General features: G+C 40.8%; 445 protein-coding genes, 3 tRNA genes, 10 pseudogenes, 3 riboswitches and 3 other annotated features (2 of these 464 cut by a window edge). Of the genes and pseudogenes, 396 read left to right on the top strand and 62 right to left on the bottom strand.

Annotated elements, in window-relative coordinates:
* From M9H69_RS07950 to M9H69_RS07835, 24 genes are all read left to right on the top strand, one after another.
* Positions 1 to 893, top strand: the 3' portion of a protein-coding gene (locus M9H69_RS07950) for a magnesium transporter CorA family protein (protein ID WP_000899718.1). The gene continues 16 nt to the left of window position 1, outside the view; only the last 893 of its 909 coding nucleotides appear in the window; its start codon lies off the left edge, out of view; it ends in the stop codon at positions 891 to 893.
* Between the two features lie 14 nt (positions 894 to 907).
* The gene (locus M9H69_RS07945) at positions 908 to 1,435 is read left to right on the top strand and encodes a YqeG family HAD IIIA-type phosphatase (protein ID WP_006153778.1); all 528 of its coding nucleotides are present in this window, start codon (positions 908 to 910) and stop codon (positions 1,433 to 1,435) included.
* A gap of 2 nt (positions 1,436 to 1,437) precedes the next feature.
* Positions 1,438 to 2,544, top strand: a complete 1,107-nt coding sequence (gene yqeH / locus M9H69_RS07940) for a ribosome biogenesis GTPase YqeH (RefSeq protein WP_250315326.1) — start codon at positions 1,438 to 1,440, stop codon at positions 2,542 to 2,544.
* A 213-nt stretch (positions 2,545 to 2,757) separates the two neighbouring features.
* Positions 2,758 to 3,069 (top strand): ribosome assembly RNA-binding protein YhbY, encoded by a 312-nt coding sequence (gene yhbY, locus M9H69_RS07935; protein WP_000060171.1) that lies wholly within the window; start codon positions 2,758 to 2,760, stop codon positions 3,067 to 3,069.
* Between the two features lie 51 nt (positions 3,070 to 3,120).
* Positions 3,121 to 3,750: a nicotinate-nucleotide adenylyltransferase gene (locus M9H69_RS07930; protein WP_000963713.1), complete on the top strand. Its 630-nt coding sequence runs from the start codon at positions 3,121 to 3,123 to the stop codon at positions 3,748 to 3,750.
* Positions 3,750 to 4,343: a bis(5'-nucleosyl)-tetraphosphatase (symmetrical) YqeK gene (gene yqeK, locus M9H69_RS07925; protein ID WP_084852643.1), complete on the top strand. Its 594-nt coding sequence runs from the start codon at positions 3,750 to 3,752 to the stop codon at positions 4,341 to 4,343. The genes M9H69_RS07930 and yqeK overlap by 1 nt, the downstream gene beginning before the upstream one ends.
* Positions 4,344 to 4,697: a ribosome silencing factor gene (gene rsfS / locus M9H69_RS07920; protein WP_250315325.1), complete on the top strand. Its 354-nt coding sequence runs from the start codon at positions 4,344 to 4,346 to the stop codon at positions 4,695 to 4,697. It abuts the gene before it with no gap.
* Between the two features lie 451 nt (positions 4,698 to 5,148).
* Entirely contained in the window at positions 5,149 to 5,889 is a 741-nt protein-coding gene (locus M9H69_RS07915) for a class I SAM-dependent DNA methyltransferase (RefSeq protein ID WP_109289829.1), read from the top strand.
* A gap of 9 nt (positions 5,890 to 5,898) precedes the next feature.
* Positions 5,899 to 6,996: a nucleotidyltransferase gene (locus tag M9H69_RS07910; RefSeq protein WP_250315324.1), complete on the top strand. Its 1,098-nt coding sequence runs from the start codon at positions 5,899 to 5,901 to the stop codon at positions 6,994 to 6,996.
* Between the two features lie 132 nt (positions 6,997 to 7,128).
* The gene (locus M9H69_RS07905; RefSeq protein WP_000388572.1) at positions 7,129 to 7,383 is read left to right on the top strand and encodes a type II toxin-antitoxin system Phd/YefM family antitoxin; all 255 of its coding nucleotides are present in this window, start codon (positions 7,129 to 7,131) and stop codon (positions 7,381 to 7,383) included.
* Positions 7,384 to 7,386: 3 nt separating this feature from the next.
* Positions 7,387 to 7,641: a Txe/YoeB family addiction module toxin gene (locus tag M9H69_RS07900; protein WP_095726222.1), complete on the top strand. Its 255-nt coding sequence runs from the start codon at positions 7,387 to 7,389 to the stop codon at positions 7,639 to 7,641.
* 201 nt (positions 7,642 to 7,842) lie between these two features.
* Positions 7,843 to 9,528, top strand: coding sequence for a P-loop NTPase fold protein (locus tag M9H69_RS07895; RefSeq protein WP_125421500.1), 1,686 nt, complete (start codon positions 7,843 to 7,845; stop codon positions 9,526 to 9,528).
* 134 nt (positions 9,529 to 9,662) lie between these two features.
* Positions 9,663 to 11,276 (top strand): ribonuclease Y, encoded by a 1,614-nt coding sequence (locus M9H69_RS07890; protein WP_000404958.1) that lies wholly within the window; start codon positions 9,663 to 9,665, stop codon positions 11,274 to 11,276.
* A gap of 123 nt (positions 11,277 to 11,399) precedes the next feature.
* Positions 11,400 to 12,026 (top strand): guanylate kinase, encoded by a 627-nt coding sequence (gene gmk, locus M9H69_RS07885; RefSeq protein WP_000775043.1) that lies wholly within the window; start codon positions 11,400 to 11,402, stop codon positions 12,024 to 12,026.
* Between the two features lie 24 nt (positions 12,027 to 12,050).
* Positions 12,051 to 12,365 carry a DNA-directed RNA polymerase subunit omega gene (gene rpoZ, locus M9H69_RS07880; RefSeq protein WP_002874282.1) on the top strand — a complete coding sequence of 105 codons (315 nt, stop codon included), beginning with the start codon at positions 12,051 to 12,053 and terminating at the stop codon, positions 12,363 to 12,365.
* A gap of 65 nt (positions 12,366 to 12,430) precedes the next feature.
* A complete protein-coding gene (locus tag M9H69_RS07875; protein WP_250315323.1) occupies positions 12,431 to 14,824 on the top strand; it encodes a primosomal protein N' in 2,394 nt (797 codons plus the stop codon).
* Between the two features lie 12 nt (positions 14,825 to 14,836).
* On the top strand, positions 14,837 to 15,772 hold the full coding sequence (gene fmt / locus M9H69_RS07870) for a methionyl-tRNA formyltransferase (protein ID WP_250315322.1): 936 nt from the start codon (positions 14,837 to 14,839) through the stop codon (positions 15,770 to 15,772).
* Entirely contained in the window at positions 15,765 to 17,078 is a 1,314-nt protein-coding gene (rsmB, locus tag M9H69_RS07865; RefSeq protein ID WP_250315321.1) for a 16S rRNA (cytosine(967)-C(5))-methyltransferase RsmB, read from the top strand. Before fmt ends, rsmB begins: the two co-directional genes overlap by 8 nt.
* Before the next feature lie 15 nt (positions 17,079 to 17,093).
* Positions 17,094 to 17,834 (top strand): Stp1/IreP family PP2C-type Ser/Thr phosphatase, encoded by a 741-nt coding sequence (locus M9H69_RS07860; RefSeq protein ID WP_000401532.1) that lies wholly within the window; start codon positions 17,094 to 17,096, stop codon positions 17,832 to 17,834.
* Positions 17,831 to 19,720, top strand: coding sequence for a Stk1 family PASTA domain-containing Ser/Thr kinase (gene pknB / locus M9H69_RS07855; RefSeq protein WP_250315320.1), 1,890 nt, complete (start codon positions 17,831 to 17,833; stop codon positions 19,718 to 19,720). Before M9H69_RS07860 ends, pknB begins: the two co-directional genes overlap by 4 nt.
* Before the next feature lie 85 nt (positions 19,721 to 19,805).
* The gene (locus M9H69_RS07850; protein ID WP_096421772.1) at positions 19,806 to 20,564 is read left to right on the top strand and encodes a threonine/serine exporter family protein; all 759 of its coding nucleotides are present in this window, start codon (positions 19,806 to 19,808) and stop codon (positions 20,562 to 20,564) included.
* 1 nt (position 20,565) lies between these two features.
* A complete protein-coding gene (locus tag M9H69_RS07845) occupies positions 20,566 to 21,021 on the top strand; it encodes a threonine/serine exporter family protein (protein ID WP_000176910.1) in 456 nt (151 codons plus the stop codon).
* 118 nt (positions 21,022 to 21,139) lie between these two features.
* Positions 21,140 to 22,312 carry a hydroxymethylglutaryl-CoA synthase gene (locus M9H69_RS07840; RefSeq protein ID WP_250316177.1) on the top strand — a complete coding sequence of 391 codons (1,173 nt, stop codon included), beginning with the start codon at positions 21,140 to 21,142 and terminating at the stop codon, positions 22,310 to 22,312.
* Complete coding sequence (locus tag M9H69_RS07835; protein ID WP_250315319.1) at positions 22,312 to 23,586, top strand: hydroxymethylglutaryl-CoA reductase, degradative; 1,275 nt, start codon at positions 22,312 to 22,314, stop codon at positions 23,584 to 23,586. The genes M9H69_RS07840 and M9H69_RS07835 overlap by 1 nt, the downstream gene beginning before the upstream one ends.
* 188 nt (positions 23,587 to 23,774) lie before the next feature.
* Here the strand turns inward: M9H69_RS07835 and M9H69_RS07830 are convergent, their stop codons facing one another.
* Together M9H69_RS07830 and M9H69_RS07825 are read right to left on the bottom strand one after the other, a co-directional pair.
* Positions 23,775 to 24,740 (bottom strand): LacI family DNA-binding transcriptional regulator, encoded by a 966-nt coding sequence (locus tag M9H69_RS07830; RefSeq protein WP_033606002.1) that lies wholly within the window; start codon positions 24,738 to 24,740, stop codon positions 23,775 to 23,777.
* Entirely contained in the window at positions 24,721 to 26,175 is a 1,455-nt protein-coding gene (locus M9H69_RS07825) for a sucrose-6-phosphate hydrolase (protein ID WP_250315318.1), read from the bottom strand. Before M9H69_RS07825 ends, M9H69_RS07830 begins: the two co-directional genes overlap by 20 nt.
* A gap of 376 nt (positions 26,176 to 26,551) precedes the next feature.
* Between M9H69_RS07825 and M9H69_RS07820 the strand changes: the two genes are divergently transcribed.
* On the top strand, positions 26,552 to 28,489 hold the full coding sequence (locus tag M9H69_RS07820) for a sucrose-specific PTS transporter subunit IIBC (protein ID WP_250315317.1): 1,938 nt from the start codon (positions 26,552 to 26,554) through the stop codon (positions 28,487 to 28,489).
* 149 nt (positions 28,490 to 28,638) lie between these two features.
* The gene (scrK, locus tag M9H69_RS07815; protein WP_084940993.1) at positions 28,639 to 29,526 is read left to right on the top strand and encodes a fructokinase ScrK; all 888 of its coding nucleotides are present in this window, start codon (positions 28,639 to 28,641) and stop codon (positions 29,524 to 29,526) included.
* A gap of 46 nt (positions 29,527 to 29,572) precedes the next feature.
* On the opposite strand, the gene M9H69_RS07810 is transcribed toward scrK, so the two are convergent.
* Positions 29,573 to 30,190, bottom strand: coding sequence for a TVP38/TMEM64 family protein (locus M9H69_RS07810; protein WP_250315316.1), 618 nt, complete (start codon positions 30,188 to 30,190; stop codon positions 29,573 to 29,575).
* A 135-nt stretch (positions 30,191 to 30,325) separates the two neighbouring features.
* Here M9H69_RS07810 and M9H69_RS07805 point away from each other — a divergent pair, with 135 nt between their 5' ends.
* The 18 genes and pseudogenes from M9H69_RS07805 to dtd all read left to right on the top strand — a co-directional run bounded on the left by M9H69_RS07805 (position 30,326) and on the right by dtd (position 51,173).
* Positions 30,326 to 32,959 carry a DEAD/DEAH box helicase family protein gene (locus tag M9H69_RS07805; protein ID WP_250315315.1) on the top strand — a complete coding sequence of 878 codons (2,634 nt, stop codon included), beginning with the start codon at positions 30,326 to 30,328 and terminating at the stop codon, positions 32,957 to 32,959.
* Between the two features lie 37 nt (positions 32,960 to 32,996).
* Positions 32,997 to 33,095 (top strand): annotated as a pseudogene (locus tag M9H69_RS10415) (DUF6261 family protein); the annotation flags it as partial.
* A 107-nt stretch (positions 33,096 to 33,202) separates the two neighbouring features.
* Positions 33,203 to 35,071, top strand: a complete 1,869-nt coding sequence (locus M9H69_RS07800; protein WP_247924003.1) for a P-loop NTPase fold protein — start codon at positions 33,203 to 33,205, stop codon at positions 35,069 to 35,071.
* Between the two features lie 212 nt (positions 35,072 to 35,283).
* Positions 35,284 to 35,688 (top strand): YbgA family protein, encoded by a 405-nt coding sequence (locus M9H69_RS07795; RefSeq protein WP_250315314.1) that lies wholly within the window; start codon positions 35,284 to 35,286, stop codon positions 35,686 to 35,688.
* Positions 35,672 to 36,037, top strand: coding sequence for a TIGR02328 family protein (locus M9H69_RS07790; protein ID WP_250315313.1), 366 nt, complete (start codon positions 35,672 to 35,674; stop codon positions 36,035 to 36,037). The genes M9H69_RS07795 and M9H69_RS07790 overlap by 17 nt, the downstream gene beginning before the upstream one ends.
* A gap of 156 nt (positions 36,038 to 36,193) precedes the next feature.
* Positions 36,194 to 36,559: a type II toxin-antitoxin system RelE/ParE family toxin gene (locus M9H69_RS07785; protein WP_250315312.1), complete on the top strand. Its 366-nt coding sequence runs from the start codon at positions 36,194 to 36,196 to the stop codon at positions 36,557 to 36,559.
* Positions 36,549 to 36,842 (top strand): helix-turn-helix domain-containing protein, encoded by a 294-nt coding sequence (locus M9H69_RS07780; protein ID WP_250315311.1) that lies wholly within the window; start codon positions 36,549 to 36,551, stop codon positions 36,840 to 36,842. Before M9H69_RS07785 ends, M9H69_RS07780 begins: the two co-directional genes overlap by 11 nt.
* A gap of 353 nt (positions 36,843 to 37,195) precedes the next feature.
* A complete protein-coding gene (gene metE / locus M9H69_RS07775) occupies positions 37,196 to 39,445 on the top strand; it encodes a 5-methyltetrahydropteroyltriglutamate--homocysteine S-methyltransferase (RefSeq protein WP_250315310.1) in 2,250 nt (749 codons plus the stop codon).
* Between the two features lie 63 nt (positions 39,446 to 39,508).
* Complete coding sequence (gene metF / locus M9H69_RS07770; protein WP_250315309.1) at positions 39,509 to 40,375, top strand: methylenetetrahydrofolate reductase [NAD(P)H]; 867 nt, start codon at positions 39,509 to 39,511, stop codon at positions 40,373 to 40,375.
* Between the two features lie 449 nt (positions 40,376 to 40,824).
* Positions 40,825 to 43,038 (top strand): polyribonucleotide nucleotidyltransferase, encoded by a 2,214-nt coding sequence (pnp, locus tag M9H69_RS07765; RefSeq protein WP_250315308.1) that lies wholly within the window; start codon positions 40,825 to 40,827, stop codon positions 43,036 to 43,038.
* A gap of 15 nt (positions 43,039 to 43,053) precedes the next feature.
* Positions 43,054 to 43,671 carry a serine O-acetyltransferase gene (gene cysE, locus M9H69_RS07760; protein WP_000539958.1) on the top strand — a complete coding sequence of 206 codons (618 nt, stop codon included), beginning with the start codon at positions 43,054 to 43,056 and terminating at the stop codon, positions 43,669 to 43,671.
* A 34-nt stretch (positions 43,672 to 43,705) separates the two neighbouring features.
* Positions 43,706 to 44,467 carry a nucleoside phosphorylase gene (locus tag M9H69_RS07755; protein WP_250315307.1) on the top strand — a complete coding sequence of 254 codons (762 nt, stop codon included), beginning with the start codon at positions 43,706 to 43,708 and terminating at the stop codon, positions 44,465 to 44,467.
* 38 nt (positions 44,468 to 44,505) lie between these two features.
* On the top strand, positions 44,506 to 45,849 hold the full coding sequence (gene cysS, locus M9H69_RS07750) for a cysteine--tRNA ligase (protein ID WP_250315306.1): 1,344 nt from the start codon (positions 44,506 to 44,508) through the stop codon (positions 45,847 to 45,849).
* Positions 45,842 to 46,228 (top strand): Mini-ribonuclease 3, encoded by a 387-nt coding sequence (locus tag M9H69_RS07745; RefSeq protein WP_250315305.1) that lies wholly within the window; start codon positions 45,842 to 45,844, stop codon positions 46,226 to 46,228. Before cysS ends, M9H69_RS07745 begins: the two co-directional genes overlap by 8 nt.
* Before the next feature lie 2 nt (positions 46,229 to 46,230).
* Positions 46,231 to 47,100 (top strand): helix-turn-helix domain-containing protein, encoded by an 870-nt coding sequence (locus M9H69_RS07740; RefSeq protein WP_250315304.1) that lies wholly within the window; start codon positions 46,231 to 46,233, stop codon positions 47,098 to 47,100.
* A gap of 114 nt (positions 47,101 to 47,214) precedes the next feature.
* Positions 47,215 to 48,345 carry an ABC transporter ATP-binding protein gene (locus M9H69_RS07735; RefSeq protein WP_000229941.1) on the top strand — a complete coding sequence of 377 codons (1,131 nt, stop codon included), beginning with the start codon at positions 47,215 to 47,217 and terminating at the stop codon, positions 48,343 to 48,345.
* Between the two features lie 138 nt (positions 48,346 to 48,483).
* Complete coding sequence (locus M9H69_RS07730) at positions 48,484 to 50,700, top strand: RelA/SpoT family protein (RefSeq protein WP_250315303.1); 2,217 nt, start codon at positions 48,484 to 48,486, stop codon at positions 50,698 to 50,700.
* Positions 50,701 to 50,729: 29 nt separating this feature from the next.
* Positions 50,730 to 51,173, top strand: a complete 444-nt coding sequence (gene dtd / locus M9H69_RS07725) for a D-aminoacyl-tRNA deacylase (protein ID WP_250315302.1) — start codon at positions 50,730 to 50,732, stop codon at positions 51,171 to 51,173.
* Between the two features lie 31 nt (positions 51,174 to 51,204).
* Here the strand turns inward: dtd and M9H69_RS07720 are convergent, their stop codons facing one another.
* The 6 genes from M9H69_RS07720 to M9H69_RS07695 form a co-directional block, all read right to left on the bottom strand.
* Entirely contained in the window at positions 51,205 to 51,618 is a 414-nt protein-coding gene (locus tag M9H69_RS07720; RefSeq protein WP_250315301.1) for a hypothetical protein, read from the bottom strand.
* A 107-nt stretch (positions 51,619 to 51,725) separates the two neighbouring features.
* Complete coding sequence (locus tag M9H69_RS07715; protein WP_250315300.1) at positions 51,726 to 52,376, bottom strand: metal-dependent transcriptional regulator; 651 nt, start codon at positions 52,374 to 52,376, stop codon at positions 51,726 to 51,728.
* 83 nt (positions 52,377 to 52,459) lie between these two features.
* A complete protein-coding gene (gene tpx / locus M9H69_RS07710) occupies positions 52,460 to 52,954 on the bottom strand; it encodes a thiol peroxidase (protein WP_000206539.1) in 495 nt (164 codons plus the stop codon).
* Positions 52,955 to 53,076: 122 nt separating this feature from the next.
* Entirely contained in the window at positions 53,077 to 54,006 is a 930-nt protein-coding gene (locus tag M9H69_RS07705) for a metal ABC transporter substrate-binding protein (RefSeq protein WP_250315299.1), read from the bottom strand.
* 26 nt (positions 54,007 to 54,032) lie between these two features.
* Positions 54,033 to 54,881 carry a metal ABC transporter permease gene (locus tag M9H69_RS07700; RefSeq protein WP_250315298.1) on the bottom strand — a complete coding sequence of 283 codons (849 nt, stop codon included), beginning with the start codon at positions 54,879 to 54,881 and terminating at the stop codon, positions 54,033 to 54,035.
* Positions 54,878 to 55,600: a metal ABC transporter ATP-binding protein gene (locus tag M9H69_RS07695; protein WP_250315297.1), complete on the bottom strand. Its 723-nt coding sequence runs from the start codon at positions 55,598 to 55,600 to the stop codon at positions 54,878 to 54,880. The genes M9H69_RS07700 and M9H69_RS07695 overlap by 4 nt, the downstream gene beginning before the upstream one ends.
* Positions 55,601 to 55,769: 169 nt before the next feature.
* Between M9H69_RS07695 and M9H69_RS07690 the strand changes: the two genes are divergently transcribed.
* Entirely contained in the window at positions 55,770 to 57,662 is a 1,893-nt protein-coding gene (locus M9H69_RS07690; RefSeq protein ID WP_250315296.1) for a M13 family metallopeptidase, read from the top strand.
* Positions 57,663 to 57,700: 38 nt separating this feature from the next.
* Here M9H69_RS07690 and M9H69_RS07685 read toward each other — a convergent pair whose 3' ends face one another.
* Both M9H69_RS07685 and M9H69_RS07680 read right to left on the bottom strand, forming a co-directional pair.
* Entirely contained in the window at positions 57,701 to 58,330 is a 630-nt protein-coding gene (locus M9H69_RS07685) for an MBL fold metallo-hydrolase (protein ID WP_033583455.1), read from the bottom strand.
* A 63-nt stretch (positions 58,331 to 58,393) separates the two neighbouring features.
* Positions 58,394 to 59,488, bottom strand: coding sequence for a DUF2974 domain-containing protein (locus M9H69_RS07680; RefSeq protein ID WP_250315295.1), 1,095 nt, complete (start codon positions 59,486 to 59,488; stop codon positions 58,394 to 58,396).
* A 156-nt stretch (positions 59,489 to 59,644) separates the two neighbouring features.
* On the opposite strand from M9H69_RS07680, the gene M9H69_RS07675 reads away from it, so the two are divergent.
* The 4 genes and pseudogenes from M9H69_RS07675 to M9H69_RS07660 all read left to right on the top strand — a co-directional run bounded on the left by M9H69_RS07675 (position 59,645) and on the right by M9H69_RS07660 (position 62,835).
* On the top strand, positions 59,645 to 60,322 hold the full coding sequence (locus M9H69_RS07675; RefSeq protein ID WP_250315294.1) for a response regulator transcription factor: 678 nt from the start codon (positions 59,645 to 59,647) through the stop codon (positions 60,320 to 60,322).
* Positions 60,315 to 61,289, top strand: coding sequence for a sensor histidine kinase (locus tag M9H69_RS07670; protein WP_250315293.1), 975 nt, complete (start codon positions 60,315 to 60,317; stop codon positions 61,287 to 61,289). The genes M9H69_RS07675 and M9H69_RS07670 overlap by 8 nt, the downstream gene beginning before the upstream one ends.
* A gap of 75 nt (positions 61,290 to 61,364) precedes the next feature.
* Positions 61,365 to 61,643, top strand: a pseudogene (locus M9H69_RS07665) (ABC transporter permease); the annotation flags it as partial.
* 142 nt (positions 61,644 to 61,785) lie between these two features.
* On the top strand, positions 61,786 to 62,835 hold the full coding sequence (locus M9H69_RS07660; protein ID WP_250315292.1) for a DUF389 domain-containing protein: 1,050 nt from the start codon (positions 61,786 to 61,788) through the stop codon (positions 62,833 to 62,835).
* Positions 62,836 to 62,988: 153 nt separating this feature from the next.
* Here M9H69_RS07660 and thrS read toward each other — a convergent pair whose 3' ends face one another.
* The 3 genes and pseudogenes from thrS to M9H69_RS07645 all read right to left on the bottom strand — a co-directional run bounded on the left by thrS (position 62,989) and on the right by M9H69_RS07645 (position 66,203).
* Positions 62,989 to 64,932, bottom strand: a complete 1,944-nt coding sequence (thrS, locus tag M9H69_RS07655) for a threonine--tRNA ligase (RefSeq protein WP_033583459.1) — start codon at positions 64,930 to 64,932, stop codon at positions 62,989 to 62,991.
* Positions 64,933 to 64,942: 10 nt separating this feature from the next.
* A pseudogene (locus M9H69_RS07650) lies at positions 64,943 to 65,566 on the bottom strand (AAA family ATPase).
* 262 nt (positions 65,567 to 65,828) lie between these two features.
* Complete coding sequence (locus tag M9H69_RS07645) at positions 65,829 to 66,203, bottom strand: hypothetical protein (RefSeq protein ID WP_250315291.1); 375 nt, start codon at positions 66,201 to 66,203, stop codon at positions 65,829 to 65,831.
* 197 nt (positions 66,204 to 66,400) lie between these two features.
* On the opposite strand from M9H69_RS07645, the gene M9H69_RS07640 reads away from it, so the two are divergent.
* The 3 genes from M9H69_RS07640 to M9H69_RS07630 all read left to right on the top strand — a co-directional run bounded on the left by M9H69_RS07640 (position 66,401) and on the right by M9H69_RS07630 (position 68,840).
* A complete protein-coding gene (locus tag M9H69_RS07640; RefSeq protein ID WP_250315290.1) occupies positions 66,401 to 67,243 on the top strand; it encodes a metallophosphoesterase family protein in 843 nt (280 codons plus the stop codon).
* A 72-nt stretch (positions 67,244 to 67,315) separates the two neighbouring features.
* Positions 67,316 to 67,753 (top strand): Rrf2 family transcriptional regulator, encoded by a 438-nt coding sequence (locus tag M9H69_RS07635; protein ID WP_001167382.1) that lies wholly within the window; start codon positions 67,316 to 67,318, stop codon positions 67,751 to 67,753.
* A 67-nt stretch (positions 67,754 to 67,820) separates the two neighbouring features.
* Positions 67,821 to 68,840, top strand: coding sequence for a YdcF family protein (locus tag M9H69_RS07630; protein ID WP_250315289.1), 1,020 nt, complete (start codon positions 67,821 to 67,823; stop codon positions 68,838 to 68,840).
* 289 nt (positions 68,841 to 69,129) lie between these two features.
* Here the strand turns inward: M9H69_RS07630 and M9H69_RS07625 are convergent, their stop codons facing one another.
* The 5 genes from M9H69_RS07625 to M9H69_RS07605 all read right to left on the bottom strand — a co-directional run bounded on the left by M9H69_RS07625 (position 69,130) and on the right by M9H69_RS07605 (position 72,965).
* Positions 69,130 to 69,912 carry a DUF4037 domain-containing protein gene (locus M9H69_RS07625; RefSeq protein WP_250315288.1) on the bottom strand — a complete coding sequence of 261 codons (783 nt, stop codon included), beginning with the start codon at positions 69,910 to 69,912 and terminating at the stop codon, positions 69,130 to 69,132.
* A 130-nt stretch (positions 69,913 to 70,042) separates the two neighbouring features.
* Positions 70,043 to 70,702 (bottom strand): amino acid ABC transporter permease, encoded by a 660-nt coding sequence (locus M9H69_RS07620; RefSeq protein ID WP_250315287.1) that lies wholly within the window; start codon positions 70,700 to 70,702, stop codon positions 70,043 to 70,045.
* Positions 70,703 to 70,711: 9 nt separating this feature from the next.
* On the bottom strand, positions 70,712 to 71,389 hold the full coding sequence (locus M9H69_RS07615) for an amino acid ABC transporter permease (protein WP_250315286.1): 678 nt from the start codon (positions 71,387 to 71,389) through the stop codon (positions 70,712 to 70,714).
* A gap of 12 nt (positions 71,390 to 71,401) precedes the next feature.
* Positions 71,402 to 72,196 carry a transporter substrate-binding domain-containing protein gene (locus M9H69_RS07610; protein WP_250315285.1) on the bottom strand — a complete coding sequence of 265 codons (795 nt, stop codon included), beginning with the start codon at positions 72,194 to 72,196 and terminating at the stop codon, positions 71,402 to 71,404.
* 10 nt (positions 72,197 to 72,206) lie between these two features.
* Complete coding sequence (locus M9H69_RS07605) at positions 72,207 to 72,965, bottom strand: amino acid ABC transporter ATP-binding protein (RefSeq protein ID WP_250315284.1); 759 nt, start codon at positions 72,963 to 72,965, stop codon at positions 72,207 to 72,209.
* 176 nt (positions 72,966 to 73,141) lie between these two features.
* Here M9H69_RS07605 and recJ point away from each other — a divergent pair, with 176 nt between their 5' ends.
* The 17 genes and pseudogenes from recJ to brnQ all read left to right on the top strand — a co-directional run bounded on the left by recJ (position 73,142) and on the right by brnQ (position 90,946).
* Entirely contained in the window at positions 73,142 to 75,364 is a 2,223-nt protein-coding gene (gene recJ / locus M9H69_RS07600) for a single-stranded-DNA-specific exonuclease RecJ (RefSeq protein WP_250316176.1), read from the top strand.
* Positions 75,365 to 75,537: 173 nt separating this feature from the next.
* On the top strand, positions 75,538 to 77,199 hold the full coding sequence (locus M9H69_RS07595) for a ribonuclease J (RefSeq protein ID WP_247946051.1): 1,662 nt from the start codon (positions 75,538 to 75,540) through the stop codon (positions 77,197 to 77,199).
* 68 nt (positions 77,200 to 77,267) lie between these two features.
* The gene (locus tag M9H69_RS07590; RefSeq protein ID WP_250315283.1) at positions 77,268 to 78,047 is read left to right on the top strand and encodes an alpha/beta hydrolase; all 780 of its coding nucleotides are present in this window, start codon (positions 77,268 to 77,270) and stop codon (positions 78,045 to 78,047) included.
* 104 nt (positions 78,048 to 78,151) lie between these two features.
* Positions 78,152 to 78,853: a M57 family metalloprotease gene (locus tag M9H69_RS07585; RefSeq protein WP_250315282.1), complete on the top strand. Its 702-nt coding sequence runs from the start codon at positions 78,152 to 78,154 to the stop codon at positions 78,851 to 78,853.
* Positions 78,854 to 78,954: 101 nt separating this feature from the next.
* Positions 78,955 to 80,778 carry an excinuclease ABC subunit UvrC gene (gene uvrC, locus M9H69_RS07580; protein ID WP_250315281.1) on the top strand — a complete coding sequence of 608 codons (1,824 nt, stop codon included), beginning with the start codon at positions 78,955 to 78,957 and terminating at the stop codon, positions 80,776 to 80,778.
* A 24-nt stretch (positions 80,779 to 80,802) separates the two neighbouring features.
* Positions 80,803 to 81,408 (top strand): hypothetical protein, encoded by a 606-nt coding sequence (locus M9H69_RS07575; RefSeq protein ID WP_250315280.1) that lies wholly within the window; start codon positions 80,803 to 80,805, stop codon positions 81,406 to 81,408.
* A pseudogene (locus M9H69_RS10390) lies at positions 81,405 to 81,476 on the top strand (metallophosphoesterase family protein); the annotation flags it as partial. The gene M9H69_RS07575 and the pseudogene M9H69_RS10390, both read left to right, overlap by 4 nt.
* Before the next feature lie 75 nt (positions 81,477 to 81,551).
* Positions 81,552 to 82,556: a hypothetical protein gene (locus tag M9H69_RS07570; RefSeq protein WP_250315279.1), complete on the top strand. Its 1,005-nt coding sequence runs from the start codon at positions 81,552 to 81,554 to the stop codon at positions 82,554 to 82,556.
* Positions 82,553 to 84,280 carry an AAA family ATPase gene (locus M9H69_RS07565; RefSeq protein WP_250315278.1) on the top strand — a complete coding sequence of 576 codons (1,728 nt, stop codon included), beginning with the start codon at positions 82,553 to 82,555 and terminating at the stop codon, positions 84,278 to 84,280. The genes M9H69_RS07570 and M9H69_RS07565 overlap by 4 nt, the downstream gene beginning before the upstream one ends.
* A 57-nt stretch (positions 84,281 to 84,337) precedes the next feature.
* On the top strand, positions 84,338 to 85,183 hold the full coding sequence (locus M9H69_RS07560) for a metallophosphoesterase family protein (protein ID WP_250315277.1): 846 nt from the start codon (positions 84,338 to 84,340) through the stop codon (positions 85,181 to 85,183).
* Positions 85,184 to 85,337: 154 nt separating this feature from the next.
* Positions 85,338 to 85,862, top strand: coding sequence for a hypothetical protein (locus M9H69_RS07555; RefSeq protein ID WP_250315276.1), 525 nt, complete (start codon positions 85,338 to 85,340; stop codon positions 85,860 to 85,862).
* A 185-nt stretch (positions 85,863 to 86,047) separates the two neighbouring features.
* The gene (locus M9H69_RS07550) at positions 86,048 to 86,653 is read left to right on the top strand and encodes a nitroreductase family protein (protein ID WP_250315275.1); all 606 of its coding nucleotides are present in this window, start codon (positions 86,048 to 86,050) and stop codon (positions 86,651 to 86,653) included.
* A 12-nt stretch (positions 86,654 to 86,665) separates the two neighbouring features.
* Entirely contained in the window at positions 86,666 to 88,066 is a 1,401-nt protein-coding gene (gene pepV / locus M9H69_RS07545; protein ID WP_250315274.1) for a dipeptidase PepV, read from the top strand.
* Between the two features lie 53 nt (positions 88,067 to 88,119).
* A complete protein-coding gene (locus M9H69_RS07540; protein ID WP_250315273.1) occupies positions 88,120 to 88,704 on the top strand; it encodes a uracil-DNA glycosylase family protein in 585 nt (194 codons plus the stop codon).
* Between the two features lie 12 nt (positions 88,705 to 88,716).
* Entirely contained in the window at positions 88,717 to 89,208 is a 492-nt protein-coding gene (locus M9H69_RS07535) for a prolyl-tRNA synthetase associated domain-containing protein (protein ID WP_250315272.1), read from the top strand.
* Positions 89,208 to 89,450: pseudogene (locus M9H69_RS07530) on the top strand (rhodanese-like domain-containing protein). Before M9H69_RS07535 ends, M9H69_RS07530 begins: the two are co-directional and overlap by 1 nt.
* 170 nt (positions 89,451 to 89,620) lie before the next feature.
* Entirely contained in the window at positions 89,621 to 90,946 is a 1,326-nt protein-coding gene (gene brnQ, locus M9H69_RS07525) for a branched-chain amino acid transport system II carrier protein (RefSeq protein WP_250315271.1), read from the top strand.
* 48 nt (positions 90,947 to 90,994) lie between these two features.
* On the opposite strand, the gene M9H69_RS07520 is transcribed toward brnQ, so the two are convergent.
* Positions 90,995 to 91,546, bottom strand: coding sequence for a DUF1307 domain-containing protein (locus M9H69_RS07520; protein ID WP_250315270.1), 552 nt, complete (start codon positions 91,544 to 91,546; stop codon positions 90,995 to 90,997).
* 138 nt (positions 91,547 to 91,684) lie between these two features.
* Between M9H69_RS07520 and M9H69_RS07515 the strand changes: the two genes are divergently transcribed.
* From M9H69_RS07515 to M9H69_RS07300, 44 genes are all read left to right on the top strand, one after another.
* Positions 91,685 to 92,722, top strand: a complete 1,038-nt coding sequence (locus M9H69_RS07515) for a M42 family metallopeptidase (RefSeq protein ID WP_001077276.1) — start codon at positions 91,685 to 91,687, stop codon at positions 92,720 to 92,722.
* A 1-nt stretch (position 92,723) separates the two neighbouring features.
* Positions 92,724 to 93,185 carry an HIT family protein gene (locus M9H69_RS07510; protein WP_000335644.1) on the top strand — a complete coding sequence of 154 codons (462 nt, stop codon included), beginning with the start codon at positions 92,724 to 92,726 and terminating at the stop codon, positions 93,183 to 93,185.
* A 15-nt stretch (positions 93,186 to 93,200) separates the two neighbouring features.
* Positions 93,201 to 93,917 (top strand): LD-carboxypeptidase LdcB/DacB, encoded by a 717-nt coding sequence (gene ldcB / locus M9H69_RS07505; protein WP_250315269.1) that lies wholly within the window; start codon positions 93,201 to 93,203, stop codon positions 93,915 to 93,917.
* A gap of 122 nt (positions 93,918 to 94,039) precedes the next feature.
* Positions 94,040 to 94,465 (top strand): 50S ribosomal protein L11, encoded by a 426-nt coding sequence (rplK, locus tag M9H69_RS07500; RefSeq protein ID WP_001085808.1) that lies wholly within the window; start codon positions 94,040 to 94,042, stop codon positions 94,463 to 94,465.
* Positions 94,466 to 94,671: 206 nt separating this feature from the next.
* Entirely contained in the window at positions 94,672 to 95,361 is a 690-nt protein-coding gene (rplA, locus tag M9H69_RS07495) for a 50S ribosomal protein L1 (protein WP_001085676.1), read from the top strand.
* Between the two features lie 204 nt (positions 95,362 to 95,565).
* A complete protein-coding gene (locus tag M9H69_RS07490) occupies positions 95,566 to 95,727 on the top strand; it encodes a hypothetical protein (RefSeq protein WP_000623739.1) in 162 nt (53 codons plus the stop codon).
* Positions 95,728 to 95,729: 2 nt separating this feature from the next.
* Positions 95,730 to 96,557 carry a replication initiator protein A gene (locus M9H69_RS07485; protein ID WP_250315268.1) on the top strand — a complete coding sequence of 276 codons (828 nt, stop codon included), beginning with the start codon at positions 95,730 to 95,732 and terminating at the stop codon, positions 96,555 to 96,557.
* Positions 96,558 to 96,988: 431 nt separating this feature from the next.
* Positions 96,989 to 97,327 (top strand): hypothetical protein, encoded by a 339-nt coding sequence (locus M9H69_RS07480; RefSeq protein ID WP_049477739.1) that lies wholly within the window; start codon positions 96,989 to 96,991, stop codon positions 97,325 to 97,327.
* Positions 97,328 to 97,425: 98 nt separating this feature from the next.
* Positions 97,426 to 97,656 (top strand): YdbC family protein, encoded by a 231-nt coding sequence (locus M9H69_RS07475; protein ID WP_324031325.1) that lies wholly within the window; start codon positions 97,426 to 97,428, stop codon positions 97,654 to 97,656.
* A gap of 5 nt (positions 97,657 to 97,661) precedes the next feature.
* A complete protein-coding gene (locus tag M9H69_RS07470; RefSeq protein ID WP_000379145.1) occupies positions 97,662 to 97,886 on the top strand; it encodes a hypothetical protein in 225 nt (74 codons plus the stop codon).
* A gap of 21 nt (positions 97,887 to 97,907) precedes the next feature.
* On the top strand, positions 97,908 to 98,639 hold the full coding sequence (locus M9H69_RS07465) for a type IV secretion system protein (RefSeq protein ID WP_250315267.1): 732 nt from the start codon (positions 97,908 to 97,910) through the stop codon (positions 98,637 to 98,639).
* Positions 98,640 to 98,684: 45 nt separating this feature from the next.
* Positions 98,685 to 99,104 (top strand): hypothetical protein, encoded by a 420-nt coding sequence (locus M9H69_RS07460; protein WP_020902563.1) that lies wholly within the window; start codon positions 98,685 to 98,687, stop codon positions 99,102 to 99,104.
* 70 nt (positions 99,105 to 99,174) lie between these two features.
* A complete protein-coding gene (locus M9H69_RS07455; protein WP_250315266.1) occupies positions 99,175 to 99,531 on the top strand; it encodes a PrgI family protein in 357 nt (118 codons plus the stop codon).
* Complete coding sequence (locus M9H69_RS07450; protein ID WP_250315265.1) at positions 99,485 to 101,851, top strand: VirB4-like conjugal transfer ATPase, CD1110 family; 2,367 nt, start codon at positions 99,485 to 99,487, stop codon at positions 101,849 to 101,851. Before M9H69_RS07455 ends, M9H69_RS07450 begins: the two co-directional genes overlap by 47 nt.
* Before the next feature lie 11 nt (positions 101,852 to 101,862).
* On the top strand, positions 101,863 to 104,448 hold the full coding sequence (locus M9H69_RS07445; RefSeq protein WP_250315264.1) for a phage tail tip lysozyme: 2,586 nt from the start codon (positions 101,863 to 101,865) through the stop codon (positions 104,446 to 104,448).
* 18 nt (positions 104,449 to 104,466) lie between these two features.
* Positions 104,467 to 105,111 (top strand): hypothetical protein, encoded by a 645-nt coding sequence (locus tag M9H69_RS07440; RefSeq protein WP_250315263.1) that lies wholly within the window; start codon positions 104,467 to 104,469, stop codon positions 105,109 to 105,111.
* Between the two features lie 11 nt (positions 105,112 to 105,122).
* A complete protein-coding gene (locus M9H69_RS07435) occupies positions 105,123 to 105,395 on the top strand; it encodes a hypothetical protein (RefSeq protein WP_000035316.1) in 273 nt (90 codons plus the stop codon).
* The gene (locus M9H69_RS07430) at positions 105,379 to 106,257 is read left to right on the top strand and encodes a hypothetical protein (protein ID WP_250315262.1); all 879 of its coding nucleotides are present in this window, start codon (positions 105,379 to 105,381) and stop codon (positions 106,255 to 106,257) included. The genes M9H69_RS07435 and M9H69_RS07430 overlap by 17 nt, the downstream gene beginning before the upstream one ends.
* A 71-nt stretch (positions 106,258 to 106,328) precedes the next feature.
* Entirely contained in the window at positions 106,329 to 107,285 is a 957-nt protein-coding gene (locus M9H69_RS07425; protein WP_250315261.1) for an LPXTG cell wall anchor domain-containing protein, read from the top strand.
* 53 nt (positions 107,286 to 107,338) lie between these two features.
* Positions 107,339 to 107,878 carry a hypothetical protein gene (locus tag M9H69_RS07420; protein ID WP_250315260.1) on the top strand — a complete coding sequence of 180 codons (540 nt, stop codon included), beginning with the start codon at positions 107,339 to 107,341 and terminating at the stop codon, positions 107,876 to 107,878.
* Positions 107,879 to 109,720, top strand: coding sequence for a VirD4-like conjugal transfer protein, CD1115 family (locus tag M9H69_RS07415; RefSeq protein WP_250315259.1), 1,842 nt, complete (start codon positions 107,879 to 107,881; stop codon positions 109,718 to 109,720).
* Positions 109,721 to 109,786: 66 nt separating this feature from the next.
* On the top strand, positions 109,787 to 110,146 hold the full coding sequence (locus M9H69_RS07410) for a hypothetical protein (protein WP_020902572.1): 360 nt from the start codon (positions 109,787 to 109,789) through the stop codon (positions 110,144 to 110,146).
* Entirely contained in the window at positions 110,133 to 113,357 is a 3,225-nt protein-coding gene (locus tag M9H69_RS07405; RefSeq protein ID WP_250315258.1) for a PBECR4 domain-containing protein, read from the top strand. The genes M9H69_RS07410 and M9H69_RS07405 overlap by 14 nt, the downstream gene beginning before the upstream one ends.
* Before the next feature lie 65 nt (positions 113,358 to 113,422).
* Entirely contained in the window at positions 113,423 to 113,683 is a 261-nt protein-coding gene (locus M9H69_RS07400; protein ID WP_250315257.1) for a transcriptional regulator, read from the top strand.
* Positions 113,684 to 113,889: 206 nt separating this feature from the next.
* Positions 113,890 to 114,261 carry a plasmid mobilization protein gene (locus M9H69_RS07395; protein WP_084937312.1) on the top strand — a complete coding sequence of 124 codons (372 nt, stop codon included), beginning with the start codon at positions 113,890 to 113,892 and terminating at the stop codon, positions 114,259 to 114,261.
* A gap of 6 nt (positions 114,262 to 114,267) precedes the next feature.
* The gene (locus M9H69_RS07390; RefSeq protein WP_250315256.1) at positions 114,268 to 115,905 is read left to right on the top strand and encodes a helical hairpin domain-containing protein; all 1,638 of its coding nucleotides are present in this window, start codon (positions 114,268 to 114,270) and stop codon (positions 115,903 to 115,905) included.
* Positions 115,906 to 116,345: 440 nt separating this feature from the next.
* Positions 116,346 to 116,930, top strand: coding sequence for a recombinase family protein (locus M9H69_RS07385; RefSeq protein ID WP_250315255.1), 585 nt, complete (start codon positions 116,346 to 116,348; stop codon positions 116,928 to 116,930).
* Positions 116,931 to 117,052: 122 nt separating this feature from the next.
* Positions 117,053 to 117,850 carry a ParA family protein gene (locus tag M9H69_RS07380; RefSeq protein ID WP_250315254.1) on the top strand — a complete coding sequence of 266 codons (798 nt, stop codon included), beginning with the start codon at positions 117,053 to 117,055 and terminating at the stop codon, positions 117,848 to 117,850.
* A gap of 90 nt (positions 117,851 to 117,940) precedes the next feature.
* A complete protein-coding gene (locus M9H69_RS07375; protein WP_000863487.1) occupies positions 117,941 to 118,183 on the top strand; it encodes a hypothetical protein in 243 nt (80 codons plus the stop codon).
* A 69-nt stretch (positions 118,184 to 118,252) separates the two neighbouring features.
* Entirely contained in the window at positions 118,253 to 119,092 is an 840-nt protein-coding gene (locus M9H69_RS07370; protein ID WP_001183258.1) for a Fic family protein, read from the top strand.
* A gap of 146 nt (positions 119,093 to 119,238) precedes the next feature.
* Complete coding sequence (locus tag M9H69_RS07365; protein ID WP_250315253.1) at positions 119,239 to 120,591, top strand: ISLre2 family transposase; 1,353 nt, start codon at positions 119,239 to 119,241, stop codon at positions 120,589 to 120,591.
* A 377-nt stretch (positions 120,592 to 120,968) separates the two neighbouring features.
* The gene (locus M9H69_RS07360; protein ID WP_084940090.1) at positions 120,969 to 121,481 is read left to right on the top strand and encodes an adenine phosphoribosyltransferase; all 513 of its coding nucleotides are present in this window, start codon (positions 120,969 to 120,971) and stop codon (positions 121,479 to 121,481) included.
* Between the two features lie 186 nt (positions 121,482 to 121,667).
* Positions 121,668 to 122,612, top strand: coding sequence for a homoserine O-acetyltransferase MetA (metA, locus tag M9H69_RS07355; RefSeq protein ID WP_250315252.1), 945 nt, complete (start codon positions 121,668 to 121,670; stop codon positions 122,610 to 122,612).
* 8 nt (positions 122,613 to 122,620) lie between these two features.
* Complete coding sequence (locus M9H69_RS07350) at positions 122,621 to 123,298, top strand: DnaD domain-containing protein (protein ID WP_250315251.1); 678 nt, start codon at positions 122,621 to 122,623, stop codon at positions 123,296 to 123,298.
* 96 nt (positions 123,299 to 123,394) lie between these two features.
* Positions 123,395 to 124,153, top strand: coding sequence for a triose-phosphate isomerase (gene tpiA / locus M9H69_RS07345; protein ID WP_000087900.1), 759 nt, complete (start codon positions 123,395 to 123,397; stop codon positions 124,151 to 124,153).
* A 179-nt stretch (positions 124,154 to 124,332) separates the two neighbouring features.
* Positions 124,333 to 126,069 (top strand): ABC transporter ATP-binding protein, encoded by a 1,737-nt coding sequence (locus tag M9H69_RS07340; RefSeq protein ID WP_250315250.1) that lies wholly within the window; start codon positions 124,333 to 124,335, stop codon positions 126,067 to 126,069.
* An 8-nt stretch (positions 126,070 to 126,077) separates the two neighbouring features.
* Positions 126,078 to 127,859, top strand: a complete 1,782-nt coding sequence (locus M9H69_RS07335) for an ABC transporter ATP-binding protein (protein ID WP_250315249.1) — start codon at positions 126,078 to 126,080, stop codon at positions 127,857 to 127,859.
* A 149-nt stretch (positions 127,860 to 128,008) separates the two neighbouring features.
* Entirely contained in the window at positions 128,009 to 128,527 is a 519-nt protein-coding gene (locus M9H69_RS07330) for a Dps family protein (protein WP_084872675.1), read from the top strand.
* Positions 128,528 to 128,737: 210 nt separating this feature from the next.
* Complete coding sequence (locus M9H69_RS07325; protein ID WP_173257664.1) at positions 128,738 to 129,076, top strand: zinc ribbon domain-containing protein YjdM; 339 nt, start codon at positions 128,738 to 128,740, stop codon at positions 129,074 to 129,076.
* 2 nt (positions 129,077 to 129,078) lie between these two features.
* Positions 129,079 to 129,702 carry a Pr6Pr family membrane protein gene (locus M9H69_RS07320; RefSeq protein ID WP_250315248.1) on the top strand — a complete coding sequence of 208 codons (624 nt, stop codon included), beginning with the start codon at positions 129,079 to 129,081 and terminating at the stop codon, positions 129,700 to 129,702.
* 112 nt (positions 129,703 to 129,814) lie between these two features.
* Positions 129,815 to 130,966, top strand: a complete 1,152-nt coding sequence (locus M9H69_RS07315; RefSeq protein ID WP_195215444.1) for an MFS transporter — start codon at positions 129,815 to 129,817, stop codon at positions 130,964 to 130,966.
* A 99-nt stretch (positions 130,967 to 131,065) separates the two neighbouring features.
* On the top strand, positions 131,066 to 131,815 hold the full coding sequence (gene truA, locus M9H69_RS07310; RefSeq protein WP_250315247.1) for a tRNA pseudouridine(38-40) synthase TruA: 750 nt from the start codon (positions 131,066 to 131,068) through the stop codon (positions 131,813 to 131,815).
* A complete protein-coding gene (locus M9H69_RS07305) occupies positions 131,805 to 132,578 on the top strand; it encodes a bifunctional hydroxymethylpyrimidine kinase/phosphomethylpyrimidine kinase (RefSeq protein WP_250315246.1) in 774 nt (257 codons plus the stop codon). The genes truA and M9H69_RS07305 overlap by 11 nt, the downstream gene beginning before the upstream one ends.
* Entirely contained in the window at positions 132,556 to 133,017 is a 462-nt protein-coding gene (locus tag M9H69_RS07300) for an ECF transporter S component (protein ID WP_009729907.1), read from the top strand. Before M9H69_RS07305 ends, M9H69_RS07300 begins: the two co-directional genes overlap by 23 nt.
* Positions 133,018 to 133,225: 208 nt before the next feature.
* Here the strand turns inward: M9H69_RS07300 and M9H69_RS07295 are convergent, their stop codons facing one another.
* The 6 genes from M9H69_RS07295 to M9H69_RS07270 form a co-directional block, all read right to left on the bottom strand.
* Positions 133,226 to 134,308: a M24 family metallopeptidase gene (locus M9H69_RS07295; protein WP_250315245.1), complete on the bottom strand. Its 1,083-nt coding sequence runs from the start codon at positions 134,306 to 134,308 to the stop codon at positions 133,226 to 133,228.
* 127 nt (positions 134,309 to 134,435) lie between these two features.
* Entirely contained in the window at positions 134,436 to 135,218 is a 783-nt protein-coding gene (gene gatD, locus M9H69_RS07290; protein WP_250315244.1) for a lipid II isoglutaminyl synthase subunit GatD, read from the bottom strand.
* The gene (gene murT, locus M9H69_RS07285) at positions 135,218 to 136,561 is read right to left on the bottom strand and encodes a lipid II isoglutaminyl synthase subunit MurT (RefSeq protein WP_250315243.1); all 1,344 of its coding nucleotides are present in this window, start codon (positions 136,559 to 136,561) and stop codon (positions 135,218 to 135,220) included. The genes gatD and murT overlap by 1 nt, the downstream gene beginning before the upstream one ends.
* 291 nt (positions 136,562 to 136,852) lie before the next feature.
* On the bottom strand, positions 136,853 to 137,608 hold the full coding sequence (locus M9H69_RS07280; protein WP_250315242.1) for a hypothetical protein: 756 nt from the start codon (positions 137,606 to 137,608) through the stop codon (positions 136,853 to 136,855).
* Between the two features lie 586 nt (positions 137,609 to 138,194).
* Positions 138,195 to 139,400 (bottom strand): hypothetical protein, encoded by a 1,206-nt coding sequence (locus M9H69_RS07275; RefSeq protein ID WP_250315241.1) that lies wholly within the window; start codon positions 139,398 to 139,400, stop codon positions 138,195 to 138,197.
* Positions 139,401 to 139,564: 164 nt separating this feature from the next.
* A complete protein-coding gene (locus tag M9H69_RS07270; RefSeq protein WP_250315240.1) occupies positions 139,565 to 140,881 on the bottom strand; it encodes an FAD-containing oxidoreductase in 1,317 nt (438 codons plus the stop codon).
* A gap of 349 nt (positions 140,882 to 141,230) precedes the next feature.
* Here M9H69_RS07270 and M9H69_RS07265 point away from each other — a divergent pair, with 349 nt between their 5' ends.
* The 18 genes from M9H69_RS07265 (at position 141,231) to M9H69_RS07180 (ending at position 164,027) form a co-directional block, all read left to right on the top strand.
* Positions 141,231 to 142,808, top strand: coding sequence for a DEAD/DEAH box helicase (locus M9H69_RS07265; protein ID WP_250315239.1), 1,578 nt, complete (start codon positions 141,231 to 141,233; stop codon positions 142,806 to 142,808).
* 282 nt (positions 142,809 to 143,090) lie between these two features.
* Positions 143,091 to 143,879, top strand: a complete 789-nt coding sequence (gene codY, locus M9H69_RS07260; protein WP_000940727.1) for a GTP-sensing pleiotropic transcriptional regulator CodY — start codon at positions 143,091 to 143,093, stop codon at positions 143,877 to 143,879.
* On the top strand, positions 143,879 to 144,454 hold the full coding sequence (locus M9H69_RS07255; protein WP_250315238.1) for a cysteine hydrolase family protein: 576 nt from the start codon (positions 143,879 to 143,881) through the stop codon (positions 144,452 to 144,454). Before codY ends, M9H69_RS07255 begins: the two co-directional genes overlap by 1 nt.
* A gap of 80 nt (positions 144,455 to 144,534) precedes the next feature.
* Positions 144,535 to 144,620 (top strand) — tRNA-Leu (locus M9H69_RS07250).
* A 270-nt stretch (positions 144,621 to 144,890) separates the two neighbouring features.
* Positions 144,891 to 145,502, top strand: coding sequence for a CPBP family intramembrane glutamic endopeptidase (locus M9H69_RS07245; protein ID WP_250315237.1), 612 nt, complete (start codon positions 144,891 to 144,893; stop codon positions 145,500 to 145,502).
* A gap of 134 nt (positions 145,503 to 145,636) precedes the next feature.
* Positions 145,637 to 146,914 (top strand): ABC transporter permease, encoded by a 1,278-nt coding sequence (locus M9H69_RS07240; RefSeq protein WP_250315236.1) that lies wholly within the window; start codon positions 145,637 to 145,639, stop codon positions 146,912 to 146,914.
* Positions 146,915 to 147,031: 117 nt separating this feature from the next.
* A complete protein-coding gene (gene vex2 / locus M9H69_RS07235; protein WP_000173735.1) occupies positions 147,032 to 147,679 on the top strand; it encodes an ABC transporter ATP-binding subunit Vex2 in 648 nt (215 codons plus the stop codon).
* A 50-nt stretch (positions 147,680 to 147,729) separates the two neighbouring features.
* The gene (gene vex3 / locus M9H69_RS07230) at positions 147,730 to 149,109 is read left to right on the top strand and encodes an ABC transporter permease subunit Vex3 (protein WP_000902987.1); all 1,380 of its coding nucleotides are present in this window, start codon (positions 147,730 to 147,732) and stop codon (positions 149,107 to 149,109) included.
* A 141-nt stretch (positions 149,110 to 149,250) separates the two neighbouring features.
* Positions 149,251 to 149,907 carry a response regulator transcription factor VncR gene (gene vncR, locus M9H69_RS07225; protein ID WP_250315235.1) on the top strand — a complete coding sequence of 219 codons (657 nt, stop codon included), beginning with the start codon at positions 149,251 to 149,253 and terminating at the stop codon, positions 149,905 to 149,907.
* Positions 149,904 to 151,232: a sensor histidine kinase VncS gene (gene vncS / locus M9H69_RS07220; RefSeq protein WP_250315234.1), complete on the top strand. Its 1,329-nt coding sequence runs from the start codon at positions 149,904 to 149,906 to the stop codon at positions 151,230 to 151,232. The genes vncR and vncS overlap by 4 nt, the downstream gene beginning before the upstream one ends.
* Before the next feature lie 139 nt (positions 151,233 to 151,371).
* Positions 151,372 to 152,253 carry a class II fructose-bisphosphate aldolase gene (locus M9H69_RS07215; RefSeq protein WP_001019007.1) on the top strand — a complete coding sequence of 294 codons (882 nt, stop codon included), beginning with the start codon at positions 151,372 to 151,374 and terminating at the stop codon, positions 152,251 to 152,253.
* A 280-nt stretch (positions 152,254 to 152,533) separates the two neighbouring features.
* Positions 152,534 to 153,526 carry an ABC transporter ATP-binding protein gene (locus M9H69_RS07210; protein WP_250315233.1) on the top strand — a complete coding sequence of 331 codons (993 nt, stop codon included), beginning with the start codon at positions 152,534 to 152,536 and terminating at the stop codon, positions 153,524 to 153,526.
* Between the two features lies 1 nt (position 153,527).
* A complete protein-coding gene (locus M9H69_RS07205) occupies positions 153,528 to 154,346 on the top strand; it encodes an ABC transporter permease (protein ID WP_250315232.1) in 819 nt (272 codons plus the stop codon).
* Between the two features lies 1 nt (position 154,347).
* Positions 154,348 to 155,133, top strand: coding sequence for an ABC transporter permease (locus M9H69_RS07200; RefSeq protein ID WP_250315231.1), 786 nt, complete (start codon positions 154,348 to 154,350; stop codon positions 155,131 to 155,133).
* Positions 155,134 to 155,562: 429 nt separating this feature from the next.
* Positions 155,563 to 161,994, top strand: coding sequence for a S8 family peptidase (locus M9H69_RS07195; protein WP_250315230.1), 6,432 nt, complete (start codon positions 155,563 to 155,565; stop codon positions 161,992 to 161,994).
* Positions 161,995 to 162,217: 223 nt separating this feature from the next.
* Positions 162,218 to 162,290 (top strand) — tRNA-Thr (locus M9H69_RS07190).
* Between the two features lie 294 nt (positions 162,291 to 162,584).
* Positions 162,585 to 163,484: a DUF6287 domain-containing protein gene (locus tag M9H69_RS07185; protein WP_250315229.1), complete on the top strand. Its 900-nt coding sequence runs from the start codon at positions 162,585 to 162,587 to the stop codon at positions 163,482 to 163,484.
* Positions 163,485 to 163,709: 225 nt separating this feature from the next.
* On the top strand, positions 163,710 to 164,027 hold the full coding sequence (locus M9H69_RS07180; protein ID WP_000734660.1) for a hypothetical protein: 318 nt from the start codon (positions 163,710 to 163,712) through the stop codon (positions 164,025 to 164,027).
* Positions 164,028 to 164,054: 27 nt separating this feature from the next.
* Here the strand turns inward: M9H69_RS07180 and M9H69_RS07175 are convergent, their stop codons facing one another.
* Together M9H69_RS07175 and M9H69_RS07170 are read right to left on the bottom strand one after the other, a co-directional pair.
* Positions 164,055 to 165,854, bottom strand: a complete 1,800-nt coding sequence (locus M9H69_RS07175) for an N-acetylmuramoyl-L-alanine amidase (RefSeq protein WP_250315228.1) — start codon at positions 165,852 to 165,854, stop codon at positions 164,055 to 164,057.
* A 30-nt stretch (positions 165,855 to 165,884) separates the two neighbouring features.
* Positions 165,885 to 166,793 carry a LysR family transcriptional regulator gene (locus M9H69_RS07170; protein ID WP_009729925.1) on the bottom strand — a complete coding sequence of 303 codons (909 nt, stop codon included), beginning with the start codon at positions 166,791 to 166,793 and terminating at the stop codon, positions 165,885 to 165,887.
* 102 nt (positions 166,794 to 166,895) lie between these two features.
* On the opposite strand from M9H69_RS07170, the gene M9H69_RS07165 reads away from it, so the two are divergent.
* The 3 genes from M9H69_RS07165 to M9H69_RS07155 all read left to right on the top strand — a co-directional run bounded on the left by M9H69_RS07165 (position 166,896) and on the right by M9H69_RS07155 (position 167,826).
* Positions 166,896 to 167,129 carry a YqgQ family protein gene (locus tag M9H69_RS07165; protein ID WP_044135604.1) on the top strand — a complete coding sequence of 78 codons (234 nt, stop codon included), beginning with the start codon at positions 166,896 to 166,898 and terminating at the stop codon, positions 167,127 to 167,129.
* Positions 167,126 to 167,506 (top strand): rhodanese-like domain-containing protein, encoded by a 381-nt coding sequence (locus M9H69_RS07160; RefSeq protein WP_250315227.1) that lies wholly within the window; start codon positions 167,126 to 167,128, stop codon positions 167,504 to 167,506. Before M9H69_RS07165 ends, M9H69_RS07160 begins: the two co-directional genes overlap by 4 nt.
* An 86-nt stretch (positions 167,507 to 167,592) precedes the next feature.
* Complete coding sequence (locus tag M9H69_RS07155) at positions 167,593 to 167,826, top strand: DUF4190 domain-containing protein (protein ID WP_250315226.1); 234 nt, start codon at positions 167,593 to 167,595, stop codon at positions 167,824 to 167,826.
* A gap of 38 nt (positions 167,827 to 167,864) precedes the next feature.
* Here M9H69_RS07155 and M9H69_RS07150 read toward each other — a convergent pair whose 3' ends face one another.
* Positions 167,865 to 168,590, bottom strand: a complete 726-nt coding sequence (locus tag M9H69_RS07150; RefSeq protein ID WP_250315225.1) for a 16S rRNA pseudouridine(516) synthase — start codon at positions 168,588 to 168,590, stop codon at positions 167,865 to 167,867.
* Positions 168,591 to 168,750: 160 nt separating this feature from the next.
* On the opposite strand from M9H69_RS07150, the gene typA reads away from it, so the two are divergent.
* The 16 genes from typA to thiE all read left to right on the top strand — a co-directional run bounded on the left by typA (position 168,751) and on the right by thiE (position 184,300).
* Positions 168,751 to 170,592 (top strand): translational GTPase TypA, encoded by a 1,842-nt coding sequence (typA, locus tag M9H69_RS07145; RefSeq protein ID WP_000164126.1) that lies wholly within the window; start codon positions 168,751 to 168,753, stop codon positions 170,590 to 170,592.
* Between the two features lie 19 nt (positions 170,593 to 170,611).
* Entirely contained in the window at positions 170,612 to 170,866 is a 255-nt protein-coding gene (locus M9H69_RS07140; protein WP_000262660.1) for a DUF3165 family protein, read from the top strand.
* A gap of 117 nt (positions 170,867 to 170,983) precedes the next feature.
* Positions 170,984 to 172,336: a UDP-N-acetylmuramoyl-L-alanine--D-glutamate ligase gene (gene murD, locus M9H69_RS07135; RefSeq protein ID WP_250315224.1), complete on the top strand. Its 1,353-nt coding sequence runs from the start codon at positions 170,984 to 170,986 to the stop codon at positions 172,334 to 172,336.
* 1 nt (position 172,337) lies between these two features.
* Complete coding sequence (locus M9H69_RS07130) at positions 172,338 to 173,396, top strand: UDP-N-acetylglucosamine--N-acetylmuramyl-(pentapeptide) pyrophosphoryl-undecaprenol N-acetylglucosamine transferase (protein ID WP_250315223.1); 1,059 nt, start codon at positions 172,338 to 172,340, stop codon at positions 173,394 to 173,396.
* 9 nt (positions 173,397 to 173,405) lie between these two features.
* Entirely contained in the window at positions 173,406 to 174,554 is a 1,149-nt protein-coding gene (locus M9H69_RS07125) for a cell division protein FtsQ/DivIB (protein ID WP_250315222.1), read from the top strand.
* Between the two features lie 245 nt (positions 174,555 to 174,799).
* Entirely contained in the window at positions 174,800 to 175,501 is a 702-nt protein-coding gene (gene pyrF, locus M9H69_RS07120; protein ID WP_250315221.1) for an orotidine-5'-phosphate decarboxylase, read from the top strand.
* 33 nt (positions 175,502 to 175,534) lie between these two features.
* On the top strand, positions 175,535 to 176,167 hold the full coding sequence (gene pyrE, locus M9H69_RS07115) for an orotate phosphoribosyltransferase (RefSeq protein WP_250315220.1): 633 nt from the start codon (positions 175,535 to 175,537) through the stop codon (positions 176,165 to 176,167).
* A gap of 244 nt (positions 176,168 to 176,411) precedes the next feature.
* A complete protein-coding gene (gene lctO, locus M9H69_RS07110; protein WP_000120734.1) occupies positions 176,412 to 177,548 on the top strand; it encodes an L-lactate oxidase in 1,137 nt (378 codons plus the stop codon).
* Between the two features lie 148 nt (positions 177,549 to 177,696).
* Positions 177,697 to 177,785: riboswitch (TPP riboswitch) on the top strand.
* A 218-nt stretch (positions 177,786 to 178,003) separates the two neighbouring features.
* On the top strand, positions 178,004 to 178,672 hold the full coding sequence (locus tag M9H69_RS07105) for a TenA family protein (protein ID WP_250315219.1): 669 nt from the start codon (positions 178,004 to 178,006) through the stop codon (positions 178,670 to 178,672).
* A 123-nt stretch (positions 178,673 to 178,795) separates the two neighbouring features.
* Positions 178,796 to 178,884, top strand: a riboswitch (TPP riboswitch).
* 158 nt (positions 178,885 to 179,042) lie between these two features.
* Positions 179,043 to 179,603 carry an ECF transporter S component gene (locus tag M9H69_RS07100; RefSeq protein ID WP_000915272.1) on the top strand — a complete coding sequence of 187 codons (561 nt, stop codon included), beginning with the start codon at positions 179,043 to 179,045 and terminating at the stop codon, positions 179,601 to 179,603.
* Positions 179,604 to 180,989, top strand: a complete 1,386-nt coding sequence (locus M9H69_RS07095; RefSeq protein ID WP_250315218.1) for an ATP-binding cassette domain-containing protein — start codon at positions 179,604 to 179,606, stop codon at positions 180,987 to 180,989.
* A 1-nt stretch (position 180,990) separates the two neighbouring features.
* Positions 180,991 to 181,641, top strand: a complete 651-nt coding sequence (locus M9H69_RS07090; RefSeq protein ID WP_250315217.1) for an energy-coupling factor transporter transmembrane component T — start codon at positions 180,991 to 180,993, stop codon at positions 181,639 to 181,641.
* 10 nt (positions 181,642 to 181,651) lie between these two features.
* Positions 181,652 to 182,344, top strand: coding sequence for a thiaminase II (tenA, locus tag M9H69_RS07085; protein ID WP_000673065.1), 693 nt, complete (start codon positions 181,652 to 181,654; stop codon positions 182,342 to 182,344).
* Between the two features lie 3 nt (positions 182,345 to 182,347).
* Entirely contained in the window at positions 182,348 to 182,872 is a 525-nt protein-coding gene (gene thiW / locus M9H69_RS07080) for an energy coupling factor transporter S component ThiW (protein ID WP_250315216.1), read from the top strand.
* Entirely contained in the window at positions 182,872 to 183,678 is an 807-nt protein-coding gene (locus M9H69_RS07075; protein ID WP_250315215.1) for a hydroxyethylthiazole kinase, read from the top strand. The genes thiW and M9H69_RS07075 overlap by 1 nt, the downstream gene beginning before the upstream one ends.
* On the top strand, positions 183,668 to 184,300 hold the full coding sequence (thiE, locus tag M9H69_RS07070) for a thiamine phosphate synthase (RefSeq protein ID WP_250315214.1): 633 nt from the start codon (positions 183,668 to 183,670) through the stop codon (positions 184,298 to 184,300). The genes M9H69_RS07075 and thiE overlap by 11 nt, the downstream gene beginning before the upstream one ends.
* Positions 184,301 to 184,348: 48 nt before the next feature.
* Here the strand turns inward: thiE and thiD are convergent, their stop codons facing one another.
* The gene (gene thiD, locus M9H69_RS07065; RefSeq protein WP_250315213.1) at positions 184,349 to 185,140 is read right to left on the bottom strand and encodes a bifunctional hydroxymethylpyrimidine kinase/phosphomethylpyrimidine kinase; all 792 of its coding nucleotides are present in this window, start codon (positions 185,138 to 185,140) and stop codon (positions 184,349 to 184,351) included.
* Positions 185,141 to 185,224: 84 nt separating this feature from the next.
* Positions 185,225 to 185,323: riboswitch (TPP riboswitch) on the bottom strand.
* A 180-nt stretch (positions 185,324 to 185,503) separates the two neighbouring features.
* Between thiD and M9H69_RS07060 the strand changes: the two genes are divergently transcribed.
* The 9 genes from M9H69_RS07060 to manA all read left to right on the top strand — a co-directional run bounded on the left by M9H69_RS07060 (position 185,504) and on the right by manA (position 196,277).
* The gene (locus M9H69_RS07060; RefSeq protein WP_250315212.1) at positions 185,504 to 185,899 is read left to right on the top strand and encodes a CopY/TcrY family copper transport repressor; all 396 of its coding nucleotides are present in this window, start codon (positions 185,504 to 185,506) and stop codon (positions 185,897 to 185,899) included.
* Between the two features lie 10 nt (positions 185,900 to 185,909).
* On the top strand, positions 185,910 to 186,281 hold the full coding sequence (locus M9H69_RS07055) for a cupredoxin domain-containing protein (RefSeq protein WP_250315211.1): 372 nt from the start codon (positions 185,910 to 185,912) through the stop codon (positions 186,279 to 186,281).
* A gap of 9 nt (positions 186,282 to 186,290) precedes the next feature.
* Positions 186,291 to 188,513, top strand: a complete 2,223-nt coding sequence (locus M9H69_RS07050) for a heavy metal translocating P-type ATPase (RefSeq protein WP_250315210.1) — start codon at positions 186,291 to 186,293, stop codon at positions 188,511 to 188,513.
* 365 nt (positions 188,514 to 188,878) lie between these two features.
* Entirely contained in the window at positions 188,879 to 190,654 is a 1,776-nt protein-coding gene (gene spxB / locus M9H69_RS07045) for a pyruvate oxidase (RefSeq protein ID WP_250315209.1), read from the top strand.
* A 340-nt stretch (positions 190,655 to 190,994) separates the two neighbouring features.
* Positions 190,995 to 192,794, top strand: a complete 1,800-nt coding sequence (locus M9H69_RS07040; protein WP_250315208.1) for an NACHT domain-containing protein — start codon at positions 190,995 to 190,997, stop codon at positions 192,792 to 192,794.
* A gap of 23 nt (positions 192,795 to 192,817) precedes the next feature.
* Positions 192,818 to 193,165 (top strand): VOC family protein, encoded by a 348-nt coding sequence (locus M9H69_RS07035; protein ID WP_250315207.1) that lies wholly within the window; start codon positions 192,818 to 192,820, stop codon positions 193,163 to 193,165.
* 218 nt (positions 193,166 to 193,383) lie between these two features.
* A complete protein-coding gene (locus M9H69_RS07030; protein ID WP_001291476.1) occupies positions 193,384 to 193,644 on the top strand; it encodes a SemiSWEET family transporter in 261 nt (86 codons plus the stop codon).
* 128 nt (positions 193,645 to 193,772) lie between these two features.
* Complete coding sequence (locus tag M9H69_RS07025) at positions 193,773 to 195,212, top strand: 6-phospho-beta-glucosidase (protein WP_250315206.1); 1,440 nt, start codon at positions 193,773 to 193,775, stop codon at positions 195,210 to 195,212.
* A 120-nt stretch (positions 195,213 to 195,332) separates the two neighbouring features.
* On the top strand, positions 195,333 to 196,277 hold the full coding sequence (gene manA / locus M9H69_RS07020; protein ID WP_250315205.1) for a mannose-6-phosphate isomerase, class I: 945 nt from the start codon (positions 195,333 to 195,335) through the stop codon (positions 196,275 to 196,277).
* A 41-nt stretch (positions 196,278 to 196,318) separates the two neighbouring features.
* On the opposite strand, the gene M9H69_RS07015 is transcribed toward manA, so the two are convergent.
* A complete protein-coding gene (locus tag M9H69_RS07015) occupies positions 196,319 to 197,659 on the bottom strand; it encodes a sodium-dependent transporter (RefSeq protein ID WP_250315204.1) in 1,341 nt (446 codons plus the stop codon).
* 253 nt (positions 197,660 to 197,912) lie between these two features.
* On the opposite strand from M9H69_RS07015, the gene M9H69_RS07010 reads away from it, so the two are divergent.
* The gene (locus M9H69_RS07010) at positions 197,913 to 198,653 is read left to right on the top strand and encodes a MerR family transcriptional regulator (protein ID WP_250315203.1); all 741 of its coding nucleotides are present in this window, start codon (positions 197,913 to 197,915) and stop codon (positions 198,651 to 198,653) included.
* Positions 198,654 to 198,681: 28 nt separating this feature from the next.
* Here the strand turns inward: M9H69_RS07010 and M9H69_RS07005 are convergent, their stop codons facing one another.
* Genes M9H69_RS07005 through M9H69_RS06995 form a run of 3 tightly spaced genes read right to left on the bottom strand, consistent with a single transcriptional unit; the run spans position 198,682 to position 201,235 of the window.
* Positions 198,682 to 199,137: an 8-oxo-dGTP diphosphatase gene (locus M9H69_RS07005; protein ID WP_250315202.1), complete on the bottom strand. Its 456-nt coding sequence runs from the start codon at positions 199,135 to 199,137 to the stop codon at positions 198,682 to 198,684.
* Between the two features lie 19 nt (positions 199,138 to 199,156).
* Positions 199,157 to 200,332, bottom strand: a complete 1,176-nt coding sequence (locus M9H69_RS07000) for an NAD(P)/FAD-dependent oxidoreductase (RefSeq protein ID WP_250315201.1) — start codon at positions 200,330 to 200,332, stop codon at positions 199,157 to 199,159.
* Between the two features lie 57 nt (positions 200,333 to 200,389).
* Entirely contained in the window at positions 200,390 to 201,235 is an 846-nt protein-coding gene (locus M9H69_RS06995; RefSeq protein ID WP_061597848.1) for a DegV family protein, read from the bottom strand.
* A 124-nt stretch (positions 201,236 to 201,359) separates the two neighbouring features.
* Between M9H69_RS06995 and M9H69_RS06990 the strand changes: the two genes are divergently transcribed.
* From M9H69_RS06990 to metK, 21 genes are all read left to right on the top strand, one after another.
* On the top strand, positions 201,360 to 201,923 hold the full coding sequence (locus M9H69_RS06990; RefSeq protein ID WP_250315200.1) for a TetR/AcrR family transcriptional regulator: 564 nt from the start codon (positions 201,360 to 201,362) through the stop codon (positions 201,921 to 201,923).
* Between the two features lie 11 nt (positions 201,924 to 201,934).
* Positions 201,935 to 202,402, top strand: a complete 468-nt coding sequence (locus M9H69_RS06985) for a deoxycytidylate deaminase (RefSeq protein WP_000136990.1) — start codon at positions 201,935 to 201,937, stop codon at positions 202,400 to 202,402.
* Between the two features lie 88 nt (positions 202,403 to 202,490).
* A complete protein-coding gene (upp, locus tag M9H69_RS06980) occupies positions 202,491 to 203,120 on the top strand; it encodes a uracil phosphoribosyltransferase (protein WP_000515972.1) in 630 nt (209 codons plus the stop codon).
* Between the two features lie 173 nt (positions 203,121 to 203,293).
* Positions 203,294 to 203,884, top strand: coding sequence for an ATP-dependent Clp protease proteolytic subunit ClpP (gene clpP / locus M9H69_RS06975; RefSeq protein WP_000613469.1), 591 nt, complete (start codon positions 203,294 to 203,296; stop codon positions 203,882 to 203,884).
* A 78-nt stretch (positions 203,885 to 203,962) separates the two neighbouring features.
* On the top strand, positions 203,963 to 204,232 hold the full coding sequence (locus tag M9H69_RS06970) for a YlbG family protein (protein WP_061597844.1): 270 nt from the start codon (positions 203,963 to 203,965) through the stop codon (positions 204,230 to 204,232).
* Between the two features lie 87 nt (positions 204,233 to 204,319).
* Positions 204,320 to 205,480, top strand: coding sequence for an ABC transporter substrate-binding protein (locus M9H69_RS06965; protein WP_250315199.1), 1,161 nt, complete (start codon positions 204,320 to 204,322; stop codon positions 205,478 to 205,480).
* Between the two features lie 120 nt (positions 205,481 to 205,600).
* Positions 205,601 to 206,470 carry a branched-chain amino acid ABC transporter permease gene (locus M9H69_RS06960; protein ID WP_000941407.1) on the top strand — a complete coding sequence of 290 codons (870 nt, stop codon included), beginning with the start codon at positions 205,601 to 205,603 and terminating at the stop codon, positions 206,468 to 206,470.
* A gap of 3 nt (positions 206,471 to 206,473) precedes the next feature.
* The gene (locus tag M9H69_RS06955) at positions 206,474 to 207,430 is read left to right on the top strand and encodes a branched-chain amino acid ABC transporter permease (RefSeq protein WP_250315198.1); all 957 of its coding nucleotides are present in this window, start codon (positions 206,474 to 206,476) and stop codon (positions 207,428 to 207,430) included.
* Positions 207,430 to 208,194, top strand: coding sequence for an ABC transporter ATP-binding protein (locus M9H69_RS06950; protein ID WP_001186017.1), 765 nt, complete (start codon positions 207,430 to 207,432; stop codon positions 208,192 to 208,194). The genes M9H69_RS06955 and M9H69_RS06950 overlap by 1 nt, the downstream gene beginning before the upstream one ends.
* Positions 208,194 to 208,904 (top strand): ABC transporter ATP-binding protein, encoded by a 711-nt coding sequence (locus M9H69_RS06945; protein ID WP_250315197.1) that lies wholly within the window; start codon positions 208,194 to 208,196, stop codon positions 208,902 to 208,904. The genes M9H69_RS06950 and M9H69_RS06945 overlap by 1 nt, the downstream gene beginning before the upstream one ends.
* Before the next feature lie 295 nt (positions 208,905 to 209,199).
* Positions 209,200 to 210,978: a phosphotransferase gene (locus tag M9H69_RS06940; protein ID WP_250315196.1), complete on the top strand. Its 1,779-nt coding sequence runs from the start codon at positions 209,200 to 209,202 to the stop codon at positions 210,976 to 210,978.
* A 1-nt stretch (position 210,979) separates the two neighbouring features.
* Positions 210,980 to 211,165 carry a hypothetical protein gene (locus tag M9H69_RS06935; RefSeq protein WP_000859101.1) on the top strand — a complete coding sequence of 62 codons (186 nt, stop codon included), beginning with the start codon at positions 210,980 to 210,982 and terminating at the stop codon, positions 211,163 to 211,165.
* Between the two features lies 1 nt (position 211,166).
* Positions 211,167 to 212,594: a cytosine permease gene (locus tag M9H69_RS06930; RefSeq protein WP_250315195.1), complete on the top strand. Its 1,428-nt coding sequence runs from the start codon at positions 211,167 to 211,169 to the stop codon at positions 212,592 to 212,594.
* 152 nt (positions 212,595 to 212,746) lie between these two features.
* Positions 212,747 to 213,403, top strand: coding sequence for a CBS domain-containing protein (locus M9H69_RS06925; RefSeq protein WP_000268646.1), 657 nt, complete (start codon positions 212,747 to 212,749; stop codon positions 213,401 to 213,403).
* A gap of 109 nt (positions 213,404 to 213,512) precedes the next feature.
* A protein-coding gene (prfB, locus tag M9H69_RS06920) for a peptide chain release factor 2 (RefSeq protein WP_141553778.1) occupies positions 213,513 to 214,608 on the top strand; the annotation gives its coding sequence in 2 pieces (ribosomal slippage) (positions 213,513 to 213,584 and positions 213,586 to 214,608; 1,095 coding nt in all).
* A 17-nt stretch (positions 214,609 to 214,625) separates the two neighbouring features.
* Positions 214,626 to 215,318, top strand: a complete 693-nt coding sequence (ftsE, locus tag M9H69_RS06915) for a cell division ATP-binding protein FtsE (RefSeq protein WP_000022271.1) — start codon at positions 214,626 to 214,628, stop codon at positions 215,316 to 215,318.
* Positions 215,311 to 216,237: a permease-like cell division protein FtsX gene (gene ftsX / locus M9H69_RS06910; protein WP_000625557.1), complete on the top strand. Its 927-nt coding sequence runs from the start codon at positions 215,311 to 215,313 to the stop codon at positions 216,235 to 216,237. Before ftsE ends, ftsX begins: the two co-directional genes overlap by 8 nt.
* A 217-nt stretch (positions 216,238 to 216,454) precedes the next feature.
* Positions 216,455 to 218,641: a PTS transporter subunit IIBC gene (locus tag M9H69_RS06905; protein WP_250315194.1), complete on the top strand. Its 2,187-nt coding sequence runs from the start codon at positions 216,455 to 216,457 to the stop codon at positions 218,639 to 218,641.
* Between the two features lie 51 nt (positions 218,642 to 218,692).
* Complete coding sequence (locus M9H69_RS06900; protein WP_084851587.1) at positions 218,693 to 219,508, top strand: endonuclease/exonuclease/phosphatase family protein; 816 nt, start codon at positions 218,693 to 218,695, stop codon at positions 219,506 to 219,508.
* A 131-nt stretch (positions 219,509 to 219,639) separates the two neighbouring features.
* On the top strand, positions 219,640 to 220,983 hold the full coding sequence (locus tag M9H69_RS06895; protein ID WP_002875957.1) for a DEAD/DEAH box helicase: 1,344 nt from the start codon (positions 219,640 to 219,642) through the stop codon (positions 220,981 to 220,983).
* A gap of 180 nt (positions 220,984 to 221,163) precedes the next feature.
* On the top strand, positions 221,164 to 222,354 hold the full coding sequence (gene metK / locus M9H69_RS06890) for a methionine adenosyltransferase (RefSeq protein WP_000003926.1): 1,191 nt from the start codon (positions 221,164 to 221,166) through the stop codon (positions 222,352 to 222,354).
* A gap of 72 nt (positions 222,355 to 222,426) precedes the next feature.
* On the opposite strand, the gene M9H69_RS06885 is transcribed toward metK, so the two are convergent.
* The 4 genes from M9H69_RS06885 to M9H69_RS06870 form a co-directional block, all read right to left on the bottom strand.
* Positions 222,427 to 222,726, bottom strand: a complete 300-nt coding sequence (locus M9H69_RS06885; RefSeq protein WP_250315193.1) for a DUF1827 family protein — start codon at positions 222,724 to 222,726, stop codon at positions 222,427 to 222,429.
* A gap of 58 nt (positions 222,727 to 222,784) precedes the next feature.
* Positions 222,785 to 223,237, bottom strand: a complete 453-nt coding sequence (locus M9H69_RS06880; RefSeq protein WP_250315192.1) for an NUDIX hydrolase — start codon at positions 223,235 to 223,237, stop codon at positions 222,785 to 222,787.
* A gap of 131 nt (positions 223,238 to 223,368) precedes the next feature.
* Positions 223,369 to 225,630 (bottom strand): ATP-dependent Clp protease ATP-binding subunit, encoded by a 2,262-nt coding sequence (locus M9H69_RS06875; RefSeq protein ID WP_250315191.1) that lies wholly within the window; start codon positions 225,628 to 225,630, stop codon positions 223,369 to 223,371.
* A 238-nt stretch (positions 225,631 to 225,868) separates the two neighbouring features.
* Positions 225,869 to 226,099, bottom strand: coding sequence for a DUF1797 family protein (locus M9H69_RS06870; RefSeq protein ID WP_000443577.1), 231 nt, complete (start codon positions 226,097 to 226,099; stop codon positions 225,869 to 225,871).
* 191 nt (positions 226,100 to 226,290) lie between these two features.
* Between M9H69_RS06870 and M9H69_RS06865 the strand changes: the two genes are divergently transcribed.
* The 29 genes and pseudogenes from M9H69_RS06865 to M9H69_RS06725 all read left to right on the top strand — a co-directional run bounded on the left by M9H69_RS06865 (position 226,291) and on the right by M9H69_RS06725 (position 256,033).
* The gene (locus M9H69_RS06865; RefSeq protein ID WP_250315190.1) at positions 226,291 to 226,974 is read left to right on the top strand and encodes an amino acid ABC transporter permease; all 684 of its coding nucleotides are present in this window, start codon (positions 226,291 to 226,293) and stop codon (positions 226,972 to 226,974) included.
* The gene (locus M9H69_RS06860) at positions 226,974 to 227,708 is read left to right on the top strand and encodes an amino acid ABC transporter ATP-binding protein (protein ID WP_000140925.1); all 735 of its coding nucleotides are present in this window, start codon (positions 226,974 to 226,976) and stop codon (positions 227,706 to 227,708) included. Before M9H69_RS06865 ends, M9H69_RS06860 begins: the two co-directional genes overlap by 1 nt.
* A 33-nt stretch (positions 227,709 to 227,741) precedes the next feature.
* Positions 227,742 to 228,063, top strand: a pseudogene (locus tag M9H69_RS06855) (TfoX/Sxy family protein).
* A 148-nt stretch (positions 228,064 to 228,211) separates the two neighbouring features.
* A complete protein-coding gene (locus M9H69_RS06850; protein ID WP_250315189.1) occupies positions 228,212 to 229,069 on the top strand; it encodes a bifunctional methylenetetrahydrofolate dehydrogenase/methenyltetrahydrofolate cyclohydrolase in 858 nt (285 codons plus the stop codon).
* Positions 229,070 to 229,073: 4 nt separating this feature from the next.
* Entirely contained in the window at positions 229,074 to 229,847 is a 774-nt protein-coding gene (locus M9H69_RS06845) for an HAD hydrolase family protein (RefSeq protein ID WP_250315188.1), read from the top strand.
* Between the two features lie 57 nt (positions 229,848 to 229,904).
* Positions 229,905 to 230,756 carry an NAD(P)H-hydrate dehydratase gene (locus tag M9H69_RS06840; protein ID WP_250315187.1) on the top strand — a complete coding sequence of 284 codons (852 nt, stop codon included), beginning with the start codon at positions 229,905 to 229,907 and terminating at the stop codon, positions 230,754 to 230,756.
* 199 nt (positions 230,757 to 230,955) lie between these two features.
* Positions 230,956 to 233,445: a bifunctional DnaQ family exonuclease/ATP-dependent helicase gene (locus M9H69_RS06835; protein ID WP_434481181.1), complete on the top strand. Its 2,490-nt coding sequence runs from the start codon at positions 230,956 to 230,958 to the stop codon at positions 233,443 to 233,445.
* A gap of 5 nt (positions 233,446 to 233,450) precedes the next feature.
* A complete protein-coding gene (locus M9H69_RS06830; protein ID WP_250315185.1) occupies positions 233,451 to 234,674 on the top strand; it encodes an FtsW/RodA/SpoVE family cell cycle protein in 1,224 nt (407 codons plus the stop codon).
* Positions 234,675 to 234,684: 10 nt separating this feature from the next.
* Positions 234,685 to 235,233, top strand: coding sequence for a DJ-1 family glyoxalase III (locus M9H69_RS06825; RefSeq protein ID WP_250315184.1), 549 nt, complete (start codon positions 234,685 to 234,687; stop codon positions 235,231 to 235,233).
* Between the two features lie 89 nt (positions 235,234 to 235,322).
* A complete protein-coding gene (locus tag M9H69_RS06820) occupies positions 235,323 to 235,886 on the top strand; it encodes an HAD-IA family hydrolase (RefSeq protein WP_007520338.1) in 564 nt (187 codons plus the stop codon).
* A 13-nt stretch (positions 235,887 to 235,899) separates the two neighbouring features.
* Entirely contained in the window at positions 235,900 to 237,846 is a 1,947-nt protein-coding gene (gene gyrB, locus M9H69_RS06815) for a DNA topoisomerase (ATP-hydrolyzing) subunit B (RefSeq protein ID WP_250315183.1), read from the top strand.
* 80 nt (positions 237,847 to 237,926) lie between these two features.
* Entirely contained in the window at positions 237,927 to 239,654 is a 1,728-nt protein-coding gene (ezrA, locus tag M9H69_RS06810) for a septation ring formation regulator EzrA (protein WP_250315182.1), read from the top strand.
* Positions 239,655 to 239,758: 104 nt separating this feature from the next.
* Positions 239,759 to 241,147: a peptidoglycan-N-acetylglucosamine deacetylase PgdA gene (gene pgdA / locus M9H69_RS06805; RefSeq protein ID WP_250315181.1), complete on the top strand. Its 1,389-nt coding sequence runs from the start codon at positions 239,759 to 239,761 to the stop codon at positions 241,145 to 241,147.
* Between the two features lie 81 nt (positions 241,148 to 241,228).
* Positions 241,229 to 242,071, top strand: coding sequence for an aldo/keto reductase (locus tag M9H69_RS06800; protein ID WP_250315180.1), 843 nt, complete (start codon positions 241,229 to 241,231; stop codon positions 242,069 to 242,071).
* Positions 242,072 to 242,284: 213 nt separating this feature from the next.
* Positions 242,285 to 243,669 (top strand): IS3 family transposase gene (locus M9H69_RS06795; protein WP_250315179.1). Its coding sequence is split into 2 segments (ribosomal slippage): positions 242,285 to 242,726 and positions 242,726 to 243,669, totalling 1,386 coding nucleotides; the frame shifts between segments, so codons are not numbered across the junction.
* Between the two features lie 154 nt (positions 243,670 to 243,823).
* Positions 243,824 to 244,800: pseudogene (locus M9H69_RS06790) on the top strand (transposase); the annotation flags it as partial.
* Between the two features lie 326 nt (positions 244,801 to 245,126).
* Positions 245,127 to 245,636 carry a GNAT family N-acetyltransferase gene (locus M9H69_RS06785; RefSeq protein ID WP_250315178.1) on the top strand — a complete coding sequence of 170 codons (510 nt, stop codon included), beginning with the start codon at positions 245,127 to 245,129 and terminating at the stop codon, positions 245,634 to 245,636.
* Between the two features lie 382 nt (positions 245,637 to 246,018).
* Positions 246,019 to 247,173: a non-hydrolyzing UDP-N-acetylglucosamine 2-epimerase gene (gene wecB / locus M9H69_RS06780; protein ID WP_250315177.1), complete on the top strand. Its 1,155-nt coding sequence runs from the start codon at positions 246,019 to 246,021 to the stop codon at positions 247,171 to 247,173.
* A complete protein-coding gene (locus M9H69_RS06775) occupies positions 247,173 to 247,952 on the top strand; it encodes a hypothetical protein (RefSeq protein ID WP_250315176.1) in 780 nt (259 codons plus the stop codon). The genes wecB and M9H69_RS06775 overlap by 1 nt, the downstream gene beginning before the upstream one ends.
* Positions 247,953 to 248,094: 142 nt before the next feature.
* Positions 248,095 to 249,405, top strand: coding sequence for a glycosyltransferase family 2 protein (locus M9H69_RS06770; protein WP_250315175.1), 1,311 nt, complete (start codon positions 248,095 to 248,097; stop codon positions 249,403 to 249,405).
* Positions 249,406 to 249,413: 8 nt separating this feature from the next.
* Positions 249,414 to 250,517: a glycosyl hydrolase family 8 gene (locus tag M9H69_RS06765; protein ID WP_250315174.1), complete on the top strand. Its 1,104-nt coding sequence runs from the start codon at positions 249,414 to 249,416 to the stop codon at positions 250,515 to 250,517.
* A 122-nt stretch (positions 250,518 to 250,639) separates the two neighbouring features.
* On the top strand, positions 250,640 to 252,040 hold the full coding sequence (locus M9H69_RS06760; RefSeq protein ID WP_250315173.1) for a bifunctional Cof-type HAD-IIB family hydrolase/peptidylprolyl isomerase: 1,401 nt from the start codon (positions 250,640 to 250,642) through the stop codon (positions 252,038 to 252,040).
* 1 nt (position 252,041) lies between these two features.
* A complete protein-coding gene (locus M9H69_RS06755; protein ID WP_000689613.1) occupies positions 252,042 to 252,401 on the top strand; it encodes a S1 RNA-binding domain-containing protein in 360 nt (119 codons plus the stop codon).
* A 53-nt stretch (positions 252,402 to 252,454) separates the two neighbouring features.
* Entirely contained in the window at positions 252,455 to 253,204 is a 750-nt protein-coding gene (locus M9H69_RS06750) for a tRNA1(Val) (adenine(37)-N6)-methyltransferase (RefSeq protein WP_195216773.1), read from the top strand.
* Positions 253,194 to 253,478 carry a GIY-YIG nuclease family protein gene (locus tag M9H69_RS06745; RefSeq protein WP_250315172.1) on the top strand — a complete coding sequence of 95 codons (285 nt, stop codon included), beginning with the start codon at positions 253,194 to 253,196 and terminating at the stop codon, positions 253,476 to 253,478. The genes M9H69_RS06750 and M9H69_RS06745 overlap by 11 nt, the downstream gene beginning before the upstream one ends.
* Positions 253,479 to 253,563: 85 nt before the next feature.
* A complete protein-coding gene (locus M9H69_RS06740; protein WP_250315171.1) occupies positions 253,564 to 254,499 on the top strand; it encodes a manganese-dependent inorganic pyrophosphatase in 936 nt (311 codons plus the stop codon).
* Positions 254,500 to 254,584: 85 nt separating this feature from the next.
* Positions 254,585 to 255,097, top strand: coding sequence for a YiiX/YebB-like N1pC/P60 family cysteine hydrolase (locus M9H69_RS06735; RefSeq protein WP_250315170.1), 513 nt, complete (start codon positions 254,585 to 254,587; stop codon positions 255,095 to 255,097).
* On the top strand, positions 255,081 to 255,731 hold the full coding sequence (locus M9H69_RS06730; RefSeq protein WP_250315169.1) for a DUF1803 domain-containing protein: 651 nt from the start codon (positions 255,081 to 255,083) through the stop codon (positions 255,729 to 255,731). Before M9H69_RS06735 ends, M9H69_RS06730 begins: the two co-directional genes overlap by 17 nt.
* Before the next feature lie 101 nt (positions 255,732 to 255,832).
* Positions 255,833 to 256,033, top strand: coding sequence for a CsbD family protein (locus M9H69_RS06725; protein WP_000051186.1), 201 nt, complete (start codon positions 255,833 to 255,835; stop codon positions 256,031 to 256,033).
* A gap of 31 nt (positions 256,034 to 256,064) precedes the next feature.
* Here the strand turns inward: M9H69_RS06725 and M9H69_RS06720 are convergent, their stop codons facing one another.
* Positions 256,065 to 257,510: a UDP-N-acetylmuramoyl-L-alanyl-D-glutamate--L-lysine ligase gene (locus tag M9H69_RS06720; protein WP_250315168.1), complete on the bottom strand. Its 1,446-nt coding sequence runs from the start codon at positions 257,508 to 257,510 to the stop codon at positions 256,065 to 256,067.
* A 105-nt stretch (positions 257,511 to 257,615) separates the two neighbouring features.
* Here M9H69_RS06720 and M9H69_RS06715 point away from each other — a divergent pair, with 105 nt between their 5' ends.
* The 40 genes and pseudogenes from M9H69_RS06715 to M9H69_RS06520 all read left to right on the top strand — a co-directional run bounded on the left by M9H69_RS06715 (position 257,616) and on the right by M9H69_RS06520 (position 298,643).
* Entirely contained in the window at positions 257,616 to 259,238 is a 1,623-nt protein-coding gene (locus M9H69_RS06715; RefSeq protein ID WP_250315167.1) for a putative polysaccharide biosynthesis protein, read from the top strand.
* A 201-nt stretch (positions 259,239 to 259,439) separates the two neighbouring features.
* Entirely contained in the window at positions 259,440 to 261,398 is a 1,959-nt protein-coding gene (locus tag M9H69_RS06710; RefSeq protein ID WP_250315166.1) for a peptide ABC transporter substrate-binding protein, read from the top strand.
* Between the two features lie 145 nt (positions 261,399 to 261,543).
* Positions 261,544 to 262,638 carry a cystathionine gamma-synthase gene (locus M9H69_RS06705; protein WP_250315165.1) on the top strand — a complete coding sequence of 365 codons (1,095 nt, stop codon included), beginning with the start codon at positions 261,544 to 261,546 and terminating at the stop codon, positions 262,636 to 262,638.
* 7 nt (positions 262,639 to 262,645) lie between these two features.
* Positions 262,646 to 263,812, top strand: coding sequence for a MalY/PatB family protein (locus M9H69_RS06700; RefSeq protein ID WP_250315164.1), 1,167 nt, complete (start codon positions 262,646 to 262,648; stop codon positions 263,810 to 263,812).
* 92 nt (positions 263,813 to 263,904) lie between these two features.
* Positions 263,905 to 267,000, top strand: coding sequence for a DEAD/DEAH box helicase (locus tag M9H69_RS06695; RefSeq protein WP_250315163.1), 3,096 nt, complete (start codon positions 263,905 to 263,907; stop codon positions 266,998 to 267,000).
* 47 nt (positions 267,001 to 267,047) lie between these two features.
* Positions 267,048 to 267,659, top strand: coding sequence for a cystathionine gamma-synthase (locus tag M9H69_RS06690; RefSeq protein ID WP_247946311.1), 612 nt, complete (start codon positions 267,048 to 267,050; stop codon positions 267,657 to 267,659).
* 11 nt (positions 267,660 to 267,670) lie between these two features.
* Complete coding sequence (murC, locus tag M9H69_RS06685; protein WP_250315162.1) at positions 267,671 to 269,005, top strand: UDP-N-acetylmuramate--L-alanine ligase; 1,335 nt, start codon at positions 267,671 to 267,673, stop codon at positions 269,003 to 269,005.
* 9 nt (positions 269,006 to 269,014) lie between these two features.
* The gene (locus M9H69_RS06680) at positions 269,015 to 269,482 is read left to right on the top strand and encodes a GNAT family N-acetyltransferase (protein WP_250315161.1); all 468 of its coding nucleotides are present in this window, start codon (positions 269,015 to 269,017) and stop codon (positions 269,480 to 269,482) included.
* Positions 269,479 to 269,982 (top strand): GNAT family N-acetyltransferase, encoded by a 504-nt coding sequence (locus tag M9H69_RS06675; protein WP_250315160.1) that lies wholly within the window; start codon positions 269,479 to 269,481, stop codon positions 269,980 to 269,982. The genes M9H69_RS06680 and M9H69_RS06675 overlap by 4 nt, the downstream gene beginning before the upstream one ends.
* A 74-nt stretch (positions 269,983 to 270,056) precedes the next feature.
* On the top strand, positions 270,057 to 271,808 hold the full coding sequence (mltG, locus tag M9H69_RS06670; RefSeq protein ID WP_250315159.1) for an endolytic transglycosylase MltG: 1,752 nt from the start codon (positions 270,057 to 270,059) through the stop codon (positions 271,806 to 271,808).
* Between the two features lie 61 nt (positions 271,809 to 271,869).
* The gene (gene greA / locus M9H69_RS06665) at positions 271,870 to 272,352 is read left to right on the top strand and encodes a transcription elongation factor GreA (protein WP_000818770.1); all 483 of its coding nucleotides are present in this window, start codon (positions 271,870 to 271,872) and stop codon (positions 272,350 to 272,352) included.
* A 76-nt stretch (positions 272,353 to 272,428) separates the two neighbouring features.
* Entirely contained in the window at positions 272,429 to 273,793 is a 1,365-nt protein-coding gene (locus M9H69_RS06660; protein ID WP_057489444.1) for an amino acid permease, read from the top strand.
* 101 nt (positions 273,794 to 273,894) lie between these two features.
* Positions 273,895 to 274,305: a GNAT family N-acetyltransferase gene (locus tag M9H69_RS06655; RefSeq protein ID WP_250315158.1), complete on the top strand. Its 411-nt coding sequence runs from the start codon at positions 273,895 to 273,897 to the stop codon at positions 274,303 to 274,305.
* A 59-nt stretch (positions 274,306 to 274,364) separates the two neighbouring features.
* Positions 274,365 to 274,961 (top strand): HAD family hydrolase, encoded by a 597-nt coding sequence (locus tag M9H69_RS06650; RefSeq protein ID WP_250315157.1) that lies wholly within the window; start codon positions 274,365 to 274,367, stop codon positions 274,959 to 274,961.
* 147 nt (positions 274,962 to 275,108) lie between these two features.
* Entirely contained in the window at positions 275,109 to 275,318 is a 210-nt protein-coding gene (locus M9H69_RS06645) for a helix-turn-helix transcriptional regulator (protein ID WP_250315156.1), read from the top strand.
* Positions 275,308 to 275,781, top strand: a complete 474-nt coding sequence (locus tag M9H69_RS06640; protein WP_000797306.1) for a DUF6773 family protein — start codon at positions 275,308 to 275,310, stop codon at positions 275,779 to 275,781. The genes M9H69_RS06645 and M9H69_RS06640 overlap by 11 nt, the downstream gene beginning before the upstream one ends.
* Positions 275,771 to 276,259 (top strand): DUF6773 family protein, encoded by a 489-nt coding sequence (locus M9H69_RS06635; protein ID WP_250315155.1) that lies wholly within the window; start codon positions 275,771 to 275,773, stop codon positions 276,257 to 276,259. Before M9H69_RS06640 ends, M9H69_RS06635 begins: the two co-directional genes overlap by 11 nt.
* A gap of 116 nt (positions 276,260 to 276,375) precedes the next feature.
* Entirely contained in the window at positions 276,376 to 277,830 is a 1,455-nt protein-coding gene (locus tag M9H69_RS06630; RefSeq protein WP_250316175.1) for a nicotinate phosphoribosyltransferase, read from the top strand.
* A 2-nt stretch (positions 277,831 to 277,832) separates the two neighbouring features.
* Entirely contained in the window at positions 277,833 to 278,657 is an 825-nt protein-coding gene (gene nadE / locus M9H69_RS06625; RefSeq protein ID WP_247917477.1) for an ammonia-dependent NAD(+) synthetase, read from the top strand.
* Positions 278,658 to 278,813: 156 nt separating this feature from the next.
* Complete coding sequence (locus M9H69_RS06620; protein WP_250315154.1) at positions 278,814 to 279,365, top strand: GNAT family N-acetyltransferase; 552 nt, start codon at positions 278,814 to 278,816, stop codon at positions 279,363 to 279,365.
* 162 nt (positions 279,366 to 279,527) lie between these two features.
* Complete coding sequence (gene ccdA2, locus M9H69_RS06615) at positions 279,528 to 280,238, top strand: thiol-disulfide oxidoreductase-associated membrane protein CcdA2 (protein WP_250315153.1); 711 nt, start codon at positions 279,528 to 279,530, stop codon at positions 280,236 to 280,238.
* A 13-nt stretch (positions 280,239 to 280,251) separates the two neighbouring features.
* Positions 280,252 to 280,815, top strand: a complete 564-nt coding sequence (locus M9H69_RS06610) for a redoxin family protein (RefSeq protein WP_250315152.1) — start codon at positions 280,252 to 280,254, stop codon at positions 280,813 to 280,815.
* A 9-nt stretch (positions 280,816 to 280,824) separates the two neighbouring features.
* Entirely contained in the window at positions 280,825 to 281,937 is a 1,113-nt protein-coding gene (gene msrB, locus M9H69_RS06605) for a peptide-methionine (R)-S-oxide reductase MsrB (protein ID WP_250315151.1), read from the top strand.
* A 70-nt stretch (positions 281,938 to 282,007) separates the two neighbouring features.
* Complete coding sequence (locus M9H69_RS06600; protein WP_250315150.1) at positions 282,008 to 282,745, top strand: response regulator transcription factor; 738 nt, start codon at positions 282,008 to 282,010, stop codon at positions 282,743 to 282,745.
* A complete protein-coding gene (locus M9H69_RS06595; protein ID WP_250315149.1) occupies positions 282,742 to 284,433 on the top strand; it encodes a cache domain-containing sensor histidine kinase in 1,692 nt (563 codons plus the stop codon). Before M9H69_RS06600 ends, M9H69_RS06595 begins: the two co-directional genes overlap by 4 nt.
* A 109-nt stretch (positions 284,434 to 284,542) precedes the next feature.
* Complete coding sequence (locus tag M9H69_RS06590; protein ID WP_250315148.1) at positions 284,543 to 285,106, top strand: TIGR01440 family protein; 564 nt, start codon at positions 284,543 to 284,545, stop codon at positions 285,104 to 285,106.
* A gap of 56 nt (positions 285,107 to 285,162) precedes the next feature.
* Positions 285,163 to 285,690 carry an AAA family ATPase gene (locus M9H69_RS06585; RefSeq protein WP_284453894.1) on the top strand — a complete coding sequence of 176 codons (528 nt, stop codon included), beginning with the start codon at positions 285,163 to 285,165 and terminating at the stop codon, positions 285,688 to 285,690.
* Between the two features lie 234 nt (positions 285,691 to 285,924).
* A complete protein-coding gene (gene pabB / locus M9H69_RS06580) occupies positions 285,925 to 287,640 on the top strand; it encodes an aminodeoxychorismate synthase component I (RefSeq protein WP_250315147.1) in 1,716 nt (571 codons plus the stop codon).
* Between the two features lie 118 nt (positions 287,641 to 287,758).
* Complete coding sequence (locus M9H69_RS06575) at positions 287,759 to 289,480, top strand: Ltp family lipoprotein (RefSeq protein ID WP_250315146.1); 1,722 nt, start codon at positions 287,759 to 287,761, stop codon at positions 289,478 to 289,480.
* A gap of 103 nt (positions 289,481 to 289,583) precedes the next feature.
* Complete coding sequence (locus M9H69_RS06570) at positions 289,584 to 290,543, top strand: ROK family glucokinase (RefSeq protein WP_250315145.1); 960 nt, start codon at positions 289,584 to 289,586, stop codon at positions 290,541 to 290,543.
* 94 nt (positions 290,544 to 290,637) lie between these two features.
* Positions 290,638 to 291,072, top strand: a complete 435-nt coding sequence (locus M9H69_RS06565; protein WP_001097947.1) for an HD domain-containing protein — start codon at positions 290,638 to 290,640, stop codon at positions 291,070 to 291,072.
* A 51-nt stretch (positions 291,073 to 291,123) separates the two neighbouring features.
* Positions 291,124 to 291,963, top strand: a complete 840-nt coding sequence (locus M9H69_RS06560; protein WP_250315144.1) for a thymidylate synthase — start codon at positions 291,124 to 291,126, stop codon at positions 291,961 to 291,963.
* Positions 291,964 to 292,041: 78 nt separating this feature from the next.
* Positions 292,042 to 293,438: pseudogene (locus tag M9H69_RS06555) on the top strand (IS3 family transposase).
* A 154-nt stretch (positions 293,439 to 293,592) separates the two neighbouring features.
* Positions 293,593 to 294,675 (top strand): annotated as a pseudogene (locus M9H69_RS06550) (transposase).
* 345 nt (positions 294,676 to 295,020) lie between these two features.
* Positions 295,021 to 295,287, top strand: coding sequence for a chorismate mutase (locus M9H69_RS06545; RefSeq protein ID WP_001046954.1), 267 nt, complete (start codon positions 295,021 to 295,023; stop codon positions 295,285 to 295,287).
* A complete protein-coding gene (gene crcB, locus M9H69_RS06540) occupies positions 295,284 to 295,658 on the top strand; it encodes a fluoride efflux transporter CrcB (protein ID WP_250315143.1) in 375 nt (124 codons plus the stop codon). The genes M9H69_RS06545 and crcB (M9H69_RS06540) overlap by 4 nt, the downstream gene beginning before the upstream one ends.
* Complete coding sequence (gene crcB / locus M9H69_RS06535) at positions 295,652 to 295,981, top strand: fluoride efflux transporter CrcB (RefSeq protein ID WP_250315142.1); 330 nt, start codon at positions 295,652 to 295,654, stop codon at positions 295,979 to 295,981. The genes crcB (M9H69_RS06540) and crcB (M9H69_RS06535) overlap by 7 nt, the downstream gene beginning before the upstream one ends.
* Positions 295,982 to 296,099: 118 nt before the next feature.
* Positions 296,100 to 296,447, top strand: coding sequence for a 50S ribosomal protein L19 (gene rplS, locus M9H69_RS06530; protein WP_001068669.1), 348 nt, complete (start codon positions 296,100 to 296,102; stop codon positions 296,445 to 296,447).
* Between the two features lie 42 nt (positions 296,448 to 296,489).
* Positions 296,490 to 296,561: transfer RNA gene (locus M9H69_RS06525), tRNA-Arg, on the top strand.
* 306 nt (positions 296,562 to 296,867) lie between these two features.
* The gene (locus M9H69_RS06520) at positions 296,868 to 298,643 is read left to right on the top strand and encodes a DUF4365 domain-containing protein (RefSeq protein WP_250315141.1); all 1,776 of its coding nucleotides are present in this window, start codon (positions 296,868 to 296,870) and stop codon (positions 298,641 to 298,643) included.
* Between the two features lie 213 nt (positions 298,644 to 298,856).
* On the opposite strand, the gene yidA is transcribed toward M9H69_RS06520, so the two are convergent.
* Positions 298,857 to 299,663 carry a sugar-phosphatase gene (yidA, locus tag M9H69_RS06515; protein WP_250315140.1) on the bottom strand — a complete coding sequence of 269 codons (807 nt, stop codon included), beginning with the start codon at positions 299,661 to 299,663 and terminating at the stop codon, positions 298,857 to 298,859.
* A gap of 9 nt (positions 299,664 to 299,672) precedes the next feature.
* Positions 299,673 to 300,980, bottom strand: coding sequence for an HD domain-containing protein (locus M9H69_RS06510; protein WP_250315139.1), 1,308 nt, complete (start codon positions 300,978 to 300,980; stop codon positions 299,673 to 299,675).
* A gap of 71 nt (positions 300,981 to 301,051) precedes the next feature.
* On the opposite strand from M9H69_RS06510, the gene M9H69_RS06505 reads away from it, so the two are divergent.
* Positions 301,052 to 301,429, top strand: coding sequence for a DUF1934 domain-containing protein (locus M9H69_RS06505; RefSeq protein ID WP_250315138.1), 378 nt, complete (start codon positions 301,052 to 301,054; stop codon positions 301,427 to 301,429).
* 24 nt (positions 301,430 to 301,453) lie between these two features.
* On the opposite strand, the gene M9H69_RS06500 is transcribed toward M9H69_RS06505, so the two are convergent.
* Together M9H69_RS06500 and M9H69_RS06495 are read right to left on the bottom strand one after the other, a co-directional pair.
* On the bottom strand, positions 301,454 to 302,536 hold the full coding sequence (locus M9H69_RS06500) for a DEAD/DEAH box helicase (protein ID WP_250315137.1): 1,083 nt from the start codon (positions 302,534 to 302,536) through the stop codon (positions 301,454 to 301,456).
* Complete coding sequence (locus M9H69_RS06495; protein ID WP_250315136.1) at positions 302,533 to 303,510, bottom strand: Gfo/Idh/MocA family protein; 978 nt, start codon at positions 303,508 to 303,510, stop codon at positions 302,533 to 302,535. The genes M9H69_RS06500 and M9H69_RS06495 overlap by 4 nt, the downstream gene beginning before the upstream one ends.
* Before the next feature lie 155 nt (positions 303,511 to 303,665).
* Between M9H69_RS06495 and M9H69_RS06490 the strand changes: the two genes are divergently transcribed.
* The 4 genes from M9H69_RS06490 (at position 303,666) to rpmA (ending at position 305,523) form a co-directional block, all read left to right on the top strand.
* Positions 303,666 to 304,352, top strand: coding sequence for a YoaK family protein (locus tag M9H69_RS06490; RefSeq protein ID WP_250315135.1), 687 nt, complete (start codon positions 303,666 to 303,668; stop codon positions 304,350 to 304,352).
* Positions 304,353 to 304,416: 64 nt separating this feature from the next.
* Positions 304,417 to 304,504, top strand: a sequence feature (ribosomal protein L21 leader region).
* Positions 304,505 to 304,538: 34 nt separating this feature from the next.
* Complete coding sequence (rplU, locus tag M9H69_RS06485; protein WP_000109141.1) at positions 304,539 to 304,853, top strand: 50S ribosomal protein L21; 315 nt, start codon at positions 304,539 to 304,541, stop codon at positions 304,851 to 304,853.
* A gap of 15 nt (positions 304,854 to 304,868) precedes the next feature.
* Positions 304,869 to 305,213, top strand: coding sequence for a ribosomal-processing cysteine protease Prp (locus tag M9H69_RS06480; protein ID WP_000613697.1), 345 nt, complete (start codon positions 304,869 to 304,871; stop codon positions 305,211 to 305,213).
* A 16-nt stretch (positions 305,214 to 305,229) separates the two neighbouring features.
* Positions 305,230 to 305,523, top strand: coding sequence for a 50S ribosomal protein L27 (gene rpmA, locus M9H69_RS06475; protein WP_000916509.1), 294 nt, complete (start codon positions 305,230 to 305,232; stop codon positions 305,521 to 305,523).
* A 144-nt stretch (positions 305,524 to 305,667) separates the two neighbouring features.
* Here the strand turns inward: rpmA and M9H69_RS06470 are convergent.
* Positions 305,668 to 305,763 (bottom strand): annotated as a pseudogene (locus tag M9H69_RS06470) (AraC family transcriptional regulator); the annotation flags it as partial.
* On the opposite strand from M9H69_RS06470, the gene M9H69_RS06465 reads away from it, so the two are divergent.
* From M9H69_RS06465 to M9H69_RS06365, 21 genes are all read left to right on the top strand, one after another.
* On the top strand, positions 305,756 to 306,664 hold the full coding sequence (locus M9H69_RS06465) for a LysR family transcriptional regulator (protein ID WP_250315134.1): 909 nt from the start codon (positions 305,756 to 305,758) through the stop codon (positions 306,662 to 306,664). The pseudogene M9H69_RS06470 and the gene M9H69_RS06465 overlap by 8 nt on opposite strands.
* Entirely contained in the window at positions 306,661 to 307,128 is a 468-nt protein-coding gene (lspA, locus tag M9H69_RS06460; RefSeq protein ID WP_250315133.1) for a signal peptidase II, read from the top strand. The genes M9H69_RS06465 and lspA overlap by 4 nt, the downstream gene beginning before the upstream one ends.
* Positions 307,112 to 308,002 carry an RluA family pseudouridine synthase gene (locus M9H69_RS06455; RefSeq protein WP_250315132.1) on the top strand — a complete coding sequence of 297 codons (891 nt, stop codon included), beginning with the start codon at positions 307,112 to 307,114 and terminating at the stop codon, positions 308,000 to 308,002. The genes lspA and M9H69_RS06455 overlap by 17 nt, the downstream gene beginning before the upstream one ends.
* Before the next feature lie 109 nt (positions 308,003 to 308,111).
* Complete coding sequence (gene proB / locus M9H69_RS06450) at positions 308,112 to 309,221, top strand: glutamate 5-kinase (protein WP_250315131.1); 1,110 nt, start codon at positions 308,112 to 308,114, stop codon at positions 309,219 to 309,221.
* 9 nt (positions 309,222 to 309,230) lie between these two features.
* Entirely contained in the window at positions 309,231 to 310,493 is a 1,263-nt protein-coding gene (locus M9H69_RS06445) for a glutamate-5-semialdehyde dehydrogenase (protein WP_250315130.1), read from the top strand.
* 3 nt (positions 310,494 to 310,496) lie between these two features.
* The gene (gene proC, locus M9H69_RS06440) at positions 310,497 to 311,294 is read left to right on the top strand and encodes a pyrroline-5-carboxylate reductase (protein WP_250315129.1); all 798 of its coding nucleotides are present in this window, start codon (positions 310,497 to 310,499) and stop codon (positions 311,292 to 311,294) included.
* A 120-nt stretch (positions 311,295 to 311,414) separates the two neighbouring features.
* Positions 311,415 to 312,053 carry a dTMP kinase gene (tmk, locus tag M9H69_RS06435; RefSeq protein WP_250315128.1) on the top strand — a complete coding sequence of 213 codons (639 nt, stop codon included), beginning with the start codon at positions 311,415 to 311,417 and terminating at the stop codon, positions 312,051 to 312,053.
* A complete protein-coding gene (locus M9H69_RS06430) occupies positions 312,050 to 312,940 on the top strand; it encodes a DNA polymerase III subunit delta' (protein ID WP_250315127.1) in 891 nt (296 codons plus the stop codon). Before tmk ends, M9H69_RS06430 begins: the two co-directional genes overlap by 4 nt.
* A gap of 36 nt (positions 312,941 to 312,976) precedes the next feature.
* Positions 312,977 to 313,294: a DNA replication initiation control protein YabA gene (yabA, locus tag M9H69_RS06425; RefSeq protein WP_000358227.1), complete on the top strand. Its 318-nt coding sequence runs from the start codon at positions 312,977 to 312,979 to the stop codon at positions 313,292 to 313,294.
* Between the two features lie 2 nt (positions 313,295 to 313,296).
* Positions 313,297 to 314,166, top strand: coding sequence for a 16S rRNA (cytidine(1402)-2'-O)-methyltransferase (rsmI, locus tag M9H69_RS06420; protein ID WP_250315126.1), 870 nt, complete (start codon positions 313,297 to 313,299; stop codon positions 314,164 to 314,166).
* 219 nt (positions 314,167 to 314,385) lie between these two features.
* The gene (locus M9H69_RS06415) at positions 314,386 to 314,673 is read left to right on the top strand and encodes a DNA cytosine methyltransferase (RefSeq protein WP_009014032.1); all 288 of its coding nucleotides are present in this window, start codon (positions 314,386 to 314,388) and stop codon (positions 314,671 to 314,673) included.
* 19 nt (positions 314,674 to 314,692) lie between these two features.
* On the top strand, positions 314,693 to 315,487 hold the full coding sequence (locus M9H69_RS06410; RefSeq protein ID WP_125448234.1) for an abortive infection family protein: 795 nt from the start codon (positions 314,693 to 314,695) through the stop codon (positions 315,485 to 315,487).
* Positions 315,488 to 315,503: 16 nt separating this feature from the next.
* Positions 315,504 to 316,067: an SLATT domain-containing protein gene (locus M9H69_RS06405; RefSeq protein ID WP_250315124.1), complete on the top strand. Its 564-nt coding sequence runs from the start codon at positions 315,504 to 315,506 to the stop codon at positions 316,065 to 316,067.
* Entirely contained in the window at positions 316,067 to 317,389 is a 1,323-nt protein-coding gene (locus M9H69_RS06400; protein ID WP_250315123.1) for an SMODS domain-containing nucleotidyltransferase, read from the top strand. The genes M9H69_RS06405 and M9H69_RS06400 overlap by 1 nt, the downstream gene beginning before the upstream one ends.
* A gap of 193 nt (positions 317,390 to 317,582) precedes the next feature.
* On the top strand, positions 317,583 to 318,917 hold the full coding sequence (gene trmFO, locus M9H69_RS06395) for a methylenetetrahydrofolate--tRNA-(uracil(54)-C(5))-methyltransferase (FADH(2)-oxidizing) TrmFO (RefSeq protein WP_250315121.1): 1,335 nt from the start codon (positions 317,583 to 317,585) through the stop codon (positions 318,915 to 318,917).
* 83 nt (positions 318,918 to 319,000) lie between these two features.
* Entirely contained in the window at positions 319,001 to 319,738 is a 738-nt protein-coding gene (gene pyrH / locus M9H69_RS06390; protein ID WP_132973143.1) for a UMP kinase, read from the top strand.
* An 8-nt stretch (positions 319,739 to 319,746) separates the two neighbouring features.
* Complete coding sequence (gene frr, locus M9H69_RS06385; protein ID WP_001262234.1) at positions 319,747 to 320,304, top strand: ribosome recycling factor; 558 nt, start codon at positions 319,747 to 319,749, stop codon at positions 320,302 to 320,304.
* A gap of 58 nt (positions 320,305 to 320,362) precedes the next feature.
* A complete protein-coding gene (gene cvfB / locus M9H69_RS06380; protein ID WP_250315119.1) occupies positions 320,363 to 321,217 on the top strand; it encodes an RNA-binding virulence regulatory protein CvfB in 855 nt (284 codons plus the stop codon).
* An 11-nt stretch (positions 321,218 to 321,228) separates the two neighbouring features.
* The gene (locus M9H69_RS06375) at positions 321,229 to 321,807 is read left to right on the top strand and encodes a GrpB family protein (RefSeq protein ID WP_250315118.1); all 579 of its coding nucleotides are present in this window, start codon (positions 321,229 to 321,231) and stop codon (positions 321,805 to 321,807) included.
* Positions 321,808 to 321,830: 23 nt separating this feature from the next.
* Positions 321,831 to 322,046, top strand: a complete 216-nt coding sequence (locus M9H69_RS06370; RefSeq protein WP_009066924.1) for a YozE family protein — start codon at positions 321,831 to 321,833, stop codon at positions 322,044 to 322,046.
* Positions 322,047 to 322,126: 80 nt separating this feature from the next.
* Positions 322,127 to 323,113: a PhoH family protein gene (locus tag M9H69_RS06365; RefSeq protein WP_250315116.1), complete on the top strand. Its 987-nt coding sequence runs from the start codon at positions 322,127 to 322,129 to the stop codon at positions 323,111 to 323,113.
* 57 nt (positions 323,114 to 323,170) lie between these two features.
* On the opposite strand, the gene ald is transcribed toward M9H69_RS06365, so the two are convergent.
* Positions 323,171 to 324,283 (bottom strand): alanine dehydrogenase, encoded by a 1,113-nt coding sequence (gene ald, locus M9H69_RS06360; RefSeq protein ID WP_250315115.1) that lies wholly within the window; start codon positions 324,281 to 324,283, stop codon positions 323,171 to 323,173.
* A gap of 176 nt (positions 324,284 to 324,459) precedes the next feature.
* Between ald and M9H69_RS06355 the strand changes: the two genes are divergently transcribed.
* The 24 genes from M9H69_RS06355 to M9H69_RS06240 all read left to right on the top strand — a co-directional run bounded on the left by M9H69_RS06355 (position 324,460) and on the right by M9H69_RS06240 (position 345,730).
* Positions 324,460 to 325,029 carry a GNAT family N-acetyltransferase gene (locus M9H69_RS06355; protein ID WP_084875437.1) on the top strand — a complete coding sequence of 190 codons (570 nt, stop codon included), beginning with the start codon at positions 324,460 to 324,462 and terminating at the stop codon, positions 325,027 to 325,029.
* 66 nt (positions 325,030 to 325,095) lie between these two features.
* Positions 325,096 to 325,746, top strand: coding sequence for a helix-hairpin-helix domain-containing protein (locus M9H69_RS06350; protein WP_250315113.1), 651 nt, complete (start codon positions 325,096 to 325,098; stop codon positions 325,744 to 325,746).
* Positions 325,730 to 327,970 (top strand): DNA internalization-related competence protein ComEC/Rec2, encoded by a 2,241-nt coding sequence (locus M9H69_RS06345; protein WP_250315111.1) that lies wholly within the window; start codon positions 325,730 to 325,732, stop codon positions 327,968 to 327,970. Before M9H69_RS06350 ends, M9H69_RS06345 begins: the two co-directional genes overlap by 17 nt.
* A gap of 72 nt (positions 327,971 to 328,042) precedes the next feature.
* Positions 328,043 to 328,174: a sequence feature (ribosomal protein L20 leader region), on the top strand.
* Between the two features lie 15 nt (positions 328,175 to 328,189).
* Positions 328,190 to 328,720, top strand: coding sequence for a translation initiation factor IF-3 (infC, locus tag M9H69_RS06340; protein ID WP_000848184.1), 531 nt, complete (start codon positions 328,190 to 328,192; stop codon positions 328,718 to 328,720).
* A 32-nt stretch (positions 328,721 to 328,752) separates the two neighbouring features.
* A complete protein-coding gene (gene rpmI / locus M9H69_RS06335; protein WP_001125942.1) occupies positions 328,753 to 328,953 on the top strand; it encodes a 50S ribosomal protein L35 in 201 nt (66 codons plus the stop codon).
* A gap of 51 nt (positions 328,954 to 329,004) precedes the next feature.
* Positions 329,005 to 329,364 carry a 50S ribosomal protein L20 gene (gene rplT / locus M9H69_RS06330; protein ID WP_000124834.1) on the top strand — a complete coding sequence of 120 codons (360 nt, stop codon included), beginning with the start codon at positions 329,005 to 329,007 and terminating at the stop codon, positions 329,362 to 329,364.
* 58 nt (positions 329,365 to 329,422) lie between these two features.
* Positions 329,423 to 329,803: a lactoylglutathione lyase gene (gene gloA, locus M9H69_RS06325; protein WP_000157148.1), complete on the top strand. Its 381-nt coding sequence runs from the start codon at positions 329,423 to 329,425 to the stop codon at positions 329,801 to 329,803.
* Positions 329,804 to 330,050: 247 nt separating this feature from the next.
* Positions 330,051 to 330,851 (top strand): dihydroorotate dehydrogenase electron transfer subunit, encoded by an 801-nt coding sequence (locus tag M9H69_RS06320; RefSeq protein ID WP_250315110.1) that lies wholly within the window; start codon positions 330,051 to 330,053, stop codon positions 330,849 to 330,851.
* A complete protein-coding gene (locus M9H69_RS06315; protein ID WP_250315109.1) occupies positions 330,814 to 331,800 on the top strand; it encodes a dihydroorotate dehydrogenase in 987 nt (328 codons plus the stop codon). The genes M9H69_RS06320 and M9H69_RS06315 overlap by 38 nt, the downstream gene beginning before the upstream one ends.
* Before the next feature lie 110 nt (positions 331,801 to 331,910).
* Positions 331,911 to 334,163, top strand: coding sequence for a glucosaminidase domain-containing protein (locus M9H69_RS06310; RefSeq protein ID WP_250315108.1), 2,253 nt, complete (start codon positions 331,911 to 331,913; stop codon positions 334,161 to 334,163).
* 171 nt (positions 334,164 to 334,334) lie between these two features.
* Complete coding sequence (locus tag M9H69_RS06305; RefSeq protein WP_250315107.1) at positions 334,335 to 335,384, top strand: DNA/RNA non-specific endonuclease; 1,050 nt, start codon at positions 334,335 to 334,337, stop codon at positions 335,382 to 335,384.
* A 114-nt stretch (positions 335,385 to 335,498) separates the two neighbouring features.
* The gene (locus M9H69_RS06300) at positions 335,499 to 336,314 is read left to right on the top strand and encodes an EbhA (RefSeq protein WP_084872919.1); all 816 of its coding nucleotides are present in this window, start codon (positions 335,499 to 335,501) and stop codon (positions 336,312 to 336,314) included.
* A 114-nt stretch (positions 336,315 to 336,428) separates the two neighbouring features.
* Entirely contained in the window at positions 336,429 to 336,665 is a 237-nt protein-coding gene (locus M9H69_RS06295; RefSeq protein ID WP_000141916.1) for a DUF2829 domain-containing protein, read from the top strand.
* Positions 336,658 to 337,356: a 3-oxoacyl-ACP reductase gene (locus M9H69_RS06290; protein ID WP_084872921.1), complete on the top strand. Its 699-nt coding sequence runs from the start codon at positions 336,658 to 336,660 to the stop codon at positions 337,354 to 337,356. The genes M9H69_RS06295 and M9H69_RS06290 overlap by 8 nt, the downstream gene beginning before the upstream one ends.
* 36 nt (positions 337,357 to 337,392) lie before the next feature.
* A complete protein-coding gene (locus M9H69_RS06285) occupies positions 337,393 to 337,728 on the top strand; it encodes a hypothetical protein (RefSeq protein ID WP_084872923.1) in 336 nt (111 codons plus the stop codon).
* 17 nt (positions 337,729 to 337,745) lie between these two features.
* On the top strand, positions 337,746 to 338,168 hold the full coding sequence (locus M9H69_RS06280) for an SMI1/KNR4 family protein (protein WP_033584059.1): 423 nt from the start codon (positions 337,746 to 337,748) through the stop codon (positions 338,166 to 338,168).
* A gap of 17 nt (positions 338,169 to 338,185) precedes the next feature.
* Complete coding sequence (locus M9H69_RS10385) at positions 338,186 to 338,341, top strand: hypothetical protein (RefSeq protein ID WP_193432074.1); 156 nt, start codon at positions 338,186 to 338,188, stop codon at positions 338,339 to 338,341.
* Between the two features lie 241 nt (positions 338,342 to 338,582).
* Entirely contained in the window at positions 338,583 to 338,954 is a 372-nt protein-coding gene (locus M9H69_RS06270) for an Imm51 family immunity protein (protein ID WP_000568346.1), read from the top strand.
* A gap of 61 nt (positions 338,955 to 339,015) precedes the next feature.
* A complete protein-coding gene (locus M9H69_RS06265; RefSeq protein ID WP_084872925.1) occupies positions 339,016 to 339,621 on the top strand; it encodes a DUF6707 family protein in 606 nt (201 codons plus the stop codon).
* A 43-nt stretch (positions 339,622 to 339,664) separates the two neighbouring features.
* Positions 339,665 to 340,513: a putative PEP-binding protein gene (locus M9H69_RS06260; protein WP_250315106.1), complete on the top strand. Its 849-nt coding sequence runs from the start codon at positions 339,665 to 339,667 to the stop codon at positions 340,511 to 340,513.
* The gene (locus M9H69_RS06255; protein WP_084872927.1) at positions 340,510 to 340,950 is read left to right on the top strand and encodes an ASCH domain-containing protein; all 441 of its coding nucleotides are present in this window, start codon (positions 340,510 to 340,512) and stop codon (positions 340,948 to 340,950) included. Before M9H69_RS06260 ends, M9H69_RS06255 begins: the two co-directional genes overlap by 4 nt.
* A gap of 121 nt (positions 340,951 to 341,071) precedes the next feature.
* Positions 341,072 to 343,618 carry a M1 family metallopeptidase gene (locus M9H69_RS06250; protein WP_250315105.1) on the top strand — a complete coding sequence of 849 codons (2,547 nt, stop codon included), beginning with the start codon at positions 341,072 to 341,074 and terminating at the stop codon, positions 343,616 to 343,618.
* 110 nt (positions 343,619 to 343,728) lie between these two features.
* On the top strand, positions 343,729 to 344,403 hold the full coding sequence (gene ciaR / locus M9H69_RS06245) for a two-component system response regulator CiaR (RefSeq protein WP_000590630.1): 675 nt from the start codon (positions 343,729 to 343,731) through the stop codon (positions 344,401 to 344,403).
* Positions 344,393 to 345,730, top strand: coding sequence for a sensor histidine kinase (locus tag M9H69_RS06240; protein WP_084872931.1), 1,338 nt, complete (start codon positions 344,393 to 344,395; stop codon positions 345,728 to 345,730). Before ciaR ends, M9H69_RS06240 begins: the two co-directional genes overlap by 11 nt.
* Before the next feature lie 63 nt (positions 345,731 to 345,793).
* Here M9H69_RS06240 and M9H69_RS06235 read toward each other — a convergent pair whose 3' ends face one another.
* Positions 345,794 to 346,078, bottom strand: a complete 285-nt coding sequence (locus M9H69_RS06235) for a DUF3270 domain-containing protein (protein WP_250315104.1) — start codon at positions 346,076 to 346,078, stop codon at positions 345,794 to 345,796.
* A 385-nt stretch (positions 346,079 to 346,463) separates the two neighbouring features.
* Between M9H69_RS06235 and M9H69_RS06230 the strand changes: the two genes are divergently transcribed.
* The 11 genes from M9H69_RS06230 (at position 346,464) to M9H69_RS06180 (ending at position 356,653) form a co-directional block, all read left to right on the top strand.
* Positions 346,464 to 347,519, top strand: coding sequence for an ABC transporter permease (locus tag M9H69_RS06230; RefSeq protein ID WP_250315103.1), 1,056 nt, complete (start codon positions 346,464 to 346,466; stop codon positions 347,517 to 347,519).
* Between the two features lie 13 nt (positions 347,520 to 347,532).
* Complete coding sequence (locus tag M9H69_RS06225; protein WP_250315102.1) at positions 347,533 to 348,213, top strand: ABC transporter ATP-binding protein; 681 nt, start codon at positions 347,533 to 347,535, stop codon at positions 348,211 to 348,213.
* Positions 348,214 to 348,343: 130 nt separating this feature from the next.
* The gene (locus M9H69_RS06220) at positions 348,344 to 349,273 is read left to right on the top strand and encodes a peptidase U32 family protein (RefSeq protein WP_250315100.1); all 930 of its coding nucleotides are present in this window, start codon (positions 348,344 to 348,346) and stop codon (positions 349,271 to 349,273) included.
* Positions 349,274 to 349,378: 105 nt separating this feature from the next.
* The gene (rpiA, locus tag M9H69_RS06215) at positions 349,379 to 350,062 is read left to right on the top strand and encodes a ribose-5-phosphate isomerase RpiA (protein WP_250315098.1); all 684 of its coding nucleotides are present in this window, start codon (positions 349,379 to 349,381) and stop codon (positions 350,060 to 350,062) included.
* A 23-nt stretch (positions 350,063 to 350,085) separates the two neighbouring features.
* Positions 350,086 to 351,297: a phosphopentomutase gene (locus M9H69_RS06210; RefSeq protein WP_250315096.1), complete on the top strand. Its 1,212-nt coding sequence runs from the start codon at positions 350,086 to 350,088 to the stop codon at positions 351,295 to 351,297.
* A gap of 1 nt (position 351,298) precedes the next feature.
* The gene (locus tag M9H69_RS06205) at positions 351,299 to 351,859 is read left to right on the top strand and encodes a DUF1697 domain-containing protein (protein ID WP_250315095.1); all 561 of its coding nucleotides are present in this window, start codon (positions 351,299 to 351,301) and stop codon (positions 351,857 to 351,859) included.
* On the top strand, positions 351,856 to 352,665 hold the full coding sequence (locus M9H69_RS06200; RefSeq protein WP_250315094.1) for a purine-nucleoside phosphorylase: 810 nt from the start codon (positions 351,856 to 351,858) through the stop codon (positions 352,663 to 352,665). The genes M9H69_RS06205 and M9H69_RS06200 overlap by 4 nt, the downstream gene beginning before the upstream one ends.
* A gap of 4 nt (positions 352,666 to 352,669) precedes the next feature.
* The gene (locus M9H69_RS06195; RefSeq protein WP_250315092.1) at positions 352,670 to 353,905 is read left to right on the top strand and encodes a chloride channel protein; all 1,236 of its coding nucleotides are present in this window, start codon (positions 352,670 to 352,672) and stop codon (positions 353,903 to 353,905) included.
* Positions 353,902 to 354,612 (top strand): type 1 glutamine amidotransferase, encoded by a 711-nt coding sequence (locus M9H69_RS06190; protein ID WP_195215589.1) that lies wholly within the window; start codon positions 353,902 to 353,904, stop codon positions 354,610 to 354,612. The genes M9H69_RS06195 and M9H69_RS06190 overlap by 4 nt, the downstream gene beginning before the upstream one ends.
* Positions 354,613 to 355,066: 454 nt before the next feature.
* On the top strand, positions 355,067 to 355,777 hold the full coding sequence (gene deoD / locus M9H69_RS06185) for a purine-nucleoside phosphorylase (protein WP_025173256.1): 711 nt from the start codon (positions 355,067 to 355,069) through the stop codon (positions 355,775 to 355,777).
* Between the two features lie 144 nt (positions 355,778 to 355,921).
* The gene (locus M9H69_RS06180) at positions 355,922 to 356,653 is read left to right on the top strand and encodes an NAD-dependent protein deacylase (RefSeq protein WP_250315091.1); all 732 of its coding nucleotides are present in this window, start codon (positions 355,922 to 355,924) and stop codon (positions 356,651 to 356,653) included.
* 199 nt (positions 356,654 to 356,852) lie between these two features.
* Here the strand turns inward: M9H69_RS06180 and pavA are convergent, their stop codons facing one another.
* A complete protein-coding gene (gene pavA, locus M9H69_RS06175) occupies positions 356,853 to 358,508 on the bottom strand; it encodes an Rqc2 family fibronectin-binding protein PavA (RefSeq protein WP_250315090.1) in 1,656 nt (551 codons plus the stop codon).
* A gap of 104 nt (positions 358,509 to 358,612) precedes the next feature.
* Here pavA and ybeY point away from each other — a divergent pair, with 104 nt between their 5' ends.
* From ybeY to M9H69_RS06025, 30 genes are all read left to right on the top strand, one after another.
* Positions 358,613 to 359,110 (top strand): rRNA maturation RNase YbeY, encoded by a 498-nt coding sequence (gene ybeY / locus M9H69_RS06170; RefSeq protein WP_250315088.1) that lies wholly within the window; start codon positions 358,613 to 358,615, stop codon positions 359,108 to 359,110.
* Positions 359,091 to 359,486 (top strand): diacylglycerol kinase family protein, encoded by a 396-nt coding sequence (locus M9H69_RS06165; RefSeq protein ID WP_061598537.1) that lies wholly within the window; start codon positions 359,091 to 359,093, stop codon positions 359,484 to 359,486. The genes ybeY and M9H69_RS06165 overlap by 20 nt, the downstream gene beginning before the upstream one ends.
* A 16-nt stretch (positions 359,487 to 359,502) precedes the next feature.
* A complete protein-coding gene (era, locus tag M9H69_RS06160) occupies positions 359,503 to 360,402 on the top strand; it encodes a GTPase Era (RefSeq protein WP_000143274.1) in 900 nt (299 codons plus the stop codon).
* 48 nt (positions 360,403 to 360,450) lie between these two features.
* A complete protein-coding gene (gene mutM, locus M9H69_RS06155) occupies positions 360,451 to 361,275 on the top strand; it encodes a DNA-formamidopyrimidine glycosylase (RefSeq protein WP_250315087.1) in 825 nt (274 codons plus the stop codon).
* Positions 361,275 to 361,880: a dephospho-CoA kinase gene (gene coaE / locus M9H69_RS06150; protein ID WP_250315086.1), complete on the top strand. Its 606-nt coding sequence runs from the start codon at positions 361,275 to 361,277 to the stop codon at positions 361,878 to 361,880. Before mutM ends, coaE begins: the two co-directional genes overlap by 1 nt.
* Positions 361,867 to 363,066 carry a multidrug efflux MFS transporter gene (locus M9H69_RS06145; RefSeq protein ID WP_250315084.1) on the top strand — a complete coding sequence of 400 codons (1,200 nt, stop codon included), beginning with the start codon at positions 361,867 to 361,869 and terminating at the stop codon, positions 363,064 to 363,066. The genes coaE and M9H69_RS06145 overlap by 14 nt, the downstream gene beginning before the upstream one ends.
* Complete coding sequence (gene rpmG / locus M9H69_RS06140; protein WP_007519517.1) at positions 363,066 to 363,215, top strand: 50S ribosomal protein L33; 150 nt, start codon at positions 363,066 to 363,068, stop codon at positions 363,213 to 363,215. Before M9H69_RS06145 ends, rpmG begins: the two co-directional genes overlap by 1 nt.
* Positions 363,216 to 363,254: 39 nt before the next feature.
* Positions 363,255 to 363,488 (top strand): preprotein translocase subunit SecG, encoded by a 234-nt coding sequence (gene secG, locus M9H69_RS06135; RefSeq protein WP_000282517.1) that lies wholly within the window; start codon positions 363,255 to 363,257, stop codon positions 363,486 to 363,488.
* Between the two features lie 96 nt (positions 363,489 to 363,584).
* A complete protein-coding gene (gene rnr / locus M9H69_RS06130; RefSeq protein ID WP_250315083.1) occupies positions 363,585 to 365,939 on the top strand; it encodes a ribonuclease R in 2,355 nt (784 codons plus the stop codon).
* The gene (gene smpB, locus M9H69_RS06125) at positions 365,902 to 366,369 is read left to right on the top strand and encodes an SsrA-binding protein SmpB (RefSeq protein WP_001051742.1); all 468 of its coding nucleotides are present in this window, start codon (positions 365,902 to 365,904) and stop codon (positions 366,367 to 366,369) included. The genes rnr and smpB overlap by 38 nt, the downstream gene beginning before the upstream one ends.
* Positions 366,370 to 366,383: 14 nt before the next feature.
* A complete protein-coding gene (gene tehB / locus M9H69_RS06120) occupies positions 366,384 to 367,244 on the top strand; it encodes an SAM-dependent methyltransferase TehB (RefSeq protein ID WP_250315082.1) in 861 nt (286 codons plus the stop codon).
* Positions 367,245 to 367,418: 174 nt separating this feature from the next.
* The gene (locus M9H69_RS06115; protein ID WP_250315080.1) at positions 367,419 to 368,567 is read left to right on the top strand and encodes a Card1-like endonuclease domain-containing protein; all 1,149 of its coding nucleotides are present in this window, start codon (positions 367,419 to 367,421) and stop codon (positions 368,565 to 368,567) included.
* Between the two features lie 76 nt (positions 368,568 to 368,643).
* Positions 368,644 to 369,600 (top strand): competence protein CoiA, encoded by a 957-nt coding sequence (locus M9H69_RS06110; protein WP_250315079.1) that lies wholly within the window; start codon positions 368,644 to 368,646, stop codon positions 369,598 to 369,600.
* A gap of 18 nt (positions 369,601 to 369,618) precedes the next feature.
* Complete coding sequence (gene pepF / locus M9H69_RS06105) at positions 369,619 to 371,421, top strand: oligoendopeptidase F (RefSeq protein WP_250315078.1); 1,803 nt, start codon at positions 369,619 to 369,621, stop codon at positions 371,419 to 371,421.
* A gap of 1 nt (position 371,422) precedes the next feature.
* On the top strand, positions 371,423 to 372,136 hold the full coding sequence (locus tag M9H69_RS06100) for an O-methyltransferase (protein WP_000230405.1): 714 nt from the start codon (positions 371,423 to 371,425) through the stop codon (positions 372,134 to 372,136).
* A gap of 67 nt (positions 372,137 to 372,203) precedes the next feature.
* Positions 372,204 to 373,145: a peptidylprolyl isomerase PrsA gene (gene prsA, locus M9H69_RS06095; RefSeq protein WP_000727162.1), complete on the top strand. Its 942-nt coding sequence runs from the start codon at positions 372,204 to 372,206 to the stop codon at positions 373,143 to 373,145.
* Positions 373,146 to 373,333: 188 nt separating this feature from the next.
* Positions 373,334 to 374,557: a cell division peptidoglycan polymerase FtsW gene (gene ftsW / locus M9H69_RS06090; RefSeq protein WP_061598515.1), complete on the top strand. Its 1,224-nt coding sequence runs from the start codon at positions 373,334 to 373,336 to the stop codon at positions 374,555 to 374,557.
* Between the two features lie 24 nt (positions 374,558 to 374,581).
* Entirely contained in the window at positions 374,582 to 377,278 is a 2,697-nt protein-coding gene (gene ppc / locus M9H69_RS06085; protein WP_250315077.1) for a phosphoenolpyruvate carboxylase, read from the top strand.
* 96 nt (positions 377,279 to 377,374) lie between these two features.
* Positions 377,375 to 377,590: a binding site (T-box leader), on the top strand.
* A gap of 117 nt (positions 377,591 to 377,707) precedes the next feature.
* A complete protein-coding gene (trpX, locus tag M9H69_RS06080) occupies positions 377,708 to 378,703 on the top strand; it encodes a tryptophan ABC transporter substrate-binding protein (RefSeq protein WP_250315076.1) in 996 nt (331 codons plus the stop codon).
* 65 nt (positions 378,704 to 378,768) lie between these two features.
* A complete protein-coding gene (locus M9H69_RS06075) occupies positions 378,769 to 379,635 on the top strand; it encodes an ABC transporter permease (protein WP_250315075.1) in 867 nt (288 codons plus the stop codon).
* Entirely contained in the window at positions 379,632 to 380,390 is a 759-nt protein-coding gene (locus tag M9H69_RS06070) for an ABC transporter ATP-binding protein (RefSeq protein WP_033605668.1), read from the top strand. Before M9H69_RS06075 ends, M9H69_RS06070 begins: the two co-directional genes overlap by 4 nt.
* A gap of 195 nt (positions 380,391 to 380,585) precedes the next feature.
* Entirely contained in the window at positions 380,586 to 382,346 is a 1,761-nt protein-coding gene (gene dnaG / locus M9H69_RS06065) for a DNA primase (RefSeq protein WP_250315074.1), read from the top strand.
* Positions 382,347 to 382,348: 2 nt separating this feature from the next.
* A complete protein-coding gene (gene rpoD / locus M9H69_RS06060; RefSeq protein WP_000201892.1) occupies positions 382,349 to 383,458 on the top strand; it encodes an RNA polymerase sigma factor RpoD in 1,110 nt (369 codons plus the stop codon).
* Positions 383,459 to 383,472: 14 nt separating this feature from the next.
* Positions 383,473 to 383,802 (top strand): metal-sulfur cluster assembly factor, encoded by a 330-nt coding sequence (locus M9H69_RS06055; protein WP_000331934.1) that lies wholly within the window; start codon positions 383,473 to 383,475, stop codon positions 383,800 to 383,802.
* Positions 383,803 to 383,914: 112 nt separating this feature from the next.
* A complete protein-coding gene (locus tag M9H69_RS06050) occupies positions 383,915 to 384,958 on the top strand; it encodes a glycosyltransferase family 4 protein (RefSeq protein ID WP_180382661.1) in 1,044 nt (347 codons plus the stop codon).
* A gap of 8 nt (positions 384,959 to 384,966) precedes the next feature.
* A complete protein-coding gene (locus M9H69_RS06045; RefSeq protein WP_250315073.1) occupies positions 384,967 to 386,292 on the top strand; it encodes a glycosyltransferase family 4 protein in 1,326 nt (441 codons plus the stop codon).
* 20 nt (positions 386,293 to 386,312) lie between these two features.
* The gene (locus M9H69_RS06040) at positions 386,313 to 386,501 is read left to right on the top strand and encodes a PspC domain-containing protein (protein ID WP_000735791.1); all 189 of its coding nucleotides are present in this window, start codon (positions 386,313 to 386,315) and stop codon (positions 386,499 to 386,501) included.
* Between the two features lie 30 nt (positions 386,502 to 386,531).
* Complete coding sequence (locus tag M9H69_RS06035; RefSeq protein ID WP_000863851.1) at positions 386,532 to 386,666, top strand: DUF4044 domain-containing protein; 135 nt, start codon at positions 386,532 to 386,534, stop codon at positions 386,664 to 386,666.
* Between the two features lie 71 nt (positions 386,667 to 386,737).
* Positions 386,738 to 388,048: a GTPase ObgE gene (gene obgE, locus M9H69_RS06030; RefSeq protein WP_250315072.1), complete on the top strand. Its 1,311-nt coding sequence runs from the start codon at positions 386,738 to 386,740 to the stop codon at positions 388,046 to 388,048.
* Between the two features lie 9 nt (positions 388,049 to 388,057).
* Positions 388,058 to 388,222: a hypothetical protein gene (locus M9H69_RS06025; protein ID WP_250315071.1), complete on the top strand. Its 165-nt coding sequence runs from the start codon at positions 388,058 to 388,060 to the stop codon at positions 388,220 to 388,222.
* Positions 388,223 to 388,257: 35 nt separating this feature from the next.
* Here the strand turns inward: M9H69_RS06025 and M9H69_RS06020 are convergent, their stop codons facing one another.
* Positions 388,258 to 388,728, bottom strand: a complete 471-nt coding sequence (locus M9H69_RS06020) for an arginine repressor (RefSeq protein ID WP_001043015.1) — start codon at positions 388,726 to 388,728, stop codon at positions 388,258 to 388,260.
* 18 nt (positions 388,729 to 388,746) lie between these two features.
* Positions 388,747 to 391,020: a Xaa-Pro dipeptidyl-peptidase gene (locus M9H69_RS06015; protein ID WP_250315070.1), complete on the bottom strand. Its 2,274-nt coding sequence runs from the start codon at positions 391,018 to 391,020 to the stop codon at positions 388,747 to 388,749.
* Between the two features lie 386 nt (positions 391,021 to 391,406).
* Between M9H69_RS06015 and M9H69_RS06010 the strand changes: the two genes are divergently transcribed.
* The 9 genes from M9H69_RS06010 (at position 391,407) to sdbB (ending at position 402,691) form a co-directional block, all read left to right on the top strand.
* Positions 391,407 to 394,508: a DNA polymerase III subunit alpha gene (locus tag M9H69_RS06010; protein ID WP_250315068.1), complete on the top strand. Its 3,102-nt coding sequence runs from the start codon at positions 391,407 to 391,409 to the stop codon at positions 394,506 to 394,508.
* Between the two features lie 81 nt (positions 394,509 to 394,589).
* Positions 394,590 to 395,597: a 6-phosphofructokinase gene (gene pfkA, locus M9H69_RS06005; RefSeq protein WP_000820879.1), complete on the top strand. Its 1,008-nt coding sequence runs from the start codon at positions 394,590 to 394,592 to the stop codon at positions 395,595 to 395,597.
* 64 nt (positions 395,598 to 395,661) lie between these two features.
* Positions 395,662 to 397,167, top strand: coding sequence for a pyruvate kinase (pyk, locus tag M9H69_RS06000; protein ID WP_061598500.1), 1,506 nt, complete (start codon positions 395,662 to 395,664; stop codon positions 397,165 to 397,167).
* A 159-nt stretch (positions 397,168 to 397,326) separates the two neighbouring features.
* The gene (locus tag M9H69_RS05995) at positions 397,327 to 398,586 is read left to right on the top strand and encodes a UDP-N-acetylglucosamine 1-carboxyvinyltransferase (protein WP_084940757.1); all 1,260 of its coding nucleotides are present in this window, start codon (positions 397,327 to 397,329) and stop codon (positions 398,584 to 398,586) included.
* A 15-nt stretch (positions 398,587 to 398,601) separates the two neighbouring features.
* A complete protein-coding gene (locus M9H69_RS05990) occupies positions 398,602 to 399,153 on the top strand; it encodes a GNAT family N-acetyltransferase (RefSeq protein WP_250315066.1) in 552 nt (183 codons plus the stop codon).
* Positions 399,146 to 400,423, top strand: coding sequence for a CBS-HotDog domain-containing transcription factor SpxR (gene spxR, locus M9H69_RS05985; RefSeq protein ID WP_250315065.1), 1,278 nt, complete (start codon positions 399,146 to 399,148; stop codon positions 400,421 to 400,423). Before M9H69_RS05990 ends, spxR begins: the two co-directional genes overlap by 8 nt.
* Positions 400,424 to 400,438: 15 nt before the next feature.
* The gene (locus M9H69_RS05980) at positions 400,439 to 401,299 is read left to right on the top strand and encodes a methionyl aminopeptidase (protein WP_061453536.1); all 861 of its coding nucleotides are present in this window, start codon (positions 400,439 to 400,441) and stop codon (positions 401,297 to 401,299) included.
* A 127-nt stretch (positions 401,300 to 401,426) separates the two neighbouring features.
* The gene (ccdA2, locus tag M9H69_RS05975; protein WP_000443808.1) at positions 401,427 to 402,134 is read left to right on the top strand and encodes a thiol-disulfide oxidoreductase-associated membrane protein CcdA2; all 708 of its coding nucleotides are present in this window, start codon (positions 401,427 to 401,429) and stop codon (positions 402,132 to 402,134) included.
* 11 nt (positions 402,135 to 402,145) lie between these two features.
* Positions 402,146 to 402,691, top strand: a complete 546-nt coding sequence (gene sdbB / locus M9H69_RS05970; RefSeq protein WP_000755589.1) for a thiol-disulfide oxidoreductase-associated lipoprotein SdbB — start codon at positions 402,146 to 402,148, stop codon at positions 402,689 to 402,691.
* Positions 402,692 to 402,720: 29 nt separating this feature from the next.
* Here the strand turns inward: sdbB and pbp3 are convergent, their stop codons facing one another.
* Positions 402,721 to 403,956 carry a D-alanyl-D-alanine carboxypeptidase PBP3 gene (gene pbp3 / locus M9H69_RS05965; protein ID WP_250315064.1) on the bottom strand — a complete coding sequence of 412 codons (1,236 nt, stop codon included), beginning with the start codon at positions 403,954 to 403,956 and terminating at the stop codon, positions 402,721 to 402,723.
* 103 nt (positions 403,957 to 404,059) lie between these two features.
* Between pbp3 and M9H69_RS05960 the strand changes: the two genes are divergently transcribed.
* The 4 genes from M9H69_RS05960 (at position 404,060) to ffh (ending at position 408,649) form a co-directional block, all read left to right on the top strand.
* Positions 404,060 to 405,169, top strand: a complete 1,110-nt coding sequence (locus tag M9H69_RS05960) for an AI-2E family transporter (protein WP_250315063.1) — start codon at positions 404,060 to 404,062, stop codon at positions 405,167 to 405,169.
* Positions 405,170 to 405,396: 227 nt separating this feature from the next.
* The gene (tuf, locus tag M9H69_RS05955; RefSeq protein ID WP_009730078.1) at positions 405,397 to 406,593 is read left to right on the top strand and encodes an elongation factor Tu; all 1,197 of its coding nucleotides are present in this window, start codon (positions 405,397 to 405,399) and stop codon (positions 406,591 to 406,593) included.
* A gap of 140 nt (positions 406,594 to 406,733) precedes the next feature.
* Complete coding sequence (locus M9H69_RS05950; protein ID WP_000402068.1) at positions 406,734 to 407,066, top strand: putative DNA-binding protein; 333 nt, start codon at positions 406,734 to 406,736, stop codon at positions 407,064 to 407,066.
* Positions 407,067 to 407,077: 11 nt separating this feature from the next.
* Entirely contained in the window at positions 407,078 to 408,649 is a 1,572-nt protein-coding gene (ffh, locus tag M9H69_RS05945; protein ID WP_250315062.1) for a signal recognition particle protein, read from the top strand.
* Positions 408,650 to 408,730: 81 nt separating this feature from the next.
* On the opposite strand, the gene guaA is transcribed toward ffh, so the two are convergent.
* Positions 408,731 to 410,293, bottom strand: a complete 1,563-nt coding sequence (guaA, locus tag M9H69_RS05940; protein ID WP_250315061.1) for a glutamine-hydrolyzing GMP synthase — start codon at positions 410,291 to 410,293, stop codon at positions 408,731 to 408,733.
* A gap of 140 nt (positions 410,294 to 410,433) precedes the next feature.
* Here guaA and M9H69_RS05935 point away from each other — a divergent pair, with 140 nt between their 5' ends.
* From M9H69_RS05935 to M9H69_RS05885, 11 genes are all read left to right on the top strand, one after another.
* Complete coding sequence (locus M9H69_RS05935) at positions 410,434 to 411,132, top strand: GntR family transcriptional regulator (RefSeq protein WP_250315060.1); 699 nt, start codon at positions 410,434 to 410,436, stop codon at positions 411,130 to 411,132.
* Positions 411,133 to 411,267: 135 nt separating this feature from the next.
* A complete protein-coding gene (locus tag M9H69_RS05930; protein WP_000169124.1) occupies positions 411,268 to 412,554 on the top strand; it encodes a peptidase U32 family protein in 1,287 nt (428 codons plus the stop codon).
* A 14-nt stretch (positions 412,555 to 412,568) separates the two neighbouring features.
* On the top strand, positions 412,569 to 412,880 hold the full coding sequence (locus M9H69_RS05925; RefSeq protein ID WP_080566831.1) for a CHY zinc finger protein: 312 nt from the start codon (positions 412,569 to 412,571) through the stop codon (positions 412,878 to 412,880).
* Positions 412,881 to 413,111: 231 nt separating this feature from the next.
* Positions 413,112 to 413,312, top strand: coding sequence for a F0F1 ATP synthase subunit C (locus tag M9H69_RS05920; RefSeq protein WP_001054551.1), 201 nt, complete (start codon positions 413,112 to 413,114; stop codon positions 413,310 to 413,312).
* Between the two features lie 32 nt (positions 413,313 to 413,344).
* On the top strand, positions 413,345 to 414,061 hold the full coding sequence (gene atpB, locus M9H69_RS05915; RefSeq protein ID WP_000392938.1) for a F0F1 ATP synthase subunit A: 717 nt from the start codon (positions 413,345 to 413,347) through the stop codon (positions 414,059 to 414,061).
* Between the two features lie 18 nt (positions 414,062 to 414,079).
* Positions 414,080 to 414,574 carry a F0F1 ATP synthase subunit B gene (gene atpF, locus M9H69_RS05910; RefSeq protein ID WP_033584140.1) on the top strand — a complete coding sequence of 165 codons (495 nt, stop codon included), beginning with the start codon at positions 414,080 to 414,082 and terminating at the stop codon, positions 414,572 to 414,574.
* Positions 414,574 to 415,110: a F0F1 ATP synthase subunit delta gene (locus tag M9H69_RS05905; RefSeq protein ID WP_033584142.1), complete on the top strand. Its 537-nt coding sequence runs from the start codon at positions 414,574 to 414,576 to the stop codon at positions 415,108 to 415,110. Before atpF ends, M9H69_RS05905 begins: the two co-directional genes overlap by 1 nt.
* Positions 415,111 to 415,124: 14 nt before the next feature.
* Positions 415,125 to 416,630, top strand: coding sequence for a F0F1 ATP synthase subunit alpha (gene atpA / locus M9H69_RS05900; RefSeq protein ID WP_000996624.1), 1,506 nt, complete (start codon positions 415,125 to 415,127; stop codon positions 416,628 to 416,630).
* Positions 416,631 to 416,645: 15 nt separating this feature from the next.
* Positions 416,646 to 417,524, top strand: coding sequence for a F0F1 ATP synthase subunit gamma (locus M9H69_RS05895; protein ID WP_000301231.1), 879 nt, complete (start codon positions 416,646 to 416,648; stop codon positions 417,522 to 417,524).
* An 85-nt stretch (positions 417,525 to 417,609) separates the two neighbouring features.
* Positions 417,610 to 419,016, top strand: a complete 1,407-nt coding sequence (atpD, locus tag M9H69_RS05890) for a F0F1 ATP synthase subunit beta (RefSeq protein ID WP_000094371.1) — start codon at positions 417,610 to 417,612, stop codon at positions 419,014 to 419,016.
* Between the two features lie 10 nt (positions 419,017 to 419,026).
* Positions 419,027 to 419,446 carry a F0F1 ATP synthase subunit epsilon gene (locus M9H69_RS05885; protein ID WP_000940837.1) on the top strand — a complete coding sequence of 140 codons (420 nt, stop codon included), beginning with the start codon at positions 419,027 to 419,029 and terminating at the stop codon, positions 419,444 to 419,446.
* Between the two features lie 43 nt (positions 419,447 to 419,489).
* Here the strand turns inward: M9H69_RS05885 and M9H69_RS05880 are convergent, their stop codons facing one another.
* Complete coding sequence (locus tag M9H69_RS05880; RefSeq protein ID WP_250315059.1) at positions 419,490 to 420,503, bottom strand: lactonase family protein; 1,014 nt, start codon at positions 420,501 to 420,503, stop codon at positions 419,490 to 419,492.
* Between the two features lie 144 nt (positions 420,504 to 420,647).
* Between M9H69_RS05880 and M9H69_RS05875 the strand changes: the two genes are divergently transcribed.
* From M9H69_RS05875 to M9H69_RS05855, 5 genes are all read left to right on the top strand, one after another.
* Complete coding sequence (locus tag M9H69_RS05875; RefSeq protein WP_000400300.1) at positions 420,648 to 421,814, top strand: AI-2E family transporter; 1,167 nt, start codon at positions 420,648 to 420,650, stop codon at positions 421,812 to 421,814.
* A complete protein-coding gene (locus M9H69_RS05870; protein ID WP_250315058.1) occupies positions 421,804 to 423,033 on the top strand; it encodes a tetratricopeptide repeat protein in 1,230 nt (409 codons plus the stop codon). Before M9H69_RS05875 ends, M9H69_RS05870 begins: the two co-directional genes overlap by 11 nt.
* A 136-nt stretch (positions 423,034 to 423,169) precedes the next feature.
* Complete coding sequence (locus tag M9H69_RS05865; protein ID WP_250315057.1) at positions 423,170 to 423,811, top strand: amino acid ABC transporter permease; 642 nt, start codon at positions 423,170 to 423,172, stop codon at positions 423,809 to 423,811.
* Positions 423,812 to 423,821: 10 nt separating this feature from the next.
* Positions 423,822 to 424,451 (top strand): amino acid ABC transporter ATP-binding protein, encoded by a 630-nt coding sequence (locus tag M9H69_RS05860; protein ID WP_000891743.1) that lies wholly within the window; start codon positions 423,822 to 423,824, stop codon positions 424,449 to 424,451.
* A gap of 9 nt (positions 424,452 to 424,460) precedes the next feature.
* Entirely contained in the window at positions 424,461 to 425,300 is an 840-nt protein-coding gene (locus M9H69_RS05855; RefSeq protein ID WP_250315056.1) for an amino acid ABC transporter substrate-binding protein, read from the top strand.
* A gap of 74 nt (positions 425,301 to 425,374) precedes the next feature.
* Here the strand turns inward: M9H69_RS05855 and lysS are convergent, their stop codons facing one another.
* The 5 genes from lysS to M9H69_RS05830 all read right to left on the bottom strand — a co-directional run bounded on the left by lysS (position 425,375) and on the right by M9H69_RS05830 (position 429,857).
* Entirely contained in the window at positions 425,375 to 426,865 is a 1,491-nt protein-coding gene (gene lysS / locus M9H69_RS05850) for a lysine--tRNA ligase (protein ID WP_000102434.1), read from the bottom strand.
* Between the two features lie 137 nt (positions 426,866 to 427,002).
* On the bottom strand, positions 427,003 to 427,626 hold the full coding sequence (locus M9H69_RS05845; RefSeq protein WP_250315055.1) for a histidine phosphatase family protein: 624 nt from the start codon (positions 427,624 to 427,626) through the stop codon (positions 427,003 to 427,005).
* Positions 427,626 to 428,108 carry an aminoacyl-tRNA deacylase gene (locus tag M9H69_RS05840; RefSeq protein WP_250315054.1) on the bottom strand — a complete coding sequence of 161 codons (483 nt, stop codon included), beginning with the start codon at positions 428,106 to 428,108 and terminating at the stop codon, positions 427,626 to 427,628. The genes M9H69_RS05845 and M9H69_RS05840 overlap by 1 nt, the downstream gene beginning before the upstream one ends.
* Positions 428,108 to 428,950 carry a DUF368 domain-containing protein gene (locus tag M9H69_RS05835; protein ID WP_250315053.1) on the bottom strand — a complete coding sequence of 281 codons (843 nt, stop codon included), beginning with the start codon at positions 428,948 to 428,950 and terminating at the stop codon, positions 428,108 to 428,110. The genes M9H69_RS05840 and M9H69_RS05835 overlap by 1 nt, the downstream gene beginning before the upstream one ends.
* A 106-nt stretch (positions 428,951 to 429,056) precedes the next feature.
* Entirely contained in the window at positions 429,057 to 429,857 is an 801-nt protein-coding gene (locus M9H69_RS05830; RefSeq protein ID WP_250315052.1) for a glycoside hydrolase family 25 protein, read from the bottom strand.
* 155 nt (positions 429,858 to 430,012) lie between these two features.
* On the opposite strand from M9H69_RS05830, the gene glmU reads away from it, so the two are divergent.
* The 7 genes from glmU to M9H69_RS05795 all read left to right on the top strand — a co-directional run bounded on the left by glmU (position 430,013) and on the right by M9H69_RS05795 (position 435,996).
* Positions 430,013 to 431,392, top strand: a complete 1,380-nt coding sequence (gene glmU / locus M9H69_RS05825; protein ID WP_250315051.1) for a bifunctional UDP-N-acetylglucosamine diphosphorylase/glucosamine-1-phosphate N-acetyltransferase GlmU — start codon at positions 430,013 to 430,015, stop codon at positions 431,390 to 431,392.
* A 9-nt stretch (positions 431,393 to 431,401) separates the two neighbouring features.
* Positions 431,402 to 431,947, top strand: a complete 546-nt coding sequence (locus M9H69_RS05820) for an NUDIX hydrolase (protein WP_250315050.1) — start codon at positions 431,402 to 431,404, stop codon at positions 431,945 to 431,947.
* A gap of 11 nt (positions 431,948 to 431,958) precedes the next feature.
* The gene (gene macP, locus M9H69_RS05815; protein WP_000517873.1) at positions 431,959 to 432,270 is read left to right on the top strand and encodes a cell wall synthase accessory phosphoprotein MacP; all 312 of its coding nucleotides are present in this window, start codon (positions 431,959 to 431,961) and stop codon (positions 432,268 to 432,270) included.
* 15 nt (positions 432,271 to 432,285) lie between these two features.
* Positions 432,286 to 432,978: a 5'-methylthioadenosine/adenosylhomocysteine nucleosidase gene (locus M9H69_RS05810; protein WP_250315049.1), complete on the top strand. Its 693-nt coding sequence runs from the start codon at positions 432,286 to 432,288 to the stop codon at positions 432,976 to 432,978.
* 76 nt (positions 432,979 to 433,054) lie between these two features.
* Positions 433,055 to 433,549 carry a chromosome segregation protein RocS gene (gene rocS / locus M9H69_RS05805; protein WP_000021247.1) on the top strand — a complete coding sequence of 165 codons (495 nt, stop codon included), beginning with the start codon at positions 433,055 to 433,057 and terminating at the stop codon, positions 433,547 to 433,549.
* An 81-nt stretch (positions 433,550 to 433,630) separates the two neighbouring features.
* Entirely contained in the window at positions 433,631 to 434,224 is a 594-nt protein-coding gene (locus tag M9H69_RS05800) for a 3'-5' exonuclease (RefSeq protein WP_250315048.1), read from the top strand.
* Positions 434,225 to 434,232: 8 nt separating this feature from the next.
* Positions 434,233 to 435,996, top strand: a complete 1,764-nt coding sequence (locus M9H69_RS05795) for a glycerophosphoryl diester phosphodiesterase membrane domain-containing protein (protein WP_250315047.1) — start codon at positions 434,233 to 434,235, stop codon at positions 435,994 to 435,996.
* 38 nt (positions 435,997 to 436,034) lie between these two features.
* On the opposite strand, the gene M9H69_RS05790 is transcribed toward M9H69_RS05795, so the two are convergent.
* Positions 436,035 to 436,334 (bottom strand): YbaB/EbfC family nucleoid-associated protein, encoded by a 300-nt coding sequence (locus tag M9H69_RS05790; protein ID WP_000981516.1) that lies wholly within the window; start codon positions 436,332 to 436,334, stop codon positions 436,035 to 436,037.
* Positions 436,335 to 436,756: 422 nt separating this feature from the next.
* Between M9H69_RS05790 and M9H69_RS05785 the strand changes: the two genes are divergently transcribed.
* The 13 genes from M9H69_RS05785 to lacD all read left to right on the top strand — a co-directional run bounded on the left by M9H69_RS05785 (position 436,757) and on the right by lacD (position 447,671).
* Positions 436,757 to 437,464 (top strand): IspD/TarI family cytidylyltransferase, encoded by a 708-nt coding sequence (locus tag M9H69_RS05785; RefSeq protein WP_000638516.1) that lies wholly within the window; start codon positions 436,757 to 436,759, stop codon positions 437,462 to 437,464.
* 4 nt (positions 437,465 to 437,468) lie between these two features.
* Complete coding sequence (locus M9H69_RS05780) at positions 437,469 to 438,491, top strand: ribitol-5-phosphate dehydrogenase (RefSeq protein WP_000609902.1); 1,023 nt, start codon at positions 437,469 to 437,471, stop codon at positions 438,489 to 438,491.
* 16 nt (positions 438,492 to 438,507) lie between these two features.
* On the top strand, positions 438,508 to 439,365 hold the full coding sequence (locus tag M9H69_RS05775) for a phosphotransferase family protein (RefSeq protein ID WP_250315046.1): 858 nt from the start codon (positions 438,508 to 438,510) through the stop codon (positions 439,363 to 439,365).
* A gap of 1 nt (position 439,366) precedes the next feature.
* The gene (locus tag M9H69_RS05770) at positions 439,367 to 440,245 is read left to right on the top strand and encodes a DMT family transporter (RefSeq protein ID WP_250315045.1); all 879 of its coding nucleotides are present in this window, start codon (positions 439,367 to 439,369) and stop codon (positions 440,243 to 440,245) included.
* Positions 440,246 to 440,256: 11 nt separating this feature from the next.
* Complete coding sequence (locus tag M9H69_RS05765) at positions 440,257 to 440,946, top strand: sugar phosphate nucleotidyltransferase (protein ID WP_000643949.1); 690 nt, start codon at positions 440,257 to 440,259, stop codon at positions 440,944 to 440,946.
* Between the two features lie 190 nt (positions 440,947 to 441,136).
* Positions 441,137 to 441,613 (top strand): PTS sugar transporter subunit IIA, encoded by a 477-nt coding sequence (locus tag M9H69_RS05760; RefSeq protein WP_000521984.1) that lies wholly within the window; start codon positions 441,137 to 441,139, stop codon positions 441,611 to 441,613.
* Positions 441,614 to 441,650: 37 nt separating this feature from the next.
* A complete protein-coding gene (locus M9H69_RS05755) occupies positions 441,651 to 441,956 on the top strand; it encodes a PTS sugar transporter subunit IIB (RefSeq protein WP_000590551.1) in 306 nt (101 codons plus the stop codon).
* A 55-nt stretch (positions 441,957 to 442,011) separates the two neighbouring features.
* Positions 442,012 to 443,487, top strand: coding sequence for a PTS galactitol transporter subunit IIC (locus tag M9H69_RS05750; protein ID WP_000382525.1), 1,476 nt, complete (start codon positions 442,012 to 442,014; stop codon positions 443,485 to 443,487).
* Between the two features lie 102 nt (positions 443,488 to 443,589).
* Positions 443,590 to 444,486 carry an aldose 1-epimerase family protein gene (locus M9H69_RS05745; RefSeq protein WP_250315044.1) on the top strand — a complete coding sequence of 299 codons (897 nt, stop codon included), beginning with the start codon at positions 443,590 to 443,592 and terminating at the stop codon, positions 444,484 to 444,486.
* Positions 444,487 to 444,777: 291 nt separating this feature from the next.
* On the top strand, positions 444,778 to 445,203 hold the full coding sequence (gene lacA, locus M9H69_RS05740; protein ID WP_000029277.1) for a galactose-6-phosphate isomerase subunit LacA: 426 nt from the start codon (positions 444,778 to 444,780) through the stop codon (positions 445,201 to 445,203).
* A gap of 30 nt (positions 445,204 to 445,233) precedes the next feature.
* Positions 445,234 to 445,749: a galactose-6-phosphate isomerase subunit LacB gene (lacB, locus tag M9H69_RS05735; RefSeq protein ID WP_001216921.1), complete on the top strand. Its 516-nt coding sequence runs from the start codon at positions 445,234 to 445,236 to the stop codon at positions 445,747 to 445,749.
* Positions 445,750 to 445,759: 10 nt separating this feature from the next.
* On the top strand, positions 445,760 to 446,689 hold the full coding sequence (locus M9H69_RS05730) for a tagatose-6-phosphate kinase (protein ID WP_250315043.1): 930 nt from the start codon (positions 445,760 to 445,762) through the stop codon (positions 446,687 to 446,689).
* A gap of 1 nt (position 446,690) precedes the next feature.
* Positions 446,691 to 447,671: a tagatose-bisphosphate aldolase gene (lacD, locus tag M9H69_RS05725; protein ID WP_250315042.1), complete on the top strand. Its 981-nt coding sequence runs from the start codon at positions 446,691 to 446,693 to the stop codon at positions 447,669 to 447,671.
* A gap of 46 nt (positions 447,672 to 447,717) precedes the next feature.
* Here the strand turns inward: lacD and M9H69_RS05720 are convergent, their stop codons facing one another.
* The 4 genes from M9H69_RS05720 to nrdH form a co-directional block, all read right to left on the bottom strand.
* Positions 447,718 to 448,485: a DeoR/GlpR family DNA-binding transcription regulator gene (locus M9H69_RS05720; RefSeq protein ID WP_250315041.1), complete on the bottom strand. Its 768-nt coding sequence runs from the start codon at positions 448,483 to 448,485 to the stop codon at positions 447,718 to 447,720.
* Between the two features lie 139 nt (positions 448,486 to 448,624).
* The gene (gene nrdF / locus M9H69_RS05715; protein ID WP_250315040.1) at positions 448,625 to 449,587 is read right to left on the bottom strand and encodes a class 1b ribonucleoside-diphosphate reductase subunit beta; all 963 of its coding nucleotides are present in this window, start codon (positions 449,585 to 449,587) and stop codon (positions 448,625 to 448,627) included.
* Positions 449,588 to 449,781: 194 nt separating this feature from the next.
* On the bottom strand, positions 449,782 to 451,941 hold the full coding sequence (gene nrdE, locus M9H69_RS05710; protein WP_250315039.1) for a class 1b ribonucleoside-diphosphate reductase subunit alpha: 2,160 nt from the start codon (positions 451,939 to 451,941) through the stop codon (positions 449,782 to 449,784).
* Positions 451,942 to 452,026: 85 nt separating this feature from the next.
* On the bottom strand, positions 452,027 to 452,245 hold the full coding sequence (gene nrdH, locus M9H69_RS05705) for a glutaredoxin-like protein NrdH (RefSeq protein ID WP_000259240.1): 219 nt from the start codon (positions 452,243 to 452,245) through the stop codon (positions 452,027 to 452,029).
* A 651-nt stretch (positions 452,246 to 452,896) separates the two neighbouring features.
* Between nrdH and M9H69_RS05700 the strand changes: the two genes are divergently transcribed.
* The 6 genes from M9H69_RS05700 to M9H69_RS05675 all read left to right on the top strand — a co-directional run.
* Positions 452,897 to 454,117 carry an alpha/beta hydrolase family protein gene (locus M9H69_RS05700; RefSeq protein ID WP_250315038.1) on the top strand — a complete coding sequence of 407 codons (1,221 nt, stop codon included), beginning with the start codon at positions 452,897 to 452,899 and terminating at the stop codon, positions 454,115 to 454,117.
* A gap of 267 nt (positions 454,118 to 454,384) precedes the next feature.
* The gene (locus M9H69_RS05695) at positions 454,385 to 454,648 is read left to right on the top strand and encodes a phosphocarrier protein HPr (RefSeq protein WP_000146948.1); all 264 of its coding nucleotides are present in this window, start codon (positions 454,385 to 454,387) and stop codon (positions 454,646 to 454,648) included.
* A 5-nt stretch (positions 454,649 to 454,653) separates the two neighbouring features.
* Positions 454,654 to 456,387, top strand: coding sequence for a phosphoenolpyruvate--protein phosphotransferase (gene ptsP, locus M9H69_RS05690; RefSeq protein ID WP_247941522.1), 1,734 nt, complete (start codon positions 454,654 to 454,656; stop codon positions 456,385 to 456,387).
* 244 nt (positions 456,388 to 456,631) lie between these two features.
* Entirely contained in the window at positions 456,632 to 459,175 is a 2,544-nt protein-coding gene (locus M9H69_RS05685) for a pneumococcal-type histidine triad protein (RefSeq protein ID WP_250315037.1), read from the top strand.
* 196 nt (positions 459,176 to 459,371) lie between these two features.
* The gene (locus M9H69_RS05680) at positions 459,372 to 460,289 is read left to right on the top strand and encodes a metal ABC transporter substrate-binding protein (RefSeq protein WP_250315036.1); all 918 of its coding nucleotides are present in this window, start codon (positions 459,372 to 459,374) and stop codon (positions 460,287 to 460,289) included.
* A gap of 13 nt (positions 460,290 to 460,302) precedes the next feature.
* Positions 460,303 to 461,373 carry the 5' end (the start) of a pneumococcal-type histidine triad protein gene (locus M9H69_RS05675; RefSeq protein WP_284444138.1) on the top strand. The gene runs 1,968 nt beyond the window's last position, so only the first 1,071 of its 3,039 coding nucleotides appear in the window; the start codon lies at positions 460,303 to 460,305; its stop codon lies beyond the right edge, outside the window.

Raw genomic sequence — 461,373 nt, 5'->3', positions numbered from 1 at the left:
AAAAATTAGGTCACGATCGTACTTGGATAGACCTTGATGTGGATAAGATTAAAAATATGGAAGATCTTTCTGACATCTATGGATTGGACAAGGAAACCATCGAGTATGCTCTGGATAGAAATGAACGAGCCCACATGGATTATAACCGTGAAACGGAGACGGTAACCTTTATTTATAATGTTCTTGATTTAGAAAAAGACAAAGAATATTATGAAGCGATTCCGATGACCTTTATCGTTGAAAAACAACGGCTGATTACTATCAGCAATCACAAGAATACTTATGTGATTAAACGCATGGCAACCTACCTTGAAAGCCATGAAATTATTTCAATCTACAAATTTCTTTTTGCCAGTTTAGAGATTATTAGCAATGCTTACTATCCAGTTATTGAAGAGATGGATAAAAGTAAGGATGAAATCAGTGCACTTCTTCGTCAAAAAACAACTAAAAAAAATCTTTTTGCCCTCTCTGACTTGGAAACTGGTATGGTTTACCTGACAGCTGCTGCTAAACAAAATCGTCTCCTCTTGGAACACATTCAAGGGCATGCACTTTATCGCAATCTTAATGAGGTGGAAAGAGAGCAGTTTGACGATGCTATGATTGAAGCCCATCAGTTGGTTTCAATGACAGATTTGATATCTCAAGTCTTGCAACAACTCTCAGCCTCTTACAATAACATCCTAAATAATAATCTGAATGATAATTTGACAACTTTGACAATTATCTCAGTCTTGCTAGCTATCCTTGCGGTTATTACAGGATTTTTCGGAATGAATGTTCCCTTACCGTTTACAGATGAACCAAATGCTTGGATTTATATTTTGATAGCTAGTCTCATTTTATGGGCAGTCTTAGCTCAATGTTTAAAGAAAATTGCTAGAAATTAAAAAAAGGAGCCAGAATGGCGATTGAAAACTATATGCCAGATTTTGCTGTGGAAGCAGTCTATGATCTGACAGTCCCAAGCCTGCAGGCGCAGGGAATCAAGGCTGTTTTGGTCGATTTGGACAACACCCTCATTGCTTGGAACAACCCTGATGGGACGCCAGAGATGAAGCAATGGCTACATGACCTTCGGGACGCGGGCATTCGCATCATCGTAGTCTCAAATAATACCAAAAAACGGGTTCAACGTGCAGTTGAGAAATTTGGGATTGATTACGTTTATTGGGCCTTGAAGCCTTTCACATTTGGGATTGACCGTGCCATGAAGGAATTTCACTATGAGAAAAATGAAGTGGTCATGGTCGGCGACCAACTTATGACAGATATACGAGCAGCGCATCGTGCAGGTATTCGCTCAATTTTGGTCAAACCCTTGGTCCAACATGACTCTATCAAAACGCAAATCAACCGGGCTCGCGAGCGCCGTGTCATGAAGCAAATTACTGAAAAGTACGGACCGATTACATATAAAAAAGGAATTTAACTATGGAAGAAATTCTCTGTATTGGTTGTGGAGCAACCATTCAGACGACAGACAAGGCTGGTCTTGGATTTACTCCCCAGTCGGCACTCGAAAAAGGTTTGGAGACAGGCGAAGTCTATTGCCAACGCTGTTTCCGTCTCCGCCATTACAATGAAATCACAGATGTCCAGTTGACGGACGATGATTTCCTCAAACTCTTGCATGAGGTGGGAGATAGCGATGCCTTGGTGGTCAATGTCATTGATATCTTTGACTTTAATGGCTCTGTCATCCCAGGCTTGCCACGCTTTGTATCGGGCAATGATGTCCTCTTGGTTGGAAATAAAAACGATATCCTGCCCAAGTCTGTTAAACCGGGCAAGATTAGCCAATGGCTCATGGAGCGTGCCCACGAAGAAGGTCTTCGCCCTGTGGATGTCGTCCTGACTTCAGCACAGAATAAGCACGCTATCAAGGAAGTCATTGACAAGATTGAGCATTATCGTAAGGGACGCGATGTCTATGTGGTCGGTGTGACTAACGTTGGAAAATCAACTCTTATCAATGCCATTATCCAAGAAATCACGGGTGACCAAAATGTCATCACGACTTCGCGTTTTCCGGGGACAACCTTGGATAAGATTGAGATTCCGCTTGACGACGGATCTTATATCTACGATACGCCAGGGATTATCCACCGCCACCAGATGGCCCACTACTTGACGGCTAAAAACCTCAAGTATGTCAGCCCTAAAAAGGAAATCAAGCCCAAAACCTACCAGCTTAACCCTGAACAAACTCTGTTTCTAGGTGGTCTTGGACGCTTTGACTTTATATCAGGAGAAAAGCAAGGATTTACTGCCTTCTTTGACAATGAACTCAAACTCCATCGTACCAAGCTTGAAGGTGCTAGTGCCTTCTACGACAAGCACCTGGGAACCCTTCTCACACCACCAAATAGCAAGGAAAAAGAAGATTTTCCAAAACTAGTCCAGCATGTATTTACTATCAAGGACAAGACTGACTTAGTCATCTCAGGACTCGGCTGGATCCGCGTATCAGGCACGGCCAAAGTCGCCGTCTGGGCACCAGAAGGCGTCGCAGTCGTCACACGAAAAGCCATTATTTAAACACAGAAAGGAAAGAGTTGTCTGGATTAGGGCGAGCTCTGCGAGCCCATAACGAATACTTTTCGCCGTGGTGTCAGTTGGTACAAGGAGTTGTACCAACTGCGGAAAATTTGAGACCTTAGGCTCAAATTTTAGTCATGAAAGTCCAAAGGACTTTGCTGACGTCCGCCACCACCTTAGAAAAGTATAAAAAGAAACTCTTTTAAAGAAATTATGTCATTAACATCAAAACAACGTGCCTTCCTCAACAGCCAGGCACACACCCTCAAACCCATCATCCAAATCGGGAAAAATGGACTTAACGACCAAATCAAAACCAGCGTCCGTCAGGCTCTTGACGCCCGTGAATTGATTAAAGTTACGCTCTTGCAAAACACAGATGAAAACATCCACGAAGTAGCTGAAATCTTGGAAGAAGAAATCGGTGTGGATACAGTCCAAAAAATCGGACGCATCTTGATTTTGTATAAACAATCCAGCAAGAAAGAAAATCGCAAGATTTCTAAAAAAGTCAAAGAAATCTAAAACCCTACTCCAAACAACTGTTTTTACAGAGAATTAAAGGAAGACGAGCCTATGGCAATCGAATTATTGACTCCCTTTACCAAGGTAGAGTTGGAGCCAGAAATCAAGGAGAAAAAACGCAAACAAGTCGGGATTTTAGGGGGAAATTTTAACCCTGTTCACAATGCCCATCTTGTTGTGGCGGACCAAGTACGACAACAGTTAGGACTGGACCAGGTCCTGCTTATGCCCGAATACCAACCACCTCATGTGGATAAAAAGGAAACCATCCCTGAACACCACCGTCTCAAGATGCTTGAGTTGGCGATAGAGGGAATTGAAGGCCTCGCCATTGAAACCATTGAGTTAGAGCGCAAGGGCATTTCCTACACCTATGACACCATGAAAATCTTGACCGAGCAACATCCAGACACGGATTATTACTTCATTATCGGGGCGGATATGGTGGACTATCTGCCTAAATGGTACCGAATTGATGAGCTGGTCGACATGGTTCAGTTTGTTGGAGTTCAGCGCCCACGCTACAAGGCAGGGACTTCCTATCCAGTTATCTGGGTGGATGTGCCTCTCATGGACATCTCGTCCAGCATGGTCCGTGACTTTATTGCCCAAGGTCGAAAACCTAACTTTCTGCTACCTCAGCCAGTGCTAGACTACATCGAGAAGGAGGGGCTCTACTGATGGCATACCAAGACTATATCAACTGTTCCCGTGAGGCTTTGTTGGAAAAAATGGCAGAGCTTCTGCCTGAAAAACGGTTAACCCATTGTTTAGGAGTGGAGCGTGCGGCCATAGAACTGGCTCATCGTTTTGCTGTAGATAGTGAGAAAGCAGGCCTAGCAGGCCTTCTCCACGACTATGCTAAAAAGTTGTCAGATCAGGAATTTCTAGACTTGATTGACCGTTATCAGCTAGACCCTGACCTCAAAAACTGGGGCAATAATGTCTGGCATGGGATGGTTGGCATATACAAGATTCAGGAGGACTTGGATTTGCATGATTCTGAAATCCTGCGAGCTATTGAAATCCATACAGTCGGTGCTGGTCAGATGACAGACCTAGATAAGGTTGTCTACGTCGCAGATTATATCGAGCACAATCGTGCCTTTCCAGGCGTGGACCAGGCGCGTGAAATTGCTGAGCTATCGCTCAATAAGGCAGTGGCCTACGAAACAGCTCGTACCGTGGAGCATTTAGCTCATCAGGGATTCCCCATCTATCCCCAAACCCTTGAAACCTATAACGCCTTTGTGCACTATTTGAAAGAGGACTAAATGAACGAAAAAGAATTACTAGAACTAGTCGTGAAAGCGGCTGATGAGAAACGTGCGGAGGATATCCTCGCACTTGATGTACAAGATTTGACCAGCGTGACGGACTACTTTGTCATCACGAGCTCAATGAATAGCCGCCAGTTGGACGCTATCGCTGATAATATTCGTGAAAAAGTAGCTGAAGCAGGCTTTAAAGGTAGCCATGTAGAAGGTGATGCATCTGGAGGCTGGGTCTTACTAGACCTCGGTGGTGTCGTTGTGCATATTTTCTCAGAAGAAATGCGTGCCCACTATAACCTAGAAAAATTATGGCATGAGGCAGAGTCAGTAGATTTATCTGAAGCTTTGGCGTAGAAGATGACTTGAACTTCGGATGGAAATTACTTTGAAATTCGACAATGTATTGAGATTATTCTTATTTTGAGTAAGAAGTGAGAGATTGCCGAGACTTTCCGTTGTGATAAAAGTTCTTGAAATATTAATGTTTCAAGAACTCGGGAGTTTTGAGATCTTAGGCTCAAAACTAAGTCTTGGAACTTCGAAGAAGGTCGCAGACGTCCGAAATCACCTAAGGAAAGTCTTAAAAAGACTTTGTCTTTAATCGAACTCAGTTGCAGTCAACTGGGTTTTATTTGCTTATTTTAGAAAAAATGGATAGAAAGGTAAAGGGCGTCGTGTTTTGTTCATCTCGAAACTGAACACGAGCTAAAAGCTGCGAGAAAAAGATAAACTTACTTTGTATCTGACGATACAGCAGAAAGTTTCCTATTTTCTCCTTGCTTTTAACGCTCTTTGTATCTTAATTATGGCTACTTATGAAACCTTTGCGGCGGTCTATGATGCGGTCATGGATGATAGTTTATACGATAAATGGACGGATTTTTCGCTACGTCATTTGCCTAAGACCAAGGAGAGAAAGAAGCTTTTGGAATTGGCTTGTGGAACAGGTATCCAGTCTGTTCGCTTTTCTCAGGCTGGCTTTGATGTGACAGGACTTGACTTGAGCGCGGGTATGCTGAAGATTGCGGAGAAAAGAGCTACTTCAGCCAAGCAAAAGATTGATTTTATTGAAGGCAATATGCTGGATTTATCTAAGGCTGGTAAATATGATTTTGTGACTTGCTACTCGGACTCTATCTGCTACATGCAGGATGAGGTAGAGGTAGGAGACGTCTTTAAGGAAGTATACAATGCCCTCAATGAAGACGGAGTATTCATCTTTGATGTGCATTCGATCTACCAGACAGATGAAGTATTCCCAGGCTATTCCTACCATGAAAATGCGGAAGATTTTGCTATGCTTTGGGACACCTATGAGGACGAAGCTCCTCACTCCATCGTGCATGAGTTGACCTTCTTTGTCAAGGAAGTGGACGGTTCCTTTAGTCGCCACGATGAAGTGCATGAGGAGCGGACCTATGAGGTCTTGACCTATGATATCTTGCTGGAACAGGCTGGTTTCAAGTTCTTCAAACTCTATGCGGACTTTGAGGATAAGGAGCCGACAGAGACAAGTACCCGTTGGTTTTTTGTAGCGCAGAAGTAGGAGATTTCTATGACCATCACAGGTATTATCGCGGAGTTCAATCCTTTTCATAATGGGCACAAATACTTGCTTGAGCAGGCGAAGGGACTGAAAATCGTTGCCATGTCTGGGAATTTCATGCAGCGTGGAGAGCCTGCTATCGTGGATAAGTGGACTCGGGCTCAGATGGCGCTTGAAAATGGAGCGGATCTGGTAGTGGAATTGCCCTTTTTAGTCAGTGTTCAGGCGGCAGATTTCTTCGGTCAAGGGGCTGTGGATATCTTGGCGCGGTTAGGTATTGATAGCCTAGCTTTCGGGACAGAGGAAGTTCTGGATTATCAGAAAATTGCTGACTTATACACAGAGCGAGGTACTGAGATGGAGAAATTTGTGGAAAATCTGCCTGATTCACTATCTTATCCCCAGAAAACCCAGGCCATGTGGCAGGAATTTGCTGGTCTTGATTTTTCAGGCCATACCCCCAATCATGTTCTGGCTTTGGCCTATGCCAAGGCGGTTGCAGGACGAAACATCAAGCTTCAGCCGATTCAGCGTCAGGGAGCGGGTTACCATTCTGTGGATAAGGATGTGGACTTTGCCTCGGCAACAGCTCTCCGTCAGCATCAATCAGACCAAGATTTCTTAGAACGCTTTATGCCTTCCGTTGCCCTCTTTGAGCAGGCCCGTAAGGTGAGTTGGGACGACTATTTTCCCTTGCTCTGCTATCAAATTTTGTCAAATCCAGACCTGACGACCATCTATCAGGTCAATCAAGAAATGGCTGTGCGCATCAAGGAAGCTATCAAAACAGCCCAGTCTGTTGACGAATTGGTCGAGGCAGTTGCGACAAAGCGCTATACCAAGGCGCGTGTCAGACGCCTCTTGACTTATATTTTGGTGCAGGCCAGAGAAAGCGACTTGCCAGAAGCTATCCATGTTCTTGGCTTTACTGAAAAAGGCAGACAACACCTCAAATCTCTGAAAGAGCAGGTCCATCTCGTCAGCCGAATTGGCAAAGAGCCTTGGGATGCCATGACCCAAAAAGCAGATCAGATTTACCAACTAGGACAGCCAAGCATCGCGGAGCAGAATTTCGGTAGAGTGCCCATTAGAATAGAATCAAACTAAGTCTAGTGAAAGGTAGGCTTTTTTAGAAGATTTTCGAATAAATAGATAGAAAAGAAGAATCTTGTACAAGTTCCTGACAATTTCTTTCTTTTTGTGTATAATAGTGGAAAAGAGGTAAAATGAGGTATGGTTATGGAAGCAGTTCTTTACTCAACATTCCGAAATCATTTAAAAGACTACATGAAAAAAGTAAACGATGAATTTGAGCCTTTGACGGTGGTCAATAAAAATCCAGATGAGGATATTGTAGTCCTTTCAAAGAGCGAGTGGGATAGTATTCAGGAAACCCTGAGAATCGCTCAAAATAAGGAACTTTCTGACAAGGTCTTGCGAGGAATGGCTCAAGTTCGTGCTGGAAGCACTCAGGTGCATGTGATTGAGGAGTAATGGATGCTGCTCAAGTTTACAGAAGATGCCTGGGCGGATTATTGCTATTGGCAAAACCAAGATAAGAAAACATTAAAAAGAATCAATAAATTAATCAAGGATATTCAACGCGATCCTTTTGTAGGAATGGGGAAACCAGAACCACTCAAGTATGACTACCAAGGAGCTTGGTCGCGGCGCATTGATGCAGAAAATCGCTTGATTTATATGATGGATGGGGATAACATCGCTTTCTTGTCCTTTAAGGATCATTATTAAGTCTACTGTGAGGTGGACTTTTTTATTTTAGAAATTTTAGCTAGCAAATTGGAGATAAAGTCTTTGGAAAATGATAGACTTCCTAAGTTAAAAAATCAGTGAAAAATTTTAGTATAATAACTAGATTCTTGTCCCTTGAATCCGCTTAATAACTCTTATTTTGTGGTATAATCATGATAATATAGATTAAAAGGGGTATATATGAAAAATATAAAAACGAGGATTCTTAATTTTTTTCTGAATTTTAAACGGCTACTGAAATATCCATTTCAAAGACCATCATGGAGTAGTAATGTTAGAATTGTCGAGTGGTACAAAATATTTATAGCCAGTATATGGGTACTGTATCTTGCACTTGAGATTGAACAATTTAAACGCTTTGCTTTACCTATCTATAAATTTTTATCTAATTATAATTTTTTTAAAGATATTATTTCAATTTTGTATGAGAATCGTGTAATAATATTGTTAGCACTGACTATACCAACAATACTGTTCTGGTTTTTAGACATAATTTTTAAAAAAGTTAGTTATAAGAAACTGGACCCAGAGCTATTTCCGGAATATGACTTGGATGACTATCCTTATCAAACTCATCTGGTGGAGTTTTTAAATAGTCCGGCCTCTATTCATAATGTCTTCTGGTTGGATGGTTCTTGGGGAAGTGGGAAAACATTTTTTATAAAGACGTTTTTTGAAAATCAAATTTATAAAAAGAAAGAAATCTACTATATTTCCTGCTTTGGGATAAAAACAAGAGAGCAAGCCGAGAAAATATTGATCAATGAAATAGAAAAACAATCCATACTCGGAAATTTGGACTTTATTCCACTTGTTGGAGGAGTTTTTAAATGGTTCTTTAAAACAGTTGGAACGGATTTGATGAAGCGAGATTCTATCATTATTTTTGATGATTTTGAACGGGTTTCATATGTAGCAAAATCAGATAACCCTTCAGATTACAATGATTTATTGGGTTATATTGACTATCTTTCTGAGAATAAAAGATTTAAAATTATTGTAATTTTAAATAGTGAGGAAATTGGGTCAGCAAAGGAGATTATTGATAATAAATTTAAGTTAAATCATAATAGAATGGAACCTACAGAGGAAGTCATAGATAACATTTTGAAAAAGAGTAAATTGAGAGATGATGACCTTGGGAAAATTCTATCATTAATTTTTAAAATTTATTATGTGGATGTAGACGAAAGAGTCGTAGAAGATAAAAATAAAGATTCAAAAGTTAAAAAACCAAGTTTAAGAGAGTTCCAGAAATCATTAGAAGAACTTTCAAATATAATTGAGAGTGATTATACAACGAATAGGCTTCTACCATATTTTGGTAGAAAGATATCAAATTACATCGTTGATTGCATGAATGGACGCATGGGAACTGATAGTATTCTAGTATTATTTTTTGAATTTTTTAATGGCATTTATGAAGTAGACGAGTATGAGCAGTTCTATGAGTTAGACTCATATTTTCATTTTGAAATGTTAGAGAAGTTTGTAGTTTTAAGTTCTTTGGGTTCTTTACCTACTTCAGAGGAGGATATGTATTTTGATTACCCCCAAGAACCTATATATTATTTCCAATTGTTATCGTGTCTATGGGAAGTCAAACTAAGGAATCTATTTATCTCAAAAACAGGACACAAAGTGTATTATGATGCTCATGACATACTCTGTGGCCGAACAAAGGGCTGTTTAGTTGAAATTTATTATGATATTTTAAATGATAGAATAAAAAATAATTATCAAGTGATTAACATAGATGAATTGAAAGACGCGAAATGTCAGAACTTTATAAAAAAATGCTTACCTTTAGAATCAAAAGGGCAAATTACAATTAATCATATTCCACTAGATAATTTAATACAATAGAGCTTAGAAGTAGATGACTCTTTGTCTAAAATTCACACAAAACTCTTCAATTTGGGTTTGTGAAAATCGGTTTTTTATGATAGAATATTAAGGAATGTATGTCATTCGATAAACAAATTTAATGAGGTAAAAACATGGAAATCATGACACTTGCGATTGCTGTTTTTGCCGTCATCATTGGTTTAGTCATTGGATATGTCAGCATCTCAGCTAAGATGAAATCATCTCAAGAAGCTGCAGAGTTGATGCTTCTAAATGCTGAACAAGAAGCAACTAATTTACGAGGACAAGCTGAGCGCGAAGCGGATTTATTGCTAAATGAAGCCAAGAGCGAAAGCAAGTCTCTTAAAAAAGAAGCACTATTGGAGGCCAAAGAGGAAGCCAGAAAATACCGTGAAGAAGTGGACGCTGAATTTAAGTCAGAACGTCAGGAGCTCAAGCAAATTGAAAGTCGTTTGACGGAGAGAGCTACGAGCCTTGACCGTAAAGACGACAATTTGACGAACAAAGAAAAAACACTTGAACAAAAAGAACAAAGTATTTCTGATAGAGCAAAAAACCTTGATGCACGTGAAGAGCAATTAGAGGAAGTCGAAAGACAAAAAGAAGCTGAACTGGAACGTATCGGCTCTCTTTCCCAAACTGAGGCTCGAGATATTATCTTGGCTCAGACAGAGGAAAACTTGACCAAGGAAATTGCTAGCCGCATTCGTGAGGCAGAGCAAGAAGTGAAGGAACGTTCAGACAAGATTGCGAAAGATATCTTGGTTCAGGCTATGCAGCGTATCGCTGGTGACTATGTAGCAGAGTCAACAAACTCGACAGTTCACCTACCAGACGATACCATGAAGGGACGCATTATCGGACGCGAAGGGCGAAACATTCGTACCTTTGAAAGTTTGACAGGGGTTGATGTGATTATCGACGATACACCAGAAGTGGTAACCTTGTCAGGATTTGATCCGATTCGTCGTGAAATTGCTCGTATGACCATGGAAATGTTGCTCAAGGATGGCCGCATCCACCCAGCTCGTATCGAGGAGTTGGTGGAGAAAAACCGTCAGGAGATTGACAATAAAATCCGTGAATATGGGGAGGCTGCTGCCTATGAGATTGGTGCGCCAAACCTCCATCCAGACTTGATGAAGATCATGGGACGCTTGCAGTTCCGTACTTCATATGGACAAAATGTCTTGCGTCATTCGATTGAGGTTGCTAAGTTATCTGGTATCATCGCCAGTGAACTTGGTGAAAATGCAGCTCTTGCCCGTCGTGCTGGATTCCTTCACGACATCGGGAAAGCTATTGACCGCGAGGTTGAAGGTAGCCACGTTGAGATTGGTACAGAGTTGGCTCGTAAGTACAAGGAACACCCAGTTGTGGTGAATACCATTGCTAGCCACCACGGCGATGTCGAAGCCGAAAGCGTCATTGCAGTGATTGTTGCTGCAGCAGATGCCTTGAGTGCAGCGCGTCCAGGTGCTCGTAGCGAGTCTCTTGAAAACTATATCAAACGTCTCCACGATTTGGAAGAAATCGCCAATGGCTTTGAAGGAGTGCAAAATAGCTTTGCCCTTCAAGCAGGACGTGAAATTCGTATTATGGTTAATCCAGGACAAATCAAGGACGACAAAGTCACAATCTTGGCTCACAAAGTTCGTGAGAAAATTGAAAACAATCTCGATTACCCAGGAAACATCAAGGTAACCGTGATCCGCGAACTTCGTGCAGTAGATTATGCTAAATAAATAAGAAAGAGCAGTTGAAAAATTACTGCTTTTTTGTTACACTAGATAGAAAGACTGTAGAAGGATAACTGATGCTATCATCACTATCCGAGAGAATTTCACAGACTAACTAAAGGAGACATAATGGCAGACCGAGGCTTGCTAATCGTTTTTTCTGGTCCTTCAGGAGTTGGGAAAGGAACGGTTAGAAGAGAGATTTTTGAGAGTTCTGAGAATCAATTTCAATACTCTGTATCGATGACGACGCGTGCGCAACGTCCTGGTGAAGTGGACGGAGTGGACTATTTCTTCCGTACTCGTGAAGAGTTTGAAGAACTGATTCGTCAAGGTCAGATGTTGGAATATGCAGAATATGTCGGTAACTACTATGGAACTCCTCTGACCTATGTCAACGAAACTCTGGACAAGGGAATCGATGTCTTTCTTGAGATTGAAGTGCAGGGAGCCCTTCAGGTTAAGAAAAAGGTTCCAGATGCTGTTTTTATCTTTTTAACGCCACCAGATTTGGATGAATTGCAAGATCGTTTGGTAGGTCGTGGAACAGATAGTGCTGAAGTGATTGCCCAACGAATCGAAAAAGCCAAGGAAGAAATTGCCCTCATGCGTGAGTATGATTATGCCATTGTCAACGATCAGGTGCCCCTCGCTGCTAAACGTGTCAAGCGTGTGATCGAAGCAGAACACTTCCGTGTGGACCGTGTCATTGGTCACTACCAGGAGATGTTGCCAAAATCTCCAACTACTCGATAAACTATAGGAAACAGGTACAAGCAAATGATGTTAAAACCCTCTATTGATACCTTGCTTGACAAGGTACCATCTAAATATTCACTCGTAATTTTGGAAGCAAAGCGTGCCCACGAACTAGAAGCAGGCGCGCCAGCAACTCAAGAGTTTAAGTCTGAAAAATCAACTCTTCGCGCTTTGGAAGAAATCGAGTCTGGAAATGTAACCATTCACCCAGATCCAGAAGGAAAACGTGAAGCGGTTCGTCTCCGTATCGAAGAAGAAAAACGCCGCAAAGAAGAAGAAGAAAAGAAAATCAAAGAGCAAATCGCTAAAGAAAAAGAAGATGGTGAAAAAATTTAAGGTTGGGGGGACTCAATCTTATTTTTTCTATTGCAAGAATTTACTGACAAGAAGGAGGTGAGAAAATGGCTATCGCAAAGATTATCGTGGATGTTCCCCTGATGCAGACGGACCAGCCCTATAGTTATAAGGTCCCTGAAGAATTTGTAGAGATGCTGGAAGTCGGTATGCGGGTCCATGTCCCCTTCGGCAAGGGCAATCGTTTGATCCAAGGAATTGTGCTAGGTTTGGAGTCCCAGTCGGGAGAAGTAGCTGATCAGGACTTGAAGGAGATTGCAGAAGTGCTAGACTTTTCCCCCGTCTTGACTCAAGAGCAACTCTGGCTGGCTGAGGAGTTACGCAAGTCTGTCTTTTCTTACAAAATCTCCATTCTAAAAGCCATGTTGCCGGGATTTTTAAACTCTAGTTATGATAAGATTCTCTATCCTCTGGAAGGTCTGAGTCAGGCAGACAAAGAGCGTTTGTTTGGTTCAGAAGCTTCGCTAGCCTTTTCTTCTCTAGACTTTGCCAAACAGGCAGAAATGATGCGTTTGACTAGAAAAGGGCTACTCCGTTTAGAATACCAGGCAGTCGATCAAAAGAAGGTCAAGACCCAGTCTTGGTATGAGGTCCATGTTGACCAGTTAGAACGTATTGAGATTTCTGCGCGTGCTAAGAAAAAGGCAGAGCTGAGAGACTATTTGCTGTCTCATCCTGAGAGTGCTCCTCTGGCTAGTTTGTTAGAGTCCTACTCACGCGAGCAAGTCAACTTCTTTGTGGAGCAAGGAGCTCTAACTCTAGTCCAAAAGGAAGTGCAACGATCAGCGGCTTATTTTGAAGGCATTGAAGCAAGTACACCTTTGGAATTGAATCCAGAGCAAAGACAGGCGCGTGATGTTGTTGTCAGTGCTATTGGTAGTCAACAGCCTCCATTCCTCCTTCAAGGGATTACAGGAAGTGGGAAAACTGAGGTTTACTTACAGATCATCCAAGGAGCCTTGGACAAGGGTAAGACAGCCATTCTACTGGTACCTGAGATTTCTCTGACGTCACAAATGACGGAGCGTTTTATTGCTCGATTTGGTGAGAAAGTAGCCATCCTTCATTCAGGCCTGTCTAATGGTGAAAAGTACGACGAATGGCGCAAGGTTGAACGTGGCGATGCCCAAGTTGTTGTTGGTGCCAGATCAGCCATCTTTGCTCCACTGAAAAATCTGGGTGTCATGATTATCGATGAGGAACATGAAGCTAGCTATAAACAAGACAGTAATCCCCGTTATCATGCCAGAGAGGTCGCCATCTTACGGGCCCAGTACAATCAAGCAGCCCTAGTCCTTGGCTCAGCAACACCGAGCTTAGAAAGCCGTGCGCGGGCTGGAAAAGGCGTCTATCAACACTTACGTCTGACCCAACGGGCCAATCCTTTAGCCACTATTCCTGAGGTTCAAGTGATTGACTTTCGGGACTATATCGGGCAGAATGAGACGTCAAACTTTACGCCTCCTTTGCTAGAGGCCATTCAAAATCGCCTGGATAAAAAAGAGCAGGCAGTCCTCATGCTCAACCGTCGGGGTTATTCTAGCTTTGTTATGTGTCGGGAGTGTGGGACGGTAGATAGTTGCCCCAACTGCGATATTTCTCTGACTCTCCACATGGATACCAAGACCATGAACTGCCATTACTGTGGTTTTTCGAAGGGGATTCCTCATGTCTGTCCCAACTGTCAGAGTCGCAGTATTCGTTACTACGGGACGGGGACTCAGAAAGCCTATGATGAGCTAGCAGAGCTCTTTCCTCAGGCACGCATTCTGCGGATGGATGTGGATACGACCCGCAGGAAGGGCAGTCACCAAACTCTTCTTGACCAGTTTGGTCAAGGGCAAGCAGATATCTTGCTGGGAACTCAGATGATTGCCAAGGGCTTGGATTTTCCAAATGTGACCCTAGTCGGAGTCCTCAATGCGGATACGGCCTTGAATCTACCTGATTTTCGTTCTTCCGAGAGAACCTTCCAACTCTTAACTCAGGTGGCTGGTCGCGCAGGTCGTGCAGAAAAAGCTGGGCAGGTCTTGATCCAGTCTTACAATCCGGAACACTATGCCATTCGTTTTGCCAAGGACCAAGACTATGAAGGCTTTTACGCTTATGAAATGAGTATCAGACGCCAACTTGGCTACCCACCTTATTATTTCACCATTGGGATTACCCTCTCTCACAAGAAAGAAGAAGAGGTTGTCAAACGTGCCTATGAAGTCATGGGGATTTTGCGCTCAGGTTTATCGGAAACTAGTAAAATCCTTGGACCAACGCCAAAACCAATCGCCCGTACCCACAACCTTTATCATTACCAGATTTTGATTAAATACCGTTTAGAAGATGAGCTGGGACAGACTCTCAACCAGGTTTTGGCCTTGACTCAAGAACGGGACAATAGCGAGCTTCGTCTCAGTATTGACCATGAGCCGCAGCAATTTTTATAAGAAGGAGAAGAAATGACAAAACTAATCTTTATGGGAACTCCCGATTTTTCAGCAACAGTTTTGAAGGGGTTGTTATCAGATGATCGTTACGAGATTCTAGCTGTTGTGACCCAGCCAGACCGCGCTGTCGGCCGTAAAAAAGTGATCCAAGAAACCCCGGTTAAGCAGGCTGCCAAAGAAGCAGGCCTTCCCATCTACCAACCTGAAAAATTATCTGGGAGTCCAGAGATGGAAGACATTATGAAGCTAGGGGCGGATGGGATTATCACTGCTGCTTTTGGGCAGTTTCTCCCAAGTAAACTCCTTGATAGCATGGATTTTGCGGTCAACGTTCACGCTTCCCTTCTTCCAAAACACCGTGGTGGTGCGCCTATCCATTATGCCTTGATTCAAGGGGATGAGGAAGCTGGTGTGACCATTATGGAGATGGTTAAGGAAATGGATGCAGGAGATATGATTTCTCGTCGTAGCATTCCTATCACAGATGAGGACAATGTCGGGACCTTATTTGAGAAATTAGCGATTGTAGGTCGTGACTTGCTTTTAGATACTCTTCCTGCTTATATAGCTGGTGAAATTCAGCCAGAACCGCAAGATCCAAACCAGGTTACATTTTCTCCAAATATCAAACCAGAGGAAGAAAAATTGGACTGGAATAAGACTAATCGTCAACTCTTCAACCAAATCCGTGGAATGAACCCGTGGCCTGTTGCCCACACTTTCCTTAAAGGCGATCGCTTTAAGATTTATGAAGCCCTTCCAGTAGAAGGTCAGGGAGCTCCAGGTGAGATTCTGTCTATTGGCAAGAAAGAATTGAACGTTGCTACGGCAGAAGGGGCTCTGTCTCTCAAGCAAGTGCAGCCAGCTGGTAAGCCTAAGATGGACATTGCTTCCTTCCTCAACGGAGTGGGACGGACATTGACTGTAGGAGAACGATTTGGTGACTAAAGTAGAAACAGCTAGAAGTCTAGTTCTAGCAGTGCTAGAGGATGTTTTGGTTAATCAAGCATACTCCAATATTGCCTTAAATAAACACCTCAAGGGGAGTCAGCTCTCAGTAGCAGATAAGGGCTTGGTGACAGAGATTGTCTACGGAACGGTAACCCGAAAACTGACTCTGGAATGGTACCTGTCCCACTTTATCGAAGACCGGGATAAGCTAGATAACTGGCTCTATATCCTGCTCCTTCTGAGCGCCTACCAACTTCGGTATCTGGATAAGATTCCTAATCACGCTGTGGTCAATGAAGCAGTGGAACTAGCCAAAGCCCGTAAAAAAGGCAGCGAAAAATTGGTCAATGCCGTCCTGCGTCGTATTTTGCGAGAAGGCTGGCCAGATGTTGACAGCATCAAACGCAAAAACAAGCGTGATTCCATTGCTTATTCTCTCCCAGTTTGGCTCGTGTCTAAACTCAAGGAAGAATACGGTGAAGAGCGAGCACAAGCCATCTTTGAAAGTCTCTTGGTGCGCAACAAAGCCAGTATTCGTGTAGCCGATTTGAGCCGAAAAGAGGAAATCAAAGCTTTGTTAGAGGCGACCGATTCCCCTTTAGCGGCCACTGGTCTGGTCAAGGAGCAAGGCCACTTTGCAGGACATGATTTGTTCGCAGAAGGGGCTATAACCATCCAAGACGAGTCCAGTCAACTGGTTGCTCCGACTCTTGATCTACAAGGTGATGAACAGGTCCTGGATGCCTGTGCCGCTCCGGGCGGTAAAACAGCCCATATGGCCTCTTACCTCATATCTGGTAAGGTGACAGCTTTGGACTTGTATGACCATAAGTTGGACTTGATCCAAGAAAATGCGGAGCGTTTAGGTGTGGCAGAACGAGTGCAAACGCAAAAATTGGATGCCAGAAAGGTACATGAGTTTTTCGGTCGGGACTCTTTTGATAAGATTTTAGTAGATGCTCCCTGTTCTGGGATTGGACTTTTACGTCGTAAACCAGACATCAAATACAATAAAGAAACAGCAGATTTCACATCATTACAGGAAATTCAGCTGGAAATATTAGGTAGTGTTTGTCAAACGCTACGAAAAGGTGGTATAATAACGTATAGTACCTGTACTATCGTCTCTGAGGAGAACTTTCAAGTCGTTGAGGCATTTTTAGAAAGTCATCCCGAGTTTGAGCAGGTTAAACTAGAACACGAATGCAAAGATATCCTGAAAGATGGCTGCATCCTGATCACTCCTGAATTGTATGGAAGTGATGGATTCTTTATCAGCCAATTTCGTAAGATATCAGAATAGGAAGGAACTGACACAATGGAAATAGCATTATTAACAGATGTTGGTCAGAAACGGACAAATAATCAGGACTATGTCAATCACTTTGTCAACCGAGCAGGACGCACTATGATCATCTTGGCTGACGGAATGGGAGGACACCGTGCAGGAAATATCGCTAGTGAGATGGCGGTCACAGACCTCGGTGTAGATTGGGTGGATACCCAAATTGACTCAGTCAATGAAGTTCGTGAGTGGTTTGCCCACTACCTGGAGATTGAAAATCAAAAAATTCATCAACTAGGTCAGGACGAAGCATACAGAGGCATGGGAACAACGCTAGAAGCTGTTGCGTTTATTGATAACCAAGCCATCTATGCTCACATTGGAGATTCTCGTATCGGTTTGATTCGTGGAGAAGAATACCACCAGTTGACGAGTGACCATTCCTTGGTCAATGAATTGCTCAAGGCTGGTCAATTGACTCCAGAAGAAGCAGAAACTCACCCTCAAAAGAATATCATCACACAGTCTATCGGACAAAAAGATGAAATCCAGCCTGATTTTGGGATGATTACACTGGAGTCAGGAGATTATCTCTTGCTCAATAGTGACGGCTTGACCAATATGATTTCGGCAAGCGAGATTTATGATATCGTAACCAGCGATATTTCCCTGGCAGACAAGGCGGCAACCCTCATTCGTTTCGCTAACAATGCAGGAGGTTTAGACAACATTACGGTTGCCCTTGTTTACATGAACGAGGAGGCAGCAGAATGATCCAAATCGGCAAGATTTTTGCCGGGCGGTATCGGATTGTCAAGCAGATTGGTCGAGGAGGCATGGCAGATGTTTACTTGGCCAAGGATTTGATCCTAGATGGGGAAGAAGTGGCAGTTAAGGTCCTGAGGACCAACTACCAGACGGACCCGATTGCTGTGGCACGTTTCCAGCGGGAAGCGAGGGCTATGGCGGATCTGGACCATCCTCATATCGTTCGGATAACAGATATTGGTGAGGAAGATGGCCAACAGTACCTAGCTATGGAATACGTAGCAGGACTCGACCTCAAGCGTTATATCAAAGAACACTATCCTCTTTCAAATGAAGAAGCGGTTCGGATTATGGGACAGATTCTTTTGGCTATGCGTTTAGCTCATGCTAGAGGAATTGTTCACCGAGATTTGAAACCTCAAAATATCCTCTTGACACCAGATGGAACTGCTAAAGTTACTGACTTTGGGATTGCAGTGGCCTTTGCAGAGACGAGTCTGACCCAGACCAACTCGATGCTGGGTTCGGTTCATTATTTGTCACCTGAGCAAGCGCGTGGTTCTAAAGCGACTTTCCAGAGCGATATCTATGCGATGGGGATTATCTTCTATGAGATTCTGACGGGACATATCCCTTATGATGGAGATAGCGCGGTTACGATTGCACTCCAGCATTTCCAGAAGCCACTTCCGTCCGTCATTGCTGAAAATCCATCTGTCCCTCAGGCTTTGGAAAATGTTGTCATCAAGGCAACTGCTAAGAAATTGTCTGATCGCTATCAGTCTGTTTCAGAAATGTATATGGACTTGTCAACTAGCTTGTCTTATAATCGTCGGAATGAACCGAAACTGGTCTTTGACGATGCGAGTAAGGCGGATACGAAGACTTTACCTAAAGTCCCACAAAGTACATTGACCTCGATTCCAAAAGCTCCGGCGCAGGAAGAACGTCCTCAGTCAAAGAAACCAACTCAACCAGTGGCAGAACCGGCTCCAGCGCCAAAACCTGCCAAGAAACGGAAGTTTAAGGCTCGCTATATGATTCTTTTGGCCAGTCTTCTATTGGTTGCAGCCTCTTTGGTCTGGATTTTGTCTAGAACACCTGCAACGATTCCTATTCCTGATGTGGCTGGACAAACTGTTGCAGAGGCCAAAGAAGCACTCAAAAAATCTAAGTTTGAAGCTGGTGAGGAGAAATCTGAAGCTAGTGATACAGTAGCGGAAGGACGCGTTATTCGAACCGATCCTGAAGCTGGCAGCGACCGAAAAGAAGGAACCAAGGTCAATTTGATTGTTTCTTCTGGTAAGAAATCCTTCCAATTGAGTAATTACGTCGGACGCAAGTATACGGATGTCGTAGCTGAACTCAAGGGGAAGAAGGTTCCTGAGAATCTAATCAAGATGGAAGAGGAGGAATCCAGCGAAAGCGAACCTGGAACCATTCTCAGACAAAGTCCTGCGGCAGGTACGACTTATGATCTTTCAAAAGCCAGCACAATTACTTTAACGGTTGCTAAGAAAGTAACAAGTGTTTCTATGCCAAGTTATATTGGTTCAAGTCTCGAATTTACAAAGAATAATTTAACTCAGATTGTCGGTGTAAAAGAGGCCAATATTGAGGTTGTCGAAGTTTCGACTGCTCCTGAAGGCACAGCAGAAGGTACAGTTGTAGATCAAACACCAAAAGCGGGTGAAAAGGTTGACCTTGCTAGCACGCGTATCAAACTTTCCATCTACAAACCGAAAACACCACCGTCAACTTCATCTTCTAATTCTGCACAGCGTGGGAACCAAAGTTCTTCTTCAACTCCAAATCAGGGGAACCAACAAGGAAACACTCCTTCAACTAGTCAATCAAATAGTGAAGGAACGCGTGAAAGTTCTCGAGATTAAACGAATCTTTGTCATGATTTCATGACAAAGATTTTTTTTCATTGATTTTTGTGATAAAATATAGGAAGCAGAAAAGGAGGAGAAAATGGACGAATCGAGAGAGTTGAACGCCGTTATTGATGTCATTATGTTAGCTGGAACCATTCTCTTAAAAAGCGGTTCGGAGATTTATCGGGTTGAGGACACCATGATCCGTATCGCTCATTCACAGGGAATAGTGGATTGTAACGTTCTTGCCATGCCAGCAGCTATTTTCTTTTCTATTGAGAATACCAATATTTCTCGTATGAAACGAGTAACTTCTTCCTCCTACAACATCGAAAAAGTTTGTGATGTCAACCAAGTATCTCGAGAACTTGTAGGTGGCCAGATTGATCTTTCTACAGCCTTTACAAGGCTCAAAGAAATCGGCAATCAACCCCTTCCTTATACCAAGTTCCAAGTGACTATTGCAGCAACTCTCAGTGCCCCTTTTTTCTCGATTATGTTCGGGGGGAATACCTATGATGCTTTTGGTGCGGCCATTGCGACCTTGCTTGGTTTTGCTTTCTCTCTCTATGTAGAGAAGTTTGTCCGCATTCCTTTTGTAACCGCCTTTGCGGGAGCCTTTGTTTTTGGCTTGATTGCCCAGTTCTGGGCCCGCTATACAGGATTTCCTTCGACGGCAGACTTGATCATAGCGGGAGCCGTCATGCCTTTTGTTCCAGGGATTGCTCTGACAAATGCAGTTCGGGATATCATGACCAACCATATCAACTCTGGTATGAGCAAGATGTTTGAATCCCTGCTCATTACCCTCGCTTTAGGGGCCGGTACCTCCGTCGCCCTAGTTTTGATGACATAAGATGACTCTAACAAGTATTTTACTCCAAGCAGTAGCGAGTTTACTCGCCATTATCACCTTTCTAATCGTACTGAATGTTCAACGCTCTATGCTCCTACCTGGTGGTGTTCTGGGAATGGGTGTCTGGCTCCTCTATCTTGTACTTAAAGAACCAACCAATGTTATTGTTGCGACCTTTATCGCAGCGGTGGTTGGTTCTTGCATCAGCCAGATTCTAAGTATTGTCTATAAGACGCCAGCAGTGGTCTTTGTCTTGGCCATTCTTGCTCCCTTGGTGCCAGGTTATCTATCCTATCGAACGACAGCTTTCTTTGTGACAGGTGATTACAGTCATGCCCTTACCAGTGCAACACTAGTAGTTATGTTGGCTCTAGTCATTTCTATCGGGATGGCCAGTGGAACAGTGATTCTGAAGCTTTATTACTATATCCGAAAACAGCGAGGCATATCCTCCTAATGCTGTCAAAGCAAAGACTTGATTTGTTGAATCAGGTCTTTTTTCTCTCATTTGTTCCTATTTGTGATAAAATAGAATAGAACGATTTTTTACAATGAATGAAAAAACAGAGGTAAATATGACAATCGGTATTGATAAGATTGGTTTTGCAACCAGTCAATATGTCTTGAAATTACAAGACCTAGCAGAAGCAAGAGGAGTTGATCCGGATAAATATAGCAAGGGACTCTTGTTAAACGAAATTAGCATTGCACCATTGACTGAGGATGTTGTCACCTTAGCTGCCAGTGCAAGCAACTCTATCCTCACAGATAAAGAAAAAGAAGAAATCGATATGGTCATCGTGGCGACCGAGTCAGGAATTGACCAGAGTAAGGCAGCAGCGGTCTTTGTTCACGGTCTATTAGGTATCCAGCCGTTCGCTCGCAGTTTTGAAATCAAAGAAGCTTGTTACGGAGCAACAGCTGCCCTCCATTATGCCAAGTTGCATGTGGAAAATTCTCCAAAGTCCAAGGTCTTGGTCATCGCCAGCGATATTGCCAAGTATGGTGTAGCGACTCCAGGTGAACCAACTCAGGGAGCTGGGAGTGTGGCGATGTTGATTACGCAAAATCCGCGTACCATGGCCTTCAACAATGATAATGTTGCCCAAACGCGTGACATTATGGATTTCTGGCGTCCGAACTATTCAACCACTCCTTATGTAAACGGCTTGTACTCAACTCAGCAATATCTTGACAGTCTTACGACGACTTGGGATGAATACAAGAAACGTTATGATTGGACTATGAATGATTTTGCGGCCATCTGCTTCCACTTGCCTTATCCCAAATTAGCCCTAAAAGGCTTGCGCAAGATGATGGATAAGACTTTGTCTCAGGAAAAAAAGGATAGTCTGCAAGAAAACTTTGATAAGTCCATTCTCTACAGTCAGATGATTGGGAATATCTACACAGGTTCCCTCTTCCTTGGGCTTCTCTCCCTTTTGGAAAATGCAGAAAATTTGAAGGCTGGAGATAAAATTGTCCTCTACAGTTACGGAAGTGGAGCGGTTTCAGAGTTCTTTAGTGGAGAACTGGTAGAAGGCTACGAGGCCTACCTTGATAAGGATCGCTTGAGCAAACTCAAGCAACGTACAGCATTGTCTGTTGCAGACTATGAAAAAGTCTTCTTCGAAGAGGTAGAGTTGGATGAATCTGGTTCAGCCCAGTTTGCAGGTTTTGAAAATCAAGACTATGCCTTGGTTGAAATTCTCGACCACCAACGTCGTTATAGCAAGGTTGAAAAATAATGAAGTTAAGTTGGAATGGATTTTCTAAAAAGTCATACCATGAGCGCCTTGAGTTACTGAAAGCTCAGGCGCTCCTTAGTCCTGAAAAGCAAACCAGTCTGGAGCAGGATGAACAAATCAGCTTGGCAATTGCAGATCAGCTGAGTGAGAATGTAGTGGGAACTTTTTCTCTGCCTTATTCTATCATTCCAGAGCTTTTGGTGAACGGTCAGGACTACACAGTTCCCTATGTGACAGAAGAACCCTCAGTGGTTGCTGCGGCCAGCTATGCAAGTAAAATCATCAAGCGAGCAGGTGGCTTTACTGCTCAAGTACATGAGCGCCAGATGATTGGTCAGGTAGCCCTTTATCAAGTTGCTAATCCAGATTTAGCGCAAGAGAAGATTGCCAGCAAGAAGGCAGAGCTCTTAGAACTTGCCAATCAAGCCTATCCCTCCATCGTCAAACGTGGTGGTGGGGCGCGTGATTTGCATGTAGAGAAGATCAAAGGTGAAACAGACTTTCTCGTCGTCTATCTCCATGTCGATACTCAGGAAGCCATGGGAGCCAATATGCTTAACACCATGCTGGAAGCCTTAAAATCAGTCTTAGAAGAACTCAGTCAGGGACAGAGTCTTATGGGAATTTTGTCCAACTACGCGACCGATTCTCTGGTGACTGCAAGCTGTCGTATCGCCTTTCGCTACTTGAGTCCCCAAAGGGACCAAGGACGAGAAATTGCGGAGAAAATAGCTTTGGCTAGCCAGTTTGCACAGGCTGATCCCTACCGAGCAGCTACTCACAATAAAGGGATTTTTAATGGTATTGATGCCATTTTGATTGCCACTGGTAATGACTGGCGTGCCATCGAAGCTGGGGCCCATGCCTTTGCCAGTCGAGATGGACGCTATCAAGGTCTTAGTCAATGGACACTGGACATGGAAAGAGAAGAATTGGTCGGTGAGATGACCCTACCCATGCCGGTAGCGACCAAGGGTGGCTCAATCGGTCTCAACCCGCGTGTAGCCCTCAGTCATGAACTACTGGGAAATCCTTCTGCCAAAGAATTAGCTCAGATTATCGTGTCTATCGGTCTCGCCCAAAACTTTGCGGCCCTCAAAGCCTTGGTAAGTACGGGCATCCAGCAAGGCCACATGAAATTGCAGGCCAAATCCTTAGCTCTCCTAGCAGGTGCTAGTGAGTCCGAAGTTGCTCTTCTCGTTGAGCGCCTCATCGCAGATAAAACCTTTAACTTAGAGACAGCCCAGCGTTATCTCGAAAACTTAAGATCATAAAAAACTCAGACAAATCAGTCTGAGTTTTCTTGTGCTTATAGTCAATGAAAATCAAAAAGAAAACTAGGAAGCTAGCTGCAGGCTGCTCAAAGCACTGCTTTGAGGTTGTAGATAAGACTGACGAAGTCAGTTACATATATCTACGGTAAGGTGACGCTGACGCGGTTTGAAGAGATTTGCGAAGAGTATTAAATACTTTTTCCTGGTAATAGGGTGACTGGTAAGAAATAACCAGTTGTCGCGACTTCCTTACCTTCAATCTTCTGCAAGAGGAGATCAACAGTGAGGTGGGCAATCTCTTTCATAGGTTGCTTAATCGTTGTCAAATGAGGATAGTAGTTCTCGATAAAGTAGGTCCCATCATAGCCGATGACCTTGAGCTCTTCAGGAACAGAAATTCCCAGCTCCTGAGCGATTTTGATCACCAGAATAGCTGTCAAATCATCCGAAGCAAAAATCGCATCTGGTTTCTGATGGGTCAAGATATTCTTGATTTCCATTTCTTTTCTGACGGGAGAAAAGTCACTCGAAACATTGATAATAGGAGCTTTTGGGAGAACAGAGGCAAAGCCAGCATGGCGCAGTCCAGTCGGTGAGTTAGAGTTATCATTTCCTGTAATCATGATGATAGACTGAGCGCCTGTCTTAACCAGAGTTTGGGCTGCGAGGACCCCGCCACCGTAGTTATCAGAGGAGACGACAGGGATGTCTGGCGATAGGTTTCGGTCAAAGGAAATGATCGGTGCCGTCACACGATTGTAGTCTTCAATTCCCAAGTTGTGACTTCCAGAAATGATACCGTCTACCTGATTGGCCTCCAGCATTTCAATGTACTCCCGTTCTTTTTCAGAGTCATGTTCGCTGTTACAGATGATGGTCTTGTAGCCATTCTTAAAGAGTTGGTGTTCCAACTTGTCAATCAACTCCGCATAAAAGACATGACTGATGTTTGGGAAAATAAGTCCAATCAACTTGGCTGATTTTCCTTGGAGACTTCGAGCCAGATTGTTGGGCTTGTAGCCTAGTTCTCGCATGGCTTCATTAACCTTTTGAATGGTTTTCTCAGATAGATAACCCTTTTTATTGATGACCCGTGAGACGGTAGTAGGGCTAACGCCTGCAAGTTTGGCGACATCAGTTAGTTTTGCGACCATAATCTAATTCATAGTAGGTTCCGGTTGGATTTCCAGATTTGATCAGGATACCGTTTTGATCCGCATGTGGGAAGACACGACCAGAAAATACTTTTTCTCCTTTATTGATGAAAATTTCAAAGACAGAATTGTCGATGAAGATGTTAGCAGTAGTAGTTTGCTTGTCGATTGGGCAAGAACGAGTGCTTCCAAATTCTTGGGCATACTGTTCTCCAGCCTGGCTACGGTCTACTGTAACTTGACCATTTACAAGGTCAAAGTTGATTGAAAGTCCCTTACCTTCTTTGTCAGCAAGTAAGACAATCTCGCTCTGGCCATTGGCTTCCAAGTTGAGCTCCAGTTCGTAGGTGTTATTGGTTTGAGCACGGTTTGAGAAGGGTTCCTCAGAGGCACGAAGGTCCTTGATAGCTGCGACAGGGTATTGGTAGAGTTTCCCATCTTTGATGGTCAGTTCCTTAACCAGTGAGAGGGCACCTTGATAATCAAATCGATCAGATGGGTAGGCTACATCTGGTAAACCAAGCCAACTTACTGCTAGTGCACGTCCGTCAGGAGCGTTGAAGGCTTGAGTTGCATAGGCTTCGAAACCATAGTCTAAGTTGTGAAGGGGTGACACATCCACCATTTTAGCATTTTCAGGATCAAAGGAAGCACCGATTTTGTACATGTTTGGATAGATATTGTCATAGTCTAGAACACTCTTATCCAATCCTTGTGGACAGTAGAGAAGGACAGGTTGCTCACCGATAAAGATCAAGTTTGGACATTCCATCATATAGGCAGTGCGGTCATTGGCAAAGTCAAGATTGCCAACTGCCTGCCAGTTTGTGTAGTTATTGTCCACAGCCTTGTAGAGACGAACAAATCCTTTTTTCTCCAAGTCCTGACCACCCACGATGGCATAGTATTGCCCCTTGAAGTTAAAAATTTGCGGGTCGCGGAAGTGGTCGGTAGAGTCTGATGGCTGGTCTATCAAGACCTTGTCAATCTTCGTGATTTTGCCACTTTTGTCCAAAAGAGCTCCAATCTGGTAAGGGTGACGAATCCAGTTTTCATCACGGACATTTCCTGTATAAAATAGGAACAAGTTATCGCCAAATTGCATGGCAGAACCAGAGTAGGCACCGTGGCTATCTAATGGAGTATCTGGCAAAACTTTGACTCCAGTTTCTGTGAAGTGCACTAAATCATCACTTTCTAGCTGTGCCCAAGATTTTAAACCGTGGGCTGCACCAAAGGGGAAGTTTTGGTAAAAGAGGATCCACTTGCCATCAAAGTAAGAGAAGCCATTTGGGTCGTTGAGAAGTCCTGTTTTTGGCTCAACATGGTAATGAGTATGCCAAGGAGATTGTGCCATCTTTTCCTTTATATGTTGAATTTCTTCTTGCGTCCAATCTTCATAAGGTCTGTAACGACGCTCGGTTGTCCATTCCATTTTATCTTTCCTCCATAAGTTCTATTCTATTATTAATAGTAAACGTTTTCGGCAAAAAAAGCAAGTCTTTTATGTTAAAAAAAAGAAAAATATGTCAAACGATTGCCAGAAATCAAATAAAGGGAATCTGACAAATTTTCACGAAAAAATGAAAGAAAATGTAAATAAAAGCCTTGATCCCTCAAATATAAAGATGTTTTTTTGAGGAAAAAGATAATTTCCTCAAAAACGAGCAAGAATAATCAGAGAAAAAATAAAGGAAATAAAAAGTTCTGCAAAACGCTTGACATATTTTAGAAACGTGATAAAATAATAGTCGTAGGGCGAATAAAATCGCTTTCAAATAAGAACAAAATTTTATAAGGAGATTTTTGCTATGGATTATAGTAAAGTTGCTGCCGAGGTCATTGAGGCTGTCGGCAAAGAGAATCTTGTAGCTGCAGCACATTGTGCGACCCGCCTTCGTCTGGTATTAAAAGATGAAACAAAAGTAAACCAAGCAGCTTTAGATAACAATGCTGATGTTAAAGGTACATTTAGCACAAACGGACAATACCAAATTATTATTGGTCCCGGAGACGTTAACTTTGTATATGCAGAAATCATCAAAAAAACAGGTTTGAAAGAAGTTTCCACAGATGATTTAAAAGAGATTGCGAATAAAGACAAAAAATTTAATCCATTGATGGATTTGATTAAGCTTTTGTCAGACATCTTTGTTCCAATCATTCCTGCATTGGTTGCGGGTGGTCTTTTGATGGCATTACGTAACTTCTTGACATCACCAGACTTATTTGGACCTCAATCTATTGAAGACATGTACCCTGCTATCAAAGGGATCTCAGCGATGATTCAATTGATGTCTGCTGCCCCATTTATGTTCTTACCTGTTTTAGTAGGGATTTCAGCAGCTAAACGTTTTGGGGCAAACCAATTTCTTGGTGCGGCTATCGGTATGATTATGACCACACCAGATTTGGGTGGTAAAGAAGCTTTTTGGGATATTTTAGGTTTCCATGTTACACAAACAAACTATGCTTATCAAGTAATCCCAGTCCTTGTAGCTGTCTGGTTGTTGGCAACTTTAGAAAAATTCTTCCACAAGAAATTGCCTTCTGCGGTTGACTTCACCTTTACTCCGCTTTTATCAGTTATGATTACAGGATTCCTAACTTTTACAGTTATTGGTCCTGTGATGTTGGTGGTTTCTGATGCGATTACTAATGTTATTGTATGGCTATACAATACTACAGGTGCATTTGGTATGGGGCTCTTTGGTGGTACATACTCATTGATTGTTATGACGGGGCTTCACCAATCATTCCCTGCTATTGAAACTCAGTTATTATCGGCATACAATAATAACGGTACTGGATTTGGTGACTACATCTTTGTTGTTGCTTCAATGGCAAACGTGGCGCAAGGTGCAGCCACTCTCGCAATCTACTTCTTGACTAAAAATGCTAAAACTAAAGGATTGTCAAGTTCTGCGGCTGTCTCTGCTTTCCTTGGGATTACTGAGCCTGCCCTATTTGGGGTGAACTTGAAATATAAATTCCCATTCTTCTGTGCTCTTGCTGGTTCAGCAGTTGGTGCCTTTGTGGCAGGTTTGACCCATGTCATTGCTGTTTCTTTGGGAGCAGCTGGATTTATCGGATTCCTATCTATTAAAGCGGGTTCAATCCCTATGTATGTAGTTGCAGAAGTGATTTCATTTGTTGCAGCCTTTGCTTTAACTTATTTCTATGGTAAAACAAAAGCGGCAGGTGTCTTTGCTGATGAGGCTGCAGCAGCAACTGCAGAAACAGTTACTGAAACTACAGTAGAAGCACCAGTAGTGGAAGAGTTTGATACTCTTCAAAATGAAACAATCCAAACTCCAATCGTTGGTGACGTAGTTGCTCTTGAGAATGTCAATGACCCAGTATTTGCAAGTGGTGCAATGGGACAAGGGATCGCTGTAAAACCAAGCCAAGGCGTGGTTTACGCACCAGCTGATGCTGAAGTATCGATCGCCTTTGCTACAGGACATGCTTACGGTTTGAAGACAGCAAATGGAGCTGAAATCTTGATCCACGTTGGTATCGATACTGTATCTATGAATGGTGAAGGTTTTGAAGCAAAAGTTGCTCAAGGAGACAAGGTCAAAGCAGGTGACGTTCTTGGAACCTTTGACTCAAACAAAATCGCTGCTGCAGGTCTTGACGACACAACAATGGTTATCGTAACCAACACAGCAGACTACGCTTCTGTGACACCAGTCGCAAGCGGTTCAGTTGTTAAGGGTGATGCCGTTATTGAAGTGAAAATCTAATCAATCCTTTCTAAAGTGAAAACGAACAAATGTCATGTTTGTTCGTTTTTACTTGAATGGTAAGATTTACAGAGGAAAATCTAAAATATAGAGAAATGTAGACTTTCAAAATGTGCTATAATAGAGAAAACAAAGATAAGAGGTTTATCATGACAAAATTATACGGAAGCTTAGAAGCAGGCGGTACAAAGTTTGTCTGTGCTGTCGGAGATGAAAATTTTAACATTGTAGAAAAAACACAATTTCCTACAACAACTCCTATCGAGACCATCGATAAAACCATTGAGTTCTTTTCAAAATTCGATAACCTTGCTGGTCTTGCTGTCGGATCATTTGGTCCGATCGATATCGACAAAAACTCAAAAACTTATGGCTTTATCACAACAACTCCAAAACCACATTGGGCAAATGTAGACTTGCTTGGTGCTCTCCGTCGCGCCCTCAACGTACCCATGTATTTCACTACAGACGTAAACAGCTCTGCTTATGGTGAAGTGGTTGCCCGTAACAATGCTGGCGGTCATATCGAAAACTTGGTCTACTACACGATCGGTACAGGGATTGGTGCAGGTGTTATCCAACGTGGTGAGTTTATCGGTGGTGTAGGTCACCCTGAAATGGGGCACTACTATGTAGCCAAACACCCAATGGATATTGAAAAAGAATTCAACGGTGTTTGTCCTTTCCACAAAGGCTGTTTAGAAGGCTTCGCGGCTGGACCAAGTCTGGAAGCTCGTACAGGTGTTCGTGGTGAAAACATCGAACTCAATAATTCTGTCTGGGATGTTCAAGCCTACTATATCGCTCAAGCTGCGGTCAATGCTACAGTGACTTTTCGTCCAGACGTGATCGTCTTTGGTGGTGGGGTTATGGCCCAACAACACATGCTGGACCGTGTACGTGAGAAATTCACAGCTCTCCTCAACGGCTACCTACCAGTACCAGACGTGCGTGACTATATCGTGACACCAGCAGTCGCAGGTAATGGTTCTGCCACACTTGGAAACTTTGTCCTTGCTAAGAGTGTCGCAAAATAAAACAAACAAAAAATCCGTTTGGGAAACCAAACGGATTTTTCTATTCTCAAAACATCTGCCAGAAGAAATCAATAATATAGGTCAAACCATAAGTATAGACTACTAGTGTAAAGGGCTTGGTCAAAACGATGATAATCATATAGCGCTTGAAGGTCATCTTGGTCAGGGCAGCCAGCATGCAGAGAAAGTCAGCTGGGCTAACTGGCCAGATCATCATAAAGATAAAGAAACGTTCGAAACGATTGCCCTTATCTAACCAACCGATGTATTTGTCATAAGTGCGCTTGCTGACGACGGACTGGACAAAGGCAGCTCCGTAGAGGCGCACGAGGTAAAAGATAATAGCACAGCCAATCACGATGCCGATATAATTATAGATGGTTCCAATGATGTGGCCGTAAATAAAGACCCCAGCCACTGAGGTCAAAGCTCCCGGAATGATCGGAACAACGGTTTGTAGGATCTGTAAAAAGATAAAGAGTGGTGGTCCCCAAACACCGGCTTGCTGGATAAAGGCCGATAGGGTTTCCTTGGACTGTAAAACACCCGCCTGATAGGCCCAAATACAGAAAATCAAGGTGCCGACTCCCCCGATGATAGATGAGATATTGATGACTTGCTGTAGAAGGGGAGAAACAGCTTTCATTTGCTTATCCTGTGACATGTAAACTCCTCATAGATAGTATGATTCTACTATACCATATTTTTCTTATAAAGACTAATTTGATTCCTTATCTTGCTTTTTATATAAGTGTGGTACAATTAAAGGAGTAAGTCAAGAGATATAATGGTGAAAGAAATGTTAGATTTAAAATTTAAAGGAAGATGGAGAAAGTATCAAAAGGAAGTCTTAGATCGTTTTCAGAGCTATCAAACAGATGGTCATGTTCACCTAGTGGCGGCACCAGGGTCCGGCAAGACCACCATTGGTATCGAGCTGATCGCTCGTTTTGGCAATCCAGCCCTTGTCTTGGTTCCAACTGTCACCATTCGTGAACAATGGGTAGATAGGATCCAAACAGCCTTTTTAGAGAACGAACAGAAGATTTCAGATCTCGTTTCCCAAAACTTAAAGGAGATGAAAGCATTAACGATTGTGACCTATCAGGCTTTTCATAGCGCCATGAACCAATTGCAATCACAAGAAGATGGAGAAGCAGAGGATTTTGTGGGGTTTGATTTGCTTGCAAGTCTAAGAGCTCAGAAAGTTGCGACTCTTTGCTTGGATGAATGCCACCACCTGCGCAATGAATGGTGGAAAAGTCTGGAAGCCTTTCGCAAGCAGTATGAACAGCTGCAAGTCATCTCCCTGACAGCGACACCACCTTATGACAGCGAGCCTGAACTCTGGGAACGCTATATCCGTATGTGTGGGGAAATTGACCAAGAAATTACGGTACCTGAACTAGTCAAGGAAGACACCCTCTGTCCTCATCAGGATTTTGTTTATATCTGTTCACCAACAGCTGAAGAGTCGGAACACCTCAGGCAGTTTGAAGATAGAAAGTGGGAGTATATCCATCAGCTTATAGTCGATTCTGATTTTCAAACATTTGTAGCAGGGTCTAAGGTCCTCAAAGGGGATATTTCATCTGATTTGCTCTTAGAAGATCCCAAGTACTTGTCTGCTATGTTGATTTATATGCATTCTCAGGGGTTAACGATTCCTCCCTCTTTGCAAAATTTACTGGGAACCCAGAAGCTTCCAGCATTGACCTCCTACTGGCTGGAGACGCTGTTGCAGAGCATACTCTATCAGACACCAGATTGGTATGAGGATCCAGATGGATATAAGAAAAAGTTAGAGGCTGACTTGAAGGCGCGTGGGTTGGTGGAAAAACGTCAGGTTTATCTGGTTAAGTCTAAGGCTTCTGACCAGCTTTTAACCCAATCTCTGGGGAAGTTGTCTGCCATTGTCGATATCTTCTTGACGGAGTATGAGAGTCTAGGTCAGGAACTGAGACAGTTAGTACTAGCTGACTATATTCGCAAGGATTTTGCTACCTATCTGGGAGATAATCAGGCAACCATTTCTCAGTTGGGGATTCTCCCTTATTTTGAAAGCATTCGTCGAAAAGCTCAGGAGCAAGAGATTCCTGTATCTTTGGCTGTCTTGTCAGGTAGTGTCGTTATTTTGCCTACCGATGTGGTAGCAGAGTTGAAGGAACTCTTGCCTCAGGTTCCTCTTAGTTTCTCATCTATTGGTCACTTAGATCAAAAAGATTATGTGCAGGTCGGTTTTCCGAGCTCAGCTAAGGGAATCGTAGCGGCAGTGACGGAGCTTTTTCAACGAGGGCGGATTCAAGTCCTAGTCGGAACCAAATCTCTCCTCGGAGAGGGATGGGATGCTCCTTGTGTTAATTCCCTAATCCTCGGAAGCTTTGTGGGGAGCTTTATGCTGAGTAACCAGATGCGCGGGCGTGCCATTCGTATCTGGCCGGGGCATCCAGAAAAGACCAGCAACATCTGGCATCTGGTAGCCGTTCAAGCGCAAGCACTTATCACTCTTCCTGGTGAGGAGCCTAGACCAGAGAGCAATCAGGATCTGCAGACCTTGTCGAGACGGATGGAGCATTTTCTTGGCTTGGCCTATAATCAGGAGAGTATTGAGACCGGTTTGGATCGTTTGGATTTTCCAAAGCCCCCCTTTAGGAAAAAGCAAATCAGCGAGTATAATGAGCGAGTTAAGAGTCTCTCCAAGGATCGAGCATGCTTGCGCAAAAAATGGCAAGATGCTCTCGTAGTGGCAAATCGATTTGAGATTGTCACTGAAGTCGCTGCTCAACAACAGAAGATCCCAGTCATGCTCTTGCTTGATGCCTTAAAATGGGTTCGCCTGTCTTTGTTGCTCCTAGCAGTGGATTTATTGCTCTTGTTGTTTAGATTGAGACTGATTAGAGTTTGGTGGCTTACAGCAACCTGCCTCCTCTTCTTGGCCTTTGCATCTTGGCGCTACCTCTCCTATAAGAGCCCCTATAAACGTTTGCAATCTCTGGGTGAGCAGATCCGAAAGGCTCTGCTAGATTCGGGGCATCTAGCGGATGATCAATCCCGTGTTCATGTAGAGGAGGACAAAGAAAACTACATGGTCTTTGCCTATCTCAAGGGAGGAAGCATGAGGGACAAGGAGTTGTTTGCTCAGACTGTGGGAGAGTTCTTTGCTCCAGTGGACAACCAGCGCTATCTCTTGAAGGCAGAGAAAGTCCGACAAGATCAGTCACCTTACTATGCCGTGCCTAGTCTTTTTGACAAGCGCAAGGAAGAAGCGCAGAAATTCCTCGACTTTCTGACTCCGACTATCGGACATTATCACCTCGTCTACACACGAACAGAGGCCGGACGGAAAACTCTTCTCGAAGCTCGTATCAAAGCTCTCTCCAATAAAAACGACCGTACCTTGACTAAGAAGAAGGTTAAGAGCCGGTTGGAGTAGGGGAGTTTACAAGAGATAAATAAGTAAATTCTCTTAAAATATAAACACAATTAGAGACAGTAAGAGACGATTGACTAGCTCAAGTAAGAAGGAGAAGAAAGTTAAAGTAGAAGAAATAGAACAAGTAGCTGGATAAGGACAACCCCTTAGAAATGGATTTCTAAGGGGATTTTTGTGGATTCGTGGTATAATTTTTATAAGAGTAGGCGCTATGAAATATTTTGTTTTTTAGAAAGAAATACTATGGATGATAGATTTATTACATTAAAGCACATTGATACTTCAGTAGCAGCTAAAAATGTTGCTAAATTACTTGAAGAAAATAAAACTTATTTCTTAAATGGGAACTGGGGTTCTGGAAAAACAGAATTTCTAGTTGAAGTTGGTAAGAATACTAATAAAAAATTAGTTACGATAGACTTTTGGAGATTAAGCGATAACCGCTCAACGATTGAGATTGTTTTTTCAAAATTACACCCGTTGGTATATAGCCTTTTAAGGATTTTCATAGTTTTATGTGTCGCAGTTTCTATCTTAATGACTAATGTAGTTGATTTGGGTTTAAGTTCTTTTTTTGAATCTTTTTGTGTTAAATTAATTATTGGGAGTATTGTTTTATTAGTAGCAATCTATCAATTTTTTAAAATCAAATCAGATGGTTTTTACAGTTGTTTACTAACTTCTAAATGTCTATCATTATCTCGAAAAGTATTAGTTATTGATGATTTTGATCGAATGTCTAACAAACAACAAGAGGAGAGTTATAAAATTTTTAGCTTGCTTAATGGCAAGATTCCAATTGTTTTTGTTGGAGATATTGAGAAAGTACATCTTAACGACAATAATTTCCTCTCTAAAATTATTGATAGACGGATAGAACTACCATTTGTTCTTCACCCATCAAATATTTGGCAAGATTATTTTGAGTTGTTAAGTAAAAAACTCAATACGAGTTTGTCAGATGATTTTTGGAGAAGGTTTAGCTTTGAAAACAGAAATTTGCGAGATCGTAATCATTTTAATGACTATGTCAATCAAGAATTCTTTTCAAGGAAGAAGTTTGAACATGTTCAAGAAGAACAGCAACTTTGGATTATCTACGCTTATCTTTTTTATCCTGAATTATATAAACAACTATTAAAGAACGAAGAAATAAAAGTTAAGGATGATGAAGAAACAAGTTTTACAGAGATTTTCAAGTTTGGACGAAGCATACAGGAAATATTATCTGACATTCAGCAATCAGACCATAACCAATATCCACCGAACTATAAAAAGAATAAACCAGCCTATTTTCTCTATGAAGAACCTCTAAATCATACAAAAGAGGAATTTAATACATTACTTGAAACAGACAGTAATGAATTATCCAGAGAACTAAGAGAGGCAAACTATAACAAAGATTTTTATCAATATCTCTCAAGCGAATATAAATCTTTTTCTGAAATTCAGAAAGCTAAACTACTACGTATTACTATACAGGAATCTCTGAAATCTTATAATAGCTCTGCAATGGACTATATTGTTGAAGAAAAATTGAATGAAGAAATCCCTAGATATGAGAGAAATACTCCTTTAAGCAAGGAAACAATAGCTAGGATTGTAAATTTTTGGGAAACTATTCTTAGGAAAGAAGGTTTAGACCAGTCTGAAATCATTTATTTTATGGAAAAGCATAGAGTACTTAGCTTCCATGATTTGGGACTTCACTATACAAAATTAGAGATTAATAATGAAAATTTTGCCAAGCTAAATCGGAAAGATTTCTTCCTATTGACCTATCTAAGTGCGGTTAATAAATTTGGGCAATTTAAGAAATGGGATAGTAGTATATGGAATGCGATAGATTGTTTTGGAGATAAGGAATTTTTATCATTTTGGAAATTTCAAGGGATTCTATCTACTGATGAGAATTATTTTGATTTTGATATTATCCCAGAAAATATGATCTATACTCTTTGGATAGGTAAATACACTTTTGAACCACCACATGATTTTGAAGATTATAGGGAGGATGTTATTAAAAAGATTCGCCTGAAACTTGATCAGCTGGAATCAAAAGGATTCACATTTGATGAGAAAATAGATGGAGAACATAGACGCAGGGATTAGGATTTTAAAATTTGGGTATTTTTCTAGTTTATTGCTTATTTCTTACCGTTACACTAAATTAGCATTTTATATAAAAATTACTTGCTCTACTCAGGTCGAGTGGTTTTTATAGAATTATGATAAAATAGGAGAAATAATACATTTTTTGAAAGAGGTTTAGACAAAACTTTGTTTCCATATTTCCTGGAAACGGATAGATAGCAAGGAGAAACATGGAACAAACTAACCAAAAATCCCAGTGCCAACAACTCTGGGCTAGAAACAAATATCTCGTTTTGAGCCATTCCAGCAATATTTACAATGAGATTCGTCAATATCTCAAGAATGAACAGGTGGAGGTAAGTCATGTTCAAGAACTGATCGACCGTGCCTGTCAAATCCCAGAGCATAGAGGTCAGGTTTGCAATGCCTTTCAGCATATTTGGGGTTATTTCAAAAAGAAAGCGACAGATGTTGAGCGCAAAGACTATATGCTTTTGCTTGATCGCTATCGCTTTGGTCAGGCTTCTAAGGAAGACTTGATTACTAAAACTCGAGAGTTGCTTAATCGCTATCCAAATACCTACTTGCAACATTCGACTTTACTGAAAGGAGACTCCCATGAGACTTTGGCATGAGGCTTTGATTTCACAGCTTCCCCGTCCTCAACTCTTGGGGCAACATCGAGAGTGCTGCGCCCTACGTGGCAATGGCTGGGGCAGAAAGCATGCGACGGTTGATTATGTCTTTACCCACTCGCCCTATCGTCTCTATGCCTATCATCGCTTGATCATGGAGGAGATGGCTGACCGTGGCTATAAGGTCAGTCCAGAGTGGCTGGACAAGAACTACCGCGGTAAGACCTGCTCTTCTTATCAAGATTTAGCAGAGGAGAAGCTAGGCAAGCCCATCTATAGTGAGCATGATGCAGGATACTATGAGGAATGTCTGGCTAATCTCCGAGAGAAAGGCATTGAGCTGGAGTAAGAGTAAGGATTAGCTCCACATTATAACTCTTCTCATAATTTTTTCGAATAATAAAGATGAGACCTTTAGAATGATTCTAAGGTCTTCTTTTTATGGGTATTAGAATTTACTTTTAATAACTTTTGAGTTATAATTGAATTAGAAATAGGCTATTTGATGCATACGATTTACTTCTATAAGGACAAAAATGGAAACGAGCCAGTCTTAGATTACATGAGAGAATTGGCTAGAAAGAAGAGTAAGGATAGTCGCATCAAACTCAATAAACTAAATGACTATATCGAGTTGCTTAGTCATCATGGGACTAGAACTGGTGAACCCTATATCAAACATTTAGAAGATGAGATTTGGGAACTAAGACCTCTTAGAGATAGGATTTTATTTGTAGCGTGGCTTGATGGGAGTTTTGTTCTCTTACATCATTTTGTCAAAAAGACTCAGAAAACTCCTAGGAGAGAAATTGATAAAGCCAAGCGTGAACTGAAGGACTTAAAAGAAAGAGGGTTAAGTGATGAAGAATAGTGCCATTGGAAGTAATTGGAAGGATGTTCGGTCAGAACTTTTTACCAAGGAGGAAATACTTGAAAGTGATATGCGAGTAGCTATCATGAGTGAGTTGATTGAGGCCAGACGAGATCAAGGAATCAGTCAGAAAAAGCTAGAGGAACTCAGTGGAGTAAGTCAGCCCGTCATAGCTAGGATGGAAACAGGCAAGACTAGCCCTCAATTGGATACGGTTTTGAAAGTTTTAGCCAGTTTAGGCAAGACACTAGCAGTCGTCCCACTTGAACAGGAAAAAAATTGATAGGGATGAAATTTCTAGGATTTCTAAAATCATCCACTGGACAATTTCATCTTCCGTCCGCACTTTTCAAGGGAAATATCAAAAATACCAAAGGAAAACCAACCTATAGTTTTTTCTAATAACAAGCCATAGGCACTTATAAGAATCGTCAATAGCTCGTTTGAGCATTCCAACTAATATACAGCCACCAAACAAGCTATACAAAGGATTTGAGATGCTGGTCTCAAGTCTTTTTCTTTTGACCAAAAGAGTGATATAGTTTCAAACTATATCAAAGCCTAATTATTTACAATTATACAGACAGTTTCTTTTCTGTTAAGATAGTTTCAACAACAATTTTTGGAGGACACATCATGTCAACTACTATCATCGGTTTCCCTCGTTTGGGCGAATTCCGCGAATTAAAATTTACAACTGAAAAATACTTTAGAAAAGAAATCTCAGAAGAAGAACTCCTTGCAGCCGCAAAAGACTTGCGCGCAAAACACTGGAACATTGTCAAAGAAAAAGGCATCACTGAAATCCCATCAAATGACTTTTCTCACTATGACAACTTCCTAGATGCGGCCTTCCTCTTCAACGTGGTTCCTGCATCTGTTCAAAACTTGGAATTATCAGAACTTGAGCGCTACTTTGCTTTGGCGCGTGGTTACCAAGGTGAAAAAGGGGATGTTCGTGCCCTTCCAATGAAGAAATGGTTCAACACCAACTACCACTACATCGTTCCTAAGTTTGAAAAAGACACTCAAGTTAAATTGGCTGGTCATAAGATCTTTGATGAGTTCCAAGAAGCAAAAGAACTTGGATTGAACACTCGTCCTGTTCTTGTAGGTCCATTCACTTTCCTTCAATTATCAGACTTTGAAGAAGGCGTGAAAGCAGAAGACTTTGTAGATAGCTTAGTAGCTGCTTACCAAGAAGTTTTTGCTAAATTGGCGGAACTTGGTGCGACTCGCATCCAACTCGACGAAGCGGCTCTTGTCAAAGACTTGACAGCTGAAGAAAAAGCTCTCTTCTTGAATCTCTACAACAAACTCTTGGCTGACAAAAAAGGTCTTGAAGTCTTGCTTCAAACTTACTTCGGTGACGTTCGTGACGTTTACGCTGATCTTGTGAACTTGCCAGTAGATGCCATCGGTTTGGACTTCGTTGAAGGTAAGAAAACTCTTGAACTCGTTAAAGGTGGTTTCCCAGCGGACAAGACTCTTTATGCAGGTATTGTCAATGGTAAAAACATCTGGCGCAACAATTACGAAAAGAGTTTGGCTGTTCTTGAGCAAATCCCAGCTGAAAACATCGTTTTGACAAGCTCATGCTCCCTTCTTCATGTACCATTTACAACTGCTAACGAAGAATTTGAGCCAGCTATCTTGAACCACTTTGCCTTTGCGGTTGAAAAATTGGAAGAACTTCGTGACTTGGATGCTATCCGCAACGGTCAAGGCGCAGAAGCTCTTGCAGCTAACAAAGAACTTTTTGCGACTGAACGTGTGGGTGAAAATGCAGAACTTCGTGCGCGCATCGCTGGTTTGACGGAAGCAGACTACACTCGTTTGCCAGCCTTTGCTGAACGTGAAGTCATCCAAGAAGACGCTTTCAAACTTCCAGCTCTTCCAACAACAACCATCGGTTCATTCCCTCAAACAAAAGAAGTTCGTGCAAAACGTTTGGCCTTCCGTAAGGGTGAGTTGACTCAAGAAGAGTATGACGCTTTCCTTGCTGAAACCATCGATGAATGGATTAAATGGCAAGAAGAAGTTGGATTTGACGTACTTGTACACGGTGAGTTCGAGCGTAACGACATGGTTGAGTACTTCGGTCAAAACTTGTCAGGTTACCTCTTCTCTAAGAATGGTTGGGTACAATCATACGGTATGCGTGGGGTGAAACCACCAATCATCTGGGGTGATGTCACTCGTCTCAACCCAATCACTGTCAAATGGTCTAGCTACGCACAAAGTCGTACGGACAAACCTGTTAAGGGTATGTTGACTGGGCCTGTTACCATCCTCAACTGGTCATTCCCACGTGAAGACATCTCTATCAAGGATTCTACTCTTCAAATCGCTCTTGCTATTAAGGATGAAGTTCTTGACCTTGAAGCTGCAGGTGTGAAAATCATCCAAATCGACGAGGCTGCTCTTCGTGAAAAATTGCCACTCCGTCGTAGCGACTGGTACGAAGACTACCTTGACTGGGCCATTCCTGCCTTCCGCTTGGTACACTCAACAGTTGCGCCAGATACTCAAATCCACACTCACATGTGTTACTCAGAATTTACAGATATCATCCCAGCTATCGACAACATGGATGCGGACGTTATTTCCTTTGAAGCAAGCCGTTCAAACCTTGAAATCTTGGACGAACTCAAAGCGAAAAACTTCCAAACAGAAGTGGGACCTGGGGTATACGATATCCACTCACCTCGTGTGCCAAATGAAGGCGAAATCGACCACACAATCGATGCTATTCTTGCCAAAGTTCCAAGCAAGAAAGTTTGGATCAACCCTGACTGTGGTTTGAAAACACGTGGTATTCCAGAAACAAAAGAAAGCTTGATCCGCCTTGTAGAAGCTGCAAAAGCTGCGCGTGAGAAATTGTAAGATTCGATTTCTCTCCATACAATGGTTGTTCAAAAAGAAATCAACTAGAAAAGGTTATTACATATGTCACGCCAAACACCGTCACTCTCATTTGAAGTGTTCCCTCCAAACCCAGCAGTGGGTAATGATAAAATTATTTCTGCCTTGCAGGATATGCGAGAGTTAACACCGCACTTTATCAGTGTGACTGCTAGCAATAATAAATTTAATATCAAGGAAACAACGGTTCGTTTGGCTGACTTTATCCAGAATGACTTGGCGATTCCAACTATTGCCCACTTACCAGCTATCTATCTGACCAAGGACAAGGTTGCTGAAACCATTGCAGACTTGGATAAGGTTGGGGTACAGAAAATCTTGGCCCTGCGTGGAGATATCATCCCAGATGTGGAACCACAAAAGGATTTCCGCTATGCAACGGACTTGATCGAGTTCATCAAGGAACAAGCCCCTCACTTTGATATTGTTGGCGCTTGCTATCCAGAAGGGCACCCTGACTCGCCAAACCAGATCTCGGATATTCAAAATCTCAAGAAGAAAGTGGATGCAGGCTGTTCAAGCCTTGTAACGCAGCTTTTCTTTGACAATGAGCGTTTCTATGATTTCCAAGACAAGTGTACCTTGGCAGGGATTGATGTTCCTATTCATGCGGGGATTATGCCCATTCTGAACCGTAACCAAGCGCTTCGTCTCTTGAAGACTTGTGAGAATATCCACCTTCCACGTAAATTTAAGGCCATCTTAGACAAGTATGAGCATGACCCTGAGTCGCTCAGAGCAGCAGGACTTGCCTATGCCGTGGATCAGATCGTGGACTTGGTGACCCAGGATGTCGCAGGTGTGCATCTCTACACCATGAATAATGCTGAAACAGCCAAATACATCCACCAAGCAACCCATGCCTTGTTTAATCATAAGTCTTTAGGATAATAAAAAGCAAACCATTCTTCTCAGGTGAGGGGAATGGTTCCTTTTTAATAGAAAAGCCCGCACTTTTTAAGAAAAATATGATAAAATAGACTCTGTACGTACTTGATACAAAGATGAGGGTATAAAATAATACAATGCATTCAAATTGCAAGATTTAGCGACACGAGCGAGTCAAATCGATATTATTTGACAAAGGAGTTAGTAAAGCATTTAGCTAATCGCATGATAGCGATTAGCGTGAAAGGCTTAGATGCTTTAGCATCAATCCTTTCTAATGATTTGTATCTTGATAATTGAACACGCCTACAACTCTGTGGAAAAAGATAAATCTACCTAGGAGCAGTCGCTCCGTCGTTCGATTTCCTATTTTCCTTTGAGTTGCTTAACGGCTTAGTATCTTGATCTTTGTAGGCAAGGCGTATAATTTCATCAATCCAAAGGGGATTAAAATGACAAAACAAGTGTTTCAAACGACTTTTGCGGGTCGTGAGTTAATCGTAGAGACTGGTCAGGTTGCTAAGCAAGCAAATGGCGCTGTTGTTGTGCGTTACGGTGAGTCAACTGTACTGACTGCGGCCGTTATGTCTAAGAAAATGGCAACTGGGGATTTCTTCCCACTTCAAGTCAACTACGAAGAAAAAATGTATGCGGCTGGGAAGTTTCCTGGTGGCTTTATGAAACGTGAAGGACGTCCTTCAACAGATGCGACTTTGACAGCGCGTTTGATTGACCGTCCAATCCGTCCGATGTTTGCGGAAGGTTTCCGTAACGAAGTGCAAGTGATCAACACTGTGCTTTCTTATGATGAAAATGCATCTGCACCAATGGCAGCCATGTTCGGTTCATCTTTGGCATTGTCTATCTCAGATATTCCATTTGACGGACCAATCGCTGGGGTACAAGTGGGCTATGTCGATGGTCAAATCATCATCAACCCTACTCAAGAACAAGCAGAGCAATCTCTTCTTGAATTGACAGTAGCTGGTACCAAGCACGCTATTAACATGGTTGAGTCTGGTGCCAAAGAATTGTCAGAAGAAATCATGTTGGAAGCCCTTCTCAAAGGGCACGAAGCAGTCAAAGAATTGATTGCCTTCCAAGAAGAAATCGTTGCTGCAGTTGGTAAAGAAAAAGCAGAAGTGGAACTGCTTCACGTAGATGCTGAATTACAGGCTGAAATCATCGCAGTCTATAACAGCGACCTTCAAAAAGCCGTTCAAGTCGAAGAAAAATTGGCTCGTGAAGCTGCTACTCAAGCAGTTAAGGATCAAGTAACTGCTGTTTACGAAGAAAAATATGCAGACCACGAAGAATTTGACCGTATCATGCGTGATGTGGCTGAAATCTTGGAACAAATGGAACACGCTGAAGTGCGCCGTTTGATCACAGAAGATAAGGTTCGTCCTGACGGTCGTAAGGTCGATGAAATCCGTCCTTTAGATGCGCAGGTTGACTTCCTTCCTCGTGTGCATGGTTCCGGTCTCTTCACTCGTGGCCAAACTCAGGCTCTTTCAGTCTTGACCTTGGCTCCGATGGGGGAAACTCAAATCATCGATGGCTTGGACCCAGAGTACAAGAAACGCTTTATGCACCACTATAACTTCCCACAATACTCTGTCGGGGAAACTGGTCGTTATGGTGCGCCAGGTCGTCGTGAGATTGGTCACGGTGCTCTTGGTGAGCGTGCTCTTGCTCAAGTCTTGCCAAGTTTGGAAGAATTCCCATATGCTATCCGTCTAGTAGCAGAAGTTTTGGAATCAAACGGTTCTTCATCTCAAGCATCTATCTGTGCGGGAACACTTGCCCTTATGGCTGGTGGTGTGCCAATCAAGGCGCCAGTAGCTGGTATTGCTATGGGACTTATCTCAGATGGAAATAACTACACAGTATTGACAGATATCCAAGGATTGGAAGACCACTTTGGAGATATGGACTTCAAGGTTGCAGGTACTCGTGACGGGATTACAGCTCTCCAAATGGATATCAAGATCCAAGGGATTACTGCGGAAATCTTGACAGAAGCCCTTGCCCAAGCCAAGAAAGCTCGTTTTGAAATCCTTGATGTGATTGAAGCAACCATTCCAGAAGTTCGTCCAGAATTGGCGCCAACTGCTCCGAAAATTGATACCATCAAGATTGATGTAGACAAGATCAAGATTGTCATCGGTAAAGGTGGAGAAACCATTGACAAGATTATCGCTGAAACAGGCGTTAAGATTGATATCGACGAAGAAGGTAATGTATCTATCTACTCTAGCGACCAAGATGCCATCAATCGTACTAAAGAAATCATTGCTGGTTTGGTTCGTGAAGCCAAAGTGGATGAAGTTTACCATGCCAAGGTTGTTCGTATCGAGAAATTCGGGGCCTTTGTCAACCTCTTTGATAAGACAGATGCACTTGTGCACATTTCTGAAATGGCTTGGACTCGTACCAACCGTGTCGAAGACTTGGTAGCTATCGGCGATGAAGTTGATGTTAAGGTTATCAAGATTGATGAAAAAGGCCGTATCGATGCCTCTATGAAAGCTCTTCTTCCTCGTCCACCAAAACCTGAGCATGATGAAAAGGGCGAAAAGTCTGAGAGACCTCACCGTCCACGTCATCACAAGGACCACAAACCTAAGAAAGAAGTTACAGAAACACCAAAAGATTCAGAATAAGAAAAGGAGAAATGTATGGGATGGTGGCGCGAAACCATTGATATTGTAAAAGAAAATGATCCAGCGGCACGCAACAGTTTGGAGGTTCTACTGACCTATCCAGGTGTCAAGGCCTTAGCTGCCCACCGTCTCTCGCATTTTCTCTGGAAGCACGGCTTCAAACTCCTGGCTCGGATGCACAGTCAGTTTTGGCGTTTTTGGACCCAAATCGAGATTCATCCGGGTGCCCAGATTGACTCAGGTGTTTTTATCGACCACGGTTCAGGATTGGTAATTGGAGAGACAGCGATTGTTGAAAAAGGCGTTCTTCTCTATCACGGAGTGACTCTTGGTGGAACAGGGAAGGATGTTGGCAAACGCCATCCGACTGTGCGTAAAGGAGCTCTCATATCGGCCCATGCCCAAGTTATCGGACCGGTAGAAATCGGTGAAAATGCCAAGGTCGGTGCTGCTGCAGTAGTCGTCGCAGACGTACCTAGTGATGTGACAGTTGTCGGTATTCCAGCTAAGATCGTCCGAGTTCATGGACAGAAGGATGAACCAATGATCCACGAAGTCGAAGAAAAACGAGAGTACTACGTCAATAAACTCGAGCATGCTAGAGAAGCTAGTCACAGGTCTTCTGGTTTGTAGAGAGTTGTAATGCTTTAGGTAGGAGGTTAGGTAAATGCTGTTAGAAGAATTCGAAAATGTACCTGCTGTTATCGAACCAACTGATCGAAGTATTCGTGGTGGTGGAGAAATTTGTGATACGATTATTTTATCTTTTAATGGAGAAATCGTTGAACGAGTGAAGCAGTTTGAAGGTGTTTATGAAGCTGGCTATCTAACCAATCTAAATGGCAAATTCCCATGGTATATCTATGAAAAAGAAGGGAGAAAGGTAGCAGTTGCTATGGCTACTATTGGAGCCCCAATGGTTGTAGGACTCTTAGAAGAACTCAAGGCAAGAGGATTTAAGAACTTTATTGTTTTGGGTTCTTGCGGAGTTTTAGATCAGTCTATTCAGGCAGATAAAATAATCCTACCAAGTTCAGCTCTACGTGATGAAGGTACAAGTTACCATTATGCTCCTGCTAGTGATGAGGTAGTTTATGACGAAACTCTGCTCTTAACCATGGAAGAGGCTTTGAATAAATCTGGTATTGAGCACATTCGAACAAAGGCTTGGACTACAGATGCTTTCTATCGTGAAACAGCCGATAAGGTCAAACGTAGACTAGCAGCAGGTGCGACTGTTGTGGATATGGAAGCCTCAGCAATTATGGCTTGGGCACAATTTCGACAAGCAAAAGTTTATCAATTTTTTTATACGGCTGATTATGTTGACTATCACAATCATGAGTGGGATGCAAGATATGAAGAAAGAAAAGCAGATGCTGTGACTTTTTTTGAGATAGCATTAATGATTGCTAGAGAGTTGGATTGAAATTACTCTCTACTAATAAGTAAGAAAGGAGACAGTGAGTGATTAAAATCTATGACACCATGTCTCGTGAATTGCGAGATTTCGTCCCTATTGAGGATGGTAAGGTTAAGATGTATGTTTGTGGGCCAACCGTGTATAACTATATCCACGTGGGGAATGCCCGTTCGACGGTGGCTTTTGATACCATTCGTCGTTATTTTGAGTACCGTGGGTATGAGGTTACCTATATTTCAAATTTCACGGATGTGGATGATAAGATTATCAATCGCGCCAAGGAAGAAGGCATCACGCCTCAGGAGGTTGCGGACAAGTACATTGCGGCCTTTCGTGAGGATGTATCAGCTCTGGGTGTAAAACCTGCGACTCGTCATCCGCGGGTGGTGGAGTTTATGGCTGACATCATCCGTTTTGTGGAAGACTTGATTGAAAAAGGTTTTGCCTATGAGAGTCAAGGGGATGTTTACTTCCGTGTGGAAAAATCTCACAACTATGCTAAATTAGCCAATAAAACCTTGGAAGATTTGGAGCTGGGTGCTTCAGGTCGTACAGATGAAGAAACGGCACGTAAGGAAAATCCTGTGGACTTTGCCCTCTGGAAGGCAGCCAAGCCGGGCGAGATTTCCTGGGACAGTCCTTGGGGAGCAGGTCGTCCGGGCTGGCATATCGAATGTTCGGTTATGTCAACAGAGATTTTGGGCGATACCATTGATATCCACGGTGGTGGAGCTGACCTTGAGTTTCCTCATCATACCAACGAAATTGCCCAGTCTGAAGCTAAAACAGGTAAGACCTTTGCTAACTACTGGATGCACAATGGCTTTGTCAATATCGACAATGTCAAGATGTCCAAGTCCTTGGGCAACTTTATCACTGTCCATGATGCATTGAAGACTATCGACGGCCAAGTGCTTCGTTTCTTCTTTGCAACTCAACACTACCGCAAACCCATCAACTTTACGGAAAAGGCAGTTCGGGATGCCGAGACTAATCTCAAGTATCTAAAAAATACTTACGAACAACCATTTACAGGAACTGTAGATGCTCAAGAATTACAAGCATTTAAAGATAAGTTTGTAGCCGCTATGGATGAGGATTTCAACTCTGCCAACGGTATCACAGTAGTCTTTGAAATGGCCAAATGGATCAACTCAGGCAACTATGATGTAAGTGTCAAGCAAACTCTTGCGGCTATGTTAGAGGTCTTTGGTATTGTCTTTGTTGAGGAAGTTTTGGATGCAGAAATCGAAGCCTTGATCCAAAAACGCCAAGAAGCGCGTGCTAATCGTGACTTTGCCACAGCAGACCAAATCCGTGACCAATTGGCGGCTCAAGGAATTAAGCTCCTTGACACCAAGGATGGAGTGAGGTGGACACGTGATTGATGTCAATCTCATTAACGGTATTGCCCTCGCCTTTGAGGGGGATGCTGTCTACTCCATGTATATCCGCCGTCACCTCATCCTTAAAGGCATGACCAAGCCCAATAAACTCCATCAAGAAGCGACCAAGTATGTCTCGGCCAAGGCTCAGGCTCGTCTGATTTCTCTTATGTTGGAGGAGCAAGTCCTTACGGAAAAAGAAGAAGAAATCTATAAACGTGGCCGCAATACCAATAGTCACACAAAGGCTAAAAATGCGGATGTCGTGACTTATCGTATGTCGACTGGATTTGAAGCAGTTATGGGCTATCTTCATCTGACAGAAAATGTGGAGCGCTTAGAGGCCTTGATTTCGTGGTGTATCCAAAAAGTGGAGGAGTAGAAATGCTTGCAAAAGAATTACTAGACTGGTTTCCTGAGGCACAGATTTCAGATCAGCCGATAGAGAAGCCAGGATATCTTACTCTTCCTCTGTCTTCGCAGCAGTGGATTTTACTGGAAGAGAATAATCTCACTGAGCGTGAAAAGCAGTTAATTTCCCTTTTAACCCAGCAGGAGCAGGCTCGTTCGCTCAATCCCTGGTATTCCTATCTGATTGAGGGCAAGGGGCAGGCGCCTCAAACTTTTAAAAAGATACAACTGGTGTATTGCCATCTTTCCTATTTTCAGCAGGAAAATCTAGCCTCTTGGCTGGATATGATGCAGACCCTCTTTCCTAACTGCCAGACAGTGTTGCAGGTCGGAGCACAGGATTATGTCTTCGTGCTCCAACAAGATAGATACACCTCTGTACGAGCTATTTTAAGTGATACGATTGAAGCGGTTGAGTATGACTTTGGACTTCGTCTCTCTATCATGTTAGGTCAGATCTGGTCACAGACTGGATATCAGCCCCTGTCAGATTTAATCCAAGCAGAGCGGGACTTGTTTAAGACTTGGTGGCGTCAAGGGCATCAAGGTGTTCATACTTTTTCACAGCTCTATCTCTGGAGTCTTGGGGAAGGGTTGGTTGACCTTAGAATTATCAAAGACTGCCTTCGTCAGTTGATTCTGGGTCAAGATCAGATTCAGGAAATTATTCTTTCTCTCTGGGAAAACAGTGCTGTCTTAACGAAAACAGCCCAGCAACTCTACCTGCATCGCAATTCTCTCCAATACAAGATTGACAAATGGGAAGAATTGACTGGACTGCAGTTAAAAGAATTGACAGATTTGACCTTATGTTATCAGTTGATTTTACCAGATATTCTCTAAAGTTTTGTGCAAGTTGCACAGAACTTTTTTGTTTTTTTGGTCACCTTGCCATAGAAATGTAAAGCGTTTTCATTTATAATAAAACTATCAAAATATAAAAGGAGTTCACCTTCCATGGTAGAATTAAATCTTAAAAACATTTACAAAAAATATCCAAACAGCGAACACTACTCAGTTGAAGACTTCAACTTGGACATCAAAGACAAGGAATTTATCGTTTTCGTAGGTCCTTCAGGATGTGGTAAATCAACAACTCTTCGTATGATTGCTGGTCTTGAAGACATTACAGAGGGTACTGCATCTATCGATGGTGTGGTTGTCAACGACGTAGCTCCAAAAGACCGTGACATCGCCATGGTATTCCAAAACTACGCTCTTTACCCACACATGACTGTATATGACAACATGGCTTTCGGTTTGAAATTGCGTAAATACAGCAAAGAAGACATCGACAAACGTGTACAAGAGGCTGCAGCAATCCTTGGCTTGAAAGAGTTCTTGGATCGTAAACCTGCTGACCTTTCAGGTGGTCAACGTCAACGTGTTGCCATGGGTCGTGCCATCGTCCGTGATGCAAAAGTGTTCTTGATGGACGAGCCTTTGTCAAACTTGGATGCCAAACTTCGTGTATCAATGCGTGCAGAAATTGCGAAAATCCACCGTCGTATCGGTGCTACAACTATCTATGTAACTCACGACCAAACAGAAGCGATGACACTTGCAGATCGTATCGTTATCATGTCAGCAACTAAGAACCCTGCTGGTACAGGTACTATCGGACGTGTAGAACAAATCGGTACTCCTCAAGAAGTTTACAAAAACCCAGTTAACAAATTTGTAGCAGGATTCATCGGAAGTCCAGCTATGAACTTCATCAACGTAAAATTGGTTGGTGGTGAAATTGTTTCTGACGGTTTCCGTTTGAAAGTTCCAGAAGGAGCATTGAAAGTTCTTCGTGAAAAAGGCTACGAAGGTAAAGAATTGATCTTCGGTATTCGTCCAGAAGATGTGAATGCAGAACCTGCTTTCCTTGAAACTTTCCCAGAATCAGTTGTAAAAGCAACCATCTCTGTATCAGAATTACTTGGTTCAGAATCTCACCTTTACTGCCAAGTTGGTAAAGATGAATTTGTAGCCAAAGTTGACGCTCGTGATTACTTACAAACAGGTGCAACAGTTGAACTTGGATTTGACTTGAACAAAGCACACTTCTTTGATGTAGAAACTGAAAAAACAGTCTACTAAGCAAATGAAATGTCAAAACACTGCTAGAGAAATCTGGCAGTGTTTTTTTAATGATTGGTATTGGCATAAAAACAGGTTTTTCTAGTTTTCATATCCTTAAAAAAGTGATAAAATGGTAGGAAGAATTGGAGAGTATAGATGCCGAAAGAAGTGAATTTGACGGGCGATCAGGTAGTCGCTTTAACGAGAGAATATTTAACAAAGGAAGACGTTGCTTTTGTACAAAAAGCTTTGATTTATGCGGTAGATTGTCATAGTGGGCAGTTTCGGAAATCAGGTGAACCCTATATTATCCATCCCATTCAGGTAGCAGGAATTTTGGCTAAGCTTAAGCTGGATGCCGTAACCGTTGCCTGCGGTTTTTTGCATGACGTTGTTGAAGACACAGATGCGACACTGGATGATCTGGAGAGAGAGTTCGGTCATGATGTTCGGATTATCGTTGATGGGGTGACCAAGCTTGGTAAGGTTGAGTACAAATCACTCGAGGAACAATTAGCTGAAAATCACCGCAAGATGCTTATGGCCATGTCTGAGGATATCCGTGTTATCTTGGTTAAATTATCGGACCGTTTGCACAATATGCGGACTCTCAAACACCTACGAAAGGACAAGCAAGAACGGATCTCCAGAGAAACCATGGAAATTTACGCACCACTTGCTCATCGTCTAGGGATTTCCAGTGTCAAGTGGGAGTTGGAAGATCTATCCTTCCGTTACCTCAATCCAACTGAGTTTTACAAGATCACCCACATGATGAAGGAAAAACGTAGAGAGCGAGAGGCTTTGGTCGATGAAGTCGTAACCAAGTTGGAGGACTATGCTACCGAACGCAATCTCAAAGGGAAAATCTATGGTCGTCCTAAGCATATCTATTCGATCTATCGCAAGATGCAGGATAAGAAGAAACGCTTTGAGGAGATTTATGACCTGATTGCCATTCGCTGTATCTTAGATACCCAGAGTGATGTCTATGCCATGTTGGGTTATGTGCATGAACTTTGGAAACCCATGCCAGGCCGCTTCAAAGACTATATCGCCAATCGTAAGGCCAATGGTTACCAGTCCATCCATACAACCGTTTATGGGCCAAAAGGGCCGATTGAATTCCAGATTCGGACCAAGGAAATGCACGAAGTGGCTGAGTACGGGGTAGCAGCTCACTGGGCCTATAAGAAAGGCATTAAAGGGAAGGTCAACAGCAAGGAGTCTGCTATTGGGATGAACTGGATCAAGGAGATGATGGAGCTCCAAGACCAGGCTGATGATGCCAAGGAATTTGTGGACTCTGTTAAAGAAAACTATCTGGCGGAGGAGATTTACGTTTTTACCCCAAATGGTGCAGTTCGCTCCCTTCCAAAAGATTCAGGACCGATTGACTTTGCCTATGAAATCCATACCAAAGTCGGTGAAAAAGCGACTGGTGCCAAGGTCAATGGCCGTATGGTTCCACTGACAACCAAGCTCAAGACAGGGGATCAGGTTGAAATTATCACCAACCCCAACTCCTTTGGACCGAGTCGTGACTGGCTCAACATGGTCAAGACCAGTAAGGCGCGCAACAAGATTCGCCAGTTCTTTAAAAATCAAGACAAGGAATTATCCGTTAACAAGGGCCGTGAGATGTTGATGGCCCAGTTCCAAGAAAACGGTTATGTGGTCAATAAATTCATGGACAAGCGTCACATGGACGAGGTCCTTCAAAAGACCAGCTACAAGACAGAGGAAGCTCTCTATGCAGCCATTGGTTTTGGAGAAATTGGCGCTATTACCGTCTTTAACCGTTTGACCGAAAAGGAACGCCGTGAGGAAGAGCGTGCCAAGGCCAAGGCGGAGGCAGAAGAACTTGTCAAAGGTGGCGAAGTTAGGGTTGAAAATAAAGAAACCCTCAAGGTCAAGCATGAGGGTGGTGTGGTCATTGAAGGGGCCTCAGGTCTCTTAGTGCGGATTGCTAAGTGTTGCAATCCAGTTCCGGGTGACGACATTGTTGGCTACATTACCAAAGGTCGTGGTGTAGCTATTCACCGTGTGGACTGTATGAATCTCCGCGCTCAAGAAAACTACGAGCAACGTCTCCTTGATGTGGAGTGGGAAGATCAATTCTCAAGCAAGGAATACACTGCCCACATCGATATCTATGGTCTCAATCGTACAGGGCTCTTAAATGATGTTCTGCAAGTTCTCTCCAATACGACCAAGAATATCTCAACCGTTAATGCTCAGCCAACTAAGGATATGAAATTTGCTAATATCCATGTCTCCTTTGGTATTTCCAACCTCTCTACACTGACCACAGTCGTGGACAAGATTAAGAGTGTGCCAGAGGTTTACTCCGTCAAACGGACTAACGGCTAATTCTCCCTTCAGTCACTAGAAAGGCTATTATGAAAATCATTATCCAACGGGTTAAAAAAGCCCAAGTGAGTATTGAAGGTCAAGTTCAGGGAAAAATCAATCAGGGACTCTTATTGCTGGTTGGTGTTGGACCAGAGGACCAAGAGGAAGATTTGGACTATGCTGTGAGAAAGCTCGTCAACATGCGAATTTTTTCAGACGCGGAAGGCAAGATGAACCTGTCCGTCACGGATATCAAGGGGGAAATCCTCTCTATTTCTCAGTTTACTCTCTTTGCGGACACTAAGAAGGGCAATCGTCCCGCCTTTACAGGTGCAGCCAAGCCAGATATGGCAGCCTCCTTTTATGAGCATTTCAATCAAAAGCTAGCACAAGAAGTGCCCGTTCAGACAGGTATCTTTGGAGCGGATATGCAGGTTGAGCTGGTCAATGACGGACCAGTTACCATTATCCTTGATACTAAAAATAGATAAGAAAACCAAGCCCAGCTGGCTTGGTTTTTGTTTATAGACACTCCCAGAAAGAGATATGTTTGTCGTAAAAGTCTGGATAGTTTTCTCTTATGTGGCTAGCCATTATATAATAAAACGTAGAATGACAAGAAGTAACGATTGGCATAAGAGAGGAAAATTGCTGATAACTGGTGAAGACTAAAAGGACAAATAATAGAAAATCGCTAATGAGCACCCCCAAATAGTAGAAGCAAATCTTTTTATTGATTTGAGGATAAATCTCAGCGAAATGATGTTTGAGTCGGACAACCAAGCGAAATAGCAGTAGTGCCTGAGCAAGGATGAAAATAAAACCAGAGAGCAGGAGCCAGTCTACAGAGGGATCGGTTTTGGAGATAAAAATTGCGAATAGTAGCAAATCGCTGACTGCAATGGCTGCAAAATGGATTCTAAAGAGCTTTTTCATAGGAAAACCTCCCTCTTTTATCTAGTTTCATTCTACACCAAACGAATGGGACTTACAAGCAAAATAATAAAAAATCCCTGAAAGGAACTTCTTTCAGGAATAAGGGGTTAGTTGATTTTTTCGACATAGAGTTGTTTGGCGATATCGATGCTAACTTGGAGATCTTCACCCTTGTTGACTAGAGTAAAGCTATTGGAAAAGCCATCAAACTGCTTAACTTGGAGTTGGTCACCAATATGAATCTCATACTTTTCTAAGTATTTGAGCAGATCAAAGCTATCGTGAACCCGAGTCAGGAGGTAGGTACCGGCTTCTTTGGTCTCTGCTAGTGGTAAGTTGTTGATTTCGACCAAGAGCTCTCCCTTGGCTGGGATGGTTCCTCCGTGGGGGCAGTTTTTAGGGAAGCCCAGCAGTTTATCCAGTCTCTCTACGAAGAGATCGGATACAGTGTGCTCTAGGACCTCAGCTTCTTCGTGGATCTGGTCACTGGTATAGTCGAGATGGTGAACTAGAAAGACTTCAATCAACCGGTGTTTGCGATAGAGTTCTGAGACCAGTTTGAGGCCAATATCTGTCAATAGATAGCCGTTCTCCTTATCCTTGAGGATGAGATTTTCACTTTTCATGCGTTTGATCATCTCTGTTACGGCAGGTGGAGAGACTTGCATACGGGCAGCAATTTCTTTATTGGTAATTTTTTGCATCTCCGTACCGATTTCATAAATACATTTTAGATAATCTTCTTTGTTTGGCGTCATTCGTTTCCTCTTGTCTTTTCTCTCCATCTAGTATATCAAAAAAAGCTAGATTTCTCTAGCCTTCTGCCCTAATGGCTTTGATTTTAGTCCAGTTCTTTCACTGCAGCAATGGCAGCTTCAAAGTCTGGTTCCGTGTTGATGTTATCAACGTATTCTACGTAACGGATGACATTATCAGTGTCGAGAACAAAGACAGCACGTGCAAGGAGATGCCATTCGTTGATCAAGAGGGCATAATCGCGCCCGAAAGAATGGTCAAAGTAGTCTGAAAGCATGATGGCATTGTCAAGGCCTTCAGCTCCACACCAGCGTCCTTGTGCAAATGGTAGGTCCATAGAAACGGTAAGAACGACGGTATTATCAAGGTTGGCAAGTTCTTGGTTGAATCGACGTGTTTGCGTTGAGCAGATACCAGTATCGATAGAAGGGACAACACTCAAAACTTTTTTCTTTCCATCAAAGTCAGCTAGTGTTTTTTTAGAGAGATCGGTTGTAGTGAGAGAAAAGTCAAGTGCCTTGTCTCCGACTTGCAGTTGTTTACCTGTAAAGGTTACAGGATTTCCGAGAAAAGTGGTCATGAAACTACTCCATTCTTTTTTCTTTTATTTTACCGAGAATTGTCAGATTTTTCCAATGATTTGACTGGAAATTAAGGGACAAAAAAACGCCCATTCACGTGAGAACGACGTTTTTTAATGGATTACTTAGACAAACCTTCAGCAATCTTGTCAAGGTTGTATTTCATCATGCTGTAGTAGCTGTCGCCTTCTTTACCTTCTTCAGCGATTGAGTCAGTAAAGATTTGTGCGTAGATTGGGATATTTGTGTCTTGTGAAACAGTCTTCATTGGACGGTCATCGACACTTGATTCAACAAAGAGTGATGGAACTTTTGTTTGGCGAAGTTTTTCAACCAAGGTCTTGATTTGTTCCGGTGTTCCTTCTTCTTCTGTGTTGATTTCCCAGATGTAGGCACTTGGGACACCGTAGGCTTTAGAGAAGTATTTGAAGCATCCTTCGCTGGTTACGATGAGTTTCTTCTCAGCAGGGATATTGTTAAATTTCTCTTTGGCTTCCTTGTCTAGTTTATCTAGTTTTTCAGTATAGTCTTTGAGATTTTTTTCGTAAAATTCCTTGTTGTTAGGATCTTTTGCAATCAGCTGTTTAGCGATATTTTTAGCATAAATCATCCCATTTTCGAGGTTGAGCCAAGCGTGTGGGTCTTCTTTGCCTTTCTCGTTTTGACCTTCAAGGTAGATAACATCAACGCCTTCGCTAACTGCAAAGTAGTCTTTGTTTTCAGTTTTCTTGGCATTTTCGACCAATTTGGTAAACCAAGCATTGCCACCTGTTTCAAGGTTGATACCGTTATAGAAAATCAAGTCAGCTTGAGAAGTTTTCTTAACGTCTTCAGGAAGTGGTTCGTATTCGTGTGGGTCTTGACCAACAGGAACGATACTGTGAAGATCAATCTTGTCACCAGCGATATTCTTGGTAATATCAGCGATGATTGAGTTTGTAGCAACAACTTTTAGTTTTTGACCAGAAGCTACATCTTTTTTTCCGCTAGCACATGCGACAAGTGCAATGACGGAAAGAAAGAGTACAAGCAATGTACCTAATTTTTTCATTAGATTCCTCCAGAAGGGTTTCCCCGTTATTTAATGATTTTTTTGTTTTTCAGTTTCAAGTATCGTTGCTTAGGAGAGATAAAGAAACTGATTAGAAAGAAGCTGGCGGATGTGAGCACGATGCTAGATCCTGCTGCGAGATTGAAACTATAGCCGATAAAGAGTCCTACAACAGAAGCCAGAGCTCCAAGACTTGATGAAAGAAAAATCATGCTCTTTAGGCTATTAGCATAGAGATAAGCCGTCGCGGCTGGAGTGATTAGCATGGCCACGATAAGAATGGTTCCAACACTTTGCATTGCGGTGACAGACACAAGGGTCAAGAGCACCATGAGCAGATAGTGGTAGAAATTAACGGGCATTCCCATGGCCTTAGCCAGGAGCTCGTCAAAGGATGTAATCAATAGTTGTTTAAAGAAAATCCCGATAATCAAGAGAATGACTGCGCCCACACCAATGGTAATCCACATGTCCGTATCTTGGACAGCGAGGATATTCCCAAAAAGGATATGGAAGAGGTCTGTTGAACTCTTGGCAACACTAATCAAGATGACACCTAAGGCTAAGAAAGATGAAAAGGTAATACCAATGGCAGTGTCACTCTTGATGATAGAGTTTCCCTTGATGTAGGTAATGATGATGGAAGCCATCAAACCAAAGATGATCGCTCCAATAAAGAAATCAATTCCCAGGATAAAGGAAAGGGCTACGCCAGGCAAAACTGCGTGAGAGATGGCATCTCCCATGAGAGACATCCCACGTAGGATGATAAAACATCCCACAGCTCCAGCAACAACTCCGATGACTATAGCTGTTATCAAGGCGTTTTGTAGGAAATGGAAATGTTGTAATCCATCGATAAATTCTGCTATCATAGGTCACCTCCATTGAAAAAGAGTTTGCTACCGTAGGCCTTTTTGAGATTGGCCTCGGTAAAGGTTTCTTCGGTCGGACCAAGGTCTATTAATTCTCGATTGAGAAGCAAAACTTGGTCGAAATAATGGGGGACTTTACTGAGGTCATGATGGACGATGAGAACTGTTTTACCAGCTTTTTTAAGGTCTCTCAGCGTATTCATGATAATCTCTTCACTGATCGAGTCAATCCCGGCAAAAGGCTCATCTAAAAAGATGTAGTCAGCTTCCTGCACTAAGCAACGGGCAATCAAAACACGTTGGAATTGTCCTCCTGAGAGCTGGCTGATTTGGCGATCAGCATAGTCTGAGAGCCCAACGATTTTAAGTGCATCTGCCACTTTTTTCCAGTGGCTGGACTTTAAAGTGTGGAAGAGCGGGATGGATGGATAGAGTCCCAGAGAGACGCATTCCTTGACCTTGATAGGGAAATTGTAGTCGATATGGATTTTTTGCTCGACATAGGCAACTCGATGTAAAGATTTCTTGAATTCTTTGTCATCGAGAAAGGCCTGACCTTCATGTGGGATAATTCCCAACATACTTTTTAGTAAAGTTGATTTTCCAGCACCGTTTGGACCAATAATTCCGGTAATAGTTGGTCCGTGGAGCACTAGTGAAATATCCTTTAGTGCCAACGTTTCTTTGTAGGAGACACTGAGGTGTTCAATACGTATCATAACAAATTCCTCCCTCCTGTATTTAATATACCTTAAAAAAAAAATTAAGTCAAGTTAATTTTTAAAAAATTTAAAATAATAACTGAAAAATGAGAGACCGTTTTTAATTGCATTCCCAAGTGTTTTTTGCTAAGCTAAGAATAAGTGAAAAAATGAAAGCGAGAACAAGATGACACGTTATCAAGACGATTTTTATGATGCGATTAATGGCGAATGGGAAAAAACAGCTGTCATTCCAGCTGACAAATCTCGAGCAGGCGGTTTTATTGACCTTGACGAGGAAATTGAAGAGTTAATGCTGGCAACAACGGACAAGTGGTTGGCAGGAGAGGATGTCCCAGAGGATGCTATCCTCGCAAACTTTGTTAAGCACCATCGCATGGTACGCGATTTTGACAAGAGAGAAGCAGATGGGATCAAGCCCGTCCTTCCTCTGCTCAAGGAATACCAAGACTTGGAGAGTTTTGCAGATTTCACTAGCAAATTAGCCGAGTTTGAACTAGCTGGTAAACCAAACTTCCTTCCCTTTGGAGTATCACCTGACTTTATGGATGCCAGAACCAATGTTCTATGGGCTAGTGCACCAGGAACAATCTTGCCAGATACAACCTACTATGCTGAAGACCATCCTCAACGTGAGGAACTCTTGACGCTTTGGAAGGAAAGTACTGCGAATCTTCTCAAAGCCTACGATTTCTCAGATGAGGAAATCGAAGACTTACTAGAGAAGAGATTGGAATTGGACCGTCGAGTTGCAGCTGTGGTGCTTTCTAACGAAGAAAGTTCAGAATATGCCAAACTCTATCATCCATACGCTTATGAAGATTTCAAAAAGTTTGCCCCTGCCCTACCTCTAGATGACTTCTTCCAAGCCGTTCTTGGACAAGTGCCTGACAAGGTTATCGTAGACGAGGAACGTTTCTGGCAAGCAGCAGACCAATTCTATAGTGAAGAAGCGTGGCCTCTACTTAAAGCAACATTGATTTTGGGCGTTGTCAATCTCTCAACAAGCTATCTCACAGACGAGATTCGTGTCTTGTCAGGTGCTTATGGTCGTGCTCTTTCAGGTGTTCCAGAAGCTCAGGACAAGGTCAAGGCAGCTTATCACTTGGCTCAAGGTCCTTTCAAGCAAGCCCTTGGTCTCTGGTACGCGCATGAAAAATTCTCTCCAGAAGCTAAGGCAGACGTAGAGAAAAAAGTAGCGACTATGATTGATGTTTATAAGGAACGCTTGGCTAAGAACGACTGGCTCACGCCTGAAACGCGAGACAAGGCCATTGTCAAACTCAATGTCATCAAGCCTTATATCGGTTATCCAGAGGAATTGCCAGAACGCTACAAGGACAAGGTAGTGGACGAAACTGCTAGTCTCTTTGAGAATGCCCTAGCTTTTGCGCGTGTGGAAATCAAGCACAGCTGGAGCAAGTGGAACCAACCGGTTGACTACAAGGAGTGGGGCATGCCTGCTCACATGGTTAATGCCTACTACAATCCTCAGAAGAACTTGATTGTCTTCCCAGCTGCCATTTTACAGGCTCCATTCTATGATTTGCATCAGTCGTCTTCAGCTAACTACGGTGGTATTGGTGCTGTTATTGCCCATGAAATCTCTCATGCCTTTGACACAAATGGTGCGTCCTTTGATGAAAATGGTAGCCTCAAGGATTGGTGGACAGAGAGTGACTATGCTGCCTTTAAAGAAAAAACGCAGAAAGTTATCGACCAGTTTGATGGGCAAGAATCTTACGGTGCAAGAATCAACGGAAAACTAACCGTGTCTGAAAACGTTGCTGACTTGGGAGGAATTGCTGCAGCCCTTGAAGCTGCTAAGAGAGAACCAGACTTCTCAGCTGAAGAATTTTTCCACAACTTTGCTCGTATCTGGCGTATGAAAGGCCGTCCTGAGTTGATGAAACTCATGGCCAGTGTCGATGTGCACGCGCCTGCCAAACTCCGTGTTAATGTCCAAGTACCAAACTTCGATGACTTCTTTACAACATACGATGTCAAAGAAGGCGATGGTATGTGGCGTTCACCAGAGGACCGTGTGATTATTTGGTAAGACAAAAACCAAGGAAATTTTCCTTGGTTTTTTGCTTGCTAGAAAAAGGGATTAAAAGTCTTTTCGTGAGCGATAGTCGTAGCTGGACCATGCCCAGGATAGACATCGTAGTTAGGAAGAGTAAAGAGTTGCGTCTGAATGCTATGGAGGAGTTGTTCCGTGCTACCGGTAGGAAGATCGGTCCGTCCGATGGTTTCTCGGAATAGAGCATCTCCCGTCAAGACTAGATGAGCATCAGGAAAGACCAGAGAAACACCGCCAATAGAGTGGCCTGGGGTCGGTAAAACTGTAAAACGAAATTCCTCAAGCTGGTATTCCTCATGAAAGACAAAGGTGTGCTCTGCTGGTTTTGCGACCACATCTGCCATATCATCATGACGAGGGAGACCAGAGAGATTATCGACTGGAGTGTAAAGCCAGCTAGCTTCGCTCTCTGCTACATAAACTGGAGGATTTCCAAAAGTTTCACGAACCAAGTCCAGACTCATAATATGGTCGTAGTGGGTGTGGGTCAGGAGAATCGCACAGACGGGTTTGTTGATTTTCTCAATAGTCTTGCGAATAGCTTCCCAATGGCTACCTGGGTCAACCACAATCAGGTGTTGGTCCCCTTCCAGATAATAAGTGTTTTCATAGGCAATGGGATTTACGGTTTTATGGATTTTCATACTGGCTCCAATCTCAAAGAATGTACTAAACTAAGTATAGCATAGAAGAGGATACTTAGGGTATCAAAAAGTCTTTTTCGTGCTTTGACGATTTTTCCAAGCTTGATAGCGGGTGTCAATCAAGAGTTGGGTTAAGCGCCCCATGGTTTCTCTTTCTTCGGGAGTGAGGGATTGAGCTTGTACAAAGAGTTGATGAATGTGTTCAATGGCATTGAAGGAAGAAAGATCGTTGATAGAGGAGATGCCCGCATCGAGAATGATTCCAAAAAAGAGGTCAAAGTAGAGCTGCAGTTCTTCGTCAGGAACTGTTTCAACCCATTCCTTGAAGGTTGTATCGACTTGCTGACTATCACTATTGGTCTCGTCTAGTTGGACAAAGTGTTTGTCTTCAATCTGCCAACTAAAGGTGTCGTGCTGGGCAAGGCCACCTAAGGCGGTGCTTCGAACGACGATTTTTTTATCCGGAATTTCCAGCATCATCCCGATGATAGACCCTTGTGGGACAAATACTTTCGTTCTTTTCATCATATTTTGATAGCCAGGTGTTTCGGTTAGTTCCTTGTGAAGTCCAGGGGCATCAAAAGTGTAGACAGCGACAATGTTTTTCTGCAAGTTTGGATCAAGTTGACTGGCAGCATAGACAGCTAGATTGCCCCCTTTTGAGTGTCCTGCTAGGATAACCTTTTGGTTAGGATGTTGAGCAAAAAAGTTCTCTAAATATTGGAGGGCATGTTTTTGAGCTGGGATTTCCTTCATATAGGTCATATGGAAATCTTCTTTCCAACCGATGATACTATCATCCGTCCCACGAAAAACAAGCAAATAGGTATCGAGACTGATACGATAAGTCATAGCCGCAAACTGTTTTTGCAATTCAGGATCGATATCGTTGATAAAGTCTGAGAGCTTGCAATTTTTAAAGCGTTTGTGTTGAGAGAGTTGATCCAACAACTGGAGACGGTTTTTATTGGTCAACATCGTCGTGTCTCTAGGAATTTGAGGTGCTAGATCTATGAGACGCTTTGGTTCTTGGGTGATTACATTATCAAAAGCAAGATAGGTTAATTCAGTCAAGGCAAGAACATCTAACTCATTCACGGGGAGGTCATAAAAGGAATCGTATGCTACATCATTGAGGTAGTCAAAAATATTGGCCATAAAAGCTCCTTTCTCTATGTTTATCCTATCACATTTACCAAGAATTAGCTAGTAGGCTTACTAGATTTTGCTATATTGCTAGCGAGCTGGTTTAAATACAGGTTTGCATTTTATCCATGGGGAAAATCTGTTATAATAAGAGCAAAGGAGGAGCGCATGCACAAGATTTTACTAGTAGAAGATGACCAAGTTATTCGGCAACAAGTGGGGAAACTGCTCTCTGAGTGGGGCTTTGAGGTCATTTTGGTAGAAGATTTTATGGAAGTATTGAGCTTATTTGTCCAGTCTGAGCCTCATTTGGTCCTCATGGATATTGGTCTGCCTCTTTTTAATGGTTACCACTGGTGTCAGGAGATTCGTAAGATTTCTCAGGTACCTATCATGTTTCTGTCTTCGAGAGATCAGGCGATGGATATTGTCATGGCGATCAATTTGGGTGCGGATGATTTTATAACCAAACCTTTTGACCAGCAGGTCCTCCTTGCCAAGGTTCAGGGCTTGTTGCGCCGTTCCTATGAGTTTGGCCGAGATGAAAGTCTGCTGGAGTATGCGGGTGTGATCCTCAATACCAAGTCTATGGACCTGCACTATCAGGGGGAAGTATTGAGTTTGACCAAGAATGAATTTCAGATTTTGCGGATTTTGTTTGAACATGCGGGTAATATCGTGGCGCGTGATGACCTGATGCGGGAACTCTGGAATAGCGATTTTTTCATCGATGACAATACCTTGTCTGTCAACGTTGCTCGCTTGCGCAAAAAGTTGGAGGAGCAAGGCTTGGCAGGATTTATCGAAACCAAGAAGGGAATAGGGTACGGACTGAAACATGCTTGATTGGAAACTATTTTTTCTGGCCTATCTGCGTTCTCGCAGTCGTCTTTTTGTCTATATTTTTTCATTGGGTTTTCTTGTTTTTCTCTTTCAGTTTTTATTCGCTAGTATAGGATTTTATTTCTTCTATTTTTTCCTCCTCAGTAGCTTTTTGACCCTTTTATTTTTGGTTTGGGATATTTTTGCAGAAGCTCAGGTTTACCGGCAGGAAGTACTCTATGCTGAAAGAGATCCCAAGTCCCCTCTGGAATGTGCGCTGGCAGAGAAACTCGAAGAGCGAGGGTCTGAATTGTATCAAAAGAAGTCGGAAGCCCAAAGCAAGCTGACGGATTTGCTTGACTACTACACCTTGTGGGTTCATCAGATAAAGACTCCTATTGCAGCGAGCCGTCTCTTGGTAGCAGAAGTATCTGATCGTGAGGTCAAGCAGCAACTGGAACAGGAAATCTTTAAGATTGACTCCTATACCAATCTGGTGTTGCAGTATCTTCGTTTGGAAAGCTTCCACGATGACTTGGTATTTGAAAAGGTTCAAGTGGATGACTTAGTTAAGGAAGTGGTTCGTAAGTATGCTCTTTTCTTTATCCAGAAGGGGCTGACAGTCAATCTACATGACTTAGACAAAACCATCGTGACCGATAAGAAGTGGTTGTTGGTCGTCATTGAACAAATCCTCTCAAACAGCCTCAAATACACCAAGCGAGGTGGACTAGAGATTTATATGGAAGGCCAGGAGCTCTGTATCAAAGATACGGGAATCGGGATTAAAAACAGTGATGTGCTCCGAGTCTTTGAACGTGGCTTTTCAGGATATAATGGTCGCCTAACCCAGCAGTCATCTGGACTTGGACTTTACCTATCTAAGAAAATTTCTGAAGAGCTGGGGCATCAGATCCGTATTGAATCTGAAGTTGGAAAAGGAACGATAGTGCGGATTCAGTTTGCTCAAGTGAACTTAGTCCTTGAGTGAGAAGAGTAGATAAGAGCCCAGGATAAGACAACTGGGCTTTTCTATCTTTAACTGTGTATCCTAGTAAATTATTTTATCTACTATAAACAAATCTCTGAGGGATATGAAGACCACGAACGAAAAGGTAGGTCTAGATCAAAAGCAGATTAAGCAAACCATTAATAAGCAAATCTTGACAGTTTTCTTCCTTCCTGTAATTTTTGCATTTCTCCATTGGCCTTTGCTTATTATATGCTTAGTTTAGTTCTCAAGGTCATTGAAGTAGTCGATGATACCATGAGGTTGACGATAACTTTCTCTATCTGTTCAATTGATAGATTTCTTCAGATAAAGACTGTAAAATTTTTGATATAATGTTAAGGATAGACTGACGGATGCTTAAAGGATAATTTTCAAAAGCATAACAGGTGAGAAGAAAAATATGTAAGATTGGACAGAAGTCTCTCTGCCATCATCCAAGTAGAAACAAGAGTATATGAAATAAAAGGAGTAACCAATGACCGGAAATTATTCAACACGTGAATACCGTGAGAAATTATATGATGATCTTCATGTTCGATTAAGAGATATAGTGATTTTGATGTGTGCGATTTTTATTGCCTCTATAGGTCTAAATATGAATTCAACAGCTGTTATTATTGGAGCCATGCTGATTTCCCCTCTTATGACACCGATTGTTGGACTGGGTTTTGGTTTAGCTATTTTTGATACCCGTTTAATCAAACAATCTCTAGAGGTTTTATTTACTCAAGTATTGGTCAGCTTGCTTGTCTCGACTCTGTATTTCTGGATTTCTCCCTTATCTTATGCAAGTAGCGAACTGATTGCACGAACCTCTCCAACCATTTGGGATGTTCTCATTGCTATTGCTGGTGGGATAGCAGGTGTAATTGGATCAAGGAAAAAAGAAGCAAACAATATCGTGCCAGGAGTAGCCATTGCAACAGCTCTGATGCCACCTATCTGTACTGCAGGATATGGTTTAGCTAATGGAAATGTACGATTTTTATTTGGGGCTCTCTATCTTTTCTTGATCAACTGTGTCTTTATCATGCTAGCCAACATTGTTGGAACAAGAATTTTGATGAGAAAATCTCCCTTAAGTTCATTTAAAGAGCTAAATATTAAAATGAGAATTGGGTTGATATCCTTGATTGTATTATTGGTTCTTCCAGCCAGCTATTCAGCAGTCACTCTGTCGATAGATCAAGCGCGAAAAGAAGGAATCAAACAGTTTATAGCAAAAGAGTTCGCCAATCACACGGTCATTAATCAAGTCTACAAGTCAAGGAACAATGAATTGGTTTTGACGGTTGTTGGAGATCCGATTTCAGACGAAGAATTAGAAACGCTCCATCAAAAACAAGCCTCTTACGGTATTCAATCTGTTCAATTGAAAGTCAATCAAGTTCATAATTCGACAAAATTAGACGGTGATACGACCAAGGAATTTTATGAAACCATTAACAAGTATATCGATCAAAAACTCTCTGAAAAGGATTCACAAAAAGATCTTGTAAAAGAAAATGAAGCAGATAAGGATTGAGGATATTGACCTTATCTAACTCATGAAAGCAAATCTTGTGTGGTGGTTTGGCCAATCACTACTAGCTCAGATTAAATAAAATATAAAAAGCAACAGCTGAAATAGTTGTTGCTTTTTCTGGCTCTGAAAAATATTTCTCAGACTGTGATTGTTTTATTTCTCAACGCGTGATTTGTTGGCGATATCAGCTAGGATAGCTTGAACAAAGTCATCAACTGAGACAGTTTGTGTTTCTTTTTGGCCATAGCGACGAACGTTGACAGTTCCGTCTTCCATTTCCTTGTCCCCAACGATCAATTGGTAAGGAATCTTGCTTGTTTGTGAAGCACGGATCTTGAACTGCATTTTTTCATTGCGCTCATCTACATCTGCACGGACACCACGGTCACGGAGTTTCTTGGCTACTTCCCAAGCGTAATCCACGTGTTTTTCGTTAGAAACGGGGATGAGGGTCACTTGGTGTGGTGCAAGCCATGTTGGGAAGGCGCCCTTGTAGTTCTCAATCAAGATAGCTGTGAAGCGTTCCATAGTTGAAATAACACCACGGTGGATCATGACTGGACGGTGTTCCTCACCATCTGCTCCAACATATTTGAGGTCGAAGCGTTCTGGAAGCAAGAAGTCAAGCTGGATAGTAGAAAGGGTTTCTTCTTTACCGAGGGCAGTTTTAACTTGGATATCCAATTTTGGTCCGTAGAAGGCTGCTTCACCTTCAGCTTCAAAGTAGTCCAGTTCCATATCATCCATAGCTGCCTTCAACATGCGTTGTGCATTTTCCCACATCTCATCGTTGTCAAAGTATTTGTGTTTATCTTCTGGGTCACGATAAGACAAGCGGAAACGGTAATCTGTCAAATTAAAGTCTTCATACACGTCGATAATCAATTGAAGAATTTTCTTGAATTCTTCCTCAATTTGTTCTGGAGCTACAAAAGTATGACCATCATTTAGGGACATTTCACGTACACGTTGAAGGCCTGTAAGGGCGCCAGATTTTTCATATCGGTGCATCATGCCAATCTCAGCGATACGGATTGGTAATTCACGGTATGAGTGTACATGGTGTTTATAAACTTCGATATGGTGAGGACAGTTCATTGGGCGGAGGACAAACTCTTCACCGTCTCCCATGTCCATAGTTGGGAACATATCTTCACGGTAGTGATCCCAGTGACCAGAAGTTTTATAGAGTTCCACTGAGGCAATTGGTGGAGTGTAAACATGTTGGTAGCCTGCAGCGATTTCCTTGTCGACAATGTAGCGTTCCAATTCACGACGGATAGTGGCTCCGTTTGGTAACCAGAATGGTAAACCTTGTCCGACTTCTTGTGAAATCATGAAGAGGTCAAGTTCTTTACCGAGTTTACGGTGGTCACGTTCCTTGGCTTCTTCACGCATTTGAAGGTAGTTCTTCAAGTCTTTCTTGTCAAACCAAGCTGTACCGTAGATTCGTTGCATCATCGCGTTGTCGCTATTTCCACGCCAGTAGGCACCAGCTACGTTGAGCAGGTGGAAAATTTGGATACGACCTGTTGATGGGACGTGAGGACCACGGCAGAGGTCCACGTATTCGCCCTGACGGTAGATAGTCAAACCGCCTTCGTCTTCTGAGTGTTCTTCAATCAATTCCAATTTGTAAGGGTCGTTCTTGAAGATTTCACGGGCCTCGTCCTTAGTCACTTCTTCACGGATTGATGGGAAGTTTTCTTTAACGATTTTTTTCATTTCTTCTTCGATACGAGGCAGGTCTTCGTTGGAGATTTGGCCAGCAGTATTGTCGGTATCGTAGTAGAAGCCGTCTTCGATAGCTGGACCGACACCCAAATGAATGTCTGGGAAGAGGCGACGAGCTGCTTGGGCAAACAAGTGAGCAGCTGAGTGGCGCAAGATTGGCAGAGCATCTTCGTGATCAGGCGTCACGATTTCGATGCTTCCATCTTCAGTGATAGCACGAGTTGTATCGATGAGTTTGCCGTTAAATTTACCAGCCAAGGCCTTTTTAGCAAGGGAATTGCTGATAGATTGGGCAATTTCAAAAGTTGTCACGCCAGATTCGAATTCACGAACAGCGCCATCTGGGAAAGTAATCTTAATCATGGTTTTCTCCTTAAATATTTATTCTTTTTTTGTTGGACAATTTTAAGAGCCGAGCAACTTCTTCCGCAGTCTGATTTTCTGGTTGACTACCATCTGTTACGAGACTAGAATAGCCTAATTTCATCGCTTCCTTACGAACCATTTGAGCAAAAAGAATATCTCGTTGCATCCAGTTTTCAAAAGCTTGCTCAGGGTTGGTTGTACCCTCTAAGACATAAGGAACTCATTCTCTCTGTATATAATGCTTTTTTTGAAAATCGGCTGTTGGAGTCAAGCATAGATAGGAAGACGCTGGACATTCAAGATCCTTTACCAAGTGAGGCAAAAGTCCAGCTCCCTCCACCAAGAGAGGTCTGTTTTGATTTTTTATCACGTAAGATTTTACATAAGGAAAAATCTCTTCATAAAAGTGCCATTCTTCATCTGCCATCTCTTCTGGATTTCTCATCCAGATTTGTTCTGGATTTCTATCCTGCCTAAGAAGGCAAATCGGCTGTGAGTCTGCACTTGCTTGACTCATCATCTCTTCTATCAAATCATCCAGTTTGATATGAAGTAGTTGATACTGTCTAGCAAGAAGTGAAGCAATTGTTGACTTTCCACTGCAAGGTGATCCGCCAATCATATAAAGCATCGTTCTTCTTCCTTCTGATAAAACAAAAAGCGACATCCTTAAAAGGACGTCGCAACGTGGTTCCACCTTCATTTATGTTCCTCAAAAAAGAGGGACACCTCAGATTGGCTTTAACGTAGCCACCGTTTTATGTTTGCATAAAAGTCAGTAGAGTAGTATCAGTTTAGGCTTTCTATGCGTTTCCAGCAACCACGCACTCTCTAGTAGAAAGGGACTAAGTGACTTGTCTCTATGCATTATTATAGCATGATTGCGAGATTTTTCAAGGATTTTGTGAAAGTTTTTTATTTTTTCCTCGCTGTAGCATGTATTTAATACCCGAACCTGAAGCCATACCAAGTAGGGCAAAGAGTTCATAAGCTAGGAAATAAACGAGAATGAATTCATTAAAAGTGATGATGGTAAAGCAATAGAGCAATCCGACACCAAGCAGCCACCACAGTGAGAATTGGAAACGGTAGCTATAAAGAAGGGACACGATGAAGGTTGCCAAAGGTGAAAAGAGGAGAATGTTGTAAGTGTACAGTCCCTTCAGTGTATATGGGTCAGTGATGAGTAGTGAGAATAGCTCATAGAGGGGCCAGTAAAAGAAGAAAATGACAAGGTAGTATGGGAGATACTTAAGATAGTTACGCATGGCAATAGTCCTCCAATCTACAAAAATTGAGAGAGGTTGAATACCACATAATCTTAAATGAAGGGGAACTCTCTACTTATATTATAGCACGTCTCGGAAGCCTTTACAAGTTAATCCAGTGAGTAGTGATAGTGCTCTTTTTGAGTGTTTTCTGCTATAATACTAACAAAAGAAGTAAGAGGAAAAGAGGAGAAAGGATGACGAAAATAGCAGTTCTTTCAGACATACATGGGAATACGACAGCCTTGGAAGCTGTACTGGCTGGTGCTAAAAAGGCAAAGGTAGATGAGTACTGGCTTTTGGGGGATATTCTTATGCCGGGAACGGGACGTAGAAGGATATTGAATCTTTTAGCGGCTTTGCCTATCACTGTAAGAGTTCTTGGTAATTGGGAGAATAGTCTCTGGCGAGGTTTGCATCGTAAGCTAGATTTGACAAAAGCTAGTCATCGCTACCTCCTACGTCAATGCCAGTATATATTAGAAGAAATCAGCCCTGAAGAAATCGAAGACCTCCACAATCAACCCATGCAAGTTCATCGTCAGTTTGGTGATTTGATGGTGGGAATCACTCACCATCTCCCTGATAAAAACTGGGGTAGGGAGTTGATTCATACGGGAAAACAAGAAGATTTTGATAGATTAGTGACGGAACCGCATGCCTCCATCGCAGTATATGGTCATATCCACCAACAGTTGCTTCGTTATGGAAGTGATGGACAGTTGATTCTTAATCCAGGGTCCATTGGACAACCCTTCTTTTTAGATGCGGGATTACGTAAGGACCTACGGGCCCAGTATATGATTTTAGAGTTTGATGAAGCAGGTTTGTCTGATGTTGATTTTCATCGAGTGGATTATGATGTAGAAGCCGAATTGCAGTTGGCCAAAGATTTAAAGCTCCCCTATTTCCAGGTCTACTATGAAAGTTTGGTAAATGGGATTCACCACACTCATAACCAGGAACTTCTGTATGAGATTGCCCAAGAACAGGGGCATGATATTGAGTTGGATGCATGGTTAGATAGTAGTAATGATTGACATGACATCAAAAAGAGGTATAATGAGTATGAGAAGAGAGATGATGAGAATCTCAGGTGAAAGGGGAACAAAATGCAAATTTCAAGTCGATTTACCATTGCGACCCATATGCTAATTATCATTGCTATCAAGGGCCGGGAAAGCAAGGTGACCAGTGATTTTCTCGCAGCTAGCGTTGGAGTTAATCCAGTCATTATCCGTAAGACTTTGTCGCAACTCAAAAAAGCAGGATTGATTTCAGTTGCTCGTGGGACGGGTGGTACCGAAATTATCAAAGACCTCCAAGATATTAGCCTTTTTGATGTTTATCAGGCAGTCGAATGTTTAGGAAAATCTGGTAAGCTCTTTAGTTTCCATGACAATCCCAATCCTAACTGTCCAGTAGGGGCTAATATTCATAAGGTCTTGGATCAGAAATTGCTGGATATCCAAGTAGCTATGGAAAATCAACTTCGTCAGATGAGTCTGGCTCAGGTTGTGGCAGATGCAGAAGCAAGAATTGTAAAATAAGAGGGCTAGGCTCCTCTTTTTCTATTGCCACAATTATGGTACAATGTAGTCATCAAAGGAGGAGACTATGTACTTTATCACAGGATTTTTTGTCCTACTTTTTCTCGTTTCGTTTTTAAGGGACAATCGCAGTCTCTGGAATCCAGCTCTCTTACTTTTGTCTCTGCTCTTTTCTTATATGTCCATTGCCAATCTTTTTTACGAAGCTGGACAGAAAGAAGTGCACATGGTTTTCTTTGCAGGGATTTTTCTCCTGCTGCCTCTTTTAGTTTTTCTAAGTGGTTTTTTCCTTATTTATAATGGATTTGTGTTATTGAAAAAAGAAGGAAAATCCAAGGCAAATTATTTGTCTCTAGGATTAGGTTGTGTGATTCTATTCTTTTTTGTGATCATGGCGATTCGAGTGAGCGATACCAAGGGCTTGTTTTATACCAATCATCTAGTGAATATTATCTTTTTCTTTTTGATTTATTCGTATTTGATTTTTGGTTTTGCCTTTGCAGGATTTCTGCTTTATTCTATCCTGTACCTTTTTATTCCTAAGAAAAAATATTATGATTTTATTATCATTCACGGAGCAGGTTTGTTGAATGGAGAAAAAGTGACTCCCTTACTGAAGAGTCGCATTGACAAGGCAGTAGAAGCTTATCACCAGTCTCTCAACCCCAATGTTCAAATCATCGCAAGTGGTGGTCGAGGTGGGGATGAGAAGATTTCCGAAGCTCAGGCAATTTGTAATTATTTGTTGGAAGAGACAGATGTTCCGAGAGAAGTGATTCTCCTAGAGGAAGACTCAACGACGACCTATGAGAATCTTCTCTTCTCAAAAGAAATGGGGGAGAAGCTGGTGGCTAGTCCACGTTTTCTCTTTGTGACCAATGATTACCATGTTTTTCGTACTAGTACCTATGCTCGCCGTATTGGGATGAAGGGAGATGGTCTTGGTTGCCGTACGGCCGCCTACTATATTCCATCGGCTTTTATTAGAGAATATATTGCTCTATGTGTGAAGATGAAATGGCTTTTTATCACCTTCTATATTTTATTAATTTTAGCTCTGATTTTCTCCTATAGAGGTGTTCTATAGTAATATGTAAAATTCATATTGTAATTCTTGTTAGAATCTCTAAAAAATCTTGTAGTAACCCTAAGGGAAAAATTGTCACTAGTAATGAAAGAGCAGGGTAAGTGATTGTGAGTGCGGTTTTTGGAACGGCTTCATGATTGCTCGTCAATCAATTGAACAATTTCTAACCTAGTTGCAGATTTTCAGAGAGAGCCAAAAATAGGCAACTGAATATGAGTAGACTAGAATTTTACAGTCAACGACAAATAAAAATGTGAACAACAACAGAGGTTCACATTTTCTTTTTGGTCTATGGCAAAATGGCTTTTAGTTCCTTCAGGATAGTTTGCAAGGTTACGATCGCTTGCTCTCCTTGTTGTGGTTGATAGAGTAGTTGGAAATACTTGCGAATAGTTTCTTCAAATTGTTTAGGGAGGAGAGTACAATTGGTCTTAGCGTAGTCAAGCATTCGTTTTTTACCAGGATGGGTTTGCTCATTGAGCGCAAACAACAAGTCAAAGTAGGAAGCAAAAAATTCACTTGAACGATGATTCATACTGAGAAGATCTTGACGTTTGATAGCTTTTTCTATTTGGATAGAGAAGGCAGGCATGGCTTGATCCAGCAAAAGGAGTTGCTTTTCAATAATATTTTTTTTGAGTTTTTGAGGATAGGGAACCTGATAGGCTTTTTGAAGAGAAGCATAGCGCCCATTCGGGTCGTATAGAATCTTGCTGTGGAGTAGATTGTGCCACATACAGGTTGTATAAGCGTTTTGGGCTTGATGCTGAAAAACAGTTGAGTTTAATTCTTGTTCGAACGACTTCAGCGAACGATAAATCAACTCGATTTGGATACCGTTGTTTAGTATACAGTCATCCTCTAATTCCCAAAACTGGTTTCCAATTTCCATGTAGGAGCAATAGTTGCTCAGGATGATTTGACGAGTTTCTTCGTCAATAGGTGAGTTGAGGTAGATATAGACATCATAATCAGAATTTTGATCATAGTCTTGTCCTGCACGTGAACCACCTAGAGCAATGGCCTCTACTTGCTCCAGTTGAGAGAATTCTTTGCAAAGTTCTTGGATCATTGTTTTTCTCCTTGCTTTATGCTTTTAAAGTCATTTTACCAAAAAGTAAAACGTTTGCATAGCATTGAGTTGCCCTTTTTCATTTATAGCAAAAAATGTGAACCCTTGTTTTGAGTTCACATTTCTTTCTTTATTCTGCGGCTTGTTGCCAACGTTTTGCTAGCATATGAGACAGGCTAGAAATGGCAAAGTTAAAGATAAAGTAAATCAAGGCAATCAGGATATAAAGACTGAAGACCTGCTCTGGTTCGAAATAACGTCCCATGAGAATTTGGCTGGCGCCAAAGAGTTCTTGTAGAGCGATAACAGAGTAGAGAAGGCTGGTATCCTTAATCACGGTCACAAACTGAGAAATGATAGCTGGCAACATTTTACGGATTGCTTGTGGAAGAATGATATGGTAGAGGATTTGCACAGAGGTAAATCCTTGAGACATTCCTGCTTCGTATTGCCCTTTGTCTACGGCATTGAGACCGCCTCGGATAATCTCAGCTAGGGCTGCTGAGGTAAAAAGGGTGAAAGCGGTAATGCCAGCTGGTGTCGACTTCATCTTGAATACCAAAAAAATGGTGAAAATCCAGAGAAGGTTGGGAACATTACGCACAAATTCGATATAAATGCTTGAGATGATTCGCAAGACAGGATTTTTCCCATTTCGCATAACCGCAAGTACCGTCCCGATAAAGGTAGAAAGGACGATAGCAATCAGAGAAATGTAGAGGGTCAAGCCGAAGCCTTTAAAGATAAAGACTAGGTTATCTGGGGTCAAAACTTCTAAAATAGATTCCATAGTAACCTCCTAAAGTGAATAGGCTTTTTTATTGGCTTGCTCCATCTTGCGACCAAACTGGGCGACAGGGAAGCAAAGGGCAAAGTAGAGTAGGGCAGCGCCTAAAAAGGCTGGGATATAATTTCCATTGAGAGCTGACCAAGACTTAGTCACAAACATCAAGTCTACTCCAGAGATGATGGCAACTGTAGAGGTATTCTTGATGAGGTTAACGATTTGGTTGGTCAAAGGTGGGAGAATGATACGGAAGGCCTGAGGCAAGATAATCAAGCGCATAGCACTGATATAGGTGAAACCTTGTGATAAGGCGGCCTCCATCTGACCACTAGGAATAGACTGAATCCCTGAACGAATAACCTCAGCAATATAGGCACCGTGATAAAGTCCCACGCAGAGAACAGCTGTCCAATAAATCGGAATCATGATGGTATGGTCACTGATAAGAGGTAGACCATAAAAAACGATGACAAACTGCACCAAGAGGGGAGTATTTTGGTAAAATTCGACAAAGATACGAGCTAGAATTCGCAAAATTGGACGTTTACTGGTCGACATAGCTCCGAAGAAGATGCCCAAAACCATGGCTAGGATAAAGGATCCAATTGCTAGGACAAGAGTGAAGAGAAAACCATTGAAAAATTGTCCAAAATCCTGAAAATAGGCTGTCCAAGATGATAAATCTGTCATGGGGTGTCCTCCTTAATCTGCAGTATGGCTAGATGGTTTGAGCTTGTAACGGTCATAAAGTTTCTGCAAACTACCGTCCTTGGTCCATTTAGTGACCAAGCTATCAAGATAATCGTTGAGCTCGGTGTTTGATTTCTTGGTAACAATACCGTAGTCAGATGGCTTGAAACTATCATCTAGTAGTTCTGTCCGTTTACTAATGTAGCCAGAGAGGATAGAGCGGTCAACGGAAAAGGCATCAATACGGTGAGCGTGAAGGGAAGTAATCAATTCTGGATAGGAACCAAGTTCTACGAATTTAAACTTCAGACCTTTCTTTTTACCCAGTTCAGTAATCAGGCGTTGGGTGATGGAACCTTGGGCAACCCCAATGGTTTTGCCGTTTAGGTCCTCAATGCTTTTGATGTTGGCAGACTTATTGACCAAAAAGCCAGAAGCATCTGTGTAGTAGGGACTGGTGAAGTTGTAGAGTTTTTTACGTTCGTCTGTGATGGTGAAGGTCGCGATATCCATGTCGACCTGTTCGTTGTCTAGTAGTGGACCGCGGGTTTGAGCGGTAACAGGCACATAGCGAACCTTGACCTTGAGTTCATCAGCTACCATCTTGGCTAAATCAGTTTCAATACCAGAATAGGTCCCTGTCTTGGGATCTTTGTAACCAAAATTGGGAACGTCTTGTTTGACACCGACAACCAGTTCGCCTCTTTTTTGAATGTCTGCGACGCTGGTATCAGCCTGAACTGGTTTGGCAGCAGCAAGGCTGAAAAGGCTAATCAATAATGCGGATAAAAAGAATTTCTTTTTCATAGGCGCCTCCTTATTTGACTTTGTCACTTTCGTGGTTGATAATTTTGCTGAGGAATTGTTGGGCACGAGGTTCGCTTGGATTGTCAAAAAAGTCATCGACATCTGTCGTATCTACTAAAACCTCTCCGTCGGCCATAAAGATAATGCGGTCCGCAACCTCTCGAGCAAAGCCCATTTCGTGGGTAACGATGATCATGTTCATCCCGTCATGTGCCAGTTTCTGCATAACTGCTAGAACATCACCGATAGTCTCAGGATCAAGAGCAGATGTTGGCTCATCAAAGAGGAGGAGTTCCGGATGCATAGCGAGGCCACGTGCGATGGCGATCCGCTGTTTTTGTCCACCAGATAGCATGGCGGGATAGGAATCTTTCTTGTCCCACATATTTACAAATTCCAGATATTTTTGGGCTGTTTTTTCAGCTTCTTTTTTATCAATTCCTAGAACTTTCATGGGTGCGAGTGTCACGTTTTCTAACACTGTTTTATGCGGATAGAGGTTGAAATGTTGGAAAACCATGCCGACTTCCTTACGAAGAGGAACTAAATCTTTCTGACTGGCACCTGCTACTTGGTGTCCATTGACCAGGAGACTTCCTTTGTCAACAGCCTCCAAACCATTGATCGTACGGATAAGAGTGGACTTCCCAGAACCAGAAGGTCCAAGCAGGACAACAACTTGTCCTTTTTCAAAACGGAAATTGATGTCGCGGAGTGCGTGATAGTCTCCGTAATATTTTTCGACGTTTTTAAATTCTACTAAAGCCATGAGAGATCTCCTTTGTGTTAGATTTTATAACATGATTCTACAACAAAAGAATGTTCTTGTCAAATCATATCTGAAAAAATTCACTAAAATGTTATAAAAAAGCAATCTGGATAGAGAAAATGCCTAAATCATGTTATAATGAAACGATAGAATTCTTAGAAAGAGTGGATGTTTTTTTGATAACTCCTACTTATGAATGGCAGTTTGCTCCGCAAGTTGAAGATGCGGATTTTACAAAGATAGCCAAGAAGGCTGGACTGGGTCCTGAGGTGGCGCGGTTATTATTTGAAAGAGGAATTCAAGACGAAGAAAGCCTGAAGAAGTTTTTAGAACCTTCCTTGGAGAACTTGCATGACCCCTACTTGCTCCATGATATGGACAAGGCAGTGGAACGGATTCGTCAGGCCATTGAAGCAGGGGAAAATATTCTCATCTATGGAGATTACGATGCGGATGGCATGACTTCAGCTTCTATTGTTAAGGAAAGTTTGGAACAACTTGGTGCCGAGTGCCGTGTTTACTTACCCAATCGCTTTACCGATGGCTATGGTCCCAATGCCAGTGTCTATAAATACTTTATCGAGCAAGAGGGAATTTCCTTGATTGTGACAGTGGATAATGGAGTTGCTGGTCACGAGGCCATTAAACTGGCCCAGTCTATGGGAGTGGATGTCATTGTGACTGACCACCATTCCATGCCGGAAACCCTGCCAGCTGCCTATGCCATTGTCCACCCTGAGCATCCAGACGCGGACTATCCTTTCAAATATCTAGCTGGATGTGGAGTGGCCTTTAAGCTAGCTTGTGCCCTTTTAGAAGAAGTGCAAGTGGAACTACTGGATTTGGTTGCTATCGGAACTATTGCCGATATGGTGAGTTTGACGGATGAAAACCGTATCATGGTTCAGTATGGTCTGGAAATGTTGGGGCATACTCAACGCATCGGTCTACAAGAAATGCTGGACATGGCTGGGATTGTTGCCAACGAAGTGACGGAAGAAACAGTTGGTTTTCAGATTGCCCCTCGTTTAAATGCCTTAGGCCGCTTGGACGACCCCAATCCCGCCATTGATTTGTTGACTGGATTTGATGATGAGGAAGCACATGAGATTGCTCTTATGATTCACCAGAAAAATGAAGAGCGCAAGGAAATCGTGCAATCTATCTATGAAGAAGCCAAGACCATGGTGGTTCCTGAGAAGAAGGTACAAGTCCTAGCCAAAGAAGGTTGGAATCCTGGAGTTCTAGGAATCGTAGCTGGGCGCTTGCTGGAAGAACTTGGACAGACAGTCATAGTACTTAATATAGAAGACGGTCGTGCCAAGGGCAGTGCTCGTAGCGTGGAAGCTGTCGATATTTTTGAAGCCTTGGATCCCCATCGAGAGCTCTTTATCGCCTTTGGAGGCCATGCTGGTGCGGCGGGCATGACGCTAGAAGTGGAGAAGCTTTCAGATTTATCTCAGGTCTTGGAAGACTATATCCGTGAAAAAGGTGCAGATGCTAGTGGTAAGAACAAGTTAAATCTAGATGAAGAGTTGGATTTGGAGACACTTAGCTTAGAAACGGTCAAAAACTTTGAACGTTTGGCACCTTTTGGTATGGACAATCAGAAACCTGTTTTTTACATCAGAGATTTCACTGTCGAGAGTGCTCGTAGTATGGGGGCGGGAAATACTCACCTCAAACTAAAAATTTCTAAGGGAGAAGCTAGTTTTGAAGTGGTGGCCTTCGGACAAGGTAGATGGGCGACGGAGTTTGCTCAAACCAAGAATCTAGAATTGGCAGTCACCCTGTCTGTCAACCAATGGAATGGCCAAACCGCTCTCCAGTTGATGATGGTGGATGCGCAAGTGGAAGGCGTTCAACTCTTTAACATTCGTGGGAAGAATGCAGTCTTGCCAGAGGGAGTTCCAGTCTTGGACTTTTCTGGAGAATTGCCAGAATTAGAGACCAGTGATGCTGTGGTTGTAAAAACCATTCCTGAGGATATTACCCTGCTGAAGACCATTTTTCAGGAACAGAATTTCTCTGCTGTCTATTTCAAAAATGATATTGACAAGGCCTACTACCTAACAGGTTATGGGACTAGAGAGCAGTTTGCCAAATTATACAAAACCATCTACCAATTCCCAGAGTTCGATATTCGCTATAAGCTCAAAGATTTGGCGGCTTATCTCAATATCCAACAAATCTTGCTGGTCAAGATGATCCAAGTCTTTGAGGAACTGGGCTTTGTAACTATCAAAGATGGTGTCATGACTGTCAATAAAGAAGCGCCGAAAAGGGAAATCGCTGAAAGTCAGATTTACCAAAATCTCAAACAAACTGTCAAAGACCAAGAAATGCTGGCGCTGGGGACAGTGCAAGAAATGTATAACTTTTTGATGAGAAAAGAGTAGAAGTTAGGAAAGAGTTGGGCAACCAGCTCTTTTTTGAAAACAAATCTTCATTTTGAAAATCATCAAAAAAATGGTATAATGGTAGGAAAAGATTCGGCTGAAAGTTTTAGAACTTTTAGAATAAGAGGGTAAACCTACCCTATAATCAAGATAAATTAAGTTTCGGAGGGAAAATGAGTAATATCAGTTTAACAACACTAGGTGGTGTACGAGAAAATGGGAAAAATATGTATATTGCTGAGATTGACAATTCAATTTTTGTTTTGGATGCGGGGCTTAAATACCCTGAAAATGAACAACTTGGGGTCGACGTCGTCATACCAAATATGGACTACCTTTTTGAAAATAGCGACCGTATCGCTGGGGTCTTCTTGACCCATGGACATGCGGATGCCATTGGAGCTTTGCCTTACCTTTTGGCAGAAGCGAAGGTGCCTGTGTTTGGCTCTGAGTTGACCATTGAGTTGGCGAAACTCTTTGTCAAAGGAAATGATACGGTTAAGAAATTCAATGACTTCCATGTTATCGATGAGGATACGGAGATTGATTTTGGAGGGACTGTGGTTTCCTTCTTCCGTACAACTCACTCCATCCCAGAAAGTTTGGGAGTCGTCTTGAAAACTCCAAAAGGGAACATTGTTTACACAGGCGACTTCAAATTTGACCAGACGGCTAGTGAATCCTATGCGACGGATTTTGCACGTTTAGCCGAAATCGGACGTGACGGTGTCTTGGCACTTCTCAGTGATTCTGCGAATGCAGACAGCAATATTCAGGTGGCGAGCGAGAGTGAAGTTGGGGATGAAATTACCCAAACCATCGCTGACTGGGACGGTCGTATCATCGTTGCAGCAGTTGCCAGCAACCTTTCTCGTATCCAGCAGGTTTTTGATGCAGCTGCGGAGACTGGTCGCCGAGTCGTTTTGACTGGATTTGATGTTGAAAATATCGTTCGTACAGCGATTCGTCTCAAAAAATTGTCTCTAGCTAATGAAAGCCTTTTGATTAAACCAAAAGAAATGTCTCGTTTTGAAGACCATGAGTTGATTATCCTAGAGACAGGTCGTATGGGTGAACCCATCAATGGACTTCGCAAGATGTCTGTTGGGCGCCACCGTTATGTAGAAATCAAGGATGGGGACTTGGTTTATATTGTAACAACTCCATCCACCGCCAAAGAAGCGGTTGTGGCTCGCGTTGAAAATATGATCTACCAAGCTGGTGGTGTGGTAAAACTCATTACCCAGAGTTTGCGAGTATCAGGACACGGAAATGCGCGTGATTTGCAGTTGATGATCAATCTTTTGCAACCGAAATATCTTTTCCCTGTACAAGGGGAGTACCGTGAGTTGGATGCGCATGCCAAGGCTGCCATGGCAGTTGGAATGTTGCCAGAGCGCATTTTCATCCCTAAAAAGGGAACGATCATGTCCTATGAACATGGAGACTTCGTTCCAGCTGGAGCAGTTTCTGCAGGCGATGTTATGATTGATGGAAATGCCATTGGTGATGTTGGGAATGTCGTTCTTCGCGACCGTAAGGTCTTGTCAGAGGATGGAATCTTTATCGTGGCGATCACTGTTAACCGTCGTGAGAAGAAGATTGTGGCTAAGGCTCGTGTTCATACGCGTGGATTTATCTACCTTAAGAAGAGTCGCGACATTCTCCGTGAAAGTTCCGAATTGATTAACCAAACGGTAGAAGAGTATCTTCAAGGTGATGACTTTGATTGGGCAGATCTCAAAGGCAAGGTTCGTGACAATCTGACCAAGTACCTCTTTGATCAAACCAAGCGTCGCCCAGCAATCTTGCCAGTCGTGATGGAAGCAAAATAATAAGCAGAATACCTACAGAAAAAGTCGAAATTCGGCTTTTTCTTATAGAATAGTAAAAGGAGAGATTCATGGCGGTTATGAATATTGAGTATTACTCAGAAGTTTTGGATATGGAGTGGGGTGTTACCGTACTCTATCCAGATGGCAGTCGGGTGACTGAACCAGATTGCACAGATATTCCTGTCCTTTATCTTTTGCACGGAATGTCAGGAAATCAAAATAGCTGGCTCAAGCGAACTAATGTCGAACGCTTGTTGCGCGGGACCAATCTCATTGTCATCATGCCCAATACTAGCAATGGCTGGTACACAGATACCCAGTATGGCTATAACTACTATACAGCTCTAGCAGAAGAACTCCCCCAAGTCATGAAACGTTTCTTTCCCAATATGACCAGCAAGCGAGAAAAGACCTTCATAGCAGGTCTGTCCATGGGTGGCTACGGCTCCTTCAAACTCGCTCTCGCTACCAATCGTTTTTCTCATGCGGCTAGTTTTTCTGGCGCGCTCAGTTTTCAAGAATTCTCTCCTGAAAGCCAGGATCTGGAATCTCTTGCCTACTGGCGAGGAGTTTTTGGAGAAATCAAAGACTGGACAGCTAGTCCTCATTCGCTTGAAAGTCTAGCTGCGAAATCGGATAAAAAGACCAAACTATGGGCTTGGTGTGGAGAGCAAGACTATCTCTACTCTGCCAATAATCTCGCAGTGAAAAACCTCAAAAATCTTGGTTTTGAGGTGACCTATAGTCATAATCCAGGTAAGCACGAGTGGTACTACTGGGAAAAACAATTGGAACGTTTTTTAGCTACTCTACCAATTGACTTTGTCTTGGAAGAACGCTTATCTTAGTTTTAGGTTTCTTTCAGCTTTATTCAGTAAAATAGAGAATCTATCTTGATCAGGGAAAATGCGATTTCAAGATAGGTTCTTATTTTTATGAAAGGTGGAGCGTCATGTTCTGGATTATTCGATTATTGTTCCGATTTCTGTTGGGAATTTGGCGTTTCTTCTGGCGTCTGGTTTGGACTGTGGTTATTCTACTTCTCATTGCTTTTGGAGTGGTTTGGTATCTGACAGGTGATTTTCATTCTGCGGTCAATCAGGTTGAAAAAATGAGTAAGATTGGTCAAGGTGGCTGGAATCAATGGAAGGAGACGGGAACGCTGGAAGTCTTGTCTCAGACAGACAGTCACCAACATGCAGAAGGCAAGTGGGCTCAGGCCTCAGCTCGCATCTATATTGAGCCTCAAATGGATGAGACCTTCCAAGGTGCCTATGCAGAAGCCATAAAAAACTGGAATCAAACGGGAGCCTTTACCTTTGAGGTGGTTGCGGATCCTAGCCAGGCAGATATTGTGGCAAGTGAGATGAATGATGGATCGACCGCTGTAGCAGGTCAAGCCGAGAGTCAAACCAATTTGTTAACCAAACAATTTATATCTGTAACGGTTCGCCTGAATCACTATTATCTATCCAATCCAAACTATGGTTATTCTTATGACCGGATCGTGCACACGGCGGAGCACGAGCTGGGGCATGCCATCGGATTGGATCATACCAACGAAACTTCTGTCATGCAGCCGGCAGGTTCCTACTATGGGATTCAGCCCCAGGATGTGAAAGCTGTTCAAGAACTCTATACCAGTAGCGACTAGATGAAGTCGATACAATCTAAAATAAAATCAAAGCTCCTCCATCAAGTGATCGGTGGGGCTTTTTGTTCGTCCTGTTACAGGCTTTTTGCTATAATGGAACTATGAATAACTTGATCAAATCAAAACTAGAGCTCTTGCCGACCAGCCCTGGTTGTTACATTCACAAAGATAAAAACGGCACCATTATCTATGTCGGAAAGGCTAAAAATCTGCGCAACCGTGTGCGGTCTTATTTCCGTGGAAGTCATGATACCAAGACAGAGGCTCTGGTGTCTGAGATTGTGGATTTCGAATTTATCGTTACCGAGTCCAATATCGAGGCCCTCCTGCTGGAAATCAACCTCATCAAGGAAAATCAGCCCAAGTACAATATCATGCTCAAGGATGATAAGTCCTATCCCTTCATCAAAATCACCAATGAGCGCTATCCTCGTTTGATTATTACCCGTCAGGTCAAGAAGGATGGAGGTCTTTATTTCGGTCCCTATCCAGATGTGGGGGCAGCCAATGAAATCAAGCGGCTCTTGGATCGGATTTTTCCTTTTCGGAAATGTACCAATCCACCTTCTAAGGTTTGTTTCTATTACCATATCGGTCAGTGTATGGCCCACACTATCTGTAAGAAGGATGAGGCCTATTTCAAGTCTATGGCTCAGGAAGTTTCTGACTTCTTAAAAGGGCAGGATGACAAAATCATCGATGATCTTAAGGGTAAAATGGCAGTGGCAGCACAAAGTATGAAGTTTGAACGTGCGGCAGAATACCGCGATTTGATTCAGGCAATAGGCACTCTAAGGACTAAGCAGCGGGTCATGGCTAAAGACCTCCAAAACCGTGATGTCTTTGGTTACTATGTGGACAAGGGCTGGATGTGTGTCCAGGTTTTCTTTGTCCGTCAGGGCAAGCTCATCGAGCGAGATGTCAATCTCTTCCCTTACTACAACGATCCGGACGAGGATTTTTTGACCTATGTAGGACAATTTTATCAAGAAAAATCTCACCTGGTTCCTAATGAGGTATTGATTCCACAGGATATCGATGAAGAAGCTGTCAAGGCCTTGGTGGATACCAAGATTCTCAAGCCCCAGCGTGGTGAGAAAAAACAGCTGGTCAATCTAGCCATAAAAAATGCCCGTGTTAGTCTGGAGCAGAAGTTCAATCTGCTAGAAAAATCTGTCGAGAAGACCCAAGGAGCTATTGAAAATCTGGGACGCTTGCTCCAAATACCGACTCCAGTTCGCATCGAGTCCTTCGATAACTCTAATATCATGGGAACCAGTCCTGTTTCAGCCATGGTGGTCTTTGTTAACGGAAAACCGAGTAAAAAAGATTACCGTAAATACAAAATCAAGACGGTTGTTGGACCAGACGACTATGCTAGTATGAGAGAAGTCATTCGCAGACGCTATGGCCGAGTTCAACGAGACGGTTTGACTCCTCCTGATTTGATTGTCATTGATGGAGGACAAGGTCAAGTCAATATTGCTAAGCAAGTCATTCAAGAGGAGCTGGGCTTGGACATTCCGATTGCTGGGCTGCAAAAAAATGACAAGCACCAAACCCATGAACTGCTCTTTGGAGATCCGCTTGAGGTGGTGGAGTTGTCTCGTAATTCTCAGGAATTTTTCCTTCTCCAACGCATCCAGGATGAGGTGCACCGCTTTGCTATCACTTTCCACCGCCAACTGCGCTCCAAAAACTCCTTTTCATCACAACTGGATGGGATTGAAGGTTTGGGACCTAAACGCAAGCAGAATCTTATGAAGCATTTTAAATCTCTCACTAAAATCAAGGAAGCTAGTGTAGATGAAATTGTCGAAGTTGGTGTTCCAAGAGCAGTCGCAGAAGCTGTTCATAGAAAGTTGAACCCTCACGAAGAAGTGGAATGGGCTCAAGTAGCGGAACCATTAAAAGAATTAGAATAAGTATCTAGATAGAAAGTAGAAGAAATGAATAGGATTGAGATTGACAGAGATATACTCCTTTTTTTACGATTTGCTTACTTTGGAAATTCAAAAGATTTATTTTTAGCTGCAACTACTCGAGCCTATCTTGATTTTAATCGAACCTTGCGATTTCATGGCATGCCAGATGAACAGCGCTTGGAGATGAGAAATCGAACTACTAAGTGTATCAAAGAAGCGATTTTAAATCTCTTGAATCGGTACAAGTTGTGTCAAACTGATTTTGATAGTTGGCATCATAGGACTTGTGATGTTCTGATAGATTGCTATCGCTCAAATGGGATTCGATTCACTTATGGTCATGCTCAAAAGTGGATTAATATGACTTTCAAGTATCTGTATATGCTTGAAGCTGTAACCCTAGACTTCGTTTTTCCTTTTTTACACGTACCGATAGATAACATCGTGTTAGAGAGGGCAAACAAACAGTTGTGTATCCCAAGACCTTCTCAAGTGTGGAGTAGTTGGGGAGATTACGCTTTCTATCTTCGATATCAAGGTTATTTGAGACAAAGAATAGGCAAGGAAGATCCTCTTCGTTGGGAGTTTCACAATTGGCTAGATGAAATAGAAAAAGGAAAACCATCATGAACCATAAAATCGCAATTTTATCAGATATTCATGGCAATGTGACAGCGCTAGAAGCGGTGATTGCGGATTTATTGGCAGAACTGTATAGTTAATATATAAAGAAAGGTCGTATAAGCGGCCTTTTGTGCTATAATGGAAAAGAAGTGAGCCAGAATGGAGTGCCGGTTATGATACCTATAGAAAAATCAAATACGTCTAAAGTTGAGAAGTTTTGCTTGGAATTATATAAAAAAATGAATTTTCGACATTATCCTGAATTTAAAGATGAGTTAAATAACTGGGTTGTAAATAATATACCGGGACTTGAGAGTGAACAGGATGCTTTTCTAAAGATAATGTCTGCGGATTATTTATTTTTAGAGGAATGTAAGAAATTGTTGAATAATTTTATTGTTAATGAACCTAAATTAACAGAGTATCTAAAAAAATCCTATGACAAGATTGATTCCCAACTAAGAAAGAAAATAATTGATTTAAAGAACATTTCGGTATGCCCGTATTGTAATCGTAATTATATAAACTCGACCTATAAAGTGTTTACATGTAATAACTGTAATCAAGATTTATTGGTAATTGACGGGACTGAAAAAGAATGTCCGGGTTGCAAACAAGAAATTAACGATCAGACTAAAGTAGTAAACACTGCTCAACTAGACCACTTTTTTTCAAAAGACAGCTATCCGTTATTTGCAGTTTCATTTTATAATTTAATTCCTAGCTGCTATAGCTGTAATCATGTAAAATCCAATAAGGATATAAAATATAGTCCCTATGACACTAGTTTTCCATTCGATAATGTAAAATTTACATACGTTCTAAAGTCTGCTGATGAGATTGAAATCAAAATTAATTCTCATGATTCGGACTTTAAAAATGGAATTCGTGTTTTGGGTATAGAGGAGCTATATCAAGGCCATATTGATGTAGTCAATGAATTGATTTGGAAAAAAGAAGTCTATACAGATAGTTATAGAGATGGTTTATCAAAAATCTTAGATCAAACAAATCTTGCATTGAACAAGGCTGAGGTGAATCGCTTTATAACAGGATACTACACAGACAAAGAAAATTATGGGAATAGACCACTTTCAAAAATGGTTACAGATATTAGCAAAGAAATTGGGCTAGTAGTAGGAGAAGAAGAATGAAATTAATTGCTTTGGTGATTAAACAGTATGATGAGCTTTTTAAGAATCAGATTTTTAATTTTTCAGATGAATATAAAGTTGATTTTAACTTTGAAACGAATGAACTTAAAATTGATAAAAATTTAGACTATATTGAAAACTTTTATGGAGAGTCTATTTATAATATTTCACCAATAGTTGGGATAAATGGGACTGGGAAGACAACTGTTTTAAACATAATTAGCGACTATACACCATATAAATTCGTACCAAATCCTGATAATCAATATCTTGTCCTTTTTGAACTTGGAAAGCAGGAAGATCGAGTAAGATTTAAGGTTTCTTCCAATAATTTATTTGTTGATACTGATGGCAATCAAAACAGGAGTTTTAATTATAATCTAGAAGATAATTCTGAGTCTCAAAAGATCCTATACGTTAATTTGCTAAATAAGGGGGGAGGGACTATTGGATATCATACAACAATGAATCAAGATGGACTGGCGATGTTTATAAACTCATATCTGTGGTTAAGCGATCGTAAAATTATTAGTTCAGTTTTGTCTTGTTCATTAGAGATTGAACCTTATGGTTTAAAAGATTATTCTAACTCAATTCCAAGAGGGATAAACGCCATAGGATTTTTAATATATAAGTCCATACATAATATTTTTTATGAAGAAGTTGAATTCATAAAGAAATTTTTATCTGAACCTTTATTATCGAAATGTAAAAAATATTTAGAAGAAGATGTTTCTGATTATGAGAACTCTGGATTTAATTTACTTTTAGAAATAGTAAAAGAATTAGACGAAAATGAAGTAAAAAATGAAACTAGGAAAATTATAAAAGAGTATGTTGAGTCAATAATTGGTATTGTTATTATTTTTATAGAAATCCGAGAAAATGGTTCTTTAGTTGAAAGTAATTCTTCTTCAATTTTGTTAAAATATACCAATAATAATAGATTTTTATTTGAGAAGCTTAATGACAGACTACTTCAGTATACAAAATCAAAAGAATCAACGCGTGATTTATGTTATAATTTAAATGAAAACTTTAATAATTATAATTTGATAAGAGAAACTCCTAATTATCATATGTCAACTGGGGAAGGGAACTTAATTGAAATTTTTTCACAACTTTTTACGTATCTAAAGATTCATGAAGGAAATGTTGATAATATTGTATTACTAGTTGACGAAATAGAAACAGCTATGCATTTAGAATGGTCTAGGAGATTAATTAAAATTCTGATTAATAATCTTTCTGAAATATTAGAAGACGAGGGAAAGGATAGGAAGATTCAACTCATCTTCACAACCCACTCTCCCTATATGTTATCTGATATTAAACCAGGAAATGTGATTATGATTGAAAAAAATCAAGAAACGGGATATTCAGAAGGAAAAGTTTTGCAAAATACTTTCGCTAAGAATATACAAGAAATCATGAAGGAAAATTTGATTGATAATATTTATGGTGATTTTGCCTTAGCAAAGATTAATTCTATGATTGAAAGACTTAATGGAGAAGAGGAGCAGGAAGAAAATGAAGAAGAACTATTAAAAGAAATTCATTTGATCAGCGAGCCCATTCTTCGTAATAAATTATTAGAGATATATGATAAGAAATACAATACCTCAGAATTTAGTATTGAAAAACAACTACAGAAGTTGAATCTGAATGAGGAACAACGCCAGAAGATCAGAGAAATGATTGAAGAAAATACAAGGAATACATAATGTCTGTAAATAAATGGCTTGAAATACTAATGTAAATGAATATTAGAAGGTAATAATATGAACCATAAAATCGCAATTTTATCAGATATTCATGGCAATGTGACAGCGCTAGAAGCGGTGATTGCGGATGCTAAAACTCAAGGAGCCAGTGAATATTGGCTTATGGGAGATATTTTTCTTCCTGGTCCAGGTGCAAATGACTTGGTCGCCCTGCTAAAGGACCTTCCTATCACAGCAAGTGTTCGAGGCAATTGGGATGATTGTGTCCTTGAGGCTTTAGATGGGCAATATGGCTTAGAAGACCCACAGGAAGTCCAGCTCATGCGATTGACCCAGTTTTTGATGGAGCGAATGGATCCTGAAATGATTGTCTGGCTACGAAACTTACCTATGCTAGAAAAGAAAGAAGTTGATGGACTGCGCTTTTCTCTTTCTCATAATTTACCTGAAAAAAACTATGGTGGGGACCTGTCTGTTGGGAATGATACAGAGAAATTTGACCAACTCCTAGATGAGGAAACGGACCTGGCAGTCTATGGTCATGTCCACAAGCAGTTGCTTCGTTACGGCAGTAAAGGTCAACAAATCATCAATCCAGGTACGATTGGCATGCCCTATTTTGATTGGGAGGCGTTAAAAAATCACCGTGCCCAGTATGCCGTGATAGAAGTAGAAGATGGGGAATTGGTAAACATTCTATTCCGAAAAGTTTCTTATGATTATGAAGCGGAGTTAGAATTGGCCAAGTCTCAGGGCCTTCCCTTTATCGAAATGTATGAAGAACTACGTTGTGAAGATAACTATCAGGGGCACAATTTGGAACTTTTGGCTAGTTTAATCGAAAAGCATGGGTATGTAGAGGAGGTAAAGAATTATTTTGACTTCTTGCAAAGTGAGAAATAAAATGGACGCCCTTAATTTGAAGTGAGGTTTGTAGTCGAATCGCTTAGAAAAGAGTTAGACGATGATAAGGAAAAAGAGATAGCTCAGCTAAAGTTTGACATTGAAATTATTTTGTTATACAATGAACTTAATTCTTAATATAAAGGAGAACATTATGAAGAAAATTATTACAGCCAGTATGGCTCTTTTATCTGTTGTTGTTTTAGCAGCATGTTCAGGGAAAACAACGTCTGATTCTTCGACTAAGGCTTCAAGCTCTGTAGAACAAACTTCTTCTTCAGAGACTTCATCAACAACGTCTAGTTCAAAGGCAGAAAATAATGAGGTTGTTTTGATCACCGATGAAGAAATTGACAATGCTAAAACTGTTGGAGATGTGAAGAAAGTCTTTGGTAAACTAGTCGACAATTATAAAAAGCATGCAGTTGAAATTGGGGAAAAAATTCCAGAGAGTGGAAAAGAAGCATATAACGCCCAAGTTGAACCAGCGCTTAAGTCTATGGAGACTGTAAGAGAGTCATTTAACGAAAGCCTTTCAAGTATTGGTTCTGATGATACAGTAGTGCCAGAACAAACTCGTACTCTATTTGTTCAACAATTGAAAACTGGACGTGATACAATGAAGAAAGCGCTGGAAGCGGCTTATAAAGCAGTTGCTCCATACACATCTGGTCAATAATATGAGAAAGTAGGTGAGTTATCACCTGCTTTTTGATTTGTTTAAATCCAAAACGATACCTACTTAAAGAGCTACAAGTGAATAGTAGAGAGTTTGAAAGAAGTACTAACTCTATGAAAAATCTCTGCAAGCTCTTTCAAAATATGGTAAAATGGAAGCAGTAGAATTAGAAAAGGAAATCGATTATGAAATTTCTTGAATTAAATAAAAAACGTCATGCGACTAAGCATTTTACTGATAAACCAGTGGATCCCAAAGATGTGCGTACGGCTATCGAAATCGCAACCTTGGCTCCAAGTGCCCACAATAGCCAGCCATGGAAATTCGTGGTGGTTCGTGAGAAAAATGCTGAATTGGCAAAGTTGGCTTATGGTTCGAACTTTGAGCAGGTATCATCAGCACCTGTAACCATTGCCTTGTTTACTGATACAGACCTTGCCAAACGTGCCCGCAAGATTGCCCGCGTCGGTGGTGCAAAGAATTTCTCAGAAGAGCAACTTCAATACTTTATGAAAAATTTGCCTGCCGAGTTTGCGCGTTACAATGAACAACAAGTCAGCGACTACTTGGCTCTTAATGCAGGACTAGTAGCTATGAACTTGGTTCTTGCTTTGACTGACCAGGGAATTGGTTCAAACATTATCCTTGGTTTTGATAAATCAAAAGCCAATGAGGTTTTGAACATCGAAGACCGTTTCCGCCCAGAACTCTTGATTACGGTAGGTTACACTGACGAAAAATTGGAACCAAGCTACCGCTTGCCAGTAGATGAAATCATTGAGAAAAGATAGAAAGAAGAAAAAATGACAGCAATTGATTTTACAGCAGAAGTAGAAAAACGCAAAGAAGACCTCTTGGCTGACTTGTTTAGCCTTTTAGAAATCAACTCCGAACGTGATGACAGCAAGGCAGATGAGCAGCATCCATTTGGACCTGGTCCAGTAAAAGCCTTGGAAAAATTCCTTGAAATCGCAGATCGTGATGGCTATCCAACTCAAAATGTTGATAACTATGCCGGACATTTTGAGTTTGGTGAAGGGGAAGAAGTTCTCGGAATCTTTGCCCATATGGACGTGGTACCAGCTGGTAGCGGTTGGGATACAGACCCTTATACACCAACTATCAAAGACGGTCGCCTCTATGCGCGTGGAGCATCTGACGACAAGGGCCCTACAACAGCTTGCTATTATGGTTTGAAAATCATCAAAGAACTGGGCCTTCCAACTTCTAAAAAAGTTCGTTTCATCGTCGGAACAGACGAAGAATCTGGCTGGGCAGACATGGACTACTACTTTGAACATGTAGGGCTTGCGAAACCAGACTTTGGTTTCTCTCCAGATGCTGAATTCCCTATCATCAACGGTGAAAAAGGAAATATCACAGAATATCTTCACTTTGCGGGTGAAAATACTGGTGCTGCCCGTCTTCACAGTTTTACAGGTGGTTTACGTGAAAACATGGTACCTGAATCAGCGACAGCAGTTGTTTCAGGTGACTTGGCTGACTTGCAAGGAAAACTAGATGCCTTCGTCACTGAACACAAACTCAGAGGAGAAATCCAAGAAGAAGCTGGCAAATACAAGGTGGCTATTATTGGTAAATCAGCCCACGGTGCTATGCCTGCTTCAGGTGTCAATGGTGCGACATATCTTGCCCTCTTCCTCAGCCAGTTTGCCTTTGAAGGACCTGCAAAAGACTACCTTGACATTGCTGGTAAGATTCTCTTGAACGACCATGAGGGTACAAATCTCAAGGTTGCTCATGTAGATGAAAAGATGGGTGCCCTTTCTATGAATGCGGGTGTCTTCCGCTTTGATGAAACAAGTGCTGACAATACCATTGCCCTTAACTTCCGTTATCCAAAAGGAACAAGCCCAGAGCATATCAAGTCAATCCTTGAAAACTTGCCAGTTGCTTCTGTTAGTCTTTCTGAACACGGTCACACCCCTCACTATGTGCCAATGGAAGATCCGCTTGTGCAAACCTTGTTGAATGTCTATGAAAAACAAACTGGTCTTAAAGGTCACGAACAAGTCATCGGTGGTGGTACCTTTGGTCGTTTGCTGGAACGTGGGGTTGCCTATGGTGCCATGTTCCCGGACTCAATCGATACCATGCACCAAGCCAATGAATTTATCGCCTTGGACGATCTCTTCCGAGCAGCAGCAATCTATGCTGAAGCTATTTATGAACTGATCAAATAAAATGTTAGAAGTCTGAGATTGTATGCTTGGACTTCTTTTTGGAGGGAAAACAGATGTCTCAAATTGAAAGAATCAAGCAAGCCATTATGGCGGATCCGCAAAATACCAGCTATACAGAACGCAGAATTGCACCTCTCTTTGCAGCGCCAACAACTGCTCGTATCAATATTGTCGGTCAAGCTCCGGGCTTTAAAACGCAAGAAGCTGGAATTTATTGGAAGGATAAGAGTGGTGATCGTCTGCGTGAGTGGCTAGGTGTTGATGAAGACACCTTTTACAATTCGGGGTTGTTTGCAGTTATTCCCATGGACTTTTATTTCCCAGGACATGGAAAATCAGGCGACCTTCCACCTCGTAAAGGTTTTGCCGAAAAATGGCATCCGCAACTCCTCAAGGAATGTCCAAATATTGAATTGACCCTTTTGATTGGACAATATGCTCAGGCATATTATCTTCATGAGAAGGTTAGTGGCAAGGTAACAGAGCGGGTAAAACATTACAAAGACTATTTGCCTGAGTATTTTCCCCTAGTTCACCCTTCTCCTCGTAATCAAATCTGGATGGCTAAGAATCCTTGGTTTGAGTCAGAAGTGGTGCCAGATTTGAAAGCATTGGTACAAAAGATTATTCATCAATAAAGGAGAAAAACTATGGATGCTTATCAACAAGTAGCTAATAAGTTGCAAGAGTTGGGAATTACCTTTGATGTGGTGGAGCACCCACCTGTATTTACGACAGAGCAGGCGGATAGCTATATTGAAGGAATGGAAGGAGTCCGGACTAAGTCCATGTTTTTGACCAATAGAAAGAAAACCCAGTACTATCTGCTCATCATGGACGACAAGAAACGATTGGATATGGATGACTTTAAAGTTCAAGTGGGAGCCGATCGGATTCGAATGGCCTCATTGGACTCCTTGGTTGAGAAAATGACCCTACCAGCAGGAACGGTATCACCTTTTGGTTTGTTAAATAATGAAGAAAAAGATATTCTAGTTTATTTTGATAAGGACATTGTATCGGAGGATATCATGACTTTCCATCCCAATACTAATGAAAAGACCATCTTTATCAAAAGCAAAGACTTGTTCCGATTTTTAGAGTCGATTGGATTTACCTATGGGGTTTTAATCTTGTCTTAATGGCATCAAAAAGGAGAAAAAGAACGGAAGAAATTTCCTTTGTCGCATTTTACTAGTTTTACCAAAACGACCAACTTTCTCTAGTAGATGTGAGAGAAGTGGAAGAGTTGGACAATGAGCAGTTGTATTATGTCATTTGTAAATCAGGGATGAGATCAGCTCGTGCTTGCCAGTTCTTAGAGGAGAATGGATGCAAGGTTATCAATGTCCAAGGTGGCATGATGGTCTTTGAAAATCTTTAAAATTTTGCATTTCTCTTACTTGGTGTGGACTAGGTAGGAGAAATTTGTTTTTAGACAATTCTTATTTTTGAAAATATTGAAAACATTCAATGATTAATTTTGGATGCTTTTTTCAAAGTCTTAATCATGGTATACTAGGTCAGTATTTTAGAAATATGAAGGAGATTTTTATGGCTAAAAAAGGTGCCCTAACAGGCTTGCTCCTGTTTGGAATATTTTTTGGTGCGGGGAACTTGATTTTTCCACCTTCTCTAGGTGCCCTATCTGGAGAACAGTTTCTTCCTGCCATCGCAGGTTTTGTATTTTCGGGTGTCGGGATTGCTGTCCTAACGCTCATCATCGGAACGCTAAACCCTAAAGGTTACATTCACGAGATTTCTAAGAAAATCTCACCTTGGTTTGCGACGCTTTATCTTGCAGTCCTCTATCTATCGATTGGCCCATTCTTTGCTATCCCACGTACAGCAACAACAGCTTATGAGGTCGGCATCAGCCCCCTCTTGTCTGAAGCAAATAAAGGGCTTGGATTGATTATCTTTACCGTGCTATATTTTGCAGCGGCCTATCTGATCTCGCTCAATCCTTCAAAGATTTTGGACCGCATTGGACGTATCTTAACGCCAGTCTTTGCTTTGTTGATCGTTATCTTGGTTGTACTAGGTGCCTTCAAATATGGTGAAACCAGCCCTCAAGCGGCTTCAGCAGCCTATCAATCTTCTGCCTTTGGTACAGGTTTCCTAGAAGGTTATAACACCTTGGATGCCCTAGCCTCAGTCGCTTTTAGTGTGATTGCTGTTCAAACCTTGAAACAACTTGGCTTCTCCAGTAAGAAAGAATACATTTCAACTATTTGGGTGGTTGGTATCGTTGTAGCTCTTGCCTTTAGCGCTCTCTATATTGGTCTAGGATTCCTTGGAAATCATTTCCCAGTTCCGGCAGAAGTCATGAAGGGTGGAACTCCAGGTGTTTATATCTTGTCACAAGCAACTCAGGAAATCTTTGGTTCAACGGCTCAACTCTTCCTTGCTGTTATGGTAACTGTAACCTGCTTCACAACGACAGTTGGCTTGATTGTGTCTACAGCTGAGTTCTTTAATGGACGTTTCCCACAAATCAGCTACAAGGTCTATGCAACTGCCTTTACCTTGATTGGATTTGCTATTGCAAATCTTGGTCTTGATGCAATCATTAAGTATTCAGTTCCAGTACTGGTAATCTTGTACCCAATCACCATCGCCATTGTGATGATTGTGATTGTTAATAAGTTTGTCGCCCTATCAAAACCAGGTATGCAGTTAACTATTGGGCTTGTTACAGCGATTGCTCTTGCAAGCGTCCTTGGAAGTTCTTTTAAGATTGAGTTTCTAGCAAATCTCGTCAATGCTCTTCCGTTTGCAGCTGCCTCTCTACCATGGCTAGTGCCAGCTATTATCGGAATCTTGCTTTCACTGGTTCTACCAAACAAACAAGAGAGTGACGTTTTTGAGATGGAATAAAAAAATTCTTGGTCATCGACCAAGAATTTTTTGTATAAGCACGACTCATTAGTTGGTTTGTTCAGTATAACCAGCTTCTTTAAGCATTTTTTTCGAGGCAGCAAAGCTTACACGGTTTCCAATACCAGAATATTCGTTCGGCATTGCTTTTTTCAATTCGTCAAGACTCGCGACAGTCATGTCAACCTCGATGTTTTGGATAACTTTTCCGTCTTGAATTTCAACTTTTTGTGTAACCCCTTTGACCCCTTCATAACCTTTATAAGTATCGTCAACAATTTCCTTAATACCTTCCGCGGTATTATTAAGTTTTTCAGGGTCAAGTACATTATGAACAGTTTGTTTTACAACGTCATCTCCCTTCACAGTATAAGTCAAGGTAGAATGAATCCCAGGTTTGCTATTGTGGACAAATGTGTGAGTTTCTGTCTCATCTTTCTTTTCAGATGATTGTTGACTGCTTTGTTTGGTCTCGCTTGACTGAGTTGTTGTGTCTTCTTTGCTACTGCTGCTAGCAGGTGTTGATGCCTGTTTGGAACATCCGAGTAGGAGGACAAGTGAAGCCACAAGGGCTAGTGATACTTTAAAGTAGGATTTCATATTTTTACTTTCCTTTCATAATCAAAGTATTTGTATTATAACATGGATCTATAGTGAAAGCAACTAAACACAGTTTTTCTCCTTTTGAGAAGGAGTCTGACTAGAAAAATGTTATAATGGTAGGAAAGAGGTGAAGAAATGAATCAAACTGTAAACTATATCAAAGAATTAACCGCTATTGCATCTCCAACAGGCTTTACTCGTGAGATTTCAGACTACCTAGTCCATACTTTAGAAGAGCTTGGTTACCAGCCGGTTCGTACAGCCAAGGGCGGTGTCAATGTGACCATTAAAGGTCAAAATGATAAGCAACAACGTTATGTGACTGCCCATGTGGATACGCTAGGAGCTATTGTTCGTGCAGTCAAACCAGACGGTCGTCTCAAAATGGACCGTGTCGGTGGTTTCCCTTGGAACATGATTGAAGGGGAGAACTGTACGGTTCATGTGGCTAGCACAGGTAAAAAGGTATCTGGAACCATCCTCATCCACCAGACTTCTTGTCATGTCTACAAGGATGCAGGAACTGCAGAACGCACACAGGACAATATGGAAGTGCGTTTGGATGCAAAAGTGACCAATGAAAAAGAAACTCGTGCTCTTGGAATTGAGGTCGGTGATTTTATCAGCTTTGACCCGCGAACTGTCGTGACAGAGACTGGTTTTATCAAGTCCCGTCACTTGGATGATAAAGTCAGCGCAGCGATTTTGCTCAATCTTCTTCGTGTTTATAAGGAAGAGGGGATTGCATTGCCAGTAACAACTCATTTTGCTTTTTCAGTCTTTGAAGAGGTGGGCCACGGTGCCAACTCCAATATTCCAGCTCAGGTAGTAGAATATCTGGCTGTCGATATGGGAGCTATGGGCGATGACCAGCAGACGGATGAGTATACAGTGTCTATCTGTGTCAAGGATGCTTCGGGTCCCTATCACTACGACTTCCGTCAACATTTAGTGGCTTTGGCAAAGGAGCAAGATATTCCATTTAAGCTCGATATTTATCCATTTTACGGTTCGGATGCTTCCGCAGCTATGTCAGCAGGAGCAGAGGTTAAGCATGCCCTCCTTGGAGCTGGTATTGAGTCCAGTCACTCTTACGAACGAACACACATTGATTCGGTCGTGGCGACTGAGCGTATGGTAGACGCCTATCTCAAGAGTGCATTGGTAGACTAATATGTGCTTGATTTGTCAAAGAATTGAATGGATAAAGGTAGGGAAGAATCCCTACTTTGTAAAAGAACTAGAAACAGGCTATGTTGTTATTGGAGACCACCAATACTTTAGGGGTTATACCTTATTTCTAGCAAAGGAGCATGTCACAGAACTCTATCAGATGGAGAGTTCTGTGAAACTTCGTTTTCTAGAGGAAATGAGTTTGGTCCAAGAAGCTGTTGCCAAAGCGTTTAAAGCTGAAAAGATGAACATCGAACTTCTAGGAAATGGAGATGCCCACGCTCACTGGCACCTCTTTCCAAGACGATCAGGTGATATGAATGGTCATGGTCTTAATGGTCGTGGTCCAGTCTGGTGGGTGCCCTGGGAAGAAATGGCGGCAGAAGATTGCCAAGTGCAATCCCGTGAGTTGGAACAAATGATTAAAACCTTATCCGATGAATTAGAGAAGCATGTGATTTAAGAGAGGAAGAAAAAAATGAAAAAAAGATACATCGTTTTATCCGGTTTGCTAGCAGTAACCCTAGCAGCATGTTCTCAAGAAATACCTAAAAATGAAGAAAATACTCAAAAAACGGAACAAACTAGTCAACCTGAGGGTACTGTAGGGAGCAAATCTCAAGCTTCTAGTCAGAAAAAGGCAGAAGTTGTGAATAAGGGAGATCACTATAGTATACAAGGGAAATACGATGAAATCGTCGTGGCTAATAAGCACTATCCTTTGTCAAAAGACTACAATCCAGGAGAAAATCCAACAGCCAAGGCGGAGTTGCTGAAACTCATTGCAGCAATGCAAGCAGCTGGCTACCCAATCAGCGATCACTACAGTGGTTTTAGAAGTTATGAAACTCAAACCAAACTTTATCAAGACTATGTGAATCAAGATGGTAAGGAAGAGGCAGATCGCTACTCAGCCCGCCCTGGATACAGTGAACACCAAACAGGTCTTGCTTTTGATTTGATTGGGACTAATGGAGAATTAGTGACAGAGGAGAAGGCAGCCCAGTGGCTCTTGGATCATGCAGCTGACTATGGCTTTGTTGTTCGCTATCTCAAAGGAAAGGAAAAAGAGACTGGCTACATGGCGGAAGAATGGCATCTTCGCTACGTTGGAAAAGAAGCCAAAGAAATTGCTGCAAGTGGCCTTAGTTTGGAAGAATACTATGGCTTTGAAGGCGGAGATTACGTCGATTAAAAAAGAAATTTTTCTCTTGCATTTTTAGATAAATAGTGTATAATAGATGGGTATGCGTAAAGCATACTTGTGGGAGGTAAAAATCTTACATTACCGCCAAAACCACAAAGGAGGATTTAAAAATGGCTAAAAAAGTCGAAAAACTTGTAAAATTGCAAATCCCTGCTGGTAAAGCTACACCAGCTCCACCGGTTGGACCTGCTCTTGGTCAAGCTGGTATCAACATCATGGGATTCACAAAAGAGTTCAACGCTCGTACAGCTGACCAAGCTGGTATGATCATTCCAGTTGTTATCTCAGTATACGAAGACAAATCATTTACTTTCGTTACAAAAACACCACCAGCTGCTGTTCTTTTGAAAAAAGCTGCAGGTGTTGAAAAAGGATCAGGTACACCTAACAAAACTAAAGTTGCTACAGTTACTCGTGCACAAGTACAAGAAATTGCAGAAACTAAGATGCCAGATTTGAACGCAGCAAACATTGAGTCTGCAATGCGTATGATCGAAGGTACTGCTCGTTCTATGGGATTCACTGTTGTTGACTAATCAATAACACAGTAGAAAATCTCACAGCAGTCTATTAGTTGCTTTTCATACTGGGCCAGTGGCTGATGCTTGTACTTGGGTACAGCAAAGGAACTTAACGAAGTAGAAAAGGAAAATAATAGACTGAAAACCCGCAAGACTTCATCATTTCGAGAAGTGACGTGGGAGATGAAAATCGATTGAACCACTTACAAGGAGAATAGAAAATGGCTAAAAAAAGCAAACAACTTCGTGCTGCTCTTGAGAAAATCGACAGCACAAAAGCATACAGTGTAGAAGAAGCTGTAGCACTTGCAAAAGAAACTAACTTTGCAAAATTTGACGCAACTGTAGAAGTTGCTTACAACTTGAACATTGACGTTAAAAAAGCTGACCAACAAATCCGTGGCGCAATGGTATTGCCAAACGGTACTGGTAAAACTTCACGCGTTCTTGTTTTCGCACGTGGTGCAAAAGCTGAAGAAGCAAAAGCTGCTGGTGCAGACTTTGTTGGTGAAGATGATCTTGTTGCGAAAATCAACGACGGTTGGTTGGACTTCGACGTAGTTATCGCTACACCTGATATGATGGCTCTTGTTGGACGTCTTGGACGTGTCCTTGGACCACGTAACTTGATGCCAAACCCTAAAACTGGTACTGTAACAATGGATGTTGCTAAAGCAGTTGAAGAGTCTAAAGGCGGTAAAATCACTTATCGTGCTGACCGTGCAGGTAACGTTCAAGCAATCATCGGTAAAGTATCATTTGAAGCTGAAAAATTGGTTGAAAACTTCAAAGCTTTCAACGAAACAATCCAAAAATCAAAACCAGCTACAGCTAAAGGAACTTACGTAACAAACTTGACAATCACAACTACTCAAGGTGTTGGTATCAAAGTTGACGTAAACTCACTTTAATCAGTAGTTTATAAAAGAGAAGACGAGTACGAAAGTGCTCGTTTTTTTGATGAGTATTACCTTTTAGAAAAATCAGTTCATTGATCAGCTTTGTAGCAATAGTGCTGTATGTGTCCTAAATTGGGAGAATTGAATAAATAACATTGAGAGAACGTGAATAGCGTTCTCTTTTGTTTTTCTCAATTTAATCTCAGGAGGTCACAAATGATATCAAAAGAAAAAGAAACACGTGAATTGATTATTTCATTCTTGATGAAACAGACAGGGATAACCCGTCAAGAATCAATAGACAACATTAAAGAACTAGAATCTTTTGGATTGATTGCTTTTAATTCAAAAGGTGATCTTAGATTTAGGGAGGTTTAGGTATGGAAAGAATCTCACTTGCACAGGTTAATAACGGAGAAAGATTCTTCCGTGTACCAAAGTTACTTTTTGAGTCTGAACTCTATAAAAAGATGTCTGCTGAATCTAAATTGCTTTATGCCATCCTAAAGGATAGATTTGAGTTATCAGTAAAAAACAACTGGATTGATGCTGATGGAAATATCTATTTCATCTTTACCGTTGAAGAAATTGGAGAGATGTTAGGTTACGGAAAAGATAAGGTTATTAAGCTGAAAAAAGAGCTGAAAAAATATGACCTACTCGAAGAAGTTCGCCAAGGTTTAAACAAACCAAATTTGATTTATCTTGGTTCTTTAAAGGTTGAAAATGTGGCTAAACCCTTGATACCAGCGGAATTCGGAAATTCCGACTTCCAGAATTCTGAAATTCCGAATTCTGGAACTCTGGAAAACAGAATTCAAGACTTCGGAATTTCAGAACCTAATGATACTGATTCTAGTGAGCCTGAGTTTAGTGATACTGATTTTAGTTTAGAGGAGGAAGAAGAGAAAGCCCCTCAAAATTCTGAAGGAAAAAATAGAGTCAATCTTTCCCGAAAAGTTGATAAGGCGACTAAGTACGACCGAGACTATATTTGGAACTTGGTTCATGACCAGTTACTAAAAGAAAACTTCTCACAGGCTACCGCAGATTATGCGATGATACATTTTGATGACCGCTATCAATACGCTTTAGAGAATATGAGGTTTGCCCGCTCGTCTGAAATGGTTGCTGAATACGTATTTAACGGCGTGATGGCTGAATGGAGTCAGAGGATCAGAAAGCAACAAAATAAAGGGGTAAGCTGATGAAAAAGTTAGTAAAGAAAATTGCTCTAAATTTGCTGATTATTACTTGTATTTTTTGCGTATCATACTTTATGCCCAAAATTTTCCTTTCGGATTTTCCTGGTTTCCAGCAACTTATGAGCTTGTGTATGTTAGTAGCTGGCTATGGCCTCTTCTATGCTGATTAATATTTTCTTTGACCCGAGCAAGTCAATAAACTGCTGAAGCACTTTGACAACTGAATACCCCCTCTGCCCTGATACAGCGTGACTATGAGATACAAAATTGGGGGCGGAGTGTAAAGCTAGACTCTAGCCTCAGTCACAATTCGCATTTTCGCGGGTTTGTCGTTTTGACCATAAACGGTGCGCAAGAAATACAGATATAACCAAAAGGAAGTTATACAGCATGGGTGTAAATCAACCTAAATTTATTCGAAATGGAGAGAAAGAATGAATAAATTTGAAGACCTTGCAAACAATGACGTTTGCATCAGAGACTTAAAACAATTAGGACGTGAAGGTGGTGCTTCTGCTTATCTTGATAGTGGTGAAATACTGAAGTTAAAACCAAAGTATGGCACAGTATCAAGAAAAGCCTATGTTGCAGGAAAGCATATGTACGTTGATCTAAAGATTGAATACAAAGACGTTTTTTCCGCAATTCGCACAATAGAACGAAATGGAATTTTGGTTGCGAGAAGATGTCGATTTGGAATGACCAACGTGCTTAGACTTACAGGGACGGGCTATCACCGCACTAGAAAACGAAGCACAGGAGGAAATTTATGACGGATTGGGAAAATGACAAAGGTTGGAAAGAAAGTTTTGAAGACCAACAAAAGAAAATCCAGTCCAACCGTCAACCAACAAAAGATAATAATGAGCCTATACGCTTTAAAATCATTGAGACGATTGCCGTCCTATCAAAGAATGACAGAGGGTGGCAAAAGGAACTAAACATTATTTCATGGAATGATGCCGAGCCAAAATATGATATACGGTCATGGAAAGATGACCATTCACGAGTTGGCAAGGGTGTCACACTTTTTGAGGACGAAATGGTCGTCCTTGCAGATGCAATTAAACATTTACAAATTACAAAAAAGAAAGAGGATTAAATCTTATGGATACAGCAGTTAAAGTTTTTCAAATTGTTCAAGCAGTCGTTGGTATTACAGGACTTGTATGGGTTCTTGCAGGAATTATTGACTTCTTTGGGGGTCGTAACAACAATGACTCTATGCGCCAGGAAAAAGGGGCAAATGCCATGATAAATGGTGGCGCTATCGGTGTTATCGGGGCGGCAGTCTGCCAAGCCATTATTGCAGCGCTTCAAGCTATCAGCTAAATCTGAAAGGAGCTAGAGTGAATGGATAATATCACAAATTCTCTAGCTGAGTATAGTTCAACAGTCAATCAATACGCTGATAAGATTAACGGGGCTTTATTGCCAGTCGCTTCAATCTTGATTTTAACCTTCTTTCTATTTGACATTTTTTCATGGAATAGACGGTTAGGACAAGAGGGCGGTGGCTTAACGGTTCAGCTTTGGATGGAAGTAGCCCTTGGATATGCTATTGCATTTCTATTGGTTTATAACATTTCAGAAATCTTTGATTTTATCGTATTTGTCTTTAACAGGGGGATTGCTCTTGTCGATGGCGTGTTACCGAATAAAACATTTAAGTCTGATATGGATACTTCAGGTATAAGTGGATGGATAGCCAAACAGATTGTCAATATCGTAGGCAACTTTACTGAGCTAATAGCTGATGTATGTGCGAAATTACTTGTCTTTATGAGATTTTTCCAAATGTATCTCTTGAAGGCAGTCGCTCCGCTAATTGTGGCTTTCTTCATGTCTGAACAGACAAAGCCAGTAGCCATCAACTTCTTAAAACACTTTTCAGCTTACGCCTTACAAGGGTTATTGCTTGTCATTATTGTCAGACTTTACCCAGCTTTGGTAACGGATGACTTATTTAAAGCATCATCAGGAGATTGGGCGACTGCTTTTGCATCTATCGCAAAAAGTATTGTCTATATTGTCGCCTTGTTCGGTAGTCAGCGCTTGGCAAAAACACTTTTAAATGCCATGTAAAAAAGCAATAAATTTGGTAAAATAGTTCTATAAGGAGGTGAGTTCATGTCAGAAAAACGATACTATATCAAGCGAGAAGGAAACCATTTCAAATTGTCTCCTCAATCGCAAGAAGAACCAGTAGAAACCCCTACACCAGTTCAATCAAACGCCCCTAAACGAGTGAAACGCTCCATTTGGTCAATGATTGGCAACTTCTTTAGTCTGATTTTATCAGGTCTGATTATGATTATTGGATTTCTGATTGCAACTCCATTTTTCCTTTTAAGTGTCCTTTGGAATTGGATAATCATGTTTATTGGTCTATCTATTTTTTGGAGTATTGCAGGAGTTATTTACTATGGGACGATTTTAGATTACGAAGTTAATACCAACCTTATATTTAATAATACTTCGATACCAATTCTTTTGATTGTGGCTTTAATTGGTGCTATCATGTCAACGATTGGACGCATGAGAGACTAACAAAATTGAAACTGTTGAACAAACACTTTGCCAGAGCAAGGTGTTTTTATTGTAGCTAGAAAGAGGTTGTATGAACAAATTAGGAAGTGAGTTCCTCAAGCAGTTTGACAACTATGAAAGACCCGTCGCCTTTGGGATGACCAAACGTCTTTTAGTCATGATGCTTGGGATTGGGATAGTGGTGTCACTCACTATCACCATTTCCATAATGGGACTATCAGATATTTTTATGTACCTTGTGGCGCTCCTCATTGCCCCTCCCTTTATCATTTACGGGCTAGGCTTTGATGAAACAGTCAAAGACAAGGTCATGTTTAATCTAAAAGTTCAGAAGCGAGCTTTTATTACAGAATTTGAGGAAGGAGAGGAGTTCACAAAAGATGATTTTAAATCTTGGAAGAAAGTCAAAGAAGTTGACGAAGGCTGAAAAGGAACGTAAGGCACGCCTAAAACGCTCCTTGAAGGCTTCAACACAAAATACCATTAAATACAATAGCCTATTTGAAAATGGGCTGATGCACATTGCCAAAAACGAATGGTCAAGAACCTATCGCTTGGGTGATGTCGCCTATCTATCCGCTAATCAGGAAGAAAAGATTGACGTGATTGATACACACGCTGAAGCGCTCAATTCACTTGATGCAGGCTCTACTTATCAGCTCCTGGTTATCAATCGGAGAGTCGAAGACAACGCTGTTGAGCAAATTAAGTATGATGAGGTTGGTGACGGCTTTGATAATTTCCGTAAGGAATACAATGAAATGATTGAAAGTCGTTTTTCAAGTGACTCAAAGAATTTTAAGGTTGAAAAATATGTGACCTTGAAGACAGAAGCCTATAATCGAGGGCAAGCGGATGCCAACTTAAGCGAGCTAGGCAACTCACTTGAAAATCAATACTCTCAAATGGATATTACCTTTGAAGAAATGGATGGGAAAGAACGTCTTGACGTGTTTGCGGAGTTGCTCCTGGGCAAACACAAACTCCCTTATAACTTCAGGGATATTGCCCTTTCAGAATTACATACAAAAGATTTTATCGCCCCTAACAGGCTTCATTTCTTGGAAAATCGTTTCCGTATCAATGAAGGGGTCGCAAAGGTCATGTATGCTAGAAACTTCCCAACTTTCTTAACAGATCGACTGATTAAGAGTTTAACGGATATAGGCGTTGAGTTGGCTATCACGATTCATGCTGAGCCTTATGAGCCATCTAGCTTTATGCGTAAGATTAACAATGCGGATACAACTATCAAAGCTGAAATGGTCAAGGCTCAACGGTCAGGTGCTCAAGAAGGGGTTGACCAGGATCTGGCTGTCTCAGGTCGAGCACGTGAAATTTCTGAGTCAACGAGACGATGGAAAGAAGAGATTGACGACAATGACCAAAAAGCCTTTTCAGGTTTGATCGCTCTTTATTTCAAGGCTGAGGATGAGGAGGAGCTGGCAAGTATCACAGATAAAGTCTTGACCGCTTCACGTAAGGTTGGCGTTGATTTTCAAGAGTGTTACTATTACCAGGAAGAAGGACTTAATACCATCCTTCCTATTGGTCACACCTTCTTAAATGTGAAACGTCGCTTTATCCGTGATATGACCACAGCTAACTTGGCTACACAAGTTCCTTTTATGAACGTTGACCTAAAGTCAGATAGTGAGAGGGCGCTCTATTACGGTCAAAATCAACTATCTAACAATGTGATTACGGTTGACCGTAAAGCAGACCTGAACACTGGTTCGGGCGTAGTTCTTGGCTCTTCAGGTTCAGGAAAGTCTGTTACTGTAAAAACCATGGAAATCATACCAACCTATCTGAAGAACCCTGAAGACCGTATCATCATTGTTGATCCTGAAGATGAATATTCCGATATTGGACGTGAGTTTGGGGCGCAGTTGGTTGATATTTATATCGGTTCTAAGTCACACCTAAACTTGATGGACTTGCCTGATTCGAGTCAACTGAAGGATGAAGATGATGACCCTATCGGGGATAAGTCAAACCTTCTCATGGGGCTCTTTGAGTCTATTCTTGATGAAGTCGGTGACGTGCAATATACCATTATTGACCGTGTCACCCGTGAAACTTATAAACGGTTTGCGGATGAAGATAGAACGCCAACGCTTGCAGATTGGCACGATGTTTTGCTTGAACAAGAAGAACCTGAAGCCCAGGAATTGGCGCTCAAGTCTGAAATCTATGCCAAAGGGTCACAAAGTATCTTTGCACACGAGACCAACGTTGATATTACAAACCGCTTTGTGGTCTTCAACTTGAAACGCTTGTCAGGAAAACTCAAGCCTTTTGCGATGATGGTTATTCAGGACTATATTTGGAATCAAGTTGTCGCTTCCCAAGGGAAACTCACTACTCGCATTTATTTTGACGAGGTACAGCTCTTCTTCAAAGAAGAAGCCCAGGCTACCTTCTTTACAGAGTTGTATTCACGGGTTCGTAAATATGGGGCGATTGCCACAGCCATCACACAAAATATTGAAACCCTGATGAACAAAGAAGAAGGGCGCAAGTTGGTATCTAATAGTGAGTTCATGATTCTCTTGAAACACAAGAAATCAGACTTATTGGCTCTTTCTAAAGCCATTTCTTTAACTCCAACTTTAGTAAGATACATTGAAAAACCAAAAGCAAAAGGAACGGGCTTGATTGTCGCAGGTCAAGTGGTTGTACCTTTTGAAAATCCTATCCCAAGACACACAAGACTCTATGAGCTTGTCACTACAGATGCTTAGGAGGTGTAACGTTGTCGAGAAAAACAAGACGTGATCTCCGTGATGCCAAACGTGAGTACAAGGAAGCCAAGTCTGACCTCAAGACAACGAAAAACAGCTATAAACAAGCTGAAAAGAGAGAAGCTCGGCTCTTAAACCCCAAGACAGATGCCGAAAAGCGTTACCTGGGGCAGAAACAAAAGGCAAGACGGACGGTCGCTAGTAAAGAGATTGAAACGCTCAAAGAGCGTAAGAAGACCGCTAAAGTAAAGAAACGCCAAGCCATTCAGCGTAACGGTGGAACAAAGGTTCAAAAGCTGGGGCGAGTTACTCATCACCAGGCTTCTCATTTTGTGGATTCGGCTTTTCAGGATAATGATGTGCTTGAAGATATTGCTTCAGCACGTCAGACTATCCGTAGAACACACGCTGAAGTAAGACAAGCTAAGAAGCTAGGCAATTATACCGTCAAGATTGGTAAAGGGGCAACTAGGGTCGTATATGGTGCAGGAAATCGCACCTATAACCTTGTCCGTGGTCGTAGTTTTACCAGGACTCCTGTTGCCAATCGATGGGAAACGAAAGTTACTAATAAATACGAACGTTTACGGGCGAGATTAAGAACTTCAAAGGCAGGTAAGACCACTAGTGCTACTAAAAAAGTAGCCGTAAAAGTTGGGAAGCCTATCTTGGCAGTTCTTAAAAATCCCTTATCAGCTAAAGCCTACTTGATTATGTTTTTAGGAGTTCTGATTATTGCCTTGTTAGGAGTCGTGACAGGTGGAGGAACTTCAACTGTAGCACAAAACGAGTTTGATCTTACAGAAGCTTGGACTCATATTTCAAAAATTGATAGAGAAAAATCAACAGATAAGGTTGATTATTGGACAAATATTGATGAAATAATGATGTTCATGGGTTACAAATATGAAGATTACAAGCTAGATTCACCCTATAATACTGATAAGAAGTGGTGGGAATTAAATAAACCTTATAAAGATCTTTTATCAACAATTTGGGATGATTTAAACAAGGATAAAGACAACCTTAAAACAATGGCTGATATTTATACTTCTTCAGATAATAAATATCTTAAATTAAGCGAATCTGAGTTGAAAGAGTATAATGAAGTTTTAGAGCAAGCTAAACAAGTTGGTTATTATGTAACCTACAACGATTTATCGAACCCCTTTAATGCTGAAGCAAATGATGAAAAATTAGATCCAATACGGATTGATAAAAGGTTTGGCTATGTTTCAAAAACAGAGATATATAATGGTTCTGTTTTGCAAGCGAATCAAGGGTCAAAACTTTATGCTGTAATGGATGGTACAATTTCTATAAAAGAGCAAGATGTGATTATATCATCAGAAACGGCAGAGTTTACTTATAAGAATGTGACTCGTGTTCGTGTTAATGATGGTGATAAGATTAAAGTTGGGAATGAAATCGGTGAGGTAAGTGATGTAGGAGGGCAAGAAGTTTACTATAGAAAACTCAAAAACAAGAAAAAGAAAGAATGGGTTTGGGTAAATGTTGGTTTCTATCTTCCAAAAGTTGAATACAATCAGACTACTTCAGTAATTTCAGATATGAACCTAGATGGTGATATTGGAAAAAAAATAAATGAGATATATAACTACTTCAAAAAACAAGATAGCAGCGTAACTTTAAACGGTGTCTCAGCAATTTTAGGAAACTTCTGGACAGAATCATCAATAACAGCAAAAAGGGCCGAAGGAGACTATTTAAGCCCTCCTGTGGGCGCATCAGCTAACTCATGGGATGATCCTAACTGGTTAAACATGGGTAATGCTGAAGTATATCAAGGGAAATATCCAAATATTGTCCATAGAGGTATTGGACTTGGACAATGGACTGATACCCGTGATGGTTCGATCAGACATACAATGTTATTGAACTACGCAAAGGATAAAGGGAAAAATTGGTATGATCTTGAACTTCAACTTGACTTCATGCTAAATGGTGATTCTCCTTACTACATTGAACATTTAAAGAATATCCTTCATTCAAGCGAAGATGTAGATTATTTAACTAACAGATTTCTTGTATATTGGGAAGGAAACGAAGGAGATAAAGTAAAAGAACGGCAACATAATGCTCAACAAGTTTTATCGTATCTCAAAAATCCTAGAGGTCACACTAGAGGAGGAAGTTCCGTTTTAGAAAGTTCATGGGGTTTTCCTTCAGAGTATTCATCTAAAATATCTAGCTATCCTTCATCAGCGACTGTATCAGCTAGTCTTGATGGTAATACTTACCCTATTGGTCAATGCACCTGGTACGTGTATAATCGGTTAGTAGAAGCAGGAGCTCCTCATTATAATTGGTTAGGAGATGGACAGAACTGGGTTAGAGGATTGACTGCTAGAGGATGGAAATATAGTTCAACTCCTGTAGCAGGAGCGGTTATGTCAATTCAAGGAGGTTTTTGGAATACTCCAGAAGAGAATGGGCATGTATCTTATGTTGAACATGTAAATGAAGATGGTAGTTTCCTTGTTTCTGAATGTAACATTCAAGGAGTTCAAAATAGAATACATTGGACTCTTTGGACAAATCAAAGTTACCTTTCATTTGCAATTCCGCCAAAATAGAAGAAAGAATGGAGAATTATGATAGATTCATCTAAATTAAAAGTAATAAAATTTATTGGTTATATACTATTGATTATCCTTGCCGGATTTATTGGAGTAGGTATAGGACAAACAGTAGCAGATCACAATCAAAAAAAGGAAATTGCTGAAAGTAAACAGACAACAACAAAGGAGGGGCTTAATCAGGAAGAGGTAAAAGAATTTTTAGTGAACTATTATACCAAAAAAGATCTTGGAGAGAATAGGAATCGCTATAAAGAATATATGACTGATGGTCTATATAAACAAACAATAGCTAAAGAAGAAGAACCTGTGAGCCAAACATATAAAGGATTTGTTGTAGATTTTCAGTTTAAATCAGCAGAAATTTATATCAATCAAGACAAATTACAAGTTATAGCGCAAGTAAATTATGTAAATACTTTACTAGATGAAAAGAAAAACTATAACACTGCTCAAAAAAATGTTTTGAACAAAAAGACGCTGAGAATAAGTTATACTAATGAAAATGGCAAAATGAAAGTAAATAAGATGGAATCCATTATTTTAACAGATCAAACAGGCGACTATGGAATTTTGGATAGTACAAAACCATCTGAAGGTTCTACAACAGATTCATCAACAAAACCAACGACAACACCTAGCACCTCAAATTCAAATTAAAGGAGAAAAATATGGCACCAAAAAAGACACAAACACAATCATTGAAGGGCAAACTTGAAAAATTTAATGCTGAGTTAGAAAAAATTCAAGAACAGAAAAGAGCCTTGAATCAAAAGGAAAAAGAGTATGAAGCGAAAATTAATGCACTTCAAGCAGAATATATCATTGCGTTAATGGCTGAGTCAGGTAAGTCTTTTGATGAATTTGAAAATTTTGCATTTAATAATTCTAACCAGGTAAATTCTTCTGAAGAGGTCGGTGAGGGTCATGTTCAGAATTATTAATCTACAAACAAATCAGCAAGAAACCTGTCAAAATAGGGATGAATTACTATCTCTTATTAATGATAGGTCGGTTTGGGCAGAAGATAGAGGAGAAACTATAACTATTCAAATAGACCAATTGGGAGAAGAGGGGATCATTTTAGACAGCCTATCTTTATCTCTCCCTCTTGAATCAATTGTGGAAGAAGCGCTCTCAGGGTTTGGTTTTAAAAGAGAAAAAAAATCATTTGGATTTTTAAAATCAAATAAGCAGAAAAAAGAAAAGCGTACCTCTGTTAAAAAAGATAAAAAGTTAGAATCTCTTAAGAGCGTAGAACAATCTCAAAATAACCTGGTTGAAGAAAAAAAAGAGACAGAGAAATTGATTAATAAATCAGTCTCAGATAAGCCAGTAAAAACTAGAAAATTAAGGTTTGGTTCGCTTGTTCTTACAATAGTTATCTGTTTAATTACAATAGCATCTATTGTTTCACTATCTCTTGTTCAAGTTCAATCTAAGAAAATTAATGATCTTGAAAATCGGATACAACTTGAAGAGAAACAAGGGAAAATTGAAGTTTTTGGTAGATTTTTTATCGCAAATTTCTATACTGGAAAAAGCGAAAATATTGTAGATTTTTTAAGCAGTGAAATGAAAACTGAAGGTCTTGAACTCAAAAAAGGAGTTCAAGCACAATCAACAATTTACGAATCACTAACCGAATCACAAGATATTATTCAAGTTACATTTGTAATCACTACAACAGAAGACTCGAATAATATTAAAACGATTAGAATGACTCTTCCTGTACGTGAAGAGGAAAAATCAATGTATGGTTATGTAATCGTAGGTAAACCTATCATTACAGGTTTTGCAGAATAACAAACATTAAAATAAATATTAAAACAAATATTAAAATAAACATTAAAATAAATATTAAAGAGGAAGAAAACATGAAAAAATGGGCTAAAATCATCACACTATCATCTATTGTCGTACTTGCTTCAGCGAGCGCTCAAATGGTTTATGCAGATACAAACGCTTCACAAAATGAAACTGCTATTACTGCTGTATCACCAAATACTGGAACTACAACAGCTTCATCAAATGCTACAACTGTTCCTGTTGTAGCGCCAAACGCTGGAACTACAACAATTCCATCAAGTGATACAACTGTTCCTGCTGTAGCGCCAAACACTGGAACTACAACAATTCCATCAAGTGATACAACTGTTCCTGCTGTATCACCAAATACTGGAACTACAACAGCTCCATCAAGTGATACAACTGTACCTTCTGTACCAACTTCACCTTCAGAACAACCTTCTGTTGTAGCTCCAACTGATCCTGGAACAACTGTAGCAACTGGTTCAAGCTCAGCAGCTTCATCAAGTAGCAGCTCTTCAGCAACTACAACTACAGCAACTACACCGACTTCTGAAGATAAGAACAAAAAAGACAATGCTACGTCAGATAATAAGGTTAGTGTTTCAACTATTGATGGGGGAACAACTACCTTAATTCCTGATGTTAAAGTGCCAACAAACAATCCTGGTGTATCTGCTCAAACAGCTGTAGAAGCAGGTGCTTCTCAGGTAGGAACAACGTCGCAAGTAACAGGTCAAGTTGTTCAAGAAGTGTCTCCTAGTTCACCAGTACAGACAGAAACAGGAGCTTCAATTGTAAGCACTCAGAACGGAAACGTTGTCCTCTCAGATGGCTCTGTAGTAGCGCCTGAGGTAATTGGAGGAACGGTTAATGAAGATAAGACTATCTCGGTTACTGACAAAGATGGGAAACTCAAAACACTTCCAAATACTGGTCTTAAAGAAAGTATATTACTAACATCTGCAGGTTTTGGATTATTGGCTATCGTCATTAGTTTTTTCTTAAAGAAACGTTCAAATTAAGGAATACGATAAAAGCACTCTTTTGAGTGCTTTTTTTAGAAAGGAGGATAAAAATGGATCAGGAGAGAATAGGAATGAAAGTAGCCGATATATATAAATTAACAGGCGAAATGCTTCTAAAATCAATGTATTATGCACTTGAAGAATCGTATCACAAACTAAATCACTATCTTGAAAACAAGACATATACGGATAAAACCAACTGGAATCAGTTTATGGCAACAAAGGATACAAAACATTTTGAAACGTTTCTGAACTCTGAACTGAACACAGAACGTTTGGAAGAATACTTAAAAGGTTACAATGTGGGATTTTCCATTATGGATAATAAGGACGGTACAAGTACAGTTGCCATCGATGCAAAGAACGTGCAAGCCTTAGAAGCAAGTTTCAAAGGGGTCATCAATGATTTAACTGAACCTGAAAAGGCAGAAAAACTTACTAAAAATCTTATCAAAACACCAAAGACCATGACTTTAAAGGAGAAATTGACTTACTACAAGAAAAAGGTTACCGCAGAAATCAAAACTAAAGATAAGGTTAAAACACCAACGCCTAAGAAGGCTATTGCGAAAGATGAAAAGGGGTTATAGATGGTTACAGAACAGAAAAAACGTCGCTTTCTCCCTTATTTGATTGTGGGTCTTATCCTTTGCTATGCGGTGCATTGGTTGGTCAAGCTTTATGACATAGCACCTGCAACTGAAGGAGTTACCTTTATAGATAATGCCCGTTTGGATTGGATGATGGAGAATTGGACAAGTAAGTCTTTTATTGACTTTAACTTCACTCAAGCTAGTCTATATGGTGGCGGTTTAGCTCTCTTTGTTGTCCTGATGTTTTACTTTCGAGTTGGTGACAAAGGGCGCTACCGCTACGGGGAGGAATACGGGTCGGCACGGTACGCCACGAACAAGGAAATAGCTTCTTTTCGGGATAAAGAACCTGAAAATGATATGATTTTCAGTCAAAATGGACGAATGGGACTTTTCAATAAACGCCTCCCTTTCAACCGTCAATTAAACAAGAACACGCTGATAGTCGGTTTACCAGCGGACGGGAAAACTTTCACCTTTGTGAAACCTAACCTGATGCAAATGAATAGTTCATTTGTTATCACTGACCCGAAAGGTCTTCTTGTCCGTGAGACAGGAAAAATGCTTGAAGATCACGGCTATAAAATCAAAATCTTTGACCTGGTCACTCTGACCAACTCTAATCAGTTCAACGTCTTTCACTATATGCACGATGAGCTAGATATTGATAGAGTTGCTGAAGCGATTATCGCAGGGACAAAACGGTCAGATAACACAGGTGAGGATTTTTGGAATCAGGCTGAAATGCTTTTGATGAGGGCGTTGATTGGGTATCTCTACTTTGACGGAAAAGTCCTGAAGAAGTATGAGCCAAATATCGCTCAGGTTGCAGACCTTTTAAGAAATATCAAGCGTGAGGATGAAGATACTCCAAGCGTGGTTGAAAGACTGTTTGAAGAACTTGAAGAAGAATTGCCAGGAAACTATGCTAATAGACAGTGGGAATTGTTTAATAGCAACTTTGAAGGCAAAACAATGACGTCTGTATTATCTATTGCTTCTTCACGTTTTGCCGTCTTTGACCATGATGCGGTTAGAAACCTGACCGCCCGTGACTCAATGGAAATGGAAAAATGGCAGATTGAAAAAACAGCCGTCTTTATCGCTATTCCTGAAACAGATAAGTCTTTCAACTTTATTGCAACGACTATGTTTACCATGATGTTTAGGCAGCTACCAAAGACAGCGGATGAAATCCTTCAGGGAGACCATCCAACGTGCAAACCTGAAGACTTGTTACATATCAGACTTATCTTAGATGAGTTTGCCAACTTTGGACGTTTCCCACACTTCACGGAAACACTTTCTTCAGTTCGCTCCCGTGAGATTTCAATTGATATTATCATTCAAGCCATCAGTCAATTGAAGGCACTCTATAAAGACCAATGGGAGACCATATTCAATAACTGTGCTACCCTAGTTTACTTGGGGACGAATGATAAGGAAACAATGAACTATTTCTCAATGCGAAGCGGTAAGCAGACTATCAATGTTAAGAATCAGTCGCAAACAAGAGGAACGCAAGGGTCAAGCAGTCAGTCTATTCAAACCATTCAGCGTGACCTTCTCACACCTGATGAGGTGGCTCGTATTGGGGTTGATGAAGCCTTAATCTTTATCTCTAAACAAAATGTCTTCAGAGATAAGAAAACTAACGTTCTTCAGCATCCACGTGCTAAAGAACTGGCGAATAGTCCAAGTGATACGAACTGGTATCGTTATACCCGTTCCATGTCTGATATGGATGACTGGGATGCCAACGTCAACCATGATAGGGTGATAGAAACAACTAGCGCAAAGGTGCTAGAAGTAAAATTACCATTTGAGGAAGTGGCTTAACCAAAAGAAAACCTGTTAGGATTGCCTACCAGGTTTCTTTTGTATTTTGAGGAAAAGGAGGAAAACATGACACAAACAACTAATATGAGGGGGATAGGTTACTTTGATACCCTCTTTTCAGTCGTTGAGATGCCAACGATGGCGGAAGCACTCAAACAGTTTGCACTTGAGCATCAAGTGACTGGAAAGAGCAACCAGGGGGAGGTCTTAAATGACTTTGTCAGCATCTTGATTAAGACGTTAGACGTTGAAGATTTTCAAGCAGTCTCTACACAGCTTTTTAGCTACCCTAAACGGTATAGAGGAGTGCTTGAAGTTGAGGAGATTGAACCTTCTAAGGAAAAGCTGATTTACTTAAAAGCTAATATTGATAGCTTGCTTCAGGAAGAAATAGAGGTAAGGAGCAGGATAGATGGCGAGTATTGAAGAACTCAAAGCCCTGTCAATTCTAAAAGTGGCAGAAAGCCTGGGCATGAGTTTACAGCGAACAGGAAGCTATACTTACACTTGGGAAGAACATGACTCTTTCACTATCAATGTTAGGGAAAACTATTTCAATTGGTTTGCCCGTAGCAATGGCGGTGATGTGATTAAAATGGTTCAAGTCGTTCAGGAAGAATTGACAGGGGAGAAGCTTTCTTTTAAGCAAGCAAAACACTTCTTGGAAGAAGGTAGTTTTGACGTGGTCGATGTGACCAACGTTCCTGAAAAAGAACCCTTCAGCTATTACCTTGAGCCTTATGAAACTAAGTTCATAGAAGCCAGGGAATATCTGAAGGATGTCAGGGGCTTGTCTGATGAGACGATCGATTTTTTCGTAGAAAAAAACGTCTTATCACAAGCAACTAAAAAGACAGGGGACTACTATGAACCTGTCATTGTTTTCAAGAGTTTAGACAACCAAGGAGAGGTTATAGGCGCTTCTCTTCAAGGTATTAAGGAAAATCATGACCTTTACGAGAGAGGGCGCTTAAAACAGATTATGAGGGCTTCTGATGGTATGACGGGAATGCACGTTGATATTGGAACACCTAAACGATTAGTCTTTGCGGAAGCTCCTATTGATTTGATGAGCTATTATGAGCTTCACAAGGATAGTCTTGAAGATGTCCGCCTGGTTGCGATGGATGGCTTAAAAGAATCAACGGTGAGTCGTCACGTGGCAGAACTCTTGTCTGAAGTTGGTGAACTTGATGATGAGGTTGACCAGGAGAAAAAATCTTCCTTCCTCGCTAAAACAGCTAAATTAAGCACTTTTTTTAAGGATGGAAAGCACCAGGACTTAATTACCCTTGCAGTTGATAATGATGAAGCAGGTCACGCCTTTATTGAGCGGTTGACCAATAAAGAAATTGGATTGACTCCAGATCTCCCCCCGAGATTGGAAAGTCAGGACAAGATGGACTGGAATGATTACCTGAAGGAGAGCAAAGAAAAAGCCCTTGACCGAAGTCAAGAGCCACTTAATAACATTGGGGGCGAACTAATCAATCGCAATTCCGGTTATTTAGAAGGCGAACCTTCAAGGACAGCACCACAGCCTGAAGAGTCAAAGACTCAACCTGATTTTCCTGCCAATGTTCAATTATATTTTAACATTGATAGGTCAAAAGAGTCAAGTGTTGGGCTTAGAAATGGCTATCATTATGCGACTGATAAAGATTTGAGGTATCTCAATCGTTACGCTGAAGAATTTCAAAAATCGGCTGACTGGTATCTTAATGAGTTGGCTGATAGTAAGGTCACGTATTTTTACCAGGATAAAGAAGACGTTCAGATGCTTCAGGTGGATTTTGAAAAAAGGCATTGGATGCACTTGACAGGGATTGCTCCTGTTTATCATGAGTGGGCTGAAAATTTATCAGAGCAATTCATTGAAGACGTAGCTTCAGGAAAAGGCGATTTTGCAAATTTAACAGTTGGGATTGGCTTTAGAGATAAGGCAAAATTACTCCCTATGCTCCCTGAAATCTTTGAGTCAGATTCTTTTGTCTTTGATGATTTATCTTCCGTTGAGAAGATGGGGCGGTTAGATGTTTCAAGTGCTATTCGTTCAGACGATAAAGATATTCTTTTAGCTTTTCGGACGGATGATAACTCAACCTTCCCTGCAACATTGCTGAAGCCTAGCCGAACGCTCAACATTGAACTGGATACTTTAAATCAAGAAAAAACGATATTAGGGGTCTTTGTTGAGAAAGACGACAGCATCAAAACAATGTCAATCAATCCTGAATTTGTTAAAGATAATGGACAAGCAATGCTTGATATATTGCGACAAAATAAAGATTTTGAACCCTTTAAAGATGAACCAAATTTACAAAATGGAGGTCTAGCTATGGCAGACAATAATGAACCAAATTTGAGAAATCGCATTGAGCAAATTCTCAGAGAAGACGAAGAGAAAAAACAAGCTGAAGCACGAAAAGAAGAGCTTGAACGTGATTCAGATGGTGATGGTATTCCTGATGAAGTTGAAAAAGCTCAAGGGACAAGTCCTTTTAATGCTGACACAGACGGTGACGGAAAGTCAGACCAGGAAGAGGTTAGTTATGGGTCAAACCCGATTGACAGCAATCATCCAAATAATCAAAATCAACCTTCACCTGAACCACAAAAAAGCATTGCTGAACTGATTCAGGCAAAAGACAGTAAGGGGCTTTCTCAACTTTTGAAAGATGGCGTTAAAGACTATTTTCAGTCTGACACTTACAAACAATACTTGACCACAATGAGTAAATTTCACAATTACTCACCGAGAAATATTCAGTTGATTTTAATGCAAAACCCTGAAGCTTCTCACGTGGCATCCTTCAAAAAGTGGAAGGATGAATTTGAGAGAAGTGTCAATAAGGGAGAAAAGTCATTACGGATTTTTGCCCCTATAACTCTAAAAAGACGAGACCCTAAAACTAATGAACCACTCTTAGATGAGAATGGAAATGAACAAACATTTATGTCTTTCAAACTTGTCCCAGTCTTTGATGTCTCACAGACAAATGGAAAAGAATTACCCAAACCAATCTATGAACTTGAGGGGACTTATGAAGATTATGGCAATCTTTACAAGTCAGCTAAAGAGGTATCTGAAGCTAATGGTGTTCCCCTTTCTTTCAGCAAAGACACCAAAGGCTCTAACGGTTTTTATTCCGTAACCAACAATGAAATTGTAATTAAGCAAGGGATGTCCGAGCAACAAACACTAAAAACAATCTTTCATGAAATGGCACATTCTGACCTACACAATATGGAGAAATTACAAGAAACTCCTCTTAAAAGAAGTACCGCAGAATTACAAGCTGAGTCAGTTGCTTTTGTGGTAGCTAGTCATTATGGGTTAGATACAAGTGAGTACAGTTTTGGCTATTTGGCAACATGGACAGATGACCCTGACGGACTATCTGACCTAGAAGGTCAAATTAAAATTGTACAAAAAGAAGCAGATAGTTTGATTTCAAGAATTGATAAAACTCTTGAAAAGTATCAAACTAAAGAACTGACCAAGGATGCCTTTCAAGAAAAAATTGATCGCTTGAAAAACCAATCTAAAGAAAAAGAGGTTGAACCTAAAGAGAAAGAGCAGGCGAAAGATGCTCCAAAAAAAGAGCAGAAGAGCGACAACGAGATGAGCCTGTAAAAGACCTTGTCGCTCAATTATCCGCAGGCTTTATGAGTCGCAGAAAACAAACGGAGGACTAAAAAATGAATGACACTATTGAAACAACATTACTTCTCAACTTGTTCTATTTCGAGAATGGAACGTACACAAGAAATGAAAACTTTATTGAAGCCAAGCGCAGAAAAGCCATCGCCCTTTTAGATGAAGATGCAGACGAACTCAAAAGCATTGACTCTGACCTAGCTGAAGAATATCAAGAAACAATTTCCTATCTTGACTCTCTTTCTGATGAAGACTACCAGTCCTTAAAAGAGGAGTTGCTTCAACAAGTTGAAGTCAACTAAGGTCTGAAAGACGACTAAGGGGCTTGGGGCTTTTCCCCAAAACTTTGAAAGATTTCCCGACCCCGAATTGGCAGAATTGCCAGTATTTGGGGTTGGAAAAATCTTTTAAATTTCGCAATTGGGTACCCAATTGCTATGCTTGCCAGTTTGAAAAGTATAGAGGGCTACAGCAAAGATGTCAAGAAAAATGAATGAGGTAAGAATCAATGACAGAAGAAAAACGGTATCGTGAAATTCAGCGAAAAATGAGAGTTACCCCAAGAGAAAATGAATTGATTAAAGAACGGATGGAACTTCACGGATTTAAAAATTTCAATACCTATGCACGTTATATGCTTTTGACAGGTGAGGTCGTAACCGTTGATTATTCGGAGCTTATAAAATTAAGAACGGAGATAAATCGTATTGGTACAAATATCAATCAGCTTGCAAAGTACGTCAATACAAATGAAGAAATTACACTTGAAAACTTTCAAAATTTACAGGATTCACTTGCAGAAGTTAAGCGGTTGATGGATGACAATTTTGATAAAGAAGTGGCTATGATTGAAAAAATGATGAGAGACAGAAGGGAGTAAATTGACTTGGTTGTTACAAAAGTTAAGCAGATAAAATCGGTCAACAAGTTAGCTGATGGTATCAAGTATATTGAAGATGGTGCTAAGACTATTGGAACAGAATTGATTGATTCTGATTTGAACTTTCCTGTAAAGATTGTAGATGGTCAGATAGTCTCTCAGCTAGTTTCGGGAAATTTGGTGATTGATGTTGAGTCTGCTTATTCAGAATTTATGATGTTGAAGCAACTTGCCAATTTGGAAAAAGGAAGACCAATCAATAATGAAGAGTTGGTCAAAAATGATGTTTTGGCACACCATATCATTCAGTCCTTTTCCCCTGAAGACAATTTGACACCTGAGCAAGTACATGAGATAGGACGGAAGACAGCTCTTGAATTGACAGGTGGCAGTCATCAATTTGTCATTGCAACTCACATGGATAAGGGACATCTACACAATCACATTTATATCAATTCCACTAACTCGGTCACACTCAATAAATTCAGATGGCAAAAAGGAACAAAGAAAGCCCTTGAACAAATTTCTGACAAGTATGCAGACCTGGAAGGTGCAAAAATTCTTGTTCGTCAAAATCAATTCGGACACAAAGAATATTCAGCTTACCAAAAAGAAAATGTTTTTAAGTTAGAAATTAAATCACGGCTTGAGTTTCTCCTGAAGCATTCAACCAACCTTTCAGATTTTCAAGAAAAGGCAAAGGCGTTAAATCTTGCTGTTGACTTTTCGGGGAAATATGCCAAGTATAAATTGCTTGACAAAGACCAAAAAAGAAATACCCGTGACAGCACTTTATCAAAAAAGGGGAGGTATTCCTTAGAGCAAATTAAGGAGCGCCTGGCTAAAAATGAAATCGTCTATCCGTTAGAAAGTATCAAGAGTGAGTATGACACCTTACAAGCTGAAAAGGCAGAAGATTTTGAAATACGGGTAAAAATTGAACCGTGGCAGGTCGAGCATGAAACGGACACAGGTATCTATCTTCAAATGCAATACGGTATTGCCAACCAAGGTACGGTCAAAATTCCTAGTCGTCTTGTTGATAAACAAGAGGACGGCAGTTTTGATATTTTTATCAAGAAGTCAGATTTTTTCTATTTCATCAATCCTGACAATTCAGCAAGCAATAAATTCATGAAAGGGTCAACGCTTATCAATCAACTTGCCTACGAAAGCGGAGAATATATCTTAACCAAGAACCCTAACATTTCTAAGTTGGATTTGTTGGTCAAAGAATATAATTACCTGGTTAGTCACGGGGTATCCGATTCAGACCAATTCCATGAGTTACATGACCGCTTCCTGGGACAGATTGAAGAAACACAAGAGTCACTTGATAGATTGGATGAGAAAATCGAGCGACTAAATAAAATTGCTTCAGCGCTTGAAGATATTCACGCAGAGAATCCGATTGATGCCAAAGTAGCTTATCAAATTTTGGAAGAATTGAATATTTCACCTTCAGTCAATCCAAAAGAAATTGAAAAGCAGGTGGTCGAGGTCTCCATCGAGCGAAAAGCCCTGAAGGAAAAATTTGACAGTATCGTCAAAGACTTTACTCAGTATGAAAAATTAGAACGTAACGCTGAAGTAAGACGTCAAGATGTTAAAAGTCATTATGAAACAAGTATGGATGAAATTTAATTTTGAGACTAATTTTTATTGAAATTTGAAACTAAAAATAGTATAATGATTCTGCTAATATAGACCTTAGCGGATGATTACTCTTGTGCTAAAGTGTGTATTAGTATGTAGTGTTTTAGGGATAAACTTGGACATATCGCTTCTTTGTGATTTAATTCAAACCTATATTGCTATTTCTAGCTTGAAAAGAGGTGTATCTATGAAGTTGTCTATTTCAAACTTGGTGGTTAATGGTGCTGTTGGAGTGACCATTGAATTGTTTATCCTAATTACAGAAAGTACCAAATAGCGCCTAGAGGGTTCGAATCCCTCACACTCCATAAAAACCACTTTACTACAAGCGGTCAATAGGCTATAGCCTATTGACCGCTTGCCGTTTTCTTGATTTTAAAGGGATGAGGAGGCGGACAATAGGGTTAGGCAAAATAGAAAGGGGAAATATGACAAAAATTGGGTATGCAAGGGTCAGCACGACTGACCAAAACTTGGATAGGCAACTGGATCAACTGAAGCACGTTGACAGGCTCTTTCAGGAAGTGGTCAGCGGTGTCAGCAAAGACCGCCCACAGTTGAAAGCCATGCTTGACTATATCCGTGAAGGGGATATAGTCGTTGTGACAGAGCTAGAACGACTTGGAAGAAATAACCAGGAGCTAACTGAAGTCATGAATCAGATACAAACTAAAGGGGCTACCTTGGAAGTGTTAAACCTTCCAACCCTTCGAGGGATTGAAGATGATAACTTGAGACGGCTTCTAAACAACTTAATTTTAGAGCTATACAAGTACCAGGCACAAGCTGAAAGGGAACGAATCAAGGAACGTCAAGCCCAAGGGATAGCTATTGCAAAAACTCAGGGCAAATACCAGGGCAGAAAGGCACTCTTTACTGAAGACGATAGCAGACTAAAACACGCCTTCGAGCTTTACCTTTCAGGAATGTCTGATAAAGACGTGGCAGGCTTAACAGGCATAAACGAGCGAACGTTTAGGCGCTACCGTGAAAAATATCAGATAAAAAGATAGTGATTTATATCATGATTTTAATAGTGATATAAATATTTATTAAAATCATGATTTCTATATTGATTTTTATCATGATTTATATTATAATAGAAGTATAGAAAAAGGGAGGAGAAAAGAAATAAATGAAATTACTCAGCTTTGTTGCCATCAAGGGTGGAGTCGGAAAAACAACTTTAGCCCTTCTAACAGGTCAGTATTTAGCTAGTCAAGGTCATAGAGTTTTATTTATTGATCTAGACCATCAAAGCAACCTAACACACTTTTATGACGTTTACGAGGATTCAGGAACAGTTGCTAATGTCTTTACTGGTTCAGGAGACGTGACCATTTTATCGGTTGCGCCTAACATTGATTTAATTGCAGGTTCTATGAGACTAGATGAAGCTGAAAGAAGACTTGAAACCAATCCTAATCAGAATATGTTTCTGTATGACTGGCTAGGTGAAAATCTTGAAGCAAAGAACCTAGCACAATACGACTATGTGATTTTAGATTGCAGACCTGACTTCGGGATTGCTACAAGAAATGCTATCGCTGTTAGTCATGCTCTTTTCAGTCCCATTACGCCAAGCGATTTTGCTTTTGAAGCGAAACAAAATCTTGAAGTCCGTCTTGACGAGTACAGAAAAACAGAAATTGTCCGTCCAAGCCGTGAGTCTCTAATTACTGCTAAACTCTACTTTTTGCCTAACATGATAAAGCATAATACGGCAAAATCGAAAGAGTTGTTATCTGTCCTTGAAAATGATGACAATGTTGTTGGTCAAATTCCTCAAAAGGAATTGTTTAACCGTGCATCAAAAGACAATACTGTTATTGACATCATGGCTGACCAAACATCACGAAACGAACACGAGGCTTTCTTTTCAGCTTTGGAAGAAACACTGATCCAAATTCAGACCGTGTCGGATAACTCCTAATATCAATCAATATAAAAATCATGATTTTAATAAATATTTATATCACTATTAAAATCATGATATAAATAGCTATTTAAAAAGAGGTATGCAATGGCTTTTGAAATCAAAAAGGACAAAATTAGTAAAGCGTTAGGCGAGACAATACCGTCAGTCCCTAAGGCAAAATCACAAGGGCGAAGAGCAGGTCGCCCATCAGGGAAGACCAAACATCCTTATCAGTTCACCTTGAAGCCCCAAAATCGAGAAAAGCTAGATAGGATTGCGGAGCAAGCAGGATATAGCGGAGCATCAACTTTCCTTGATAATTGGATTGAGAGTTATGAAGAAGAATAATCGTCAATATTTTTATCACAATTAAAATCATGATAAAAATCACTATAATATTATTTACGCAGGTGACCTATGCAACCAACCTATGAAATTGATAACCCCAACCTTTCCTATCAGACTAAACTTGACTTATGGCAGACTGGCTTTGGTCTTCAGCAAGTGGACGGTCTTGAGCCATCACGCTATATGGTTGAATTGGCTAAAGAGCAGATTGAAGGTAAGATTGAGTATCAACAAATTTATGACCAAATTACCAAATACCATGAAGAGACCGATGATAGCACGAAAGAAGCTGATATTGTCTCTTTAAGGATTGTAGAGCTGTTATCAAGCAACGCCTTCAAGTTTGCCCCAACCACTCTAAAATCAATCCATAAAGAGCTATTCTTTGGCGTTCTAAGCCAAGGTATTCCTTTAGGAGAATATCGCCATTATAACATCACTAAAAAAGAGCCGATTTTAGAGGGAGATAGCGTTATCTATGATCATTATCAAACTATCTCGGCTAGCTTAACCTATGATTTTGACCAGGAGTCACAATTTGACTATCGAGGGAAGACACCTGAAGAAATGGTCAAGCACTTGAAAAAGTTTGTATCGGGAATTTGGCAAATCCATCCGTTTGGAGAGGGCAACACCCGAACTGTTACGGTCTTCATGATTAAGTACCTACGTTCACTAGGCTTTGAAGTTGATAATAGCCCGTTCAAAGAGAATGCACGTTACTTCAGGGATGCCCTGGTTTTGGACAATGCAAAATTGCTGAAGAAAAATCCTGAATACCTGGATAGATTTTTTGAAAATCTATTGTTAGGTGGTCAACATGAGCTATCTCTAAAGAAAATGTATCAAGAGGTTTTACCAACTGCATCCGCTCCAAAGAACCAAAAAGACCAAGGTTTATCACTTTAGATATTGATTTTTATCACTATTAAAATCATGATATAAGCCAATGTTAAAATCACTATAAAAATATAGCCTCTTCCGTTTGGAGAGGTCTTTTTTCTTTTCTTGTTTTTGGGGTATAATAGGCGGTAGCGAAGATTGAGGTGACAAAAATGGATATAACCGTGTTAGACGAAAGAGAATTTTCAAGGCAGTTGAACCAAAATAATCAACGGGCTTTTCTGAAGATGATTGAAAACTATGAAAAATTCATTGCCCCTAGTATGCGAGCGCAGGGGTACAAAAGAATCAATCAAAAAGAGCGGACAGTTATTTTTTCTTTTGGAGAAATGACCTTTTCACGTAGCAGATGGAAGAAAGATGACACCATCCGAATCCCTGTTGATGAAAAGCTAGGACTAGAACCAAGATCGAGGTTTTCTCAGGAGCTACTTTACCAGGTGACCAAGCTTGCTAATTTTATGCCCTATCGTAAAGTTGTATCGGTGATGGAAATGTTAAAGGAAATCTATATCACCAAGAATACAGTTCAGCACGCTTTAGACGTGGCAGGTGAACTCCTAGCTGAAAAAGAGGAGTACGACTCCTTATCAGCTTCAGACTGGTCTGAAGATAACCAGGACAAAGTGAGAGCAAAGAAAGTCTATATTGAAGGTGATGGGGTTTGGGTCAAACAGGCAATGCCTGACAGGAAAAAGAAGTCTATTGAGTTAAGTCATTTTGTTGTCCATACTGGAAGCAAGAAGGGGAAGAGGAATATCTTAAAAGACAAGATAGAAGTTATCTCTACACGCTATCATAAAGCCAAAGATAGACTAATGGATTTGTTGACTAGGCATTTTGAAATTACTCCCGAAACGGTCATTGTGACTAATTCTGATGGTGGTAAAGGCTATTCTCCTACGGACTTTAAGGACTTAGTTAGTGCTTTTAAGCCTAAAGAGCATTTGCACTTTTGGGATGCTTTTCACGTGAATCAAGCCCTGAAAAAGAATTTACGTACTTTTCCTTTAGTGCTGACCAAACAAGCCTTTGAAGCGGTCAAGAGCCGAGATAAGGGGTTACTAAAAACGGTACTTGATACGGCTGAATCTTTGATTAAATCAGACAAAAAATTAGAGTCTTTTCAACGCTTCAGAAGACAACTTCTGAAAAACTTTAAATATACTGATCATCCTGAGAGCTTTGGACTCAGTAGCAAGGGTATTGGTATCATGGAATCTCAGCATCGAAAAGTGACGTATCGAATGAAAAATAGAGGTATGTATTGGAGTGAGAAAGGCGCTGATACTATGAGCCAAACCATTCTTTTAAACCATACAGGAGAATTGAGAGACCTCTTTTTCGGAGATTGGAGGAAATCCTACCAAACAATAAAAGACCAGGAAAAAGATTATCCTGGTCACTTTCAACATACTCAAAAATCAGATTATACACTACCACAGGTCAATCTCTCAAACCGAAAACCGAAGTATTGGGGAGCTCTTACCGATGAAAGGGATTGAAAAACAGATGAAACCATGATTTGTCAAGCCTTTTAGAAAAAAAGTTTGGGAAAATGCTTGCATTCCCCTCCCAAAGTGGTATAATGGAATTATAAAAAACACGAACAAAAGGCGCTGAGTGCTACTAACACTCAAACGCCCACCGATTAAACAACCAACACTTGTTCAATCAGTTTAAAGCTATTGTATCATCAAAAGAACAATAAATCAAGACTGGGACAGGAAAAAGTTGAAAGTTTCGGTCTTTTATTTACGTTCTATTGGTGATTTTTCATTTTCTCCCAAAAACAGACACACTCCAATAGTGCTTTTCCTCTTCTTCTTTCACAGAAAATATGGTATAATAGAGAGTAAAAAACTTTGAAAGAAAGAAAAAGATGAATTTAAAAGATTATATCGCAACGATTGAAAATTATCCTAAGGAAGGCATTACCTTCCGTGATATCAGCCCTTTGATGGCAGATGGAAATGCCTATAGCTACGCTGTTCGTGAAATTGTTCAGTATGCAACCGATAAGAAAATCGACATGATCGTGGGTCCAGAGGCTCGTGGATTTATTGTTGGCTGCCCAGTTGCTTTTGAGTTGGGGATTGGCTTTGCACCCGTTCGTAAACCAGGGAAATTGCCACGTGAAGTCATTTCTGCTGACTATGAGAAAGAGTACGGTATTGATACCTTAACCATGCATGCTGATGCGATCAAGCCAGGCCAACGTGTTCTCATCATAGATGATCTTTTGGCAACAGGTGGAACTGTCAAGGCAACGATTGAGATGATTGAAAGACTTGGTGGTGTTGTAGCCGGTTGTGCTTTCTTGATTGAGTTGGATGAGCTTAAAGGCCGTGAAAAAATCGGAGATTACGATTACAAGGTACTTATGCACTATTAATGAAAAACAGTCCTTGGGGCTGTTTTCTCTTCATCCGCTATATAAATTAACTATAGCTAGTTAGAGAAAAACTATAATTGAAAACTATATCTTCATACAGTATAATATAGGGAAGAAGTATTTGGAGGTTTTTACTTTCAAACAGACAACATCATTCCCGAAATAGAGAACTGTTAGGAGGGTATTATGCCGATTCGACTTGATAAAAAATTACCAGCTGTTGAGATTTTAAGGACAGAAAATATCTTTGTGATGGACGACCAACGGGCCGCTCATCAGGATATTCGCCCCTTGAGGATTTTGATTTTAAATCTCATGCCCCAAAAGATGGTAACAGAAACGCAACTTTTGCGGCATTTGGCTAATACACCGTTGCAATTAGATATTGATTTCTTGTATATGGAGACGCATCGTTCAAAGACGACTCGTGCCGAACATATGGAAACTTTCTATAAGACTTTTCCAGAGGTCAAGAATGACTTTTTTGATGGAATGATTATCACGGGAGCACCAGTGGAGCATTTGCCTTTTGAGGAGGTGGATTACTGGGAGGAATTCAAGCAGGTCATCGAATGGTCCAAGACGCATGTTTTTTCAACCCTGCATATATGTTGGGGTGCACAAGCAGGTCTTTATGTTCGCTATGCCGTTGAAAAGCACCAGATGGATCGGAAACTATCAGGTATTTACCCACAGGATACCTTAAAAGAGGGGCACCTTCTTTTTAGAGGTTTTGATGATCGCTATGTAGCTCCTCATTCTCGTCATACTGAGATTTTAAAAGAAGAAATCTTAAACAAGACCAATCTTGAGATTCTGTCAGAAGGTCCTGAGGTTGGGGTTTCCATCCTAGCTAGTCGAGATCTGCGTGAGATTTATAGTTTTGGCCATTTGGAGTACGATCGTGACACTTTAGCAAGAGAGTATTTTCGTGATTATGAGGCGGGGCTCGACCCTCATATCCCAGAGAACTACTTTAAAAATGATGATGTGAATGAGACACCGTGTCTCTGTTGGTCTTCATCAGCTGCCCTCTTTTTCAGCAATTGGGTAAACTATGCAGTTTATCAGGAAACCCCTTTTGACTGGAAAAAGGTAGAGGATGATGCGGCTGCATTTGGATATTTATAAGAGGAATTATGACATATTTTGACGCTTTCAAATCAGGGAACTTGGTTTTGCCAAGTGCCCTGCTCTTGCATTTTAAGGAACTCTTTCCTTCCAGCGAAGATTTTCTGGTCTGGCAATTTTTCTATTTACAAAATACCACAGCCCTAGGAGATGTTTCGCCTAGCCAAATAGCTGAAATCATTGGGAAAGAGGTGGCAGATGTCAACCAATCCATTTCGAATTTGACTGAAAATGGTTTGCTACAATATCGGACCATTGAACTAAATGGGGAAATTGAGCTGATTTTTGATGCTAGTCTGGCTTTTGAAAGCTTGGATAGCTTGCTAGATAGCCAAACTCCAGCTACAACTGCCCCAAACTCCAAAAATCAATTGAAGGATCTGGTTGAAACCTTTCAGCAGGAATTGGGGCGCTTGTTAACACCATTTGAAATCGAAGATCTTTCCAAGACTGTCAAAGAAGATGGAATCAAGGCGGATTTGATCAAGGAAGCTCTCCGAGAGGCGGTTTTTAATGGCAAACCAAACTGGAAGTACATTCAGGCAATCCTTCGTAACTGGCGCCATGAAGGTATCCAGTCTGTGGCTCAGGTGGAGGCCAAACGAGCAGAGCGAGAAGCGAACAATCCCAAACAAGTTCAGGCTTCAGCTGATTTCCTCGATGCTATGAATTTGTGGCAAGATTAGTCGCTTGAAAAATCTTGAAAATTAGAGTAAGGTTTGCAAGCTCCTTATAAATATGATAGAATAATAGTGAATAAAATGAAAAAAGAGGTATGTGAAATGTCACGTAAACCATTTATCGCTGGTAACTGGAAAATGAACAAAAATCCAGAAGAAGCAAAAGCATTCGTTGAAGCCGTTGCATCAAAACTTCCTTCATCAGACCTTGTTGAAGCAGGTATCGCAGCTCCTGCAGTTGATTTGACAGCTGTTCTTGCTGCTGCTAAAGGTTCAAACCTTAAAGTTGCTGCTCAAAACTGCTACTTTGAAAATGCAGGTGCGTTCACTGGTGAAACTAGCCCACAAGTTTTGAAAGAAATCGGTACAGACTACGTTGTGATCGGTCACTCAGAACGTCGTGACTACTTCCATGAAACTGACGAAGATATCAACAAAAAAGCAAAAGCAATCTTTGCAAACGGTATGCTTCCAATCATCTGTTGTGGTGAGTCACTTGAAACTTACGAAGCTGGTAAAGCGGCTGAATTCGTAGGTGCTCAAGTATCTGCTGCATTGGCTGGCTTGACAGCTGAACAAGTTGCTTCAACAGTTATCGCTTACGAGCCAATCTGGGCTATCGGTACCGGTAAATCAGCTTCACAAGACGATGCACAAAAAATGTGTAAAGTTGTTCGTGACGTCGTAGCAGCTGACTTTGGTCAAGAAGTTGCGGACAAAGTTCGTGTTCAATACGGTGGTTCTGTTAAACCTGAAAACGTTGCTTCATACATGGCTTGCCCAGACGTTGACGGTGCCCTTGTTGGTGGTGCGTCACTTGAAGCTGAAAGCTTCTTGGCATTGCTTGATTTTGTAAAATAATCTAGCTTATTCTAGACAGACAGTTAAAAGTACTAAGTGACTTTGACTGCCTGTCTTATTTTTACTTGGAGCATTCTTGTGAAAGAGGGATTTTTCTAGACTAGGAAAGTTCCTTAGGGAAAGAAAGGCGTGCAGATGCGCGCTCTTTTCTATATCAAAAAGTTATGAAAGGGGGAGTTATGCTCTATATTTGGTCTTATTTGAAAAAATATCCCAAGTGGTTATTCTTGGATTTCTTTGGAGCGGTTTTCTTTGTGATTGTCAATCTTGGACTGCCAACTGTTCTGGCTCGGATGATTGATGAAGGTGTGAATAAAGGGAATGAACAGCAATTGTATGTTTGGGCTGCAATTATGCTGGTGATTATCCTATGTGGAACCTTGGGGCGTATAGTCTTAGCCTACGCTGCTAGTAAGCTGACGACCAATATGGTCAAGGATATGAGGGATGATCTCTATGCCAAATTACAAGAGTATTCTCATCATGAATATGAACAGATTGGAGTGTCTTCACTGGTTACTCGCATTACCAGTGATGCCTTTGTTCTCATGCAGTTTGCAGAACAGACCTTAAAACTGGGTGTCATCACCCCCATGATGATGCTGTCTAGTATCTTAATGATCTTCCTGACCAGTCCGTCATTAGCCTGGATAGTGGCCTTTGCAGTACCTTTCTTAGCCGTGGTGGTCATTTATGTAGCGGTCAAGACTCGACCATTATCAGAGAAACAGCAGGCTACCTTAGATAAGATAAACCAATATGTCAGGGAAAATCTAATGGGACTCCGTGTCATTCGTGCCTTTGCCCGTGAGGAGTTTCAAGAGGAACGCTTTGCAGGACAAAATGCAGTCTATACAGCTAATTCCAATCGTCTGTTTAAACTAACCGGTTTGACGGAACCCTTGTTTGTTCAGATTATCATTGCCATGATTGTAGCTATTGTCTGGTTTGCTCTGGATCCTATAAAACAAGGAAGCTTGCAAATTGGGGACCTAGTAGCCTTTATCGAATATAGTTTCCACGCCCTCTTGTCCTTCCTTTTCCTATCCAATCTCTTCACCATGTATCCTCGTACAGCGGTTTCGAGTGAACGCTTGAAAGAGGTTATGGAGATGCCGATTTCTATTGATCCAAATGAAGGAGGAGTCAGAGAGACAGAAACTCACGGATATTTGGAATTTGAAAATGTCACATTTGCCTATCCTGGTGAGACGGAAAATCCTGTTTTGCACAATATTTCTTTCAGTGCTAAACCAGGTGAAACCATTGCTTTTATCGGATCGACCGGATCTGGAAAATCCTCTCTTGTGCAATTGATTCCTCGTTTTTACGATGTCACGCTTGGGAAAATCAAGGTTGATGGTGTCGATGTGAGGGATTACCGCCTCAAGTCTCTTCGTCAAAAGATTGGTTTTATCCCGCAGAAGGCTTTACTCTTTACAGGAACTATCGCTGAAAATATCCGCTATGGGAAGGAAGATGCTAGTCACAAAGACCTACATCAGGCAGCGGATGTGGCGCAAGCCAAAGATTTTATCGAAAGCCGAGAAGAAGGCTTTGCGACCCATCTAGCCGAAGGTGGAAGCAACCTTTCTGGAGGACAGAAACAACGTCTCTCAATTGCCCGAGCTGTTATAAAGAATCCTGATATCTATATTTTTGACGATTCTTTCTCAGCCTTGGATTATCGTACGGATGCCATTTTGCGCCGTCGTCTCAAGGAAGTAACACAGAATGCAACGGTTTTAATTGTTGCTCAACGTGTCGGAACCATCATGGATGCGGACCAGATCATCGTTCTGGATAAGGGTGAAATCGTGGGTCGTGGTCGACATGAAGAATTGATGGAGACCAATGCCATCTATCGTGAGATTGCTGAGTCGCAGTTGAAAAATGCATCTCTAACAGAAGAATAGGAGGAAATATGAAAACACAATCTAGTTTGGCTCGTTTGTGGAGCTATTTGAAAGCCTACCGTTTTTCTGTCTTCTTTGCAGTCTTTCTAAAAATTTTGAGTGTGGTCATGAGTGTCTTGGAGCCTTTTGTCTTGGGGTTAGCCATTACGGAGTTGACAAAAAATCTCTTAGATATGGCTAATGGTCTTGCAGGTGCTCGTATCAATACTGGCTACATCGGAACTGTTTTAATTATTTACCTCTTTAGAGGTCTCTTGTATGAACTTGGTTCTTATTATTCCAACTATTTCATGACCAATGCGGTCCAGTCCATGACTCAGGATCTGCGAAATGAAATGACTGAAAAGATCAATCGTATCCCTGTGTCTTTCTTTGACAAACACCAATTTGGTGATTTGTTGGGGCGCTTTACCAGTGACGTTGAGACAGTGTCTAATGCTCTTCAACAGTCTTTCCTCCAAATTGTCAATGGCGTTCTGACGATTGTCCTCGTGATGGGAATGGTATTATACTTGAATTTTCAGTTGGCTATAGTGGTGATTCTATCCATTCCAGTGACCTATTTTGGTGCCAGAAGTATCCTGAAACGTTCTCAGCCTTATTTTAAAGAGCAGGCAGCTATTTTAGGACGGATGAATGGCTATGTGCAGGAAAATCTCACAGGTTTTAATGTCTTGAAACTCTACGGTCGTGAGGAAACTTCTCATAAAGAATTTTCTAAGATTACAGACGACCTCCAACGTGTTGGCTTTAAAGCCAGCTTTATCTCTGGGCTCATGATGCCAGCCCTTCATGCTGTATCGGACTTGACCTATCTGATCGTTGCAGTTCTTGGTGGTTTGCAAGTGATTGCGGGTCGCTTGACAGTGGGGAATATGCAGGCCTTTGTTCAGTACGTTTGGCAGGTCAGCCAGCCTATCCAAAACATCACACAACTTGCGGGTCAAATGCAAAGTGCTAAGTCTTCGCTAGACCGCATCTTCGATATCTTGGATGAGACAGAGGAAGTCAAGGGAGAAGAACTCGAAATCCTTGAACCCTTAACAGGTCAGGTGACCTTCCAACATGTTGACTTCCAGTATGTTGAAAACAAACCATTGATTCGAGACTTTAATCTAGAAGTTCAACCGGGAGAGATGGTGGCGATTGTTGGTCCTACTGGAGCTGGTAAGACGACCTTGATCAATCTGCTTATGCGCTTTTACGATGTCACAGCAGGCGCAATCTTGGTTGACGGGCAGGATATTCGCCAGTTGTCACGTCAAGACTATCGCCGTCAGTTTGGGATGGTCTTGCAGGATGCTTGGCTATATGAAGGTACGATCAAAGAAAACCTACGTTTTGGAAATCTTGACGCCAGTGACGAGGAAATAATAGAAGCTGCCAAAGCAGCAAATGTAGACCACTTTATCCGAACTCTTCCTAGTGGTTACAACATGGAGATGAACCAAGAGTCAAGCAATATTTCCCTAGGGCAAAAACAACTTTTGACCATCGCGCGTGCCCTCCTAGCCAATCCTAAAATTCTCATTCTGGATGAAGCAACTTCCTCTGTTGACACCCGTTTGGAACTCTTGATTCAAAAAGCCATGAAACGCTTGATGAAGGGAAGAACCAGCTTTGTTATCGCTCACCGTCTCTCTACTATTCAAGAAGCAGATAAGATTCTCGTTCTTAAGGATGGACAGATTATTGAGCAGGGAAATCATGAAAGCTTGCTCCAAGCAAAAGGTTTTTATTATGACCTGTATCAAAGCCAATTTTCAAGTAAATCCGAGCAAGTCGGCTAATTAAAACTGTCCAGACTATTCTTAAATTATCAGTCTATTACAACTTTTCTCAGATAGTACACTTTCCTTGCTATCGTTTTCTAGTAGTAGTATACTTATATTGTAACCACTAAGAAGATGGTTACAAAAAAATGAAAGAGGTAAGAAATATGGTTGAATTGAAAAAAGAAGCAGTAAAAGATGTAACAACATTATCTAAAACAGCGCCAGTAGCATTGGCAAAAACAAAGGAAGTATTGAACCAAGCAGTAGCGGACTTGTATGTGGCTCACATTGCCCTTCACCAAGTTCACTGGTATATGCGTGGTCGTGGTTTCCTCGTATGGCATCCAAAAATGGATGAATACATGGACAGCCTTGATGGCTATCTTGACGAAATCAGCGAACGTTTGATCACCCTTGGCGGCAAACCTTATTCAACTTTGACAGAATTCCTTCAACACAGTGAAATCGAAGAAGAAGAAGGAGAATTCCGTAACGTTGAAGAAAGCTTGGAACGTGTTCTAGCGATTTATCGTTACCTCATCGCTCTTTTCCAAAAAGCTTTGGATGTAACTGATGAAGAAGGCGATGATGTTACAAACGATATCTTTGTTGGTGCTAAGGCTGAACTTGAGAAAACAGTTTGGATGATTGCTGCAGAACTCGGACAAGCTCCTGGTTTGTAAGATATAGTTGCTACCCCTTTTATCATGAGGCGCTTGATAAGTGCCCATGACCAATCATCTTTTAAAAGTCATGTAACTGTAAAAAGTGCATGACTTTTTTTGTCTGCTGGACTTAGGACACATTGTCAAAAGTAGGATTTTACGGTATAATAGTTGCTGTTCGAGAAATTTTGATTTTCAAAGAATAGTGAAATGTTATAAGGAGAACCTATGAACAATTTACCAAATTGCCCAAAATGTAATTCAGAATATGTCTACGAAGATGGAAATCTCTTGGTATGCCCAGAGTGTGCCTATGAATGGAACCCTGCTGAAGTTGCAGAAGTAGAAGAAGGCGTTGTTGCTATTGATGCCAATGGAAATAAATTGGCCGACGGTGATACTGTAACCTTAATCAAGGACTTGAAAGTAAAAGGTGTGCCAAAGGATTTGAAACAAGGAACTCGTGTTAAAAATATCCGTATCGTAGAAGGTGACCACAACATCGACTGTAAGATTGATGGTTTTGGAGCTATGAAACTCAAGTCAGAGTTTGTTAAGAAAATCTAGCCATGAAACTGAATTACAAATTTATCTTTTATAGTCGTGTGCTCTTGTTTTTAGCGGCATTTACAGGAGTTTATTTAGAGATTACCAAGCACGGTGGCTTTGGTATGCTCCTTTACTACACAGTGTTGTCCAATCTTTTGGTAACGATTTTCACGGGCTATCTGCTTCGTGTTATGAGTCGCTCAGGTGAAAATTGGCAAAGTCCGACCTTGTTTCGTCTCAAGGGTGGCGTTACCATGAGTATCATGATTACCTGTGTGATTTATCATTTTATGCTTGCTCCGATTGCGACAGACTTTTACCGTGTGGAAAATTTCCTTTGCCACTATATCGTTCCACTCTGGTTTTTAGCCGACACCCTCTTCTTTGATAAACGGGGTCAATATAAGATCTGGGATCCAGTCTTGTGGACCATCTTGCCCTTGGTTTATATGATTTTTGCCTTGTTTAACGGCTTGGTCTTAAAACTCAATATTCCGAATTCCAAGGACAATCCCTTCCCATATTTCTTTTTAAATGTGAACAAGGGTTGGGACGTGGTTATCAAATGGTGTTTGATCATTTTTGTAGCCTATATGGTTGCAGGCTTCATCTTCTATCTGATCAAGCAAATCAAGCGAAAATAGTCTTCCTATGAGGAAAGTTAGGACGGAGTCTCTAGTTCAATCGGGCTCCTTCTTTTCTTGCCATCTTCCTTTTACAAGGATCAACAGTGAGAAATATATAGAAAGAAAATCCATGAAACAATATTTAGAACGGGCTAGTATTTTGGCCCTCTCCCTCGTTTTGATTACCTCCTTTTCCATCTCAAGTGCTCTGCCAGCCATGTTTGACTATTATCAGGGCTACCCCAAAGAACAAATCGAGCTCCTGGTCAGTCTCCCTTCTTTTGGAATCATGATTATGCTGGTTTTAAATGGGTTTTTGGAGCGTTTGCTTCCTGAGCGACTTCAGATTAGTCTGGGACTTCTCATCCTCTCTATCGGTGGAACAGCTCCCTTCTGGTATCAGGAGTACAACTTTGTCTTTGCGATGCGGATTTTATTTGGCTTGGGTGTGGGGATGATCAATGCCAAGGCTATTTCCATCATCAGCGAACGCTATCATGGAAAGACACGGATTCAGATGCTGGGTCTCCGCGGATCAGCAGAAGTTGTCGGGGCGTCGATTTTGACTCTAGTGGTAGGTCAACTCTTATCCTTGGGATGGACAGTGACCTTCTTGGCCTACAGTGCGGGATTTTTAGTATTGATCCTTTATCTGCTCTTTGTCCCTTATGGGAAAGAAAAGAAAGAAACAAAGAAAAAAGAGGCCGAAACAATTCGTTTGACAGGACAGATGAAAGGCTTAATTTTTCTATTGGCTGTCGAAGCAGCAGTTGTTGTCTGTACCAACACAGCTATCACCATTCGTATTCCTAGTCTGATGGTGGAAAGAGGTCTAGGGGATGCCCAGTTATCGAGTTTGGTTTTAAGTATCATGCAGTTGATTGGTATCTTGGCAGGTGTGAGTTTTTCTTTCTTTATCTCTCTGTTTAAAGAAAGGTTGCTCCTTTGGTCAGGTATCACCTTTGGATTGGGGCAGATTGTGATTGCCTTGTCTCCGTCATTGGGTGTGATGGTAGTTGGAAGTGTTGTGGCAGGTTTTTCCTACAGTGTGGCCTTGACGACTGTCTTTCAGCTTCTTTCTGAAAGAATCCCAGCCAAGCTCCTTAATCAGGCAACATCTTTTGCAGTGCTAGGATGTAGCTTTGGAGCCTTTACGACACCTTTCATTCTTGGGGCGATTGGCTTGGTGACTCAAAACGGTATGTTGGTCTTCACCATTCTAGGATGCTGGTTGATTGTCACTTCTATCTTTGTTATGTACGCACTTCAAAAGAGAGCTTAGGATTGGTTTCCTAAGTTTTTCTTTTCGGGAATTTTGTACCCAGACAATTTATATTCTTTGAACTTGTTTGCAGGATTATTTCTTGATAAAATAGAAGTTATGACAAGATATAAAGCAATCATTTCCTATGACGGGTATGCATTTGCTGGTTTTCAGCGCCAGCCTCATGCGCGGAGCGTTCAAGAGGAAATCGAAAAAACCTTAACGAGACTCAATAAGGGGCAAGCCATCACTGTTCATGGTGCTGGTAGGACGGACAGTGGGGTTCATGCTCTGGGTCAGGTTATTCATTTTGATCTGCCCTATCAGATGGATGAGGAAAAACTCCGTTTTGCTCTGGATACTCAGTCTCCAGAGGATATCGATGTGATTTCGATTGAGATCGTGGCAGATGATTTTCACTGTCGTTACGCCAAGCATAGCAAGACTTATGAATTTATCGTAGATAGGGGGCGTCCTAAAAATCCGATGCGTCGTCACTATGCTACTCACTTTCCCTATCCCCTCGATGTGGAGCGGATGCAGATGGCAATCAAAAAGCTAGAGGGAACCCATGATTTCACCGGTTTTACAGCGTCTGGGACTAGTGTAGAGAACAAGGTTCGTACTATTACAGAAGCCGGTCTTAGTGTTGATGAGACAGGCCAATTTTTGACCTTTACCTTCTCAGGAAATGGTTTCTTGTATAAGCAGATTCGCAATATGGTGGGGACGCTGCTCAAAATCGGAAATAATCGAATGCCAGTTGAGCAGATTGACTTGATTTTGGAGAAGAAGGACAGGCAGCTAGCAGGTCCAACGGCGGCACCAAATGGCTTGTATTTAAAGGAGATTCGTTATGAGGAATAATCGTATTTTAGCACTTTCTGGAAATGATATTTTTAGTGGTGGCGGTTTGTCAGCTGATTTGGCCACCTATACTTTGAATGGCTTGCATGGTTTTGTAGCAGTGACTTGTTTGACGGCTGTGACAGAAAAGGGTTTTGAAGTCTTTCCTACGGCTGATACTATTTTTCAACATGAGCTAGACAGCTTGCGTGATGTGGAGTTTGCAGGAATTAAGATTGGTCTTCTCCCTACTGTCAGTGTGGCTGAGAGGGCATTGGACTTTATCAAGCAACACCCAGGGGTGCCTGTAGTTCTAGATCCAGTCTTGGTCTGCAAGGAAACGCACGATGTGGCTGTCAGTGAACTCTGTCAAGAGTTGATTCGCTTTTTCCCTCATGTCAGTGTGATTACGCCAAATCTTCCTGAAGCAGAATTGTTAGCTGGTCAGGAGATTAAAACCTTGGAAGATATGAAGGCTGCAGCACAGAAATTGCATGAATTAGGAGCGCCAGCGGTCATTATCAAGGGAGGCAATCGCCTTAGTCAGGACAAGGCTGCAGATATCTTTTATGATGGACAAACCTTTACAGTTCTAGAAAATCCTGTTATCCAAGGCCAAAATGCTGGCGCAGGTTGTACCTTTGCCTCAAGCATTGCCAGTCACTTGGTTAAAGGGGATGAACTTTTAACAGCAGTAGAGAGTTCTAAAGCTTTCGTTTACCGTGCTATCGCACAAGCAGATCAATATGGAGTAAGACAATATGAAGCAAACCAAAACAACTAAAATCGCTCTTGTATCTCTATTAACCGCCCTTTCTGTGGTTCTAGGTTATTTCTTAAAGATTCCAACACCAACAGGTATTCTAACTCTCTTAGATGCGGGTATCTTCTTTGCAGCCTTCTACTTTGGTAGTCGTGAAGGGGCTGTAGTCGGAGGTCTAGCAGGTTTCTTGATTGACCTCTTATCAGGCTATCCACAGTGGATGTTCTTTAGCCTGATCAACCATGGCTTGCAGGGATTTTTCGCAGGATTTAAAGGAAAATGGCAATGGCTAGGCCTTATCTTAGCAACGATTGTTATGGTGGGGGGTTACGCCTTGGGTTCAACTTTGATGAATGGCTGGGCAGCAGCCCTACCAGAAATCCTACCAAACTTCCTGCAAAATATCGTGGGAATGGTTGTAGGGTTTGTGCTTAGTCAAAGTATTAAGAAAATTAAGTAAAGCGGCTGGAGAAAAGTTTTAAAAATCAGAAAAACGCATAATATCAGGTGTTGAAAAACCTTGATACTATGCGTTTTATTGTGGGAAGATTTTATACTCTTCGAAAATCAAATTCAAACCGCGTCAACGTCGCCTTGCCGTACTCAAGTACAGCCTGCGGCTAGTTTCCTAGTTTGCTCTTTGATTTTCATTGAGTATTAGATGAATATTAATCAAAATAAAGCAAGTCTTTGCTGGTGCTTGTAAAGAGGTCAAAGCCATCCTTGGTAACAACACCGCAGTCTTCAATACGAACGCCGACTTTACCAGGGATATAGATACCTGGTTCAACAGAGAAGCACATGCCTTCTTCGATGACCATGTCGTTTCCTTCCATGATAGATGGGAATTCGTGGACATCCATACCGATACCGTGACCGAGACGGTGGTTGAAGTACTCACCGTAACCAGCTTTTTCGATGACTTCACGGGCAGTGCGGTCTACTTCATGAGCAGTCACACCAGGTTTGATAAAGTCAAGAGCAGCTTGTTGGGCTTCAAGGGTCAAGTTGTAAATATCTTTCTTGAATTGGTCTGGTTTGCCGACAGCGACTGTACGAGTCATATCTGATGCGTAGCCATTGACCATAACACCCAGGTCAAAGAGGAGAAGGGCGTCTTTTTCGACCTTGTTTGCACCAGGAATTCCGTGTGGATTTGCAGCATTGTCACCAGTCAAGACCATGGTATCAAAACTCATTTCATAGCCTTCACGTTTTAAGGCGAAGTCGATTTGGGCGATGATATCTGTCTCTGTTTTATCAAGAGAGATATTGTCAAAACCAACTTTTACAGCTTTATCAGCATAGAGACCTGCAACCATCATTTTTTGCACTTCATCAGCTGATTTGATGAGGCGCATGCGTTGGATGCGAGGAGTGAGGTTTTCAAACTCAGCAGTTTCAAAGACTGCTTTCAAACCATGGTATTTGGTTAAGATGAGATTGTCAAACTCAACAGCAACACGTTTGAAGTCGTGCTGAGGCAAAGCGTTTTTGATTTTTTGCCATGGATTTTCAGAATCCACATAGCCCACTACTGGGAAGGAAACAGTGCTGGTTGCACGCTCCACTTCAAGGGCTGGGACAAAAAGGAGAGGTTCCTGGTCCGCTAGGACAAAAAGGAACATTTGGCGTTCATGAGGGTCACTGTAAAAACCAGTGAGGTAATTAATAGTGACGGGGTCAGATACGACAGCGACGTCTAGTTTTTCTGATTCAAGATATGTTACGATTTGTTGTAATTTAGACATATGCTACCTTCTTTCTACCCCTCTATTTTGGCAAAAAAAGAGAGAAAATGCAAGAGAGAAGGGTAAAAGAACAGGCAAAAAGAACTCCGATAAGATAGTGGAGTTCTTTTATCTAATTTTCCTTAGTTTAAGAAAAGTCAGCCTTGCTTTTCACGTCGCTGTATTCTTCAGCGATTTCTTGACTGAGAATATCCTCATAGGCAGGGAGTTGGATGTCCTGACCGTATTTTTTTCGGAGGGCAGTAGTGACTAGGCGATAAGCCAGATTGGCATTGCGTGAGAGGATAGGTCCGTGGAAGTAGGAACCAAAGACATTCTTATAATGAACCCCTTCGCCGATCTTTTCTTCGTTATTTCCATTTCCATAGACAACCTGACCCAGTGGTTTTTGGTCATCAGAAAGGAAGGTACGTCCCTGGTGATTTTCAAAGCCATAGTAGGTCTCATCGAATTCGTCATTATGAATCTTGATGTCACCGATAAAGCGGTTATTGGTCTGGTTGAGGGTATAGTGGCCCATGACCCCTAGACCTTCGATGCGTTTGCCTGAAGCTTCAACATAATATTGTCCCAATAGTTGGAAACCACCACAGATGGCTAGAACCACACCGTCGTTTTGAATGTAGTTGTCAATGCTCTCTTTTTTAGCAGGTAGGTCTCCTGCGATGATACTTTGTTCAAAGTCTTGACCGCCACCAAAAAAGGCAATGTCGTAATGATTTTCGTCAAAGTCATCATGGAGAGAAACGATGTCAACTGTTACATGGGCCCCCAGTTTTTCAGCCACATACTTGAGCATGAGGATATTTCCATTGTCCCCGTAGGTATTCATGAGGTTCCCATAGAGGTGAGCGATGTTGAGCTGATAAGGGTAGTTGCCATCTTTTGAGGAAAGTGAAGTATAAACCATTAGTTCATCTCCTTTCTAACAATCTGACGACTAGCCAGCAGTTCGCGGAATTCCAGCATAGCAGTATAGGTAGCCAGGATATAGGCATGCTTGCAGTCCTGGTTCTCAATGGTCTTGATAACTTGTTCCAGATTGCTTGTCTCAGTGATTTTATCAGCTGGATAGCCTGTCACACGAAGACGGCGAGCGATTTCAGAATGACGAACACCACCAGCGTTGATTTCAGGAATGTCCATGTCAGTGATCTGTTCAAAGTCTGCATCCCAGATCCAGCTAGTGTCAATTCCATCTGCATAGTTGGCATTGAGGAGGACAGATAGGCTAAATGGATAAGGAGCTAGTTTAATCATCTCGATAGCTTGGGTCGCGCCAACAGGATTTTTAATCAAGACAAGGGTGCATTCCTTGTCACCGATATGGAAGGTTTCCTGACGACCAAAGACAGCACGGCTCTTGTCAAATCCTTGTTTGATCCGCTGTGAATCAGCCCCGAGGAAACGGGCGATGGCAACCGCAGCTAGCGCATTGTAGATGTTGTAAAGTCCACCGATTTGGATTCCGTATTCTTGTCCGTCAATGACAAAGCGGGAGCGATTGTTGCTCAACTCAACCAGTTCTGTCAAGCGATAGTCGAGATCAGGACGTTTGCAACCACAATTTTCACAGATATAGGCACCCAAGTTGGCATAGGTATTGAGTTCATATTTTAGTATGCCTTGACAGTCGGGGCAGAGAATCCCTTCGGTATTGTAGTGAGCAAGCTTTGCTGGACCTTTTTCCAAGTCAAAACCGAAATACTGGACAGGATTTGGAATCGCAGGCTTGTAGAAAAGCGGACTGTCACCATTAAGAAGAACAGTAGCCGTAGGCACCTTACGGATGGCATCCAAAATCATGTTATAAGTCGTGTAAATCTCACCATAGCGGTCCATCTGGTCACGGAAAATATTAGTGATGACAAAAAGGCTAGGATGGATGTAGTCACAGATACGAGATAGACTAGCCTCGTCGATTTCTAGAACGGCAATGTTCTTCCCAGTTTTAGAAGATTTGGCAGTCAGGAAGGTTGTCGTAATTCCTGTGATCATGTTGGCGCCACTAGGATTGGTTAGAACCTGGCCATAGATCTCTTTTAAAATGCCAACAGTAAGGGCAGTTGTCAGGGTTTTACCGTTGGTTCCAGTGACCACGACAATCTCGTAGTTCTTAGCTAGATTTTGTAAAATATCTTTATCAAATTGGAGGGCAAGTTTTCCAGGGAGCGTACTTCCACGACCAAGACGGCTCAAGATGAAGTGAGATGAACGCCCAGCTAGGAGGCCCAAAGTAGTTTTTAATTTCATGTTTCTATTATATCATACTGCGCCCAGCAGTCCAATAACTAAAGTAACCTCTAAGATCAACTAAAGAAGTAACCTTAGAGGTGCTTTTTAGGTTCTGATTAAACCAATCAAATACAATATCCTTGAATTTGATAACTTTGGCAACTTTAAGAAATAAATCTTTCTTGCTCTGAACATAAGAAAGGAGAGGACATCAATTACCTTCTGCAGGTTTTAAAATTTCATTAATCCATTATAGTTGACAAAGATACCTAACTTTTGGGATTTAGATTATTTTTTGGAAAGTCTCTTTTATAATAAATTACGAATTTTTTCTTTTATAAATGCGTTAAGAGGATAGTGTTTATCAAGATATTCTAGGAGTGCCTGAGCAGATTCAGAAATTCGTTCGTAACCTTGCAAAAAGTAGGGTAATTGTTTGGCTTCATTTGGATAACCTTTTTCAAATCGTCTGTTGCTGTTAAAAATATCTATAAAATTAGATTTAGAAGTTTTTTCCAAATTGATTAGTTCAGTCCAGAGCTTGACAGATCTGTTTTGGATGAAATAATAAGCAGCCAATTTTTCCCCTCGTTGATAGCGACCTAGTCCTATATATAGGTTGCATAAAATTTCTCCCAACAGCCATTCACGATCTCTATTTTCTTTTGATGGCAATCTTTGTGGCTGGCAGATTGTTCCATCAAAACCGACCTCCTTCCAGATAATTTTGCCTTCAGCGAAGGGAATGTTTACTAGTTCGTGAGCTTCAAAGATAGCAAATTCACAAAAAACATCATCTTCAAATAGAACTTTATGTCCGTCCACTGTATTTTGGTAGTGAAATGCAATTGGTTCTAGCTTACTTAACCAGGTTAGGTCCTGGATATAGGCCTGCTTGTAGCCATCTTTTACAATAACAAAGAAATCCAAATCGGAGTACTGATCCAATCGTTCTCTTTCTGATCCGCAAGAACCAAGTGCCAGCAAAGCTAGTGCTTGTCTAGAATCTTTTAGAGACTGACCAATATCATTTAGTCTTTGTAATAGTAATTCTGTTTTATTCATATCGTTACCTCATTGTTTCTTGTTTACAGACATTATATAGTTAATATTTTCGAAAGTCAATTTCATCCCATACCAAATATATACTAATGTAATATGGGATTTCTTTCGATATTTTTTACAATGATAAGGTTTAAACATTTTGCGGAGTATTGCTCATATTATCAAGAACGAAGAAATTTGAAGTATCCTTTGATTGATTAGAAAGTGATTCTTATCTTTAAAAAGATTAAATAATTTGTAAAATATTTAAGAAGAAAAAATATATCGACTTAGCCATCAAGTTGCAAACAGTAAAATCTTCTCACAAATGATGAAAATACACATATGACCGCGCGAAGAGTGCCTAATTTACCTAATTAGGCACGAAACAATCATTGCAAAATATCTTTTTAAATTACTCATAAAACGATGAGTTGAAGCAAGTTATTTAAAGTCATATGTATTGCTGATATTTAAAAGAGCGACCTGAGACTCAATATATAATTAGGACTGCTAAGTAAAGTGTGGACATTATATCATAAAAGAAAGAAAAGACAGATTTGAGATTTCGCAGAAACAAAAACAGCCCGAAGAGGGCTGTGAGTGATTAGTTCTGAAACCAAGTTGCGATTGGGAAGTCGTTTTGTTTCAGTTCCAGTTTTGTTTTAGTTAGAAGTTGGCCATTTTCTAAAGAATACAATAACAAATGTTGATTGGTTACGACCAATATCTTGTTTGTCAAACTTGTATCGATGTGTATTATCTCTTCTGTAGAATCAGGCAAATCTTTTCTGACATTAATCAGATAGCTAGATTCATCAGAGAGATTGACAATAGATAAGGCACAGCGATCATTTCCATCCGCCTCATGTTTTACAATCAATCGGTCTTCTTTCGGTGTTTTATAAAGAAGATTTGGGTTGTCCTCTGGTAGCTTGATGAAGTGCTTTTCCTTACTAGACAAGTTCATGACAAGTATGCGATTGTCTGGATCTTTGGAGAAAGTTTCTGTATTTCGAGTATAAGCAACGCTACTGTAATAATTGTCACCGATTAATTCAGAAGAAGTCAACATTTCAACGATCTTTCCTTCGCTTGTCAGAGGTGTGCGAGACAATTCCTTTAGTTGGTCATTTTCGTCCAATTCAACTAAATATCCATCAAACACTAAAGCGGGTCGTTGACGGGACTCATCGTGAAACCCCAGACCGAGGTAGAGGCGATTCCCTCTTCCGTGAAACTGGATTGGAAAGGAAGTGGATTCGGAGAATGTTTTCTGAGTAATCAGCTTTCCTGAGATGTCAAACATACTGAGCACCCCATCCTCAGTTGTAGTTTGGCCTGTGTAGAAGAACTTGTCTGATACTCCAGCTCCCGAATAAGCATAGAAGGGAGTTGAAGTTTTCCGGATGTCCCCTGTCTGAAAGTCAAGGGATACAATGTTCTGAGTGGATGATTTCCCTCTGGTATTTCCAGATGAGAAGACGAGATAGCGATTGTCAAACCATCCCTGAGGAAACCAGAAATTGACATCTTCTGCAATGGAGACGTCCTCAGTTTTTATGAGTTGAAACTGATCGTTTTGCAACTGATAACTTTGAATGGATTTCGAATTAACAAGGTAAAAATCAGCAGTCTGATTGACTGTGAATTGCTGCTTTTGAGGTGAAATCAAGCGAAAAAGCATCCAACAAAGTAGGAGAAAAATGAAGACTGTACTAACACAGAAAACCAGTGTTTTCACAGCCGTACTTTTTTCTTTGGATAGAAAGGAAAAAGGAGAGTGTTTTGGTGGTTTAACTTGCTTTCCCATGTGACTAGCCTCCTTTTTGAACAGAAAATGAAGACAACATCCTACACTTATATTATAAACTTTTACAGCTAGAAGCACAAATAATCTTGCAAGGAAACGATAAACTGGATAGAAAAAGACAAACACCAAAATGGATGCTTGTCTTGTGGAGAAAATCTGAAATCTTAAATCGCAAACAAGTCATTCAAATTTTCAGCCAAGGTTGGGTGAGTGAAGATTTGTTTTGTGAAGTAAGTGTAAGGAATCTTGTTGTCCATTGCAACAGTGATGATGTTAATGATTTCTTGAGAACCTTCTGAGAAGATGCTTGCACCGAGAATTTCTTTTGTTTCAGTGTTGACAACAGCTTTGAAGGCTCCACGAAGATCTCCATTTACGTGACCGCGAGGCATTGCTGCAACAGGAATTTCCTTGACAGCGTATGGAAGTTTCAAATCAGCTGCTTGGCTTTCTGTCAAACCAACTTGTGAAAGTGCAGGTGTGATGAACATGGTGTTTGGTACATTGAGACGGTCTTCAAGAGTGTAGCTGCCATCTCCAGCAAGGTAGCTGTAGACGACACGGAAGTCATCAAGTGAGATGTAGGTAAATTGAGGTCCACCGTTGACGTCTCCAACTGCAAAGACACCAGGAACGTTTGTTTGACAATGTTTGTCTACTTTGATAGCACCGCGTTCAGTTAGTTCAATATCGGTATTCTCAAGTTGAAGTGGTTCTACGTTTGGCTTACGTCCAGTTGCGTAGAGAAGGGCGTCGAAACGGTACGTTTCGTTTTCGGTTACGACGAGAACTTGGTCACCGTCGTTTTTGATTTCAGTAGTACGGATGTTTTGAAGCAATTCAATACCGTCTTCTTCCATGTACTGTTTAGCAAGAGCTGCGATGGATGGTTCTGCACGAGGAAGGAAAGTATCCAAGGCATCTAGGACGGTAACCTTGCTGCCAAGTTTGTTGTAGAGTCCTGCAAATTCAAGACCGATATTTCCACCACCAAGAACACCAAGTTTTTCAGGCAATTTGTCCAAGTTTTGGATACCTGTTGAGTCAAAGACGTTTTTGCTTGTAGCAAGTCCAGGGATTGGCAAGACGTTTGAAACAGCACCAGTGTTGATAACGATTGTTTCAGCAGTTAGTTCTTGTTTTTCATCACCAGCTTGGATTTCGATGACTTTGTTTGAAAGGAAGTGTGCTTCCGCATCAAAGATATCTACACCTGTTCCCGCAATAGTAGCGTAGTTTTTACCATTGAGGCGACCAGTAATCGTGTTTTTGGTAGCAATCACTTCTTCAAAAGACAAGTCCTTCTCAGCAGCAACTAGCAAGGTTTTAGTTGGGATACAACCGATGTTGATGCATGTTCCACCGTACATAGCTTTACTACGTTCAACGAGGGCAACTTTTTTGCCAGCTGAAGCCAATTTACCAGCTAGTGTTTTACCAGCTTTACCAAATCCAATAACGATTAAATCATATGTTAACATTTATAGTCCTCCTATTCGATTTTCATTCTAGCATAAGAAAACACTTTTTGCACAAATCTGCTACGGGAAATGAAGTACGTTTGAAATGGTCCCTTCAAATCCTTTGATAAACAAGTTTCAGGCTACTTTACAGCTAGAAAATCGTTTACATAGTTTTCCTAAAGGATTCTACTATCTTTTGCTTTGGTCTTGTGTTATACTAGATAGGTTGCAAAGAAACCAGTACTTTTCTTTCGTGGAAAAGAAGCAACACGGTATCTCGTTTTTGTAGAAGATACGTCATGAAAAGAAAAGTATGAACTAAAGCCCTATAGGGTGGCTTCGCACCACCTTTAGAAAGAAGAATAACGTGAAATTTAATGAATTTAACTTGTCTGCTGAATTGCTAGCAGAGATTGAAAAAGCTGGATTTGTAGAAGCCAGTCCCATCCAAGAACAGACCATTCCCTTGGCTCTCGAAGGAAAAGACGTTATCGGTCAAGCTCAGACTGGTACAGGGAAAACTGCAGCCTTTGGCTTGCCAACTCTTGAAAAAATCCGTACAGAAGAAGCGACCATCCAAGCCTTGGTTATCGCTCCAACTCGTGAACTCGCTGTTCAAAGCCAAGAGGAATTGTTCCGCTTTGGTCGTAGCAAGGGAGTGAAAGTTCGTTCAGTTTACGGTGGTTCAAGTATTGAGAAACAGATTAAAGCCCTTAAATCTGGTGCCCACATCGTGGTAGGAACACCAGGCCGTCTCTTGGACTTGATTAAACGCAAAGCCTTGAAATTACAAGACATTGAAACCCTGATCCTTGATGAAGCGGATGAAATGCTCAACATGGGCTTCCTTGAAGACATCGAAGCTATTATCTCTCGTGTCCCTGCAAATCGTCAAACCTTGCTCTTCTCAGCAACCATGCCAGACGCTATCAAACGTATCGGTGTTCAGTTTATGAAAGACCCTGAACATGTCAAGATTGCTGCCAAGGAATTGACAACAGAGCTGGTGGATCAGTACTATATCCGTGTCAAAGAACAAGAAAAATTTAATACCATGACACGTCTCATGGATGTGGAACAACCAGAACTTGCTATCGTATTTGGTCGTACCAAACGCCGTGTAGATGAATTGACTCGTGGACTGAAAATTCGTGGCTTCCGTGCAGAAGGAATTCATGGTGATTTGGACCAAAATAAACGCCTTCGTGTCCTTCGTGATTTTAAAAATGGCAATCTTGATGTTCTAGTTGCGACAGACGTGGCAGCACGTGGTTTGGATATCTCAGGTGTGACCCATGTCTACAACTACGATATTCCACAAGATCCTGAAAGTTATGTTCACCGTATCGGTCGTACAGGTCGTGCTGGTAAGTCAGGTCAGTCTATTACTTTCGTAGCTCCAAACGAAATGGGCTACCTTCAAATTATTGAAAACTTGACTAAGAAACGCATGAAAGGTCTCAAACCTGCAAGTGCAGAAGAAGCCTTCCAAGCAAAAAAACAAGTAGCTCTCAAGAAAATCGAACGTGATTTTGCAGATGAAACCATTCGTGGCAACTTTGAGAAATTTGCTAAGGATGCTCGTAAGTTAGCTGCCGAATTTAGTCCAGAAGAATTGGCAATGTATATCTTGAGTCTGACAGTCCAAGATCCAGACAACCTTCCTGAAGTGGAGATTGCGCGTGAAAAACCACTGCCATTTAAACCATCAGGTAATGGCTTTGGTGGCAAAGGCAAGGGAGGTCGAGGAGGTCGTCGTGGAGACGACCGTCGAGATCGTGATCGCCGTGGCAATGGTCGCCGTGATGACTTCAAGAAAGGCAACCGTGGAAACGATCGTTTTGATAAAGACAGACGTTACCGTAATAAAGACAATAAAAAACCTCGCAACACTTCAAGCGAAAAGAAAACCGGCTTTGTTATTCGTAACAAAGGAGACAAATAGAAAAAAGCGATTCACACTGTGAATCGCTTTTATATATAAGGAGACCGATAGTAAAAGAAGATGGTGATAGTAAAGGATAGGTGAAACGGAAAGAGATTTATCATGTCATCTTATTATAATGTTATAATATCAAAAATAAAATAGGATGTCAATAAAAAAATCGCTTTTTTTCTAAAATATTTTTGCTGTTCAAAATTGCAATTAAATAAGCAATTTTCAGATAATAATTGAAAATTCACGCTCTTTATGTTATAATGGTAGCGATTAAATGCGAGGTAAAAAATGGCACACTTATTAGAAAAAACAAGAAAAATTACTTCTATTTTGAAACGCTCAGAGGAGCAACTTCAAGATGAACTTCCTTACAATGCGATTACACGCCAGTTGGCAGATATTATTGATTGTAACGCTTGTATTGTGAATAGCAAGGGACGCCTTTTAGGCTACTTCATGCGTTATAAAACGAATACAGATCGTGTAGAGCAGTTTTTTCAAACTAAGATTTTTCCAGATGATTATATTCAAGGTGCAAACATGATCTATGATACGGAAGCCAACCTTCCTGTTGAACATGATTTGACCATTTTCCCTGTAGAAAGCCGTGCGGATTTTCCAGATGGTTTGACGACCATTGCTCCGATTCATGTGTCAGGGATTCGCCTAGGTTCGTTGATTATTTGGCGCAATGATAAGAAGTTTGAAGATGAAGATTTGATTCTTGTCGAGATTGCGAGCACGGTTGTGGGAATTCAACTATTGAACTTCCAACGCGAAGAAGACGAGAAAAATATTCGCCGTCGTACTGCTGTTACCATGGCGGTTAATACCCTTTCCTATTCAGAACTTCGTGCCGTATCAGCTATTTTAGCTGAATTGGATGGAAATGAAGGGCAGCTGACTGCATCAGTTATTGCAGATCGTATTGGCATTACGCGCTCAGTGATTGTCAATGCGCTTCGTAAATTGGAGTCGGCTGGAATTATTGAGAGCCGTTCACTCGGAATGAAGGGGACTTATCTCAAAGTTCTAATTGGTGATATTTTTGAGGAAGTGAAAAAGAGGGACTACTAATGGCAAAGGCTTTAATCTCGATTGACTATACAGAGGATTTCGTAGCAGACCATGGAAAGCTAACTGCTGGAGCACCTGCTCAAGCAATATCAAAAGCCATTGATCAGGTAACCAGATTGGCTTTTGAACGTGGGGACTATATCTTTTTCACCATTGATGCTCATGAAGAGAAGGATACATTCCACCCAGAAAGCAAGCTCTTTCCACCGCACAACATCATCGGAACTAGTGGTCGTAATCTCTATGGCCCCCTAGCTGACTTTTATGCTGAACATGAGGGGGATAGCCGTGTCTTTTGGATGGACAAGCGTCACTATTCAGCATTTTCAGGAACGGACCTAGATATCCGTTTACGGGAACGTCGTGTAGATACAGTCATTTTGACCGGTGTATTGACCGACATTTGTGTTCTTCATACGGCTATTGATGCCTATAACCTCGGCTATCATATTGAGATTGTCAAGCCTGCAGTTGCCTCTATCTGGCCAGAACATCATCAGTTTGCTCTTGGTCATTTTAAGAACACTCTGGGAGCCAAGTTGCTGGATGAAAATCTGGCTGGAATCCAAGAATAATTCCCTTGGAAAAATGAAAAAAATCTGAAAAAAGTGTTGACAAAGATTTTGAAAGTTGATATACTAGTAAAGTAATCGACGCGGGGATGGCGGAATTGGCAGACGCGCAGGACTAAGGATCCTGTGACCGCTTTAGGTCGTGAGGGTTCAAGTCCCTCTCTCCGCATAGGGTAAGAGTTGGCTTTTGCTAGCTCTTTTTTGTTAGTGTGCATAGTGATTATTCAACAAGTGAGGTCTGCCTTTCTTGTTTTTTCTTTTCTTTTAAATAGTGCTATAATATAGATAGAAAGTAACCGTAAAAGCTCTTATACGAAAGATAATAGAGTAATGGATACTAATAGGTTTAGTTAAAGCAGATATATAAGTTAGGGAAGGAGGAGTAGATAGTCGTTTGGTATTTGAAATGAGTATTTCAAAAGTGTAAAGGAGGATTACGATGGGTAATGAACTTCAACGAATAATGAGCGCCTTTATTCAAATTCTCTTTATTATTTTACTACCTTCTATCTGGTGGTTTCTGACTGTGAGGGGGAAGGTCCCATTTATGGAATGGATGGGGCTAAAAGCTATCAAAAGAGTAAAAACTTTACAACTGATTTTATGGATAGTGGGGGGATTTTCCTTATTTACTATTTTTTCTATCCTTATCTTTCCTCTTACTCGTGGTCTAGCAACAGCCACTTCGGCTTTTTCTGCTATGGGTTCTAAGGCTTTACCAAGTATTCTAATTTACAGTATTTTGCAAACATCTTTACCAGAGGAGCTATTATTTAGAGGTTTTCTACTGAAACGAATGGCAAATCACATGCCGTTTGTCTTTGCAAATACCATACAGGCCTTCGCTTTTGGATTGCTTCATGGAGTATTGTTTGCTTCAGTAGTAAGTTTGGAAGTCACTTTTTTCATTGTATTTTTTACTGGAGCAATAGCAGCTTATCTTGGTTTTGTTAATGAAAAGAAAGCAGGAGGATCAATTATACCAAGTTGGCTAATGCATGCCACAGCCAACATCCTCTCTGGTTTAGTTTCTGCATTTTCTTTGCTTTGAGTGGATAAAGTTATAAAAATGGAGCTGGTAGAAATACCAGCTTTTTTTCAAAAAATAAATCAAAAAATTTTTTCGATTTCATAAACATTTCATATTTGGATTTTATAATAGTCTTACAAATATGGAGGTGACAAATGAATCCAATCCAAAGAGCTTGGGCTTATGTCAGCAGAAAACGACTGAGAAGTTTTATTTTATTTCTGATTTTATTTGTCCTTTTAGCAGGAATTTCAGCCTGTTTGACTCTGATGAAGTCCAACAAAACAGTAGAAACGAATCTTTACAAATCACTCAATACCTCTTTTTCTATTAAGAAAATAGAGAATGGTCAGACTTTCAAGTTGTCGGACTTATCATCCGTGAGCAAGATTAAGGGACTGGAAAATGTCTCTCCTGAACTCGAGACGGTCGCAAAACTGAAAGACAAGGAAGCGGTGAGTGGTGAGCAGAGCGTAGAACGCGATGATTTGTCAGCTGCGGACAAGAACTTGGTTAGCTTAACGGCTCTTGAGGATTCATCCAAGGATGTTACCTTTACTAGTTCGGCTTTCAATCTAAAAGAAGGCCGACACCTTCAAAAAGGGGATTCCAAGAAAATCCTGATCCACGAAGAGTTGGCTAAGAAGAACGGTCTTTCGCTTCATGACAAGATTCGCTTGGATGTTGGTCAGTCCGAAGCTGGGAAAGGGCAAACAGTTGAGTTTGAAATTGTCGGCATCTTTTCTGGTAAAAAACAAGAGAAATTCACAGGCTTGTCTTCTGACTTCAGTGAAAACCAAGTCTTTACAGACTATGAAAGTAGCCAAACTCTTTTAGGAAATAGTGAACCTCAAGTCAGTGCAGCGCGCTTCTATGTAGAAAATCCTAAGGAAATGGACGGTCTCATGAAGCAGGTGGAAAACTTAGCCTTGGAAAATCAAGGCTACCAAGTAGAGAAGGAAAACAAAGCCTTTGAACAAATCAAGGACTCAGTAGCAACCTTCCAAACCTTCCTCACTATCTTCCTTTATGGGATGTTGATAGCAGGAGCTGGAGCCTTAATTTTGGTCTTGTCTCTCTGGTTGAGAGAAAGGGTCTACGAAGTAGGGATTTTACTGGCACTTGGAAAAGGCAAGAGCTCAATCTTCCTACAGTTCTGTTTAGAGATGGTGTTGGTATCTCTTGGAGCTTTGCTTCCATCCTTTATTGCTGGGGAAGCCATTACATCCTATCTGCTACAAACTGTACTAGCCAGTGGAAATCAAGCAACCTTACAAGACACACTAGCCAAAGCAAGCAGTCTATCAACCAGTCTCCTATCCTTTGCAGAATCCTATGTCTTTCTGCTACTGATTAGTTGCTTGTCCGTAGCTCTTTGTTTCGTATTCTTATTTAGAAAATCACCTAAGGAAATTTTATCATCTATTAGTTAATACTCTTCGAAAATCTCTTCAAACCGCGTCAGCTTCGCTTTGCCGTACTCAAGTACAGCCTGCAGCTAGCTTCCTAGTTTGCTCTTTGATTTTCATTGAGTATAAGAAGGAGAAATCATGACTTTATTACAATTGCAAGATGTTACCTACCGTTATAAGAACACTGCTGAGGCAGTTTTATATCAGATCAAGTATAATTTTGAACCCGGAAAATTTTATAGTATCATTGGTGAGTCAGGAGCAGGGAAATCCACTCTCTTGTCCCTACTGGCTGGTCTAGATAGTCCTGTTGAAGGTTCTATCCTTTTCCAAGGAGAGGACATTCGGAACAAGGGATATTCTTACCATCGTATGCACCATATTTCCCTGGTCTTTCAAAATTATAACTTGATAGATTATCTTTCTCCGCTGGAAAATATCCGCTTGGTCAACAAAAAAGCAAGCAAGGATACACTTCTTGAACTTGGTTTGGATGAAAGTCAGATCAAGCGGAACGTTCTCCAGTTATCAGGTGGTCAACAGCAACGTGTTGCTATTGCTCGCAGTTTGGTATCAGAAGCTCCAGTTATTCTTGCTGATGAGCCAACAGGAAATCTGGACCCTAAAACTGCTGGAGATATTATCGAATTGCTCAAGTCACTTGCTGAGAAAACAGGTAAATGTGTGATCGTCGTCACCCACAGTAAAGAAGTGGCACAAGCGTCAGATATTACACTTGAATTGAAGGACAAGAAACTGACTGAAACTCGCAATACAACAAAATAAGATGAGCTTGTTTTGATAGAATTATTAAATCAAATCTAGAAAGGACACCTATGTTACACAACGCATTTGCCTATGTTACAAGGAAGTTTTTCAAATCGATTGTTATCTTCCTGATTATTCTCCTCATGGCGAGCTTGAGTTTGGTCGGCTTGTCGATCAAAGGAGCTACTGCCAAGGCTTCTCAGGAGACCTTTAAAAATATCACCAATAGCTTCTCCATGCAAATCAATCGTCGCGTCAATCAAGGAACGCCACGTGGTGCTGGGAATATCAAGGGTGAGGATATCAAAAAAATCACTGAAAATAAGGCCATCGAGTCTTATGTTAAACGTATCAACGCTATCGGAGATTTGACTGGATATGACCTTATCGAAACGCCAGAAACCAAGAAAAATCTCACTGCAGATCGTGCCAAACGGTTTGGAAGCAGTTTGATGATTACAGGTGTCAATGACTCCTCTAAAGAAGATAAGTTTGTCTCTGGCTCATATAAGCTGGTTGAAGGTGAGCACCTAACCAACGATGACAAAGACAAGATTCTCATGCATAAGGACTTGGCAGCTAAACACGGTTGGAAAGTCGGAGATAAGGTCAAATTGGACTCCAATATCTATGATGCAGACAATGAAAAAGGAGCCAAGGAAACAGTTGAAGTGACAATCAAGGGACTCTTTGATGGTCACAATAAGTCGGCAGTAACCTATTCACAAGAACTCTATGAAAACACAGCTATCACAGACATTCACACTGCTGCAAAACTTTATGGATACACAGAAGATACAGCTATTTATGGGGACGCAACCTTCTTTGTAACAGCAGACAAGAACTTGGATGACGTCATGAAAGAGTTGAATGGTATCAGTGGTATTAACTGGAAGAGCTACACACTTGTGAAGAGCTCCTCTAACTACCCAGCTCTAGAGCAATCCATCTCTGGTATGTACAAGATGGCCAATCTTCTCTTCTGGGGTAGCTTGAGCTTCTCAGTCCTTCTCCTTGCACTCTTGCTCAGTCTTTGGATCAACGCCCGTCGCAAGGAAGTGGGAATTCTCCTCTCTATCGGTCTCAAGCAGGCAAGTATCTTGGGGCAATTCATCACCGAATCTATCCTGATTGCCATCCCTGCTCTCGTTTCTGCTTACTTCCTAGCCAACTATACAGCTCGTGCAATCGGAAACACCGTCCTTGCCAATGTTACTTCAGGTGTTGCCAAGCAAGCAAGTAAGGCAGCACAGGCTTCTAACCTTGGTGGAGGTGCTGAAGTAGATGGCTTTAGCAAGACCTTGTCGAGCCTAGACATTTCCATTCAGACATCAGACTTTATCATCGTCTTTGTCCTTGCTTTAGTTCTAGTCGTTCTTGTTATGGCACTTGCTTCAAGCAATCTCCTTAGAAAACAACCAAAAGAACTCTTGCTCGATAGCGAATAAAAAACTTGCTACCTATTCTCCCCTAAATGGGGTATAATATAGGTAGCATTTTTATCTATTTTGCCTTGATAGGAAGAGGTCTTATCAAGGTAAAATAGAAAGATTAACAAGAAATTTAAAGGAATGTGAAACGTTTTTTCTATGAAAATTTTAATTGTAGAAGATGAGGAGATGATCCGTGAGGGGATCAGTGACTATTTGACGGATTGTGGTTATGAAACCATTGAAGCAGCAGATGGTCAGGAGGCTCTGGAAAAATTTTCCAGCTATGAGGTTGCTCTAGTACTGCTGGATATCCAGATGCCTAAACTAAATGGTTTAGAAGTTCTAGCTGATATTCGTAAAACCAGTCAGGTTCCTGTTTTGATGTTGACTGCCTTTCAGGATGAGGAATACAAGATGAGTGCTTTTGCTTCTCTGGCAGACGGATATCTGGAAAAACCCTTCTCCCTCTCCCTCTTAAAAGTGAGGGTGGACGCGATTTTCAAGCGCTATTACGATACGGGACGAATCTTCTCCTATAAGGATACCAAGGTGGACTTTGAGAGCTACAGTGCAAGCCTAGCAGGTGGGGAAGTCGCTATCAATGCTAAAGAGCTGGAAATTTTGGACTATCTGGTGAAAAATGAAGGACGGGCCTTGACTCGTTCTCAGATTATCGATGCTGTCTGGAAGGCGACAGATGAGGTCCCCTTTGACCGTGTTATTGATGTCTATATCAAAGAACTGCGGAAAAAACTAGACTTGGATTGTATCCTCACTGTGCGCAATGTTGGTTATAAATTGGAGCGAAAATGAAACGAACAGGTCTATTTACTAAAATATTTATCTACACCTTCTCGATTTTTAGTGTTCTGGTTATTTGTCTTCATTTAGCCATTTATTTTCTCTTTCCATCAACTTATCTAAGTCATCGTCAGGAAACCATTGGCCAGAAAGCGACAGCCATTGCCCAGTCCCTTGACGGAAAGGATAGGCAGAGTATTGAGCAAGTGTTAGACTTGTATTCCCAGACCAGTGATATCAAAGGATCTGTTAAGGGTGAGATGACTGAGGACAAGTTAGAGGTTAAGGATAATTTTCCATTAGATACAGCTCGTCAGACAACTTCACTCTTCATTGAAGAACGCGAGGTAAAAACGCAAGATGGTGGAACTATGACTCTCCAGTTTCTAGCGTCCATGGATTTGCAAAAGGAAGCAGAGCAGATTAGTCTTCAGTTTCTCCCCTATACCTTGTTGGCATCCTTTCTGATTTCCCTCTTGGTAGCCTATATCTATGCTCGGACCATTGTTGCCCCGATTTTGGAAATCAAGCGGGTGACCCGTCGGATGATGGATCTGGATGATCAAGTACGTTTGCGCGTGGATTCTAAGGATGAGATAGGTGATCTCAAGGAACAAATCAATAGCCTTTACCAGCATCTTCTGACTGTTATTGCGGACTTGCATGAGAAAAATGAAGCTATTCTCCAGCTGGAGAAGATGAAGGTCGAATTTCTACGAGGGGCTTCTCATGAATTGAAAACACCTCTGGCTAGTCTCAAAATCCTAATCGAAAATATGAAAGAAAATATCGGTCGTTATAAGGATAGAGACCACTATCTTGGAGTTGCCTTGGGGATTGTGGATGACCTCAGTCACCACGTTCTCCAGATATTGTCTCTTTCTTCTGTGCAGGAATTGCGAGACGAGAAAGAAGAGGTTGAGCTCCTTCAGATGACGCAAAGTCTGGTCACAGATTATGCTTTGCTCGCCAAGGAGAGAGAACTTCATGTAGAAATTAGCCTAACTCATCAGCAGGCTTATATAAACCCATCTGTCATGAAACTAATCCTATCGAATCTCATCAGCAATGCTATCAAGCACTCTACTCCAGGTGGTCTGGTTCGCATCGGGGAGAGAGAAGGAGAACTCTTTATCGAGAATAGCTGTAGTTCTGAAGAACAAGAAAAACTGGCCCAGTCTTTTTCTGAAAATGCTAGTCGCAAGGCCAAGGGTTCAGGAATGGGGCTCTTTGTGGTCAAAAGTTTATTAGAACACGAGAAATTACCTTATCATTTTGAGATGCAAGATGATCGTTTGACCTTCTTCATGTCTTATCCTAAAGTCGATCAAGACTAAGGGAAAGAAAGGGTTTACATTGATTGAGTTGGAAGAAATTCAATCTAAAGTATGGGAAAAACTAGCTTTTTTTGTCAAAAAGTGATAAAATGAACAATGTAAATGGGATGTCCCAAAAAATATATAGGAGGCCTGACAAATGGCAATCGTTTCAGCAGAAAAATTTGTCCAAGCAGCTCGTGACAACGGTTATGCAGTTGGTGGATTTAACACAAACAACCTTGAGTGGACTCAAGCTATCCTGCGTGCAGCAGAAGCTAAAAAAGCTCCAGTTTTGATCCAAACTTCAATGGGTGCTGCTAAATACATGGGTGGTTACAAAGTATGTAAACTTCTCATCGAAAACCTTGTAGAATCAATGGGAATTACTGTACCAGTTGCTATTCACCTTGACCATGGTCATTATGAAGATGCACTTGAATGTATCCGAGTTGGTTATACTTCAGTTATGTTTGACGGTTCACACCTTCCAGTTGAAGAAAACCTTGAAAAAGCTCGTAAAGTTGTAGAATTTGCCCATGCAAACGGCGTATCAGTAGAAGCTGAAGTTGGTACTATCGGTGGTGAAGAAGACGGAATCATTGGTGATGGCGAATTGGCTCCAATTGAAGATGCTAAAGCAATGGTTGCAACTGGTATTGACTTCTTGGCAGCTGGTATCGGTAACATCCACGGTCCTTACCCAGCAAACTGGAAAGGTCTTCACCTTGATCACTTGCAAAAATTGACAGAAGCAGTTCCAGGCTTCCCAATCGTATTGCATGGTGGTTCAGGTATTCCTGATGACCAAATCCAAGCAGCTATCAAACTTGGTGTTGCGAAAGTTAACGTTAATACTGAATGCCAAATCGCATTTGCTAACGCAACTCGTAAATTTGTTGCTGAATACGAAGCAAACGAAGCAGAATACGATAAGAAGAAACTCTTTGACCCACGTAAATTCTTGAAACCAGGTTTCGAAGCAATTACAGAAGCTGTTGAAGAACGTATCGACGTATTCGGTTCAGAAGGTAAAGCTTAATCTAGCTGAACAATACATACAGAACCTGCCCATTGGGTGGGTTTTTTTGGTGTTCTAGGGAAATTATCAAACCAGAATTTTTGATTAAAACTATTATTTTAAGAGGGAAATCTCTAATTTCATAATCTATAGGCAAACGCTTGCATTCTGGTTTTTATTGGACTATAATAGGTTGGTATAAAGCCTTCTGTAATAATATTGAAAAGGTGTAGAAAGTAAGGATTTAGATATTTGTAGTCAAAAATACAATGTTGCTATTCCTTGCTATAGGGAGAGATTTATGGCAATGATAGAAGTGGAACATCTTCAGAAAAATTTTGTGAAGACAGTAAAGGAGCCGGGGTTAAAGGGGGCTTTGCGCTCTTTTATTCACCCTGAAAAGCAAACCTTTAAAGCGGTTAAAGATTTGACCTTTGAAGTTCCAAAAGGCCAAATTTTAGGCTTTATCGGAGCTAATGGTGCTGGGAAGTCGACAACTATCAAAATGCTGACAGGAATTTTAAAACCGACATCTGGTTTTTGTCGGATTAATGGCAAGATTCCACAGGACAATCGCCAAGACTATGTCAAGGATATTGGGGTTGTCTTTGGACAACGCACCCAGCTATGGTGGGATTTGGCACTGCAAGAGACCTACACGGTTTTGAAAGAGATATACGATGTGCCGGACTCGCTCTTTCATAAACGCATGGATTTTTTGAATGAAGTCTTGGATTTGAAGGAATTTATCAAGGACCCCGTGCGAACTCTTTCACTTGGGCAACGGATGCGGGCGGATATTGCAGCTTCCTTGCTCCACAATCCCAAGGTTCTCTTTTTAGATGAGCCGACCATTGGTTTGGATGTGTCGGTCAAGGATAACATTCGTCGGGCTATTACCCAGATCAATCAGGAGGAAGAGACTACCATTCTCTTGACTACTCACGATCTGAGTGATATTGAGCAGCTCTGTGATCGGATTTTCATGATTGATAAGGGGCAGGAGATTTTTGATGGAACGGTTAGCCAGCTCAAGGAAACCTTTGGTAAGATGAAGACACTTTCCTTTGAACTGCTACCGGGTCAAAGTCATCTCCTTTCTCACTATGAAGGCCTGCCTGATATGACCATTGATAGACAAGGAAATAGCCTCAATATTGAATTCGATAGTTCCCGCTACCAGTCGGCTGATATTATCAAGCAAACCCTGTCTGATTTTGAGATTCGCGATTTGAAGATGATGGATACGGATATTGAGGATATTATCCGTCGCTTCTACCGAAAGGAGCTCTAAGATGGTCAAATTGTGGAGACGTTATAAACCCTTTATCAATGCAGGGGTTCAGGAGTTGATTACCTATCGAGTCAACTTTATTCTTTATCGGATTGGCGATGTCATGGGGGCCTTTGTCGCTTTCTATCTCTGGAAGGCGGTCTTTGATTCCTCACAGGAGTCCTTGATTCAAGACTTTAGTATGGCAGATATCACCCTCTACATCATCATGAGTTTTGTGACTAATCTTCTGACTAGGTCAGATTCGTCCTTTATGATTGGGGAGGAGGTCAAGGATGGTTCCATTATCATGCGCTTGTTGAGACCAGTGCATTTTGCGGCCTCATATCTCTTCACCGAGCTTGGCTCTAAGTGGTTGATTTTTGTCAGTGTCGGACTTCCTTTCTTGAGTGTGATTGTCTTGATGAAAATCTTATCTGGGCAAGGGATGGTAGAAGTGCTGGGATTACCTGTCCTTTATCTTTTTAGCTTAACTCTGGCTTATCTGATTAACTTTTTCTTTAATATCTGCTTTGGATTTTCAGCCTTTGTATTTAAAAATTTATGGGGCTCTAATCTACTCAAGACTTCCATAGTGGCCTTTATGTCTGGAAGTTTGATTCCCTTGGCTTTCTTTCCAAAGATTGTTTCAGCTATTCTCTCCTTCTTGCCTTTCTCATCTTTGATCTACACTCCAGTCATGATCATTGTTGGGAAATACGATGCCAGTCAGATTCTTCAGGCACTCTTGCTACAGTTTTTCTGGCTCTTAGTGATGATGGGCTTATCTCAGCTGATTTGGAAACGAGTCCAGTCATTCATCACCATTCAGGGAGGTTAGTATGAAAAAATATCAACGCATGCATCTGATTTTTATCAGACAATACATCAAACAAATCATGGAGTACAAGGTTGATTTTGTGGTTGGTGTGTTAGGTGTTTTCCTGACCCAAGGCTTGAACCTCTTGTTTCTCAATGTCATCTTTCAACATATTCCATCCCTAGAAGGTTGGAGCTTTCAAGAGATTGCCTTTATCTATGGATTTTCTTTGATTCCCAAGGGATTGGACCATCTCTTTTTTGATAATCTCTGGGCACTGGGGCAGCGCTTAGTCCGAAAGGGAGAGTTTGATAAGTATCTGACTCGTCCTATCAATCCGCTCTTTCACATTCTGGTCGAGACCTTTCAGATTGATGCCTTGGGCGAACTATTGGTCGGTGGCATTTTGTTAGCGACCACAGTGTCTAGCATTGCTTGGACTCTTCCAAAATTCCTGATTTTTCTAGTCTGTATTCCTTTTGCGACCTTGATCTATACTTCCCTGAAAATCGCGACTGCCAGTATCGCTTTTTGGACCAAGCAGTCAGGCGCCATGATTTACATTTTTTATATGTTTAATGACTTTGCCAAGTATCCGATTTCCATTTACAATTCGGTCCTTCGTTGGTTAATTAGCTTTATCGTACCTTTCGCCTTTACAGCCTACTATCCTGCCAGCTATTTCTTGCAGGACAAAGACGGGCTCTTTAACATTGGTGGGTTGATTTTGATTTCCCTTGTTTTCTTTGTTATTTCTCTAAAACTCTGGGACAGGGGCTTGGACGCTTACGAAAGTGCGGGTTCTTAAGATATAAAATAGGATGAGAGTTGAAAATTAAATATGTTACAAACAACCGTTGAAAATTATAGCGGTTGTTTTTGCATGTTTATTAAGGCATAAATTCTATCCATACCCCTTTTTGAGATTTTGGTAATTATTCCAGTTGATTGATACTATTTTTGATGGTGTGAATGTGCTGATAATGTATTTCAGTTAACTACAAAAGTTTTGGGTTTATATTTTTTAATGTACATTAAAAAATAAATTAATGCGTGTTAATTTTTCTTGACTTAAATTTTTTTAATTGATATACTATTTTTCAGAGAGCTAACAATTATATATAAATGTACTACTCTATCCCGCTAGATAATACGTCATAAAACTTTTTATAACAAAGGCTAGCAAGGTTAAAGTTTTCTATCTATTGGGTTTAAAATAAAAAATTAAGGAATTAAAATGAAAAAAAGTACGGTATTGTCATTAACTACTGCTGCAGTTATTCTAGCAGCATATGCCCCCAATGAGGCAATTTTAGCAGATGCACCTAGTTCTGAAGATGCTTTAAGAATTTCTGATAAAGAAAAAGTAGTAGCAGATAAAGAAACAGAAAACAATGAACAATCTGAAGATATTCATAATGTTATAGAAACTTCAAAGGATACTGAGGAGAAGAAGACAACAGTTGTTGAGGAAAAAGAAGTTGTTAGTAGAAAGTCTGAGATAGACAAAAAAACTAGTAACGAAGGAGCAAGTATCAAAGAAGACTCCAATCAATCCAAAGGAGATGATGCAGACTCATTTGTAAATAAAGATACAGAAAATCCGAAAAAAGAAGATAAACTTGTCTATATTGCTGAATTTAAAGATAAAGAATCTGGAGAAAAAGTAATTAAGGAACTATCCAATCTTAAGGATACAAAAGTTTTATATACCTATAATACGATTTTTAATGGCACCGCCATTGAAACAACTCCAGATAATTTGGACAAAATTAAACAAATAGAAGGTGTTTCGTCGGTTGAACGATCACAAAAACTCCAACCAATGATGAATCATGCCAGAAAGGAAATTGGAGTTGAGGAAGCTATTGATTACCTAAAGTCTATTAATGCTCCATTCGGGAAAAATTTTGATGGTAGAGGTATGGTCATTTCAAATATCGATACTGGAACAGATTATAGGCATAAGGCTATGAGAATCGATGATGATGCCAAAGACTCAATGAAATTTAAAAAAGATGACTTAAAAGGCACTGATAAAAATTATTGGTTGAGTGATAAAATCCCTCATGCGTTCAATTATTATAATGGTGGTAAAATCACTGTAGAAAAATATGATGATGGAAGGGATTATTTTGACCCACATGGGATGCATATTGCAGGGATTCTTGCTGGAAATGATACTGAAAAAGACATCAAGAACTTTAATGGCATAGATGGAATTGCGCCTAATGCACAAATTTTCTCTTATAAAATGTACTCTGACGCAGGATCTGGGTTTGCGGGTGATGAAACAATGTTTCATGCTATTGAAGATTCGATTAAGCACAATGTTGATGTTGTTTCGGTATCATCTGGCTTTACGGGAACAGGTCTTGTAGGCGAGAAATATTGGGAGGCTATTAGAGCATTAAGAAAAGCTGGAATCCCAATGGTTGTTGCTACAGGTAACTTTGCGACTTCTGCTTCAAGTTCTTCTTGGGATTTAGTAGCAAATAATAATCTGAAAATGACAGATACTGGAAATGTAACACGAACTGCCGCACATGAAGATGCAATAGCCGTTGCTTCTGCTAAAAATCAAACCATTGAGTTTGATAAGGTTAACATTGGAGGACAAAGTTTTAAATACAGAAATATAGGGGCTTTTTTCGATAAAAATAAAATCCTGACAAATGAGGATGGGTCAAAAACTCCAAATAAATTAAAATTTGTATATATAGGCAAAGGTCAAGATCAGGATTTGATAGGATTGGATCTTAAGGGCAAAATTGCAGTAATGGATAGAATTTATACCAAGGATTTAAAAGATGCTTTTAAAAGAGCTACGGATAAAGGCGCACGTGCCATTATGGTTGTAAATACTGTAAATTACTACAATAGAGATAATTGGACAGACCTTCCAGCTATGGGATATGAAGCGGATGAAGGGACTAAAAGTCAAGTATTTTCAATTTCAGGAGATGATGGTGTAAAATTATGGAACATGATTAACCCTGATAAAAAAACTGAAGTCAAAAGAAATAATAAGGAAGATTTTAAAGATAACTTAGAACAATACTATCCAATTGATATGGAAAGCTATAATTCTAATAAACCGAATGTAGGTGATGAAAAAGAAATTGACTTTAAATTTGCACCTGACACAGACAAAGAACTTTATAAAGAAGATATTATAGTTCCAGCAGGGTCTACATCTTGGGGGCCAAGAACAGACTTGCTTTTAAAACCGGATGTTTCAGCACCTGGTAAAAATATTAAATCCACTCTAAATGTTATTAATGGTAAATCTACTTATGGTTATATGTCAGGAACTAGCATGGCAGCTCCAATTGTAGCAGCTTCTACTGTTTTGATTCGACCAAAATTAAAGGAATTGCTTGAAAGACCTGTCTTGAAAAATCTTAAGGGAGATGACAAAATAGACCTTACAAGTCTTACAAAAATAGCTCTACAAAATACTGCAAGACCTATGATGGATGCAACCTCTTGGAAAGAAAAGAGTCAATACTTTGCATCGCCTAGACAGCAGGGAGCGGGACTAATTAATGTTGCCAACGCTTTGAGAAATGAAGTTGTAGCAACTTTCAAAAATACAGATTCTAAAGGTTTGGTAAATTCATATGGTTCCATTTCTCTTAAAGAAATAAAAGGTGATAAAAAATACTTTACAATTAAGCTTCACAATACCTCAAACAGACCTTTAACATTTAAAGTTTCTGCATCAACTGTAACTACAGATGCTCTAACTGATAGACTAAAACTCGATGAAACATATAAAGATGAAAAATCTCCGGACGGGAAGCAAATTGTTCCAGAAATTCACCCAGAAAAAGTCAAAGGAGCAAATATCACATTTGAGCATGACACTTTCACTATAGGCCCAAATTCCAGCTTTGATTTAAATGCGGTTATAAATGTTGGAGAAGCAAAAAATAAAAATAAATTTGTAGAATCATTTATTCATTTTGAGTCAGTGGAAGAAATGGAAGCTCTAAACTCCAACGGGAAGAAAATAAATTTCCAACCTTCTTTATCGATGCCTCTAATGGGATTTGCAGGGAATTGGAACCACGAACCAATCCTTGATAAATGGGCCTGGGAAGAAGGGTCAAAATCAAAAGCGATGGAAGGTTATGATGATGATGGTAAACCAAAAATTCCAGGTACCTTAAATAAAGGGATTGGTGGAGAACATGGTATAGATAAATTTAATCCAGCAGGAGTTATACAAAATAGAAAAGATAAAAATATAACATCCCTAGATCAAAATCCAGAATTATTTGCTTTCAATAACGAAGGAATCAACGCACCGTCATCAAGTGGTTCTAATATTGCTAAAATTTATCCTTTAGATTCAAATGGAAATCCTCAAGATGCTCAACTTGAGAGAGGATTAACGCCTTCTCCACTTGTATTAAGAAGTGCAGAAGAAGGAGTGATTTCAATAGTAAATACAAATAAAGAAGGAGAAAATCAAAGAGACTTAAAAGTCATTTCGAGAGAACACTTTATTAAAGGAATTTTAAACTCTAAAAGAAATGATGCAAAGGGCATTAAATCATCTAAACTAAAAGTTTGGGGTGACTTGAAATGGGATGGACTCATTTATAACCCTAGAGGTAGAGAAGAAAATGCCCCAGAAAGTAATGACAAAAAAGATCCTGCTACTAAGATACGAGGACAATTTGAACCGATTGCGGAAGGCCAATATTTCTATAAATTTAAATATAGATTAACCAAGGATTACCCATGGCAGGTTTCTTATATTCCTGTAAAAATTGATAACACACCTCCAAAGATTGTTTCAATTGATTTTTCAAACCCTGAAAAAATTAAGTTAATTACAAAGGATACTTATCACAAGGTCAAAGAGCAATACAAGAATGAAACGCTATTTGCGAGAGATCAAAAAGAACATCCTGAAAAATTTGACGAGATTTCCAACGAAGTTTGGTATGCTGGCGCCGCTCTTGTTAATGAAGATGGAGAGGTTGAGAAAAATCTTGAAGTAACTTATGCAGGTGAGGGTCAAGGAAGAAATAGAAAACTTGACAAAGACGGAAATACCATTTATGAAATTAAAGGTGCAGGAGATTTAAGAGGAAAAATTATCGAGGTCATTGCATTAGACGGTTCTAGCAATTTCACAAAGATTCATAGAATTAAATTTGCTGATCATGCTGATGAAAATGGGATGATTTCCTATTATCTAGTAGATCCTGATCAGGATTCATCTAAATACCAAAAGCTTGGCGAGATTTCCGAATCTAAATTTAAAAATTTAGAAAATAGAAAAGAGGATAGTCTTAAAAAAGATACAACTGAAGTAGAACATCATCAAGAAAATGAAGAGGCTACCGAAGAAAAATCTAGCTTGACTATTCATAAAACTATTTCAACAATTAGAGATTTTGAAAGCAGAGACTTAAAGAAACTCATTAAAAAGAAATTTAGAGAAGTTGATGACTTTACAAGTGAAACTGGTAAGAGAATAGAGGAATACGATTATAAATACGATGATAAGGGAAATATCATTGCTTATGACGATGGTAGTGCCTTACAATATGAAACTGAAAAACTTGATGAAATCAAATCAAAAATTTATGGTGTTTTAAGCCCGTCTAAAGATGGACACTTTGAAATTCTTGGAAAGATCAGTAATGTTTCTAAAAATGCCAAGGTATACTATGGCAATAACTATAAATCTATAGAAATCAAAACGACCAAGTATGATTCCCACTCAAAAACGATGACATTTGATTTATACGCTAATACTAATGATATTGTGGATGGATTAGCTTTTGCAGGAGATATGAGATTCTTTGTTAAAGATGATGATCAGATAAAAGCTGAAACTAAAATTAGAATGCCTGAAAAAAATAAGGAAACTAAAACAGAATATCCGTATGCATCAAGTTATGGGAATGTAATAGAATTAGGAGAAGGAGATCTTTCAAAAAACAAGCCAAACAATTTAACTGAAATGGAATCTGGTAAAATCTATGCTGATTCAGAAAAACAACAATATCTGTTAAAGGATAACATCATTCTAAGAAAAGGCTATGCACTAAAAGTGACTACCTATAATCCTGGAAAAACGGATATGTTAGAAGGGAATGGAGTCTATAACAAGGAAGATATAGCAAAAATCCAAAAGGCCAATCCTAATCTAAGAGTCTTATCAGAAACAACAATTTATGCTGATAGTAGAAATGTTGAAGATGGAAGAAGTACTCAATCAGTATTAATGTCGGCTTTGGACGGCTTTAACATTGTAAGATATCAAGTGTTTACATTTAAAATGAATGATAAAGGGGAAGCAATCGATAAAGATGGAAATCTTGTGACAGATTCTTCTAAACTGGTATTATTTGGTAAGGATGGTAAAGAGTACACAGGAGAGGATAAGTCCAATGTAGAAGCTATAAAAGAAGATGGCTCTACGTTATTTATTGATGCAAAACCAGTAAATCTTTCAATGGACAAGAACTACTTTAATCCATCTAAATCTAATAAAATTTATGTACGAAATCCAGAATTCTATTTAAGAGGTAAGATTTCTGATAAGGGTGGTTTTAACTGGGAGTTGAGAGTTAATGAATCGGTTGTAGATAATTATTTAATCTATGGAGATTTACACATTGATAACACTAGAGATTTTAACATTAAGCTTAATGTTAAAGACGGTGACATCATGGACTGGGGAATGAAAGACTATAAAGCAAACGGATTTCCAGATAAGGTAACAGATATGGATGGAAATGTTTATCTTCAAACTGGCTATAGCGATTTGAATGCGAAAGCGGTTGGAGTACACTATCAATTTTTATATGATAATGTAAAACCTGAAGTAAGCATTGATCCTAAGGGAAATACTAGTATCGAATATGCTAATGGAAAATCTGTAGTCTTTAACATCAATGATAAAAGAAATAATGGATTCGATGGTGAGATTCAAGAACAACATATTTATGTAAATGGAAAAGAATATAGATCATTTGATGATATTAAACAAATAACAGATAAGACACTAAACATTAAGATTGTTGTAAAAGATTTTGCAAGAAATACAACAGTAAAAGAATTTATTTTAAACAAAGATACGGGAGAGGTAAGTGAATTAAAACCTCATAGGGTAACTGTGACCATTCAAAATGGAAAAGAAATGAGTTCAACGATAGTGTCGGAAGAAGATTTTATTTTACCTGTCTATAAGGGTGAATTAGAAAAAGGATACCAATTTGATGGTTGGGAAATTTCTGGTTTCGAAGGGAAAAAAGACGCCGGCTATGTTATTAATCTATCAAAAGATACCTTTATAAAACCTGTATTCAAGAAAATAGAGGAGAAAAAGGAGGAGGAAAATAAACCTACTTTTGATGTATCGAAAAAGAAAGAAAAAACACAATCTAATTCAACTAATGATGTCAACAGTATTGTTTCTGATGAAAATGATAAAAACTTTGAAATTAACAAGAACGTTTATCTAAATGAACAAGGGAACTTAACTAATAAAAATACCAATATCAATAGTAAATTAACTATTAAAAATCCTAATGAGTTGCCAAAAACCGGAACAGCAAGCGGAGCCCAGACACTATTAACTGCTGGAATAATGTTTATAGTGGGAGCTTTTCTTGGATTGAAGAGGAAAAATAAAGATTAAGACAAAAGCTATAGAAAAAATGGTTTATGTACTGAGATTAGATAGTGAGGTGATGACATAGTTTTGTGAAAGTATTGATTTATAAATATATTATTTAGATTTCTATGAAAATGGGAGATTTTAAAGAGATATATGTAAAAGCCTCGTCTCAGGACAGGCTTTTCTAATGGTGATGAAAATTTCTTGACATCTATTTTCAGAGTGCTATACTAAAAGGGTAGCCGCCGATTTAGCTCAGTTGGTAGAGCAACGCACTCGTAACGCGTAGGTCACAGGTTCGATCCCTGCAATCGGCAGAATCAAGAAGTCCAAACGGGCTTCTTTTTTTGTAAATATAGGAAAGGTGGAACGTTTGAGGTAGGTCCTATTTAACATCTGAGACTCCTGCTTATAAATAAAAACTAAAATTTATATTTTGTGGTATAATATATTTTAATAAGCACTTGTTTTCGTTCCGTTTCAGAGGACTAGAGGCTGGTAATTATTCTAGAATTTTTTGCATAGGTTTTCTAAAAATTATAAAAATCCGTGGATAATAACGAATGAAGTCTAGCAAGCTTGGCTGAATATAAATCAAAAAGGAGAAAATTATGAATAAGAAAGAATGGGTAAAACAATTTGAGGAGGCGAATGGTCGCAAGCCAACTGCATCAGAATTAGCAGAGGCGCAGTCAACTAAAAAGTTTGCGAGAGGAACTAGAAATATGAAAATCTATATTGGGATGGTCCTCGGTATTTTGGTTGCTATAATCCTAGTAAGTGTTTTCTCGCATTCTTTGATTGGAAAGAAAGAGTCAAATCAAGCATCGTCTGCCGTTTCAACTACAGAGTCAACAAGTCAATCGTCTACAAGCGAAGGAAAAACAGATGAGACTGATAAGGATAAACAAGAGGAAATTCAAAAACTCAAGGATCAACTGATTGCTTTAGATACCAAAATTACGGAATCAGAAGCACTTGTTAGCAAGTTGAGGAAAGAAACTACCGTTCCAAAACTAGATATTGAAGCAATCAAGAACAATGATTTGTCTAGTTTAGAAGGTACTTGGCGTAGTCAATCTGGTAATGAATACATTATTAATGATTCTGGAGAAGTACGTGCGACTTGGTTTACAAATGATCAAAAGTACGAATCTGTAGTTGGATTAAAGGTATCAAAAGGACAAGATAGTCGTAACCCTGAGACAGCGTCTATCAGTGCATGGGTAAAAGATTCTGTTGCTGGAGGATTTGTAGTAGTAGCTGTGCCAAGTGGAGTTGTTATGAAACCTGCTGATGATGGAAAGATTACGGATAAAAGCAATCATGCTGAGGAAAGACTACTTTCTGGACAAGAGTATGGAGCGATGTTAATGAAACCAGAAGATGTTTATTATCGTGTGAAACCAGATACTAGTAAAGTTGAGGAAGAAGAAAAGAACTTAGCTCAACTACAAGCAGATCGTGAAGCAATCAAATCTTCTCTAGAGTCAAAGGAAAAGAAAAACTAGATTGTATTTGTTCAAAAATACTGTTACAATCGGCAGAATCAAGAAGCCCATTAGGGCTTCTTTTTCTTTTATCACGACTATTCAACCACTTAGACAGAGATATTGACCAGATAGGCAAAAGGGCTTGTTCTTGAAAAATTCCTCTGCTATAATGATTCATGTAAGGGCGTGAGGGGTCAATATCAGACAACTCAAGAACCAAAAAAAGAAAATGGAGACAAAAAAATGAAAAAATTATTGGGACTTGTATTTTTAGTAGCAGCAGCGCTAGTATTGTATTTCGGATCTGTTGGCTGGCCAAGTTTGGATGTAAACCTCTGGTCACTCATTCCGGTAGGATTGTTCCTCTATTTCACGCTAGAAAACTTTTTGAAAAAAGACTACAAGGCTAGCTTGATGTGCTTGATTATCGCCTTTATCATTGCGAATGCTATTTTTGATCTATTGCCAATTTCAAGTGGTTTGGTGATTGGTGCCGGTGTGCTAGCTTGTGTAGGACTTGGTTACCTCTTTCCTGATAAAGATAAAAAAGAAGGCAAATAAAAAGTCTCGAGATTTCTCGAGACTTTTTTACTGACCAGCGTAATATTTTTGGATCCCTTTCACAATACCTGCGACCAGTTTATCTTGGTAGTGGCTATCTCTGATTTGTTGGTTTTCGGAGAAATTATCCATATAACCAAGCTCTAGGAGAACGGCTGGTTTGGCTGTTTCGCGTAGTACAGCATAGCTGCTCTCCAACAGACCAGCATCCTTAGCTCCTGTTTCTGCAAGGAGAGAGGAGTGGATGGCAGCGGCGAGGCGTTTGCTTTCACTCATACGATCAGGGTGATTGTGCCAGTATTGATTAATCTTACTTGGATAATCAGGTTCATCTCTATAGGAGTAGGTTTGAATACCGCTCGCTTTTGAGTATGCGCTACCAGTTGCATTGAAGTGAATACTGATAAAGATGTCAGAGTTGGTCTTATTAACCATACGAGAACGTTCGGTAACAAAGTCAACGTCAATATCGCTATCACGAGAGGTGAGGACCTTGTAGCCCAGTTCTTCTAACTTAGCACGAAGTTTATGGTAAATCTGCATGTTGAGATCTTTCTCAGCGACATTGTAGTAAAAGGCACCAGAATCTTGACCACCATGTCCAGGATCTAGGAAGATGGTATTGTTGTATTGACCTTTTGTAAATCCACCTTCAGTTGAAACTTCAGAAATCCATTGGCCGTATTTTTGGAACAAGTGTTCCTTGCCGTCTATCTTGTAAGTTCCTGATACATAATGTCCACTATCGTCCAGATAGTAACGAGCCTTGTAATAGTCGTCGTAAATCCACTCATTCTTGGCCATATAACCGCCAGACTTGAGGTAGTATGCCCCAATCCACTCCTGATTTGCATAACGGCCATCCGCTTTTAGATAGAACCAGCTATTGTAGGATTTATCGAAGATCCACTCTTTCTCCGCCATGGCCCCGCTGGTTTTGAGGTAGTAGCTTTCTTTCCATTTATTGGAAAGCATGACTCCATTTTGTTCAAAAGCATACCAAGAACCATTTATTTTCTCCCATTTGTCTTGGCTATATTTCCCATATGCATTAGCGTAATACCAATTTTCATTGATTCTCACCCAAGAGTTTTCTGCCATGGCTCCGCTATCGCCTAGCAGGTAGGCACCAATGGTTGTCTGGCTGAGCATCACGCCGTTTTTATCAAAATAATACCAAGAACCGTTGATTTTCTCCCACTTGTCTTGCGAGATTCTGCTAGATGGTGTGACATAATACCAATTTTGGTCTAATTTAATCCAACCCTTTTCTGCCATAGCCCCACTATTTGTGAGCAGATAGCCGTCAACGGAGGTGTTGCTGAGCATGCTTCCAGTTTGGTCAAAATAGTACCAGGAGCCGTTAATTTTTTTCCAGGTATTCTGAGCTAATCGTCCAGAGGAATCAGCATAATACCATTGGTTGTCCAAATTGGTCCAGCTATTTTCTACCATAACCCCATCTTGGTCAAAGGCATAGCCTTTGTAGATAGTAGAATGAAGACGATTACCATCTTGATCGAAGTAGTACCATTTGCCTTGGATTTGTTTCCAGTTCAAAGCAGGTTTATCATCTTGGTAAAAACGCCAGTGGTGATTTTCTTGGTACCACCCTTCTTTTGGGGGCTTGTCTTCTTGCACATCTACTTTCGGAAGCACCTCTGATTTAGAGTTTTCCTCAACACTCGACTCTTTCTTTTCTTCTTTGGCAATTGATTCCTTGACAGCAGATGTGGATTGAGTTGTGTTTTCTTCTCCTGAGACGGATGCGGGTGCCAATCCTGCGATTGAAAGGATTAAAGCACTAGTCAGTAGTATCTTTTTCACTTTCTATTTCCTAACTTTTTCTTTTTCCTATTAATTATCGAATTGAACTTCTTCTACTAAGTATTCGATAAAGCGTTCGCCCATCTTAGACAGGCTGGTTTTTTCATGCTGGATGTAGACTAGCTCGATAGGATCGTCTATGTCCAGTGGAATGGAAACGATATTGTCTCCGTTGAGGTTGCTGTTCAAAATCCCTGTTGCAATCGTGTATCCGTCCAAACCAATTAAGAGATTAAAGAGGGTGGCACGGTCGCTGACCACGATAGATTTTTTGTGGTATTCCTGCGAGAGAATCTCTTCAGAGAAGTAGAAGGAGTTGTGAGTCCCTTGGTCATAGCTGAGGTAAGGGAAGTTCTCCAAGTCTTCTAGTTTAACCTTATCTTTCTTTGCTAGAGGGTTGGTTTTGCTGACGAAGATATGGGGCTGGGCTGTAAAGAGATGGTGGGCCAAGAGGTGGTTGTCATCCAGCATTTTTGTTAAAACATCACGGTTGTAGCTGTTTAAGAAGAGGACACCGACTTCACTACGGAAGTTCTTGACATCGTCGATAATCTCCCAAGTCCGAGTTTCACGAAGAAAAAGCTCGTATTTTTCCATATCACTTTTCTTGAGCAGGGATACAAAGGCATTGACTACAAAGGCATAGTGCTGAGAGGAAACACTAAAGAGTTCGCGGTGGGCGACAGGATTTTTATAGCGTTCCTCCAGAAGCTGAGTTTGCTCGACAACTTGACGAGCGTAGGAGAGAAACTCCATCCCATCACGGGTTAAGGTAATGCCCTTGGGATTGCGGATAAAGATTTCAATGCCCATTTCATTTTCCAAGTCTCGAACGGCATTTGAAAGACTGGGTTGGGTGATAAAGAGTTGCTTGGCTGCTTCATTCATAGAGCCAGTTTCGACGATTTTGATAATATAGTGTAGTTGTTGAATTCTCATGTTTTTATTGTACCACACTTGCGGAAGAATGGACAATGAAGACGAAGAAAATAGGGGGAAAGAGCCGGTCCAGTATTGAAAAAAAGTCTAAAATCTGTTAGAATGGAAGCTATGAAAACATTCTATGATGTGCAACAATTTCTCAAACAGTTTGGCATTATTGTTTACATGGGGAAGCGCTTGTATGATATTGAACTGATGAAGCTCGAACTCTCTCGGATCTATGATGCAGGTCTGATGGACAAGCTAGATTACCTAGAAGCGGAAGCTGTTCTCCGCAGGGAGCACAAGATAGAATTAGACTATATTGAGAAAAATGGAGATAAGAACTTATGACAATTTGGGTTTTGTGGGGAATCGTACTAGCGATGGCGGCATGGATGGGGTATAACTACCTTCGTATTCGTCGTGCGGCTAAGATTGTGGATAATACAGAATTTGAAGCCTTGATTCGAAAAGGGCAGTTGATTGATGTCCGTGAACCAGCAGAATTTCACAGAAAACATATCCTTGGTGCGCGCAATATTCCTTCAAATCAGTTGAAGTCAAGCCTTGCAGCCCTTCGCAAGGATAAACCTGTCCTTCTCTACGAAAATCAACGCGGACAAGGAGTGACCAATGCAGCACTTTATCTGAAAAAACAAGGTTTTTCTGAGATTTATATCCTTTCTTATGGATTGGATTCTTGGAAAGGGAAAGTGAAGACTAGCTAAGATTCTTTAAAAAACTGTCGAATGATAGATAAAGCTAGTATCTTAAGGTACCATCATTTATAATAAATTTAAGGAGATTTTATAATATGAATTCACAACAAAAGAAAAAACCTTCACTTATTTTAGGTATCTTATCTATCGTCCTTGGTTTGCTATTTCCAATAGTAGGTCTGATTTTGGGGATCATAGGATTGGTCTTGGCTTTTTCATACCAAAAAGAATCTGGACTAGACTATAAAACAGAAAAAATTCTCAACATCGTAGGACTTGTGGTTTCTGTACTTAACTGGATTGCAACCGTCGCAGTATTTTTTAGATAAGCAATAAACAAAAAGCTTTATATAAAGCTTTTTTTCTTTTATCCACTTTTCTCTAAATAGTTTTTTATGATTTCCAATTCCTCTGGATTTAAGGGACGGTATTGCCCTTCTGCAAGTTCTGAATCTAATGTAAAATCATCGAACTGAACTCGTTTGAGAGAGACCACCTTGACACCGACTGAGAGGAACATTTTTTTAACCTGATGAAACTTGCCTTCGGAGATGGTGATGGTGGCTTGACTGGAGGAAGAACTTGCGGACAGAATTTCTAGTTTTGCAGGTTTACAAGTGGTCCCATCTAAAAAGACAATTCCCTCTTTGAATGACTGGATATGGTCTGGTGTGAGCAGTCCATTTACCACCACTTGATAGGATTTATCGACATGGTACTGGGGATGAAGGAGTTGGAATCCTAAAGGTCCATTGTCTGTCAAAAGGAGTAGCCCCGTCGTATCACGGTCTAATCTGCCGACAGCATAGAGCTGGTCAGACTGGATGTCAGGTGGAAGGAGGTCCATGACGGTTGGAAGTTTCTTATCTTTGCTAGCTGTAACGACTCCGTTTGGCTTATGAAGCATGAGGTAGGTGTGCTCGTATCCTTGAATCCGCCGTCCTTGAAAGACTAATTTCTGTAATCCAGTGTCGACATTTTGAGCGAGGGAGCTGGCTGGGCAATCGTTCACTAGGATTTCTTTTTTCAAAAGTGCCTGTTTCATAGCCTTGCGACTGATTTTTTCTTGGGCTAATAATCTATCTAAACGCATACCAGCTTATCTTATCATAAGTCTCTGACTTTGAAAAGAGTTGCCTTGACTAGAAAAGCAGAGTGAAAACATTTACACTTAGCTGAACTGTGATTTTTGAATGAGACTGTGGTATAATTGTTCAGTTAGAAATAAAAATTTAAATATTATAGAGGAAATCATGACAAAATTAAGAGAAGATATCCGTAACGTAGCCATTATTGCCCACGTTGACCACGGGAAAACAACCCTCGTTGATGAATTATTGAAACAATCAGAAACGCTTGATGCACGTACTGAATTGGCAGAGCGTGCTATGGACTCAAACGATATCGAAAAAGAGCGTGGAATTACCATCCTTGCTAAAAATACAGCCGTTGCCTACAACGGAACTCGTATCAATATCATGGACACACCAGGACACGCGGACTTCGGTGGAGAAGTTGAGCGTATCATGAAAATGGTTGACGGTGTTGTCTTGGTCGTAGATGCCTACGAAGGAACCATGCCACAGACTCGTTTCGTATTGAAAAAAGCCTTGGAACAAGACCTTGTCCCAATCGTGGTTGTCAACAAAATAGATAAACCATCAGCTCGCCCAGCAGAAGTAGTGGACGAAGTCTTGGAACTCTTCATCGAGCTTGGCGCAGATGATGACCAGCTTGATTTCCCAGTTGTTTATGCTTCAGCTATCAACGGAACATCTTCCTTGTCAGATGATCCAGCTGATCAAGAAAAAACAATGGCGCCAATCTTTGACACCATTATCGACCATATCCCAGCTCCAGTAGACAACTCAGATGAGCCTTTGCAGTTCCAAGTGTCACTTTTGGACTACAATGATTTCGTAGGTCGTATCGGTATCGGTCGTGTCTTCCGTGGTAGTGTGAAAGTTGGAGACCAAGTTACCCTTTCTAAACTAGATGGTACAACGAAGAACTTCCGTGTAACAAAACTCTTCGGTTTCTTTGGTTTGGAACGTCGTGAAATCCAAGAAGCCAAAGCAGGTGACTTGATTGCCGTATCCGGTATGGAAGATATCTTTGTTGGTGAAACTATTACTCCGACGGATGCCATTGAACCTCTTCCAATCCTACATATCGATGAACCAACCCTCCAAATGACCTTCTTGGTAAATAATTCACCATTTGCAGGTCGTGAAGGGAAATGGGTGACTTCTCGTAAGGTAGAAGAACGCTTGCAAGCAGAATTGCAAACAGACGTTTCCCTTCGTGTTGACCCAACGGACTCACCAGATAAATGGACTGTTTCAGGACGTGGAGAATTGCACTTGTCAATCCTGATTGAAACCATGCGCCGTGAGGGTTATGAACTTCAAGTATCTCGTCCAGAAGTTATCGTAAAAGAAATTGACGGTGTTAAATGTGAACCATTCGAACGTGTTCAAATCGATACTCCAGAAGAATACCAAGGATCTGTTATCCAAAGCCTTTCTGAACGTAAGGGTGAAATGTTGGATATGATTTCAACTGGTAATGGTCAAACTCGTTTGGTCTTCCTTGTTCCAGCGCGTGGTTTGATCGGATACTCAACTGAGTTCTTGTCAATGACTCGTGGTTACGGTATCATGAACCATACCTTTGACCAATACTTGCCATTGATTCCGGGTGAAATTGGTGGACGTCACCGTGGTGCCCTCGTTTCCATCGATGCTGGTAAGGCAACGACTTACTCAATCATGTCTATCGAAGAACGTGGAACCATCTTTGTCAACCCAGGTACTGAGGTTTACGAAGGAATGATCATTGGTGAAAACTCTCGTGAAAACGACTTGACAGTTAACATCACTAAGGCCAAACAAATGACCAACGTCCGTTCAGCTACTAAGGACCAAACAGCGGTTATCAAGACACCTCGTATCTTGACCCTTGAAGAGTCTCTTGAATTCTTGAATGACGATGAGTACATGGAAGTAACGCCTGAGTCAATCCGTTTGCGTAAGCAAATCCTTAACAAGGCAGAGCGTGAGAAAGCCAACAAAAAGAAAAAATCAGCTGAGTAACAGCTAGAAAGAGATAAAGATGGTCTATTTAATCATAGGGATACTCTTATTACTACTCTATGTATTTGCGACACCACAAAGTATCAAAGGAACAGTCAACATCGTTATCTTAGTCTTTGTAGTTGTTGCACTCTTGATTTTGCTGATGTTGTCCATCTTGCAAATCTTCCAATTACCGACAGAATTCTTTGTCACAATAGCTATGCTGGCCCTAGCCTACTTTAGCTTGAGGGACATTACGCTTATGCCTGTAAAAAAGAGCAAAAGAAGATAAATAGAAAGAGAGCTATGGCTCTCTTTTTCAATGTCAGAATGAGGACTAGAGCATTTTCGCTTAGTATTATTTCCATAAAAATGGTAAAATAGTAGGAGTAGAAATGGAGTTTGAGACATGAAAGTAATCGATCAATTTAAAAATAAGAAAGTACTTGTTTTAGGTTTGGCTAAGTCTGGTGAGTCTGCAGCCCGTTTATTGGACAAGCTAGGTGCCATTGTGACAGTAAATGACAGCAAACCTTTTGAGGAAAATCCTGCTGCTCAAAGCTTGCTAGAAGAGGGAATCAAGGTTGTCACTGGTGGGCATCCTTTGGAATTGTTGGATGAAGATTTCGCTCTGATGGTGAAAAATCCAGGTATTCCGTATAGCAATCCCATGATTGAAAAGGCATTGGCAAAGGGAATTCCAGTCTTGACTGAGGTGGAGTTGGCTTACTTGATCTCGGAAGCGTCAATTATCGGTATCACAGGTTCAAATGGGAAAACAACCACAACGACTATGATTGGGGAAGTTTTGACTGCTGCCGGTCAACATGGTCTCTTGTCAGGGAACATCGGCTATCCTGCCAGTCAAGTGGCTCAAACTGCAACAGCCAAGGATACCCTTGTCATGGAACTGTCTTCCTTCCAACTGATGGGTGTTCAAGAATTTCATCCTGAGATTGCGGTTATTACCAACCTCATGCCCACTCATATCGACTACCATGGTTCTTTTGAGGCCTATGTGGTAGCTAAGTGGAATATCCAAAATAATATGACAGCAGCTGATTTCCTTGTCTTGAACTTTAACCAAGACTTGGCAAAAGAATTGGCTACCAAAACACAGGCTACTGTTGTACCATTTTCAACAAAGGAAAAGGTTGATGGGGCCTATTTGGAAAATGGTCAACTCTACTTCCGTGGGGAAGTGGTCATGACAGCTAGTGAAATCGGTGTTCCAGGTAGCCACAATGTGGAAAATGCCCTTGCGACCATTGCAGTAGCCAAGCTACGTGGTGTAGATAACCAAATCATCAAGGAAACTCTTTCAGCCTTTGGTGGTGTCAAGCACCGTCTCCAGTTTGTGGATGAAATCAAGGGGGTCAAATTCTATAACGATAGCAAGTCAACCAATATCTTGGCTACTCAAAAAGCCTTGTCAGGATTTGACAATAGTAAGGTCATCTTAATTGCAGGTGGTTTGGACCGTGGGAATGAGTTTGACGAATTGGTTCCAGATATTACTGGGCTCAAGAAGATGATCATCCTCGGTCAGTCTTCAGAACGTGTCAAACGGGCAGCAGAGAAGGCTGGTGTGACTTATGTAGATGCGACAGATATTGCAGATGCGACCCGCAAGGCCTATGAGCTTGCGACTCAAGGAGATGTAGTCCTTCTCAGTCCTGCAAATGCTAGCTGGGATATGTATGCTAACTTTGAAGTACGTGGCGACCTCTTTATCGACACAGTAGCGGAGTTAAAGGAATAATATGAAAAAAATTGTCTTTACAGGTGGGGGGACGGTTGGACATGTCACCCTCAATCTTTTGTTAATGCCTAAGTTCATCGAAGACGGCTGGGAAGTTCACTATATTGGTGATAAACACGGAATCGAACACCAAGAAATCCTCAAGTCAGGTTTGGATGTTACTTTCCATTCTATTGCGACTGGGAAGTTGCGTCGCTATTTCTCTTGGCAAAATATGCTGGACGTGTTTAAAGTTGGTTGGGGAATTGTCCAATCCCTCTTTATCATGTTACGACTGCGTCCACAGGCTCTTTTTTCTAAGGGAGGATTTGTCTCAGTACCGCCGGTTATCGCAGCGCGTGTGTCAGGAGTGCCTGTCTTTATTCACGAATCGGACCTGTCTATGGGCTTGGCCAATAAAATTGCCTATAAATTTGCGACTAAGATGTATTCAACCTTTGAGCAGGCTGCTGGTCTCGCAAAAGTCGAGCATGTGGGAGCAGTAACAAAGGTTTCAGATCAAAAAACTTCAGAACCAGATGAATTGGTGGATATCCAAACCCACTTTGATCCTAAATTGCCAACTGTATTGTTTGTGGGTGGTTCTGCAGGAGCTCGTGTATTTAACCAATTAGTGACAGACCATAAAAAAGAGTTGACAGAGCGCTACAACATTATTAATCTCACTGGAGATTCAAGCCTCAATGAATTGAGTCAAAATCTCTTTCGTGTTGATTATGTGACAGATCTCTATCAACCCTTGATGGAGATGGCAGATGTGGTGGTAACGCGTGGCGGTGCCAATACGATTTTTGAGCTCTTAGCCATGGCGAAACTCCATCTCATCGTACCATTGGGTCGTGAAGCAAGTCGAGGAGACCAGATTGAAAATGCAGCCTACTTTGTTAAGAAAGGCTATGCAGAAGAACTTCAAGAAAGTGACTTGACCTTGGAAAGCTTGGAGGAAAAACTCAGTCACTTGCTTAGTCACAAGGATCAGTACCAAGCTAGCATGAAAGCTTCGACTGAATTGAAATCTCTTGCAGATTTTTACGATCTACTAAGAAAAGACCTAGCATAAGGAATATCAATGTCAAAGGATAAGAACAAAGAATCAAACCAGAAGCAAGAATTGTCTGAATGGCAGAAACGAAACCAGGAATACCTGAAAAAAAAGGCTGAGGAAGAAGCTGCCCTAGCTGAGGAGAAGGAAAAGGAAAAACAAGCTCGAATGGGGAAAAACTCTAAGTCGTTAGAGGAAAGTAAGAAGTCATCAAGTGATTCCGATCAGAACGAAACTGTTCCAGACGAAGAATCATCCGAAAAAGAAGAAAAATCTAAAAAGGATGACCTGAAAGTCAAAGAAGAAAAAGAAAAGAAGAAAAAAGAAAAACCAGAGAAACCAGCCAAACCTAAAATTGCGCCTGTTCATATTTGGCGAGCTGTGAGTATCTTGGTACCCAGTGTCCTGGTCCTCCTTCTTTCAGTCTATCTGTTGACTCCACTTTCGACCATCAAAAATATCGAGGTTAAGGGAAATAGGAACACCCAGGCGGATGACATCAAACAGGCTTCTGGAATTCAAGATAGCGACTATACCTTAGCTCTATTGTTGGATAAGGAAACATACGCTGAGCGAATCAAGTCCAACCATTGGATAGAATCAGCGAAGATTAACTATCAATTTCCGACTAACTTTACGATTGAGGTTAAGGAGTTTGATATTGTCGGTTATTATGTGTCTGGTGAAGAGTATTATCCAATTCTTTCTAGTGGTGCGGTTGAGTCAACTCCTGTAAATCGCTTAAACTTGCCTGAGACTTATCTGACAGTTACCTTTAATGATGAGCAGCAGGTGAAAGAGCTGATCACAGGATTATCTACTATCAGTGAGGATATCAAGAGTCAAATCCAGAAAATCGAATTAGCTCCGAGCAAGGCAACAGCAGATCTTTTAAAAATTACTATGCTGGACACAGATGAGATTTTGGTTCCCTTGTCAGAATTGAGTAAGAAATTGCCTTATTACAGCAAAATCAAGCCACAATTGACAGAACCGAGTGTAGTCGATATGGAGGCTGGAGCGTACAGCTATACCATAGCGGATAAATTGATAGAAGAGGCTGAGGAAAAAGCCAAACAAGAGGCCAAGGAAGCTGAGAAGAAAAAACAGGAAGAAGAAAAGAAAAAACAAGAAGAACAGGGAAGTCAAACGAGCCAGCAATCACAGAGTCGTTAGACTAACTTTTCCTCTTGATTTTGAATGGTATAGAAGTCCAGTTTTGAGTTTTTGCTTGACAAGTCCTACTATAAATAATAGAATAGAAAAAAACCTTTAAAGCAGTCCAGAGAGGCAGCTAAGGTTAGACGGTGAAAGGGTGGAGACTACCCATTTTTCGTGGAACCTTGCTGTTGGCAGGTTCCTTTTTTCGTGGTTTGTTTTTAACCATACTCTCTTGCTCGTAAAGGTAAAAGGAGAAAGGTATGCGTGAACATCGTCCAGTTATTGCTCTTGATTTTCCTAGTTTTGAGGCGGTCAAGGAATTTTTATCTCTTTTCCCAGCAGAAGAAAGTCTTTATCTAAAAGTGGGAATGGAGCTTTATTATGCGGAGGGTCCGGAAGTTGTCCGTTATTTGAAGTCACTGGGACATAGTGTCTTTTTGGACCTCAAGCTACATGACATTCCAAATACAGTCAAATCTGCTATGAGGGTCTTGTCTCAGCTTGGTGTGGACATGACAAATGTTCATGCTGCTGGTGGTGTAGAGATGATGAAGGCTGCGCGTGAAGGTCTTGGGACACAAGCTAAATTGATCGCTGTGACCCAGCTTACATCAACGTCGGAAAGCCAGATGCAGGATTTTCAAAATATCCAAACCAGCCTGCAAGAGTCTGTGATTCACTATGCCAAGAAGACAGCTGAAGCAGGCTTGGATGGTGTCGTTTGCTCGGCCCAGGAAGTGCAACTCATCAAAGAAGCCACCAATCCAGATTTTATCTGTCTGACACCGGGAATTCGTCCAGCGGGAGCTGCGGTAGGAGACCAAAAACGCGTCATGACGCCAGCGGATGCTTATCAAATCGGTAGTGACTATATCGTAGTAGGACGTCCCATTACCCAAGCTGAGGATCCTGTTGCAGCTTATCATGCTATCAAGGATGAATGGAACCAAGACAGAAATTAAAGAAATAGATTACAAAAGCAAAAGGAGAATACTATGACACTTGCTAAAGATATCGCTAGCCACCTCTTGAAAATCCAAGCCGTTTACCTCAAACCAGAGGAGCCTTTCACTTGGGCATCTGGTATCAAATCGCCGATTTATACTGACAACCGTGTGACGCTTGCCTATCCAGAAACTCGTACCCTAATTGAAAATGGTTTTGTGGAAGCTATTAAAGCAGAATTTCCGGAGGTTGAAGTGATTGCAGGAACTGCAACAGCAGGGATTCCTCACGGAGCTATCATCGCTGACAAGATGAACTTGCCTTTTGCCTACATCCGCAGCAAACCAAAAGACCACGGAGCTGGTAATCAAATCGAAGGTCGCGTATCTCAGGGGCAAAAGATGGTTGTTGTTGAAGACCTCATTTCAACTGGTGGTTCTGTTCTCGAGGCTGTAGCAGCTGCCAAACGCGAAGGAGCAGACGTTCTTGGTGTTGTAGCTATTTTTAGTTATCAACTACCAAAAGCAGATAAAAACTTTGCAGACGCAGGTGTCAAACTTGTGACGCTTTCTAACTACAGTGAACTGATCCACCTAGCCCAAGAAGAGGGATATATCACACCAGAAGGACTCGCTCTCCTAAAACGCTTTAAAGAAGATCAAGAAAATTGGCAAAATGCCTAAAATATAGAAAATCAGGTAGTCACTAGGATTATCTGATTTTTTATATGTGGGCAATAAAACAAAGCTCCCTAAAGGTAAAGAAGAGTATAGAATAATGGTAGAATGAGAGTCCTCTCTTTTTTGGGGGCATATTCAGATAATCAGTTTGAAATTGCCAGACAAAATTTTTGAAAGGAACCTGAAAAAGAGGTAAGATAGTTTATGTAAGAAAAAGTAAACGCTTACTTGATAAGGAGGACACTTTATGTCATATAAAACAAGCAATGCAGAAGGACCTGTAGATTTTATTAACACTTATGATTTGGAGCCAATGGCGCAACAAGTCATTCCTAAAGCAGCCTTCGGTTATATCGCTAGTGGAGCAGAGGATACTTTCACTTTACGCGAGAATATCCGTGCCTTTAACCACAAACTCATCGTTCCACATACGCTTTGTGATGTTGAAAATCCAAGTACAGAGATTGAATTTGCAGGTGAAAAACTATCTTCACCCATCATTATGGCGCCTGTTGCGGCTCATAAATTAGCAAATGAGCAGGGGGAAGTAGCCACTGCGCGTGGTGTGCATGAGTTTGGTTCCCTCTATACAACCAGCTCTTACTCTACTGTAGACCTTCCAGAAATTTCGGAAGCCCTTCAAGGGACACCTCATTGGTTCCAATTTTACTTTAGTAAGGATGACGGAATCAACCGCCATATCATGGACCGTGTGAAGGCTGAAGGCTACAAAGCGATTGTCTTGACGGCAGATGCTACCGTAGGGGGCAATCGTGAGGTCGATAAGCGCAATGGTTTTGTCTTCCCAGTTGGCATGCCGATTGTTGAGGAATACCTGCCAGAAGGTGCTGGAAAATCAATGGACTTTGTTTATAAGTCAGCCAAACAACGCTTGTCTCCACGCGATGTCGAATTTATCGCTGAATACTCAGGACTTCCTGTCTATGTCAAGGGGCCACAGTGCCGTGAGGACGTTGAACGTTCGCTTGCCGCAGGTGCTTCTGGTATCTGGGTAACCAACCACGGTGGTCGCCAAATCGACGGTGGGCCAGCTGCCTTTGATTCACTTCAAGAAGTAGCAGAAGCAGTTGATAAACGTGTGCCAATTGTCTTTGACTCTGGTGTTCGTCGTGGTCAACACGTCTTTAAAGCCTTGGCTTCAGGGGCAGACTTGGTAGCTATTGGCCGCCCTGTTATCTATGGTTTGGCCCTTGGTGGTAGTGTTGGTGTGCGTCAAGTCTTTGAGCACTTGAATGCAGAATTGAAGACAGTCATGCAGTTATCTGGAACTCAGACTATTGAGGATGTCAAACACTTCAAACTCCGTCATAACCCATACAACCCAACCTTCCCAGTCGATCCTCGTGATTTGAAATTGTATTGATAAAGTAGAAGGCCTCCACCTGATGTGGAGGTTTTTCTTCGTGTATAGAAAGATTAAATCGTTATCATAAACTATATAAATATATTTTCCGGTCAAATATCTTGCTAGGGCTTTCAAATTCTGTTATACTGGTCCAGTAATTAAATAATAAAGACATTTGGGGTGCTTTAGGCTGAGATGATACCCATTGAACCTGATACAGTTAAGACTGGCGAAGGGAAATGTGAAAAGGTTTTTTTCGTATGTTGAAGGAAACTGTCTAATCTTGTAAGGTAAACTCTAATTCTTAATTGTAATTGGGGTTTTTTTGTCTATATAAACTGGATAGGCTTGTTTAGGTAGCTCTCTGTAAATGCCCTCAATTTTCTTTAAAAGGATCAAGTGAAACTAGGATTTTGCTTGGTATCTCTTGGTGTTTTATTAATTACTAAGGAGTAAAGATAGGAGAAGTAAATATGGAAACACAAGACTATGCATTTCAGCCAGGTTTGATTGTTGGAGAATTATTAAAAAGCAGTCAGAAGGATTGGCAGGCTGCAATCAATCATCGTTTTGTCAAGGAACTTTTTGCAGGAACAATTGAGAATAATGTCTTAAAAGAATACCTAATTCAAGATTATCACTTCTTTGATGCCTTCTTATCCATGCTGGGTGCCTGCGTAGCCCACGCAGACCAGCTTGAATCCAAGCTTCGTTTTGCCAAGCAACTAGGTTTTCTTGAAGCAGATGAAGACGGCTATTTCCAAAAGGCTTTCAAAGAGTTAAAAGTAGCAGAGAATGAATATATAGAAGTGACTTTGCACCCTATAACAAAAGCCTTTCAGGAGCTAATGTATTCTGCTGTGGCTTCATCAGACTATGCTCATCTTTTGGTCATGCTGGTCATTGCAGAAGGTCTCTATTTAGACTGGGGTTCTAAAGATTTGGCTCTACCTGAAGCCTATATTCATTTGGAATGGATCAATCTCCACAGAGGTCTTTTCTTTACAGAGTGGGTTCAATTTCTGGTTGACGAACTCAATCGTGTCGGGAAAAATCGAGAAGATTTGACAGAACTTCAGCAACGCTGGAATCAAGCAGTTGCTTTAGAATTAGCCTTTTTTGATATCGGTTATGAATTATAGGACAGATTCAATACTTTTATGTAGATTAAAAGAATTAACAAACAAACTATATAAATATATTTTCCGGCCAAATATCTTGCTAGGGCTTTCATTTTTTGCTATACTGGTCCAGTAATTAAATAATAAAGACATTTGGGGTGCTTTAGGCTGAGATGATACCCATTGAACCTGATACAGTTAATACTGGCGAAGGGAAATGTGAAAAGGTTTTTTTCGTATGTCGAAAAGAACGGTCTAATCTTGTAAGGTAAACTCTAATTCTCGTTTGTAATTGGAGTTTTTTTGTTTATCAAAAGAGGATAGGCTTGACGGCAAGCCTTTTGGTAGCTCTCCTTGAATGCCCCACTTTTCTTTAAAAAAGGAGTTTTTTATGTTGAAAAAATGGCAGTTAAAAGATGTTATCTTACTTGCTTTCTTGTCTATCTTTTTTGGTGGCGTTTTTGTGGGTTCAGGCTATCTGTTTGATATCCTCACCCTGATCTTGGCCCCTCTTGGTTTGCAGGCCTTTGCCAATGAGATCCTTTTTGGTCTCTGGTGTATGGCTGCGCCCATTGCGGCCATCTTTGTTCCAAGAGTCGGAAGTGCAACGATTGGAGAAGTGCTCGCTGCACTTGCGGAAGTCCTATATGGTAGCCAATTCGGTCTAGGCGCTCTTTTGTCTGGCTTGGTTCAAGGTCTGGGAAGTGAATTTGGCTTTCTTGTGACCAAGAATCGCTATGAAAGTTGGCTCTCTCTAACTGCTAATAGTATTGGGATTACGCTTTTTAGCTTTGTCTATGAATACATTAAATTAGGTTACTATGCCTTCTCCCTTCCTTTTGTCCTTTCCTTGCTGGTGGTACGTTTTATTTCCGTCTTTTTCTTCTGTACCATCTTGGTTCGTGCCATTGTCAAACTCTATCATCAGTTTGCAGCTGGAGGAAAGGCATAGATGGGCCTGGAACTACGAGCGATTCAGTCCCCAATCTTCTCTGAGCCGCTTGATTTTACTTTTCATGAGCAAGCCTTTACCTTGTTAGTTGGGAGCAGTGGTTCAGGAAAATCCAGTCTCTTTCAAGTCATTGCCCAAGTCAGTTCTCTTCCCTATAGCGGTCAAGTCCTGATAAATGGGAGTGAGGTCAGTCAGCTTTCTATCATCAAACGTGTCCAGACGGTTGGTATTCTCTTTCAAAATCCTAATCATCAATTTACCATGGAGAACTTGTTTGAGGAGCTGATTTTCACCCTGGAGAATATCGGCCATCCCGTTCAGGAAATTGATTCTAAAATAGCAGAGGTGGTTGGGCAATGTCGTTGTAAGGCGATTTTGCACCGTCCAATTCATCACTTATCAGGTGGGGAAAAGCAAAAGGCTTCTTTGGCTGTTCTCTTTGCTATGAATCCTAGGGTCTATCTCTTGGATGAGCCCTTCGCTTCCATTGACCGCAAGAGCAGAATCGAGATATTGGAGATTCTAAAAGAGTTAGCCTCTAATGGGAAGGCAGTCATCCTGTGCGACCATGATTTATCTGATTATGAAGCCTATATCGACCATATGGTGGAGCTAAGAGATGGACAACTAAGGGAAGTGTTTCAAATCCCTACCTCTGAGATGACACAGGTTTCTTCAAAGAATGTTGCTTCTAGCCCGGAATTGTTCCATATGGATAGAACGACTTGTGAGCTGGATAAGCGTCCCCTCTTTTCGATTGCGGATTTTACTTTCTACCAAGGAATTTCCTGTATCTTGGGTGACAATGGTGTCGGGAAATCAACCCTCTTTCGGTCTATTCTTCAATTTCAGAAGTATAAAGGGCGCATTACCTGGAAGGGGACAGTCCTGAAAAAGAAAAAGAGTTTGTACCGTGACCTGACGGGAGTTGTTCAGGAAGCTGAGAAGCAAATTATCCGAGTCAGTCTGAGAGAGGAACTGCAATTAGATAGTCCAGACTCTGAAAGAAATCAGCGGATTCTCCAAGCTTTACGATATTTTAATTTGGAGCAGGCGCTTGATAAGAGTCCCTATCAATTAAGTGGTGGCCAACAAAAGATTCTTCAGCTATTGACCATCTTAACTAGTAAGGCCTCTGTGATCTTGCTAGATGAACCTTTTGCAGGTTTGGATGATAGAGCTTGCCATTATTTTTGTCAGTGGATTGTGGAGGAGAGAAATCAAGGAAGAAGTTTTCTGATCATTAGCCATCGTTTAGATCCCTTGATCTCTGTGGTTGATTATTGGATTGAGATGACTAGTGAGGGGCTCAGTCATCTCCAAGACGTGACCATCAGCAAACCTCTCTCATCTCTGAACATTGATACTCTAGGGGAGGTGAGGTAGTATGATCAAAGTAGCAACCAAGACACCAGTTATCAGCCTCTTCTTTCTAATTTTATCCTTGGAAACATCTTTCATTCCTTCGATTGCTCTGAATCTTTCGGTAGTCGCATTTTGCATCCTCTTTATGCTCTATTATCGTCGATTTAAAATGTTGGCTTGGATGATTGTGCTCGCCATTTTGCCCTCCTTTGCTAATTACTGGGCAATTCAGTTACATGGGGATGCTTCGCAGGCAGTGATACTTGGAACGAGAGCTTTTGTGACAGTTTGTATCGGCCTTGTCTTTGTTTCCAGTATTTCCTTAAAAGAGCTTTTCTTGTACTTGGCTCAAAAGGGGCTATCACGGTCATGGGCTTATGCCTTGATTGTGGTATTTAATTCCTTCCCCCTTATTCATCAAGAAGTCAAGTCCCTCAAGGAAGCTTGCTTACTGCGTGGCCAAAAACTGCATGTTTGGTCGCCCTTGATTTACAGTAAGGTTCTGATGACAGTTTTTAGATGGCGCCATCTCTATTTGAGAGCCCTGTCTGCACATGGATATGACGAACATGTTCATTTGGAGAATGGCTATCGGACCTTTTATATTCCTAAAAAAACAAAATTAATCTACCTGCTTTTCTTTTTATTGCTTCAAACCAGTCTATTTCTATAAAGGAGTTATTATGAAATTTACAGATATTGCGATGGAATTATCCAGGGAAGCTTGGCAGGCTTCCTTTCAGCATCCCTTTGTTTTACAGTTACAAGAGGGAACGTTAGAACCTTCTATTTTCCGCTATTACCTGATTCAGGATGCCTACTATCTGAAGTCTTTTTCAGAAGCCTATCACCTCTTGGCTGATAAGACTTCAAACGAAAAGATGAAAAGACTCTTGAAACAAAATGCCCAGAGTCTAGTGGATGGTGAGTTGTTTATCCGCCAACAATTTTTCAAGGAATTAGGAATCAGTGACCAGGAAATGGAGCAACATCCAATCGCTCCAACCTGTTATCATTACATTTCTCATATTTATCGACAGTTTGCAGAACCAAACTTGGGCATTGCTTTTGCGAGCTTGCTGCCTTGTCCTTGGTTATACCATGATTTGGGCAAGGCACTTAATCGCAAACCATCCCCGAATCCTCTTTATCAGCAGTGGATTGAAACCTATATCACCGATGAATTAGAACAGCAGATTAAAGAGGAAGAAGCGCTAGTCAATCAACTCTATCGAGAAAGCAACGAGACAGACAAACAAAAAATGCTAGAGGCCTTCCACCGAAGTGTCCACATGGAAGCCAAGTTTTGGGAGATGGCTTACCAACACCAAACCTGGACGAGTGATTTGCAGTCCTTAGAAAAAGAGAAGAAATAGAAAATGAGAAACCACCAACTTCAAGTTCACAAATTAACCATTTTATCCATGATGATTGCTCTTGACGTAGTTCTTACACCCATCTTTCGAATTGAAGGGATGGCACCGATGTCCAGTGTAGTCAACATTCTTGCAGGAATTTTGATGGGACCTGTTTATTCCTTGGTCATGGCTACTGTTACAGCCTTTATCCGTATGTCTACTCAAGGCATCCCCCCTTTGGCCCTAACAGGAGCTACTTTTGGAGCCCTCCTTGCAGGTCTCTTTTATAAGTACGGTCGAAAATTTCACTATTCTGCCCTTGGAGAGATTCTGGGAACAGGGATTATCGGATCCATTGTTTCCTATCCTGTCATGGTTCTCTTTACGGGATCTGCGGCAAAGCTCAGCTGGTTTATCTATACTCCGCGATTTTTTGGAGCGACCTTGATCGGTACAGCCATAGCTTTCCTCGCCTTTCGATTTTTAATCAAGCAGGAATTCTTTAAAAAAGTACAAGGATATTTCTTTGGAGAGAGGATAGACTGATGCAGAAATTGACAAATCCTTTCCCTCTGAGCTCTAGCTCCTTAATTCACTGCATCACCAATGAGATTTCCTGCGAGATGCTGGCCAATGGCATTTTGGCTCTGGGATGCAAACCTGTTATGGCAGATGATTCCCGTGAGGTCCTTGATTTTACTAAGCAAAGTCAGGCTCTCTTCATCAATTTGGGGCATTTGTCAGCTGAGAAGGAAAAAGCAATCCGTCTGGCAGCTACTTATGCAGCTCAAGCTTGTCTCCCAATGGTAGTAGATGCGGTTGGCGTAGCAGCATCACCCATTCGTAAGGGACTAGTCAGAGATCTTTTAGAATACAAGCCCACGGTCCTTAAAGGAAATATGTCAGAAATCCGAAGTCTTGTTGGCTTAAAGCACCATGGAGTTGGAGTTGATGCTAGCCATAAAGACCAAGAAACGGAGGATTTGCTTCAAGTCTTGAAAGACTGGTGTCAGCCCCATCCTGGTATGTCATTCTTAGTCACTGGCCCCAAGGACCTCATCGTTTCGGAGAATCAGGTTGCAATATTGGGAAATGGCTGTGACGAATTGGACTGGATTACAGGGACAGGAGACCTGGTTGGAGCCTTGACAGCCGTTTTTCTCAGCCAAGGAAAGACTGCCTTTGAAGCTTCTTGCCTAGCGGTCTCTTATCTCAATATCTCTGCTGAGAGAATTCTTGTTCAAGGAATGGGATTGGAAGATTTTCGTTACCAAGTTCTCAATCAACTCTCTCTCCTAAAAAGAGACGAAAACTGGCTAGAAGCTATCAAAGGAGACTTTTATGAACAGTAAAGTACTTAAACTGTATCTAGTTACCAATCGCTACCAAGATTCCTTGGAAAGCTTTCTTGAAAAAGTTGAGACGGCCTGCCGTTCAGGTGTTACCATCATCCAATTACGAGAAAAAAATCTCACTACCAATCAATATTATCAACTGGCAAAACAAGTCAAGGAAATAACAGATGCCTATCAGGTACCCTTGATTATCGATGATCGATTGGATATCTGTCTAGCAGTCGATGCTGCAGGTTTGCATATTGGCGACGATGAACTACCAGTTTCGATTGCCCGCAAAGTCTTGGGTCCTGAAAAAATCCTCGGTGTCACTGCTAAAACGGTTAAAAGAGCTCTCGAAGCAGAAACATCGGGTGCGGATTACTTGGGAACAGGAGCCATTTTCCCGACTACGACCAAAGAAAATGCACCTATCACCCTGATTTCAACCTTGAAAACCATTTGCCAAACGGTCGCCATTCCAGTAGTTGCTATCGGAGGCCTGACGTCAGAGAATATTGACCAACTTATCGGCACGGGTATAGCTGGAGTAGCTGTCGTACGTGATTTGATGCAGGCAGAAGATATTGAGGCAAAAACACAAGCCTTTTTAACAAAGCTAGATGACATTGTTTCCTAATCAAAAACTCTCTAATTCCCTTAAAGTAGGAGCTAGAGAGTTTTTTTCTTAATCTTTAAAAGTTGTATGATTGACTGGTCCAGAACCATGTCCGAGTTGAGGAGCATCTTGGATGGCTTTTGTGATAAAGGCCTTGGCCTTATCAACTGCCTGGTAAAGACTTCTGCCCTTGGCTAGTTCAGCTGTAATCACTGCAGCAAAGGTACATCCAGTACCATGGGTGTGACAAGTTTGAATTCTTTGACTTTCCCAGACAAATTGTTCATCTTTGGTAAAAAGGAAATCCTTGGCACCACCTTCAAGATGGCCACCTTTGATAACAACGGACTGAGGACCAAATTCTTTTATAATCAGGCGACCAGCACGCTGCATGTCTTCTGGATCATGAATCGAAAAACCAACAATCTCTTCTGCCTCAGGAAGATTCGGAGTGATAATGGTTGCAAGGGGAAGCAGATTTGTTTTTAGGTAGTCTCTGGCACTAGAATCAATCAGGGTATCCCCACTCGTAGCGACCATAACAGGGTCCAGCACATAGGGACAGTCCAGCTTTTTAAGATAGGGTTGGATGATCTCCATGATCTCAGTAGTTGCCAACATCCCTGTTTTTACAGCCTGAGGCTTGATATCCGAAAAGACACTTTCCAATTGAGCTTCCAGCATTTGGTTGGAGACGTGCTCGATTAATTGAACGCCTCTGGTATTTTGAGCGACAAGACTGGTCACAACGGCCATTCCATAGACATCTCTAGCTTGGAATGACTTTAAATCAGCCATAATGCCAGCACCGCCACTAGGGTCAGTCCCTGCAATGGTTAGAGCAACGGGTAAATAAGTCATCTAAAACCTCCCAACCAACTGAAGTTTGCATTCTTAAGAACAAGCTAGTCTGTTTCAGGAAAGTAATAGAAGACCAGGTAGTCCTCATCATCATTTCCACTTCCATCAGCTAGCATTACCTAGATTGAGTCAAAGGGATCTAACAGTTGTTAATCTCAGCTTTACGCATCCCTAGTGGTTGTTTTCTTTTTTCTACAGTATAGCATATTTTTATAGTTTATATAGTAAAATTTGACTGTAAATCTCTCGTTACATGATTAAAGTTCTTTTTTTAGAAATATGTAATTTCATAATTGACAAATGTAAATTTTTGAGATATACTGACTATTGTAATCGACAAATGTAGATTTTGGAGGTATGCTGATGCAGATTTCAGATGCAGAATGGCAGGTTATGAAGATTGTTTGGATGCAGGGCGAGCAGACCAGTAGCGATTTGATCAGGGTTCTGGCAGAGCGGTTTAACTGGTCCAAGTCCACTGTTCAAACTCTTTTGGCTCGCTTAGTGGAGAAAGAGTGCCTGACTAGGAAAAAAGAGGGCAAGTCCTTTGTATATTCAGCTCTTTTAACTTTGGATCAAAGTCGAGACTTGCTTGTTCAAGATATCAAAGACAAGGTTTGTTCCCGTAGAATTAAGAACTTGCTGGCTGATTTGATTATGGAATGTGATTTTACTCAGGCTGACTTGGAAGACTTGGAAGCTGTGATTTCTGAGAAGAAATCAAGAGCTGTAACAGAAGTAAAATGTAATTGTATGTAAAGGAGACGTCATGTTAAATAGCATTGTAACCATTATTTGTATTGCCCTTATCGCGTTTATCTTGTTTTGGTTTTTCAAAAAGCCTGAAAAATCTGAACAAAAGGCCCAGCAAAAAAAGGGCTACCAAGAGATTCGAGTGGAGGTCAAAGGGGGCTATACGCCTGAGTTGATTATTCTCAAGAAATCAGTGCCAGCACGCATTATCTTTGACCGTAAGGACCCTTCACCCTGTCTGGATCAGATTGTTTTTCCAGACTTTGGTGTACATGCGGACCTGCCTATGGGGGAACAGTATGTAGTGGAAATCACACCTGAACAGGCTGGGGAGTTTGACTTTGCATGTGGCATGAACATGATGCACGGTAAGATGATTGTAGAGTAGGAGGAAATGATGACTGAAATTATGAAAGCAAACTTAGAAAATGGCATTCAAAAAATCCGTATTCGAGCTGAAAAAGGCTATCATCCTGCCCATATTCAGCTTCAAAAAGGGATTCCCGCTGAAATTACCTTTCATCGTACAACTCCTTCAAACTGTTACAAGGAAATCCTTTTTGAAGAAGAAGGCATCTTGGAACCAATCGGCGTAGATGAAGAGAAGACAATTCGTTTTACACCTCAAGAGTTGGGTGAGCATGAATTCTCATGTGGTATGAAGATGCAAAAGGGAAGCTATACCGTAGTTGAGAAGACTCGAAAATCTCTATCCCTCTTGCAACGTTTTTGGATTACTAGTATCTTTACTGTGCCTCTTGTGATCCTCATGATTGGGATGTTGACAGGGACGATTAGTCATCCAGTTATGCATTGGGGGACCTTTTTAGCCACAACCCCTATCATGCTAGTGGCAGGTGGTCCTTATATCCAGAGCGCTTGGGCCAGCTTTAAAAAGCACAATGCCAACATGGATACCTTGGTTGCTCTAGGAACCCTAGTGGCCTATCTCTATAGCTTGGTTGCCCTCTTTGCTGGGCTACCAGTTTACTTTGAAAGTGCTGGATTTATCCTCTTCTTCGTTCTTTTGGGAGCCGTTTTTGAGGAGAAAATGCGAAAAAATACTTCCCAAGCTGTAGAGAAATTACTGGATTTGCAAGCTAAAACAGCAGAAGTTTTGCGTGATGATAGCTATGTTCAAGTTCCCTTGGAGCAAGTCAAGGTAGGTGACCTGATTCGAGTGCGTCCCGGTGAAAAGATTGCAGTTGATGGTGTTGTAGTGGAAGGCGTCTCCAGTATTGATGAATCCATGGTGACAGGTGAGAGCCTGCCGGTGGACAAAACTGTGGGAGATACCGTCATTGGCTCCACCATCAATAATAGTGGAACGCTTGTTTTTAGGGCAGAAAAAGTTGGTTCAGAGACTGTTTTGGCACAGATTGTGGACTTTGTGAAGAAAGCCCAAACCAGCCGCGCACCGATTCAAGATTTGACAGATAAGATTTCAGGGATTTTTGTCCCAGCAGTTGTCATTTTAGCGATTCTGACCTTTTGGGTTTGGCTTGTCTTGCTTGAGGCTAGCTTTGTGGCCTCTCTTCTTTATGGGGTGGCAGTTTTGATTATCGCCTGCCCTTGTGCCTTGGGACTTGCAACACCAACAGCCCTCATGGTGGGGACTGGTCGTAGTGCCAAAATGGGCGTTCTCCTCAAGAATGGAACCGTCTTACAGGAAATCCAGAAAGTCAAAACTCTCGTCTTTGATAAGACAGGAACTTTGACGGAAGGAAAACCAGTAGTCACTGATATCATTGGCGACGAGGCAGAAGTGCTTGGATTGGCAGCATCCTTGGAAGAAGCTTCCCAACACCCATTGGCTCAAGCTATTGTCAAAAGAGCGAGTGAAGCTGGACTTGAGATTCAAACTGTTGAAAATTTCCAAGCCTTGCACGGAAAAGGTGTCTCAGGGCAAATCAATGGAAAACAAGTTCTGCTTGGAAATGCTAAAATGCTGGATGGTATGAACATTTCTAGCACTTATCAAGAAAAACTAGAAGAACTAGAAAAAGAAGCTAAAACAGTTGTGTTCTTGGCTGTTGACAATGAAATCAAAGGCTTGCTTGCACTACAAGATATTCCTAAGGAAAATGCTAAGCTTGCCATCAGTCAGTTGAAAAAACGTGGTCTTAAAACAGTCATGCTGACAGGAGATAATGCTGGCGTGGCGCGTGCTATTGCAGACCAGATCGGCATTGAGGAGGTTATTGCGGGTGTCTTGCCAGAAGAAAAAGCCCATGAAATTCATCAACTACAAGAGGCTGGTAAAGTAGCCTTTATCGGAGATGGTATCAATGATGCGCCAGCCCTCAGTGTAGCGGATGTCGGGATTGCCATGGGAGCTGGAACAGATATTGCCATTGAGTCAGCAGGGATTGTTCTTACTCACAATGATTTGACAGGAGTTGTTCGTGCCTTTGATATGAGTAAGAAAACCTTTAATCGAATTCTGCTCAATCTTTTCTGGGCCTTTATCTACAATGTTATCGGAATTCCGATTGCAGCAGGAGTCTTTTCAGGAATTGGTCTCGTTCTCAATCCAGAACTGGCTGGTCTAGCCATGGCCTTTAGTTCTGTATCTGTATTAACCAGTTCACTCATGCTAAACTTTAGTAAAATAGACTAAAAGCGAGCTTGCTCGCTTTTTATACTCTTCGAAAATCTCTTCAAACCACGTCAGCTTCACCTTGCCGTAGCTATATGACATTGACTCCGTCAGTTCTATCCACAACCTAAAAACAGTGTTTTGAGCAACCTGCGGCTAGCTTCCTAGTTTGGTCTTTGATTTTGATTGAGTATTATTATAAAACAGTTATCTGAAACGTTTTCAAACTGTACTGTAATAGAGAATAAAAACTTCTGAGCACATTCTTAGGAGACCCAAAACAAATGTGGTAAAGTAGTAGAGTAAAAATTTGCTGAAACGTTTCCAATTAGTATATGAAAACGGGTTTATCAAGTTTTAAAAATATTTGAAGGAGAGTTATCATTATGACTCAAGGGAAAATTACTGCATCTGCAGCAATGCTCAACGTATTGAAAACATGGGGCGTAGACACAATCTACGGTATCCCATCAGGAACACTCAGCTCACTCATGGACGCTTTGGCTGAAGACAAAGATATCCGCTTCTTGCAAGTTCGCCACGAAGAAACAGGTGCTCTTGCAGCGGTCATGCAAGCTAAATTCGGTGGCTCAATCGGGGTTGCAGTAGGTTCAGGTGGTCCAGGTGCGACTCACTTGATTAACGGTGTTTACGATGCAGCTATGGATAACACTCCATTCCTTGCTATCCTTGGATCACGTCCAGTTAACGAACTCAACATGGATGCCTTCCAAGAATTGAACCAAAACCCAATGTACAACGGTATCGCTGTCTACAACAAACGTGTAGCTTACGCTGAGCAATTGCCAAAAGTAATCGACGAAGCTTGCCGCGCTGCAGTTTCTAAAAAAGGTCCAGCTGTTGTTGAAATCCCAGTAAACTTCGGTTTCCAAGAAATCGACGAAAACTCTTACTACGGTTCAGGTTCATACGAACGTTCATTCATCGCTCCTGCTTTGAACGAAGTTGAAATCGACAAAGCTGTTGAAATCTTGAATAATGCTGAACGTCCAGTTATCTACGCTGGTTACGGTGGTGTCAAAGCTGGTGAAGTGATCACTGAATTGTCACGCAAAATCAAAGCACCAATCATCACAACTGGTAAAAACTTTGAAGCTTTCGAATGGAACTATGAAGGTTTGACAGGTTCTGCTTACCGTGTTGGTTGGAAACCAGCCAACGAAGTGGTCTTCGAAGCAGACACAGTTCTTTTCCTTGGTTCAAACTTCCCATTTGCTGAAGTTTACGAAGCATTCAAGAACACTGAAAAATTCATCCAAGTCGATATCGACCCATACAAACTTGGTAAACGTCATGCCCTTGACGCTTCTATCCTTGGTGATGCAGGTCAAGCATCGAAAGCCATCCTTGACAAAGTGAACCCAGTTGAATCTACTCCATGGTGGCGTGCAAACGTTAAGAACAACCAAAACTGGCGTGATTACATGAACAAACTCGAAGGTAAAACTGAGGGTGAGTTGCAATTGTACCAAGTTTACAATGCTATTAATAAACATGCTGATCAAGACGCTATCTATTCAATCGACGTAGGTGACACTACTCAAACATCTACTCGTCACCTTCACATGACACCTAAGAACATGTGGCGTACATCTCCACTCTTTGCGACAATGGGTATTGCCCTTCCTGGTGGTATCGCTGCTAAGAAAGACAATCCAGATCGCCAAGTATGGAACATCATGGGTGACGGTGCATTCAACATGTGCTACCCAGACGTGATTACAAACGTTCAATACGACCTTCCAGTTATCAACGTTGTCTTCTCAAATGGTAAATATGCCTTCATCAAGGACAAATACGAAGACACAAACAAACACTTGTTTGGTTGTGACTTCCCTAATGCTGACTATGCGAAAATCGCTGAAGCACAAGGTGCTGTTGGATTTACAGTAGACCGTATCGAAGACATCGATGCAGTTGTTGCAGAAGCTGTTAAATTGAACAAAGAAGGTAAGACAGTTGTGATCGATGCCCACATCACACAACACCGTCCACTTCCAGTAGAAGTGCTTGAACTCGATCCAAAACTTCACTCAGAAGAAGCTATCAAAGCCTTCAAGGAAAAATACGAAGCAGAAGAACTCGTACCATTCCGCCTCTTCTTGGAAGAAGAAGGATTGCAATCACGCGCAATTAAATAATTTCTCTAAGAAAAATTGTTATTTAAAAGAGTCTGGGACAAAAAGATTTTAATTTTAGAAATTCCTTATTATAAATTTTAAAAATCGATAGATTAGACAAAAAAGCGAACAAGACCGAATTCTGAGTATCAGATGACTCGTTTTGTTCGCTTTTTATATTTAAGGTTAGACTTTTGTCTCAGACTCTTTTAAATTTGCGTATTAAGGTCTTGAGATAACATATATTCATATATTTTTTACAAATAGTGATATAATAGACCTATGGCATATTAAAAATTTGCTTGGAAAATTTTATTTATGGTAAAATAAGATTAATAGTGAAATTAAAAAGGAGATTAACATGGATATTGACGGGAAAGCTATAGTAACTAGTGTAGCAACTGATATAGTAAAGAGTGGAATTAATCTAGGTTGGGAAAAAATTAAAAGTTATTTTAAAGATCTTGATGCTAGTGCAGCTATTGAATACAGAACAGCATATGAAGATTATCTAAAAAATACAAAGGACAGATATGGGAAAATAAAAACTATTATTTATAGGAGAGAAAGAAAAGATCTATACTCTTTTTATGAATCTACAGGTATATCTTATGCAGGTCAAACACTCTCTTCTTCTGATATTAATAATTTATTAGAAATTGATAGTAAAATTTTAGTTACAGGAACTGGTGGAATTGGTAAGTCAATATTGTTTAAACATCTTTTTTTAAATTCGATGGAAGTTACAAATTTTATTCCAGTATTTATCGAATTAAGAAGTTTGAATACTTTAGAGAATAAAGAATTAAATATTTCAAATTTAATATTTAAAACTTTGGTATCAAATGGATTTAGGTTGGAAAGAAAGTATTTTGACGATAGCTTAGAACAAGGTGCTTACATAATTTTTTTAGATGGATTTGATGAAATTCACCATGATAAGAAATCTTCTATTACTAAAGAAATTAAGGAGTTCTGTGAAATGTATGCCTCAAACCAAGTTTTTGTTTCCTCTAGACCATCAACAGAATTTATAGGATGGTCAGATTTTAGTGAGTTTGAGTCATTACCATTAACTAAAGAACAAGCGTTGAGTCTAATTAATAAGATTGATTTTGATGAAACGGCAAAATCAATATTTTCTAAGGAATTAGAGAAGAAATTATATGAAAAATATAAATCATTTGCTTCTAATCCTTTATTATTGACGATTATGTTATTAACATTCCAAAAACATGCGTCAATTCCTGAGCGTTTAAATGATTTTTACGAGGAAGCATTTGTAACTCTATTTAATGTACATGATGCTACGAAAGATTCATTTGTAAGAGATATACGAAGTGGTTTAAGTTGTGAGGATTTTAAACTTGTATTCTCCTACATTTGCTTTAAATCGTACTTTAAAGGAGAATATGAATTTTCCGAAACAAGATTACATGAACTAATAAATAGTGCGAAAGAAAAATTCAAAGATAAATTTAGTTTTAATGTTGATGACTTTCAGGAAGATTTAGTCCATTCTGTCTGTATGCTTGTAAAAGAAGGACTAGAATATAGATTCTCTCATCGCTCTTTTCAAGAATATTTTTCAGCATGGTATACTTGTAAATTACCTGATACTACCCAAGAAAAACTTTTAGATGGATGGCTTAGAGAATCATCAACAATTCAAACAGACTCATATTTTTATATGTTGTTTGATTTACAAAGTGAGAAAGTGAACTCCATTATTCTAAAACCTGTTATGCAAAATATTATTAGCCTCTATGAAAAAGAAGGTATGCTCTCTTTTTTAAAAACATTATTTAATACATTTTCTATTGAGAATCAGGAAGAAAATGAACAATATCATGGCTCTTTGTATATTAAGGATATGTATTTATGTAATGGTCTGAGACTGTTAATTCTATTGAATAAATATCAGAACGATAGAAAGGATTTTGTTTCAAAAGAAGATTATGAGACTTTTAGTTCTAAAATAGGAAATGGTATTCCTTATATGACGATAGATGCAGGGATAGAGCTATTTGGTGAAGAAAAATTTGTAAATATGTTCTCTTGGTTATCTAATCAAGTTGAATTTATATATAAAATATATGAATCTACACATAATATGAAAACGAAAAAACGAAAGGTAGCTAGTATCATAGAGGAACTATAAATAATTTATTCAGGTGTATACAGATGAATTTAAATCAATTGGATATTATTGTTTCAAATATTTCCCAAGTCTGTGCTGAATTGGAGCGTATTTTGGATAAAAAAGCAGACTATGTTGATGACAGTTTTGCTCAGTTCACGATTGGCAGTCATTGTCTTATGTTGTCCCAAAATCATTTGATTCCTTTGGAAGATTTTCAGTCAGGAATCATTCTTCATATTGAGGTTGAGGATGTAGACCAGAACTATCAACGATTGAAAGAAATTGGTGTCGAGATTTTACACGGTCCTTGTGAAACGGATTGGGGAACGGAGTCTCTACTAGTTAAAGGCCCTGCTGGTCTTGTGATTGATTTTTATCGTCTGAAATAGGTCGCTTAATCATTTGAAGCTAACCTTAATTATTCTTAATACAGAATGTGAGAATATGAACTATTGAAAAGATCGGAGCAATCCGGTCTTTTTCTGTTTCCTCTTTCTTATCACAAGATTGTGATAGTTTACATCTTCATAACAAATGCTTCAAAGTCTTGATTGTTTTGAAAAAAGATTATAAAATATGATTCATAAAAATGAAAGAAGTTTTGAAAATGTCTGAAAAACAAATGAAAGTTTTGGGTTGGGTAGCGACCTTCATGTCTGTTATGATGTACGTGTCTTACTTCCCACAAATTATGAACAACCTGGCTGGTCAAAAAGGAAACTTTATCCAGCCCTTGGTTGCAGCCATCAACTGTAGTCTATGGGTTTACTACGGTCTTTTCAAGAAAGAAAGAGATATCCCCCTTGCGGCTGCTAATGCACCTGGTATCGTTTTTGGTCTGGTGACGGCTATCACAGCATTGATTTAAAAAGAAGACTGGTTTCAGTCTTTTTTTGTACATGTAAGCAAGATTAGTACCATCATTATCCATATATTTTCAAACTTTTTGCCCCCTTTTTAGTATAATAGAACTATCAAACCAAGTGAGGTAAAGTGATGACAGAAATACTACAATTCCCAGAGGGATTTCTCTGGGGTGGTGCTACGGCAGCTAATCAATGCGAGGGTGCTTATAATCAGGATGGTCGAGGTCTTGCTAATGTCGATGTGGTACCCATTGGACCTGACCGTGAAGCCATTATCACAGGTCAGAAAAAGATGTTTTCTTTTGAGGAGGGCTATTTTTACCCAGCAAAAGAAGCCATTGATATGTACCATCATTATAAGGAAGATATTGCTCTTTTTGCGGAAATGGGCTTTAAGACTTATCGACTTTCCATTGCTTGGACTCGGATTTTTCCTAAGGGAGATGAAGCAGAGCCAAATGAAGCTGGTCTAGCCTTTTATGAGGATTTATTAAAGGAGTGTCACAAGTATGGGATCCAACCTCTGGTGACTATTACGCATTTCGACTGTCCTATGCACTTGATTGAAGAATACGGTGGTTGGCGCAATCGTCGGATGTTAGACTTCTATGAAAAACTTTGTCGTACACTCTTTACCCGTTATAAGGGTTTGGTCAAATACTGGCTTACCTTCAATGAAATCAACATGATTCTTCATGCACCTTTTATGGGAGCTGGGCTTTGTTTTGAAGAAGGAGAAAATCAAGAACAGGTTAAATACCAAGCCGCCCACCATGAGTTGGTAGCCTCGGCCATGGCGACTAAGCTTGCCCACGAAATTGACCCAGAGAACAGGGTGGGATGTATGTTGGCAGCAGGGCAATACTATCCTAACACAGCCCATCCGAGAGACTACTGGGCTGCTATGGAGGAAGATCGCAAGAGTTACTTCTTCATTGATGTTCAAGCGCGTGGGGAATACCCAAACTACGCCAAGAAGCAGTGGGAACGCGAGGGAATCAAGATAGAAATGACGGCAGAGGATCTAGACTTATTGAAGAATTATACTGTTGACTTTGTTTCCTTCTCTTACTATGCAAGTCGAGTGGCCTCAGGGGATCCAGAAGTTAAAGAATTAGCTGCTGGAAATGTCTTTGCCTCTCTCAAAAATCCTTATCTGGAATCCTCAGAATGGGGTTGGCAGATTGACCCACTTGGCCTTCGTATCACCCTCAATGCCATCTGGGATCGTTACCAAAAGCCTATGTTCATCGTAGAAAATGGACTCGGCGCCATGGACACGCCAGATAAAAATGGCTATGTAGCAGATGACTATCGGATTGCCTACTTAGAGGCCCACATCAAGGCTATGCGAGATGCCATATACCAAGATGGAGTTAACTTGCTTGGTTATACGACTTGGGGCTGTATTGATCTGGTTTCAGCTGGAACAGGCGAAATGAACAAGCGCTATGGTTTTATCTATGTGGATCGTGATAATACAGGTCATGGAAGTCTCAAACGGAGCAAGAAGAAATCCTTTTACTGGTACAAGGATGTCATTGCCAGCAATGGTGCAAGTATTGAGTAGAGCACATTTGTTCACTATTTTTACAAAATCTTCTCCCTACTTTATAAGATAGGAAAAAGAGTTCAATAAGACCTAGCTTTTTGCTATAATGAGGGGAGAAAAATCAGACAGGAGATCGACATGTCAGAACCATTATTTTTACAATCAGTTATGCAAGAAAAAATCTGGGGAGGAACCAAGCTACGTGATGAGTTTGGCTACGACATTCCAAGTGAAAAAATTGGCGAATACTGGGCTATCTCAGCTCACCCCAATGGGGTTTCAAAGGTCGCTAATGGGCGCTTTGAGGGAACAGATCTAGCTACATTGTATGCGGAGCACCGTGAATTGTTTGGCAACCGTCCAGAACCTGTATTTCCACTTTTGACCAAGATTCTCGATGCCAATGACTGGCTCAGCGTTCAAGTTCATCCAGACGATGCCTATGGACTCGAGCATGAAGGCGAACTTGGAAAAACAGAGTGCTGGTACATTATCGCTGCGGATGAAGGTTCAGAGATTATATATGGGCATAATGCCAAGTCAAAAGAAGAACTCCGCCAGCAAATCGAGGACAAGAACTGGGATGCCTTGCTGACGAAAGTCCCTGTTAAGGCTGGAGATTTCTTCTATGTACCAAGTGGCACCATGCACGCTATTGGCGCAGGTATCTTGATTCTTGAAACCCAGCAGTCTAGCGATACCACCTACCGTGTCTATGACTTTGATCGTAAGGACGACAAGGGCAATTTGCGTGAACTTCACCTTGAAAAATCTATCGATGTTTTAAACATTGGTGAGCCTGCTAATAGCCGTCCTGTAACTATCAAAGCTGATGATTTGCGTTCCACTCTCCTTGTTTCTAATGATTTCTTCGCAGTTTACAAGTGGGAAATTACTGGAAAAGTTGTTTTTGAAAAGACAGCTGACTACAGCTTGTATAGCGTCTTGGCTGGTCAAGGTCAGCTTACTGTTGACGGAAAAAACTATCCAATCCAAAAAGGCAGCCACTTTATCCTACCAAGTGATGTTGAATCTTGGACTCTGGAAGGACAGGCTTTAGAATTGATTGTCAGTCATCCATAAAAAAAGAAAGGGCCTGAGTTCATTACTCAAGTCCTTTTTGATTACATAAATTGGGCAATAAAAACCACAATGATGATGATAGGAATGATGAAACGAAGGAGGAAGAGCCAGACTTGGAAAAGTACTTGTTTCCAGGCTCTTTCATCGAGATGGAGTTCCTCTATAGCAAGAGCCTTTTTAAAGATATAGCCTGTAAAAAGTGAAAGGCAGAGAGCTCCAAATGGCATGAGAAGATTGGAAACCAAGAAGTCCATAGCATCAAAGAAGGTCTTTCCAAAGATGTGAACATCTGCCATAACACCGTAAGATAGGGCTGAAGGTATCCCAAAGACAAAGGTCAAGATTCCTAAAATGGCACTCCATTTAGCCCGCTTGCTGTTGTCCTGATTGGTGATATTTCCCACATTGATTTCCAGCATCACGACAGATGAAGTGACTGTCGCAAAAAGGAAGAGCAAGAGGAAGAGGATGTAGAAAATGGTTCCAAAAGGCATCTTGTCAAAGAGTTGAGGCAAGACGATAAAGAGGAGACTTGGTCCTCCTTCAGACTGGATATTGAAGGCTGACATGGCTGGGAAAATGGCTAGACCTGCCATGATGGATACCGAGATGTTCATGGCTACAATGGAAATCCCTGATTGGACCAGATTGGTTTTCTTGTCTAAGTAGGACGCATAGGTCAGCATGGCTGTGACCCCTAGTGAAAGGGCAAAGAAAGATTGTCCTAGAGCATAAAGGAAACCGGCACTGGTCAGTTTTGAGAAGTCTGGTTTGAGGAAGTAGAGAACGCCTTCCATGGCATTTGGCAAACTGAGAGAGCGTCCAATGATAATGACAAAAATGATAAAGAGCAGGGGCATCATAACTTTTGAGGCTCTTTCAATCCCTTTTTGAACCCCACGTGATACAATAAAGATATTCAACAAGATAAAGGAAGCTTGAGCCCCTAGAGCAATGGCTGGATTTGAAATGATTGAAGTGAATAACTGAGCATAATCACCTGTTCCACCAAGATGGAACAATTTCCCAAACTCAATACCCAGATAGACTAGAATCCATCCTCCGATAACACTGTAAAAGGAGAGAAGGATAAAGAGGGCAAAGGCACCAATCCAACCGATAAAGTTGTACTTGTTATTGTTGCCCAGTTTTCCAAAGGTTTTGATAGCGGAAACGCTAGCACTACGACCAAGGGCAAATTCAGCAAGCAGGAGCGGGAAACCGATTAAAATGGTAGAAATAAGAAAGACTAGTAAAAAGCCTCCACCGCCATTAGCAGCAGTCATGTAGGGAAATTTCCAAACGGCTCCAAGTCCGATGGCTGAACCAGCAGATGTTAGAATAAAGCCTAGTTTCGATCCCCATTGCGATTTTTCTGACATAGTTGAAACTCCAATCTCGTTTTTTAAAATAAGAAAAGGCTACTTGAGTTGTCAAATAGCCTTCTCTCAATGGCTCTCTATGAGCCTTCTGTTTGATTGATAGACTTGACTATCCTATCATGTTTTCTAAGGCCTGTCAAGAAAACCATTTTCAAGTTTTCACACCTTTCTCAAAAAAGTTAAAAAATTTTCTCAAAAACACTTGACTCCGACCTAAGGGAAGGGTTTATACTATCCATGTAAGGAGGAAATCATGTATCATATCAAAGAAGCTGCGCAGCTTTCAGGAGTCTCTGTCAAGACCCTGCACCACTACGATAAAATCGGACTTTTAGTCCCTTTAAAGTCGGAAAACGGCTATCGATCCTATAGTCAGGAAGATTTGGAGCGCCTACAAGTTATTCTCTACTATAAGTATCTTGGTTTTTCTTTGGAGAAAATAGCAGAGCTACTAAAAGAAGAAAAGTCAGACTTGTTACCTCATTTGACTAGACAATTGGACTATCTGACTCGAGAAAGAGAACGATTGGATACCTTGATTTCCACCTTGCAAAAAACCATTCAAGATCAAAAAGGAGAAATAAATATGACCCTTCAGGAAAAATTCACTGGATTTAGCTATCAAGACAATCAAAAATACCACCAAGAAGCGGTAGAGGAGTATGGACAAGAAGTCATGGATCAAGCCCTCGAACGCCAAAAGGGTCGCGAAGATGAGTCTACGGCCGCCTTTAACCAAGTCTTTCAAGCCTTGGCTCAAAATCTTCAAGCTGGTCTACCTGTAACAGCAGCTGAAAACCAAGAGCAAGCAGCTAAGCTCTTGCAAGCCCTTCGTACTTATGGATTTGACTGCTCTATTGAGGTATTCGGCCATATCGGAAAAGGCTACGTCTATAACCCAGAGTTTAAGGAAAACATTGATAAATTTGGACCTGGAACAGCCCAGTACACATCAGATGCCATTGCAGCTTACGTTCAGACAAATGCAGAATAAATAGGCTAGGAATTTCCTAGCCTATTTTTTACTTCAAATCATAAAGCCAGTCGTCACCGTCTTTATAGTAGAAGAATTCACTGAGATCCTCCTCTACAAATACACGAAGCATATCAGACATATCATTGGTTGCAAGTTTTAGTTGTGAGAGATTTTCAAAATTTTCCCACCAAACCTTTCCTTCGTCTGAAGATTGGAGCTCACCAGTAAAGTGTTCGGTCTTGTAAAATAGGACGACATAACGGTAATCCTCGTCGTCGTACCAGTCCTTGATACCACAGAGTTGGGGCTTGGAAATGGTCAGACCAGTTTCTTCTTTCACTTCACGAATGACAGCATCGACAAAGGATTCGCCACGTTCAACATGACCTCCAGGAAAGGTAATGCCAGGCCAGTCAGGACTAACTCGATCTTGAACCAGCACCTTGTCCCCATTTTTGATCATGCACATGTTGACAAATTCGACTGACTCTCTTCTGTTCATTTTTCCCATCCTTTAATATTTAATCATAATGCAGATTTCCTGCCACCCAGCCGGTACAGAGGGCAGAAGTAATGTTAAAGCCGCCTGTATGGGCATTGATATCCAGTACCTCACCAGCAAAGTGGAGGCCAGGGACTAGCTTACTTTCAAGGGTTTTAGGGTTGATTTCCTTAAGACTGACGCCTCCTTTGGTGACAAAGGACTTAGCCAATGACATTTTACCAGTGACAGGAATTTTGAGAGCCTTGATAGATTGGACAAGCTGGTCACGTTCTTTTTCAGTTAGCTGTTTAACTTTGTCAGGATATTCTTGAACAAAAAATTCTGCCAAGCGTTCTGGCAACAAGGTTTTTAAAGTATTTTTCAAGGATTTTTCCCGATTTTTTTCTAGAAATGCAGCCAAGTCTTTCTCAGAAAGTTGAGGCAAAACATCCAGTGAGAGAACTTCCCCACCCTTGACAAAACTAGACATGCGTAGGGCAGCAGGTCCTGACAAACCAAAGTGGGTAAAGAGCAGATCGTGGGTGATGACATGCTTACCATAACTTAAGGTCACATCGTCAAGCGAAATCCCCTGAAGCGCTTTGTGTGGAAAATCAGTCAACAAAGGACTCTCAGCAGCTTCAAGCTCGGTAATGGTATGTTTGAAATGACGGGCGATTTCATGTCCAAAACCAGTCGAACCAGTAGAAGGATAGGATTTACCACCTGTTGTGACAATCAGTTTATCACAAGTGAAGCTTTGGTCTGCGGACTTGAGGATAAACTGGTCGTCTATCTTTTTAACCGAAACAATTTCCGTTTGAGTAGCAACTTGACCACCGAGCTCAGTGATTTTCTTTTCTAGCGTCTCGATAATGGTCCGAGACTTGTCACTAGCAGGAAACACGCGTCCGTGGTCCTCGACCTTAAGTTTAACACCATTTTCTGCAAAAAAATTGATGATATCGTGGTTATCAAACTGGGAAAATACACTGTATAAAAAGCGCCCGTTACCAGGAATTCCAGACATTAGGTCATCTAAAGTTCCATTGTTGGTCACATTACAACGACCGCCGCCTGTACCAGCCAATTTTTTACCCAGTTTCCGATTTTTTTCGATGAGAAGAGTTTTCTGACCATAAAAGCTACTGGAAATCGTAGCCATCATGCCAGCAGGACCTCCACCGATTACAATAGTATCAAAATGTTTCATAGCTCTATTGTACCACAAAAAACAAGAGATGCTTGGCATCTCTTGTTGCTCATGATCTTAGTTGATTTCATATCCCATCAACAAACCGCCATCTTCTGCATAGAAACTGCAGAGACCAGATGTTGGAATGATTTTGATATTGGCTTGAGGGAAGGTTTCCAGCAAGCGTTCCGACAATTGCTGACAGAATTTTTCATTGCTGCGATGAGCCATGACAATTCGACCACCAGCATAGCCAGCCTTGATGAGCTCTTCATAGGCTGCTTGAAGGGATTTTTTTGGTCCACGCGCTTTCTGGAGCAGTTCTAAGGTTCCAGTTTCACTTGCTTCCCCGACCATACGAATGTTGAGAAGGCCAACGACTGTACCGATCAGCTTACTCAAACGGCCATTTTTTACCAAGTTATCGACCTTAGCAAGGACAAAGAGCAACTTGGTTTTTTCTTGGTAAGCTGTAATAGCTTCAACAATTTCCTCAAAAGAAAGTCCTTGATCAATCAAGTCATTGATTTTTTCTACAATTAGGTCAACTTCCCCACCAGCAGATAAACTATCAATCACATGAATCTGAGTGTCAGGGTGTTCTTCAAGGTAGATATTCTTAGCGAGCTGTGCACTATTATGGCTACCTGAAAGAGTACCAGTGATAGTAACGACAAAGATATGCTTAGCACCTTCAAATGCACGCAAGTAGTCATCAGGGCTAGGACAAGCTGATTTTGAAGCCTCAGAAGTTGCATACATGGTTTGCATCATGTGGTCAATGTCAAGATTGGCATCATCGATAAAGACCTGATCAGCTACTTGAATGGTTAAAGGAACACTAACAAATTCAGTATCAATAGCAGGAGTTGCCAGTTGACGATAATCACAACCCGAGTCAGCTACAATCTTCCAAGTCATAGAAATTCTCCATCTTTGTCACTTATACATTGACAAAGGTTCTGTCTTTTTTTACAATTATATCATGAAAGCCCTTGAAACAAAAGTACCACCTCTCTGTTGTCACAAGTAGAAAGAAATTGTTATGTCTGAACGTAGAATGTCTGAAAAATCTCTTGAAAATCTCAGAAAATCAAATCAAGAATCCAATTTTTTAACCAGAGAAGCAATCGAGACGGCTCTTTTGCAACTTCTAGAAAAAAAAGATTTGGCCAAGATCAGCATTTCGGAGCTGGTCAAGCGAGCGGGTGTCTCTCGTGCCGCCTTCTATCGTAACTATGACTCCAAAGAAGAGATTTTGGAAAGCGTCTTTAAACGCAGTGTCCACAATATCATGGAACAGCTGAGCCACTACGATGTCAAAACGGACCTCTATCTAGTCTGGGTTCATCTTTTCCGGGCAGCCAAGAAAGAAGCCAAGGTTATCCAACTTGCTCTGGACTACCACTTGGAAAAGATTTTTGTCCAAGCCATGCAGGAATTTCTAGAAAAATACCACGGAAAGTCAAAAGGCGTTAGCAGCTACCTTCATTCATTTTGGAGTTCTGCCATCGTATCGGTTTTGCTCAAATGGATCAAGGATGGCATGAAGGTTCCAGCTGAAAAGATTGCCGATTTACGCTTGCCATTTTTCAAAAATAGAGGATAAGGAGAAGACTTATGACAGAAAAAAGACTGGCTTGGGATGAGTACTTTGCAGCCCAGGCTTTACTGATTGCCAATCGTTCGACCTGTAAACGTGCCAAGGTGGGAGCTGTCCTAGTCAAGGATAATAAGGTCATTTCAACTGGCTACAATGGTTCCGTATCAGGAACTGAGCACTGTATTGACCACGAATGTCTGGTCATTGAAGGTCACTGTGTCCGAACCCTTCACGCCGAGGTCAATGCCATTTTACAAGGAGCCGAACGAGGGGTTCCAAGGGGATTTACAGCTTATGTGACCCACTTCCCTTGTCTCAACTGTACAAAACAACTCTTACAAGTCGGTTGCAAGCGCGTGGTTTATATCAACCAGTACCGAATGGATGACTATGCCCAGTACCTTTATCATGAAAAAGGCACCGAGTTAACCCATTTGCCATTAGAGACTGTTCAGACAGCTCTCCAAGAGGCAGATTTGATTTAAAAATTAATAAAAATAAATGGTTTAGAAAGCTTTTTAAACCGTTTTTTGATATAATAAGAAGAATAAATTGAAAGAAGGAATTCAGAAAATGGGAAAAATTGAAGTCATTAATCATCCACTGATTCAACACAAATTGTCAATCTTGCGTCGTACAGATACTTCCACAAAGGCTTTTCGTGAACTAGTAGACGAGATTGCAATGTTGATGGGATATGAAGTACTTCGTGATCTTCCACTTGAAGACGTGGAAATCGAAACACCTATCACAAAGACCGTTCAAAAACAATTGGCTGGTAAAAAATTGGCGATTGTCCCAATTTTGCGTGCAGGTATCGGGATGGTAGATGGTCTCTTGAATCTGGTTCCAGCAGCAAAAGTTGGACACATCGGTATGTACCGTGATGAAGAAACCCTTCAACCAGTTGAATACTTAGTGAAATTGCCTGAAGATATTGACCAACGTCAAATCTTTGTCGTTGACCCAATGCTTGCAACAGGTGGCTCAGCAATCTTGGCTGTAGATTCGCTTAAAAAACGTGGCGCTTCAAATATCAAGTTTGTCTGCCTAGTATCTGCTCCAGAAGGAGTGAAAGCCCTCCAAGAAGCTCACCCTGATGTAGAAATTTTTACTGCAGCTTTGGATGAACGCTTGAACGAACACGGTTATATCGTTCCAGGTCTTGGAGATGCTGGAGACCGCTTGTTTGGTACTAAATAAAATTCCAAAGTAAATATTGAAACTAGAAGTTCGTTTTTGACTTGAAAGGAGGTTGAGTTTTTGTTTCTGTTTAGAGAATAGAGCAAAAATTTGACCTTTTTTGACCAAAAAGATATAATAGTTCTGTATCGAGTCGTATGACTAAGAAAATTTAACCTTAAAAGGAGAAATGAATGATTCCTGTAGTTATTGAACAAACAAGTCGTGGAGAACGTTCATATGATATTTACTCACGTCTACTAAAAGATCGTATCATCATGTTGACTGGACCAGTTGAAGACAACATGGCCAACTCCGTTATTGCTCAATTGCTCTTCTTGGATGCTCAAGATAGTACAAAAGATATTTACCTTTATGTAAATACTCCGGGTGGTTCTGTATCAGCTGGTTTGGCAATCGTTGATACCATGAACTTTATCAAGGCAGATGTCCAAACAATCGTTATGGGGATGGCTGCATCCATGGGAACTGTCATTGCATCAAGTGGCGCAAAAGGCAAACGTTTCATGCTTCCAAATGCAGAGTACATGATTCACCAACCAATGGGTGGTACAGGTGGTGGTACCCAACAGACAGATATGGCAATCGCTGCAGAGCACTTACTTAAAACTCGTAAGACTTTGGAGCAGATTCTTGCAGATAACTCTGGTAAAACAGTTGAGCAAATTCATGTAGACGCAGAACGTGATTACTGGATGAGTGCCCAAGAAACACTTGAGTATGGTTTTATTGATGAAATCATGGCCAACAACTCTTTGAGCTAACCAACCTAAAAAGCAAACTCGACGGGGTTTGCTTTTTTTGATATAATAGGAGCAGATTTCTTAGAAAGAGGGTTCATCATGTTTGAAAAGGTCAATCGATCGGGATTAATCATCTATCTTTACTATAATCGGGATGCAAAAAAACTTCAGGAATACGGTGATATCTGTTACCATTCCAAAAAACATCGTTACTTGCAGCTCTATGTTCCAACTGAGGAGCTAGATGACTTAGTTGAGAGATTAGGTAAGGAAAGATACATCAAGAAAATTAGACGGTGTCACATTCAAGAGTTAGAAACTCCTTTTGTTGGGAATCTCTATCGAAATGAAGAAAACGTTATCATTTAAAAAAGTGAATAAAAAGGTTGACAATTTTCTGATAATTCGGTATATTCTTAACATACTATTTTTGAAACAACTATAAGGAGATTAAAAATGAAGAAAAAATTTGCCCTATCTTTTGTGGCTCTTGCTAGCGTAGCTCTTCTCGCTGCCTGTGGAGAGGTCAAGTCAGGAGCGTCAAATACAACTGGTAACCCAGTAGACGAAAAGACTATCAAAATCGGTTTTAACTTTGAAGAAACAGGTGCTGTAGCTGCCTATGGTACTTCTGAACAAAAAGGTGCTCAACTTGCTGTTGATGAAATCAATGCTGCAGGTGGTATCGATGGAAAACAAATCGAAGTTGTGGATAAAGATAACAAATCTGAAACTGCTGAGGCTGCCTCTGTTACAACTAACCTAGTGACCCAATCAAAAGTTACAGCTATCGTAGGACCTGCGACATCTGGTGCAACTGCTGCAGCTGTAGCCAACGCTACTCAAGCAGGGGTTCCATTGATTTCACCAAGTGCGACTCAAGATGGATTGACCAAAGGTCAAGAATATCTATTTATCGGAACTTTCCAAGATAGCTTCCAAGGGAAGATTATTTCTAACTATGTAACAAACAAATTGAATGCTAAGAAGGTTGTTCTATATACTGACAATGCAAGTGACTATGCTAAAGGTATTGCTAAATCTTTCCGCGAAGCATACAAAGGTGAAATTGTTGCAGACGAAACTTTTGTGGCAGGTGATACAGACTTCCAAGCAGCCCTTACTAAAATGAAAGGGAAAGAGTTTGACGCTATCGTTGTCCCAGGCTACTACACAGAAGCAGGTAAAATCGTAAATCAAGCCCGTGGTATGGGAATTGATAAACCAATCGTTGGTGGTGATGGATTTAACGGTGAAGAATTTGTTCAACAAGCAACAGCTGAAAAAGCATCAAACATTTACTTCATCTCAGGATTCTCAACTACAGTTGATGTTTCTGAAAAAGCTAAAGCCTTCCTTGAAGCATACCGTGCTAAATACAATGAAGAGCCTTCAACCTTCTCAGCCTTGGCCTATGACTCAGTTTACCTAGTAGCAAATGCTGCAAAAGGTGCTAAAAACTCAGGTGAAATCAAGGACAACCTTGCTAAAACCAAAGATTTTGATGGTGTAACTGGTCAAACAAGCTTTGATGCTGACCACAATACAGTGAAAACTGCTTACATGATGACTATGAACAATGGTAAAGTAGAAGCAGCAGAAGTTGTAAAACCATAACATTAGAATAGTAGTTGAAATAGGGAATGAGCCTTTGACTCACTCCCTGTTTCGGTGTTTATGAACTTGTGAAAATGATGAAAATTTTCTAAAAAATAACGATAGAAAAGAGTGAATGCTATGCTCCAACAACTTGTGAATGGTTTAATTCTGGGTAGTGTTTATGCACTTTTGGCCTTGGGTTATACCATGGTTTATGGAATTATCAAACTCATCAACTTCGCCCACGGTGATATTTATATGATAGGTGCCTTTATTGGTTACTTTTTGATTAATTCCTTCCAAATGGATTTCTTTTTAGCTTTGATTATTTCAATGGCAGGAACCGCACTACTTGGTGTTGTGATTGAATTTCTTGCCTACCGTCCTTTGCGACACTCTACACGCATTGCTGTATTGATTACTGCCATCGGGGTGTCTTTCCTACTGGAATACGGAATGGTTTATCTCGTGGGCGCCAATACTCGTGCCTTCCCTCAAGCAATTGAAACCGTCCGTTTTGATTTCGGGCCAATTAGCTTGACAAATGTTCAATTGATGATTTTAGCAGTTTCTGTACTCTTGATGGTTTTATTGCAATTGATAGTCCAAAAAACAAAAATGGGGAAAGCCATGCGTGCGGTATCAGTTGATAGTGATGCTGCTCAATTGATGGGAATTAATGTAAATCGTACAATCAGCTTTACCTTTGCTTTGGGTTCAGCCCTTGCTGGTGCAGCAGGTGTCCTCATTGCCCTTTACTACAACTCTCTTGAACCTTTGATGGGTGTGACTCCAGGTCTGAAATCATTCGTTGCGGCCGTACTCGGTGGTATCGGGATTATTCCTGGTGCAGCTCTAGGGGGATTTGTGATTGGCTTGTTGGAAACTTTTGCAACTGCCTTTGGTATGTCTGATTTCCGTGATGCCATCGTTTATGGAATCTTGCTTCTGATTCTGATTGTTCGACCTGCGGGTATCCTTGGTAAGAATGTGAAAGAGAAGGTGTAAACAATGAAGACAAATCTTAAAGTAAATATTCTCTGGTTATTCCTTCTGTTAGCGGGTTATGGATTAATTAGCGTACTGGTTTCTGCTGGTATTCTCAATCTATTCCATGTCCAAATTTTAGAACAAATTGGGATTAATATCATCCTTGCAGTAGGCTTGAACTTAATCGTTGGTTTTTCAGGACAATTCTCACTTGGTCATGCAGGTTTTATGGCGATTGGGGCTTATGCAGCAGCGATTATTGGTTCAAAATCACCAACCTATGGTGCCTTCTTTGGAGCGATGGTCTTGGGCGCTTTGATTTCTGGTGCAGTCGCTTTGCTCGTTGGGATTCCAACGCTTCGTTTAAAGGGTGACTACCTGGCTGTTGCGACACTAGGTGTTTCAGAAATCATTCGTATCTTTATCATTAATGGTGGTAGTTTGACCAACGGTGCTGCTGGTATCTTGGGTATTCCAAACTTTACCAACTGGCAAATGGTTTATCTTTTTGTAGTGATTACAACTATTGCAACCCTCAACTTCTTACGTAGTCCAATTGGACGCTCTACTCTATCTGTTCGTGAGGATGAGATTGCTGCAGAGTCTGTTGGGGTAAACACTACAAAGATCAAGATTATCGCTTTTGTCTTTGGTGCCATTACAGCAAGTATTGCTGGTTCACTTCAGGCTGGTTTTATCGGATCTGTTGTGCCAAAAGATTACACCTTTATTAATTCCATCAACGTGTTGATTATCGTTGTATTTGGTGGACTTGGATCTATTACTGGTACCATCGTTTCAGCGATTGTTTTAGGAATTTTGAATATGCTCCTTCAAGATGTAGCTAGCGTACGTATGATCATCTACGCTTTGGCTCTTGTATTGGTCATGATTTTCAGACCAGGCGGACTCCTTGGAACATGGGAATTGAGTCTATCACGTTTCTTTAAAAAATCTAAGAAGGAGGGACAAAACTAATGGCATTACTTGAAGTTAAACAGTTAACCAAACATTTTGGCGGTCTAACAGCTGTTGGAGATGTCACTCTTGAATTGAACGAGGGAGAATTGGTTGGTTTGATCGGACCAAACGGCGCTGGTAAAACAACCCTTTTCAATCTCTTGACTGGTGTTTATGAACCAAGCGAAGGTACTGTGACATTAGATGGTCACCTCCTCAATGGGAAAACTCCCTATAAGATTGCTTCACTTGGACTCAGCCGTACTTTCCAAAATATTCGTTTGTTCAAGGACTTGACAGTTTTGGAAAATGTTTTGATTGCATTTAGTAATCATCATAAACAACATGTCCTTGCGAGCTTTCTACGTCTACCAGCTTTTTATAAGAATGAGGAAGAATTAAAAAGCAAAGCTTTGGACTTGCTGAAGATTTTTGATTTGGATAGTGACGCAGATACTCTTGCTAAGAATCTGGCCTATGGTCAACAACGCCGATTAGAAATCGTTCGTGCTCTGGCAACTGAACCTAAGATCCTCTTTTTGGATGAACCTGCAGCTGGGATGAATCCTCAAGAAACAGCTGAATTGACAGAATTGATCCGTCGTATCAAAGATGAATTTAAAATTACCATCATGCTCATCGAACACGACATGAATTTGGTTATGGAAGTCACTGAGCGTATCTATGTTCTTGAATATGGTCGTTTGATTGCTCAGGGAACCCCTGACGAAATTAAGACGAATAAACGTGTTATCGAAGCTTATCTAGGAGGTGAAGCCTAATGTCTATGTTAAAAGTTGAAAAACTCTCTGTGCATTACGGTATGATCCAAGCAGTTCGTGATGTAAGTTTCGAGGTTAATGAAGGTGAAGTTGTTTCCTTGATTGGTGCCAATGGTGCTGGTAAAACAACCATTCTTCGTACCCTTTCAGGTTTAGTTCGTCCAAGTGCTGGTAAAATTCAGTTTTTAGGAAAAGAAATTCAAAAGTTGCCAGCTCAAAAAATTGTTGCAGGTGGCCTTTCACAAGTTCCTGAGGGACGCCATGTTTTTCCAGGTTTGACTGTTATGGAAAACTTGGAAATGGGAGCCTTTTTAAAGAAAAATCGTGAAGAAAATCAAGCCAACTTGAAAAAAGTCTTTTCACGTTTCCCTCGTCTGGAAGAACGCAAAAACCAAGATGCGGCAACTCTTTCAGGCGGTGAACAGCAGATGCTGGCTATGGGACGCGCTCTCATGTCTACACCTAAGCTCCTCCTCTTGGATGAGCCGTCAATGGGACTTGCCCCTATCTTTATACAAGAAATTTTTGATATCATTCAAGATATTCAGAAGCAAGGAACAACAGTTCTTCTAATTGAACAGAACGCTAACAAGGCCCTCGCTATCTCTGACCGTGGTTATGTCCTTGAAACAGGAAAGATTGTCCTATCAGGAACAGGAAAAGAACTCGCCTCATCAGAAGAAGTCAGAAAAGCATATCTAGGTGGCTAAAAAGGTCTGGGGACCTTTTTAGTCGGCAGATAAGGATTGCGTAAGTAATCATCCAATCCAGTGGATTGTTTTAGTCGGCAGATAAGGATTGCAACCAAGCGAAACCTAATACGACTACTTATCAAAAATATAAAATATTTCAGGGCTCCAGAATAAGGAGCTCTTTTATGTATATGTTTTTCAGGAAAGGGAAGAAGGTCTTAATTTTTACTCATTGTTTCCCTATTTGAATTGACAGTCCTTTTTGTTCATATTATAATATGGGTAAGTGGAAATTGAACAGGAGGACTGAGAAATGGTAACAGAAAAACAATTTAAACTTTTGCGTTTTATGTTGACACATAAAGAAAATACATTTACTCAGAGACAGTTAGCTGAAGAGCTAGATTTATCTTTAGGAACAATTAACACATTGTTGAAAAAACTGAAAGAAGAGAAGTGGATTGATGAGGAGCTTCACTTAACAGAACTAGGCCAGAAAGTTTTAGAACCCTATCGAGTAGAAAATGCTATTATAATGGCTGCTGGCATGAGTAGCCGTTTTGCTCCTTTGTCTTATGAAATTCCTAAAGGATTGCTTCAAGTTAAGGGGGAACGCTTAATAGAGAGGGAAATCAGACAACTGCAAGAAGCAGGCATAGAAGACATAATCGTTATCGTAGGGTATCTTCAAGAAAAAATGTTCTATCTTGCAGAGAAGTTTGGTGTAAAAATTGTAGTGAATAATGACTACTACAAATACAATAACTGTTCATCTCTCATGTTGGTTAAAAATCAACTTTCCAACACTTATATTTGTTCATCGGATAATTATTTTGTGGAAAATCCGTTTGAGCAATATATTTATAGAGGTTATTACTCGACCATATTTGCAGAAGGTCAAACGGACGAATATTGTGCTATAGAGGATTCGAATCACACGATCATTGATATCCAGATTGGTGGAGAAAGTACTTGGGCCATGGTGGGGCACGTTTATTTCGACCGTGCATTTAGCGAGAAATTCAAGGAAGTTTTAGAAACCGAGTTTAAGCACGAACCTTATCGGGAACAGCTTTGGGAGGATTATTATAGTCGGCATGTCAAGGAACTCCTTTTAGAAGCTCGTCACTATTCAGCGGATATTGTTAAAGAATTTGATTCACTAGATGAACTTCGTCAATTTGATGAACGTTATTTGGTAAATGCAGATTCGGCCATTATTGATAATATCTGCAAGACATTAAAGTGTGTGGCTTCAGATATTGTCAATATTAAACCCCTAAAAGACGGTTTGACCAACACTTCGTTTTCATTTGACTGTCTAGGGAAAAAATATGTTTACCGACATCCGGGCAGGGGAACTGAAAATTATATCGATCGAGCTAGTGAAGCAGCTTCTATGGAAATTGCCGCAAAATTAAAGATTGACCGTACCTTTGTAGCTATGAACAAGGATGAGGGCTGGAAAATTTCAGAATTTATTCCCAATGCTAAGCAACTTGACTATGAAAATTGGGATGATGTGACAAAAGCAATGGACCTCTTGAGACGGTTGCACCAATCTGGAGAAAAAACGGGACATTCCTTTGACCAATTTGAGGGAATTGATGATTTTAGAGAAAAATTGAAGGCTAGAAATCGATTTGAGTTTGATGGTCTCGAGGAATTGGATGAAACTGTTTCAATTCTCAAAAACTATTTACAGAATGATCCGAAACAGGTTGTCCTTTGTCATGGCGATTCCTATAGTCCTAATTTTTTGTTGAATGAAGCAGGTGAAATGAGCTTGATTGATTGGGAATATTCTGGAATGGGAGAGCCAGCAGGAGATTTGGGAACCTTTATCGCGTGTTCCAATTATACCTTAGAGGACGCAGAAAAAGTACTTGAAATCTATCTACAAGAAGTAGCAGATAAGAAAACCAAACGTCACTACTTGGCTTATGTAGCAGTGACCTCATATTATTGGTTCTTATGGGCTTTGTTCCAGGAGAGTGTTGGAAAACCAGTTGGTGAGTTTCTCTACATCTGGTATCGCTATACCAAACAATATGGACAACTGGCCCTTGACTTGTATTTGGAGGAAAACTAAGATGAAAACGACATCCGAAATTGAAGAATTAGTAGCAGCTGAAACAAAGAGAAGATTGGAAGAAATGGAGTCACCAAACTACGAGTTTGTTCAACCCTTCCTAAAAAGTGATTTCATTTTAATCATCTCCATAGTCCTAATCAACCTTGTTTTGATTATCTTAGCAATGACGGGAGGAATTCAATAATATGTCTAAAATGAATGACTATATCCAACAAGAAACCATAACAGGAATTGTTCCCATGACCAATAAGGATCGTCAGTATTCTTTTTGGGATCTTTTTCTATCGACAAGTGGTTTTGCCATTGCTACTTGGTGTTATACCCAAGGGGCTTATGTAGCTCAATATTTGACCTTTAATCAAATGTTGATAAATATTTTTAGCTTTAACATTATCTGGGTCTTTATTGAATGTCTTCCTATTTTGTTTGCGGTTAAGTATGGAATTGATTTGTGGATTTGGTTAAGAGCTGTCCTAGGGAAAAAAGGAGTAGCCCTGTTATCAACCATTATTAGCTTGGCTAACTTTGGCTGGTATGCTGTTGCGGCCAATCTTTTTGCCAGTTCCATGATCCATTTGGCAAATAATTTTGGTCTTGGTTTGGACAAGGGAGTATGGGCGCCTATTCTTGGTACCCTCTGTGTTCTGCTTGGAACTCTCATTGCTCTTGGAGGTCCAGAAGTGATTAAATGGACCAATCGATTCTTGGTCATTGCCTTGTTGATTGTCGGTCTGATTATCGTTGGAATCTGCTTTGTTGCCGTTCCCATAACTGATATTATGAATATCCAACCAGCCACCCAAGGAGATTTGACGCCATTAGAACGTTTTATGCTCTCTGGGGAAGGAAATGTTGCCTTTGCTTTCTCTTGGTCTACACAGGCATTGGTTTTACCACGTTTAGCAAAATCAGAACGCAGTGGTTATTGGGCTACAGCCTTATCATACGGAGTTGTGGCTCCATTCTTCGTTGCGACTGGTGGAGTGATGGCTCTAGCCATGTTTGTCAAAACAGGTGTTTATGAAAGTGATCCAACAACCATGCTATCAACTCTAAGCACTCCAGCCTTTGCACTCCTAAGTCTACTACTAGTAGCCTTTGCCAATATTGGAACCCAAGGGACAGGATCATACGTGAACTGTATGATTGTCAAAAGTGGGATGCCTAAAGTAAGTTATAAGCTAATGGTTTGGATTGCCATGGTTTACGTAAGTCTACTCACTATCTGGGGAGGAGTAGAAGAGTATTTCGGATCCTTTATCTCCCTAGCTGCCTATATTCAGGGGCCAATTATTGGTATGATTGTTGTCGACTATTTTATCCTAAGAAAACGAAAACTCGACTTGCGTTCAGCCTATTTCCTTGAAGGGCATGACGCCTACGAGTTTACTAAAGGGTTTAACTTAGTTGGCTTGTCTTGCGTATTTATCTCCTTATTGGTAGCGGTACTATTTGTTTACAACCCTGTAACTGCACAAATTCAAAGTCCAATTTTTTTAATCACAACGGGTAGTGGTTTTACGGCGCTATTTGGTGGCCTACTATACTGGCTAGCTAGCCTTAGCCCGTTAAAACGTTATATGATAAAAGATCGAGACACTATTACGATTTAAGAAGAGAGGGGACTAAGGTTCCCTCTTAACTTACACTGGCATTTTATGCAAACTTCTCAGATTATTCAAAATCTTGAAAAAGAAATGAAAGCGTTTGATAGATTTTCTAAGAAAGTGTATAATAAAAGTAGTAATATAGAAGGAGAAGTCCCATGGCAGTTAAAGATTTCATGACCCGTAAGGTAGTTTATATCAGTCCAGATACGACTGTAGCACACGCAGCAGATTTGATGCGCGAGCAAGGTTTGCACCGTTTACCTGTTATTGAAAACGATCAATTAGTCGGATTGGTAACAGAAGGAACCATTGCGGAAGCCAGCCCATCTAAAGCAACCAGTCTCTCTATCTATGAGATGAATTATCTTCTGAATAAAACCAAAGTAAAAGATGTAATGATTCGAGATGTCGTGACTGTTTCTGGCTATGCTAGTCTAGAAGATGCGACCTATCTGATGCTGAAAAATAAGATTGGAATATTACCAGTCGTAGACAATCATCAAGTCTACGGTGTCATTACAGACCGCGATGTTTTTCAAGCTTTCTTGGAAATTGCCGGATACGGAGAAGAGGGGATTCGCGTTCGATTTATCACAGAAAATGAAGTCGGTGTGCTGGGGAAAATTGTAGCTCTAATCGTAGAAGAAAATCTAAATATCTCGCACACAGTTAATATTCCGCGTAAGGATGGGAAGGTCGTCATTGAAGTTCAAATTGATGGAAAAATCGATTTGACTTCATTAAAGGATAAGTTTGAAAAAGAAGGAATTCAAGTGGAGGAGATCACTCATACCTCTGCCAAAGTCCTTTAAACCAGAGGCTTTAGGGCCTCTTTTTTCTGCCACAAAAAGTGGTGAAAAGCAAAATATGGAAAGAAATGAGAGATTATGGTATAATAAAACGATATGAAAAGGAGTATCTATGGACATTTCAGAAATTCGTCAAAAAATTGACGCAAATCGTGAAAAATTAGCTTCTTTCAGGGGGTCTCTTTGACCTCGAAGGCTTAGAGGAAGAGATTGCCATCTTGGAAAACAAGATGACAGAACCTGATTTTTGGAACGATAATATCGCGGCCCAAAAAACGTCGCAAGAATTAAATGAATTAAAAAATACCTACAATACCTTCCGTAAAATGGAAGAGTTGCAGGATGAAGTTGAGATTTTATTGGACTTCTTAGCAGAAGACGAGTCAGTCCATGATGAACTGGTCGAGCAGCTAACCGAGTTGGATAAGATGATGGCCAACTACGAGATGACCCTTCTCTTGTCAGAACCTTATGACCATAATAATGCCATCTTGGAAATTCATCCAGGATCTGGTGGTACTGAGGCTCAGGACTGGGGTGATATGTTGCTTCGCATGTACACTCGTTATGGAAATGCCAAAGGCTTTAAAGTAGAAGTTTTGGATTATCAGGCAGGTGATGAAGCAGGTATCAAGTCTGTGACCTTGTTTTTTGAAGGACCGAATGCTTATGGCCTACTTAAATCAGAAATGGGTGTTCACCGTTTGGTTCGTATTTCACCATTTGACTCTGCCAAACGTCGCCATACTTCATTTACATCCGTAGAGGTTATGCCTGAACTGGATGATACTATCGAAGTGGAGATTCGTGAAGATGATATCAAAATGGATACCTTCCGTTCAGGTGGTGCTGGTGGACAAAACGTAAATAAAGTTTCAACAGGTGTGCGTTTGACACACATTCCTACAGGAACTGTCGTCCAATCAACGGTCGATCGTACCCAGTATGGAAATAGAGATCGTGCCATGAAGATGTTGCAGGCTAAACTCTATCAGATGGAGCAAGAAAAGAAAGCTGCGGAAGTTGATTCCCTCAAAGGTGAGAAAAAAGAAATTACATGGGGAAGTCAGATTCGTTCTTATGTCTTCACACCTTATACTATGGTAAAAGATCACCGTACAAGCTTTGAAGTTTCCCAAGTAGATAAGGTTATGGATGGAGACCTTGATGGTTTCATCGATGCCTACCTCAAGTGGCGAATTAGCTAAGAAAGAAAGGAACTCATATGTCAATCATTGAAATGAGAGATGTTGTCAAAAAGTATGACAATGGAACGACTGCCCTGCGTGGTGTCTCTGTTACCATTGAACCAGGAGAGTTTGCCTATATCGTAGGACCTTCTGGGGCAGGTAAGTCAACCTTTATTCGAGCTTTATACCGAGAAGTAAAGATCGAAAAAGGAAGCCTATCAGTTGCAGGCTTTAATCTAGTTAAAATCAAGAAGAAAGATATCCCGCTTCTACGTCGTAGTGTCGGGGTTGTCTTTCAAGATTACAAACTCTTGCCTAAGAAAACGGTTTATGAGAATATTGCCTACGCAATGGAAGTTATCGGAGAGAATCGCCGTAACATCAAAAAACGTGTTATGGAAGTATTGGATCTAGTAGGTTTAAAACACAAGGTTCGTTCTTTCCCGAATGAACTCTCAGGTGGAGAACAGCAACGGATTGCGATTGCCCGTGCGATTGTCAACAATCCTAAAGTATTGATTGCTGATGAACCAACAGGAAACTTGGACCCAGATAATTCGTGGGAAATTATGAATCTGTTGGAACGCATCAATCTTCAAGGTACAACTGTTTTGATGGCGACCCACAACAGCCAAATCGTAAATACCTTGCGCCACCGTGTCATTGCCATTGAAAATGGCCGTGTCGTTCGTGACGAAGCTAAAGGAGAATATGGATACGATGATTAGTAGATTTTTTCGCCATTTATTTGAATCATTAAAAAGTTTAAAACGAAATGGCTGGATGACAGTAGCAGCAGTGAGTTCGGTTATGATTACCTTAACACTCGTTGCCTTGTTTGCATCTGTAATTTTTAATACAGCAAAACTGGCTACCGATATTGAAAACAACGTTCGTGTTATGGTCTACATTCGTAAGGATGTAGCAGATAACAGTGAAACGATTGAAAAAGAAGGTCAGACAGTTACCAATAATGACTACCACAAGGTCTATGATGCTTTGAAGGCGATGCCTGCTGTAAAAAGTGTTACCTTCTCAAGTAAAGAAGAACAATACGAGAAACTGACGGAAACAATGGGTGACGATTGGAAGGTCTTTGAAGGGGATGCAAATCCTCTCTATGATGCCTATATCGTCGATACAAATTCTCCAAGTGATGTTAAAACAGTAGCTGAAGAAGCGAAGAAAATTGAGGGAGTATCAGAGGTTCAAGATGGTGGAGCCAACACTCAACGGCTTTTTGAACTAGCTTCCTTTATCCGTGTTTGGGGATTGGTTATTGCAGGGCTCTTGATTTTTATTGCAGTCTTCCTCATTTCCAATACCATCCGTATTACCATTATTTCACGTAGTCGTGAGATTCAGATCATGCGTCTTGTTGGAGCGAGAAATGGTTATATCCGTGGCCCATTCTTGCTAGAAGGTGCTTTTATCGGCTTGCTTGGCGCAGCGATTCCTTCAGTTCTTGTATTCTTTGTTTACAATATCGTTTATCAATCGGTCAATAAATCCTTGGTAGGTCAAAACTTATCAATGATTACGCCAGATGTGTTTGTCCCTTTGATGACAGTTCTACTATTTGTAATCGGAATTTTCATTGGTTCAATTGGTTCAGGAATTTCGATGCGTCGATTCTTGAAAATCTAATTGGATGTAAATGCAAATTGAGATAAAAACAGAAAAACAAAACATTTTTAAAAGAGAAGTTTTCGTAAACTTCTCTTTTTCCTTCTAAAAATTAAAAAAAGTAGACAATTTTTTTATAAAAGCCTTTACAAAAAAAAATAAAGTGGTATAATTGAATTATAAATAAGTGCAAACGTTTTCGTAAAACGTTTGCCTAAAAAATATAAAGGAGATTTGAATGATGAAAGATACATTCAAAAATGTCTTGTCTTTCGAATTTTGGCAAAAATTCGGTAAGGCATTGATGGTGGTTATCGCTGTTATGCCAGCGGCTGGATTGATGATTTCAATCGGTAAGTCGCTTGCATTGATTGACCCAAATCTTGCCCCACTTGTTATTACAGGTGGAATTCTTGAGCAAATCGGTTGGGGAGTTATCGGTAACCTTCATATTTTGTTTGCTCTTGCTATCGGTGGTAGCTGGGCTAAAGAACGTGCAGGCGGTGCTTTTGCAGCAGGACTTGCCTTTATCTTAATCAACCGTATCACTGGTACTATCTTTGGAGTTACAAGTGATATGCTGAAAAACCCTGAGGCTATGGTCACTACTCTCTTTGGAGGCTCAATCAAAGTTTCTGATTACTTCATCAGTGTTCTTGAAGCACCAGCATTGAACATGGGTGTTTTTGTAGGGATTATCTCTGGTTTTGTAGGGGCAACTGCCTTTAACAAATACTACAACTACCGTAAACTTCCTGATGCGCTTTCATTCTTCAATGGGAAACGCTTCGTACCATTCGTTGTCATCCTTCGTTCAGCTATTGCAGCAATTGTACTTGCAGCTTTCTGGCCAGTTGTTCAAACAGGTATCAACAACTTTGGTATCTGGATTGCCAATTCACAAGAAACAGCACCTGTTCTTGCACCATTCTTGTATGGTACTTTGGAACGTTTGCTCTTGCCATTTGGTCTTCACCACATGTTGACTATCCCAATGAACTATACAGCTCTTGGTGGTACTTATGACATTTTAACTGGTGCAGCTAAAGGTACTCAAGTATTCGGTCAAGACCCACTATGGCTTGCATGGGTAACAGACCTTGTAAACCTTAAAGGTACTGATGCTAGTCAATACCAACACTTGTTAGATACTGTTCACCCAGCTCGTTTCAAAGTTGGACAAATGATTGGTTCATTTGGTATCTTGATGGGTGTCATCGTTGCTATCTACCGTAATGTTGATGCTGATAAGAAACACCAATACAAGGGTATGATGATTGCGACAGCCCTTGCAACATTCTTGACAGGTGTTACTGAACCTATCGAGTATATGTTTATGTTCATCGCAACACCTCTTTACCTTGTTTATTCAGTAGTTCAAGGTGCTGCCTTTGCTATGGCGGATATTGTTCACCTTCGTGTGCACTCATTCGGTTCAATCGAATTCTTGACTCGTACTCCACTAGCTATCAATGCTGGTCTTGGTATGGATGTCATTAACTTTATCTGGGTAACTGTCCTCTTTGCAGTCATCATGTACTTCATTGCCAACTTCATGATTCAAAAATTCAACTATGCCACTCCAGGACGTAACGGAAACTATGAAACTGCTGAAGGAGCATCAGAAGATGCAGCTCCAGGAGAAACAAAAGTTGCAGCAGCTTCTCAAGCTGTAAATATCATTAACCTTCTTGGTGGTCGTGCAAACATCGTAGATGTAGATGCATGTATGACTCGTCTTCGTGTAACTGTTAAGGATGCAGATCGTGTTGGTACTGAGGAACAATGGAAAGCAGAAGGCGCTATGGGTCTTGTCATGAAAGGACAAGGTGTCCAAGCTATCTACGGACCAAAAGCTGACGTATTGAAATCTGATATCCAAGATATCCTTGACTCAGGTGAAGTAATTCCTGAAACTCTTCCAAGTCAAATGACAGAAACTCAAAAAAATACTGTACATTTTAAAGGTGTAACTGAGGAAGTTTACTCAGTAGCTGACGGTCAAGTTATTGCCTTGGAACAAGTGAAAGATCCAGTCTTTGCTCAAAAAATGATGGGTGATGGTTTTGCAGTAGAACCAGCAAATGGAAACATTGTATCTCCAGTTACAGGTACTGTATCAAGTATCTTCCCAACAAAACATGCACTTGGACTTGTTACTGAATCAGGTCTTGAAGTACTTGTTCATATTGGTTTGGATACTGTAAGCCTTGAAGGAAAACCATTTACTGTTCACGTTTCTGAAGGACAAAAGGTTGCAGCAGGTGATCTTCTTGTTACAGCTGACTTGGATGCTATCCGTGCAGCCGGTCGTGAAACATCAACAGTGGTTGTCTTTACAAATGGTGATGCTATCAAATCAGTTAAATTAGAACAAACAGGTTCTCTTGCAGCTAAAACAGCAGTTGCTAAAGTAGAATTGTAATATACTCGAGGTTGGAAGCTGTTTTCCAACCTCTTGTTTTAGGAGAAAAGCATGAAATTTTTAACACTCAATACTCATAGTTGGATGGAAAAAGAAGCAGAGGAAAAATTCCAGCTCTTGCTCCAAGATATTCTTGACAAAGATTATGATTTGATCTGTTTTCAAGAAATTAATCAAGAAATGACTTCGCCGGAGGTAGAGGTTAACAATCACTATCAAGCTTTGCCATCAGCAGAACCTATTCATCAGGATCACTATGTACGACTTCTGGTTGAAAAATTGGCTGAGAAAGGGAAAAACTACTACTGGACTTGGGCTTATAATCATATTGGCTATGACCGCTACCATGAAGGTGTAGCTATCTTATCCAAAACACCTATTAAGGCGCGTGAGATTTTAGTATCAGATGTAGATGATCCAACGGACTACCATACTCGCCGTGTTGCCTTAACTGAGACAGAGGTTGAAGGCAAGGAACTTGCTCTTGCAAGTGTCCATCTCTCTTGGTGGGATAAAGGTTTCCAAGAAGAATGGGCACGATTTGAGGCTGTATTAAAAGAGTTGAACAAACCTCTGATTTTAGCTGGAGATTTCAACAACCCAGCTGGTCAGGAAGGCTATCAAGCGATTTTAGCTAGCCCATTAGGATTACAAGACGCGTTTGAAGTTGCGAAAGAAAGAAGTGGTAGCTATACCGTTCCACCAGAAATTGATGGCTGGAAAGGAAATACCGAATCACTACGAATCGATTATGTCTTTACGACAAAAGACTTAGAAGTGGAAAGTTTGCATGTAGTTTTTGATGGCCAAAATGGTCCACAAGTCAGTGACCACTATGGTTTGAATGCTGTATTGACCTGGAAATAATGAAAGAGGTTGGAATCAGAGGTTCCAACCTTTTAAGCTACTTGAATCTTTAATACAGGACTGAGATTCAAATGAAGCTACTGAAATAGGACAAAATATGGTATAATTGAAAGGATAGAATCGAGGATAGTATGTCATTTAAGAAATTTCAATTTAAAAATTATATAGCAGAAGCCTTGGAGGAGTTGAAGTTTACGACTCCTACCGAAGTTCAGGAAAAGTTGATTCCTATTGTCTTGGCAGGTCGTGACTTGGTGGGCGAGTCAAAAACAGGTTCAGGAAAGACCCACACTTTCTTACTACCCATTTTTCAGCAATTAGATGAAACTAGCGATAGTGTGCAGGCGGTCATTACTGCACCAAGTCGTGAGTTGGCTACTCAAATTTACCAAGCAGCTCGTCAGATTGCAGCTCACTCAGATGTCGAAGTTCGTGTGGTTAATTATGTGGGTGGTACGGATAAGGCGCGTCAGATTGAAAAACTGGCCAGCAACCAACCACATATCGTTATCGGAACGCCAGGTCGCATCTATGACTTGGTCAAATCTGGTGATTTGGCTATTCACAAGGCTAAGACATTTGTAGTTGATGAAGCCGATATGACCTTGGATATGGGATTCTTGGAGACAGTCGATAAGATTGCAGGGAGCCTTCCAAAAGACTTGCAATTCATGGTCTTTTCAGCGACCATTCCACAAAAATTGCAACCGTTCTTGAAAAAATACTTGTCAAATCCTGTCATGGAAAAAATCAAGACCAAGACAGTCATCTCAGATACGATTGATAACTGGTTGATTTCGACCAAGGGTCGCGACAAGAATGCTCAAATTTATCAGTTGACTCAGTTGATGCAACCGTATTTGGCAATGATTTTTGTTAACACTAAAACGCGTGCTGATGAATTGCATGCATATTTGACTGCTCAAGGATTGAAGGTAGCAAAGATTCATGGAGATATTGCCCCTCGTGAACGCAAGCGGATTATGAATCAGGTGAAAAATCTAGATTTTGAGTATATTGTCGCAACGGACTTGGCAGCGCGTGGAATTGACATTGAAGGTGTCAGCCATGTTATCAATGACGCCATTCCGCAAGACTTGTCCTTCTTTGTTCACCGTGTTGGACGAACTGGGCGCAACGGACTGTCTGGTACGGCTATTACCCTTTACCAGCCTAGTGATGACTCGGATATCCGTGAGTTGGAAAAATTAGGTATCAAGTTTACTCCTAAGATGGTCAAAGACGGAGAGTTTCAAGATACCTATGACCGTGATCGTCGTGCCAATCGTGAAAAGAAGCAGGATAAGCTTGATATCGAAATGATTGGCTTGGTCAAGAAGAAAAAGAAAAAAGTCAAACCAGGCTACAAGAAGAAGATTCAATGGGCGGTGGATGAAAAACGTCGCAAAACCAAGCGTGCTGAAAATCGTGCTCGTGGCCGTGCCGAGCGTAAAGCCAAACGCCAAACATTTTAAGAACAAAATTGGAGCTGAATGGCTCCTTTTTGTACCTTCGTTTTATAAATTTTCGAAAAGAATGCAAAAATGAGTAAAAAGTGGTATAATGATAAGGTTATATAGTCCCGATAAGATGGTAGAAATTTCTATCAGTACTTTGTAACTCTATAACAATATTTTTTAAGGGGGGACATTTTTATGTCAGAACGTAAATTATTCACGTCTGAATCTGTATCTGAGGGGCATCCGGATAAGATTGCAGACCAAATTTCAGATGCGATTTTGGATGCTATTTTAGCAAAGGATCCAGAGGCGCACGTTGCTGCTGAGACAGCTGTATACACTGGTTCTGTCCATGTTTTTGGTGAAATTTCTACAAATGCTTATGTGGATATCAACCGTGTGGTTCGTGATACCATTGCAGAGATTGGTTATACGAATGCAGAATATGGTTTTTCTGCGGAAACAGTTGGAGTTCATCCATCGCTTGTTGAGCAGTCGCCGGACATCGCCCAAGGTGTTAACGAAGCCTTGGAAGTCCGTGGAAGTGCAGATCAAGATCCGCTTGACTTGATTGGTGCTGGTGACCAAGGTCTCATGTTTGGATTTGCAGTGGATGAGACAGAAGAACTCATGCCATTGCCAATCTCACTCAGCCACAAGTTGGTTCGTCGTTTGGCAGAACTTCGTAAGTCTGGTGAAATCAGTTATCTTCGTCCAGATGCCAAATCACAAGTTACAGTTGAGTACGATGAAAATGATCGTCCAGTACGTGTGGACACAGTCGTTATTTCAACTCAGCACGATCCAGAAGCTACTAATGAACAAATCCATCAAGATGTGATTAACAAGGTTATCAAAGAAGTTATTCCAGCTTCTTACTTGGATGAGCAAACAAAATTCTTCATCAATCCGACTGGCCGCTTTGTCATCGGTGGACCTCAAGGAGACTCAGGTTTGACTGGTCGTAAGATCATCGTGGATACCTATGGTGGCTATTCTCGTCATGGTGGCGGTGCCTTCTCTGGTAAGGATGCGACTAAGGTGGATCGTTCTGCGTCATATGCAGCTCGCTACATTGCCAAGAATATCGTGGCAGCAGGTCTTGCTAAGAAAGTAGAAGTGCAATTGGCCTATGCCATCGGTGTGGCACAGCCTGTTTCTGTTCGTATCGATACTTTCGGTACAGGAACAGTAGCTGAAAGCAAACTTGAAAAAGCAGCGCGTCAAACCTTTGATCTTCGCCCTGCAGGAATTATCCAAATGCTGGATCTTAAACGTCCAATTTACCGTCAAACAGCGGCTTATGGACACATGGGACGTACAGATATTGACCTTCCATGGGAACGTTTGGACAAGGTAGAGGCTTTGAAAGAAGCTGTGAAATAAAATAAAAAAGATTGGTAGTACACAACTACCAATCTTTTTTGCAAGTGAAAACCAGCTTTTAAGCTGGTCTTCTTATTTTATAGGGATTGAAATCTCAATCAATTTATCCGAATAGAGGGTTTTGATACTTGCTTCATCGATACTTTCTTTGTCGATTTTACGTTTCAAGAAGAAGTCTTGGATGGTTTCAATTTCGGGTTCACGAATAGCACGGTGTTTGTTGGAAATGAGGATTTCATAGTGAAGCGGGGCTTGTGTGAAAACCACATCTGTATTTCCGGCCGAATAGACCTCAACAAGAGTTGCGTCAGTACTTTCTAATTGGCTTTTAACAAGTTGCGAGTGTGAATTAGTCGTGTTGATAAGCTTCATAACAGTTCCTCCGATTTTCTAACTCTATTATAGCACTTTTTGGATAAAATCGTGCAATTTAGTCAATTCCATGCTGGATTTTCCAAGCTTCAATTCCCCATTTATGGCTACCACGTTTGAGTTTTTCAATTGCTTCATCAATAGGAAACCAAGCAATATGATTAAAATCTTCCAATGGTTTTTGTACTTCTTGGAAAGAAGTAGCTTCATAGAGATAAGCTGGGTTGTAGTAGTAGGTATCACGGTGGCGAGAGTAGAAATACTCATCAGCTTGCCCATAATAGGTTCCAATCTCAGCTGTAAAGCCAAGTTCTTCGATTAGTTCTCTCTTCAGTGCATCTTGATGATCTTCGCCTGCTTCAATTTCTCCACCTGGCAAGAACCAAGCACCATTGGGAGCTTGAACTAGGACAATTTGTTTTTTTTCTGCATCAGGAATAACTGCGTACACGCCATAGCGAGGCTGGTAGGTCACATTCTCTTTTTTATCACCAAAAGTTGGGTTTGCCATTGAACTTTCCTCATTCTCTAGTATCTTTATTATTATCATAATGGACGAGGGGCTAGCTGTCAAGAATTTACAGTTATTTTAGTAAAAAAAGGTGCAGAAATTGCTAGACTTCCTGCACCTGTTAGGTCGTTTTATTCTTCTCTTTCAGAAGTATTTTCTTTGATTTTTTCAGTTTTTTTGGCAGATTTGATTTGAATCTTACCATTGCTTGTCATAACTGCCTTGAGGTCTTTTTCACTTGGGTTTTCAAGGTAGTAGTCTGTGATAGCATCCTCAATATGGTCTTGAATGGTACGACGGAGTGGCCGTGCCCCCATTTTGGGATCATATCCCAAGTCAACCAACTTTTCCTTGACCTTGTCAGTCACATCGAGGTGGATGTTGTTGCTAGAGAGGCGTTTGTTGACATCCGCTAGCATGAGTTCGACGATTTGGAGAAGGTTGTCCTTGCTGAGAGGTTTAAATTCGATGATGCCGTCAAAACGGTTCATAAACTCAGGACTAAAGAAGTTGCCGAGTTCACCGAGAACAGAGTTGGTTCGACCTTCACGAGCAGCTCCAAAACCAACACTGGCTTCGGCCTTACCGGTACCGGCATTTGAGGTCATGATAATGATAGCATCCTTAAAGCTAACTGTTCGTCCTTGTCCGTCTGTCAAACGGCCATCGTCTAAGACTTGAAGGAACATGTGCATCACATCTGGATGGGCTTTTTCGACTTCATCGAGAAGGATGAGTGAGTAAGGATTACGACGAACTTTTTCCGTTAACTGACCCGCTTCATCGTAGCCAACATAACCTGGAGGGGCTCCGACCAATTTAGCCACACTGTGTTTTTCCATGTATTCACTCATATCAAAGCGAATCATGCTGTCAGCAGAACCAAAGAGTTCAATGGCTAGTTGTTTGGACAGTTCTGTCTTACCGACACCAGTTGGTCCGACAAAGAGGAAGCTTCCGATTGGGCGGTTAGGAGTTCCAAGACCAACACGATTACGACGGATGGCTTTGGCAATCTTATCGACAGCTTCATCTTGACCAATGACATGAGCTTTGAGGTCGTCTGCTAGATGGATAAGCTGAGACTGTTCTTTTTCTTTGAGTTCTCCGACAGGAATATTGGTTTTCTGCTCAATGATATGCTCAATGGTTTTCTCGCTAATGATAGGAGTATCCTGGTCAGTCACCTTGTTTTTCTGCATTTCCTTGTACTTGGCAATCTGATCGCGGAAATAGGCAGCCTTTTCAAAGTCTTCCTCTCGAGTAGCTTGAGCCTTGAGATTCTCAGCTTCAATTAAACGCTGATCAATCACTTTAGGATCAACAAAGTTCAGCGTCAGATTCATCTTAGAACCAGCTTCATCTAACAGGTCAATAGCCTTGTCTGGCAAGAAGCGGTCTTGGATATAGCGATTGGAAAGATTTGCAGCAGCTTCGATAGCAGCGTCTGTGTACATGACGTGATGGTAGTCTTCGTATTTCTTTTGAACCCCTTTGAGGATGATAATGGTTTCTTCGACAGTTGGTTCATCAACTTTGACAGGCTGCATACGACGTTCCAAAGCAGCATCTTTTTCAATGATACGGTATTCATTGAGAGTAGTAGCGCCAACCAATTGCAATTCACCACGGGCAAGGGCTGGTTTCAGGATATTGCCTGCATCCATATTGCCATCACCTGCTGACCCTGCACCAACAATTTCATGAATTTCGTCGATAAAGAGGATGATGTCCTCGCGTTTGCGAATTTCTTCCATGAGCTTTTGCATGCGTTCTTCAAATTGGCCTCGAATCCCTGTTCCTTGAACTAGACTAACCACATCCAGACGGATGACCTGCTTGCCTTGGAGTTTATGGGGAACATCACCATCAACAATCTTCTGAGCTAGACCTTCAACGACGGCTGTTTTACCAACACCTGGTTCTCCGATAAGGACAGGATTGTTTTTGGTTCGACGGTTGAGGATTTCGATAACGCGGATAATCTCCTCGTCTCGGCCGATAACAGGGTCAATATCTCCTCGACGAGCTATTTCAGTCACGTTGATACCATATTCCTCTAGGAGCCCTCTTTCTTGGCTAGGAGGAGGTGTTTGAACAGGTCCGCGGTTTTGAGGTCCGTATCCCCCATTGCCTCCGTATCCCCCACCGGATTGAGTTGGAGGGACGTTATTTGAAGAAGCCCTGAAATTGTTCAAATCATTGAAAAAGTCTCCGAAAGGATCAAAGTCACGATTGTTTAAGTCAGTCATTCCTTTAAAGAGGGTATTATTTGGATCTGTTTTGATAATTTTATAGCAATTTTGACAGAGATCAATTTGCTTTTGCTGCCCATTGATATTGGTATACAGATGAATTGTTGAGTCGTTAATTTTACAGTTTTGACAGAGCATAACATCTACCTCATTTCATTCTTATTCTTGGCCTAAGAAAAAGGTCAAGAATAGTCAAAGTTTTATACTCTCATTATAGCATGATTAAGGTGTAAAGCAAGTAAAAAGATTGGGAAGTGGTCGTTTTTAAAAGAAGGATTTATGGAGAATCCAGCGACATTGAAGGTAAGAAAAAATCCCATTTGTGGTGACAAAAAGGATTCTCATTCATCGGGCCTTACTGCCCGTTGTTTTTATATTAGTAAAGGAGTTCGTAGATTTCCATTGCAATCAAATCAATGCTATCAAAAGTATAAGTTTCACGAGCCTCTACATCGCGAAGGGTGAAGAGTGATCCGTTTTCTTCGTCGTGGCTGTATGCAACTTCTGCGACAACAACACCTTCACGTTCAAAATTACGTTTTAGATTTCCACCATCTTTTGTCATTGCTTCTAGGCGGTTAATGATTCTAACCAAATGTGATTCCATTTTGATTCTCCTCCATTTCTTATCGTTTCTATTTTACCATAAACAAGAGGTAGTTGACTAGAAAAAAACTGTGATTTCTCTCTATTTCTCTATTCTATCAAGTTAATTGTCAAAATCAGAGAAAAAGAATTGCATTTTAATTCAATTTGTGTTATAATCATACAATCTAATACATAGAAAGTTGATTGAATATGAATTTTTCTTTTTTACCAAAGTATTTACCGTATTTTAACTATGGTGCTCTGATTACCGTATTGATTTCCATCCTTGTTGTTTGCTTAGGGACCATTATAGGTGTGTTACTGGCCTTTGCCCAACGTTCACGCTTTAAACCGCTCGTTTGGTTTGCAAATGTGTATGTTTGGATCTTCCGTGGAACTCCAATGATGGTTCAGATTATGATTTCCTTTGCTCTTATGCATATCAATGCTCCGACTATTCAAGTGGGAATTTTAGGAGTTGATCTTTCTCGTCTGATTCCTGGTATTCTGATTATTTCTATGAACAGTGGAGCTTACGTTTCAGAAACTGTTCGTGCGGGGATCAATGCCGTTCCTAAAGGGCAGTTAGAGGCTGCATATTCTCTAGGTATTCGTCCCAAAAATGCCATGCGTTATGTCATTTTGCCACAAGCTATCAAGAATATTCTTCCAGCGCTGGGAAATGAATTTATCACCATTATCAAGGATAGTTCCCTCTTGTCGGCAATTGGGGTGATGGAGTTGTGGAATGGTGCAACGACAGTAGCAACAACAACGTATTTACCGTTGACTCCTCTTTTATTTGCAGCCTTTTACTATTTGATTATGACCTCTGTTTTGACAGTGGCGTTGAAAGCTTTTGAAAAACATATTGGACAAGGAGACAAAAAATAATGACAGAAACCTTGATTAAAATTGAAGAACTACATAAATCTTTTGGGAAAAATGAAGTTTTAAAAGGCATCAATCTTGAGATTAAACGTGGAGAAGTTGTGGTCATTATTGGTCCGTCAGGGAGCGGGAAATCAACCCTCCTTCGTTCGATGAATCTACTTGAAGAAGCAAGCAAAGGTAAGGTTATCTTTGAAGGAGTTGATATCACAGATAAGAAAAATGATCTTTTTGCTATGCGTGAAAAGATGGGGATGGTATTCCAACAATTCAACCTCTTTCCCAATATGACAGTGATGGAAAATATCACTTTGTCACCAATTAAAACCAAAGGTGAAAGCAAGGAAGTTGCGGAGAAAAGAGCACAGGAACTGTTAGAAAAAGTTGGCTTGCCAGATAAGGCGACGGCCTATCCTCAGAGTTTGTCAGGTGGTCAGCAGCAACGGATTGCCATTGCACGTGGACTTGCTATGGAACCAGATGTTTTGCTCTTTGATGAGCCGACTTCAGCCCTAGACCCTGAGATGGTTGGAGAAGTTCTAGCTGTTATGCAAGACCTTGCCAAGTCAGGGATGACCATGGTGATTGTGACTCATGAAATGGGCTTTGCGCGTGAGGTAGCAGACCGTGTTATCTTTATGGCAGATGGAGTTGTTGTCGAAGATGGAACGCCTGAGGAAATTTTCGATCAAACAAAAGAACAACGGACCAAGGAATTTTTGAGTAAAGTTTTGTAAGACCTCATTTTTAGAAGAAATGGAGTAGGCATCATGGCTTCCAGTAAAGAATATTTAGATTTTATTCTCGAACAGCTATCATAAGCTAGAGGAGATGAGTTATCGTCCAATGATGGGAGAGTACATCCTTTATTATCGTGGGAAGATTATTGGGGGAATCTATGATAATCGTTTGTTACTGAAGCCTGTGAAGGTGGTCATGGATCAACTGAGACAGACTAGGCTTGAACGTCCTTATGAAGGAGCTAAGGAGATGATTTTGATAGAAGACATTAAAGATAAGTCATTTCTAACGAGATTAATTAAGGATATGTATGAAGTCTTACCGGCTCCAAAAGTTAAAAAGAAAGCATGACAGATTTACCCAGTATAAATAGGCATAAAAGCTCGATAAGGGCTTTTTCTTATAGTTTTTGACTATAAGGTCCATTAGTCAAGAAATGTTAGAATGACAAGGTATTTTTTGTTATAATAGAAGATATCTGATAGAAAAGGGAAGAGATATGGCACAGATTATTGATGGGAAGGCTCTTGCGGCTAAGTTACAAGGGCAGTTGACTGAAAAGACGGCCAAACTAAAAGAAGAAACAGGTTTAGTTCCAGGCTTGGTGGTGATTTTGGTTGGAGATAATCCAGCCAGCCAAGTCTACGTTCGCAACAAGGAACGCTCAGCTCTCGCTGCTGGCTTCCGTAGTGAAGTAGTGCGAGTTCCAGAGACCATTACCCAAGCGGAATTGTTAGACTTGATTACCAAATACAATCAAGATCCAGCTTGGCATGGGATTTTGGTCCAGTTACCTTTACCAAAACATATTGATGAAGAGGCAGTTTTATTAGCCATTGACCCCGAAAAAGACGTGGATGGTTTCCATCCGCTAAACATGGGACGCTTATGGTCTGGGCATCCAGTTATGATTCCTTCGACACCTGCAGGAATTATGGAAATGTTTCATGAGTATGGGATTGATCTAGAAGGTAAAAATGCGGTTGTTATCGGTCGTTCCAATATTGTCGGAAAGCCAATGGCTCAGCTTCTTTTGGCTAAGAATGCGACTGTGACTTTGACTCACTCACGCACCCATCATCTTGCCAAGGTGGCTGCTAAGGCAGATATTCTGGTGGTTGCAATCGGTCGCGCTAAGTTTGTGACTGCTGAGTTTGTCAAACCGGGAGCGGTTGTCATTGACGTTGGGATGAACCGAGATGAAAACGGCAAGCTTTGTGGAGATGTTGATTATGATGCCGTTGCACCACTTGCCAGTCACATCACACCTGTACCGGGTGGAGTTGGTCCTATGACTATTACCATGCTAATGGAGCAAACCTATCAGGCAGCTCTTCGTACACTGAACAAGGACTAGGAAGATGAAATTCGTATTTGACCTGGATGGGACACTATCTTTTGACTACATGACCATAGATGAAGAGATTAAGCAGGTTCTTTTAAAGGCTGAAAATTATGGGCATGAGGTTGTGTTTGCCTCAGCTCGCTCTTATCGGGATTGCTTGGGTTTATTAGGCCCTGAACTCAGTCAGCGCTTGGTCATAAGTTTGAATGGTGGTGTAGCCTATCATTTGGGGAAGGCTATCTTCGAAAGAAATCTCGATGCTAGAGTTTATCAGGCGCTAGTGGATTATTGCCAGACTTATAATCTCCCTTTCTTTGTAGATGATTGCTTTGACTATAGTGGTCAGATTGTGGAGAAGATTCCATTTATTTCCAGTGTGGATCCCCTGAAGGTAGCTTGTCATCAGAAACTCGAGGACTTGGGGGCTCCGATTAAGGTAGTCGTTTATATGGGTGACCATGAGGATTTGCTTGATGATCTGCTTGGTCAGCTAGAAAGACTAGGACAGGCTCATCTCTCCTATCATGCGCATGAAAAGTGCCTTTATGTTAATCCCTTGGATACTCATAAGGCAACAACTGTTGAAAAATTATGTGGGGAGAACTTCATCGCCTTTGGAAATGACCAAAACGATATTGAACTGTTTAAAACCTCTCTCTATTCTATTCAGATAGGAGATTTTGCTGGTCTTATTCCATATGCAGATGAAACGTTAGATCTAAAAGGAGAACCTTCTCCAGCAGTAGCAGCTAAAATCTTCCAGACCTTTGCGGAATTTAAGGGAAAATAGTGTAGAAGGAGGTCCGAGCCTCCTTTTGTAGTATAATGGAGTGAGAGGGAAAAAACGATGAAAGTGATTGATCAAACTTTATTAGAAAAAGTCATTATTGAACGTTCTCGTCACAGCCATAAGGGAGATTACGGTCGTCTGCTCTTGCTAGGAGGGACCTATCCTTATGGGGGAGCTATCATCATGTCAGCCATTGCAGCTGTCAAAAGTGGGGCAGGGTTGGTGACTGTTGGCACGGATAAGGAGAATATTCCGGCTCTGCACAGCCATTTACCTGAGGCCATGGCTTTTTCTCTTCAAGACCAGCAATTGTTAAAAGAGCAGTTGGAAAAAGCAGAAGTAGTCTTGTTAGGTCCGGGCTTGCGAGAGGATGCATTTGGAGAAAAACTCGTAAAACGGGTTTTTGATAAGCTCAGAAATGACCAGATTTTGATTGCAGATGGTGGTGCTTTGGGCATCTTAGCAAAAGGCCAGTTACCATTTCCTTCCAGTCAGCTCATCCTAACTCCCCACCAAAAGGAATGGGAAAGACTGTCTGGTATAGTTCTTGACCATCAAAATACAGAGGCGACTGCCAGAGCTCTTTCTGCTTTTCCTCAAGGAACGATTCTTGTCGAGAAAGGTCCAGCGACTCGTATCTGGCAAGCTGGTCAGTCTGATTGTTACCAGTTACAGGTTGGAGGCCCCTATCAGGCAACTGGTGGAATGGGAGATACACTTGCTGGGATGATTGCAGGTTTTGCAGGTCAGTTTCACCAAGTCAGTCTCTATGATAGAGTGGTGGTAGCGGCTCACCTTCATTCAGCTATCGCGCAAGAACTAGCTCAAGAAAATTACCTTGTCTTGCCTACCGAAATTAGTAAAGCTCTTCCGAAAACAATGAAAAAAATATCTCAAAAAGGTAGTTAATACCTTGGTTGTCTTTTTATGTTGATGTAGGTTTGTTGATAAGGTTTTCAAATACCTCAGAACCAGCAATCAACTGCTGAACTTACGAGGAATTCTCACTTTTAAGGTCTTGATTTTTACTCAAACTCAAAAGAAAAGCGAGGTTGTTATCAAAGTTGAGGGGTGTCAAATCATGCTTTTTTTGATATAATTTTTAATGATGAATGCGAGAAATGATCGGTATGTGGTCGTTGATTTAGAGGCGACCAGCACCGGAAGCAAGGCAAAAATTATTCAAGTAGGCATTGTGGTGATTGAGAATGGTGAAATCATCGATCAGTATGCGACTGATGTCAATCCCCACGAACCCTTGGATTCTCATATCAAAGAATTAACAGGTCTGACCGATCAGCGTTTGGCTGCAGCGCCAGAGTTTTCTCAGGTGGCTGGAAAAATTTTTGAATTGGTTAAGGACGGTATTTTTGTTGCGCACAATGTACAGTTTGATGCTAACCTTCTTGCAGAATTCCTCTTTTTTGAAGGATATGAATTGCGCACACCGCGGGTGGATACTGTTGAGCTTGCTCAAGTTCTGTATCCTCAGTTTGAAAAGTATAACTTAGGTATCCTTTGTCAAGAGTTGGGCATTGAGCTGGAACATGCCCATACTGCCCTGTCAGATGCTCAGGCAACAGCTGAACTCTTGCTTTACATGCGTCAAAAACTATTTGAGTTACCAAAAGGGCTTTTAGAAAGCTTGTTAAACCTTGCAGACAACCTTCTCTATGAAAGTTATCTGGTGATTGAGGAGGTCTATCAGCAACAATCGCTCTTATCTTCGCCAGACCTGATGGAGCTTCATGGGCTTTTCCTCAAAAAGGAAAGCAAAGGCTTAGTCCCACGAAAGTTATCCAAAGATTTTGCTAAAAATATTTCTTTATTGGGGCTGGAGGAGCGTCCGCAACAGTTGGAATTTGCGGAGAAGGTTGAGCACTTATTGGAAGAACACCAGACTTCCTTCATTCAAGCTCAAACAGGACTAGGCAAGACTTATGGTTATCTCCTCCCAGCTTTGAACTTGGAGAGTCAAGCAGGTGTCCTAGTGAGTGTTCCGACCAAAATTCTTCAAAATCAAATCATACAAGAAGAAGGTCAGCGCTTAAAAGAGGTCTTCCATCTGGAAATTCATAGTCTCAAGGGGCCTCAAAATTATTTAAAACTGGATGCCTTTCACCGACTTCTCCATCGACCGGAGTCCAATCGCCTTTTCACACGCTTTAAAATGCAACTGCTCATCTGGCTAACAGAGACAGAGACTGGTGACTTGGACGAAATCGGGCAACTTTATCGCTATCAGCATTTTCTGCCAGAACTAGTCCACGATGGCAAGCTTTCAAGGAAAAGTCTATTTGCTACAGAGGATTTTTGGAAACGAGGGCAGGAAAAGGCCAAGACCAGTCGTGTTCTCTTGACTAATCATGCCTATCTGGTCACTCGTTTGGAAGACAATCCAGAGTTTGTTGACAACCGTTTGGTAATTTTGGATGAAGCTCAAAAAATGCTGCTAGCTCTCGAAAATCTAGCTCAGCAGGCTTATCGCCTAGAGGATCTCGTAACTCAAATTGAAAAGTCCTTAGAGTCAGAGGAAGATTTGGTTCAGAAACGCTTGCTTGAGAGTATCGGCTTTGAATGTCGTTACTTGATGGAGCACTATCAGTCAGGTCTGAAGAATGGAAAGTGGTTGGATTCTCTTGAACAGTTGCGCCAGCATTTTTCGGAGTTAGCTCTCCCAGAGTATAGAGAGATTGCAAACTTTTTCACGTCGGACCGTGAATTTTGGCTTGCTCCAGCAGAGAAATCTAGTAAGGATGTCCTGATTTGTTCAAGCAAAGAAGGTCGCTTTATACTAGCAGGCTTATTGCCAGAAGATTGTCGGCTCCTAGGAGTATCTGCCACTCTTGAAATCAGCAATCGGGTTTCCTTAGCTGATTTACTGGGATTCCCAGATGCTCCACTTGTTAGGCTTGATGTAGCAAAGCAGGAGCAACAAGAAGTCTTTCTAATCGATGACTTTCCTCTCGTGACAGAAGTTTCGCCTTTTGACTATGCTTGTGAAGTGGCTTCGGTCATTCGAAGTTTACAAGCCTTTCAAGAACCCTTATTGGTTTTGTTTACCTCAAAAGAGATGTTGCTGGCAGTTTCGGACCTGCTCGACCAACCGCATCTAGCTCAGTATAAAAATGGGGAACCAAGTCAACTGAAAAAACGTTTTGAAAAGGGTGAACGCCAGATCTTGCTTGGAACAGGCAGTTTCTGGGAAGGAGTTGATTTTTCAACCCATCCTTGCGTGATTCAAGTGATTCCGAGATTGCCTTTCCAAAATCCCCAAGAGCCGTTAACCAAAAAGTTAAACCAAGAACTGCGTCAAGAAGGGAAAAATCCTTTCTATGATTATCAGTTACCGATGGCGATCATTCGGCTAAAACAAGCCCTTGGTCGTACTGTTAGACGGCCCAACCAAGGTTCGGTTGCTGTAATCTTAGACAGTCGTGTTGTCAGCAAGCGTTACGGCAAACAAATCGCCCAGACCTTGTCAAAAGAAAGGGCTGTTCAGGTTCTTTCTAGAGAACAGCTAGAGCCTGCTGTAGCTGATTTTCTCCAATCCCGTCGCAATAGAATGAAAGAAAAATCCAAGAAAGAGAAAAGGTAAAAAATATGAAACGTTCCTTCGACTCTCGAGTCGATTATAGCCTCCTTCTACCAGTGTTTTGTTTACTGGTGATTGGAGTAGTGGCCATTTATATAGCAGTTAGTCATGACTATCCAAATAATGTGTTACCAATACTAGGCCAGCAAATTGCTTGGATTTCCTTGGGCCTTGTCATTGGTTTTGTGGTCATGTTCTTCAATACTGAGTTTTTATGGAAGGTGACTCCCTATCTTTATGGCTTAGGTTTGGCTTTGATGGTTCTCCCCCTTGTTTTCTACAATCCAAATCTTGTAGCGTCAACAGGTGCCAAGAACTGGGTATCGATTGGTGGAACGACACTCTTTCAGCCATCTGAGTTCATGAAGATTTCCTATATCTTGATGTTGGCTCGAGTCATCGTACAATTCACTCAAAAACACAAGGAATGGCAACGGACTATTCCCTTGGATTTCCTATTGATTGGTTGGATGATTGCCTTTACCATCCCAGTCTTGCTCCTCTTAGCCCTACAAAGTGACTTGGGGACTGCCTTGGTCTTCGTAGCTATTTTTGCAGGAATGGTGCTCCTTTCAGGTGTTTCGTGGAAGATTATCGTTCCAGTTTTTGCGACAGGAGTGACTGCAGTAGCAGGTTTCATGGCGATCTTTATAAGCAAGGATGGACGTGCCTTCTTGCATCAGATTGGGATGCCGACATACCAGATTAACCGCATCTTGGCCTGGCTCAATCCCTTTGACTTTGCGCAAACAACGACTTACCAACAGGCGCAGGGACAAATTGCGATTGGAAGTGGTGGCTTGTTTGGACAAGGTTTCAATGTGTCCAATCTCCTCATTCCAGTACGTGAGAGTGATATGATTTTTACCGTAATTGCTGAAGACTTTGGCTTCATTGGTTCGGTCTTTGTCGTTGCCTTGTACTTACTTCTCATCTATCGGATGTTGAAGATTACGATCAGGTCAAATAACCAGTTCTACACCTACATTTCGACTGGGTTTATCATGATGTTGCTCTTCCATATCTTTGAAAATATCGGTGCCGTGACAGGCTTACTTCCTTTGACAGGGATTCCTCTGCCTTTCATTTCTCAAGGGGGCTCCGCAATTATTAGTAACCTCATCGGTGTCGGTCTCCTCTTATCTATGAGTTACCAGACCAACCTAGCGGAGGAGAAAAGTGGAAAAGTTCCATTTAAACGAAAGAAAGTCGTCCTAAAACAAATCAAATAAGGAGGCCACTATGGCAAAAGTAGCAGTTATCTTAGCCCAGGGTTTTGAAGAAATTGAAGCCTTGACAGTAGTTGATGTCTTGCGTCGAGCAAATATTTCCTGTGATATGGTAGGATTTGAAGAGCAGGTGACAGGATCACATGGCATTCAGGTAAAAGCCGACCGTATCTTTGATGGCGATTTGTCCGACTATGACTTGGTAGTTCTTCCAGGTGGTATGCCAGGCTCAGCTCACCTACGGGATAATCAAGCCCTCATTTCACAGATTAAAGCCTTTGACCAAGCTGGAAAGAAAGTTGCAGCTATCTGTGCAGCTCCAATCGCCCTCCATCAAGCAGGTGTCCTGAAAGACAAGCACTTTACCTGTTATGACGGTGTTCAGGAAAACATCAGTGACGGAATTTACCGAAAGGAAACAGTAGTTGTGGATGGCAATCTAATAACTAGCCGAGGACCGTCAACTGCCCTTGCCTTTGCCTATGAGCTGGTAGAGCAGTTGGAAGGAGATGCAGAAAGTTTACGAGTCGGCATGCTCTATCAAGATGTTTTTGGAAATTAACAGTAAGACGAGAGTTCGGCTCTCGTTTTTGCTTGGAAAAATCTAGGAAATCATCGCTTTTTTCGTAAAAAAATGGTATAATAAAGGGTATGAAATATCGTGACTATATATGGGATTTAGGTGGTACCCTATTGGATAATTATGAGACTTCTACAGCGGCCTTTGTAGAGACCTTAGCCCAATACGGAATAGAGCAAGAACACGACCGTGTTTACGAAGCCTTGAAGGTTTCGACAGCTTTTGCCATTGAGAAGTTTGCCCCAGCCATCGAGAATTTTTTAGAAAACTACAAAGAGAATGAAGCGCGTGAGCTAGAGTACCCAGTTTTGTTTGAGGGAATTCCAGAGTTACTAAAAGACATCTCTGACAAGGGTGGCCGTCATTTCTTAGTCTCTCATCGAAATGACCAAGTGCTAGAACTTCTTGCAAAGACTCAGATAGCTGACTATTTCACAGAAGTCGTTACTGCCAGTTCTGGTTTCAAACGGAAACCAGATCCAGAGTCTATGATTTATTTACGTGATAAATATCATATCTCATCCGGTTTGGTCATTGGAGACAGAAATATTGATGTAGAAGCAGGTAAAGCTGCCGGCTTAGATGCCTATCTTTTTAAAAACGTTGCGACACTGAGACAAGCAATAGACATGTAAGAAAAGGGAAAAAATGACAGAAGAAATCAAAAATCAACAGGCACAGGATTATGATGCCAGTCAAATTCAAGTTTTGGAGGGGCTGGAAGCTGTTCGTATGCGTCCAGGTATGTATATTGGATCGACCTCAAAAGAAGGCCTTCACCATCTAGTATGGGAAATCGTTGATAATTCAATTGATGAAGCCTTAGCAGGATTTGCCAGTCATATCCAAGTCCTTATTGAGCCAGATAATTCCATCACCGTTGTGGATGATGGACGTGGTATCCCTGTTGACATTCAGGAAAAGACAGGACGTCCTGCTGTTGAGACCGTCTTTACTGTTCTTCACGCTGGAGGAAAGTTCGGCGGTGGCGGATACAAAGTCTCAGGTGGTTTGCACGGTGTGGGTTCATCAGTAGTAAATGCCCTCTCAACTCAACTAGATGTTCGGGTTCATAAAAACGGGAAAATTTATTATCAAGAATACCACCGTGGGAATGTTGTTGCTGATCTTGAGGTGATTGGAGATACGGATAAAACCGGAACAACAGTTCACTTCACACCGGATCCAGAGATTTTTACAGAAACAACGACCTTTGATTTTGACAAATTGAATAAACGTATTCAAGAACTAGCATTTTTGAACCGAGGTCTTCGAATCTCTATCACAGATAAGCGTGAAGGTCTCGAACAGACTAAACATTACCACTATGAGGGCGGGATTGCTAGCTATGTTGAATACATCAACGAGAACAAGGATGTTATCTTTGACACACCAATCTACACAGACGGTGAGATGGATGATATTACTGTTGAAGTAGCCATGCAGTACACAACCGGTTACCACGAAAATGTCATGAGTTTCGCCAATAACATTCACACCCATGAAGGTGGAACGCATGAGCAAGGTTTCCGTACAGCACTGACGCGTGTTATCAACGATTATGCTCGTAAAAATAAATTACTAAAAGACAATGAAGACAATCTAACAGGGGAAGATGTCCGTGAAGGTTTGACTGCTGTGATCTCTGTCAAGCATCCAAATCCGCAGTTTGAAGGGCAAACCAAGACAAAGCTGGGCAATAGTGAAGTAGTTAAGATTACCAATCGCCTCTTCAGCGATGCCTTCTCTGATTTTCTCATGGAAAATCCACAGATTGCCAAGCGTATCGTGGAAAAAGGAATTTTGGCTGCCAAGGCTCGTGTGGCTGCCAAGCGTGCGCGTGAAGTCACTCGCAAGAAATCTGGTTTGGAAATTTCCAATCTTCCAGGAAAACTAGCAGACTGTTCTTCAAATAATCCTGCTGAAACCGAACTCTTCATCGTCGAAGGAGACTCGGCTGGTGGATCAGCTAAATCTGGTCGTAACCGTGAGTTCCAAGCTATCTTACCAATTCGTGGTAAAATCTTGAACGTTGAAAAGGCTAGCATGGATAAAATTCTTGCTAACGAAGAAATTCGGAGTCTCTTCACAGCCATGGGGACAGGATTTGGCGCAGAATTTGATGTTACTAAGGCTCGTTACCAAAAACTCGTTTTGATGACCGATGCCGATGTCGATGGTGCCCACATTCGAACTCTCTTGCTAACCTTGATTTACCGCTACATGAAACCAATCCTAGAAGCTGGTTATGTTTATATTGCCCAACCACCGATTTATGGGGTTAAAGTTGGAAGTGAGATCAAAGAATACATCCAGCCAGGTACAGATCAAGAAATTAAACTCCAAGAAGCCTTAGCACGTCATAGTGAAGGGCGCTCAAAGCCAACCATCCAACGTTATAAGGGATTAGGAGAAATGGATGATCACCAATTGTGGGAAACAACCATGGATCCAGAACATCGCTTGATGGCAAGTGTTTCAGTAGATGATGCTGCTGAAGCAGATAGAATCTTTGATATGTTAATGGGCGATCGGGTAGAGCCTCGTCGCGAATTTATCGAAGAAAACGCTGTTTACAGTACACTTGACGTTTAAAAAATGTGGGAAATAGTTCCCTTGGTTTAAAAAATATGATATAATCATTACGATTGTTTCTAGTATAAAAGGAGTTTGATATGTCTAATGGACAACTAATTTATCTAATGGTTGCGATTGCAGTCATTTTGATTCTAGCATATGGAGTAGCTGTTTTTCTCCGAAAACGAAATGAGGGTAGATTAGCAGCCCTCGAAGAAAAAAAAGAAGAACTCTACAATCTTCCTGTAAATGATGAGGTTGAAGCCGTTAAAAATATGCACTTGATTGGTCAAAGTCAGGTAACCTTTCGTGAATGGAATCAAAAATGGGTTGATTTATCTCTGAACTCATTTGCAGACATCGAAAATCACCTCTTTGAAGCTGAAAACTACAATAATTCTTTCCGTTTCTTTAAAGCAGCTCACAAGATTGATCAAATTGAAAGCCAGATTAGTTTGATTGAGGAGGATATTGCAGCTATTCGCAATGCCCTTTCTGAACTCGAAAAGCAAGAGTCTAAGAACAGTGGTCGCGTCCTACATGCTTTGGACTTGTTTGAAACCCTTCAACATACGGTTGCAGAGGACTCAGAGAAATATGGGAAAGCTCTTCCTGAGATTGAGAAACAATTGGAAAATATCCAATCGGAATTCTCTCAATTCGTTACCCTTAACTCATCAGGTGACCCAGTTGAAGCTGCAGCAATCTTAGATGATACTGAAAATCATATTCTTGCTCTAACGCATATTGTTGATCGTATTCCAGCTCTTGTTGAAACCTTGACAAAGGAATTACCAGACCAATTAGCAGATTTGGAAGAGGGCTATCGTAAGCTGTTGGATGCCAAATACCACTTTATTGAAACAGATATTGAGTCACGTTTCCAACTCTTGCATGAATCTTTGAAGAATAATCAAGAAAACATTCGTCAGTTGGAGTTGGACAATGCAGAGTATGAAAATAATCGCATTCAAGAAGAAATCAATGCACTTTATGATATTTTCACTCATGAAATTGAGGCTCAAAAAGTCGTTGAGAATCTCCTCTCAACACTTCCAACCTATCTCAACCACTTGAAGGAAAATAACCAGGTGCTTGTTCAGGATCTTGAACGCCTAAATAAAACTTATCTTCTTCCAGAAAGTGATGGGAATCATGTCCGCCGTCTTCAAAAAGAATTAGCTGCACTTGATACCGCTATTTTAGAAGTAACAGAGGACCAAAGAGAATCTGCTCAAGCCTATTCTGTTCTTGAAGAACAGTTGGAAATGCTTCAAAGCAATCTCAAAGATATTGAAGATGAGCAAATTTCTGTGAGCGAACGACTTGCGCAAATTGAAAAAGATGACCTCAATGCTCGCCAAAAAGCAAATGTCTATGTGAATCGTTTGCACACTATCAAACGTTACATGGAGAAGCGAAACTTACCAGGAATCCCTCAAAGTTTCTTGAAACTCTTCTTTACTGCAAGTCATAACACTGAAGATTTGATGGCGGAGCTAGAACAACCGCAGGTTAATATTGAATCTGTTAAGCGAATTCTTGAAATTGCTACGAATGATATGGCAGTACTTGAGACAGAAACATATGACATTGTTCAGTATGCGACTTTGACAGAGCAACTTCTCCAATACTCAAATCGCTACCGTTCATTTGATGAACGCATCCAAGAGGCTTTCAACGAAGCACTTGAAATTTTTGAGAAAGAGTTTGACTATCGGGCATCATTTGATAAGATTTCTCAAGCCTTGGAAGTTGCAGAACCAGGAGTTACAAATCGTTTTGTGACTTCATATGAAAAAACACGTGAAGCAATTCGCTTTTAAAATAGAAGCTTAGAGAATTCTAAGCTTTTTCTTTATTTTTTGAAATGGAGCTAGATTATCTGTTTATCATTGAAATAATAGCTTTGATTTGATATGATGGAAATATGAAGAAAAATATGAACCGTGTTTCTCACGATAAAAAGAGAAGTATATTGCTTTCCTTTGTTGGAATCTTAGGAATCGCTATGATTCTTTTGGGAAGTGCCATTGGCTACAAGGTTCTACAAAAGCAATCTTATGAACAAAAAATTGAAGCGTTAAAAAGCGAAAAGGACCAGCAATTCAACTCAGGTAGTCAGAAGGACCATTTCCGAAAAGGGCAAGCTGAGGTGATTGCCTACTACCCTCTGCAAGGAGAGGAAGTCATTGCATCTGTTAGAGAAAAAATCAACCAAGATATCAAAGAAAATCTAGAAGATAAAGAGGATCTGGTCTTTTATTATACTGAGCAGCTGGATCCTGTCCTTAAGGGAGTTGTTGCTCGTAATATCAGTAGGCAAGTCTACGATTTGTCTGCAGCAAAGGTTGAAGAAAAAGAAAAGACTTCCTTAGGGAAAATTTTCTTGACTGAAGATGGGAAAGCTTTTGACCTCAGTAAACTCTTCAAAGATGCAAGCAAGGCTAAGGAACTCTTACTGAGTCAAATCAAATCAACTCTAGAAGATAAGAAACTTGACCAGGCAAAAATTGATCAAGTTATAAAGAGCTTCACAGATCAGGATTTGGCATCTTGGAGTTTTGATTATAAAGATAGTCAAATCATCCTTTATCCTGCTAATCCTGGAGAGACTGTTGAAGAAATTGCTTTACCAGTATCCAGTTTCTTTGATGTCATGGAGTCCTCTTATCTATTAGAAAAGGATGCGGAACTCTACCAATCTTACTTTGCTAAGAAAAATAAAAAGGTTGTTGCCTTGACCTTTGATGATGGTCCAAATCCGACTACAACTCCACAAGCTTTGGATACCTTGGCTAAGTACGGTGTAAAGGCAACCTTCTTTGTACTTGGAAAAAACATAGCAGGAAATGAAGATCTTCTGAAACGAATGAAATCGGAAGGTCATGTTGTGGGAAATCATAGCTGGGATCATCCTGTCCTTTCTAAATTATCTCTCGAAGATGCTAAAAAGCAAATCACTGATACAGAAGATTTGTTAACTCAAGTTTTAGGATCAAGCTCTAAACTGATGCGCCCACCTTATGGTGCCATCACTGATGATATTCGAAATAGTCTTGACTTGAGTTTTATCATGTGGGATGTGGATAGTTTAGACTGGAAGAGCAAGAATGAAGCTGCTATTTTGACAGAAATTCAACACCAAGTTCGTAATGGTTCTATCATTCTCATGCATGATATCCATGGTCCTTCTGTCAATTCTCTACCAAGTGTCATTGAGTATCTAAAGGGTGAAGGGTATACATTTGTGACCGTTCCTGAATTGCTCAATTCTCGCTTGAAGTCTCACGAGATCTATTACGATCGTGATCAATAATTGTTAAAATCTAAAGGAGCAAGTGTACTGCTAATCAGGACTTTGTTTCTTTAGATTTTCTTCACATAGAAAGGAAAAACGATGAAATCATATACCCTTAATAATGGAGTTTCAATTCCTGTTCTAGGATTTGGAACATGGAAGGCTGAAAATGGAGAAGTAGCCTACCAAGCTGTTTTAGAAGCCTTAAAGGCTGGTTATCGTCATATCGATACTGCAGCTATCTATAAAAATGAGGAAAGTGTTGGTCGTGCTATTCGAGATAGCGGTATTCCACGACAAGAAATCTTTGTAACGACTAAACTTTGGAATACCAATCACAGCTATGATGAAACTCGCCAAGCATTTGAAGAATCAATGGAAAAACTGGGATTGGATTATCTAGATTTGTACCTTATCCATTGGCCAAATCCAAAACCTTTAAGAGAAAATGACGAATGGAAAACTCGCAATGCTGAAGTCTGGAGAGCGATGGAGGACCTTTACCAAGAAGGTAAGATCCGTGCTATCGGCGTTAGTAATTTCCTTCCCCATCATTTGGATGCTTTGCTTGAGACAGTAAGAGTCATTCCGGCGGTCAATCAGGTACGCTTGGCACCAGGAGTTTATCAAGAGGAAGTGGTTGACTACTGTAGAGAGAAAGGAATTCTCCTAGAGGCTTGGGGGCCTTTTGGGCAAGGGGAGTTGTTTGAACAGAAAGAAGTCCAAGAAATTGCTGCTAAGTATGGGAAATCAGTGGCTCAAATTGCCTTGGCTTGGAGTTTGGCAGAAGGTTTTTTACCTCTACCTAAGTCAGTGACAGCCTCTCGTATCCAGAGCAATCTTGACTGTTTTGGAATTGAACTCAGCAAATACGAGCAAGAAGTCTTAAAGACAATTTCAGTGACTTCTGGTGCACCACGTGTGGATGGGATGGATTTTTAGTTTGTATAATCTATTTATTTCGAAATAACAAAGACTAGGAATTTTAAATCCTAGTCTTTTTTGCATCTTGAATATACAATATAAGTACACAATAAAAACTCATAAGATGTGTACTGCCCCCATAAAATGAGACACAAGAAAAACACTCCTGTTGAAAATGAACTGCACCCCAAAAATTAGACAGAAAAAATCTAACTTTTGGGATGTTTTATTATGAAATTGAGTTATGAAAATAAAGTTCAAATCTATGAACTTAGAAAACAAGGATATAGCTTAGAGAAGCTTTCAAATAAATTTGGGATAAACAATTCTAATCTTAGATACATGATTAAATGGATTGATCGTTACGGAATGAAGTTCGTCAAAAAAGGCAAAAATCGCTACTATTCTCCTGATTTAAAACAAGAAATGATTAATAAAGTCTTACATGAAGGCTGGACTAAAGATAGAGTTTCTCTTGAATACGGCCTCCCAAGTCGTACGATACTTCTTAATTGGCTGGCGCAATACAGGAAAAACGGGTATACTATTGTTGAGAAAATAAGAGGGAGAGTACCTAAAATGGGACGTAAACGGAAGAAAACTTGGGAAGAAATGACAGAACTAGAGCGACTCCAAGAGGAGAATGAACGCTTACGGACTGAGGTGGCTTACCTAAAAAGGTTAAAAGAGTTAGAGGAAAGGGACGAAACCTTAGAACTAGAAAAGCAGAGACAGTTAGAGAAATGGCTTTAGGAGGATTTCGACTAGATTTACTTCTTGAAGCGGCTCGTTTACCTCGCTCAACTTACTATTATCAGTTGAAACAGCTATATCAACCAGATAAGGACAAAGAAATTCAGGTCATTTTTACCGAAAACAAGGGGAATTATGGCTATCGTCGGATTCACTTAGAACTAAGAAATCGTGGTTATGCGGTCAATCATAAGAAAGTTCAACGTCTGATGAAGGTCCTTGGTTTAAGTGCTCGAATTCGTCGGAAACGAAAGTATTCTTCCTACAAAGGAGAGATTGGTAAGAAAGCAGACAACCTGATTCAACGTCAATTTGAAGCATCAAGGCCAATGGAAAAGTGCTATACGGATGTGACAGAGTTTGCCATTCCAAATAGCACACAGAAATTGTATTTATCGCCTGTTTTAGATGGCTTTAATAGCGAAATTATCGCCTATAATCTTTCTTGTTCTCCTAATTTAGAACAAGTGAAAGCTATGCTGGAGCAGGCCTTTACAGAGAAATACTATGAGAATACGATTCTCCATAGTGATCAAGGATGGCAATACCAACACGATTCTTATCATCGGTTCCTAAAGAGTAAGGGAATTCAAACATCTATGTCACGTAAAGGTAACAGCCCAGACAACGGTATGATGGAATCTTTCTTTGGCATTTTGAAATCGGAAATGTTTTATGGTTATGAGAAGCACTTTAGGTCTCTAGAAGACCTTGAACAAGCTATTGTGGACTACATTGATTACTACAACAACAAACGAATTAAGGTCAAACTAAAACATACTAAGGTTAGTAGTGAGGAAATCTCCGACGGGAGAAAGTACTCACTACTTTTTCATTATGTTAAAGTAGAGAGGTCTTGTTAAGTCGATAAGTCCTTTGGTGCTAGACGTCATAACTAAAACTGATAAGACACCTGTTTTAGGAAGAATGTTATCAAAGTATGTGGGACGAAAAACGTCGAGTATTGAAAATGACATCACTAAAGCAAGGAATCATTCAAGACAAAGAGGTAATATCATGCGAGTAGTTTTTGGGATTGACGTGAGTAAAGCAAGTTCAGAAGTGGTCATCTTGATCAATGGAGAGAAAGTACATGGCTATACCATACCCAATGATGCCATCGGATTTAATCGACTACTTGGGGACTTAAAGACTGTTCACCAGTCAGAGATTGTCTTCAAGACGACTGGGGTCTATTCTCGTCGTCTTCAAGCCTTCTTTGAGGATAAGAGTTACGCTTATACCACGTCTCAGTTCATTCTCAATCGCAAGCCAAGCCATGTCCAAGAAGCGCTTTATCAAGAATTACGCTACTTCAGCCGTTTCTATCAGAATCTTACTGAGGATATTATCTACGCTAAAAACCGTCTGCACAAGGTTTTACAGATTACTTTTCCTGAATTGGAAAACACAACTGGGGAACAATATTGGAACTTGGTCATGACTTTTCCATGTAATCGTTTTGTACTGGAGTCAGATGACGCCACATTAACAGCTATCATCCGTCAGTCTACGGCAAAACGCATCTCTGAAAAACGTGTGATTTACTTAGTAGATAAGCTTACAAAACTAGCTAATCAGTCTTATTGTGCGGTCAAGAAAACCTCTCCAGTGATAGAAGAGGTCAAATACTATGCAGGGGAGTTCTTAGGCTTTCTGAACACAGACAAGGTGTTTTAGAGGAGATGGTAGCATTGGCTCAATCTTTGCCAGAATACGAGATTCTTCTCTCTATTCCTGGAATAGCTGAAACCACAGCGACAAGTATTATTGGCGAACTTGGCGACATTCGTCGATTCCACTCTGACAATCAAATCAATGCTTTTATTGGCATTGACCTCAGACACTATGAATCTGGGGAAATTCTAGCCAAGGAACACATCACCAAACGTGGGAATCCCTATGCCAGAAAGATTCTCTTTAAGTGCATTCATAATATAGCTTCACCTAACCACACCAACCCTTGTTATATCACAGACTTCTATGAGAATCGGTAAAATTGTTTATGCTATATTATTGTAACACCTTATAAAAAATCACTAGATAAGGTGTTGGTTTTGTGTACACTTTTTACACTAAACTTTAGTTTAAAAAAGACAATTTCCTTAGTTGGACTATGAAACTCAAACTATTTTTTATCGAATACCTTGATATGCTTGACAAATGGTAGAAAAGGACTTAGTCCGGTGCAATACAGAACTAAATCCTTTCAATAATTATTTGTCTAACTTTTTGGGGTCAGTACACTCACTGGGTCTTTTTTCTTTCTTTGACTATAAACGTGTTATAATGATAGTATGAATTTTCAAAGGGGTGCCTTATGAAGGGAAACAGTATTATTAGAAAAATGATCGAATCTGATACCGAACACTTATCCCAAGGTTTTATCAATCAAGGTTGGCTGGGTAGAGAAGAAATTTTGGATAGATATTTTCTTGAACAAGAATGTGGGGAGAGAGAAGTCTTAGTTGCAGAGGTTGAGGGTGCTTTAGCGGGTTATATCACAATTTTGCCCTGCGCTAAGCAGGGGCCTTTTGCAGAAATCTATCCAGAACTCTCAGATTTCAATGTCTTTGAGCCCTTTCAAAATCAAGGTATTGGAAATCTCTTGATGGAAGAAGCAGAAAAACAAGTTAGGCTCATATCGGATAAGGTGACCCTTGGTGTTGGTCTCCATTCAGGGTATGGACCTGCCCAGAGATTGTACATCAAACGAGGCTATATTCCAGATGGGACGGGTGTTTGGTATCAGAACCATCCAGTGGCGATGAAAGCTACTTGTGAAGATATCGGTGACCTTGTTTTATATCTGTCAAAAGATTTGATTTAAGATAGATCTTATAAAGTTTAACTTTAAAATAGCAAGAAGTCGTAAATTCCTTTTTCATTAGAGAGGGATTTTTTTGTTAGAAAAAGAGATGTATTCTATGAAACGATAAAATAAATATTCAAAAGATGGTAAGGTTTAGAATTTTAAAAAATATTTAATAAAAGTTTAAGATGGAAGGTTTACACAGTGTAAATTATATCATTACAAAAATATTACGATTATTTAAAATTAAATTAAATGCAATAATATACTTAGAAAGATTTGACATATAAATTAATTGACGGTAAAATAATTACGAAAGTTAAATTAATTGATATTGGAACTATCAAATGTACTAATTAATCTGATGTGTCAAATTTTATTATAGTAGAAGGATACAATAATGAAAAAACTGAAAGTGATGCTTGTTTTTGGAACACGACCAGAAGCTATTAAAATGGCCCCTTTAGTGTTGGAATTGCAAAAACATAGTGATAGTATTGAGACGATTACAGTTGTGACAGCTCAGCACCGTCAAATGCTAGATCAAGTTCTTGAAACGTTTAGCATCAAGCCGCATTATGACTTGGATATTATGGGGCAAAATCAATCCCTCTTAGATATTACTGGAAAAATTTTAGAAAAGTTTGATTCAATTGTTAAGCAAGAACGTCCAGATATGATTCTTGTTCATGGAGATACAACGACAACTTTTGCAGCAAGTTTAGTTGCTTTCTATAATCAGGTACGTATCGGCCACGTTGAAGCTGGTCTAAGAACATTTGACAAGTATTCTCCTTTCCCAGAAGAAATGAATCGTCAGATGACAGATAATCTTGCTGATCTTTATTTTGCTCCAACTAGTGAGAGTAAAGATAATCTCCTCAAGGAAAATCATCCTGAGTCTGCTATTGTCATTACGGGGAATACAGCCATTGATGCCTTGAAATTAACCGTTCAATCGGATTACTATCATGAAGTTCTAGATCAATTGGATCCAGATAAGAAACTTGTATTGGTAACCATGCACCGTCGTGAGAATCAAGGTCAACCAATGAGAAATGTCTTTACAGCTTTACGTGAGATGGTCGATCTTCATCAGGAAATTGAAGTTGTTTATCCTGTTCATCTTAGTCCTGCTGTGCAAGAAGCAGCTAAGGATATTCTAGCTGGTCATGATCGCATCCACTTGATTGAACCTTTAGATGTACTTGATTTTCATAATTTGGCTTCAAGAAGTTATTTTATCATGACCGACTCTGGCGGTGTTCAGGAAGAGGCGCCTTCCCTCGGCAAACCTGTTCTAGTCCTTCGTGACACGACGGAACGCCCAGAAGGGGTTCGTGCAGGAACCTTGAAGTTAGTTGGTACGAATCCAGCATGTGTGAAAGAGGCTATGGCAGTACTCTTAACAGATGAAACTCTTTATAGAAAAATGTCTCAGGCACCAAATCCTTATGGAGATGGAAGGGCATCTGAACGAATCGTTCGTGCTATACAACATTATTTTGGAATGGCTGAATCTGTATCTGAATTTAAAGAGGGGGAAGAGGCATAATGAAAACATGGAATAAATTTAGGAATTGGCTCCTCGCTTTTCTGGGGTGCGAGTCGCTTCTTTTAGGGCTTTCTTTTTTCTTTGCTCGAGAGATTATTTTAGAACAAATCTTGTTTTTAGCTTTAGCCTTGTTTGCAGTGTTGGTATTATCTGACCTTTTGCTTACTTGGACCCTTATCTTAACATTTGGGCTTGGACTTATCGTTTTGGTTGCGGGTGTGGTTTATATCCCAATCATTCAACTGGTCTTCTTATTAATCAGTTTTCCTCTTTTGATTGGGATTCTACTTAAGGTTCGTTATTATTTCTTCAAGGTGGCCTCAAAGGTACAAGAACAGGAGGACGCAGCTCGAGCAGATTACCATGCTATGGTAACTGAACAAAGTGATGTGACGGTACAGTCCTTATTGATTCATTGGGCACATGAAGATTTGTTCTTCCAGATTAAACCCAAAGAACATAACCAGATGCTCAGTCGCATTCAAGAGGTAATTGCTCAGGAATTGAGTTACAGTGATAAACTCTATTACGTTTCAGATGGGAATTTTCTTGTTTTATCTAATAGTAGTCAAGATTCTTTGAAGCAACTCTATTTGAATGGTTTGCAGGAGAAACTAGGCAGTTTAGTTTTTCATGGGGAAGATGGAAACCAAGGAATTCAATTTCAAACAGGTTACTTGATGATTAACTCTGATAATAAAGATAAATACCAAGACTACTCGGATATTGCTAGTCATCTCAAACGTCAATTAGAGACAGATGTAATTGTAGAATATTAGGAGGGAAACATGACTCTAACCAATATATTTTTTGGCATTGCTTTGGGACTCAGTCTTACCTTTGGCATTTGTTTTGTCATATTATTTATTGCATACAGTATTCTTTACCATCGAGTGAACAAAAATTTTAAGGCGGTGAATCATGATTAGTCAAATGTTAATGATTTTTACCCTGCTTACTATTTGGATTTCTCTGGCTTGGGGTTTGGTAATTCTCTTTTCAGCAGTGCACTTTTGGTTTAAGCACAGTGATTTTCGTGTAGACACTTCGCCACGACCTTATTATCCTAAGGTTACCATTGTTGTTCCTGCTCATAATGAGGATGTGGTTATTGCCCAAACGGCAAAAGCTATATTGGATATGAATTATCCTCACGACCGTGTGGAGTTGCTTCTATTTGCGGATAACTGTTCGGATAACACCTATGCAGAATGTTTGTCTGTACAAGCTATGCCTGAATATGCAGGAAGAAATCTGACTATTATCGACCGTACTGGTACGGGAGGAAAAGCGGGCGTTCTAAACGATGCCTTAGAGATGGCAAGAGGTGAATACATCTGTGTTTATGATGCAGATGCCATGCCTGAAAAAAATGCCCTTTATTTCCTTGTCAAAGAAGTGATAAAGGACCCAGAACGTCATGTGGCATCTTTTGGTCGCAACAAGACTCGAAATGCCAATCAAAATTTTTTGACTCGTTGTATCAACCAGGAAATCGTTGTTACCCAGCGGGTGCACCATGTTGGGATGTGGCATCTCTTTAAAATTGGTCGTATCCCAGGAACCAACTTTATCATTCAAACCGACTTTGTAAAGAGTATCGGTGGTTGGAAAAATGGTGCCTTGACTGAGGATACCGATATTTCTTTTAAAATCATGCAGAGTGGTAAATTGATCGCCCTTGCTTATAACTCAGAGGCTTTCCAACAAGAACCTGAGACTTTAAAGAGTTACTATATGCAACGAAAACGTTGGGCTAAAGGAAACTACGAAGTTGTTCTCTCAAATTTTAAGCATTTATTTGGCAGAGCAAACTGGCGCGTTAAACTAGAAGTCTTTAACTATTCTTGTGTTTTCTTTTGGTTTAACTTTGCCATTGTCCTATCGGATTTGATTTTCCTAGCGAATGTGCTAGCGATCTGTCTTAGTCTTTTCTTACCAGATGTCAGAATTCCATTTGCTTTTGATGCGGATAATATCTACATCGCCCAGCTCATGCTCTTCAACTGGATTCTCATGATTGGTCTCTATTTGATGCAAATTATGACGGCATTAGCAAGTCAATTTGGACAAGCGACGAAAAAACAAATCTGGTTAGCCTTGGTAGCCTATTTCTCTTACGCACAGATGTTTATCGTTGTATCCATTGATTCCATTTCTTCAATCGTGCTGGACAAAGTACTCCGCCGAAAAGAAACCAAGTGGGTTAAAACCAAGCGATTTGCAGGATAGGAGATTCTATGAAAACGAATAAATTAAAATATGTCTGGTTTGTGCTCATTCTTTCTATCTCTTGTTTAACCTTGTTTTTGGCAAGGGGAAGGAGTAAAATCGAGATGCGAAATCGTATTTACCGCCAATGGAGCCAACAGTTTCTTGTGACTAAGGGAAATCAGTCCTATGTCCGTACGACGAGTGATTCGGAGGGAACAACAGTTCTATCTGAAGCCCAAAGTTACGGCATGCTCATAACGGTTTTAGCAGCCCAAAAAGGGCAAGCAACACAAGCAAATTTTGATAGCCTTTATCGCTATTACCAAAATCATCGTATCGAGGGAACGCAGTTGATGTCTTGGAAGCAAGTGATCACAAATGGTAGCGAAACGGTTGAGAAGCAAAACGCAACTGATGGAGATCTCTACATCGCTTATTCTTTGATTGAAGCTGCCAAGCAGTGGCCAGATAAGGCTCAGGAATATGAAGGACAAGCCAAAAGTATCTTGATTGATATTCTTCGATTCAATTATAATGAGAAGACTGGTGTCCTAAAAGTAGGAAATTGGGCCCAAAAAAATTCAGATTTTTACTATCTGATGAGAACATCTGATGCACTACCTCATTATTTCCAAGTATTTTATAATCTAACTGGTGATAAACAATGGCTAGATATTAAGGATAAAATGCTTGGGCAATTAGAGCAAATTAGTTCTCAATCTGAGACAGGTCTCTTGCCAGACTTTATCTGGGTAGAGAAGTCAGGTGCGCGTGTTGCTAAAGCAAATACTATTGAATCTCAATATGATGGGGCGTATTCTTATAATGCTTGTCGCTTGCCTTATCACTTATCTCAAAGCCAAGACGAAAGAAGTCAAAAACTCGTTCAAAAGATGATGGATTTCTTTATGAAAGAACAACGCATTTATTCTGGTTATGACATGAATGGAACTGCCCTCAATCAATACCAGGCAGGTAGCTTTCTGGCACCGATTACCTATGCGTCTGACAAGGGAGAAGGTTATCTGAAACTTCTTCAGCAAAATAAATACATTTTCACACAAAATTTACCTTTGGACAACTACTATGATGCAACGATGATTACCATGATTGCTCTAGAGATGTTCTAGGATGAAAAGAGAGGGCTAGTTTTGCTGGCTCTCTTTTTGATAGGATTTTCATCTTTTTTCAAAAAAGGAATTTCCTAAGGTTTATGGTATAATGAAAGGAGTGATAAAAAAGAGGTAGAGAGATGGATGCGAAATTAAAATACAAGGCAAAGAAGATTAAAATCGTCTTTTTTGATATCGACGATACCTTGCGTACGTCAAAGACAGCTTTTATTCCAGCTACAATTCCCACTGTCTTTAAACAGTTGCGTGAAAAAGGAATTTTAACAGGAATCGCCTCTGGACGTGGTATTTTCGGTGTTGTTCCAGAGATTCGTGAGCTCAAACCGGACTTTTTTGTAACCTTAAATGGGGCTTATATCGAAGATAAAAAAGGCCAGGTCATTTATCAACATCAGATTGACAAGTCAGATGTTGAGGAGTTCATTTCTTGGACTAAGCGGGAGGAAATTGAGTACGGCTTGGTTGGTAGTCATGACGCCAAACTTTCTACTCGAACAGAACTGATCAGTGAAGCTATTGACCCGATTTATCCAAACTTAGATGTGGATCCTAACTTCCATGAAAAAGCAGATATTTACCAGATGTGGAGCTTTGAAGATAAAGGGGATGACTTACGGTTACCAGATAGTCTCTCTGGTAAACTTCGCATGGTGCGTTGGCATGAACATTCATCAGATATCGTGCCTATTTCAGGTTCAAAAGCCACAGGCGTAGCCAAGGTGGTGGAGCACTTAGGCTTGAAACCAGAGAATGTTATGGTCTTTGGGGATGGTCTCAATGACTTGGAACTCTTTGATTATGCAGGGATTAGTGTCGCCATGGCGGTTTCTCACGAAAAAATCAAAGAAAAAGCAGATTATATTACAAAAACAGTAGAAGAAGATGGCATTTTTGATGCCTTAGAAGGATTTGGTATGGTAGAAAAAGAATTGCATTTCCCACAAGTAGACATTGAAACAGTAGAAGGTCCGTTGGCGACTATTAAGACAAATCACGGAGACTTGCGTATCAAGCTTTTCCCTGAGCAGGCTCCCAAAACAGTAGCCAACTTTGTTGCTCTGTCAAAAGACGGTTACTATGATGGTGTGATTTTCCACCGCATTATCAAGGACTTTATGATCCAAGGTGGAGACCCAACTGGTACTGGTATGGGGGGAGAATCAATCTACGGCGACTCTTTTGAAGATGAATTTTCTGAAGAACTTTATAATATCCGTGGTGCCCTTTCTATGGCCAATGCGGGTCCAAATACCAATGGAAGCCAGTTCTTTATCGTTCAAAATCAACACTTGCCATACTCTAAGAAAGAGATTGCGCGTGGTGGTTGGCCTGAACCAATCGCTGAGATTTATGCAGAGCAAGGAGGAACTCCTCACCTTGACCGCCGCCATACTGTTTTTGGGCAATTGATAGATGCTGAATCTTTTGCTGTCTTAGATACCATTGCATCTGTTGAGACTGGAGCGATGGATAAACCAGTTGAAGATGTAGTAATTGAAACGATTGAAATTGAGGACTAGGATGAAAATAGGTGATAAGCTAAACGGGCGTATTACAGGAATTCAGCCCTATGGTGCCTTTGTCGAGTTAGAGACAGGGGTGACAGGGCTGATTCACATCTCAGAAATCCGGACGGGATTTATTGAGAATATCTATGATATTTTAAAAATTGGTGATGAAGTTCAAGTACAGGTGGTGGATTTTGACGAATACACTGGAAAAGCTAGTCTTTCTATCCGTACTTTGGAGGAAGAAAAACATCAATTGCCAAGACGGAGACGTTTTTCAAATGATCGGATCAAGCACGGTTTTGCGCCACTTGCTCGAATGATGCCTGTTTGGACGCGTGAAGCTTTAGAGCATTTAAAAAAGAAGCCGTAAATATGATTATCTAAATCATTTGTAATGTTAACATGGTTTGATATAATAAAAGTATGAAAGAAGAACAATTATTAAAATCAGGAGAGCGAATCAATCAGCTCTTTTCAACAGATATCAAGATCATCCAAAATAGAGAGGTGTTTAGCTATTCGGTGGATAGTGTTCTCTTATCACGCTTTCCTCGCTTCCCTAAACGGGGTTTAATTGTGGACTTTTGTGCTGGAAATGGTGCAGTTGGACTTTTTGCAAGTAGTCGTACCAAGGCAAAAATTCTCTCTGTAGAGATTCAGGAGCGTTTGGCGGATATGGCAGAGCGTTCGGTTCAGTTGAATGGCTTGGAAGAGCAGATGCGGGTCATCTGCGATGATTTGAAAAATATGCCTGCCCACATTCAGGGAAGTAAGGTGGATATGATCTTGTGTAATCCGCCTTATTTTAAGGTGGATCCGCATTCCAATCTCAACGAGAGTGAACACTACCTTTTAGCTAGACATGAAATTACAACTAATCTAGAAGAAATCTGTCGGAGCGCCCAGAGTATTCTCAAGTCTAATGGCCGTTTGGCTATGGTTCATCGTCCAGATCGGCTTTTGGATATCTTAGATATGCTTCAGCGCCATAATTTGGCTCCGAAGCGCCTGCAATTTGTCTATCCTAAACGAGAAAAGGAAGCCAATATGCTTTTAATCGAAGCTATTAAGGATGGATCAACGAGCGGCTTCAAGGTCTTGCCACCACTCATTGTTCACAATGATGATGGTTCCTACACGCCAGAAATTCAAGAGATTTACTATGGATCATAAGGCCTATATGTATGTGGTGGAGTGCCGTGATGGTTCTTACTATACTGGTTACACGACAGATGTGAAGAAACGCCTTTCCGTTCATAATAGTGGTAAGGGTGCCAAGTATACCCGAGCTCGCTTGCCAGTTAAACTCATCTATGTAGAGGGCTTTGCTAGCAAGGAAGAAGCCATGTCAGCAGAGGTTCTTCTCAAACGAAAGAAACGTCCACAGAAAGAACGATTTTTATTCGAAAATCAAGAGAAAAATCTAATCAACCATATTGATGTCTAACGAGGAGTCCTTTGACTCCTCTTACTTTTGTCAAAAGAGGAAAAAAATGCTAAAATAAGATGAATAAATTTAAAGAGGTATTATCATGTCTAAGATTCTAGTATTTGGTCACCAAAATCCAGACTCAGATGCCATCGGGTCATCTGTAGCCTTTGCTTATCTTGCAAAAGAGGCTTATGGATTGGAAACAGAAGCAGTAGCACTTGGAACTCCTAATGAAGAAACAGCCTTTGTTTTGAACTATTTTGGTGTAGAAGCACCGCGCGTCATCACATCAGCTAAAGCAGAAGGTGCAGAGCAGGTTATTTTGACTGACCACAATGAATTCCAACAATCTGTTTCAGATATCGCTGAAGTAGAAGTTTATGGTGTTGTAGACCACCACCGTGTAGCTAACTTTGAAACTGCAAGCCCACTCTACATGCGTTTGGAACCAGTTGGATCTGCGTCTTCAATCGTTTACCGCATGTTCAAAGAACACGGAGTAGCAGTTCCTAAAGAGATTGCTGGTTTGATGCTTTCAGGTTTGATTTCAGATACCCTTCTTTTGAAATCACCAACAACTCACCCATCTGATAAAGTCATTGCTCCTGAATTGGCAGAATTAGCAGGTGTCAACTTGGAAGAGTACGGTCTTGCTATGCTGAAAGCTGGTACAAACTTGGCTAGTAAATCTGCTGAAGAATTGATTGACATCGATGCTAAGACTTTTGAACTCAACGGAAATAAGGTTCGTGTTGCTCAGGTTAACACAGTTGATATTGCTGAAGTCTTGGAACGCCAAGCTGAAATCGAAGCAGCAATGCAAGCGGCTAATGCAGCAGACGGCTACTCTGACTTTGTCTTGATGATTACAGACATCGTCAACTCAAACTCAGAAATCCTTGCTCTTGGATCAAACATGGACAAGGTCGAAGCTGCCTTCAACTTTAAACTTGAAAATAACCACGCTTTCCTTCCAGGTGCTGTTTCACGTAAGAAACAAGTGGTGCCTCAGTTGACAGAAAGCTTTAATGCCTAATAGTCTGAGTGATAATTGAAATGAGGAGACGTTAGTTTCCTTATAGCTAAAGGGGTTTCGGCTCCTTTTTTTCTAGGAGAGAAAGATGTTAGCAAACGGTGACTTGATTTTTGTGAAGGATCTTTCAGATATGGGGCAGGCTATCCAAGCTTCGACTGGGAACTATAGTCATGTAGCTATCTTTTTAGACGGTTTGATCTATCATGCTAGTGGGCAAACAGGTGTCATTTGTCAAGACCCAGCAGAATTTTTTGAACCGACTCATCTCTATGACCTTTATGTCTATTCAGAGCTGGAAGCTGACTTGGTAAAGAAAAGAGCTAGCAAACATTTAGGTGCACCCTATAATGCCTCTTTTTATCCAGATGGGTCTGGCTTTTACTGCTCCCAGTATATTGCGGAAATTCTTCCTATTTTTGAGACCATTCCGATGAAATTTGGGGATGGAGAGCAGGAGATTAGTGATTTTTGGAGAGAATATTATAGGAAACTCGAACTTCCTGTGCCTCTGAATCAGCCGGGGACCAATCCCAGTCAGTTAGCGGCATCACCTCTTTTAGAATGTAAAGAAAGGAATCTTCATGATTCAGATTTTTAATTCCTCTCGTTTGACTCGACAGCCATTTTTTATAGATTTGGTGGACTATTTGGATCAGCATGATGATGTAATCCTCCGGGAAATCAAGGCTCAGTTTCCAGATGTGGCAATTGATAAACTGATGGAAGAGTATATAAAGGCAGGCTTGATCCTAAGGGAAAACAAACGCTATTCCCTCAATCTCCCTTTTCTAGAATCGATAGACAATCTATCCCTTGACCAAGAGATTTTTGTCAGAGAGGATAGTCCAGTCTATCAAGCATTGTTAGAGAAGACTTTTGAGACGGAATTGCGCAATCAAACCAATGCAGCCATTTTAGTCGAATCTACGGATTTTGCCAGAGAAAAAATGACCCTGTCTAATTATTTCTACAAGGTAAAGAATCAATATCCTTTGACAGAAAAACAGCAGGAACTCTATACCATTTTGGGAGATGTCAATCCTGAGTATGCTCTCAAGTATATGACGACTTTTTTACTCAAATTCCTCAAAAAGGACCAGCTCATGCAGAAAAGGCATGATATCTTTGTGGACAGTTTAGTCGTCTTGGGTTATATTGTTCAAAACGAAGAAGGGAAGTATGAGTTGGCTGTTGATTTTGATAAGGAACGTTTGTCTTTCTATTTGTCTTGATTGTTTGCTTTTGAGCAGATTGTTTGACTTTGCTAAAGAATGAGCATAAACTGAATGTAAGCGATAACCATTGTCGTATTAAAACAAAAGGAGACAGAGCTATGTCACTTGAAAATAAATTGGAACAAGCAACTGGTGCTATCAAAGAAGGATTTGGTAAAGTTACTGGTGATAGCAAGACAGAAGCAGAAGGTACTGTAGAAAAAACAGTTGCCAAAGCAAAAGAAGTTGTTGAAGATGCTAAAGGTGCTGTAGAAGGTGCCGTTGAAGGTCTTAAAAACTCTTTTAAGAAAGAAGACTAAAAAAATCAAGGGAATAGTTCCCTTGATTTTTTTATAGATAACGTTCTGCGATAGCTGCGTCTCCAGGATAGTCTTCTTTCTTTCCTTGGACGATTTGGTAACAATCAGCTCCCTTGCCTGCAATAATCACAGCATCGAGTTCTTGATTTGTGATGGCCATCGCCGCCTTGATGGCTTGTTCGCGATCGGCAATCTTTTCAACAGGATGACTGATATAGCTGCTGATTTCTTCAGCAATGGCCATTGGATCTTCATAATTGGGATCATCAGCAGTGAGAAAGATTTGAATCTCAGGATGTTGATTGAGAAGGAGTCCAAAGTCTTTGCGACGACTTTCACCCTTGTTTCCAGTCGAACCGAGAACCAGAGCAATTTTTCCAGTTTGATGAGTTTCAACAACAGAGATCAGTTTCTTCAGGCTGTCACCGTTATGGGCATAGTCGATGAAGACCTTGGCTCCATTTTTCTGAGTCAGGACTTCCATACGTCCAGGAACGCGGGTTGCAGCGATTCCTTTTTTGATATCTTCGAGACTAGCACCTAGACGAAGACAGGCAAGTCCTGCAGCAACTGCATTTTCTTGGTTAAAGTGGCCAATGAGTTGAATATCATAATCACCAGCGAGTTTACCTGTAGCGGAAAAGCTAAAGGCTTTGGAGTTCTCGATTTGGTTGCTTGACTGGCTACCATAGAAGTCATGCTCTTGCTGTTCCACTTGTTCTTTTAGCACAGAAAAGTGGTTCATGTCGCTGTTAATGACAACTGCTCGGCTATTTTTCATTAAGAGACGTTTGTGATAGAAGTAGTCTTCAAAGCTAGGATGCTCAATCGGACCGATATGGTCAGGAGTGATGTTAAGAAAGACACCTACATCAAAGGTCAGACCATATACTCGATGAACAAGATAGGCTTGGCTAGAGACTTCCATTACAAGATGGGTTCTACCATTCTTAACAGCCTGAGCCATCATGTCGAAAAGATCGATATTTTCAGGCGTTGAGAAGGAAGATTTAAAGAAGGTCTTGCCATCCAGAGTTGTGTTCATAGTTGACAAGAGAGCTGTTGGGTAGCGTTGAGATAGAATGTGGTATGCAAAGTAAGCAGATGTTGTCTTTCCTTTTGTCCCTGTGAAAGCGAGAATGTTGAGTTTTTCTTGTGGATTACCATAAAATTCCATAGCAATCAAACTCATGGCTTTCTTGATATCGTTCACAACGATGACAGGGATACCGACTTCGTAGTCCTTTTCGGAGACGTACCAGGCTAAGCCCTGACTTATAGCAGAAAGAAGGTATTCTTTTTTAAAGGCAGCGCCTTTTGCAAAAAAAAGAGTGCCTTCTTTTACTTTTCGGCTGTCGTAACTGATGCTGTCAAAAACAACTTCACTGTAGTTGTAGTGGTAGTGTCCTTGGTCGATAATCTCGCGGAAGAGACCATCTTTCTTTAATACATCTAATACGGTTTCAATCTTTATCATACTTTCTATTGTAAACCGAAAGTCTGAATTTTACAAGTAACAAGGAAAAGTTTATAATGGAAGATGAGGAAAATTTCCTAGTTATTAAAATTGAATGAGGAAGCTATGTCTAACGAAAACAATCACCAGCAAGCCCAGATGTTGCGAGGGACTGCTTGGCTAACAGCTAGTAACTTTATTAGTCGCCTCCTTGGGGCAATCTACATTATTCCCTGGTATATCTGGATGGGGACCTATGCTGCTAAGGCAAATGGACTCTTTACCATGGGCTACAATATTTACGCCTGGTTCTTGCTGATTTCGACAGCGGGTATCCCAGTTGCAGTCGCCAAACAAGTGGCTAAGTACAATACCATGCGAGAAGAAGAGCACAGCTTTGCCTTGATTCGGAGTTTCCTAAGCTTTATGACGGGCTTGGGCTTAGTCTTTGCTTTGGTCTTGTATCTCTTTTCTCCCTGGTTAGCAGATTTGTCAGGTGTGGGGAAAGACCTGATTCCCATCATGCAGAGTTTGGCTTGGGCGGTCTTGATTTTCCCATCTATGAGTGTCATCCGGGGCTTCTTCCAAGGGATGAACAATCTGAAACCCTATGCTATGAGCCAAATCGCTGAGCAGGTAATCCGTGTTATCTGGATGTTGTTGGCGACCTTCTTCATTATGAAGATGGGTTCTGGTGACTACCTATCAGCCGTTACCCAATCGACCTTTGCGGCCTTTGTGGGGATGGTGGCAAGTTTTGCAGTTTTGATTTATTTTCTTGCCCAAGAAGGTTTGCTTAAGAGAGTCTTTGAAACACGGGATAAGATCAATAGTAAGCGACTCTTAGTCGATACCATCAAGGAAGCCATTCCCTTTATCCTGACAGGATCGGCCATTCAGCTCTTCCAGATTTTAGACCAGATGACTTTTATCAATAGTATGAAGTGGTTTACCAACTATAGCAACGAAGACTTGGTTGTTATGTTTTCTTATTTCTCTGCCAATCCGAATAAAATTACCATGATTTTAATCTCTGTAGGAGTTTCGATTGGGAGTGTCGGCTTGCCACTATTGACGGAAAACTATGTAAAAGGTGACTTGCAGGCGGCGGCTCGCCTAGTCCAAGATAGCCTCACCATGCTCTTCTTATTTCTACTGCCGGCAACGGTTGGAGTGGTCATGGTAGGGGAGCCTCTTTATACAGTCTTTTACGGTAAGCCAGATAGTCTGGCCATGGGCTTATTTGTCTTTGCAGTTTTGCAGTCTACTATCCTAGGCTTGTATATGGTCTTGTCTCCTATGCTTCAGGCCATGTTCCGCAACCGCAAGGCAGTTCTTTACTTTGTCTATGGTTCCCTTGCCAAGCTCGTCTTGCAACTTCCAAGTATTGCTATTTTCCACAGCTACGGTCCCTTGATTTCAACGACCATCGGACTAATCATTCCCAATGTCTTGATGTACCGAGACATCTGCCAGGTAACGGGTGCTCGTCGAAAGATTATATTGAAGCGGACCATTTTGATTACCATCTTGACCTTGGTTATGTTTATCTTAGTTGGCTTCTTACAATGGCTACTCGGTTTTGTCTTCCAGCCAAGTGGACGTCTCTGGAGTTTCCTTTACGTAGCTCTCATCGGAGGTCTTGGAGGAGGTCTCTATGGTTTGATGAGCCTACGGACACGACTTTTAGACAAGATAATAGGTAAAGCCCAAGCGGACCGACTACGGACAAGATTGAAAATATCGTAAGAAGATTTATAAATAAAAGCAATGAATTAACCTTTCTATAATAGAAAGGTTTTTATAGTACATTTTTCTTAAAAAAGGAGAACTTTTTCTAAAATTAAGAGTAGAAAAATATGTTTTTTAAGTTTTTCTTCAGAAATCACTTGACTAAATAAAACCAAAGCTGTATAATAAGACAAATCTTTAAAACAGGAGGTTCTGGAAATGAAAAAGTCTAAGGCCAAGTATCTGACACTTGCAAGTGTCGTGTTAAGCGCAGGTATCTTACTGAGCGCATGTGGAAACTCAACTAGTTCTTCTAAAACATATAACTATGTTTATTCGAGCGATCCATCTAGTTTGAACTATCTTGCAGAAAACCGTGCAACAACCAACGACATCGTTACTAATTTGGTAGATGGATTGATGGAAAATGACCAATACGGTAACTATGTTCCATCGTTGGCAGAGGATTGGACTGTTTCTCAGGACGGTTTGACCTATACTTACAAATTGCGTAAGGATGCAAAATGGTATACCTATGAGGGTGAAGAATATGCCCCCGTAACGGCGCAAGATTTTGTCACTGGGTTGAAATATGCTGCTGATAAAAAATCCGAAGCCTTGTACCTGGTTCAAGACTCTGTAGCTGGTTTGGATGATTATATCAACGGTAAAACAACTGACTTTTCAACTGTCGGTGTTAAGGCGATTGATGACCAAACAGTTCAGTACACTTTGACACGTCCAGAACCTTATTGGAACTCTAAAACAACTTCAACCATTCTCTTCCCTGTCAATGCGGACTTCCTGAAATCAAAAGGGGATGATTTTGCTAAGGTAGACCCTTCTAGTATTTTGTACAATGGACCTTTCTTAATGAAATCTTTTGTTTCAAAATCTGTTATCGAATTCAAGAAAAATCCCAACTACTGGGATGAAAAAAATGTCTTTGTGGATGATGTGAAATTGGCCTATTATGATGGTAGTGACCAAGATGCACTAGCACGTAACTTTGTAGAAGGAGTCTATAGCTACGCGCGTCTCTATCCAAATAGCTCAAGCTTTGAAGGAATTAAAGAGAAGAACAAGGATAACATCATCTATAGTATGCAAAATGCAACTTCTTATTACTTGAACTTCAACTTGGACAGAAAATCTTATAACTTCACTTCTAAGTCCTCTGATATCGAAAAGAAATCAACCCAAGAAGCAGTTCTGAATAAAAACTTCCGTCAAGCCTTCAACTATGCTTATAACCGTACAGCCTATGGAGCACAATCACAAGGGGAGGACGGAGCAACGAAGATTATTCGTAACTTGGTTGTACCTCCTACATTTGTAAGTATCAACGGAAAAGACTTTGGCGATGTTGTTTCAGAAAAGATGGTCAACTATGGCCAAGAATGGCAAGGAATCAATTTTGCAGATGCGCAAGATCCATACTACAATCCTGACAAGGCTAAAGCTAAATTTGCGGAAGCCAAGAAAGAATTGGAAGCTAAGGGTGTACAATTCCCAATCCACTTGGATGTATCTGTAGACCAATCAGCTAAAAAAGGTGTACTTGAAACGAGCTCTTTGAAACAATCCATCGAATCTGTTCTCGGAGCTGAGAATGTGGTTATCGATATCCAACAATTATCAACAGATGACTACGATAATTCTAGCTACCTCGCTCAAACTGCAGCTCAAAAAGACTTTGATATCTATAATGGTGGTTGGAGTGCGGACTACTTGGATCCATCAAGCTATCTAGATATCCTAAATGTCAATAACGGCGGTATGTTGCAAAACCTCGGTCTAGAACCAGGTGAGGTTAATGACAAGGCTAAGGCAGTTGGTCTGGATACTTACACTCAAATGTTGGAAGAAGCGAACAAGGAGCAAGACCCAGCAAAACGTTATGAAAAATATGCTGAAATTCAAGCTTGGCTCGTTGATAGCGCCCTTGCAATTCCAAACGTTTCCCAAGGTGGAACACCTGGCTTGAGAAAGACAGTTCCATTCTCAGCGCCATTCTCACAAGCTGGAAATAAGGGTGTCGAATCATACAAATACCTCAAGTTGCAAGATAAGACTGTAACGACTGATGAGTATGAAAAAGCTAAAGAAAAATGGCAGAAAGAAAAAGAAGAATCAAATAAAAAAGCCCAAGAAGAACTGGCAAAACACGTTAAATAACCAGTCTATTCAACAGGAAAAACGATAGTTTCTCAAGGAACTATCGTTTTTGTATAGTTTGAAACTATAACTAGCTCTTGAAAAGAAGAAAATGAGTTGGAGAAAATAAATGATACAATAGTTACTATAGATTTGGAGGTATTGTATGAGCAAAGAACGACACATGAACACAATTTTGGCCCAGGCGGGAATCAAGTCAGATAAGGCAACAGGTGCCTTGGTAACTCCGCTTCATTTTTCAACAACTTATCAGCATCCAGAGTTTGGCCAGTCTACGGGATTTGACTACACTCGCACTAAAAACCCAACTCGGAGTAAGGCGGAGGAAGTCTTGGCTGCGATCGAATCGGCAGACTACGCCCTAGCAACGAGCTCAGGTATGGCCGCGATTGTACTGGCCTTTAGTGTCTTTCCGGTAGGAAGTAAGATCCTAGCAGTGCGTGACCTTTATGGTGGTTCTTTCCGTTGGTTCAACCAAGTCGAGCAGGAAGGTCGTTTTCATTTTGCCTATGCCAATACAGAAGAAGAATTGATTGCCGAGTTAGAGAAAGATGTGGATATTCTCTATATCGAAACCCCAACCAACCCTTTGATGTTGGAATTTGATATTGAAAAACTAGCAAAATTGGCTCATGCTAAGGGTGCCAAAGTGGTGGTGGACAATACCTTCTATAGTCCGATTTACCAACGTCCAATTGAAGATGGAGCGGATATCGTTCTGCATTCAGCAACTAAGTATCTAGCAGGCCACAATGATGTCTTGGCTGGAGTGGTTGTGACCAATAGTTTAGAACTATACGAGAAGCTTTTCTACAATCTCAATACGACAGGAGCAGTCTTGTCACCATTTGACAGTTATCAATTGATTCGTGGTCTCAAGACCTTGTCTCTTCGTATGGAACGCTCAACAGCCAATGCCCAAGAAGTGGTTGACTTTTTGAAGGATTCTGCAGCAGTTAAGGAAGTTCTCTATACTGGTCGCGGGGGGATGATTTCCTTTAAAGTAGTGGATGAAAAGCGTATTCCTCATATTTTAAATAGCTTAAAGGTCTTCTCATTTGCAGAAAGTTTGGGTGGAGTGGAGAGTCTGATCACCTATCCGACAACTCAGACTCATGCGGATATTCCAGCAGAAGTGCGCCATTCCTATGGCTTAACAGATGACCTCTTACGCTTGTCTATTGGGATTGAAGATGCTAGAGATTTGATTGCGGACTTGCGCCAAGCCTTGGAAGGATAAGACAGATATGGGAAAATATGATTTTACAAGCCTGCCCAATCGTTTTGGGCATCATACCTATAAATGGAAAGAGGCAGAAGCTGATCTAGAAGTTCTACCAGCTTGGATAGCGGATATGGACTTTGTAGTCTTGCCTGAAGTTCGACAAGCTGTACAAGCCTACGCAGATCAGTTGGTCTATGGCTATACTTATGCAAGCGACGCTTTGATTGAGTCGGTTCAAGAATGGGAAGCCAGCCAACACGGTTATCACTTTGACAAAGATGCTCTCGTCTTTATCGAGGGAGTGGTACCAGCTATTTCAACAGCCATTCAAGCCTTTACAAAAGAAGGAGAAGCTGTTCTGATTAACACACCAGTCTATCCACCGTTTGCCCGCAGTGTCAAACTGAACAATCGCCGATTGATTACCAATTCTTTGGTGGAAAAGAATGGTCTGTTTGAGATTGACTTTGACCAGTTGGAGAAGGATATGGTGGAAGAGGATGTGAAGCTTTATATCCTTTGCAATCCTCACAATCCTGGTGGACGTATTTGGGAAAAGGAAGTGTTAGAAAAGATTGGTCATCTCTGCCAAAAACACGGTGTCTTGTTGGTTTCAGATGAGATTCACCAAGATTTGGCCCTCTTTGGTCACAAGCACCAGTCTTTCAATACCATTGATCCTGCTTTTAAAGACTTTGCCCTTATCTTGAGTAGTGCCACTAAAACCTTTAATATTGCTGGGACCAAGAATTCCTATGCAGTTATTGAAAATCCAAAGCTTCGAGTTGCTTTCCAGAAACGCCAGTTGGCCAATAACCAGCATGAAATCTCAGGCTTGGGCTATTTGGCGACAGAAGCTGCCTACCGTTATGGCAAGGACTGGTTAGGAGAGTTAAAAGAAGTCATCGAGGACCACATTAACTATGTAGTGGATGTTTTGGGCAACGAAACCAAGATTAAGGTCATGAAACCACAAGGTACCTACTTGATCTGGCTTGATTTTTCAGCCTATGACCTAACGGATGACCGCTTGCAAGAGCTTTTGAAGAATGAAGCCAAGGTCATCCTCAACCGAGGTTTGGACTTTGGGGAGAAGGGAACTCTTCATGCCCGCCTCAATGTAGCCATGCCGAAGTCAGTATTGGAAGAGGTTTGTCAACGCATCGTGACCACTTTTGCTACACTTTAAAAATCCAGCCTTCTAGAAGAAAAGTCTTCCTAGAAGGCTATTTTCATAGGGGAAAATGTGGTATAATGAAAAGATAAGATAAAGGGGTAACTATGGCTAAATTGATTCCGGGAAAGTTGCGCATGGAGGGTGTTACTCTCTATGAGACAGGCAACATTGAGATTATCAAGGAAAAAGGGAATCGCCTCTATACTCGTGTGGCGGGAGAAGACTTGCGCTACAGCTTAGAGGATGATCTTGTTTTTTGTTCTTGTGATTTTTTCCAAAAAAGAGGTTACTGTGTTCACCTCGCAGCGCTAGAGCATTATCTGAAGAATGATGAAGAAGGCCAGGTGATTTTACAAGCCTTAGAAAAAGGACATGAAGAGCAAGAAGAGGTCGAAACCAAGGTTAGTTTTGGCGGTAGTTTTTTGGAGCGTATTCAACCTCAGAAGAGAGAGAAAATCTACACTTTGTCGGCTCAAGGGCAGGTGGAAGCTGGAACCAATCGCCTCCTTTGGACTCTTCGAATCGGTTTGCTTGAGAGTCAAAAATATTATGTCATTCGTGACCTCCCTCTCTTTTTGAAGGTCTTGGTCCAACGAAAGCCATACATGATTGGGAAACACTATGAAAATGACTTGTCTTGGGATGCTTTTGATACAGCTAGTCAAGAAGTTCTTACTTTTTTATGTGGCTTGATTGAGGAGGGACTGAGTCAAGACCTCTTTTTCCCAAATCAAGGTCGTCACCTCTTTTTCCCTCTGACCTTTTTTGAGCAGGGAGTGGAGTTGCTGATGAACTTGGAAGATTTTCATTTTGACCACCAGCTTGATAGTTATGAGAATCTCCTCTTTCACGATTTAGATCCGGAAGCGAACCTTTTCTCTTTTAATGTGCAGGAGTACCCAGATTACTTTGAGATGGAGATTTCTGAGACTGAGCGAGTCAACGTATTCTATGGGGGAGCGGTTCTCTTTCGTAAAGGAAATGTTTATTTCTTGACCCCTAATCAGATAACTCTTTTGAAGGAACTCAAGGAGCTTCCTCAGGAGGAAAGAGGGAGAAAATACCTCCAGTTTGACAACAGTGATCGTGACCTCCTAGCCGCCTGTCTGCCTTTGTTTGGGCAGCTGGGCACGGTTTCTGCTCCCGAGCGTCTGCAAATCAGACCCTTTTCACCAATCTTTTACTTTAATAAGGAGGATGACGGTCGTATCCGCTTGGATATCCAGTTTGACTATGGAGATGTTAAGGTGACTAGTCATCAACAGCTGGAACAATTACCATTTTCAAGCGATGCCGTCTTGGAAAACCAGCTATTTCAAGTCTGTTTAGGGGCTGGTTTTGAGGCTGATTTTCAGTCTTGGAGACAGGCTTTGAAGCCAGAGGCAGTTTATTCTTTTTTTCACCATACGATTCCAGCTTTTGAGAAGTTGGGTCAGGTTTTCTTGTCTGATGAGATGAATCAGCTCTACAGCGTCCAAGCTCCTCAGGTTCAGATTGAGTCCAAGGGAGGATTGTTGGAAATCCAATTTGATTTCCAAGGGATTGCCCAAGAAGAGATTGATCAAGCTCTTAAAGCCCTGACCAGCAATCAGGATTTCTATATCAGTTCTTCTGACCAAGTGTACTTTTTTGATGAGGAAACCAAGCAGATTCGTCAAAATTTGCAGGAACTGGGGGTTGAGCTAAAAGATGGTTCTTTTCAAGCTCGAAAATCTCTGGCTTATAGCCTTTCTCAGCTTTTTGAAGGTCGAGACAGGATCTCCTTCTCGGAAGAATTTCAGCATTTAGCTCATGATTTGACTCATCCAGAGGACTTTCCTTTGGGAGATATACGGGTGCAGGCGAGTTTGAGAGACTACCAGGAAAAGGGAGTCCGTTGGCTCCAGATGCTTCATCACTATGGTTTTGGTGGCATTCTGGCAGATGATATGGGACTGGGAAAAACATTGCAAACTATCGCTTTTTTGACTAGTCAGGTGACCGAAGATAGTCGGATCTTGATTTTAACGCCGTCAGGTTTGATCTACAATTGGGCAGATGAATTTAGGAAATTTGCCCCACAGTTGGATTTGGCTGTCGTTCATGGTTTGAAAGCGAATCGAGAAGCAATTCTTTCTGAAAATCACCAAATCTATGTGACTAGCTATGCCACCTTTCGTCAAGACAGCGAGCTTTATCAAGAGATGGCTTTTGATTTTCTCTTTTTAGATGAAGCCCAGGTCATGAAAAATGCCCAGACTAAGATTGCTCAGAGTTTGCGCCAGTTCGTGGTGCCGGCAGTTTTTGCTTTGTCAGGTACGCCCATCGAAAATCATTTAGGAGAGTTGTGGTCTATCTTTCAAATTGTGCTTCCGGGGCTCTTACCAAGTAAAAAGGAGTTTATGAAATTACCGGCTGACCGAGTAGCGCAATTTATCAAGCCCTTCGTCATGAGGCGTAAGAAAGAAGAAGTCCTAACAGAACTACCTGATCTGATCGAAGTTGTCTATAAAAATGAACTGGAAGACCAGCAGAAGGCCATCTATCTCGCCCAGTTGCAACAGATGCGAGACCGCCTAGCACAAGTGACAGATCAAGAATTCCAGAGAAGTCGGGTAGAAATCTTATCTGGTCTCATGCGTTTGCGCCAGATCTGCGATACGCCAGCTCTTTTTATGGACAATTACCAAGGAGCCAGTGGTAAATTGGATAGTCTCCGAGATTTATTGCTACAAGTAGCAGATGGTGGGCATCGGGTCTTGATTTTCTCTCAATTTAAAGGAATGTTGGAAAAAATCGAGCAAGAGCTCCCAAATTTGGGCTTGACTTCCTTCAAAATTACGGGCTCAACTCCTGCTCAAGACCGACAAGAGATGACCAAAATATTTAATCAAGGGGAAAGGGATATCTTTCTCATCTCCCTTAAGGCAGGTGGTGTCGGTCTCAATCTGACAGGAGCTGACACCGTCATCCTAGTGGACCTCTGGTGGAATCCTGCTGTCGAGGCTCAGGCTATCGGACGAGCTCATCGAATGGGACAGGAGCGGAAGGTAGAAGTTTATCGTTTGATTACTAGAGGAACCATTGAAGAAAAGATTCAAGAACTCCAAGAACAGAAGAGACACCTAGTTTCCCAAGTTTTAGATGGGACGGAATCGCGTGCGAGTCTTAGTCTGGCAGAAATTCGAGAAATTTTAGGGATTTCTGAAGCCAGCACTTGAAAAATCAAGACAATACGCTATAATGAAGTGTTGAAAGGAAATACAAAATGAAACAAGATCGATTTCCATTGGTGTCAGATGATGAGATCATGCTGACCAAAATGCCAGTCATGGACTTGTACGATGAGTCAGACTTTATTAGCAATATCAAGGGTGATTACCGCGATAAAAACTATTTGGAATGGTCTCCTATCAATGAGGAACAGGCTGTAACTCCTTCGGTAGCTAGCAAGGAGTCAAAACCAGGCCCAGAACCTAAAAAAATTGAAAAAACGTATGCTGAATTGGCTAGAGAAGAGGCTCGTGCGGACTTGAAGAAGAAACGTTCGGCCAAGTATTTGACTCAGGATGTTAGTCATACTAGACGACACAATGGTTCAACACTTGTTCGTCAAGGAAACCAACCAACAGCACCATTTCAAAAGGAAAATCCAGGTGAGTTTGCCAAGTTTAGTAAAAACTTGAGCCAGTCCCACTATATTCTAGCCGAGGAAGCTGGCCAGGTAGTGACTCCAACTCCGAAATCTCAAACGGAAAAGGCTAAAAAGAACAACTATGATTTTCTAAAGAAGAGTCAAATATATAATAAAAAGAATAAGCAAACGGAACAGGAACGTCAGGTTGCCCAAGAGTTGAATCTGACAAGAATTACTGAGTAAGGGAGAAAAACATGTCAAAAACATATCATTTTATTGGAATCAAGGGATCAGGGATGAGTGCCTTGGCCTTGATGTTGCACCAAATGGGACACAAGGTTCAAGGTTCAGACGTTGAAAAATACTACTTTACTCAACGTGGACTAGAGCAGGCAGGGATTACGATTCTTCCTTTTGATGAAAAGAACCTGCAAGGGGATCTTGAAATTATTGCTGGAAATGCCTTTCGTCCAGATAATAACGTTGAAATCGCCTATGCCGACAAAAATGGTATCAGCTACAAACGTTACCATGAATTCCTAGGCAGCTTTATGCGTGACTTTGTCAGCATGGGGGTTGCAGGAGCGCATGGTAAGACATCAACGACTGGGATGCTGTCTCATGTTTTGTCTCACATCACAGACACTAGCTTCTTGATTGGGGATGGAACGGGTCGAGGTTCTGAAAATGCTAAGTATTTTGTTTTTGAATCTGACGAATATGAGCGTCATTTCATGCCTTACCACCCAGAATACTCTATTATCACCAATATTGACTTTGACCATCCAGACTACTTTACTAGTCTAGAGGATGTTTTCAATGCCTTTAATGACTATGCTAAACAAATTACCAAAGGTTTATTCGTCTACGGTGAGGATGCTGAGTTGCGTAAGATTACAGCCAATGCTCCAATCTATTACTATGGCTTTGATGCTGAGGGAAATGACTTTGTAGCCAGCGACCTTCTACGTTCTACGACTGGTTCGACCTTCACAGTCCATTTCCGCGGACAAGAGTTGGGTCAATTCCACATTCCAACCTTTGGTCGTCACAATATTATGAATGCGACAGCCGTTATTGGTTTACTTTATACAGCAGGGTTTGACTTGAACTTGGTACGTGAACACTTGAAAACATTTGCTGGTGTCAAGCGTCGTTTCACTGAAAAGGTTGTCAATGGCACCATTATTATTGATGATTTCGCCCACCATCCAATGGAAATCATTGCGACCTTAGATGCGGCTCGTCAGAAATACCCAAGCAAGGAAATTGTTGCAATCTTCCAACCACACACTTTTACTAGAACCATTGCCCTATTGGACGATTTTGCTAAAGCTTTGAGCCAGGCAGATGCTGTTTACTTGGCGAAAATCTATGGATCAGCCCGTGAGGTGGACCATGGTGACGTCAAGGTAGAAGACCTAGCAGATAAAATTAAGAAGAAAAGCCAAGTCATCACAGTTGAAAATGTATCACCACTCCTTGAGCATGATAATGCAGTTTATGTCTTTATGGGAGCAGGAGATATCCAAACCTATGAGTACTCATTTGAACGTCTCTTGTCTAATTTGACAAGTAACGTCCAATAAGAAAAAAGAATGGAAATTCCAATCACCATAGGACGGGCTACTTTATCGGATTTAGAAGAAATTGTAGCAATTGAAGAATCTTGTTTATCCTCAGAAGAAATGGTGAACTACGAGTTTTTAGAAGAGAGTATCCGTAAGATTGCGGCTACCCTTCTTGTAGCTAGAGATGAAAACCAGCTCGTAGGCTATGTTTTAGGAGAATCTCAGTCTCTTCATCCCACATGGATAGAAATAAAATCATTTGCTATTCATCCTGACCATCGCGGGCAAGGCTTGGGGACCCTTCTTCTTGCTAGCTTGAAACAAGTGGCGGTAGAAGGAGGGTATGAGTATCTTCGCTTGACTTGTCCTGATGACTTGCTCTCTTATTTTGAGATGAATGGCTTTGTTGCAGAAGAAGTGACAGGTAGTCAATATGACAGTGGTTCTGAATGGTATATGACTTGGGCTAATCCTTTTTATCAGGAGGAAGTATGAAAATCAGACAAGCGAGATTTTCAGATTTAGATCGGATTATAGAGATAGAGCTAGAGAATTTCTCCCTTGAAGAAGCTATTCCTCGTTCCGTCTTTGAGGCGCATTTGCGGGAAATTCAGACCAGTTTTCTGGTAGCTGAAAAAGAGGGACATATTCTTGGTTATATCGAAGGTCCAGTCGTCCCACAACGCCATCTACATGATCAGTCCTTTACAGAAGAAATAAAAGACTATAGCCATCAATCTGGAGGTTATATTTCTGTGACTTGCCTATCTATTGCCAAGGAAGCACAAGCTTTGGGAGTTGGGAAAAGACTATTAAAGGCTCTGAAAGAAGTCGCTTTAGAACATGAACGAGAAGGTATCAATTTGACCTGTCATGACTATCTCATCCCTTATTATGAAAAACATGGATTTGTGAATGAAGGGGTATCCCAGTCAAGCTTTGCTGGGGAAACATGGTATGATATGGTTTGGCAGCCAGAAAATAAAGAAAACTAGCTAGGGAATGCCCTAGTTAGTTGCTTTTCTGCGACTTTTAAGATATAATATTATGGATTGTCAACAAGGAGGTAATGCTTTTGACTGAAAAATCAAGAGAAGAAGAAAAATTAAGCTTTAAAGAGCAGATTCTACGTGATTTAGAGAGAGTGAAAGAACAAGATAGGAGAGAGAAAGAAGTAGACATTCCAAATCTGACAGCTTCATCATCTCAAGCTAGTTCAGTAACTCCTGTAAATCCTGAATCGGATGCTTCAACAGAAGAGTTGATGGCTGATTCCCTATCTGTTGTCGATAAAATTCTAAAGAATGCGCCGAGTGTTCCTCCACTTTCGAGTGCTGAAGCTGATAAAACGGATGAAAAAGAAGAGAAAGAGATTAGACAGCCTGTCATTGACAAGATTGAAGTTGTAGAATCTGAAGAACCTCTAGTAGAACCGATTCATCCAGCTGAAGAACCTGTAGTGGAGTCCGTTCAACCTAAGGTGGAACCAGTTGATCTTGAACCTGAAGAAAAAGAATTTAACGATACTCCGACCAAGATAGATGTGACTTATAAGACAGAAGAGGCCAATACATCAGTTCCTTCTTCTGATAATAAAGCTGAAGCGCTAGTTTCAACTGGATCCTCAGACAGATTAACGGAGGAACCACGTCGTAACCGTCGCCGTAAAGGTAAAAAACCAACCAAGAAAAAGAAGAAATCAAAGGCCAAAGGTTTCCTAGTAACCTTTTTAGTCCTCTTGGTGCTTGTGGCTGCTGGTGGATACTTTGGATACGGTTACGTTCAAAACTCTTTGAAACCTGTTGATGCGAGCTCTAAGGAGTATGTGACAGTTCAAATTCCAGAAGGATCAAATGTACAACAAATTGGGAGTACTTTGGAAAAATCTGGTTTGGTCAAACATGGACTTATCTTTAGTATTTATGCTAAGTATAAGGGTTCAGACTTGAAGTCAGGTTATTACAATTTGAAGAAAAGCATGAGTACGGATGACTTAATTCAAGAATTGCAAAAAGGTGGAACTCCTGAACCTCAAGAACCAGTGCTTGCGAACTTAACTATTCCAGAAGGTTATACCTTAGAGCAAATTGCTCAGACAGTAGGTCAACTCCAAGGTGATTTTAAAGAACCTCTTACAGCGGATGCTTTCCTGGCAAAAGCTCAAGATGAAACCTTCATCTCCCAACTAGTAGCTAAGTATCCAAACCTTCTTGGAAGTCTTCCAACAAAAGACAGTGGCGTTCGTTATCGCCTTGAAGGTTACCTTTTCCCAGCAACCTACACTATCAAAGACAGCACCACAGTTGAAAGCTTGATTGATGATATGTTAGCAGCTATGGACAAGGCCATGTCACCGTATTACACTACGATCAAAGAAAAGAATCTGACAGTTAATGAATTGCTCAGTATTGCTTCTCTTGTCGAAAAAGAAGGGGCTAAGACCGAAGATCGTAAATTGATTGCGGGAGTCTTCTATAACCGCTTGAATCTTGGTATGCCACTTCAAAGCAACATTGCTATCTTGTATGCTGAAGGAAAACTTGGCCAAAAGATTAGCTTGGCTGATGATACTGCAATTGATACTACGATTGATTCACCTTATAATGTTTATACACATCTTGGCCTCATGCCCGGCCCAGTTGATAGTCCAAGCCTTGATGCTATTGAAGCAAGTGTAAATCAGACAAAGAGTGAGTACTTATACTTTGTAGCTAATGTTGAAGACGGTAAAGTATACTTTGCAACGACAAAAGAAGAGCATGACCAAAACGTTGCAGAACATATCAATAGTAAATTAACACAATCAAGTAGTTCAAACTAAAATTATGTGGTTTTCCACATAATTTTGTTTTAAAAAAGTAATAGAAAAGAAAGTTGAAAAAATGGCAGAAAAAACTTACCCAATGACCCTTGAAGAAAAGAAAAAGTTAGAAAAAGAATTAGAAGAATTGAAACTCGTTCGTCGTCCTGAAGTAGTAGAGCGTATCAAAATTGCTCGTTCGTACGGGGATCTTTCAGAAAACAGCGAGTACGAAGCAGCTAAGGATGAACAAGCTTTTGTTGAAGGACAAATTTCAAGTCTAGAAACCAAAATTCGCTATGCTGAAATTGTTAATAGCGATGCAGTTGCCCAAGATGAGGTAGCTATCGGTAAGACCGTAACCATTCAAGAAATCGGTGAAGAGGAAGAGGAAGTTTACATCATCGTCGGTTCTGCAGGTGCGGATGCTTTCGCTGGGAAGGTATCAAATGAAAGTCCGATTGGACAAGCTTTGATCGGCAAAAAAACAGGCGATATTGTTACGATTGAGACACCTGTTGGTAGTTACGATGTCAAAATTTTAAAGGTTGAAAAAACAGCCTAAATAGAATGAAAACGGAGTAGTGGAGGTCTTGACTTGCTCAACTCCTTTTTGATTTTTTGAATAAATAGGAGACTATATGAGTTCAAATAAGAAAAAAAATAAAATGGAGCGTGGTTTAACCAATCGCCATGTTCAGGTGATGGCCATTGCGGGGACAATCGGAACAGGACTTTTCCTAGGTGCTGGTCGTTCTATCAGCCTTACTGGACCTTCTATCATCCTGATTTACATGATTACAGGAGCCTTTATGTTTTTGATGATGAGGGCTGTTGGGGAGATGCTATATCAGGATCCAGAACAACATACTTTTATCAACTTTATCACCCGTCATTTGGGGAAAGGCTGGGGGTATTTCTCTGTTTGGTCTTATTGGTTGTCTGTTGTATTTATCGGTATGGCAGAAATCACTGCGATTTCGCATTATGTTCAGTTTTGGTTTCCTTCTTGGCCTAGTTGGTTGATTCAGATTGTTTTTTTAACGATTTTGGCCTTGGTTAATCTGATTGCGGTTAAGCTCTTTGGAGAAGTCGAGTTTTGGTTTGCTATGGTTAAGATTGTGGCTATTTTAGCTATGATTGCAACAGGGGTCTTTATGGTCTTGACAGGATTTGAAACACCATATGGTGCTGCAAGTCTGGCAAATATCAGCAATCAATTCTCTCTTTTCCCAAATGGAGTCATGAACTTTGTCATGGCCTTTCAAATGGTATTTTTTGCCTATCTGATGATTGAATTTATCGGAGTGACAACCTCTGAAACGAAGAATCCTCGTCAAGTTTTGCCCAAAGCTGTTAAGGAAATTCCTCTCCGAATTGTCTTCTTCTATGGTGGCGCTCTATTAGCCATTATGTCTATTATTCCCTGGAGAGAACTTGCTTCTTCAGATTCACCATTTGTAACGGTCTTTGAGCTGGCAGGTATCAAGTGGGCGGCAGCTCTGATTAACTTCGTTGTTTTGACGTCGGCAGCATCTGCTCTTAATTCAACCCTCTATTCAACAGGGCGACACCTCTACCAGATTGCTCATGATTCACCCAATCGCTTCCTAAAAGCGATCAAGGCAGATACTCTCTCTCGCCATAATGTTCCACAAAATGCTATTATTGCTTCAGCAATCTTAATTGCTCTGGCTGCTTTTATCAATGTGTTGCCAGGTGTTTCCGATGCCTTTGCTTTGATTACGGCGTCTTCATCAGGTGTTTACATCGCGATTTATATCTTGATCATGGTGGCTCATCTCAAATACCGCAAGTCACAAGACTTCATGGCGGATGGCTACCTCATGCCCCATTACCGTTTTCTAAATCCTTTAACCATGCTCTTCTTTATCTTTGTCTTTGTAACCCTCTTTTTACAAGAATCTACTTTTATGGGAGCAATTGGTTCAGCTATCTGGATTATCGGTTTCGGAATTTATAGCCAGTGGAAATTTAGAAAATAACTCATGAACTCATCAACTCAGCTTGGTGAGTTTTTTTCTAGTTTGACAGTCTATTGAAATAAGATTATAATCAAGCTGTAGCAGTTTATTAGGAGGTTTGGATGCACGTTAGATTGGAAAATAAGGCGTCCCAGAAAGCGCAAGAAATAGGAAATTTGATTCGTTCTTATAATCGTTCCAAAAGAGAAGAGGCTGAAAGCGAGCTCCTGAACCTTTATGTTGAAGACGAAAAGGGCAATCTCCTGGCAGGCTTAGTAGCAGAGACTTTCGGAAATTGGCTGGAAATCGAATATTTGTTTGTGAGAGAGGAATTGCGAGGACAGGGAATCGGTTCAAAACTATTGGAGCAAGCTGAAAGTGAAGCTAAGAATCGAAACTGTCGTTTTGCTTTCGTCAATACTTACCAGTTCCAAGCGCCAGATTTTTATAAAAGCCATGGCTACAAGGCAGTCTTTACCTTGCAAAACTATCCCTATACAGGACAAAGATACTATTACCAAAAGGATTTGTAAGCTGAATATGAAAGTATAAATCAAAGAGGAAATTTTCACATCACTATGGAGGTGGGCTAATGGATATCATACTAGATATGGGCAACGTTTTATTAGAATGGAACAAAAATAAGATTTTGCAAGGTGTTTCGGATACGAAGGAAGAATATTTGATTTTAGATAAGGCCATTTTTCAGTCGGGGCTTTGGGAAAGATTAGATCTTGGAACCATGACGAGAGAAGAGTTGGTGCTTAAAGTTGTGTCAATGATTGGCAGGACCTATCAAAAGAAGGTCGAAGAAGTTATCTGGAACTGGCCTAGCTACATTGACATTTATACGGAAGTCTCTCCTGTCTTGTCAGAACTAAAGAAAAAGGGGCATCGCATCTTTGTCTTGTCCAATACCTCAAAGGTATTTTATGACTTGCTGGAAGAGCAACTATCTCCCTTAAAAGAACTTTTAGATGGCTTTGTCTTATCCTGTGATATAAAAGCTATAAAGCCTGATTTGGTAATGTTTAAGGAGATTCTCTATAAATACCAGCTAGATCCTACAAATTGTGTCTTTCTAGACGATATTGAGGACAATACAAACACAGCTCAGAAATTGGGCATCAAGGCCCATCAGGTCAAGAAAAGAAGTGATGTCGTTGATATTTTGAAATCCTATATTTAAAGGCAACGCTCTCTATTTTTTGTAGTAGAGAGTTTTTTTGTTAATAAAATCTTACAAAATGACATTTATATATTGCATTAAGTTAGATATATGGTATAATGTTTTTAAAAGAAGCGCAACTTTTTAAGAATGTGAAGGAGGACGCTAGTGGCTAAAAATTTAAAGTTAAAATCAGCTCGGGTGGAGCGTGATTTAACACAAGGGGATTTGGCAGAAGCTGTGGGCGTTACTAGGCAGACTATAGGCTTGATTGAAGCTGGGAAATACAATCCTAGTCTCTCCCTCTGCCAGTCCATTTGCAGATGCTTAGGAAAAACATTAGACCAACTATTTTGGGAGGAAGAAGATGAAAAATAGAAAAAAACTTGTGATCAAAGATGAACGTACGGAAAAATTGGATGGAAAGATTTCAGGAGAAATTCTTTTGGGAATGTGCCTATTTTTGGCACTGGAAATTTTTGCCAAAGTTTATATTTTTAATTTAACGCTTCTATCCTATTCACCAGAATTACTTTTATTGATTGGAGTAGGTTTGTATGCCATTATTCGCCGCATGTATGTAGGAATTGATATTCGAGATATTGTTGAGAATACTGGAAAAGAAAGAATTTTATCTGCTTTGGGATTTTCTATAGTGGTTTTATTGATTGATATCGTAGGCAATCGCGAGGAACTGGTCAGTCTATTGACTTGGAAGTACTCCCTAAAAGTGGTTCTAGCAGTTATCATCTATCTCGTTGGGAGTTATTCTATGGACCGAGTTATTCTATACTTGAATCGCAGAAATCAGCAAGTTTGGGAGGAAGAAGATGAAAAATAGATTTTTTTATTATCAATTACTAGACGAAAGGGAAGAACAACTGATTAACAAAGCTGGGACAGAGTCTTTTTATGTGTTTATTGGGCTCATTCTACTGAGTTATTTGGTGGCAGTATTAGCACCTGCTCTTTTTAATCCTAATATTCTTCTGATTACCCTTTTGTTAGGAATTTTCTTCTTTTTCAATCGTGCACGACATCTTGGAGTGACCTACTATAGTCGTTTTCATTTTACAATTATAGGGTGTCTGCTGGTGACTCTCGCTATTACGACTCTCTTGATGTTGCAAAATTATCAATTCAATATCGAAATTTATCAGCACAATCCTTTGAACGTTAAATACTTATCTGCTTGGGTGCTTACTTATCTGATTTATCTTCCTTGGGTTTTTATTGGCAATCTCGGGCTTAAAAGTTATGGCGAATGGGCTCAAAAAAAGTTTGAGCAAGATATGGATGAACTGGAGAATGGAGAATAGCTTGTTAGCTTTTTATCAATCTCGGTAAAATGTGTTATAATAGTACTGATTTATCGGATGGTGTGAAAGTGGTAGAATACGTTCATACCTTTATAAAGAAGGAAGAAGGAAAACAGATGTATCCAGATGATAGTTTGACATTGCACACGGACTTGTACCAGATTAATATGATGCAAGTTTACTTTGACCAAGGGATTCACAATAAGAAGGCGGTCTTTGAGGTTTACTTCCGCCAGCAACCGTTTAACAACGGTTATGCGGTTTTTGCTGGTTTGGAAAGAATTGTGAACTATCTTAAAGACTTGCGCTTTTCAGATAGCGATATTGCCTACTTGGAGTCGCTTGGCTATCACGGTGCGTTCTTAGACTACCTCCGCAATCTCAAGTTGGAGTTGACGGTTCGTTCTGCCCAGGAAGGGGACTTGGTTTTTGCTAATGAGCCAATTGTTCAGGTGGAAGGCCCTCTAGCCCAATGTCAATTGGTTGAAACGGCTCTTTTAAACATCGTTAACTTTCAAACCTTGATAGCGACTAAGGCGGCACGTATTCGTTCGGTTATTGAAGATGAACCCTTGATGGAGTTTGGGACACGTCGTGCGCAAGAAATGGATGCAGCTATCTGGGGAACACGCGCAGCCGTGATTGGTGGCGCCAATGGAACCAGCAACGTGCGTGCTGGTAAACTCTTTGATATTCCTGTCTTGGGGACTCATGCCCATGCCTTGGTACAAGTTTATGGAAACGACTATGAAGCCTTTAAGGCTTATGCATCAACCCATCGTGACTGTGTCTTTCTAGTAGATACTTATGATACGCTTCGCATCGGTGTGCCAGCTGCCATTCAGGTGGCGCGTGAGCTGGGTGATCAGATTAACTTTATGGGTGTGCGGATCGACTCTGGGGACATTGCCTACATTTCCAAGAAAGTCCGTCAGCAACTGGACGAGGCTGGATTCACAGAGGCTAAGATCTATGCTTCCAATGATTTGGATGAAAATACTATTCTCAACCTCAAGATGCAAAAGGCCAAGATTGATGTCTGGGGTGTGGGAACCAAGCTGATTACAGCCTATGATCAGCCAGCTCTTGGGGCAGTTTATAAGATTGTAGCTATCGAAGATGAGAATGGTCGTATGCGCAATACCATCAAACTGTCTAATAATGCTGAAAAAGTATCAACGCCAGGTAAGAAACAGGTGTGGCGCATTACCAGTCGTGAAAAAGGCAAGTCAGAAGGCGACTACATCACCTATGATGGTGTGGATGTGAGCGGTATGACTGAAATCAAGATGTTCCATCCGACTTATACATACATCAAGAAGACCGTTCGTAATTTTGATGCCGTTCCTCTCTTAGTGGATATCTTTAAAGAAGGAAAATTGGTTTACGATTTGCCTAGTTTGACCGAGATTCAGTCCTATGCTCGCAAAGAATTTGACAAGCTTTGGGATGAGTATAAACGGGTACTCAATCCACAGCACTATCCAGTAGATTTGGCGCATGATATTTGGCAAGATAAGATGGACTTGATTGACAAGATGCGCAAAGAAGCCCTTGGTGAAGGAGAATAAGAATGAGTTTGCAAGAGACCATTATCCAGCAACTGGGTGTCAAGCCAGTGATTGACGCTCAGGAAGAAATCCGTCGTTCCATTGACTTCTTAAAAAGATACTTGAAAAAACACCCCTTCCTTAAAACTTTTGTACTAGGGATTTCTGGAGGTCAGGACTCAACCTTAGCAGGGCGCTTGGCGCAATTAGCTATGGAAGAAATGCGAGCAGAGACAGGAGATGACAGCTACCAATTTATCGCTGTCCGCCTGCCCTATGGCGTGCAAGCTGATGAAGCAGATGCTCAAAAAGCTCTTGCTTTCATCCAACCAGATGTCAGCTTGGTTGTGAATATCAAGGAATCAGCTGATGCCATGGCAGCTGCAGTTGAAGCGACAGGAAGTCCTGTTTCAGACTTTAACAAGGGCAATATTAAAGCTCGTAGTCGTATGATTGCCCAATATGCCCTTGCGGGTGCCCATAGCGGAGCGGTCATTGGAACAGATCATGCTGCGGAAAATATCACAGGTTTCTTTACTAAGTTTGGTGATGGTGGTGCAGACATTCTCCCCCTTTACCGCCTCAATAAACGTCAAGGAAAGCAACTCTTGAAAGAGCTTGGTGCAGACCCAGCCCTTTATGAAAAAATCCCAACAGCAGATTTGGAAGAAGAAAAACCAGGTATTGCAGACGAAGTCGCACTTGGAGTCACTTACAATGAAATTGATGATTACCTAGAAGGCAAAACAATCAGCCCAGAAGCCCAAGCGACTATTGAAAACTGGTGGCACAAAGGCCAACATAAACGCCACCTACCCATCACCGTATTTGATGACTTTTGGGAGTGAAAACCTCCAGTGGAGGTTTTCAGCCCGAGTCTAGAAACGGGAAAACGAGGAACCTCCAGTAGAGGTTTTTAGCCTCTCACCTTGAAATAAAAAGTGAGAGTTAGTCCGGGGGACCTTTTTAGCTTGAGCCTTAAGCTTAGAAAGCGAGGTAACATTATGGAAGCAATCGGTACGCAAATGTTACAGACAGATCGTTTGATTTTGAGAAGATTTGTGGAGAGTGATGCGGAAGCCATGTTTCAAAATTGGGCTTCGTCTGCTGAGAATCTGACCTATGTCACCTGGGATCCTCATCCTGATGTCGAGGTGACTCGAAACTCGATTCGAAATTGGGTTGCATCCTATCCCAATCCCAACTATTACAAATGGGCCATTTGTCTCAAAGAAAATCCTGAGCAAGTGATAGGAGATATCAGCATCGTTGAGATGAATGAGAAAGATTCAAGTTGTGAAATTGGATATATTTTAGGAAAAAACTATTGGGGTCGTGGTATTATGACGGAAGCCTTGAAAGCTGTCTTAGACTTCTGTTTTACTCAAGCGGGCTTTCAAAAGGTCAGAGCACGTTATGCCAGTCTTAACCCAGCTTCAGGTCGTGTGATGGAAAAGGCGGGGATGTCCTATCTCAAGACCATTGCCAATGGTGTGGAGAGAAAAGACTACGTTTCGGACCTTATTTATTACCAGATAAGTAGGGAAGACAGGTGATTTCTTTTCTGTTTCTATCAAAGTCAGACCTTGTCTGGCTTTTTTTGTGCCAGATTTCTGAATAAACTGATTAAATTCCTATTTTTCCCTATCATTGTCCCTGTTTTTTCTGGAGTTTTGGAGCTATAATAGTCCTATCAAATCAAAGAATGGAGGAAGGCAATGGACAATGTATTCTTTTTTATCAGTGTTTTTCTTGCTGGAATTCTTTCCTTCTTTTCTCCTTGTATCTTACCCTTGTTACCGGTCTATGCAGGGGTCTTGTTGGATGACAAAGATGGTGCTCAGGCTTCTAGCGGAAAAATTTCAATCTCATTTGTTAGTTTATTGCGAACTCTGGCATTTATAGCGGGGATTTCTTTTATCTTTATCTTACTGGGCTATGGAGCTGGTTTTTTAGGCAATTTGCTGTATGCTTCTTGGTTTCAGTATGTGACAGGTGCAGTTATCATTCTTTTGGGTTTGCACCAGATGGAAGTCTTACATTTTAAGGGACTTTACAAGGAAAGAAGGCTACAATTAAAGAGACAGGGACAAAGCGGTAAGGGCTATAGTCAGGCATTTTTACTGGGGTTGACCTTTAGTTTTGCTTGGACGCCATGTGTAGGGCCGGTTCTGGGGTCTGTTTTGGCCTTAGCGGCTTCAGGTGGCTCAGGTGCTTGGCAGGGAGCTGGTTTCATGTTGGTTTACACGCTGGGTTTGGCGCTACCATTTTTGGTTCTAGCTCTCGCCTCCAGCTATGTTTTGAAACATTTTCGAAAACTCCATCCTTACCTCGGAACCCTCAAAAAAGTGGGTGGTTTCCTCATTATCGTGATGGGAATCTTGGTGCTTTTGGGAAATGCTTCCATTTTGACAAGATTATTTGAATAGAGAGGAAGAAGAAATGAAAAAATGGCAAACTTGTCTCCTTGGAGTAGGCTCAGTCTGTTGCTTGGCAGCTTGTTCGGCTAAAAACATGTCAGGCGAATCTACTATGAAGGAGCAAACCAAAACAGAACAGGTCAGTTCACAAACTGCCACTAAAGGTCAGGCAGTCGCTGATTTTGAACTGACAGGTGTAGATGGTAAGACCTATCGCTTATCTGATTACAAGGGCAAGAAAGTCTATCTCAAATTCTGGGCTTCTTGGTGTTCCATCTGTCTAGCCAGCCTTCCAGATACGGACGAAATCGCTAAGGATGCTGGAGACGACTATGTGGTCTTGACAGTGGTGTCTCCTGGCCACAAGGGTGAGCAAGCGGAAGCAGACTTTAAGAACTGGTACAAAGGCTTAGATTATAAAAATTTTCCAGTTTTAATTGATCCATCAGGCAAACTCTTGGAAAGTTATGGTGTTCGTTCTTATCCAACTCAAGCCTTTATAGACAAGGAAGGCAAGCTGGTCAAAACGCAACCAGGTTTTATGGATAAGGATATGATTTTAAAAACATTAAAGGAAATGGGGTAGAGAAAGGCTATGAATGATAAAGTAAAACTTTTTGTCTTGGCAGGGGTCATTCTCCTAGTCCTAACCGGTTTCTATTTTCTATTGATGCGAAATGCAGGGCAGACAGATAGCTCGCAAATTGAGAAAGCGTCAGTTAGTCAAGGAGGAAAAACAGTGAAAAAAACAGAAGTCAGTAAAGACGCAGACTTGCACGAAATTTACCTAGCTGGGGGATGTTTCTGGGGAGTAGAGGAATACTTCTCACGCGTTCCTGGAGTGACAGATGCCGTTTCAGGCTATGCAAATGGTAGAGGGGAAACAACCAAGTACGAATTGATCAACCAAACAGGTCATGCGGAAACCGTCCATGTCACCTATGATGCTAATCAAATTTCCCTCAAGGAAATCCTGCTTCATTATTTCCGCATTATCAATCCAACCAGCAAAAATAAACAAGGAAATGATGTGGGGACTCAGTATCGTACCGGCGTATATTACACAGATGACAAGGATTTGGAAGTAATAAACCAAGTCTTTGATGAAGTTGCTAAGAAATACGACCAACCTCTGGCAGTTGAAAAGGAGGCCTTGAAGAATTTTGTAGTGGCTGAGGATTACCACCAAGACTACCTCAAGAAAAATCCAAATGGCTACTGTCATATCAATGTCAATCAGGCGGCCTACCCTGTCATCGATGCCAGCAAATATCCCAAACCAAGCGATGAAGACTTGAAAAAGACCTTGTCACCTGAGGAGTATGCAGTTACCCAGAAAAATCAAACAGAACGAGCTTTTTCAAACCGTTACTGGGATAAATTTGAATCTGGTATCTATGTAGATGTAGCTACTGGCGAACCTCTCTTTTCATCAAAGGACAAGTTTGAGTCTGGTTGTGGCTGGCCTAGTTTCACCCAACCCATCAGCCCAGATGTTGCTACCTACAAGGAAGATAAGTCCTACAATATGACGCGCATGGAAGTGAGAAGCCGAGTTGGAGATTCTCACCTTGGCCATGTCTTTACAGATGGGCCTCAGGACAAGGGTGGCTTACGCTACTGTATCAATAGTCTCTCTATCCGATTTATTCCCAAAAACCAAATGGCAGAAAAAGGCTATGCCTATTTACTAGATTATGTTGATTAAGAAGGCTTTCCTAAGCAGTTAGAGGAGAATTTTGCTATACTGATACTAGTAAGTGGTAAAGGAGCCGAGCATGACCTACACAATCTTAATCGTAGAAGATGAGTATCTAGTAAGACAAGGCTTGACCAAGCTGGTTAATGTAGCAGCCTACGGTATGGAAATCATCGGTCAAGCTGAAAATGGAAGACAGGCTTGGGATTTGATTCAAAAGCAGGTGCCAGATATCATTTTAACCGATATCAATATGCCTCAGCTGAATGGCATCCAGTTGGCCAGTCTGGTACGAGAAACCTATCCTCAGGTGCATTTGGTATTTTTGACAGGCTACGATGATTTTGATTATGCCTTGTCTGCTGTCAAACTAGGTGTCGATGACTATCTGCTCAAGCCCTTTTCTCGTCAGGATATTGAGGAAATGTTGGGGAAAATCAAACAAAAACTAGACAAGGAAGAAAAGGAAGAGCAGTTACAAGATTTATTAACCGATAAGTTTGAAGGAAACCTGGCTCAGAAGATTCAGTCCCATCTGGCTGATAGCCAGTTTAGTTTGAAGTCTTTGGCCAGTGATTTGGGCTTTAGCCCGACCTATCTGAGCTCCTTGATTAAGAAAGAGTTGGGTCTACCTTTTCAGGATTATCTGGTGAGAGAACGTGTCAAACAAGCCAAGCTCTTGCTTCTGACCACGGATTTAAAGATTTACCAGATAGCAGAAAAGGTTGGTTTTGAAGATATGAACTATTTTACCCAACGTTTTAAACAGATTGCAGGTGTGACACCTCGTCAGTTTAAGAAGGGGGAAGGTCGATGAAACGTTCTTCTCTCCTAGTCAGAATGGTTATTTCCATCTTTCTGGTCTTTCTCATTCTCCTAGCTCTGGTTGGAACTTTCTACTATCAATCTAGTTCATCAGTTATTGAAGCTAGCATTGAAGGTAATAGCCAAACGACCATTAGCCAGACTAGCCACTTTATTCAGTCTTATATCAAAAAATTAGAAACCACCTCGACCAGTTTGACCCAGCAGAAGGATGTCCTAGCCTATACTGAGAATCCCAGTCAAGATAAGGTCAAGGGAATCCGAGATCTGTTTTTGACCATCTTAAAGGCAGACCAAGATTTGAAAACGGTGGTTTTGGTAACCAAGTCTGGTCAGGTCATTTCTACTGATGACAGTGTGCAGATGAAAACTTCCTCAGATATGATGGCTGAGGATTGGTACCAAAAGGCTATTCATCAGGGAGCTAAGCCAGTTTTAACCCCAGCTCGTAAATCGGATAGTCAGTGGGTTATTTCTGTCACTCAAGAACTGGTTGATGCAAAGGGAGCCAATCTTGGTGTGCTTCGCTTGGACATTTCTTATGAAACCTTGGAAGCCTATCTCAACCAACTCCAGTTGGGCCAGCAGGGCTTTGCCTTTATCATCAATGAAAACCATGAATTTGTCTACCATCCGCAACACACAGTTTATAGCTCGTCTAGTGAAATGGAGGCAATGAAACCCTACATCGAGACGAGACAGGGCTATACGCTGAATCATCAATCCTATGTCAGTCAGGAACAGATTGCAGGAACTGATTGGACGGTTATAGGCGTGTCTTCGTTGGAGAAGTTAGACCAGGTTCGGAGTCAACTCATGTGGACCTTTCTTGCTGCTAGTGCCTTATCTCTTCTTGCCTGTATCTGCTTGGTGTGGTTCAGTCTCAAACGCTGGATTGCCCCTTTGAAGGACCTGAGAGAAACCATGCTGAAAATTGCTTCTGGTACACAAAATCTTCGTGCTAAGGAAGCTGGCGCTTATGAACTGAGAGAAGTGACTCGCCAGTTTAATGCCATGTTGGATCAGATTGATCAGCTGATGGCAGATGTGCGCAGGCAGGAAGAAGCGACCCGGCAGTATGAACTTCAAGCCTTGTCAAGCCAGATTAACCCCCATTTCCTCTATAATACTTTGGACACTATCATCTGGATGGCTGAGTTTCAGGATAGTCAGCGAGTGGTTCAGGTGACCAAGTCCTTGGCAACCTATTTCCGCTTGGCGCTCAATCAAGGAAAGGACTTGATTTCTCTTTCTGATGAAATCAATCATGTCCGCCAGTACCTCTTTATCCAGAAACAACGCTATGGTGATAAGCTGGAGTATGAGATTGATGAAGAACTTGACTTTGGTAACCTAGTCTTACCCAAGTTGGTGTTGCAACCCCTTGTAGAAAATGCCCTTTATCACGGCATCAAGGAGAAAGATGGACAGGGACATATTAAAGTTTCCGTCCAGAAAAAGGATTCAGGACTAATCATCCGCATTGAGGATGATGGTGTTGGTTTCCAAGCTACTAGCGATAGTAGTCAAAGTCAGCTCAAACGTGGGGGAGTTGGTCTTCAAAATGTTGACCAACGGCTCAAACTTCATTTTGGAGAAGATTACCAAATGAAGATTGATTCTATTCCCTCAAAAGGTACGACAGTTGAAATATACATAAATGGAATAGAAACTAGTTAACTCCCAGTCAATTCTGGGAGTTTTGCTTTAAAAAATTAGAATAATCAGTTCGCCTTGATAAAATCAGTAAAAAAAGATATGATAGATAGTGACAAAAGAGGTATCAAGTATGAAGGAAAAAGACATTCAAAGGGCAACAAGCCAGATTGTAGAAGATGTATTAGAAAAGGCCAATTTGAAGCAAGGAGCTATCTTTGTATTGGGCCTTTCTTCTAGTGAGGTGATAGGTGGTCAGATTGGCAAGGAATCCAGTCAAGAAATTGGGGAAATCATTGTGAAGACGATCCTAGATATCCTGGGAGGGAAAGGAATTCATCTAGCTGTTCAAGGTTGTGAACATGTCAATCGAGCTCTCGTTGTTGAACGTCAGGTGGCAGAGCAGTTTGGTCTGGAAATCGTCAGTGTCCTTCCAACTCTTCATGCAGGGGGTTCGGGTCAGTTAGCTGCCTTTAAGTTTATGCAGGATCCAGTTGAGGTCGAATTTATCGTGGCTCATGCAGGGATTGATATCGGAGATACTGCAATTGGCATGCATGTCAAGCATGTGCAGGTACCGATTCGTCCTGTACTACGAGAGATTGGGCATGCCCATGTAACGGCTCTCGCAAGTCGTCCAAAATTAATTGGAGGTGCGCGTGCGCAGTATCCAGAAGATTCTATTAGAAAGTCATAAGTGGGCTGAGAATGATCATAAGTTAGAGATAGATTTCAAGTATATAGAGGTTAAATTTGGAAAATTGTGTTTATATCATTTCGGGTCCCCCAGGTGTTGGAAAGAGCACTGTCAGCAAAGAGTTGGCTTATTCTTTTGACAAAAGTGCAGTTATAGAGGGGGATATGATTTACTTAATGATAAAAAGTGGTCTCGTAGCTCCTTGGGAAGATGATGGATTTTATATGGATTTGTTCTGGGATAATATCATCAGTCTGACCAATAATTTCTTGAACAGTGGCATTACTGTCGTGATAGAGTATGTCATATTTGAAGATCAACTGAAGAAAATTGCAGCCTTCTTAAAAGAAAAACAAATTAAGCTAAAATATTGTGTCCTAATAGCAGAAGAAGAAACCTTGAAAGATAGGGATTCTTCTCGGAAAGAAATTGAGAGAACAGGCGATTTATCAATCCAAGCAAGAAATGACTTCTTAGCTAAGAATAGTGAGAAACGTCATTTTCTGTATACGGATGATTTAGATGTCAAAGAAACGGTAGGCATCATTAAAACCTCAAATCAATTTTTAATTTCTGAACAGTAAAAGACAGAGAGAGTAAGGGTATAGAAACCATTACTTCCTCTGTTCTTTTTTGTTGAATTTTTGTGCAAAGTGTTCCAAATAAGGCCTTCTTTAACTAGAAAAACTAGTGCCATCTGATAGAGAATTGCCAAAAGTAGAAAAAAGTAACTTAGAGAAGATATTTCGTTATAGGAATCAGTAAACAAAGCTTGATTTAGCTGTTCTAGGTCGGCTTTTTTATGCTATACTAAAGGTATGCATAGAAAAACAGTGATTGATTTTAGGGCTTTGGGGGAGAGATACACCTTTACCCAACCTATCAAAGAGTTAAAAACGAGAGATTTAGCAGAAGTGGCAGACTTGCTGGCACAAGTGGAAAGCTACCAAGAGGAAGGCTATTATGTCGTGGGTTATGTCAGCTATGAGGCCGCACCTGCTTTTGAGGAGAAATTAGCAGTTCATAAAGCTCCTTTACTGGCAGAGTACCTGCTATATTTTACTGTTCATGATGGGGTGGAAACATCCCCTATTCCTTTGACTTATGAGGAAGTAGATTTGCCTTCAAAATGGCAGGAAGTAACATCTGCAGCAGACTATGAAAAGGCTATTGCCCAGATTCACCATCATTTGCGGCAGGGGGACACCTACCAGGTAAATTACACTGTTCAACTCAAGCAAGACTTAAGTGCCAATCCTTTTGCTATCTACAATCGCATGGTGGTAGAGCAGGAGGCGGGCTACAATGCCTATGTTGAACATGATGAGATGGCAGTGATTTCCATGAGTCCAGAGCTCTTTTTTGAGCAAAATGACCGAGAATTAACGACTCGTCCAATGAAGGGAACAACCCAGCGGGGAGTGACTGACCAAGAAGACCTAGAGCTGGCTAGTTGGCTAGAACAGGATCCCAAAAATCGCTCTGAAAATATGATGATTGTGGACCTCTTGCGCAATGATATGAATCGTATTTCTGAAGTGGGCAGTGAGCACGTGGAGCGTCTGTGCCAGGTGGAGCAGTATTCGACTGTTTGGCAGATGACTTCGACCATCAAGAGTCAGTTGCGACCGAGTGTGGACTTGGTTGCCATTTTTCGCTCACTCTTTCCTTGTGGTTCCATAACGGGTGCTCCGAAAATTGCGACTATGGAGATTATAAAGGACTTGGAGCCACAACCACGTGGAGTTTACTGTGGAACGATTGGCCTCTTGCTTCCAAATGGGCGACGGATTTTTAATGTGTCCATTCGGACGATTCAACTGCATCAAGGGAAAGCCATCTATGGAGTTGGTGGTGGTATTACATGGGATAGCACTTGGGAATCTGAATATCGCGAGGTTCATCAAAAGGCTGCTGTTCTCTATCGTAAGCAAGCTCGTTTCAAACTGATTTCAACTGGAAAAATCAGCCAAAAACAACTGTTGTTTGAAGATCAACATCTGGAAAGACTGACAAAGGCGAGTCGTTATTTTGCCTATCCTTTTGATCCAGAAGAACTGAGACAAAAGATAGAGGAAGAGTGCCAAGCTTGTGATTCCCACCAAGACTACCGTTTGCGAATAAGCCTCAGCAAGTCTGGAGAGATAGAACTCAGTCGCCAAATCTTAACACCTCTTAGTCCAAGCTTCTGTCAGGCCAAACTTTGCCTGCAAAAAGCGGATTTACAGCAAGCATTTACCTACTTTAAAACAACTCACAGACCACACTTAAGTCTAGGGAAACAGGAAATCATTTACCATAATGCAGCAGGGGAGCTTTTGGAAACGTCTATCGGGAATTTGGTTCTGAAAATTGACGGGAAGCTCTACACACCGCCTATCAATCTTGGCATCTTGTCAGGAATCTATCGTCAGCATTTGCTAGGAAAAGGACAGGTAGAAGAGAAAATTCTGACTTTGGCAGACTTGAACCAAGCAGAAGCTGTCTATGGCTGTAATGCAGTCAGAGGCTTGTATGAGTTGGAAGTGATATAACTATAGATTTTCAATTAAGTTTTAGATTTATTTCTGAATATTTAATATTTGATTTGAAAGAAAAATAAAGAATATGGTATACTTTAGGTATAAATCATTAAAAACAATGGAGATTTTTATGAAAAAATCAAAAAAAATTTTAGTCACCAGCTTAGCAACTGCAACACTGGGACTCATTTCACTTACAGATACAACTGGAGCCTTTCCTTTTTCGGCTCAGCATGTTTCTGCTCAAGAAAAGGATGTTTCTAAAAACGGTAAGGTTGTAAAAGAGAATACAACTTCGGCGTCAAATCAAGCTGAGAAATCAAAAACACCAGCGCAAAATCCTGCTGAGAAACCAAAAACACCAGCACAAAAACCTGCTGAGAAACCGAAAACACCAGCACAAAAACCTGCTGAGAAACCAAAAACACCAGCACCAAAACCCGCGCCGAAACTGGCACCAAAACCCGCACCGAAGCCGGCACCAAAACCCGCGCCGAAGCCGGCACCAAAACCAGCTGAGAAACCGAAAACGCCAGCTCAAAAACCTGCTGAGAAACCGAAAACACCAGCACCGAAACCAGCACCGAAACCCGCTGAGAAACCGAAAACACCAGCACCAAAACCCGCGCTGAAGCCGGCACCAAAACCGACTGAAAAAGCTAAAGAAACAACTCCTAAACAGGATAAATCACAATCTAAAGTTCAGTCTGGCTGGGTAGGAAATTACTACCTCAAATCAGATGGAAAGAGAGCTAAAAATGAATGGGTAGATGGTGGTCGTTATTATGTTGATTCTGATGGAAAAAAGGTTAAAAGTGACTGGATTTATGATAAAAACTATGGTTCATATTATTATTATCTAACAGCAGAAGGAAGCTCTGCTCGTAATAAATGGGTAGGTAGATATTATCTCAAATCAGATGGTAAGATGGCCAAGAATGAATGGGTAGATGGTGGCCGTTACTATGTTGATTCTGAAGGCAAAATGGCAAGGGATAGATGGGTAGATGGTGGTCGTTACTATGTAGGATACGATGGTGTGCGACAACCAAAACCAGCAGCCGGGAATCCATACTCAGCAGCTTTAAAGAGAGCACAAGCTTATAATAGGATTCATTTGTCAAAAAAAAGAATTTATGAGATGTTAATTTTTGAAGGTTTTAATAGTGAGACTGCACAATATGCTATCAATCATTTGCAAGCAGACTATAAGGCGAATGCCTTAATTCAAGCAAGAGAATACCGAAAGAATGCCAATTTATCAAAGACAGAAATTTATGAGAGGCTAACTTCTCCTTGGATTGGACAATTTACAAAAGAAGAAGCAAACTATGCCATTCAAAAACTAGATTTAACACCAGAAGGAAGCATTGCCCGCAATAAATGGGTAGGATACTATTATTATAAATCAGATGGAAAGGTGGCCAAGAATGAATGGGTAGATGGCGGTCGTTACTATGTTGATTCTAAAGGCAAAATGGTAAGGGATAAATGGGTAGATGGTGGTCGTTACTATGTAGGATACGATGGTGTGTGGCAACCAAAACCAGCAGCCGGGAATCCATACTCAGCAGCTTTAAAGAGAGCACAAGCTTATAATAGGATTCATTTGTCAAAAAAAAGAATTTATGAGATGTTAATTTTTGAAGGTTTTAATAGTGAGACTGCACAATATGCTATCAATCATTTGCAAGCAGACTATAAGGCGAATGCCTTAGCTCAAGCAAGAGAATACCGAAAGAATACCAATTTATCAAAGACAAAAATTTATGAGAGGCTAACTTCTCCTTGGATTGGACAATTTACAAAAGAAGAAGTAAACTATGCAATTCAAAAACTAGGGGATAAATAGTTATTAATTATTAGATGTAACTTTTTCATGCAAAGCTTTGCACAAATCTAATGATTTTGTTATACTATATCTGTAAGCATTTTCAATTAAAAAGGAGAAGACGATGAGTCAAAAGATTATTGGGATTGACCTTGGTGGGACATCTGTTAAGTTCGCAATTTTAACTCAAGAGGGAGAAATCCAAGAAAAATGGTCTATCAAGACCAATATTTTGGACGAGGGAAGCCATATCGTAGATGATATGATTGAGTCTATTCAACATCGTTTGGACTTGCTTGGATTGTCTGCTACAGATTTCCGAGGCATTGGAATGGGATCACCTGGTGTGGTTGACCGTGAGAAAGGAACTGTTATCGGTGCCTACAACCTGAACTGGAAAACTCTTCAACCAATTAAAGAAAAAATCGAAAAAGCCTTGGGTATCCCATTCTTCATCGACAATGATGCCAACGTAGCTGCTCTCGGTGAGCGTTGGATGGGTGCAGGTGACAACCAACCAGACGTTGTCTTTATGACACTTGGTACAGGTGTTGGTGGCGGTATCGTGGCAGAAGGCAAATTGCTTCACGGTGTTGCTGGTGCTGCTGGTGAGCTTGGTCACATCACTGTTGACTTTGACCAACCAATCGCATGTACCTGTGGTAAAAAAGGCTGTCTTGAGACAGTTGCTTCAGCAACAGGGATTGTCAACCTGACTCGTCGTTATGCAGATGAATACGAAGGTGATGCAGCCTTGAAACGCTTGATTGACGATGGGGAAGAAGTAACTGCTAAAACTGTCTTTGACCTCGCAAAAGAAGGGGACGACCTTGCCTTGATCGTTTACCGTAACTTCTCACGTTACTTGGGTATTGCGTGTGCTAATATCGGTTCAATCCTAAACCCATCAACAATCGTTATCGGTGGTGGAGTATCAGCTGCGGGAGAATTCCTTCTCCAAGGCGTGCAAAAGATCTATGATGAAAATACCTTCCCACAAGTACGCACATCCACTAAATTGGCTCTTGCAACTCTAGGAAATGACGCTGGAGTTATCGGAGCAGCATCACTTGTATTGCAATAAGATAGATTGATAATAGAGCTTGGTTATCCATCAAGCTCTTTTTTGAAAGTCGAATAAAACGAAATAGGTTTTAATTTTGGGAAGGAATCGCTAGATGAACACATCAAAACAACCCATGCTTGAATTAGCGTTGTCTATCGCGACGGAAGCTCATAGAGGGCAATTTGATAAGGCAGGGATAGATTATATAGAACATCCAATTTTTGTTGCGAGCCAAGTTGATTCTGAAGAAGAGAAAGCAGTGGCTCTACTACATGATGTTATTGAGGATAGTTCTGTTACTGCTGAAGAGTTACTAAATGCTGGTTTACCAGAGACAGTAGTTACAGCCGTTCAGATTTTGTCAAAGAAAAAGGGACAAGACTATCAAACCTATCTGAAAACTGTGAAATCCAATCCTCTTGCGAGAGCCGTAAAATTAGCTGACCTAAAACATAATTCAGATTTATCGAGACTTGAGACCATTACTGACAAGGATTTGGAAGGATTAGAAAAATATAAAAAGGCCATTGATTATCTGAGTATGTAGAAAAGATTTTTTATGCTATACTAGTTAGGACAATAAATGAGGTGAGAGTAAATGACAAAAGCTGATACGATTTTTAAAGAAAATATAGAACGAATTCTTAAGGAAGGTGTCTTTTCTGAGCAGGCACGTCCTAAGTATAAGGATGGGACAGTTGCCAATTCTAAGTACGTAACGGGTGCCTTTGCGGAGTATGATTTGGCCAAAGGGGAATTTCCCATCACAACCTTGCGTCCCATTGCAATCAAATCCGCTATCAAGGAAGTACTCTGGATCTACCAAGATCAGTCTAATAGCCTAGAAGTGCTGAATAGCAAGTACAATGTTCACTACTGGAATGACTGGGAAGTGGGAGATACGGGAACCATTGGTGAGCGCTATGGGGCAGTCGTTAAGAAACACGACATCATCAATAAGATTCTCAAACAGTTGGAAGCCAACCCTTGGAATCGTCGCAATATCATCTCCCTCTGGGACTATCAAGCTTTCGAAGAAACAGATGGGCTGCTCCCATGTGCCTTTCAGACTATGTTTGATGTCCGTCGGGTTGATGGGGACCTCTATCTGGATGCGACTTTGACTCAGCGCTCTAATGATATGCTAGTGGCCCACCACATTAACGCTATGCAGTACGTAGCTTTGCAGATGATGATTGCCAAGCATTTCGGCTGGAAGGTTGGGAAGTTCTTCTACTTTATCAACAACCTTCATATCTATGATAATCAGTTTGAACAAGCAGAGGAATTGCTCCGCCGTGAGCCGTCAAACTGCCAACCACGCTTGGTTTTAAATGTTCCTGATGGGACTAATTTCTTTGATATCAAAGTGGAAGACTTTGAGTTGGTCGACTATGATCCGGTTAAGCCACAGCTGAAGTTTGATTTGGCTATTTAAGAAAATCATAACCACCCGTTAGTGAACTGCACCCCAAAAGTTAGACAGAAAAAATCTAACTTTTGGGGTGTTTTTATTATGAAATTGAGTTATGAAGATAAAGTTCAGATCTATGAACTTAGAAAACAAGGATATATCTTAGAGAAGCTTTCAAATAAATTTGGGATAAACAATTCTAATCTTAGATACATGATTAAATTGATTGATCGTTACGGAATGGAGTTCGTCAAAAAAGGAAAAAATCGTTACTATTCCCCTGAATTAAAACAAGAAATGGTTGAGAAAGTTCTGTTGGAAGGACATTCGCAAAGAAGTGTTAGTCTTGATTATGCCCTCCCAAACCAAGGAATGCTTTCAAATTGGCTGGCGCAATACAAGAAAAACGGGTATACTATTGTTGAGAAAATAAGAGGGAGAGTACCTAAAATGGGACGTAAACGGAAGAAAACTTGGGAAGAAATGACAGAACTAGAGCGACTCCAAGAGGAGAATGAACGCTTACGGACTGAGGTGGCTTACATAAAAAAGTTAAAAGAGTTAGAGGAAAGGGACGAAGCCTTAGAGTGAGAAAAGCAGAGACAGTTAGAGAAATGGCTTCAGGAGGATTTCGACTAGATTTACTTCTTGAAGCGGCTCGTTTACCTCGCTCAACTTACTACTATCAGTTGAAGCAACTAGATGGGCTTGACAAAGATAAAGAGCTTAAAATCGAAATTCAGGCCATTTATAATGACCATAAAGGAAATTATGGCTATCGTAGAATTACTCTTGAACTAAGAAATCGTGGTTTTACAGTGAATCATAAGAAAGTTCAACGTCTGATGAAGGTCCTTGGTTTAAGTGCTCGAATTCGTCGGAAACGAAAGTATTCTTCCTACCAAGGAGAGATTGGTAAGAAAGCAGACAACCTGATTCAACGTCAATTTGAAGCATCAAGGCCAATGGAAAAGTGCTATACGGATGTGACAGAGTTTGCCATTCCAAATAGCACACAGAAATTGTATTTATCGCCTGTTTTAGATGGCTTTAATAGCGAAATTATCGCCTATAATCTTTCTTGTTCTCCTAATTTAGAACAAGTGAAAGCTATGCTGGAGCAGGCCTTTACAGAGAAATACTATGAGAATACGATTCTCCATAGTGATCAAGGATGGTAATACCAACACGATTCTTATCATCGGTTCCTAAAGAGTAAGGGAATTCAGCCATCCATGTCGCGCAAGGGCAACAGCCCAGACAACGGCATGCTGGAGTCCTTCTTTGGTATCTTGAAATCGGAGATGTTTTACGGTTATGAGAAGCACTTTAGGTCTCTAGAAGACCTTGAACAAGCTATTGTGGACTACATTGATTACTACAACAACAAACGAATTAAAATCAAACTAAAACATACTAAGGTTAGTAGTGAGGAAATCTCCGACGGGAGAAAGTACTCACTACTTTTTCATTATGTTAAAGTAGAGATGTCTTGTTAAGTCGATAAGTCCTTTGGTGCTAGACGTCATAACTAAAACTGATAAGACACCTGTTTTAAGAAGAATGTTATCAAAGTATGTGGGACGAAAAACGTCGAGTATTGAAAATGACATCACTAAAGCAAGGAATCATTCAAGACAAAGAGGTAATATCATGCGAGTAGTTTTTGGGATTGACGTGAGTAAAGCAAGTTCAGAAGTGGCCATCTTGATCAATGGAGAGAAAATACATGGCTATACCATACCCAATAATGCCATCGGATTTAATCGACTACTTGGGGACTTAAAGACTGTTCACCAGTCAGAGATTGTCTTCAAGGCGACTGGGGTCTATTCTCGTCGTCTTCAAGCCTTCTTTGAGGATAAGAGTTACGCTTATACACGTCTCAGTTCATTCTCAATCGCAAGCCAAGCCATGTCCAAGAAGCGCTTTATCAAGAATTACGCGACCTCAGCCGTTTCTATCAGGATAGTGTCTGCGCTAAAAACCGTCTGCACAAGCTTTTACAGATCACTTTTCCTGAATTGGAAAACACAGCTGGGGAACAATATTGGAACTTGGTCATGACTTTTCCATGTAATCGTTTTGTACTGGAGTTAGATGGCGCCGCATTAACAGCGATCATCCGTCAGTCTACAGCAAAACGCATCTCTGACAAGCGTGTGACTTACTTAGTAGATAAGCTTACAAAACTAGCTAATCCGTCTTATTGTGCAGTTAAGAAAACCTCTTCAATGATGGAAGAGGTCAAATAAGTTACTTAGGCTTTCTGAACGCAGACAAGGTGTTTTAGAGGAGATGGTAACATTGGCTCAACCTTTGCCAGAATACGAGATTCTTCTCTCTATTCCTGGAAGAGCTGAAACCACAGCGACAAATATTATTGGCGAACTTGGTGACATTCGTCGATTCCACTCTGCCAATCAAATCAATGCTTTTATTGACATTGACCTCAGACACTATGAATCTGGGGACTTTCTAGCCAAGGAACACATCACCAAACGTGGGAATCCCTATGCCAGAAAGATTCTCTTTAAGTGCATTCATAATATAGCTTCACCTAGCCACACCAACCCTTGTTATATCGCAGACTTCTATGAGAAACGGAAAAGACAATCGCAAGTGACTTCAACCAAACCACACACGATTGCCTCTATACATCGTCTCATTAGAACAATGTATTACCTCATAACGCATAACAAACTTTATGATTATACTTCCACCCAAAATCGGTAAAATTGTTTATGCCATATCATTGTAACGCCTTATCAAAAAAATCACCAGATAAGGTGTTGGTTTAGTGTACACTTTTTTCACTAAACTTTCGTTCAGAAAAAGACAATTTCCTTAGTTTGACTATGGAAATCAAACTATTTTTCATCAAATACCTTGATATACTTGACAAATGGTAGAAAAGGACCTAGTCCTGTGCAATACAAGACTAAATCCTTTCAATAACTATTTGTCCAACTTTTTGGGGTCAGTACAGTAGCAGGTGGTTATGATTTAGTTTTTTTTGGGATTTTACTAGCCTATTTGGTGGCTTTTTGATACAATAATTCAAATAAAGGAGGAGACCGTATGAACTTAGATATTATTCGCCAAGAAATTGATCAAATCGACGACCAAATCGTCAAGCTCCTAGAAGAACGAATGCATTTGGTTGAGGGGGTTGTCGCTTATAAGAAAGCATCAGGTAAGCCAATCTTAGATTCTAAGAGAGAAGAAGTTATTTTTGAAAAAGTCAAAAATCGAGTGGAAGATAAGCGCTATCAGGAAACTATTGTTGCAACTTTTTCAGACATTCTCAAACGTTCGCGTGATTATCAGGATCAAAACATCAAATGAAAAAAGAACAATTCTATCCGCTAGGGATTTTTCTAGCTGCAATAGTGGGAGGCCTTGTCCGCTATCTCATTTCCACTTGGTTACCAGCTAGTCCAGAATTTCCTTGGGGCACCCTCCTTGTCAACTATCTGGGCATTATCTGCCTGGTCTATCTGGTGAAAGGCTATCTGGTCTATAAGGAAACTAGTAAAGGCTTGGTTTTGGCGCTGGGTACAGGATTTTGTGGTGGGCTAACAACCTTTTCTAGTCTAATGCTTGATGCCGTGAAACTGCTTGATACCGGGCGTTATCTTAGTTTAGGCATCTACTTATTTTTGAGCATTGGTGGAGGTCTGCTCTTGGCTTATGTTCTAGGGAGGAAGAAATGGTAATCGTTTATCTTGCAATCGCCTGCGGGTTCGGAGCCTTGGTTCGTTATTTCTTTTCCCGATATAATCAATCCTCAAAATTGCCCCTAGGAACTCTCATAGCTAATCTTCTCGGTTGTTTTTTGATTGGCTTACTCTACAACCATGTAGAGTCTAAGGAAGTCTATGCTATCCTCGCGACAGGTTTCTGTGGTGGGTTGACGACCTTTTCAACTCTGAATGACGAGCTGCAAAAACTGTTAAGTGACAAGAAGGTATTTTATAGCTATTTTCTCTTAACTTACCTAGGCGGTTTTCTAGCGATTTTTTTAGGGATTCTGCTATAAATTCCTTTACTTTTAGGTGGAAATTTGGTAAACTGTATCTTGTGTGTAATGGACGCACAAAAATACAGTTTATCCGCTGAGGAAGGTTCCTCAAGATTGACAAAGATAGGAGAATAAAATGAATCCATTAATCCAAAGTTTGACTGAAGGTCAACTTCGTACAGATATCCCATCATTCCGTCCTGGTGACACTGTTCGTGTACACGCGAAAGTTGTCGAAGGTAACCGTGAACGTATCCAGATCTTTGAAGGTGTTGTTATCGCACGTAAAGGTGCTGGCATCTCAGAAAACTACACAGTTCGTAAAATCTCTAACGGTGTAGGTGTTGAGCGTATCTTCCCAATCCACACTCCACGTGTTGAAAAGATCGAAGTTGTTCGTTACGGTAAAGTACGTCGTGCGAAATTGTACTACTTGCGTGCACTTCAAGGTAAGGCAGCTCGTATCAAAGAAATCCGTCGTTAATTCGACAAAAAAACTCTGCTCACCCAGCAGGGTTTTTCTCTAGCCCCCTTAGTTCAATGGATATAACAACTCCCTCCTAAGGAGTAGTTGCAGGTTCGATTCCTGCAGGGGGCATTTTTAGTAATGTAAAAAAAGACAAAGAAAATTCAAAATGTTTGTTTATAGGCAATCATCACAAGTTTGTTTTTTAAAATAACTTAGTATTTTTGGAATTTTTGACCAAAGTGTGACCAAAAGTCAATGAATATAGAATAAAGTAGATCAGGAAACTGGTCTATTTATTTTGTAATTATTAATGAACAGTATTTTTTAAGTTTATAATATTCAGTTTAAGTTAAATAGTTGTAATTATAGTATATAAGTTTTTCTTTGTTAATGTTATAATATAAAGTATATAGAGCTATTTTTCGAGGTGCGGATTTGGCAAATAATAGAAAAATTGAGACATTAGGTGTTTCACATCTGTCGACATTTATAGATAAGCATGAGTTACTTCAATCTTATTTTGATAGAAATGATAAAACTTCAGTGTGGGATGGAGAAATTCATGTTCTTAAATCACCGAGTGAGAAGAAAGACGAAATATTAGGTAAAGTACCTGTTCAGATTAAAACCACTAGACAGAAAAAAGATGTGTTAAAATCCTTCTCATTAGATACTAGAGATTTAGAACTATATAAATCAAATGGTGGAGTAGTTTTATTTGTAGTTTGGTTGAATGAGGATAATGGTTTAAGAGATATTTACTATAAGTCATTACCTCCTCTTTCTATAAAGAATTTGCTCAGAAAGAGTAAACTAAAAAATAAATCTACAAATAAGAAGAAACTTTCCATAGAGATTTTTAAACTGGATGATAAAAAAATGTATCCAATGTTAGTGGATTTCATAAACAATAGTCAGAAGCAGTATAGTTTCATAAATGTCGAAGGTATTTCAGTTGAGGACATTTCTGATGATAAAACTCTAAAGTTCTACTTCTATGGTCAGGAAAAAGAAGAAATTTTTAACTATCAGGAAGAACATGATCTCTTTATTTATTATTTAGATCCTATAACTGGCATAGAAATACCTCTTGAAAACACAATTAAGATTGTAGAAACTGAAGAAGAAACGGATTTAATTATAAAAATAGGCGATCATGTTTTTCAAGACGTAAAAAGACATCGTTTTCCTGATGGGAGTGTACAGCTTCATTTTGGTGAAAGCTTTACAATGTCTTTTGATATAAAGAAGAAACAATTCAAATTTAACTATACTAGGCCGGATTTGCTGTCAAAAGCTATAAAGTGTACTCAGGTATTTCAAGAGCTAGGAAAAATCGGATATTTTACCCTTAATGGTAATAAAATAGAGTTAGATGAACGGTCAATAAAGGATATTTCTTCATTTGATTTAGAGGCTGATATAAAGGGATTGTTAAAAATTTCTAACTTTATGAAAAAAATGGGTATACAAAAAGATGTTGATTTATCTTGCTTTGATAAACAATCTCAAAGAAATCTAAATATTCTTTATTCAGGTCTTGTCTTAAAAAAGAAAGTTGCTTTAAATTATAATGAATCGAAATTACTTCACCTAAATATTGCTAACATCCACATTATAACTTTATATAGTTTTTTGTCAGATAAAAATGGAACTATGATAGACATTTTTACTGAAACTCCTTGGTGCCGGGAAGGAGAAACTGAAGATGAAGATTATTTAGACATTTCAATTTTTGAAGTATTTGAACCAAACAATTGGCTAAAAATTGATAATTGTAAAATTGATTCAGTTATTGCCTCATATCAAAGATTGGTAGATAATAAGCTGAAATATGAAGGCGCTGACCGTACTATTTTAAAAATAGTTATCGCTGCAGACATGGCAGAAGATATGACTAAAAGAGAGTTATTACTTAATTGGGCTCAATGTCTTTCTAATTGGAACTTAAAATACTCCCAAAATAGTGAGATGGCTATAATAAATGACCTTCAAATAAAATCTAGAGTTCGTAAATTAAACAGCAAAGAAATGGAGATTCTGAGCAATATTTTAGTAAATAGTAATGATAACTATGAACTTTGTTTCGGTTCATCAGTGTTATTAAAATCGAAACCGCAAGCTGATTTGTTTTGGAATAAACTGGATAATGAGACAAAAGAAAGATATAAAGACTTTCCTATTTATACTTTGTATATGAAATTATCGTAAAAATTAAAAGAGATTGTAAGAAAATAACATATGGAAATAAAGAAAGTAATGTATTACAATACAGTGCCACAATTAAGGAAGCAATACCTATTTTTTGTACTCTCAAGATTTAAGTAACTGTACAACTGCAATTCAATTTATTAATTTACTCTCATTGTGATATATTCATACAAAAACCGCTCTGTTGAGCGGGTTTTATCTATTCTTACTTTTTTACAATACCCACGTACGAATAGCATGGGCAACGCCGGATTCATCATTTGTTTTAGTGATGTATTTGGCGATTTTTTTGAGTTCTGGATTTCCATTTTCCATGACAACAGGATTACCAACGACTTCCAGCATGGCACGATCATTTTCCTCGTCACCAATCGCCATGGTTTCATCTGTGGTCAATCCGAGTTTTTCAGCTAGGTGAGTGATGGCTGAACCCTTGTCTACATTCTTTTTAAGGAGTTCGAGGTAAAAGGGAGCTGATTTGTTAATAGAGTAGCGCTCGTCAAATTCTGCTGGTATCTTTTCAATCGCAGCATCGAGGATTTCTGGTTCATCGATAAACATACACTTGACGATTTCCTTGTCAGCCATTTCTTCAGGAGTGCGGTAGAAAATGGGCATGTTGACGAGGGTTGATTCGTGCACCGTGTATTTTCCGATATTGCGATTGGCAGTATAGATACCGTCCTTGGTAATGGCGTGCATGTGGACACCAAGCTTGCGACTGAGAAATTCCATATCGAGATAATCCTCATAGGCTAAAGATTCGCTGATAATCTCATGGCCAGTAGCAGTTTCTTGGACAAGGGCACCGTTGAAGGTTACCACATAGTCACCCTCGTCTCTCAACTGCAAGTCGTCCAGCAATTTGGCAACACCTGCGATAGGACGACCCGTTGCAATCACGACTTTGACACCAGCTTGTTTGGCATCTTGGATGGCAGAAAAGACTTCCGGAGTGATTTCCTTTTTACTGTTAACCAGGGTACCATCGATATCGACGGCGATTAGTTTAATACTCATATATTTCCTCTATTCCTTCTTATTTGGGGTAAAATGATCGTTCTCAATCAAGTGTAAAAATTGCTGGGTGATACTTGCGAAGATACTGTTTTGGTCCAACATTTCTTTTGGGAAATAAAAACGATTATCTCCGTGGCGACTACCAGCAAGGGATTGGACGATAGGAGACAGGCTAGAGAGTTCTGCCAGTTCACCATTTTTTTGTAAAATCTCAATCTGTGTCCGCGGGTTTTCAGATTCGGGACGATAGATATCATAAGGAAGGTCAAAATTCTTATGAATGGCAGTATAGTAGTCTGGATCAAAACCGATTTCTTCAACTAATTGTCTCATGGTTGCGAGTTGGTCTTGGTCTTCTTGAGAAAAAGTAATGGATTTAAAGACCTTGCGGTTGACAAAGCGTTGCGACAAGTCTGCTAGTATCTTGTCAGGACTGGTCATCCAGAGTTGGAAGTAGGTATTCATCACGCCATCATCCAGAGCCAGATAGTCAGATAGATCAACTTTCTTTTCAAAAAAAGGTAGCAAATGAGGAGAAGTGCGTGCAAAGAAGTCCTTATCTTCAGGATAGAGTTCCTTGGCGCGTTTGAGAAGATTCTGTAGGAGGACTTCCATGGCGCGTGTTGCGGGGTGGAAATAAACCTGCATATACATCTGGTAGCGACTGAGGACATAGTCTTCAATAGCGTGCATGCCATTACGCTGAAAGGCGATCCCATTTTCGACAGGACGAATGACTCGGAGGATCCGTGTCAAGTCAAATTCCCCATAAGATGCTCCTGTAAAATAGGAGTCGCGCAAGAGATAGTCCATGCGGTCCGCATCAATCTGACTAGAAATAAGTTGTACGACCTGCTTGTTAGGATAGGTATGGTCGATGACGCTAGCCACCTTTTCTGGGAAATCGGGCGCTACTTGAAGTAGGACTTGGTGAATCTCTGTCTCAGGACTTTGGATGATTTCCTGGGTAATGGCTTCATGATCTGTATCAAAGAGATGCTCAAAAGTATGGGAATAGGCACCATGCCCGAGGTCATGAAGGAGCGCAGCGGTCATGGTCAAGAGAGACTCAGCAGGATCCCATTCTTCAGGATATTTTTCTTCAAAAATCTCTGTGATACGACGAGCAATCTCATAGACCCCCAAACAGTGGGAAAAGCGACTGTGTTCTCCACCATGGAAGGTATAGCTGGAAGTCCCTAATTGTTTGATACGGCGCAGACGTTGAAATTCTTTTGTATTTATCAAGTCATAGATGACCTGATTATTGACATGGATGTAGTTGTGAACTGGGTCACGGAATACTTTTTCGTTCATATGACCATTATAGCAAAATCCTGCTCTTTTTGGTAAAATAGTAGGACAAGAGAGAAGAAAGAGGACTAGATGTGAAGATTCGGATGCGAAATAGGATTCAGTTTGATGAACAGTTGGAAGTGATTGACCAACTCTATGACGTGGAAGTGCGTGAAAAAGGGGATTATAGCTATTTACTTTTCTACAATGAAGAAAAAGAAAAAGTGGTTCTCAAGTTTCATCAAGAAGAACTGGTGATGAGCCGTTTTTCCACTCCCAAGACCATCATGCGTTTTCTAAAGGATAGTGATAGTTTGGCCTATATTCCTACTCCAATGGGGATGCAGGAGTTCATCATTCAAACAAGTCACTACAAACTGGATGGACAAAAGATTGAGTTAGCCTACCAACTACAAAACCAAGAGGGACACCCCTTTGCCAGCTATCAATTAGAAATTACTTGGGGATAAGAAAAAGGTTGGCAAATGCCAACCTTATTTGATATAGAGTTCTTGATTTTTTAGAACAATTTCACCTACATTTGCGAATTTCTTGAGTTTTTTAAGTTCTTCAGGATGGGTTACGAGAGTGATCACATAGCCCTCTTTACCCATGCGACCTGTACGGCCAGCGCGGTGAGTGTAAGTTTCCATGTCTCTAGGAACATCAAAGTTTACGACACATTCCAGGCTATCAATATCAATCCCATGAGCCAGAAGGTCAGTTGCAAGGAGCAGGGTTAGCTGCTTGTCTTTGAACTTTTCTAAGATGACTTTTCGAAACTTAACATTAACATCACTAGCGAGGGAAACAGCCAAGATATCCCGATACTGTAGTTTTTCCTCAGCGCTTCCAAGGTCTGACAAACTGTTAAAGAAGACCAGACCACGAAAATCCTCAACATGAGCCAGTTTTCGCAGCATGTCCACTCGGTGACGTTGGTCTACCTGCATGTAGAAGTGTTGGATGTTGTCCAGTTTTTGATCTGAGAGATCAATGGTGCGCGTGTTTGCCGCAATCTTTTCTTGGTCAAACTTGGTCGTCGCACTCATGTAGACGAGTTGGTGGTCACGAGGTGCGTAGTGAGTGATTTTCTCGACAAAGTGAATCTGAGAATCATCGAGCAATTGGTCAAATTCATCCAGGATGATAGTTTCCACATTCATCATCTTGATTTTTTTCAATTTAATCAACTCAAAGATACGGCCAGGAGTTCCAATCAGAATTTCTGGTCCTTTTTTGAGGCGTTCAATCTGGCGTTTCTGACTGGAACCTGATAGGAAGAGTTGAGCTGTTAAACCAATAGCTTCAGCCCAGGTTTTACACACGTCAAAAATCTGTCCAGCTAGTTCTGTATTTGGTGCTAGAATCAAGAGTTGCTGGGCTTTTTTCTTTTTCAGTCTGAGAAGACTTGGTAAGAGGTAAGCGAGGGTCTTACCAGTTCCTGTTGGGCTTACTCCTAGGAGGTTTTCTCCAGCAAGAATGGGCTCAAATAGTTGAGTTTGAATGGGGGTAAATTCTTGGAAACCGAGCTGGTCGCTCAATTTCTGCCATTCAGTCGGTAGTTTGGTTTTCATTTTTCTGCCTCAAATCTAATGCCAGCAGTCTGGCGCATGGTATATAATAGGTCATGAACAGAACCTGCATCATTCAGCCAGTTCTGGTAAAGCGTCTGGTCTGGCCGCTGGATCATCTGTGCAAATGCAGCTGCTTCCTCAGTCATTGTATGAGGATCCTGTTGGATAGGAAGTTGGACTTGATTTCCTTGGTGGTCTCTAAAAATAGCTGAGCGGACATGTTCAATCGTGTTGAGGGTCAAGGTTCCATCTGCTGTGTAAATCTCACAAGGAAGATTGGAAGTGATGTTTTTCCCAGCTTTGATATGAACTTGAAAGTCAGGGTAGAAGAGGATACCGTCTCCATTTAGGTCAATGCTATTGTCAAGCTGTTGAGCCTGATAAGTCGCGTCTTGGGCTTTTCCAAAGAGGCAAACAGCGGCGTAGAGAGGATAAATCCCCAAATCCATAAGGGCTCCACCAGCAAAACGATCTGAAAAAACATTTGGCGTCTGCCCAGCCAACAAGTCCGGCATCTTGGATGAATACTTGGCATAGTTGAAATCTGCTCCCAATATTTGCTTGTCTGCCAAAAAATTCTTGATAGTAGTAAAAGATTCCTCGTGGTAATTACGAGCTGCCTCAAAGATAAAACAGTGATTTTTCTCAGCCGTTTGCCTCAAATCTAGCCATTCTTGTGGCTGAGTGACAGCTGGCTTTTCAAGAATGACGTGCTTACCAGCAGACAAGGCAGCCTTGGCTTGAACAAAATGCAAGGAGTTTGGACTAGCGATATAGACTACATCAAAGGAAGAATTAAAGAAGTCTTCTAATTGATCAAAGAGTTGGATATTTTCATAGCGAGAAGCAAAGGTTGCGGCAGTTTCTCGTTTTCTAGAATAGACTGCGACCAGCTGGTATTCTCCGCTGGCATGGGCTGCTTCTATGAAATGATGGCTGATAGCGCCTGTTCCGATAACACCTAATTTAAGCATAAATACTCCTTTTCCGACTTCAAATCCTTCCTTCATTATAACATAGAAAAGAAGGACTATCCAACAGATGGTAAAAATTTTCAAATGGACTACGCATTTCTTGGAGAAAGTGGTACAATGTTTAGATAAGTAGATGAAATGAAAAGGGGGAGAAAATGAGATTATTACCAATAAGAAAAATATCACGTCAGTCTAAGAGGCTAGCGCTTTTTTTGACTTTTTGCGCAGGATATGTAGATGCCTATACCTTTATCGTGCGAGGAAATACCCTGGTGGCAGGACAGACTGGGAATGTGGTTTTTCTATCAGTAGGACTCATTCAACACAATGTGTCAGATGCCAGTGCCAAAGTAATGACCTTGCTAGCTTTTATGATGGGAGTCCTTTTATTAACTATTTATAAGGAAAAATTGAGAATTGTTAAAAAGCCAATTTTGTCCGTAATTCCACTTGCAGTCCTGTCCCTAATTATAGGGTTTGTGCCGCAAACTGTAGAGAATATCTATCTCGTACCGCCATTGGCCTTTTGTATGGGATTGGTGACAACTGCTTTTGGAGAAGTGTCAGGGATTGCCTATAATAATGCTTTTATGACAGGGAATATCAAACGAACTATGTTGGCTTTTGGTGATTATTTCCGGACCAAGCATACGCCTTTCCTACGAGAGGGCTTGATTTTTGTTAGCTTACTTAGCAGTTTTGTCTTCGGAGTTGTTTTTTCAGCTTATTTGACGATTTACTATCAGGAGAAGACAATTCTAGGTGTTCCTCTTATGATGAGTATCTTTTACTTCAGTATGCTTTTTGCTTCTTGGAGAAAAAAAGGGAAAGAAAAAGCTTAAATTTGATTGATTTCGCTTGTAAGAAAAAAGAAGATATGCTATACTTGAAGAGTTGACTATGCACAGTCCTGTGCAACCGCACGAACATCGTTGCTCACATAGTGAGTGTAAAGTGGTTCGTCCCACGATGCTAGGCGAGTCTTCACAAAAATACGGGGAAACCCTAAAAATCATAGGAGGTGCATAATGAGCACATACGCAATTATCAAAACTGGCGGAAAACAAGTTAAAGTTGAAGTTGGTCAAGCAGTTTACGTTGAAAAATTGAACGTTGAAGCTGGTCAAGAAGTTACTTTTAACGAAGTTGTTCTTGTTGGTGGTGAAAACACTGTTGTCGGAACTCCACTTGTTGCTGGAGCTACTGTAGTTGGAACTGTTGAAAAACAAGGAAAACAAAAGAAAGTTGTTACTTACAAGTACAAACCTAAAAAAGGTAGCCACCGTAAACAAGGTCACCGTCAACCATATACAAAAGTTGTCATCAACGCGATCAACGCTTAATTTTAAGGAGAACACATGATACAAGCAGTCTTTGAGAGAGCCGAAGATGGCGAGCTGAGGAGTGCGGAAATTACTGGACACGCCGAAAGTGGCGAATACGGCTTAGATGTCGTGTGTGCATCGGTTTCTACGCTTGCCATTAACTTTATCAATTCTATTGAGAAATTTGCAGGCTATGAACCAATCTTAGAATTAAACGAAGATGAAGGTGGCTATCTAAAGGTTGAAATACCAGCGGATCTTCCTTCACACCAGAGAGAAATGACCCAGTTATTCTTCGAATCATTTTTCTTAGGTATGGCAAACTTATCGGAGAACTCTTCTGAGTTCGTCCAAACCAGAGTTATCACAGAAAACTAACACGGAGGAAAACATTATGTTAAAAATGACTCTTAACAACTTGCAACTTTTCGCCCACAAAAAAGGTGGAGGTTCTACATCAAACGGACGTGATTCACAAGCGAAACGTCTTGGAGCTAAAGCAGCTGACGGACAAACTGTAACAGGTGGATCAATCCTTTACCGTCAACGTGGTACACACATCTATCCAGGTGTAAACGTTGGACGTGGTGGAGACGATACTTTGTTCGCTAAAGTTGAAGGCGTAGTACGTTTTGAACGTAAAGGACGCGATAAAAAACAAGTTTCTGTTTACCCAATCGCAAAATAAAAAGGTTCAGTGAACCTTTTCATCCCGAACCTTGAAATGACAAGGCAAGGAAGCTAGAAGTAGCATTAAATAAGGCTTTCCGAGTTTTCGGAGAGCCTATTTTTTGTTTTGGTACCCATATTGAATTTAATAAAGAATAGTTAGATTTAAACTTGCGATGGACACTTTTTTCTTTTTTGGAAAAATTCTGAAATATGGTATAATGAACAGATAGAGAAGTTGGGGGTAGAAGATGAATATTCAACAATTACGCTATGTTGTGGCCATTGCGAATAGCGGTACTTTCCGTGAAGCTGCTGAAAAAATGTATGTTAGTCAGCCGAGTCTGTCTATTTCTGTGCGCGATTTGGAAAAAGAGTTAGGCTTTAAAATTTTCCGTCGGACGAGTTCAGGAACGTTTTTGACACGTCGCGGTATGGAATTTTATGAGAAAGCGCAAGAATTGGTCAAAGGATTTGATGTTTTTCAAAATCAATATGCCAATCCTGAGGAAGAAAAGGATGAATTTTCCATTGCCAGTCAGCACTATGACTTCTTACCACCAACCATTACGGCTTTTTCAGAGCGCTATCCTGACTACAAAAACTTCCGTATTTTTGAGTCTACTACAGTTCAAATCTTAGACGAAGTAGCTCAGGGTCACAGTGAGATTGGGATTATCTACCTCAACAATCAAAATCAAAAGGGAATTATGCAACGGATTGAAAAGTTAGGTCTTGAAGTCATTGAGTTGATTCCTTTTCAGACTCATATCTATCTGCGTGAAGGACATCCTTTAGCACAGAAAGAGGAATTGGTCATGGAGGACTTAGCTGATTTACCAACAGTTCGCTTTACTCAGGAAAAGGACGAGTACCTTTACTATTCAGAGAACTTTGTCGATACCAGCGCGAGCTCCCAGATGTTCAATGTGACGGACCGTGCTACTTTGAATGGTATTTTGGAGCGGACGGATGCTTATGCGACAGGGTCTGGATTTTTAGATAGTGACAGTGTTAATGGGATCACAGTCATTCGCCTCAAGGATAATCTAGATAACCGCATGGTCTATGTCAAACGGGAAGAAGTCGAGCTTAGCCAAGCTGGGACTCTTTTCGTAGAAGTCATGCAAGAATATTTTGATCAAAAGAGGAAATCATGAAAAAAAGAGGAATAGTGGCAGTCATTGTACTGCTTTTGATTGGGCTGGATCAGTGGGTTAAAGCCTATGTTCTCCAGCAGATTCCACTGGGTGAAGTGCGTTCGTGGATACCCAATCTTGTTAGCTTGACCTATCTGCAAAATAGAGGAGCAGCCTTCTCCATGCTGCAAGATCAGCAGTGGTTATTTGCTGTTATTACACTGGTCGTCATGGCAGGTGCCATTTGGTATCTACATAAACACATGGAGGACTCTCTCTGGCTAGTTTTTGGACTGACTTTGATAATCGCGGGAGGTCTGGGCAACTTTATCGACAGAATGAGTCAAGGTTTTGTAGTGGATATGTTTCACCTAGACTTTATCAACTTTGCGATTTTCAATGTGGCTGACAGCTATTTGACAGTTGGTGTCATTGTTTTATTGATTGCAATGCTTAAAGAGGAAGTAAATGGAAATAAAAATTGAAACTGGTGGGCAACGTTTAGACAAGGCCCTGTCGGATCTTACAGAATTGTCGCGCAGTCTCGCTAATGAACAAATCAAGGCTGGACAAGTTTTGGTTAATGGGCAAGCCAAGAAAGCGAAATACACTGTCCAAGAGGGGGATATCGTCACCTACCATGTGCCAGAACCAGAGGTTTTGGAGTATGTTGCTGAGGAACTTCCTCTGGAAATTATCTACCAAGATGAGGACGTCGCCGTTGTCAATAAGCCGCAGGGTATGGTGGTTCATCCCAGCGCCGGTCATACTAGCGGAACCTTGGTCAATGCTCTCATGTACCATATCAAAGACTTGTCAGGTATCAATGGGGTCCTCCGTCCAGGAATTGTTCACCGTATTGACAAGGATACGTCTGGTCTCCTCATGATTGCGAAAAATGATGAGGCCCACTTAGCACTTGCCCAAGAACTCAAGGACAAGAAGTCTCTACGTAAATACTGGGCGATTGTTCATGGCAATCTTCCTAATGATCGTGGTGTGATTGAAGCGCCGATTGGTCGGAGCGAAAAAGACCGTAAGAAACAGGCTGTGACTGCTAAAGGGAAGCCGGCAGTGACGCGTTTTCATGTCTTGGAACGTTTTGGTGATTATACCTTAGTGGAGTTGCAACTAGAGACAGGACGTACCCACCAAATCCGTGTTCACATGGCTTATATTGGTCATCCAGTCGCTGGGGATGAGGTCTATGGTCCTCGAAAAACTCTGAAAGGACATGGACAATTTCTCCATGCTAAAACTCTAGGTTTTACCCATCCGAAAACAGGTGAAACCTTGGAGTTTACGGCAGATATTCCAGATATTTTTAAAGAAACCTTGGAGAGATTAAGAAAGAATTAGACGTGATAAAAGAGTTGAGATGCCTGTCTCAACCTTTTTTATTTCAAGTCTTTTCTATTTTAAAGCATTCATGTTATAATGGATAAATATGAAGAATCGGAGTGAGAATATGAAGTACAAACGAATCGTCTTTAAGGTAGGGACTTCGTCCTTGACAAATGAAGACGGGAGTTTATCAAGAAGTAAAGTAAAGGCAATCACCCAACAATTAGCTATGTTGCATGAAGCTGGACATGAGTTGATTTTGGTGTCATCTGGGGCAGTAGCGGCAGGATTTGGAGCTTTGGGCTTTAAAAAACGTCCGACCAAGATTGCAGATAAGCAGGCCTCGGCCGCAGTAGGACAAGGTTTACTCCTAGAAGAATACACGACTAACCTCCTCATGCGCCAAATCGTTTCTGCACAAATCTTGCTGACACAGGATGATTTTGTAGATAAGCGTCGCTATAAGAATGCCCATCAGGCCTTGTCTGTATTGCTTCATCGTGGTGCCATTCCTATCATCAACGAGAATGACAGTGTCGTTATTGATGAGCTCAAGGTTGGGGACAATGATACTCTGAGTGCTCAGGTAGCGGCTATGGTTCAAGCGGATCTCCTAGTTCTCTTGACCGATGTGGATGGTCTCTATACTGGCAATCCCAACTCAGATCCAAAAGCTAAACGTCTTGAGAAAATCGAGACTATCAATCGTGAGATTATTGATATGGCTGGTGGAGCAGGTTCGTCTAATGGTACTGGGGGTATGCTGACAAAAATCAAAGCTGCAACTATTGCGACGGAGTCGGGTGTGCCAGTCTATATCTGCTCGTCCATGAAATCAGATGCGCTGATTGAGGCGGCGGACGAGACCAAGGATGGTTCTTTCTTTGTTGCGCAAGAGAAGGGACTTCGTACCCAGAAACAATGGCTGGCCTTCTATGCTCAAAGTCAAGGAACGATTTGGGTAGATGGTGGAGCTGCAGAAGCACTTTCAAAAAACGGAAAAAGTCTCCTTTTATCAGGTGTGGTAGAAGTGGAAGGGAATTTCTCTTACCATGATATTGTCACAGTAGCAGATAAAGAAACAGGTCAATCTCTTGGAAAGGGACGTGTCCAATTTGGCGTTTCAGCCCTAGAAGATATGCTCCGTTCTCAAAAAGCTAAGGGAGTCTTGATTCACCGTGATGACTGGATTTCCATCACTCCTGAAATCCAGCTACTCTTTACAGAATTTTAGAGGTGAACGATGGTAAGTACACAAGAACAATTTGAACAAGTACAAGCTGTTAAAAAATCAATCAATACTGCCAGTGAAGCAGTGAAAAACCAAGCCTTGCTAGCCATGGCAGATCATTTATTGGCAGCTACTGAGGAGATTTTAGTGGCAAATGCCCTCGATATAGAAGCGGCCAAGGGGAAAATCTCAGATGTTATGCTAGACCGTCTTTATTTGGATGCGGGACGTATAGAAGCGATGGCAAGAGGGATTCGTGAAGTGGTTGCTTTACCAGATCCTATCGGTGAAGTCCTAGAAACAAGTCAGCTTGAAAATGGCTTGGTTATCACCAAAAAACGGGTGGCCATGGGGGTTATTGGTATTATCTATGAAAGTCGTCCGAATGTAACTTCTGATGCAGCTGCTTTGGCTCTCAAGAGTGGCAATGCGGTTGTTCTTCGTAGTGGCAAGGACGCCTACCAAACAGCTCATGCTATTGTCACAGCTCTGAAGAAGGGCTTGGAGACGACTACCATTCATCCTGATGTGATTCAACTAGTAGAAGATACCAGTCGAGAAAGTAGCTATGCCATGATGAAGGCCAAGGGTTATCTGGACCTTCTCATTCCTCGTGGAGGGGCTGGTTTGATCAATGCCGTGGTTGAAAATGCTATCGTGCCTGTTATCGAGACAGGAACTGGGATTGTCCATGTCTATGTAGATAAGGATGCAGACGAAGACAAGGCTCTAGCCATCATCAACAATGCCAAAACTAGTCGCCCTTCTGTCTGCAATGCCATGGAGGTCTTGCTGGTTCATGAAGACAAGGCAGCGGATTTCCTTCCTCGCTTGGAGCAAGTTCTGGTTACAAGTCGGAAAGAAGATGGGCTGGAACCGATTCAATTCCGTCTGGATAGCAAAGCAAGTCAGTTTGTTTCAGGTCGATCAGCTGAGGCCCAAGACTTTGACACCGAGTTTTTAGATTATATCCTAGCGGTTAAGGTTGTGAGTAGTTTAGAAGAAGCGGTTGCGCATATTGAAGCTCACAGTACCCATCATTCGGATGCCATTGTGACAGAAAATACTGAAGCTGCGGCTTACTTTACAAATCAAGTAGACTCAGCAGCGGTTTATATCAATGCCTCAACGCGTTTCACTGATGGTGGGCAATTTGGCCTTGGATGTGAAATGGGGATTTCTACTCAGAAACTGCATGCGCGTGGTCCAATGGGCTTGAAGGAATTGACCAGCTACAAGTATGTGGTTACTGGTGACGGACAGATAAGGGAGTAAGAGATGAAGATTGGATTTATCGGCTTAGGGAATATGGGAGCTAGTTTGGCCAAGGCTGTCTGGCAGGCCAAGACGGGTGAACAGATTCTCCTTGCCAATCGCAGTCAAGCAAAAGTAGATGCTTTCATCGCCAACTTTGGCGGTCAGGCTTCCAGCAATGAAGAAATTTTTGCAGAAGCAGATGTGATTTTTCTAGGAGTTAAGCCAGCCCAGTTTTCTGAACTACTTGCTCAATATCAGACCATCCTTGAAAAAAGAGAGAGTCTTCTTCTGATCTCCATGGCAGCTGGATTGACCTTGAAAAAACTAGCGAGTCTTCTGCCAAGTCACCACCGAATCATTCGCATCATGCCCAATACTCCAGTAGCTATCGGCCAAGGAGTGATTAGTTACGCCATGTCAGCAAACTGTCGTGTTGAGGACAATGGTCTGTTTTGTCAGTTATTAGCCAAGGCCGGTCTTTTGGTTGAGCTGGGAGATGGTTTAATCGATGCGGCGACAGGTCTAGCAGGTTGTGGACCAGCTTTTGTCTATCTCTTTATCGAGGCTTTGGCAGATGCGGGTGTACAGACAGGATTGCAACGAGAAATAGCTTTGAAAATGGCAGCCCAAACAGTAGTCGGCGCTGGACAAATGGTCCTCGAAAGTCAACAACATCCTGGAGTATTGAAAGACCAAGTTTGCAGCCCAGGAGGTTCGACTATCGCTGGTGTAGCAAGTCTGGAAGAACATGCCTTTAGAGGCACCGTCATGGACGCAGTTCATCAATCCTATAAACGAACACAAGAACTAGGTAAATAAGAGGTTGGATGACTCCCAGCCTCTTTTATGGTCGATTGAATAGAGAAGACACAAAAAGATTGTCACAAAAACCTATTTTTTTGATAGAATAGAAGGTAGAAAAAAAGAAATGAGTTAGACATGTCAAAAGGATTTTTAGTCTCTCTTGAGGGACCAGAGGGAGCAGGGAAGACCAGCGTTTTAGAGGCTCTGCTCCCAATTTTAGAGGAAAAAGGAGTAGAAGTGTTGACGACCCGTGAGCCAGGTGGAGTCTTGATTGGGGAAAAGATTCGTCAAGTGATTTTGGACCCCAGCCATACTCAGATGGATCCTAAAACAGAGCTCCTTCTCTATATCGCCAGTCGCAGACAGCACTTGGTGGAAAAAGTTCTTCCAGCCCTTGAAGCTGGCAAGTTGGTCATTATGGACCGCTTCATCGATAGTTCTGTTGCTTATCAGGGATTTGGCCGTGGCTTGGATATTGATGCTATTGATTGGCTCAACCATTTTGCGACAGATGGCCTCAAACCCGATTTGACACTTTATTTTGACATCGAGGTGGAAGAAGGATTGGCTCGTATTGCTGCTAATAGTGATCGCGAGGTTAATCGTTTGGACTTGGAAGGTTTGGACTTGCACAAAAAAGTCCGTCAAGGCTACCTTTCTCTTCTGGAAAAAGAAGGAAATCGTATTGTCAAGATTGATGCCAGTCTTCCTTTGGAGGAGGTTGTGGAAGCTACCAAGGCTGTCTTGTTTGAGAGAATGGGCTTGGCTAAATGAAACAAGATCAACTAAAGGCTTGGCAACCAGACCAGTTTGACCGCTTTGTCCGTATCCTAGAACAAGACCAGCTCAATCACGCCTATCTCTTTTCAGGTTTCTTTGGAAGCTTGGAAATGGCGCAGTTTTTGGCTAAGAGCCTCTTTTGTAGGGATAAAGTAGGCGTTCTACCATGTGAGAAATGCCGAAACTGCAAGCTGATTGAACAGGAAGAATTTCCCGATGTTACCTTGATTAAGCCAGTCAATCAGGCCATCAAGACAGAACGCATTCGGGAATTGGTGGGTCAGTTTTCCCAAGCAGGGATTGAAAGCCAGCAACAGGTCTTTATTATCGAGCAGGCGGAAAAAATGCATCCCAACGCAGCCAACTCTCTGCTCAAGGTCATCGAAGAACCTCAGAGTGAAGTTTACATTTTCTTCTTGACCAGCGATGAGGAAAAAATTTTACCGACAATCCGTAGTCGGACCCAGATTTTTCACTTTAAAAAGCAAGAAGAAAAGCTTATCCATCAATTAGAACAAGCAGGTCTGGTCAAGAAAAAAGCGACTCTCTTAGCCCTGTTTAGTCAATCGCGTGCTGAAGCAGAAAAACTGGCAAATCAGGCAAGTTTTTGGACCTTGGTGGAAGAGAGTGAACGCCTGCTGACCTGGTTATTAGCTAAGAAAAAAGAAAGTTATCTGCAAGTTGCTAAATTAGCCAGCTTGGCAGATGACAAGGAAAAACAAGAACAGGTCTTGCGAATCCTCGAAGTCCTCTGTGGACAGGACCTCTTGCAAGCAAGGATTCGACAGATTTTACAAGATTTGCTAGAAGCTAGAAAAATGTGGCAAGCCAATGTCAGCTTTCAAAATGCCATGGAATATCTGGTCTTGAAAGAAATATAAACTCAATGAAGAATAAAGAAAGGAAAGGGCTGGTTTATGGATAAGAAAGAATTATTTGATGCGCTGGACGATTTTTCCCAACAGTTATTGGTGACCTTGGCCGATGTTGAGGCCATTAAGAAAAATCTCAAGAGCCTAGTAGAGGAAAATACAGCTCTTCGTTTGGAAAATAGTAAGTTACGCGAACGCTTAGGTGAGGTGGAAGCAGATGCTCCCGTCAAGGCCAAGCATGTTCGTGAAAGCGTCCGTCGGATCTATAAGGATGGGTTTCACGTTTGTAATGATTTTTACGGCCAACGCCGGGAGCAGGACGAGGAATGTATGTTCTGTGATGAGTTGTTGTATAGGGAGTAGGCATGCAGATTCAAAAAAGTTTTAAGGGGCAGTCTCCCTATGGCAAACTTTACCTAGTCGCAACGCCGATTGGAAATCTGGATGATATGACCTTTCGTGCCATCCAGACCTTGAAAGAGGTGGACTGGATTGCTGCTGAGGACACGCGCAATACAGGGCTTTTGCTCAAGCATTTTGATATTTCCACTAAGCAGATCAGTTTTCACGAGCACAATGCCAAGGAAAAGATTCCTGACTTGATTAGTTTTCTGAAAGCAGGACAAAGTATTGCTCAGGTCTCCGATGCGGGTCTGCCTAGCATCTCGGACCCTGGTCATGATTTAGTCAAGGCAGCCATCGAGGAAGAGATTGCAGTTGTCACAGTTCCGGGTGCCTCTGCGGGGATTTCTGCCTTGATTGCCAGTGGTTTAGCGCCACAGCCACATATCTTTTACGGTTTCTTACCGAGAAAATCAGGCCAGCAAAAGCAATTTTTTCAAGCCAAAAAAGACTATCCAGAAACTCAAATTTTCTACGAATCGCCCCATCGTGTGGCTGATACGCTGGAAAATATGCTAGCAGTTTATGGCGACCGCTCGGTGGTCTTGGTCAGAGAATTGACCAAAATCTATGAAGAATACCAACGAGGTACCATCTCTGAGTTATTAGAAAACATCGCTGAAACGCCACTTAAGGGCGAGTGCCTTCTCATCGTTGAAGGTGCCAGTCAGGATGAGGAGGAGAAGGATGAGGAGGATTTGTTTTTAGAAATCCAATCCCGTATCCAGCAAGGCATGAAGAAAAATCAAGCTATTAAGGAAGTTGCGAAACTCTACCAGTGGAATAAAAGCCAACTCTATGCTGCCTACCACGATTGGGAAGAGAAACAATAAAGGGAGGCAGAGTGTAGTAATTCTGTCTATTTCTGTTTAACTTGATTAGTGATGATAATCTTCGGAGTCTAAACCATATAATTGATTGAATAGTGAATAAATAAAAGCGATATTCATTCAGTTTACATTAAGTATTATATGATGTAATCTATGTAGAAGTATTTTTAAGTAAGCAGTATGGTATAATTATATATGAGAAAATAGTGTGGAGTTTATCAGTTGAAAAAATATAACATTGTAGATTTATTTTCAGGAGCAGGCGGTCTATCTTATGGATTCGAGATGGCTAGATTTAATGTTCTATTAGGAATTGATAATGACGAAAAAGCCTTAGAAACCTTTCAAAAAAATCATCAGAATTCAGAAATATTATGTGGAGATATTACGAATATATCTTATGAGAAAGATATAAAACCAATAATTGGAGAACAAAAAGTTGATATAATTGCTAAGCAACAGAAACTCGAAGAAAGTTTTGGTCAACTGGATTTGTTTGAAGCGAGTTGATGTTTTAAGTGTAGGGAATATGAAATTGAATTTTCAAGATAAGAGTTTTATCAAAGTATTTTTTAATAGTGGAGGCTATGTATTAGATTTTTCTAATTCTACTTTTGCCGATTTTACTTTTTATTCAGTTGGGATAGATATTCAAGAAAAATACGGTTTATCTAAAGGAAAGTCTTTAGAGGCTTTTGTAAATAATGAATCAGATGAACTTGTTTTAAAATTGGCTTTAGATTTACTAAGATATTACGAAGATCTCCCTAACTCATATTATGAGAAAACTGAAGAGAAGAACTCTCAGGCGTTAAAATTGAAAGAGAGACTTTCGAAATATGAAGTCTCACAAATATCTTACTTAAATAATACTGTTGAATATCTATCTGACTATTTTGATAGTAGCTATATTGATAAGCAAATGGCGATTATGAATGAAATGATTTCTCGCTCTCCAGCGGATGCTATCGGTAAGGCTAAAGAGTTGCTGGAATCGTGTTTTAAACATATTTTAGACCACGAGAAAATTGAGTATTCTAATGCGAATGATATTGCAACCTTGCAAAAGAAAGTCTTTAAATTTTTGAATTTGGATGCTACTGAAAATATTTCAGCTAAAAATAATCAAGATGTAAAGCTGGTTCTGAGTGGTTTGAATCAAATTATCAAGGGAATTAACAATCTTCGAAATGATAAAGGCGACGGTCACGGGAAAAGTGCTAACTTTACAGAATTACCACAAAGATATGCTTCAGTTGTTGTAGGCTCTGCATTAACGGTAGTGTCATTTGTTTGGGAAACATATCAAGATAGGCAAAAATAGTAAGGAGGGAGGTTTGATGTCGAAAAATCAAGAAAAATTACACTTTGAACTTTTAAATTTTATAGTAAATGTAGGTTGGACTCATAAAATTCATGTGGTTAGAATTGACGAGTTAGAAAGCTATATTCGATGGTTTAGAATAGCAACAATAATCATTTCTGGAGTTGTCTCTTCTGGCTTAGTTGGAATACTTTGCTTTGATGAATATTGGATAAAGCTTGTTACAGCATTTTTATCATTAGTCACTACAATAATTTTTAGCATCACCAAGGAGTTTAACTTTGAGGAACGACTAGCTTTGGAAAGGAAATCTGTTGATGAACTTTGGAATCTTAGGGTCTCAGCTGAAAATCTTTTATCCGAGGTGGTTTACAATGGAAAATCTTCTAGTGAAATCCAAAAATCCTTCGAAGAATTAAAATTTCGAAGAGATGTTGCTTACGGTAAACTTTCCAATCCTTCTCCTAAAAATATATCCAAGGCTTCAGAACTGATAAAATCACGAAAAGATAATGATTATGAGGATGACTATAAATACTTTATTTCAAAAGAATTGATGAAAGTTAGGGAGGAAGAATAATGTCCTTATCTAATGATTTTAAAGAGTTTTGCGAAGACGAACTGCCCATGACGGATGAGGAATGGGAAAAATGGGAGAATAGATTAAAAGAGATTACGAAACGACTTAATCGAAAATACTATTCCTTAGATGAGCTTGAAGATGAAGAAACTGACAATGGTTTGATTGTCGGTAGTGTCGGGAGAACGACGGCTGTTCGAAATGTTAGTGATTTTGATTATATTTTTTCACTACCATCAGAAGTGTATAGACGATTTGATTCTTATGAGGGCAATGGTCAATCAGCACTTCTACAGGAAATAAAAAACGAATTACTAAAAAGATACCCGAATACAAAAATAAAAGGAGACGGACAGGTCGTTGTTATTGATTTTTCGGATGGTGGAAAAATTGAGTTAGTTCCAGCTTTCGAACAATCTGATGGAAATTTTAAATATCCTGATTCTCGTAACGGAGGCTCTTGGAAAACTACTAAACCAAGGCCTGAAATTGAAAAATGCAAATCTCTAAATTCGAATTTTAATAATCATTTTTCTAACTTAACAAGACTCATACGACGATGGAAAAATCATATGGGCTTTTCATTTAAGGGGCTGTTGATAGATACTTTGATATCTGATTTTATTGATGATAAAGGTATTTCTGAAATATATTACTCTGATTATAATATTCTCTTGAAAGATATTTTTGAATACTTTTCAAATCAAGATAAAAATAGAGAGTATTGGTATGCTTTAGGTAGTAATCAAAAGATTTATAATAATGATGGAGCAAAATTTATCAATAAAGCTAAGCAGGCTCTAAAGAAAATAGAAGACGCTTCAGAAGAGAAACTTACTGAAGTTTATAAACAGCTATTTGGTAGAAAATTCGCTCAATCAACTTCTACCACAAATCGAGCTTCGAATGAAGAATTTATTGATGAATTGTTTAGTGTTGATATCCGCTATAATATTGTTTTGGAGTGTGAAATTACTCAAGATGGTTTTCGAAAAGCACTTCTTTCAGACTTTTTAAAGAGTAGATTTAAGATTAAAAACAGAAAATCTCTTGATTTTGAAATTATAAAATCAGATATTCCAGATAATCTTTTGTCTGATGTTAAATATTATTGGAAAGTTAGAAATATTGGAGCTGAGGCGATTAGAAGAAATTGTGAGCGTGGTGCTATTTTTTCAGGTAAAATAAAACATCACGAAGATTCTCAGTTTAAAGGAGACCACTATGTTGAATGTTATGCTGTTTTAGATAATACGGTTATAGCAAGAGATAGAATAACAGTCCCTATCGATCCGTTATGTGGAAAAGATTTTATAGAGTAGCATATAATTGATTTTTAACTGGAACACTCACTATCTCTTTACATCAAGAAAATGACTAAACAGGGAAGTTTGCCTTCTTCCCTTTTTTTGTTATACTAGTAAAAGAAAAAAATAGAAAGATTTGTGGGTGTCAAACAATCCAGTGGCTTGTTTGGATATGGACTGAGGTTCCACCCAAAGAGGTATTAGTGTCGTGTCTCAATCTTATATCAATGTTATCGGTGCTGGTTTAGCGGGGTCTGAAGCTGCCTACCAAATCGCAGAACGTGGTATTCCAGTTAAACTCTACGAAATGCGTGGTGTCAAGTCAACACCCCAGCACAAAACAGACAATTTTGCTGAGTTGGTTTGTTCCAATTCTCTTCGTGGCGATGCCCTGACTAATGCCGTTGGGCTTCTCAAGGAAGAAATGCGTCGCCTGGGTTCGGTCATCTTGGAATCTGCTGAAGCAACCCGTGTTCCTGCTGGTGGGGCTCTTGCGGTTGACCGAGATGGTTTCTCCCAAATGGTGACTGAAAAAATAGCCAACCACCCCTTAATTGAAGTGGTACGTGACGAAATTACCGAATTGCCAACAGATGCCATCACAGTTGTAGCGACTGGACCTTTAACTAGTGATGCTCTAGCTGAGAAAATCCATGCTCTTAATGGCGGCGATGGCTTCTATTTCTACGATGCGGCAGCGCCTATCATCGATGTCAACACCATTGATATGAGCAAGGTTTATCTCAAGTCTCGTTATGACAAGGGAGAAGCGGCCTATCTCAATGCTCCAATGACCAAGCAAGAGTTTATGGATTTTCATGAAGCCTTGGTCAATGCGGAAGAAGCCCCGCTCAATTCGTTTGAAAAAGAAAAGTACTTTGAAGGCTGTATGCCTATCGAAGTCATGGCCAAACGTGGCATTAAAACCATGCTTTATGGTCCCATGAAGCCAGTTGGTTTGGAGTATCCAGACGACTACACAGGACCTCGCGATGGGGAGTTCAAAACACCGTATGCAGTTGTCCAGCTTCGTCAGGACAATGCGGCTGGTAGCCTCTACAATATCGTCGGTTTCCAGACCCACCTCAAATGGGGAGAACAAAAGCGTGTCTTCCAAATGATTCCAGGTCTTGAAAATGCGGAGTTTGTTCGTTATGGGGTCATGCACCGCAATTCTTACATGGATTCGCCAAATCTTCTTGAGCAAACCTATCGTTCTAAGAAACAGCCTAACCTCTTCTTTGCTGGTCAAATGACGGGTGTGGAAGGCTATGTTGAGTCAGCAGCGTCAGGCTTAGTTGCAGGTATTAACGCAGCTCGACTCTTCAAGGGTGAAAGTGAAGCTATCTTCCCAGAGACCACAGCGATCGGAAGTCTAGCTCATTACATCACTCATGCGGACAGCAAACATTTCCAACCAATGAATGTCAATTTTGGGATTATCAAGGAATTGGAAGGCGAGCGTATCCGTGATAAAAAAGCTCGTTATGAAAAAATTGCAGAGCGTGCCCTTAACGATTTAGAGGAATTTTTAACGGTCTAATTTTTTTCAAAGAATTGCTCATGATACTATAAAAATCTTAGAAATTGTGATAAAATAGGTAGGATAAAAAAAGGAGAGTAAAAATGGCGAACCCCAAGTATAAACGTATTTTAATCAAGTTATCAGGTGAAGCCCTTGCCGGTGAACGTGGCGTAGGGATTGATATCCAAACAGTTCAAACAATCGCAAAAGAGATTCAAGAAGTTCATAGCTTAGGTATCGAAATTGCCCTTGTTATTGGTGGAGGAAATCTCTGGCGTGGTGAACCTGCTGCAGAAGCAGGAATGGACCGCGTTCAGGCAGATTACACAGGAATGCTTGGGACCGTTATGAATGCTCTTGTGATGGCAGATTCATTGCAACAAGTTGGCGTCGATACGCGAGTGCAAACAGCTATTTCTATGCAACAAGTGGCTGAACCTTACGTACGTGGACGTGCCCTCCGCCATCTTGAAAAAGGTCGTATCGTTATCTTTGGTGCCGGAATTGGTTCACCTTACTTCTCAACAGATACAACAGCGGCTCTTCGTGCAGCTGAAATCGAAGCGGATGCCATCCTTATGGCCAAAAATGGCGTAGACGGTGTTTACAATGCTGATCCTAAGAAAGACAAGACTGCCGTTAAGTTTGAAGAATTGACCCACCGTGATGTCATTAACAAAGGTCTTCGCATCATGGACTCAACTGCTTCAACACTTTCAATGGATAACGACATTGACCTAGTTGTCTTTAACATGAACCAACCGGGCAATATCAAACGCGTTGTATTTGGTGAAAATATCGGAACAACTGTATCAAATAATATCGAAGAAAAGGAATAAGAAAGACTATGGCAAACGCAATTGTAGAAAAAGCTAAAGAGAGAATGACCCAGTCTCACCAATCACTTGCTCGTGAATTTGGTGGTATCCGTGCCGGTCGTGCCAACGCAAGCTTGCTAGACCGTATCCACGTAGAATACTATGGAGTCGAAACTCCTCTTAACCAAATCGCTTCAATTACTATTCCAGAAGCGCGTGTCTTGTTGGTAACACCATTTGACAAGTCTTCGTTGAAAGACATCGAGCGTGCCTTGAACGCTTCTGATCTTGGTATCACACCAGCTAATGACGGCTCTGTGATCCGCTTGGTTATCCCAGCTCTTACAGAAGAGACTCGTCGTGACCTTGCTAAAGAAGTGAAGAAGGTCGGTGAAAATGCCAAAGTGGCTATCCGCAATATCCGTCGTGATGCTATGGATGAAGCTAAGAAACAAGAAAAAGCAAAAGAAATCACTGAAGACGAATTGAAGACTCTTGAAAAAGATATTCAAAAAGTAACAGACGATGCTGTTAAACACATCGACGACATGACTGCCAACAAAGAAAAAGAACTTTTGGAAGTCTAGAATAAACAGAAAAACTCAGTTGGCATTGCTGGCTGAGTTTTATTCGAAAGAAGGAAATATGAATACAAATCTTGCAAGTTTTATCGTTGGACTCATCATCGATGAAAATGACCGTTTTTACTTTGTGCAAAAGGATGGTCAAACCTATGCACTTGCCAAGGAAGAAGGTCAACATAGAGTAGGGGATACGGTCAAAGGTTTTACCTACACGGATATGAAGCAAAAACTCCGTCTGACAACCTTAGAAGTGACTGCCACTCAGGACCAATTTGGTTGGGGAACCGTAACAGAAGTTCGTAAAGACCTTGGTGTCTTTGTGGATACAGGCCTTCCTGATAAGGAAGTCGTAGTATCGCTAGATATTCTCCCTGAATTGAAAGAACTCTGGCCTAAGAAGGGCGACCAACTCTACATCCGTCTTCAAGTGGACAAGAAAGACCGAATCTGGGGACTTTTGGCGTATCAGGAAGACTTCCAACGTCTGGCTCGTCCTGCCTATAACAACATGCAGAACCAAAACTGGCCAGCCATTGTATACCGTCTCAAGCTGTCAGGGACCTTTGTCTATCTGCCAGAGAATAACATGCTTGGTTTTATCCATCCTAGTGAGCGCTACGCAGAGCCACGTTTGGGGCAAGTTTTAGATGCGCGTGTCATTGGTTTCCGTGAAGTGGACCGCACCTTGAACCTCTCCCTCAAACCACGTTCTTTTGAGATGTTGGAAAATGATGCCCAGATGATTTTGACATACTTGGAAAGCAATGGTGGCTTCATGACCTTGAATGACAAGTCGTCCCCTGAGGACATCAAGGCAACCTTTGGCATTTCTAAAGGTCAGTTCAAGAAAGCACTCGGAGGCTTGATGAAAGCTGGCAAAATCAAGCAGGACCAGTTTGGGACAGAGTTGATTTAGGTCTTATAGACATGAAAAAGAAACTTGAAGAAATGAGTTTAGAGGAACTCTGGCAACTTTTTCCTATTTTTCTAGTAGAGCACAAGTCAGAGTGGAAAGACAGGTATGAATCGGAAAAAGCAAATCTGAAAAAAATATTGGGTGCAAATGTTATTAAAAGAATAGAACATATCGGTAGCACTGCTATCCCTAATATTTGGGCCAAAGATATCGTTGATATTCTGTTAGAAGTAGGTAGAATAGAGGATTTAGCAAGAGTTAGGGATTTATTGGTGAAGAATGGGTGGTTAGTGATGTCGGAGAGTCCTAACAGGATTTCGCTGAATAAAGGATATACAGAGCAGGGATTTGCTGAGAAAGTTTTTCATCTACATTTGCGAATGACAGGAGATCATGACGAGATTTATTTTAGAGATTATCTCTGCCAGCATCCAGATATTGCCCAAGCGTATCAGGAATTAAAACTAAGTTTATGGAAACAATTTGAACACAATCGAGACGCCTATACAGATGCGAAAACAGATTTTATAAACCACTACGTTTCAGAGGCTAAGTCCAGTAATTTTCAAGAATCAGAAAAGTGTCATTAAAAAACTCTTGATAGGAGAAAGAATTGAGAAAATCATTTTACAGTTGGCTCATGACTGAGCGCAATCCTAAAAGTAACAGTCCCAAAGCTATCTTGGCAGACCTCGCTTTTGAAGAGTCAGCCTTCCCAAAACACACGGATGATTTTGATGAGGTAAGTCGCTTTTTGGAGGAGCATGCCAGTTTCTCTTTTAACCTAGGAGACTTTGACGCCATCTGGCAAGAATACTTAGAACACTAGAGACAATGAGATGAGGCTAGTATTTTATTGTTCTCTTTGCTATAATAAAAAGAAATAAACGGATTAGAGAGGTTCTTTATTTGAAGGAACATTCAATAGACATTCAACTGAGTCATCCAGATGACTTGTTTCATCTTTTTGGATCCAACGAGCGCCATCTTCGTTTGATGGAAGAAGAGCTCGATGTGGTGATTCATGCCCGTACGGAGATTGTCCAGGTTTTGGGAGAAGAAGCTGCATGTGAGGAAACCCGTCAGGTTATCCAGGCCTTGATGGTTTTGGTGAATCGTGGGATGACAGTTGGGACGCCAGATGTGGTAACGGCTATTAGCATGGTCAAAAACGATGAAATCGACAAGTTTGTCGCCCTTTACGAAGAAGAAATTATCAAAGACAATACAGGGAAGCCGATTCGTGTCAAAACCTTAGGTCAAAAACTTTATGTGGACAGTGTCAAACAGCATGATGTGACCTTTGGAATCGGACCTGCAGGGACAGGGAAGACCTTTCTTGCAGTGACCTTGGCAGTGACAGCTCTTAAACGCGGGCAGGTCAAGCGAATTATCCTTACTCGTCCAGCAGTGGAAGCAGGTGAGAGTCTAGGATTTCTTCCAGGTGATCTCAAGGAGAAGGTGGATCCTTACCTTCGACCAGTTTACGATGCCTTGTATCAGATTCTCGGCAAAGATCAGACGACCCGTCTCATGGAGCGTGAAATTATCGAAATCGCGCCCCTTGCCTACATGCGTGGGCGGACCTTGGATGATGCCTTTGTCATTTTAGATGAAGCACAAAATACGACCATCATGCAGATGAAGATGTTCCTGACTCGTTTAGGCTTTAATTCGAAGATGATTGTCAATGGGGATATCAGTCAGATTGACCTGCCACGTAATGTCAAGTCCGGTTTGATTGATGCCCAAGAAAAGCTCAAGAACATCCACCAAATCGACTTTGTTCATTTTTCAGCCAAGGATGTGGTTCGTCATCCAGTTGTCGCTCAGATTATCCGAGCTTATGAACCAGCTCCAGCTAAAAATGAAGATAAGAAGGAAGAGACAGAATAGCAAAAGAAGAGCAGTTCCATTTAAACTGCTCTTCTTCTTTTTAATGAGTGTCCAGCTTTAAACAAGTTCGTCGATAGACGTGTGCTCTTTATCGAGGCCTTGGGCAACTGGCAGGCTGGTCAAGTAACCTTGATAAGTGGTCACACCTTGACGCAAGCCCTCATCTTCAGAGATTGCTTGTGCGAATCCTTTGCCAGCCAGAGCTTCGATATAAGGAAGAGTGACATTGGTTAGGGCGATGGTTGAAGTACGGGCGACCGCACCAGGGATATTGGCAACGGCATAGTGGAGAACACCGTGTTTCTCATAGACAGGCTCATCGTGCGTTGTCACACGGTCAGCTGTCTCGATAACACCACCTTGGTCAACGGCAACATCAACGATGACAGAGCCTGGACGCATTTGTTTGACCATCTCTTCTGTCACCAATTTCGGTGCTTTAGCACCAGGAATGAGAACTGCACCAATCACCACATCAGCATCTCTCACACTTGCTTCGATGTTGAAAGAATTTGACATAAGAGTTTGAATTTGGTTTCCAAAGACTTCTTCAAGAACTGAGAGACGTTTCGCACTGATATCTAAAATAGTCACTTGAGCACCAAGTCCAAGGGCGATGCGGGCAGCATGTGTCCCAACGACACCACCACCGATGATGGTTACTTTTCCTTTTGGAACACCCGGCACACCACCTAGTAGGACACCAGAACCACCAGCTTGCTTAGTAAGGAAGTGGGCTCCGATTTGAACAGCCATACGACCTGCAACCTCACTCATAGGAACGAGGAGCGGTAGTTGTCCTTGATTGTCACGAACAGTTTCATAGGCAATTCCTGTTGTTTTGGCTGTTAACATAGCATCTGCTAATTCTGGAGCAGCGGCCATGTGCAAATAGGTGAAGAGGAGAAGATCGTCTCGCAAATAACCGTATTCAGAAGCTAGTGGTTCTTTTACTTTCACGACTAACTCGGCAGCCCAGGCATCAGCAGCAGTAGCGACAATCTCAGCTCCTTGCTTTTGATAGTCCGCATCAGTAAATCCTGAACCGAGACCAGCATTTGTTTCGATGAGAACACGATGTCCACGACTGACTAAACTGTGGACGCCAGCAGGAGTGAGGGCAACACGGTTTTCATTATTTTTAATTTCTTTTGGGATTCCGATTAACATAGAGATAACCTACCTTTCAATTGACGGTCTTGTTTTGGTTGTCACATTCCAGTTCATAAATCAAAAATGTGATGGTTTTATTGTATATGAAACCGCTTCAAAAATCAAGAAAAACTTGTTATCAAAATTTATTTATGCTAGACTAGTGGGAATCAAGCTTTAATGGAGGGAAAAGTATGGAATCAATATTTGTGAAATTTGCCCAGTATCCGTCTATAGAAACAGAGCGTTTGTTGCTCCGACCTGTAACCTTGGATGATGCGGATGCTATGTTTCAGTATGCCTCAGACAGAGAAAATACGCGCTACACTTTTCCAACCAATCAAAGCTTGGAAGAAACCAAGAATAACATCGCTCAGTTCTACTTGGCCAATCCCTTGGGACGATGGGGAATCGAACTAAAAAGCAATGGTCAGTTTATCGGTACCATTGACCTGCACAAGATTGATCCTGTTCTTAAAAAAGCAGCTATTGGCTACATTATCAATAAAAAGTATTGGAATCAAGGATTGACAACAGAAGCCAATCGAGCCGTGATTGAGCTGGCTTTTGAGAAGATTGGGATGAACAAGTTAGTTGCTTTATACGATAAGGATAATCCGGCGTCAGGAAAGGTCATGGAGAAATCAGGCATGCGCTTTTCCCACGAAGAAGCTTATGCTTGTATGGACCAGCATGAAAAAGGACGAATCGTTACAAGAGTTCATTATGTCTTGACCAAGGAAGATTATTTTGCAAATAAATAAGCAGTTGAAAAGAAATTTTCGACTGTTTTTTCTTACTCTTACGAATAACATAAGAGAGGAGAAAATATGGAAGCAATTATCGAGAAAATCAAAGAGTATAAAATCATTGTCATTTGTGCTGGTTTAGGTTTGGCTTTGGGCGGATTTCTCCTGCTAAAGCCAAGCTCCCAAACTCCCGCAAAGGAGACTAATCTACAGGTTGAAGTTGCCGCTGTTTCAAAGGATTCATCTTCTGAAAAAGAAGTAAAGAAGGAAGAAAAGGAAGAGTCTCCTGAACAAGATTTGATTACAGTAGATGTCAAAGGTGCTGTTAAATCTTCAGGAATTTATGATTTGCCAGTAGGTAGTCGTGTTCATGATGCCGTTCAGAAGGCGGGTGGCTTGACAGAAGAAGCAGACAGTAAGTCGCTCAATCTCGCTCAGAAAGTCAGTGACGAGGCTCTTGTCTATGTTCCAACTAAGGGAGAAGAAGTAGCTAGTCAGCAGGCTGCCTCTGGAACGACTCCTTCGTCAAGTAAAGAAAAGAAGGTCAACCTCAATAAAGCTAGTCTGGAAGAACTCAAGCAGGTCAAAGGCTTGGGAGGAAAACGAGCTCAGGATATTATCGACCATCGCGAGGCAAATGGGAAATTCAAGTCGGTAGATGAATTAAAGAAAGTATCTGGCATTGGCGCTAAGACCATAGAAAAGCTAAAAGATTATGTTACAGTGGATTAAGAATTTCCCTATCCCCCTAATCTATCTGAGTTTTCTGTTACTCTGGCTTTACTACGCCATTTTTGGAGCGTCCTATCTCGCACTGCTAGGTTTTGTTTTTTTGCTCGTCTGTCTCTTTTTCCAATTTCCTTGGAAATCGGCTAGTAGAGTTCTAGCGATTTGTGGACTCTTTGGCTTTTGGTTTCTGTTTCAAACTTGGCAACAGACACAAGCTAGTCAAGACTTAGTCGCTTATGTTGAAAAGGTGAGGATTTTTCCAGATACTATCAAAGTCAATGGAGATAGCCTGTCCTTTCGGGGCAAGGCCGACGGACGCACCTTCCAAGTTTACTATAAACTCCAGTCCGAGGAAGAGAAAGAGCACTTTCAGGCCTTAACAGATCTTCATGAGATTGAACTAGAAGGAAAACTGTCCGAGCCAGAAGGGCAGAGGAATTTTGGTGGATTTGACTACCAAGCCTATCTGAAAACTCAAGGGATTTACCAGACACTGACTATCAAGAGCATCCAGTCACTTAAAAAAGTTAGCAGTTGGGATATAGGTGAAAATTTGTCGGCTTTACGTCGAAGGGCTGTAGTTTGGATCAAGACGCACTTTCCAGACCCTATGCGCAATTATATGACGGGGCTCTTGCTGGGACATTTGGACACGGACTTTGAGGAGATGAATGAGCTTTATTCCAGTCTAGGAATTATCCATCTCTTTGCCTTGTCGGGTATGCAGGTGGGCTTTTTCATGGATGCCTTTAAGAAACTCCTCTTACGATTGGGCTTGACCCAAGAAAAGTTGAAGTGGCTGACTTATCCCTTTTCTCTTATCTATGCTGGTCTGACAGGATTTTCAGCATCGGTCATTCGCAGTCTCTTGCAAAAGTTACTGGCCCAACATGGCTACAAGGGCTTGGATAATTTTGCCTTAACAGTCCTTGCCCTCTTTATCATCATGCCCAACTTTTTCTTGACAGCTGGAGGGGTTTTGTCCTGTGCCTACGCCTTTATCTTGACCATGACCAGCAAAGAAGGGGAGGGGCTCAAGGCTGTTGCCAGAGAAAGTCTGGTCATTTCTTTAGGAATATTGCCCCTTTTATCCTTCTATTTTGCAGAATTTCAACCTTGGTCAATTCTCTTAACCCTTGTCTTTTCCTTTCTGTTTGACTTGGTATTCTTACCACTTTTGTCCATCTTATTCATCCTGTCTTTTGTTTACCCAGTCACTCAGCTTAACCTTGTCTTTGAATGGTTGGAGGACATCATTCGCTTGGTATCGCAGATGGCAAGCAGGCCCTTGGTCTTTGGACAACCCAACGCATGGCTTTTGATTCTACTCTTAGTTTCATTGGCCTTGGTCTATGACTTTAGGAAAAATATCAAAAGAGTAGCAGGGTTCAGCCTCTTTATAGTGGGACTCTTTTTCTTAACCAAACACCCGCTGGAAAATGAAATCACCATGCTGGATGTAGGGCAGGGAGAAAGCATTTTTCTACGGGATGTAACTGGTAAAACCATTCTCATAGATGTGGGCGGAAAGGCAGAATCTGATAAGAAAATAGAGGATTGGCAAGAAAAATCGACGACTAGCAATGCCCAGAGGACCTTGATTCCCTATCTGAAAAGTCGCGGAGTATCCAAAATTGATCACTTAATTCTGACCAACACAGATAAAGAACATGTTGGAGATTTGCTGGAGATGACCAAGGCTTTCCATGTCGGGGAAACTTTAGTATCAAAGGGAAGTCTGACACAAAAGGAATTTGTAGCGGAACTACAAGCGACTCAAACCAAGGTGCGCAGTGTGACAGCAGGGGAGAACTTACCAATTTTTGGCGGTTACTTAGGAGTCCTATCTCCAAGGAAGATTGGAGATGGAAGTTATGATGATTCTCTCCTTCTTTATGGAAAACTCTTGGATAAGCACTTTCTCTTTACTGGAAATTTGAAGGAGAAGGGAGAGAAAGAACTTTTAAAGCAATACCCTACCTTAGAGGTGGATATCTTGAAGGCAGGTCAACATGGTTCAAAGACTTCATCTAGTCCAGCTTTTTTAGAGAAGCTCAAACCGCAAATTACTCTCATTTCAGTGGGCAAGAACAATAGTGCCAAACTACCTCATCAGGAAACCTTGGAACGACTAGAAAGCATCAAGAGTAAGATTTACCGAACTGACCAGAACGGAGCCATTCGCTTTAAAGGATGGAATAGTTGGCGAATGGAAAGTGTTCGATAAAATAGACAAACTTTTTGAAAAAATGACTTTTTATCTTGACAAGGGATAGAAAACTTGGTATCATATAAAAGTTGAGAAAAGCAGAAGTGAGAGCTTCTCGCCTTGTGACATCAAGTTGCCTGGCCCTACGGATGAAAAGTTTCTAAGAAACGCTATCATAACGTGCGGGCTTGTATTATTACGAGCCCGCTATTGTTTTTCTCTAATAATAAAAAAGAGGTGAAAACCATAGCAAAGCAAGACTTATTCATCAATGATGAAATTCGTGTACGTGAAGTTCGCTTGATCGGTCTTGAGGGAGAACAGCTAGGCATCAAGCCACTCAGCGAAGCGCAAGCATTGGCTGATAGTGCAAATGTTGACTTAGTATTGATTCAACCCCAAGCAAAACCACCTGTTGCTAAGATTATGGACTACGGTAAGTTCAAATTTGAGTATCAGAAAAAGCAAAAAGAACAACGTAAAAAACAAAGTGTTGTTACTGTGAAAGAAGTTCGTCTGAGTCCAACTATTGACAAGGGTGACTTTGACACAAAACTTCGCAATGCACGCAAGTTCCTTGAAAAAGGAAATAAAGTTAAGGTATCCATTCGCTTTAAAGGGCGTATGATTACCCATAAAGAGATTGGTGCAAAAGTTTTAGCCGAGTTTGCTGAAGCAACACAAGATATTGCGATCATCGAACAACGAGCTAAGATGGATGGACGCCAAATGTTCATGCAGTTGGCGCCAGCAACTGACAAAAAATAATTGTCAGAAAGTTAAATAAAGGAGAAAAAATCATGCCAAAACAAAAAACACACCGCGCATCAGCTAAACGTTTCAAACGTACAGGTTCTGGTGGACTTAAACGTTTCCGTGCTTACACTTCTCACCGTTTCCACGGAAAAACTAAGAAACAACGTCGTCATCTTCGTAAAGCATCTATGGTGCATTCAGGAGATTTCAAACGTATCAAAGCAATGCTTACTCGCTTGAAATAATAGCCTAACAGTAAGTAAACAATTCTAGGAAATATTTGGAGGAAATAAAACATGGCACGTGTTAAAGGTGGCGTTGTATCACGCAAACGTCGTAAACGTATTCTTAAATTAGCAAAAGGTTACTATGGAGCTAAACACATCTTGTTCCGTACTGCAAAAGAACAAGTAATGAACTCTTACTACTATGCATACCGTGACCGTCGTCAAAAGAAACGTGACTTCCGCAAATTGTGGATCACTCGTATCAACGCGGCAGCTCGTATGAACGGACTTTCATACTCACAATTGATGCATGGTTTGAAATTGGCTGAAATCGAAGTTAACCGTAAAATGCTTGCTGACTTGGCTGTTAACGATGCAGCAGCTTTCACAGCTCTTGCAGATGCAGCTAAAGCAAAACTTGGTAAATAATAATTGATAAGACTGGAACAGGATTGTCCCAGTCTTTTTAAAAATAAAGGAGAAAGCTATGGCTTCAAAAATGCTACACACTTGCTTGCGAGTAGAAAACCTTGAAAAATCAATTGCATTCTATCAAGATGCTTTCGGTTTTAAAGAATTGCGTCGCAGAGATTTTCCGGACCATGCCTTCACGATTGTCTATCTAGGACTTGACGGTGATGACTACGAGTTGGAATTGACCTATAACTATGACCACGGCCCTTATGTGGTTGGAGATGGCTTTGCCCATATCGCCCTCAGTACACCTGACCTTGAGGCCCTACATCAAGAACATAGTGCGAAAGGCTATGAGGTTACAGAGTCAAAAGGCCTACCTGGAACCCCACCAAACTATTACTTTGTCAAGGATCCTGATGGCTACAAGGTCGAAGTCATTCGTGAAAAATAATCGAGTGAAGTCAAGTAGAATGTTCGTTTTCTGCTTGACTTTTTTTCTTTGAAAGAGTATACTAATACAAATTTAACCTTTAAGGGGAGTCCAGAGAGACTCACAAGGTGTCAGATAAAAGGGATAAGGGGACTCTCTGTGGAGACTTTTTAAGTGTGCGCATGAGTTCTAGCCTAACCTAACTGAGACCTTGCTATAGCAAGGTCTTTTCTTTATCTGGTCCCCTTAAATTTAAGGAGGAAAAGTCATGAATCCCACATGTAAGAAGCGTATGGGTGCGATTCGTATGGAAAGCATGAAGGTGGTCGCACAGGAGGAAATCGCGCCAGCAATCTTTGAATTAGTCCTAGAAGGAGAAATGGTTGAAGCCATGCGAGCAGGTCAATTTCTCCATCTGCGTGTGCCTGATGATGCCCATCTCTTGCGTCGTCCTATTTCAATTTCATCTATTGACAAGGCTAAGAAGCAGTGTCATCTCATTTATCGGATTGAGGGAGCTGGAACCGCTATTTTTTCAACATTAAGTCAGGGAGATACTCTTGATGTGATGGGACCTCAGGGGAATGGTTTTGACTTGTCTGATTTAGGCAATCAGAGTCAAGTTCTCCTCGTTGGTGGTGGGATTGGTGTTCCGCCCTTGCTCGAAGTAGCCAAGGAATTACATGCGCGTGGGGTGAAAGTAGTGACAGTCCTCGGTTTTGCCAACAAGGATGCTGTTATTCTCGAAACCGAATTGGCCCAATATGGTCAGGTATTTGTAACGACAGATGATGGTTCTTATAGCATCAAGGGAAATGTTTCTGTTGTTATCAATGATTTAGACAGTCAATTTGATGCTGTTTACTCATGTGGGGCTCCGGGAATGATGAAGTACATCAATCAAACCTTTTATGATCATCCAAGAGCCTATCTATCTTTAGAATCTCGTATGGCTTGTGGTATGGGAGCTTGCTATGCCTGCGTTCTAAAAGTGCCAGATAGTGAGACCGTCAGCCAACGCGTCTGTGAAGATGGCCCTGTTTTTCGCACAGGAACAGTTGTATTATAAGGAGAAAGTCATGACTAACAAACGTTTACAAGTTTCTCTACCGGGCTTGGATTTGAAAAATCCCATCGTTCCAGCATCAGGCTGTTTTGGTTTCGGCCAAGAGTATGCCAAGTACTATGATTTAGACCTTTTAGGCTCCATTATGATCAAGGCAACGACACTTGAACCCCGTTTTGGGAATCCTACTCCCAGGGTGGCAGAAACGCCTGCAGGTATGCTCAATGCAATCGGTTTGCAAAATCCAGGTTTAGAAGCTGTTTTAGCTGAAAAGTTGCCTTGGCTGGAAAGAGAATATCCTACGCTTCCCATCATCGCCAATGTAGCAGGCTTTTCAAAACAAGAGTACGCTGCCGTTTCTCAGGGGATTTCCCAGGCAGCCAATGTAAAAGCTATAGAGCTCAATATCTCCTGCCCCAACGTAGATCACGGCAATCATGGCCTTCTGATTGGGCAAGATCCTGATCTAGCTTATGAAGTGGTAAAGGCAGCTGTGGAAGCCTCTGATGTGCCAGTTTATGTCAAACTAACCCCAAGCGTGACAGATATCGTCACCGTTGCAAAGGCAGCAGAAGATGCAGGGGCAAGTGGATTAACCATGATCAATACTCTAGTCGGTATGCGCTTTAATCTAAAAACCAGAAAACCAATCTTGGCCAATGGAACGGGTGGAATGTCAGGTCCAGCAGTCTTTCCAGTAGCCCTCAAACTCATCCGTCAAGTCGCCCAAACAACAGACCTTCCCATTATTGGAATGGGAGGAGTGGATTCGGCAGAAGCTGCTTTAGAAATGTATCTGGCTGGAGCGTCTGCCATCGGAGTTGGAACAGCCAACTTTACCAATCCTTATGCCTGTCCTGATATCATCGAACATTTACCAAAAGTCATGGACAAATATGGCATTAGCAGCTTGGAAGATCTCCGTCAGGAAGTCAAAGCCAGTCTGAGATAAGCTAGACACTCCTTATCGTCAACAAGAAATAGAATCTTCATCAATTTGTAATATTTCCGTTGGTTAACTATGTTACAATAGGGTTTAGAAAACGTTATTGGAGCATTTAAATGAAACGATGGAAAGTGGCCCTAGTAAGTGCTGGCTTATTGGGGTGTTTTTTTACTGTAGTAGAAACAGCAAAAGCAGATGAAGGGACTTGGCAAGGAAAGACCTACCTCAAAGCTGATGGAAAACAAGTAACCAACCAATGGATCTTTGACCAAACGTATCAGAATTGGTTTTATCTTAAGGCTGATGGACAACGTGCAGAAAACGGCTGGCTGACTGTTGGTGATAAGGATTACTATTTTAACGAAGCTGGAAAATTAGCTACAAAAACGTGGATTAACCAGTACTATGTAGCTGAAAGTGGTACTAAGGTCAAGAATCAATGGGTGTTTGACCAAGAAAAACAATCTTGGTATTATCTCAAGTCTGATGGTCAGAAAGCTCAAAATGAGTGGATCCAACAAGGTCAGGAAAAATATTACCTTAAAGAAGATGGGAAAATGGCCAAAGATGAGTGGGTCACTCAAGGTGGAAACCAATACTACGTTAATTCTCAAGGTAAAATGCTGAAAAGTACTTGGCTTGGTAAGAACTATTTGTCAGAAAATGGTAATAAGGTCAAACAAGGTTGGATTTATGATGATAACTATAGCAGTTGGTTCTACATTCAACAAGATGGTACCTATGCTGAAAATGGCTGGCAAACCATAGATGGAAAGGACTACCATTTCAAATTTGGAGGCTATCTTTCTACCGAGCGCTGGATTGGCCGCTTCTATGTTGCAAAGAGTGGAGCCAAACTGAAATCCGAATGGCTCTTTGATAAGAATTACGATTCTTGGTTTTACTTGAAAGCAGACGGTAGCTATGCCGAAAAAGGCTGGGAAACGATTAAAGGTAAAGATTACCATTTCAAATTTGGAGGCTATCTTTCCACTGAACGTTGGATTGACCGCTTCTATGTTGCAAAGAGTGGAGCTAAACTGAAATCCGAATGGCTCTTTGACAAAAATTATAACTCGTGGTTTTACTTGAAAGCAGACGGAACCTATGCTGAAAAAGGCTGGGAAACGATCAAAGGCAAGGATTACCATTTCAAATCCGGTGGCTACCTCTCCACAGAAACTTGGATTGACCGCACCTATGTGACGAGCAGTGGAGCAAAAGCAGGTAAAGGTTGGCTCTTTGATAAGAATTATAACTCTTGGTTCTATATCAACTCTGATGGGAATTATGTTGATAAAGAATGGATCTGGGATAATGGTTATTACTATCTCAAATCTGGCGGTTATATGGCTGCGAGTGAGTGGGTATGGTACAAGAATAACTGGTTCTACCTCAAGTCAAATGGGAAGATGGCTGAGAAAGAGCTTATCTACGATTCATCCGATCAATCATGGTACTACCTTAAATCAGGCGGTTACATGGCAAAAAACGAGACTGTAGATGGTCATACCTTGGATGCTTCCGGTAAATGGCATGTTGCGGATAAAACCAAATATTACAAAGTTAAACCAATCACAGCCTATGTCTATAGTGCATCTGGAGATATCTTGAGTTACATTAACCAAGGAAGCATCGTTTCACTGGATAGCTCGACGCGAAAAGGTGGCCGACTTGCAGTTTCGATTTCTGGCTTGTCTGGCTATATGAATCAAAGTGATTTGACAGCAGTGGATGAAGGAAGCGAGTTTATCCCTCATTATACTAGTGATGGGAAATTCCTCTACCATGAACTCTCTCCTTACACGAGTATCAAAGTAGCTCCACACACATCTGCTATGGTTATTGGTAAGAAGTACTACTCAACTGATGGTGAGCATTTTGACGGCTTTACCATTAAAAATCCTTTCCTCTATAAAAACTTGAGAGAACCAAGTAATTATAGTGCAGCTGAATTGGATAAACTGTATTCGATGATGAACTTGCAGGATAGTCCTCTTGCGGGTAAAGGAGCGACTTTCAAAGAAGCTGAGGAACGCTATGGTGTCAATGCCCTTTACTTGATGGCTCATAGCGCTCTTGAAAGTTCATGGGGACGCAGTCAAATTGCCAGAGATAAGAACAACTTCTTTGGTATTGCGGCTTATGATACTAGCCCATATCTTTCAGCTAAGAGCTTTGATGATGTGGACAAAGGGATTCTCGGAGCGGCCAAGTGGATTCGTGAGAATTACATTGACTATGGCAGAGACCACCTTGGAAACAAGGCAACAGGAATGAATGTTCGCTATGCTTCCGATCCATACTGGGGTGAGAAAATAGCCAGCATCATGATGACCATCAACAGCAAACTTGGTGGGAAAGACTAATCAAAAGAACTTGACGGTAACTACTGAAAAGTGGTTATCGTTTTTGTTTTAGTTATTGGAGGAGAAATAGTATGATAACAGTCTCTTTATTCTTGAATAATTAACAAAATGATAGTAGAATGAAAGAGGGGATATTAATCTAATCACTATATAAAAATAAAGGAGATTTTTATGAAAAAGCTACTATCTTTCTCAATTGCCTTGCTTTCGATCACAACACTAGTTGCTTGTTCTGGACATAAGGTAGAATCAAAGGTTCCAGAAGAAAAAATTGAACAGAAGCAAATTAAGTTCGATGAGAAGTTGTTTAAAGAAGCTGGACTTTTGCCTTTTAAAAATGAAAAGCAGCTAGAACTTGGAGAATTGGATTCTAAATCACGCGCAACGGGTGCTCATATTCAACTTAAGGACAGAGATGAGCCAAATGAGAAGAGAGAGCCTAAGATAAGTTATAACCCGGTTGGTTGGCATAACTATAATTTTTACTATGGAGATGGTTCTAAAAAGGCATGGTTAATGAATCGAGGTCATTTGATTGGGTACCAGTTTAGTGGATTGAATGATGAAAAGAAAAACTTGGTTCCGATGACTAACTGGCTCAATGCTGGAAATTATTCTGGAACAGATAACACTAATCAAGAAAGCATGCTTTACTATGAAAATCGATTGGACTCCTGGTTGGCCAATCACCCAAACTACTATCTTGATTATAAGGTGACCCCAATCTATCAAAAAGATGAATTAATTCCGAGACAAATTGAATTACAGTATGTGGGAATTGATGAAAATGGTAAACTCTTGGAGATTAAGTTGGGTGGTAGTAAGGAAAAGGTTGATCAGTATTCTGTGACGCATGTTATTCTAGACAATGTTTCAGCTAATGCGGAAATCAACTATTTGGATGGTACTGCCAAAAATACAGTTGAAGATGCAAAGATAAAAGAAAAGGCTAAGAAGGAAGCTGAGGAAAAAGCCAAGAAGGAAGCTGAGGAAAAAGCCAAGAAAGAGGCTGAGGAAAAAGAAGCAGCTGAAAAGAAAGCAAAAGAAGAAGAGCAAGAAAAAGCTCGCCAAGCCGCACAAGAAAAGGAAGAAAGCCAGGAATCAAACTCGCAATCAACAAATTCAGGTGGCTACTTCAGAGATAGAAAAGGGAGATGGCACAGACCAAATGGTAAATTTGCTTCTAAGAAAGAAATCAGAGAAGCTGGATTGCAGTGGTAGGAAGAATTTAGTAGATATACAGTCAAAAAGCCGTTGGAAAACGGTTTTTTTGTTGCTTGTTTTGATGTATTATAGTAAAATTGTGAAGATGTTAAATACTTTTTGGAGATTGAAATGAAGAAAAAAATAATGATATTGTCAATGTGTCTCATCATAGGAATTTCTGGTCTGGGCTACTATTTCTTGTCCTATGCGCCACATCAAGCTGCTGTGACTAAGTTTGAAGATGTAGTAAAGGATTTAAATGAAAAAAATAAAGAAGTTGAAGATCAAATAGCTGAGGCTGAAAAGGTTATTGAGAATAATGAAGAACCTCTTGATTCTAAGACATTGGAAGAATTGAAATCAACTATAAAGGATAGCAAAGATTCACTTCGTAAAGTACCAGAAATGGAGAAAGCGACTGCTAAGATTGAGAAGCAAATTGAAGAATTAAGTCAACCATTAGATTATAGTGAAACAAAAAAGAATTTATCTGAAAAATTGATTCACTATCAAAATAGCATTCTTCAATTAAAACAAATTACAAATCCTTCAAGTTCTTTTATTGAAGAAAGACTCAAAGAAATTGAATCAATTACTGGAGTACAATCTGTTACGGAGGATAATGACCCTAATAAAAAATTAAATAAACAAGGTGGGTATACAGCGTCTGTATATTTTGTTGACAAGCAAGTGAATGAATCTGTAGAAGGCTCAGATATTGTTCAAAAAGGTAATGATGCTGGGGGAAATATAGAGGTTTATAAGACAAAAGAAGATGCAGAGAAACGCAATACTTATATTAGTGCTTTTGATGGAACTGCTTTGAATCCGGGATCACACTATGTTTATGGAACCATATTAATTCGCACTTCGCACCATTTAACAGGAACGCAACAGAAAGAACTGACTGAGAAAATCTACAATAAATTAATTGAACTGAAATAATAAAAAAAATTGGATAGCTATTTGTTTTATTGAACTAAGACACAGTCAAAAAGCCGTTGGAAAACGGTTTTTTGTTATAATTAATTGAAGAATGTAGAATTAAAGGAGAACACCATGACTTTTGAAGAAATCCTGCCTGGATTAAAGGCCAAGAAAAAATATGTACGAACTGGTTGGGGAGGAGCTGAAAACTATGTCCAACTCTTTGACACTATCGAACAAAACGGGGTTGAACTTGAAGTGACGCCTTATTTCCTCATCAACGTGTCAGGAGAAGGGGAAGGTTATTCCATGTGGAGCCCGACACCTTGTGATGTTTTAGCGACGGACTGGGTAGAAGTCCATGACTAGACGTGTATTGATGACGGGAGTAAGTTCAGGGATTGGTCTGGCTCAAGCTCGACTCTTTTTAGAGAAGGGGTATCAAGTTTATGGAGTTGACCAAGGTGAAAATCCCCTCTTAGAGGGTGATTTTCACTTTTTACAGAGAGATTTGACCTTGGACTTGGAGCCTATTTTTGACTGGTGTCCTTATGTGGATGTTTTGTGCAATACTGCAGGAGTTTTGGATGATTACAAACCCCTTTTGGATCAAACAGCGCAGGAAATTCAAGAGATTTTTGAAATCAACTACGTGACTCCTGTTGAGTTGACTCGCTATTATTTGACACAAATGCTGGAAAATAAAAAAGGAATCATTATCAATATGTGTTCGATTGCTTCGAGTCTGGCTGGCGGAGGTGGACACGCTTATACTTCTTCCAAACATGCCTTGGCTGGCTTCACCAAGCAGTTGGCTCTAGACTATGCAGAAGCTGGGATTCAGGTCTTTGGTATCGCTCCAGGAGCTGTTAAGACAGCTATGACTGCTACGGACTTTGAACCCGGTGGATTGGCTGACTGGGTGGCTAGTGAAACGCCAATCAAGCGCTGGATTGAGCCAGAGGAAGTAGCAGACCTTAGCCTTTTCTTAGCAAGTGGAAAAGCAAGCGCCATGCAAGGACAAATCCTGACGATTGATGGTGGCTGGTCTTTGAAGTAGCATAGTTGGTATTTAGTGAATATGTGGAGGTAAGCTATGAAAAGAGATGAGTTCGCATTTGTGTTACCAAGCCTCTATTATCAGTTTTTATCAGAATGGGACGAAGTGGATCCTTATGAGATTGGTGACTCAGGTATCTGTTTATATGCTAAGGAGGATCTCTTAGAGCGTAATGAGACCTATCAGATAGAAGTAGATGAACCAGACTTCTTTATGATTGGTCAAGAGGGAGATTTGGCCTACTTTATCAAGAAAAATGCTGATGATTGCATTTATGAAAATGATTTGGGTGCTTTGGGCTCTTTAGAAATGCAAAAAGTTTCTGCAACTGTCTATGACTTTATTGACAAGGTCTTAGAAGAAAGATTATAAAAACCGGAGGGATAATTATGCTGAGAGCAACAGATGCGAATGAGCCAATTACAAGAGAAGACCTTTTACAATTTGAGGAGAACCTTGGAAAGAAATTGCCGGAAGCCATGTTAAACTTTTATCTCAAGTACAATGGTGGTCAATCTTGTGTGTCTGGTGTTCATGATGACAAACATCTCTTTCCTTTCAATGCTTTTTATTCATTAGAGGAGATGGAGAAGGCCCTCAACTGGTTTGACGATGAGGTTGTTCCTGCTGGATTTCAGGCTAAAGACCTCCTTCATTTTGCCTATGATCCTGGGTCTGGAAACTATGCTCTGTCTCTAAGGGAAGAAGATTATGGCAAGGTTTACTACTATGTTTTAGAAGAAAGAGCTGAGATTTTTGGTCAATGGCTTTCATTTGAGGCTTTTCTGACTAGTTTTGTGGAAGGTGAGTAGAAATAAAAGGAGCAATCATGCGTAAACACCAATTCTTTTCACTAGCAGATATTTTAGAGCAAGTTAAGTTAGAACAATGTACTCAAGATGACTTTTGCCTCTATGACAATGATGAAGGGAATTTGGCTTTCGATAGTCTTTATTTTGGTGTCGGATTATCCAGTTGTAGTTGATGATAAAGATGTCTACCCTGTGGAAGTAGTAGAGAGAAATCTTAATCTGGTATATTATGGTGAGCATCTGATAGATGTCCTTCTAGTGCATTGGATGAAAAGCCAGACGCAAGCCCTGAATACTTGGTCGATGCCTTAATTTATTATAATCAACATGATACTTTTATTCCCTTTGCCTAGTAACTAAGCTGGATTTGCATAGTTCTATTAAACATAAGCGAATACAGTAAGGAGTCAAGAAATGATAGATTACAAAATGGTAAATAAAAAAATTTCACCTTTTAAATTTTTAGTCCATGATGAAGAGACACAAAGTGTTCGAGGGTCGCTCATTTATTATCCTGATGGAGAATACAGACAGGAAGTATTCGACACTCGGGAAGATGAGGGATTCGAAGGAAATGGATACGATTGGGCATCTCTTGCTTTGATATTTTTAGAGGAAAAAATGCCTGAATTAAGCGAATCTATTGACTTTGATCCAGAAGGAAGTATGTTTTGTGCCTATTCTTCCAATATTGATGCCTTAGCAACATTTGCTTTAGGTTTTAAGGAGTTTTGCGACGATTCTGAGTCTATGATAGACTTGTTTAGTCGAGCAGAGTTAGATTAGCTGATTAGAAAAGCTTTAACTACTAGATATTTGACTAGGGAAAAGACACAAAGGAGTTAAGATGAAGCTGATAGAAGTATTTGAGCTAGTGGAAAATCATTCTGATTTAAAACCCTATGTAGAAAAAATATTAAAAAAGTACAAGAAGACCAACTGTTCCTATCTTGAGTCTCTTAATCACCTTGCTTATTTACTCTATCTACATGGTCAAAAAGAACTAGCTAAAAAGTTGTTAGATATTTTGCTACAAATTCCCTTTGAAGGAGATTATAATAGTTGGACCTTTGTTGAGAGTTCGATAGTCTTGTTGGCCTATATGGAAAAGCAGACGGAAAATCAGGTGTCCATCTATCAAAATCTCCTTTTAAGTCCACTAGATTCTGGGGAGGAATCAACTAGAAAAATAAGAAGGAGAGTACATCAGAGATTTTTGAATGGTGATACTTTGGAACAAAAGCTTGCAAAAATCGAGCAAGCTTCGACCTTTACATCTGAAATTGAATGGCGCTTACTTTACTTAGCAGACTTGTTAAAACTTCAGTTGTTTAGTGCGGAATCAACTCTGGACGAGGCGGATATCCAGTCTAAAATAGAAGAACAAATCGAAAGATTACAAAGCTTTATCAAGGAGCAAGGTATTGTTAGCCTTTTCCCTTTTAAGGGATGAGGAAGTGTGGCTAAATTTGAAGGATGGAAAGAGGTGAATGGCTATGAAAAACCAGCTAGCCCTTAGTGGAGAGCAAATTGTTGAAAAAGTTTACCCACAACTATTGCATCATGTTGGTATGATTCGTGGGGAATACTTACTGAGAGAGCTTAATCAAAACATCCTATTAGCAAGTTGTCAGCAATTTGTAAAAGATTATCTAGATACCATTTGCTCCTTGTACTCAGATGAAGAGGTTTGGTATCGTTTTTCAGAGTTAACAAATACAGAAGCTAATTGTTTAGAGGGGACTAAAGAGTATTTTGATGAAAATCATCCCTTATTTGGATATAGAGGGATAAGGCGTTTGCTGGCGTGTCCGAATGAATTTCAGGCTGAGGCACATGTCGTTACAGAAGTTTATCAAACCAATTCCAATCTGTCTCTTATTTTTCCTTTTGTCAATGATGCCGACCAATTAAAACAAGCTATTAGAGTATTGCGTGAGCATGGTTTTACTGGAAAAGTCGGTACAATGATTGAATTACCGTCAGCATATTTTGACTTGGATAGGATACTGGAAACTGGCATTTCAAAGATTGTAGTTGGAATGAATGATTTGACTTCTTTTGTTTTTGCGACTGTGAGAAACAGTCAATGGCATGATATGGAAAGTCCAATAATGTTAGATATGCTGAGAGATATGCAGGATAAAACAAGGATGAAAAAGATTGACTTTGCTGTAGCAGGCTATCTGAATGCTTCTTTCATACAAAAAACGAATCAGATGGGTATCAAGTGTATTATCCACTATAGTTCTATTCCAGAGATTTTTGATTTAGAGATTGATCATCCAGACCACCTCAAACGTGTAAAAGAAGTAAGTAAAAAATTACAAAGGAGTGATCTATGACACCGCAAGAAATGTGGAATATTTACAAGCAAATTAACCCCTCTATCGGAGATGAGATAGACGCCTGGGCTTTTGGAGTGGAAGCAGATCTCTTGGCAGATTTGGTTTTAAAAGGCGAAAAGACAGCAACCGCCTCAGTCTACGACCTCTACGCACTAGAAGACGAACCTCTTCCACAAGAAGGAACCTTCGATGTCATTTTAGACAGTCAAAATCAGGCTGTCTGCATTGTCGAAATTACCAAGGTTTCCGTTCAGCCTTTTCATCAAGTTTCTGCAGACCATGCCTACAAGGAAGGTGAGGGAGACAAATCTTTAGCCTATTGGCGCCAGGTTCATGAGGACTTTTTCACCGAGTGGATGAGGGAGGCTGGACTGACTTTTACACCTGACAGCAAGGTCGTTTTGGAAGAATTTCGTAAGGTCTACCCACTGTAGACTGCCAGAAGGAAGAAAGTTTTGGAAATTACCGTCCAATCCTTTTTTCTAAAGCAAAACATGATATAATAAGTTTGTTTGAAGAAGAGTAAAACTCTTAAACTTAGAATAGGAGAAAACTATGCAAGCAGTTGAACATTTTATTACCCAATTTGTTCCTGAACATTATGATTTATTTTTAGACTTGAGTCGTGAGACCAAGACCTTTTCTGGGAAGGTGACCATTACTGGTCAAGCACAGAGTGATCGTATTTCCCTTCACCAAAAAGACTTGGAAATCGCTTCTGTAGAAGTTGCGGGTCAAGCTCGTCCGTTTACAGTTGACCATGACAATGAAGCCCTTCATATCGAATTAGCTGAGGCTGGCAAAGTTGAAGTGGTTCTTGACTTTTCTGGTAAAATCACAGACAACATGACAGGGATTTACCCTTCTTACTACACAGTTGATGGTGTCAAGAAGGAGGTCTTGTCTACTCAGTTTGAAAGCCATTTTGCGCGTGAAGCCTTCCCATGTGTGGATGAGCCTGAAGCCAAAGCAACTTTTGACCTTTCTCTACGTTTTGACCAAGCAGAAGGTGAAGTTGCCTTGTCAAACATGCCAGAAATTGATGTTGAAAACCGTAAGGAAACAGGCATCTGGAAGTTTGAGACAACACCTCGCATGTCTTCTTACTTGTTGGCCTTTGTTGCTGGTGATTTGCAAGGGGTAACGGCTAAAACTAAAAACGGTACCCTCGTCGGTGTCTACTCAACGAAAGCCCACCCACTATCTAACCTTGATTTCTCACTAGACATCGCCGTTCGCTCGATCGAGTTTTACGAAGATTACTATGGAGTTAAGTATCCAATCCCTCAATCACTTCACATCGCCCTTCCTGACTTCTCAGCTGGTGCTATGGAAAACTGGGGTCTTGTGACTTACCGTGAAGTTTACTTGGTTGTAGATGAGAACTCAACCTTTGCTAGCCGTCAACAAGTTGCCCTAGTTGTAGCGCATGAGTTGGCCCACCAATGGTTTGGAAACCTCGTTACTATGAAATGGTGGGATGACCTCTGGCTCAATGAAAGCTTCGCTAACATGATGGAATACGTCTGTGTGGATGCCATCGAGCCAAGTTGGAATATCTTTGAAGATTTCCAAACAGGTGGTGTTCCAGCTGCGCTTAAACGCGATGCGACGGATGGTGTTCAGTCTGTTCATGTCGAAGTCAAACACCCAGATGAAATCAATACGCTCTTTGATGGCGCTATTGTCTATGCCAAAGGAAGCCGTCTCATGCATATGCTTCGTCGTTGGCTAGGTGATGCGGATTTTGCTAAAGGTTTGCATGCATACTTCGAAAAACACCAATACAGCAATACAATTGGTCGTGACCTTTGGAATGCCCTTGGTCAAGCATCAGGACGTGATGTCGCAGCCTTCATGGATTCTTGGTTGGAACAGCCTGGATATCCAGTTCTTACTGTCAAAGTTGAAAATGATGTCTTGAAGATTTCGCAAAAACAATTCTTTATCGGTGAGCATGAAGACAAGAACCGCCTCTGGGTTGTGCCACTCAACAGCAACTGGAAAGGCTTGCCAGATACACTCGAAACTGAAAGTATCGAAATTCCAGGCTATGCAGCTCTTTTTGCTGAAAATAAAGGAGCCCTTCGTCTCAACACTGAAAATACAGCCCACTACATTACCGACTATCAAGGAGACTTGTTAGAAGCTGTTCTTGCTGAGTTAGAGACACTTGATAACACAAGCAAACTGCAAATCGTTCAAGAACGCCGTTTGCTTGCTGAAGCGGGTCACATTTCTTATGCGGACTTGCTCCCAGTCCTTGATAAACTTGCTAAGGAAGAGTCTTACCTTGTGGTTTCAGCTGTTTCTCAAGTGATTTCTGCCCTTGAGCGCTTTATCGATGAAGGAACAGAGACTGAGAAAGCCTTTAATACACTCGTTGCTAAATTGGCTCGTCACAACTATGACCGTCTTGGTTTTGAAGCAAAAGATGGAGAATCAGATGAGGATGAATTGGTTCGTCAGTTGGCCGTTTCTATGATGATTCGCTCCAATGATGCAGAAGCTAGTCAAGTCGCTAGCCAAATCTTTGCAGCTCACAAGGAAAATCTTGCAGGACTTCCTGCAGCCATCCGTGCTCAAGTTCTCATCAATGAAATGAAACACCATGAGACCAAGGACTTGGTCGCAACTTATCTGGACCTCTACACTCATGCCACAGATGCTGTCTTCAAACGTCAGTTGGCAGCTGCTCTAGCATACAGTACAGATGCTGACAATATCCAAACCTTGATTAGTTCATGGAAGGATAAGTTTGTTGTGAAACCACAAGACTTGTCTGCTTGGTATTACCAGTTCCTAGATCATCAAACAACTCAAGAAACTGTTTGGGTATGGGCGCGTGAAAACTGGGATTGGATCAAGGCAGCTCTTGGTGGTGATATGAGCTTTGATAGCTTTGTTATCCTACCTGCCCATGTATTTAAGACTGAGCAACGCTTGGCAGAGTACAAGGAATTCTTTGAACCACAACTTTCTGACCTAGCTCTTAGCCGTAACATCCGTATGGGAATCAAGGAAATCGCAGCGCGTGTTGACTTGATTAAGCGTGAGAAAGCAGCAGTCGAAGCTGTTGTAGCTCAATATGCTAAAGCTTAATTCGTTCGAAATGTAAATAAAAAACTCAACTTTCTATCTGAAAACAAGAGAGAGTTGAGTTTTTTTTAAGGCAATTTTGGTATAATAATCATAACAAGGAGGAGTTTCTGATGATAAAAATCTTATTAGTAGAAGATGACCTAGGTCTGTCAAACTCAGTATTTGACTTTTTAGATGATTTTGCAGATGTCATGCAGGTCTTTGATGGAGAAGAAGGTCTCTACGAAGCTGAAAGTGGCGTCTATGACTTGATTTTGCTTGACCTGATGTTGCCTGAAAAAAATGGATTCCAAGTCTTGAAAGAGTTGCGCGAAAAAGGAATTACAACACCAGTCCTTATCATGACTGCTAAAGAGAGTTTGGATGATAAGGGACATGGATTTGAGTTGGGAGCGGATGACTACCTCACCAAACCTTTCTATCTAGAAGAACTCAAAATGCGGATTCAAGCCCTTCTCAAACGTTCAGGTAAGTTTAATGAAAACACATTGACCTATGGAGATATTGTCGTCAACCTTTCGACGAATGAAGTGAAAGTGGAAGATACTCCTGTAGAACTACTCGGAAAAGAGTTTGAGTTATTAGTTTACTTCCTTCAAAATCAAAATGTCATTCTTCCCAAGACGCAAATTTTTGACCGCCTATGGGGATTTGATAGCGATACGACGATTTCCGTCGTAGAAGTCTATGTTTCAAAAGTTCGTAAGAAACTGAAGGGTACAGCTTTTGCTGAGAATCTTCAAACCTTGCGTAGTGTCGGGTATATTTTAAAAGATGTTCAATAAACTAAAAAAAACATGGTATGCGGATGATTTCAGTTATTTTATTCGAAACTTTGGAGTGTTCACCCTGATCTTCTCTGCTATGACCTTGATTATCCTCCAGGTCATGCACTCGAGTCTCTACACTTCTGTAGATGAAAAACTCCAAGCTCTTAGTAGTAGTCCCCAAGCGGTTATCCAGTTAGCCCTGAATCGGGCAACTGAGGAAGTCAAGGATATTCAACCAGCAACAGCGGATGCCAGCAAGGCTGAAATCAAACCCAATGTCAGCTCCAATACGGAAGTCTTGCTCTTTGACAAGGATTTTAACCAACTCTTACTGGGCAATCGTTTTTTAGGTTTGGATAAGATCAAGCTGGATAAGAAAGAGTTGAATCACATTCGTCAAATCCAAGTTGTCAATAGCTACGGTCTGGAAGAAACCTACCGGATGATCTTGATGGAAACCAATTCATCCACTGTTTCAAGTAATGTCAAATATGCGGCAATCTTGATCAACACTAGTCAGCTTGAGCAGATTAGCCAAAACCATGAGCATTTAATCGTAGTGGTCATGGCCAGTTTCTGGCTCCTATCTTTAATTGCCAGTGTTTATCTGGCACGTGTCAGTGTCAAACCTCTGCTGGAAAGTATGCAAAAGCAGAAGTCCTTTGTCGAAAATGCCAGCCACGAACTGAGAACGCCTTTGGCCGTTTTACAAAATCGTTTAGAGACTCTCTTTCGAAAACCAGAGGCAACGATTATGGAATCCAGCGAAAGTATCGCTTCGAGTCTTGAAGAAGTTCGCAACATGCGTTTCCTCACGACCAATCTTCTCAACCTTGCACGTCGAGATGATGGAATCAAACCAGAAATAGCAGAAGTATCACCACAGTTTTTTAAGACTACCTTTGCCAACTATGAGTTGATTGCTTCTGAAAATGATCGTATTTTTGAGTATGAAAATCGGATTTATCGTTCTTTTATGACCGATCAGTTGCTTCTAAAACAGCTCATGACCATCTTATTTGATAATGCCATTAAGTATACTGAAGAAGATGGGAAAATTGAGTTTGTGGTCCATGCTACGGATCGCCACCTCTATCTATCCGTAACGGATAACGGAATTGGGATTTCAGCTGCCGATAAGAAGAAAATCTTTGACCGCTTTTATCGTGTAGACAAGGCGAGAACTCGTCAGAAAGGCGGTTTTGGTCTAGGTTTGTCTTTGGCCAAGCAAATTGTTGATGCCTTACGAGGAACGATTACCGTTAAAGATAACAAGCCTAGAGGAACAATTTTTGAAGTTAAGATTGCTATTCAATCTCCTCCCAAACGTAAGAATAAATAAAAAGACAGTTCTATAACTGTCTTTTTTGATAACTAGAAAAGAGGTTGGTACCACTACCAACCTTTATTTTGAAATTTTTCGTTTAATGATCTTTCGTTGGAGTTGGAGGAGTGCCAAGCTTGCCCCTATAGCAGCAACAAATGATAAAGCTGTGTTCAATTTTAAGGCTAAAAAGATAAAACTAAAAAACACCATAAAAATACAAAAACAAGCAATATTTACAAAAAATAAAATCTCTTTTAAATTGGAGCTAACAGGTGCTTCCAGTGAATAGTCTTGATAAAGCGGAGTTTGATTCGATTCGGGAGTTTGTTCAAACTCATAAGCTTCTAATTTTCTTGCGGGCATGATTCTCTCCTTAACAGTACATAACTATTTTATCATTTTTTATGCAGAGAATTATTACAGAATTGTTACAAAACTACTAAAGTCTCTTATCATCTTCTAAGTCACTCTTCTTGACACCCACTGGGGAAAGTGATAGCATAGATGTTACACTTAAAACAGATGACCCGACCTTCTCTATTATAAATATACTGAGAAAGGAAAGAATAACTTATATAAATTGATAGCAAGCTGAGGCTTTTTCCTAAGATGATTTGTTAAGTTGCTACCTGGATACTTTTGAAGAGTATTGGTAGGAGTTGTTTTGAATGGATGGAAGGACAGAGATTCTGTCTATTGGACTGGGTGGCCTTCTTGCTACCTCTGGGGAAAGTTAAAGGAGATAAGCATGTATCTTGCTATCAAAGAAATAGTACGAAACAAACTTCGATATAGTTTGATTCTAACTACCATTTTTCTTATCGCTTTTATGGTCTTTTTTATGACCAGTCTAGCTCTTGGTCTTGTGCGAAACAACCGAGCCGCTATTGATAACTGGCAAGCAACGGGTGTCGTTTTATCCGACTACGCAAATGATAATTTGACAGCATCCTTTATTCCTGAAAAGGACTACAAGGATAAGAGTTCGGAAGAGGCTGCTCCATTGGGCTATATGTTCGCTGTGACCAATCTAGTCGATGATAGTGAAAAGGTCAATGTTTCCATCCTTGCTCAAGAGTGGGACTCTTTTATCTCTCCGAGTTTGACGGAGGGCCGTTATCCTGAAAGAGATGATGAGGTTGTTGTGGATCAGTCCTTTGAGAATTATGGGATTAGGCTAGGTGATGCCATTCAGCTGAATGGAAGCGAGGCAAGTTACAAGATTGTAGGCCTGACTCAAGGAAATAAGTTTTTCACTGAGCCTGTTGTCTTTACGAGTTTGACAACTTATTGGACCTTACAAGGAACCTTGAAAGCCAATCGTTCTATCTCTGCCTTGGTATTGAAAAATGATATAGAAGTGGTTGGCGATGGACTGAAACAGATTTCCATCCCAAAAATGATATCGAAAATTCCTGGTTACACACCTCAGGTTAATGTATTTTCAGGGATGATTCTTGCTATGATTGTCATCACAGGCTTGATTGTGGGTATTTTTGTTTATATCATTACCATCCAAAAACTAGGACTTTATGGAATAATGCGAGCTCAAGGGATACAGATCAAAACCATTGTATGGTCCCTTTTCTGTCAAATCTTCCTCCTAGCTGGTATGGGGATTGCTTTAGCCTTGCTGGCAATCGGAGGAGTGATTTTAGTCTTACCAGCTACCTTCTTTTTCTACCCAAGCTGGATAGCTTACTCTGTCCTAAGCTTGGTAATTTCCTTGATGGCCCTTCTAGGTGGTGTCATTTCACTTCCACGCTTGCTAAAGGTGGACCCGATTACTGCAATTGCAGAATGATAAGGAGAATTGTATGACAGCATTGATTGAAATGACTCAAGTGACAAAAACCTATGGGGAAGGAAAGATGAAAGTCGTTGCCTTGCATGAGACGAATTTTCAGCTAAATGCGGGAGAGTTCGTAGCTATTGTTGGGCCTTCAGGCTCTGGAAAGACGACCTTTCTAACAACTCTTGGACAACTCCAGGAAGCATCGAGTGGAAAGATTTTGGTAAAGGGAAAGGAAACAGGTAGTTTGACGGAGAAGGAGAAAACAAACCTCCGTTTTAGAGAGTTTGGCTTTATTCTACAAGCTTCAAACTTAATTCCATTTCTAACGGTCAAGGAACAGCTGGATTTGATTGACAGACTAGATAAGGGAAAAAATAGCAAAAGTGACCGAAAAGAGCTCTTTGACTTGTTGGATTTGGAAAAAGTACAAGATCATTATCCCAAGGCTCTATCGGGTGGCGAACGTCAACGTGCGGCGATTGCTAGAGCGCTTTATAATAATCCGAGCATCGTTCTTGCAGATGAGCCGACAGCCAGTCTAGATACCCAGCGTGCTTACCAAGTAACAGAAATGTTGGCTGCCATTGCCCATGAACAAGGTAGAGGAGTTGTCATGATTACACATGATACACGCCTTCTTGATAAGGTCGATCGTATCTATGTTATGAACGATGGCCACCTAGTTGAAGAAACACATGCATAAAATAAAATAGAGTGAATGGTACAAGTTACTATTCACTTTTTTGATTGGGAAAGATAGAAATAAGTTTAACTTTTTGTGAAACTCTCAGTATTCATAGCTGATTTTTGAGAAATGTGGTATAATTTTTCTTATGGAAAAGATTATTATTACAGCAACTGCTGAAAGTATTGAACAAGTTGAACAACTACTCGAAGCTGGCGTAGATCGTATCTATGTTGGTGAGAAAGATTTTGGCCTTCGTCTGCCAACAACCTTTAGCCAGGATGAGTTGCGAGAAATCGCCAAGCTGGTTCATGAAGCAGGTAAGGAATTGATCGTTGCGGTCAATGCCCTTATGCACCAAGACATGATGGATCGTATTAAGCCCTTCTTGGACTTCTTGGAAGAAATAAAGACAGACTATATTACAGTAGGAGATGCGGGTGTCTTTTACGTGGTCAACCGTGATGGCTATTCCTTCAAGACTATCTACGATGCTTCAACCATGGTGACAAGCAGTCGTCAGATTAACTTCTGGGGTCAAAAGGCAGGAGCCTCTGAAGCAGTCCTGGCACGTGAAATTCCATCTGCCGAACTCTTCAAGATGCCAGAGATTTTGGAAATTCCTGCTGAAGTCTTGGTTTATGGTGCCAGTGTCATCCATCATTCTAAGCGTCCGCTTTTACAAAACTACTATAACTTTACGCATATCGATGATGAAAAGACGCGTAAACGTGACCTCTTCTTAGCAGAACCGAGTGACCCTGAGAGCCATTATTCTATCTTTGAAGATAATCATGGTACCCATATCTTTGCCAACAATGACCTTGATTTGATGACCAAATTGACAGAATTGGTGGAGCATGGTTTTACCCACTGGAAGCTAGAGGGGCTCTACACACCTGGTCAGAATTTTGTAGAAATTGCTAAACTCTTTGTCCAAGCACGCAGCTTGATTCAAGAGGGGAATTTCAGTCATGACCAAGCCTTCTTGTTAGATGAGGAAGTGCGCAAGTTACACCCTAAAAACCGTTTCCTCGATACGGGATTCTATGATTACGATCCTGACATGGTTAAATAGGACATAAAAACCCGAAATAAAAATGTTCGGGTTTTTCAAGTGTATTCATGAAATAAAAACGGATACATGTTATAATAAAAATAGCTCTTTAATGGAGGTGTTTAAGTGGAGAATCTGAAAAAGATGGCAGGTATCAAGGCTGCTGAGTTTGTCAAGGATGGCATGGTAGTCGGACTTGGAACGGGCTCTACTGCCTACTATTTCGTAGAAGAAATCGGTCGTCGGATTAAGGAAGAAGGTTTGCAGATTACTGCTGTGACGACTTCCAGTGTGACCAGTAAACAGGCCGAAGGTCTTAATATCCCGCTCAAGTCGATTGATCAAGTGGACTTTGTCGATGTGACAGTCGATGGAGCGGATGAAGTAGATAGCCAGTTTAACGGGATCAAAGGCGGTGGTGGTGCCCTTCTCATGGAGAAGGTTGTCGCAACGCCCTCAAAAGAATACATTTGGGTGGTGGATGAAAGCAAACTGGTAGAGAAACTAGGTGCTTTTAAATTGCCAGTAGAAGTGGTTCAGTATGGCGCAGAACAGGTCTTTCGTCGGTTTGAGCGAGCTGGCTACAAACCAAGTTTCCGTGAAAAAGACGGCCAACGTTTTGTGACCGATATGCAGAATTTTATTATTGACCTAGCCTTGGATGTCATTGAAAATCCAATTACCTTCGGGCAAGAATTGGATCATGTCGTTGGTGTCGTAGAGCATGGCTTGTTCAACCAAATGGTGGATAAGGTCATCGTTGCTGGACGAGATGGCGTTCAGATTTTAACTTCAACAAAAGCAAGATAACTAAAATAATAAGGAGACACACTATGTCAAAATTTAATCGGATTCACTTGGTGGTACTGGATTCTGTGGGAATCGGTGCTGCACCAGATGCCAATAACTTTGTCAATGCAGGGGTTCCAGACGGAGCTTCTGACACACTGGGACACATTTCAAAAACCGTTGGTTTGAATGTACCAAACATGGCTAAAATCGGTCTAGGAAATATTCCTCGCGAAACGCCGCTTAAGACTGTACCAGCTGAAAGCAATCCAACAGGTTATGCAACAAAATTGGAAGAAGTTTCCCTTGGTAAGGATACCATGACTGGTCACTGGGAAATCATGGGACTCAACATTACCGAGCCTTTCGATACTTTCTGGAACGGATTCCCAGAAGAAATTTTGACAAAAATCGAAGAATTTTCAGGACGTAAGGTCATTCGTGAAGCCAACAAACCTTACTCAGGTACGGCTGTTATCGATGATTTCGGACCACGTCAAATGGAAACTGGGGAGTTGATTATCTATACTTCAGCTGACCCTGTTTTGCAAATTGCTGCCCACGAAGACATCATTCCTTTGGATGAATTGTACCGTATCTGTGAATACGCTCGTTCAATTACCCTTGAGCGTCCTGCCCTTCTAGGTCGTATCATTGCTCGTCCGTATGTTGGTGAACCAGGTAACTTCACTCGTACAGCAAACCGTCGTGACTTGGCTGTATCTCCATTTGCACCAACCGTTTTGGATAAATTGAACGAAGCAGGTATCGATACTTACGCTGTTGGTAAAATCAACGATATCTTTAATGGCGCTGGTATCAATCATGACATGGGACACAACAAGTCAAATAGCCATGGAATTGATACATTATTGAAGACTATGGGCCTTGCTGAGTTTGAAAAAGGATTCTCATTCACAAACTTGGTGGACTTTGATGCCCTTTACGGCCACCGCCGCAATGCTCATGGTTACCGTGATTGCTTGCATGAGTTTGATGAACGCTTGCCTGAAATTATCGCTGCTATGAGGGAGAATGACCTTCTCTTGATTACTGCGGACCATGGAAATGACCCAACCTATGCAGGAACAGACCACACTCGTGAATACATTCCATTGTTGGCCTATAGCCCTTCCTTTAAAGGAAATGGTCTCATTCCTGTCGGACATTTTGCAGATATCTCAGCAACAGTTGCGGATAACTTTGGTGTTGAAACTGCCATGATTGGGGAAAGTTTCTTAGATAAATTGGTATAAGATGACGCGATATGCTTTACTTGTTCGGGGCATTAATGTTGGTGGAAAAAATAAGGTTGTCATGGCGCAACTTCGTCAAGAACTGACAGAGTTGGGACTGGAAAAGGTTGAAACCTACATCAACAGTGGCAACATTTTCTTTACTTCTATAGTTCCCAAAGCCCGATTGGTTGAAAAGTTAGAGGTTTTCTTTGCAGTCCATTATCCATTTATTCAGAGCTTTTCTTTGCTGAGTCAGGAAGATTATGAAGAAGAGCTGAAGAATCTGCCAGATTGGTGGACCAAAGATTTGGAACGAAAGGATGTCCTCTTTTACACGGAGGGCTTGGATGTGGATCAAGTCATAGCGACAGTTAATAGTTTAGAACTGAAAGATGAAGTGGTTCATTTTGGAAGACTTGGGATTTTCTGGGGGAAATTCTCTGAGGAATCCTACTATGCAACTGCCTATCATAAGTACTTGCTCAAGATGCCTTTTTATCGCAACATCACCATTCGCAATGCCAAAACCTTTGACAAAGTCGGTCAAATGCTAAAAAATAATAAAGGAGATACAGAATGACATTTTTAGATAAGATCAAGGAAACAGCTGCTTTCTTGAAAGGAAAGGGAATCCAAGCTCCCGAGTTTGGTCTAATCCTTGGATCAGGTCTTGGAGAACTTGCAGAAGAAATCGAAAATCCAGTTGTAGTAGACTATGCTGAGATTCCAAACTGGGGCCGCTCTACAGTAGTTGGTCACGCTGGTAAATTGGTATATGGTGAACTTGCAGGGCGAAAGGTCTTGGCTCTTCAAGGTCGTTTCCATTTCTACGAGGGAAATCCTCTGGAAGTCGTGACTTTCCCAGTTCGTGTGATGAAAGTTCTCGGATGTGAAGGTGTCATTGTAACCAATGCAGCTGGCGGTATTGGATTTGGTCCTGGTACATTGATGGCTATCTCAGACCATATCAATATGACGGGGCAAAACCCATTGATGGGTGAAAACTTGGATGATTTTGGTCCACGTTTTCCGGATATGTCTAAAGCCTACACTCCAGAATACCGTGCTACTGCCCATGAAGTGGCTAAAAAACTCGGTATCAAGCTTGATGAAGGTGTCTATATCGGTGTAACCGGTCCGACTTATGAAACCCCAGCAGAAATTCGTGCCTATAAGACATTGGGAGCAGATGCAGTTGGTATGTCTACTGTTCCTGAAGTTATTGTGGCAGCCCACTCAGGTTTGAAAGTTCTCGGTATTTCATGTATTACTAACCATGCTGCAGGCTTCCAAGAAGAACTCAATCACGAGGAAGTTGTAGAAGTGACTGAGCGTGTCAAAGGCGACTTCAAAGGTTTGGTTAAAGCTATTCTTGCTGAACTCTAATCCTATGAAAGCACGACTCCGAAGCCTGCCCTACGGACTGAGGCTACTTCTAGCCACTCTATCATTGGGAATAGGGACGGGTTTGGTTGGAATTGCTTGCCATTATTTACTAGAAAGTGTGCACTGGCTGGCCTTTGGCCAAACTAGTTCGGATTTGCTCCAGCAATTTCAAGAAGCTGGGGGTCTCCGTAGATTCCTCGTTCTGTGTGTGACAGGGGTCTTGGCAGCTGGCTTCTGGTATGTCCTACAAAGGCGCAATGAGATTTTGTCTATTCGTCAGCAAATTATATTAGCTGGAGACAGGGAGCCAGCGCTCTTAGCCCACCTCTTTCATGCAGGTATGCAGGTTGCGATTGTCGGAGCAGGCGCATCGGTCGGAAAAGAAGGAGCACCACGTGAGGTCGGGGCTCTTCTAGCTGGTCGCTTGTCGAAGGGATTCTCTCTAACTCTCAAAGAACGAAAGGTGTTGGTTGCCTGTGGAGCAGGAGCTGGTCTAGCTGCGGTCTATCAGGTTCCCTTTGCTAGTAGTTTGTTTGTCTTTGAGACCTTAGGACTTACCTATAGTTGGCAGAACTTTTTGCTGGTTTTGGCTAGTACTTATCTGGCAACCTGGGTGGCTCAGCCCATTGTTGGTCAGGATGCTATTTATCACCTATCTGCGGTCTCTTGGTCGTCTAGCAGTTTTTTGCAGGCGATTCTGATTGCTTCATTGGTTACTCCACTTGCGCTGGGCTTCCGATTTTTAGCTAAACGGGCGGGCCACAAGCGACGGAAGAATGGGACAATTCTTTGGGCTCTTCCTCTAGCCTTTCTCGTGCTGGGGAGCCTGGCAGTCTTTTTCCCTATCTTTATGGGAAATGGCCAGGTACTAGCCCAAGCCTTGTTGTCTAGCCAGCCAATTCCCTATCTTCCGTTGACTCTTGCAGTGAAGGGGCTTCTAGTTTATCTCCTCTTGCGTAATGGTGCCTATGGAGGAACCTTGACGCCATCATTTGCCTTGGGGATTGGATCTGGCTATTTAGTGACTTTACTTTTGACAGTAGTTGGCATTCATCTGGATCCAGCTCTAGGAATGCTACTAGGAGCAACAGTCTTTTTAGGGACGACCTTACAAGCTCCTCTGACGGCTATTGCCCTGAGCCTTGGATTTACAGGTCAGGATTGGAGTTTGACAATACCGCTTGTACTAGCGGCAGGCTTGTCTTACGTGATTCGAAAGAGATGGGAGAAGAAACAATGAAGGTACATTTTGTACTGCATGAAACATTTGAAGTTCCGGGCGCTTATCTAAAATGGGCTCTGGCACGAGGGCATCACATTACATCAACAAAGGTTTACGAAAAAGAACCTCTTCCTGAAACAATTGACGGAATTGATTTTCTGATTGTTATGGGTGGCCCTCAATCACCTGATGAGGATAGAGAAAACTTCCCATACTATGACCCTAAGGCTGAGCTTGCTTTTATGAAAGAAGCAATTGCTGCAGATATCTATATTGTTGGTGTCTGTCTTGGTGCGCAGCTCCTGTCTGTTGCCTATGGTGCGAAGTATGAACATAGTCCAGAGCGCGAGATAGGCGTTTATCCTGTGACATTGACGATGCAAGGTCTAACAGATCCTCATGTCAGCTTGTTCGGAGAAACCTTAGAAACCGGCCACTGGCACGGTGATATGCCAGGGCTGACAGAGGATGCTGTTGTTCTTGCGACGAGTCAAGGTTGTCCACGTCAGATTATTCGCTTCAGTTCGAAACATTATGCCTTTCAGGCTCATTTGGAATTTGATCCCGAAGCAGTAGAACTCTTAATCACTGCGGATGGTGAGGAGCAATTAAGAGAGCAAAGTGAAAAGTTATCTTTTGTTCAGACACCAGAAGAATTACGTGGAAACGATTACTCTGAAATGAATGCAAAACTGTATGCATTTTTAGATTCGTTGGTAAACTAGGAACTACAGAAAGGCAGGATTCCAGCTCTGGAAGAGAACTTGGAATCATCTTACTATGAAATCAAAAGGTGTAGTAAGTATTTAATACTACCCCTCTTTAAACTTTATATAAAAAGGAAGGTAGAGCGAGATGTTCTGATTTGAACACGAGCGGAAAACTTTTCATAACAATAAAAGAAAGGATGGGTAAACCGTATTCGCTGAACTGAATACGGGCGGAGAACTGTGCAAAAAAGATAAACTGTCTAGCATCTACGATGCGTCGTCAGTTTCCTATTTTTACTTTGTTTTCTGTCGCTATCCTAAATATACAATAAAGAAAGGTAGAGCAAGGTGTTCTAATTTGGACACGAGCGGAAAACTTGGAAAATAGATAATCTGACTGAGAAATCAGGATTTCTCGTCAGATTCCTAATTTTCAGTCGTTTTCTTCTCGCTCTTTGTATCATAAATTATGTCTATCCATATTGCTGCTAAGCAGGGTGAAATTGCTGATAAAATTCTTCTTCCTGGGGATCCTCTTCGTGCCAAGTTTATTGCGGAGAATTTCCTTGAAGATGCTGTTTGTTTTAACGAAGTGCGTAACATGTTTGGTTACACTGGTACTTACAAGGGCCACCGTGTATCTGTCATGGGAACTGGGATGGGAATGCCATCTATTTCGATTTATGCGCGTGAGTTGATTGTGGACTACGGAGTGAAGAAATTGATCCGTGTGGGAACTGCGGGTTCGTTAAATGAGGATGTTCACGTTCGTGAATTGGTCTTGGCGCAGGCAGCTGCAACCAATTCAAACATCATCCGCAACGACTGGCCACAGTATGATTTCCCACAAATCGCTAGCTTTGATTTGCTAGACAAGGCCTACCATATCGCCAAAGATCTCGGTATGACTACCCACGTTGGGAACGTTTTGTCGTCAGATGTCTTTTACTCAAACTACTTTGAAAAGAACATCGAGCTTGGTAAATGGGGAGTTAAGGCTGTAGAAATGGAAGCGGCAGCTCTTTACTATCTCGCTGCCCAACACCACGTTGATGCTCTTGCAATCATGACTATTTCTGATAGCTTGGTTAATCCAGATGAAGACACTACTGCAGAAGAACGCCAAAACACCTTCACTGATATGATGAAGGTCGGCTTAGAAACCTTGATTGCAGAGTAATCAGAGAATAGCTTTTCAATTACATTAGTTACAAGAACTGTTGTAAGTGATTTATTTTCAATATCTAAGCAATGATAAAGAAAGAGTTGAAAATCCAACTATTGATTTTCAACTTTTTTAGAACACAGCTTAAGGAGAAATGTGATGGATAAAATTGAACAATTACAAGATTTGATAGATCAAAGCCAACGGATTGTTTTCTTTGGAGGGGCAGGAGTGTCAACCGAGTCTAATATCCCAGATTTTCGTAGTTCAGATGGTGTTTATAGTCATCAGTTAGGCCGTCATTTTACGGCAGAGCAACTCGTTTCTCGGACCATGTTTGAGCGCTATCCAGAAGATTTTTTTGACTTCTATAAAAAATACCTGATTTACCCAGAAGCCAAGCCTAATGCAGCTCATCACTACCTAGCTGCTTTGGAAAAAACTGGCAAGCTAAAGGCTGTTGTGACACAAAATATTGATAGTCTTCATGAAATGGCTGGCTCCCAAAAAGTCTTTAAATTGCATGGGAGTGCGGACCGGAATTACTGCCTAGGTTGTCAACGTTTCTATGACTTAACTGCCTTTCTGGCCCTCGAGGGACCGGTTCCCCACTGCTTAGACTGTGGCAAGGTGGTCAAACCTGACGTGACCTTGTATGAAGAATCACTTGACATGAATGTCTTTAGCCAAGCTGCACAAGCTATTCGGCAAGCTGACTTGCTGATTATTGGTGGGACTTCCTTGGTTGTTTATCCTGCAGCTAGCCTAGTAAACTATTTTTCTGGGACAAATCTGGTCCTTATCAATAAAACCAGTATTCCACAAGATAGCCAAGCTACATTGGTCATTGAAGGCAAGATTGGGGAAGTCTTTTCGAAATTGAGACAATAAAAGAATTTTAGAAGATAGCAACAAAAACTTGTTACTTGAAAGAGAAAACTATCTCATTTATTGACCACAATCTCGCTCTTTAAGAGTTATTAAAAACTGGCTGAGAAAATCAAAACACCTTCACCGATATGATGAAGGTTGGTTTGGAAACCTTGATTGTAGAGTAAAATGTAGAAGGAAATCCTGATTTCAAGTGAAATCAGGATTTTTTCATAGATGCGATTTTTTTTGGGTCTGGTGTAACACGGAGGGTCTTTTGTCCAGTATAGGTTACAAAACCTGGTTTTCCACCAGTTGGTTTGTTGAGTTTTTTAACCTCAATCATATCCACTTGAACCAAGTTCGATAAGCGCCCTTTGGAGAAGTAGGCAGCTAGCTCCGCCGCGTCCGTCTTGACTTCATCAGAAGGGTTGATGTTGCCTGAGATGACGACGTGGCTTCCTGGAATGTCCTTGGCGTGGAACCAAAGTTCTTCCTTGCGAGCCATTTTAAAGGTCAATTCTTCGTTTTGAAGATTGTTTCGACCGACATAGATAATGGTTTTGCCATCGCTCGCCAGATACTGTTCTGGTTTTTTGCGTTTCTGGATTTTTTCACGTTGGCGTCTTCTAATAAAGCCTGTTTGGATTAATTCTTCACGGATTTCAGCGATTTCTTCCAGTCCAGCTTGGTTGAGGACGGTCTCCACGCTTTCTAGATAGAGAATGGTAGCCTTGGTTTCTTCGATCAGCTCAGTCAGGTATTTAACAGCTTCTTTGAGCTTCTGATAGCGTTTAAAGTAGCGTTGGGCATTCTGACTGGGAGTCAGGGCCTTATCAAGCGTGATGGTAACAGGTTGATTCGTGTAGTAGTTATCCAAGACAACCTGATCTTGGTCATTGGGAACTTGGTGGAGAAAGGTTGTCAGTAATTCGCCCTTTTGGCGAAACTCCTCAGCGTTGTCTGTCGCCAGTAATTCTTTTTCTTGTTTTTTGAGTTTGTGGCGATTTTTCTGAAGCTCATTTTCAACGCGGCGAATGAGTTCGCTGGCCTGCTGTTTGACGCGATCGCGCTCTGCCTTGTCTTTGTAGTAGGTATCCAGAAGATCAGAAAGACTGGCAAAAGGCTCTCCTACACGATTCGTAAAAGGAACTGGACTGAAGGAAGTCTCCGTTAGGTAGGGCTTGGTTTCTTGATCGAAGAAGTTTCGGAAAGTGGATAGTTTGTCACTGACCAAGAGCCTTTCCAATTCGTTTGCCGTATCGCGTCCTAGACCTTGAAAGAGGCTTTGAAGATTTTTTGCTGTTAGCTCTTGGGTTTGAAGGATTTCAAAGAGCTTTTCATCCTTGACAGTAAAAGGATTGAGAGATTCCGTGCTTGGTGGAGCGATATAGCTTGACCCTGGGAGCAAGGTGCGGTAGCTGTTTTGTGAAAAACCAACGTGTTTGATGACTTCGAGGATTTTATGGCTACTTTTATCTACGAGGAGAATATTGCTGTGTTTGCCCATAATCTCGATAATCAGGGTAGCCTGGATATGATCCCCAATTTCGTTTTTATTAGAAACCGTGATCTCCACAATGCGGTCATTTTCCACTTGCTCAATCGACTCAATCATAGCACCCTGCAAATACTTTCTCAAAACCATGATAAAAGTCGAAGGTTGGGCTGGATTTTCAAAGGTCGTTTGGGTCAGCTGAATGCGTCCAAAAACGGGATGAGCAGAGAGGAGCAGGCGATGGCTTTGGCGATTGCTACGGATTTGCAAGACCAACTCTTGTTCAAAAGGTTGATTGATCTTCTGAATGCGACCATTGACCAACTCGCTTTGCAATTCCTCAACCATGTGGTGTAAAAAAAATCCGTCAAATGACATCGTTCTCTCCTTGTGATTGTATTCCATAGTATTATATCAAAAAGGTAGAATAAAATCATGGAAATGTGGTATAATAAAGCCAAGTAAAGAGAATCGAGAAGTACATGTATATTGAAATGGTAGATGAAACTGGTCAAGTTTCACAAGAAATCTTGCAACAAACCCAAGAAATTTTGGAATTTGCTGCCCAAAAAATAGGAAAAGAAGACAAGGAAATGGCAGTCACTTTTGTTACCAACGAGCGTAGTCACGAACTCAACCTCGAGTACCGTGACACCGATCGTCCGACGGATGTCATCAGCCTTGAGTATAAGCCAGAGTTGGATATTGCCTTTGACGAAGAGGATTTGCTTGAAAATCCTGAATTGACAGAGATGATGTCTGAGTTTGATGCCTATATTGGGGAATTGTTTATCTCTATCGATAAAGCGCATGAGCAGGCTGAGGAATACGGTCACAGCTTTGAGCGTGAGATGGGCTTCTTGGCAGTACACGGCTTTTTACATATTAACGGCTATGATCACTACACTCCGGAAGAAGAAGCGGAGATGTTCGGTTTACAAGAAGAAATTTTAACAGCCTATGGACTCACAAGACAATAAACGAAAATGGAAAAATCGTGACCTGGTATCCAGTTTAGAATTTGCCCTTACAGGAATTCTGACTGCGATCAAGGAAGAACGCAATATGCGAAAACATGCAGTGACAGCCCTTGTGGTTATCCTTGCAGGTTTTGTTTTTCAGGTGTCACGAATCGAATGGCTCTTTCTCCTAATGAGCATTTTCTTGGTAGTAGCCTTTGAAATTATTAACTCTGCTATTGAAAATGTGGTGGATTTAGCCAGTCACTATCACTTTTCTATGTTGGCAAAGAAAGCCAAGGACATGGCGGCAGGAGCCGTGCTTGTGGTTTCCCTTCTTGCTGCAGTGATTGGTGTACTTATCTTTCTCCCACGCATTTGGGATATACTATTTTAAACACTAAGAGGAAATTATGACATTTAAATCAGGCTTTGTGGCCATTTTAGGACGTCCCAATGTTGGGAAGTCAACCTTTTTGAATCACGTCATGGGGCAAAAGATTGCCATTATGAGTGACAAGGCGCAAACAACACGTAATAAAATCATGGGGATTTACACAACGGATAAGGAACAAATCGTCTTTATCGACACACCGGGGATTCACAAGCCTAAAACAGCTCTTGGGGATTTCATGGTGGAATCTGCCTATAGTACCCTTCGTGAAGTAGACACTGTTCTCTTCATGGTGCCAGCTGATGAGCCACGTGGTAAGGGTGACGATATGATTATCGAGCGTCTGAAAGCTGCTAAGGTTCCTGTGATTCTGGTGGTGAATAAGATTGACAAGGTCCATCCAGACCAGCTTTTGGCTCAGATTGATGACTTCCGTAACCAGATGGACTTTAAGGAAATTGTTCCGATCTCAGCTCTTCAGGGAAATAACGTTTCTCGTCTAATTGACATCCTCAGTGAAAATCTAGAGGAAGGTTTCCAGTATTTCCCAGCTGATCAAATCACAGATCATCCTGAGCGTTTCTTGGTTTCTGAAATGATTCGTGAGAAGGTTCTTCATTTAACGCGTGAAGAGATTCCTCATTCAGTTGCCGTAGTGGTTGACTCCATGAAGCGGGACGAAGAGACAGACAAGGTTCACATTCGCGCAACCATCATGGTCGAGCGTGATAGTCAAAAAGGTATTATCATTGGTAAAGGTGGCGCTATGCTCAAGAAAATTGGGACCATGGCCCGTCGTGATATCGAACTCATGCTAGGGGACAAGGTTTTCCTAGAAACTTGGGTCAAGGTCAAGAAAAACTGGCGTGATAAAAAGCTAGATTTGGCTGACTTTGGCTATAATGAAAAAGAATACTAAGTAGAGGTGGGCTCATGCCTGCTTCTTGTTTTTACAGAAGGAGGATTTATGCCTGAATTACCAGAGGTTGAAACCGTTCGTCGTGGTTTAGAGAAATTAATTTTGGGAAAGAAGATTTCGAGTATAGAGGTTCGTTATCCTAAGATGATCAAGACAGATTTGGACGAGTTTCAAAAGGAAGTGCCTGGCCAAGTGATTGAGTCCATGGGACGCCGTGGCAAGTATCTGCTTTTTTTCCTGACAGACAAGGTCTTGATTTCCCATTTGCGGATGGAGGGCAAGTATTTTTACTATCCAGACCAGATTCCTGAACGCAAGCACGCCCATGTCTTCTTCCAGTTTGAAGATGGAGGCACGCTTGTTTATGAAGATGTACGCAAGTTTGGTACCATGGAACTGTTGGCACCCGACCTATTGGAAGCCTACTTTGTTTCTAAAAAATTAGGACCTGAGCCAAGAGAGCAGGACTTTGATTTGCAGGTCTTTCAAGTTGCTCTATCCAAGTCTAAAAAGCCTATCAAATCCCATCTCCTAGACCAGACCTTGGTAGCTGGCCTCGGTAATATCTATGTGGATGAGGTTCTCTGGCGAGCTCAGGTCCATCCGGCCCGACCTTCTCAGAGTTTAACAGCAGAAGAAGCGTCAGATATTCATGGCCAGACTATTGTTGTTTTGGGACAGGCTGTTGAAAAAGGGGGCTCCACCATTCGAACTTATACAAATGCCTTTGGGGAAGACGGAACCATGCAGGATTTCCATCAGGTCTATGACAAGGCTGGCCAAGAGTGTTCACGCTGTGGGGCAGTGATTGAGAAAATCCAACTTGGCGGACGAGGAACTCATTTTTGTCCTCAGTGTCAAAGGAGGGACTGATGGGAAAAATCATTGGAATCACAGGAGGAATTGCCTCTGGGAAGTCAACTGTGACAAATTTCCTAAGAGAGCAAGGCTTTCAAGTGGTAGATGCTGACCGACTTGTCCACCAGCTACAGAAACCTGGAGGCCGTCTGTATCAGGTCTTAGTTCAGCATTTTGGACAGGAAATCATCCTTGAAAATGGAGAACTCAATCGCCCTCTCCTGGCTAGTCTCATCTTTTCAAATCCAGAAGAACAAGAATGGTCTAAGCAAACCCAAGGAGAGATTATTCGTGAGGAATTGGGTGCTCTGAGAGACCAGTTAGCCCAGACAGAAGCGATTTTTTTCATGGATATTCCCCTGCTTTTTGAACAGGACTACGCCAACTGGTTTGATGAAACGTGGCTGGTCTATGTGGATCGAGATGTTCAGGTGGAACGTTTCATGAAACGGGATCATCTTTCTAAGGAAGTAGCAGAGTCCCGTTTGGCAACCCAGTGGTCTTTAGAAGAAAAGAAAAAATTGGCGAGTCATATATTAGATAATAATAGCAGTCGTGATCAACTTGTGAGTCAAGTAGTGAAGTTACTTGAAGGAGGCGATAGCGGTGCAAGAGATTAGTTGGAAAGAGAATCTTCGTGTCGCCTGGTTCGGTAGTTTTCTAACGGGCGCCAGCATTTCCTTGGTCGTTCCTTTCATGCCTATCTTTGTGGAGCAGTTGGGAATTGAAGGAGACCAAGTTGCTTTTTATGCTGGATTAGCCATCTCAGTTTCGGCTGTTTCAGCAGCTCTAGTTTCTCCCATCTGGGGTATTCTTGCTGATAAGTACGGTCGAAAACCCATGATGATTCGAGCAGGTCTTGCCATGACTATCACTATGGGAGGTTTGGCCTTCGTGCCAAATATCTATTGGCTACTCTTTCTGCGCTTGCTCAATGGTGTATTTACTGGTTTTGTCCCCAATGCAACGGCCTTGATTGCTAGTCAGGTACCGAAAGATAAGTCGGGAGCGGCTCTGGGGACTCTATCTACTGGAGTTGTTGCAGGAACACTGACGGGTCCCTTTGTTGGAGGCTTTATTGCTGAAATTTTTGGCATTCGTAATGTCTTTTTATTGGTAGGTGCTTTCTTATTTTTAGCTGCAATCCTAACCATTTTCTTTATCAAGGAAGATTTTCAGCCAGTAGCTAAGGAGAAGGCTATCCCAACGAAAGAAGTATTTTCTTCTTTCAAGTATCCTAGGCTCTTAGTAAACCTATTTTTGACGAGCTTTGTCATTCAATTTTCAGCTCAATCAATTGGCCCCATTCTGGCTCTTTATGTGCGGGACTTAGGGCAGACTGAGAATCTCCTCTTTGTATCAGGATTGATTGTATCCAGCATGGGATTTTCTAGCATGATGAGTGCTGGAATTCTAGGAAAACTTGGCGATAAGGTAGGGAATCATAGATTGTTAGTCGCGGCGCAGATTTATTCCGTCATCATTTACCTTCTTTGTGCTCATGCGACCAGCCCCCTTCAACTTGGCTTGTATCGTTTTCTCTTTGGTTTGGGAACAGGAGCTCTCATACCAGGTGTCAATGCCCTTCTCAGCAAAATGACTCCAAAATCAGGTATTTCAAGGATTTTCGCCTTCAACCAAGTCTTTTTTTACCTCGGTGGAGTGATTGGACCTATGGCGGGATCCGCAGTTGCAGGATATTTGGGCTACCATGCTGTCTTTTATGCGACAGCAGCCTGTGTAACTTTCAGTTGTTTATGTAACATAGTGCAATTTAGATCATTATTAAAAGTAAAGGAAATCTAGTGCGAGTAAAAATCAATCTCAAGTGCTCCTCTTGCGGTAGCATGAATTATCTAACCAGTAAGAACTCCAAAACTCATCCTGACAAGATTGAGGTTTTAAAGTATTGTCCCAAGGAAAGAAAAGTAACCCTACATCTTGAATCTAAGTAGATTTTATGGTAAAATAATAGGGATTTTAAGGAGTTTGATATGTATAACCTATTGTTAACCATTTTATTAGTATTATCTGTTGTGATTGTGATTGCGATTTTCATGCAACCAACTAAGAACCAATCCAGCAATGTATTTGATGCCAGCTCAGGTGATTTGTTTGAACGTAGTAAGGCGCGTGGTTTTGAAGCTGTGATGCAACGTTTGACAGGTATTTTAGTCTTTTTCTGGCTAGCCATTGCCTTAGCATTGACGGTATTATCAAGTAGATAAGAAATGGGCGAGACTAGGTCTTAGCCTATTTTTATTTTCAATGACACTTATAAAGTTATCAATCAAAAAGAAATTATAAAAATCTAGAAAGAAAACATGAAAGATAAAATAAAAGAATATTTGCAAGAGAAGGGGCGAGTGACGGTAAATGACCTAGCTCAGGCTCTCGGAAAGGATGGATCCAAGGATTTCCGTGAGTTGATTAAAACCCTGTCTCTGATGGAAAGAAAGCACCAGATTCGTTTTGAAGATGATGGTAGTTTATGTCTTGACCAAAAGAAGAAACATGAAATCACCCTCAAAGGGGTTTTTCATGCCCATAAAAATGGCTTTGGCTTTGTCAGTCTGGAAGGTGAAGAGGACGACCTTTTTGTAGGAAAAAACGATGTCAACTATGCCATTGATGGCGATACCGTTGAGGTCGTCATTAAGAAAGTTGCTGATCGTAACAAGGGAACAGCGGCAGAAGCCAAGATTATCGATATCCTAGAGCATAGTCTGACGACAGTTGTCGGGCAAATCGTTCTGGATCAGGAAAAGCCCAAGTATGCCGGCTATATCCGTTCAAAAAATCAGAAAATCAGCCAGCCAATTTATGTTAAGAAACCAGCTCTTAAACTAGAGGGAACGGAAGTTCTCAAGGTCTTTATCGACAAATACCCAAGTAAGAAACATGATTTCTTTGTCGCTAGTGTGCTGGACGTGGTGGGACACTCGACTGATGCTGGGATTGACGTTCTTGAAGTCTTAGAATCCATGGATATTGTCTCAGAATTTCCAGAAGCTGTTCTCAAGGAGGCGGAAAGTGTGCCTGATGCTCCCTCAGAAAAGGATATGGAAGGGCGTCTTGATTTAAGAGATGAGCTTACCTTTACTATTGACGGTGCGGATGCCAAGGACTTGGACGACGCAGTTCACATCAAGCCTTTGAAAAATGGTAATATCGAACTCGGTGTTCACATCGCGGATGTTTCCTACTATGTGACAGAGGGTTCTGCACTTGATAAGGAAGCCCTTAACCGCGCGACTTCTGTCTATGTAACAGACCGAGTGGTTCCAATGCTTCCAGAGCGTTTGTCAAATGGCATCTGCTCTCTCAATCCACAAGTTGACCGCCTGACCCAGTCTGCCATTATGGAAATTGATAAACATGGTCGTGTAGTCAACTACACCATCACACAAACGGTTATCAAGACTAGTTTTCGTATGACCTATAGCGCTGTTAATGATATCCTAGCTGGCGATGATGAAAAGAGACAAGAGTTTAAGAAAATTGTTCCTAGTATCGAGCTCATGGCCAAGCTTCATGAAACGCTAGAAAGCATGCGTGAGAAACGTGGAGCTCTCAATTTTGATACCAGCGAAGCTAAGATTTTGGTGGATAAAAAAGGCAAGCCTGTGGATATTGTCCTTCGTCAGCGTGGTGTTGCTGAGCGGATGATTGAGTCATTCATGTTGATAGCCAACGAAACGGTTGCCGAACACTTTAGCAAACTGGATCTACCTTTTATCTATCGGATTCACGAGGAGCCTAAGGCTGAAAAAGTTCAGAAGTTTATTGATTACGCTTCGAGCTTTGGATTGCGAATTTATGGGACTGCCAGTGAGATTAGTCAGGAGGCCCTTCAAGATATCATGCGTGCTGTTGAGGGAGAGCCCTATGCGGATGTATTATCGATGATGCTTCTCCGTTCCATGCAGCAGGCTCGTTATTCAGAGCATAATCACGGTCACTATGGTCTTGCTGCTAACTATTATACTCACTTTACCAGCCCCATTCGTCGTTATCCAGACCTCCTTGTTCACCGCATGATTCGGGACTATGGGCGTTCCAAGGAAATAGCCGAGCATTTTGAGCAAGTGATTCCAGAGATTGCGACCCAGTCTTCCAACCGTGAGCGTCGCGCTATTGAGGCAGAGCGTGAAGTCGAAGCCATGAAAAAAGCTGAGTACATGGAAGAATACGTGGGTGAAGAGTATGATGCGGTTGTATCCAGCATTGTTAAGTTTGGTCTTTTTGTCGAATTGCCAAATACAGTAGAAGGCTTGATTCACATCACCAATTTACCTGAATTTTATCATTTCAATGAGCGTGATTTGACCCTCCGTGGGGAGAAATCAGGCACAACCTTCCGTGTGGGACAGCAGATTCGCATTCGAGTTGAAAGAGCGGATAAGATGACAGGAGAGATTGATTTCTCTTTCGTACCTAGTGAGTTTGATGTCATTGAAAAAGGCTTGAAGCAAGCTGTGCGCAAAGACAGGGGTCGTGGCTCAAGTCGCCGTTCAGACAAGAAGGAAGACAAGAGAAAATCAGGATGCTCAAATGATAAGCACAAGCATTCACAAAAAGATAAGAAGAAAAAGGGAAAGAAACCTTTTTATAAGGAAGTAGCTAAGAAAGGAGCCAAGCATGGCAAAGGGCGAGGGAAAGGTCGTCGCACAAAATAAAAAGGCACACCACGACTATACAATCGTAGATACGCTTGAAGCAGGAATGGTTCTGACAGGAACGGAGATCAAGAGTGTTCGAGCTGCTCGAATCAATCTCAAGGACGGCTTTGCCCAAGTAAAAAATGGGGAAGTCTGGTTGAGCAACGTTCATATCGCTCCTTACGAAGAGGGCAATATCTGGAATCAGGAACCAGAACGCCGTCGCAAACTCCTGCTCCATAAGAAGCAAATCCAAAAATTGGAGCAAGAAACCAAAGGAACAGGTATGACCTTGGTTCCTCTTAAAGTTTATATCAAAGATGGCTACGCCAAGCTTCTTTTAGGACTTGCCAAAGGGAAACATGACTATGACAAACGGGAGTCGATCAAGCGACGTGAACAAAACCGCGACATCGCGCGTGTGATGAAAGCTGTCAACCAGCGTTAAGAAGAGGAAGTAAAATGGAAAAATTAATTGCCTATAAACGGATGCCCTTGTGGAACAAACAGACTATGCCTGAAGCAGTTCAGCAGAAACATAATACTAAGATTGGGACTTGGGGCAAGATTACTGTTTTAAAAGGAACTCTTAAGTTTATTGAGTTGACTGAAGATGGTGAGGTTCTAGCTGAGCACTTCTTTGAGGCAGGAGCTGACAACCCTATGGCGCAACCGCAAACCTGGCACCGAGTAGAGGCCGCAACAGACGATGTAGAATGGTACTTGGAATTTTATTGTAAACCTGAGGATTATTTCCCTAAGAAATACAATACAAATCCAGTCCATTCGGAAGTCTTAGAAGCTATGCAAACGGTAAAACCAGGAAAGGCCTTGGATTTAGGTTGTGGTCAAGGCCGTAACTCTCTCTTTCTCGCACAGAATGGTTTTGATGTGACAGCAGTGGATCAAAATGAATTGTCCCTTGAAATCTTGCAAAGCATTGTGGAACAAGAGGATCTAGACATGCCTGTTGGTCTTTACGATATCAATTCAGCCAGTGTTAGCCAAGACTATGATTTCATCGTTTCAACAGTTGTTCTCATGTTTCTTCAAGCAGACCGTATTCCAGCTATCATCCAGAATATGCAGGAGCAAACTAGTGTTGGAGGCTACAACCTTATCGTCTGTGCCATGGACACAGAGGATTATCCTTGCTCGGTTAACTTCCCATTCACCTTTAAAGAAGGGGAGTTGGCGGACTACTACAAAGATTGGGAATTGGTTAAGTACAATGAAAATCTAGGACATCTGCACCGTCGTGATGAAAATGGCAATCGCATTCAACTACGCTTTGCGACCATGTTAGCCAAAAAAGTCAAGTAAATCAAACTTAACCCAGCGAATAGAAATCACTTTGCAAGGTTTCTATTCGTTTTTGTTTGCGTTGGTTGATTGGGACGAGCAGGTTTTATGCTATACTAGAAGTAGGAAATCTGAGCAGTAGAGGTCTATTACTGTCTCTCTGCTTAAACAGTTGTAGAAGATGGAGGTGATCAAATGACGAGTCTTTTGTTGGAGCTGTATGATCGGCATGTATTGGAAAAGAATGTCTACCAAGCCTTTATCAGTGATTGTGACGAGATTCTTTTTCTATCTTTGACGAAAATAAGCAATGATGAGAAAGTCTCCCTCCGTCAGTTTATCCTTGAAGAAGTCCCCCATATACAAAGAGTGTCCTTTCGTCAGCTGTCTTTAGAACAACTAGCGAACCAGTTAGATTATTGCCTAGTAGGCTATGACCAAGTCCTTCTCGATGTTTTTGGCGGAGATTCACTACTAGCCTTATCTCTCTATCAATATGGCTTGGATCGCCACCTCCCCATCGTTGCCATGGATGTTGAACGAGGAAAACAATACAAGTGGGTAGCTGGTCAGTTGGAAAAAGAAGATTTGGATATTCCAACTCTAAGCATCCAACAGTTGATAGCCTTGCGTGGTGGAAAAATCCTCAAATCAAAACGCCCTATCCACTCAGTTGAGCAAATTAAGGCTATTAAAAAACTAGCCAGCTCGGCTATTTCCAATCCCGCCCACTGGTATCAAGTAACCCAATTTTTCTCTTTAGCTAAGACCAATGACCTGCATGCTGAGACTGAAAAAATACTGGAAAACAACGGCAAGTATTATCACTATCCAGAATCCCTGATCCCCTTACTAGTAGAAGCGGGGATGCTTCGTATTGAAGGCGAGGACAAGGAGCGAGTAATCTACAGCTTTCCAAGTCAAGAAGCTCAAATCTTTTGCCGCAACAAGGGGCATATTTTAGAGGTATATCTCTATCTCTTGGCGCTTGAATCTCAGCTGTTTGATGAGTGCATGATAGGCGGTGAGATTGATTGGAATGGCATCTTTCCAGAGGCGGACAATGTTCAAAATGAGATTGATGTCATTCTGAGAAAGGGACGCTCGATTACCTTTATCTCCTGCAAGATGACAGATTTATCAGTTGAAGCCATCAATGAGCTAGAAGTCTACGCCAATCATTTTGCTGGGGAAAGTTGCCTCAAGTTAATTGTCTGTACGGGGAAAATCAATCCTGTTTATGCCAATCGCTGTCAAGAATACGGCGTGCTGGTCATTAGAAGTGAGCAGATTTCCAATCTCATTCCCATGCTAAAAAAATATTCTAAGAGACAAAAAAGATAAGAAATAATATTATGAAAGGCTGGAATTCCAGTCTTTTTTAGTTCTTTTTCGAATAAATGAGAAAAGGAGGTAGACCATGTTTGTAGCCAGAGATGCACAGGGGAAATTGGTGAATGCCCTCGAAAAAGATGTTAGCAAGCAAGCTTATACTTGTCCAGCCTGTGGTGGTGGACTACGATTACGTCAGGGACAGAGTATTCGAACGCACTTTGCCCATGAAAGGTTAAGAGATTGTATTGCCATTTTTGAAAATGAAAGTCCAGAACACTTGGGCAATAAAGAGGCCCTCTATCACTGGGCCAAGAAGGACAATCAAGTCGCCTTAGAATATAGTCTGCCCGAGATTCAGCAGATTGCGGATGTTCTCGTCAATGAGAAATTAGCTCTGGAGGTTCAGTGCAGTCCCTTGTCTCAAAAGCTTTTAGGCGATAGAAGTCAAGGCTACCGTAGTCATGGTTATCAGGTTATCTGGCTACTGGGAGAAAAACTCTGGTTAAAAGAGCGATTAACACAACTGCAAAGGGGATTCCTCTATTTTAGTCAAAATATGGGTTTCTATGCTTGGGAACTAGATTTCAAAAAGCAAGTTTTGAGACTGAAATATCTTTTACATCAGGACCTACGTGGTAAGCTTCATTTTCAGGTAAAGGAATTTCCCTTTAGTCAAGGAAACCTCTTGGAAATTCTACGCTTTCCTTATCAAAAACAAAAGCTAACTCGTATCACAGTTTCTCAAGATCCAACTATCTGTCACTACATTCGCCAACAATTGTACTACCAAACGCCTTACTGGATGAAGAAGCAAGAAGAGGCCTATCACCAAGGAGACAATCTATTAAACCGTCAACTAGACGACTGGTATCCTCAAGTCAAGCCGATAGAATCAGGTGATTTTTTGCAGATTGAAACGGATTTGACTAGCTATTATAGAAATTTTCAGGCTTACTATCAAAAAAAACCGAAAAATAATTGCCAAAAGCTCTATCCACCAGCCTTTTATCACTTATATTTCTCAAAAAATGTGGTAAAATAGAAAGGATGGAGGAATCTTATGGTATTACAACGACATGAAATAAATGAAAAAGATACATGGGATCTTTCAACAATCTACCCAACAGACCAGGCTTGGGAAGAAGCCTTGAAAGATTTAACTGAAAAAGTACAAACAGCATCTCAGTATGAGGGACATCTCTTGGACAGCGCAGACAGTTTGCTTGAGATCACAGAATTCTCACTCGACTTGGAACGCCAAGTTGAAAAGCTTTATGTCTATGCGCATATGAAAAATGACCAAGACACTCGTGAAGCCAAGTATCAAGAGTACTATGCTAAGGCAATGACCCTATACAGTCAGTTAGAACAAGCCTTTTCATTCTATGAACCTGAGTTTATGGAGATTAGTGAGGAGCAGTATGCGGCCTTCCTAGAAGCTCAACCAAAACTCCAAGTTTACAAGCACTTTTTTGACAAGCTCTTGCAAAAGAAAGACCATGTTCTTTCGCAACGTGAGGAAGAATTACTTGCTGGAGCAGGAGAAATCTTTGGCGCTGCTAGTGAAACTTTCGCTATTTTGGACAATGCAGATATCACCTTCCCATACGTCTTGGATGATGAAGGTAATGAAGTGCAACTCTCACACGGTACTTACATCCGTTTGATGGAGTCTAAAAACCGTGAAGTACGTCGTGGTGCCTATGAAGCCCTCTATGCGACTTACGAGCAATTCCAACACACTTATGCTAAGACTTTGCAGACAAATGTTAAGGTGCAAAACTACCGTGCCAAAGTTCGCAACTATAAGAGCGCTCGCCATGCAGCCCTCGCAGCAAACTTTGTTCCAGAAAGTGTCTATGACAATTTGGTAGCAGCAGTTCGCAAGCATTTGCCACTTTTGCATCGTTACCTCGAGCTTCGTTCTAAAATCTTGGGGATTTCTGATCTCAAGATGTACGATGTCTACACACCGCTATCTTCAGTAGAATACAGCTTTACCTACGAAGAAGCCTTGAAGAAAGCAGAAGAAGCCTTGGCAGTCTTGGGTGAGGATTACTTGAGCCGTGTCAAACGTGCCTTTAGCGAGCGTTGGATTGATGTCTATGAAAATCAAGGCAAGCGTTCAGGTGCCTATTCTGGTGGTTCCTATGACACCAATGCCTTTATGCTTCTCAACTGGCAGGACAATTTAGACAATCTCTTTACCCTTGTCCATGAAACAGGTCACAGTATGCATTCAAGCTATACTCGTGAAACTCAGCCTTATGTTTACGGAGATTACTCTATCTTCTTGGCGGAGATTGCCTCAACGACCAACGAAAATATCTTGACGGAGAAATTATTGGAAGAAGTAGAAGACGATGTAACTCGCTTTGCTATCCTCAATAACTTCCTAGACGGTTTCCGTGGAACAGTCTTCCGTCAAACTCAATTCGCTGAGTTTGAACATGCCATCCACCAAGCAGATCAAAACGGTGAAGTCTTGACAAGTGATTTCCTCAATAAACTCTATGCCGACTTGAACCAAGAGTACTATGGACTCAGCAAGGAGGACAATCCTGAAATTCAGTACGAATGGGCGCGCATTCCACACTTCTACTATAACTACTATGTATACCAGTATTCGACTGGTTTTGCAGCTGCTTCAGCCTTGGCTGAGAAGATTGTCCATGGTAGTCAAGAAGATCGTGACCGCTATATCGACTACCTCAAGGCAGGTAAATCAGACTATCCACTCAATGTCATGAGAAAAGCTGGTGTTGATATGGAAAAAGAAGACTATCTTAATGATGCCTTTGCAGTCTTTGAACGTCGCTTGAACGAGTTTGAAGCTCTTGTTGAAAAATTGGGACTAGCTTAAGATGGTAGAGTCTTATAGTAAAAATGCCAATCACAATATGCGTCGTCCCGTCGTCAAGGAAGAAATCGTTGAACTCATGCGCCAGCGTCAAAAGCAGGTGACTGGTTCTTTGAAAGAATTGGAAGCCTTCGCTCGCAAGGAAAATATCCCAATCATTCCTCATGAAACAGTTGCTTACTTTCGATTTCTCATGGAAAGTCTGCAGCCTAAGAATATTTTGGAAATTGGGACAGCTATCGGTTTTTCAGCTCTTTTGATGGCGGAGCATGCGCCAGATGCTAAGATTACAACCATTGACCGCAATCCTGAGATGATAGGCTTTGCCAAGGAAAACTTTGCCCAGTTTGACAGTCGTAAGCAAATCACCCTCTTAGAGGGAGATGCCGTAGATGTTTTGTCTAGCCTGACAGAAACTTATGACTTTGTCTTTATGGATTCGGCTAAGTCCAAGTACATCGTCTTTCTACCTGAAATCCTCAAACGACTTGAAGTTGGTGGAGTGGTTGTCTTGGATGATATTTTTCAAGGAGGAGATGTTGCCAAGGACATCATGGAAGTCCGCCGTGGTCAACGAACGATTTATCGTGGTTTGCAAAGACTTTTCGACGCAACTTTGGACAATCCAGGTCTAACAGCAACTCTAGTTCCTCTTGGTGATGGCATTCTCATGCTACGAAAGAATGTAGCAGATGTACAGCTACCTGATGATAAATGATTTTCAGAAAAATTTAAGAAATTATAGTAAAATAGATAAAGTAACACTTACCGTAAAAGGAGTAAACATGAAGAAAAAAATTATGGCAGGAGCCATCACACTTTTATCAGTAGCAACACTTGCAGCTTGTTCAAATAGTTCTGAAGGAAAAGATTTGATTAGCATGAAGGGTGATGTGATTACAGAACATCAATTCTTTGAAGAAGTAAAGAATAATCCAACTGCGCAACAAGTCTTGCTCAACATGACCATTCAAAAAGTATTTGAAAAACAATATGGATCAGAAGTGACTGATAAAGATGTGGATGACGCCGTTGCTGAGGAACAAAAGAAATACGGCGATAGCTACAATAGCGTACTTCAACGGGCAGGTATGACACCTGAGACTCGTAAAGCTCAAATCCGTACTAGCAAATTGGTTGAATTGGCGGTTAAGAAAGCTGCCGAGAGTGAATTGACAGATGAGGCTTACCAAAAGGCTTTTGAGTCCTATACACCAGATGTGACAGCTCAAATCATCCGTATGGATAATGAAGACAAGGCAAAAGAAGTGCTTGAGAAAGCCAAAGCAGAAGGTGCAGATTTTGCTCAGTTGGCAAAAGACAACTCTAACGATGATAAGACAAAAGAAAATGGTGGAGAAATCACTTTTGACTCTGCTTCAACAGAACTTCCAGAACAAGTCAAAAAAGCAGCCTTTGCCTTGGATGTGAACGGTGTTTCTGATGTGATTACGGCTACTGGAACACAAGCCTACAGCAATCAATTCTACATCATCAAAGTAACGAAGAAAACAGAAAAATCTTCTAATATAGAGGATTACAAAGAAAAATTGAAGACCATCATTTTGACTCAAAAACAAAATGATTCAGCCTTTGTTCAAGGAGTAATTGGTAAAGAATTACAAGCTGCTAATATCAAAGTCAAAGATCAAGCCTTCCAAAACATCTTCACCCAATACATCGGTGGTGGTGACTCAAGCTCAAGCAGTAGCTCTTCATCTAACTAAGCAATGAAATTACAAATCTCATTTGAGGTTTGTATTTTTTATGCTTGAAGACAAAAAATAAGTAAAATTCGAAGGATTAAAGGATGATAGTTTTTTTCTTTCTGAAAAAGTGGTATAATAACAATCAAAACTAGAAAATAAAACGGAATTAGGGACAACCACCTCTGTTCCTATTAGAGTGGTGAAATATGAAAATTAGTAAAAGGCACCTACTGAACTATTCCATTTTGATTCCTTATTTTCTTCTGTCGATTTTGGGATTGATTGTAGTTTACTCGACAACGAGTGCAACCTTAATTGAAGAAGGAAAAAGCGCTTTTCAATTGGTACGTAACCAGGGAATTTTCTGGGTAGCTAGTTTGGTTTTGATTGCCTTAATCTATAAATTAAAATTAGGTTTCCTGAGAAATGGACGTCTCATTTTTATCGTGATGATTGTGGAGATGATTCTTTTAGCCCTAGCGCGTCTGGTCGGAACACCTGTCAATGGAGCATACGGATGGATTTCTGTAGGACCTGTAACGATTCAGCCGGCTGAATACCTTAAGATTATCATCATCTGGTACCTAGCACATCGTTTTTCAAAACAGCAAGATGAGATTGCGGTTTATGATTTCCAGGTTTTGACAAAGAATCAGTGGCTGCCTCGAGCTTTTAATGACTGGCGTTTTGTTCTGCTGGTTCTGATTGGTAGCTTGGGGATTTTCCCCGACTTGGGAAATGCGACCATCTTGGTCTTGGTGGCGCTCATTATGTACACCGTTAGTGGAATCGCCTATCGTTGGTTCTCGACTATTCTAGCTCTATTAGCAGGGAGTTCAATTTTATTCTTATCTGTCATTCGTCTCGTTGGGGTTGAAAAATTTTCTCAGATACCGGTATTTGGTTATGTTGCTAAACGTTTTAGTGCCTTCTTTAATCCCTTTAATGACTTGGCGGGTGCAGGACACCAGCTTGCAAATTCCTACTATGCCATGGTTAATGGAGGCTGGTTCGGACTAGGATTGGGAAATTCTATCGAGAAGCGTGGTTATCTGCCAGAAGCCCATACGGATTTCGTATTTTCGATTGTTATAGAGGAGTTTGGATTCGTGGGAGCGAGTATGATTTTGGCTTTACTCTTCTTCTTAATTTTGCGAATCATCTTGGTTGGTATTCGAGCTAAGGATCCCTTTAACTCCATGGTTGCTATCGGTGTCGGAGGGATGATTCTTGTCCAGATCTTTGTCAATATCGGTGGGATTTCTGGTTTGATTCCTTCTACAGGGGTAACCTTCCCTTTCCTTTCACAAGGTGGGAACAGTCTCCTGGTATTATCCGTAGCCATTGCGCTTGTATTAAACATCGATGCCAGCGAGAAACGTGCCAAGCTCATTAGAGAATATGAATCTCAAACTGTTGAAGGTCTGTAAGGATTGTATGGAAAGGAAAAATATATGTCTCTTCAGAAATTAGAAAACTATAGTAATAAAGCCGTCATCCAAGAAGAAGTCTTAATTTTGACTGAGCTGCTAGAAGATATCACAAAAAATATGCTAGCACCAGAGACCTTTGAAAAAATCATGCAGTTGAAGGAATTATCAACAAATGAAAACTATCAAGGGCTCAATGAACTGGTGACTAGCCTTTCCAATGAAGAAATGATTTACATTTCTCGTTATTTCTCTATCCTTCCACTCTTGATTAATATATCTGAGGATGTGGACTTAGCCTATAAAATTAACCACCAGAACAATGTGGACCAAGACTATCTAGGGAAATTGTCTACAACCATAAAGATGGTAGCTGAAAAAGAAAATGCAGCTGAAATTTTAGAAAAGTTAAATGTCGTTCCTGTCTTGACCGCCCATCCAACGCAAGTACAACGCAAGAGTATGCTGGACTTGACCAACCATATCCATACTCTCTTGCGCAAGTATCGTGATGTCAAACTAGGTTTGATTAATAAAGAAAAATGGAACATGGATCTCCGTCGTTACATTGAAATTATCATGCAAACAGACATGATTCGTGAGAAGAAATTGAAGGTGACTAACGAAATCACCAACGTGATGGAGTACTATCAAAGTTCATTCCTGAATGCTGTGCCACGTTTGACGGCTGAATATAAGAAACTAGCTAAGGAACAAGGAATTGAGCTCCAACATCCAAAACCAATTACTATGGGGATGTGGATTGGAGGAGACCGCGATGGAAATCCTTTCGTAACAGCGGAGACCCTCAACAAATCAGCCTTGACTCAGTGTGAAGTCATCATGAACTACTACGATGAAAAGATTTATAATCTTTATCGTGAATTTTCACTTTCAACCAGTATCGTGAATGTCAGTGATAAGGTCCGCGAGATGGCGCTTAAGTCACAAGATAACTCCATTTACCGCGAAAAAGAACTCTATCGTCGTGCTCTTTTTGATATCCAAGCTAAGATGCAGGCAACTAAGGCTTATCTCATTGAAGATAAGGATCTTCAGCCTAGATATGCTACTGCAGATGAATTTTATCAAGACTTGTTGGCCATTCGAGATTCTCTCCTTGAGAACAAAGGGGAATACCTGATTTCAGGAGAATTTGTTGAACTGATGCAAGCCGTTGAAATCTTTGGCTTTTACCTTGCTTCTATCGACATGCGCCAAGACTCTAGTGTTCATGAAGCCTGTGTGGCAGAATTGTTAGCATCCGCAGGGATCAACGACCATTATAGCGATCTCTCTGAAGACAAAAAATGCGCCCTCCTCTTAAAAGAGTTGGAAGAAGATCCTCGTATCCTCTCTGCTACTCATGCTGAAAAGTCAGAACTGCTTGAGAAAGAATTGTCTATCTTCAAAACTGCTCGCAAGTTGAAGGATAAACTGGGTGAAAATGTCATTCGCCAAACCATCATCTCTCACGCGACAAGTGTATCTGATATGCTAGAATTAGCCATCATGCTCAAAGAAGTAGGCTTGGTTGATGCTCAAAAAGCGCGCGTTCAGATTGTTCCCCTCTTTGAAACGATTGAAGACTTGGATCACTCGGAAGAAACCATGAGAAGATACTTCTCTCTTCCATTGGCTAAAAAATGGATTGCTTCAAAAGACAACTACCAAGAAATCATGCTTGGCTACTCCGATAGTAATAAAGATGGTGGTTATCTATCATCATGTTGGACACTCTACAAGGCTCAACAACAACTGACTGCTATTGGAGATGAATTTGGTGTTAAAGTCACCTTCTTCCATGGCCGTGGTGGTACTGTTGGTCGAGGTGGTGGTCCAACTTATGAAGCTATCACATCTCAACCGCTCAAGTCTATCAAGGACCGTATCCGTCTGACTGAGCAAGGAGAAGTCATTGGAAACAAATATGGTAACAAAGACGCTGCCTACTATAACCTTGAAATGTTGGTATCCGCGGCCATTAACCGTATGATTACCAAGAAAAAGAGCGATACCAATACCTCAAATCATTATGAGTCTATCATGGATCAAGTAGTGGACCGTAGCTACGATATCTACCGTGATTTGGTCTTTGGAAACGAACATTTCTATGACTATTTCTTCGAGTCAAGCCCAATCAAGGCTATTTCAAGCTTCAATATCGGTTCGCGTCCAGCAGCTCGTAAGACCATCACTGAAATCGGTGGTTTGCGTGCCATCCCTTGGGTCTTCTCATGGTCACAAAGTCGTGTCATGTTCCCTGGATGGTATGGTGTAGGATCAAGCTTTAAAGAGTTTATTGATCAAGATCCAAAGAATATCGAGTTCCTTCGTGATATGTACCAAAACTGGCCTTTCTTCCAATCTTTGCTTTCCAATGTAGACATGGTCTTATCTAAGTCTAACATGAACATTGCTTTTGAATATGCCAAGCTCTGTGAAGATGAAGAAGTGCAGGCCATCTACTACACTATTTTAGATGAATGGCAGTTGACTAAGGATGTTATTTTAGCTATTGAAGGCTATGACGAACTTTTGGCAGAAAACTCTTACCTAAAAGACAGCCTAAACTATCGTATGCCTTACTTTAATATCCTTAACTACATCCAGTTGGAGTTGATCAAACGTCAACGTCGCGGCGAATTGTCAGCTGACGAAGAAAAACTGATCCATACTACTATCAACGGAATTGCAACCGGTTTGCGTAATTCAGGCTGATATTCTACAAACTTCCTCTTTTTACTAGGGGAAGTTTTTGAATTGTTTAAAAAATTCTAAAAATAGCCTTGACAAGTAGTTGAAAAATGATATAATTTAAACATTCAGAAAGTAATCATGCTCATTTTTTAGAGAGTCTGTGGTTGGTGAAAACAGATAGATGAAAGTGATGAAATTGGGCTGAATGTTATTAAGAATTTGAAATCATAAAAATTCGGTGAGCACACCTTACAGTGCAGCTCGTTATTGCGAGAAAGAGCGATAGGGATAGTCCCTATAATTGAGGTGGTACCGCGCATCGACGTCCTCACACAAGTTTTTTGTGTGAGGATTTTTTCTATGGGAGGAAAGATTATGAAATTTAGACGATGGCGTCGCTTGTTTTGAGTGAAAAGAGTATTATACAAGTGATTTAAAAGGAGAAAAAGTATGAAAAATAAACGTTTGATTGGAATTATCGCTGGATTAGCTATATTGGTGGTGGCTAGCTTGATTTATTCATCAATGAACAAGCCAGCAGCTAAGGAAGAGCAAAAGGTCGCTAAGGTTGGTGTTCTTCAGTTTGTTAGTCACCCATCCTTGGACTTGATTTACCAAGGGATTCAAGATGGACTAGCTGAAGAAGGCTATAAGGACGATCAAGTAAAAATCGACTTTATGAACTCTGAAGGTGATCAGAGCAAGGTTGCAACCATGAGTAAACAATTGGTGGCAAATGGAAATGACGTTGTTGTTGGGATTGCAACACCAGCTGCTCAAGGACTTGCTAGTGCTACAAAAGACCTACCAGTTATCATGGCTGCTATTACAGACCCAATCGGTGCTAACTTGGTCAAAGATTTGAAAAAACCAGGTGGCAACATCACAGGGGTGTCAGACCACAACCCAGCTGAACAGCAAGTAGAGTTGATTAAAACCCTCACACCAAATGTCAAAACGATCGGAGCTCTTTACTCAAGTAGCGAAGATAACTCAAAAACACAGGTAGAAGAATTCAAGGCTTATGCTGAAAAAGCAGGTTTGACAGTCGAAACATTTGCTGTTCCATCAACAAATGAAATTGCTTCAACAGTTAATGTCATGACAAGCAAGGTCGATGCGATTTGGGTTCCAATTGACAACACCATCGCATCAGCATTCTCAACAGTTGTTTCAAGCAACCAAACAGCTAAAAAGCCAATCTACCCAAGTGCTACTGCCATGGTAGAAGCAGGTGGATTAGCATCTGTAGTAGTTGACCAACACGATCTTGGAGTGGCTACTGGTAAGATGATTGCCAAAGTTTTGAAAGGTGAAAAACCAGCTGATACGCCAGTTAATGTCTTCTCAACTGGCAAGTCGGTTATCAACAAAAAACTAGCGCAGGAACTTGGTATCACCATTCCTGAGTCCGTTCTAAAAGAAGCAGGACAAGTGATTGAATAAAGATAAAGGAGGAGCTGGACACATCTCCTCCCATTTTTACTAAAGAAAGAAATGAGTGAAAGATTATGATAGTATCCATTATTTCACAGGGGATGGTCTGGGCGATTCTAGGTTTGGGAATCTTTATGACTTTTCGAATTTTGAATTTTCCAGATATGACTACTGAGGGCTCTTTCCCACTAGGGGGAGCAGTAGCTGTAACCTTGATAACACAAGGAGTCAATCCATTTTTAGCGACCTTGACCGCAGTAGGAGCAGGCTGCCTAGCTGGTATGGCAACAGGTCTCTTATACACCAAAGGTAAAATACCAACTCTCTTATCAGGGATTTTGGTCATGACTTCTTGCCATTCCATCATGCTGATGATTATGGGACGTGCCAATCTGGGGCTTCTTGGGACCAAGCAAATTCAGGATGTCTTACCTTTCGACTCAGACCTCAATCAACTCTTGACTGGATTTATCTTTGTTGCCCTTGTTATTGGCCTTATGCTCTTTTTCCTTGATACCAAACTAGGTCAGGCTTACATCGCTACAGGTGACAATCCTGATATGGCTCGTAGCTTTGGTATCAATACGGGACGTATGGAACTCATGGGCTTGGTTCTCTCAAATGGGATCATCGCACTTGCAGGAGCCCTAATTGCTCAACAAGAAGGCTATGCGGATGTTTCGCGAGGAATTGGAGTGATTGTCGTAGGTCTTGCTAGCTTGATTATTGGTGAGGTGTTGTTCAAGAGTCTGACTTTGGCGGAACGTTTAGTGACAATTGTTATAGGCTCTATCGCTTATCAGTTCCTCGTCTGGGGAGTGATTGCCCTTGGATTTAATACAAGTTATTTACGACTATATAGCGCTTTAATCTTGGCAGTTTGCCTTATGATTCCAACCTTCAAAAGCAAATACCTGAAAGGAGTCAAGTTTAGCAAATGACAGCAATTGTAGAATTAAAAAATGCTACCAAAGTCATCACGAATGGCTTTGACGAGGAAAAAATCATTCTGAATGATGTTTCTCTTGAAATTTTTGAACATGATTTCATTACCATCCTAGGTGGAAATGGAGCTGGGAAGTCAACTCTTTTTAACACTATTGCAGGTACCCTACCTTTAACAAGTGGAAGTATCCGTATCATGGGGGAGGATGTGACGCATTTTTCACCTGAGAAGCGGGCTAAGTACTTGTCTCGTGTCTTTCAGGATCCTAAAATGGGTACGGCTCCTCGTATGACGGTGGCGGAAAATCTCTTGATTGCCAAGTTTCGTGGTGAGAAGAGAGGCCTCCTTTCTAGAAGGCTATCAAGTCACCGTGAGGAGTTTCAGGCAACCATTGAAAAAGTGGGAAATGGCCTTGAAAAACATCTCGACACTCCGATTGAGTTTCTTTCAGGCGGTCAGCGTCAGGCACTGAGTCTCTTGATGGCAACCTTGAAACGACCAGAGTTACTCTTGTTGGATGAACACACAGCAGCCCTTGACCCAAAGACCAGTGTGGCCTTGATGGAATTAACAGATGAATTTGTCAGCAAAGACCATCTGACAGCCTTGATGATTACTCACCATATGGAAGACGCCCTCAAGTATGGCAATCGTCTGATTGTCATGAAGGAAGGCCGTATCATCCAAGACCTCAATAAAGAAGAAAAAGCTAAGATGAAGATTTCAGACTACTATCAATTATTTGAATAGATGAGTTAAATTATCATCAAAAATAGTGAATAAAAGCTTAGAAGCCTGAAAGTGTTTCTGAGTTTTTTATCTTCCATTTTAATATGGAAAAATATAGCAAAGAGAATTCCGGAAAGAGTATGAAATGGTTTACTTTTTTTCAGAAATAAGCTATACTAGTTAACGTAAAACTATGATAAGATGGAGGTATTGTGTATGGTTGACAAGCAAGTTATTGAAGAAATCAAAAACAATACCAACATTGTGGAAGTCATAGGCGACGTGATTTCTTTACAAAAGGCTGGACGGAACTATTTAGGGCTCTGTCCTTTTCATGGTGAGAAGACCCCTTCTTTCAACGTTGTGGAAGACAAGCAGTTTTATCACTGTTTCGGATGTGGTCGTTCAGGAGATGTTTTTAAGTTCATCGAAGAATACCAAGGTGTATCCTTTATGGAAGCTGTTCAGCTCTTAGGTGAGCGCGTCGGTATTCAACTAGCCACGCCTATCCAGTCTCGTCCTCAACAGGCTTCCCCTCATCAAGCTTTATATGATATGCATGAAGAAGCTGCACGTTTTTACCATGCAATTCTCATGACGACCAAGATGGGAGGAGAAGCAAGGGCTTATCTCTACAAACGTGGATTGACAGATGATGTTCTGAAGCACTTCCAGATTGGACTGGCTCCAGCAGAGAGAACCTATCTCTATCAACGTTTGGCTGACAAGTTCGAGGAAAAGGATTTATTGGATTCGGGCTTGTTTTATCTGTCAGATGGCAATCAATTTTATGATACTTTTTTCGGGCGTATCATCTTTCCTTTGACCAATGACAAGGGGCAGGTTATTGCCTTTTCAGGTCGTATCTGGCAAGAAACGGATAGTCAGACTGCCAAGTATAAAAATAGTCGTTCGACTGCAATTTTTAACAAGAGTTACGAATTGTATCATTTGGACAAGGCAAAAAAGGGAACAGGTAAGATTACAGAGCTCTATCTGATGGAAGGCTTCATGGATGTGATTGCAGCCTACCGTGCTGGTATAGAAAATGCTGTAGCTTCTATGGGGACAGCCTTAAGTAAGGAGCATGTTGAGCACCTCAAACGCTTTACCAAAAAAATTGTTCTCAGCTATGATGGCGACAAGGCAGGGCAGGCAGCGACAGCCAAAGCTCTGGAAGAATTAAAAGATTTCTCAGTTGAGGTTGTTCGAGTACCTGATGCCATGGACCCAGATGAGTATTTGCAAAAGAATTCTGCTGAAGACCTGGCTTACCTTTTAACCAAGACTCGGATTAGTCCTATAGAGTTCTATATTCACCAGCTCAAGCCAGAAAATAGTGACAACTTGCAGGCACAAATCGAATTTATTGAAAAGATTGCGCCCCTAATCGCCAAGGAAAAGTCTATCACCGCCCAGAATTCCTATATCCACATTCTGGCGGATAATCTACCTTCTTTTGATTACCAGCAGGTGGAGCAGATTGTAAATGAAAGTCGGATTGTTCAAAGGCAGGAAAGAGTCAAAGAGGAGCAACCTCCGGCAGCGATTAGTTTACCTGTAACGCGGCAACTGACAGCAGTCATGAGAGCAGAGGCTCATCTCCTTTATAGGATGGCTGAGAATCCACTTGTTTTAAATGACTATCGATTAAGAGAAGATTTTTTCTTTGATACCCCAGAATTTCAGATTCTTTACGAATTATTAAGTGTAGAGGGACAAATCGGCTCAGAGGAGCTTTCTCATCAGACGCCTGAGGTTGAAAATGCTTGGTACCACGTGCTTAGTCTGGATTTGCCAGCTGAGATGTCGCCTCAGGAGCTAGTGGAAGTCGAAGCGACTCGAAACCGTGCCCTCCTCAGTAAGGACAACTTAAGAATTAAAAAGAAAGTGCAGGAAGCTAGTCATGTAGGAGATACAGACACAGCCTTGGAAGAATTGCAACGATTGATTTCCCAAAAGAGAAGAATGGAGTAATAATGGCAACAAAACAAAAAGAAGTAACCACATTTGATGTGCAAGTAGCAGATTTTATCCGTAACCACAAAAAAACAGGAACAGCAACAGACGACGAAATCAATTCAAGTCTGGTTATTCCTTTTACCCTGGATGCAGATGGCATTGAAGACCTTTTGCAACGGATTCAGGATGCTGGAATTTCTATCACAGATAACGAAGGAAATCCAAGTGCGCGTGTGCTTAGTGCAGAAGAAGAACCAGAACTCAGTGATGAGGACTTGATTGGCTCAACTTCAGCCAAGGTTAATGACCCTGTCCGTATGTATTTGAAGGAAATCGGGGTTGTTCCTCTCTTGACCAACGAAGAGGAAAAAGAATTGGCTCTAGCAGTTGAAGCAGGTGATATCGAAGCTAAACAACGTCTTGCGGAAGCCAACCTTCGTTTGGTGGTTTCCATCGCTAAACGCTATGTAGGACGTGGCATGCAGTTTCTTGACTTGATTCAAGAAGGAAACATGGGCTTGATGAAGGCCGTGGATAAGTTTGACTATTCAAAAGGATTCAAGTTTTCAACTTATGCAACTTGGTGGATTCGTCAGGCGATTACTCGTGCCATCGCTGATCAGGCGCGTACTATTCGTATCCCTGTCCACATGGTGGAAACCATTAACAAGCTTGTCCGTGAACAGCGGAATCTCCTTCAAGAATTGGGGCAAGATCCGACACCTGAACAAATCGCTGAGCGTATGGATATGACACCTGACAAGGTGCGTGAAATCCTAAAAATCGCTCAAGAACCAGTATCGCTTGAAACACCGATTGGTGAAGAGGACGATAGTCATCTTGGGGACTTTATCGAAGACGAAGTGATTGAAAATCCAGTAGACTACACAACTCGTATCGTTTTGCGTGAGCAGTTGGATGAAGTCTTGGATACTCTCACAGACCGTGAAGAAAACGTCTTGCGCTTGCGCTTCGGGCTAGATGATGGGAAAATGCGTACTCTTGAAGATGTTGGTAAAGTCTTTAACGTGACTCGTGAACGTATCCGTCAGATTGAGGCCAAGGCTTTGAGAAAATTGCGCCAACCAAGTCGCAGCAAGCCCCTTCGTGATTTTATTGAAGACTAAGAGTGAGGAATAATATGGCTTATACAGAAGAGCAAATTGAAACGATTAAAACTCGTATTTTGACTGCCTTGGAAGAGGTCATCGACCCTGAGTTGGGAATTGATATTGTCAACTTAGGTTTGATTTATGAGATTCGTTTTGATGGTGAAACAGGTCACACGGAAATTGATATGACCTTGACAACTATGGGGTGCCCGCTGGCTGACCTCTTAACAGATCAGATACACGATGCGATGACAGAGGTTCCTGAGGTAACCAATATCGAAGTCAAATTGGTCTGGTATCCAGCATGGACGGTTGAAAAAATGAGTCGCTATGCGCGTATCGCCCTAGGAATTAAGTAATCGATTGGAAAATTGCGAGAGACGATTGGAAAAGAGAGGGGCTCCTCCATTTTCCTCTGGTCTCTTCTTTCTTTTACTGATTTTCTTGAAATAAAATGGTATAATGAGTAGTATGGAAAACAAAAAATTGCGTATTAATATGCTAAGTTCAAGTGAAAAGGTGGCTGGTCAAGGAGTGTCAGGAGCCTACCGTGAATTGGTGAGTCTACTTCATCGTGATGCCAAAGATCAGTTGATTGTTACGGAGAATCTTCCTGTAGAGGCAGATGTAACCCACTTTCATACCATTGATTTCCCCTATTATTTATCTACTTTCCAAAAGAAACGCTCTGGGAGAAAAATTGGCTATGTGCATTTTTTGCCTGATACGCTTGAGGGGAGTTTGAAGATTCCATTTTTCCTAAAAGGAATTGTCAAACGCTATGTTTTTTCCTTTTACAACCGAATGGAACACCTAGTGGTGGTTAATCCCATGTTTATAGAGGATCTAGTTGCTGCGGGTATTCCACGTGAAAAAGTAACCTATATTCCAAACTTTGTAAATAAAGAAAAATGGCATCCATTGCCAGCTGACCAAGTAGCAAAACTTCGTCAGGAAATGGATTTAGCTGAAGAACAGTTTGTTGTTATCGGTGCAGGTCAGGTCCAGAAACGTAAAGGAATTGATGACTTTATTCGTCTTGCGGAGGAATTGCCAGAAATTACCTTTATCTGGGCTGGTGGTTTTTCATTTGGTGGAATAACAGATGGTTATGAACGCTATAAGAAGATTATGGATAATCCACCTAAAAATCTAATTTTCCCAGGTATTGTGTCACCGGAGAGGATGCGGGAACTGTATGCTTTAGCTGATTTGTTCTTACTACCTAGCTATAATGAACTATTCCCTATGACCATCTTAGAGGCAGCTAGTTGCGAGGCTCCTATTATGTTAAGGGATTTGGACCTGTATAAGGTCATTCTTGAGGGAGATTATCGTGCTACAAGTGATGTCTCTGAGATGAGAGAAGCAATCCTAGAATATAAAGAAAATCCTGAAGCGTTGAAAGAATTGAAAGAAAAAGCGAAAAGGATATCCAAGCAGTATTCGGAAGAGCGTTTACTGGGAATTTGGTTAAAATTTTATCGGGAACAGGCTGCTCTAGGTAAAAAGTGAGGTAATCTATGCGAATTGGTTTATTTACAGACACCTATTTTCCTCAGGTTTCCGGGGTTGCGACCAGTATTCGAACCTTGAAGACAGAGCTTGAGAAGCAAGGCCATGCAGTTTTTATCTTTACAACAACAGATAAAGATGTGAATCGCTACGAGGATTGGCAAATTATTCGAATTCCGAGTGTCCCTTTCTTTGCATTTAAAGATCGACGATTTGCCTATCGAGGTTTTACAAAGGCACTTGAAATCGCCAAGCAGTATCAACTCGATATCATTCACACCCAGACAGAATTTTCACTTGGATTATTAGGGATTTGGATTGCACGAGAATTGAGAATTCCTGTTATCCATACTTACCATACCCAGTACGAAGACTATGTGCATTATATTGCTAAGGGGATGTTGATTCGTCCAAGTATGGTAAAATATCTGGTACGTGGTTTCCTTCGTGATGTAGATGGAGTAATCTGTCCTAGCGAGATTGTCCGGGACCTTTTATCTAAATACAAAGTGAAGGTTGAAAAACGTGTCATTCCAACCGGAATTGAGCTAGCTAAGTTTGAACGGCCTGAGATTAAAGGGGAAAACTTGCAAGAACTTCGTTCGAAGTTAGGTATTCAGGAAGACGAGAAAATGCTACTGAGCCTTTCGCGTATTTCTTACGAGAAGAATATCCAAGCAGTTCTAGATGCTTTTGCTGAAGTATTGAAAGAAGAAGATAAAGTAAAGCTGGTCGTTGCTGGAGATGGTCCTTATCTGGACAGTCTGAAAGAGCAAGCAGTGAAATTAAACCTGCAAAAACATGTGATTTTTACAGGGATGATTGCTCCAAGTGAGACAGCTTTATACTATAAGGCTGCAGATTTCTTCATCTCTGCCTCTACTAGTGAAACCCAAGGATTAACTTATCTAGAGAGTTTAGCCAGTGGAACACCCGTCATTGCTCATGGCAATCCTTATCTTGATAACCTGATCAGTGACAAAATGTTTGGAACCCTCTACTATGGAGAACAGGAGTTAGCAGGGGCCATCCTTGAAGCCTTAATCGCCACTCCGGATATGTCTGAACAAAAGTTGGCGGATAAGTTGTACGAAATTTCGGCTGAAAACTTTGGAAAACGAGTACATGAGTTTTACCTCGATGCCATTATCTCAAATAACTTTGAACATGAATTGCATGATGGAAAACCTGTCAGTCAGCGCTTCTTGAAAACGATTTTATATCTACCCCAACAGGCTGTTACAAGTCCAGTAAAAGAGTCTAAGCGTATTTTGCGGGCTTCTCGGAAGCAATTATCCAGCATCAGAGATTATTGGAAAGATGAATTCAAATAATAGAATAAGAGGAAAATATTATGAAAAAATTAATGCGAAGTGGAAAAAATCAAATAATTGGTGGAGTCTGTGCAGGAGTTGCCCATTATTTTGATATTGACCCAACAATTGTTCGTGTTGTTTGGGGTGTTCTTGCATTTTGTTATGGAGCAGGAATCCTTGCTTACATCATTTTATGGGTGGTTGCACCAGTTTCGACAGACTATTAAACTAGAATTATAAAGTGAAAAGGAGAAGTTATGGCTTTTGGAGATAATGGGAAACGTAAAAAAACATTGTTTGAGAAAGTGACGCTTGTTGTCGTGCTCATCATGTTGTTTGTAACCCTTGCTGGTATCTTTGCGACAGCGCTTGGAGCATTTAGCAGATTCTAAGCAAGCTGCGAGAATAGAAACAATAACTAATGACTGGGTTTTCCCCAGCCTTTTTAAAGTGAGAAGAAAATATGAGTATGTTTTTAGATACAGCCAAGATTAAGGTCAAGGCTGGTAATGGTGGCGATGGCATGGTTGCCTTTCGCCGTGAAAAATATGTCCCAAATGGCGGTCCTTGGGGTGGTGATGGTGGACGTGGAGGTAACGTTGTTTTCGTAGTAGACGAGGGCTTGCGCACCTTGATGGATTTCCGCTATAACCGTCATTTCAAGGCTGATTCTGGTGAAAAAGGAATGACCAAAGGGATGCATGGACATGGTGCAGAAGACCTTCGTGTTCGTGTGCCACAGGGAACTACTGTACGTGATGCAGAAACAGGTAAAGTCATTACAGACTTGATTGCACATGGTCAAGAATTTATCGTGGCTCATGGCGGTCGAGGTGGTCGTGGGAATATCCGTTTTGCAACACCAAAAAATCCTGCGCCTGAAATCTCTGAGAATGGAGAGCCAGGTCAAGAACGTGAGTTGCAACTGGAATTGAAAATCTTAGCAGATGTTGGTCTAGTCGGTTTCCCATCTGTCGGCAAGTCAACTTTGCTCAGTGTCATTACTTCAGCTAAACCCAAAATCGGTGCTTACCACTTTACGACGATTGTCCCTAATTTGGGTATGGTTCGTACACAGTCAGGTGAATCTTTTGCAGTAGCTGACCTTCCAGGTTTGATTGAAGGGGCTAGTCAAGGTGTTGGTCTTGGAACCCAGTTTCTCCGTCATATCGAACGTACACGAGTTATCCTCCATGTCATCGATATGTCAGCTAGCGAAGGACGTGATCCTTACGAGGATTACCTTGCTATCAATAAAGAATTGGAATCCTACAACCTTCGTCTCATGGAACGTCCGCAGATCATCGTAGCCAATAAGATGGATATGCCTGAAAGTCAGGAAAATCTTAAAACTTTCAAGGAAAAGTTAGCAGCAAACTACGACGAGTTTGAGGAACTTCCAGCCATCTTCCCTATTTCTGGATTGACCAAGCAAGGTTTGTCAACTCTTTTGGATGCGACAGCTGAATTGTTAGACAAGACTCCAGAATTTCCAATCTATGATGAGTCTGATATGGAAGAAGAGGCGTACTACGGTTTTCACGAGGAAGAAAAAACCTTTGAGATTAGTCGTGATGATGATGCGACATGGGTACTTTCTGGTGAAAAACTCATGAAACTCTTTAACATGACCAACTTTGACCGTGACGAATCAGTTATGAAATTTGCCCGCCAGCTTCGTGGTATGGGGGTTGATGAAGCCCTTCGTGCGCGTGGAGCCAAAGATGGTGATTTGGTTCGCATCGGTAAATTTGAGTTTGAATTTGTAGACTAGGAGATTGATATGGGAGATAAACCGATATCATTCCGAGATGCAGATGGAAATTTTGTTTCTGCAGCAGATATATGGAATGAAAAGAAACTAGAAGAATTGTTTAATCGTCTCAACCCTAAACGTGCCCTTCGATTAGCACGTACAAAGAAAGAAGAAACACAGTCCAAGAAATAAAAAATTCCCGTGATTTTTTGATCACGGGAATTGTGTTATTCACCAAAGAAAAATGGTGGTGCATATTTTTTAAGACTTTCAAAACAAGCTTGCGCTTTTGTAGCATCCTCACAGATAATCATGCAGACATCATCTCCACAAAGCGTTGCAATGACATCTGGAAAGTCCAAGGAATCAATTACAGATCCAAATGATTGAGCTAAACCGGGTAAGGTTTTCAAAATAACTTGGTGTTGGACAGGACGCAACATAACAAGAGCATCTTCCATATAATTTTCAAGACGTTTTTCCCACTTGGAGATAGAGCCTGTATTTAACACGTAGTAAGAATGATCTTCTTCTCGTACTTTTGAAAGGTTCATGGTTTTGATATCGCGTGATAAGGTAGCCTGTGTAACTTGGATATCGTTTTCGGCTAACAAGGCTTGCAATTCCGCTTGGGTATGGATTTTATTTTTTGAAACGAGGGCACGAATAAGTTGGTGTCTGTGTTCAGATTTGTTCATAAGTGTTAATAGCTCCTTTTATGAGGGAATAGTGATAGTAGATTGTGCTAAATCAACAGTCAAGTGATAGTCTGTATTATCTCGAATTGTAATCTCAAAGTCTGTTGTGTAGAGCACTAAGCGGAGAATGTCTCCTTCCTTAAGTTTGTAAATAGTTGGTTGAAGCTCTAGCTTGAAGTCCATCCATTCATTTGGTTGGATTTCTTCGATTGTCAAGAGATCATCTCGGTTTTGAAGATTGAGGTAGCCTTTAGTGATGACACGTTGAGCACTTGGATTGAATGGCAGTTCACAGAGATTTTCTAACATGTGGTAACGACCATTATCAATTGTTCGGACTGATTGAACTGCTGGATAGGGTTGAAGGTACTTCTGTTGTCCTAGTTGGAGGAGTTGAGCAGATAATAAGCCTTTATTTGTACTTGATTTGACACGAAGTTTCAGCTCCACTCGCCCATTTAAGTGAATGCCTTGACTTACTGGAAGGTCAATGGTGATTTGATTGGCTTTTCCTTGGTAAAGTTCGGTGTTGAAGGTTTGGTAAGTCTTGCCATAACGATCAAAATCTTTTTGATCATACTGGTTTTGAATCACTTTTTCCTCAGTTCCGAGTGAGAAAGTATGCAGTTTATTCTGTTTGCCAAAGTTATCAAGGCTCTGCCAACTTTGCGGTTCGGTATTGTCCTGCCAGATAACAGTCGGAAGTTGATAGCTTGAGTCAAGTCCTAACAATTTCTTACTTAACAAGGCATTCATGGACTCGCGAAAGTCAATTGACTGCCAGTTGTTCATATAGACATGGGCACCATGATGGAAAAAGAGGTGCTTGTGGATATGAGTTGGAAGGGCATGAAACATCTGGTAAACATGAAGAGGTTTGACGTTCCAATCCTGAGAACCATGCGTAAAGACGACCTCAGCTTGAACCTTATGAGCATTGAGCAGATAGTTGCGGTTATGCCAAAACTGATTGTAGTCACCAGTCTTGCGATCGAGTTTCTCTTTAACCTTCTCTAAGTCTGCCTGATGAGCTTCATTAGCGCGGATATAGTCACCGGCTAGGAGGTTACGGGAGTAGGTCAATTCAGCAAGTGAGTCAAAATCCTCACCTGGATAACCACCTGGGCTAGTCACCAGACCATTTTCCCGATAGTAGTTGTACCATGAGGAAATACCTGCTTCTGCGATGATCACTTCTAAGCCATCAACACCAGTGGTCGCAAGTCCATTGGACATGGTCCCTAGATAGGAAATTCCTGTCGTTGCGACTTTGCCGTTTGACCAGTCAGCCTTGACTTGCCGTTTGCGTGTGTGATCCGTGAAAGCACGGCAACGACCATTAAGCCAGTCAATCACGTTTTTATATGCTTCAATTTGATGGTAGTCCCCATTAGTCATGAGACCTTGGGAATCCCTGGTACCAACACCCGATACATAGAGATTGGCAAATCCTCGTGGGAGGAAGTAGTCATTGAGGGTGTATGAGCTATTGATATGAGCTAACTTTTCTTCAGCTTCAGAGACGAGTTCAGCTTGGCCGAGAGGCTCGACTAAATTCAGCTTAGGCTCCTCAAGCTCAATGGTGTGGGCAGGTTTGACCTCAAGTTCTCCTTCCATTTTGTAGAGAGCTTTATCGCTAGCTTTGACATTGGTCCCTTGGTGATAAGGGCTGGCAGTCATAACTGAAGGAATCTGTCCATCATAACGCGGGCGAATAATGCTGACCTTGACTAAGTCAGGGAGACCGTCTTTATCAGTATCCACACGACTTTCGACATAGACGACTTCACGAATGACATCATGAGTAGAGAAGGTTGCCAAGCTCTTACCGTTAAAGTAGTGGTAGTGATTGTCTTCTAAAATGAGTCCGTCACTAACCAGTTGGTCGATGAGTGTATTTCCTTTTTTCGTTCGCGTATTGAGTAACTGATAAAGATTTTCGATGAGATTTCCATAAACAATAGGAAATCCAGTTTCTTTACGGAATTGTTCGGCGTCCTCAAAGTCAACAAGATAGTTAAACCCTAAAAGTTGAAAAACTACCGTGTAGAAAACATCAGCAGTTAAATCACGCTCTGATTGGAAAAAAGTTAATAGATCTGTTTCGTTATCCGCGGCCAAAGTGGATAAGGCATAATCCGTGTTAGAATAAGTGAAAAAACTCCAGCGGATGAAGTCTTCAAATTGCTTTTTTAAGGGCAGATGAGGTGACAATTTCAGACCAAGACTTGCTAATTCATCTAATTGTTGAGAACTAGAGGTCGGAAGATAGCTAAATTGATTAAAACGCATGGTTCTCTCCTTTGAAAACAGACTGAATTTATTATATCAAAAAATAAGGAAAAATGGAATAAATAAACTTTAATGCAATAAATTTCGTGAAGCGGAATACCTATTTAGTAAGTTATTATAAAATGATGAATAAATACTATAATAAAAAGCCCTTTCTTAGAATTTTTTATATGTGAAATTGCATATAGAGTCCGGCTTTATTATACTTTACTTAGTATAAAATTGTCTAAAATGATATTCAAATCCATCTTATAATATTAAAAATTAAAGGGAAGAAAGACGGAGAGGTTGTAAATGCTGATGTTGAAAAGAAAGCATCCGAGTTGCTTCAATATCCAACTTAAAATGGTATAATAGTAGTAAAACGAAAGCAAGGAGGAGAAGAAATGATTGCACAGCTTGACACCAAGACTGTTTATAGTTTTATGGAAAGTGTGGTTTCGATTGAAAAATATGTACAAACGGCTAAAGAGTATGGCTATTCTCACCTTGCTATCATGGATGTGGATAATCTCTATGGGGCTTATCATTTTTTAGAAGTGACTCGAAAATATGGAATCCAACCTTTAATTGGTCTTGAAATGACCTTGATCAAAGATGAGGAGAATATTTCTCTTCGTTTTCTAGCCCTATCCACTAAAGGCTATCAAGAGTTGATGAAGTTATCCACTTTAAAAATGACTGGACGGAAAAATTGGTCTGACTTCACCTCCCACCTCGAAGATGTGGCCATTATTGTTCCCTATTTTAATGGGGTCGAACGACTGGATTTGGGGCATGATTATTTTATCGGTGTCAGTACAGATACTCCTCAAGAAGTCTTTACCAGACCGATTCTTCCACTCTATCAAGTCAACTCTTTTGAAAAAGAAGATATACAAGTTTTGCAAATCTTGTCGGCAGTCAAGGACAATGTCAGTCTTAGGGAAGTGGATGTGCATTCACAACAAGGGATTTTTTTACCTGCCTCAGATTTAGAAGCTCGGTTTAAAAATCGCTTCTCTCAGGCACTTGCCAATCTACAAGGTTTGATAGAGAATGTTAGCTACCAACTTGATCCAAGTTTAAAACTCCCTCGCTTTAATCCTGAAAGACCAGCGGTGGAAGAGCTTCGAGCAAGAGCTGAGCAAGGCTTGAGTGACAAGGGGCTAACCTCAATTATCTATCGTGAGCGACTGAATGAAGAATTAGCTGTGATTCATGATATGGGATTTGACGACTATTTCCTTGTAGTTTGGGATTTGCTCCGTTTTGGACGTTCCCAAGGATATTACATGGGAATGGGACGTGGTTCTGCTGTGGGTAGCTTAGTGGCTTACTCGCTTGATATCACAGGAATTGACCCGGTTGAAAAGAACCTGATTTTCGAACGCTTTTTAAATCGTGAGCGCTATACCATGCCCGATATCGATATCGACATCCCTGACCTCTATAGACCAGAGTTCATTCGTTATGTTCGTGATCGCTATGGCAGTCAACACGTGGCACAAATTGTCACTTATTCGACCTTTGGAGCAAAACAAGCGATTCGTGATGTTTTCAAACGCTATGGCGTTCCAGAGTACGAATTAACAAATATTACGAAAAAAATCAGTTTCCGAGATACGCTAACGACGGCCTATGAAAAGAATTTGCAATTTAGACAGGTCATCAATAGCAAGATTGAATACCAAAAAGCTTTTGAGATTGCTCGAAAGATTGAAGGATATCCTCGTCAGACCTCTATCCATGCGGCAGGAGTCGTTATGAGTGACCAAGATTTGACGGACTATATTCCTCTAAAATACGGTGAGGACATGCTAATCACCCAATATGATGCACATTCAGTTGAAGCAAATGGCCTTCTAAAAATGGATTTCCTAGGTCTGCGTAACTTAACTTTTGTCCAAAAAATGCAGGAATTACTGGCTGAGTCAGAAGGTGTTCATCTGAAAATCGAAGAGATTGATTTGGAAGACAAAGCAACTCTGGCCCTCTTTGCTGCTGGAAATACAAAGGGGATTTTCCAATTTGAACAACCTGGTGCCATTCGACTCTTGAAACGAGTTCAGCCACAAGTCTTCGAAGAGGTAGTAGCCACAACCTCCCTCAATAGACCAGGAGCAAGTGATTATATCGATAATTTTGTGGCTCGTAAGCACGGCAAAGAAAAGGTGACGGTGTTGGACCCAGCCTTGGAGGACATTCTGTCATCAACCTATGGTATCATGCTCTATCAAGAACAGGTCATGCAGGTTGCTCAGCGATTTGGAGGCTTCAGTCTTGGTAAAGCTGACATTCTCAGACGAGCCATGGGTAAGAAAAATGCTAAAGAGATGCATTTAATGAAGGAAGATTTTATCACAGGAGCTATGAAACTTGGGCATACAGAAGAAAAAGCCAACCAAGTTTTTGCAGTGATGGAAAAGTTTGCGGGCTACGGATTTAACAGATCCCACGCCTATGCCTACTCAGCGCTGGCTTTCCAGCTAGCTTATTTCAAGACGCACTATCCTGCTATTTTCTTTCAAGTCATGTTGAATTATTCAAGCAGTGATTACATTGTGGATGCATTGCAGATGGGCTTTGAAGTGGCCCCGTTAGCAATCAATAGCATTCCCTATCACGATAAAATTGCTCAGAAGAAAATATATCTTGGTCTAAAAGCCATTAAGGGCATGCCAAGAGATTTTTCTTACTGGATCATCGAAAATCGTCCTTTTTCAAGTGTGGAAGATTTCGTCACGCGTCTCCCCAAGAATTACAAGAAACTTTCGCTTTTGACACCTTTGGTTGAACTAGGGCTTTTTGATGAATTTGACAAGAATCGCCAGAAAATCTTAGTAAACCTACCAAACTTATTTGTCTTTGTTGAGGAGTTGGGAGGTCTCTTTGCGGATACAACCTATAGTTGGACTGAGGCTGATGATTTTACAGAGGCGGAGAAATTTTATAAGGAGCAGGAATTGATTGGGGTAGGTATCAGTGCCCATCCTCTCCAAACTCTTGCCAAACAAGCCCTATATCCGACGACCCCGATCGCTAATCTAACCGAGGGGGCTCAAGCCACTCTTCTAGTTGAAGTGCAAAAACTAAAGGTGATTCGAACCAAGAAGGGCGAGAATATGGCCTTTCTACAGGTTCATGATAGTAAGTCTCGGATGGATGTGACTGTATTTTCGGATCAGTATCGAAAATTCGCCTCTATCCTATCTGAAGGGAAATTTTACTACATCAATGGCAAAGTTCAATCTCGAGATGGCCGTCTGCAAATGATTGCACAAGATTTGAAAGAAGCAGTAGCGGAACGATTCTGGATCCAAGTTAAAAATCATGAATACGATAAAGAGATTTCAAATATCCTAGAACAATACAAAGGCCCAATTCCTGTGATTATCAGGTATGAAGAGGAGCAAAAAACAGTTGTTTCTACACGGCATTTTGTAAAAAAAGAGCTTGCCTTACAGGAGAAATTAAAGGAAATCACCATGAAAACGATTTATCGCTAAAAATACAAAAAATAGAAGAATTTTCGATTTAAATGTGGTATAATCAGTAAGAATGTTAAAAGGAAAAGGAGCAAAAACCAAATGAAACGTATTGCTGTTTTGACCAGTGGTGGAGATGCCCCTGGTATGAATGCTGCCATCCGTGCAGTAGTTCGCCAAGCAATCTCAGAAGGAATGGAAGTTTTTGGTATCTATGATGGGTATGCAGGTATGGTTGCCGGCGAAATTTATCCACTTGATGCTGCTTCAGTAGGAGACATCATTTCCCGTGGTGGTACTTTCCTTCACTCTGCTCGTTACCCTGAGTTTGCACAACTTGAAGGCCAACTTAAAGGGATTGAGCAGTTGAAAAAACACGGTATTGAAGGTGTCGTTGTTATCGGTGGTGACGGTTCTTATCACGGAGCTATGCGCTTGACTGAACATGGATTCCCTGCTATTGGGCTTCCAGGTACAATCGATAACGATATCGTAGGTACTGACTTCACAATCGGATTTGATACTGCAGTTACTACTGCAATGGATGCAATCGATAAGATTCGTGATACATCATCAAGTCACCGTCGTACTTTCGTTGTTGAAGTAATGGGACGTAATGCTGGTGATATCGCACTTTGGGCAGGTATTGCAACTGGTGCTGATGAAATCATTATCCCTGAAGAAGGCTTCAAGATGGAAGATATCGTAGCTAGTATCAAAGCTGGTTATGAATGCGGTAAAAAACACAACATCATCGTTTTGGCCGAGGGGGTTATGTCAGCCGATGAATTCGGTAAGAAACTCAAGGAAGCAGGAGATACTAGTGACCTTCGTGTGACTGAGCTTGGACATATCCAACGTGGTGGTTCACCAACCGCTCGTGACCGTGTATTAGCGTCACGTATGGGAGCACACGCTGTTAAACTTCTCAAACAAGGAATCGGTGGTGTCGCTGTTGGTATCCGTAACGAAAAAATGGTTGAAAACCCAATTCTTGGAACAGCAGAAGAAGGAGCCTTGTTCAGCCTAACAGCTGATGGCAAAATCGTTGTTAACAACCCTCACAAAGCTGACCTTGAACTTGCTAGCTTGAACAAGAGCTTGTCATAATCAACTTTAACTAATCTGGTAAAATGACCATAAAAGGTCAAATTATATAAAGGAGTCACAAATCATGAATAAACGTGTAAAAATCGTTGCAACTTTGGGTCCTGCGGTTGAAATCCGTGGTGGAAAGAAATTCGGTGATGACGGATACTGGGGTGAAAAACTTGACGTTGAAGCTTCAGCAAAAAACATTGCTAAATTGATTGAAGCGGGAGCTAACACTTTCCGTTTCAACTTCTCACACGGTGACCACCAAGAACAAGGTGAACGTATGGCAACTGTTAAACTTGCAGAAAAACTTGCAGGTAAAAAAGTTGGTTTCCTTCTTGATACTAAAGGACCAGAAATCCGTACTGAATTGTTCGAAGGTGAAGCTAAAGAGTACTCATACAAAACTGGTGAAAAAATCCGTGTTGCAACTAAACAAGGAATCAAATCAACTCGCGATGTGATTGCTTTAAACGTTGCTGGTGCTCTTGACATCTATGATGACGTTGAGATTGGAAAACAAGTGCTTGTTGATGACGGAAAACTTGGACTTCGCGTAATTGGTAAGGATGACTCAACTCGTGAATTTGAAGTAGAAGTTGAAAATGACGGCATCATTGCTAAGCAAAAAGGTGTAAACATCCCGAATACTAAGATTCCTTTCCCAGCACTTGCTGAGCGTGACAACGCTGACATCCGCTTTGGTCTTGAACAAGGTATTAACTTCATCGCGATTTCATTCGTCCGTACTGCAAAAGACGTAAACGAAGTTCGTGCAATCTGTGAAGAAACTGGTAATGGTCACGTTCAATTGTTCGCTAAAATCGAAAACCAACAAGGTATCGACAACTTGGATGAAATCATTGAAGCTGCTGACGGTATCATGATTGCTCGTGGTGACATGGGTATCGAAGTACCATTCGAAATGGTTCCAGTTTACCAAAAAATGATCATCACAAAAGTAAATGCAGCTGGTAAAGTCTCTATCACAGCAACAAACATGCTTGAAACCATGACTGAAAAACCACGTGCAACGCGTTCAGAAGTATCAGACGTGTTTAACGCTGTTATCGATGGAACCGATGCTACAATGCTTTCAGGTGAGTCTGCAAATGGTAAATATCCACTTGAGTCAGTTACTACGATGGCAACTATTGACAAAAATGCTCAAACTCTTTTAAAAGAATACGGTCGCTTGTCATCTGTTAACTTGCCACGTAATTCTAAGACTGAGGTTATGGCTTCAGCTGTTAAGGATGCGACAAATTCTATGAATATCAAGTTGGTGGTTACTCTTACTAAGACAGGTCACACTGCTCGTTTGATTTCTAAGTACCGTCCAGATGCTGATATCTTGGCAATCACTTTCGATGAATTGACTCAGCGTGGTTTGATGCTTAACTGGGGAGTTATTCCAGTAACAACTGATCGCCCATCAAACACTGATGATATGTTTGATCTCGCTGAAAGAATTGCAGTTGAGCAAGGTTTGGTAGAATCTGGTGATGATATTGTTATCGTTGCAGGTGTACCACTTGGCGAAGCTATCCGTACAAACACAATGCGTATCCGTACAGTACGTTAATCTAACATTACAAAGCCTGTCATATCAAGCTTTATCGCTTGTGTGATAGGCCTTTTTTTATCGAAATGGAATGTTTAATCAATAGGAATGGGAAAAAAATGAAAATTATGGTATAATAGAACGGAAAGACCTTTTTAGTAAATTTTGAAAGAGTAAAACATGAGAAAAATTGTCATCAATGGTGGACGTCCATTGCAAGGTGAGATCACCATTAGCGGTGCTAAAAATAGTGTTGTAGCACTTATTCCAGCTATTATCTTATCAGATGATATTGTCACTTTAGATTGTGTTCCAGATATTTCAGACGTTGCTAGTCTTGTCGAAATCATGGAAATTATGGGGGCGACTGTTAAGCGTTATGACGATGTCTTGGAGATTGATCCAAGAGGTGTTCAAAATATTCCTATGCCTTATGGTAAGATCAATAGCTTGCGTGCTTCTTATTATTTCTACGGAAGTCTCTTAGGTCGCTTTGGTGAAGCTACAGTTGGACTTCCTGGTGGATGTGATCTGGGGCCTCGTCCGATTGATCTTCACTTAAAAGCCTTTGAGGCCATGGGTGCTAAAGTTAGCTATGAGGGAGATAATATGAATTTATCTGCCCAAGGTAAGGGACTTCATGGCGCAAGTATTTACATGGATACCGTCAGCGTTGGTGCAACGATTAACACCATGATTGCTGCGGTCAAAGCTAAGGGGCGTACTGTCATTGAAAATGCGGCTCGTGAACCGGAAATTATCGATGTTGCTACCCTTTTGAACAATATGGGCGCTCACATTCGTGGTGCAGGGACTGATATTATCATTATTGATGGTGTTGAGAAACTTCATGGAACGCGTCACCAAGTCATTCCAGACCGTATCGAAGCTGGAACCTATATTTCACTTGCTGCAGCGGTAGGAAAAGGAATCCGTATTAACAACGTTCTCTATGAGCACTTAGAAGGTTTTATCGCCAAACTAGAGGAAATGGGCGTTCATATGACGGTCTCAGAAGACAGTATCTTCGTTGAAGAGCAGTCTGATTTGAAGGCCATCAATATCAAAACAGCTCCTTATCCTGGATTTGCAACTGATTTGCAACAGCCAATAACTCCGCTATTGCTGACTGCTCAAGGTCGTGGAACCATTATTGATACGATTTATGAAAAACGTGTTAACCATGTTTTTGAATTAGCAAAAATGGATGCGGATATTATGACTACAAATGATCATATTATCTACAATGGTGGTCGTAGATTGCACGGGGCAAGCGTAAAAGCTACAGACTTGCGAGCTGGTGCAGCGCTTGTTATTGCTGGCTTGATGGCTGAAGGTAAAACTGAAATTACAAATATTGAGTTTATCCTGCGAGGCTACTCAGATATTATTGAGAAATTGCGTAGTCTGGGAGCGGATATTACACTCGTTGAAGACTAAACCGTTGAGGTGATTATGAATATTTGGACCAAATTAGCAATGTTTTCTTTTTTTGAAACGGAGCGCTTGTATTTGCGTCCTTTCTTTTTTAGTGACAGTCAAGCATTTTACGAGATTGCTTCCAATCCAGAAAATTTGCAGTTTATTTTTCCCAGTCAATCAAGTTTAGAAGAAAGTCAATACGCGCTTGCCAACTATTTTATGAAGGCTCCTCTAGGTGTTTGGGCAATTTTTCTCCAAGGAAATCAGGAAATGATTGGCTCTATTAAATTTGAAAAGATTGATGAAATCAAAAAAGAAGCAGAAATTGGTTATTTCTTAAAAAAGGATTCTTGGTCACAAGGTTATATGACAGAAGTAGTTACCAAGCTTTGTCAGCTTTCCTTTGAAGAATTTGGTTTAAAACAATTATCCATCATCACTCATCTGGAGAATCAGGCTAGTCAAAAAGTAGCCTTAAAATCGGGATTTAGTCTCGTCCGACAGTTTAAGGGGAGCGACCGCTATACACGAAAAATGAGAGACTATCTTGAATTTCGATATATAAAAGGAGAATTCAATGAGTAAACACCAGGAAATCTTGTCCTATCTGGAAGAGCTGCCAATTGGGAAAAGAGTTAGTGTTCGCAGTATCTCTAATCATCTAGGTGTTAGTGATGGAACCGCCTACCGAGCTATCAAAGAAGCTGAAAATCGTGGCATCGTTGAAACTCGACCACGTAGTGGAACCATACGAGTTAAGCCAAAAAAAGTGGCTATTGAACGGCTAACCTATGCTGAAATTGCTGAAGTCACCTCCTCTGAAGTTTTAGCCGGCCAGGAAGGGCTAGAGAGAGAGTTTAGCAAATTTTCCATTGGGGCCATGACAGAGCAGAATATCCTGTCCTATCTCCATGATGGTGGTCTTGTGATCGTAGGTGACCGTACTCGTATTCAACTTCTAGCCTTGGAAAATGAAAATGCGGTCCTCGTTACAGGTGGTTTTCATGTTCAGGATGATGTTCTTGAGATGGCCAATAAAAAAAATATTCCAGTCCTGAGAAGTAAACATGATACTTTTACAGTAGCAACCATGATTAACAAGGCCCTTTCAAATGTTCAAATCAAAACTGATATTCTGACAGTTGAAAAGCTCTATCGTCCCAGTCACGAGTATGGTTTTTTGAGAGAAACGGATACAGTCAAAGACTATCTAGACTTGGTTCGTAAGAACAGAAGTAGCCGTTTTCCAGTCGTTAACCAATACCAAGTGGTTGTTGGGGTTGTTACTATGCGTGACGCAGGAGACAAGTCTCCCAGCACGACGATTGACAAGGTGATGACGCGCAGTATCTTCGTAACAGGATTGGCGACCAATATTGCCAATGTCAGTCAACGAATGATCGCAGAAGACTTTGAGATGGTTCCCGTTGTCAGAAGCAACCAAACCCTACTCGGTGTCGTAACACGACGAGATGTCATGGAAAAGATGAGCCGTTCCCAAGTTTCTGCCTTGCCAACTTTCTCAGAGCAAATCGGGCAAAAACTCTCTTATCATCATGATGAAGTCGTCATAACTGTTGAGCCCTTCATGTTGGAGAAAAATGGGGTTCTTGCTAATGGAGTCTTGGCTGAAATCCTCAACCACATGACACAAGATCTCGTTGTGAATAGCGGACGTAATCTCATCATTGAACAGATGTTGATTTATTTCTTGCAGGCTGTACAGATAGATGATACTTTGCGGATTCAGGCTCGCATTATTCACCACACGAGACGCTCAGCCATTATTGATTATGATATTTATCATGGTCATCAGATTGTTTCAAAAGCAAATGTTACGGTTAAAATTAATTAGAATCTAGGAGAAAAAATGATAACTTTAAAATCAGCACGTGAAATCGAAGCCATGGACAAGGCAGGTGATTTCCTCGCTAGTATCCATATCGGCTTACGTGATTTGATTAAGCCAGGCGTGGATATGTGGGAAGTAGAAGAGTATGTTCGTCGCCGATGCAAAGAGGAGAATTTCCTTCCTCTACAGATTGGGGTAGATGGTGCAGTCATGGATTACCCCTATGCCACTTGCTGCTCTCTCAACGACGAAGTAGCTCACGCTTTTCCACGTCATTACATTTTAAAAGATGGCGATTTGCTCAAGGTTGACATGGTTCTAGGTGGTCCGATTGCCAAATCCGACCTCAATGTGTCAAAACTCAACTTTAATAATGTTGAGCAAATGAAAAAATACACGCAAAGTTATACTGGTGGTCTAGCAGATTCGTGCTGGGCTTATGCGGTTGGTACCCCCTCTGAAGAAGTGAAAAACTTGATGGATGTGACCAAGGAAGCTATGTATATAGGGATTGAGCAAGCGGTTGTTGGCAATCGTATCGGCGATATTGGTGCAGCAATTCAAGAATACGCTGAAAGTCGCGGTTATGGTGTCGTGCGTGATTTGGTTGGTCACGGAGTTGGTCCAACTATGCACGAGGAGCCAATGGTCCCTAACTACGGTGTTGCAGGCCGTGGTCTTCGTCTACGTGAAGGAATGGTACTAACCATTGAACCCATGATCAATACTGGTGATTGGGAAATCGATACAGATATGAAGACCGGCTGGGCTCATAAGACTATTGATGGCGGTCTATCTTGCCAATATGAACACCAGTTCGTGATTACCAAAGACGGTCCAGTTATCTTGACTAGTCAAGGTGAAGAAGGAACGTATTAAGATAAAGGGAGCTTAGCTCCTTTTTTTGTGTCAAATTTAGTCAAAATCAATAAGCGTAGCAGACTTCTTACAAATTTATTCTTTTGTAGTAAAATAAGATTAGAATTTTGTGAAAGTAGGTAATTCGTTGGAGTCGATTATATTTCTAGTATCCGTTTTTTTAGCAGGTATTCTGTCCTTCTTTTCACCCTGCATCTTTCCTTTGCTACCTGTCTATGCTGGTATTTTACTGGATGATCAGGGAAATTCGAAAAGCTTTCGCTTTTTTGGAAGAGACGTTGCCTGGTCAGGCTTAATTCGGACCTTGTGCTTTATTGCAGGAATCTCCCTAATTTTCTTTATTTTAGGATTTGGAGCTGGATTCCTAGGGCACATGCTCTATGCAGCCTGGTTTCGTTATGCTATGGGAATAGTCATTATTCTTTTAGGGCTTCACCAGATGGAAATCTTGCATTTCAATAAACTGGAAGTTCAAAAGACAGTCACCTTCAAACAATCTAAGTCTAATCACTATCTATCAGCCTTTTTACTTGGGATAACCTTTAGTTTTGGCTGGACCCCTTGTATCGGACCGGTCTTAAGTTCAGTCTTGGCCCTAGCAGCTTCAGGTGGCAATGGTGCTTGGCAAGGAGCCGTGTTAACATTAGTATACACATTGGGAATGGCCCTTCCTTTCATTCTTTTGGCCTTGGCTTCGGGCTGGATTATGCCCTATTTTAGTAAATTAAAACCCCATATGATTCTACTAAAGAAAATCGGGGGAGCTTTGATTATTTTGATGGGATTATTATTAATGCTAGGGCAGTTAAATGCCTTGTCAGGAATTCTTGGATAAAAGGAGAAAAAATGAAAAAAGTTATTTTTGCTGGATTGAGCCTCATGTCTCTATTCTTGTTGATTGCCTGTGGTGAAAAAGAAACCAAACAGACAAGCAGTCCAAAACAACCCGCTGTACAACAAATCGCAGTCGGTAAGGATGCACCAGACTTCACCTTGCAGTCTATGGATGGCAAAGAAGTGAAGTTATCAGACTATAAAGGGAAAAAAGTTTATTTGAAATTCTGGGCTTCTTGGTGTGGACCATGTAAAAAAAGCATGCCTGAGTTGATGGAATTAGCTGCCAAACAAGATCGAGACTTTGAAATCTTGAGTGTCATTGCACCTGGTCTACAAGGTGAAAAAACAGTTCAAGACTTTCCAAAATGGTTTCAAGAGCAAGGGTATAAGGATATACCAGTCTTGTATGATACCCAAGCAACTGCCTTTCAAGCCTACCAAATTCGTAGTATTCCGACAGAGTACTTGATTGATAGTCAAGGTAAAATTGGGAAAATTCAGTTCGGTGCTATTAGCAATGCAGATGCAGAAGCGGCTTTTAAAGAAATGAAATAAAGAAAAAATCGCGATTCTTCGCGATTTTTTTATAGCTTCTCATTGATAAAGCGGATAAAACGATTCCACCAAACCTTTAAAAAGAAGGCTTTTTCTACTTTCTTTTCAGCGACCATTTCAAAAGAAGGTTTTTCAGAAGTGAGATAACCTTGACCGACCAAATCCTGATCGTCATAGGTTAGAGTACCGACAACCTTGCCTTCTTCCAGTGGAGCTATTTCTGATTTTGGTGTGAATTGAAGAGCTGATGTTGTTTCACTTCCAACTCGTTGGACGATTGCAATATCTGACTTAGCAATTGCGGCTACCTTATCTTCTTTCCCGTCAAGGACTGTCACTTTACTATCTTTGTAGGTTTCGCCTTTCTGAACGACAGTTTTTAAAGCAAAGTTCGCAGAAACATAATCTAAAAGTGAAGAAGTTACAGTAAAACGTGCATAAGGGTTGCTATCTTGTTGGTCCGCATTTAAAACAACCGTAATGATACGCATTCCTTTTTCAACGGTTGTTCCAACGAAAGAGGCACCGGCTTTGTCGGTAGTACCTGTTTTCAAACCGTCGACACCACCACGATAGGCTGGCATTCCTTCCAACATATAGTTGGTTGAGTGAATTTCAAGTCCAGCAAAAGTAGAAGTTGGCTTTTTAGTGATTTCCAAAACTTGAGGATAATCTCGGATGAGATTACGAGCGACGATTGCAACGTCGTATGCACTCAACTTGTTTTCATCGTCTTTTTTAGAACCTGGATAGATATTATCGCCAAGGGTCTCATTATTTAAACCAGTTGTGTTTACAATAGTTGCATCTTGGATTCCCCATTCAAGAAGTTTAGCCCTCATCTTGTCTACAAAGTCTTTCTCAGAACCAGCAATCTTTTCTGCTAGCGCAATCGCAGCGCTGTTTGCACTGGATACCATTGTAGCCTCTAATAGTTGTTCAACAGTATAATTTCGAGCTTCCATAGGGACGTTACTGGCCTCAGAATTAGTTGTAAGTTTGTAAGGATAGTCCGAAATATCAACAGGTGTTGACAGACTGATAGTCCCTTGTTCCAAGGCTTCATAGACCAAATAAACTGTAACTAGTTTCGTAATAGAAGCAATTTCTACAGGCTGCTTTGCATCTTTTTCGTAGAGGATTTTTCCAGTCGTAGCCTCGACAGCAATGGCATGTTTAGCAGCAACATCAAACTCCTGAGCAGAAACAGTAGAAACTGTTCCAAAAACAAAAAGTGTTATAAAAGATAGAATTATTTTTTTCATATTAGCTTTATTTTATCATAAAGAAAAAAAATATTCTCACTTTTATACTAAAGCCATCTTATCTTTTGAAGAAATATGATAAAATAAATAGAGGAGGATACCTATGTTCCGTAGAAACAAATTATTTTTTTGGACAGCTGAAATTTTATTATTAACACTAATTTTCTATCTTTGGAGAGAAATGGGGGCCATCATTACTCCCTTTGTGACGGTTGTTAATACCATTATGATTCCATTTTTGCTTGGTGGATTTTTTTACTACATTACCAATCCAATCGTTACCTTTTTAGAAAAGAGATGTAAGATTAATCGTCTAATTGGTGTCTTGGTCACTCTCTGTGCTTTAATTGGTGCCATCGTTGTAGGTGTTGTTTATCTCTTACCGATTTTGATTAATCAGTTGACAAGCTTGATTATTTCTAGTCAAAACATCTATAGTAGACTACAAGATTTGATCATTGATTTGTCCATGAATCCAGTCTTCCAAAATATTGATATTCAACAAACCATTCAACAACTTAATCTCTCCTATGTGGATATCCTACAGAATATTCTTAACAGCGTCAGCAACAGTTTAGGAAGCGTTCTTTCAGCCTTGTTTAGCACGGTTCTGATTCTCATTATGACCCCTGTATTTTTGGTTTATTTCTTGTTGGATGGTCATAAGTTGCTACCTATGTTGGAACGAACTGTTTTAAAACATGATAAATTAAATCTCTCTAGCCTCTTAACTAATCTCAATGCAACCATAGCGCGCTACATCAGTGGAATTGCAATTGATGCCGTTATTATCGGATGTTTAGCCTATATCGGCTATAGCGTTATCGGATTAAAGTACGCCCTTGTTTTTGCTATTTTCTCTGGAATCGCAAATTTGATTCCTTATGTCGGTCCAAGTATCGGCTTGATTCCAATGGTGATTGCCAATGTGTTCACGGATCCTCATCGTATGTTGATTGCGGTTGCTTATATGCTTATTATTCAACAGATTGATGGAAATGTTCTCTATCCACGTATCGTTGGAGGGGTTATGAAAGTACACCCGATTACGATTTTGGTACTCCTCTTACTGTCAAGTAATATCTACGGCGTCATAGGGATGATTGTAGCAGTGCCAACCTATTCTATTCTCAAAGAAATCACTAAGTTCTTGGCGAAATTATATGAAAATCATAAGGAAGCTAAAGAACTGGAAAAATCAGAATCTATTTAGAATCAGGGGAACCTGATTTTTTTGTGAGCATAATACCGCTAGAATGAAATAAGCTTGAATTGTATAAAGAAGCAGAAGAACAGCACTTTGTAAGATTCAGATTAATTCATAAAATATGGGTAAAACACTTGCAATTTAGCAGAAATTTGATAAAATAGTAAGGAAAGTTAGACTGTATTGCCTACTGTCTATCTATAAAATATATTTTATTGGAGGCTTTTACTCAAATGGCAAAAGAAAAATACGATCGTAGTAAACCACACGTTAACATTGGTACTATCGGACACGTTGACCACGGTAAAACTACTTTGACTGCAGCTATCACAACTGTTTTGGCACGTCGCTTGCCTTCAGCAGTTAACCAACCTAAAGACTATGCGTCTATCGATGCTGCTCCAGAAGAACGCGAACGCGGTATCACTATCAACACTGCGCACGTTGAGTATGAAACTGCAAAACGTCACTATGCTCACATCGACGCTCCAGGACACGCGGACTACGTTAAAAACATGATCACTGGTGCCGCTCAAATGGACGGAGCTATCCTTGTAGTAGCTTCAACTGACGGACCAATGCCACAAACTCGTGAACACATCCTTCTTTCACGTCAAGTTGGTGTTAAACACCTTATCGTCTTCATGAACAAAATTGACTTGGTAGACGACGAAGAATTGCTTGAATTGGTTGAAATGGAAATCCGTGACCTCTTGTCAGAATACGACTTCCCAGGTGACGATCTTCCAGTTATCCAAGGTTCAGCTCTTAAAGCACTTGAAGGTGATACTAAATACGAAGATATCATCATGGAATTGATGGATACTGTTGATGAGTACATCCCAGAACCAGAACGTGATACAGATAAACCATTGCTTCTCCCAGTCGAAGACGTATTCTCAATCACTGGACGTGGTACTGTTGCTTCAGGACGTATCGACCGTGGTACTGTTCGTGTCAACGACGAAATCGAAATCGTTGGTATCAAAGACGAAACTCAAAAAGCAGTTGTTACTGGTGTTGAAATGTTCCGTAAACAACTTGATGAAGGTCTTGCCGGAGATAACGTAGGTGTCCTTCTTCGTGGTATTCAACGTGATGAAATCGAACGTGGACAAGTTATCGCTAAACCAGGTTCAATCAACCCACACACTAAATTCAAAGGTGAAGTCTACATCCTTACTAAAGAAGAAGGTGGACGTCACACTCCATTCTTCAACAACTACCGTCCACAATTCTACTTCCGTACTACTGACGTTACAGGTTCAATCGAACTTCCAGCAGGTACTGAAATGGTAATGCCTGGTGATAACGTGACTATCGACGTTGAGTTGATCCACCCAATCGCCGTAGAACAAGGTACTACATTCTCTATCCGTGAGGGTGGACGTACTGTTGGTTCAGGTATGGTTACAGAAATCGAAGCTTAATTCGATTAAGTTCCCAGAAGAACAATTATTTAAGTCAGACACTAAAAGAATCTTGCCTTGCAAGGTTCTTTTTTCTTCTTGTTCTATTTGAAGTGCTTCTACTCTAGCAGTATAATCGTTTTTTTGGTATAATAAAGGTTATGGAAATCGAAAAAACCAATCGTATGAATGCGCTTTTTGAATTTTATGCTGCGCTTTTGACAGACAAGCAGATGAACTATATTGAACTCTACTATGCTGATGACTACAGTCTTGCTGAGATTGCTGAAGAGTTCGGTGTCAGTCGTCAAGCTGTTTATGATAATATCAAGCGGACGGAAAAGATTCTAGAAGATTATGAGATGAAATTGCACATGTATTCGGACTACATTGTCCGCAGTCAGATTTTTGACCAGATCTTGGAGCGTTATCCTAAGGATGACTTTCTGCAGGAGCAGATAGAAGTCTTAACAAGCATTGATAATAGAGAATAAGAGGAAGAAAAATGGCATTTGAAAGTTTAACAGAACGTTTGCAGAACGTCTTTAAAAATCTACGTAAAAAGGGAAAAATTTCTGAGGCTGATGTCCAAGAAGCAACCAAAGAGATTCGTTTGGCCTTGCTGGAAGCCGACGTTGCTTTGCCTGTTGTAAAGGATTTTATCAAGAAGGTTCGTGAGCGTGCAGTAGGGCACGAGGTCATTGATACCCTTAATCCAGCACAACAGATTATCAAAATAGTTGATGAGGAATTGACAGCCATTTTAGGATCTGATACGGCTGAAATTATCAAGTCACCTAAGATTCCTACGATTATTATGATGGTCGGTTTGCAAGGGGCTGGTAAAACGACATTTGCTGGTAAGCTGGCTAATAAACTCAAGAAGGAAGAAAATGCTCGTCCTTTGATGATTGCGGCAGATATTTATCGTCCAGCAGCCATCGATCAGCTGAAAACACTTGGACAGCAGATTGATGTTCCTGTTTTCGCTCTTGGAACAGAAGTACCAGCTGTTGAGATTGTTCGTCAAGGTTTGGAGCAAGCACAAGCCAATCATAACGACTATGTCTTGATCGATACGGCAGGTCGTTTACAGATTGATGAGCTCCTAATGAATGAGCTTCGTGACGTAAAAGCATTGGCCCAACCAAACGAAATTCTACTCGTAGTGGACGCCATGATTGGTCAGGAAGCGGCTAATGTTGCCCGTGAGTTTAATGCTCAGTTAGAAGTGACTGGTGTTATCCTTACCAAGATTGATGGGGATACTCGTGGTGGTGCGGCTTTGTCTGTTCGCCACATCACTGGTAAACCTATCAAGTTCACTGGTACGGGTGAAAAGATTACAGATATCGAAACCTTCCACCCAGACCGTATGTCAAGCCGTATCCTTGGCATGGGGGATATGCTGACATTGATTGAGAAAGCTTCTCAGGAATACGATGAGCAGAAAGCCCTTGAAATGGCTGAAAAGATGCGTGAAAACACCTTTGATTTCAATGATTTCATTGATCAATTGGATCAGGTGCAAAACATGGGACCAATGGAAGACTTGCTCAAGATGATTCCAGGTATGGCTAACAACCCTGCCCTTCAAAATATGAAGGTGGATGAGCGTCAGATTGCGCGCAAACGTGCCATCGTATCTTCGATGACACCTGAGGAGCGTGAAAACCCTGATTTGTTAAATCCAAGTCGTCGCCGTCGTATCGCTGCAGGTTCTGGAAATACCTTTGTCGAAGTCAATAAATTCATCAAAGACTTTAACCAGGCCAAACAGCTTATGCAAGGTGTCATGTCTGGGGATATGAACAAGATGATGAAGCAGATGGGAATCAATCCAAATAACCTCCCTAAAAATATGCCAAATATGGGCGGGATGGATATGTCTGCCCTTGAAGGAATGATGGGTCAAGGTGGTATGCCGGATATGTCAGCTCTTGGAGGAGCTGGAATGCCAGATATGAGCCAGATGTTTGGTGGAGGACTCAAAGGTAAAATTGGTGAATTTGCTATGAAACAGTCTATGAAACGCATGGCTAACAAAATGAAAAAAGCGAAGAAGAAACGCAAATAAAAAAGGAAAGCAGAAATGCTTTCCCTGCATATAAAAAAGAGCTCTGAATCTGATTCAGAGTTCTTTTTAAGTGCGATTGGCCTATTCCCACTCAACGGTTGCAGGTGGTTTACTTGTAATATCGTAGACGATGCGGTTAACGTGGTCCACTTCGTTGACGATACGTACAGAAATCTTTTGAAGGACTTCCCAAGGAATCTTGGCAAAGTCAGCTGTCATACCATCGATAGAAGTGATAGCACGAATGGCAATCGTGTAGTCATAAGTACGACCATCACCCATAACACCGACTGAACGAACGCCTGTGTTGACAGTGAAGTATTGCCAGATATCGCGGTCAAGACCCGCTTTAGCGATTTCTTCGCGAAGGATAGCATCAGACTCACGAACAGTTTCTAGTTTTTCTTCAGTGATTTCACCCATCACACGGATAGCAAGACCTGGTCCTGGGAATGGTTGGCGCCATACGATGTGGTCTGGCATACCAAGCTCTGTACCAAGGGCACGAACTTCGTCTTTATAAAGAGTGTTCAATGGTTCAATCAATTCAAACTGCATGTCTTCTGGTAGACCACCAACGTTGTGGTGTGACTTGATGGTTTGGGCTGTATCTGTACCAGACTCAATCACGTCAGTGTAAAGCGTTCCTTGAGCAAGGAATTTCACATCTTTTAGCTTACTTGCTTCGTCATCAAAGACATAAACAAACTCGTTACCGATAATCTTCCGTTTTTGCTCAGGATCAGAAACGCCAGCAAGTTTATCAAGGAAGCGTTTTGAAGCATCGGCTTTGACAATATTCAAACCAAACTTACCACCAAGCATGTCCATAACTTGGTTAGCCTCTCCCTTACGGAGAAGACCATGATCTACAAAGATACAGATTAATTGATCACCGATTGCTTTTTGAAGAAGAACCCCAACAACAGAAGAGTCAACACCACCTGATAGACCTAGAAGAACACGCTTGTCACCTACAGTTTCACGGATTTTCTTGATCTGCATGTCGATGAAGTTGTCCATTGACCAGTCGCCTTTAGCCTTACAGATGTTAAGGGCAAAGTTGCGAAGGATATCATTTCCGTACACAGAATGGCGCACTTCTGGGTGGAATTGGATACCGTAAATGTGCTTTTCTGGGTTTTCAATAGCTGCATAAGGACAGTCAGCAGAAGTGCCAGTACGAACAAAATCAGCTGGAATCTCTGTAACAGCATCGCCATGACTCATCAAAACAATCTGTTCTTCAGGAGTCCCTTCAAAGAGGGCAGAAGTGGTATGAGTAAGTGGTGATTGGCCATACTCGCGGTTACCAGCATCACCTGCAGGAACAACTTTTCCTCCAAGTTTATGAGTTAAAAGTTGCATACCATAGCAGATTCCCAAAATTGGAATGCCAAGTTCAAAAATTTCTGGGTCAATATCAAATGAACCATCTTCGTATACAGAGTTTGGTCCACCTGAGAGAATGATCCCTACCGGGTTAATCGCACGAACCTCTGCTGCTGAAATCTTATGGCTTTTTAGCTCTGAAAAAACACCAATTTCACGGATACGGCGTGAAATTAGCTGGTTGTATTGGCTACCATAGTCCAGTACGATGATTTTTTCGACATCTTGCAAATCAGTTGAAATCTTGCTCATCATTTTCCTTTCTCAAAAGAAATATCTTTTTCAATATTCTATCACAAATAGGGGCGAATTACCAACTAAACAAGGCAAAGTTTGACTTTTTCTTAGCAAATACGGTACAATGGAGAAAATAAAGAAAAGAAGTGAGAATCATGTTACCAGCTTATATGAAAATCCACGATCAGATCAAGAAGGATATAGATGAGCATCATTGGAAAATCGGAGAGAGACTTCCAAGTGAGCGAGATTTAGCGGAACAGTTTCAAGTTAGCCGGATGACATTACGCCAAGCTATCTCTCTCTTGGTCGAGGAAGGAGTTTTGGAGCGTCGTGTAGGAAGTGGAACCTTTGTCTCTAGCACTCGTGTCCAAGAAAAAATGCGAGGAACAACCAGTTTTACGGAGATTGTCAAATCTCAGGGGAAAGTACCTTCCAGCCAACTCATTTCTTACAGAAGAACTATTCCAAATGAGCAAGAGATCGCAAAGCTGGGGATTACTCCAACAGAGAATATTATCCGCATGGAACGGGTGCGTTATGCTGACCAAGTTCCACTAGTCTATGAAGTCGCATCCATTCCTGAGAAATTTATTAAGAACTTCAAAAAAGAAGAAGTGACTAGTCACTTTTTTCAAACCTTGCAGGAACATGGTTACCGGATTGGCAAATCCCAACAGACCATTTATGCGAGATTAGCGAAGGAAAAAATTGCTCGTTACCTAGAAATCGAAGAGGGACATGCGATTTTAGCCTTGACTCAGGTTTCCTATCTGGATGATGGGACAGCTTTCGAATATGTCAAGAGTCAATATGTTGGTGAACGCTTTGAATTTTATCTTGAAAATAACTAGTCTTCTAAGACTAGTTTTTCTTTTAGAAAAGATTAGAATTGTCAAAACAATCTGTCTAGGCTTGATTTTATCCTTTATTTACTATAAAATGAGAAGGAAAAACGTCAAACTTTTATATTGCAAATAGGAGAAAAAATGACAAAAACATTAAAACGTCCTGAGGTTTTATCGCCTGCAGGGACTTTAGAGAAGCTAAAAGTGGCTGTTCGGTATGGAGCTGATGCTGTTTTTATAGGTGGACAAGCTTATGGTCTTCGTAGCCGTGCAGGAAACTTCACCTTTGAACAGATGGAAGAAGGCGTGCAGTTCGCTGCCAAGTATGGTGCCAAGGTCTATGTAGCTGCCAACATGGTTATGCACGAAGGAAATGAAGCTGGGGCTGGTGAGTGGTTCCGTAAGTTGCGTGACATTGGGATTGCGGCAGTTATCGTGTCAGATCCGGCCTTGATTATGATTGCAGCAACAGAAGCACCAGGTCTTGAAATCCACCTCTCTACCCAAGCCAGTGCGACGAACTATGAAACGCTTGAATTTTGGAAAGAACTGGGCTTGACTCGTGTCGTTTTGGCGCGTGAGGTTTCAATGGAAGAATTGGCAGAGATTCGCAAACGCACTGATGTAGAAATTGAAGCCTTTGTTCACGGAGCCATGTGTATTTCCTACTCAGGTCGCTGTACGCTATCAAACCACATGAGTATGCGTGATGCCAACCGTGGTGGTTGTTCGCAGTCTTGCCGTTGGAAATACGACCTTTACGACATGCCTTTTGGTCAAGAACGCAAGAGTCTTAAAGGTGAAATTCCAGAAGAATTTTCGATGTCAGCCGTTGACATGTCCATGATTGACCATATTCCAGATATGATCGAAAACGGTGTAGATAGTCTCAAGATTGAAGGCCGCATGAAATCTATCCACTATGTTTCCACTGTAACCAACTGTTACAAGGCGGCTGTGGATGCTTACCTTGAAAGCCCAGAAAAATTTGAAGCTATTAAACAAGACCTGGTAGATGAGATGTGGAAAGTTGCCCAGCGTGAATTGGCAACAGGTTTCTACTATAGCACACCTACAGAAAATGAACAGTTGTTTGGTGCACGTCGTAAAATCCCTGAATACAAGTTTGTCGCTGAGGTGGTTTCTTATGATGATGCAACCCAGACAGCAACCATTCGTCAACGGAATGTTATCAATGAAGGAGATCAAGTTGAGTTTTATGGACCAGGTTTCCGTCATTTTGAAACCTATATCGAAAATCTTCACGATTCTAAAGGCAATAAAATCGACCGTGCTCCAAATCCAATGGAACTCTTGACCATTAAGGTTCCTCAACCTGTGCAAGCTGGGGATATGGTTCGAGCTCTCAAAGAAGGTCTTATCAATCTCTATAAGGAAGACGGGACAAGTGTCACAGTTCGTGCCTAGATAAGGAAAAGTGAATGATTCAAGTGCAAGGATTGTTGGTAGATAATGAAAGCAGATGTGTTCACTATCATGGTGAAAAGGATATTATTTCCCTCCAGTGCTATGAGTGTAAAAAATACTATGCTTGCTATCAGTGCCACAATGCTATAGAAACGCATTTGTTTTCACCTTACCCCTTGACGCTTGCGGAGGATCGACCGATTTTATGTGGGGCTTGTATGAGGACAATAACATTTCAAGAATATCAAAAACAAATAGCCTGCCCTTATTGCAAATCTCCATTTAATCCAGGGTGTAAACAACACTATTCCTACTATTTCAAATAAAATGAATCTATCCAAGTTCTAAACTTGGATTTTTCAATTTATTTCGGAAAATATAGAGAAAGTGGAAACACATTTCATCATAAAATGAGAAACTTATCTATACAGTGGTATAAAAATAGCAAAAATAAAAATAAATCATCTGAAACGCTTCCAACGTAAGTAAAAAGTTGACAAAAACAAATTTTAGGACTAAACTAAGTAAGTAAATTTTAAATAAAAGGAGAATTCATCATGAATTTAACATTTTTCGGTCTATGTCTTGCCTGTATGGGTGTATCTCTTGCAGAAGGATTTTTGATGAACGGTTTGTTCAAGTCTGCAGCACGCCAACCAGACATCATCCCACAATTGCGTAGTTTGATGATCATGGGGATTGCCTTTATCGAAGGAACATTCTTTGTAACCTTGGCGATGTCATTTGTCATTAAATAGACAACTCTATTTAGAAATGGAGGTGTCAAACCATGGAAGAAAGTTTGAATCCAACCGTTAATATTGGACCAATATCCTTTGATTTGACCCTGCTTGCCATGTCTCTTGTAACTGTTTTGATGGTTTTTGCCTTTGTCTACTGGGCAAGTCGTAAAATGACCATCCGTCCAAAGGGCAAACAAAATGCTCTTGAGATGATTTACGACTTTGTGATTGGTTTTACCAAACCAAACATTGGAGAATCATACATCAAGGATTATTCCTTATTTCTGTTTTCTCTATTTCTGTTTATCTTGGTTGCCAATAATATCGGCTTAATGGCAAAAGTACAAACAACAAACGGTTATAACTTGTGGACTTCCCCAACAGCCAACCTTGGATACGATTTATCCCTATCATTCTTGATCACTTTGATCGCCCATGTAGAAGGAGTTCGTCGTAGAGGCGTTAAAGAATATTTGAGAGCATTTGTTACACCTGGCTTTATGACTCCGATGAACATTTTAGAAGAGTTCACCAATTTTGCTTCCTTGGCGATTCGGATCTACGGAAATATTTTTGCCGGTGAGGTCTTAGCTGGATTGCTATTAGCCTTGTCACAAAATGCTTTGTATTGGTATCCTTTTGCCTTTATCGCAAACATGTTATGGACAGCCTTTTCAATTTTCATTTCATGTATTCAGGCTTATGTATTTACCATGTTGTCATCTATGTACATTGGTAAAAAAATAAATGAAGGGGAAGAGTAAGTAGAGGAGGATTAGAAGATGGATTTAACTATTAGTACCATTATCGGTGACTTTATTCTTATCGCTGGTTCCTTCCTTTTATTGATCTTTTTAGTGAAAAAATATGCTTGGGGAAATATTTCCAGCATCTTGGATGAACGTGCTGAAAAGATTTCTTCAGATATTGATGGTGCCGAGGAAGCCCGTAAAAAGGCTGAGGAACTAGCTAACAAACGTGAAGCTGAGTTAGCAGGTAGCCGTACCGAAGCTAAAACGATTATCGAGAATGCAAAGGGAACTGCTGAGAAAAGTAAAGCCGATATTTTAGCCGAAGCTAAACTTGAAGCAGGGCGCTTAAAAGAAAAAGCCAACCAAGAAATTGCTCAAAATAAAGCTGATGCTTTACAAAGTGTTAAGGGCGAGGTGGCAGATTTGACAGTTAGTCTAGCTGGGAAAATCATCTCACAAAACCTTGACAGTCATGCCCATAAGGAACTCATTGATCAGTATATCGATCAGCTAGGAGAAGCCTAATGGACAAGAAGACAGCAAAGGTAATTGAAAAATACAGCATGCCTTTTGTCCAATTAGTGATTGAAAAAGGAGAAGAGGACCGGATTTTTTCAGACTTGGATCAAATCAAGCAAGTCGCAGAAGAAACGGGCTTACCTTCTTTTTTAGCTCAGGTGGCAGTTGATGAGTCTGATAAGGAAAAAACAGTTGGTTTCTTTCAAGACTCTGTGTCACCTTTAATGCAAAACTTTATTCAAGTTCTGGTTTACAATCACAGAGCAAATCTTTTTTATGAAGTAATTGCAGATTGTTTGAATCGCCTTGAAAAAGAGACCAATCGTTTTGTAGTAACTATTTCTTCAGCCCATCCTTTAACAGATGAACAGAAGGAACGTCTGCTCCCATTGATAGAGAAAAAAATGTCTCTGAAAGTGCGGAGCGTCAAAGAACAAATTGATGAAGGACTCATTGGTGGTTTTGTCATTTTTGCTAATCACAAGACAATTGATGTGAGTATTAAACAACAACTTCGAGTTGTTAAAGAAAATTTGAAATAGAAAGTGGTGTTCTTTTGGCAATTAACGCACAAGAAATCAGCGCTTTAATTAAGCAACAAATTGAAAATTTCAAACCCAATTTTGATGTATCTGAAACAGGTGTTGTAACCTATATCGGGGACGGAATTGCGCGTGCTCACGGCCTTGAAAATGCCATGAGTGGAGAGCTGTTGATTTTTGAAAACGGCTCTTATGGGATGGCGCAAAACTTGGAGTCAACAGACGTTGGGATTATCATCCTAGGTGACTTTACAGATATTCGTGAAGGCGATACAATTCGTCGTACAGGTAAAATCATGGAAGTTCCTGTTGGTGAGAGCCTTATTGGACGTGTTGTGGATCCACTTGGTCGTCCAGTTGACGGTCTTGGAGAAATCCATACTGATAAGTCTCGTCCAGTAGAAGCGCCGGCTCCTGGTGTTATGCAACGTAAGTCTGTATCAGAACCATTGCAAACAGGTTTGAAAGCTATTGATGCCCTTGTTCCGATTGGTCGTGGTCAACGTGAGTTGATTATCGGTGACCGTCAGACAGGGAAAACAACCATCGCTATTGATGCTATTTTGAACCAAAAAGGTCAAGATATGATCTGTATCTATGTAGCGATTGGACAAAAAGAGTCAACTGTTCGTACGCAAGTTGAAACACTTCGTCAGTACGGTGCCTTGGACTACACAATCGTTGTGACAGCTTCTGCTTCACAACCTTCTCCATTGCTCTTCCTAGCTCCTTATGCTGGGGTTGCCATGGCAGAAGAGTTTATGTACCAAGGGAAGCATGTTTTGATCGTTTATGATGATCTTTCAAAACAAGCGGTCGCTTATCGTGAACTCTCCCTCTTGCTTCGTCGTCCACCAGGTCGTGAAGCCTTCCCTGGGGATGTTTTCTACCTTCATAGCCGTTTGCTTGAGCGTTCAGCTAAGGTTTCTGATGAACTTGGTGGTGGTTCAATCACAGCTCTACCATTTATCGAGACACAAGCAGGAGATATCTCTGCTTATATCGCAACCAACGTGATTTCAATCACAGATGGTCAAATCTTCCTTGGCGATGGTCTCTTCAATGCGGGTATTCGTCCAGCTATTGATGCGGGTTCATCTGTATCTCGTGTAGGTGGTTCTGCACAAATCAAAGCTATGAAGAAGGTTGCTGGTACACTTCGTATCGACCTTGCTTCATATCGTGAGTTGGAAGCCTTCACTAAGTTTGGTTCTGATTTGGATGCGGCTACTCAAGCTAAGTTAAATCGTGGACGTCGTACCGTTGAAGTTCTGAAACAACCAGTTCATAAACCATTACCTGTTGAGAAACAAGTAACCATTCTTTATGCTTTGACACATGGTTTCTTGGATACGATTCCTGTAGATGACATTGTTCGTTTTGAGGAAGAGTTTCATGATTTCTTTGATGCACAACATCCAGAGATTTTGGAAACTATTCGTGAAACAAAAGACTTGCCAGAAGAAGCAGTCTTGGATGCTGCGATTACAGAGTTTCTCAATCAATCCAGCTTCCAATAAGAATAGAGGTGTCAAATGGCAGTATCTCTAAATGATATTAAAACAAAAATCGCCTCAACAAAAAATACTAGTCAAATCACCAATGCCATGCAAATGGTATCGGCTGCCAAGTTAGGTCGCTCTGAAGAAGCAGCACGTAACTTTCAAGTTTATGCTCAGAAGGTTCGTAAGCTTTTGACGGATATTCTGCATGGTAACGGATCTGGTGGTTCTACCAATCCGATGCTCATTAGTCGCCCAGTTAAGAAAACAGGCTATATCGTTATTACTTCAGACCGTGGTTTGGTTGGAGGTTATAATGCTTCCATCCTTAAAGCTGTGATGGAACTGAAAGAAGAATACCATCCAGATGGTACAGGTTTTGAGATAATCTGTATTGGTGGTATGGGAGCTGATTTCTTTAAGGCTCGTGGAATTCAACCAATCTATGAACTACGTGGCTTGGCCGACCAACCAAGTTTTGATGAAGTTCGTAAAATTATTTCAAAAACGATTGAAATGTATCAAAATGAACTTTTTGATGAACTCTATGTTTGTTACAACCATCATGTCAATACTCTCACAAGTCAAATGCGTGTGGAACAAATGTTGCCGATTGTTGACTTAGATCCAAATGAAGCGGATGAAGAGTATAGCTTGACCTTTGAGTTGGAAACGAGTCGTGATGAGATTCTAGAGCAGTTGTTACCTCAGTTTGCAGAAAGTATGATATACGGGGCTATCATCGATGCCAAGACAGCTGAGAATGCTGCAGGTATGACAGCCATGCAAACGGCGACTGATAATGCCAAGAAAGTCATCAATGATTTGACAATCCAGTATAACCGTGCCAGACAGGCGGCGATTACACAAGAAATTACAGAAATTGTAGCGGGGGCTAGTGCCTTAGAATAAGGCTTTGCCTCCCTCATATCAAAATGAACTTAGGCCCTAGGTGAACTAGGAACCGACAGTATCTTATATAGAATAGGAGAAGGAGATGAGTTCAGGTAAAATTGCTCAGGTTATTGGACCCGTTGTAGACGTCTTGTTTGCAGCAGGGGAAACACTTCCTGAGATTAATAATGCACTTGTCGTCTACAAAAATGACGAAAGAAAAACAAAAATCGTCCTTGAAGTAGCCTTGGAGTTGGGTGATGGTATGGTTCGTACGATCGCCATGGAATCAACAGATGGTTTGACTCGTGGAATGGAAGTTTTGGACACAGGTCGTCCAATCTCTGTACCAGTAGGTAAAGAAACTTTAGGACGTGTCTTCAATGTTTTGGGAGATACTATTGACTTGGATGCTCCTTTTGCTGAAGACGCTGAGCGTCAGCCAATTCATAAAAAAGCTCCAACTTTTGATGAGTTGTCTACCTCGTCTGAAATCTTGGAAACAGGGATCAAGGTTATCGACCTTCTTGCCCCTTACCTAAAAGGTGGTAAAGTTGGACTCTTCGGTGGTGCCGGAGTTGGTAAAACTGTCCTGATTCAAGAATTGATTCACAATATTGCCCAAGAACACGGTGGTATTTCCGTATTTACCGGTGTTGGGGAACGTACTCGTGAGGGGAACGACCTTTACTGGGAAATGAAAGAATCAGGCGTTATCGAGAAAACAGCCATGGTATTTGGTCAGATGAATGAACCACCTGGAGCACGTATGCGTGTTGCCCTTACTGGCTTGACAATCGCCGAATATTTCCGTGATGTAGAAGGCCAAGATGTGCTTCTCTTTATTGATAATATTTTCCGTTTCACTCAAGCTGGTTCAGAAGTATCTGCCCTTTTGGGGCGTATGCCTTCAGCCGTTGGTTACCAACCAACACTTGCTACTGAAATGGGTCAATTGCAAGAACGTATCACATCAACTAAGAAGGGTTCTGTAACTTCTATCCAGGCTATCTATGTGCCAGCGGATGACTATACTGACCCTGCGCCAGCAACGGCCTTCGCTCACTTGGATTCAACAACTAACTTGGAACGTAAGTTGGTACAGTTGGGGATTTACCCAGCCGTTGACCCACTTGCTTCAAGCTCTCGTGCCTTGGCACCTGAGATTGTTGGTGAGGAGCACTATGCAGTTGCTGCTGAAGTCAAACGTGTCCTTCAACGTTACCATGAATTGCAAGATATCATTGCTATCCTTGGTATGGATGAACTCTCTGATGAAGAAAAGACTTTGGTTGCTCGTGCCCGTCGTATCCAGTTCTTCTTGTCTCAAAACTTCAACGTTGCCGAACAATTTACTGGTCAACCTGGTTCTTATGTACCAGTAGCGGAAACAGTTCGCGGCTTTAAGGAAATCCTTGAAGGAAAACATGACCATCTACCGGAAGATGCCTTCCGTGGTGTCGGTTCAATCGAAGACGTCATTGCTAAGGCTGAGAAAATGGGATTTTAAGAGGTGATCTATGGCTCATTTAACTGTCCAGATCGTGACACCAGATGGCCTCGTCTATGATCACCATGCCAGCTTTGTATCGGTACGAACTCTGGATGGTGAGATGGGGATCTTGCCACGACATGAAAATATGATTGCGGTTTTAGCGGTTGATGAAGTAAAGGTAAAACGAATCGATGACGATACTCATGTGAACTGGATTGCAGTGAACGGAGGAATTATCGAGATTGCCAATGACATCATTACTATTGTAGCAGACTCAGCAGAACGTGCTCGTGATATCGATATTAGCCGTGCCCAACGTGCTAAACTTCGTGCTGAACGTGAGATTGAAGAAGCACAAGATAAACACTTGATTGACCAAGAACGGCGAGCTAAGGTTGCTTTGCAACGTGCCATTAACCGTATCAATGTCGGAAATAAATTATAAAATAAAAATGAACTTGCTTAAGCAAGTTCATTTTTATTTTACATTAATGTTTAAATGTGATACAAACGGCTTCAGGAACTCGGAAATCGTTAGAAAGCTCAGCTAATCGACCAGTTTTAGGATTACGTTTAAAGACGGTTGCATTATCTGAATCTTGGTGAACTGCAATTAGAAATTCTTGGTCAGGAGTTAGGTCGAAATCACGTGGTGTTTTACCATGACTTGGAACAATCTCTAATAATTCCAAACTACCATCAGCAAGAATTGTATAGACTGCAATGGAATCATGACCTCGGTTGGATGCATAGAGGTATTTGCCGTCTTTTGAAAGACGAATGGCAGCAGTAGCATTAAATTCCTCATATCCATCTGGCAAAGTCGAAATGACTTGCATGCGTTCAAATTCACCAACACCATCGTAAATCAAGACTTCAATGGTACTGTTGAGTTCACAGATGAGGTAGGCAATCTTATAATGATGATGGAAAACGATGTGGCGAGCACCTGCTCCAGCTTGGCTGTGATAAGTGTAGAGTTTACTTAGTTTTCCTTCTGGGCTAACATCGTAGGTCGTTACTTCATCCGTTCCTAGATCACATGTGACGAGATACTGGTCAGGTGTTAGATCCGTAAAGTGTACATGTGGGGAAGATTGATTTTCATGAGGACCTTGTCCGCTATGCTGATCTAGATCTGTTTGGATGAGTCTACCATCCGATTGACGTTTATAAACTAGAACTTGACCTTTATGATAGTTGGCCCCATAAACGAGACCACGTTTTTCATCTACTGTCACATAACAATGAGGAGCGCCTTCTTCCACCACATGATTTAACAAAGTGCCGTCGGTCTTGTAAGCAGCGATTCCACCCAAGCCATCCTGGCTCCCTACGGTGTATAAGTGTTGCTGTTGGTCAAAGGCAAGGTAGGTCGGACTTGGTTCAGCAGCAAAGAGTTCAAGATTTTCAAGCTGGCCTGTTTCTGTATTAAAATCAGCTTTGTAAATCCCTTTAGATAAGCGACGAGTGTAAGTTCCAAAATAAACAGTTTCTTTCATGTCCATACCTCTTAATAATGATAAATTTATTATACCACAAAATGACAGTCAGGAAGTGTTCATTTAATCTATGTAAGCACTTTAAAAAAGAGTTATTTTAGTCTAAAAATGGTATAATGAGAGAATGACAGAAAGGATGTATTTATGGAACATAAAGAGAAACATTTTAGCCTATCTTGGTTCTTCAAGTGGTTTTTAGATAATAAAGCTATTACTGTATTCTTAGTGACCTTGTTACTGGGCTTGAACCTTTTCATTCTAAGTAAGATTAGTTTTATCTTTTTACCAGTTTTGGATTTTCTAGGAGTTGTCATGTTGCCAGTTATTTTATCTGGTTTACTTTATTACCTCCTCAATCCGATTGTTGACTGGATGGAGAAACACAAGATCAATCGTGTACTTGCCATCAGTATTGTATTTGTCATCATTGGACTTTTTATCATTTGGGGTCTGGCAGTCGCAATTCCAAATCTCCAACGTCAAGTCTTAAATTTTGCGAAGAATGTGCCGACATACCTGGAAGATGCTGATAAGGTGATCAATGATCTTGTAACCAAACGTTTGCCCGATGATTTTAGACCACAGTTGGAGCAGGTTCTTTCCAATGTTTCTAGTGAGGCGACTATGTGGGCCAGCAAAATCTCTTCTCAAGCTGTTAACTGGGTTAGCGCCTTTATCAGTAGCGTTTCCCAGGTCATTGTAGCGGTTATTATCGTACCATTCATGCTCTTTTATCTTTTGAGAGATGGGAAAGGCTTGCGAGATTACCTAACTAAATTCATCCCAAACAAGTTAAAAGAACCTGTTGGACAAGTTTTGTCAGATGTCAATAAACAGTTATCAAACTACGTTAGAGGACAGGTTACTGTTGCTATTATCGTGGCAATTATGTTTATTATCTTCTTTAAGATTATTGGTCTCAGATATGCTGTGACCCTGGGGATTACGGCTGGTATCCTCAATCTAGTACCTTATCTAGGTAGTTTTCTAGCGATGTTGCCTGCTTTGGTTTTGGGCTTGATTGCAGGACCTGTGATGCTTTTGAAAGTGATTATTGTCTTTATTGTTGAACAAACGATTGAAGGTCGCTTCGTTTCTCCGCTTATTTTAGGTAGTCAGCTAAACATCCATCCGATCAATGTCCTCTTTGTTCTCCTAACTTCAGGTTCTATGTTTGGTATTTGGGGAGTCTTGCTGGGAATTCCTGTCTATGCTTCTGCCAAGGTCGTTATCTCAGCTATCTTTAACTGGTATAAAAAAGTCAGCGGTCTGTATGAAGAAGAAGGGGAGGAAATCAAGAGTGAACAATAGTCAACGCATGCTCCAGGCTCTGGATGAACAGGATTTAACCAAGGCGGATCAGTATTATCACAAAGCCCTCGAAACAGATTCAAGTGAAGTTCTTTACGAACTAGCAAGCTATCTAGAGGGAATTGGCTTTTATCCTCAAGCAAAAGAAATTTACCAAGATATCGTTACAGAATTCCCAGAAGTGAATCTGAATTTAGCAAGCATTGCTAGTGAGGATGGCAATGTTGAGGAAGCCTTTGCTTACCTTGAGGAAATCACACCCGAAAGTGACTGGTACGTATCGGCCTTGGCCTTGAAGGCAGACCTCTATCAGTTGGAAGGATTGACAGATGTTTCGCGTGAAAAGTTACTGGAAGCCCTAAACTACTCAGACGATCCCTTATTAGTTTTTGGGTTGGCTGAGTTGGATAGCGAGTTAGGAAATTATCAGGAAGCCATTCAGGGCTATGCTCAATTAGACAATCGCTCCATCTATGAGCAAACGGGCGTATCAACCTATCAACGAATTGGCTACGCTTATGCCCAGTTAGGCAAGTTTGAAGCTGCAACTGAGTTCTTAGAAAAAGCCTTAGAACTAGAATACGATGACCAAACTGCCTTTGAACTGGCTAGTCTTTACTTTGACCAAGAAGAGTATCAAAAATCTGTTCTTTACTTTAAGCAGATTGATACCATTTCACCAGATTTTGAAGGATATGAGTATGGTTATAGTCAAGCCTTGCATAAGGAACATCAGGTGGAAGAGGCCCTTCGTATCGTTAAAAAAGGACTGGAGAAAAATCCATTTGAAACCCGTCTCTTGCTAGCTGCTTCTCAGTTTTCGTATGAGTTACATGATTCAAGTAGCGCAGAGCAGTTTCTCCTTACTGCTAAAGAAGATGCAGAGGATACAGAAGAAATTTTTCTTCGCCTCGCAACCATTTATATGGAACAAGAGCGGTATGAAGATATCATCGCTCTCCAAAGTCAAGAACCTGAAAACCTCTTGACCAAGTGGATGATTGCACGCTCTTACCAGGAAATCGAGGATTTAGATAAGGCCTATGAGCTCTATCAGGAACTATCGTCTGACCTCAAGGACAATCCAGAGTTTCTGGAGCAGTATAGCTATCTCCTGCGTGAATTAGGATATTTTGAAGAGGCCAAGATACAAGCTGAAGCCTATTTAAAACTAGTTCCAGATGATGTTCAGATGCAAGAACTCTTAGAAACACTTTAAAAGTTATCTCTCTAAAAACGTATCCGTCAATTTGGCAGATACGTTTTTTTGGAAGAAATAGAATTTTTTTACAATTACTCTTGCTAAATTGTTTATTTATGCTATAATAGGAACAATTATTTTTAGGAGGTGCAGTATGTCTTATATGTTTGAGATATTACCAAGTTTGTTAAACGGTGCAAGTATGACAATTCAAGTCTTTGCTCTGGTCTTAATCTTTTCTATTCCTTTAGGGATTATCATCGCCTTTGCCTTGCAAGTCCATTGGAAACCCCTCCATTATCTGATTAATCTCTATATCTGGGTGATGCGAGGCACTCCCTTGCTCTTGCAATTAATCTTTATTTACTATGTGCTCCCTAGTGTTGGGATACGTTTAGATCGTTTGCCAGCTGCTGTGATTGCTTTTGTATTGAACTATGCAGCCTACTTTGCCGAAATCTTTCGTGGTGGGATCGAAACCATTCCAAAAGGGCAGTATGAAGCCGCAAAAGTGTTAAAATTTAGCTCCTTTGATACAGTTCGCTACATCATCCTCCCTCAGGTTACAAAGATTGTCTTACCGAGTGTCTTTAATGAAATTATGAGTCTGGTCAAGGATACTTCTTTGGTCTATGCTTTGGGGATTTCAGATTTGATTTTGGCTAGTCGGACTGCAGCTAATCGAGATGCCAGTCTTGTGCCTATGTTTTTAGCTGGAGCGATTTATTTGATTATGATTGGTCTTGTAACCATTGTAGCGAAAAAACTTGAGAAGAAGTACAGTTATTACAGATAGGAGGATTGCTATGTTAGAATTACGAAACATTAACAAGGCCTTTGGTGGCAAACAAATCTTAACCAACTTCAGCCTATCTATTCCTGAAAAGCAAATCCTCGCAATCGTAGGTCCATCAGGAGGCGGAAAAACAACCTTATTACGTATGTTAGCTGGATTGGAAACTATCGATTCTGGAGAAATCTACTATAACGGCGAATCGCTAGCTATAGACGAACTAGAAAAGCGCAATCTTCTGGGATTTGTTTTCCAAGATTTTCAACTCTTTCCACATTTGTCAGTTCTAGATAACTTAACTCTGTCGCCCATAAAAACGATGAGTATGGACAAGGAAGTTGCTGAGAAGAAGGCGCGTGGTTTGTTAGAACAACTTGGGTTAGCAGGGCATGCAGATGCTTTTCCGTTCTCACTTTCAGGTGGGCAAAAACAACGGGTAGCCTTAGCACGCGCTATGATGATAAACCCAGAAATTATTGGATATGATGAGCCTACATCAGCCTTAGATCCAGAGTTGCGATTAGAAGTAGAAAAACTTATCCTTCAAAATAAAGAGCGTGGGATGACCCAGATTGTTGTGACGCACGACCTTCAGTTTGCAGAAAATATTGCTGATCAGATCCTTAAGGTTGATCCAAAGTAGGAGGTGTCTATGAAGAGAAAGAAAATTACCCTTGTACTTGCTCTGTTCTTTAGCTTCTTCCTGACGGCTTGTACTCAGAAGGTAAGTGATCCAAATCAGGATAACTGGGCTAAATATCAAAAGCAGGGTAGCATTACCATTGGCTTTGACAATACCTTTGTTCCCATGGGATTTGAGGAAAAGAATGGCCAGTATGCGGGCTTTGATATTGACCTAGCCCAAGCTGTCTCTGAAAAGCTAGGGATTCAGATTAAATTTCAACCCATCGACTGGGATATGAAAGAAACCGAACTACAAAATGGTACCATTGATGCCATCTGGAATGGCTATACAGCTACAGATGAACGGAAAGAGAAAGTTGCCTTTACTATTCCTTACATGGAAAATCAACAAGTTTTGGTCTCTAAAAAGTCTCAAAATATCCACTCAATTCAGGATATGACAGACAAAATTTTAGGGGCCCAGGCTGGATCTTCTGGCTATTTGAATTTTGAAGGACAACCCGAACTACTCAAGAACCGAGTGAAAGACCAGAAGGCTAATCAATACCAAAGTTTCAATGAAGCCTTAATTGATTTGAAAAATGATCGGATTGATGCCTTGTTGATTGACCGAGTATATGCCAATTATTATCTCCAGTCTGAAGGGATATTAAGCGACTACAATGTCTTTTCAGCTGGATTTGAAAGTGAAGCTTTTGCAGTGGGTGTTAGACCTGCTGATAAAACTTTGTTAGCCGCTTTGAACCAAGCCTTTATCTCACTATACCAAGAAGGAAAATTCCAGGAAATCAGCCAGAAATGGTTTGGAGAAGATGTAGCCACCAGTCAAGTTAAAAATCAAGAATAAGAAAAGAGATTGAGTTTTTCCTCAATCTCTTTTTGCATCACAAAATCCTCTGGCAAGTACCAGAGGATAAGAGTTTATTTCATTGTTGGGAAGAGCAATACATCACGGATAGTAGTAGTATCAGTGAGTAGCATGCAGAGACGGTCGATACCAATCCCCAAACCACCTGTTGGTGGCATACCATATTCAAGAGCTTCGATGTAGTCGTAGTCGATACCTGTTGCCTCATCATCACCAAGTTCTTTGGCTTTTGCTTGGGCTTCGAAACGGCTAAGCTGGTCGATTGGGTCGTTCAACTCAGAATAGGCATTACCGTACTCCTTAGTCATGATAAAGAGCTCAAAACGGTCAGTAAAGCGCTCGTCTTCAGGGTTTTTCTTAGCAAGTGGAGAGACAGCTACTGGATGCCCATAAACGAAGGTTGGTTGGATCAAGGTTTCTTCGACAAATTCTTCAAAGAAGGCATTGATGATGTGACCAACTTCAGTGTAGTGTTTTTCAACTGGAACTTTCTTCTCAGCAGCGATAGCTTTGGCTTCCTCGAAAGTCATATCTTGCCAGAAGTCTACACCAGTAATTTCCTTGATAGCATCCACCATGTGAACACGTTTAAATGGTTCATTGATTTTGATTTCAGTACCTTGGTAGTTGACTGGACCATCACCTTTGACAGCCTTTGCAGCATGCTGGATAATACCTTCTGTCAAATCCATAATATCATGGAAATCGGCATAGGCTTGGTAAACCTCAATCATAGTAAATTCAGGATTATGAGTTGCATCCATTCCTTCGTTACGGAAGATACGGCCAATCTCATAGACGCGTTCCATACCACCGACAATTAGACGTTTGAGATGAAGTTCTAGAGCTATCCGAAGCACCATGTCAATATTTTGAGCATTGTGGTGTGTAATAAATGGTTTGGCAGCAGCACCACCGGCCTCGTTGTGAAGTACAGGTGTTTCCACTTCAAGAAAATCATGTCCATCTAGATAACGACGAATTTCAGAGATGATTTTTGAACGAGTGACAAAGCGTTCAAAACTTTCGCGATTTGAAATTAAATCAAGGTAACGTTTACGGTAAATTGTTTCAACGTCAGTCAAACCGTGGAATTTCTCTGGTAGTGGGCGAAGTGCTTTAGACAAGTGTGTAATGTGAGTTGCCTTGATAGAAAGTTCTCCCATATCTGTTCGCATCACTTCACCTTCGACACCAAGGAAGTCACCAAGGTCAGCCTTTTTGAAGATTTCGTAGTTTTCTTCACCGACTTCATCTTTACGAACGTAGATTTGGATTTGACCTTCTCGGTCTTGAAGATGGGCGAAGCCGACTTTACCTTTACCACGTTTACTAACTAAACGTCCAGCGATAGTAGCAGTTTCGTTTAATTCATGTAATTGTTCTTTATCGAGTTCTGCAAATTTGTCTTTTAGTTCTTGAGAGTTAGCAGTACGTTCAAAACGTTTTCCGAAGGGATCAATTCCTTGTTCACGAAGCGCAGCCATTTTTTCACGGCGAACGATCTGCTGGTCATTTAGTTCTTCCATATGTTCTGTAGACATGAAATCCTCCTAATTTTACTCAAAATTTGATACGATGAGTCTTTTTTGCGATACTCCCATTTTATCATAAATAGCAGAGAAATTCACGGATATTCTTTGAAAACTAAAAAGAACTTGACCATTAAGATCAAGTTCCATTATTTTCCCTGATAGGAAGTGTCATTCCACCTTTCAAGAGTGAAGGTTTCAAAATCATCTGTTTCTAAAACTGTTAGACTAGCATTTGCTAAACCTCCATCTTTTCGAAGAAGGGGTTCTTTATAACCGAGAAGGGTACGAAGACTAGCAGTGAGATTCGCACCATGACCAACGATTAGAACTCTTTCAGCCTGGCTCCCCTTCAGAGATTTGATAAATTGAATGGTACGTTGAGTTGTAGAGTAGAGGGATTCCGCTTCAAACATTCTTGTATCAAACTTAGCTAAGTTTGTACGAAAAGCCTTGATTTGTTGTGGGTAGATGGCCTCTAATGTTGCAATTTTTAATCCCTCTAGTTTTCCGAGATGCCATTCACGCAGGTCAGGAATAGCCTTTAAAGGACATTGTATCTGGAGTTGACTTTGGATAATTTCAGCAGATTTGATCGCCCTTGGTAAATCACTTGAATAAATCTCATCGAAAGGAATATTGCTGAGATATTGACCGAGCACCTTTAAGGTATCAATAGACTCAGGAAGAAGAGGTGAGTCCCCTCCGGCACCTTGGAAACGTCCTTCAAGATTCCAGATAGTTCGGCCGTGACGCACAAAATAGAGTTTCATCAGTTGTTTTCCTCCAAGATATCTGCAAAATCTGCTTTCACAAAGCTAGCCAAGTCTTGTGGAGCAATAATGATACTATGCCCGACTTCCCCAGCAGAGACGATTATTTTGTCTAAATCTAAAGCTGTTTTATCAATAAAAATAGGATAGTTGTGTTTTTGGCGAATGCCGACGGGGTTATTTGCCCCATGAATATAGCCTGTCGTTTTTTCTAGGTCTTTTTGTGGAATCATACTCACTTTTTTATTACCAGAAACCTTTGCTAATTTTTTTTCAGCGAGGTGTTCTGTTATGGGGACGATTCCGATAATTGGGCCTGTCTTGTCCCCCAGCAGAGCCAAGGTTTTAAAGATATGTGTTCGATCATATTCCGAAGAAAGTTCACCCTCAAGCGCATTGATTTGAATCCCTGTGTGCTCAATTCCTGCTTTGGTTAAGATTTGCTCGACAAGAGTTTTTTTAATTTTTACTTTTTTTGCCATTATTTATACTTATCCTCCAATTGACTCATCCAGATACCAAGCCAAATTCCAAGTGCAAAGAAGAAGGCGATGAGAACATAGCTCACGATAGAAAGTCCAGTGTATTGGATACTTTCAGCACTTCCAGCATTTGGAATCAAAATCAAGAGAGTGCTTGATAGCACAATCCCAATAATAAAGTGATAAACACGGGAGTGGTAATTGTTCAAGGCATGGTCCATTAATTTTGAAAAAACGATGAGAGTTGCTCCTGCACCCATCCCGATAGGAAGGAAGGTACCAAATAAATCAAAGGTCTTAAAGCCAGTTAACATTGGAGCGTACAGTCCTAAAATCAAGAGTAGATTTGACGGACTTAAACCAGGCACCAAAACACCAAGAGCTAAAAGAACACCTGCCAAGATGAAGCTAGCGAAACTAGCACTGAGAGAACCAACAACAAAATTTAAAGCGTAGAGGCCAAATCCTGAAATGATAAAGGTAGTCCAGAACCAAACTAGGTCAATCTTATCACGATTAGACTCTCTAGTAGATTCTTTAAGGAGGCTAGGAACTGTACCGATGATAGCTCCAGCAAAGCTCCACAAAACATAGACTTGGTAATTTTCTAGCAAATACTCGATCGGATAGGAAAACAAACCAATCCCAAGCAACATCCCGATAGCTACTGGGATAAAGTAAAGGACATTCTCTTTAAAATCCTTAAAGGGATGAGCAAGAAAGCCAATCATTCGCTCGTAAATTCCCAAAATAGCTGCTAAAACACCGCCAGAAATTCCTGGTAGGATAAATCCTAAGGCGATGACGATTCCTTTAATAACTCGTGCAATCCATGAAAACATAATAAAATCCTCAATTTCATAAAATTCTTTCTCTATGCTATCAATTATAACATAGACGGGGAGAAAATGAAAAAACAAGTGAAAAAGTTTGTTATTTTCACTTGTCTTATGGTCTTAAAAATAGCTTTCTGAAGGTTTCTTCTTTTTCCTTATCAGTAGAAATGAGATTGATGTCTAGGTGATGTTCAAATCCTGCAATTTTTCCTTTGGAAGTATACTGATGGAGGTCATAGTCTAAATCAGTATTGGGTGTGGACTCAAGGTAGCCTGAGTTTGTCCCATAAGAAGGAATCCAGACGGCAGAGAAATTCTTCGTATTGATGCTATGTTCTTGCATGAAATAAACACCAATGTAAATCCCGATATTTTTAGCGCCCAGCGATTCAAGTTTAGCTCGAAAAGCTTCGACTCCGTCATTCATATCTGCCATTGTTTTTTCCTCAACGTCAAGCCAGTAATAACTAGGATTGTATGGAGAAGCAGAATTGTAGAAAACTTCAGCCGCTTTTTCCATTTCTTCTTTGTTCGTACCAGCTAGATAAGCATAGACGGCTACGGGAACATTGCGCTTTTGAAATTCTGAAATGTGATTTTTATAGGATTTATCGACCCCGTTGATAAAGGCTGCATCATTTGCTTCCGTGTGTTGAGTACCACTGTGTACGCGAACAATAGCTCCAGAAATATTTTGAGATAAAATATCGTAGTTTATCTCCTCTGGTCTTTGCCAACCAGAAATGTCAATAATGGGTTTATCAAGATTATGCAAGGCCTGGTTTTCAACTTGGACAGTGTTGCTTTTTGACTTGACCGAATGGTCTTCATAAGCTGGTTTATTAAAGATTAAAATAGCTATAACAATGGTGAATAGACTAAAAATAATAGCTGGATGAATCTCTTTTCTCATATCTAATTAGTTTAACGTAAATAGATAAAAAAATCAAAGAAAACGTTGAAAAGATGAATGAACTAGCATGTTTTCCCCTATTTCTCTGTTTGTTTACTCCTAAGGAAGTAAATTATGGTATAATATAAGGGAATTTTTACAGAAAAGAGAATAGTATGTCAAATTATGCCATTATCTTAGCAGCGGGTAAAGGTACTCGCATGAAATCAGATCTTCCAAAGGTACTTCATAAGGTAGCAGGAATTTCGATGTTGGAACATGTTTTTCGTAGTGTTGGTGCTATTCAACCTAAAAAAACAGTCACTGTTGTGGGACACAAGGCGGAGCTAGTTGAGCAAGTATTGGCTGGTCAGACAGACTTTGTTACCCAATCAGAACAACTAGGAACTGGGCATGCTGTCATGATGGCAGAGCCTATTCTCCAAAATCGTATCGGCCACACCTTGGTTATCGCTGGGGATACTCCTCTGATCACAGGTGAAAGTTTGAAAAATCTCTTGGATTTCCATATCAATCACAAAAATGTGGCGACTATTTTAACGGCTGAAGCAGCAGATCCTTTTGGGTATGGTCGTATCGTCCGTAACGATAATGCTGAAGTTCTTCGCATTGTGGAGCAGAAAGATGCCACAGATTTTGAAAAGCAAATTAAGGAAATCAATACAGGAACATATGTATTCGACAATGAACGTCTTTTTGAGGCCCTTAAAAACATCAACACCAACAATGCCCAAGGTGAATACTATATTACTGATGTGATTGGTATTTTCCGTAACGCAGGTGAGAAGGTTGGCGCCTATACTCTCAAGGATTTTGATGAAAGTCTTGGGGTAAACGACCGTGTGGCTCTTGCCACTGCGGAAGCAGTGATGCGCCGCCGTATCAACCAAAAGCACATGGTTAATGGTGTTAGCTTTGTCAATCCAGAAGCAACTTATATTGACGTTGATGTCGAGATTGCACCTGAAGTTCAAATCGAAGCCAACGTTACCTTGAAAGGTCAAACGAAGATTGGGGCGGAAACTGTTTTAACAAATGGAACTTATATCGTGGATAGCGCTATCGGAGCTGGAGCTGTGATTACGAATTCCATGATTGAGGAAAGTACGGTTGCGGACGGTGTGACAGTCGGTCCATATGCTCACATTCGTCCAGGCTCAAGCCTAGCTTCCCAAGTTCACATTGGAAACTTTGTTGAAGTAAAAGGATCTTCTATCGGTGAAAATACCAAGGCTGGTCATTTGACCTATATCGGAAACTGTGAAGTGGGTAGCCATGTTAACTTTGGTGCAGGTACGATTACAGTAAACTATGACGGGAAAAACAAGTACAAGACTGTGATTGGCAACAATGTCTTTGTTGGTTCAAATTCAACCATCATCGCCCCTGTAGAACTTGGGGATAATTCTCTCGTTGGGGCTGGTTCAACCATTACTAAGAATGTTCCTGCTGATGCCATTGCGATTGGACGTGGACGTCAAGTTAATAAAGATGAATATGCACTACGTTTGCCTCATCATCCTAAGAATCAGTAGGAGTCTATCATGGAATTTGAAGAAAAAACGATTAGACGGAAGGAAATCTATCAAGGTCCTATTTTTAAGCTAGTGCAAGATCAGGTGGAACTACCAGAAGGGAAGGGAACTGCCCAACGTGATCTGATTTTTCACAATGGAGGCGTATGTGTTCTAGCTGTGACAGCTGAGGACAAAATCGTCCTTGTTAAGCAATACCGAAAAGCTATTGAAGCTATCTCTTATGAAATTCCTGCTGGTAAACTGGAAATTGGTGAAAATGCAGATCCCATGTCGGCGGCTCTTCGTGAATTGGAGGAGGAGGTTGCCTATACAGGTAAGTTAGAACTCTTGTACGATTTCTATTCTGCGATTGGATTTTGTAATGAAAAACTAAAACTCTACCTCGCTAGTGATTTGGTCAAGGTGGAAAATCCTCGCCCACAAGATGATGATGAAACTTTGGAAGTTTTAGAAGTAAGCCTAGAGGAAGCCAAGAACCTGATCCAGTCAGGTCATATCTGTGATGCCAAGACCATTATGGCGATCCAGTACTGGGAACTACAAAAGAAATAGAGGAGAAACCCATGGGAAAACCTTTATTAACAGACGAAATGATTGAACGTGCCAATCGTGGTGAGAAAATCTCAGGACCACCTCTTCAAGATGATGAGGAAACAAAGATCCTACCAACGTCTTCACAACATTTTGGTTATTCACGCTCTAGAGACCACGGTTTTAGTCAAGATACACTTACAATCGAAGTAGAACCAACAATTCATAAGAGTCGCCGCATTGAGAACACTAAGAGAAATGTTTTTAATTCAAAACTCAATCGCATCTTATTTGCTGTCATTCTACTCTTAATTTTGTTAGTGTTGGCAATGAAACTCTTGTAATTGAAAGGACTTGAAATGAAAATTGGAATCATTGCTGCCATGCCAGAAGAACTCGTATATTTGACTCAGAATTTGGATAAACCTCAAGAAGTCCAAGTCATGGGAAATACCTACTACACTGGCTCTGTTGGCAATACTGAAGTCGTTCTAGTTCAGAGTGGGATTGGAAAGGTCATGTCAGCTATGAGTGTAGCTGTTTTAGCTGACCATTTTCAAGTAGAAGCCATTATCAATACAGGATCAGCAGGTGCTCTTGCAAAAGGGATTGCTGTTGGAGATGTTGTGATTGCGGATAAATTGGCTTACCATGATGTGGATGTAACTGCTTTTGGCTATGCTTATGGCCAAATGGCTGGTCAACCTCTTTACTTTGAATCCGATAAGAAGTTCATCGCTAGGATTAAAGAAAACTTATCTCAATTAGAGCAGACATGGCACCTAGGCTTGATTGCTACAGGAGATAGCTTTGTAGCTGGTGATGATAGGATTGCTAGTATCAAATCTCACTTTCCAGATGTTTTAGCAGTTGAAATGGAAGGGGCAGCGATTGCACAGGCAGCTCAGGCTCTTGGCCTACCTTTCTTAGTCATTCGTGCCATGAGCGACAATGCCAATCACGAGGCCTCTATCTCATTTGATGAGTTTATTATCGAAGCTGGACGTCGTTCTGCCCAAGTTTTACTGGCCTTTTTAAAGGCTATGGATTAAGCGGAAATTTGACAGTTTATCTAGCTTATGATAAGATTTAAGTAAAGAAAAGCTAGAAAACGTTTCAGAGGATATTATGAGTATTGAAATGACCGTCAGTGAGATTGCAGAGGTCTTAGGACTTTCTCGTCAAGCAATCAACAATCGTGTCAAAGAACTTCCTGAAGAGGACACGAAAAAAAATGACAAAGGTGTAACTGTAGTTACTCGAAGTGGCTTGATTAAGCTAGAAGAAATCTACAAAAAAACGATTTTTGAAGATGAACCAGTCAGTGATGATGTCAAACAACGCGAACTGATGGAAATCTTGGTCGATGAGAAGAATGCTGAAATTCTTCGTTTATATGAGCAGCTCAAGGCTAAAGACCAGCAGTTAGCAGAAAAAGATGAACAGATGCGCATCAAAGACCGCCAGATTGCTGAAAAGGACAAACAATTGGACCAACAGCAACAATTAACTCTTCAAGCTATGAAGGATCAAGAAAGTTTGAAACTAGAGTTGGACCAAGCAAAAGAAGAAGTCCAAGCAACCAAAAAAGGCTTTTTTGCTCGCCTATTTGGAGGAAAATAAAGAAGCTGTTTGGGTTATTCACTAACCTGATAGCTTCTTTTATTATTTATAGTTTAAATCGAGTTGAAATTGAGGTAAAATATGGAAAAATTAAGAGATTATATTGCCTTTGATTTAGAGTTTAATCAACACGATGGGCTTACCCATTTAATTCAAGTATCAGCAGTTCGCTTTCAAAATGGTCAAGAAATAAGTGCCTTTGATTCTTATGTTCATACTACAGCACCTTTGAAGAGTTTTATCAATGGCTTAACTGGAATCACAGCTGAAACCTTGAAAGATGCGCCAATGGTGGAACAAGTTTTAAGAGATTTTCAGACCTTTGCTGGTAATTTACCTATGGTTGGTTACAATGCGGCCAAGAGTGATTTGCCTATTCTCTTGGAGCACGGTATCGATTATCGTGACCAGTATAAGGTTGATCTATATGATGAGGCTTTTGAACGGCGTAGTTCTGACCTACACGGGATAGCTAATCTCAAATTGCAAACTGTCGCGAATTTTTTAGGTTTTCACGGGAGGTCTCATAACAGTTTAGAGGATGCCCGCATGACGGCGCGTGTTTACGAAGCCTTTTTAGAATCGGATGAAGGAAAGCTATTAATAGAAGACCAGAGTAGTTTTTCTCTGAATAATCCTTTCGGTGGCTTAGATTTATCTCAATTTTTAGACTAGGAGTGCCTATGAAACCTGAAAAACCTAAAAAGCTAGGTTTTAGGAAGATATACTATAACCTAGATAAAATACTATTTCTATTTTTCTTGATTTTCATGATGGTAGAGTTTGTTTGGTTGCCATTGAATTCATGGATAGCTGGCATACTTCTAAGACAAACAGGTTACTTGTTTATCTCCTACAATAACTTTTGGGCGATTATACAAGGCTCGCCTTTTGTCAGTTTAGCCTTTCTCATTTTAATAGCAATCAATCTTTTAGTGGCTTATTTTCAAATCTGTCTTTTGTTCATTGGGGCGCGTCACCTTCTCTATCATGAAAAGAGAACCTTGATTGAATATAGTCGAAAAGTCTTTCACCAGAGTTTTCTATTTGTCAAACGATTGAGCTTTTGTAAGATGGCCTTTGTCTTCTTTTATGTAGCTCTACTTTTTCCTTTTATTAGGAAAATTTTAAAAATCTACTATCTCAATAAGATTATTATCCCTGATTTTATCGTTACATACCTAGAAGATAAGAACTGGCTGGTAGGGCTGTTGATCATAGCATCCGCTTGGATCTTTCTCTACATTTCTGTTCGCTTCATGTTTGCCCTTCCTAAGATACTCTTTGAAAGAAAGACAGTAAGAGAAAGTGTGAAATATAGTCTCCAAAAGACGAAGAAAAACGTCCTTTTCTTCTCTTGGCATCTTCTGCTCATTATCATTAAAACCTATCTCTTCTTCTTTGTCTTGTTAATTCCCTTGCTCTTTGCTCAGGCGGTAATGGATATTTTTACTCAAAAAGAATCCTTGATTCTTGGTGTGATTAATTTTATCTTGATTAAAAACCTCCATTACATGACTCTGACTTATTTCCTAGTGAAGTTTGTTTCCTTCTTGACAGGAGAAGAGTTGGAGATCATGCCAAGGCGAAAGAAAGACCATTTGATGAGGTGGGGAGTCATGGGGTGTGCAAGTATCTTCTTTGCTTTAGAAGGTTACATCTATTTGGAGTCTCCGGATACCAATACACCTTTAGTGATTTCGCACAGAGGAGTAAGTAATAAAAATGGTGTTCAAAATACTGTACAGTCCTTGGAAAAGACAGCCCAACTAAAACCAGACCTCATCGAGATGGATGTGCAAGAAACGAAGGATGGCCAGTTCGTGATGATGCACGACACTAACCTTAAATCGCTAGCAAGAATTAATGCTACACCGCAAGACTTAACTCTGGATGAATTAACAAATACAGATATTTACGAGAATGGTTATCAAACAAAGATTTCAAGTTTTGATGCCTATTTAGAGCGAGCAAATGCTTTAAGCCAAAAATTGCTGATTGAGATTAAAACCAGTAAAAAAGATAGCCCACAAATGATGGACCATTTCCTTGAAAAGTATGGAACGACGATTAAGAAATATGGCCACCAGATGCAGTCACTAGACTATCATGTGATTGATAAGGTCTTGGCTTACGATCCTGAAATTCCAGTGTACTTCATTCTGCCATATAATAGTGTGTTTCCGAGAACCAAGGCGACTGGTTATACCATGGAATATTCAACTTTGGATGAATACTTTGTCAATAAACTTTGGACAACAGATCAGAAACTATATGTTTGGACTGTGAATAGTTCTGAGTCCTTTGATAAGGCAGTCAGACTTGGAGCAGATGGCATGATAACGGATGATCTTGAAATGGTCCAGTCACAAGTCACAATGGCTCAAGATGATCCGGAATACACGGAATTACTCTTAAAGAAAGCAATGGAATTCTTTGAGTTCTAAGAAAAAAAGAGAAACATCTGTTTCTCTTTTTTTGTGGATTAGAAAGGCAATTTTCCAGCGAAAGCACCGAGTTTCTTCTTAGTCGTTTCATCAATTTGTTCAAGTGCAGCGTTAATCGCTTGAACAGTCATGTCAGAAAGGGTTTCAAGATCTTCTGGATCTACAACTGCTGGATTAAAGTCAATGCTGACCACTTTCTTATCACCAGTTAGAGTTGCTTGGACAAGGTCTTGAGCTGATTTTCCAACAAATTCCATGGCAGCGAGTTCTGCTTGACTTTGTTCCATTTGTTTTTGAAGTTTTTGTGCTTGGCGCATCATGTTCTGCATGTTCATCATAGCGGTTTATAGTTTCCTTTTTCTATTATTTTCTTTCTTATTTTACCAATTTTAGGAGCAAAAGTCTAACAATAGTTTAAAACATCGTAGAGATTGCTTTCTTAAATTTACAAAAATGGATGCCATAATTTTCCTAGCTTTTTCTTGTATTTCTAAAAATATATTTAAGTTTTCTTTAAGGTTTCTATTATATTCTAAAGAACTATATATTAACCGAATGTTGAATGAGGGGTATAGAGAATAACCTAAATTTATTTCTTAATTTATTATAATTTTTCAGACTTTGTTGAATATTGTTCATTTTTCATCCTAATAATGAGCCGATTCACATGGTGGTTCTTTATCTTTTCTTCATGATAGGCATATATTGTGATATAATAGATAGTAATGAGTTTTTTAGAATAAACTAAAGGAGAATATAAATGATCTATGCAGGAATTCTAGCCGGAGGAACTGGCACACGCATGGGAATCAGTAATTTACCAAAACAATTCTTGGAGTTGGGTGATCGACCTATTTTGATCCACACAATCGAAAAATTTGTTTTGGAACCAAGTATTGAAAAAATTGTAGTTGGAGTTCATGGAGACTGGGTGTCACACGCTGAGGACCTAGTTGACAAGTATCTTTCTCTTCACAAGGATCGCATCATCATTACCAAGGGTGGTGCTGATCGCAATACCAGTATTGAGAAGATTATAGAAGCCATTAATGCCTACCGTCCAATCACTCCAGAAGATATCGTGATTACCCATGACTCTGTTCGTCCTTTTATCACACTTCGCATGATCCAGGACAATATCAAACTCGCCCAAAATCATGATGCGGTTGACACAGTAGTAGAAGCGGTTGATACCATTGTTGAAAGTACCAATGGTCAGTTTATCACGGATATTCCAAATCGTGCTCACCTCTATCAAGGTCAAACACCTCAGACTTTCCGTTGCAAGGATTTCATGGATTTGTATGGTTCCCTATCTGATCAAGAAAAGGAAATCCTAACGGATGCATGTAAGATTTTTGTTATCAAAGGGAAGGATGTTGCCTTAGCCAAAGGTGAGTATTCAAACCTTAAAATCACAACGGTGACAGACTTGAAAATCGCGAAAAGCATGATTGAGAAAGACTAAGGCTATGATTAATCAAATTTATCAACTGACAAAACCAAAGTTTATCAATGTAAAATACCAAGAAGAGGACATTGATCAGGAAAACCATATCCTTATTCGCCCGAATTATATGGCAGTTTGCCATGCAGATCAACGTTACTATCAAGGAAAACGCGATCCAAAGATATTGGCTAAAAAGCTTCCTATGGCTATGATACATGAGTCTTGTGGAACTGTTATTTCAGATCCGACTGGGACTTATGAAGTCGGTCAAAAGGTGGTCATGATTCCAAATCAACCGCCTATGCAGAGTGACAAGGAGTTCTACGAGAACTACATGACAGGAACCTACTTCCTATCTAGTGGCTATGATGGCTTTATGAGAGAGTTTGTTTCTCTTCCGAAAGATCGTGTTGTGTCTTATAATGACATCGAGGACACAGTTGCCGCCATTACCGAGTTTGTGAGTGTCGGTATGCATGCCATGGATCGATTCCTACTTCTTGCTCATAGCAAGCGAGAGCGCATCGCAGTTATCGGAGATGGTAGTTTGGCCTTTGTGGTTGCAAATATTATCAATTATACCTTGCCAGAAGCAGAGATTATCGTCATTGGTCGCCATTGGGAAAAGCTGGAGCTCTTCTCTTTTGCAAAAGAGTGCTACATTACGGATAATATCCCAGAGGATTTGACCTTTGATCATGGATTTGAGTGTTGTGGTGGCGATGGTACAGGTCCAGCTATCAATGACTTGATTCGTTATATTCGTCCACAGGGAACGATTCTCATGATGGGAGTGAGCGAATACAAGGTTAATATCAATACACGAGATGCTTTGGAAAAAGGATTGTTATTAGTGGGATCGTCTCGTTCAGGACGCGTCGATTTTGAAAAGGCCATTCAAATGATGGAAGTTAAAAAGTTTGCGAATCGTCTTAAGAATATCCTTTATGTTGAAGAACCCGTGAGAGAAATCAAGGACATTCACCGTGTCTTTGCTACAGACCTTAATACTGCTTTTAAAACAGTATTCAAGTGGGAAGTGTAGAAGATGGAGGTTAATTGTGGAGAAACTCATCAAAGAAAAAATTTCTTCTTTACTATCTGAAGAAGAGCAAGTACTCAGTGTTGAACAGCTTGGAGGCATGACCAACCAAAACTATTTGGTCAAAACAACCAACAAACAGTATATTGTGAAATTTTTTGGTAAAGGGACTGAAAAACTCATCAATCGTCAAAATGAAAAGTACAATCTTGAACTTTTAGAGGATTTAGATTTAGATGTCAAAAATTACCTCTTTGATATTGAGTCAGGGATTAAAGTAAATGAATACATCGAATCGGCAGTAACTCTTGATTCAATATCTATCAAGTCCAAGTTTGAAAAGATTGCACCAATTTTACAAACCATCCACGCTTCAGGGAAAGAATTAAGAGGAGAGTTTGCTCCTTTTGAGGAAATCAGCAAATATGAATCCTTGATTGAGGGACCTATCCCCTATGAAAACTATGAAGCTGTGAGAAAAGAAGTATTCTTGCTAGAGAAAAGATTGGCTGATTTGGGTGTTGATAGAAAATCCTGTCATATCGATTTGGTTCCAGAAAACTTTATCGAATCACCACAAGGTCGTTTGTATCTGATTGACTGGGAATACTCTTCCATGAATGACCCGATGTGGGATTTGGCAGCACTTTTCTTAGAGTCTGAATTTACAAAGCAAGAGGAAGATGCTTTCCTTTCCTACTATGAAAGTGACAAAACGCCTGTGTCACGTGAGAAGATTCGTATCTATAAAATCTTGCAAGATACTATCTGGAGTTTGTGGACAGTGTACAAAGAAGCTCAAGGAGCTGACTTTGGAGATTATGGTATCAACCGTTACCAAAGAGCTGTCGAAGGTTTGACTTATTATGGAGGTTAGGATGAAGAATAAAAATGGTGTTTCTTTTGGTCTGCTCTCTGGTATCTTCTGGGGATTAGGTCTAACGATTAGTGCTTATATCTTTTCAATTTTTACAAATCTTTCGCCTTTTGTTGTGGCTGCCGCTCATGATTTCTTGAGTATCTTTATCTTGTTAGCTTTTCTTTTGGTAAAAGAAGGAAAAGTTCGCCTCTCTATTTTCTTAAATATTCGAAATGTGAGTGTTATAATCGGTGCTTTGCTAGCTGGACCTATAGGAATGCAAGCTAATCTTTACGCGGTTAAGTATATCGGTAGTTCTCTAGCTTCATCCGTGTCTGCTATTTACCCAGCGGTTTCAGTTTTACTCGCCTTCTTCATTTTGAAACACAAGGTTTCAAAGAATACAGTATTTGGTGTTTTCTTGATTATTGCAGCTATTATTGCTCAAACCTACAAGGTTGAACAAGTAAACTCGTTTTACATTGGGATTCTTTGTGCCCTTGTCTGTGCCATTGCCTGGGGGAGTGAAAGTGTTCTCAGCTCCTATGCTATGGAAAGTGAATTAAGTGAGATTGAAGCCTTGTTAATCCGACAAGTAACTTCATTCTTGTCCTATCTTGTGATTGTACTCTTTTCTCACCATTCATTTGCAGAAGTGGCAGACGGACAATTACTAGGACTCTTGATTGTTTTTGCGGCCTTTAATATGATTTCCTACTTAGCTTATTATATCGCTATTAATCGTTTGCAACCTGCGAAAGCGACAGGTTTGAATGTGAGCTATGTAGTTTGGACTGTCTTATTTGCAGTTGTTTTCTTGGGTGCACCGCTAGATATGCTGACAATCATCACTTCACTTATTGTTATGGCTGGTGTTTATATTATTATTAAAGAATAAAGGAGATTCATGTGAAAGCGATTATTTTAGCAGCGGGATTAGGAACTCGTCTGCGCCCTATGACTGAAAATACCCCAAAAGCTTTGGTTAAGGTTAATCAAAAGCCCTTGGTAGAATACCAAATCGAGTTTTTGAAAGAGAGAGGAATTGATGAGATTATCATCGTTGTCGGTTACCTCAAAGAACAATTTGACTACCTAAAAGAGAAATATGGTGTCCGTTTAGTCTTTAACGACAAGTATGCTGATTACAATAACTTTTACTCTCTTTATCTAGTAAAAGAAGATTTGGCTAATAGCTACGTCATCGATGCAGATAACTATCTTTTCAAAAATATGTTTAGAAACGATCTAAAACGTTCTACCTATTTTAGCGTTTATCGTGAAGACTGTACGAATGAGTGGTTCTTGGTTTATGGTGATGACTATAAGGTTCAAGACATCATTGTTGACAGCAAAGCTGGTCGCATTTTGAGTGGGGTTTCATTCTGGGATGCTCCAACTGCAGAGAAGATTGTTGGCTTTATTGACAAAGCATATGCAAGTGGTGAATTTGTAGATCTCTACTGGGACAACATGGTTAAGGATAATATCAAAGAATTAGATGTGTATGTTGAAGAATTAGAAGACAATAGCATTTATGAAATTGATAGTGTAAAAGATTACCATAAGTTAGAAGAGATTTTATCTACTATTGAGTAAGGAAAGAGAAGAAGGCTTAAGCCTTCTTTTTTTGTAGATTTTAAAATAGAAATGTTTGATATTGATTATATTCTTGAAACAAAACAAAAATTATAAAAAAATGAACAAAATGAAACAAAAAATATTGACAACGATTTCATATAGTGTTATACTTATACCATAAAAGATAATTGAAAGAAGGGAAAAGGTTATGGGGTTAGATCATTTCTTTGACAAAAACCTGGTGTTTTGCTTAGAAGCGGATAATCAAGAACAACTTTTTAATCAGGTGGCAACCTTATTGGAAGAACGAGAAATCGTTACTCCAACTTATCGTGAAGCCTTGATCGCGCGTGAGAAGTCATTTCCAACTGGCTTAGATATGGAATTTTTGGGGAAAGATCTACCAAATGTTGCGATTCCTCATACAGATATTGTTCATAATCTAGCTGAGAAAGTAGTGGTTGTTCGATTAGAAAAACCAGTAACTTTTCACAATATGATTGCTCCTGATAGAGAGGTTGAAGTTTCACTGCTCTTCTTTATCATTAACAATTCAAGTTCAAGTCAAACGAATATTCTGGCTCAGTTGATGGATTTCTTTACAGGGAAGGATCATCTAGAAGATCTATCAAAAATTTCTGAACCAGAAAGACTTTATGCTTATATTGCTGAAGCAACAGCTTAATCTTGTCTATTAAAAAATAAAATCGGAGGAAATCCAAATGATTAAAATTCTTGCTGCCTGCGGTGCAGGTGTTAACTCAAGTCACCAAATTAAAAGTGCTCTAGAAGAAGAACTCTCAAATCGTGGTTATGACGTTCACTGTGATGCAGTCATGGTAAAAGATGTAAACGAAGACCTTATCAAGGGATACGATATCTTCACGCCAATCGCTGCAACTGACCTTGGTTTTGAACCAGGAATTCCAGTAATTGAAGCTGGACCAATCTTGTTCCGTATTCCAGCGATGAGTGCTCCAGTATTTGACAATATTGAAGCAGCTATCAAAGAACATGGACTAAGCTAATTTATCCTTTATCTTGTTAACATTCATATAACTTAGAAAAACGGGAGGAACTATTATGGATGTCATTATCAATCTGGCCAACGATATCTTCAAACCTATCTTGGCTATGGGTGGCCCTATCATCATGCTGATCATTTTGACAGTATTGGCCCTACTTTTTGGAGTGAAATTCTCCAAAGCGCTTGAAGGTGGTATCAAACTTGCCATCGCTCTTACTGGTATCGGTGCTATTATCGGTATGCTCAACGGAGCTTTCTCAGCATCACTTGCGAAATTCGTTGAAAACACTGGTATTCAATTGAACATCACTGACGTTGGTTGGGCACCACTTGCTACCATCACTTGGGGTTCTGCCTGGACACTTTACTTCTTGCTTGTGATGTTGATTGTCAACGTTGTGATGCTTGCAATGAAGAAAACAGACACACTTGACGTTGATATCTTCGATATCTGGCACTTGTCAATCACTGGTCTTTTGATCAAATGGTACGCAGACAACAATGGAGTTAGCCAAGGGGTTTCACTTTTCATCGCAACTGCAGCAGTTGTCCTTGTAGGTATTTTGAAAATCATCAACTCTGACTTGATGAAACCAACATTCGACGACCTTCTTAATGCACCAAGTTCATCACCAATGACTTCAACTCACATGAACTACATGATGAACCCAGTTATCATGGTTTTGGATAAGATTTTTGATAAAGTATTGCCTGGCCTTGATAAATACGACTTTGACGCTGCAAAATTGAACAAAAAAATCGGTTTCTGGGGATCTAAATTCTTCATCGGTTTCATCCTTGGTATTGTTATCGGTTTGATGGGAACTCCACATCCAGTTGCTGGAGTAGAAGAAGCGGCATCTTGGGAACTTGTTATTAAAGGTTGGTTGAGCCTTGGTTTGACTGCCGGTGTCTCCTTGGAGCTCTTCTCACTTATCGGATCTTGGTTCATTGCAGCCGTAGAACCACTTTCACAAGGTATTACAAACGTTGCTACTAAACGTCTTCAAGGACGTAAATTTAACATCGGTCTTGACTGGCCTTTCATCGCTGGTCGTGCTGAAATCTGGGCTTGTGCCAACGTACTTGCTCCAATCATGCTAGTAGAAGCTGTACTTCTTTCTAAAGTCGGAAATGGTATCTTGCCACTTGCAGGTATCATCGCAATGGGTGTAACTCCAGCTCTCTTGGTTGTTACTCGTGGTAAATTGCTCCGTATGATCATCTTCGGAACTCTCTTGTTGCCACTCTTCCTTCTTTCAGGTACACTTATTGCACCATTTGCAACTGAACTTGCTAAAGGTGTGGGTGCCTTCCCAGAAGGTGTGAGTCAAACTCAATTGATTACTCACTCAACTCTTGAAGGACCAATCGAAAAACTTCTTGGTTGGGCAATTGGTAATGCCACAACAGGTGATATTAAAGCAATCCTTGGCGCAGTAGTCTTCCTTGTATTCTATGTAGGTATCTTTGCTTGGTATAGAAAACAAATGATTAAACGTAATGAAGAATACGCAGCAAATGCTAAATAATTTGCTCCTATAAAATGTAAATTGTGAAAACTAGGTTGTCAGTTTCCTAATGGGGAGTGACAGCCTAGTTTTTTATAAACTATCAAGAAATCGGAGAAAATAATGGTAATTGAAATCAAATCAGAGCAATTGACGGTCCAATTTAAAACTTTTGGTGGTGCCTTGTCGTCTATTAAGGATCGGGATGGCGTTGAGTACTTGTGGCAAGGAGATGCCACCTATTGGAGTGGGCAAGCTCCAGTACTTTTTCCAATCTGTGGCTCTTTAAGAGAGGATACAGCCTTCTACAGTCACGGAGATGGAACGGAGACGAAAGGAACTATTCCTCGTCACGGTTTGGTCCGTAAAAAAGAATTTGAACTAGTTGATCAAACAGAAAACAGTGTAACCTTTGCTATCGAAGATGATGAGAATACTTATCAAAACTATCCTTATCATTTTCGACTTGAAATCACTTATAGGGTTACTGGCAAGACCGTTCGTACCCAATACAAAGTCTTTAATAAAGAAACTAGCAAAGTTATGCCATACTTTATCGGAGGCCATCCAGGGTTTAATTGCCCTCTTCTAGATGGCGAAACTTATGAAGACTACTATTTAGAGTTTGAGAAGGAAGAGACTTGCTCTGTTCCGCGTCCATTCCCAGAAACAGGCATGTTGGATTTCCGAGATAGAAGTCCATGGATGAATTCACAAAAGGAAGTGGATCTCAGTTACGATCTGTTTAGTGTTGATGCAGTGACTTTGGATGAGTTGCAATCCAGAACAATCGCCCTTCGTTCTCGAAAGCATGAGAAAGGCTTGAAAGTAAACTTCCAAGAGTTTCCTAATCTCATCATTTGGTCTACCCTAAATAAAGGTCCTTTCATCGCTTTTGAACCCTGGTCAGGCTTATCAACTTCCCTTGAAGAAGGAAATCATTTAGAAGATAAAAAGAATGTTCGTCTCTTAGAACCAGGTCAAGTTGATCAGATTGGTTTTGATATCGAAATCTTATAATTTTAAAATATATAGCACAAAAACAAACATTCACTGTTGACTTTTACGTAAAATAGGAGTATATTATGTTTGTAAAGAACAAATGATGTTTGCGACAAACAAACAATCGCTTGTTATATTTTTCTGATTAAGAAAGTATTATTTCTAGGAAATTGATTTCCTAGACTTGGATAGGGTGTCGAACAGCTTATTCAAATAAATTTGTCAATAAACTGCTAGAAAGCCTTTTGTACTTATAGTACTAACTACAAAGTCTTTACTGGCCTAGAAAAATAAAAAGGAGTATACAATATGTCTATTGTTATCGGTGCAGATGCTGCAGGTTTGAGATTGAAAGAAGTTGTGAAAGACTTCCTAGAAAAAGAAAACTTCCACGTAGTGGATGTTACAGCAGAAGGCCAAGACTTTGTCGATGTGACTCTTGCTGTTGCTGCAGAAGTAAACAAAGAAGAACAAAATCTTGGTATCGTGATTGATGCTTATGGAGCTGGTCCTTTCATGGTAGCAACTAAAATCAAAGGGATGGTTGCTGCTGAAGTTTCTGATGAACGTTCAGCTTATATGACTCGTGGACACAATAACTCACGTATGATCACTATGGGTGCACAACTTGTTGGTGATGAATTGGCTAAAAATATTGCTAAAGGTTTTGTTAACGGTAAATACGACGGGGGTCGTCACCAAATTCGTGTTGATATGTTGAACAAAATGTGCTAATTAGATTACAGTAAGAAAGGTAAGATAAAAATGAGAATTGCAATTGGATGTGACCACATCGTAACAGATGAAAAAATGGCGGTTTCAGAATTTTTGAAATCAAAAGGATATGAAGTCATTGACTTTGGTACATATGACCATACACGTACTCACTACCCAATCTTTGGTAAAAAAGTCGGAGAAGCTGTAACTAGCGGACAAGCTGATCTTGGGGTTTGTATCTGTGGTACAGGTGTTGGTATCAACAACGCTGTTAACAAAGTTCCAGGTGTTCGTTCTGCCTTGGTTCGTGATATGACAACAGCTCTTTATGCAAAAGAACAATTGAACGCCAACGTTATCGGTTTTGGTGGTAAGATCACTGGTGAATTGCTTATGTGCGATATCATTGAGGCTTTCATCAATGCTGAATACAAACCATCAGAAGAAAACAAAAAATTGATTGCGAAAATTGAGCACGTTGAAACTCACAATGCTCATCAAGCGGATGCAAACTTCTTTACAGAATTCCTTGAAAAATGGGATCGCGGTGAATACCACGACTAAGAGGTGACGCATGATTTTAACAGTCACAATGAATCCATCCATTGATATTTCTTATCCTTTGGATGAATTAAAAATTGACACTGTCAACCGTGTGGTGGACGTGACCAAGACAGCTGGTGGTAAAGGGCTCAATGTTACACGAGTTCTTTCAGAATTTGGTGATTCTGTTGTTGCTACTGGTTTGGTCGGTGGTAAACTTGGTGAGTTTTTAGTAGAGCATATCGACGATAAAGTAACGAAACGTTTCTTCTCCATTCAAGGAGAGACTCGTAACTGTATCGCTATTCTACATGGTGACAACCAAACAGAAATTCTTGAGAAAGGGCCTGAAGTTCTGGAACAAGAAGGGCAAGATTTCTTGGCTCATTTCGAGAATCTCCTTGACACTGTGGAAGTAGTCGCTATTTCAGGTAGTCTGCCAGCTGGGCTTCCAGTTGATTATTATGCGAGATTGGTAGAGCTTGCTAATCAAGCAGGGAAACCAGTTGTTCTGGATTGCTCAGGTGCAGCTCTTCAGGCAGTTCTTGAATCACCCCACAAACCAACAGTAATCAAACCCAATAATGAGGAATTGTCTCAGCTTCTTGGGAGAGAAGTTTCTGAGGATTTGGATGAATTAAAAGAAGTTCTTCAAGAGCCTTTATTTGCAGGGATTGAGTGGATAATCGTTTCACTTGGTGCAAATGGTGCTTTTGCAAAACATGGTGATACTTTCTACAAGGTAGATATTCCTAGAATTCAGGTAGTCAATCCTGTCGGGTCTGGAGATTCTACTGTTGCAGGTATTTCATCAGGACTTCTTCATAAGGAATCTGATCAAGGACTCCTCATCAAGGCAAATGTCCTTGGTATGCTCAATGCTCAAGAAAAGATGACAGGTCATGTCAATATGGCTAACTATCAAGCTCTATATGATCAATTAACAGTAAAAGAGGTATAAAATGGCTTTAACAGAACAAAAACGTGCACGCTTAGAAAAACTTTCAGATGAAAATGGAATCATTTCAGCACTTGCCTTTGACCAACGTGGCGCTTTGAAACGCCTCATGGCTCAATACCAAACAGAAGAGCCAACAGTCGCTCAAATGGAAGAACTTAAAGTATTGGTTGCAGATGAATTGACCAAATACGCATCATCTATGCTTCTTGACCCTGAGTATGGTCTTCCAGCTACAAAAGCGCTTGATGCCAACGCCGGCCTTCTCCTTGCTTATGAGAAAACTGGTTACGACACAACAAGCACCAAACGCTTGCCTGACTGCTTGGATGTTTGGTCTGCCAAACGCATCAAGGAACAAGGTGCAGATGCTGTTAAGTTCTTGCTTTACTATGACGTAGACAGCGCTGACGAACTCAACCAACAAAAACAAGCCTACATCGAACGCATTGGTTCTGAATGTGTGGCGGAAGACATTCCATTCTTCCTTGAAATCTTGGCTTACGATGAAAAAATCGCTGACGCAGGTTCTGCAGAATACGCAAAAGTGAAACCACACAAGGTTATCGGTGCCATGAAAGTCTTCTCAGACTCACGCTTTAACATTGATGTCTTGAAAGTGGAAGTTCCAGTCAACGTCAAATACGTTGAAGGCTTTGGCGATGGTGAAATCGTGCATACACGCGAAGCAGCAGCAGCTTTCTTCAAAGCACAAGATGAAGCAACTAACTTGCCATACATCTACTTGAGTGCGGGAGTGTCAGCCAAACTCTTCCAAGAAACACTTGTCTTTGCCCACGAATCAGGCGCAAACTTCAACGGCGTTCTTTGCGGACGTGCAACCTGGGCAGGATCAGTTGAAACCTACATCAAAGACGGTGAAGCAGCAGCTCGTGAATGGTTGCGTACAACAGGTTTTGAAAACATTGACGAACTCAACAAGGTTCTTCAAACAACAGCGACTTCATGGACTGAGCGTGTATAAGTTTTCCCCCTACAAAAAAATTCCCCGCCAAAAGGCAGGGGAATTTTTATGGTTTTGATAAAAGAATGGTTGTTTGTTTCGACAGATCTTCAAATGTTTCCAGACTCAGTTTGGAATCTGAAACAATCGTATCAATCTCTGAGATATTGTAAAAATTGTAAAAATCAAACTTATTAAACTTACTATGGTCTGCCAGTAAGTATTTTTTATTAGCATTATTCAAGGCGATTCGTTGTACTTCGCCCTCTTCCTCGCTGAAGGTGGCAATAGCCTTATCCTTGATACCATTACAGCTTACAAAAGCCTTAGAAAACTGAAGATTGGCTAAATCCTGTAAGGTAAGTGTCCCTACAAAAGCACCAGTGATAGAGCGATAATTTCCGCCAATCAAGATCAAATCTGTTAATTTTCGTTCGTTTAGGATGAGAAAAACAGGAAGACTGTTTGTTACAACACGAATGTTATCGATCGGGAGCTCACGAGCAAAACATTCTAAGGTTGTTCCTGGTCCGATAAAAATGGTTTCACCTTCGTCAATCAAATGACCGGCAAAACGGCTAATTTCTTGTTTTTCAGCAATCTGCAAGCCTTGTTTTTCGACGTTTGAGCGTTCGTTGTTTAATAGAGAACCTGTACGAAGTTTTTCAGCACCACCATGCACACGAACCAGCAAATCCTTATCTGCCAATTCTTGTAAGTAGCGGCGAGCTGTCATATCTGACACATCAAGACTCTCCATAATTTCTTTTACAGTAATAGTGCCTTTTGTGTTTATTGCTTCTAGAATACTATCTAGTTTTTCTTGCTTTAGCATCCTTATCACCTCGATTTCTACTATTATTATCTTACCATAAAACGCTCAATCTATCAAATAGAAAAAAACAAAATAAAACAAAAACAAAAATACCATAGTTGTTTTAAACAAACCATGATATTTTGAATGATTGGTCAAATTAGTCTAAACCATAGTTGTAATCCTCGTCTTGCATGGCTTCAACTTCACCAAGGAGGTAACCATTTCCGACTTGAGAGAAGAAGTCGTGGTTAGAAGTTCCTGTTGAAATACCGTTCATAACGATTGGGTTGACATCATCAGCTGAATCTGGGAAGAGTGGATCTTGTCCTAGGTTCATAAGGGCCTTATTGGCATTGTAGCGAAGGAAGGTTTTAACTTCTTCGGTCCAACCAACACCGTCATAGAGACTTTCAGTATAACCTTCTTCGTTCTCGTAGAGAGTGTAGAGCAGGTCGTACATCCATTCTTTGAGTTTTTCTTGCTCTTCTTCAGGCAATTCATTGAAACCAAGTTGGAATTTGTAACCAATGTAAGTTCCATGAACAGACTCATCACGGATGATCAGTTTGATGATTTCCGCAACGTTGGCCAGTTTGTTGTTACCGAGATAGTAGAGCGGTGTAAAGAAACCAGAGTAGAAGAGGAAGGTTTCAAGGAAAACGCTGGCAACTTTCTTTTCTAGTGGGCTACCATTGAGATAGATTTCATTGATAATTTCAGCTTTTCTTTGTAGGTAGGTATTAGTGTTGGTCCATTCAAAGATTTCTTCAATTTCAGCCTTGGTATTCAAGGTTGAAAAGATAGAAGAGTAAGATTTTGCGTGGACAGATTCCATAAACTGGATGTTGTTGAAAACAGCTTCCTCATGCGGTGTACGGATGTCTGAACGAAGCGCCTGAACTCCTGTTTCAGATTGCATGGTATCCAAAAGTGTCAAACCACCAAAGACTTTTCCTACCAAGTCTTTTTCTTTGTTTGATAATTTTCTCCAGTCGTCTAGGTCATTTGACAAGGGGATACGCGTATCGAGCCAGAATTGCTCCGTCAGCTTTTCCCAAGTTGATTTGTCGATGACATCTTCGATGGCATTCCAGTTAATGGCTTTGTAGTAAGTTTCCATTTGAAATCTCTTTCTGTATGTAATAATGCGATTGTCGAATCATCTCTATTTTATCATAGTCTGAGAAGAGTATCGCACAAAAAGTCGGAAGACCGACTTTTTGGTTTTTCATAGTATTTAAGATACTTATCAAGTTTTGTCTGGCGGGTAATTTAATCAGTAGTCTGAGAAAATGTGGTTGCCTCAGATAAAAATTAAATCACACAACTTTCACATTGGTTAGCGCCGACCTCTCCACCGTCGTCTGTAAAGGTACGGACGTAGTAGATTGACTTGATACCCTTGTTAAAGGCATAGTTACGAAGGATAGATAGGTCACGTGTGGTTTGTTTATTTTCTTTCTTCCATTCGTAAAGACCTTTTGGAATATCGCTACGCATGAAGAGAGTGAGTGAAAGCCCTTGGTCCACGTGCTCAGTCGCAGCAGCGTAAACATCAATCACCTTACGCATATCCATATCGTAAGCAGAAGTGTAGTAAGGGATAGTATCTGTTGACAAACCAGCAGCTGGATAATAGATCTTACCGATTTTCTTCTCTTGGCGTTCTTCAATACGTTGCGTAATCGGGTGGATAGAAGCAGAAACATCGTTGATGTAGCTGATAGAACCATTTGGAGCTACAGCAAGGCGGTTTTGGTGGTAAAGACCATCTGCTTGAACCTTTTCGCGAAGTTCAGCCCAGTCAGCAGCACTTGGGATAAAGACGTTTTTAAAGAGTTCTTTAACACGGTCTGATTTTGGAACAAACTCGCCTGTCACATACTTGTCAAAGTAGCTTCCATTAGCATAGTCTGATTTTTCAAAGTTGTGGAAGGTGATACCACGTTCGCGCGCTATATTGTTTGATTCCACCAAGGTCCAGTAGTTCATAAGCATAAAGTAGATGCTTGTAAATTCAATTGACTCAGGTGATCCGTACTCAATCAGTTGTTGGGCAAGGTAACTATGAAGTCCCATGGCACCAAGACCAAAGGTGTGAGCCAAACTGTTTCCGTGGTCGATAGTAGGGACAGCTACGATGTGTGAACTATCTGTAACGAAAGTCAAAGCACGAACCATCGCACGGATAGAACGACCAAAGTCAGGTGAAGTCATCATGTTGACCACGTTGGTTGATCCAAGGTTACATGAAACGTCTGTTCCCATTTGAAGGAATTCTTGAGCATCGTTGATCAAACTTGGTTCTTGAACTTGAAGAATCTCAGAACACAAGTTGCTCATGATAATCTTTCCATCAACAGGATTCGCACGGTTAGCCGTATCGATGTTGACTACATATGGATAGCCAGATTCTTGTTGCAATTTAGAGATTTCCGTTTCCAAATCACGCGCCTTGATTTTTGTCTTGCGGATATTTGGATTTGCTACTAATTCATCATATTTTTCAGTGATATCGATGTAGTTGAATGGCACACCATACTCTTTTTCGACAGAGTAAGGACTGAAGAGATACATTTCTTCATTTTTGCGGGCCAATTCGTAGAATTTATCGGGTACTACAACACCGAGTGAAAGGGTCTTTACACGTACTTTTTCATCAGCATTTTCTTTCTTAGTTGAAAGGAAGGCGATGATATCTGGGTGAAAGACGTTGAGGTAGACAACCCCAGCACCTTGACGTTGTCCGAGTTGGTTGGAGTAAGAAAAGCTGTCTTCAAAAAGCTTCATAACTGGTACGACACCAGAAGCTGCTCCTTCATAGCCTTTGATAGGAGCTCCAGCTTCACGAAGGTTGCTGAGGGAAATTCCCACACCACCACCGATACGTGAAAGTTGAAGGGCTGAGTTGATAGAACGTCCGATAGAGTTCATATCATCAGTTACTTGAATCAGGAAACAAGATACCAACTCCCCACGACGAGCACGACCTGCGTTCAAAAAGGAAGGAGTAGCTGGTTGGTAGCGTTGGTGGATGATTTCATTGGCAATATCAATTGCAATCGCTTCATCCCCGTCAGCAAAATAAAGTGCATTAAAGAAGACACGGTCTTCCATGCTTTCAAGGTAATATTCACCGTCATTAGTCTTCAAGGCATATTGATTGTAAAACTTATAGGCGGCCATGAAAGACTTGAATTGGAAGTTTTGGTCTTTGATAAATTGATGCAATTCTTCCAAAAACTCTGGACGGTACTTCTTGAGAAATGCAGTTTCAATGTAGTTGTGTTCAATAAGGTAGTTGATTTTATCAGTGATTGAATCAAAAACCATAGTGTTTGGAACTACATTTTCTTTAAAGAAAGCATCCAAGGCTTCCTTATCTTTATGAAGCATGATTTGTCCATTAACAGGACGGTTGATTTCGTTATTGAGACGGAAGTAAGTCACGTCTTCAAGATGTTTTAATCCCATAAAATTTTCCTTATCTAACCTGATTACAAAAGAAAGGCCTCTAAGTTAGCCCTAGAAGCAATTTCTTCTGGATGATGCACTAAAATTATGCTAACTGTTTTAGTTTTCCTGGTTGGAAACCTGAAAAGACTTCAGTTGGTGTTTGGATGACAGGAGCAGCGCTGAAACCGAGCTCTTTAACTTGATCGATATACTCAGGTTGCTCGTCGAGATTGATCTCACGATAAGCGACATTGTTGCTGTCCAAGAAACGCTTGGTCATCTTACATTGGACACAGTTGTTTTTAGAATAAACGGTTACCATTTTCGTAACTCCTCTTTCAAAATAGATTACTTTCTTAGTATATCAGAAAAAAAAACTTTGTCAAACTTTTTAAACTAAATCTTGTGCCAAAAAGTTACGGTTTTGAAATCAAAGCACAAGATATAGTGTTTTCGAAAACATAAATTTTGATTTCCGTTGAACTGTCAAACTTTCTCAAAATAAAAAAACTACATACTGTATATTGGCAATATAAATAGAAGATTTTCAGCAAGTTATCAGAAAGGAAAACGAAGAAAATAGCAAAAATCGTAAGAACAGTAATAAGTATAGCTGAGATAATACTTTAACAAAATAGAAACTGTAATATTTACGAAAAAAGAAATTTTCTACACAAGATGTCCCAATATTTGTATTAGAATATCTAAAATATAACCAAAGTGGAAATGACAGATTATGATGTATTCATAAAAATGGATCATTGGTTAATTTTATATAGGATACTTATGAGTTTCGTATCCTTTCATAAGGAGTATATAAATACAATGTTTGAAAAAGTTCATTTTATGTGATACACTATCTGTGATTATAAGATTAAAAAATGGATATCTGGATACTTTTGTTTGATAGAGAATGTTATCAGATTATAATTAGATTAAATGAATGAAAGAATACAGAATTAGGAGGCGCGTGGTGAAAGAAAATGATGTTATTTTAAAACGGCAATCGACTCAAATATTTTTTAAGAATGGTGATACGGATTTTTTCTTCAATTGGTTGTTAGGAATCGGTGAAATTTTTGGTTTCTCTCATGGAGAGCTTTATTATCTTGCTCAAAGATTGGGGAACTCACCAAAGCCTGATGACTGGAAAAATGTATTTTTATCGCATGTAAATTACCTTGAACAAGAAGCAAGTAATTCAGGGTTGAGTGAACAAACAAAGGCGCAGTATTATCTTGCACAGACCTACTCACTTCGCTCGGCAATCCAATTTACCGATCCATTTTCTGAAGAGTATTTACCGACCGTTCGTCAAATGGAGAAGGTGTTTTCTAGTGCAATTCATTCACTAGGTGCACCGATTGAAAAATTAACTATTACCTATCAGGGTTCTTACTTGCCTGGTTATTATCTTCATAGCGGCGATAATTGCCCAACGCTAATCATGATTGGTGGAGGTGATACTTATCGCGAAGATTTATTTTACTTTGCAGGATATCCTGGATGGATACGAAATTATAATGTTTTAATGGTTGACCTTCTCGGTCAAGGGAGCAATCCTAGTAGAGGGCTGGTCTTTGATGTGGATGCCTCTATTCCAATTTCATTATGCATAGACTGGTTGGAAAATAGAAATCCTAAACTAAATTATTTAGCCATTTATGGTGTCAGCGGAGGGGGATATTTTACCGCACAAGCTGTTGAAAAGGATCCAAGAATTCATGCTTGGATTGCTAGTACCCCTATTTACGACGTTGCAGAACTTTTCAGAAAAGAATTTGGATCAAGTTTGAAAGCACCTAGTTGGTTAATAAATGCCATTTTAAAATTAGCTGGAAATTTGAATGAATCAGCAAATTTGAATCTTAAAAAGTATGCATGGCAGTTTGGTACTTCTGATTTTAAGAGTGCTATTGATGATGTATTTAACCACGCAAAGATTGTAGATTATCAAAAAATTCAATGTCCTTGCCTGTTTATAATGGGAAAGGGAGAAGGTACTGAGCTGCAACGACAAACTAAGGTAATTTATGAAGCGCTTAAATCTAAAAATCCGCAAACTAAACTTCAGGTTTTTGACTCCGAAAGCGGTGCAGATGCTCATTGTCAAGTCAATAATTTAAGACTCGCCCATAATATAGTTTTTGATTGGTTGGACACTTTATTTGAATGGAATAGATTGAATTTTTAGCCACGCTTACACTACTTAGGTATATCTATTTTAATGTGAGACATCAAAAGATTATTTTACGTTAAGTGGCTAACTAGATAATTCTATACTATTAATAATTTGTGCCCAAATTTCCCATAGTACCTGTATGATAGAAAAAGAAGCAAGTTCATTTTCAGTAAAAGTCCATAAAATACTTGAAAAATTATCTAGAAGGTGATATAATACAGTCTTGTAAGGGTTATCACATATAACTCAAAAAAGAAATAACTAAAGGAGAGTCAAACTATGGCTTCTAAAGATTTCCACGTAGTGGCAGAAACAGGTATTCACGCACGTCCAGCAACATTGTTGGTTCAAACAGCTAGCAAATTTGCTTCAGATATCACTCTTGAATACAAAGGTAAATCAGTAAACCTTAAATCTATCATGGGTGTTATGAGTCTTGGTGTTGGCCAAGGTGCTGACGTTACAATTTCAGCTGAAGGTGCAGATGCTGACGACGCAATCGCTGCTATCACTGAAACTATGGAAAAAGAAGGATTGGCATAAGGAAAATGACAGAAATGCTTAAAGGAATCGCAGCATCTGACGGTGTTGCAGTTGCAAAAGCATATCTACTCGTTCAACCGGATTTGTCATTTGAGACTATTACAGTCGAAGATACAAACGCAGAAGAAGCTCGCCTTGATGCCGCTCTAAAAGCATCACAAGACGAGCTTTCTGTTATTCGTGAGAAAGCAGTAGGTACGCTCGGTGAAGAAGCAGCTCAAGTTTTTGACGCTCACTTAATGGTTCTTGCTGACCCAGAAATGATCAGTCAAATCAAGGAAACAATCCGTGCGAAGAAAGTGAATGCAGAAGCAGGCCTGAAAGAAGTGACAGACATGTTTATCACTATCTTTGAAGGCATGGAAGACAACCCATACATGCAAGAACGTGCAGCGGATATCCGCGACGTAACAAAACGTGTATTGGCAAATCTCCTTGGTAAAAAATTGCCAAACCCAGCTTCTATCAATGAAGAAGTGATCGTGATTGCGCATGACTTGACTCCTTCAGATACAGCTCAATTGGACAAAAACTTTGTAAAAGCTTTTGTAACCAACATTGGTGGACGTACAAGCCACTCAGCTATCATGGCGCGTACACTTGAAATCGCGGCAGTATTAGGTACAAACAATATCACTGAAATTGTTAAAGATGGTGATATCCTCGCTGTTAACGGTATCACTGGTGAAGTGATTATCAACCCAACTGATGAGCAAGCGGCAGAATTCAAGGCCGCTGGTGAAGCTTATGCGAAGCAAAAAGCTGAATGGGCACTTTTGAAAGATGCTCAAACAGTGACTGCTGATGGTAAACACTTTGAATTGGCTGCTAATATCGGTACTCCAAAAGACGTTGAAGGTGTCAATGCCAACGGTGCCGAAGCTGTTGGTCTTTACCGTACAGAGTTCTTGTACATGGATTCTCAAGACTTCCCAACAGAAGACGAGCAGTATGAAGCATACAAAGCTGTACTTGAAGGAATGAATGGTAAACCTGTTGTCGTTCGTACAATGGATATCGGTGGAGATAAGGAACTTCCTTACTTCGATATGCCTCATGAAATGAACCCATTCCTTGGATTCCGTGCCCTTCGTATCTCTATCTCTGAAACTGGAGATGCTATGTTCCGCACTCAAATCCGTGCTCTTCTTCGTGCGTCTGTACATGGTCAATTGCGTATCATGTTCCCAATGGTTGCGCTCTTGAAAGAATTCCGTGCAGCCAAAGCAGTCTTTGACGAAGAAAAAGCAAACCTTCTTGCTGAAGGTGTTGCAGTTGCGGATAATATCCAAGTTGGTATTATGATCGAGATTCCTGCAGCGGCTATGCTTGCAGACCAATTTGCAAAAGAAGTTGACTTCTTCTCAATTGGTACAAACGACTTGATCCAATACACAATGGCAGCAGACCGTATGAACGAACAAGTTTCATACCTTTACCAACCATACAACCCATCAATCCTTCGTTTGATCAACAACGTTATTAAAGCAGCTCACGCTGAAGGTAAATGGGCTGGTATGTGTGGTGAGATGGCTGGTGACCAAAAGGCTGTTCCACTTCTTGTCGGAATGGGCTTGGATGAGTTCTCTATGTCAGCAACATCTGTCCTTCGTACACGTAGCTTGATGAAGAAACTCGATACAGCTAAGATGGAAGAGTACGCAAACCGTGCCCTTACAGAATGCTCAACAATGGAAGAAGTTCTTGAACTTCAAAAAGAATACGTTAATTTTGATTAATCGAAAAGTCCTTGCAACTCAGTTGCAGGGATTTTTTTAAAGAATTTTTAAGCCAATCTTTCTTATATAAACCCCAATCTTGAGAAATTTGTTGTCAGAACAAAAAATGCTTAACTGGTTCATAAAATTCTTGACAAGTTGCAAATTTAGGAGTAAACTATTAACCAGTTAAGTAATAGAGAGGAGTTTCTGCAATTTAGAAATGAATTGCAAATAGAAATATTAAAAAAGAAAGTGAGTTTCGATGAAAATTAATAAAAAATATCTAGCTGGTTCTGCGGCAGCCTTGATTTTAAGTGTTTGTTCTTATGAGTTGGGATTGTATCAAGCTAGAACAGTCAAGGAAAATAATCGTGTGTCTTACGTTGATGGTAAACAAGCGACGCAAAAAACGGAGAATTTGACTCCTGATGAGGTTAGCAAGCGTGAAGGAATCAATGCAGAGCAAATCGTCATCAAGATAACAGACCAAGGCTATGTCACTTCACACGGCGACCACTATCATTATTACAATGGCAAGGTTCCTTATGACGCTATCATCAGTGAAGAGTTGCTCATGAAGGATCCAAACTACCAGCTAAAAGACGAGGATATTATCAGTGAAATCAAGGGTGGTTATGTTATCAAGGTAGATGGAAAATACTATGTCTACCTTAAGGATGCAGCCCATGCGGATAATGTCCGTACCAAAGAAGAAATTAATCGACAAAAACAAGAGCATAGTCAGCATCGTGAAGGAGGAACTTCAGCAAACGATGGTGCGGTAGCCTTGGCACGTTCACAAGGACGCTATACCACAGATGATGGCTACATCTTTAATGCTTCTGATATCATTGAAGATACTGGTGATGCTTATATCGTTCCTCACGGCGACCATTACCATTATATTCCTAAGAGTGAGTTATCAGCCAGCGAATTGGCTGCCGCAGAAGCCTTCCTATCTGGTAGAAGTGGTCAATCAAATACGCCTACATATCGCCGTACCAATAACAACAGTGCTAGCAGTGATATAGATAGATGGACCCCATCCTATAATAATCAAGGTAGTGGCTATACGAACACAAACACGGCTAACAACAGTAACAGTAGCGACGATAGTCAAGCGAGTCAAAGTGATGAGGATATTGATGGCCTTCTGAAACAACTTTATGCCTTGCCACTCAGCCAACGACACGTAGAATCTGATGGCCTTGTCTTTGATCCAGCACAAATCACAAGTCGAACAGCTAGAGGTGTTGCAGTACCTCATGGGGACCATTACCATTTTATCCCTTATTCACAGATGTCTGAATTGGAAGAACGAATCGCTCGCATCATCCCGCTTCGCTATCGTTCGAACCATTGGGTGCCGGATTCAAGACCAGAACAATCAAGTCCACAACCGACTCCGGAACCTAGTCCAAGCCCGCAACCTGCACCAAATCCTCAACCAGCTCCAAGCAATCCAATTGACGAAAAATTGGTTAGACAAGCGGTTCGAAAAGTAGCTGATGGCTATGTCTTTGAGGAGAATGGAACCTCACGTTATATTCCTGTCAAGGAACTTTCAGCAGAAACAGCAGCAGCCATTGATAGCAAACTAGCTAAGCAAGAAAGTTTGTCTCATAAGCTAGGAGCTAAGAAAATCAACCTCCCATCTGCTAATCGAGGATTTTACAATAAGGCTTATGATTTACTAGCAAGAGTTCATCAAGACTTACTTGATAATAAAGGGCGCCAAGCTGATTTTGACGCTTTGGATAAGCTCTTGGAACGTCTCAATGATGTCTCAAGCGATAAAGTCAAGTTAGTAGATGATATTCTTACCTTCCTAGCACCGATTCGTCATCCAGAACGTTTAGGAAAACCAAATGCGCAAATTGCCTACACTGATGATGAGATTCAGGTAGCCAAGTTGGCAGGCAAGTATACAACAGAAGATGGCTATATCTTTGATCCTCGTGATATCACCAGTGATGAGGGGGATGCCTATGTAACTCCACATATGACCCATAGTCATTGGATTAAAAAAGATAGTTTGTCTGAAGCCGAAAGAGCGGCAGCTCAGGCTTATGCTAAAGAGAAAGGTTTGACTCCTCCTTCAACAGACCATCAGGATCCAGGAAATACGGAGGCTAAAGGAGCAGAAGCTATCTACAACCGCGTGAAAGCAGCTAAGAAGGTGCCGCTTGATCGTATGCCTTACAATCTCCAACATACCGTGGAAGTTAAAAACGGTAGTTTAATCATTCCTCATTATGATCATTACCATAACATCAAATTTGAGTGGTTTGACGAAAGACTTTATGAGGCTCCTAAGGGCTATACTCTAGAGGATCTCTTTGCGACTGTCAAGTACTATGTCGAACATCCAAACGAACGTCCGCATTCAGATAGTGGTTGGGGCAATGCAAGTGACCATGTTCAAAGAAACCAAAATGGTCAGGCTGATAACAATCATACGGGAAAACCATCAGAGGAGAAACCTCGGCCAGAAAAACCTGAGGAAGAAAAACCTCGCGAAGAGAAGCCGCAAAGCGAGAAACCAGAGTCTCCAAAACCAACTGAGGAGCCAGAAGAAGAATCGCCAGAGGAAGCAGAAGAACCTCAGGTTGAAACTGAAAAGGTTGAAGAAAAACTGAGAGAGGCTGAGGATTTACTTGCAAAAATCCAGAATCCAATTATCAAGTCCAATGCCAAAGAAACTCTCACAGGATTAAAGAATAATTTACTATTTGGCGCCCAGGACAACAATACTATTATGGCAGAAGCTGAAAAATTATTGGCTTTATTAAGGGAGAGTAAGTAGTCCTAGCAACATTTTCTAACTCCTAAAAACAGGATAGGAGAGCTAGAAAAGATAAAATCGAAAAATGAGAGCAGAATGTGAGTTCTAGTTCTCATTTTTTTCATGAAAATGTGCAAAATATCTTGACATATAGTGTAAATAAAGATAAACTATTTACTAGTTAATTAAATGGTTAAATACTAGTTAAGGAGTAATGATGAAAAAAAGAACATTTCTATTATTAATGGCCAGTGTGTTGGCTCTTGTCTTAGGAGCATGTGGTCAAAAAGAAAAACAAGAAGCAAAAGGGATGAAGATTGTAACAAGTTTTTACCCGATCTATGCCATGGTCAAAGAGGTATCGGGTGACTTGAATGATGTTCGGATGATTCAGTCAAGTAACGGGATTCACTCATATGAACCGTCAGCAAATGACATTGCTGCCATCTATGACGCGGATGTCTTTGTCTACCATTCTCATACGCTCGAATCTTGGGCGGGAAGTTTGGATCCTAACTTGAAAAACTCAAAAGTTAAGGTTTTAGAAGCTTCTGAAGGAATGACGTTGGAGCGTGTACCAGGTTTGGAAGATGTTGAAGCTGGTGACGGCATCGATGAAAAAACACTCTATGACCCTCACACTTGGTTAGATCCTGAAAAAGCAGGCGAAGAGGCGCAGATTATTGCGGACAAACTTTCGGAGCTTGATAGTGTCAATAAGGAAACGTATCAAAAGAATGCTAAAAACTTTATCGCTAAAGCCCAAGAATTGACTAAGAAGTACCAGCCTATTTTTGAAAAAGCGAGTCAGAAAACATTTGTAACACAACATACAGCCTTTTCTTATCTCGCTAAACGCTTTGGTCTGAAACAACTTGGTATAGCAGGGATTTCCCCTGAACAAGAGCCAAGTCCGAGACAACTAACAGAAATTCAAGAATTCGTTAAGACCTATAAGGTTAAAACCATCTTTACTGAGAGCAATGCTTCTTCTAAAGTCGCTGAGACCTTGGTCAAATCAACAGGAGTTAGCCTAAAGACACTCAATCCTTTAGAAGCAGATCCTGAAAATGACAAAACTTACTTAGAAAATCTAGAAGAAAACATGAATGTTCTTGCAGAAGAATTAAAATGAGGAGATGATGAAAATGAAGAAGAAATACCTTGCAGCAGGATCGGCTCTTGTCCTTTCCCTAAGCCTTTGCATCTATGCATTGAACCAACACCAGCTAGAAGGAAACAAAGATAATAACCGTGTGTCTTATGTCGATGGGAAGCAAGACACTCAAAAAACAGAGAATCAGACACCAGATCAAGTTAGCAAAAAAGAAGATATTCAGGCAGAACAAATTGTCGTGAAAATTACCGATCAAGGTTATGTGACATCACACGGTGATCATTTCCATTATTACAATGGTAAAGTTCCTTTTGACGCGATTTTCAGCGAAGAGCTTTTGATGAAAGATGCCAATTATCAACTGAAAGACGCTGATATTGTCAACGAAATTAAAGGTGGCTATATTATCAAGGTGGATGGCAAGTATTATGTCTACCTTAAAGATGCAGCTCATGCTGATAATATTCGTACGAAGGACGAAATTGAGCGCCAAAAACAAGGTCATACTCATGATGCACCAACTTCTAACAGTGCAGTGGCGCTTGCTCAATCACAAGGTCGCTATACTACCGATGATGGCTACATCTTTAACCCATCTGATATTATAGAGGATACTGGTGATGCTTATACCGTTCCTCACGGTGGACATTACCACTACATTCCAAAGAGTTCCTTGTCTGCTAGCGAATTAGCAGCTGCTCAAGCTTACCTTTCTGGAACTAGAAAACAACCGACTGTGACTGACTATCGTCCAAGCCAAAATGGAACCAGTCAAACGACCAATCTGAGTCAAGAAGCTGAAACACCAAGCAATCCAGAAGAGAGCTTACAAACTCTATTGCAGCAACTCTATGCTCTTCCAAGTAGTCAACGTTATGCTGAATCAGATGGCTTGATTTTTGACCCTGCTAAGATTTCAAGTAGAACGCCGAGTGGCGTAGCGATTCCACACGGAAATCACTATCATTTCATCCCATATACAAAACTTTCTGCCTTGGAAGAAAAGATTGCACGTATGATTCCTTTATCTAGCGACAGTGGGAAGCCAACACCTTTGGAAAACCCAAGTAAACCAGCAGAACATCCAGCTCAACCAGATCAT

The sequence above is a fragment of the Streptococcus oralis genome (genome assembly GCF_023611505.1).
Taxonomy (GTDB): Bacteria; Bacillota; Bacilli; order Lactobacillales; family Streptococcaceae; genus Streptococcus; species Streptococcus oralis_CT.
The sequence above is the reverse complement of the archived record's forward strand: the minus strand, read 5'-3'. Positions and strand labels throughout refer to the sequence as shown.

What these genes read in the sequence shown, in the direction of transcription:
- yabA (WP_000358227.1), top strand. Translation starts at nt 312,977, where the DNA reads ATGGATAAGAAAGAATTATTTGATGCGCTGGACGATTTTTCCCAACAG.
- M9H69_RS06840 (WP_250315187.1), top strand. Translation starts at nt 229,905, where the DNA reads ATGAAAGTGATTGATCAAACTTTATTAGAAAAAGTCATTATTGAACGT.
- M9H69_RS07520 (WP_250315270.1), bottom strand. Translation starts at nt 91,546, where the DNA reads ATGAAATCCTACTTTAAAGTATCACTAGCCCTTGTGGCTTCACTTGTC.
- M9H69_RS05960 (WP_250315063.1), top strand. Translation starts at nt 404,060, where the DNA reads ATGTTCCGTAGAAACAAATTATTTTTTTGGACAGCTGAAATTTTATTA.
- atpF (WP_033584140.1), top strand. Translation starts at nt 414,080, where the DNA reads ATGGATTTAACTATTAGTACCATTATCGGTGACTTTATTCTTATCGCT.
- rsmI (WP_250315126.1), top strand. Translation starts at nt 313,297, where the DNA reads ATGCAGATTCAAAAAAGTTTTAAGGGGCAGTCTCCCTATGGCAAACTT.
- metE (WP_250315310.1), top strand. Translation starts at nt 37,196, where the DNA reads ATGTCAACTACTATCATCGGTTTCCCTCGTTTGGGCGAATTCCGCGAA.
- M9H69_RS07370 (WP_001183258.1), top strand. Translation starts at nt 118,253, where the DNA reads ATGCAACCAACCTATGAAATTGATAACCCCAACCTTTCCTATCAGACT.
- M9H69_RS07585 (WP_250315282.1), top strand. Translation starts at nt 78,152, where the DNA reads ATGTTCTGGATTATTCGATTATTGTTCCGATTTCTGTTGGGAATTTGG.
- M9H69_RS06835 (WP_434481181.1), top strand. Translation starts at nt 230,956, where the DNA reads ATGAATGCGAGAAATGATCGGTATGTGGTCGTTGATTTAGAGGCGACC.
- M9H69_RS07560 (WP_250315277.1), top strand. Translation starts at nt 84,338, where the DNA reads ATGAACCATAAAATCGCAATTTTATCAGATATTCATGGCAATGTGACA.
- M9H69_RS06040 (WP_000735791.1), top strand. Translation starts at nt 386,313, where the DNA reads ATGAAAAAATTAATGCGAAGTGGAAAAAATCAAATAATTGGTGGAGTC.
- macP (WP_000517873.1), top strand. Translation starts at nt 431,959, where the DNA reads ATGGGAAAACCTTTATTAACAGACGAAATGATTGAACGTGCCAATCGT.
- M9H69_RS06690 (WP_247946311.1), top strand. Translation starts at nt 267,048, where the DNA reads ATGAAACAAGATCGATTTCCATTGGTGTCAGATGATGAGATCATGCTG.
- M9H69_RS07510 (WP_000335644.1), top strand. Translation starts at nt 92,724, where the DNA reads ATGTGCTTGATTTGTCAAAGAATTGAATGGATAAAGGTAGGGAAGAAT.
- M9H69_RS05770 (WP_250315045.1), top strand. Translation starts at nt 439,367, where the DNA reads ATGAAGAATAAAAATGGTGTTTCTTTTGGTCTGCTCTCTGGTATCTTC.
- M9H69_RS06495 (WP_250315136.1), bottom strand. Translation starts at nt 303,510, where the DNA reads ATGCTTAAATTAGGTGTTATCGGAACAGGCGCTATCAGCCATCATTTC.
- M9H69_RS05800 (WP_250315048.1), top strand. Translation starts at nt 433,631, where the DNA reads ATGGAAAAATTAAGAGATTATATTGCCTTTGATTTAGAGTTTAATCAA.
- M9H69_RS07800 (WP_247924003.1), top strand. Translation starts at nt 33,203, where the DNA reads ATGGATGATAGATTTATTACATTAAAGCACATTGATACTTCAGTAGCA.
- pyk (WP_061598500.1), top strand. Translation starts at nt 395,662, where the DNA reads ATGAATAAACGTGTAAAAATCGTTGCAACTTTGGGTCCTGCGGTTGAA.
- M9H69_RS05680 (WP_250315036.1), top strand. Translation starts at nt 459,372, where the DNA reads ATGAAAAAAAGAACATTTCTATTATTAATGGCCAGTGTGTTGGCTCTT.
- M9H69_RS07735 (WP_000229941.1), top strand. Translation starts at nt 47,215, where the DNA reads ATGGTAGAATTAAATCTTAAAAACATTTACAAAAAATATCCAAACAGC.
- pknB (WP_250315320.1), top strand. Translation starts at nt 17,831, where the DNA reads ATGATCCAAATCGGCAAGATTTTTGCCGGGCGGTATCGGATTGTCAAG.
- M9H69_RS07905 (WP_000388572.1), top strand. Translation starts at nt 7,129, where the DNA reads ATGGAAGCAGTTCTTTACTCAACATTCCGAAATCATTTAAAAGACTAC.
- M9H69_RS06770 (WP_250315175.1), top strand. Translation starts at nt 248,095, where the DNA reads ATGATTAGTCAAATGTTAATGATTTTTACCCTGCTTACTATTTGGATT.
- M9H69_RS06235 (WP_250315104.1), bottom strand. Translation starts at nt 346,078, where the DNA reads ATGCCCGCAAGAAAATTAGAAGCTTATGAGTTTGAACAAACTCCCGAA.
- M9H69_RS05730 (WP_250315043.1), top strand. Translation starts at nt 445,760, where the DNA reads ATGATTTTAACAGTCACAATGAATCCATCCATTGATATTTCTTATCCT.
- M9H69_RS05895 (WP_000301231.1), top strand. Translation starts at nt 416,646, where the DNA reads ATGGCAGTATCTCTAAATGATATTAAAACAAAAATCGCCTCAACAAAA.
- dtd (WP_250315302.1), top strand. Translation starts at nt 50,730, where the DNA reads ATGAAAATCATTATCCAACGGGTTAAAAAAGCCCAAGTGAGTATTGAA.
- M9H69_RS06695 (WP_250315163.1), top strand. Translation starts at nt 263,905, where the DNA reads ATGGCTAAATTGATTCCGGGAAAGTTGCGCATGGAGGGTGTTACTCTC.
- M9H69_RS07670 (WP_250315293.1), top strand. Translation starts at nt 60,315, where the DNA reads ATGCTTGATTGGAAACTATTTTTTCTGGCCTATCTGCGTTCTCGCAGT.
- rplU (WP_000109141.1), top strand. Translation starts at nt 304,539, where the DNA reads ATGAGCACATACGCAATTATCAAAACTGGCGGAAAACAAGTTAAAGTT.
- M9H69_RS07490 (WP_000623739.1), top strand. Translation starts at nt 95,566, where the DNA reads ATGATATCAAAAGAAAAAGAAACACGTGAATTGATTATTTCATTCTTG.
- M9H69_RS06595 (WP_250315149.1), top strand. Translation starts at nt 282,742, where the DNA reads ATGAAACGTTCTTCTCTCCTAGTCAGAATGGTTATTTCCATCTTTCTG.
- M9H69_RS06950 (WP_001186017.1), top strand. Translation starts at nt 207,430, where the DNA reads ATGGCATTACTTGAAGTTAAACAGTTAACCAAACATTTTGGCGGTCTA.
- M9H69_RS07845 (WP_000176910.1), top strand. Translation starts at nt 20,566, where the DNA reads ATGACTCTAACAAGTATTTTACTCCAAGCAGTAGCGAGTTTACTCGCC.
- ybeY (WP_250315088.1), top strand. Translation starts at nt 358,613, where the DNA reads ATGTATATTGAAATGGTAGATGAAACTGGTCAAGTTTCACAAGAAATC.
- yhbY (WP_000060171.1), top strand. Translation starts at nt 2,758, where the DNA reads ATGTCATTAACATCAAAACAACGTGCCTTCCTCAACAGCCAGGCACAC.
- typA (WP_000164126.1), top strand. Translation starts at nt 168,751, where the DNA reads ATGACAAAATTAAGAGAAGATATCCGTAACGTAGCCATTATTGCCCAC.
- ftsX (WP_000625557.1), top strand. Translation starts at nt 215,311, where the DNA reads ATGATTAGTAGATTTTTTCGCCATTTATTTGAATCATTAAAAAGTTTA.
- lacB (WP_001216921.1), top strand. Translation starts at nt 445,234, where the DNA reads ATGAGAATTGCAATTGGATGTGACCACATCGTAACAGATGAAAAAATG.
- M9H69_RS06200 (WP_250315094.1), top strand. Translation starts at nt 351,856, where the DNA reads ATGACATTTTTAGATAAGATCAAGGAAACAGCTGCTTTCTTGAAAGGA.
- M9H69_RS07440 (WP_250315263.1), top strand. Translation starts at nt 104,467, where the DNA reads ATGATAGATTCATCTAAATTAAAAGTAATAAAATTTATTGGTTATATA.
- yqeK (WP_084852643.1), top strand. Translation starts at nt 3,750, where the DNA reads ATGGCATACCAAGACTATATCAACTGTTCCCGTGAGGCTTTGTTGGAA.
- M9H69_RS07010 (WP_250315203.1), top strand. Translation starts at nt 197,913, where the DNA reads ATGTATCATATCAAAGAAGCTGCGCAGCTTTCAGGAGTCTCTGTCAAG.
- lysS (WP_000102434.1), bottom strand. Translation starts at nt 426,865, where the DNA reads ATGTCTACAGAACATATGGAAGAACTAAATGACCAGCAGATCGTTCGC.
- M9H69_RS07640 (WP_250315290.1), top strand. Translation starts at nt 66,401, where the DNA reads ATGACGAAAATAGCAGTTCTTTCAGACATACATGGGAATACGACAGCC.
- M9H69_RS07240 (WP_250315236.1), top strand. Translation starts at nt 145,637, where the DNA reads ATGAATCCAATCCAAAGAGCTTGGGCTTATGTCAGCAGAAAACGACTG.
- mutM (WP_250315087.1), top strand. Translation starts at nt 360,451, where the DNA reads ATGCCTGAATTACCAGAGGTTGAAACCGTTCGTCGTGGTTTAGAGAAA.
- coaE (WP_250315086.1), top strand. Translation starts at nt 361,275, where the DNA reads ATGGGAAAAATCATTGGAATCACAGGAGGAATTGCCTCTGGGAAGTCA.
- M9H69_RS07690 (WP_250315296.1), top strand. Translation starts at nt 55,770, where the DNA reads ATGACACGTTATCAAGACGATTTTTATGATGCGATTAATGGCGAATGG.
- M9H69_RS05905 (WP_033584142.1), top strand. Translation starts at nt 414,574, where the DNA reads ATGGACAAGAAGACAGCAAAGGTAATTGAAAAATACAGCATGCCTTTT.
- M9H69_RS07780 (WP_250315311.1), top strand. Translation starts at nt 36,549, where the DNA reads ATGAAGAATAGTGCCATTGGAAGTAATTGGAAGGATGTTCGGTCAGAA.
- M9H69_RS07075 (WP_250315215.1), top strand. Translation starts at nt 182,872, where the DNA reads ATGCAGAAATTGACAAATCCTTTCCCTCTGAGCTCTAGCTCCTTAATT.
- M9H69_RS07360 (WP_084940090.1), top strand. Translation starts at nt 120,969, where the DNA reads ATGAATTTAAAAGATTATATCGCAACGATTGAAAATTATCCTAAGGAA.
- M9H69_RS07630 (WP_250315289.1), top strand. Translation starts at nt 67,821, where the DNA reads ATGTACTTTATCACAGGATTTTTTGTCCTACTTTTTCTCGTTTCGTTT.
- M9H69_RS07185 (WP_250315229.1), top strand. Translation starts at nt 162,585, where the DNA reads ATGAATAAGAAAGAATGGGTAAAACAATTTGAGGAGGCGAATGGTCGC.
- M9H69_RS07340 (WP_250315250.1), top strand. Translation starts at nt 124,333, where the DNA reads ATGCTCTATATTTGGTCTTATTTGAAAAAATATCCCAAGTGGTTATTC.
- atpD (WP_000094371.1), top strand. Translation starts at nt 417,610, where the DNA reads ATGAGTTCAGGTAAAATTGCTCAGGTTATTGGACCCGTTGTAGACGTC.
- rpoZ (WP_002874282.1), top strand. Translation starts at nt 12,051, where the DNA reads ATGATGTTAAAACCCTCTATTGATACCTTGCTTGACAAGGTACCATCT.
- M9H69_RS07195 (WP_250315230.1), top strand. Translation starts at nt 155,563, where the DNA reads ATGAAAAAAAGTACGGTATTGTCATTAACTACTGCTGCAGTTATTCTA.
- M9H69_RS07035 (WP_250315207.1), top strand. Translation starts at nt 192,818, where the DNA reads ATGAATTTAAATCAATTGGATATTATTGTTTCAAATATTTCCCAAGTC.
- obgE (WP_250315072.1), top strand. Translation starts at nt 386,738, where the DNA reads ATGAGTATGTTTTTAGATACAGCCAAGATTAAGGTCAAGGCTGGTAAT.
- M9H69_RS05785 (WP_000638516.1), top strand. Translation starts at nt 436,757, where the DNA reads ATGATCTATGCAGGAATTCTAGCCGGAGGAACTGGCACACGCATGGGA.
- M9H69_RS06990 (WP_250315200.1), top strand. Translation starts at nt 201,360, where the DNA reads ATGTCTGAACGTAGAATGTCTGAAAAATCTCTTGAAAATCTCAGAAAA.
- ppc (WP_250315077.1), top strand. Translation starts at nt 374,582, where the DNA reads ATGTCTCTTCAGAAATTAGAAAACTATAGTAATAAAGCCGTCATCCAA.
- M9H69_RS05980 (WP_061453536.1), top strand. Translation starts at nt 400,439, where the DNA reads ATGATAACTTTAAAATCAGCACGTGAAATCGAAGCCATGGACAAGGCA.
- M9H69_RS06205 (WP_250315095.1), top strand. Translation starts at nt 351,299, where the DNA reads ATGACGCGATATGCTTTACTTGTTCGGGGCATTAATGTTGGTGGAAAA.
- crcB (WP_250315142.1), top strand. Translation starts at nt 295,652, where the DNA reads ATGGTAATCGTTTATCTTGCAATCGCCTGCGGGTTCGGAGCCTTGGTT.
- M9H69_RS07675 (WP_250315294.1), top strand. Translation starts at nt 59,645, where the DNA reads ATGCACAAGATTTTACTAGTAGAAGATGACCAAGTTATTCGGCAACAA.
- M9H69_RS06895 (WP_002875957.1), top strand. Translation starts at nt 219,640, where the DNA reads ATGTCATTTAAGAAATTTCAATTTAAAAATTATATAGCAGAAGCCTTG.
- tenA (WP_000673065.1), top strand. Translation starts at nt 181,652, where the DNA reads ATGAAATTTACAGATATTGCGATGGAATTATCCAGGGAAGCTTGGCAG.
- rocS (WP_000021247.1), top strand. Translation starts at nt 433,055, where the DNA reads ATGAGTATTGAAATGACCGTCAGTGAGATTGCAGAGGTCTTAGGACTT.
- M9H69_RS06825 (WP_250315184.1), top strand. Translation starts at nt 234,685, where the DNA reads ATGGCAAAAGTAGCAGTTATCTTAGCCCAGGGTTTTGAAGAAATTGAA.
- M9H69_RS05920 (WP_001054551.1), top strand. Translation starts at nt 413,112, where the DNA reads ATGAATTTAACATTTTTCGGTCTATGTCTTGCCTGTATGGGTGTATCT.
- M9H69_RS07315 (WP_195215444.1), top strand. Translation starts at nt 129,815, where the DNA reads ATGAAACAATATTTAGAACGGGCTAGTATTTTGGCCCTCTCCCTCGTT.
- M9H69_RS06300 (WP_084872919.1), top strand. Translation starts at nt 335,499, where the DNA reads ATGAAGAAAAAAATAATGATATTGTCAATGTGTCTCATCATAGGAATT.
- M9H69_RS07795 (WP_250315314.1), top strand. Translation starts at nt 35,284, where the DNA reads ATGGAACAAACTAACCAAAAATCCCAGTGCCAACAACTCTGGGCTAGA.
- M9H69_RS07840 (WP_250316177.1), top strand. Translation starts at nt 21,140, where the DNA reads ATGACAATCGGTATTGATAAGATTGGTTTTGCAACCAGTCAATATGTC.
- M9H69_RS06575 (WP_250315146.1), top strand. Translation starts at nt 287,759, where the DNA reads ATGAAAAAATCAAAAAAAATTTTAGTCACCAGCTTAGCAACTGCAACA.
- M9H69_RS07450 (WP_250315265.1), top strand. Translation starts at nt 99,485, where the DNA reads ATGATTTTAAATCTTGGAAGAAAGTCAAAGAAGTTGACGAAGGCTGAA.
- ffh (WP_250315062.1), top strand. Translation starts at nt 407,078, where the DNA reads ATGGCATTTGAAAGTTTAACAGAACGTTTGCAGAACGTCTTTAAAAAT.
- M9H69_RS06775 (WP_250315176.1), top strand. Translation starts at nt 247,173, where the DNA reads ATGAAAACATGGAATAAATTTAGGAATTGGCTCCTCGCTTTTCTGGGG.
- rplA (WP_001085676.1), top strand. Translation starts at nt 94,672, where the DNA reads ATGGCTAAAAAAAGCAAACAACTTCGTGCTGCTCTTGAGAAAATCGAC.
- gatD (WP_250315244.1), bottom strand. Translation starts at nt 135,218, where the DNA reads ATGGTTTATACTTCACTTTCCTCAAAAGATGGCAACTACCCTTATCAG.
- pyrH (WP_132973143.1), top strand. Translation starts at nt 319,001, where the DNA reads ATGGCGAACCCCAAGTATAAACGTATTTTAATCAAGTTATCAGGTGAA.
- M9H69_RS06025 (WP_250315071.1), top strand. Translation starts at nt 388,058, where the DNA reads ATGGGAGATAAACCGATATCATTCCGAGATGCAGATGGAAATTTTGTT.
- wecB (WP_250315177.1), top strand. Translation starts at nt 246,019, where the DNA reads ATGAAAAAACTGAAAGTGATGCTTGTTTTTGGAACACGACCAGAAGCT.
- M9H69_RS06705 (WP_250315165.1), top strand. Translation starts at nt 261,544, where the DNA reads ATGAGCAAAGAACGACACATGAACACAATTTTGGCCCAGGCGGGAATC.
- M9H69_RS07820 (WP_250315317.1), top strand. Translation starts at nt 26,552, where the DNA reads ATGGATTATAGTAAAGTTGCTGCCGAGGTCATTGAGGCTGTCGGCAAA.
- M9H69_RS07540 (WP_250315273.1), top strand. Translation starts at nt 88,120, where the DNA reads ATGTCTCAAATTGAAAGAATCAAGCAAGCCATTATGGCGGATCCGCAA.
- thiW (WP_250315216.1), top strand. Translation starts at nt 182,348, where the DNA reads ATGAGAAACCACCAACTTCAAGTTCACAAATTAACCATTTTATCCATG.
- tehB (WP_250315082.1), top strand. Translation starts at nt 366,384, where the DNA reads ATGGAAAAATTAATTGCCTATAAACGGATGCCCTTGTGGAACAAACAG.
- pavA (WP_250315090.1), bottom strand. Translation starts at nt 358,508, where the DNA reads ATGTCATTTGACGGATTTTTTTTACACCACATGGTTGAGGAATTGCAA.
- M9H69_RS06885 (WP_250315193.1), bottom strand. Translation starts at nt 222,726, where the DNA reads ATGAAGCTTATCAACACGACTAATTCACACTCGCAACTTGTTAAAAGC.
- M9H69_RS06070 (WP_033605668.1), top strand. Translation starts at nt 379,632, where the DNA reads ATGACAGCAATTGTAGAATTAAAAAATGCTACCAAAGTCATCACGAAT.
- msrB (WP_250315151.1), top strand. Translation starts at nt 280,825, where the DNA reads ATGAATGATAAAGTAAAACTTTTTGTCTTGGCAGGGGTCATTCTCCTA.
- M9H69_RS07295 (WP_250315245.1), bottom strand. Translation starts at nt 134,308, where the DNA reads ATGTCTAAATTACAACAAATCGTAACATATCTTGAATCAGAAAAACTA.
- sdbB (WP_000755589.1), top strand. Translation starts at nt 402,146, where the DNA reads ATGAAAAAAGTTATTTTTGCTGGATTGAGCCTCATGTCTCTATTCTTG.
- M9H69_RS05840 (WP_250315054.1), bottom strand. Translation starts at nt 428,108, where the DNA reads ATGGCAAAAAAAGTAAAAATTAAAAAAACTCTTGTCGAGCAAATCTTA.
- M9H69_RS07830 (WP_033606002.1), bottom strand. Translation starts at nt 24,740, where the DNA reads ATGGTCGCAAAACTAACTGATGTCGCCAAACTTGCAGGCGTTAGCCCT.
- M9H69_RS07005 (WP_250315202.1), bottom strand. Translation starts at nt 199,137, where the DNA reads ATGAACAGAAGAGAGTCAGTCGAATTTGTCAACATGTGCATGATCAAA.
- vncR (WP_250315235.1), top strand. Translation starts at nt 149,251, where the DNA reads ATGAAAATTTTAATTGTAGAAGATGAGGAGATGATCCGTGAGGGGATC.
- M9H69_RS06400 (WP_250315123.1), top strand. Translation starts at nt 316,067, where the DNA reads ATGTCCTTATCTAATGATTTTAAAGAGTTTTGCGAAGACGAACTGCCC.
- M9H69_RS06115 (WP_250315080.1), top strand. Translation starts at nt 367,419, where the DNA reads ATGACGAGTCTTTTGTTGGAGCTGTATGATCGGCATGTATTGGAAAAG.
- M9H69_RS07900 (WP_095726222.1), top strand. Translation starts at nt 7,387, where the DNA reads ATGCTGCTCAAGTTTACAGAAGATGCCTGGGCGGATTATTGCTATTGG.
- thiD (WP_250315213.1), bottom strand. Translation starts at nt 185,140, where the DNA reads ATGACTTATTTACCCGTTGCTCTAACCATTGCAGGGACTGACCCTAGT.
- M9H69_RS07270 (WP_250315240.1), bottom strand. Translation starts at nt 140,881, where the DNA reads ATGTTAACATATGATTTAATCGTTATTGGATTTGGTAAAGCTGGTAAA.
- tpx (WP_000206539.1), bottom strand. Translation starts at nt 52,954, where the DNA reads ATGACCACTTTTCTCGGAAATCCTGTAACCTTTACAGGTAAACAACTG.
- M9H69_RS07470 (WP_000379145.1), top strand. Translation starts at nt 97,662, where the DNA reads ATGGATACAGCAGTTAAAGTTTTTCAAATTGTTCAAGCAGTCGTTGGT.
- M9H69_RS07380 (WP_250315254.1), top strand. Translation starts at nt 117,053, where the DNA reads ATGAAATTACTCAGCTTTGTTGCCATCAAGGGTGGAGTCGGAAAAACA.
- M9H69_RS06320 (WP_250315110.1), top strand. Translation starts at nt 330,051, where the DNA reads ATGAATCCCACATGTAAGAAGCGTATGGGTGCGATTCGTATGGAAAGC.
- M9H69_RS07375 (WP_000863487.1), top strand. Translation starts at nt 117,941, where the DNA reads ATGGCTTTTGAAATCAAAAAGGACAAAATTAGTAAAGCGTTAGGCGAG.
- lctO (WP_000120734.1), top strand. Translation starts at nt 176,412, where the DNA reads ATGTCATATAAAACAAGCAATGCAGAAGGACCTGTAGATTTTATTAAC.
- ezrA (WP_250315182.1), top strand. Translation starts at nt 237,927, where the DNA reads ATGTCTAATGGACAACTAATTTATCTAATGGTTGCGATTGCAGTCATT.
- M9H69_RS06720 (WP_250315168.1), bottom strand. Translation starts at nt 257,510, where the DNA reads ATGATAAAGATTGAAACCGTATTAGATGTATTAAAGAAAGATGGTCTC.
- M9H69_RS07705 (WP_250315299.1), bottom strand. Translation starts at nt 54,006, where the DNA reads ATGAAAAAATTAGGTACATTGCTTGTACTCTTTCTTTCCGTCATTGCA.
- M9H69_RS05935 (WP_250315060.1), top strand. Translation starts at nt 410,434, where the DNA reads ATGTTACCAGCTTATATGAAAATCCACGATCAGATCAAGAAGGATATA.
- clpP (WP_000613469.1), top strand. Translation starts at nt 203,294, where the DNA reads ATGATTCCTGTAGTTATTGAACAAACAAGTCGTGGAGAACGTTCATAT.
- ald (WP_250315115.1), bottom strand. Translation starts at nt 324,283, where the DNA reads ATGTTAATCGGAATCCCAAAAGAAATTAAAAATAATGAAAACCGTGTT.
- ftsE (WP_000022271.1), top strand. Translation starts at nt 214,626, where the DNA reads ATGTCAATCATTGAAATGAGAGATGTTGTCAAAAAGTATGACAATGGA.
- M9H69_RS07040 (WP_250315208.1), top strand. Translation starts at nt 190,995, where the DNA reads ATGGATATTGACGGGAAAGCTATAGTAACTAGTGTAGCAACTGATATA.
- M9H69_RS07685 (WP_033583455.1), bottom strand. Translation starts at nt 58,330, where the DNA reads ATGAAAATCCATAAAACCGTAAATCCCATTGCCTATGAAAACACTTAT.
- M9H69_RS06730 (WP_250315169.1), top strand. Translation starts at nt 255,081, where the DNA reads ATGATTCAGATTTTTAATTCCTCTCGTTTGACTCGACAGCCATTTTTT.
- M9H69_RS07825 (WP_250315318.1), bottom strand. Translation starts at nt 26,175, where the DNA reads ATGGAATGGACAACCGAGCGTCGTTACAGACCTTATGAAGATTGGACG.
- pepV (WP_250315274.1), top strand. Translation starts at nt 86,666, where the DNA reads ATGACAGCAATTGATTTTACAGCAGAAGTAGAAAAACGCAAAGAAGAC.
- proB (WP_250315131.1), top strand. Translation starts at nt 308,112, where the DNA reads ATGAAGTACAAACGAATCGTCTTTAAGGTAGGGACTTCGTCCTTGACA.
- M9H69_RS07610 (WP_250315285.1), bottom strand. Translation starts at nt 72,196, where the DNA reads ATGAAAAAGAAATTCTTTTTATCCGCATTATTGATTAGCCTTTTCAGC.
- M9H69_RS06675 (WP_250315160.1), top strand. Translation starts at nt 269,479, where the DNA reads ATGAAAATCAGACAAGCGAGATTTTCAGATTTAGATCGGATTATAGAG.
- greA (WP_000818770.1), top strand. Translation starts at nt 271,870, where the DNA reads ATGGCAGAAAAAACTTACCCAATGACCCTTGAAGAAAAGAAAAAGTTA.
- M9H69_RS06875 (WP_250315191.1), bottom strand. Translation starts at nt 225,630, where the DNA reads ATGCTCTGTCAAAACTGTAAAATTAACGACTCAACAATTCATCTGTAT.
- M9H69_RS07740 (WP_250315304.1), top strand. Translation starts at nt 46,231, where the DNA reads ATGCTTGCAAAAGAATTACTAGACTGGTTTCCTGAGGCACAGATTTCA.
- nadE (WP_247917477.1), top strand. Translation starts at nt 277,833, where the DNA reads ATGAGTTTGCAAGAGACCATTATCCAGCAACTGGGTGTCAAGCCAGTG.
- nrdF (WP_250315040.1), bottom strand. Translation starts at nt 449,587, where the DNA reads ATGGAAACTTACTACAAAGCCATTAACTGGAATGCCATCGAAGATGTC.
- M9H69_RS06045 (WP_250315073.1), top strand. Translation starts at nt 384,967, where the DNA reads ATGCGAATTGGTTTATTTACAGACACCTATTTTCCTCAGGTTTCCGGG.
- cvfB (WP_250315119.1), top strand. Translation starts at nt 320,363, where the DNA reads ATGAATACAAATCTTGCAAGTTTTATCGTTGGACTCATCATCGATGAA.
- M9H69_RS07720 (WP_250315301.1), bottom strand. Translation starts at nt 51,618, where the DNA reads ATGAAAAAGCTCTTTAGAATCCATTTTGCAGCCATTGCAGTCAGCGAT.
- M9H69_RS06760 (WP_250315173.1), top strand. Translation starts at nt 250,640, where the DNA reads ATGGATGCGAAATTAAAATACAAGGCAAAGAAGATTAAAATCGTCTTT.
- spxB (WP_250315209.1), top strand. Translation starts at nt 188,879, where the DNA reads ATGACTCAAGGGAAAATTACTGCATCTGCAGCAATGCTCAACGTATTG.
- M9H69_RS06100 (WP_000230405.1), top strand. Translation starts at nt 371,423, where the DNA reads ATGGTAGAGTCTTATAGTAAAAATGCCAATCACAATATGCGTCGTCCC.
- pfkA (WP_000820879.1), top strand. Translation starts at nt 394,590, where the DNA reads ATGAAACGTATTGCTGTTTTGACCAGTGGTGGAGATGCCCCTGGTATG.
- M9H69_RS05930 (WP_000169124.1), top strand. Translation starts at nt 411,268, where the DNA reads ATGACAAAAACATTAAAACGTCCTGAGGTTTTATCGCCTGCAGGGACT.
- M9H69_RS07700 (WP_250315298.1), bottom strand. Translation starts at nt 54,881, where the DNA reads ATGATAGCAGAATTTATCGATGGATTACAACATTTCCATTTCCTACAA.
- crcB (WP_250315143.1), top strand. Translation starts at nt 295,284, where the DNA reads ATGAAAAAAGAACAATTCTATCCGCTAGGGATTTTTCTAGCTGCAATA.
- M9H69_RS06930 (WP_250315195.1), top strand. Translation starts at nt 211,167, where the DNA reads ATGTCTAAAATGAATGACTATATCCAACAAGAAACCATAACAGGAATT.
- M9H69_RS05760 (WP_000521984.1), top strand. Translation starts at nt 441,137, where the DNA reads ATGGGGTTAGATCATTTCTTTGACAAAAACCTGGTGTTTTGCTTAGAA.
- M9H69_RS06500 (WP_250315137.1), bottom strand. Translation starts at nt 302,536, where the DNA reads ATGAAAACCAAACTACCGACTGAATGGCAGAAATTGAGCGACCAGCTC.
- rnr (WP_250315083.1), top strand. Translation starts at nt 363,585, where the DNA reads ATGAAAGATAAAATAAAAGAATATTTGCAAGAGAAGGGGCGAGTGACG.
- murT (WP_250315243.1), bottom strand. Translation starts at nt 136,561, where the DNA reads ATGAAATTAAAAACTACTTTGGGCCTCCTAGCTGGGCGTTCATCTCAC.
- spxR (WP_250315065.1), top strand. Translation starts at nt 399,146, where the DNA reads ATGAGTAAACACCAGGAAATCTTGTCCTATCTGGAAGAGCTGCCAATT.
- M9H69_RS07730 (WP_250315303.1), top strand. Translation starts at nt 48,484, where the DNA reads ATGCCGAAAGAAGTGAATTTGACGGGCGATCAGGTAGTCGCTTTAACG.
- M9H69_RS05755 (WP_000590551.1), top strand. Translation starts at nt 441,651, where the DNA reads ATGATTAAAATTCTTGCTGCCTGCGGTGCAGGTGTTAACTCAAGTCAC.
- frr (WP_001262234.1), top strand. Translation starts at nt 319,747, where the DNA reads ATGGCAAACGCAATTGTAGAAAAAGCTAAAGAGAGAATGACCCAGTCT.
- murC (WP_250315162.1), top strand. Translation starts at nt 267,671, where the DNA reads ATGTCAAAAACATATCATTTTATTGGAATCAAGGGATCAGGGATGAGT.
- M9H69_RS07015 (WP_250315204.1), bottom strand. Translation starts at nt 197,659, where the DNA reads ATGTCAGAAAAATCGCAATGGGGATCGAAACTAGGCTTTATTCTAACA.
- M9H69_RS05745 (WP_250315044.1), top strand. Translation starts at nt 443,590, where the DNA reads ATGGTAATTGAAATCAAATCAGAGCAATTGACGGTCCAATTTAAAACT.
- M9H69_RS06270 (WP_000568346.1), top strand. Translation starts at nt 338,583, where the DNA reads ATGATAGATTACAAAATGGTAAATAAAAAAATTTCACCTTTTAAATTT.
- M9H69_RS06290 (WP_084872921.1), top strand. Translation starts at nt 336,658, where the DNA reads ATGACTAGACGTGTATTGATGACGGGAGTAAGTTCAGGGATTGGTCTG.
- M9H69_RS07415 (WP_250315259.1), top strand. Translation starts at nt 107,879, where the DNA reads ATGGTTACAGAACAGAAAAAACGTCGCTTTCTCCCTTATTTGATTGTG.
- rplK (WP_001085808.1), top strand. Translation starts at nt 94,040, where the DNA reads ATGGCTAAAAAAGTCGAAAAACTTGTAAAATTGCAAATCCCTGCTGGT.
- M9H69_RS05855 (WP_250315056.1), top strand. Translation starts at nt 424,461, where the DNA reads ATGAAGAGAAAGAAAATTACCCTTGTACTTGCTCTGTTCTTTAGCTTC.
- M9H69_RS06600 (WP_250315150.1), top strand. Translation starts at nt 282,008, where the DNA reads ATGACCTACACAATCTTAATCGTAGAAGATGAGTATCTAGTAAGACAA.
- M9H69_RS06375 (WP_250315118.1), top strand. Translation starts at nt 321,229, where the DNA reads ATGAAAAAGAAACTTGAAGAAATGAGTTTAGAGGAACTCTGGCAACTT.
- M9H69_RS06965 (WP_250315199.1), top strand. Translation starts at nt 204,320, where the DNA reads ATGAAGAAAAAATTTGCCCTATCTTTTGTGGCTCTTGCTAGCGTAGCT.
- M9H69_RS06250 (WP_250315105.1), top strand. Translation starts at nt 341,072, where the DNA reads ATGCAAGCAGTTGAACATTTTATTACCCAATTTGTTCCTGAACATTAT.
- M9H69_RS06430 (WP_250315127.1), top strand. Translation starts at nt 312,050, where the DNA reads ATGAAACAAGATCAACTAAAGGCTTGGCAACCAGACCAGTTTGACCGC.
- M9H69_RS06230 (WP_250315103.1), top strand. Translation starts at nt 346,464, where the DNA reads ATGTATCTTGCTATCAAAGAAATAGTACGAAACAAACTTCGATATAGT.
- secG (WP_000282517.1), top strand. Translation starts at nt 363,255, where the DNA reads ATGTATAACCTATTGTTAACCATTTTATTAGTATTATCTGTTGTGATT.
- M9H69_RS07205 (WP_250315232.1), top strand. Translation starts at nt 153,528, where the DNA reads ATGGTCAAATTGTGGAGACGTTATAAACCCTTTATCAATGCAGGGGTT.
- M9H69_RS07130 (WP_250315223.1), top strand. Translation starts at nt 172,338, where the DNA reads ATGAAAAAAATTGTCTTTACAGGTGGGGGGACGGTTGGACATGTCACC.
- M9H69_RS06940 (WP_250315196.1), top strand. Translation starts at nt 209,200, where the DNA reads ATGGTAACAGAAAAACAATTTAAACTTTTGCGTTTTATGTTGACACAT.
- ccdA2 (WP_250315153.1), top strand. Translation starts at nt 279,528, where the DNA reads ATGGACAATGTATTCTTTTTTATCAGTGTTTTTCTTGCTGGAATTCTT.
- M9H69_RS06935 (WP_000859101.1), top strand. Translation starts at nt 210,980, where the DNA reads ATGAAAACGACATCCGAAATTGAAGAATTAGTAGCAGCTGAAACAAAG.
- M9H69_RS06735 (WP_250315170.1), top strand. Translation starts at nt 254,585, where the DNA reads ATGTTAGCAAACGGTGACTTGATTTTTGTGAAGGATCTTTCAGATATG.
- M9H69_RS07635 (WP_001167382.1), top strand. Translation starts at nt 67,316, where the DNA reads ATGCAAATTTCAAGTCGATTTACCATTGCGACCCATATGCTAATTATC.
- M9H69_RS05720 (WP_250315041.1), bottom strand. Translation starts at nt 448,485, where the DNA reads ATGCTAAAGCAAGAAAAACTAGATAGTATTCTAGAAGCAATAAACACA.
- M9H69_RS07910 (WP_250315324.1), top strand. Translation starts at nt 5,899, where the DNA reads ATGACCATCACAGGTATTATCGCGGAGTTCAATCCTTTTCATAATGGG.
- M9H69_RS06020 (WP_001043015.1), bottom strand. Translation starts at nt 388,728, where the DNA reads ATGAACAAATCTGAACACAGACACCAACTTATTCGTGCCCTCGTTTCA.
- M9H69_RS06445 (WP_250315130.1), top strand. Translation starts at nt 309,231, where the DNA reads ATGGTAAGTACACAAGAACAATTTGAACAAGTACAAGCTGTTAAAAAA.
- M9H69_RS06610 (WP_250315152.1), top strand. Translation starts at nt 280,252, where the DNA reads ATGAAAAAATGGCAAACTTGTCTCCTTGGAGTAGGCTCAGTCTGTTGC.
- M9H69_RS05780 (WP_000609902.1), top strand. Translation starts at nt 437,469, where the DNA reads ATGATTAATCAAATTTATCAACTGACAAAACCAAAGTTTATCAATGTA.
- M9H69_RS07515 (WP_001077276.1), top strand. Translation starts at nt 91,685, where the DNA reads ATGAATCAAACTGTAAACTATATCAAAGAATTAACCGCTATTGCATCT.
- M9H69_RS07320 (WP_250315248.1), top strand. Translation starts at nt 129,079, where the DNA reads ATGAAACTGAATTACAAATTTATCTTTTATAGTCGTGTGCTCTTGTTT.
- M9H69_RS06190 (WP_195215589.1), top strand. Translation starts at nt 353,902, where the DNA reads ATGAAGGTACATTTTGTACTGCATGAAACATTTGAAGTTCCGGGCGCT.
- M9H69_RS07785 (WP_250315312.1), top strand. Translation starts at nt 36,194, where the DNA reads ATGCATACGATTTACTTCTATAAGGACAAAAATGGAAACGAGCCAGTC.
- M9H69_RS05685 (WP_250315037.1), top strand. Translation starts at nt 456,632, where the DNA reads ATGAAAATTAATAAAAAATATCTAGCTGGTTCTGCGGCAGCCTTGATT.
- M9H69_RS06510 (WP_250315139.1), bottom strand. Translation starts at nt 300,980, where the DNA reads ATGAACGAAAAAGTATTCCGTGACCCAGTTCACAACTACATCCATGTC.
- M9H69_RS06265 (WP_084872925.1), top strand. Translation starts at nt 339,016, where the DNA reads ATGAAGCTGATAGAAGTATTTGAGCTAGTGGAAAATCATTCTGATTTA.
- yidA (WP_250315140.1), bottom strand. Translation starts at nt 299,663, where the DNA reads ATGAGTATTAAACTAATCGCCGTCGATATCGATGGTACCCTGGTTAAC.
- M9H69_RS06315 (WP_250315109.1), top strand. Translation starts at nt 330,814, where the DNA reads ATGGCCCTGTTTTTCGCACAGGAACAGTTGTATTATAAGGAGAAAGTC.
- M9H69_RS06800 (WP_250315180.1), top strand. Translation starts at nt 241,229, where the DNA reads ATGAAATCATATACCCTTAATAATGGAGTTTCAATTCCTGTTCTAGGA.
- M9H69_RS07625 (WP_250315288.1), bottom strand. Translation starts at nt 69,912, where the DNA reads ATGATCCAAGAACTTTGCAAAGAATTCTCTCAACTGGAGCAAGTAGAG.
- atpB (WP_000392938.1), top strand. Translation starts at nt 413,345, where the DNA reads ATGGAAGAAAGTTTGAATCCAACCGTTAATATTGGACCAATATCCTTT.
- cysE (WP_000539958.1), top strand. Translation starts at nt 43,054, where the DNA reads ATGGGATGGTGGCGCGAAACCATTGATATTGTAAAAGAAAATGATCCA.
- prsA (WP_000727162.1), top strand. Translation starts at nt 372,204, where the DNA reads ATGAAGAAAAAAATTATGGCAGGAGCCATCACACTTTTATCAGTAGCA.
- M9H69_RS07430 (WP_250315262.1), top strand. Translation starts at nt 105,379, where the DNA reads ATGTTCAGAATTATTAATCTACAAACAAATCAGCAAGAAACCTGTCAA.
- M9H69_RS07125 (WP_250315222.1), top strand. Translation starts at nt 173,406, where the DNA reads ATGTCAAAGGATAAGAACAAAGAATCAAACCAGAAGCAAGAATTGTCT.
- M9H69_RS07405 (WP_250315258.1), top strand. Translation starts at nt 110,133, where the DNA reads ATGGCGAGTATTGAAGAACTCAAAGCCCTGTCAATTCTAAAAGTGGCA.
- ftsW (WP_061598515.1), top strand. Translation starts at nt 373,334, where the DNA reads ATGAAAATTAGTAAAAGGCACCTACTGAACTATTCCATTTTGATTCCT.
- M9H69_RS07350 (WP_250315251.1), top strand. Translation starts at nt 122,621, where the DNA reads ATGACATATTTTGACGCTTTCAAATCAGGGAACTTGGTTTTGCCAAGT.
- pyrE (WP_250315220.1), top strand. Translation starts at nt 175,535, where the DNA reads ATGACACTTGCTAAAGATATCGCTAGCCACCTCTTGAAAATCCAAGCC.
- M9H69_RS06310 (WP_250315108.1), top strand. Translation starts at nt 331,911, where the DNA reads ATGAAACGATGGAAAGTGGCCCTAGTAAGTGCTGGCTTATTGGGGTGT.
- M9H69_RS10385 (WP_193432074.1), top strand. Translation starts at nt 338,186, where the DNA reads ATGCGTAAACACCAATTCTTTTCACTAGCAGATATTTTAGAGCAAGTT.
- M9H69_RS06075 (WP_250315075.1), top strand. Translation starts at nt 378,769, where the DNA reads ATGATAGTATCCATTATTTCACAGGGGATGGTCTGGGCGATTCTAGGT.
- M9H69_RS06985 (WP_000136990.1), top strand. Translation starts at nt 201,935, where the DNA reads ATGACAGAAAAAAGACTGGCTTGGGATGAGTACTTTGCAGCCCAGGCT.
- M9H69_RS07410 (WP_020902572.1), top strand. Translation starts at nt 109,787, where the DNA reads ATGACACAAACAACTAATATGAGGGGGATAGGTTACTTTGATACCCTC.
- M9H69_RS06355 (WP_084875437.1), top strand. Translation starts at nt 324,460, where the DNA reads ATGGAATCAATATTTGTGAAATTTGCCCAGTATCCGTCTATAGAAACA.
- nrdE (WP_250315039.1), bottom strand. Translation starts at nt 451,941, where the DNA reads ATGGGATTAAAACATCTTGAAGACGTGACTTACTTCCGTCTCAATAAC.
- M9H69_RS06640 (WP_000797306.1), top strand. Translation starts at nt 275,308, where the DNA reads ATGAAAAATAGAAAAAAACTTGTGATCAAAGATGAACGTACGGAAAAA.
- M9H69_RS05830 (WP_250315052.1), bottom strand. Translation starts at nt 429,857, where the DNA reads ATGAGAAAAGAGATTCATCCAGCTATTATTTTTAGTCTATTCACCATT.
- rsfS (WP_250315325.1), top strand. Translation starts at nt 4,344, where the DNA reads ATGAACGAAAAAGAATTACTAGAACTAGTCGTGAAAGCGGCTGATGAG.
- M9H69_RS06850 (WP_250315189.1), top strand. Translation starts at nt 228,212, where the DNA reads ATGGCACAGATTATTGATGGGAAGGCTCTTGCGGCTAAGTTACAAGGG.
- M9H69_RS07460 (WP_020902563.1), top strand. Translation starts at nt 98,685, where the DNA reads ATGTCAGAAAAACGATACTATATCAAGCGAGAAGGAAACCATTTCAAA.
- M9H69_RS06405 (WP_250315124.1), top strand. Translation starts at nt 315,504, where the DNA reads ATGTCGAAAAATCAAGAAAAATTACACTTTGAACTTTTAAATTTTATA.
- M9H69_RS07325 (WP_173257664.1), top strand. Translation starts at nt 128,738, where the DNA reads ATGAACAATTTACCAAATTGCCCAAAATGTAATTCAGAATATGTCTAC.
- uvrC (WP_250315281.1), top strand. Translation starts at nt 78,955, where the DNA reads ATGAATAACTTGATCAAATCAAAACTAGAGCTCTTGCCGACCAGCCCT.
- M9H69_RS06820 (WP_007520338.1), top strand. Translation starts at nt 235,323, where the DNA reads ATGAAATATCGTGACTATATATGGGATTTAGGTGGTACCCTATTGGAT.
- mltG (WP_250315159.1), top strand. Translation starts at nt 270,057, where the DNA reads ATGCTTTTGACTGAAAAATCAAGAGAAGAAGAAAAATTAAGCTTTAAA.
- M9H69_RS06465 (WP_250315134.1), top strand. Translation starts at nt 305,756, where the DNA reads ATGAATATTCAACAATTACGCTATGTTGTGGCCATTGCGAATAGCGGT.
- M9H69_RS06210 (WP_250315096.1), top strand. Translation starts at nt 350,086, where the DNA reads ATGTCAAAATTTAATCGGATTCACTTGGTGGTACTGGATTCTGTGGGA.
- M9H69_RS05880 (WP_250315059.1), bottom strand. Translation starts at nt 420,503, where the DNA reads ATGAAAGAAACTGTTTATTTTGGAACTTACACTCGTCGCTTATCTAAA.
- M9H69_RS06410 (WP_125448234.1), top strand. Translation starts at nt 314,693, where the DNA reads ATGAAATTGAATTTTCAAGATAAGAGTTTTATCAAAGTATTTTTTAAT.
- M9H69_RS06490 (WP_250315135.1), top strand. Translation starts at nt 303,666, where the DNA reads ATGAGATTATTACCAATAAGAAAAATATCACGTCAGTCTAAGAGGCTA.
- manA (WP_250315205.1), top strand. Translation starts at nt 195,333, where the DNA reads ATGTCAGAACCATTATTTTTACAATCAGTTATGCAAGAAAAAATCTGG.
- M9H69_RS05995 (WP_084940757.1), top strand. Translation starts at nt 397,327, where the DNA reads ATGAGAAAAATTGTCATCAATGGTGGACGTCCATTGCAAGGTGAGATC.
- dnaG (WP_250315074.1), top strand. Translation starts at nt 380,586, where the DNA reads ATGGTTGACAAGCAAGTTATTGAAGAAATCAAAAACAATACCAACATT.
- M9H69_RS05885 (WP_000940837.1), top strand. Translation starts at nt 419,027, where the DNA reads ATGGCTCATTTAACTGTCCAGATCGTGACACCAGATGGCCTCGTCTAT.
- M9H69_RS07790 (WP_250315313.1), top strand. Translation starts at nt 35,672, where the DNA reads ATGAGACTTTGGCATGAGGCTTTGATTTCACAGCTTCCCCGTCCTCAA.
- gyrB (WP_250315183.1), top strand. Translation starts at nt 235,900, where the DNA reads ATGACAGAAGAAATCAAAAATCAACAGGCACAGGATTATGATGCCAGT.
- M9H69_RS06740 (WP_250315171.1), top strand. Translation starts at nt 253,564, where the DNA reads ATGTCTAAGATTCTAGTATTTGGTCACCAAAATCCAGACTCAGATGCC.
- metA (WP_250315252.1), top strand. Translation starts at nt 121,668, where the DNA reads ATGCCGATTCGACTTGATAAAAAATTACCAGCTGTTGAGATTTTAAGG.
- glmU (WP_250315051.1), top strand. Translation starts at nt 430,013, where the DNA reads ATGTCAAATTATGCCATTATCTTAGCAGCGGGTAAAGGTACTCGCATG.
- M9H69_RS07140 (WP_000262660.1), top strand. Translation starts at nt 170,612, where the DNA reads ATGGTCTATTTAATCATAGGGATACTCTTATTACTACTCTATGTATTT.
- M9H69_RS05820 (WP_250315050.1), top strand. Translation starts at nt 431,402, where the DNA reads ATGGAATTTGAAGAAAAAACGATTAGACGGAAGGAAATCTATCAAGGT.
- M9H69_RS07575 (WP_250315280.1), top strand. Translation starts at nt 80,803, where the DNA reads ATGAATAGGATTGAGATTGACAGAGATATACTCCTTTTTTTACGATTT.
- M9H69_RS06255 (WP_084872927.1), top strand. Translation starts at nt 340,510, where the DNA reads ATGACACCGCAAGAAATGTGGAATATTTACAAGCAAATTAACCCCTCT.
- M9H69_RS06905 (WP_250315194.1), top strand. Translation starts at nt 216,455, where the DNA reads ATGATGAAAGATACATTCAAAAATGTCTTGTCTTTCGAATTTTGGCAA.
- M9H69_RS07365 (WP_250315253.1), top strand. Translation starts at nt 119,239, where the DNA reads ATGGATATAACCGTGTTAGACGAAAGAGAATTTTCAAGGCAGTTGAAC.
- M9H69_RS07385 (WP_250315255.1), top strand. Translation starts at nt 116,346, where the DNA reads ATGACAAAAATTGGGTATGCAAGGGTCAGCACGACTGACCAAAACTTG.
- M9H69_RS06570 (WP_250315145.1), top strand. Translation starts at nt 289,584, where the DNA reads ATGAGTCAAAAGATTATTGGGATTGACCTTGGTGGGACATCTGTTAAG.
- M9H69_RS07485 (WP_250315268.1), top strand. Translation starts at nt 95,730, where the DNA reads ATGGAAAGAATCTCACTTGCACAGGTTAATAACGGAGAAAGATTCTTC.
- M9H69_RS07180 (WP_000734660.1), top strand. Translation starts at nt 163,710, where the DNA reads ATGAAAAAATTATTGGGACTTGTATTTTTAGTAGCAGCAGCGCTAGTA.
- M9H69_RS07480 (WP_049477739.1), top strand. Translation starts at nt 96,989, where the DNA reads ATGAATAAATTTGAAGACCTTGCAAACAATGACGTTTGCATCAGAGAC.
- M9H69_RS06765 (WP_250315174.1), top strand. Translation starts at nt 249,414, where the DNA reads ATGAAAACGAATAAATTAAAATATGTCTGGTTTGTGCTCATTCTTTCT.
- M9H69_RS07535 (WP_250315272.1), top strand. Translation starts at nt 88,717, where the DNA reads ATGGATGCTTATCAACAAGTAGCTAATAAGTTGCAAGAGTTGGGAATT.
- M9H69_RS07330 (WP_084872675.1), top strand. Translation starts at nt 128,009, where the DNA reads ATGGTTGAATTGAAAAAAGAAGCAGTAAAAGATGTAACAACATTATCT.
- ldcB (WP_250315269.1), top strand. Translation starts at nt 93,201, where the DNA reads ATGAAAAAAAGATACATCGTTTTATCCGGTTTGCTAGCAGTAACCCTA.
- M9H69_RS07025 (WP_250315206.1), top strand. Translation starts at nt 193,773, where the DNA reads ATGACAGAAATACTACAATTCCCAGAGGGATTTCTCTGGGGTGGTGCT.
- M9H69_RS06945 (WP_250315197.1), top strand. Translation starts at nt 208,194, where the DNA reads ATGTCTATGTTAAAAGTTGAAAAACTCTCTGTGCATTACGGTATGATC.
- lacA (WP_000029277.1), top strand. Translation starts at nt 444,778, where the DNA reads ATGTCTATTGTTATCGGTGCAGATGCTGCAGGTTTGAGATTGAAAGAA.
- M9H69_RS06865 (WP_250315190.1), top strand. Translation starts at nt 226,291, where the DNA reads ATGAATTTTTCTTTTTTACCAAAGTATTTACCGTATTTTAACTATGGT.
- M9H69_RS06955 (WP_250315198.1), top strand. Translation starts at nt 206,474, where the DNA reads ATGAAGACAAATCTTAAAGTAAATATTCTCTGGTTATTCCTTCTGTTA.
- M9H69_RS06845 (WP_250315188.1), top strand. Translation starts at nt 229,074, where the DNA reads ATGAAATTCGTATTTGACCTGGATGGGACACTATCTTTTGACTACATG.
- nrdH (WP_000259240.1), bottom strand. Translation starts at nt 452,245, where the DNA reads ATGGTAACCGTTTATTCTAAAAACAACTGTGTCCAATGTAAGATGACC.
- M9H69_RS07155 (WP_250315226.1), top strand. Translation starts at nt 167,593, where the DNA reads ATGAATTCACAACAAAAGAAAAAACCTTCACTTATTTTAGGTATCTTA.
- gloA (WP_000157148.1), top strand. Translation starts at nt 329,423, where the DNA reads ATGGCTTCAAAAATGCTACACACTTGCTTGCGAGTAGAAAACCTTGAA.
- M9H69_RS07715 (WP_250315300.1), bottom strand. Translation starts at nt 52,376, where the DNA reads ATGACGCCAAACAAAGAAGATTATCTAAAATGTATTTATGAAATCGGT.
- M9H69_RS06590 (WP_250315148.1), top strand. Translation starts at nt 284,543, where the DNA reads ATGAAGGAAAAAGACATTCAAAGGGCAACAAGCCAGATTGTAGAAGAT.
- rpmA (WP_000916509.1), top strand. Translation starts at nt 305,230, where the DNA reads ATGTTAAAAATGACTCTTAACAACTTGCAACTTTTCGCCCACAAAAAA.
- M9H69_RS05925 (WP_080566831.1), top strand. Translation starts at nt 412,569, where the DNA reads ATGATTCAAGTGCAAGGATTGTTGGTAGATAATGAAAGCAGATGTGTT.
- M9H69_RS06960 (WP_000941407.1), top strand. Translation starts at nt 205,601, where the DNA reads ATGCTCCAACAACTTGTGAATGGTTTAATTCTGGGTAGTGTTTATGCA.
- M9H69_RS06635 (WP_250315155.1), top strand. Translation starts at nt 275,771, where the DNA reads ATGAAAAATAGATTTTTTTATTATCAATTACTAGACGAAAGGGAAGAA.
- M9H69_RS07400 (WP_250315257.1), top strand. Translation starts at nt 113,423, where the DNA reads ATGAATGACACTATTGAAACAACATTACTTCTCAACTTGTTCTATTTC.
- M9H69_RS05990 (WP_250315066.1), top strand. Translation starts at nt 398,602, where the DNA reads ATGAATATTTGGACCAAATTAGCAATGTTTTCTTTTTTTGAAACGGAG.
- M9H69_RS07465 (WP_250315267.1), top strand. Translation starts at nt 97,908, where the DNA reads ATGGATAATATCACAAATTCTCTAGCTGAGTATAGTTCAACAGTCAAT.
- M9H69_RS06345 (WP_250315111.1), top strand. Translation starts at nt 325,730, where the DNA reads ATGTTACAGTGGATTAAGAATTTCCCTATCCCCCTAATCTATCTGAGT.
- M9H69_RS06225 (WP_250315102.1), top strand. Translation starts at nt 347,533, where the DNA reads ATGACAGCATTGATTGAAATGACTCAAGTGACAAAAACCTATGGGGAA.
- M9H69_RS07215 (WP_001019007.1), top strand. Translation starts at nt 151,372, where the DNA reads ATGGCAATCGTTTCAGCAGAAAAATTTGTCCAAGCAGCTCGTGACAAC.
- M9H69_RS05835 (WP_250315053.1), bottom strand. Translation starts at nt 428,950, where the DNA reads ATGTTTTCATGGATTGCACGAGTTATTAAAGGAATCGTCATCGCCTTA.
- M9H69_RS07875 (WP_250315323.1), top strand. Translation starts at nt 12,431, where the DNA reads ATGGCTATCGCAAAGATTATCGTGGATGTTCCCCTGATGCAGACGGAC.
- M9H69_RS06295 (WP_000141916.1), top strand. Translation starts at nt 336,429, where the DNA reads ATGACTTTTGAAGAAATCCTGCCTGGATTAAAGGCCAAGAAAAAATAT.
- M9H69_RS06755 (WP_000689613.1), top strand. Translation starts at nt 252,042, where the DNA reads ATGAAAATAGGTGATAAGCTAAACGGGCGTATTACAGGAATTCAGCCC.
- M9H69_RS06680 (WP_250315161.1), top strand. Translation starts at nt 269,015, where the DNA reads ATGGAAATTCCAATCACCATAGGACGGGCTACTTTATCGGATTTAGAA.
- M9H69_RS06260 (WP_250315106.1), top strand. Translation starts at nt 339,665, where the DNA reads ATGAAAAACCAGCTAGCCCTTAGTGGAGAGCAAATTGTTGAAAAAGTT.
- M9H69_RS06870 (WP_000443577.1), bottom strand. Translation starts at nt 226,099, where the DNA reads ATGGAATCACATTTGGTTAGAATCATTAACCGCCTAGAAGCAATGACA.
- M9H69_RS07275 (WP_250315241.1), bottom strand. Translation starts at nt 139,400, where the DNA reads ATGGGAAAGCAAGTTAAACCACCAAAACACTCTCCTTTTTCCTTTCTA.
- metK (WP_000003926.1), top strand. Translation starts at nt 221,164, where the DNA reads ATGTCAGAACGTAAATTATTCACGTCTGAATCTGTATCTGAGGGGCAT.
- M9H69_RS07615 (WP_250315286.1), bottom strand. Translation starts at nt 71,389, where the DNA reads ATGACAGATTTATCATCTTGGACAGCCTATTTTCAGGATTTTGGACAA.
- M9H69_RS06700 (WP_250315164.1), top strand. Translation starts at nt 262,646, where the DNA reads ATGGGAAAATATGATTTTACAAGCCTGCCCAATCGTTTTGGGCATCAT.
- thiE (WP_250315214.1), top strand. Translation starts at nt 183,668, where the DNA reads ATGAACAGTAAAGTACTTAAACTGTATCTAGTTACCAATCGCTACCAA.
- M9H69_RS07915 (WP_109289829.1), top strand. Translation starts at nt 5,149, where the DNA reads ATGGCTACTTATGAAACCTTTGCGGCGGTCTATGATGCGGTCATGGAT.
- M9H69_RS05810 (WP_250315049.1), top strand. Translation starts at nt 432,286, where the DNA reads ATGAAAATTGGAATCATTGCTGCCATGCCAGAAGAACTCGTATATTTG.
- trpX (WP_250315076.1), top strand. Translation starts at nt 377,708, where the DNA reads ATGAAAAATAAACGTTTGATTGGAATTATCGCTGGATTAGCTATATTG.
- M9H69_RS07860 (WP_000401532.1), top strand. Translation starts at nt 17,094, where the DNA reads ATGGAAATAGCATTATTAACAGATGTTGGTCAGAAACGGACAAATAAT.
- M9H69_RS06710 (WP_250315166.1), top strand. Translation starts at nt 259,440, where the DNA reads ATGAAAAAGTCTAAGGCCAAGTATCTGACACTTGCAAGTGTCGTGTTA.
- tpiA (WP_000087900.1), top strand. Translation starts at nt 123,395, where the DNA reads ATGTCACGTAAACCATTTATCGCTGGTAACTGGAAAATGAACAAAAAT.
- M9H69_RS07030 (WP_001291476.1), top strand. Translation starts at nt 193,384, where the DNA reads ATGTCTGAAAAACAAATGAAAGTTTTGGGTTGGGTAGCGACCTTCATG.
- M9H69_RS07395 (WP_084937312.1), top strand. Translation starts at nt 113,890, where the DNA reads ATGACAGAAGAAAAACGGTATCGTGAAATTCAGCGAAAAATGAGAGTT.
- M9H69_RS06305 (WP_250315107.1), top strand. Translation starts at nt 334,335, where the DNA reads ATGAAAAAGCTACTATCTTTCTCAATTGCCTTGCTTTCGATCACAACA.
- codY (WP_000940727.1), top strand. Translation starts at nt 143,091, where the DNA reads ATGGCACACTTATTAGAAAAAACAAGAAAAATTACTTCTATTTTGAAA.
- ptsP (WP_247941522.1), top strand. Translation starts at nt 454,654, where the DNA reads ATGACAGAAATGCTTAAAGGAATCGCAGCATCTGACGGTGTTGCAGTT.
- M9H69_RS07810 (WP_250315316.1), bottom strand. Translation starts at nt 30,190, where the DNA reads ATGTCACAGGATAAGCAAATGAAAGCTGTTTCTCCCCTTCTACAGCAA.
- M9H69_RS07055 (WP_250315211.1), top strand. Translation starts at nt 185,910, where the DNA reads ATGTTAAATAGCATTGTAACCATTATTTGTATTGCCCTTATCGCGTTT.
- M9H69_RS07890 (WP_000404958.1), top strand. Translation starts at nt 9,663, where the DNA reads ATGGAAATCATGACACTTGCGATTGCTGTTTTTGCCGTCATCATTGGT.
- M9H69_RS07565 (WP_250315278.1), top strand. Translation starts at nt 82,553, where the DNA reads ATGAAATTAATTGCTTTGGTGATTAAACAGTATGATGAGCTTTTTAAG.
- M9H69_RS07210 (WP_250315233.1), top strand. Translation starts at nt 152,534, where the DNA reads ATGGCAATGATAGAAGTGGAACATCTTCAGAAAAATTTTGTGAAGACA.
- M9H69_RS06560 (WP_250315144.1), top strand. Translation starts at nt 291,124, where the DNA reads ATGACAAAAGCTGATACGATTTTTAAAGAAAATATAGAACGAATTCTT.
- M9H69_RS06860 (WP_000140925.1), top strand. Translation starts at nt 226,974, where the DNA reads ATGACAGAAACCTTGATTAAAATTGAAGAACTACATAAATCTTTTGGG.
- rpoD (WP_000201892.1), top strand. Translation starts at nt 382,349, where the DNA reads ATGGCAACAAAACAAAAAGAAGTAACCACATTTGATGTGCAAGTAGCA.
- M9H69_RS07695 (WP_250315297.1), bottom strand. Translation starts at nt 55,600, where the DNA reads ATGATACGTATTGAACACCTCAGTGTCTCCTACAAAGAAACGTTGGCA.
- pabB (WP_250315147.1), top strand. Translation starts at nt 285,925, where the DNA reads ATGCATAGAAAAACAGTGATTGATTTTAGGGCTTTGGGGGAGAGATAC.
- truA (WP_250315247.1), top strand. Translation starts at nt 131,066, where the DNA reads ATGACAAGATATAAAGCAATCATTTCCTATGACGGGTATGCATTTGCT.
- metF (WP_250315309.1), top strand. Translation starts at nt 39,509, where the DNA reads ATGTCACGCCAAACACCGTCACTCTCATTTGAAGTGTTCCCTCCAAAC.
- M9H69_RS06660 (WP_057489444.1), top strand. Translation starts at nt 272,429, where the DNA reads ATGAGTTCAAATAAGAAAAAAAATAAAATGGAGCGTGGTTTAACCAAT.
- gmk (WP_000775043.1), top strand. Translation starts at nt 11,400, where the DNA reads ATGGCAGACCGAGGCTTGCTAATCGTTTTTTCTGGTCCTTCAGGAGTT.
- M9H69_RS06180 (WP_250315091.1), top strand. Translation starts at nt 355,922, where the DNA reads ATGGATAAAATTGAACAATTACAAGATTTGATAGATCAAAGCCAACGG.
- M9H69_RS06350 (WP_250315113.1), top strand. Translation starts at nt 325,096, where the DNA reads ATGGAAGCAATTATCGAGAAAATCAAAGAGTATAAAATCATTGTCATT.
- vncS (WP_250315234.1), top strand. Translation starts at nt 149,904, where the DNA reads ATGAAACGAACAGGTCTATTTACTAAAATATTTATCTACACCTTCTCG.
- M9H69_RS06715 (WP_250315167.1), top strand. Translation starts at nt 257,616, where the DNA reads ATGTCTAACGAAAACAATCACCAGCAAGCCCAGATGTTGCGAGGGACT.
- M9H69_RS07455 (WP_250315266.1), top strand. Translation starts at nt 99,175, where the DNA reads ATGAACAAATTAGGAAGTGAGTTCCTCAAGCAGTTTGACAACTATGAA.
- M9H69_RS06545 (WP_001046954.1), top strand. Translation starts at nt 295,021, where the DNA reads ATGAACTTAGATATTATTCGCCAAGAAATTGATCAAATCGACGACCAA.
- M9H69_RS07165 (WP_044135604.1), top strand. Translation starts at nt 166,896, where the DNA reads ATGGAAGCTATGAAAACATTCTATGATGTGCAACAATTTCTCAAACAG.
- M9H69_RS07850 (WP_096421772.1), top strand. Translation starts at nt 19,806, where the DNA reads ATGGACGAATCGAGAGAGTTGAACGCCGTTATTGATGTCATTATGTTA.
- upp (WP_000515972.1), top strand. Translation starts at nt 202,491, where the DNA reads ATGGGAAAAATTGAAGTCATTAATCATCCACTGATTCAACACAAATTG.
- rpmI (WP_001125942.1), top strand. Translation starts at nt 328,753, where the DNA reads ATGCCAAAACAAAAAACACACCGCGCATCAGCTAAACGTTTCAAACGT.
- M9H69_RS06725 (WP_000051186.1), top strand. Translation starts at nt 255,833, where the DNA reads ATGTCACTTGAAAATAAATTGGAACAAGCAACTGGTGCTATCAAAGAA.
- M9H69_RS05950 (WP_000402068.1), top strand. Translation starts at nt 406,734, where the DNA reads ATGGAAATCGAAAAAACCAATCGTATGAATGCGCTTTTTGAATTTTAT.
- era (WP_000143274.1), top strand. Translation starts at nt 359,503, where the DNA reads ATGACATTTAAATCAGGCTTTGTGGCCATTTTAGGACGTCCCAATGTT.
- M9H69_RS07095 (WP_250315218.1), top strand. Translation starts at nt 179,604, where the DNA reads ATGGGCCTGGAACTACGAGCGATTCAGTCCCCAATCTTCTCTGAGCCG.
- lspA (WP_250315133.1), top strand. Translation starts at nt 306,661, where the DNA reads ATGAAAAAAAGAGGAATAGTGGCAGTCATTGTACTGCTTTTGATTGGG.
- M9H69_RS06015 (WP_250315070.1), bottom strand. Translation starts at nt 391,020, where the DNA reads ATGCGTTTTAATCAATTTAGCTATCTTCCGACCTCTAGTTCTCAACAA.
- M9H69_RS07245 (WP_250315237.1), top strand. Translation starts at nt 144,891, where the DNA reads ATGGGTAATGAACTTCAACGAATAATGAGCGCCTTTATTCAAATTCTC.
- M9H69_RS07605 (WP_250315284.1), bottom strand. Translation starts at nt 72,965, where the DNA reads ATGGCTTTAGTAGAATTTAAAAACGTCGAAAAATATTACGGAGACTAT.
- M9H69_RS05865 (WP_250315057.1), top strand. Translation starts at nt 423,170, where the DNA reads ATGTCTTATATGTTTGAGATATTACCAAGTTTGTTAAACGGTGCAAGT.
- murD (WP_250315224.1), top strand. Translation starts at nt 170,984, where the DNA reads ATGAAAGTAATCGATCAATTTAAAAATAAGAAAGTACTTGTTTTAGGT.
- M9H69_RS07425 (WP_250315261.1), top strand. Translation starts at nt 106,329, where the DNA reads ATGAAAAAATGGGCTAAAATCATCACACTATCATCTATTGTCGTACTT.
- M9H69_RS07090 (WP_250315217.1), top strand. Translation starts at nt 180,991, where the DNA reads ATGATCAAAGTAGCAACCAAGACACCAGTTATCAGCCTCTTCTTTCTA.
- tmk (WP_250315128.1), top strand. Translation starts at nt 311,415, where the DNA reads ATGTCAAAAGGATTTTTAGTCTCTCTTGAGGGACCAGAGGGAGCAGGG.
- M9H69_RS06750 (WP_195216773.1), top strand. Translation starts at nt 252,455, where the DNA reads ATGAAAGAAGAACAATTATTAAAATCAGGAGAGCGAATCAATCAGCTC.
- M9H69_RS07680 (WP_250315295.1), bottom strand. Translation starts at nt 59,488, where the DNA reads ATGGCCAATATTTTTGACTACCTCAATGATGTAGCATACGATTCCTTT.
- M9H69_RS07100 (WP_000915272.1), top strand. Translation starts at nt 179,043, where the DNA reads ATGTTGAAAAAATGGCAGTTAAAAGATGTTATCTTACTTGCTTTCTTG.
- M9H69_RS06970 (WP_061597844.1), top strand. Translation starts at nt 203,963, where the DNA reads ATGTTTGAAAAGGTCAATCGATCGGGATTAATCATCTATCTTTACTAT.
- yqeH (WP_250315326.1), top strand. Translation starts at nt 1,438, where the DNA reads ATGGAAGAAATTCTCTGTATTGGTTGTGGAGCAACCATTCAGACGACA.
- M9H69_RS07170 (WP_009729925.1), bottom strand. Translation starts at nt 166,793, where the DNA reads ATGAGAATTCAACAACTACACTATATTATCAAAATCGTCGAAACTGGC.
- fmt (WP_250315322.1), top strand. Translation starts at nt 14,837, where the DNA reads ATGACAAAACTAATCTTTATGGGAACTCCCGATTTTTCAGCAACAGTT.
- M9H69_RS05795 (WP_250315047.1), top strand. Translation starts at nt 434,233, where the DNA reads ATGAAACCTGAAAAACCTAAAAAGCTAGGTTTTAGGAAGATATACTAT.
- pbp3 (WP_250315064.1), bottom strand. Translation starts at nt 403,956, where the DNA reads ATGAAAAAAATAATTCTATCTTTTATAACACTTTTTGTTTTTGGAACA.
- M9H69_RS07595 (WP_247946051.1), top strand. Translation starts at nt 75,538, where the DNA reads ATGAGTAATATCAGTTTAACAACACTAGGTGGTGTACGAGAAAATGGG.
- M9H69_RS07420 (WP_250315260.1), top strand. Translation starts at nt 107,339, where the DNA reads ATGGATCAGGAGAGAATAGGAATGAAAGTAGCCGATATATATAAATTA.
- M9H69_RS07620 (WP_250315287.1), bottom strand. Translation starts at nt 70,702, where the DNA reads ATGGAATCTATTTTAGAAGTTTTGACCCCAGATAACCTAGTCTTTATC.
- guaA (WP_250315061.1), bottom strand. Translation starts at nt 410,293, where the DNA reads ATGAGCAAGATTTCAACTGATTTGCAAGATGTCGAAAAAATCATCGTA.
- M9H69_RS07150 (WP_250315225.1), bottom strand. Translation starts at nt 168,590, where the DNA reads ATGCGTTTAGATAGATTATTAGCCCAAGAAAAAATCAGTCGCAAGGCT.
- smpB (WP_001051742.1), top strand. Translation starts at nt 365,902, where the DNA reads ATGGCAAAGGGCGAGGGAAAGGTCGTCGCACAAAATAAAAAGGCACAC.
- M9H69_RS05860 (WP_000891743.1), top strand. Translation starts at nt 423,822, where the DNA reads ATGTTAGAATTACGAAACATTAACAAGGCCTTTGGTGGCAAACAAATC.
- M9H69_RS06035 (WP_000863851.1), top strand. Translation starts at nt 386,532, where the DNA reads ATGGCTTTTGGAGATAATGGGAAACGTAAAAAAACATTGTTTGAGAAA.
- M9H69_RS07555 (WP_250315276.1), top strand. Translation starts at nt 85,338, where the DNA reads ATGAAGAAAATTATTACAGCCAGTATGGCTCTTTTATCTGTTGTTGTT.
- thrS (WP_033583459.1), bottom strand. Translation starts at nt 64,932, where the DNA reads ATGATTAAGATTACTTTCCCAGATGGCGCTGTTCGTGAATTCGAATCT.
- ciaR (WP_000590630.1), top strand. Translation starts at nt 343,729, where the DNA reads ATGATAAAAATCTTATTAGTAGAAGATGACCTAGGTCTGTCAAACTCA.
- M9H69_RS06280 (WP_033584059.1), top strand. Translation starts at nt 337,746, where the DNA reads ATGCTGAGAGCAACAGATGCGAATGAGCCAATTACAAGAGAAGACCTT.
- scrK (WP_084940993.1), top strand. Translation starts at nt 28,639, where the DNA reads ATGACAAAATTATACGGAAGCTTAGAAGCAGGCGGTACAAAGTTTGTC.
- M9H69_RS06925 (WP_000268646.1), top strand. Translation starts at nt 212,747, where the DNA reads ATGGCAGTTAAAGATTTCATGACCCGTAAGGTAGTTTATATCAGTCCA.
- M9H69_RS07000 (WP_250315201.1), bottom strand. Translation starts at nt 200,332, where the DNA reads ATGAAACATTTTGATACTATTGTAATCGGTGGAGGTCCTGCTGGCATG.
- vex3 (WP_000902987.1), top strand. Translation starts at nt 147,730, where the DNA reads ATGTTACACAACGCATTTGCCTATGTTACAAGGAAGTTTTTCAAATCG.
- M9H69_RS06110 (WP_250315079.1), top strand. Translation starts at nt 368,644, where the DNA reads ATGTTTGTAGCCAGAGATGCACAGGGGAAATTGGTGAATGCCCTCGAA.
- M9H69_RS07105 (WP_250315219.1), top strand. Translation starts at nt 178,004, where the DNA reads ATGGAAACACAAGACTATGCATTTCAGCCAGGTTTGATTGTTGGAGAA.
- M9H69_RS07645 (WP_250315291.1), bottom strand. Translation starts at nt 66,203, where the DNA reads ATGCGTAACTATCTTAAGTATCTCCCATACTACCTTGTCATTTTCTTC.
- M9H69_RS06480 (WP_000613697.1), top strand. Translation starts at nt 304,869, where the DNA reads ATGATACAAGCAGTCTTTGAGAGAGCCGAAGATGGCGAGCTGAGGAGT.
- M9H69_RS06630 (WP_250316175.1), top strand. Translation starts at nt 276,376, where the DNA reads ATGTATCCAGATGATAGTTTGACATTGCACACGGACTTGTACCAGATT.
- M9H69_RS07930 (WP_000963713.1), top strand. Translation starts at nt 3,121, where the DNA reads ATGGCAATCGAATTATTGACTCCCTTTACCAAGGTAGAGTTGGAGCCA.
- pnp (WP_250315308.1), top strand. Translation starts at nt 40,825, where the DNA reads ATGACAAAACAAGTGTTTCAAACGACTTTTGCGGGTCGTGAGTTAATC.
- M9H69_RS07895 (WP_125421500.1), top strand. Translation starts at nt 7,843, where the DNA reads ATGAAAAATATAAAAACGAGGATTCTTAATTTTTTTCTGAATTTTAAA.
- M9H69_RS06655 (WP_250315158.1), top strand. Translation starts at nt 273,895, where the DNA reads ATGCACGTTAGATTGGAAAATAAGGCGTCCCAGAAAGCGCAAGAAATA.
- M9H69_RS07200 (WP_250315231.1), top strand. Translation starts at nt 154,348, where the DNA reads ATGAAAAAATATCAACGCATGCATCTGATTTTTATCAGACAATACATC.
- M9H69_RS07280 (WP_250315242.1), bottom strand. Translation starts at nt 137,608, where the DNA reads ATGAATAAAACAGAATTACTATTACAAAGACTAAATGATATTGGTCAG.
- M9H69_RS07805 (WP_250315315.1), top strand. Translation starts at nt 30,326, where the DNA reads ATGTTAGATTTAAAATTTAAAGGAAGATGGAGAAAGTATCAAAAGGAA.
- M9H69_RS05790 (WP_000981516.1), bottom strand. Translation starts at nt 436,334, where the DNA reads ATGATGAACATGCAGAACATGATGCGCCAAGCACAAAAACTTCAAAAA.
- pyrF (WP_250315221.1), top strand. Translation starts at nt 174,800, where the DNA reads ATGCGTGAACATCGTCCAGTTATTGCTCTTGATTTTCCTAGTTTTGAG.
- M9H69_RS06455 (WP_250315132.1), top strand. Translation starts at nt 307,112, where the DNA reads ATGGAAATAAAAATTGAAACTGGTGGGCAACGTTTAGACAAGGCCCTG.
- M9H69_RS06165 (WP_061598537.1), top strand. Translation starts at nt 359,091, where the DNA reads ATGGACTCACAAGACAATAAACGAAAATGGAAAAATCGTGACCTGGTA.
- M9H69_RS07160 (WP_250315227.1), top strand. Translation starts at nt 167,126, where the DNA reads ATGACAATTTGGGTTTTGTGGGGAATCGTACTAGCGATGGCGGCATGG.
- brnQ (WP_250315271.1), top strand. Translation starts at nt 89,621, where the DNA reads ATGGCTAAAAAAGGTGCCCTAACAGGCTTGCTCCTGTTTGGAATATTT.
- M9H69_RS06055 (WP_000331934.1), top strand. Translation starts at nt 383,473, where the DNA reads ATGGCTTATACAGAAGAGCAAATTGAAACGATTAAAACTCGTATTTTG.
- M9H69_RS06620 (WP_250315154.1), top strand. Translation starts at nt 278,814, where the DNA reads ATGGAAGCAATCGGTACGCAAATGTTACAGACAGATCGTTTGATTTTG.
- M9H69_RS07945 (WP_006153778.1), top strand. Translation starts at nt 908, where the DNA reads ATGGCGATTGAAAACTATATGCCAGATTTTGCTGTGGAAGCAGTCTAT.
- M9H69_RS06285 (WP_084872923.1), top strand. Translation starts at nt 337,393, where the DNA reads ATGAAAAGAGATGAGTTCGCATTTGTGTTACCAAGCCTCTATTATCAG.
- rplT (WP_000124834.1), top strand. Translation starts at nt 329,005, where the DNA reads ATGGCACGTGTTAAAGGTGGCGTTGTATCACGCAAACGTCGTAAACGT.
- M9H69_RS07435 (WP_000035316.1), top strand. Translation starts at nt 105,123, where the DNA reads ATGGCACCAAAAAAGACACAAACACAATCATTGAAGGGCAAACTTGAA.
- rplS (WP_001068669.1), top strand. Translation starts at nt 296,100, where the DNA reads ATGAATCCATTAATCCAAAGTTTGACTGAAGGTCAACTTCGTACAGAT.
- M9H69_RS05845 (WP_250315055.1), bottom strand. Translation starts at nt 427,626, where the DNA reads ATGAAACTCTATTTTGTGCGTCACGGCCGAACTATCTGGAATCTTGAA.
- M9H69_RS07550 (WP_250315275.1), top strand. Translation starts at nt 86,048, where the DNA reads ATGAAATTTCTTGAATTAAATAAAAAACGTCATGCGACTAAGCATTTT.
- vex2 (WP_000173735.1), top strand. Translation starts at nt 147,032, where the DNA reads ATGACTTTATTACAATTGCAAGATGTTACCTACCGTTATAAGAACACT.
- M9H69_RS07050 (WP_250315210.1), top strand. Translation starts at nt 186,291, where the DNA reads ATGACTGAAATTATGAAAGCAAACTTAGAAAATGGCATTCAAAAAATC.
- M9H69_RS07590 (WP_250315283.1), top strand. Translation starts at nt 77,268, where the DNA reads ATGGCGGTTATGAATATTGAGTATTACTCAGAAGTTTTGGATATGGAG.
- M9H69_RS07305 (WP_250315246.1), top strand. Translation starts at nt 131,805, where the DNA reads ATGAGGAATAATCGTATTTTAGCACTTTCTGGAAATGATATTTTTAGT.
- deoD (WP_025173256.1), top strand. Translation starts at nt 355,067, where the DNA reads ATGTCTATCCATATTGCTGCTAAGCAGGGTGAAATTGCTGATAAAATT.
- M9H69_RS07835 (WP_250315319.1), top strand. Translation starts at nt 22,312, where the DNA reads ATGAAGTTAAGTTGGAATGGATTTTCTAAAAAGTCATACCATGAGCGC.
- M9H69_RS07300 (WP_009729907.1), top strand. Translation starts at nt 132,556, where the DNA reads ATGAAGCAAACCAAAACAACTAAAATCGCTCTTGTATCTCTATTAACC.
- M9H69_RS06050 (WP_180382661.1), top strand. Translation starts at nt 383,915, where the DNA reads ATGGAAAACAAAAAATTGCGTATTAATATGCTAAGTTCAAGTGAAAAG.
- M9H69_RS06220 (WP_250315100.1), top strand. Translation starts at nt 348,344, where the DNA reads ATGGAAAAGATTATTATTACAGCAACTGCTGAAAGTATTGAACAAGTT.
- tuf (WP_009730078.1), top strand. Translation starts at nt 405,397, where the DNA reads ATGGCAAAAGAAAAATACGATCGTAGTAAACCACACGTTAACATTGGT.
- M9H69_RS07660 (WP_250315292.1), top strand. Translation starts at nt 61,786, where the DNA reads ATGACCGGAAATTATTCAACACGTGAATACCGTGAGAAATTATATGAT.
- M9H69_RS05875 (WP_000400300.1), top strand. Translation starts at nt 420,648, where the DNA reads ATGGAACATAAAGAGAAACATTTTAGCCTATCTTGGTTCTTCAAGTGG.
- M9H69_RS06240 (WP_084872931.1), top strand. Translation starts at nt 344,393, where the DNA reads ATGTTCAATAAACTAAAAAAAACATGGTATGCGGATGATTTCAGTTAT.
- M9H69_RS06650 (WP_250315157.1), top strand. Translation starts at nt 274,365, where the DNA reads ATGGATATCATACTAGATATGGGCAACGTTTTATTAGAATGGAACAAA.
- M9H69_RS06830 (WP_250315185.1), top strand. Translation starts at nt 233,451, where the DNA reads ATGAAACGTTCCTTCGACTCTCGAGTCGATTATAGCCTCCTTCTACCA.
- M9H69_RS05750 (WP_000382525.1), top strand. Translation starts at nt 442,012, where the DNA reads ATGGATGTCATTATCAATCTGGCCAACGATATCTTCAAACCTATCTTG.
- pgdA (WP_250315181.1), top strand. Translation starts at nt 239,759, where the DNA reads ATGAAGAAAAATATGAACCGTGTTTCTCACGATAAAAAGAGAAGTATA.
- M9H69_RS06745 (WP_250315172.1), top strand. Translation starts at nt 253,194, where the DNA reads ATGGATCATAAGGCCTATATGTATGTGGTGGAGTGCCGTGATGGTTCT.
- M9H69_RS05695 (WP_000146948.1), top strand. Translation starts at nt 454,385, where the DNA reads ATGGCTTCTAAAGATTTCCACGTAGTGGCAGAAACAGGTATTCACGCA.
- pepF (WP_250315078.1), top strand. Translation starts at nt 369,619, where the DNA reads ATGGTATTACAACGACATGAAATAAATGAAAAAGATACATGGGATCTT.
- M9H69_RS06900 (WP_084851587.1), top strand. Translation starts at nt 218,693, where the DNA reads ATGAAATTTTTAACACTCAATACTCATAGTTGGATGGAAAAAGAAGCA.
- M9H69_RS06195 (WP_250315092.1), top strand. Translation starts at nt 352,670, where the DNA reads ATGAAAGCACGACTCCGAAGCCTGCCCTACGGACTGAGGCTACTTCTA.
- M9H69_RS06995 (WP_061597848.1), bottom strand. Translation starts at nt 201,235, where the DNA reads ATGACTTGGAAGATTGTAGCTGACTCGGGTTGTGATTATCGTCAACTG.
- proC (WP_250315129.1), top strand. Translation starts at nt 310,497, where the DNA reads ATGAAGATTGGATTTATCGGCTTAGGGAATATGGGAGCTAGTTTGGCC.
- M9H69_RS06785 (WP_250315178.1), top strand. Translation starts at nt 245,127, where the DNA reads ATGAAGGGAAACAGTATTATTAGAAAAATGATCGAATCTGATACCGAA.
- lacD (WP_250315042.1), top strand. Translation starts at nt 446,691, where the DNA reads ATGGCTTTAACAGAACAAAAACGTGCACGCTTAGAAAAACTTTCAGAT.
- M9H69_RS07060 (WP_250315212.1), top strand. Translation starts at nt 185,504, where the DNA reads ATGCAGATTTCAGATGCAGAATGGCAGGTTATGAAGATTGTTTGGATG.
- M9H69_RS07255 (WP_250315238.1), top strand. Translation starts at nt 143,879, where the DNA reads ATGGCAAAGGCTTTAATCTCGATTGACTATACAGAGGATTTCGTAGCA.
- M9H69_RS06565 (WP_001097947.1), top strand. Translation starts at nt 290,638, where the DNA reads ATGAACACATCAAAACAACCCATGCTTGAATTAGCGTTGTCTATCGCG.
- M9H69_RS06880 (WP_250315192.1), bottom strand. Translation starts at nt 223,237, where the DNA reads ATGGCAAACCCAACTTTTGGTGATAAAAAAGAGAATGTGACCTACCAG.
- M9H69_RS07335 (WP_250315249.1), top strand. Translation starts at nt 126,078, where the DNA reads ATGAAAACACAATCTAGTTTGGCTCGTTTGTGGAGCTATTTGAAAGCC.
- M9H69_RS07755 (WP_250315307.1), top strand. Translation starts at nt 43,706, where the DNA reads ATGCTGTTAGAAGAATTCGAAAATGTACCTGCTGTTATCGAACCAACT.
- M9H69_RS06010 (WP_250315068.1), top strand. Translation starts at nt 391,407, where the DNA reads ATGATTGCACAGCTTGACACCAAGACTGTTTATAGTTTTATGGAAAGT.